We start from the raw sequence: 457,810 nt of genomic DNA on the forward strand, positions 1-457,810 counted from the left end.
GGTTCCTCCTCGGGACTCGGCTCAAGGCGGGCCGTACACCAGTGACAGAACTCGAGGTCCTCGTCGAGTTCCTTGCCGCACTCGGGACAGGTGGCCCCGCCGTCGTCTCCGGCGGCGTTCGGCGAGAATTCCAACGCCCGGATGACGGCGTCGAACGCCGCGATGAGGTTGACGAACAGGAGCGTCAGCTGAGAGAGCATGTCGACCTCGCTGGTGATCGTCATCGCCTCGGAAAACGATTCTGCCGTCGCGATCTGATCGACCGGGAAGAAGAGCCAAAACGTGACGAGGTAGAGTCCAGCAAAGAGCAGGGCTCGGAGCCAGTCCCGGATCACGACGTGTCCGGCACCGGGAAAGACCATCGAGAGGCCAGCGGCGACGACCGCGCGAAGCCATGTCATCGTACGTGGTGGTAGGGCACCCTCGTCCTTAACATTCCGATTTCTTTCGAAGACGATTGTAATTTCGTCCCGTTGATGAATCAGGCCGGGAGTAGATCGGTGACCCGTTCACTGACGACCGAGTCGTTGCAGAAATCGATAGCTCGATACTCGAGGGAATCGCTCGCTAAAACACCGTAGCCGAATATGGGCCGAATCCTCACTGCAAGTCGCTTCACTCCGTCTGCGTGACTTCCTGTCGACTCGGGTACTCCTCGTCCAACTGGTCGAAGATCCGACTGTCCGTACCGCTTTCCTTGATCATCTCGACCAGCGAGTCGAGTCGGTGCAGCGGTAGCTGCCCCGGCGCGTACTCGCTCTTGTCGGACTCGAGCGGCGCGTAGCCCAGCGCGGAGCCGTACAGCGGGCCGATTACGCGCGTGTGACTGCCGAGTTCGCCCATCGCGATGCCGGCCGCCCGAATGCCGTTCTGCGTCGCGGTATCGATCGCCGTCAGGATCCGCAGGCAGTCCTCGCGATCCGCGGCGTAGGTCGCGACTTTGGCGATATCGCCGTACCGGGCGCACTCCTCGATGATCGCGTCGAGGGTCTCCTGATCGGGCGTCTCGTCGAACTCGTGGAAGGAGATGACCAGTTCGACGTCCTGTTCGCGGAACTCCTCGAGGACCCACTGCATGCCGCGTGCCGTCTCGAGTTCCACGTCCACCATCTCGACGACGTCGAACTCGGCGGCGGCCATCAGTTGATCCAGTCGGCCGCGGTCGGCCGCGTGGCCGCCGAACCACCGCGAGCGGTTCGTAGCGAGGATCGGCAGGTCGCCGTCGTAGTCGGCGAGTTGTTCGATCGGGTCCTCCGCGCTGTCCATCCGGAACTCGATGATGTCAGCGGTGTCACGAGCTTTCGGCTCCCGTGTCAGATCGTTCGTTGTTGCGGCGAGGGCGAAACCGTCGACAGTCATGATACGGGCTACCAATCCTCCGCATAAAAATATTTCGAGAGTTCGCACCCCGGCGGTCGCCGAACTCGCCGTATGGACGCGACCAGTGTGTATATGAGAACTGTCCGAAATGGACGACACAGGCCATCTAACTCCGTAATTCTGCCGCCGAGATCCGCAACCGTTGCGTTCCGTCCATCATCATTATTACTGGCTAAGCTCGAGTCGAAACGACCGATAGTATCACAATTCAAGCAGTTTTACTGGGGATTCGTCGTTCCTGCGGAGGGAATCAACGTACCGCGTCGCTCGCGCGCGAGCGTGACACATTGAGCGGCGTACGATCGTGTCGAACCGGAATCGCTCGAGCGTGTCCTCGAGGTGACCGATATTGGAACGCTCTGACCACCTGTACAGACGACTGCTCGGAAAACGGACAGCGAAACCACAGTAAACCGGTTGCTCGCGAAAAGCGTCGTACGACGGCTCCGTCAGCGATCCGCCAGCCGGTTGACGTCCGAGAGGACGGCGGTGGCCGTCTCGGGACCGCCGGCACCGCGCCCGCTCGAGTGTAAGGAGCCGGCGTTGTGGGTTTCGATCTGGATGATGTTCCGGGTGCCGGTGACGGCGAGAGGCCCGTTCTCGGGAACGAGTCGTGGCCCGACGCGGACGCCCTCGCGGGTGGCTTCGCCGATCAGGCGAATCGTTCGACCGTCCTCGGCCGCAAGATTCAGCGCGCTCCCCGGAATGTTCTGGATTCCCTCGACGCTCGCGTCCTCGAGGGCGAAACCGCCGTCGGAAAGCACGTTCGCGAGAATGACGAATTTGAGTGCGGCGTCGGTGCCATCGACGTCGAAGGTGGGATCAGCCTCGGCGACGCCCAGATCCTGGGCTTCCGCGAGGACGTGCTCGTAGTCCAGTCCTTCGGCGGCCATCCGCGTCAGGATGAAGTTCGCGGTGCCGTTGAGCACGCCCCGAACCGCCGTGACGTTCTCCGGCATGCAGTCTTCGACCGTCGAGAGCGCGGGAATCGCACCGCCGACGGTGGCCTCGAAGCGCACCGACCCTTCGCTGTCGGCCTCGAGAGCCCGCATCTCCTCGTAGCGTTCCGCGACGGGACCCTTGTTAGCCAATACGACGTGGCGGTCGGCCTCGAGGGCGCGTTCGACGTGGGAGAAGCCGGGTTCGGCGTCGCCGAGCGTCGTCGGCGTCGCCTCCACGAGGACGTCGTACTCGATGTCGAAGACGTCGTCGGGGTCGTCGACGCCGACGGGTTCGTCGCTGCGTTTGCGCTGGAGAGCGCCCTCGACGTCGATACCGTCGGCGTCGATGACGGCGTTCGTCGAGTCGGCGAGCGCGACGACCTCGTGGCCGTACTCGCCGGCGAGGTCGGCGACCGACCGCCCGACGTCGCCCGCGCCGAGAATTGCGAGTCGCATCAGGCGTCACCTCCGAGCAGCGGCTCGACGACCGTGAGGTCCTTCTCCTCGCTGACCGAGCGGATAGTGTCGAAGACCGCTTCGGACCGCCCGGAGTCGATCGCGAGTCGCAAGCGGGCACTCGAGGTGTCGCCGGTTCCCTGGGGCGCGGACAGCGACAGGTCGAGGACCGCGGCGCTCGTTTCGTCTTCGATCGCCAGCAGGGTATCGGAGAGGTCCGTCTCGATGAGGTGGCCGACCAGCACGACGCTGATCTCCTCGCCGTAGCGTTCGGCGCCGGCCTGAATGACGTTGATTCCGGTTTCTCGGAGTGCGGCGACGATATCGTCGAACCGATCCGGCGGGCAGCCGAGGTCGACCTCGACGGGAATGTGTCCCCGCGGCGTGATGTTGCCGCGCTCGTGGTGAATACTCATGAGATTGCCGCCGTTTTCGGCGATCGGTGTCAGCGCATCGAGTAACTCGCCGGGTTCGTCGACCAGCTCGAGGCGGACGGTATAGGTACGAACGCCGCCGTCGGCCTCGGTGCCGAGGTCACCCGGTGGCGTCGGTGCATCACCCATCGGTGTCACCGCCTCTCGGCACGTGATCGTCCGTCATCGTGGGCATGCTATCGTCTCCGTAACGGGCACGTAAAAGCGTATAGATATCCTCATCGCTCGAGATCGACTCGAGCGGGCCGCTGTGGCGGTTTCGGCGGCGACTGTTGTAGCGACGTTCGACGTCAGTTCGCTCGAATTGGCGTTCTCACTCGGATAGAGAGCGACGCCCGTTCTCCGATTGCACCAGTCGAACGCGATCGTTCTTCTCCTGCTCGAAAGGTCGCTCTCAAGTATGTTGACTTGCCGACTATTGTCTCGAATACTCTACTATCGTGTATGTGTTCGTTAGTCAATTCGATTGAGTGATTACACTGGCTTTCTCTCGTAACAGCGGACCCTATAGCTGTTATTGGGTTTCTGGGCCGCTCCAGATTAGATTCCGACGCTATTTTAACTATATTGTATATTTCACAGAAGTACATGGGAGTTCAAACTGATTTCCGTAGCTCAGGCCCAAAACCGCTAGTATAGTGATCTCAATGTACACTGAACCTAACAGGTCCTACTCAGAGTCCTCCGACAGATATCGAAGCTATCGGTTTAGAAAGTAGTATGTTTAAGTGGTAGTTGGTAATCTCTCGCTCGAGACGACGAACGCAAACTACCCCCTCTGTATCCGGATGAACGATCCGCGAAACGCCGGCGTAGGGTCGCTCAGCAATCCACGGCTACTGTTCACCGTCGATCAGCACTGGCTAGCCCCATTCTATATCGCGCTATGGAATTTATGCCGATAGCAAACGGACTGCTATCGGCTCGTCACGTGGAATACGACTGAAAGAAATTCGACGGCTGCGTCGCCGCGATTAGATGTCCGAGACGACCTCGTGCTCGACGTCGACGGCCTGTGCGTCCTCGTCCAGCAGCGCCACGACGAGATACGGCACGTAGGACTCGAAGTACTCGACGACTTTGGCGATCCGTTCGGCGTCGATCGCCTCGAGGGAGTCGAGCAGCATGAACGGGACCGTCTCGTAGACGTCGTGGACGAGATAGCCCGCGAGCGCGAACACGAGTCCGGTCACCTCTCGCTCGCTCTCGCTCAGGTGGCCGATCGTGTCCTCGTAGGCCGCGCCGTCGTCGGTACTGCGGACGATCTTGAGGTCGAACGACGAGCGCTCGACCTTCCGGCGACCTTCGCGGACCTCGCGGCGCGTCCGGTCGATCCAGATGCGGTCGAGGTTATCGTAGCCCAGCACCTCGAGGAGGTTCTCCATGTGTTCGTTGAACCCCTCGACGGCGTCGGCCTCGATCTGATCGATGCGCGTCCGGAGATCCGTCAGTTCGTCGGTGACGTCCTCGCGGCGCTCCTGGAGATTGCTGCGGTCGTCGAGTCGCTGTTCGATCTCGTCGATCTCGTCGTCGATCTCCTCGCGCTCGCGTTCCTTGCGTTCGAGTTCGAACTCGAGCTGGTTGACCTCCTTGTGCTGATCGAGGACCCCGCTGTAGTCGTCGGTCTCGAGGTCGTCGATCGTCGTCTCGAGGTCGTCGATTTCGTCGGTGAGGGCCTCGCGGTCGTCGGTCAGATCGTCGAGCCGGTCCTGTCGCCGGTCGAGTTCATCGTCGATCGAGTCGAGGCGACGCTGGGTCTGTCGGTACTCGGTCTTGTTCTCGTTGATCTCCGAGAGGGTCTCTCGCCGTTCGTCGAGTTCGGAGCTGATCTCGGAGCGCTCTTCGATGCGCTCCTGTCGGACGGATCGGAGCTGTTCGATCGTCGTCTCGATCTGGTCGCGGGGCACCGACGAGCCACACGTCCAGCAGGTGACCGACTCCGAGTCCGCGAGCAACTGATCCGTAACCGGGCCGTCATCGTCCTCGGTGGCGACGTCCGGGAGGACCGACTCCTGTTCGTCGAGCAGTTGCTCGTTGAACTGAATCGTGCTCTGCAGCTGTGAGATCTCCTGGGAGAGTTCCGCCTTCTCCGCCTGGAGGGTATCGATTTCGGCTTCGAGGCGGCTGACCTCCGTCTCGTCGCCCGACGAGAGCGATTCGAGACGCGCCTCGACCTCGTCGCGTTCGTCCTCGAGGGCCTCGATACTCTCGCGTTCGGTCTCGATGCGATCGCGGACGGTTTCGAGCTCCGAGCGGGTGTCGCGAAGCTCCGCGAGTTTCTCCTCGAGTTCGGACTCCTCCTCGCGTCGCTGTTCGACGTCGACGTTCGTCTCCTCGAGTTCTTCGCGGGCCTCTTCGAGGTCCGCCTGAAGCGACTCGATCTCGTCGGTGAGACGGGTCCGTTTCGCCTCGAGATCGGGCAATCGATTCTCGAGATCGTCGAGTTCGGACAGCCGCTCGTCGAGTTCCCGTTTCTGCTGTTCGTACTGCTCGATTTCGGCCTTTATCGCGTTGGTGTCGACCGGCCGCATGATCAGCTCGCGGAGGTCGTCTCCGCGGGCGACGGCCTGTCGCGCTTCGTTGGTTTCGAGCAGGAACGCGAACAGATCGGCGAGTTCCGGATCGTCGAGATAGGGGTCGCCGTCGGTGACGATCGTTCCGCCTCGTCGCTCGAGCGTCCGCCGGTACGTCTCGTCGCCGAACTCGAGGACCGCCTGGCCCTCGTCAGCGTCGGCTTTGAGACTCGCTTGTTCGCTTCCGAGCGCCGCCATGATCGCTTGCAGCAGTGATGTTCGGTTAGTCGCGTTGCGACCGGAGAGCACAGTCACTCCGTGGTGAAACGTAACCTCCGTTTCGTCGATACCCCCGATGTTATCGACTGAAAGGGTAGCCGCCCCCGGAATGTCTCGTTGTTTCGTATCCAGTCCAGGTTCCATGCGCCGGTGTACTGTCCCCACGCATATAGATATTCCCACTTCTGCCACTCGTGAGAATTTGCCGGTTCCAGGGTTCGACGATCAGCGCGGATTATGCGTCGTCCACGTCTACCGTGTGGCAATCACACGCCCGGTTCTCGAGGAGTTCCCTGATGGTGTACTCCTGGAGGCAGTCCTCACAGGTCACCGTAACCGAGACGGTGACGTCGAAGTCGCCGATGGCGACGACGTCGTTGCGCTCGAGTTGAGAAACGGTGTCCGCCGTAACGGCCGCGGTTCGATTCTGTAACGCACCGAGCTTTTCACTGCTTCGCTCTAGCCGTTCTTCATCGCTCGGCGTCTCGAGTTTCGCGCCGAGGCAGTCGGTGAGGTGATTGTAGACCGTCTGGTGGGAGACGAAATCCGATTCGACCCGCTCGATCGGAACGCCGTCCCGCTGGAGTTCGTTTCGGGTCTGCACCTGGGTCCCGCTGCTGACGTCGTCGTCGGTCAACAGCCGGTAGGTGTTCTCGACTTCCCCCTCTTTGGGCGGGATATTCGCCTCCTCGAGCGCTGCCTCGAGAACCCGTTGATTGACGTAGGTCGCGAGCTCGCGCGTGCTGCGCTGGTCATCCCCGTCCCCCGTCCAGTAGGCGACCAGGTCGTCGTTGAGGCCCGCGAGCTCGTACTGCGTCGCGACTCGCCCGAGCTTGCACGTACATACCGCCTCCGAATCAGTCGAACTGGAACGATCGGTCACTACGTGCGTGTAGTCGTCAGGAGACGAAAAACGTTCGGATCCTCGTCGTCTCCGGAGACCGGGTTCATCTCAGATCAGAACCAGAGCCGAATGCCGGTACACCAGCTCACTGCATATCTGATGGCCGAAACATCATGGATATAATATGTATGAGCCAACGGTAGGACTGAGGTCGAGAGAGGTTCTATAAGATGTATTATATACTTGAGCGATACGGCCGATTACAGAGGTACTTTTGTAATTTATGATTCCCACAGATATAAAAGACGTGTGTGACGATTCCGGTGGCCGTACAAATAATTGTTTGCCTTGCAGCTGATGGTTCGCATCGAGGTCTCGGTTGCGATCGGTTTCAGGATCTGTCAATTCTTTTCGAATTTAAACTGGTTCTAGATGGACTGGCCGGACTTTCTCGAGGCACCCGTCATTCCCGTCAATCGAGGGTGTCTCGAGATAATGAACCGCATAATGCGATATCTTTTTCGTCACGGGTCTGTTCCCGCTCTAGGAGACGGTTCGGCGATCGCTCTCGATTTCAATGGTGAAAGCGCTCGAGCAGCGTTCGTCGCTTCCGGCTCGTTCCGAGATCAATCAATGGGTCCCGGCTATTTCAATAGTATTGAAACTGAATTGTCCAAACTATCAGATTCTTATGTCGGTATGGCTACAAGCGAGGGCGACGGCGACTGACTCGGACGTATTGCGATCGGGATTACACAGGTACTTTTGTAAACCACTTCGTCGGAGCCCAACGGTGTCGATACCCGACGAACGCATCCGACTCGAACCGAATCGGAGCGGGAACGTTCGTGCCGCTAACGACCGCTAGTACGGTGGAGAGCCGGCGAAACCGCGCGTTACTCGTACTGTCGGATCTTCAGTTCGATGATGTTCTTCTTGTTGAGGAGCTCGGGAGCGAGTTCGGCTTCGATCCGATCGGTCTCCATTCGGCTGCGCGGGCCGCTGATACTGATCGCACCGATCACGCCGTCCGGTTCCGATAGTATTGAAGTCGCGACCGCACTGACGCCGGGGAAGTGCTCGCCGCGGTTGATGGAATATCCACGGTCCCGAATCTCCTGGAGTTCGTCCTCGAGCGCGTCCCGACTCGTGACCGTATTATCGGTAACGGCCGGCAGACCGCGCCGTTCGATGACCGCGTCGAGTTCGTCCGCGGAGAGTTGGGCGAGGATCGCCTTCCCCGTCGCCGTCGAGTGGAGATGGAGGTGGCGACCCAGCGGCGCGTTGTCGTCGATCGATTCCGGGCTCTGCGACTTGTACAGTTGCACCGAATACCCGTTCTCCTTGACCGTGAGATTCGCGTGTTCCCCCGATGTTTCCCGGAGGTCGTCGACTTCCGGCTTTGCCGCCTGGTAGAGCGCCATCCCGTCGCGCATCTCCCCGCCGGTGGCCAGGAACCGGAAGCTACAGTCGTACTCGTTGTCGTTTTTGACGACGTAGCCGCTCTCAACGAGCGTCGACAGGTGGATGTGAGCCGTACTGATCGCCATTTCGAGGTCCTCGGCGAGTTCGGACAGCGTCGCCCCGTCGCGATCGCGAAGGTATTCAACAATGGTGAAAGACTGATCGACGCTCTTCAGCCGCCGCGTCTCCGTTTGATCGCTGTCGGTCATGGTAGTACATTGGTAGAGGATCGCTTAAGCCCTCCGTGTCGTTTCGACCATGTTGAAATTGTTCTCAGCCGGCGGTCGGGATGGCCGTTCCATCGAGTGACGGTCAACGGCGGATCGGGCCGATCTATCGACGCGGAGCGGACTGAGACGGCGTCCCGAGAACAGAACGAGGGATCGATCGTTACTGAATCGAGTCCTCCGGGCCGACGACTTCCATCTCCTCGAACAACTTGTCGTAGTTGTTGAGTTCGAAGAGGTACTCGCCCTCCACGAGTTCCTCGCGGACCTCGTCTTCCGACTCGAGTTTGTCGTACGATCGCTCGAGAATTTCCGCGGCGCTCTCACGCGGGACGACGGCGAGACCGTCGTCGTCGCCGACCACGATGTCGCCGGGCTCGACGGTGACGCCGCCACAGGAGATCGGGACGTTGATCGAGCCCGGGTCCTGCTTAAGTGGACCTCGCGGATGCGTACCGCGGCCGTATACCGGGAACTCCATCTCGCCGATCGCCTTGCTGTCGCGGTAGGCACCGTCGATGACGATCCCGCAGATTCCGTTCACCTGACAGGACTTGCACATGAGTTCGCCGAAATGGCCGGTCTCGGTGTACCCTTCGGAGTCGATGACGAGAACGTCACCCGGTTCCGCCATCGTGATCGCCTTGTGGATGATCAGATTGTCTCCGGGCGAGGCGTTGACCGTAATCGCGGAGCCGGCCATCTCGATATCGTTGTAGGCGGGCTGGAGGCCGGAATCCATCGAGAGCCCGATGTTCCCCGTCACGTCGGAGACGATGGTGCTCGGAATCTCTTCGAAGGCTGATACGACGTCACGGTCCGGTCGCTCTACGTCGTGCTCGATCGCGTGCATGGTCCGATCGACAGCGGAGAACCACGTTAATCTATCGGTCCGCGGGGAACGACCCATCGCCGCGGTCATTCGAGCGACGAACCGTAGTGTGTCGTTGACGACGAATTACAGGTCACTGGAAATTCCGGTCCCGCTTTATTTCGATACGCGCCGACCCCTTGAACGCGATGTCTGTCAGCGAGATCGTCGATGGTATCCACGCCATCGAGTTCGACCACGTTCGAGTCTTCGTCCTCGAGGATCGCCCCGAAGACACCGTGACGCTCGTCGACGCAGCGTTCCCTGACGACGGCGAGCGCCTCGCCGACGTTATCGAAGCGGAGTTCGGCGGCCTCGATCGAATCCTCGTTACTCACGGAGACGAGGGCCATTTCGGCGGCGTTCCGGTGCTGATCGAGCGGTTCGCTCCGAAACTGGCCGTTCCGGCGGGGGGAAGGGTTTCTACGAGGCACTGGCCATCGATCCCGACGTCGAGTTCGTCGACGAGGACCTGCTGGCCGGAACCGTCCGCGCGATCGAGATCCCGGTTCCACGGTGGCGACGACTGCGTTCCTCCTCGAGGACGACCGGACGCTGATCGCCGGCGATACGCTCGAGGGGTCGGATCGGCGCGGTCTACCGCCGGGGTATCTCGTGCCGCCGGCCGAGCAGTTCAACGACGATAGCCACGCCGCCGCGGAACGGAACCTGGTCAAACTGTTCGACTACGAGATCGACGCGGTACTGGTCCACCACGGGACGAGCGTCCACGAGGACCCCCTCGAGAAACTCAACGATTGGCTGCTCGATCGGGAATGGACGCTGACGTACTCGTAACGCCGCGAAGAGAAAATCGGCGTCAAATCGGATCGGGTACGTTACGCGCTGATGTCCAGCTCCTCGACGAGATTACCGTAGTACTCGTACTGCTCGTCCAGGAAGGTGCTGAACTCGTCGGGGCCGCGCTGGACGCGCATGAAGTTGTTGTTCTCCATGAACTCGACGAACTGGTCGTCCTCGTAGATCGATTCGTAAACGTCGACGATCGCGTCGCGGGTCTCGTCGTCGATGTCCGCCGGCGCGAAGTGACCCAGCCAGGAGCCGATCTCGATGTCCAGTCCCTGCTCCTTCATCGTCTGCGTGTCCGGCAGCGAGTCGACCTGTTCGCTGAACGCGACGCCGAGGGCCTCGAGGTCGCCGTCTCGGACCTGCGGCGCCACTTCGGCGGCACCGACGGCCGTACAGTCGGCTTCGCCGTTCACGACGGCCGTCATCGCGGGTTCCGCGCCATCGTACGAAACGTGCTCGACGTCGATGCCCGCTTCGTTGGCGATACCGGCAGCAGCCATGTGCCACGAGGAGCCGTTCCCGGAATTGGCCATCTGGAGTTCCCCCGGATTGTCTTCGCCGTAGGCGATCCAGTCGTCGAGCGAGGAGATATCCGAGTCCTGGTGGACGACGAGCGCTGCCGGGAACTCGGTGTACTGCATGATCGGCGTGATGTCGTCGGGCCCGAGCTCGGCAATACCGAGGTGCTGGAACAGCGCGATCTCCGGAGCCGTACAGCCCAGGGTGTGTCCGTCCGGATCGGAGTTCGCGGCGGCGTTCATCCCGACCGAACCGGAGCCACCGGTCTGGTTGCTGACGTTCCAGGAGACGTCGGTGTGGTTTTCGGCTGCATCGGCGACCGCACGACTCGTTCGGTCCGCACCACCACCGGCCGCCCACGGAGAGACGATTTCGACCTGTCGCGACGGCCAGTCGCCGCCCTGTAGATCGCCGATACAGCCCGCCGTCATCGCGAGCCCCGTCGCACCGAGGGTCTTCAAGGCAGTTCGTCGATTCAGCACCCTTCGCTCGCTATTGGTATTCGCTACCATTCTACTCATAGCAGGTGTGTCCAAGTATTTAAATTCTTCGAACAGTGGTATCGAGCAACACATTTCTGAAAGGAATGGATATTATATTAATAATATTGTCGCGTTGCCGGACGATTCGAGCCGATCGACAGCACAGGAATACCATCCATAAGTTTATAGCTGGCCCGGACTGAACTGGATCCATGCGCGGTTTAGCCAAGACCAGTCGTAGTGCTGGGAGTATGGAACTCATCGATGTCGAAACACCAGAACCGGCGGCCGACGAGGCGCTAATCGAGATCGAGTACGCCGGACTCTGCGGGAGCGACGCCGGCATCTACGCGTTCAAGTCGTCGTTCGAGCGGATGGAACTGCCGACGATCATCGGCCATGAGTACACTGGCCGCATCGTCGAGGTCGGCGACGAGGTCACGAAGTTCTCGGTCGGCGACCGCGTCGTCGAACGACCGATCCGCAGCTGTAGCGACTGCTATCAGTGCGAGGTCGGTCAGGCGAACGTCTGCCCGAACAAGGAGATCACCGGCGTCGATCACGACGGCGCGTACGCGGGATACATCGCTGTTCCCGAAGAAGACCTGCACTCGGTTCCCGATACCGTTACGCCCCAACACGCCGCGCTCGTGGAACCGACGGCGATCACCACCCGAGCGGTCATTCGGAACTCGCGTGTCAAACCCGGCGACCGCGTGCTCGTCGCGGGCCCGGGACCGATGGGTATCCTCACGGCCCAGGTCGCGAACGCGCAGGGCGCCGACGTCGTGGTCGCCGGCGTCGGACGGGACACCGCCTACCGGCTGCCGCTCGCCGAGGAACTCGGCTTCGAGACGCTCAACGTCGAGGAGGACGATCTCGAGGCCTATCGCGATGACCTGACCGACGGCGTCGGCTACGACGTCGTCTTCGATACGACCGGCCACCCGTCGGGGCTGACGATGGCCGTCGACGAGGTCCGCAAGGGCGGCCAGATCGTCCTCGTCGGCCAGACCGGCGAGACGACGATGGAGTTCACGCCGCTGGTCCGGTCGGAGATCGCCCTCCAGTGTACCTACAGCGCGATGTACGAGGACTTCGAACGCGCGCTCCGGCTGATCGCCTCGGGCGACGTCGATCACGCGACGTTCCTCGACGACCGATTCAGCCTTCTCGAGGCCGACGAGGCCTTCGAAACGTTCCTCGAGGGCGAGACCTGTAAACCCGTCTTCGACGTCTCGGTCCTGCGCGACTGAATTCGTCACCGTCAGTACGACCGTGGGTGCGTCCGGCCGAGCGGCCGCGGAGACGTAGTCGCGAGCCGGTAGAAGCGCCGTCGCCGATCCGTTCCGGTGTCGAACGCGGTGGGTTCCGACCCGTTCTCGACCGTATGCTGCGCTGTGCTGCAGCGGTTACACCGATCGTCGACTCCGAAAACGGTCCGCCCGGTTCAGAATAGACGAACGCGGACGTGGCACTTCACTCGCCGTACAGACGGTTTACTCGTCGTCGGTGCGCGGGTCCCACTCGTTCCACTCTCGCTCGACGAGGAAGTCGTCGAGTTTCTGCTTGGGGTTCTCGAAGACGTGCGAGCCGTGGAAGACCAGCACGGTATCGAAGTCGTACCCGAGCAGGTCGTAGAGGTTGAGTTCGGCGGCCTCGTGATCGATATTGAATAGCGCAGGCGGCGGGAGAAGATACCCCGGCGGCATCCCGCCGCGGTCGGACCCGTCCAGGGCGTCGCCGGAGATCAGAACGCCTCGTTCCTCGAGCAGCAGCGCCGACGTCGCTTCGGTGTGACCGGGCACCTGAATCACGCGGATGTCACCCTCGAGCAGATCGCCGTCCTCGTAGGCGACGTCGGGCTCGATATCGAGACCCGCCTCCTCGAAGTGCTCGTAGAGTTTCGACTCGTCGGCCGGCATGACGAGTTTCGGGTCGAACGCGTCCATCACGTGCTCGAGACCGCCGTGGTGACCGTGATCGCCGTGCGTGAGAATGACGCGATCGATATCTCCGTACTCTGCTTCGAGGGTTTCGACGAGTTCCTCCCCGTTCTCGTCGAACGCGGTGTCGACGAGCGTCGTCTGGCCTTCCGGTACGTCCTCGAGGACCAGTACCCGAACGTGGTCGAACTGGACCTGGTCGATACCGTCGGTTACGTTGCTCAGGGTCATTAGCAGTTACTGATTGCGGCACACCCCTAATTAAACCTGTCGGAGGGACCACCCGTTCGCGGAATCGAGCGAGCGGCCGTGAACGGTCCCGACCGCGCCGTTGGCGGACCGCTACGCCGAACCGGTCACGGAGCCGAAAATTCCGTGAGACCGCTCTCGAGACGGCGAGATCAGTAAATTTATGCTGGTCCGTGAGAGGGAGTGTACTACGAGGACGGGAGATTAATGATTATAAAAAAGGTAACGCGCAATATCCGTCAGATCGACGCGGATACGGTGAAGTCGAATCCGCTTTCGATAGCATTCATACTGTTTTCGCTCGCGGTTATCTACCACGCGAACCAGTTCCCCGACGGGGGCGAAATCGGTCCCGGGTTCTTCCCGATCATGCTGTCCGCCGGGATCATCCTCTTTGCGATCGTGGACATGGCGACCGACGACGAGACGGAACTCGACCTGAGCGACGTCGAGGTGGCGCCGATCGTCGTCATCAGTGCGATCCTGTTCGCATACGTCTTCCTGATGAAGTACACGGGCTTTTTAGTCGGGACGATGCTGTTCCTCCCGATCGTGCTGTACTACTCTGACGTGCGGTCGAAACTCCTGATCGCCGCCATCTCGATCGGCTTCCCGGTTCTGCTGTTCTACGTCTTCAGTCGCATCTTCATGGTCCGACTGCCCGAAAGCCAGATCCTCCCCGTATCGCGGCTCCTGCCGCAGCTCCCGCTGGTGGTGTTCTAATGGCGGTCGAACACATCCTGCAGGGGTTCGCGAACGTCATGGATCCGGTCGTGTTGACCCTGATGATTGCCGGGATCTTCCTCGGTCTGTTGATGGGTTCGATCCCCGGGATGACGGCGACGATGACTATCGCGGTCCTGCTGTCGTTTACCTTCACGATGGAGCCGGCGACCGGGATGATGCTCCTATTGGGGATCTACGGCGGCGCGGTCTACGCGGGGTCGATTCCGGCGATTCTGATCCGGACCCCGGGGACGCCGTCGGCCGCGGCGACGATCTTCGACGGCTATCCGCTCTCCCAGAAGGGGGAAGCCGGCAGAGCGATCCGCATGAGTACCGTCGCCTCGTTTATCGGCGGGATCATCAGCGTGCTCGTGCTCATGTTCTTCTCGCCGGTCGTCGCGGACGCGGCGCTCCGGTTCCGGTCGCCGGAGTTCTTCGCGCTGGCCGTGTTCGGTCTGACGATCATCGCCAGCGTGAGCGGCGATTCGCTCGCGAAAGGGATGGTATCGGGTCTGCTCGGTATGCTCGTTGCGACCGTCGGAATCGACCCGGTCACCGGCTATCAGCGGTTCACGTTCGGGACGCCCGAACTCCTCACGGGCGTGGAGTTCATCGCGGTGATGATCGGGCTGTTCGGCATCGCCGAGGGGCTCCGGACGTACTCCCTCGGTATCAGCGACGAGCAGAACAGGGTCGATCAGGAGATCACGGGTATCTTGCCGTCGTTCGCGGACGTCAAGTCCATCGCGCCGATCTCGATCGGCTCGGGGATCCTCGGCTCGCTGGTCGGGGCGGTTCCCGGTGCCGGTGGCGACATCGCCTCGTTTATCACCTACAACGAGGCGACGCGGTGGCTCAAGAACACGACGCCGTCGTTCGGCGACGGGAACATTCGGGGCGTTGCCGCGGCGGAGTCCGGGAACAACGCCAGCACCGGCGGTGCACTGATTCCGACGTTCACGCTCGGGATTCCCGGCGACTCCGTCTCGGCGATCCTCATCGGCGCGTTGCTCGTCCACGACGTCAACCCCGGACCCGCGCTCTATCAGGAGGAGACCGGCCTGCTGTACACGATCTTCGTCGGATTCCTCCTCATCTACGTGTTCATCCTGATCTTCGGGCTCCTCGGAGCCAACTACTGGGCGCGGCTGATCAACATCCCGCAATCGCTCATCTGGCCCGTGATCTTCGTCCTCTGTGTGATCGGGGCGATCGCGCTTCGCGGAAACGTCTTCGACGCGTGGATCATGCTCGCCGCCGGCGGACTCGGATACGTGATGCGATTGCGCGGCTATCCGCTGGCGCCGATGGTGCTAGGACTGATCCTCGCGCCGATCGCCGAGGAGAACCTCCGGCGCTCGCTGGTCCTCTCCAACGGCTCGCTGGACATCTTCTACACCAGTCCGATCGCGCTCGTCGTCCTCCTCCTGAGCGTAACTGCGCTCCTGGTCCCGGCCGTGCGAGCGCTGCGAAGCTAGGTACGTCGGTCTCGAGCCGATCCCAGTTTTCCGTTCCGTCCGTTCGACGCCGACCGAGCGCCGTCCCTACTCGAGTCGCTCGGCCGGCGGTCGCCGGACGCGGTCGGCGATCGGATCGTCCAGCGGGAGCCGCATCGTTCGATTCAATTGCGACCGTTCGATCGTCTCGAAGCCGACGTTCTCATAGACGGTGACGGCGTGCCGGTTCTCGGTCGAGACGTCCAGCGACAGCGCCTCGTGGTCCCTGTCGTCGGCGTAGGCGATGAGCTGTCTGAGCAGTTCGCTTCCGATCCCCCGGTTCTGTGCGTCGGTGTCGACGAAGACGACGAACTCCGGGTCGGGTTCGTCGGCCGGCGTCACGGCGACGTGACCGACGATTCGGTCGTCGAGCGACGCGATCAGGTTCCAGCCGATCGACGTCAGTTCGTCGAGCCACGCTTCGATACGAGGGCGCGTGAACGGCGGGAGCCCCATCGTCGACGCCGACTCGTCGAGACCCTCGTACAGCTCGACGAGCGCCTCGAAATCGGTCGATCGATACGGGCGGACCAGGAACGGAACTCCCCGGTCGTCGATCGCTCGCGGGCACCGCGGCGGACAGCCGACCGTCCCTTCACACCCCGAGGGGTCCCAGTAGGTACAGACGGCCGACACCTCTCGAGTACTCATGGGAGATTCTACGGGATCCGACGATGTAAGCGTTCACGGGAACATCTTCGACCGAGACGGCCTCGAACGCTGATCGCCGGTACGTCTCGAGATCGAGCGATCGGACCGGTCCTCGTTGCCTCGACGGTCCGAACCTGATCGGGAGCGTACTTTTTTGTACTCGGCCGAACAGTATCCGGTATGCACACGGCGTTAGTCGTCCTTACCGACGAAACGGCAGATGAACGACTACTGGACGCTGCGAAACGGTACGCGTCGGGAACCGACACCGAGCTCCTTGTGTGTCGGTTCATCGATCGGAAGGAGTATCAGAACGACGCCCGCAACGAGGCGCGGGACGGCAAGCAGGTCAAGACCATCGAGATGATCGAGGAAGAGGCCGAAGAGGAGGCGACAGCCGTCGCGGACCGGGCCTTCGCGGACGGCGACGTCTCCTACACGGCGATCGGCGCGGCGGGAGAACTCCCTAAGAAGATCATCGAGGTCGCGGACGAACGTGACTGTGGCCACCTCTTCGTCTCCGGCCGGAAACGCTCGCCGACGGGGAAGGCGCTGTTCGGCGATATCGCCCAGGCGGTGCTCCTCCGGTTCGACGGGCCGGTAACGGTTACGACGAACTGACGGCGGTCGTCCGTCCTCCTCGAGACGATACCGATCCCGAAGACGACACTGATTCCGACATCGGTTCGGTCATTCCGTCGCGTCGGCCGGCGGACTGTCCCACTCCGAGGCGTCGTCCTGCGGTTCGTAGCCGAGCACGCCCTTCGCGTGCTCGATGCCGAACCACCGTGCGGCGTTTCCGCTGACCGCGTAGAACGTGTCGTAAGTCACCGAGTCGTCCTTGAGACAGCACTCGAGCATGTGCGCGAAGTCCCGTTGAGAGGTCCAGGAGGCCTTCAGCCGGTCGACCATTTCCTGGTACTCCTCGCTGCCCCGTTCCCACGAGCCCGTCTGTGACTGGTCCCAGACCTCGTCCTCGTCGACTTTGTGTTCCTCCCCGCGGTCGACCCCGCGCTCGGCGTCGCCGTAGGGGTGATCGTACTCCTCCGTTCGCACGCTCGAGATGCGCAGCGAGTACACCTGTTCCGGCGCGCCGTCGCGGCGCGCGTGGACGCGACAGATGTTCTCGCCGAATACCTTCGTCGCGCCGTAGTAGCCGTCGGGCTTCGGGAGCGTCTCGTGGGTGAGGCGGAACGGATCGAACTCGCTCGGGTAGTCCTCTTCGTAGAGATCCGGCGCGTGGTCCTCCTCGTAGAGCCCCATGACGCGCTGCGAGGACGCGAAGATGAGCGTTTCGACCCCGGCGTCCTCCATCGCCTTCAGGACGTTGTACGTGCCGATGACGTTCGGCTCGACGACCTCCTCGAACTCCGCACCGGCGTCGGACTGCGCGGCGAGGTGAATCACTGCGTCCTGGCCGTCGAACGCCGGCCGAATCGCCTCGTAGTCGGCGATGTCGGCGACGTGCGTCTCGTAGTCCGGGTGGTCGCTACGGTTCAGGAACGTGAACTCGTACTGCTCCTTGTCCAACAGATGGTTGAGAATCGCTTCGCCAGCTTCGCCGTACGGTCCAGTAACGAGTACGTTTTGCGTTGCCATCGATACGCCTGCCTACGGCCGACCACTATTTAATAGTTGGCGTCACCGGATTCGCCCTCGCCGTCGGATACGACCCTCGAGACGGCCGTCTATCGCGTTGTAGGAAGATGCGCTGTTTCGACAATATTGAAACTAAGTGGTATACCGTCCCCGTGAATTACAACAGTATGTGTGTAAAACAAGTACGCACTTTGCAATGGTAGTTAAGCGTATTTCAATATTATCGAAACAGCCTCGGAGAGGAGTCGACTGGCTCGACGACACGGACGGGGAGACCCACGATTCGCCGTTTGGCGATCCCCGGAATCCGTTCCGTTCTCCCCGCTCCGCTACTTCAGACGTCCGAATCAACGAAGTCGACGTCACTGGCGTCTCGATATCGCCTCGATCAGATGGCACTCGAGGTCAGTCGCCGCAACGACCCTCACTCAGTACTCGAGACCGATGACGCGGTTGGCGAGAAGGAGCGCGTAGGTGAGGCACACGCCCGTCAGTGCGAGACCGATAACCGCGGTCGAGAGTCCGAACTCGGCGGCAACCTCGGGGACGACCTGGCTGAACGCGACCCGACCGAACACCGTTGCGAAGAGGGCAAACGTAGAGACGGCCATACTGTGTCGCGACACTGTCACCGCACTCCGGATGTGAGGCCTCGAAGCGCAGCTATCTAAGCGCTGTGAAGTATCCGAACGCGTACTCGGCGTCCGCCTCTGACAATGTCGGAACGACTTCTGGATGGAGGAACACTATTATTTATTCGGCACCCGTCAGTACGGCGTACAATGGACTACACTGAAGAATCCGACCGAATTGTCGTTCGACTCGATCCCGGCGACGAAGTGTTGGCTTCCCTCGAGACGCTCCGCGACGACGCGGGACTCGAGCAGGGCTTTCTGATGGGGATCGGCGCCGTCGACGAGGTCGTCCTCGGCCACTACGACGTGTCCGAACAGGAGTACAACGAGGAGCGGTTCACCGGGCAGTACGAGGTGACGAGTTTCCTCGGAAACATCGGTCCCGATAAGATCCACACGCACATCCAACTCGGGGACGAAAACTTCGAGTCCCTCGGGGGCCACTGCTCGGAGGCGGTCGTCTCCGGGACGTTCGAGATCGTCGTCTTCCCGGGCAAGACCTCGCTCACCCACCAGCTGGACGAACGGACCGGCCTCGACGTCTTTGACCTCTGAGTCCGGGACCGACCCGGCCGGCCCGATACGGTGCCCTGATCGGGCTCGCGGTCGATCCTCTCGAGCCTCGGGGCGACGTTCGGCGTTTCCGAGGTCACTCGAGCTGGTCACGCCCGTCGCGACGCTGTGGAACGAACCGGAATCCCGGGTATCCCGTCGACCGAGACGACGGTCGATTGATCGACGCTGTAGCCGGCATTTCGCCGCTCGGTTCCCGCACCTCGATCGGGAAATGGCACAAACACCAGAATGATATAATAGTACGAAAATAGACATTCGTATTCTTCTCGAGATGCAGTTCGAATCCAAATATGCTCGATACACGACACAGTATCGCTCCTGAAGGCATTTCTATGACATCTATCTTCGACCGCCTAGTATCGAGAGAGTATAGTTGGAACAGGCGAAAGTAGAGCGGGAAAGAGGGCGTATATGTCGATAAAAGCCTCATAAATTGGCCCATATGATAGTGTTAAATCGGATTTGGTGCCAATACGAACCTTCCATTACTGTATTACTCATTATAGATATTTCCCAGATACTGTATGTGAGTAGGTACTATATCTGGCGGGATTAGATCCGGTTGCGTGGCAGAGGAAAACGTCGACTGACTACCAGTTGGCCGACGCCCGAGGCAGTCGGTCCGCGACGGTGATACCACTGACAGCAAAACCGAACGTATCGAGAACGGAGTTCAACACCGTAGGAGAGTATCGAGCAACTGCAGTCGAAAGCGTCGGTCGAAACGACGGTGGAAAACGAAACGGACCGCTTACGCGAGGCCGAGCGTCTCCTCGGCCTCAAGGAGCTCGTGGTACCGGTTTCGAATCGTCACTTCGGAGATGTCTGCGACGTCGCTGACGGCGGCCTGTGTGGTCTTCTCATTGGTCAGCAGCGCGGCGGCGTAGACCGCGGCGGCCGCGAGGCCGACCGGCGACTTGCCGCTGTGGACGCCCTTCTCCTTGGCGTTCTGGAGGAGGGCACGGGCGCGATGCTCGGCCTCGTCCGAGAGGTCCAGTCCCGAGGCGAAGCGGGGGACGTAGCTCTCGGGGTCGGCGGGCTGGACCTCGAGGCCCAGTTCCCGGACCACGTAGCGGTAGGTGCGGGCGATCTCGTTTTTCTCGACGCGGGAGACGTCGGCGATCTCGTCCAGGCTACGGGGGACGCCGGCCTGGCGGGCGGCGGCGTAGACGCAGGCCGTCGAGACGCCCTCGATCGAACGGCCGGGGAGCAGATCCTCGTCGAGCGCGCGGCGGTAGATGACGGAGGCGGTCTCGCGGACGTTCGTCGGCAGACCCAGCGCGGAGGCCATGCGGTCGATCTCACCGAGGGCCTGCTTCAGGTTGCGCTCCTTGGAGTCTCGCGTGCGGAACCGCTCGTTCCACTTGCGCAGGCGCTGCATCTTCTCGCGCTGGCGCGAGCCCAGGGAGTTCCCGTAGGCGTCCTTGTTGCGCCAGTCGATGTTCGTCGAGAGCCCCTTGTCGTGCATCGTGTTCGTCGTGGGTGCGCCCACGCGGGACTTCTCGTTCTTCTCGGTGGCGTCGAAGGCCCGCCACTCGGGGCCGCGGTCGACCGAGTCCTCCTCGACGACCAGTCCGCAGTCCTCACAGACCGTCTCGCCGTGCTCGTCGTCGACGACGAGGTTGCCCGCACACTCGGGGCAGTCGAGGTTGCTCTGCTCGCTTTCGTCCGTCGTTTCGGTCGTGTCGTCTGTTTCGCGTTCGGTACGCCGTACTCTTGTGTTCGATGGTGTGTTGCTCATACGATGGCGAATGCTGACCGGCCGAACTGGCTGCAAAAGCCCGGACGGATTCGTTACCTTCCACGTTCAGACACTCGATGGTTAAGGGTTTCGGAATCGCGAGCAGACAGCTCTCGAGAGCGGATAATTCGCCGGAACTAGTATGAACGATCGGGACAATCATGACCGATGTCTCGCCGAACCGGAGCCCCCAACTTCCGTCCCTTCGAACCGCCGCTATGGACCTCGCAGTCGGTAGCACGAACCCGACCAAGATCGATGCCGTCGAACGGACCCTCGAGCGATTCGACCCGACCGTCGTCGACGTGGGGGTCGACTCCGGCGTCCCCGAGCAGCCGTGGTCGATCGAGGAGACCGTTACCGGCGCCGAGAACCGCGCCCGGCGTGCGCTCGCGGCGACCGACGCCGACTACGGGATCGGCCTCGAGGGCGGCGTCGCCCGTATCGACGGCGTCCCGGGGCTCTCACTGATCATGTGGGCCGCGGCGACGGACGGCGACCGACTGGAACGCGGCGGCGGGCCGACGCTTCGCCTCCCGGACGACGTGGCGCGTCGGCTCGAGGACGGCGCGGAGCTGGGACCGGTGATGGACGACCGTCTCGGCACGGACGGGATCGCCGAGGCCGAGGGCGCCGCCGGCGTTTTGACGGCCGGCCTGACGAGCCGAACGCGAGCGCTCGGCGAAGCGGTTGCATGCGCGTTCGGTCCGTTCGTCGCGGGAGCGTCGAGTCCCGACCGCGCCTAGCGCTGCAGTATCGTAGCGCGACCCATCACCGGATCTGACAGACCGAAGGGGATTACCGTCAGAAACACGTGATGGTCTATCACATCTGACGCTCATCAAAAGGCATATATTAACCGCACGTACCAACGGAAGCTTTCTATCCCATTATGGTCCCATTAACCACCAGCCAAACCGCACGCAGGCGTCGGGTTAACCGCACGTACCAAACCCCCTAAGGGCGTTCCTGCCATCGAACGAAGTATGAGCACTGCAATGGCGGCCGACCTCACGAGCAAGCAACAACGTATTCTCCAGTACCTCCGCGATAACGCCGGCACGAAGACCTACTTCAAGTCCCGGCTCATCGGGCAGGAACTTGGGATGACCGCAAAAGAGGTCGGATCGAACATCACCGCACTGCAGGACGGCAATTTCGACGTCGAAATCGAAAAATGGGGTTACTCCTCGAGTACGACGTGGAAAGTGAACGTTTAACGCCCACGACGCCAGACGACGGGACCCATTCGCCGCCTCTCCCCGTATTTTCTCTTTGTCAGTCGTCCGGTAGCGTAGCAGCCGTTTTTTCACGGTTCGCGGTGTAGGGCCGAGCGAGAAATGTCACGGCCGATTCTGTTCGATATGGACGGCGTCCTTCTCGAAGGCCCGGGAACCGACCCGCAGGTGTACACGGACGCCGCCGATACCGCCCTCGCCGATCTCGAGGCCGACCCGACGCCGGCCCAGCGGGCCGATCTCCGACGAAACGACCTCGAGAACGTTCGCGAGCACTGCGAAGCCCTGGATATCGATCCGGCTCGATTCTGGAAACTGAAGGAGCGCTACGCCTCACGGGGAACCCACGAACGGCTCCGGACCGGCGAGCGCGGACTGTACGACGATATCGACGCGATCGCCGACCTAGCTGAACGAACCACGACCGGGCTCGTGACCAACAACCGCCACGAAACCGCCGCGTTCGTCGCCGACTTCGTCGGCATCGACTTCGACGTCGTTCGCGGTCGCGACCCGACGTTCGAGGGGTTCCGACGACGCAAACCCGAACCCGATTACATCGAGGACGCCCTCGACGAACTCGGCGTCAGCGAGGGGCTCTACGTCGGCGATTCGAGAAAAGACGTCACGGCCGGCCGCGCTGCCGGCCTCGAGACGGCGTTTCTCCGACGCTCGCACAATCGCGACCTCGACCGTCCCGCCGAGGCGACGCTCGAACTCGAGTCGCTGGCGGCGCTGTCCGATGTCGTCTGAGCAGTTCCCTACCAGCCGCAAAATCGACGCGTAACACGCTATTACCGACGAGTAGCGCGCTCTTAGCCGTCGTACGTGAGGAACTGATCCGCGTTCCGCGCGAGTTGACGGGCCGCGTCGCCGAAGGAGTCGGCGTGGCGGACGACCAGAATCAGGACCGTCTCGGGCCGTTCGACGGCGTAGCCGTCCTCCCGGGAGAGCAGTCCCTCGTCCTCGAGTTCGCCGGCGTACTTGCTGACGGTCGGCGGGGAAACGTCGAGTGCCGCCGCGAGATCGCCGCCGGTCGCCGCCGGGTTCCGGAGGAGTTCGATCAGCATTCCGCGGGGCGTCTCCCGGCGGAGGTAGCCGAGCGCCTGTTTCTCGAACTCGTCGAATCGGCCGGCCGGCACGAACCGTTTGTAGTCGCCGTCCCGGTAACGTTCGATTACCTCGAGTTCTTCGAGGCGTCGCAGGTGGTGTTGGGTTTCGCCGGTTCCCAACTGGAGGTCGTCCCGAATCTTCGAGAAGTGGGCGCCGGGCGTCGTCGAGAGATAGCCGGCAATCGCGTCGCGAGCGTCGCTCTCGCCCGTGTCGGCCGCGGCCGACTCGGAAAGACCGGCGAGCGGTGAGGCCGCTCCGAGCGCGGCGAAGCGGCGGAGGGTCGCTCGTTTCTCGTCGTCGACCCCGTTTGATGTCGTCATGCTGTGCTTACTACGAGAAATGGGACGGGACGTAAAACAGGTTTCGCTCCAATTCGTTTCGTGAAGCGTGATAGTCTCTGCGCGATGTTTGTGGCGGAATTCGGTTTTCGGACGGGGTCGAACCACAGGGCGGGCGGGTGGCCGAGGAACTGCCGTCGGGTCGGCGGTCAGTTAGTCGTCGCGTCGTCCGCGTCGTCGGAAGCCGAGTCGGCGTCGGTCGCCGTCTCGGATCCGCCGTCGGTTCGCTCCTGGAAGTCCTGATCCATCTCCTCGATGACCGCGTCGGGGTCGGAGATGGTACCGGCGTCCTTGCCCTCCTTGATCGCCTGGGCCTCCTGTTCCATCGCCTCGAGGTCCATCTCGGCTTCCTCGTCGATCTCGCCGATGATCTCGGCGATGTCGTCGAGGCCGATCAGTTCGCGAGTCTCGTCGTCGAACTCGCGGCTCTCGAGTTCGGCGCCGTTTTGCTTGACGTCGCTCCCCGAGAGGTGTTTGCCGTAGCGACCGACCAGCGAGGTGAGCTCCTGGGGCATGACGAAGGTCGTCGACTCGCCCTGACCGATCTCGGAGAGCGTCTCCATCCCCTTGTCGATGACCGCGCGTTCGCCCATCGATTCGGCGGATTTCGCGCGCAGGACCGTCGAGATCGCGTCACCCTGCGCCTCGAGGATCTGGCTCTGCTTTTCACCCTGGGCGCGGATGATCTCGCTCTGTTTGTCACCTTCGGCCTTCTCGACGGCGCTGCGGCGTTCACCCTGTGCCTCGAGGATCATCGCGCGGCGCTTCCGCTCGGCGGAGGTCTGTTGCTCCATCGCGCGCTGGACGTCCTTCGAGGGGTTGACCTCGCGAACCTCGACGCTCTCGACGCGGATCCCCCACTCGTCGGTGGGTTCGTCGAGTTCCTGGCGGATGCGCGCGTTGATCTCCTGGCGCTTGTTCAGCGTGTCGTCGAGTTCCATGTCGCCCAGCACGGCCCGGAGGGTGGTCTGGGCGAGGTTGGAGACGGCCTTCTTGTAGTTGTCGACCTGCAGGAACGCCTTCTTGGCGTCCATGACCTTGATGTAGACGACGGCGTCGGCCGTCACGGGCGAGTTGTCTCGGGTAATCGCTTCCTGGCGGGGAACGTCCAAGGTCTGCGTTCGCATATCGAACCGGTAGGTGTTCGAGACGAACGGCGGGACGAAGTTGATCCCCGGCTCGAGCAGTTTGCGGTACTCGCCGAAGACGGTCAAGGCGCGTTTCTCGTAGGCGTCGACGATCTCGATCGCACTGAGCAGTGCGGCGAGGACGACGAGGAGGACCAGCGCACCGACGACCAGCAGGGCACCGCCGGTGACCGATTGCAGTGGAAGTGTTTCTACGACCATATTTCGACCTTGCGGCGGTGGAGGGAAAAACGTTCCCTTATTTCGACAACATGTTGCGCCGATCCGTCGACTCAGCTCGATTTCTCCGTCTCGGTCTCCGTTTCGGGTTCAGACGGCGAATTCTCGTTGGCAGCGTCGTCGGCGTCGTTGCCATCGTCTGCCCCTTTCGCGAGCGCGCGATCGATTTCGTCCTCGCCGATCGAACCGAGCGCCTCGACCGTCAACACGTTGCCGCCGCCAGGGTCGAGGACGATGACCTCCTCTCCCTCCTCGATCGTCCCGCCCGTCGACCGGGCGCTGTAGTACGGCGAGAACCCGCCTTCCTCGAGTTTGACCTGCCCGTCGCGCGCCGTGACGGTCTCGGTCACGTAGCCCGTCGCGCCGGACAGCGAACTCGAGTCGGAGGTCCGAGCGGTGCCTTTGCCGCCGTAGAAGTCGAACTCGCGGTAGACGTAGGCCGCACCGACGCCGATGACGAGCGTCAACGCCGCCAAGACGATCGGGCTCAGGGTGAGGGGGACGAGCACGCCGATCAGTCCCGCGCCGACCAGTGCGACCCCGATCACGATGAGGTGTGCGCCCGGTGAAAGCGCCTCGAGACCCATGAGTACGAGTCCCACGATCAGGAGCGCGAGCGGCATGTTTCCGACGAGTAGTTCTAGCATACTGTCAGCTAAGTTCTCAGCCGAAGTAAAGGTTGTCGAGCGTCGCGACGCTGGATGTGGGTCCGCGGACTGTACCGCGTGGCGGACACGGGATCGGAGGAGCGACGCGTGCCGTCGCCAAGAGCCGTCGACGCGGTTACGGGGGGACAGTCACAGCGGGAGGGTCATGACCCGGAAGAGGACGAGCGTCATCGCGATCGCACCGAGGAAGACGAAGATCACGCTCTCGAGGTCCGGATCGCCGGGTTCGATCGGCGTCGAATTCGGCTCGGGTGCGTACGGGTCGTCATCGTCCTCGTCCGCATCCGCGTCGACGCCGGCCGCGTCGTCGTCTCCGGAGAGGTCGAGCGGGACCCGATATCCGTCGTCGCCGCGTGAACGACCATCGATCTCGTCGCTCTCGTCGGCGCGATCCGCCGAGTTCCCCACATCGAAGACCGACCGCTCGTCGATCGAGTAGTCGGCGTCTGGGTCGGACCCCGACGGCCGCCGTCGCCGGTCCTCGCCGTCGTCGGTCCCGGCCGCATCGTCTGGCATAGTCGACTGTAACAGTTCGGGCGTCAAAAACCCGTGGGCCCGTAAATCGATTCTCCCGGGGCGCGGTCAGGGTCGGTCGGTTCGCTCGCCGAGATCTCCGCCGTAGACGACGCCGCGCTCGGCGTCGAGCGTCACGACGTCCCCGTCGGCGGCCTCCTCGAGGTCGGCGCCGCTGATCATCGGGATGTCCATCTCGCGGGCGACCAGCGCCGGGTAGCCGGTCAGCCCCCGTTGGGCGTCGATGATCCCGCCGATCTTCGTCGGGTCGCCCGTGAACTCTTCGTCGAAGTCGGTCGGCAGGGAGAGGATCGCCCCCTCGGGGACGTCCGTGAGGTCGCCGTCAGTGAGTTCGACGAGGGGGCCAGTTACTCGACCGTCGACGACGACGCGGCCGGTCGTCAGCGCCTCGGCGGCGACGTGGACCTTCAGCATGTTGGTGGTGTTCGCGCCCTCGAGTTCGGTCATCATCCCACAGAGGACGACGACCGTGTCGCCGCTGTTGGCGACGCCGGCGTCTAAGGCCGCCTGAACGGCCCGCTCGACGACTGCGCCGGCGCCCTGATCCGACACCTGAGCGTACAGCGGCGTCACGCCCCACGTGAGGGACAGTTGCCGGCGGACGCGGTGGCTTGGCGTCGAGGCGACGACCGGGACGCCCGGCCGGTACTTGGCCGTCTTCAGCGCCGTGTAGCCGGACTCGGTCGCGGCGACGACGGCGTCCGCGTCGATATCCCGCGCGAGGAAGCGCGCCGAGCGCGCCAGCGCGTCCGTCCGCGCCTCGCCGGCGGCGGGAACGCGTTGCTCGAGCAACTCGTCGTACTCGTCGGATTTCTCGACCTCGTGAATGATGCTGCCCATCGCGTCGACGACTTCGGCGGGGTGGTCGCCGATCGCGGTTTCGGCGGACAGCATCACCGCATCGGTGCCGTCGAGGACGGCGTTGGCCACGTCAGAGGCCTCGGCGCGGGTCGGCCGCCGGGCGTGAACCATCGAGTCGAGCATCTCCGTGGCGGTGATCACGGGCGACCCCGCATCGCGGCAGTTCCGGATGATCCGCTTTTGGATCATCGGGACGTCTTCCATCGGGCACTCCACGCCCAGATCGCCGCGGGCGACCATGATCCCGTAGGACGCCTCGATGATCTCCGCCAAGTTCTCCACCGCGCCCGCCCGTTCGATCTTCGCGATCAGCGGGATCTCGGCGCCCAACTCCTCGAGCACTTCGCTGACCTCGTAGACGTCCTCGGCGTCGCGGACGAAACTCGCCGCGACAAAGTCAACCTCCTTCTCGGCGGCCAGCTCGAGGTCCTTCCGGTCTTTCTCGGTGACGATGTCCAGATCGAGGTCGACGCCGGGGACGTTGACGCCCTTGCGGCCGGCCAGTTCACCGCCGGCGTCGACGCGGGCGCGGACCGAGTCGCCGTCGTCTGCTAACACGGTCGTCTCGATCAGCCCGTCGTCGAGCAGGATCCGATCGCCCTCCTCGACGGCACTGATGGGCAGGGAGAGGCCGACGGTCTCCGAGTTCGCCTTGTCGCCCTCGACGAACCGGATCTCGGAACCGGTCTCGAGGGTGACCGTCTCGCCGTCGGGCAGCGGCGCGGTCCTGATCTCAGGCCCCTGCATGTCGAGCATCACCGCGACGGGTTCCGGGCGGGCCTCGTCGACGGCCCGAACGCGGTCGATCAACTCGGCGCGATCCTCCCGGCTGCCGTGGCTGGCGTTCAGTCTCGCGACGGACATTCCCGCCTCGGCGAGCTCCCGAATCGTGCCCCGATCGCTCGAGGCGGGCCCCAGCGTACAGACGATTTTCGCGTTGCGCATGGGTCGACGTTGCGGGAGTACGGGCAAAAATGGTGGGGTCAGGAACTCGGACTCGAGTTCCTGTTGATATGTCCACCGTCCCGCGAATCCACGGGGCCAGCGGACGACGGAGATCGGCGTCGTCTACGCGTTCGACGGCAACAGATCCGTGTGGACGACGGCGCGGTACTGTTCGTTCGTCGCGGCCTCGAGTCGGCCGAGGAAGGCGGTGCCGTCGGCGACGCTGTCGGGAAGTTCGAAGGCGTCGTCGCCGTCCTCGTCGCGCTGCTTACAGCGCTTGACGAACGAGAGCAGCGTCGGATAGGTTCCCGGTCGAGCGTAGACGACGCCGATCTCTTCGTCGACCTGCTCGGCCCAGTGGTCGACGATCGCCTCCGTCTCGAGTCGCGGCTTCCGCTGTTGCTCGGCCAACTCCGCCGCGTCGATATCGGTCTCGCCGAGGACCTGATCGAAGGCCGCCTCGAGTTCCTCGGCGTCGTCGGCGGGCGACGGCGCGTCGGCGTCGGCCGCGAGCAACTCGCGGAACGCCTCGATCTCCGACCGTCGGACGGCGACGGGGTAGACGAAGTCGTGGGTCTCCTTCGGCAGTTTGTACGACCGCCCCTCGACGCCGCTCTCGCCGGGACCCGATTCGCCCAGCATCAACTCGAGTATGCCCATACCTGAAAGAGACACCGGAAGTCGAATAAGTGTTCCGTGGCCGTCTCGCGGTTCGAGATCGGGATCGACGTCCGGTTCGGGACCGCTATCCATCGCCCGTCGCGAGTCGCCGCCGGCTCACCACTCGGCACCGAGCGCCGACTTCACGCCGCCGAACTCGCTCGCGGTCGTCCACGTCCGGCCGCTCGCCGCGTGTTCGACCTCGTAGGCGCCGCCGCAGGCGCCACAGCGGTACCGGTCGGGCGCCTTCACGGGCTTCGAGGCGCGGTGGCGCCGCGCCTCCCAGTTGCAGTCGTCGTCGCGACAGCGGAGGACGTATCGGGGGTCCGAAAACGACTCGCAGTGACGCGGCGCCTCGAGTTCGGCCGCCCGCTCGCGAAAGCGCGGTCCGTGTCCCGACTCGCCGAACCGCTGGAACTCCCAGGCGTGGACGAGTTCGTGTCGGACGACGCCGGCGAACGTCTCCCAGTCGTACCGCCGGTAGGCCGCCCGCGTGAGTACGATCGTCGCCGCCTCGCGGTCGGCGTCCCAGCGACACGCCCCGGCGCGGCGGCGAGCGCGCGTCGAGACGTCCCACTCGAGGGCGTCGCGGTCGATCTCGAGGTCGTGGGACGCGAGGACCTCACGAGCGTGGATCCGCGCGCGGGCGACGATTTCGTCGTCGATCGTGAGGGCGTCCTCGTCGGTCACGGACCGACGAACGAAGGCGGATTTCGAGAGTGTTTCGATCGAACTCGAGCGCGACGAGGGTGGGAACTTCGCGATTCCTCACTCGAATCGAGGTGGTGCGTAACGCGTTCCCTCGAGCGTAATGGACACGAATTGACGTTCGAGTACCGCTTCTGGAAGAGCCGGTTTTCAGATGTGAAGCGATGGACGCGCTTCTCGAATCGTGCGAAGCGATTTGACCGAAGCGTGATCGGGAAGACCCGATCGTGATTGGTCCGGAGTGTTCCAGTCAATATCCTCTGAGCGTGAACTCGCCGAGCCTCGTGTACGTGGTTATCCCCGACGGATGGGGCACCTCGTCCGGTCGGCCTTCCATCAGCAGCCAGGCGAAGACCTCCTCACCCTGGATGGGTTCGTCGTCGACGTACTGGGCGGGATGATAGAACTCGAACTCGGCTTCCGGATCGAGGGCGCGGATGGCTTCGCCGATCTCGCCTTCCTTGGGGCGGACGACGACGACCTCCTTGAGATCGTCGAGCGCGAGGGTGATGCTCTCGGGGCCGTCGGGGTTCCGGAACCGGACCAGCGTCTCATCGTCGCCTTCGAGGTAGAACTCGGTCTCCGGCGTGGTCCACTCGCTCCCGTCAAAAACCTGTGTCTCGATACCGTCTGTCGTTCCGGGAGTCGGTCGGGTTACCCACTTCGAGACGTAGAAGATCGTCGGGCCGCCGTACTTCTCGTCGCGGTAGGTCTGGAACTCCGTCACATAGCCGGGGCCCTGACGCTGCCAGACCGGCATGAAGACGCCGTCCTCGTAGAAGTCGTAGTTGATGTAGTAGTTGTACGGGGCGAACCGATGTCCGGAGTGGAAGTCACGGGCGTTCGGGACCGCGCCCGTGTGGAAGTGCGTCCGAAGTCGGAACCCTCGCGGGTGCTCGGGGGTCTCCGGGTACTCGGTCGTCCCGAGCACACCGGGTCCACCGAAGTCGTTGCTGTGGATGTCCCAGTAGAGCAGTTCCCCGCTGAAGACGGGCTCGTTGTCGGGAAACATGAACTCGCGTGTGTTGCGGCCGTTCCGCTCCGGAAGAGCGTAGCCGGTCGACGTGCTCACCGGAGCAATGTACTCGAACGCCGGTTTGCCGTTGTAGGTCGCGCTGACCTCCGCACCGACGGTTCGCGGACCCGACCACTCGACGGACCACCCCGCGTCCTCGATGACTTCGTCGACGTTTTCGGTGCGGTGGTATCCTTCCGGTGCGGTGATCTGCGGCCGTTGCATCGTTGGCGGTTCCGGGACGCTGCCGAGAACCGTCTCTCCGCCCGGATTCATCTCTCTCGCGAGTTGCTGCGGTGGATGTTCGACGAAATCCTCGACGAGGACCACGTCCAGGAGTTCGATATCGTCGCCCGCGACGTTGATGAACGTGCTTACGACGTTGAGTTCGCCGTCCTGCATCACGTAGTATATCGAGGGAGAGACCTCCCCGTGGGCGTAGTCGCCGTAGGCGGTGATGATCTCTGCGGCCTTCTCCATGGGATACCAGTCGTTCCCCTCGAGGTGTTGCCAGACCTCGTCGTGATCGAGGACGTACTCGTGGCGTCGACGTCCCTCTTCATCCGGATAGTCGCGGTTCCACGTTACATCGATCGGATCGGTGATGTGGAGCGCCAGTAGTTCCTCCGTGTGCCGATCGACGAGACCGTAAGCGACCTGCCGTTGCTCCGCTGTGACCTCGAACTCCCCGGATTCGCGGCCGCCATCGACACTCATTCCAGTCGTTCCCTGGACGCTGATGGCATCGAGATCGTTGGTTAGCGGATCGTAGGCTTCGAACGACGCGACCCAATCGCTTGCCACGTCATTCACCGCTGGGTCTGCGAGTAGCGTTTCGACTGCCTGTCGCTTTCGGTATCCCCACAGATCCTTGTATCCGAAGTCGCTGACGTCGCGCGGACCGACACGACGTGCGCCCGTGATCCGATCGCCCGGTTCGGGAGGATCGGCTGGTTCCGACTGCCCTTCGACGCTCCCGTCCGAACAGCCCGCGAGGGCGCTCCCCGTCGCGACGCTCAACGCCGCGACGAATCGACGTCTACTGACATTTCGAAGGTCGTCTTGCGTGCCTTGTTTTCCCATACCATGAAGAGTACTTCCTGGAAGGGTTATAATTATTCGATGGTGTTCTAAACGTTCTATCGGTAATATTCTACGTATTCGTCGGTAAAAATCTACGATTTACTCACATTTCGTTATATGGGTGTGATAGGTACCCATCCCGCTCACACCATCATGAGCAAACCCTCATACTACCCGTGTATCGGTGATCTCAGAGACGAGGTTGATGCGGGAGAACCGATCTACACCGCACGGTCAGATCGGTACCGAAAATAAATACCGCGCTCAAATGATTTATCGTCTCGCGGGGATGTGTTTCCCGGTAGTCGTGCAACTGAACGAACGTCCGTTTGCCCCGTCGAGGACCGACCATGACCGCCAGCGATGACACGCTCTCGACGCCGCGGGATCCTGACCCGGACGATCCCGTCGCCCCGGCCGCGCTGGTCCTCACCGCGGCGTTCGAGGACCCCCTCGACGAGCGCCGACCGTGGCTCGAGCGCTACGAGCTCACCGACGCCCTCGAGATTCCGGGCACCGACACGCCGGTCTACCTGACCGACGCGGGAATCGCCGTCACGACCACCGGAATCGGCAAGAGCGACGCGGCGACGACCGTTACCGCCCTGCTCGCGACCCCGGGGATCGACCTCGAATCGGCCTACGTGGTCTCCTGTGGTATCGCGGGGTCGTCGCCCGAGACCGCCGCGCTGGGGTCGGTCGCCGTCGCGGACGCGGTCGTCGACTGGGACCGAAAACACCGGTGGGATCACGGGTCGGTGGACGACGCCGGCGAACTCGACGAATCGACTGCCATCGGCGATTCCACCGATGAGCGCCCGATCGACCTGCTGGCCTACCGCCCGCGGGACTACGTCCACTGCCTCGAGGAGGCCCTCGTCGAGCGCGCGCTCGCGGCCGCCGGCGACGTCGACCTGCTCGAGAACGACGACGCTCGAGCGTACCAGCGGACGTATCCCGAAGCGCCCGATTCGGGACCGACCATCGAGCGCGGAACGACCGTCTGCGGCGACGAGTTCTGGCACGGCCCCCGCTACGCGCGGGAGGTAGCGGAGCTCTGCGAGGCCTACGGTGTCGGCCCCTACGTGACGACTCAGATGGAAGACGCCGCGACGGCGCGGGCGCTCGAGCGGTTCGGCCTGCGCGATCGGTATCTGAGCGTGCGGGCCGTCTCGAACTACGATCGCCCGGCCCCCGGCGAGTCGGTCACCGAGAGCTTCGACGGCGATCCGGCGAGTCTCGCGCTGGCGATCGACAACGCCGCCCGCGTCGGGAGGAGGGTCGTCGAGGTACTGATCGAGACGGATCCGCTCGGAATCGGCGCAGAGCGCTCCGCGTAACAGTAGATGGTAGCGCGATTTCTTTATTCGGATCTGCGGGGGAATACAGTCGGGAATTTCGGTAACCGTGTGTGCTTACTGACCGCCGGCGATTTTACCAGTTCCAAGAACTGTTCTTCTCAGCGTGCTGCACACAGAGCGTACAATCACCTTTTATGACAGACTAAACAGGTCGAGAAATTACGTGTGGTGTTTATTATGATCGATGATGAAGAACACCTCGTAATGTCCGACCCAACCGATCGCGAACGCGTCAGAGAACTCGGGGTCGAATTCGGCCCCCTCGCCCACCAGCTCAATCAGCACGAGTATCCGACGACGTGCGAAGAACTGGTCGAGGCATACGGGAGCGCGGTCCTCGGGTTCCAAAACGGCGAACAGACGCTTGCGGAGGTGCTGAGCCCGGTGCCTGAAGAGCAGTTCAATTCGGCTACGGAAGCCCGTGCAGCCATCTTCAGCAACGTTCCCGAAGGCGCCATCGGACGCAAAGGCTACAGTGATCGCACGCCGCCAGCGCTCGGTGAGCAAAGCGAAGAATCGGACGAATCGTTCTGAGTGCTCCTGAAAGACACATTCTCTGTATTCCGCATGCAGCTTTTTACAGCTACTGGAGAGATGAACAGCCGCACTGGCACCTACTCGGCCCGTATTGAGCACCACTTTCACGCCCAACTTTGAGCAACGAATTCGGTTACCAACAACTGATACCGCTCCCGATCCGGTAACTCGCACCTGCGAAAGTCAGAGCACGCCGTCGTCTCGGAGCGCCTCGAGGGCGGCGACGACGTCCCCGCGCTCGTCGTCACGGACGGCCCGGCTCTGCTCGAGTTGCAGGCCGCCCGCACCGTCCCGCGAGAGCCAGTTGACGAAGTTGTTCGGACTGACGCCGGCGTAGGGGCCCGAGGAGACCGACTCGACGGGATCCGAAACTGCCGTCTCGAGGCGGTCACTGACGCGGCGTTTCGTCTCGGCGTCGGTGGCGCCGCCGACGAGCACGCGATCGTCGCCGAGGCCGTGGAAGCTGACGACCGTCTCGAAGCCTCGGTCGGCGATCTCGCCGAGCAGCGGATACGCCTCGGGGGAGAAGGCGCTCGAGGGCGGATGCCACAGCTCGAACGGCTTCCGCTGGTCGTCGTAGCCGAGACAGGCCCAGCAGCTGGCGGACGGGAGACGCGCCGTCAGTTCGACCGCCTGCTCGGCGGTCCAGGGCTCGACCTGGCCGCCGTGGGCGGCACAGACCAGTACCTCGTCGTTTTCCCCGTCGTCGTACAGTAACTCGGTGTAGTGGCCGGTGTCGGTCTCCTCGAGTCGGTGGGTCCGAAACGTCGCTCGAGTCACGACGCCGGGTATGCGACCGACCGAAAAAATTCTCGGCCCGTCTAGAGCCAGCCGGCGAGGGTCGTCGCGAGCGACTCGGCCGTCAGGGCGCTGCCGACCAGTAGGACGAGCGCGACGAGCGCGAAGGCGACGTTTTCCTTCCTCGAGACGTCACCGTATCGGTTGACGGCGCCGATGAGTCCGAGGACGGTGACCGGCAGGGCGATCAGCCCGTTGATCGCGGGCATGATGATCGCCATCCGGACGGGCGTGAGGCCGGTATTGGCGAGCAGCCAGAACGCGGCCAGCGCCGAGAGGACGATGAGGCCGACGACGGTCGCGCGAAAGCGCGCGTCGCCGAAGACGGTGTGGTGACCCAGCGCCTGCGGGACCATGTAGCCGGCGCCGAACAGCGTCCCGGTCGCCGAGCTGAAGCTGGCCAGCAGCGCCGCGATCAGGAAGACGTAGAGCGCGCCCTGGCCGAGGCTCTCCGCGAGGGGTTCGCCGGGGCCGGTCAGCGTCATCGCGCCCTCGGTCAGCGTGACCGCCGAGACGATCATCACGAACGCGCCGATGGTGAGCGTGGTCATGATCCCGGCGGCGTTGTCGCGCCGGTAACTGTTGACGTCGGTCCACTCCTTGGTCGGGCCCATGCTCGACTGGATGAAGAAGTTCGGCCAGTAGACGGTCGTCCCGAGCAGCGCGATGACCGCCGTCAGGTAGCCGATATCGCTGGTCAGCGCCGGCACGAGGCCGGCGGCGACGTCACCGATCGGAATGTCGAGGCCGACCAGCAGCAGGCCGTAGGAGGCGAAGACGGCGATCACCATCGCGGCGATCGCGCCCTCGATGCGCTCGTAGACCCGCAGTTGGACGAGCGCGACCCCGACACCGGAGGCCAGCAGGATGCCGATGAGGACGTTGTCCAGTCCCGGAACGAGCCACGCCAGCGCCGCGCCGGCGATCGCGTAGTTCGAGATCGACCAGAGGGCGCTCATCGCGGCCATCGCGACGATGAGGGCGCGGCCGCTGACGCCGGGCAGGTAGTCGACGATGTAGTCGGTCAGCGGTTCTCGGGAGACCGCAAGCCGGGCCGACATGTCGTGGAGGGCGATGTCGATGAGGAAGGCCAGCGGGAGGACCCACAGCAGCGCGAACGCGAAGTTCGCGCCGGTGTCGGCCAGGATGTAGACCGATCCCGCGCCGAAGACGTTCGCCGCGAACAGCACGCCGAGCCCGTACGTTTCCAGGAGATCGGCGACCGTCGCCTGTACGCCGCCGACCTCGTACGTTTCACTCGCCATCGGTGACCACCTCCGGACATCGGCCGGAACGCGTGTGACGGTGGACTGCAGCGAATCGTGATTCCATACCCACCAAACAGGCAAGATGGGGGAGTGGGTTCGGCTTGCACCGTCCACCGTCGGATAAATGGGCGGCAGCTGCAAGCTCCCGGAAATCAACGATAGCCGAACAGTCGATCCTCGAGACGAATTACGACGAACCGGCTACCGGGGAGCCACCGAGAGAACGAAGCGACGGATAGCGGATGACAGCGCTCGATGTGCGTCGATTACGCGCCAGTACTCGCCACGGTAGAAAACGGCGCGCGCCTCGAGTCGATGGAGAACGATCGCAGACGGGTCAGGCCTGCAGCGCCAGTCCGGCCGCGTCCAGCGCTTCGTCGGTCGACAGATCGTCGTGGACGACGCCGGAGACGGCGGTCGCGATGGCTTCGGGGTCCTCGTGCTGGAAGATCGATCGACCCATCGAGATGCCGGAACCGCCGGCGTCCATCACGCCGCGGACCATCTCGATCGTTTCGCGGTCGGTGCCTTTCGAGCCGCCGGCGATGACGACCGGCAGTCTGGTCGACTCGACGACGTGGCGGAAGCTCTCGGCGTCGCCGCTGTAGCCCGTCTTGACGATGTCGGCGCCGAGCTCCTCGGCGAGGCGGACGGCGTGGCCGAGCGCCTCGGGATCCGCGGAGTCGATGCCCGGACCGCGGGCGTAGGCCATTGCGAGGACCGGCATGCCGAATCGCTGAGCGTCTTCGGTGACCTCCGCGAGCTGGGTGATCTGGTCGGGTTCGTGGTCGGAGCCGACGTTGATGTGGAAGGAGACGGCGTCGGCGCCGACGCGGACGGCCTCCTCGACGGTGCCGGTCATCCGTTTGTCCTGCTCGTCGGGGCCGATCGTCGTCGATCCGTTGAGGTGGACGATGTACCCCTTGTCGTTTTTGTTCTCGTGGACGCGGGGCGCGACGCCCTTCTGCGTGAGGACCGCGTCCGCGCCGCCGCGGGTGACACCGTCGATGGTCGCTTCGATGTCTTTCAGTCCCTGAACGGCCCCCATCGTGATCCCGTGATCCATCGGGATGATTACGTAGGAGTCGTCTGTGCCGATTCTGTCGAGTCGCGCGTCAATACCTGTGGTAGTCATTGCGAGTGTGTAGCAATCTTGCGGTTATGGCTGTTCTGGTTCCGGTGTATCTTCCGTATCGACCGTGACGGTCTCCGCGCCGCGGATCGCGCCGCGTTTGAGTTCCTCGGCTTTCGCCTCAAGGTCGGCCGCCGGATCGTCGCTGCTGGCCACGATGTCGATCAGCGCGCTGCCGACGATGACGCCGTCGGCGTCGGCTTCGATGATCTCGGCCGCGTGGTCGCCCTCGCTGACGCCGAAGCCGACCGCCTTGGGCACGTCGTACTCCGCGAGGCGCGCTAAGCTCTCGTGGGTCGCCGTCGAGACGTCCGCGCGGGCGCCCGTCGTCCCGAGGCGGGCCTGGACGTAGGCGAAGCCCGAGACCTGCGACATAATCGTCTCGAGGCGCTCGCCTTCGGTCGTCGGCGCGACGATGAAGACCAGATCGAGGCCGTGGTCGTCGCAGGCCTCGCGCAGCGGGTCGGCCTCCTCGGCGGGGAGGTCGGGGACGATGATCCCCGAGAGGCCGGCCTCGGCCGCGCGCTCGACGAAGGGACGAACGTCCGGTTCGTCTCCGTATTGCAGGATCATATTGTAGTAGGTCATCACCAGCAGCGGCGCCTCGGTCTCGAGTTCGTCGACCAGCTCGAAGAAGCCCTCGGGGGTCGTCCCGGCCTCGAGCGCGCGGTTGATCGCGGCCTGGATCGTCGGCCCCTCCGCGATCGGCTCCGAGAACGGGAGGCCGAGTTCGATCAGGTCCGCGCCGCCGCGGTCGAGGGCCTCGACGTACGCTTTGGTGTCCTCGAGGGAGGGGTCGCCCGCCGTGAGGTAGGTGATCAGGGCGGGGTGGTTCTCGCGGATGGCTGCCTCGATGTCGCTGTCGTACTCGCCGGTGGCCGACGGTACGTCGTCAGTCACGGTCGAACACCTCGACTTCGGGCGCGGCCTCGAGATCGCGTTTCTCCGTCTCCTCGAGGACCGTCTCTAAGTCCTTGTCGCCCCGGCCGGAAACGTTGACGACGACGAGGTCGCCGAGTTCGTCGTGCGCTTCTTCCACGTAACCCAGCGCGTGACTCGACTCGAGGGCGGGGATGATCCCCTCGAGTCGCGAGAGCCGGTGGAAGCCGTTGAGCGCGGCCTCGTCATCGACGCTGACTGGCGTGACGCGGCCCGTCTCGGCGAGATACGAGAGTTCGGGGCCGACGCCGGCGTAGTCGAGTCCCGCGCTGACGCTGTGGGATTCCATGATCTGACCCTCCTCGCTTTGGAGGAGCTTGGTCATCGCGCCGTGGAGGACGCCGTCGGTCCCCGTCGAGAGCGTCGCGGAGTTCGGCGCGAGTCCCTCCTCGGCGTCGATCTCGAGGCTCGAGCCGCCGGCCTCGACCGCATAGAGGGCCACGTCGTCGTCTCGCGGGCTTCGCCCGCTCGATTCGTTCGCGAACCGTGGGTCCGCGCAGTCCGGAACGAACTCGTGGAACGTCCCCATCGTGTTCGAGCCGCCGCCGGCGCAGGCGACGACGCTGTCGGGCAGGCGGCCGGCCTTCTCTCGGATCTGCTCGCGGGCCTCGCGGCCGATGACGGCCTGAAAGTCCCGGACCAGCTTCGGGAACGGGTGCGGGCCGACCACGCTACCGATCACGTAGTGGGTGTTCTCGACGGTCGTCGCCCAGTCGCGCATCGTCTCGTTGATCGCCTCCTTTAACGTGCCACTGCCGGCCTCGACCGGATTCACCTCGGCGCCGTTCATCCGCATCCGGTAGACGTTCGGCCGCTGGCGGTTGACGTCCGTCCGGCCCATGTAGATCTCGCAGGGCATGTCGAGGTGGGCCGCGGCCATCGCGGTCGCGGTGCCGTGTTGGCCGGCCCCGGTCTCGGCGATGATCCGCTCCTTGCCCATATACTTCGCCAACAGCACCTGTCCGAGCGCGTTGTTCAGCTTGTGGGCGCCGCCGTGGACCAGATCCTCGCGCTTGAGGTAGATCTCGCGGTCGTAGCGCTCGCTGAGTCGGTCCGCGCGCTGGAGCGGCGTCGGCCGCCCGCCGAAATCGCGCATCCGCTCGCGGAACTCGTCCATGAACCCGTCCTCGTTTTCCAGGACGTAGCGCTCGTATGCCTCCTCGAGTTCCTGCAGCGCCGGCATCAGGGCCTCGGGAACGTACTGGCCGCCGTAGTCGCCGAACGTGGCCTCGCTGTCGCGCTCGCGGTTGCGTTCGGGATCGCTCGTGCTCATTGCTCGTCTCCGTCGGTGGGTGTGTGCTCGCTCATGTCTCGTCGTCCTCCGCCTCGACCAATCGCCGGGTGTTCTCGGTCACGTCGCTGTCGCCCGCGCCGTGGTCCATGATGGCGCTGCCGACCAGCAGGGCGTCGGCGCCAGCCGCCCGCATCTGTCGGACGTCCGCGGGCGAGGACACGCCGCTCTCGGCGATCAGCGTCACGTCGTCCGGAACCTCGGGCGCCACCGACTCGAAGGTTTCGAGGTCCACCTCGAGTCGCGCCAGATCCCGGTTGTTGACGCCGATTATCTCGGCGCCAGCCTCGAGAGCGGTCTCGAGTTCCGCCCGGTCGTGTACCTCCACGAGGGGCTGGAAGCCGCGTTCGCGGGCCGCGGCCACGAGGTCTGCGAGCGTCTCGGGCTCGAGGAAGCGGACGATCAGCAACAGGAGATCGGCCGCGACGGCGTCCAACTGCTCCTCGCGGAGGACGAAGTCCTTCCGGAGGACGGGGACATCGACGGCCTCGCGGATCCGGGTCAGCGACTCGGTGGACCCGCCGAAGTGACTCGGCTCGGTGAGCACCGAGATGGCCGTCGCGCCGCCCTCGACCATCGCCTCGGCGAGTTCGACGGGGTCGTCGTCGCGCGTCCCGTCGGCGGTGGGGCTCGTCGGCTTTACCTCGGCGATCACCGGAACGCGGCCGTCGGCCTCCGCCCGCGCGACGGCGTCGGGCAGCGACCGCGCGTCGACGTCGACCACCTCGTCGCCTCCGGGACGCTCCCGGGCGGCCTCGAGGATCGACTCGACCGCCGGTGCGAGATCCGTATCAGTCTCCATTGTTGTACATCGACGTACTCATATGTACAAAAGGCTTGCGTCATCGGACTGCGCGAGCGGTGACGGAGCGGAGAGTCGTCTCTCGCTCGGCCGCGTTTCGCTCGAGCGCGTCGACCGGCGATTATTCAAGTCCCTACCACCTACGACGACGTATGGAGGACGTCACGGACGCCGGAATCTACGCGCGGGAATCGTCGTACCTCGATCGACACGTCCAGCTCGGCGCCGCCAGCGGGCGCGTGCTGAGCGTCGCGTTTCCCGAGCACCCCGACGACGACGCCGAGGCGGACCACCCCGTGCTCAAGCGCATCTTCGAGTACCTCGACGGACTCGAGGAGATCACGTTCGACGACGTACAGGTCGCCCTGACGATGCCGACCGATCAGCGGGCCGTCCTCGAGTCGGTCCGGGAGATCCCCTACGGCGATCAGGTCACCGTCGACACGCTCGCGCGGATGACCTCCGGACTCGACCACGAGGACGAGGACGACATCATCCTCGTGCGAACCGCGCTGGACCAGAATCCGGCACCGATCCTTATTCCGGACCATCGCGTGCGCGACGGCCCCAGCGCCGCTCCCCCGGCCGTCGAACAGAAGCTGCGCTCGCTCGAAGAACTGTAACCGCTTTCGAGTTCGGTAGCGGCGCTCAAGACACTGAACGCTCCCCGTCAGTCGACGATCCAGACGACGTAGATGTACAGCCCGATGCCGGCGAAGACGGCGAAGGAGGACGCCTGATCGAGCGACGGCACCCGGGTAAACAGAAACGAGAGCTGGAGGACGCCGCCGACGACGAGACAGGCGGCCGCGGCGAGGATCGCCCGCGAGGCCCGCGTCGCCTCGCGTTGCAAGAAGAGGACGGTTCCGACGCCGATCGCGATCACGCCGAAGACGAACTCGGCGGCGTAGGTCGCCAGCGGCTCGGCGGCGACCTGTCCGTAAACCAGGAGGACGAAGTAGAAGACGACGGCGAGGAAGATCCCGCGGTAGACCGCCGCCGGAATCTCGTCGGGCCCGTTCGTAGCCATACCAACATCGACCGAGTCCACCCCCTTAGCTTTCGAGGGTCTCGGCCCAGTCGAACTCGAGGCCCTCGTGGACGACGAACTCGAGGGCGTTGATCAGATAGTGGGCGACGACGACGACCAGGAAGCTCCCGGTGACGACGAAGATCGCCGCGAGGACGAACCCGAGCAGTCCGGTGACGAGGATGCCGACCGACCCCTGCATCCCGTGGCCGAGAGCGAACGCGATCGAGGAGACGACCGCCAGCAGCCACGGATCAAGGCCGAAGCCGGTCGAGAGCGCGCCGATCAGCGCCGCCCGGAACAGCAACTCTTCGAAGCCGGCGATCAGCGGAAGGACGAACGCCAGCAGCATCAGCCACTGCCGCGTCGTGTCCGGCGCCAGCAGCGTCCGTAACTGCTCGTCGTGGTCGAATCCGACGTGCGTCGCCGCCGCGGCGCCGATCTCGTTGGCCGCGTAGAGGACGAGGCCGATCGCTATGCCCCACGCGAGCCCCTGCGAGAGGTACGCTACCGAGAACTCGACCCCCAGTGCGCTGACGGGGATGCCCGTGTAGACGACCGCCCCGAGGAGGACGCCCGCGAACAGTCCCTGCGAGAGCGCGACGTTCGCCAGCAGCTCTCCCGCGGACAGCGACTGCGGATCGAGTTCCTGCCGCGGCCGTCGGTCGGTGTGCGCGCCGGACCCGGGTCCCGTCGCGGATTCGGAGGGCGACCGCGCCCGCTGCGTCTCGACCGCTCGCTCGGCGGTCGTCGGATCGTTCGTGTTGGGCGGAGCGTCGGCGGGTGTCGGATCGTTGGAGGACGTCGGTTCGTCGGGGGTCGCGTCTCGACCGTCGCGATCGCTCGTCGCGTCGGACCACGATTCGACCGTCGCACCCGTGTCCGCATCCGTACTCGAGTCGGCGCCCTCCGACTCGTCGCTGTCGACGGGCGCTGCCGAATCGGTCGAGTCGCGGCGATCGCTTCCCGAGTCGAGTTCAGATGTGTCGCCTCGAGCGCTCGAGGCGGACGCGGACGGCGAAGACGCGCTATCGGCGCCGTCGCTGGCAGTCGACTCGTCGTCGGAGAACGCGCTCTGTGTCAGGTGTGAGAGAACGAGCAGCAAAACGAGGACGACGCCCGTAACGCCCGCGAACGTCGCCCACTGAGCCATTGATCGTTACTGCGGGCTCGGGTTGGAGCCGCTGCCGACGGAGCCCTGGCTCCCCTCGAACGCGTTGCTGGTGATCGACTTGAGGCGATCGACCAGGGAGTCCTTCTTGGGTTCGCCCATCAGCGCGACGTCGAGCACTTCGCTGATGTTCGAACACGGGATGATCTCGATCATCTCCTCGTACTCGTCTTCGATCATCACGTCCTGCTCGTTGGCCTTCGGGATGATGACCTTCGTACAGCCGGCCTTCGCAGCGGCCTCGATCTTGTGGGTGACCCCGCCGACCGGGAGCACGTCGCCCCGGACCGACAGCGAGCCGGTCATCGCGACCGTCTGGTCGACCGGGATGTCCTCCAAGGCGCTGATGACGGCGGTCGCCACCGTGATGGAGGCGGAGTCGCCGTCGACGCCCTGTTGGCCGGCCTGGACGAACTGGATGTGGATGTCCTTCTCCGAGAGATCGACGTCGGAGAACTTCTTGATGATCGCGGAGACGTTCTGGACCGACTCCTCGGCCATCTCCTTGAGCTTCCCGGTGGCGATCACCTGACCGCCGCCCTGTGCGGGCGCGATCTCGGCCATGACCGGGAGCATGATCCCGGAGTCCTCGCCCATGACGGCGAGGCCGTTGACCCGTCCCTCGACGCCGCCCTCGGCGACCTCGAGTTCGTAGTCCTTGCGGCGCTCGATGTAGTCGTCGGCGAGCTGTTGCTCGATCGAGCGCGAGCGGCCCTTGGCCTGCAGGACGTCCTCGCGGGTGGTGAACTCCCGGTCCTCCGAGCGGGCGATGTCGCCCGCGACGCGGACGAGCCCGCCCAGCGTCCGGAAGTGCAGCGTGAGGTGATTCTTCCGACCCGAGCGACGTTTGGCCTCGAGGATGACCTCCTCGACGGCGTCGTCGGTGAAGTGGGGGAGGCGACCGTCGCGTTCGACCTCCTGAGCGATGAAGCGCGCGTACTTGCGCCGCATCTCGGGGGTGTCCTCGATGGTGTCCTCCATGTAGACCTCGTACCCGTACCCCTTGATACGGTTCCGGAGCGCGGGGTGCATGTTCTCCATCGCGTCCAGGTTGCCGGCCGCGATCATGATGAAGTCACAGGGGACGGGCTCGGTCTGGACCATCGCGCCCGAGGAGCGCTCGGACTGGCCCGTGATGGCGAACTCGCCCTCCTGGATCGCGGTCATCAGCTTCTGCTGGGTGCGGATGTCGAGCGTGTTGATCTCGTCGACGAACAGCACGCCCTTGTTGGCCTGATGGATCGAGCCGGGTTCGACGCGGTCGTGGCTCGGCGTCTCCATGCCGCCGGACTGGAACGGGTCGTGGCGGACGTCGCCCAGCAGCGCGCCGGCGTGGGCGCCGGTCGCGTCCTCGAAGGGCGCGGTGCGCTTGTCGCCGTTGTTGACGATCATGTTGGGCACCATCGCGTCGCTGCCGCGGTTCGTGTAGCGGAAGATCAGCCAGACGATCCCGGCTGCGAGGATGCCGAGCAAGATGTTCCCGACGACGAGGATCGCGTACGCGAGGATGATCGCGACGATGATCCACATCAGAATCGAGCGCATCTGGTTGCGCTTGCGGGCTTCCTCCTTGTGGGCGTCGATGATCTGTTCGCCCTTCCCTGCCGGGACGGTTCGGACCTTCGGCTCGTTGCCGTCGTCCGGGTTGTGGTAGACTAAGACGTCCTGGAGATCCTCCTGGGGGAGCAGCTGACTCATCGCCTTCGCCAGCATCGACTTGCCGGTCCCCGGCGAGCCGATCATCATGACGTGGCGACGCTGCTTGGCTGCCTTGATGATGATATCGCGTGCTTCGTCCTGGCCGATGACCTGGTCGACGAGTCGGTCGGGAACCTCGATCTCCTCCGTCGAATCGATCTTGAGACCGCCGAGCAGATCGTCCTCGGCGATATCCTCGTCGATTTCGACGCCCGGATCGACCTCGACCTCGCTGCCGAGATCCTCGACGGTTTCGATGTCGTCGCCCTCGCCCGAGTCCGGTTCGAACTCGTCGATGGGATCGTCGAACTCGTCCCCGTCGTCGACGTCGTCGCGCTGGTCACCGTCCTTCTCGAGCGGCGACCGTTCTCCCTGACGCTCCGACTCCGGCTCCGTGTCCTGGGGCCGTGGCTGGGCCTGCTCCTCGTCAGGTCCAGCGTCGGTGGCGTCTTCGGGAGGGTCGTCAACGTTCGTATCGTTACTCATAGAACTCTGTTCAGTACCTGTTTCGAAGGGATTGGGACTGATATACTTTCTCCATGCGGAGGATGGTGACAGTGGCTGAATATCGGCCCCACAGCGGCCGACGGGGTGGTTCAGCGATTCGAGGCGGCGTCCTCGGCGAGCGGTATGTCGTCCGGAAACGTATGGTAGCATACCTCACAATATTGCGCCGGTCGCGACGGTCGCCGCCCTCGACGACGCGTCGGCGAACTCGCCACGCTTATGCACGCCGCCCGAGCACGTTCCGGCATGACCCGGGGGTTCTACATCGGCCGGTTTCAGCCCTTCCACAACGGCCACCTCAGCATGGTCGAGCAGATCGCCGAGGACGTCGACGAACTCGTGCTCGGGATCGGGAGCGCCGACGACTCGCACACCGTCCGCAACCCGTTCACGGCGGGCGAACGCATTATGATGATCACGAAGTCGCTCGTCGACTACGACCTCGTCACCTACGCCGTTCCGATCGAGGACTTAGAACGGAACTCGGTGTGGGTGAGCCACGTCCAGAGCATGAGCCCGGACTTCGACATCGCCTACTCGAACAATCCGCTGGTCATCCAACTCTTTCGCGAGGCCGACATCGATATCCGCCAGTCCCCGATGTTCAACCGCGAAGTCCTGGAGGGCAGCGAGGTCCGCGAGCGGATGATCACCGGCGGCGACTGGGAGTCGCTGGTCCCCGAACCCGTCGTCGACACCGTCAACGAGATCGGCGGCATCGAACGGATCCAGATGATCAGCGACTCGGACTCGAACGGCGACTGACCGCCCTCGAGTCCCGTCCCTGGCAGAACGAACTGGAAACGAGGCCGCCCGGGGCCCGAGACGGCCGGCCGACGCCGAGACGGATCGATTTTCACCGCTCGCCTCCTATCGGCGCCCATGATCACGCTCGCGTCGGATTTCGGGACGCCGTATCCCGCGGCGATGAAGGGAGTGCTCTGTCGGCGAACGGACGCCAGACTGGTCGACGTCGCCCACGATTTCCCCCGACAGGACGTCCGCGCCGCCGCGTTCTGGCTTCGGGAGGTGTTGCCCTATTTCCCGCCGGCGGTCCACCTGGTCGTGGTTGACCCCGGCGTCGGCACCGACCGCAATGCGTTAGTCGTCCGCGCGGGCGACCACGCGCTCGTCGGGCCCGACAACGGCGTCCTGCTCCCCGCCGCGCGCCGACTCGCCGGCGACGGCCGCCTCGAGACCTCCGTCGTCGACGAGAGCCGTCTCGAGCCGGTCGAGCCCGCCGGCGGCTCGTTCGGACCGAGCGCGACCGCGCTCTCGAGCGGTGGTGATGCCGGCGACGGCGACAACGGCGGCGACCGCGAGGGTCCGGCCAGCGCCACCTTCCACGGTCGAGACGTCTTCGCGCCGGCCGCCGGCGACGTCCACGAGGCCGGACTCGAGGCCCTCGCCGATCTGGAGTGGCTCGCGTCCCTCGAGAGCGACCCGGTCGACTGCCGACTCCCCGACCCGACCCTCGAGGACGACCGCGCGACGGGCGAGGTGCTAGTCGTCGACGACTTTGGCAACGCCATTACGAACCTTCCCGGCGACGTTCTGGCGGGACACGACCGGATCGTCGCGAACGGCGAGCCGGTTCCCGTCGGCGAGACCTTCGCCGCCGTGCCGGTCGGCCAGCGCCTCGCGACCGTCGGGAGCCACGGCTACGTGGAACTCGACGTCAATCGGGGACGCGGCGACGAGGCGTTCGGTCTCGAGGCCGGCGATCGCGTCGTCCTCGAACCGCCCGCGGACGACGCGGGCTGACGGGCACCCGCTCTCGCGAGCGGTCAGCCGTCGATCGGTCGAACGCGTTGGCTCGCGGGTTCGACCACGATCTCGCCGCTCGAGCGCACCGTTACCGTGTGCGCAGCATAGGAAAACGTGACCGTGCCGACGGCCGTCCCCGCAGCGCGTCGCCAGCGGCCGACGAGCGCGTCCAGCGCGTCCGGATCGACGGCGTCCGAGAGCGCCTCGAGTTCGTCGGGTTCGACCTCGAGTATCGACGCGACGGCGATGACGACGGCCGTACTCGCCGGTTCGTAGGCGTCGTCGTCACACCACGCGTGATAGGTTCCCCGATCCTCGTCGGCGTAGATCGTGTGACCGCCAACGTCGTCGATCGGCGTCAGGGTCGCCCTCGGATCGGTTCGTGACATAATACCGCTAACTAACGAACGCTGACGCTTAACAGTGGTGGCCGATCGGCGGACTGCACGCTACCGGTCGAAAACGAACCGGACGAACCGCGACCGAAAAACCGCAGAAACGGAACTGGGCCGAGCGACGGTGTGGCGGGCGCGTTATTCGGCGGCGATGACGTCGTCGATGCGGGCGATCATCGTCGCGGCCTCGGTGGCGCTCTCGATGGCCTCGCGCTTGACGTCGGCCGGATCGATGACGCCGTAGTCGAACGGATCGTCGATCGTGACCTCCTCGCCGCTAGTGATCAGGCCGGCTCGCCCCGTCGAGTCGTGGGCGGAGCGGAGATCGACGAGCGCGTCGATGGGGTCTCGGCCGGTGTTGGCTGCCAGCGTGCGCGGGACGATGTCCAGCGCGTCGGCGAAGGCGTTGACGGCCAGCTGCTTGCGGCCTTCGATGCCGGCGGCTTCCTCGCGGATCTTGTCCGCGATGGCGATCTCGGTCGCGCCGGCGCCGGGGACGACCTCTCCGGAGGCCAGCGCGGTCGCGACGACGTCGAGCGCGTCGCCGATGGCGCGCTCGAGTTCGTCGACGACGTGTTCGGTGCCACCGCGGACGAAGACGGTGACCGTCTCGGCCGCTGCGCCGCCCTCGACGAACGCGAGGTCGTCGTCGCCGTAGTTCTCGGCGCTGATGCGGTCGGCCTGACCGAAGTCGGTTTCCTCGAGGTCGTCGAGGGCGCCGACGCGGGTGGCGCCGGTCGCGGAGACGATGTCCTTGGCGTCGCTGTCGCCGATGCCCTCGAAGACAAGCACGCCCTCGCTGGCGAGATAGGAAGCGACGCGGTCGTCGACGTCCTCGGTCGTGAAGACGACGTCGGCGCCGCTCTCGGCGACGGTCTCGGCGTAGCCGCGGACCTCGCTCTCCTCGGCGTCGATGGCGGTGTTGAGCTGGTCGATCGAGTCGATCGAGTACTCCGCGTCGATCTCGCCGGTGCGGACGCCGAGCTCGACGTCGAGGACGGCGAGCGACGCGTCCTCGACCTCGCCGGGCATGCCGTCGTGGGCGGGCTCCTCGTCGATGACGATCCCCGGGACGAGCTCTGTCGCGTTCGAGGAGGCGCCGATCTGGGTGTGGACGGTGACGTTGTCGCGGGCGACGCCGTCCTCGAGTTCGACGTGACGGATCGCTTCGACGACCGTCTCGGCCAGCGACTCGGCGGTGAGACCGCCGGTGCCCTTGCCGGTCATGCTCGATTCGGCGACCTGCTTGAGCACCTCGTCGTCGACGACCTCTTCGCTGACCTGTTCCGAGATCGCCTCGAGGGCGATCTCGCTGGCCTCGTGGTAGCCCTCGACGATCGTCGTCGCATGGACGTCCTGTTCGATGAGGTCCTCGGCCTCACCGAGCAGGTTGCCAGCGATCACAGCCGCGGTCGTCGTCCCGTCGCCGACCTCCTCCTCCTGGGAGTCGGCGACCTCGACGATCATCTGGGCCGCGGGGTGCTCGATGTCCATCTCGTTGAGAATCGTCGCACCGTCGTTGGTGATGACGACCTCGCCGCTGGAGTCGACGAGCATCTTGTCCATCCCGCGGGGGCCCAGTGTCGTGCGTACCGACTCGGCGACGGCCTTGCCGGCCATGATGTTCGACGACTGGGCGTCGCGGCCCTGCGTTCGCTGACTATCCTCGCTCATAATGAACATAGGCTGTCCGCCCATGCGTCGCTGTTGTGCCATAGTTGAATCCTCACTACCTATGTCGTCAGCACTTCTATATAAAAGTTTCCCACTCGTCACCGCTCCCTCTGGCGATTGCGAGAATGAGAACGTCACTCATTGTACCCGATGTTCCCCGGTTTCGTCCCGTGAACCGCGGACTCCGGTGTCAGCGTCGGCGTGTCAGTCGCGGTCGAGCGTACCGAGACGTGACCCCCCACCGCCGATGCCGACCGCTCCGCGGGCCGGTAGGGAAATATTGGTTCGGTGGAAAGAGCCGGCAGGAATGCTCGAGCTGGAACACGGGTTTCGCATCGTCGACGTCTACGCGCGGCTCTCGCCCGGCGATACCGGTCCGCGCGTCGACGGTCGCTCGGTCACGCCCGATCAGCTCGAGCGGGAGATGCACCAGTCGGGGATCACGAAATCAGTCGTTTTCCCGCCCGTGCGCTCGGACCGGCGCTACCTCGCCCCGAACAACGGCGTCGCCCGCCGCAGCGTCGATCGTCCGTTCGTCGCCTTCGCGCGGATCAACGGCACGCGGCGGCCGACGGCGTCGGCGACCGATCGGCTGCGCAACGCGGTCCGGAGCCGCGACGACCACCACACGTCGCCGGCGGATATCGAGCGCTACGCCTACGACGACCGGTTCCACGGGTTCGTCCTCGATCCCGGAGTCGACGAGTACCCCGACGAGGATGTCCTCGCGGCCCTCGAGGCCGTCGGCCTCCCCGTCATCGTCCGCGGTGGCACCGACGCCACTCCCGAAACCCTCGCGTCAACCCTGCTCGAGCGCTCGTTTCCCGTCGTCGTCGCCCACTTCGGCGGCCACCCGCTCGACCGGTCGCTCATGCACGACCTGATCGACCTGCTCGAGGAGTACGACGACTGCTATCTGGAGACGTCCTTCGTCCGCTACCGCGACCCCCTCGAGCGCGCCCTGCTCGAACACCCCGATCGGGTCCTGTTCGGCAGCGGCGCGCCCGCCTGCCACCCCGACGTCGCCGTCATGGAGATTCTCACGCTCGACGTCTCCGAGGACAAGCTGTGGCGCGTCTTCTCGAAGAACGCCTGCCGAGTCGTCGACGCGCTCGCACCGGCCAGCGACGCGTGACCGGATTCAACACCTATCACTTCGTTGTTGCTTGGGCGAAAGGCTCATGTTTCAACGGACGAAGATATTTTCGATCTCGCATGGCGGAGTACGCGGCCGAGCGATGCGCCGACTGTAACGGGAAGCAAAAGCGACGCGCGGACGGCTCGATCTGGTGTCCGAACTGCGCGCTGTTTCGACCGACGCCGCTGAAGCCGTGAGCTGGAACCCGTCCGTCCGACGGTGACCGCTCGTCAAAGTCGCTGCCGACGCCGCGGGTCGGCTACGGATTCGTCTGCGCGCGCCCCGGTTTCGCTCCCGTCGCTACGCCGTCTCGAGTCGAGCCGCGGCGGACACAGCGCACGAATCGAACGCTGAGTCGATGCGGACGTTCTTGCCGCGGGGGACTCGAGATAGCTGTACTGAAGAGATGGCCTCGAGATCTGCGACGCGCGGTTCGGCACGCCCCATTTCACCGGTTATCGGCGTCGGCCTCGCCGTCGCGATCACGCTGGCGGCAGCGATCGCCGTCGGCTTCCTCGCCGTGGTCGTGGTCTGAGAAGACGGCGGCCGCTGTGTACTGTTCTGCAACTACGGCGACACGCGTTCCGCCGGCCCGTCCAGAAAACTCGTCGAAAAGAACGTGAGTCGGCGGCCCGCTCAGCCGATGTACCGGAGGTCGTCGTCCGTCGGCACGTCCATCTGCTGTTGTTGCTGTTGCTGTTCCATCTCTTGGATCTTGCCGATGACTTCCTCCATCTCGTCGGCCCGCTCGTCTAAGGACTCGTACTCGAGGTCGAAGCCGAGGGTTTCCTCGAGGACCTCGAGGACCGCGCGGGCGCTCTTGGGGTCGACCAGATAGCCGCTGGTCTCGCCCATCAGACACGCCCCGTCGAACCCGCGGCGGCCGCCGAGGCCGAGCAGGAGTCCGGAGACGCCGACGATCCCGCCGGCGGGTTCGTCCTCGCGGAACTCGACGCCGACCTCCTCTAACTCCTCGAGCAGGGACTCGTCGCTGACGGCACCGACGACGGCGTACTCCTCGATGAGTTCGCCGGTCGGGACGCCGCCCAGCGCGTAGACCTCGCTCGCGCCGAACTCCTCGGCGATATCCAGAAAGGCGTCGGTCAGCACGTAGTGGCCGTCGTTGGTCTGGGCCTGATGGTCCCCGGTCAACAGTAACAGATCGCGGCCGTCGGGGACGGTGACGGCGTGAATTTCGGCGCACGTGAGGTCCGCGACGCCGTCTTCGACGCTCACCTGCGGCGGGAACTCCTGGGAGTAGACCCGGCGCACGAGCGTGCTGTCGGCCTCGAGCTCCTCGAGCAGATGCTCGACGGCGAGGCTTCCGACGTGTCCCACACCCGGCAGCCCCTCGACGAGGACGGGGTCGTCCAGTTCGACCTCGGCGACTGCGTCGATCTCGAGTTCGTCCATACCGTATCAGCGACGGCGACGTTTAAGAGCGCGTCGGTACTCGCCGTACGGATCGTTCGGATCGAACGGCGCTGGCGCGCTGTTTTCCGCGTCGGCGCCGCAGTCTGGACAGGAGTCAGAGAGGGTATACACCGGGCGGTCGTGTGCGTCGCGCCACGCCGAACACACCCGGATGTCTGATTTCATGGGTTATCGAGTCGATTACTCGTCGTCGGTGCGACGCTCGCGGTGATACTCGCCCGAACCGCCTTCGGACTCGATCGCTCGGACCGCGCGCTGAGCGCTCTCCTCGAGCTGGCTCTCGGCGGTCTTGTAGTTGGGCGCCTGCACCTCGATGCGGTACTCTGGCGCGCCGACGTAGCTGACCTCGAGGTCGACTTCCTCGGGCACTTCGCCGTTGCCTTCGGCGGCCTCGAGCGCGGTTCGGATGCCGTCGACGCCGCTCGGCGACGGGTTCTCGAGGTCGACGTAGCCGGTGACGTTGACGTACGGCACCGAGACGTTCTCGCGGGCCGTGTCGACGATCGACTCGATCTCGTCGTCGGAGAGATCGGTGTCCTCGAGGGCCTCCTCGCCGTGGATCGCGGCCTGCTTGAAGCCGTCGTAGAGGCTTCCGTGGGCGCCGATCAGCTCGTTTGCGATTGCGGTGTAGCTCTCGTCGTCGACGTCCTCGCCCAGCGCGATACCCATCCAGTTGTCGGCTTTCTGCTCGTTTTTCCACTCCTGGATCTTATCCGAGCGCTGGTGGTCGTTGACGTCTTTCAGCGAGAGATCGATCTGCTGGGATTCCTCGTCGATCTCGAGGACCTTGCAGACGACGATCTGGCCCTCGCGGACGTGATCGCGGACGTTCTTGATCCACCCCGAGGCGACCTCGGAGATGTGGATCAGGCCGCGCTTGTCCCGGTACTCCTCGAGATCGACGAAGACGCCGAAGTCCTCGATTTCGTCGATCTTCCCGACGACGAGTTCGCCGGGGTCGGGCCAGCCGCTGTACTTCATCGTGACTCGACTGTTTCGACGATCTCGTGTTCGATCTCGGCTTTGCCGCCGGTCGGTCGCACGAGCGTCGTGCCGCAGACGGCACACGCGACCTCCGAGGAGGCTTTGCCGAAGACGGTCTGTTCGTTCTCGCAGTCACCGCATCGAACGCTGTAGAAATTTCCTGCCATTGGAATCACTCCTGGAACTCGAGTCGGCCGGTGCGCCATCCCTCGCGGAGGTGGGCCTTGCCGCACTCGCTGCAGCGGTATTTGAGGTCGGTCTTCTTGGTAGGCTTTTCGCCGACCGGCACCTTCGAGAAGCGACCGGAGTTACCGATGCTCGAGGTGCTTCGTCGGGTTCGGCGAGCGTCCCACTTGAGACCACTCGAGCGGCCCGTTCGGGACTTTTCGACTTCGTGTTCGTGGTGTTCGTTGCAGTGCGGACAGTACGTATTGAATCGGCGTGGCATCTGCATGGTTATCTCACTTGGCGTGGGCTAAGGCAGCGCTGTTTAAAACCCGTTTGGTTCGTCGCCGTCAGTCGATCGGACGCGGAAACTGTCATCCAGCAATAAGTGACCGGCGACTGACGTGCGTATGCTTACCTCAATGTTTGGAAACAGATAGCACGGTAACAGAGTGTGACAGCACGCGATGAGTCTCAGCACTCTCCTCCCGGATTCCGGCCGTCTCGGGACGGACGGCCGGCGGGAAGCGACCGGTTCCGTGACGAATCGACTCGAGTCGAGCGCCGAAACGGTCGGCGAACTGTCGACGCGGGTTCGCGACGCAGCGAGTCGGCGGGCGACCGACGTCGCCGAGCGCGCCGTCGACGAACTCCTCGAGCGCGCCGTCGATCGAAGCGCGGACGACCTGCTGGCGGCGTCGGAGGTCGGCGGCGGCGGTAACGGCGCCGCTGAGCTCGGATCGGACGACCCGCTCGATCGGGCGCTCGAGAACTTCCTGCGGCGCTACGGCCTCGACGGGGATCGGCTGGACGACCGCACGCTGGACGCGATCCGGACCCGGTTGTCGGTCGCTGGCGCCGACGCGGACGCCGAAGACCTGCTCGAGGAGGTTCTGAGCGATCGATCAACGTCAGGAGCCGAGTCGGCCGACGGGACGGACCTCCCGGCCGACGATCCGTTCGCCGAGGCGTGTTCGCGACTCCGCGCGCGACTGGACGGGACGGCGGAGCGCCCCGTCGACCGCTTGCTCGAGGACCTGCTCGAGCGCGACGCCGTGGTCGTCGGCCACGAACTCGAGCGCGCGCTCACCGAGGAACTGCCGTCGCTCGTGGCAGACCTGGAGGCGGAACTGGCGCAGATGGAGTCGAGCGGTTCGGCGCCCTCGAGAGCGAGAACGCTCGACGCAGGCTCGAACGACGACCCCGACGACGGGCCCGCGGGACGCGGTCGATCGATGAGCGTCCGGTCGGCCGTTACGATGGCCGTCGCGGCGACGACGCTGCTTTCCGATGGTGACGGCGTCGACCCCGCGGTCGGGGAGTTGGCGACGAGCCTGTTGCAGGTCAGCGACGGCGGCGTTCCGATCGAACGCGTCTTTAGCGAGCTGGTCCCGTTACTGGTGCGGTCGGGGGCGGAGCGCGATCGCGGCCTCGACGCGCTCCGTTCGAACTCGGCCGGGTCGCTGGCGCTTGTGGGACTGTTCGTCGCCAACCTCGCCGCGATGACGCTCGGGGCCTACGTCTCCCGGAAGCGGGCGCCGCCGATCCCCAACGAGATCCGCGGCCCGAACGGCGAACCCGTCGTGACCGACGAGCAGGTCCGGACGGGAAAGAAGGCGTTCCAGGCGAACGGGCTCATGAATCAGGGATCGGTCCTGGGCAACGGCTCGTACTTCGGGGTCGATCTGACGGCCGACGCGCTCGAGTCGAAAGCCGAATATATGCGAGAGTACTACGCGCGCCAGCGCGGGAGCGACTCCTTCGAGTCCCTCTCGGAGGGCGACCGGGCGGCCGTCGAACGGCGCGTGGAACGGGAACTCGACGCCGACGCGCCCAAGGACGACGTCGCTCGCTACTCGGCGGCTGAGGTCTACGCTCACCGGCGGCTCCGTGAGGCGTACGTCGACCGCTACTACGGGGGTTCCCCCGAGCGGGGGATTCCACAGGGCTACGTCGACTCGCCCGAGGAGGCCGCCCGGATCGCCGACTTCGCCTGCTGGACGGCGTGGATGGCCCACACCAACCGGCCGGATTCCGACCACTCCTTCACGAACGACTGGCCGTACGTGCCCGGGACCGGGAACCGACCGACCGGACAGGTCGTCGTCTGGAGTACGATCAGCGTCGTCCTACTGATCGCCGGTGGCGGGTTCGGCGTCTGGGCCTACCACTCCTTCGACGTCGCCGAGCCGACGACCGACCTCGTCGACGTTCCCTCGCCCGACTCGGTGTCGGTCACGCCGTCCCAGTACGCCGCGGCGCGGTACGTCCCCGTCGCGGGCGCGCTGTTCGTCGCCCAGGCCCTCGTCGGGGCTTATTTGGCCCACTACTACGTCGAACGCACCGGCTTCTACGGCATCGGCGAGGCGTTAGGGATCGACCTCGTCTCCTTGCTGCCGTTCTCCGTGGGACGCGCCTGGCACGTCAATCTCGGCATCCTCTGGATCACGACGCTGTGGCTCGCGGGCGGACTCTTCTTGCCGGGCCTGTTCACCGAGCGCGACCCGCCCTGGCAGGCCGAGGGCGCGACCGCGCTGCTGGGCGCGCTCGTCGCCATCACGGTCGGCGCGTTCGCCGGCGTCTGGCTCGGTACCCGCGGCGCGTTCGGTTCGCCCGGATCCGGCGACGACGGCGACCTCTGGTGGTGGCTCGGCAGCGAAGGCCTCGAGTACCTCGAGGTCGGCCGCGTCTGGAAGCTGGGCCTGCTCGCCGGGTTCGCCACCTGGACGGGACTGGTGCTCCGCGGCGTTCGCCAGCTGGACGAACCCGCGACGGGACTGGGCCACTTCGTGACCTACGCGGGCGGCTCCATCGCGCTCATGTTCGCCGCGAGCATGCTCTACACGCCCGAGACGAACATGGCGGTGACGGAGTTCTGGCGCTGGTGGGTCGTTCACATGTGGGTCGAGGGCGTCTTCGAGTTCTTCGTCACCGCCGTTATCTCCGCCGCGCTGGTCTCGATGGACCTGATCGAGAAGGCCGACGCCGAGCGGGCCATCCTCTTCGAGGTGTTCGCGATCATGGCCGCCGGTATCGTCGGCGTTTCCCACCACTACTGGTGGGTCGGCCTCCCCGACATCTGGGTGCCGATCGGCACTACGTTCTCGACGCTCGAGTTCGTCCCGCTGGTCTTCGTCCTCTACCGAAGTCTCGGCGAATACCGCTCGCTGCGGGCCCAGGGCGAGGAGTTCCCCTACACGCTGCCGCTCCTGTTCATCCTCGGCTCCTCCGTCTGGAACTTCGTCGGCGGCGGCGTGCTAGGCTTCTTCATCAACCTGCCGCTGATCAACTACTACGAGCACGGGACCTACCTGACCGTCGCTCACGCCCACACCGCGACGTTCGGCGCCTTCGGCCTGCTCGCGCTCGGGCTGGGCACGTACATCCTGCGCGTGGTCACTCCCGAATCGGCGTGGAACCCCGCGTGGTTCCGCGGCGCGTTCTGGCTGACTAATATCGGCCTCACCGTTATGACCGTCGCCTCGCTGCTCCCCGTGGGCTTCCTGCAACTGCAGGCCGCCTATCAGGACGGCTACGCCGCCGCGCGCAGCCTCGAGTTCTACGAACAGGACCACGTCCAGACGCTGCTGTGGGCGCGGACGCTCGGCGACACGCCGATGATCCTCGGCGCGCTCGCCTTCACCGCGGCGTCGGTACGCCACCTCTGGGACGCCCGAAAGCGGCGACTCGAGGCGGCGTAGCCCCGATCTGAACGACGGATATCGCAGACTCGAGGCACGTCCGAAGCGGGTCGACGGTTCGGCGTCCCCCGCTCTCGATATCGAGTTGCTCGAGAACGCGACTAACGCCGAAAGACAGAAGGCTTAATCCACTCTCGCGAGAAGTCGCCGACATGAAGCAGCTCATCATCCACGGCGATCCCGGGATCCGGAAGGGGGCCATCGTCGACTACGACGGGACGGAACTGATCTGCTTCGGGATCAACCGCAACGGCGAGTGGCACGGTCCCGAGGAGGTCCAGCTGTGGTGTACCGTCGGCACCGAAGACGAGTACGAGGACTACGAGAAGCGCAACTACACGCCTCACTTCCTCGACGTCGACCGCGTCGACGCCGAAGACGTCGACGTCATCCGGGCGAAGGCCGACCTCGCGATCTGAACGCGCCCGCCGATCCGGCGCTGGCGCCGACGTCTCTCCGAATTCTTTTGTGTGCGCGGTCGATACTGTCGCGACCACGGACAGATGCGTCGCGTCCCCGATCCCCAGGGATCGAAACTCCGAAACCGATGCTCCGGGCAATGATCGACAGAGCCGTGTTCACCGACCGAGATCGCCGGCCGAGCCGCCGCCGGAGTTCACGATGAGCGATTCGTTCGCGGAGGCCGTTCGGACCCGGTTTCGCGCGTTGCTCTCGACGGCGCGGTTTAGCCAGTTCGCCGGCGTCGGGATCGTCGGCGCGACGGTCGATATCGTCGGCCTCGCGCTGCTGGTCGACGTGTTCGACCTCTGGTATCTGGGGGCGAAGACGATCTCGTGGGAGCTGTCGATCGTGGTTATCTTCGCGATCAACGAACACTGGACGTTCGCCACCTACGGCGACATGACGCCTCGAGCGCTGGCGCGGCGATTCCTGCGTTCGAACGCGGTGCGGTTCGCCGGCTTCCTGGTCACGTTGACGGTGTACGGCGTGCTAGTCGATCGGTTCGGCGTCTGGTATCTGACGGCGAACGTCGTCGGGATCGCGGTCGGCTTCTTCGTCAACTACACCTGCGAGAGTCTCTACACGTGGAAAGTCCATCACGACTGACGGTAGAAACCCCCATACGGCACCCGAATCATAACCCTTAACTAGTGCACTCGGGTATGATATGGTAGCGGGATGGGATAGCCAGGAGATTCCGGCGGGCTCATAACCCGCAGACCGGTAGTTCAAATCTACCTCCCGCTACTTTTCAGGGATTCAACGACGAACGACGAGCGAAGCAAGGAGTGAGTTCTGACTCTCTGAAAATACGCCGAGTAGATTTGAAGTAGACGACGAGGGAGCGACGCGACTGACGTCGGCGTGGTTCAAATCTACCTCCCGCTATGTTTTGGCGCGAACAAACTCGTGAGCGCCATCCATAGCACGGTGGTCGTTTGAGTGAGAGTGTCGGCGTAGTTCGAATCACTCTCTGACCGAATCCGCACCGGCCATCGATAGCATGCGATTCGTTTAACCGCCGGGCGTCCGAATAAAGGAAGGGTAAGAACAAGAACGCGATTCGACCGTCCGTACCGCGCTCGTGACGGCACATCGTACCGCTCGCTCCGGTGTTCGTCTTATACGACGGTAAATATCACGGCACCGGTTCGCAAAATTGTTATATTTGAAACGCAGACTCAACTAGTAGCCCTGGATGACCCTCCCGTCGGATCGGTCTGACGACCGAGTAAGTAGACGTGCCGTGCTCGCCGCTGGAAGTACTGGGATTGCCGGTTCCGTAGCCGGCTGTATGGACCGTATTCAGCGGCTCATCACCGGTGCGGCCAGCGATCAACTCTCGATAACTATCCTCACGCTGCCCACTGATAACGACCGACAGGCGATTCAGATCGCCCGCCAGCTCGAGAAGAACCTCAACGCGGTTGGTATCAACGTCCGGATCGAACCCCGCGCCAACGCCGAGTTGCTGCAGACGGTCTTGCTCGAGCACGACTTCGATTGTTACATCAGCAGCCACCCGGGCGGCTACGACCCCGACTTTCTGTACGAGACGTTTCACTCGAAGTTCGCCCCCGAATCCGGCTGGCAGAACCCCTACGGGTTCGTAGATACCGAGATCGACGAGGTACTCGAGCGACAGCGCTCGACAACGGGGTCGGAACGAAAGGACGCCGTCGGCGAAGCGCTCGACCGACTGGCGCAAACGCACCCGATCGTGCCCATCTGCATTCCCGACGAGCGGCGACTCGTCAGAACGGATCGGTTCGACGGCTGGAACGACCACCACCTCGGGACCCAACTCGGCTACCTCGGTCTCGAGCCCGACGAGGACGACTTCGAGGACGAGGTGGTCCTGAACGCGGTGATCACCGACTCGAGCCCGTCGAGAAACCTCAACCCGCTTGCGGCGCCGTACCGCTACCGGGGCCCGTTCATCGATCTCCTCTATGATTCGATTGCGACCGAAGACAACGGGGAACTCCGGCCGTGGCTCGCCGAGTCCTTGGAGTGGGACGGCTCGACCGCGACGGTCACGCTCCGATCGAACTGTCGGTTCCACGACGGCGAGCCGGTGTCCGCCGACGACGTCAAATTCACGTACGAATTTCTGGACGACACGTCACTCGGCGTCCGCGACGGACAGTCTCCGGCGCCGAGATACCGCGGACTGGGCGACGCCGTTGAATCGGTGACGGCCGTCGACGATCTGACCCTCCGGATGCGATTCGGGACGAGCGACGAAGTCGGCAAACTGGCCTTTACGGTCCCGATTCTCCCGAAACACATCTGGAAGACGGCGGTCGAAGACCGCCTCGAAAACGGCGCCGAGCCCATCCAGGGGACGTGGGATATCGTGACCACCGACGAGATCTCGCCGATCGGCAGCGGTCCGTACGCACTCGCCGAGCGGGAGCCACGGTCGCACATTCGATTCGAGCGCTTCGGCGATCATTTCACCAGTCGCGAGTACGTCGACCTGCCGGAACCCCGCGTCGACGAACTCGTCTTTCACGTCGAGCCGAACAGTAGCGCGGCCATCGAACAACTCGAGGCGGGGAACGCCGATGTGACGGCCTCCAGTCTCGGAGCGGAAACGGTCGGGGACGCTCCGTCCGGCCTCGAACTCGTCGAGTCCAAGTCGTGGTCGTTCTATCACATCGGGTTCAACGTCCGGAACTCGCCGTTCAGCAACCTCCACTTCCGACGAAACGTCGCGCGATTGATCGACAGGGAATCGCTCGTGGCGGACGTCTTCAACGGGCAGGCGAGCCCGTCCGTCACACCGGTTACGGAGGAGTGGGTACCGGACGACCTCGAGTGGGACGGTGCCGCACCATACGCGCCCTTTTTCCGTGATGAAACGAACAGTGGGGATACGGGAGAACTGGACGTCGAACGGGCGAAGCGATCCTTCGAACGGCACGGATTTCAGTACGACGAAGAGGGAGAATACATCGTGAGGTCCTGATGCTCGCCGAGTTACTGACGCAGGTAGCGGTCGTCATCGCCGTCCTACTCGTCGGGTTCGTCCCCCTGTGTATCGGCCGACGCCGGCTGCGGGCGACCCGCCGCGAGTGGCGGGACCGAATGCGAGAGTCCGCCCCCGTCGCGAGCGTGGTGCTCGTCGTGTTACTCGCGAACCGATTCACTCGACAGCATCTTCCCGATCTCTCCTGGGCGATCGACTGGAACCTGACGCCGACGTTTTACGCCATCGAGGGAGAGGCGATCATCTGGTTCCAACAGTTCGCCAGCCCGACGGTGACGCAGTACTTTTCGTTCGTCTACATCTACGGCTACGTCTTCATTCTGATCTTCCCCGTGATCGCGTACTTCGCGCTGTCGGATACGCGCCCGCTCCGGGAGCTGCTGTCCGCATACGCGCTGAACTACCTGCTCGGACTGTTCCTCTACCTCCTGGTGATCGCGTACGGGCCGCGAAACATCATGCCCACCGAGATCGGGACCGTGCTGTACGATTTCCGACCGCAGTATCAGTACCTGACGGGGGAGGTCAACCACAACACCAACGTCTTCCCGTCGTTGCACACCTCGCTGTCAGCGACGATCGCGATCTTCGCCTACCGAACGAGAGAGGAGTACCCGATCTGGTTCGCCGTTGCGGTCCCGCTGGCGGCGAGTATCGTGATCTCGACGATGTATCTGGGGATTCACTGGGCGATCGACGTCGTCGCGGGCATCCTGCTCGCGGCCTTTACGGTGTACGCCGCCGACCGTCTCGTCGGCCGCTGGTCGCTCTCGGAGGACTTCGGCATCGAGGTAGACGAGTACGCGGCCCGAATCCGGCGGGTCGCCGGAACGAGCGCACCGACCGATCCCTCCCCGTCCGCCGAGGACGACGAGTACGGCGAGACCGACGGGACCGACGTCGAGAGCCCCTCGAGCGACGAGCCGTCGACGAGTCGCCGGTCGTAACGGGACGCGATCGACGCCCGCGCGAATCCGAGCGGTCGTTCGCGCTCGAGGCTCACTCCCGGATTTCGATCTCGGTCGCGGCGACGAGGCCGCGGTCGGCCGCGTCGTCTCGATTGACTCGCGCTGTGAGCGTGTAGCAACCGGGATCGACGGGTGCCCACTCGTTCTCGGCGATCCGGATGCGCTGGGGCCACTCGCGGCTGAATCGCTTGCGCTCGCCGCGGGCGAAGGAAAACGCGTCGGGACGGTCGGGTACCGGACGCTCGAGCCGCGAGGCGGCCGTCGCTCCGTCGACGGCCCAGACCCACCGCTCGGGGGAGTCGGTCCGCAGCCGGATCGGAAACGGGAGCCGATTGCGGAACTCGACGCGGACGGCGACGGGGTCGCCGCGCTCGTAGACGTCGCGGTCGGTCGCGATCGAGACCGCGACGGCCCGCGTGCGGAGCGCGACGGGCACGAACGCGTGGCTGAACGCGTCCCAGTTGATCGTGCGGCCAGTCTCGTCCGCGCTCGACGCGGGCGCGAACGGATCGTCCGCGTCCCGTTCGAGCGCGTTCGAGTCGTCGACTCGTTTTCGCGTCATCGGTGTGGTGTCTCCGTCTCGGGGTCGTCCGGCAGGTGGTCCGCGTACGCGTCGTCGAACCGGTGACAGGCGATCGAACGGTCGCCGTCGCCGCCGTCGACCGGCTCGAGTCGCGGCCGATCGGTCTCGCACGGCGTCGCGAAGGCCGAGGCGAGTCGCGCCCGCCCGTCGGCGATATCGCCGGCCGCGATGGCCTCGAGTGCGTCCGCGAGGACGCGGTCGGCGTCGTCGTCCCGAAGTTCGGTCGGGATGTCGAACGCGTCGCGGATCGCGGCGGGAACGTCCTCATCGGCCACCGAGGTAGCGAGTACCGACTCGAGGCCGTCTTCGGCGTCGGCGAGTCGTCTCCGCAAGCGGAGGATCCCCCGAATCGCGTCGGACTCGAGGTCGTACTCGGCGGGCGGGAGCACCGACGGACAGCGCGTGTGGAACCGGCAGCCCGACGGACAGTCGCCCGGGGAGGGGACGGCGCCCTCGAGGACGATCCGGTCGCCCTCCCAGCGTGGATCGGGTTCGGGGATCGCCGAGCGCAGCGCCGCCGTGTAGGGGTGTGACGGGTCGTCGAAGACCGCCTCGGTCGGGCCGACGTCGACGATCTTCCCGAGGTACATCACGGCGACTCGGTCCGCGACGTGCGCGACGATCGAGAGGTCGTGAGCGATGAAGAGATAGGCGAGTCCGAACTCGTCTTGCAGGTCGGCCAGCAGGTTGCAGAGCTGGGCCTGGACCGAGACGTCCAGCGACGACACCGGTTCGTCGCAGACGACGAGTTCCGGTTCGACGGCCAGCGCGCGGGCGATGGCGATTCGCTGTTGCTGGCCGCCGGAGAACTCGTGAGGGTACCGCTCAGCGTGGCCTGGCGCGAGCCCGACGGTCTCGAGCAGGTTGCGGACGCGGGCGTCGCGCTCCGACGGCGGGACGACGTCGTGCACTTCGAGGGGTTCGCCGATGGTGTCGCCGACGGTCAACCGCGGGTTCAGGCTCGCGCCGGGGTTCTGCGGGACGTACTGGACGTCCGTCCGCACCGCTCGGAGTTCGGATCGGGAGCAGGCGGTCAGGTCGGTGCCGCGGTAGGACACCGTGCCGGCGGTCGGCTCGGTGAGCCGAAGCAGCGAGCGGGCCAGCGAACTCTTGCCGCAGCCGCTCTCTCCGACCAGTCCGAGCGTCTCCCCCTCGCGGATCTCGAGATCGACGCCGTCGACGGCCCTGATCGTGCGTTCGTTGCCCAGCAGTCGGTCGAGGACGCCGTCGGCCGTCACGTACTCCTTCTCGAGGCCCTCGACGCGGAGCAGCGGTTCGTTGCTCACTCGGACTCACCCCCGTCTCCGTCCTCGCCCCTGACGACGACATCGTAGTCCAGCCCGTCCTCGAGGACGCCGGTGTACTCGTGGCAGGCCGCGAGGTGGGCGTCGGGGGCCGCTTCGAGCGGCGTCGCGGCCGTCCCGGTCTCCGCGTCGACGAGCGGCGGGTCCCGGGTCGCACAGCAGGACTCGGCGTACGGACAGCGCGGGTGGAACCGACAGCCCGTCGGGGGATCGACGAGGTCGGGCGCGCTGCCGGGGATCGTCGCCAGTCGGTCGCGGTCGTCACCGAAGCGGGGGATCGACGCCATCAGCCCGACCGTGTAGGGGTGTTTGGGATCGTAGTAGAGGTCGTCGACGGTCGCACGCTCGACGATCTGGCCGGCGTACATGACCAGCACGCGATCGCAGCGTTCGGCGACGACGCCGAGGTCGTGGGAGACGAACTGGATCGCCGTCTCGAACTCCGCGGCGAGCTCCTCGAGCAACTCGAGAATCTGCGCTTCGATCGTGACGTCGAGCGCCGTCGTCGGCTCGTCGCAGACGAGCAGGTCGGGCTCGCAGGACAGCGCCATCGCGATGACGATCCGCTGTTGCTGGCCGCCGGAGAACTCGTGGGGGTAGTCCGCGTAGCGGCGCTCGGCGTCGGGAATGCCGACACGCTCCAGGAGTTCGACCGTCCGTCGGCGGGCTCGCTCGTCGGTGACGTCCCTGTGGGCGCGGATCGCCTCGGCGATCTGTTCGCCGACGGAGTAGACGGGGTTGAGCGCCGTCTCGGGGTCCTGAAACACCATCGCGATCTCGTCGCCGCGGAGCGATCGCAGCTCCGAATCGGAGCACTCCAAGATGTTCCGGTCTCGAAAGCGGATCTCGCCGCCGACGATCTCGCCGGGCTCGTCGATCAGCCCCAGCAGGGCGAGGCTGGCGACGGTCTTGCCGGCGCCGCTCTCGCCGACGACGGCGAGGCGTTCGCCGCGTTCGATCTCGTAGCTGATCCCGTCGACCGCGCGGACCACGCCGTCTTCGGTGTAAAACTGGACGACGAGGTCCTCGACTTCGAGCAGCGCCACGCTACCGGCGCCTCCGTTCGGCGGTCTCGCCTCGCGGATCGAGGGCGTCGTTGATCCCGTCGCCGACGAGGTTGATTGCCATCACGAACAGGAAGATCGCCAGCCCGGGGAAGACGGTGCGGTGCCAGTGGCCGCCGGCGATCGAATCGCGGCCGTCCGCGAGCATCGACCCCCACTCGGCGGTGCTCGGCTCGAGGCCGAGGCCCAGGAATCCCAGCGCCGCGGCCGTCAGGACGACCGTCCCGACGTTCAGCGTCGCCTGGACGATGACGGGGGCGACGGCGTTCGGAAGGACGTGTCTGGCGATGACGGTTCGATCCGGCGTCCCGAGGGCCCTCGCGGCGGTGACGTACTCGCGTTCTTTCACCGAGAGGACCTCGCCGCGCAACAGGCGAGCGTAGCCGATCCAGCCGGTCAGCGCGAGCGCGGCGACGATATTCCAGTAGCCGCGGCCGACGACCGCGACGACGGCGATCGCGAGCACCAGGAACGGGAACGCGTAGAGGGTGTCGACGACCCGCATGACGAGTTCGTCGACCCAGCCGCCGAAGTAGCCGGCGATCGCGCCCAGCGGAACCCCGACGACGAGCGCGAGCGCGACGGCGACGACCCCGATGCTGAGGCTGAACCGCCCGCCGACGAGGACCCGAGAGAACAGGTCCCGGCCCGCCCAGTCGGTCCCGAAGGGGTGGGCCACCGACGGCCCGGCGTTGGGCGGCCCGACGTACATCTCGGCGGGATCGTACGGCGCCAGCGAGAACGGCTGGACCGTGATCGTGTACTCGGCCGTCGAGAACGCGATCGGTCGGGCGAAGACCGCGACGATCGAGAGCACCGCGATGATCGCGAGGCCGAGCATCGCTGTCCGATTCGATCGAAATCGACTCCAAGCATCTTCGAACCGGCCTCGAGACAGGGGCGCGGCGTCGACTGCCCGGCCGTCAGTCGCTCGACCGTCGACCCAGGGATCGACGGCGGCGTCGTCGCGGTCGGCCGCGACCGCCTCGTCGAACCCCTCGATGCGAATCCGGCCGCGCTCGGTCGTCGATCGATCTCGTGTCTCTCGGGTCATCGGTCGTATCTCACCGTTCGTCTCTGATCCGCGGGTCGAGTACGGCGTAGGCGATATCGACGAGCAGGTTCGCGACGACGACCGAGACGGCGATGACCAGCACCGTCGCCTGGACGGTCGGGAAGTCGCGCTGTCCGATGGCGCCGACCAGGAGCCGCCCCATGCCGGGCCAGGAGAACACCTGCTCGACGACGACCGCGCCGTCGACGAGGAGGGTCAACTGGAGGCCGGCGACGGTGACGACGGCGATCAGGGAGTTGCGCAGGACGTGTTTGCAGATCACCGTCCGCTCGCGCAGCCCCTTCGCGCGGGCCGTCCGGACGTACGGCGCGTTCAGTTCCCGGAGCATCGACGAGCGCAGCAGGCGCGCGACGAGCGCGGCCGAGGCCGTCCCGAGCGTGATCGTCGGTAGGACCAGAAACCACAGCGTCTCGAGGCTCAAAAGCGGCGCGTCGGGCGGAATAACCCGGAACCAGCCGAGGTGAACGCCGAAGACGAACAGGAGGACCAGCCCCAGCCAGAAGTTCGGCGTCGCGATGCCGGCCAGCGCCGCGATGCGGCTGACCTCGTCGGCGGGTTCGCCCCGCTTGACGGCCGAAACGACGCCGACGGGAATCCCAATCAGGAGCGAACAGAGCCACGCCGCGCCCCCGAGTACGAACGTGTAGGGCAACCGATCGGCGATCGTCGCCCCGACGTCGCGACCCGTGATCGGCGACCGGCCGAACTCGAGGACGAGCGCGTCGCGCAGCCAGAACAGATACTGCTCCCAGACCGGGCGATCGAGGTTGTACTCGGCTTCCAGGGATTCCCTGACGGCCGGGTCGACCTCCCGAAAGCCGAGGACGGCGTCGATCGGATCCCCCGGCGTCAAGTGGAGCAAGGAAAACGTCAGGGCCGTCACACCCAGCAGTACCGGAACCGAAACCAGCACCCGCTTTAGGACGTAGTTGGCCAGCGTCATTTAGAGCCGAGTTGCGAGCGGTGGTTAGCTGAAGTACTCCTCGACGATTCGCGCTTCGAACTCTGGACCGACGAAGGTCTCGTGGGTCGGCGAGATCGGCGTGTAGGCCACGGTGCCGGCGCCGTGGAACACGTCCTCGATGATCCGCTCGCGCGGGATGAGTTGGCCGATCCCGCGCCGAACCTTCGGATTGGAAAACGGCTCGCGGTAGCTCGGATAGCCGAGGAAGTCGACGGCGGCGCCGGTCGTTCGGTCGACGACGAACGCGTCGTCGGCTTCGAACGTCTCGAGGCTCTCGTTCGGGAGCCCCGTGGTCAGGTGAATATCGCCCGCCTCGAGGGCGCCGCGCCGGGCCGACGATTCGGTGACGATCCGCATCGTCACGGTCTCGATCGGCGGCGTCTCGGGGACGCCGTTGCTCCCGTCGTGCCAGTGGTCCTCGTTGGCGACCAGCCGCCAGAGGGTGGCGGGCTCGTGTTCCTCGAACGCGTACGGGCCGGTTCCGACCGGTCGCTCGGTGATGTCGTGCGTGCCGTCCGCGACGGCCTTCGGGAGGATCGGCACCTGCGCGATCGCCGTTTCCAGCGGCCCGTACGGCCGCCGGAGGGAAATTTCGATCTCGTGGTCGCCGAGGATCTCTGCGCTCTCGTACCAGTTGTACACGTCCTGCTCGCTCGGCGACCCCTCGTATCGCTCGAGGGTCGCACGGACGTCCGCGGCGGTAAACGGCTCGCCGGTGTGAAATTGGACGCCCTCTCGCAGGTCGAACCGCCAGGTCGTCTCGTCGATCCGGTGCCAGTCGGTCGCGAGCAGCGGCCGAGCGCTCCCGTCGAAGTCGATCTCGAGGAGCTGTTCGTAGAGCAGGCCGGTGGCCATATACGAGACGTCGTCGGCCGCCCGGACCGGATCGTAGCTGTCGATCTTCGTCCCTGCGTCGCCGACGAGCTCGGTCTCGTCGGTGGTGAGCTCCGTGTACACGCCGAGCGTCGGCGCGTAGATCGACTTGTACTCATCGCCGGGGACCGGATACGTCCGGAATCCGTCGATCGCGTCGGCTCGGTAGGTGACGATCTCTTCGGGCGCGCGAACGAACGACAGCGGCGATTCCTTGACGAGGAGTTCCTGCAACTCCTCGTAGATCGCGACGCGCTCGTCGCCGTCGACGGTCGCAACGCCTTCGTCGATGAGCTCGTCGACCCGCTCGTTCTCGTAGTGGTTGATGTTGAGGCCGGTCGGAGCGAAACTGTCGGAGTGAAAGCCAGGATAGACGTACTGATGCGGATCCCAGCCGCCGATAAACCCCAGACAGACGAGCGCGTTCTCCTCGTTGGCGGCCATGTTGTTGACCAGATCGATGTAGGACGTCCACTCGAGGGTCTCGAACTCGACGTCGAACAGATCGGTGCCGTCCAGTTCGTGCTGGACCAACTGCGCCCACCGCTTTCGCCCCTCGGTCTCGGCGTTCGAGTAAATCGTCGTCTCGACGGGCGGTTCGACGCCCGCCTCCTGAAAGCCCTCGAAGATGAGTCTCTCGGGGTCGCTATCGAGGTCGATCCCGATATCGGTGCTGATACAGCCGGCCGCACCGGCCATGCCGAACCCCCCAAGTCCGGCGAGCACCGATCGACGAGGGATTCGGTCAGAATCACCCTCACCAGTGTGTGCCATTGGTGACGGATAGCCAGTCCGCTACTATATTCCTTGTTACCGAGCGCTCTGCTGCCGATTCAGTAACTACTGGTGATAGCCGACGGTCCGAGAACGACTCCCTCGTCGAGTGCGCGACGCCTACGAGTCGCCGTCCTCGTCGACGATGACGACCTCCCCGTCGACGACGTCGACGTTGATCAGCGTCTTGACGTCGTGGCCGGCGTCCGCGGCCTTGTTCTCGCCACCGACCTTCTTGATGACCGCGACCGTGTCGATGACCTCGGCGCCGATCTCGTCGAGGGCGTCGAGGACGGCTGCGAGCGTGCCGCCCGTCGAGAGGACGTCGTCGAGCACGAGCACCTTCTCGCCCTCGCGGACGTCGTTGATGTACATCTCGTTCTCCGAGTAGCCGGTCTGCTGGGAGATGGCGACCTCGTCGTCGAGACCGTACTCGCGCTTCCGGATGACGGTCAGCGGGATGTCGGTCATCAGCGAGACCGCGGTCGAGATGTGGATCCCCATCGCGGCGGGCGTGACGATCCGATCGACGTCCTCGAGTTTCGCTTTCCGAATGATTCGGATGACGATCTCCCGGAGCAGGCCGGGGTCGAGTTTCGGGACGCCGTCGCTGATCGGGTGGACGAAGTAGTGATAACCGTTTTTCTCGATGATCGGCGCCTCGAGAAGCGACCGCTTTAACTGATCCATGTCGTGGGTCGGACGGTAGCGGAGTAAAAGTTGACGATCCACTCGAGCCGTGTGTCGGACCCCCACCGCGGGTCGGCGCGCCGGCGGATCGAGGGCGAGCGCTACTTGTCGCTCGTGTAACTGAGTTCGGGCGGCTGGTCGCCGTGGCCGAGTCGCATATTCCGTTCGTGGTAGATGTGTGCCGCCGCCGCCAGCGTGACCGTCACGGCGATGATCCCGGCCCACGTCAGATCGGAGAGCATCGTTAGCGGATAGATCTCGAGCCACAGCGCGGCCACCAGGGCGGAACTGATCGCCCCGAGCGAGAGGTACAGCTCTCGCCAGGCGAACTCGCGACCGGGGACGATCTCCAGGTAGACGCTGATGTCCCGGGTTCGGTCGGTCGCCTCGATGACGCCCGCGTCGGAGTCGAACAGGAGGATACCGGACTCGTCCATCTTCGGAAGATGGGTCTGCTGAAGTGTCGTGTAGACACGTTTGCGCTGTTCGGGCGTCACCTTCTCGGGGATCGTGTCGTACTCCCAGGCGGCGACCTGCTGGGCGAGATCGCCGAGTTCGACGGGGCGACCGTCCTGTTTCAGATACTGGAGGACGTAGCGTCGCCGCTGGTTTCGCAGCACTTCGAAGATTTCGCCCTTCGAAAGCGGGCCGCCGTCGTCGGCTTCCGCCGTTCCGTCAGTGTCATCCGGTCCATCGGTACCGCCCGTGTCGTCGGTTTCTTCGGGTCGTCGTCGCTGTTGTTGGGCCACGCTGAGTCACCTCACGCTGCCAACTGAGTTCCGCTCGGACCCGTCGGGGGCGACGAAATCCCATCCCGAACTCGAACCACTAATTAAGACTGTTCGCATAGCTGTTACGTCGTCGCACGAACGCCTCATATATAATTCTCTTGCCCCCGCTCGGCTGCGATTTCGGAAACCCCAATTCAGTTACAACAAGTTGTTTCAGACGATCGCCGCGATCGAGTCGGCGATCTCGCCGCCCAGTCCCGCCTTCGTCCCCTCGTAGCGAGCGGCGTCGGCGTCGTGGACCAGCAGCGCCGCGGTCCGATCCGACCCCATTACGCTCGCGTCGTTAGCGACGACGAAGGCCAGCCCAGCGCGCTCGAGGGTCTCGCGGGCCTGCTCGATCATCGCCGTCTCGTCGCCCGAGGTCTCGGTCTTGAAGCCGACGATCGGCAGGTCGGGTCTCGCCTCGCGGATCTCGTCGATGAGCTTCGGCGTCGGCTCGAGGTCGAGCGAGCGCTCCTGACCCGAGCGGATCTTCTCGTCGCTGCCCTCGACGGTGTAGTCGCCGATCGCGGCCGCCGAGACCAGCGCGTCGGCGTCCGCACAGACCTCGCGAGTCGCCGTGAGCATCTCGCTCGCGCTCTCGACGTGTCGGACAGTGGCGTAGGGGAGGTTCCCGTCGCCGTCGGTCTCGGGCGGTCCGTCGCCGTCCCCGATCGGCCGCGGGCCGACGACGCCGTGGACCAGTGTCACCTCGGCGCCGCGAGCGTAGCAGGCCCTCGCGACCGCGCGTCCCATCTTCCCCGACGAGCGATTCGTGATCACGCGCACGGGATCGATCGCCTCGGCGGTCGCGCCGCTGGTGACGACGACGCGCTCGCCCTCGAGCGACCGCTCGCCGGCCGCGCGCGCGACGTCGCAGACGATCGCCTCCTCGCTGGCGATCTTGGCCTTCCCCTCCTCTATGCGCGGATCGACGAAGTCGACGCCCCAGGCCGCGACGGTGTCGATGGCCTCGAGGACGCCGGGGTGGTCGTACATCGGTTCGTGCATCGCGGGGGCGATCACGACCGGCGTATCCGCACCGAGCGCGGTCGTCGCGCAGGTCGTCACGGGCGTGTCGTCGACCGCGCCGGCGATCTTGCCGACCGTGTTCGCCGTCGTTGGTGCGATCAGGAACACGTCGGCCCAGCCGTCGTTGCCGCAGAGCTCGACGTGCTCGACGCTGCCGGTGATCTCGGTGACGACCTCGTTGTCCGTCGCGAACTCCACGGCCCAGGGATGGATGATTCCCTGTGCGCTGCCGGTCATGACGCCGCGCACCTCGGCCCCCTGCCGTCGCAACTCGTGGGCCAGTTCGACCGTCTTGACGGCCGCGATCGACCCCGTCACCCCGAGCGCGACGTTGACTCCCTCGAGCATTCGTCCGCTATTCTCTCTCGAAGTGTGTTAAGCGTAGCGAGGCGGTTCCGGGAGCTACGCTTCCGGGACGAGGTCGAGCCGGTCGGCGAGCCACTCGAGGGTCCGATCGACGGTCTCGGGATCGGTACCGGTCACCTTCAACCGGTTTCGCCGCTCCGTGTCCGGATAGCTGCCGATCGTCACGTCGAAGCGCTCGCGAGCGTCGGCGATCGCGTCGACGACCGACGCCTCCGGCTGCGGCGTGTAGACGGTCCTCGAGACGGCGTCGCCGCTAAATTCCCCAGCGACCCGCTCGAACAGCGCTTTCAGCTCCGCGGGCACGCCCGGGAAGGCGTACACGTTCTCGAGGACGCAGCCGGGGCAGAGCCCCTCCGGATTCAGCAGCGGTCGGCTCCCGACGGGTAGCGCCGCCCAGGCGTCGACGTCGAAGTCGATCGCCTCGGGCGTGACCGACTCGGGGTCGAGGTCCCGGTACTCCGCGACGGTCTCGAGGACGTCCCGGCGGACGGACTCGTCGACGACGAGCTCGCGGTCGAACGCGTCCGCGAGGGAATCGGCGGTGACGTCGTCGTGAGTACCGCCGAGCCCGCCGGTCACGATCACGGCGTCGAGAGCGTCCGTCCACTCCCGGATCGTCGCCGCGATGCGGTCGCGATCGTCGGGGAGGGTGAGAATTCGATCGACGGTCGCGCCGCGATCGGTCAACCGGTTCGCGAGCCACTTCGCGTTCGTATTCGCGATGTCGCCGGCGAGCACTTCGTCGCCGACGGTGAGAATGGCGACATCCATCGAGCGAATCGACGCGGAGAACGGCAAAAAGGGTGGCGTCGAGTCGGTTCGCTACCGGTCGGACGGAGAGAGGGGATTCGACACCTCGCTCGTGACGTACTCGTGGCGTTTGCCCCGTAGTCGCATCGCCGTCAGCGCCTTGTGCGTCGCCGGCTCGTCGAACAGCGCGCGTTCGTCGCGCCGGATGCGATCCTCCGGAACGTCCCCGTCGGCGCGAAGCTCCGCGAACGCTCGGTCGCACTGGTCGCGAATCCGCGTCCAGCACGCGCGCTCGTCGACGCCGAGTTCGTGACAGACCGTCGCGACCAGTTCGGCGAGGTGGTTCTGGAAGAGCGCGTAGTACAGTTTCCGGTGAAGGTCCGCCTCGCCGTCGGCCTCGAGGTCCGAATCCGGATACGGCTCGAGCGAGAGTCCGCGGGTCTCGAGCCGTCGGCCGTGAACCCGAATTCCGCCGAGGTCCCGGACCAGCGTCGCCGTCGGGGTCGCGTCCGCGGCGTCGAAGACGACCAGGCTGTTCTGGAGGTGGCTCTCGAGAGCGATGCCGTACGCGGTACACAGCCGCAACTGGTCGGGGACGACGACCGCAGCGTAGCGCTCGAGGAATTCGAGGGCGGCGTCCGACCGGTCCGATCGGCCCCGCGCCGTCGCGTACCGCTCGATCAGGTCGCAGACGAGGGGACGGTTCGTGGCCGGCGAGTCGGCGACGAGACTCGAGGCGACGACAGGTATCGCGTCGTCCGGGCCGTTCCGGACGAGCGGGTGCGCTGCGGGATTCGTTCGCAGCAGTCCCGACAGGTGCCGAGCGTCGTCGTACGCCTCGCCGCACGGCCGGGGGCCGCCGGGCGCGTGGTAGCAGGTCGCCGCGGGTTCGGCCAGCAGCCCCAGCGACTCGAAGGACTCCCGCTCCGCGATCGTCGTCACGATGGCGGTAACTCGCGGCCCGTTGGCCACGGCCTGGGGCGACAGCGTCCGCACGACGTTGGTCGTCTGGACGGGAATCGCGAGTTTGAGATGCGGCAGCGGCCCGTCGACGTGGAACGTTCGGTCGGTGTCGTACGGAACCACCGTGCGGAGATTCAGCTGCGGCGTCGCCGGGTGTGCGTAGTCGGGAATCGGAACGACGCGACCGTCGTCGATTCGGCCGGCGTAGCGGTCCGGAACTGTCCGGTGATACTGGAGGGGGTGGACGGGAACGACGGCGTACGCGTCGGGGTCGCGGCCCGTCGGCAGCGCTCGCTCGAGGGCGCCCTCGAGGCCGTCGAACATCGCGGACAAGCGGTCGGTGAGCTGTTTGCCGTCGTCCCCGTCTTCGTTCTCGTTCCCGCCGTCCGCGTGCTCCCCGGCGCGCGTCTCGAGGGCGTACTCCCGATCGACGGCGACGAACCGGAGATCGATCCGGTCGGTGAACTCGGGCGCGTAGGCCAGCCCCTCCGCCGGGGTCATTCCGCGTCGGATCTTGCCGCTCGGATGGAACGGATGGCCGTCGGTGACGATCCGCTCGAACGCGGCGGCGTCGTCGGCCGCCGGAATGCCGTCCGCGACGGCCTTGAGGGGCGATTCGCTCGTGCCGCCACCGTCGTAGTCGACCCGTCTCCCGTGAACGGTCCCCGCCAGCCGCGCGAGCGCGAGGTTGGCGACGCTCTCGGCCACTTCCCCGCGGATCCGCTCGGCCTGCTCGGGGTCGCTGAACGCGCCCTCGCACTCGAGGATCGGAACGAGGTCGACCGGATGCGCCAGTTCCGTACTTTCATCCTCGGACCAGCGGAGGACCGGCCCGGTCAACCGGAACCGATCATAGCCGTGTCGGGCCGCGATCGGGACGACGAGCGCGCTCCCGGAGGCCAGACACGGAACGATGCTGAGTTTCCGACACGTCTCGGGGACCGCACCGCGGACGTCCTCGACGATCGCTCGCAGAGTGGCTCCCTCGAGCGGGTCGCGGGGCGTCGATACGAGGTGCTCTCGCGGAGCGGCCGACTCGAGATCGACGAATCGGGCGGCGCGGACGCCGTCCGGATCGCCGCGGAGCACCCCGCGTGCGAACCGATGGAGAATCTCGCGGCGAGCGTCCTCGAGGGCCTCGAGGTAGGCCGCCTCGACAGGCCTCGAGAGATCGTGCTGTCGGGCGTAGTCGACCGCGGCGCCGAACGCCGCTCGGTCGGCGCCCGTACGAAGGGTGACGCGATCATGCGGCCCGCGGTTCGTCCCAGTCATAATGAATGGCGACGAACCGAGGTTCCACGCACGCGGGGTTAATTTTCCGGGCGGCGGTTCACGGGACGCGAATCAGTCCTCGTCGTCGCGGTCGACGCTCGGGTGCATCGTCGGCTGTTCGTCGAGCGGTTCGGCGAAGGCCTCTCGCATCGTCTCGCGGGCCCGCTCGTCGCGCTCGAGCCGTTCCTCGTCGTCGATCTCCTCGCAGCCCGGCGGCACGTCGCGGTCGCGGCCGGTGAAGTAGCCCTCGGGCGTGACCCAGTCCTGATAGAAGGCGACGTCGGCGTCGTAGATGACCGCGAGGGCGACTTTCGCTCCGTGGCCGGCCGCGACGACGGCCTGATGGGGTTCGTCGGCGATTCGGCCCGCGGCGTAGACGCCGTCGACGGCCGTCCGTCCGCCCTCGTCGACGCTCACGAAGTGCTTGTTACCCCGTTGCATCCGCCCGACGTCCAGCGGCTCGAGGTAGTCGCTGTTCGGCCACGAGGCCGCGACGATGCGACGCGTCTCGAGGGGGTCGCCGCCCTCGGTCTCGAGGACGAACCCGTTCTCGAGTTCGCCTTCGGTGACCGGTTCGGCGTGGGTCACGCGTCCGAGTTCGAATTCGGCACCCGCGTTCCGCGCCTGTTCGCGGCTCAGTTGCAGGTACCGACGGGCGTCGACGCCGTCCGGGAAACCAGGGTAGTTCTCGAGGCTGGCGTTTCGTGCGAGGATGGATTCGCCCCCGTCGATGACGAGGGTGTCCAGGCCCGCTCGAGCGGTGAAGATCGACGCGGCGAGGCCGGCGACGCCGCCACCGACGATGCAGAGATCTCGCATGGCGCGTCGTTGTGCGCGGCGCGTATAGAAGATTATCCTCTCTCGAACGTCGCAACTGTGCGAACGAGCATCGCTCATTACCTGGGAATTACCTCCGTCCGCTGGCAACGGGGATTTCCACACCCACCCCAGCCGATTTCTCCTCACGGGTGCGAAGCACCCGTTCGGATGGTTCGCGGGACCGACGGTCCCGCGCGATTCGCGTTTCGAGGCGCTCCCTTCGGTCGCGCCTCGCCGACAGCGCGCGCCACCGCCCATCGGTTCGACGGTCTTGAGTCCACGCTTTCCCTCCATCTGTCGATCACGCGAGTCGCTATGGACACTGGTTGTGTTTGCAGACGCCGTGGTAATGTGGGTGGCCCGACACTATTTTCCATCGCGGCACCGAAGTAGTCGGGCGATGTTCGCGACCATCGCGTTCGTGCTCGCGCTAGCTCTCGGCCCCTTCGTCGCCTTCCGCGCGTACGCTCGTCGGGTCGAGGCGACGGACGCACCGGTCGAGGATCGCCTCCACCGACTCAGACGGGTCCAGCAGGCCGGCGGCTTCGTCCTGCCGATCGCCGCCGTGATCGGCCTTCACTTCCTCGAGTTGATCGGCCGACCGAACGCCGTCGTCGGATCAGCGGGTCCCGAACTGTTCGGGATCGACGTCCTCGAGTTCGTCGCCATTACGGTCGTCTCGTTCGGGGTGGCGACCCTTCCACTCCTTTCGATGGCGCTTGGCACGTACCCGGCGGTCAGCTCGCTGCGGGACACCTCGGCGTCGGCGTGGCGGATCGTGAAGGGCGTCCTCGCGGCGATGGCGGCCGTCGCCGTCACGGTCGCGGTATCGATCGGGGGCCTGCTCGCGCTCGTCTCGACGGTCGGCTCGTCGCTGTCGGTTCTCGTCGGCGGCTTCGCCGTTCTCATCGCCGCCAGCTACGGCCTCTCGCCGTACCTGATCGCCGTCTTCCAGGACCGGGTGCCCCTCGAGGGTGCGGACCGCGAGCGCGTCGAGCGGCTCTGTACGGAACTGGGCTATCGGCCCCGCAGCCTCTATCTGTTCGAGGGCGGGTCGACCAAGACCGCGAACGCCCTCGTCGCGGGCACGGTTCCGGGGTTCCGGTACGTCTTCCTCACCGACTACCTCCTCGAGGCGTGCGACGACGACGAACTGCGGGCGATCCTCGCCCACGAATTCGGTCACGTCGCCGGCCGCCACCTCTGGCAGCGGGGGCTCCTGGCGGTGGCCGTCTTCGGTGGCTGGACGGTCGCGGTCGAGATTCTCGGCGTCGGCATCCTCGAGGACCGATTCGGATTCCTCGGGATCTTCCTGCCGCTGATGGCGGTGTTCGGGCTCTACCAGGTCGTCTTCCTCGGCGGCCTCGCGCGCTGGCAGGAGTTTCGGGCCGACGCCTACGCGGCCCGTCGGGCGGGTCGCGACGCGACGATCGCGGCCCTCGAGACGCTCGCCGACGCGAACGACACCCGCCGCGACGCGGGGCTGCTCTACAGTCTCGCGACCCAGCACCCGCCGATCGACGACCGACTCGAGGCGATCCGCGACGGGAGCGACGGCGCGGATCGGTCGCCGGTGACCCCGACCGAGTGAGCGGCGACCGCTCGTAGAAAAGCGAATTCTTACTTTCAGTTCCGTTGTAAGGGGGATCGTGGATAGAATTCTCCTCAGCACGCTCGCCTATCGCCCGCCCGAGGAGGTCTTTCCGTACGTGCGGTCGTTTACCGACTACCCGCGGTACACGGAACACCTCAAGGAGGTTCGCGTTCACGGCGACGGCGACGTCGGTTCGATCTACGACCTGAAACTGGCGTGGTGGAAGCTCAGCTACACCGCCCGCTCGAAGGTCGTCGCCATCGACGCGCCGTCGTCGCTCGAGTGGCGGCTGACCAACGACATCGACGCCCGCGGCGAGTGGCGCGTCGAACCGGAGCCCGAATCGGCCCCCGAGGGCGAGGAGACGGCGAGTCGGATCTACTTCGAGGCGATCTACGACCCGCACTCGGCCGACGAGAACACGCTCTCGCTGCCCCGGTTCGTCTCGCTGGACTGGGTCGTCAAGAAAGTCGAGCCGAAACTGCTCGGAGAGGCCCAGACGGTCGTCGAACGGCTCGTCGCGGACATCGAAGGCGAGCCCCGCGACGTCGAGTTGACGGTCCACGAGATGCCCTGACCGGCGGGACGGCCGGGGTGACGGTTTTCGGCCCGATGTATCCAATTTCGATCTGAGTCGGATTCTCACTAACGTCGGCCGACGCCCCGACGACCGATGAGCACCAGGAACAGGACGAACGCGACGAGCGTGGCGCACGCGAGCAGCGTCCACGCGTCGTCGTAGCCGCGAGCGTCGACGAGGTAGCCGAACGCCGGCGGCGCGACGAGCGCGCCCGAATTGAGCGCGAGTTGCCCGCCCGCCGTGGCGCTTCCGATCCCGTCGTTCGGCACGATCGAGCCGATACACGAGTAGTAGACGCCGGTGAAACCGAGGATGAACGCGCCGAGCAGCGCGAACAGTCCCAGGACGACGAGCGGCGGTTCGACGAACGGGATCGCCGCGAAGAGGACCGCCGAGACGCCCGCCTGAATCGCCAGGAGCACCAGCGTCGAGCGCGTCAGCGATCCGAACCAATTGTCGGCGATCCAGCCGAACCCGATGCGGCCGACGCTCCCGCTGGCCTGCGCGGCGGCGAGGGTCGCCCCGGCGAAGACCGAACTCGCGCCGACGACGTCGGTCACGTAGAGGAGCGTGTAGCCGACCGTGGTGAACAGCCCCGCGCCGAGGAAGAACCCCGCGGCGACGAGCAGTGCGTACTCCGGGTCCCCGACGTGCGTCCGGAGGGACGTTCCGGACTCGTCGGCGTCGCCGGTTCCGGCGTCGTAGCAGACGCGGAATGCGACGGTGACGACGGCCGCGACCGCGCCGGCCCCGAGAAACGCGACTTCCCAGCCGACGCGACTGGCGCTGAGCGGCACCAGTAGCGAGCTGAGGCCGCTCCCGGCGGTCACGCCCATCTGTTTGATGCCCATCGAGACGTTGAGCCGCTCGGCGGGGATCGCGTTGAAGACGGCCTTATTCGTCCCGGGGATCGCCGTCGCGTAGAAGGCTCCGAGGACGGCGACGGCACCCAGCAGAAGGGGGTACGTCGAAACGGCGGTTACGAGGACGGTCGTCGCGCCGAGGCCGGTTAGGCCGACGATCAGCACTCGAGCCTCACCGTACCGGTCGATGAGGCGGCCGACGGGCGCGACGCAGATCGTGTACCCGAGCATCAGCGCGGTCAACAGGAACCCGATCCGAGTTGTCGAAACGCCGAACTGCGCTCGAACGAACGGCGTGACCGCGTAGACGGCGTAGAAACAGCCGCTCGCGGCGACCTGCCAGGCGAGGATGAGGGCGGTGTACCCCTTCCAGCTCCGCGGCTGCAGATCGAGGGCGGTGCCCGGCACGGACTCGGTCGGCACGTTCATCGTCGCGTCTCGGCCTCCGTCCGTTCGCCGGCGTCGTCTCGATCGGAGCGGGTACGCGACGCTCGAGGGGAGAGCGCCGCGTTCGGTCCGCGGTCGTCGCTCCCGTAGTACCATCGCGCCGTCGCGCTGGGCGTCGGCGTCGATTGCTTCGTGTCAGTCATCGATCGTGATAGGGAGTACGCGTAGCTCGTCGGTCTCGAGGCTCGGTCAGCCGCGCACGTGATCTCGTACTCGGTTCCGCCGGGTTCGATCGCGAGAGGATCCAGCGATGCGCGACCCTCTCGCGGCGCCGCGCGATCGAACTCACCACAGCGTGTGCGGCCAGACGAAGGTGAACAGGAACCAGATGAGGCCGGTCAGAACCGCTGTCATGATGGCGTTCAGGATGAGTCCCGTTCGCAGCATGTGGCGCTGCTCGACGTAGCCACTCCCGAACACGATGGCGTTCGGCGGCGTCGCGACCGGAAGCGCGAACGCGAAACTCGCGGCGATCGTGCCGGCCACGGCGAGGAACAGCGACGTCGAGAAGTCGGTGAGGCCGAGCGTCGCCGAGAAGACGCTCCCGAGACTGATCAGGATGGGGACGATGATACTCGTCGTCGCGGCGTTGGACGTCATCTCGGTCAGGAAGATGACCAGCAGGACGACCACGGCGATGATGAGGACGATGGGCGACCCGACGAGCCCCCCGAAGACCGTCTCGGCGATCCACTCCGTCGCGCCGGTGTCCGCGAGGGCGTTCGCCAGCGAGATGCCGCCGCCGAACAGCAGCAGCGTTCCCCAGTCGATATCGACCAGTTCGTCCCACTCCATCGTGTCGGCCAGCACGAGCGCGGGCACCGCGGCGACGCCGACCAGCACGTAGTACAGCAGCCCCTGATGGCCGTCGACGCCGAAGACCGTCGCCCCCTCGCCGCCGAACAGCGACGTCATCCAGACGGTCGAGAGGTGCGGTTCGAAGAACTCACCGAGCCCGCCGACCATCCAGAGGCCGGCCGTCGCGGCGAAGATCACGGCGACTCGCTTGCCGCGCGTACTGAGTTCGCCCTCCGCAGCGAGTTGCTCCCTGGCGGTCGCTCGAGCCTCGGTGACGTCCGGAACCTCCGGCGGATAGAGGACGTAAGTGAGGAGGAGCCAGACCAGCGGGAGCGTCACGACGACGATCGGAAAGCCGACGAGGAACCAGTCGGCGAAGCCGACTTCGTAGTCCAGAACGGCGTTCAGCTGGCCGACGAGGATCGCGTTCGGCGGCGTGCCGATGATCGTGCCGACGCCGCCGACGCTCGCCGCGTAGGCGGTTCCCAGCAACATCGAGATCTGGATGTTCGTGAACTCGTTCGTCGTCGCCGATTCGACGGTTCCGCCGTCGGCGGCCGTTTCGGTCGGCTGATCGTCGGGGACCGGATCGTCGACCGAGGCGAGATCGTCGCGATCGAGCACCTGCGTGAGGACGCCGACCGCGATCGGCGTCATCATCGCCGTCGTCGCGGTGTTCGAGACCCACATCGACAACGTGGCGGTCACAACCATGATCGCGAGGATCAGCCGACGGGGCGAACTGCCCATCTTGGCGATGGTGTACAGCGCGATCCGCCGGTCGATGTCGTACTTCTGGATCGCGTTCGCGAGCATGAAGCCCGCCAGAAACAGAAAGATGATGTGATCGGCGAACCCCGATAGCGCGACGTCCATGTCGTCGTAGACGCCGGTGCCGGTCAGCAACAGCGGGATCGTCAACGCGGTAACCGCCAGCGGGAAGGTGCCCGTCACCCAGAGGAAGCCCGCGAAGAACATCGTCGCGAGCGCGTACTGGCCCGCTATCGAAAGACCGGTCGGAGACGGTGCGGCCGCGATCGCGACCGTCCCGATAACTGCGACGAGGAACTTGACGATTCGCTTGTTAGACTGGCTCATTCGACCGTGTATCATTGATACAGTCGATGATTATCATTATCGTCCTTAAGTCTTGTCATGGGGTCACATCCTGCGAAGCGCCGCCGAACGGCCGCTAAAAGTGACGAACGATCGCGCGGATCTGGTCTTCGGTGAGCTCCTCGCTGTAGAGTTCGAGGAGCGTTTGCCGGCGGGACCGGGAGAGGGACCGATTTCCGTTCTCGAGCATCGAGATGTGGGCCTGCATGAGCTCGGGAACCTCCCGCTCGACCGCCCGCTGCTCGTAGCCGGCCGCCACCCGAAGCAGCCGCCAGCCGAGGGGCGAGATCCGGTCCAGATCCAGATCCGGAACGTCAGAAGATGTCATACGTAGTCGGTGCAGTGAGTGTCAAAAGGCTTTGTTGAAATCGTTCGGCCGACGGCACTGTCTTTCCGCCCGATACGGTCGGGACGAAACAGGACGATCGGCGATCGACGATGGTCGATGACGATCGCTCGAAACCTCCCCGGGTCGGTCTCAGAGAGTGTAGTCCTCCTTGCCGTCCTCGCTCGAGAGGAACGCCTCGAGGAGATCGATCATCGCCGCGACGTCGTCGACGTGGGCGGCCTCGGTCGGCGTGTGGAGGTATCGCGTCGGAATCGAGATCGCGCCGACGGGTTTGGCGCCGTTGGAAAGCTGGAAGCCGGCCGTGTCGGTGCCCCCGGCGGGGAGGATCTCGCGCTGGTAGTCGATTTCCGCCTCGTCGGCGACCGACTGGAGCCGCTTGTGGACCTTCGGGTTCGTGATGACGCTCCCGTCCTTGAGTTTGATCGCCGCGCCGTCGCCGAGTTCGGTGACGCGATCGCCGGCCTCGAAGCCGGGGATGTCGTTGGCGACGGTGACGTCGAGCGCGAGCGCCAGATCGGGATCGACGTCGACGCCCAGCGCGCGGGCGCCCCGCAGGCCGACCTCCTCCTGGACGGTCGCACAGAAGTGGATCGTCACGTCGGGCTCGGTGATCCGGCGAGCCGCCTCGAGCATCGCGAACAGACAGATCCGGTCGTCGAGCGCCTTGCCGGTGACCGTCTCACCGACGCGCTCGGTCGTCTGATCCATCGTCACGAGGTCACCGGGCGAGACCCGCTCCTCGAGGTCCTCGTAGGGGAGACCGACGTCCACGACGACGTCCTCGACCTCGGGAGTCTTCTCGCGGTCCTCGTCGCTCAAGGTGTGTGGCGGCGGCGAACCGATGACCCCCGGCAGGTCGCCGTCGTCGGTGTGGATCGTCACCCGCTGGGCCTTGAGGACGCGCGCGTCCCAGCCGCCCAGCGCGTCGAGTTCGACGAAGCCGAAGCCGTCCTCGCTGCCCTTGAGGTGGCGGACCATGAAGCCGATCTCGTCCATGTGGGCCGCGACGGCGACCGAATAGTCGGACTCGCCCTCGAGCGTCCCCACGACGTTCCCCATCGCGTCGGTTCGGATCCGGTCGACGTTCTCCTCGAACTCGTCGACGACGAGGTCACGGACGCGGTCCTCGTAGCCGGGGACGCCACTCGTCTCGGTCAGTTCCGTGAGAAATTCGAAATCGAACGGGACGGATTCCATGACCGATCTTGTGAGCGGTTCGACTATAAACCCGCGGATGGCGAGCCCGCGACGAGCTCGGTCCGCGAAATCGATTCGCGGGTCGCTCGCGGGCCACGCGTGTGAATCACGTGACGGTCGTAGCGGGTTTCCATATTAACCGCGGAGTATTAACGCGGTGGTCCACTAAACGTGTGTATATGAGTGACGTACGTGTCGCAGGTGTCGGCCTGACTCCGTTCGGAAACGCGCCCGAGCGGACCAGCCGGGACCTCTTCGGGGAAGCGAGTATCGCGGCGTTCGAGGACAGCGGTGTCCCTCGAGACGACGTGGACGCCCTCCTCTACGGCAACTTCATGGGCGAGCTATCCGAACATCAGGGTCACCACGGGCCCCTCATGGCCGAGGCCGCGGGCGTGAGGGCGCCGGCGACCCGCTACGAGTCCGCCTGCGCCTCGAGCGGCACGGCCGTCCGGGACGCCGTCATGCGGCTCCGCAACGGCGAGGACGACGTGATCCTCGTCGGCGGCGCCGAGCGGATGACCAACCTCGGCACCGCGGGCGCGACCGAGGCGCTCGCGATCGCCGCCGACGACCTCTGGGAGGTCCGCGCGGGGATGACCTTCCCCGGCGCCTACGCGTTAATGGCCCAGGCCTACTTCGACGAGTACGGCGGCGAACACGAGGATCTGGCCCACATCGCCGTCAAGAACCACGAGAACGCACTGAACAACGAGAAGGCCCAGTACCAGAGCGCGATCGAGGTTAGCGACGTCCTCGAGGCTCCGCAGGTCTCCAGCCCGCTGGGACTGTACGACTCCTGTCCGATCTCCGACGGCGCGGCCGCCGTGGTCCTCACGAGCGAGGAGTACGCCGAAGAACACGGCCTCGAGGCACCGGTCTCGATCAGCGGCACCGGACAGGGCGGCGACCGGATGGCCCTCCACGACCGCGAGTACCTCGCGCGCTCGCCCGCGGCCCGCGAGGCGGGCGAAGAGGCGTACGCCGACGCCGGCGTCGAGTCCGCGGACGTCGACTTCGCGGAGGTCCACGACTGCTTCACGATCGCCGAAGTGCTCGCGATCGAGTCGCTCGATCTGTTTCCGATCGGCGAGGGCATCTCGGCGGCCCGCGACGGCCGGACGACCGCCGACGGCGAGACGCCGATCAACCTCTCGGGCGGCCTGAAGGCCAAGGGCCACCCGGTCGGCGCGACCGGCGCCTCCCAGATCGCCGAGGTGACCAAACTGCTCTCCGGGAACCACCCCAACAGCGAGTTCGTCGAGGACGCGACGACCGGCGTCGCCCACAACGCGGGTGGCACCGTCGCGAGTGCAACTGTCCACGTGCTGGAGGTGAGCGAGTGATGAGCGAGACTGACTCCGAAACCCGAGACGCCGGCTTCGACGAGTGGCTCGACGCCGCCGAGGAGGACCGAGCGTACTACCTCGCGTGCCCGAACGACCACGGCTCCCTGCCGCCCCGTCGGGTCTGTCCCGACTGCGGTGCGACCGAACTCGAAGAGCTCGAGTTACCCGAGAGCGGCGAAATCCAGACGTTCACCGTCACGCACGTCCCGACGCCGGCGTTCGAGGAGGACGCCCCCTACGCGACGGCCATCGCGAACTTCGGTCCCGTGCGCATCACGGGACAGGTCGTCGGCATCGGCCCCGCGGACGTCGAGACCGGACTCGAGGTCGAACTCGAGGTCACGGTGTCGGAGACGACAGGCGAGCGCGTGCTCGGGTTCAGCCCAGTATAGCGGCTCGAATCGCTGTTTTCGGCACTGTTTGATACACGATCACATTGAGTTTTGCGGACGGAGTCTCCCCCGCCGACGCGAGATAAATCGGTGGACAGAAACCGCGAGTACCCCTACCCGCTGTCCACCGTCCTACTCGGCGAGTCACACTTCGATGGAATATGCTTTATGGCTCAGCTCGCGACTCGATCGGTGAGTCGCACGCACTGAACGACGGCGCGATAGGCGGGTACCTGTCGCGAAAGTCGACAGAATTCCGCCATAACTGCCGTTACTCCCCGATATCGACGTCGACGTATGGCAGCTCCGCGGTCAGGTACTCGACGAACTTGTCGGGGTGCTCGGCGTGGGGCAGTTGCGTCGCGTAGTCGATGACGACGAGGTCGGTGTCGGCGGCCTCGGCGAGGTCCCGCCCCTCGCGCAGCGGCACGAGGTCGGCGTCGCGACCCCAGACGAGCGTGGTCGGGGTCTCGAGGCCGGCCAGTTCGGTCTGCAGGTCGAAGTCGGGGTCGAGGGTGCCGCTACTGAAGGAGGCGGTCGCGTAGCGGGCGCCGGGCTGGTGGGCGCTCCGCCAGGCGTAGTCGACCGCCTCGTCGTCGATCCGGTCGGAATCGTAGTAGCCGTCGCGGTCGTAGAAGTAGCGAATCGAGGGTTTGCTCGCCAGCAGGTTGTAGAGCGTCGTCCCGACGACGGGCGCTCGGACGAGGGTCCGAACCCACGGCCGTTCGTCGGTGGTCTCGTCGGTCGGACAGATCAACACGAGCTGTTCGAAGTTATCCCGATCGGAGGCCTCGGTCTCCGCGGCGGCCTCGACGGCGAAGGAGCCGGTCAGCGAGGAGGTGACGACGATCGGTTCGTCGGCCACGTCCGCGGCGAAATCGCGGAGGAACTCGGCGTAGAGCGTCGACGAGTAGACCAGCGGCGGTCGCTCGGATCGGCCGAACCCGGGGAGATCGACGGCGATCACGTGGTACTTCTCGGCCAACCGCTCGACGATCGACCGGAACTCGTGGCTGCTCGCGCCCGCGTAGATCCCGTGACAGAGGAGCAGATCGGGATCGTTCGGATCGCCGGCGACGGTGTAGCGCGTCTCGATGCCGCGCCAGCGATACGTCCGCTCGATCCCGACGAGGGGATTCTCGAGGTCGCCCGCTCGCTTCGTGAGGAGGCGATTGCCGAGGACAGCTGCGCCGACGGTGCCGACCGCTGCGCCGAGGACTGTTCGGGCTTTCATCACCGATCGGTACGACCGCGAGCGTCTTAGATTTGCGGTTGGAACGCAGTCGCCGACACCGGAATCGCCGCCGATACCGCGTCGATTCGGTCACCCGTCATCGATCTCGAGGTCCTCGAGACAGGTCTCGATGGGGGCCAGCACGTCGTCGGCGATGGAGTAGGGATCAGTCTCGCCCTGCCGGACCGCTTCGGCGAGGTCGTCGACGCCGCCGGCGGCCGCGAGCCGGTCCTCGAGCACGGCGTTGACGTCCTCGCGCAGCAGCGTGCGGATCTCCTCGGCGTAGCGGCCGCGGACCTGTTCGGCGTGCTCGCCGGAGTCGACGAGGTACTGCCGGTGGTCGGCGAACGCCTCGAGGAGGTCGTCGACCCCCTCGCCGCGCGTGGCGACGGTCTCGACGATGGGGGTGGTCCACCGCTCGGCGTCGGCGTCGTCGACGTCGTCCTCGGGATCCCAGTCGTCGTGGGCGTCGATGACCTCCTGGCTGTGGTGGCCGCCACCGCCGCCCATGCCACCACCCTCGTCGAGCTGGATCATATCGCGCAGTTCCTGGACGGTCCGGTCGGCGCCGTCGCGGTCGGCCTTGTTGACTACGAAGACGTCTGCGATCTCGAGGATGCCGGCTTTCAGCGTCTGGATCTCGTCGCCCGACCCCGGCGGGACGAGGACGGCGACGGTGTCGGCGGTCCGGACGATGTCGATCTCGTTCTGGCCGGCGCCGACGGTCTCGATGATGATCTTGTCCTTTCCGAAGGCGTCCATCGCCTTGACGGCGTCCGCGGTGGCGGTCGACAGCCCACCGAGGGTCCCGCGGGCGCTCATCGAGCGCACGAAGACGTCCATGTCACCGACCGTCGAGGCCATCCGGATGCGGTCGCCCAGCACCGCGCCGCCGGTAAACGGCGAGGAGGGGTCGATCGCGATGACGCCGACCGTCTCGCCGCGGTCGCGGTAGGTCTCCGCGAGTTTGTCGACCAGCGTTGACTTCCCCGCGCCGGGGCTGCCCGTGATGCCGATCACGTCGGCGTCGCCGGTGTGCGCGTACAGTTCGGAGACGAGGTCGCGGTAGCCCGGCGATCGGTTCTCGATCTTCGAGATGACTCGAGCCAGCGCGCGGTGTTTCCCCGCGAGCAGGTCCTCGAGCAACTCCTCGTCGGCGCTCATCGCTGGGGAGCGTTCTCGCGGACGAACTCGATGGTCTCCTCGATCGACGTGCCGGGACCGAAGACGGCCGAGACGCCCTCCGCCATCAGTTCCTCGCGGTCCTCTTCGGGGATGACTCCGCCGGCCAGGACGAGCGTGTCCTCCTTGGCGCCGTACTCCTCGAGTCCGTCCATGATCTTCGGAATGAGCGTGTCGTGGGCTCCCGAGAGGATGGAGATCCCCAGCACGTCGACGTCCTCCTGAACGGCCGCCTGGACGATCTCTTCGGGCGCCTTGTGCAGGCCGGAGTAGATGACCTCGAAGCCGGCGTCACGGAACGCCCGCGCGATGACGTGGGCCCCCCGATCGTGGCCGTCGAGACCGACTTTGGCGACGAGACATCGGATCGACTCCTGCTCCTGTTCGCTACTCATACCCACCCTTTCCCCGGCCGTCGCTTTGATTCTAACGGATATTCATGCTATTTGCGGCCAACACCGGTTGTGTCCCTCTCGAGTCGCAGGCGGGCGCCGGGGATACCGGCCGACGAACGTATCAAAAAAATGCACTGCGCAACTGAACCAAAGGCTAAAGAGCGAAACGACCTAACATTCCGGTAATGACTATCGTTCGTTTACTGCGGAGGGATCTCTCGTGGGCGTCGAAATAAAAGAGACCAGGGTGTCCGACGCCGAGTTCGAGGAGATGAAAGGGTTCGTCTTCGAGTATCTCGCGGCCAGCGTGGAGAAGGAAGAGGAGGGCGGCCGGATGCGCTGGTATCCCTGGCACTCCGCGGAGTACCGACACAACCACATCCTCAACGTGGTCGAACTCGCCACCGAGATTGCACACGAGGAAGGCGCCGACGTCGACGTCACCCGCGTCGCCGCGCTCTTTCACGACGTCGCAAAACTAGAGACCGATCAGGAGCTCCACGCCGAGGCCGGCGCGCGCGTCGCCCGGGAGTACCTCGAGTCCCGCGCGGACTATCCCGAGTCGTTCATCGAACAGGTCTGTCGGGCCATCGAACACCACTCCTACCAGGGCGATCTGACCGATCTCACGCTCGAGGCCCAGTGTCTCATCGAGGCCGACCTCCTCGACAAGGTCGGCGCCAACGGCACCGCCCTGATGCTGTTGCGGATGGGCTACGAGGCGCGCACCCACATGGACTGCGACGAGATGGTTGACCGCGTCTTGGAGCGCGGCTACGACGCCGCCTCCCGCGTCCAGAGCGACACCGCCGAGGGAATCGCCCACCGCCGACTGAAGCGCGTGAAGTGGTTCCGGGAGTGGCTCGAGGACGAAATCGCCGCGATGGGCGAGTAGCGCATCGGTCACATCCCGTTCGACCGGCCGAGGAATGCCCTTCTCGAGCGACCAGCCGCTGAATCGGCCGTTACAACGAACTCGACGTCACCTCGAGCGGCCAGCCCGCCGATACCTGACGAGAGTCGTTGATCGCTTTGCGAGGACCGTCCGCTCGAGAGCGACGCTATCGGATTCGTCCGGCAACTGAAACGCTTCGGCGGTCGATGGCTCGTCCGGCGAGTTCCGACGGACGAACGGAACGTTTCAGAGTTCAATCAGACCGGGTCGAGTCGGCCGTTGCGTTCATGGCAATGTAGTCTCGAATCGGTGGTAATGGAACGCGTTCGCCGAACCGGCCTCGTCGTGTGTTTCTGCCTAGCTATACTGATAGTCGGGCCGGTCGCCGGGGCCGCACAGCAGTCGGCGGCCGTCGCCGACGGATCGCCCGCCGCGAGTCAACCGAAGGTCGACGCCGACGGACAGCAGGCGACGGCCTGTTTCGACGCCGGAGGCACCGAGTTTGTCACCGGTTCCGCGGACGGAACGAACATCTGGGTCCGCCTCCACGCCGGGCCGCTTACCGGTTCCGGCTGGGCGATCGGCGCCGAACTGATCGGCTCGACCGGGGGGACCTCGATCGTCGAGGTCGTCGCCGGGATCCAGTTCGTCGGCGACGGCTTCCTCAATCTCCTCTCGAGTCCCGGGGAGTCGATCGAACTGATCAGCGGGTTCGACTTCCAGTTGCCGATGCTCGAGATGGCCTCGAGCGGACTCGGAGCCGACGAGGCCGCCGGGAGCGACGGCGGCGCCGAAAACGAGAGCGGAGACAGTGCCGCGAACGAGAGCGACGACGGGCAACGCGGTGACCAACGGGCCAGCGACAGCCCGTTCGAGATGATTCGGTGCTGAATTCTCAGACGACTCGAAGCGTCCCGATCGCCAGGAAGACCAGTCCGAACCCGACGAGGACGACGGCGCTCAACGCCGCGACGACGGGCGCGAAGGCGTCGACGCGGCGGCCGACCGCGTCCAGCGTCACCGGATAGACGACGATCCAGAGCCCGATCCCCGCGAAGAAGCCAGTCAACAGCACGGGAGAGCCGGTTTCAACGACCAGCGCCCCCTCGAGGGTCGACCCGGCGGCGGGGACGTGCGAGAGGACGTCGAGCGTTCCGGGCCGGAGCAGGCCGACGCCGACGGTGAGCCAGAAGCCGATCTGGTAGGGGTTGGTCAGCGAGAGCACGAACGTCTTGCGAAAGCCCGACGCCTCGTCACTCTCGCCGGCGTCGGTGAAGGAGGCGGTGTTTCTGGCCTCCGCGATCGCACCGACGGCGAAGTACAGCATCAGCAGTCCGCCGGCGAGGTAGAGCGCGGGTCGGGCGGCCGGATAGCGGTCGATCACCGCGACGGCGCCGGCTAGCGTCAGGACGAAGAACAGCGCGTCCGCGCTCATCGCGCCCAGCCCGGCTCGGAAGCCGGCGACCCAGCCGCGGATGACGCTCTCTTCGGCGATAATCGCGTTCATTGGGCCCGGTGGCGCGGCGAGCGCGAACCCGAAGACCACGCCCGCGAGTGCGGTGGTGATAACGCTCACAGTTCTCACTGAGAGTCGGCGACGTTGCGTGAAAAGCTCGCTGAATTCGAACTCCTCCGGATATCGGCCGCCCGAGGCGCGCACTCGAGACGACGGCTTTGATACCCGGGCCGACGAAGGGAAACCATGGTCGACGTGCTTTCGGACGACATCGATCGCTTCGTTCGTGCGGTCGGGCCGGAACCGGACGAAACGCTGCGCGAGATGGACGACTACGCCCGGCGCGAGGGGTTCCCCACTGTCGGGCCCGACGTCGGCGCCACCCTCCGCCTGCTCGCCCGGCTGACCGACGCCGAGCGGATCTTCGAGTTCGGCTCCGGTTACGGCTACTCGGCCTACTGGATGGCCGAAGCGCTCTCCAACGACGGCGAGATCGTCCTCACCGAGGTCGACGCGGACGAACTCGAGCTGGCCCGCGAGTACATGCGCGAGGGCGGCTACGACGACCTCGCGCGGTACGAACTGGGAGACGCGCTCGAGACGATCGACGACTACGACGGCCCGTTCGACATGGTCCTGATAGACTGCCAGAAACACCGCTACCGCGACGCGTTCGAGGCCGTCCGCGAGAAGGTGTCGCCCGGCGGCGTCGTCGTCGGGGACAACGCGATCACTGCGGGCCCGATGGACTTCGAACACCTGCTCGCGCTCGTCGAGGGCGAGGCCCCCGACGACGTCGACGAACACACGCGGGGGATCGCCGACTACCTCGAGCGCGTGACCGACGACCCCGACTTCGAAACCATCGCCCTGCCGCTGGGCGAGGGGATCGCGGTCAGTTATCGGCTCGAGTGACGGCGACTCGAGGAACGCGGAGGTCGGTTTCGCCGCTCGAGATCGATCCCCAAAGTCGGCCGGCGCTGGCGGCCGCTGTCCCACTCTAACCGTCAAACCGGCGTGCGGTGGCGCACGCCGGGCCGCGGTGAACGGTCAGTGAATCGCGGCCCGATATCGTGCGAGGGATGAGTGAAGGAATAGCGCGGGACCTTCGTTCCCGCGGACCATGCGAACGGGCGCGAAGCGCCCGTGAGCAGACGAAGTGACTGACCGAATCGGTTGGGGAGGGTGTGGAAATCCCCCTTGCCGCGATAGCAGCGTGCTTCATACACCGTCGAGGGGACAGATACTCGCCACGGCAGGAAGCATACCCGAATAGATCGAAGAAGCGGCGGGTTCTGATCAGGCAGCGGTACGTTCTACTCGAGTCTCGAGTACGCAAACCGAACGAAGACGGTGAAAAACGACCGGGAACCGTTACTGCGTCGAGTAGTCGGAGTCGCCCTCGAGGACCTGTTCCTCGGGCGAATCGGCGCTGGTGGTGGCGCCGTACTCGCGGAAGCCGAGGAACGTCGTCGCGGCGACGGCGGTCAGCAGCGTCGCCCACGTGACCGCGGTCAGCGAGTGGGCGATCGTCGCCCCGTTTCCAGGCACGGTCGCGCCGACGGTCTCGAGGCCGACGCCGTGGAGCGCGGCGATCGCGAGGAAGCCGAGCCAGAGGGCGAGCGCGAGATCGGCGAGCGTCCGTCGGGAGACGCGAGTTGCGTACCGGGCGACACAGTAGACGCCTGTGATGGCGACCGCCGTCGCCCCGATCGTCGGCATGAGCGCCTCGACGCTACCGGTTGCGATGCCAGCGATGGCAAAGCAGGCGAACGATACGGCCAGCAACAGCCGATCCGAACGGATTGAAGTCGGAATCACGTCGTGCACCGCTTTGCCGGGATGAATAGGCGGTCGGATATATAGCTGTTGGCTCGGTTCGTCGACCGCGACTCGCGCGACGGTTCAGTCGTCAGCGGCCGGCAGCGTCACCGAGAACGTCGAGCCCTCGCCGGGTTCGGACTCGACGCGGATCTCGCCGCCGTGGCGCTCGACGATCCGTTGACAGAGCGCCAGCCCGATGCCGGTCCCGTCGTGCTCCTCGCGACCGTGCAGGCGCTGGAAGATCTCGAAGACGCGGTCCGCGTCTTCGGGATCGATCCCGATCCCCTCGTCCGTGACCGACACCCGCCATCGGTCTCCCTTGCGTTCGGCCTCGAGGTGGATTCGCGGCGGCTCCGGCCCGCTGTACTCGATCGCGTTCGACAGCAGGTTCTGGAAGACCTGTCGCAACTGGCTCGGATCGCCGCGGACGCGGGGCAGCGAGTCGGCGGTGATCTCGGCGTCGGACTCCTCGATCTGCAGTTCGAGGTCCCGCCGGACCGCTTCGAGGGTCTCCTCGAGATCGACCGGTTCGAACGGGTCGCCCCGCGTCTCGACCCGGGAGTACGCGAGCAGGCCCTCGATCATCTCGCGCATGCGCTCGGCGCCGTCGACCGCGAAGTCGATGAACTCTCGCCCGTCCGCGTCGAGCTCGTCGGCGTACCGGTTCTCGATCAACTGCAGGTAGCTCGTCACCATCCGCAGGGGTTCCTGCAGATCGTGGCTCGCGGCGTAGGCGAACTGCTCCAGTCGCTCGTTGGACTCCTCGAGTTTGCGCTGGTACTCCGCGCGCTCGGTGACGTCCTGGACGACGAGCATCCCTGCCCGAACGTCGCCGGCCGTCCGGACGGGCAGGGTGTGTGCCGACAGTCGCCGACCGTAGTAGCTCACCTCGAAGGACCGTTCCTCGCCCGCGAGGGCGGCCCGGAAGTGGGGTTCGATCTCCGCGAGGATGTCGTCGGGGTAGCGGTCGTGGATCCGCTGTCCGATCGCGTTCTCCTGGTCGATCCCGAGCTGATCGACGAGTTGCCCCCCGGCGGCCGTGTACCGCAACTCGTCGTCGTACAGCGCGACGATCCCGTTCGGGAAGTTCTCCGCGAGGGTGCGGTAGCGCTGCTCGCTGGCCTCGAGTTTGCGCTGGCGCTCCCTCCGGTCGGTGATGTCGCGGACGACGCCGACCCGTTCGCGACCGTCGGTCGCCGCGAGCGTCGCCACCGACGCTTCGACCGGAACGCGCGAGCCGGATTTCGTCTCGAGTTCGGTCTCGATCGTCGGAATCTCGCGGTCGTCGGTCGCGACCGTCTGCGCTCGGTCCATGGCCGATTCGGTGACGACGGTCGAGGCGTGGGCCCCGAGCAGCTCCTCGCGGTCGTAGCCGGTCAGTTCGGCGTAGGTCTCGTTGACGGTCGTGAACCGCTCGTCCTCGTCTAAGACGTAGATGCCGTCCTCGACGGTCTCGACGATCGTCTCGTAGGTCGTCAGCTCGCGCTCGCGGGCCTTGCGCTCGCTGATATCGCGGAAGTAGATCGATAGCCCCGTCTCGGAGGGGTAGACCTGCACCTGCGCCCAGATGCCGAGGGGCCTGGAGCGGCGTTCGAACGAGAGCGACTGCTGCGTCTCGAGGGCTTCGCGATACCGGTCTTCGAGGTCCGAACCGACCGCCTCGGGGAAGACGTCCCACAGCACGGTCCCGAGCAGTTCCGCGCGAGAGCGGCCCAGCAGTTCCTCGGCCGTCTCGTTGACGTGGGTGAACCGGAACTCGTCGTCGAGCGCGTAGAAGCCGTCCGAGACGCGACCGAGGATCTCGCTCAGTTCGGTCTCGAGCTCGCTCTTGCGCCGCTGGAGGCGCTGCTTCTGGACTTTCAGTTCAGTGATCTCCTCTCCGACCGAGACGACTCGCTCGAGCGCCCCGTCGGCGTCGAAGACGGGCGCGGCGTTCAGCGAGAACCATCGCCGTTCCCCGTCCGGTCCCTCGAGGACGATCTCCTGGTTGAACATCGGCTCGCCGGTCGCCCGCACCCGCGCCGCCGGCGACTCGTCGGAAGCGACGGTCTCGTCGACGTCGCGGACGTCCCGACCGCCGATCGTCGCCGCGTCGATCGGACTGCCGTCGGCCGCGCCGAGGGTCTCCCGCGCGCGCTGGTTCGCCCGCACGAGTTCGCCGTCGGCGTTCCGGACCGAGATGGCGACCGGTGCCGTCTGGAAGAGCTGTTCTGTCTGGGCGCGTTCGCGCTCGAGGGAGCGCTCGTGGCGAAGACGATCGAAGATCGCCTCGAGGCTCGAGGCGACGACCTTCGCCAGCGAGAGGTCGGCGTCGTCGAAGGCGTCGCGCCGCTCGGAGCCGATGATGACGACGCCGTGGTCGCCGATCGGGAGACAGATCTCGCTCCGGATGGGCGTCTCCGGGTTGTAGACGTCCGGATCAGCGGTGACGTCGTCGTCGATCTCCGCCCGTCCGCTGTCGAAGACCCGCCAAGCGATCCCCTCGCCCTCCGCGAACGTCGGAATCTCGCCGATCGCCGCCGCGGCCGGCTCCGACCAGGCGACCGGTCGGAGTTCCCGCGCGTCCGGGTCGTGGAGGAAGACGCCGTTGATCTCGAGGCCGAGGATGTCGACGAGCTGTTCGGTGGCGCGCTCGGCGACCGCCTCGCGACTGTCGCTCGCCAGCCACTCGCGGACGGCCTCGTTCAGCCGGCGTAACTGGTAGGCTCGGCGGTGCTGGTCGGTGACGTCGTAGTAGAGTTCGATCCGCCCGCCGGCGTAGGGCCCGGACTCGATCGGCCGGCCCCGGAACTCGAGCCAGCGTTCCGCGCGATCCCCGGCGGCGGTCACGTGACACTCGGAGCGTTCGGCGGCCGCCCCGTCGTCGGTCGCGGTGACGGCGTCGCGAAACGCCGCCGGGTCGGCGACGCGATCCCCGAGCGTCTCGTCGATGACGCTCTCTCTGTTCCGACCGAGCACGGTCTCGCGGTCGATGCCGAAGTATCGCTCTGCCGCCGCGTTGAGCCACGCGACCTCGGTGGCCTCGTCGAACACGAAGACGCCGACCGCGGCATCCTCGAAAACCGTTGCGGCCGCTTCGGTCGGCGTTTCCGTCGGTCGAGCGGTCTCGCGGTCGGGCTCGGAGTCGACTCTCTCGCGGTCGGCGTCGGATCCGGCTCCTCCGCTGCTGGTGTCAGACTCGGAACGCTCGCGGACGACGCCGATCGAACCGCGGAACTCGCCGTCGACCCGAACCGGCGCGAGTCGAAGCCGGTAGGGTACTGCCGTCCCGTCGGCGGTCCGAAGCGCGCACTCGAGGGTCGTGACGGATTCCGGACCCCGACGCGCGTCGGCATCGTCTCGCCGCTCGAGGTCGGCGCGGTCCTTCCCTTCGGCCTCGGAGTGAGTCTGCCTCGCGGCGTCGAGTTGCGCCGCCTCGTCCGTCGACAGCAGCGTCGAGACGTGTTCGCCGAGCAGCGCCTCGCGGTCGCAGCCCGCCGTCGACAGCAACGTCTCGTCGACCGCGACGAACCGATCGTCGGCGTCCAGCCGGAAGACCCCGTCGTCGACTACGTCGACGAGCGCTCGCGTACACTGGCGGGCCGTGCGGTCGTCGCCGACCGCCCAGTCCGTCGCGTTCGCCGACTCCGATCGTTCGCTCATTGCTCTTACCAGCGCTCCCGACAGCATAAGTTCAGCGTCAGCCGTAGAGACGTGCGAGTCGGAGACACGGCTCCCGTCCATCGAGCGCGACACGCTCCGCCGCGACCGACGCCGACCCGGTCGTGACGGGCGATGACGTCGCCGGAGACGGTCGGGCGTCCGTCGGCCGAGTCGACCGCGTTACTCGTCTCCGCCGTCCGCGAGAACGCGTTCCTCGGGCGACGGTCCTCCGGGATGGACGCCGTAGCTGGCGAAGCCGTACAGCACCGTCACGGCTACCGCACAGCAGACGACCGCGCCCGAGATCGACTCGAGGACGAGCGGGACCGGCGGGACGGCGAGCGCGTCGCTGACGGCCGCCGCCGAATCGCTCGCGGGGGCCGCGACCAGCGCGTAGGGCAGAAACGCGACGAACGCGACGACCCACCAGCGCTTCGCCGCCAGTCGGAGTCGATCGACGCCGTAGTCGCGGACGAAGTTCGCGACGCCGGCGACGCCGAGCGTCATCAGAAGCAGGGAGGGGAGCAACCGGTGCGGCGAGTCCAACCCGGTATTACTCGCGACGCCGACGGCCACGAGCGCGACGGAGCCGACGAGTACCGGGCGGAGGGGTGACGTGAACGGGCGGTTCATGGCTGCAAATCGGTAGCGAGCCGTTGTACAAAACGTTCTCGAACTCGGCTCGCTCGACGACGGGGGACGTGACCACGGCACGGTCGCGGTCGACAACAAAGAACGTATTACCGGTGTCGACGAGACGAAGGTAAGAACGAATGCGGTCCACAATTCGATCGACCCCGGAGGGCGATTCGTGCAGTTCGTAAAACGACTCTGGAAACGACACGTACGGGAACGGCCGGACGAGTATCAGGCGTACGTGTCCCTCCCGACGAGCGACGACGACCCGTCGTTCGGGGAGGTCCACGACTGTATCGAACGCCTGGAACACGTCTTCGAAGGCCGCCTCGACGTGTACGCGCGAGTGCGACGGCTCGCGGTCGTTTCCGACCCCGTCTCGGCCGACCGGTTCGACGCCGACGCGTTCGAGGCCGCCCTCGAGTCCCTCGAGGACTGTTACGAGACGCGCTCGCTCGCGCGAGTCGAGAAGTGGCGGCCGTCCGACGACGGCGTCGTCAAGTCCTACGTCGTCGTCCCGGTCAAGCCGCTGTTTCCTCGCGATCGAACGGCCGACGAGCCGCGGGTCGAGTCGGTCGTCGAGTGACGGCGGTCGGCGCGGCGGACGGTGATCGTCGCGCGACGATCAGTCGTCGTCGGTCGGGCCAGGTTCGGAGCCGGTGTCCCGGTCGGAGCGGCGGGACCGGCCGCTGGCAGACCGGTCGCTTCCGGTCGAGCGGCCGCCGCCCGACGCTTCTTCGTCGGGCGTGACGCTGGCGGTGCGGCCCATCCAGTTGCCGATGTTCTCGGCGACGTAGTCCTTGCCGCCCCAGCCGAAGGCGACGCCGGCGCCGATGGCGACCGCCGCGGCGAGGCCCCACGCGAGCGCTCGCGCGAAGACGTAGAGGATGCTGACGTCGATCCCCATCGTGTCGAGGCCGATGACGATGGCGGTGAAGTAGAGGAACATGCGGGCGCCGTTGGCGAACCAGTTCCCGTAGACCGTCTCGGCCGCCGCTCGCGTCCGCTCGATGATGTCACCGACGAAGTCGGCGACGACGAAGCCGATGACGATGACGAGCAGTCCGGCGATAAAGGCCGGCAGGTACGAGACGGCCGTCGAGATCCACTCCGACAGCAACTGGATCGCGAGGGCGTTGGCGGCCGCGAGGATGGCCAGCGAGTAGACGAACCACTTCGCGAGCGATCCGAACGCGCTGGAGACGGCCCGCTCTGTTCCGCCGAGGATGCGTCCCAGCGGCGTCTCGAGGACCATCCTGTCGAGTTCGATTCCGTCGGCGAGACTTCGGACGGCTCGCGCGGCGACGCGGCCGATAATCCACCCGATGAAGAGGATTACCAGCGCGCCGACCAGCCGCGGGAGGAACGTGACGAGTTCCGCGATCGGGTCCTGTAACCAGTCGGGAACCGGTCCTTGCTGGGCGAGTTGCGGTTGAACCATACACTGGAGCGTGGTCCCCACGGCGTTTCGTAATTGTGTCCCTATCGAACTGTAATGAAACCAACCCTTTCGACTCGGCGATTGAACATCGATCGAAGTGTCTGTTATCCCGAATTGCGCGTCGAACGGACGGTGGCGGGTCGATAGTGGTTTCGAGCCGCGACGACGCGGACACCACCGGCAACGACGCAGTAGTCGTCCCGCCGTCGTGCGATAATGTGGGTTTGGCGTTCCCGTCGCCGACCCGCCGACAGATTACGCGACGGGACCGTCGAATTCGGAGCCGAATCCCGAACGGTAACTACCGAGTTTCACGCATGACTGTTCCCGGGAGTGGCCGGGCGCCGAGACGGAACTCGAGGTCGGTTCGAACCGCGATGCGTCGCAATTCGTCGGCCAGTTCAGATCAGCCGGCCGCGATTGCTCGGCCGGCGGACGTTTCGACGTCCGGCGTACCCACCGGACGTAATAATGGATTAGCAACGACAGCGATCCGCCTCGGCCGTGACGGCCGAGCGCGGGCGTGGAATCGGCGCCGATTCCGGCTGAAACCGTCTCCGTGGCGTTCACACCGCGCTAGCCGCGGTGTTCCGACCGCGGCTCGAGGTGGGGTTCCGGCATGAGCTCCTCGAACGGTCGGTCGTCGAGCCACTCGAGCAACGCCACCAGTTGGTCCGTCGCGGCCTCGAACAGTTCTTCGCCGATCTCGGGGGTCGCGTCGGTCTGGTCGCCGAAGATGCCGTTGGGGCTGTTCTCGATGCAGTCGTAGAACGTGGTCGCGCCGTGAACCCGTTCGGCGTCGTAGTCGAAGACCGCGCCGCCGTCGCGGGCCTCCTCGAGGCGGTCCGCGTGGACGAGTTCGTTCGCGATATGCATGATCATCGCCGTCTCCTTGGGGCCGCCGTGGGGGCCGGGGGTCTCGAAGACCTCCTCGATCAGTTCGGGGATGGACTCGTCCCACATCCACTCGATGGCGTAGGCGGTGCCGTCGTCGTGGAGCCGCCGGCCGACCTCCCGGAGATGAGCTACGTTGCCGCCGTGGGCGTTGACGTAGACGATGCGATCGATGCCGTGGTAGGTGAGGTTTCGCGAGAGGCTCTCGACGTAGTCCCGGAAAACGGGCGCCTCGACCCACATCGTCCCGGGGAACTGCCGGTGGTGGGAGCTGACGCCGATCGGGATCGGCGGCGTACAGAGGTAGCCGGTTCGATCGGTCGCTTCGCGGGCCAGCGCCTCCGCGATCATGTGATCGGTTCCTTCGGGGAGGTGCGGGCCGTGCTGCTCGGTCGAGCCCAGCGGGACGACCGCGAGCGACTCGTCCGCGACGTAGTCGCCGAGTTCCGGCCAACTCCGGTTGGCGAGGTACATAGTCGACGCTCCCTGCGGAGCCGGAAAAGGGTGGGTGCCGCGGAACCCGTCGCCGCCGTCGGTTCGACCCCGCTCGCGCCGCCGGACCGACGGCGTTGCTATTTGATTCCCTTCAAAACGGGCATTTATGATAACTCTTAATAGAACACACTGACCGAATTATTATATGGCAGTCGTTAGCGTCTCGATGCCGGACGAACTCCTCGAGCGACTCGATCAGTTCGCGGACGAACACGGTTACACCGGCCGGAGCGAGGTCGTCCGCGAGGCCTCGCGGAACCTGCTCGGCGAGTTCGAGGACACCCGTCTCGAGGAGCGCGATCTGATGGGGATCGTCACCGTCCTCTTCGACTACGAAACGACCAGCGTCGAGGAACAGATGATGCATCTGCGCCACGAACACGAGGACCTCGTCGCCTCGAACTTCCACAGCCACGTCGGCGACCACTACTGTATGGAACTGTTCGTCCTCGAGGGCCAACTCGAGGATATCTCGACGTTCGTCGGAAAGATCCGCGCGACCAAGGACGCGCTGACGGTCGACTACTCGGTAATTCCCGTCGACGATTTCGATCCGTTCGCACAGGGCAACTGACACCTCTGTTCCGGCCGAACGACTAGTTTTACTGCACGCCAGTCGAACACACGGATATGACCTACCGGAAGGTGAACTACGAGGATGTCGAGCAGGTTTCGAGCGCGATGCACTTCCTGTCGGATCCGCTAGAGACCGAGCAGGTGGGGGTGACGGTCGCCCGCTGCGATCCCGGCTGGAACAGCAAGCCGCACGATCACACTGAGAACGGTCACGAGGAGGTCTACGTGCTGATCGAGGGGGAAGCGACAGTCATTATCGACGACGAGCCGGTCGCGATGGAGACCGGCGACGCGCTGTGGATCCCCCCGTCGTCGACCCGCCAGATCCGCAACGGGGATGCGGAGAGCGCGTTCGTGCTCGTTAGCGCCCCGAGTATCGCTGAGGAAGACGGCGACGGCGGGGAGTGGTCGCTCTCGGGCTTTGCCGGTTGAGGTCGCGGCGCCGGCTCGATCGAACCGCGCCCCGCGGGGGTGTCGCGATCGATCGGAATCGGCCGACGAATCGAGAGACAGCGGGACGGTTTTGTGCCTCGCCGTGGTTTCGACGTCCAGGTGACCGCCGATCTACTCGAAACACCACGCCGCCATCTCGCTCGTCGTCGCCGGCGTTCTCGCCGCCGTACTGTCGCCGATCAGCGTGCTGGGTGTCGAACTCCCCACTATCGCGGTCGTCGCCTACGGCACCGCCGCCGGCGTGCTCATCGACGTCGATCACTTGCTCATCGCGCGGATCAAGACCGGGAGCTGGGACGCCGTCAGGTTCTGTCTCACGAATCCGATCGCGGCCGTCGCCGACCAGGGTCAGATCTTCGAGCACGGCGACGTCGGCGTCCTCTCGCGGCTGTTGAGCCACCTCCTCATCATCGGCACCGTCGTCCCGCTGCTGGCGCTCGCGAGTCGCTCGCTCGCGATCGTGACCGGCGTCGTCCTCTACGTCCACGTGGTCTGTGACGTGGTGTGGGACCGCTGGCGACTCGAGGACCACGCGGCCAACTCGGCCTCGATCAACGAACTCGTTCGGGAGCTTCGATAGCAGCGTCGGCACTCGGCTACCGTCCGTACCGTCTGAGCGACGCCGCCAGTGACGCGACGTCTCGCAGCGAACGCAGTGAACGGCGACCCGACTCCGTCGCTGCCGCGGTTCAGTTGCGCCGTCGGAACTACGGGTTCGCCTCGCTCTCGGTGCCGTCGTCTGCATCGCCGTCGTTCGTCTCGTTCCCGTCGGAGCCACCGGTATCGCCGTCCTTCTCCTCGGCGTCGCCACGGCCGTCGGCGTCCTCGTCGCTATCGTCGGATTCGTCGTCGACTTCTTCGACGTCGATGTCTTCGCCCGCGACGCCGCTTTCCGAGATAACGGGTTTCAGGTTGTAGCCGCCGTTTCCTTTCTTGACTACGTTGATGTCGAACACGAACTCGAGGGGCTCGTCCTCGCGAACCTCGAAGGAGTGGACGATCTGGAGTTTCTCGCTGGGTACCTTCACGGGCACCGTCTCGCCGTCGACGACGCCCTCGACGTCCGCGACGTGGAGTTCGATCTTCTCGTAGCTCCCCGCCGAGAGGCCGCCCTCGAAGACCGAGATCGCTTTGTCGCCGACGACCTGCGTCAGGTCGACCGTCGCGCCCTCGAGGTCGAGCCAGTAGAATCCGCGGCGTCGCTCGACGTCGGTCTCGCTCGAGTCAGAATCGTCGCTCGCGTCGGATTCATCACCGTTTGCGTCCGATCCGCCGTCGTTTGCATCCGATTCATCGTCGGATCCGTCGGCCGTCGATGCATCGTCGTCACCGTCGTCGGACGATCCCTCCTCGGCCCCGTCGTTGGCCGTTTCCTCGCCGTCGGCTTCGGCGTCTTCGCCATCGGTCTCGGACTCGGTATCCTCGCCGTCGTTCGCGTCCTCGCCCCCGCCGTCGAAGATGCGGGCGCTGTCGAAGGAAACGTCGAGTCGATCGAAGTCGCCGATGTCGGCGGGTCTGTCGCTGACGAGTAGCCGGAAGTTCGCCCCGTCGGCGGTCGTCGATCCGTCGGTTTCCTCCTCGTCCGGCGCGTCGCTCGAGTCGTCGGACGTCGTATCGCCGGCACAGCCGGCCAGCATCGTCGCGCCGACGGTCCCGCCGGCGGCGATGAACGTCCGGCGGTCGATATCGGGGTCGAAGGTCTCGTCGTCTCGATCGTCGTTCGCTCGCTCGGTCGTCATACGCTGCCCGTCGAATGCGGGTTGCTAAAAGGGTGACAGTCGTTCTGAACGGACAGAACGGTTCACGATCGTTTCCGACGGCGACCACCGGCAGGGAGAGAACCCGACAGAACGGTTGAGCGCTCCGCAGGACGCCGTTTCGACGGGCGGCGATTCGTCGTCGCCCGAGAGCGGTATCGAACGGCGACGCCGACGGGTCGGACCGCCCCGCCGCCGGCCGATCCGTGGCTTGCAACGGATCACCGCACCTATATTTATCGCGCCGCCCTGTGACGGAACATGGAACTGCTCGACGACAGCATCGTCCCGGAGCACGCCCGCGACGTCAAGGCCGAAGCGCGGGAGTTCGCGCGCGAACACATCGAACCGAACGCTCAGGAGTACTACCAGGCCGGCGAGTATCCAGAGGAGATCCTCGAGGCGGGTCAGGAGGCGAACCTCGTCGCTCAGGACATCCCCGAGGAGTGGGGCGGTCGAGGGTTCGATCTCCCGCAGCTGCTGGCGCTGACTGAGGAGTTCTACCGCGCCGACGCGGGGATCGCGCTGACCCTCCAGTTGGCGAGTTTCGGCTGCAAGATGACGGTCACCTACGGCACCGACGACCAGTGCGAGCGGTTCATCCAACCGGTCGCCGAGGGCGAGCAGCGCTCGGGACTGGCGGTCTCCGAACCCGACACCGGCAGCGACCTCGCGGGGATGGAGACCACCGCGGAGAAGGACGGCGACGAGTACGTCCTCAACGGGGAGAAGTACTGGATCGGCAACGGTGTCGAGGCCGACTGGATCACCCTCTACGCGCGAACGGGCGACGACGAGTCGAACCCGTACGGAAACTACTCGCTGTTTATCGTCCCGACCGACACCGACGGCTACGAGGCCGAACACATCCCCGAGAAGATGGCCATGCGCGCCTCGAAGCAGGCCCACATCGAACTCGAGGACTGCCGGATCCCCGCGGAGAACCTGATCGGCGAGGAGGGCGAGGGGTTCTGGATGCTCGCAGACTTCTTCAACCACGGTCGGATCGCCGTCTCCGGCCACGGACTCGGCCTCGCGGCGGCGGCCATCGAGTCCACCTGGGAGTTCGTCCACGACCGCGAGCAGTTCGGGCAGACGATCAGCGACTTCCAAGCGGTCCAGCACGGCCTCGCCGACATGCTGCTCGAGTTCGAGAGCGCACGGTCGCTCGCCTGGCGGGCCTGTGAGAAGGTACAGAACGGGGAGAACGAGGGCTACTGGGCGGCGGTGTCGAAGACCAAGACGACCGAGACCGCGACCGAGGTCGCCGAACAGGGGATGCAGTTCCACGGCGGTCGGTCGGTTCTGGACGAACGGCGGATCGCCCGCGTCTACCGCGACGTCCGCATTCCGGTCATCTACGAGGGGTCGAACGAAATTCAGCGCAACCTGATCTACGGACAGGCGCCATGACGCCGGCTCGGCGGTGACCCTCGCCTCCGGCGACCGTCGGCGCGTCGATCGGTCGATGCGTCCGCGAACGCGTCCGAAACCGATCGATGGTACGATAACGTGACGAACACGTCGAAAGAACAATCCGTTTCGCCGCGTTAGCCAGTGGTATCGACGACCGATAGTGACTCCGTGTGAGAAAGAGTGACCGAGTGACATGAGTCGGCCACGCGTCCTCTGTGTCAGCAGCGATCGATCCACGCGTGCGTCCGTCACGCTCGCGTTGACCGACGCGCCGGTCAACGTCGTCATCGCCCAACAGACGGACGAAGCCGTCGATCGACTCGAGCGGGGATCGATCGACGCCGTCGTCATCGACGCGAGCACGGTCGCGAACGTGCCCCGTCTGGTCGACGCCGTCGAATCGGAGGCGCCGTCGACGCCGACGTTCGTCCACTGGGGCGACGACGAGAGCGACGCGTCCGTCGCCGTCTTGAGCGAGGTGGTCGCTCGGACCGACGAGACCGACCGGCCCGATCGCCTCGCCGAGACGATCACCGAACGCGTCGGCGCCGACTCGCGAACCGCGCCCGACGACCTCGAGACGGCCGAGACCGCCTCCGAAACGGGCGGCGACCTCGCGTCGCTTCCCGACGACATCGCGGCGATCGTCTCCGCGGTCAGGCGGCGGCTGGTCGACGTCACCTCCCCCGTCGACGTCGAGCGAATCCTCCGCGAGGAGTTCACGGCGACCGCCCGCTACGCGTTCGCCTGGGTCGGCGAGTACGATCAGGGCGAAGGGGAGATCGTCCCCTGGCTGACCGATCCCGACAGCATGGAGTGGCCGATGCAACGCACCTTCGGGATCGGCGACGGCGACCAGCCGCTTCTCGAGCGAGCGATCCGAACGGACGAGTTCCAGAGCCACCAGCACGTCGCCGAGCGGCGCGGCGCGGTTCCGTTCGGCGAGCACGCCGTCGATCGCGGCGTCCGCGCCGCCGCCGTCGCCCCCCTCGCCTCGGGCGACGAGCGGTACGGGGTGTTCGTCGTCTACGCGCTCGAGACGCTCTCGGAGGCCGAACGGACGGGAATCGAGATGGTCGCCGAGACGGCCTCCCACGTCCTCGAGACGATCGCGATTCGGGGCCAGCTCGAACAACAGGAGCGGGCGCTCCAGCGGTACGAACGACTCGTCGAGACGGCCGGCGACGGGATGTACGTCTTCGACGAGCAGGGTCACTTCATGACCGTTAACGACGCGCTGACGGAGATGACCGGCTACAGCCGCGAGGGGCTACTCGGCGAGCACGCCTCGATCGTCTTCGACGAGGCCGACGTCGAGGCCGGCCGAGAGATGATCCGCTCGCTGCTCTCCAGCGGCGACAGTACGGACACGGTCGAACTCACTCTCGAGACGAAAGCCGGCGAGCGAATTCCTTGCGAGGCCCAGATCGCCGTCCTCGTCCGCGACGAGGAGTTCGTGGGCTCGGTCGGCGTCGTCCGCGATATCACCGAACGAAAGCGCAGCGAGCGAAAACTCCGCGAGCAGAACGAGCGGCTGGACGCCTTCGCGCGGATCGTCAGTCACGACCTGCGCAATCCGCTCGGCGTCGCACAGGGCTATCTCGACTTGCTCGAGGAGACCGAGTCGCTCGAGTACGCCGACAACATTAGTGACGGACTCGACCGGATGGAGGCGATCATCGAGGACGTTCTGGCAATTGCGCGCGACGGGGAGTGGGCGAGCGATCACGAACCCGTCGACCTCGAGTCGGTCGCTGACGACGCCTGGGAGTACGTCTCGACGGCCGACGCGACGCTTTCGGTCGCGGAGACGACAGCGATCGAGGCCGACCGGTCGCGGCTGCTGCGCTTACTCGAGAACCTCTTCCGGAATTCGATCGAGCACGGCGGCGGGGACGTCGCCGTTCGCGTCGGCACTCTCGAGTCCGAGGGCGGCGCCGGTTGCGGGTTTTTCGTCGCGGACGACGGGACGGGGTTACCCGAGGAAATCAGCGACGACCTGTTCGATCCGTCGGTCTCGACGTCCGCCGATGGGCTCGGGATCGGGCTCTGGGTCGTCAGAGAAGTCGCTACTGGACACGGCTGGTCGATTACCACGACCGAAAGCGTCGACGGGGGGCTCGGTTCGAGTTCGAGTTCGACGAAGGCGATTAGTGCTCCGACTGCAGGTCCTGAAACGCACCGACGAAGTCGTCGTGGGACGACATTCCGGAGACGGTCTCGTCGACGCGGGCCTCGAGTTCCGCGACGCGGTCACAGAGGTCCTGATACTCCTCGTTGTTCGCGAGTTCCCGATCGGCCTTCTCGGATTCCAGCAGCGCCTTCTTCGAGACGAGCGCGTAGTACTCCTGGATGTCCGATTCGTACTCCGTTCGGTCGGCGACGTCGTCGACGATCTCGATCAGTTCGTCCTTCGAGACCGGTTTGACGAGGTAATCGTCGAATCCCATTTCGATGATATCGAAGTCGGGATCGACTGCCGTCACCATCACCACCCGGGACTCGTAGCCGGCGTCCCTGATTCGCTCGAGCACCTCGTCGCCCGAAAGACCCGGCATTCGGCGGTCCAACAGGACGACTTCGACGGAGTCGGACATCTTCTCGAGGGCCTCTTCGCCGTCGTAGGCCGTGTCGACGGTCCACTCGCTCTGGAGCCACGCGGCGAACAGATCCGCGAGGCGCGCCTCGTCGTCGACGACGAGGATCTCGAGACCGTCACTCATCGGGAGCCCCCTCCGTTCTCTGCATCGTTACAGCCACGGATCACCAATGGTACCTCTTCGTGATAAATCTCGCGACCAGATGTCAGAATTTGGACTGGTTGGCAGATCAACTACCACCTCTTTCGTTCGTATATATGCTGATCGATACGGGGATCTCTTCCCTAAAACTTAGAAAAATAAACAATTATGGTCGGACGGGGCGGACATCACACTGATATGAGGACGGTGGAACTCGTCCGCGATCGGCTTACTTCCCTTCGAACTCCGGCTCTTCGTCTTCCATGAAGGCCGTGATTCCCTCCATGAGGTCGTCGGTCGCCATCAGCTGGCCGAACGCGGAGGCTTCGTACTCGAGACCGGCGTCGGTGTCGTCGCGGCCGGCGAGCATCGCTCGCTTGGCGAATTTCTGGGCGATCGGCGGGCCGCCCGCGAGGTCGGTCGCCAACTCGAGCGCGCGCTCGGTGAGGTCGTCGTTGTCGACGACCTCGTTGACGAAGCCGTAGTCGGCCATCGTCTCCGCGTCGAACCGCTCGGCGGTGAGGATGATCTCCTTCGCACGGCCTTCGCCGACGATGTGTTTGAGCCGCTGCGTGCCGCCCCAGCCGGGGATGAGGCCGAGGTTCAGTTCGGGCTGGCCGAACTCGGAGCGCTCGCTGGCGACACGGAGGTCTGCGCAAGTGGCCAGCTCCATCCCGCCGCCGAGACAGAAGCCGTCGATTCCGGCCACGACGGGCATCTCGCAGGACTCGAGTTTTCCGAACGCTTCCTGCCCGGCCTTCGAGAGTTCGGTGATCTCGAGCGGGTCGGCGCCGCTGCCGGCCATGCTCTGGACGTCAGCGCCCGCGGAGAAGGCCTGCTCACCCTCGCCGGTGAGCAGAATCGAGCGAACCTCGTCGTCGTCCTCGAGGAGGTCGACGGCCTCGGAAAGTTCCTCGAGCAGGTCGTCGCTGATCGTGTTCATCCGGTGGGGCCGATCGATGACGACGTGACCGACGTGGTCGCCGGGGTACTCGATTCGAATCGTCTCGAACTCCGTCGCCTCGTCGCCGCCGTCCTGCTCGTAGAACCCGCCCGCTTCGGTGCGCTCCTCGAGGTAGTCGGCGGGCTCGTAGCGCGCGTGGCCGGTCTCCTCGTAGGCCTCCTCGAGCGCCTCGAGGACGTTCTCGATCCCGAACTCGTCGGCCATCTTGACGGGGCCGTCGGGGAAGCCGGCGCCGAGTTTGGTCGCCTCATCGATCGATTCGGGCGGCGCGACGTCGTTGCCGATCAGTTTGGCGGACTCGTTTGCCAGCGTCGCGATCAGTCGCTTCTCGACGAGCTCGGACTGCTCGTCGGTCGGGATCTGGGCGCCCTCGCCGTCCTCGTAGTCGTAGAACCCCTTGCCGGTCTTCTTGCCGAGTTCCTCGTCCTCGACCTTCTGTTCGAAGAGCGGACTCGGCTCGTAGGCCTCGCCGAGCACCTCGTGCATGTAATCGAGCACGTGATAGCCGACGTCGATGCCGGTGAGGTCGGCGAGTTCGAAGCTCCCCATCGGCAGCCCCATCCCGTACTTGGTCGTCGAGTCGACCTCGGCGATGGTCGCCTCGTCGTCGTGGACGAGCCAGCAGGCCTCGTTCATCAGGGGAACGAGCACGCGGTTCACGATGAAGCCGGGCGAGTCCTTGTGGACGCGCACGGGCGTCTTACCGACGTCCTCGGCCAGCGCCTCGATCGTCTCGAGAGTCTCCTCGCTGCTCTCCGCGCCCGAGATGACCTCGACGAGGTCCATGCGAACCGGCGGGTTGAAGAAGTGCATCCCGCAGAACCGCTCGGGACGCTCGGTGAACTCAGCGAGGTTCGTGATCGAGAGACTCGAGGTGTTCGTCGCGAAGATGGCGTCGTCGTCGGCGACCTCCTCGAGTTCGGTGTAGACGTCCTTCTTGATCTCCATCTGCTCGGGGACGGCCTCGATGACGACGTCGGCGTCGCCGCAGGCCTCCGCCATGTCGACGAGCGGGGTAACGCGCTCGAGGGCGGCGTCGGCCTCCTCCTCGGTGAGCTGGTCGTTCTCGGCGAGCTTGTTCAGTGACCACTCGATCTGCTCGTAGCCGTTCTGGACGAATTCGTCTTTGATGTCCCGCATGTTCACGTCGTAGCCCGCCATCGCGACGACCTCCGCGATGCCGTGGCCCATATTCCCTGCGCCGAGAACTGCGACAGTGTTGATATCTTCCAGCTCCATGGTCACAGTTGCAATGTGCACGTGTTTGAACGTTTCCCTCATTCGCACGGGAAACTATAGTTCAGTTCATTACAGGTTACAAACCTCTTTATCGGTGGACGTTGGAACACAGTCACATGGAATTCGGGCTCTCAGAAGAACAGGAACAGATTCGCGACGAAGTCGCGAAGTTCGCGGAGAACGAAATCGTTCCCCACGCCGAGGAGTACGACACCGAGGAGAAGTTCCCCCACGACATCGTCGACGAGGCCGCCGAGATGGGGCTGGTCGGCGCCTCGATTCCGATCGAGTACGGCGGCGCCGGCTACTCGACCCTCGAGTCGGCGATCATCGCCGAGGAGCTGTTCTCCTACGACCCCGGCATCGCGCTCTCGATCCTCGCGTGTTCGTTCGGGACCGAAGCCATCCGGGAGTTCGGCGACGAAGACCAGAAGGAGCGCTTCTTAGAGCCCGTCGCACGCGGCGAGAAGATCTCAGGGGCCGCCATCTCGGAACCGGACACCGGCTCGGACGTCTCCTCGGTCTCGACGCGCGCCGAGAAGGACGGCGACGAGTGGGTGATCAACGGCAACAAGATGTGGATCACCAACGGCACCGTCGGCGACTTCTTCGTCATGCTCTGTAAGACCGACCCCGACGCCGAGGGTCGCTACGACGGCTTCAGCCAGATCGTCGTCGAGGCCGACCGCGACGGCTTCGAATCCGAGAAGATCACCGGCAAACTCGGTATTCGCGCCTCCGACACCGCCGAACTCATCCTCGACGACGTCCGCGTCCCCGAGGAGAACCTCATCGGCGACCAGGGCGCCGCCTTCCTCCAGCAGATGCAGTTCTTCGACGCCACCCGAACCGGCGTCGCCGCACAGGGCGTCGGCATCGCGAAGGGCGCGCTGCGGGCCGCACTCGAGTACGCCCAGGACCGCGAGCAGTTCGGCCAGCCGATCAGCGAGTTCCAGGCCATTCAGCACAAACTCGCCGACATGGCGACCAAGACCGAGGCCGCGCGCAACCTGACCTACAAGGCCGCCTGGAACGTCGACCAGGGCAACGACATCACGAAACTCGCCTCGATGGCTAAGGAGTACTCCTCGCGGATCGCCGTCGACGTCGCCAACGAGGCCGTCCAGATCCACGGCGGCTCCGGCTACGTCAACGACTTCCCCGTCGAGCGCTTCTACCGCGACTCGAAGATCACCCAGATCTACGAGGGCACGAGCGAGATCCAGAAGAACGTGATCGCGCGCGAACTGCTCGGAAAAGGCTTCTAAGAACGAAGTTTCGCTCACGAAATTTTACCGAGGGCGCGGCCTGCCGCGCCCTCGGTAAAATTTCGATTAAAAGCACTCCTCCTTCCTCTTCGCTCGTTTCACTCGCTCCGAGTCAGTCGTCGGCCCGAGCGCGAAGCGCTCGGTGAACGGCGTCACTCGGGTTCTTCGAACCACTCGCTCGCCGATGCGAGGACGGTATTCGCATAGGTCTCGAGTCAACTATCGCTATCCGAGTCGGTGTCGCCGTCGTCGCTGTCGGTATCAGTGTCGGTACCGTCGCTGTCCGAATCCGTGTCGGTACCGTCGCTGTCCGAATCCGTGTCGCCGTCGTCACTATCGCTGTCGGTGTCGCCGTTTCCGGTTCGGACACGCGAATTCGCCCTCGAGTCGGCGCCGCTCGACCGATTCGGACTCGTCGTTGACGGCGCGGCGTCGACGGTCCGGTCGGCGCGGTTCGCCGGCCGACCCTGCTGGGGTTCGCCGTTGCTCGCGTCGGGAATCCGCTCGTCGGCGAGGGCGTACAGCACCACGGGCGGCCCGACGTACGAGCCGATGGCCAGCACCGCGAACCACGGATCGAGGAAGATCAGCAGGCCGAATATCGTCAGCGCCGCGGTCGCGGCCGTGTGTATCGTCGTGTCCGTATAGCGCCGATAGAACACCCAGAACTCGCTGACCTGTCCGCTGACGGTCGAGATCACTACCGGTGTTGCCATCGTCGGATCGTACGGGTTCCAGCGAGAAACCCCTTTGTCGTGTGGGGCCCTACGAACGGGTAATGAGAGAGTTCGTCTTCGCCCTCGAGTACGAACCGGGCACGAACCCCGTCGCCGACGTGTTGGCGGAGTACCCGGACACCTCGATCCGCTCGCTGTCGTGTCACGTCACCGCGGACAGCCTCTGGCGGGTCGACCACGCCGAAGGGTCGGCGGAAGCGCTCGAGGCCCTCGAGGACGCCTACAAGAACGCGGACTTCTTCGCGGACTGTCTCGTAAAGGACGACTGCGGGGCCGACTGCGAGGTGCAGGTGCTCGACCGCTCGAACGACACGCTGGTCGTCTACACCTACTGGGACCGCACGGACGTCTGTACCTCGGTTCCCCACGTCGCCCTCGAGTACTTAGGCGAGGGGCTGCTGTTCGAGACCTACCGCGAGGGCCGGCGCTACCGCTGGCGGATCGTGCTGGGGAGCGACGCGCCGATCCACGAGTTCTTCGACGCGCTGGGTGACGAGGTCGGCGAGTGTACCGGCATCGAGATGCTGCGATTGACGGAACTCGATCCCGATCGGGCTCACCTCGAGCCCGAGCGAGAGCTCCCGGACGAACAGCGCGAGGCGCTACGGGCGGCCGTCGAACACGGCTACTACGAGACGCCCCGGCGGATCGAACTCGGCGATCTCGCCGAGAAGCTCGAGATTCCGCGGTCGACGCTTTCGTATCGACTCCGGCGGGCCGAGTCCAGCCTCGCGACGACATTCGTCGAGGAAGACGACTCGCTCGAGACGCTGGCGGCCGGGCTGTGAATCACTGAAGTAGCCGCTTTGTGGAGATGTGAATCGAGCGCAGGAACTCGGGGACGAAGGACGGAAACGAGTGTGCTGCTATCGTGGCGACGGGGAATCGCCACACCCTCCCCAGCCGATTCGCTCGCTCTTTGGCTCACGGCTACGCCGTTCGCCTTTCCGCGGCGCGTAGCGCCGCGCGTCCGTCGCTCACTCATCCCTCGCACGGCATCGTTGCCCGCCCTCGCAGTCGCTCGGGCGGGCGACAGCGCGCGCCACCGCACGCTGGCTGATCGAGTCTACGCAGTGGGCCGAAGCCAACCTCGAAGGACAATCGATTCGATCGAGTCGCCCTCCGATTTGGCGCACGCCAAATAACCCGTATAGTAGCGGGGTGACTACTGACCGATAATGAGCGACACCTCTTCATCGGCTCCGGATGCACCGCCCGACGCGAGTCGGAGCCTCGAGCTCCGCGTCCCCGACATGGACTGTCCCTCCTGTGCCGGGAAGGTGACGAACAGCGTCGAGCGGCTCGAGGGGATCGACGCGATCGACGCGCGGGTGACCAGCGGTCGCCTCGTCGTCGAGTTCGATCCGACGCGGACCGACGAGGACGCGATCCGCGAGCGGGTCCGCGCGGCCGGCTACGAGATCGTCGGCGCGGCGTCGGAGCTGACGTTCTCGGTGCCCGACATGGACTGTGCCTCCTGTGCGTCGAAGGTCGAGAACGCGCTCGAGGGGACCGCGGGCGTCGGCGAGATCGAGACGCGCCCCGCCTCGGGTCGCGTGACCGTCACGGTCGAGGACGGCACCGGTTCGGAGACGGTCGTCGACGCCATTGGGTCGGCCGGCTACGACGCGACGCCGATGGGTGACGACACCGACGGCGAACCGATGGGCGACGAGCCGGTCTGGAAGAGCCGCCGGGCCGTCACCACGGGCATTGGTGCCGCCCTTCTGGGTCTGGGGATGCTCCTCGAGTTCGTCCTGCCGAGCGCGAACCCGGCGCTGTTCTCGATCGCCGCCGGCGACCTCGTCGACCGGACCTACCACCTCTCGACGGGGCTCTTTCTCGTCACCGCGGCGATCGCCGGCGCGCCGATCCTCCGGAACGGCTACTACTCCGCGCGCAACCGGAGCCTGGACATCGACTTCCTGATGGGGGTCGGGATCCTCGCCAGCGTCGCGGCCCACCACCCCTTCGAGGGGGCGATGCTCGCCGTGCTGTTCAGCGTCGCCGAACTGCTCGAGCGGTTCTCGATGGACCGGGCCCGCGACTCGCTGCGGGAGCTGATGGATCTCTCGCCCGAGACGGCGACCGTCAAACGCGCGGACGGCAGCGAGGAGACGGTGCCGGCGGACGAGGTCGCGGTCGGCGACACGGTCGTCGTCCGGCCGGGCGAGAAGATCCCCGCCGACGGCGTCGTCCTCGAGGGCGAGAGCGCGGTCGACCAGTCGCCGATCACCGGCGAGAGCGTCCCCGCCGACAAAACGGCGGGCGACGAGGTATACGCGGGAACGCTCCCCGAGTCGGGCTATCTCGAGGTCGAGGTGACCAGCGAGGCCGACGACTCGACGATCGCCCGGATCGTCCGCATGGTCGAGGACGCCGAGCGTGAGAAGACCCAGCGCGAGCGGTTCGTCGACCGCTTCGCGAGCGTCTACACCCCGATCGTCGTGACTCTCGCGGTCGCAATCGCCGTCGCACCGCCACTGCTCGCCGGCGCGTCGTGGAACGTGTGGTTCCTCCGCGGGCTGACGCTGCTGGTGATCGCCTGCCCCTGCGCGTTCGTCATCTCGACGCCGGTCAGCGTCGTCTCGGGCATCACGAGCGCCGCCCGGAACGGCGTCCTCATCAAGGGCGGGCGCTACCTCGAGGCCGTCGGCGAGAGCGACGTCCTCGCGGTCGACAAGACCGGAACCCTGACGGAGGGCGACCTCACGGTGACCGACGTGATCCCCCTCGAGGGGGCAGACGAGGACGACGTCCTCCGGCGGGCCGGCGCCATCGAGCGTCGCAGCGAGCACCCGATCGGACAGGCGATCGTCGACTACGCCGAGGAGCAGGGCGTCACGGCCGACGCTGACGACGATCCCGACGTCTCCGCGTTCGAGGCGCTGACCGGGAAGGGCGTCCGCGCCGAGATCGACGGTGCGACCCACTACGTCGGCAAGCCGGACCTGTTCGACGGGCTGGCCGACCTGGAGCACACGCACGCGACGACCGACGGTGGCGTCGCGCTCGAGGAAATGGGGTACGACTCGAGCTCGCAGTGCGACCGCCCGGGCTGTGTCGACGTCCTCGCGGAGGTCATCCCCGACCTCGAGGCCGACGGGAAGACCGTCGTCGTCGTCGGCACCGAGGACCGGCCGCTGGGCGTCATCGCCGTCGCGGACCGCGTCCGTCCCGAGGCAAAGTGGGCCGTCTCGCAACTGCAGGAGCAGGGGGTCCGCGTCGTGATGCTCACCGGCGACAACGAGGGGACCGCTCGCGCCATCGCCGAGGAGGTGGGGATCGACGAGTACCACGCCGAACTGCTGCCCGACGAGAAACTCGAGTGGATTCGCCGACTCGAAGGCGAGGACGACGCCGGCGAGGGAGACGGCGACGAGGCACCCGGCGAGGAGGCCACCGTCGCCATGGTCGGCGACGGCATCAACGACGCGCCCGCGCTCGCGACCGCCGGCGTCGGTATCGCGATGGGCGCCGCGGGGACCGACACCGCCCTCGAGACGGCTGACGTGGCGCTGATGAGCGACGACCTCACCCGGCTGCCGTACCTCTATGAACTCTCTCACACCGCTACCGGCGTCATCCGCCAGAACATCTGGGCGAGCCTCGCGGTGAAGGCCGCGCTCGCCGCCGGGACGCCGTTCGGGTTCGTCACGGTGATTCACGCGGTCGTCATCGGCGACATGGGAATGAGCCTCGGCGTGACCGGCAACGCGATGCGACTGGCGAACGTCGAACCCGAGACCCCTGAGGGACTCGAGAGCCGACGCGCCGATCAGTGAGGCAACCGTTCCGACTCAGACGGCCTCGCCGAGTTCCTCCGCTTCCCACTCGGCGACGAGCTGTTTGGCTAGCTCTCGCGGCTTGTGTTCGTACACGAGGTGATGCTCGAGGGTCTCGTCGAGGACCATCTCTTCGTTACAGACGTAACAGAAGACGGGGGACGTCGTCGACATACCCACAGTAGCCCGTCCGGGAGGAAAACCTGTTCGCCGAATCACGTCGGTGTCCGAGCGGAAGAACTCGGCACGTCACCGCTACCGTCCGTCGGAGCGCCGCCGGATCGGATCGCGTCCTGACCGTCCGTCGGCCCGCCACAGCGCGGTGCCGGCGACTGAGATCACGACCTCGAGTCGGGTAACAGACAGTCCGACGACCAACTCCGAAATGCACGCCACAGCCGTTCTGTCTGCCGAACTGTATCGTTTGGGGCGTTCCCTAAGTACGCGTGACCCTTACATTATTTGTATGACAGAATCACCCGCTGACGACCGTCGACCGGCGGAGAACGCGCGTCAGGAATCGGACGCAGCAGCCAACATCGCCGGCGTAGAGAACCGAATCGGACGAACGAACCGATCGACGTCATCAGACGGTCTCGAGTATGACGTCGTCAGGACGCCGGTACTCGTCGTCGGCGCGGGGGCGGCGGGCGCCCGCGTCGCGATCAGCCTCGCCGAATCCGGTCTCGAGCCGCTGGTGATCGGGAAGCGAGACCACGGCGACGCGCACACGACCTGGGCGGCCGGCGGGATCAACGCCGCGCTCGGTTCGCTGGACGACGAAGACGACTGGACGATCCACGCTGCGGACACGCTGAACGAGGGGCACCACTTGAACGACCCCGAGGCCGTCGAACTGACCGCGCGCGAGATGCCGGATCGAATCCGCGAACTCGAGGAGTGGGGGATGCCGTTCGACCGGACTGACGACGGGGCGATCAACCAGCGGTACTTCGGCGCCCAGTCGTATCGCCGGACCTGCTTCGTCGGTGACCGGACCGGCGAGGCGATGCTCGAGACGCTGATCGGACGGGCTCGCGACCTCGAGATCCCCTATCGCGAGAACGTGATGATCACGCGGCTGCTCTCGGACGGGCGGCGCGTCTTCGGCGCCGCCGGCTTCGACATGGAGACCGGCCGCGGGCTGTTGTTCCGGTCGAACCACGTCGTCCTCGCCGCGGGCGGCTTCTCGGCGCTCTACGACCGCCACTCCTCGCGGGACGACGAGAACAACGGGGACGCCCAGGCGCTGGCTCTCGAAGCGGGCGCCCGACTGATGGACCTCGAGTTCGTCCAGTTCCACCCGACGGGGATGGTCGGCGAACGCTACGGGGAGGAGTGGGACGGCCGACTCGTCACCGAAGCCGTGCGCGGCGAGGGCGGACGGCTCTACAACAGCGAGAACGAACGGTTCATGGAACGGTACTCGCCGGATCAGATGGAACTCGACGCGCGTGACGTCGTCGCGCGGGCGATCGGGCAGGAGATCGACGCGGGCCGAGGAACCGAGAACGGCGGCGTCTATCTCGACATCTCGCATCGGGACGCCGACTACGTCCGGGAACGCTTGCCGCAGATGGTCGAGCGCTTCGCGTCGCTCGGCGTCGACATCACCGAGGAACCGATCGAGGTCGCGCCGACCGCCCACTACACGATGGGCGGCGTCGATATCGACTTCCACACCGGCGAAACCCGCGTCGATGGCCTGTACGCGGTCGGCGAGGCCGTTGCCGGCGTCCACGGTGCGAACCGCCTCGGCGGCAACTCGCTCGCCGAGACCGTCGCGATCGGCAAACTCGTCGGCGATCACATCGCGACCGCGGTCGACGAATCGGACGCCGATCCGTCGGTGACCGACGAACAGCGAGCCCTCGCCGAACGGGAGTTTCGGTCGCTCGAGTCGCTCGCGGACGCCGACGGGGAGGTCACGCCGACGACCTTGCTGGCGGACCTCGGCGAATTGCTGTGGGATCGCGCGGGCATTCTCCGCGACGAGTCCGGGCTCCGGACCGGACTCGAGGAACTCGAGGCGCTCCGCGATCGAACGGGGGACTTGCGCGTCGAGGGCGGACTCACCTCGCGATCGTTCGAGTTCGCCGTCGACCTCTCGGTTAGCCTCACCGTCGCCGAAGCGATGCTCCGAACGGCCCTGGCTCGGACCGAATCCAGGGGCGCACACTATCGGACGGACTACCCGGAGACCCACCCGGACTGGCGCGTCAACCTGCTCGTGTCGGCCGACGAGGGCGGCCTCGCGATCGACCGTCGCGGCGTCGCCGAACCGAGCGACCCGGTCCGCGAGGCGCTCGAGGAGGGGTACGAACTCGACTACCACCACCTCGAGTAACGGACCGCGACCGAATCGTGAACTCGATGACCGAGAGGCCTTTCAGCCCCCGAGCCCTCCCCTTCCTCTACGTAGATGTTAGACGATGCCGAACCCGTTATCCGGACCGACCCCGTGATGGCGGAACTCATCGAGCGACACGATCCCTACGTCGAACCCGACTGGGACGAGTTCGAACGGCTCTGTATCTCCATTATCAATCAGCAGCTGTCGACCGCGAGCGCGACCGCCGTCCGCGAGCGCGTCTTCGAACTGCTCCGCGACGAGGTGACTCCCGAGACCGTCCTCGAGGCGGAGGACGAGGCCCTACGAGCGGCCGGGCTCTCCGAGAGCAAGATCGAGTACATGCGCAACGCCGCGCGGGCATTTCAGGAGAACGACTATACTCGAGCGGGGCTCGCCGACTACTCGAACGACGAGGTCGTCGATCTGCTGACCGAGATCAAAGGCGTCGGGGAGTGGACCGCCCGCATGTACCTCCTGTTCGTGCTGGAACGCGAGGACGTGTTGCCGCTGGGCGACCTCGCGATCCGTCGCGCGATCGAGGACCTCTACGGGGACGGCGCGGAACTGTCCCGCGCCGAGATGCGCGAGATCGCCGAGCGGTGGCGACCGTACCGGAGCGTCGCGACGCGGTATCTGTGGGCCGAGTACGAGTCGGAGTGAGCGGCGGGTCAGCCGATTGTCCGATGCAGCCCTCGAGGCCGGACCCGAGCGTTCAGACGACCGTTACGCGCCGATGAACGCGCTGAAACAGTCAGAAGATTGAGGAGAATCGGCGGCCGGCGCCGGTAATCAGAGACTGTCCGCGCCTCGGAACTCGAGAGTCGACCCGATCGACGGTGCAACCGGCGATTACGGGCCCGACAATTCATGCCGCGTTCGGGGTCGGGAGAAACGAGATACTGACCGGCGAGAGAGCCCCGCCGACTCAAGTGTGATTCGCCCGGGGATAGGCGTATGGCAAACGACAGGCCCGTAGACGAGCCATCGACAGGCGAACCGTCACAGCGACGAATGACCACCGATCCCGAGCGCATCAGGGAGTGGGCCGAAGCCCGCGATGCGGTCCCCGTCACGGTTCGTGACAGCGAGGGCCACGGTCACTCCTTCGCTCACCGGGACGAACTCGGCTCGGACCACGAGGAGTACACGTGGGACGAGTTCATCGATCGGTTCGAGGACGAGGATCTGGTGTTCATCTACCACGGAGACGACTCCGCGGAGGAGGAGGGGCTGGGCTACTTCGAACTGGTCGAGCGCGAGCATGCGTTCGAGCGCGCCGACCTCGGCCGCAGCGAACTCGAGGACCAGCTCCGAGAGGGTGAGACGGTCACGACCGAAATCGTCGAGACGCAGGTCGTCGAGACGGAGGTCGTCGAGCGGGACACGATCGAGAGCGAGGTCGTCGACACCGATATCGTCGAACGGAACGTCGTCGACTCGGAGCTGCTGAACCGGGAGATCGTCGACACCGAGTTCGTGACCGCAGACGAGATCGAAGTCATCACCGAAGAGTCCCGCCTCGACACGATCGAGGAGGTCGAACGCTACACCATCGAGAGCCGGGTCGTCGACGTCGACGTCGAACAGCACGGCGAACTCGAGAGCGACAAGATCGAGACCGACATCGAACTCGAGAGCGTCCAGCGGTCGATCCTCGAGAGCGATGTCGTGCGCGCGGACGTGACGGCCGACGACGTCATCGAGCAGGGTGTCATTCGGAGCAATCGCGACGAGGGCGCCGTCGTCCAGAGCGAACTGCTCGAGCGGCGCACGGTCGAAGAGCAGATCGACGAGCGGACGCGCATGCTCTTCACCCTCGAGGAGACCGAACTGCTCGATTCGGAGGTCATCGGCAGCGACGTGATCGAGGGAGAGATCATCGACGTCGAGGAGTACGGCGAGATGGAGACGAGCGCCGAGGCCGGCGAAACCGAGGCGGGCACCGGTATGGGTGCCGGTGCCGGCGGCGGAGCCGGAACCGGCGCGGAAGGGGCCGGCGACCCCACTCCGGACGTCGAAGTCGAATCCGGAACCGGCGGTTCGACCGCCGACGCGGGCGAGATGGGGAGGATCGAACTCTCCCCCGACGATCAGGGCAAAGACGTCGTCGACGAGACGGGCGAGCAGATCGGTATCGTCGCGGAAGTCGAGGGCCAGACCGCCTACATCGACCCCGAGCCGGGGCTGACGGATCGACTCAAGGCGCGGATGAATTGGGGCGGCCACGACGACGAGGACTACCCCGTCGAGGCGTCGGAGATCAACGAGATCACCGACCGAGAAGTGATCATCCAGCACAGAGAAACCGAGGATCACACCGGCGACGACGACACCACCGGCATCTAGTCGTCGAATCGATCGGGATTCGCGCGTCGAACGAGCGGGAGAAGTGAGAACGAGGAGTCGGCGACTCGAGTCCTTACTCGAGGTCGAAGCGGTCGTGCTGCATCACTTTGCTCCACGCGTCGACGAAGTCACGGACGAACTTCTCTTCCGCGTCCTCGGACGCGTAGACGTCCGCGATGGCTCGAAGTCGGGCGTTCGATCCGAAGATGAGATCCGCGCGGGTGGCCGTCCACTCGACCTCGCCCGTCTCTCGGTCGCGCAGTTCGAAGACCTCGCCGTCTTCGGAGTCGTCGGTGGGCGCTTCCCAGCCCATGATGTCCTGGGAGCCGTCGGACGCTTCCCACTCGTAGTCCATGTCGAGCAGGTTCACGAAGAAGTCGTTGGTCAGCGTCTCCGGCCGGTCGGTGAGGACGCCGAGCTCGGAGTCCTGGTAGGTCGCGTTCAGCGCGCGCATGCCGCCGACCAGCACCGTCATCTCGGGCGCCGTCAGGTCAAGGAGGTCCGCCTTGTCGACCAGCAGCTCCTCCTGGGACTGGTCGGCCTCGTCGCTGTAGTAGTTCCGGAAGCCGTCGGCCGGGGGCTTGAGCGACTCGAAGGAGTCGACGTCGGTCTGTTCCTGCGTCGCGTCGGTACGGCCCGGTTCGAACGGAACCTCGACGTCGTAGCCGGCCTCAGCAGCGGCCTGCTCGACGGCCGCGTTGCCGCCCAGCACGATCAGATCGGCCAGCGAGACCCGCACGTCGTCGGATCGCGAGCCGTTGAACTCCTCTTGAATCTCCTCGTAGGTCGACAGCACCGTCTCGAGCTGGTCGGGCTCGTTCACTTCCCAGCTCTTCTGCGGTTCGAGACGGATGCGAGCCCCGTTGGCGCCGCCGCGCTTGTCGCTGTCGCGGTACGTCGACGCCGCCGCCCAGGCGGTCTTGGCGAGCTGGGAGATCGAGAGGTCCGACGCGAGGATTTCCTCCTTGAGTCCGGCGATCTCATCGTCGCCGATCAGCTCGTAGTCGGCGTCGGGGATGGGGTCCTGCCAGATCATCTCCTCGTCCGGAACCTCCGGGCCGAGGAACCGCTCTTTCGGACCCATGTCGCGGTGGATCAGCTTGTACCAGGCCTTCGCGAACGCCTCCTGGAACTCCTTCGGGTTCTCCTGGAAGCGCTCTAAGATCTCCCGGTAGTCGGGGTCGCGCTTGAGCGCGACGTCCGTCGTCAGCATCATCACGTCTTCCTTCTCCGACGGATCTTCGGCGCCCGGTGCGGCCTCGTCGAGTTCGCCGTTCTGCGTGGTCCACTGCCAGGCACCGCCGGGCCCCTTCTCGGGCCACCACTTGTACTCGAGCAGGTTGTCGATGTAGCCCATGTCCCACTGGGTCGGCGTGGTGTTCCACGGGCCCTCGATCCCGCTGGTGATCGTGTCGGCACCCTTGCCGGAGCCGTGGCTGCTCTCCCAGCCGAGCCCCTGCTGGTCGATCGGGGCCGCCTCGGGTTCGGGGCCGACGTGCTCGTCGGGGTCGTCGGCGCCGTGGACCTTCCCGAAGGTGTGTCCGCCAGCGATGAGCGCGGCCGTCTCCTCGTCGTTCATCGCCATCTGACCGAACGAGTGTCGAATCCGTTCTGCCGACTTCTCCGGGTCCGGCTCGCCGTCGGGACCTTCGGGATTCACGTAGATCAGGCCCATCACGGTGGCGGCGAGCGTCCCTTCGAGTTCATCGTTCTCGTCGAAGCGATCGGACGCTTCCCACTCGTCTTCGGGCCCCCAGTCGACGGCGTCGTCGGGCTTGTACTCGTCCTCGCGCCCGCCGGCGAAGCCGAACGTCTCGAATCCCATCGACTCGAGGGCAACGTTCCCGGCCAGGACGATCAGGTCGCCCCACGAGAGCTTGCGGCCGTACTTCTGCTTGACGGGCGCGAGGAGTCGTCGCGCCTTGTCGAGATTCGCGTTGTCGGGCCAGCTGTTGAGCGGCGCGAAGCGCTGTCGACCGCCCGAGGCGCCGCCGCGGCCGTCGCTGGTGCGGTACGTGCCGGCGCTGTGCCAGGCCATCCGAATGAAAAGCGGCCCGTAGTGGCCGTAGTCGGCCGGCCACCAGTCCTGAGACGTCGTCATGACGTCCTCGATGTCCGCTTTCACTTCGTCGAGGTCGAGCTTCTGGAACTCCTCGGCGTAGTCGAAGTCCTCGTCCATCGGGCTGGACGTGGGGACGTTCTGATCGAGGTTATCCACGTTCAGCCGGTTCGGCCACCAGTCTTGGTTTGACCTATTCATCGCTCAGGGATTGTTCCTTTCGCCTATTAAGATTTTCTAATCCGATAACGAAGTCTTCGATACAGCAAAAGCAATCTTGCCCTTTCATGAGGTTTTATCAGTGGTCGGTTCGGGCTACGTGTTCCGCAACCGCTGCAACCCGCCACTACTCGGAATTTCGACAATTTCGACCGGCCGTCCTCTCGAGGCGGGTGGAGTAGTCGTCAGTAGCGAACCGCTCGTACCGTCGCTGCGGGCGTTCCGGGTAACTAGCTGCGATTCGACAGGGATGTCGTCAGCGCCTTGATTCGTCTCGATCCAGGGGAGAACGCGTCGATATCATCGCGGCCGTGTTTTGGACTGTCGTTGTTCAGCGACGGGCGTACAGGCGCCCGGACCGGACTGGAAAGAGTACCTGTTTTAGACACATATTCCGTTTCTTATTCACCCAATATTGTTCCGAATATCGAAAACGAAAGTGTGGGTTGTGAACTGCTTGAGGGAGTATTTGGGTTCGTCTCGGTCTCCATCGAGCGATTCGAATCGGACGCGTACGGTTCATCCGAACAGCCGTCGGAACGCGAGCGCCGATCCGTCGGTCGGTCGCCGCGGAGAGTTCGCCGGTTACTCCTCCTCTTCGGGCGTGTCAGGTGCGTCCCGATCGGCGCGGCGACCCACGTCGACCTGATAGTTGCCGAGGATGTCCCGACCGAGGATGACGGGGTAGTCCATGTGGCTGCGGTCCTCGACGCTGGCGGTAACGGTGTGCTGATTGCCGCCGACGCCGACGACGACGTCGACGACGGGACGGCTCTTGGACTGTTTGCTGCTGCCCGAGCGGATGCGCGTGATCGACTTGATCGGCCCGGCGCCGATGTCGGCGGCGAGGGAGGTATCGATGCTCGTCCGCGTCGCGCCCGTGTCGGACTTCGCGAGGACCGTCTTCGAGCCGCTGGTCCCCGAGAGCACGATTTCCTCGGTGTAGCCGATCACGCTCGGCTCCGCGTCCGGCGTCGTCGCCTCGACTGGCTGAGCGGTCGGACGGGAGTCGTCGAGGACGTTCGAGAGACCGCTGACGCGGTCCTCGTCGACCTCGCCGCCGGCGCGTTCGATCGCCAGTTTCGCGATGTAGGGGGCCGGGCTGACCTGCGTCGCCTCGTAGAGGCCCTTGAACCCGGCCGTCGGGTTGACCTCGAGGACGAACCAGCCCTCGTCGCCCTCGACTAAGTCGACGCCGGCGTAGTCGAGGCCGATGGCGTCGGCCGCGCGGCGGGCCATATCGCGGGCCTCCTCGGGGAGGTCGTCGGTCGCGTCCTCGACGCTCCCGCCGAGGGCGACGTTGGTCCGCCAGTCGTTGTCCGGCGCGTAGCGGTACATCGCGCTGATGATCTCGCCGCCGACGACGTAGACCCGAACGTCGCGGTGGCGGGTGTCCTCGCGGTCGATGAGTTCCTGCAGGAAGGCGTATCGGTTGCCGACCTTCGCGTTGATCGGATCGTTGGGACCGACCTTCCACGTCCCGCCGCCGTGGGTCCCGATCGCCGTCTTGTAGACCGCTTCCTCGCCGTACCGATCCCGCGCCGCGTTGAGCTGCTCGCCGCTGAGCGCGAGCGTCACGTCGGGGGTCCGAACGTCGTTGGCCGCCAGCGTCGTCGCCGTCGAGAGCTTGTGGATCGCCGTCAGCACCGTCGACGGCTCGTTGAGCGTCGGCACCAGTTGCGCGAACGTGTTCGCGAGCCCGAGCTCCTCGGCGGGCTGTTCGGTGTTCGACAGCAGCATCCGGTTAGCGATGACGTCGACCTCCGGCTCTAAGACGACGCTCCCGTCGGTGACGCTGATCGACGTGTTCTCGGCACGGAGCCACTCGGTATCGTGGCCCAGATCTTCGACGGCGTTGAGAATAGCTTTCGTTTCCTTGCTCGTGTGTAGACTCAGTACCCCGACAGTGACAGGATCGGCAACAGCCATACTCAAACACACGACCACGGGGGGCAAAAGGATACTGTCATCAGCAGGCGGCGCCTGCTTTCGATTGTCACTTCGAGGACGCCCCATCTCGTCGGACCGCACCTCTCACGAGTCGGATCCACGGTCGCCGCGCCGTCACGTGATCGCCGCCCGGACCTCGTTGGGATCGACCAGCCCGCTCGCGACGACGAGGACGGCCCAGGTGATCGCGCCCAGCGCGATCGCGCCCACCAACATCGCGAGACTCGAGACCAGCGGCGTCACGAGCAACACGGCGCCGGCCATGATCCCGGTGATCACGCAGATGATGCCGATCGATCGGGCGAGCCGTTTGAGCCGGAGCTCGAGTTCCATGTGGACGATGTAGAGGTTCACCGCCACGTACACCGAGTGCGTCGCGACGGTCGCGATGGCCGCGCCGACGACGCCGATCGTCGGGATGAGGACGAGGTTCAACAGGAAGTTGGCGACGGCCGTTCCCCCCTTCGCGATCGCTCGGTGGCGCGCACGCCCGAGATAATCCAAGCTGTCGCTCGTCAGGTTCGTGATCGCCTGCAGGATGATGAACGCGGCCAGGACCTGCAGGACCGGCACCGCACCCGCGTACTCGGCGCCGATGACCATCGGAATGAAGGGGTCGGCGACGATCACCAGCCCGGCGGCCGCGGGGATGTACACCATCATCGTGTTCGTCAGCGCCGTCTCGTAGATCTGCCTGGCCTGCCCGAGTTGGTTCGAGGCCTTCTGCTCGCCGAAGTTCGGCGAGATCGTAAAGCCGAGCGATTCGGCGGGTGCAAGCACGAAGTCGGTGATCTGCTTGCCGAGCGTGTAGAACGCGACCGCGGTCGGGGTCAGGATGATCCCGACGAGCACGGTGTCGACCTGTTTGTCGACGACGTTCGCGCTGCGCGTCGCAGTCAGCGGCACGCTGTATTCGATCAATCGTCGCGTCAGCCCCTCTTCGTGGGTCTCCGCGGCATCGTACCGCGCGTAGAAGGCGTAGTACAGGACCGCGAGCCCGACCGCGGCCGACAGCGTGTAACCGACGACGTAGCCGAAGAACGCGCCCAGCGCCCCCAGTCCCATGAGCACGAAGCCGACGGCGAAGACCAGCCGGGAGAAGCCGCTGATCGCCCTGATGGCGGCGCTGTACGGGAGGTGGTTGAACCCCTGGAAGGCGATCTCCGTGAACGTGCTAAAGGAGAAGACGGCGATGTAGAGCACGCCGGCCGCGAGAAACGGCGCGGCGTCCGGCCGACCCAGCGCGGCCGCGAGCTGTTCGTGGAACACCAAGAGGAGGTAGCCGACCAGCGCCATGATGACGATCTTGAACGTGATCGTCGATCTGAGGAGGTGTGGTATCTGGCCCGGATCCTCCTCACGGTACTCCGAGAGGTATCGCGCCGCGGATTTGCCGATCCCGAGATCCGCGACCAGCCGGACCATCGCCAGGATCCCGATCACCCAGTACAACGTCCCGTAGCCGTCGGGATCGAGGAGATAGCGCGCCAGTATGAACATCAACAGCGCGCTCGAGAGCATGTAGATCGCTCGAGCGAGCAGCGTTACCTTGAACCCGCGGACGATGTGGTCCTCTCGACTCATATGATAGGGAAGGGAGTATTCGGTTGCGCGCGGTCGATCAGCCGCTCGACCGTGGGAACCCGTCGTCTCTACGCCGATGACTGAGCCGGCAATTGTAATGCGGAGACAACAGGTGTAACGTCTTAGTACTGCCGCTGAAACGGCGTCTTATGTCGGTAACTCCGGGGCGGAATCGGGCGGTTCAGGATGCGAGGATCGCCCGTCTCGGCCGCCCGTTCGCCCGCCTCGTTGCGTAAGGACACCATATTGTGAGCGAAATGACCAGAGTGAAGCAAATATATCAATGACGGGTACAGAATCGCTCGCTGAACGATACAGCTCCGAATACAGTCGTCGTCGCGACAAAAACCGACTCGACCAGTTTGAAACGCGCGGACGTGACGGTCGCATCGCGACCGCCGTACCGGTCCCTAGAGGTACGATGCGTCCCAGCGGGTCGCCTTCCGGCGGTTCCCGCAGTTGTTACACTCGATTCGACCCATCGTGTCCATGGTGTTTTCGAGCGAGTCGCAGTTGCCGCAGAACCAGCCGTACAGCTCCTCGCGTCCCTCGCCCTTGTAGGCGCTGTAGAACGGCGCCTTGGCGCCGCGAGCGGCCTCGCCGTAGCTCACGTATATCGTCTCGCCGTCAGTCTCGAGTTCGTCGACGGCGCCCCAGCCGTCCTCGCCGATCTCGTCTTCGGCGTAGACGTTCTCCGTGAACGTCTCGTCGCCGATCTCGACCTCTCGCTGGCCGGCCTGTTCGAACCCGTTGTCCGCGTAGAACTCGTTACCGCCCGCGTTATCTTCGAGGACGAGTCCCTGCACGTGGTCGGCTCCCTCGTCGAGCAATCGCTCGCGGGTGCGGACGAGCAGTCGAACGCCCGTGCCGCCGCCACGGTGGTCGGGGTCGATGTGGAGCCACAGAATGCGACCGGTGTCGTAGCGCTGGCCGATCAGGTCGTTTTGCGAGAAGCCGGCGATCTCGCCGTCGCGCTCGATGACGAGGACCAGCGAGTGGTCGTCCTCGAGGTCGTCGGCGAAGGAGTCGCCGTACCACTGGTCGATCGCGTCCGCGACGGTCTCCTCGTCGAGGAACTCGGTGTAGGTCGACTCGAGCGAGCGCTTGGCGATCGACCGGATGGCGTCGATATCGTCGGCTGTCGCTTCGCGAATTTCCATGCTCGATGCTACCATGTCTTCATACAAAACGTATGCCCACGGGGAGAGATTTTCCCCGTCTTCAGTTCAGTGGAACGACCCGTCTCGACGTAAAATCTACACCGGCGGTTTCCGGCACCGTTTCGGTCTCGAAGGGAAGATTCACATTGCTACCCGCCGAGCCATCGATATGAGCGACGTTACGGACGAACCGCCCGACGACGGTGCGTCCGGCCGCGCGGCCGAGCCCTTTACCTACAACGGCGGCCGGGTCGATCCCGGCGAGTCGGCCAACATCCGGTACGGCATCAGTGAGACGTATCTCGGCGATCCCGTCAGGATTCCGGTCACGGTCGTCAACGGCGAGCGGCCCGGTCCGACGGTGTTTCTCTCCGCGGCCGCCCACGGGGACGAACTCAACGGCATCGAAGTGGTCCGCGAGGTGGCCCACGATTGGGACCACTCGGAGCTCCACGGGACGCTCGTCTGTTTACCCGTGATGAACGTCCCCGGCTTTCTCGCCCAGGAGCGATACTTACCGATCTACGACCGGGACCTGAACCGGTCATTTCCCGGCCGCGAGGGCTCGACGAGCGCCCGGCGGATGGCCTATCGGATCTTCACGAACTTCATCGAACCCTGCGACCTTGGGATCGATTTCCACACGTCTACGCGCGGGCGGACGAACATGCTTCACGTGCGGGCCAACACGGAGGAGCCGGCGGTCGGCCGACTCGCGAAGGCGTTCAGTTCGAACGTGATCATCGCCGGCGAGGGCCCCTCGGGGACGCTGCGCCGCGAGGCGACCCTGGCCGGTATCCCGACGATCACCGTCGAGATGGGCGAAGCCCACCGGTTCCAGCGCCGGCTGATCGATCGCGCGCTGACCGGCGTCGCCAGCGTCCTCGCCGAGTTCGGCTGCCATCCCGACTCGTCGGTCCACTGGCCCGGCTGGCGGACCGTCATCGACGATGACAACGAGAAGACCTGGATCCGCGCCGACGCCGGCGGCATCGTCGACATGAAACACGGTCGCGGTGAGTTCGTCCGCGAGGGCGAAACCATCTGCGCGATCACCAATCCGTTCAAGGAAGAAGAGGACATCGTCACCGTCGAAGCGCCGTTTACCGGCCTCATCGTCGGCGTCCTCGAGAACCCCGTGGTCTACCCCGGCAACCCGCTGTGCCACCTGGTCGGGCTCTCGCCGGACACGCGGACGGCCTTAGAGCGCGAGCGAACGACGGCCAACTCGCGATCGGAACTCCGCGGGGCCGCGGACGAAGACCGGTGAATCGCCGCGGCCGATTCGACGGCCGGACCCGCGAGCGAACGCATGGCTACCAACGGCCGAACCGATTCGGCTTTTGTCAGGAGAATTGACTCATTTCTGTGTATCTCCCGGCGCCGGGACGTTCCGGCAGGAGCGATAAAAGTAACTTCTATACCCCCGCGGTCTAACCGTCAACATGAGCGTATGAGTCAGTCTTACAATCGCGGTCTCATCGAGGACTTCGGTCGCTGGAAGGAGTTCTCGGCGGGCATGTGGGCGTGGATCTTCCACAAGTTCACCGGGTGGATGTTGATCGGCTACCTGTTTACCCACATCGCCGTGTTGAGTAGTTCGCTAACCGGGCCGGAGGCGTATACGAACACGATCGGCGGACTCGAGTCGCTGTTTATCGTTCGAGTCCTCGAGGTCGGACTGCTCGCCGTCGCAGTCTTCCATATCCTGAACGGGCTTCGCCTGCTGATGGTCGACCTCGGCGTCGGCCTGGAGGCCCAGGACAAGAGTTTCTACGCCTCGCTGGTATTAACGGCGATCATCACCGTCGCGAGCGTGCCGACCTTCCTCGACGGGGTGACGCTCTGATGGCGGAACGATACTCCTCGTTCGCGCCGGGCGGCACCGCGTGGTTGCTCCAGCGAGTCACGGCGGCCTTCTTAGTCGTCGTACTCGCCTTCCACTTCTTCCTCCTACACTTCGTCAACCACGCCGCGGAGATCGAGTTCGCCGGCACCCAGGCCCGCATGGAGAACGTCGGCTATTTCCTGACGATGGTGTCGTTCTTGGTCGCAGGTACCTTCCACGGCGTCAACGGCGTCTACAACGCTCTGATCAACCAGGGGCTGGACGGAACGCAGAAGAAAGTCGTCCTCGCAGTGCTTGTTATCGCGAGCCTTGCACTCATCGCGCAGGGAATCTACGTTGCGACTACCATGGCGGGGTGGACCTAATATGAGTACTCAACAACAACAACCAGAGGAACCGCAGAGTCAAGAGGCACCGGAAGACCCCGAAATGCGAGGGGCCGAGTCGCCGGTCGACGAGAAAGAGAAGCAGGGCGGCGATATCGATCAGCAGACGACCCCCGAGGACGAACTCGAGGGGGAGACGGTACACATCAAGGTGTTCCGCTACGACCCCGAGGTCGAGGGGAAACAGGAGCCGCGGTTCGACGACTTCCACGTCCCCTTCGAGAAGGGGATGACGGTCCTCGACGCGGTCATGTACGCGCGGGACACCTACGACTCCTCGCTGACCTTCCGACACTCCTGTCGGCAGGCCGTCTGCGGATCGGACGCCTTCTTCGTCAACGGCAAGCAGCGACTCGGTTGCAAGACCCAGATCGCCGATCTGGAGCAGCCGATCCGCATCGAGCCCCTGCCCCACCAGGAGGTCGTCAAGGACCTGGTCGTCGACATGGACCACTTCTACGACCAGATGCACACCGTCGAGCCGTACTTCCAGGACGAGGACACGCCGAACCCGGCCGACTTAGAGGAACAGCGCCAGAGTCCCGAAAACCGTGAGAAGATCAAGATGTCCTCGCGGTGTATCTGGTGTGGCGCGTGTATGTCCTCATGTAACATCGCGGCCGGCGACAACGACTACCTCGGGCCGGCGGCGATCAACAAGGCCTACAAGTTCGCGATGGACGACCGCGAGGGCGAAGAGATCAAGGAGCACCGACTCCGCATTCTCGAGCAGGAACACGGCGTCTGGCGGTGCCAGACCCAGTTCTCCTGTACCGAGGTGTGTCCGAAGGACATTCCGCTCACCGAGCACATTCAGGAGCTCAAGCGGGAAGCGGTCAAGAAGAACCTGAAGTTCTGGTAACCATGTACGAACACGACGTAATCGTGGTCGGCGCCGGCGGCGCCGGCCTCCGGGCAGCGATCGCAGCACACGAGGCGGGATCGGACGTGGCGATCGTCTCGAAACTCCACCCGGTCCGCAGCCACACCGGCGCGGCGGAAGGTGGCATCAACGCCGCGCTCCAGGAGGGCGACGACTGGGAGCTCCACGCCTACGACACGATGAAGGGGTCGGACTACCTCGGGGACGCCCCCGCGGTCGAGACCCTCGCTCAGGACGCCCCCGAGGACACGATGCGCCTCGAACACTGGGGAATGCCGTTCTCCCGCGAGGAGGACGGACGCGTCTCCCAGCGGCCGTTCGGCGGTCTCTCCTACCCGCGGACCACCTACGCCGGCGCGGAGACGGGCCACCACCTGCTGCACACGATGTACGAGCAGGTCGTCAAGCGCGGGATTCAGGTCTACGACGAGTGGTACGTCATGGAGCTGGCCACCTCCGACGAGGACGACCCTAACGACCGAAGCTGTCACGGCATCGTCGCCTACGACGTCCAGTCCGGCAACGTCGAGGGATTCAAGGCCAACGACGGCGTCATCCTCGCAACCGGCGGTCCCGGGCAGGCCTTCGATCACACCACCAACGCCGTCTCCTGTACCGGCGACGGCCACGCGATGGCCTACCGTGCCGGCGCGCCGCTAGAGGACATGGAGTTCATCCAGTTCCATCCGACCTCGCTGCCCTCGACGGGCGTCCTCATCAGCGAGGGCGTCCGCGGCGAAGGCGGTATCCTTTACAACAGCGAGGGCGAGCGGTTCATGTTCGAACACGGCTACGCGAACAACTCCGGCGAGCTCGCCTCTCGGGACGTCGTCGCTCGCGCCGAACTGACCGAGGTCAACGAGGGCCGAGGCGTCGACGACGAGTACGTCCACCTCGACATGCGTCACCTCGGCGAGGAGCGCATCCTCGACCGCCTCGAGAACATTCTGCACCTCGCGGAGGACTTCGAGGGCGTCGACGGCCTCGTCGAGCCGATGCCGGTCAAGCCCGGTCAGCACTACGCGATGGGAGGCATCGAGGTCGACGAGAACGGCCAAACCTGCGTCGACGGCCTCTACGCGGCCGGCGAGTGCGCCTGCGTTTCCGTCCACGGCGGCAACCGACTGGGCGGGAACGCCCTGCCGGAACTGATCGTCTTCGGCAAGCGCGCCGGACGCCACGCCGCCGGCGAGGACCTGGGCGAGCCCCAGATTCGCACCGGCTACGGCGACGACGTCGAGGACGAGACCGAGACCGAACTGCCCGTCCAGCCCGGCGAGGCCGGACTCGAGACGTCCGACGGCGTCGCGGCGGACGGCGGCGTCACAACTGATGCCGACGGGCTCGTCGAGCGCACGGTCGAGCAGGCTCGCACGCGCGTAGACACCCTGATGGACCGCGACGAGGGCGTCCAGCACGCCGAGATCCGCCAGAAGCTCCAGAACGCGATGACCGACTACGTCAACGTCTTCCGTACCGAGGAGGGCGTCAAGAAGGCGCTACGGATCATCCGCGAATGTCGCGAGGAGTATCAGAACGTCTACGTCGACGACCCCTCGCGGACGTTCAACACCGATCTCCAGCAGACCATCGAGACGCGCAACCTGATCGACGTCGCCGAGACCATCGCGCTCGGTGCGCTCGTGCGCGACGAGTTCCGCGGCGCCCACTGGCGCAAGGAACATCAGGAGCGCAAGGACGACGAGTGGCTCAAGCACACGCTGATCTCTTGGGACGACGGCCAGCCGGACATCTTCTACCGGCCGGTCATCCTCGAGGGTCAGGACAAGACCTACGAGCCGAAAGAGCGCAGCTACTGACCGCCCAGACGCGGTTTCGATCGGCATTTTGCCCGTTTTCGGTCGTCACGTCACAGCAATACTGGTATATGTGCGGTCCCGCTTGTTGCACGCAGATGAGTTTCGAACGGTTCGTCCGTCTGAATCTGATTCTCGTGCCGGCGCTCGTGATCGGCGGTTACCTGCTTCGCGACTTCATACCCCTGTTTCTGTACGTTCCAGCCGTCGGATACTGCATCTTTGCCGGCCTCATCTCCTTCACATGGATACTCTCTCAGATCGAGACGGCGGGAAAAAACGCCTGATCGCCACAGCGTCCGTCTCGGAGGGGGTCACAGCCCCAGCGCCTCGAGGAGGTCGATGCCGATATCGAAGTGGTCGATCACCTTGTAGCCGACGTAAATCCCGATGATTCCTATGATCCCGGGAAGCTCCGGCGGCGCAGGGATCGGAACGTTAAGAAAGCGAAATAGCGCACCGGTGACCAGTCCGGTCAGCAGGGCGAGAACGGTGAGCTGGGTCGACATTTCCTATTGATTCGCGCAGGTATCTACAAAAACGATGCGCTTAGTCGTCCGAATTCCGCCGGTTCGATCCGTGTGTTGGCAGCCCACATGGTAATTTTCGGTCACGTCGATCGTCTCATCTCGATATCTCCCGGCATCGAATCGTTCAGGTCTCCTCAAGCCGTATCCAGCTTGTCGAACTGTCGACCGGCCCCGCATCGTCCGTCGTATTTCGACGATCGTTGTAGATGAGGTTTATTATCGTCGAAATACAGAGTCTGGCGTATGGCGTCACAGTCACCACAGGGGATCGACGTGTCGATACCGGCGGGTCTGGATTCTGCGCAAGCGAAACTGGTCTATCTCTACGTCGCCGCGAGCGGCACCGCGACGCCCGAGCGGCTCTGCGACGATCTCTCCGTCAAAAAGGGAACAGTTCTCTCGATCACCAGTACTCTCCGGGATCGGGGACACCTCGAGCGGACCGACTCCGGATTTCGACTGGCCTGAGTCTGCAACCATCTGCTACCCGACGCAGCTAAACGGCCGGGAGCGGGTTCGCCGTGATTTTCTGCGAACCCGCGACCCGGGGGAGGGCAGGCCCTTCACCGACACTCACCGCGAGTGAGCGAAGCGAACGAGCGGGCCGACGACTGACCCGGAAGCCGCGCTGTGCGCGGCTGAAGGGAAGGAGGAGTGCTTTTAATCGGATCTGAGCGGGATCGAAGATCCCGCGAGGTCGTCGGCGCGAAGCGCCGACTGCAAGCGATTCCGAAGGAATCGCCCAGTCCAAAAGAGCGCTTCGCGCTCTTTTGAAGGTTTTGCCGAGGGCGCGGCTTCGCCGCGCCCGTGGTTAGAAAGACGCCGAAGGCGTCTTTCGTCATCAAGCGAGACCTCCGGTCTCGCGGACCTCGCGAATCGAAGATTCGCTCAGTCACGAGAGAGCTTCGCTCTCTCGAACGACAGAGCAAAACTTCGTCTCTAGAGTTCGATCCGCTCGACTAACTGGTCGCGGTTCTCGTTCGTGTTGACGGCGACGATGCGGATCTCCTGTTCGAGGCCCGACCCCTCGAGTTTCGCCTTGAGCAGGTTGTCGACCTGGTAGACGCCGGCGGCGTTGGTCATGGCGATCTCGACCATGACCGGGCTGTCCTCGCCCTCCTGGAGCGAGACGCTGCTGATCGCCTGACTCGAGAGGGTGTTGATCCCGCGACCACCGTGTTCGTAGGGGATCCGGGAGCGGCCCCGTTCCATGTCCAGGGCGTCGGCGACGCGGATGACGCCCGCTTCGGTCGTCAGCGGCGTCTCCGACCGGTGGTGACAGAGGATCGCGTGGAGGACTTCGCCCTTCATGCGGACGGTTTCGGCGACGTCGTAGAACTCGGGGAGGATGCGATCGAGGATGTCGGCGGCCAGCGGAATCGAGTAGTAGGCGTGCTGGTCGCGGTGAACGACGTGGCCGACGTCGTGGAGCGTCGCCGCAAGCGCGATGATGACCGCCTCGTCGGCCTCCTCGAGGTCCTGCTGGCGAGCGCCGTTGAAGTCGACCCCGCCGACCTTGAGCAGGTCGTAGAGACACAGCGCGCGGTTGCGGACGATCTCGATGTGTTTCGCGCCGTGGTCGTTATACCGCATGCGGTCGACGGCGTTGATATTCTGGGCCTCGAGGTAGGTCTGGATCTCCTCGTCGCTGGTAATGAACTCGAGGACCTGGTTCAGTTTCGCGTCCGGAAAGTCGTGATCGGCATCGGGGGAGTAGACGCGGCGAGCGGTGTCGTCACCGGTAGAATCGCTCATAGGTGACCATCGCTTGCGTGCTAAAAAAGCCCTGCGACGAGCCGAGCCGTCAGTCCCGAACCGTCAGTCGACGGGATCTCGGTGCCGTAGGACGCTGTCGTCGAGTGCGGTATCGACGGTCGTTCAGGCCAAGTCCTCGACGGCGGCCTCGATCTCGTCGTAGTCGGGTTCGACGCCCGGATCGTCGCTGACCCACGAGTAGGCGACTTCGCCGTCGCCGTCGACGACGAACACCGAGCGCTTGGCGACGCCGTAGACGCCGAGGTCGGCGAAGTCCATCTCGATGCCGTAGTCGTCGATGATCTCCTTGTTGTAGTCGCTGATGAGGCCGAACTCGAGGCCGTTCTGCTCGCGGAACTCGTTGAGCGTAAACGGCGAGTCGCGGCTGACGCCGTAGACGCTGGCGTCGAGATCGTTGAACGCGGCGATCCGGTCCTGGAACGTACACATCTCGGTGGTACAGACACCGGTGAACGCGCCGGGGAAGAAGGCAAGAACGATCGGTGCCTCGTCCCCGAGACGGTCGGAAAGCGTGAATTCTTCGATGTCGCCGTTTGCGAGCGGTGCCGTGAAGTCGGGTGCGGCGTCTCCGGTTTCTGGCATCGTCCTCCCGTTGTAGGTAACCGGGAAAGACAGTTTCGTTCGCGGACGAATCGTCGGTCGAGCGACGGTCGAACCGGTAGCCGGATGTTCGGGGACGGACGATCAATTGCTGTTCAGCGGGGATACATTCCCCTCTAACTACCTATTGTTCTTAGCCGACTCATGGGGCGTAACTGGACTTTCGCTGAAACTTGCTATACTTAGTGGTCCAAAAAGGTTATAATTGCCAGCGGGTAAGCCACGTATAGAGATGGCAATCGAAACCGCACCGTTGTTCGTCCCTACCCCGGGGGCACCAGAACTCCTGATCATCCTCTTCGTCGCGATCTTGTTGTTCGGGGCCAACAAGATCCCGAAGCTGGCTCGGTCCACCGGCGAGGCCATGGGCGAGTTCCAGAAGGGGCGTGAGAAGGTCGAAACCGAACTCGAGGAGATGCGCGAATCCGACTTCAAGGAGGAGATCGAGAACGAGGACGACGACGACTTCGTCGACACCGAACCCGTCACCGAGGAGGGCGAGACGGAGACGGAAACCGAGACTAACTGAGGTTTTTTCTCGAGGGCGTGTGGCCTAGCGGAGAGGGCAGGAGGTTCCTAACCTTCTGATCGTGGGTTCGAATCCCGCCACGCCCGTACAGCGAGCCACGGAGTGGCGAGCGAACCGGCATGGCGGGATTCGAATCAGGGAGTGAAGCGAAGCGGAACGACCGTGGTTCGAATCCCGTCACGGCGTTTTTCTTTCGCGCGTGACGGTGCGGCGAACGGACCGGTACGGCGGATCGAGCCACCAGTGGCGCGCAGTTACCACCGTGCCGTTCACTGTGATTGACAGACTTTCGGAAGCGATGTCTATCTCGTCGATCGACTGACTCGAGCCGCGTAGCATTACGTCACCTGCAAGCGACAGATAGCAGACGCGAGAGGGAACGTCGCTCATGTTCGGTTAGTGGCCACTGCCGCGACGCGTGTTCGGTTCGCCGAATCGGGTCAGGGGCTCGAGTTCCTCGCGATTCACGTCCGCGAAGGCGTCGCGGGCGATGATCCGTCGATGGACCTCGTCGGCGCCGTCGATGATGCGGAACTTGCGGACGGCCTCGTAGAAGTCGGCCAGCGGGAGGTCCTTCCCGATGCCGTTGGCGCCACAGCACTGGACCGCGAGGTCGATGGCCCCCTGCGTGACGTTCGCGGTGAAGACCTTGCACATCGAGACGGGAATGCGGGCTTCGTCGCCATCCTCGATCCGATCGGCCGCGTCGCGGATCGCGGTCCGGGCGACGTGGAGGCGCGCCTCGGCGTCGGCGATCCGGTGGCGCAGCGACTGTTTGTCCGATAGGGTCGACCCGAATCCCTCGCGCTCGCTGAGGTACGCTTTCGCGATCTCGAGGGCACGCTGGGCCATTCCAGAAAAGCGCATGCAGTGGGTCAGGCGGGCGGGACCGAGTCGCGCCTGAGCGTGGGAAAAGCCCTCGTTCAGGTTCCCGAGCAGGTGTTCCTCGGGGACGCGGACGTTCTCGTAGACGATCTCGGCGTGAGAGGCGCCGCGAGTACCGCCTCCCATGTGGGGAACGTCGCGCACGATATCGACGCCGTCCGCGTCGGCGGGAACGAGGAAGAGCGAACAGCCCTCGTAGGGATGGGCGTCGGGGTCGGTACGCGCGAGGACGATCAGGACGTCGGCCTCGACGCCGTTGGACGTCCACCACTTGTGGCCGTCGATGACCCACTCGTCGCCGTCTCGAGACGCCGTGGTTTCTCGAGGATCGCCCGAGGCCCCCTCGGCAGCGTTCTTTTCGGCGGTCGTCCGGATCATCTTCGGATCCGAGCCGGCCCCGTCCAGCGGTTCGGTCATCGAAAACCCCGACGCGATCTCGCCCTCGACGAGCGGCTCGAGGTAGGTCTCTTTCTGTACCTCATCGCCCGCTAGTTCCAGCAGGTGCATGTTCCCCTCGTCGGGGGCGTCGACGCGCATCGCGGCGGCGCCGAGCAGGCTGCGGCCCGCCTCCTCGAAGACGGGCAAGACGTCGCGGAAGCTCTCCCCCATACCGCCGTACTCCGCGGCGATCTGGGGCGCGTAGATGTCGTACTCCCGGGCGGCCTCCCGGAGGTCGGCGATCGTCCCGCTCGAGACGGCCATCCCGCCGGCTCGCTCTCGTTCGAGCGGGAGGACGACCTCCTCCATCAACTCGTGGGCGCGGTCGGCGAGCTCCTGTGCACGGTCGGAGTCAGCGTAGTCCATACGGCCACTGGGACCGGGGCGGCGATAGGTGGCGGCGGAAACTACCGTGGCTGTAGAACCATCCCAAATATATTTACGCTGGAACTCTTAGTTGTGTAATTCAATTACAGAGGAAGCATTCGGAATGGAATAGCTATCGATGGAAAATCAAGCAACTCAGACGGAGCAGTTGAACGCCGCGCTATCGAGCGGTCCAGCCGCCGTCGACGGCCAGACAGGCGCCCGTTACGTAACTCGCGGCCTCGCTCGCGAGGAAGACGACCGGGCCGGCGATCTCCTCGGGGTCGGCGAAGCGCTCGAGGGGCGTGCGGTCGATGATCGACTGCCGGAGTCGATCGTCGGCCTCGAGGTCGTCGGTCAGGGACGTCGAGACGTAGCCGGGGGCGACGGCGTTGACCCTCACCTCGGGGGCCCAGTCGAGCGAGAGGCTCTTCGTGAGGCCGACGAGGCCGTGTTTCGAGGCGACGTACGGATGCTGGCGCGGCAGGCCGACCAGCCCGCCGACGCTCGCGACGTTGATCACCGACCCGCCGCTGTCGTGGAGGTGAGCCGCCGCCGTCCGGGTCACCTCGTAGGCGCCGTTCAGGTTGACCTCGAGGACGCGATCGAGGTGTTCCGTGTCGACGTCCTCCGGCCGACCGAGCGCGTCGTCGGGGTTGAAGCCGGCGTTGTTGACGACGACGTCGACCCCGCCGAAAGCGTCGTCCGCCCGATCGATGACGTCCGCGACCGCGTCGGAGTCCGTCACGTCCGCAGAGACGGCGATTGCGTCGCCGCCCGCGGCCTCGATCTCGTCAGCGACCGCCTCGATCTCGCCGGTCGAACGCGCTGACGGGACGACCGCGGCCCCGGCGTCGGCGAGTTCGATCGCGATCGCGCGGCCGATCCCTCTTCCGCCGCCGGTGACGACCGCGACGCGGTCTTCGAGACTGAACTGGTCGTTCATTTACCCGACCGATACCGGTGCCGAGCCCATAGCTGTTCTCCCGCCGGGACCACCGTGATCGAAACCCGTCGAAAATACTGAGTGAGTTGCAGTAGAACTAGGTGGATCGTTGCTACATTATATGTAGGATGGGCTTGGAAATAGGGGCATATTTGAGAGTGACAGTAGCGTGACGGGGATCATAGTATCGAGTCGACAGGTTCGGATACGACGAGAAGGAGACTGTGTGCGGGGAATTATCAGAAGTGGTAATGTATGGATGAATTTTTTGAAGGATGAGAGTTTGGGTGAAGTCAATGGCTATTGACGAGGCCGACCAGTCGGATGCCGGGGACTTTTCTGAGGGGGAGGCATCCGAGTCTGCGTCGGAGGCGAATCGATCTCGCGGGTCGGACGGCGATGCGAACTCAGGTTCGGGAGTTTGCGTCGGCGAGTACACGTGGGAGAATTTCATGGAAGAGTACGGATACAGCGACGACGCGTCGGTGCTGTATCCCGACGATCCCGGCGAGACGACGTCGGACGACCAACTGGGGTTAGATACCGACGAAGGGCCCGAACACACGGTCCCGACGGGCGACGACTGGAAGCAGGTCGAGTTCGACCCCGAGTCCTATCTGGGCTACCACCCCGACGATCTGGACTCGACGGTCGTGCCGACCGCCGGCGACAACGCCGAGGAACTCTGGGACGTCTTTCGGGAGTACGCCGATCCAGAGACGACGCCGGTCGTCAAAGACACCTGGACCTGGGAGCACTACAAGTGGGAGTACTACTACGAGGACGACGGCTCCCGACCGCGGGATAGCGACGGTGAAATCGTTCGCCACGACGAGGAGGAGGCGCTCGGCTTCGATCCGGAGACCGTAGAACAGCGCCTGTTCGCGGCCGACGACGCCGCGATGGAACTGGACGAACTCATCGAGGAGCGAACCGTCAACGTCCAGGAGGAGATCGACGAGGACGAGTTCTTCTCGACGACCGCGGGCAACACGACCGTCACCAACCGCTACGATCTGGAAAAGGCCGTTCCGCTGGACAAGAAGACCCACTTCCGAGAGGTCGAGCGCTACTGGGTGAACAAACCCTACGCCTGCGTTGTTATCTTCCACTCCGAGAAGGAAAACGAGAAGAAGTACTACCTGATCGAGCCCTATCTGAACGAGATCGAACTCGAGTTACAGGAGTTCCTCTCGGGCAAACTGCGAACCGCGATCAAGTACTCCGACGAGGGGATCAAGGAGAAGGCGACCGAGGACGGCCGCCGGACGGTCATCGAGGACGAGACCCGCCAACTGCTCAAGCGCTACGATCTGTTCGAGAAGACAGCCAGCAGTTCCCGGGAGAGCGTCCTCGACACGCTGCGAAATCTGCTCGACGACGAGGACGACGGTCCCGACGAGGACGACGGTCCCGACCCGCTCGAGGGGCTCTCCGTCCGACCCGAGCCGGCGATCCTCGAGGCCGATCCGGACACGCTAAGCGAGTATCAGGTCGAGAAACTGCTCTACCTGCTCAAGCGCAACTTCATCGGCTACGAGCGCATCGACGGGATCAAACACGACATCAACGTCGAGGACATCTCCGTCGACGGCTACAACTCGCCGGTGTTCGTCTACCACTCGGAGTACGAGCAGATCATCTCGAACGTCTACCACGGCGAGGACGAACTCGACGACTTCGTCGTCAAACTCGCCCAGCGCTCCGGGAAGGGGATCAGCAAACGGCTGCCGCAGGTCGACGCGACCCTCCCCGACGGCTCGCGCGCCCAGTTGACCCTGGGGAAGGAGGTGTCCGACCACGGGACCAACTACACCATCCGTCAGTTCAAGGACGTCCCCTTTACCCCGATCGACCTCATCAACTGGAACACCTTCTCGCTGGACGAGATGGCGTTCCTCTGGCTCTGTATCGAGAACCACAAGAGCCTGATCTTCGCTGGAGGTACCGCGTCCGGGAAGACCACCTCGCTGAACGCCGTCTCGCTGTTTATCCCCTCGAGCGCGAAGATCGTCTCCATCGAGGACACCCGGGAGGTCGAACTCCCGCAGCGAAACTGGATCGCCTCCGTTACTCGGCCGTCGTTCGCCGACGACGAGCAGGGCGACGTCGACGAGTTCGACCTGCTCGAGGCCGCGCTCCGGCAGCGACCCGACTACATCGTGATGGGTGAGATCCGTGGTGAGGAGGGGCGGACGCTGTTCCAGGTCATGTCGACGGGTCACACGACCTACACGACGTTCCACGCCGACTCCGTCGACGAGGTGTTAAAGCGGTTCACGACGGACCCGATCAACGTCTCGAAGACGATGTTCACCGCGCTGGACCTGGTTTCGATCCAGACCCAGACGCGGGTGCAGGGTCGGAAGGTCCGCCGGAACAAATCTCTCACGGAGATCAACCACTACGAGGCCGAACACGACGAGATCAACGTCCAGGACGTCTACCAGTGGCAGGCCGAGACCGACGAGTTCCTCAAAATGGGGGACTCGAATACCTTGGAGGAGATCCAGTTCGACCGCGGCTGGAGCCGCGAGAAACTCGAGGAGGAACTGTTCAAACGCGAGGTCATCCTCGCCTACCTCATCAAGAACGGACTCAACACGTACGCGGAGGTCGCGGCGACAGTGCAGGCGTTCATCAACGACCCCGACACGATCCTCACGCTCATCGCGAACGGCCAGCTCGAGGACAGCCTCGAGGACCTCCGGGAGATGGAGAGCGTCCTGATCGACGTCGATCCGGAGAAAGAGGAACTCGTCCCGCGACCGGACGCGACCGACGAGACGTACAACATCTCGATGGACCTGCTCGAACGCGCCGAGGAGTCGCTGTTCGAGGAGTACCGCGGCAAAACGCCGAGCGGATTGGACAGCGCTCTCGGGGGGCCCGAGACGGAGGAGCCGATCGAGGTTGACAGCGCCGACGCCGACGAGTTCGACTTCGCCGGCGACGTCGACGGCTCGGTCGACGACGACGAGTGGGAACTCGGCGACGGCTCGAGCGGCTTCGGCGCCGGCGAGGACGCCGGGGAGCCGGCGTGGCTCAGCGACGACACCGGCTTCGATATCGGCGGCGACGAGGGCGCCGCCGACAGCGCCGGAACGGCTGCGAACGCCGACGAGGGGGTCGCCGCTGAATCGCCTGATGCCGGCACCACGGACGAGACGTCCGACGGATTCGAGATCGATGACGAGACGGGCGGCGTCAGCGGCCCACCTGCGCCGGCGGCGAGCGCGGACGGCGCGGACGCGGAGGCGACGGCCCCGCAGCCGGCAGCCGGCGACGAGACGGAGACGAACACAACCGTCATGCCGACGGATGACGCCGACGACGCCGATCTCGGCGGGCTGTTCGACGATATGGGCGACACCATCGACAGGCTCGACGCGGACGGCCAGCCGGAACCGCCCGCGGAGACCGACGCCGCGTCGACGGCCGAGCCCGACACGTCCGGCTTCGATTCGATGTTCCCCGAAGACGACCTCGAGTCGATCTTCGACCCCGAATCCGACGCGGAGACGGCCGGCGACTTCAGCGATCAGTTCGAGCCGGCGACCGCCGACGAGCCGGTCGGCGACGAACTCGAGACCGCCGACGAACCCGACGAGACGCCGACGATCGATCTCGGAGCGGCGGTCGACGACGCTGCCGAAGCCGACGAGACATCGACGGCCGCACCCGAGGAGTCGACCGACGAAACCGCTGAACCCGACGAGACGCCGACGATCGACCTCGGAGCGGCGGTCGACGACTCCGCCGGGGCGGACGACGACGCCGAAGAGGTTGCCGAATCGGAAGCTGACGCCGATTCCTCGAGTATCATCGACGACGGCAGCGACGATGATGCCGCTGTCGAGAACGCCGATAGTATCGTGGCCGACGAACCGACGGACGATGAGGCGGAGTCGGGACCGGACGCCACACCCTCGTCGAACGAGCAAAGCGAAGGTGACGGGCGTCTCGAAGGCGATGGCGACGACGCTCCGGTCGACCAGCCGGCCGACGAGGAACCGACGGCGACCGCAGCTGATCCACCCGGCGAGGATCGCGACGATCCGACGGAGCCGGCGGAAGGTGACGATGGTACCGGTGACTCGGAGTCGATCTTCGGGACCAAGTCCGACTCGATCTTCTCCGAGGACTCGGAGGCGGACGACGCCGATGACGGGTCGCTGTTCGAGGACGAACAGGCGCAGGCCGAAACGGACGATTCGATCTTCAAACCGGCCGAGACCGAGGACGACGAGCGGACGGACGACCAAATCGATCCCGCCGACGATAACGAGGATACCAACGCATGAGCCTCCAAACCGACAGTAGCGGTGGCAGCGGTTCCGGCGGGCTCTCGGGGGGCTCCGACGTGCTCGGCGAGACGTTCTACCCTCTCTACGACTGGTTGTTCAGCGACGATAGCGAGTTCGCCGGCGACGTCGAGACGAAACTGGCCCAGGCACGGATGACCGATACGGTCGAACTCTACCTCTCCCGGGCCCTCGGGATCGGCTTCATCAGCGGCCTGGCGCTGTGGCTGCTCGGCCTCCTGCTCGGCTACACGCTGTTTGCCACCGGTATCATCCAGGTCGACGAGATCCTCGGCTTCCCCGTCAGCAGCGATCTGGTGCTCCAGATCATCGACACGCTCCGTATCCCGGCGTTGGTTTTCTTCACCGGGCTCGTCTTCGGCTCGATCGGCTTCGCAATCGGATTCGGATCGCTGGTCGCGATCCCTTATTCGCGTGCTTCGACCCGCAGGCGCCAGATCAACATGCTCCTGACCGACTCCGTTTCGTTCATGTACGCGCTGTCGGTCGGCGGCCTGAACCAACTCGAGATCATCGAGGCGATGGCCCAGGCCGACGACACCTACGGCGAGGTCGCAAAGGAGTTCCAGAGCATCGTCAAGGAGACCGAGTACTTCGACATCGACTATCGGACCGCCATTCGAAAGCAGGCTCTGGAGACTCCCAGCGACGAACTCTCCCAGTTCCTGACCGACATGCTCTCGATCGTCAACAGCGGCGGCGACATGGAGAGCTTCCTCGAGGACAAGAAGGAGAAGCACATGCGCACCGCCAAGCAGGAACAGGAGCTGACTCTCGAGACCCTCGAGCTGTTCGGCGAGATGTACATGACGCTGTCGCTGTTCCCGCTGCTCTTGATCATCATCATGGTCGTCATGCAGATGATCCCGCAGGCGAGCGTGACGAACACGATGCTCTATATGACCGTCTACGCACTGATCCCGCTGACCGGGGTCGGCTTTCTCATCATGGTTTCGACGGTCAAAGAGGACGAACCGGGTGACGGCTATCTTTCGATGGGGGACACCGACGACCGCCTCGAGAATCAGGGCGATCAGGGGCTGCTCGATCTCGGGTTGATCGAGAAGTTTACGGGCGATCACAGCGTCTTCGACCGGATCAAGAACCGCGAGGGGACCTACGAGACGATGGAGGTCCTTCAGAAACCCCACATTTTCTTCCGGGACAACCCGCTGTTCACGCTCGCGCTGACGGTGCCCGCATCACTCGTGATCGTGACGACGGCGATGATGAACGGCTCGGCACCCACGTCGTGGGACGGGCTCCTCGAGAACGCCGTCTGGGGGACGTTCATCTACGTCTACGTTCCGCTGTACGTCATCGCGATCCCCCTTTCCGTCTTCCGCGAGTGGAACGTTCGACACCGCAACTCCGTTGTCAGTCAACTTTCCGAGGACCTGCGGAAACTCTCGAGTTCGAACGACACCGGGCTGACGCTGCTCGAGTCGCTGAAGGCCGTCTCCGACACCACGAGCGGGAAGTTGGCCCGCGAGTTCGAGATGATGCACACGAAGGTCAACTACGGGACCAGCCTGAAGCAGGCGCTCATCGAGTTCAACAACAAGTATCACATCCCGCGGCTGGCTCGGACGACGCGGCTGATCACCGAGGCCCAGGAAGCCTCGAACCAGATCTCCGACGTGCTCCGGACGGCCGCTCGCGCCAGCGAGAACCACGACGACATTGAGCGCGAGCGCAAGTCTCGCACCCGAATGCAGGTCGTGATCATCATCATGACGTTCATGACCGTCCTCGCGGTGATCGCGATCCTCAAGACACAGTTCATCGATACGATGGCCGGCCTCGGAGAATCGACTGGCGGCGCCGAGAGCAGTTCCGCGGGCACCGCCGGTGGTGGCGGCGGTGGCGGCGGACTCTCGGATGCCAACCTGAGCGAGAACATCGACGTCAATATGCTGTCGGTGTTGTTCTTCCACGCCGTGACGATGCAGGCGATCCTCTCCGGGGTCATCTGTGGCTACATCCGCGATGCGGACGTGCTGAGCGGACTGAAATACGCCGTCATACTGGCGACGATCGCGCTCGTCGGCTGGACGCTGGTGGCCTAATCATGAGCCGAAACCGGACCCGAACCGACCGCGACCGACGCCCGAAGACGGTGTCGATCTCTCTGCGCGAGCGCGGCCAGACCACGCAGGATTTCGCCGTCGGGATCGGCGTGTTCATCCTGGCAGTGGCCTTTGTCTTCTCGTTTCTGCCGTCGATCCTGACGCCGTTCGACTCGTCGGTGTCCGGCGGCCAGACGGCACAGGCCGACCGTGTCGCCGACCGGGCCGTGCACAATCTGTCGACGGAGACGGGGCCGGAGACCGAACTTAACGGTAGTGCGTTCGAGGACTTCGTGAACGATACCGACGGGCTTTCCGAACGGCTCGGTCTCAGAGAGGATGAAACCCGCTACGATCGTATCGATATTCGCCTCGAACCGCTCAACGAAAGCGAGCCGCTCGGGGACGAATGGATAGTCGGCGACGGCTACGATAACCAGTCAGCGGCCAGTTCCGCACGAATCGTGACGTTCAAAGAGGGCTCGTTCGACGGAGCCGAACCGGGGTGCGATCCCGCTTGCCGACTCGTCGTGAGGATGTGGTAATACGATGCGAGACACTTCCCAATCCCAAACCGATCGCGGGCAGGCCTACACCCTCGAGGGGTTCGTCTCGGCGATGATCGTCCTGATGGCGGTCCTATTTGCGCTCCAGTCCGTTGTCATCACGCCGAGCACGGGCGGGCTCGCCGATCGGACGGCACAGGCTCAGCTCGAACAGGAGGCCCAGGACGCGCTGGTGATCGGCGCCACGACCAACGGGAGCGTGGAGAACGGAACCGGCGATCTATCGACGCTCGTTCGCTACTGGAACGACTCGAGCAACGAGTTTCACAACGCGAGCGAGCAGGACGTCGAGTTCTACTACAACGCCTCGAACGACACGGAACTCTATCAGCAGTTCGTCCTCGGCGAGGTGCTCTCGGATCGGTTCACCGATCGCGGACTGAGCTACAACGTCGAACTCGTCTCTCAGGACAAGGATGGGGAGTTCGACACCGAGAACAGTACGTATCTCGTCTATCAGGGCGAATCCGAGGCGGTGACGGCGAGTTACACCGTGACGCTACTCGAGTCGGACAATCTGACGGCACCCGGCGACGAGAACAGGAACGTATCCGTTCGGGAGGCCTACGAAGACGGTGAGTACCCCATTCCGCCGGCGACTGACGACCCGCGAGAAAACGATGACGCGAGTGAGATCTACAACGTCGTGGAGGTGCGCGTCGCAGTATGGTAACTGACAGAACTCACGGTTGGCGAGGTGGAGACGGTGACCGATCGGTCGAACAACGGGACAGAGGACAGGTGATCCTCATCGGCGCAGTCGCGCTCGCGTTCATCGTGCTCGGCGTGGTTGTCGTCTTCAATGGCGTCCTCTACACAGAGACGCTGTCATCGGCCGACACGGGACAGACTGCGAGCGGTGCTGAGGCGACCGAGCTCGAGGTTAGACAGGGAATCGGGTGTCTGGTCGCGGAATACGAAGGCGATCAAACGACGAACGACGAGCTGCTCAATGACAGCGGCGGGGTAGAACCGTCGTTTGTGAAATCGAATCTGGAGAACGATATCGAGAACTACTCGACTTTGTATCAAAACGCGACGGCTCACTCGCAGCCGACTGCTGTGCACGTCGCAATCAACGACGACGGCCTGATCGATAAAATCGACGTGGACGACGGTGAGGTCAAGATCGAGAACGTGACCGTCACGATTTCCACCGACTCTACCGATCATCGCTACGATCGGACGATAGACGTCAGTTCGGAGGAGTGCCCGTCATGATTCGCCGATCCGACTACGAGACCGACCGCGGGATGTCGATCGCCCTAACCCATGTCCTCACGATCGGAATCACGACGATCCTCATCGCCATGCTGTTGATGGCCGGCAGCACGATGCTCGAGTCCGAGACCGAGCGCTCGACCGAGACTGCCCTCGAGACCGTCGGTGAACGACTGGCGGGTGATATCGACAACGTCGATCGGATGGCCGACGACAGCGACGACGTGTCGCTCGTCTCCGATCGGCCGCGGACGGTCTCGAACTCCGGATACACCGTTACGACGCTGTCAGCCGATGACTGCGGGGACCGAGCACCCTTGCTCAACGACTCGAACCCGTGTCTCGAGTTGGATGCCTCGAGCACCGACGTGACCGTTCACGTGCCGATCAAAGTCGACAACGGGATCGAAACCGGAACGTCCGTTTCGGGTGGCTCGCTCGAAATCACCTACACGGGCGGCGACATCGAGATTACGGAGGCCGACCGATGAGCGACCGACGAGTCGACTCGACGCTGCGAGTCGGACTCGGCGCCGACGACCGTGGCATCTCCGAGGTCGTCGCCTTCATCCTCACCTTCGCGATCATCCTCGGCTCGGTCGGCCTGCTGTACACGACCGCGTTCGGGGCGATGATGGACTACCAGGAGAACGAGCAGGAGACCAACGCCGTGCGCGCGATGGATTCGCTGACGGACAACTTCAACGACGTACTTCGTTCGAACGGCGTCAACCAGCGCTACGGTGAACTCTCGCTACGGGACGGGCGGATCACGACCGGGAACGGCGGAACGGCGCTCAACATCTCGATTAACGGTAGTGACCCGATCGGTACCGACGGGGGCGATCAGCGGTTCGCCGGCTACGGTGACGGCGTCACCGCTGAACTCGGCGAGTTCGCCTACGAATCGGACGACGACGACGACACGATCGCGTACGAGGGAGGCGGTCTCGTCCGCGGGGACGAGACAGGGAGTGTCGTCCTCCGAGAACCACGGCTACGGTGCAACCCGGAACAGAATACGGCGATCATCTCGCTGGTCACCGTCTCCGCCGAGGACCGTTCGGTACAGTCCAGCAGCGGGCTCGGTGTGTCGATGACCGTCGAAAACCGTAGCAGTAGAGCCTATTCGAATGTGAACAATGTAACTATCGAGCGCGAAGACGACGGCGCATACGAAGGCGCCTGGAACGACATCCTTTCGGGATGGACCGAGGACGATGGCGGCTGCGGTGACTTCGGCGGTGACGGTCGCGTCGTCGTGACCATCGTCGAAGTCGATATCGACTACTGAGCGGTCGAACCCGACGATCCGTTTCACTCCCAGTCGCCGGTTAGCATCGCCCGAAACCCCGCTCGAGCGGCGAGCGCTTCGACGCGTGCGGCCCGTTGCTCGACGTCGCCGCCGGTCTCGAGGTAGAGCCCGTTCGGGAGCTGCTTGGGAGCGGTCATCGGGGTTCCATCGGGATGCGTCGGTGACTCGTGGAGGACGGCCCGCGTATCGTCGTCGGGGCTCCAGGGAACCGAGAGCCCGGAGAGGCCGCGTTCGAAGAGATACTCCGCGGCGGCGACCAGCGCCCGATCGGACCTGGAGTGGCCGATCGCGCCGATCGAGCCTCGCTCGTTGAAGAATCGAACGACGTACTCGCTCTCGCCGGCATCGTCGTCGCTGCGTTCGGGCCTCGAGTCGCTCGCGCGGACGGTATCCCCGTCTGTCGGATTCTGTTGTCGCTTCCTCTCGTCGGCGGCGTCTGCGTTGGCGTCGGTCTCGTGCTCGTCGATCGCGTTCGTCTCGTCCGTCGGTGCGGAGTCCGTGCCGCTGGTCGAGGGGCGTTCCGATCGGCTCTCAGCCGTCGACGTCGACTCGCGGGTCGCATCATCCTCGTCGCTCGTGGAACTGGATTCGGAGAACTCGAACGACACGTCCGCGTCGGCGGTCTCGAGCTCGCCAGCCACGGGTCGCTGTCCGTCGTCGCTGAAGGCGGCGACGAGTCGCTCGACGAACCGGTCGGCCGCGGAGTCGAACTCCGCGCGGTAGGCGTCGCCCCGGTCGGTTACGGCCGTTAGCTCGTCGACGATCGACGCGACGAGGTCGTCGCGTGCGACGGCGAGCTGGCGGGCGACGAACGGCCGGGCGTGGCGCTCGAGTCGCTGACCGACGGTCTCGCGCGTGTAGTGGGCGAGCGCCGACTCGTGGTCGGGTAGCGCGGAGAGCCGACAGGCCAGCCGATCGGCGTCGGTCGTCCCGGCCAGCAGGAGGTAGTCGCGACCGTCCGTGTAGATCGCGCGGTCGATTCCCGTCCACGCCATCGTCTCGAGGAGGGACACGGCGCGGTCTCGGTCCAGGGACTCTCCGTAGGGTTCGACGGCGACTAACAGCGCAGGGACCCCGCCGACGGCAGTGACGTACTCGAGTCGGGTGCCGTCGACGGTCGTCTCGTGCAGACAGGAGTCGGCGCGGACGTCCCAGCCCAGCGTTTCGAGGAGGGGGTCGACGAGCCAGGCGCGCGTTTCCCGGCGCGTCGCGGGCGGCGCGGACTCGACGAGCGCTCGAGAGCGACCGACGAACGCGTCGAGATCGAATGCACTCATCTCGACTCCGCCTTCGCGGCCCCGATACGTAAGCGTCGCCGTATGTCACAGAAGGCGGACCGCGATTCGTACGCAGCTATCGACTCTGGTCTACTTCGACGTCGGCTTCTCGCCGGTCAGCGAGGTCGTTTCCAGCGTGTCTCGGTGGTAGATGCGAAGCCGAGCGTCACGGACGGTGAACGCGGATTTGAGGTTCGGAGGGATCGTCTCGGCCTTCCCGATAACGAGATACCCCTGTTGTCGAAGCGACTGGGCGATCGTCGCCAGCATCGACTGCTTGTACTCGTTGTCGATGTAGATAAACAGGTTCCGGCAGATGACCAGATCGAATCCGGTCTTGGGACTGTCGTTGATCAGATCGTGACGCTCGAACGTGACGTTTCGTTTGACAGCGGGAGCGATCCGGAAGATCCGGTCGTCGCGCTCGACGTACGCGTCGTAGTCGTCGAGATAGCCCAGCTGATCGGCGAAATCGACGGTTCGTGATTCCTCGTAGACGCCCGACCGGGCCGTCTCGAGCGCGGGTTCGCTGATGTCGGTGCCGAGGATCGAGACCGACGACTCATCTATTTCGGGGTCGTCGTGGGCGAGCATCGACACGGAGTAGGGTTCTCGCCCGTCGGCGCAAGCGGCGCTCCAGACGCGGACGGTCTCGTTCGTTGCGGTCAGGCGCTGTAGGACCTCTCGGATTCCGTCCCAGACGTCGGGATTGCGGAAGAACCCGGTGACGTTGATGCTCATCGCCTCGAGCAGCGCCGTCTGCTCCTCGGGATCGTTCCGGAGCGTCTCGAGGTACGTCGCGTACGTCTCGGACTGGGTCCGGCGCATTCGCGAGGAGACGCGCCGATCGAGGTAGCTGTCGTTGTAGTGGCTCGTCGCGAAGGCGAGTTCGTCCTCGACGAACTCGAGGAGTTCGTCGAACGCGGCGTCGCTCATAGCTCCACCCGTCCGTTCTCGGCGCTTTCGTCGGCCGTTTTGACGACGAGCGTCCCCGTTCCGGGCGTGAATTCGACGGTCCGGCCGTACTCGCCGCCGATGTCCTCGGCGAGCAGCGGCACGCCGAGTTTCTCGAGTTCCTCCTTGGCGGCGGCGATGTTGCGCTGGCCGACGCCGTCACCGAAGCTCTCGAACTCGAACATGTCGCTGCCGCCGGCGATCTTGGCCTTAACGGTGGTGTAGCTTGCACCTTGCTCGACCATCCGTCGCAACAGCGCCCGGATCGCGGTGTCGGCGTACTTGCCGGGTTTCCGGTCGCTGTTGTCGGCGGCGTCGCCGTCGGGGAGCATGATGTGGGCCAGCCCGCCGATGTCGCTGCCGGGATCGTAGAGGGCGATCGCGAGACACGAGCCCAGCCCGTAGGATTTGAGCGTATCGTCGCCGTCGCTGACGACCAGTTCGGAGATCCCGACCTGGACCGGCGTCGGCGCGCCCGGTTCTGTTCCGTACGTCTTCATGAGTTGTTGACTTCCTGGAATTCGGCCGTCGTCGGCGTCTCTTCGATCCGATCGACGTCTAAGTTGTTCAGTGCACGTTCGAGGTCGGCTTCGTCCGGGATCGCGTACACTTCACAGTCGAACTCCCGACCGTCGGCGACGACGACCGTGTCGAAGACGAACGCGAACTCCTGGTTCTCTCCGAGCTGGATGATCACGGGGTCGACGGCGGCGGCGCCCATGTCGTGGATGAACTCCGGCGTCGAGTGGTCGATCGTCGTGTCGAGGACGTTCGCCCAGCCGTCTAAAAAGCCGCTGGCCATGATGTTGCCCAGCTCCTTGATCGCGCTGGTGCCCATCTCGCCGAAGCCGTCCTCGTCGACCTCCATCGGGACCATCGCGTCGACGATCTCGTGGGCCGACTCCTCGTCGAACAGGAAGAGCAGATAGCCGCTGGGCATGCCGTCGAACTCGAAGGCGACGCCCACGAGTTTCTGGTCGGCCACCTGCTCGGGAATCGCCTCGAGCGAGACGAAGTTCAGCCGGCGGATCTCGACGCTGGTGTCGATGCCGGTCAGCGTCGTCGCCGTTTTGGCGACCTCCTCGGCGCCGCGCTCGGCCATGCGGTCGAAGCCGTCGAGTTTGTCGTACTCGATGCCGCCGCTGGTCCGCAGTCGGTCGAGCAGCGCGGACATCGACTCCCGTTTCGGGAAGAGGTAGTGGCTGAAGCCGACTTCGGTGCCGACGGTCTCGATCCGGCTCTGGAAGAGCAAGGCGAGGTCGTCGTCGTCGGGCGCCTCGTTGATCTCCCCGAAGAAGGGTTCCGCCGTCGCCCCCTGGACGAACTCGGGGGTCGAGACGTCGATAACCGTCTCGAGGACGTCGGCCCAGCCGTCGATGAACCCGCTGTTCATGATGTGGCCCACCTCGGTCGCGGCGCTGCGCGTCATTTCGTCGAATTCGCCGCCTTCGACGTCGATTTCGGCGTCGTCGGATTCGGCGAGCAGCGTCTCGACGATCCGGAACGCGTTCTCGCGTTCGAAAACGATCATCGAGTAGCCCTCGATGGCGCCGGTGAGCTTGACTCGCACGCCGACTTTCTCCGTCGAATCCTCGAAATCCCGCTGGATCTCGCGGCCGCGCATGAAGTTGAGTTTCGTGACGCCGACCTGCGTTTCGACCCCGGTCATGTGGGTCAGCCGGCCTGCGGCGAGTCCGGCGCCCTCTCGGGCCATTCGGTAGAAGGTTCCGAGTGCGTTGACGTCGAGTTTCATGCGTGCTGGACTTCGATGCCGTTGACCATTTCGACGAATTCCTCTAAGTCGGGGAAGGCGTAGATTTCAGCTTCGATCTGATAGCTCGGAACGGTCAGGTCCGAGTCGAAGAACAGTGCGAGATCGTCGCCGCCGAGACCGGCGGTCCGGGTGACGATATCTCCCGTCGGCGCGTAGACGAGCTGCGGTGCGGCGATGTCGATCGCACGCCCGAGCACGTCGGCCCAGCCGTCGATAAAGCCGCTGGCCATCATGTTGCCCATCTCCTCGACGGCGCTTCTGGCCATCTTGCCCGAGACGTCGGACATGTCGTCGACGACGTCCCGGAGCATGATTGCCGTGATCTTCTTGGCGCTGGCCTCGGGGAAGAGGATGAGGATGTGGCCGTGTGGCGGATCGAGCAGCCGGACACGAACGCCGACTCGCTTGCCCGAGTCCAGCTGGGACTCGATGTCGTCGACGTCGATGAAGTTCGTCTTCGTCACCTCCATCTGCGCGTCCTCACCGGTGAGCTTGCTCATGTTGTCGGCGACGCCGTTCGTGCCGACCTTCGCCATTTCGTTGATGAAACTCAGCTTTCGAATATCGACCATTAGCGTCATCGGTACCTCCGTGGATATGGGTAGTCGTTCGTTGTCATAGTGTTGTTACGTCTAGGATGTTGACCACTTCCCCCCGTCCTCGAACCGTCGCTCCGCTGAGTCCAGGAATATCGCTCATGAACCCCTCGAAGGGCTTGACGACGACTTCCTGTTGACCGTACACGTGGTCACAGTGAATGGCGACCGACCGGACGTCGTCGCGGATCCGCACGACCATTCCGTCTCCGTTGGCGCCGGCTCGCGGCGTCTCGAGGACGTCGTCGAGTTCGATGACGGAGTAGGTGTCGTCGCCGTCGGTGAGGACCCGCTGTCCGTCGACGGTCTCGAGAGTGGCGGCCGGTTCGATGTCCTGGACGGCCTTCGTCGGCACTCCGAACTCCTCGCCGCCGCTCTCGATGAACAGGATGTCGTCGATGGCGACCGACACCGGGAGCGTCATCGTCACGGTCGTCCCCTCGCCGGCCTCGCTGTCGATCGAGACAGTTCCGTCGAGGTCCTCGATCGTCCGCTTGACGACGTCCATGCCGACGCCGCGGCCGCTGACGTCGGTCACCTCGTCGGCCGTCGAGAGACCGGGGTGGAAGATGAGGTCGTACGCCTCGTCGTCGGACAGTTCGGCAACCTCGTCCGCGGTGTGGACGCCGGCCTCGACGGCTTCGTCGCGAAGTCGGTCCGGATCGAGGCCGTTCCCGTCGTCCTCGACGGTGATCTGCACTCGGTCGCGAGAGCGGTCGGCGTGGACCTCGACGGACCCCTCTCGGGGTTTGTCGGCCGCCTCCCGTTCCTCCGGTGGTTCGATCCCGTGGTCGACGGCGTTGCGAACCAGGTGGATCAGCGGGTCGCCGATCCGATCGAGGATACTGCGGTCGAGTTCGACGTCCTCGCCGGTGATTTCGAAGGTGACCTCCTTGTCCTGATCGCGTGCAATGTCGCGGACGACCCGCGGCAGTCGGTTCGCGACCGTCTGCAAGGGGACCAGCCGGATGTCCATCACCGTCTCCTGGAGGTCCGTCGTCAGGTCCTCCAGGTCGTCGAGTTCCGCCTCGAGCGCATCGGTCGCCTCGCTTTCGGTCGCGGTGTGGCGGAGCCGAACGCGGCTCGTGACCAGCCCCTCGACGAGCGTCAGCAGCGAGTCGATCTGTTCGATGTCGACCCTGACCGACTGGATCTCGTCGGTTTGCTGGTCGGCGTCCGGTCGGTCCGTCGACTCCGGAACCGTCAGATCGGGGTTCTCGAGGGTCGGTTCCTCGATCCGACGGACGACCTCCTCGGCCGATTCGTCGCTCGCGTCGGCCCCGGCGGCGTCGTCGAACGACGGCGTTTCCGCGCTCGCGTCGGTCGACGTCTCGCCGCCCTCGTCACCGAACGTCTCGTCGAAGTCGTCGACCGACTCCGCGTCGGCGTCGGCGGTCACGTCGTCGAATCCGTCGTCCGACGACTCGAACTCGGTATCGAACGAGTCGTCCGCGAACGAATCGTCGTCCGCGAACGCGTCGGCGTCTCCGAAGGAGTCGTCCGTCGTATCAGTGGCGAACGGATCCTCGTCCGCGAACGAGTCGTCCGCGAACGAGTCGTCCGCGAACGAGTCGTCCGCGAACGGATCGTCCTCGCCGGCGGCGAACGGGTCGTCGCTCGAGTCGTCGGCCGACGCCGGCGAATCGAACTCGTCCTCGAAACTCGTCTCGAGGCCGTCGTCGAACTCGCTCTCGGCGTCGTCCGCGGTCTGTCCGTCGGAACCGGAGCCGACCGCGGTGGCGTCGTCGTCGAGCGTCTCGTCTCCGTCGTCGGTCGGATCTTTGAGTTCGGTGCCTGCTTCGATGGACTCGCCGTCCCTGCTGTCGGCTTCGGCGGCTGTATCGGTCGTCTCGAGGTCGGTCGAGTCGGTCTCTGACTCGACCTCGAGCGCGTCGCTGTCGTCTCCCGGTTCCGACGCTGCTTCGATCGCGTCGTCCGACTCCAGCAGCGTCGACGGGTCGTCGACCGCGGGTTCGTCCTCGTCTTGCAGGGCCGCGTCTTCCTCCGTACCGACGGGATCGCTTTCCGCGACCGTCGATGACTCGAGATCGTCGTCGACCACGTCGGTCTGAGTCTCCGTATCGACCGCGGGCGACTCCGGTTCGACGGCTGACGCTGTTTCCGTGGCCGGCTCCGTTTCTGCGGCCGCTTCGACGTCGGCGTCGCCCGTCACCGGCTCGTCGACGTCTGCGTCGTCCTCGAGCACGGGTTCGGTCTCCACGTCGGCGGCCGATTCCGGCTCGCTCGTCGCTTCCGCAACGATCTCGTCGGCGGACGCCGAATCGGGTTCGGACGGCTCGACTGCCGTGCGTTCCTCGTCGTCCGTCGGCTCGTCAGCAGCGTCGTCGTCCGCGAACAGATCGTCGAAGTCATCGTCCGTCGCCGCGTCGGCCGACGCTTCCTCGTCGCCCGCGAACAGATCGTCGAGGTCGTCATCTGTCACCGCGTCGGCGGGGTCGTCGCCGCCAGCCAGCAGGTCGTCGACCTCCTCGTCGGTCACCGCATCGGCGGGCGCTTCCTCGTCGTCGGCCAGCAACTCGTCGAGTTCGTCGTCCGTTACCGCGTCGGTCGCCGGTTCGTCCTCGTCGACGGCGTCGACCAGGATGTCGTCGACGGCGTCGTCGGTCGGTTCCGGCCCCGCGAGGAACGTGTCGTCGTCGGCCGCGTCCTCGCCGAGGAGTTCGTCCATATCGACCTCGTCGTCGTTGTCGAACTCGTCGAACTCGAGTTCCTCGAGTTCGTCCTGCAGTTCGTCGAAGCCGACCATCTCGACCTCGTCTTTGAGCTCATTGAAGACGGCGTTGGCGTCGTCGACGTCGTCCGCTTCGGCGTCGGCCGATGCGTCGCCGGTCGCCTGCTCGGTCACGTCGGCGTCGGACGCCGCGTCATCGGCGTCGCCGTCGATCGGATCGGTTGCCGGCTCGCCGAGTTCGCCGTCGACCTCGAGGTCGTCGTCGTCGAGGAGATCGTCGAACGAGCCGGCCTCGCCCATCTCCTCGAAGGCCTCGAGTTCGTCGTCGTCGACGTCCTCGACCATCTCGTCTAAGTTGTCGAACTCGTTGAACTCGTCGAGCAGGTCGTCGACCTCGAGATCGGCGGCGTCTTCCGTGGAGATCTCGTCGCCCGGTTCGGTCGCCGCCTCCGAGTCGTCAGACCGGGCGTCGAACCGGTCGCTGATGTCGACGAGCTCGAAGTCGGCGACCTCCTCGACCGGTTCGAGACCGGACGTGATCGCGGATTTCCCGACCGCGCTGCCGAAGACGGCGTCGAACGTGCCGCGGTACTCGCCGGCCTCGATCTCGTCTCGTGGCGGCTGAGTACCGATCAGATCGAACGCGTCGATCAGCGCGTCGACGACGAGTTTGCCGCTGTTGACGCCGTCCCGATCGGCGATTACGAGCCGAACCAGGTAGGCGCGGTGTTCGTCGTCGGCCGGCGGATCGAACCGTTTCGTGACGGCGTCGATCTCGTCGGTCGACGGCGTCGTGATCGCGGCGGGACCGCCGCCGTCCTCGAGTTGCTCTCGAAGGGCCGCGATCGTCGCCGACGGATCGGTCTCGATCTCGCCGTCGGCCGCGACCTCGTCGATCATCGTCTCGAGTTCGTCGACCGCGTCGAAGACGACGTCCATCAGTTCGGGCGTCACCTCGAGACCGCCCTGTCGGACGGCGTCGAGCAGATCCTCGATCGCGTGGGCGAGATCGCTCGCCGGCTCGAGTCCCATCGCGCCACAGTTGCCCTTGAGCGTGTGTGCGACCCGGAAGATGTTCTCCATCGCCTCGTCGTCGGTCGGATCGCGCTCTAACGTGAGCAACGCGTTGTTCAGTTCCGTAATTCGTTCTTCGCTCTCCTGAACGAAGTCGGTTAGATAGTCAGTCATCGGTCTCACCGTCCGTATCGAACGCGTCGACGATCGCCGCAACGAGTTCGGGGGCGGGCGTGATATCGTCGACACAGCCCGTTTGAATCGCCTGACAGGGGATGCCAAAGACCGGACTCGTCGCTTCGTCCTGTGCGATGGTTCGTCCGCCCGCGGCGTGGATCGCTTCGATTCCGTCCGCCCCGTCTCGTCCCATCCCGGTCAGCACGACGCCACAGAGCGGATCGGTCACCCGATCGGCCGCGGTCTGCATCGTCACGTCGATCGCCGGACGCACGCCGTGAAGCCGCTCGCCGTCGTCGAGTCGGACGCGAATGCGACCGTTGACGTTACTGCGGACCTCGAGGTGAGCGTCGCCGGGGGCGATCACCGCCTCGCCGGGGTGGATCGATTCGCCGTCGGACGCCTCGCGGACGTCGTACTCGCTGCGCGTATCGAGTCGGTCGGCGAAGCGCTCGGTGAAGCCAGCGGGCATGTGCTGGACGACGAGAACCTTCGCGTCGAGCCCGATCGGCAGCCGGCTGAACAGCCGTTCGACGATCTTCGGACCGCCGGTCGAGGCACCGAGGACGACGACCGGATCGGCCGCGTACTCGCCCTCGAGTTCGACCGGCGGGAAGTCGTCGATCTCGGTTCCGGTGTCGGCGCGGCGCCCGACCGCCGGACGGTCCGGCGACGCTCGGGGACCCCCGCCGGAGCCGCCCTGCGAATCGCTTCCGGAGCCGGCGACCGCCCGGCCGGCGGCCGCCTCCTGGTTGGATCGCGTCGCGTATGCGGAGGCGGACGCGCGAGCGAGTGCGATCGACGAGACGTTCGCGTCGGCGAGTTCGTCGACTTTCGCGACGACGTCGTCGCGAAGGTCGGTGACGGTTCGTCCGTCGGCTCCGTCGGGTTTGTGAAGGAAATCGACGGCGCCGCGCTCGAGCGCGTCGAGCGTGGCTTCCGTCCCCTCCTCAGTGTGAACGCTGAGCATGAGAATCAGCGTCGGGTTCGTCGCCATGATTCGCTCGACGGCATCGATACCGCCGAGCTTCGGCATTTCGACGTCCATCGTGACGACGTCCGGGTCGTACGCCGCCACCGCTTCGATCGCTTCCGAACCGTTCGTGGCCGTCTCGACCTCGTAGCCAGCCTCGGTAAGCGCGTTGCCGATGACTGTCCGCATAAACCCCGAGTCGTCGACAACGAGTACTCTCGTCATGCCGCAGCGACGTCTGTGAGGGCCTTTCTGACGCTGGGTTCTTCGAACGGTTTCGTGACGTAGCCGTCCGCACCAGCCTTCACGGCGAGTTTCATTTTCTCACGTTGCCCGACACTCGTACACATGATAACGCGGGCGTCCGGATCGATCTTCTTGATCGCCGCGGTCGCCTTGATGCCGTTACACTTGGGCATCACAATATCCATCATGACGATATCGGGGTCGTGTTCTTTGTACAGTTTGACTGCTTCGGCGCCGTTGGACGCCTCTCCGAGAATGCGGTAATCCTGTTCCAAGATCTGGCGCAGTAAGTTCCGCATAAAATGAGAGTCGTCCACGATGAGCACCCCTGTCGACATTCAGTAGTACACCAACCGCTGATAACAATACAACTACCATAAATGCTGTCTCCCGATTATCAGTCATGATAAGTGATATATACGGGACGGGGACGCCACGCAGGCCGCGACATCGTTGACCCCGAAACGCCGGCTCGGTCGCCCTATTCCCGTTGTCCGGACGCCAACAGGAGACGCTCAACGTCGACCACTGGGGTCGCCTCGATGACAATTTCCTGTGGCGATCCCGAATCCGCCGTTCGGTTCGTGTCCCTCTCATCGGCGTCGTCCGTCGCTCCCGCCGCCGCGGACTCGGGTTCGAACGGGGTTCCGTCCGCGTCGCCGGTCCCGTCCGAGATCGACCCCTGCATCGCCGACAGCGCGCTCCCGCCGGCGCCGCGGTCGGCGTCGACTGCGCTCGCGCTCCGCTGGGAGCCGGCGGCGGCCCTACCGGACGCGGCGGGTTTGCGCTCCGTTTCGAAGAGCGCGACCACCAGCGGATGGTCGAGCGCGTCGCCGGCGAGTCGGCTCTCCTCGAGGGTCGTTTCGTCGACGATCTCGTCCTCCGGAACCGCCTCCACGCCGATCACCTCGTCGACGTGGACCGCGGCGGACTGCTGGTCGGACGGCCGGTCGAGCACGAGCAAGCGTTCGCGCCCCGCGGTGGTCTCGCGCTCGACGGTCGGGAAGTGAACTCCCGGATCGACCACGGCCGTGATATCCCCGCGCAGGTCAACCATCCCCTCGATCGCCGGCGGCGCCCGCGGGACGCGCGTGAAGTCGTCGGGAACCTCCGCGAGCGTGCGTACCGCCGTGACCGGTATCGCGAACCGGTGGTCGCCAACTCCGAAGACCACGAACTGCTCGAGTTCCGCCTGCGGCTCGTCCGTCTCGCTACCGTCGCGTTGCCGTCTTTCGTCGGCGTCGTCGATATCGATTCCGAGAAGCTTTTCGGAGAGATCCGGGGTCATGTTCTTGCTCGAGCATCACATTCCAACACTAAAACGTTGACTCCCATCGCCGGAATTCGCCGCCAACGACGCGGAACCGCGGTTCGCGTTTGTTGTTCGGATTTCGACCGAAATCCTTATTTTCACACAGTTAAATTCCGGACCAGTATGGCATCGTCCGTAAACCGAGACCGTGACGGCGATCGGGTCTTCGTACTGACGTTTACCCTTCAAAGAGACCGCTACTGCGTTCGGGCCGCCTCCGTCGACTCCGTCCTCGGGGTCAGCGACGATCAGTCCGTCGCGACGGCCGACGATCCGTGGAACGCCGGGACCGTCTCCGTCGCCGGCGACCGCATTCGAGTCGTCGACCTCCCCCGGGCGTTCACCTCGTCGACCCGGACGATCAACCGGATCGAGACGCCGAAACTGCTCGTCTTTCGGCTGACCGACGCCGATGACGCGTACGTCGGCTGGCTCGTCGACGATGTCGACGTCACGCGAACCGTACGGACGACCGACCTCGAGTCGACGCCGACCGGCGCCCGGACCGCACACGTCAAGGGACGGCTCGAGATCGACGGCGAGGAAGTCCTCTGGCTCGACGAACGAGCGATTCACGGCTGACAATCTTCCGCGGCCGCTCGCCAAAACCGACGTTCCGATAGCAGGGTCCTCGAGCCGGGTCACCCCATGCCCGGCGGCGGGCCGTCGTTCGAATCGTCGTCGATATCGACGTTCAGCCCCATCTCCTCGCGTTCTTTGCGGAGCCGCTTGACCTCCCGATAGTAGTACGCGATTCCGACGCCGCCGATGAGCGCGACGGTGCCGATCAGTCCGATGAACAGGGGGACGTCGCGGCTGAGGTAGTAGTGGACGGAGATTTCGTCCTCGACTTCCTCCCAGTAGAGTCGCTCCTCGTCGTCGACGATCTCCCGCTCGTAGCCGTTGGGGCTGACGTCGCCGAAGAGGAAGTTCGTCGTCCGGTGTCCCTCGGGGAGCCGGACCTCGTAGGAGCCCTCGACGTACGCCGGCAGGCTGAACGTCTTCCGACCCGCCTCGCCCGAAAACGCGAGCGTTCCGTTCTCGTCGGGGACGCGAACCTCGGTGCTCGAGCGGCTCTGCTCGATGTCCAGTTCCGACCCCGTCACCTCGGTTCCGTTGGGGTACCAGTAGCGGACGCTGTGGATGTCGAGCGCCTGCTCGCTGAAAACGGTCGACCGGGAGAGCGAGAGCTCCTCCTGGCCGTCGAGGTCGTACACGGCGCGGAATTCGCCGCTGCTGAGCATGTTTCCGCCCTCGACGTCGATGGTGACATCGGCGTCGGACGCGTTGCCCCGCAGGTCGTCGTACTCTTGGTCTCGATCGAGTTCCTCGTCGGAAATCCCGCCGAAAACGCCCGAACAGCCGGCGGTGGTAACGAGCAACCCGACCGCGATCACCGCGAGAACGAGCCGGCGATTCATATTACGGAACGACACAGCGGAGCTCCGCCGGGAGGTACTCGCCGACGCTCGCGAGCAGTCCCGGCGGGTCGGTATCTTCGGTGCAGATCACGCTCTGTTCGAGGAGCCCCAGTCGTTCGACGGTGACGTAGTCCTGGGCGTGGCCGGCGCGGTTCAGCGTCGCCCGCACCTCGGCGCGGGTGGCGCTGTTGACATTGAGCCGACCGTCGCCGCGGGTCCAGTCGTAGAGTCGGTCTCGTTCTTCGTCGGCGAGCCGGGACGGTTCGCCCTCGCTGTCCTCGCCGGCGGCCGCCGAGCCGTAGACGAACCGCAGCGGCAGATGCTGTACCAGTCCGTACCGTTCGCGGAGCTGTTCGGGCGACCCCGGGCCGAGTCCGAGTTCGTCGGTCGGGATCCGCACGCCCTCGCCCTGTCCCGCGTCGAGAACGAAGCCGTCGTCGTCCCAGGACTCGAGGGTGCCGACGTACGTTTCGCCGGGCTCTAAGTCGGGGACGATCTCGCCGAACTCCTCGCGGAGGGCGTTGCGAGCGACGGTGGCGTCCTCGCCCTCGATCGTGACCGAGGGGAAGTCGTCGTGTCGCACGCCGAGTTCGAACTCGACTTCGAGCTCGCCGATCTCGTTGGCGACCAGCGAGCGAAGCGAGTCCAGTGCCCGCTCGCGGGCATCGCCTTCGACGTATAGTTTGGTTGCGAGTACGACCATCAGGCCTCTAGGTTGAGTTCGTCCTCGAGGGCGTCGAGGCGGTCGTCCATCGCGTTGACGAGCCGATCGTTGTCCATCGATTCCAGCGGCGAGCCACACTCGGGACACTCGAAGCCGAAGTCCATGGCCTCGCCGAACTCGAAGCGGATCGAGCAGATCTCACAGAGGTAGAACTCGTGGTTGCGCTCGTACTCCCGGCGTTCTTCTAAGGCCTCGTGGAGGCGGTACATCTCCTCCTCTAAGTTCTCCGGAATGTTGTCGTACTCGAACGTCCAGAGGTAGGTGAGCCAGCCCGAGTCCTCGTCGCGCAGCCGCCGGTAGGTCGCGAGATCGTTCTCGTACAGGATAAACAGCGCCCGCCGCACGTCGTTCAACTCGAGATCCAGCTCTTCCGCGAGCTCCTCGTCGGTCACTTCCCCGTCCGGCGGCGCCGCCGCGACGGGCATCCCCTTGGGACCGACCAGCTCGTGCAAGTACTTCTGGATGACCGGATCCTCGAGCAGGTCCTCAAAAGCCATTACCTACGTGTAACGGCATGTGGCCATTAAGTCTTGTTAACTGCCTCGCGTGCAGGGACCCGCCGGCGGAGTCGCTTCGGACTCCTGAACCGTCGCCCGGGGGAGTCCCCGTTACTCGGTCGGACCGTCGTCCGACTGTCCCGTTCTGCCCAGTACCAGACGCAGGGTAACGACGATCAGCAGGAGCATGGTCGCCTGAAAGAGCCCGAAGAACATCCCCCTCGACATCGCTATCATGAGGTGATGGCCGGTCGCGACCAGCACGACCATGTTGAGCACGACCAGCACCGCGGCGAACATGTAGTACTCGATCGGCGTCCGCTGTAGCGGCGCGTCCGAATCCATACTCGATCTGGGACCTCGAGGAGTGAAAAGCTAGCCGTTCGCGAGTGGTAGTGGAGTCACCGATCACAGCTACACGACGAATCGGCTATCTGGGCCTCAGACTTCGTTCGCCTCGAGCTTGTACTTCTGCACCTTGCCGCTGGTGGTCCGAGGAAGCTCGTCGATGAACTCGACCTCCCGGGGGTGTTTGTACTCGGCGACGCGGTCGAGGCTGTACCGCTTGAGTTCGTCGGCGGTCACGTCCGCCCCTGGATCGACGCCGGCCCCGGGAACGACGAAGGCCTTCGGGACTTCGTTGCGGCGGTCGTCCGGGACGCCGATGACGGCGACGTCCGCGACGGCCTCGTGTTCCAACAGCAGGGCCTCGAGTTCGCTGGGATAGACGTTGTAGCCGGCGCTGACGATGACGTGTTTCTTGCGGTCGACGATCTCGTAGTAGTTGTTCTCGTCCCGACGGGCGATGTCACCCGTCCGGAAGTAGCCGTTCTCGGTGAACGCGGCCTCGGTCGCCTCGGGCATGTCGTGGTAGCCCGTCATGACCTGCGGGCCGCGCACGAGGAGTTCGCCCTCCTCGCCGGAGGCGACCTCGTCACCGCTCTCGTCGACGATTTTGCAGTCGGTCATCCGCAGCGGCTGGCCGATCGTCCCGTGTCGCAGGCCGAACGACGAGCCCAGTTGAGTGTGGGTGGCGCCGTGGGTCTCGGTGAGCCCATACCCCTCGGAGATGTCGACGCCGGCGGTCTCCTCGAACCGTTCCTGGACCGCCGTCGAGAGCTTCGCACCCCCCTCCGAGGCCGACTCGAGGCTCGACAGATCGTACTCGCCGAAGCCCTCGGCCTCGACCATGTCGGCGTACATCGTCGTCACGCCCACGAAGTGGGTGATCTCCTCGTCCTCGATGAGCTGCATGCACTCTCGGGCGTCCCACTCGAGGGCGCTGCGGAAGTACAGGCTCCCGCCGCCGACCAGCGGCTGGAGGGCGGTGTGGGTGAAGCCGGTGATGTGATACAGCGGCAGCCAGACGAGACTGCGGACGTCTTCGCCCTCGACGTCGACGTTGGAGGACGTCAGCGGCCAGCTCATCTGTGCGCGCGTGTTTCGGTGGGTGAGCTGGACGCCCTTCGGATCGCCCGTCGTTCCCGACGTGTAGGGCAGCAAGGCGACGTCGTCGTCGGTCCGCTCGACCAGCGTCGGCTCACCGCTGACGTCCTCGAAGAAGACGTCGTCGGGGTCTCGATCTGCCAGCTCGCTCTCGATGGTGACGACCGCGGGCTCCCGATCGGTGTCCTCAAGAGCTTCGTCGACGACCTCCCGGAGCAGCGGGTGGGTGACGATCGCCGTCGCGTCGGCGTCCGCTAGTTGGTAGGCGACCTCGCGGCGCTTGTACTGCGGGTTGACCGGCGAGAAGACGACGCCGGCCCTGAACGCGCCTAGCGAGGCCACGAGGTACTCCGGGCAGTTCGGCAGGAAGAGCAGCATGCGGTCGCCGGGCGCGAGACCCAACTCGTGGAGTCCCCCGGCGAACGCCGCGGTCCGGTCCCGTAATTCGGCGTGGGTCGTTCGCTCGCCGTGGTGTTCCATCGCCTGGGCGTCCCCGTGGTGAGCCGCTGTCTCGTCGAACAGCGTCGCGACGTTCCCAGTCCGCGCGGTCGGATCGACGTCGTCCAGGTCCATGATATATGATACCGAAGATCGCGTATAAAATTTCGCCCCAGTTACATCTCTGCCTCGAAGCGCCGGACGATCCGTTCGCGCTCGCCCAGTCGACAAGGTAGTTTGCTGCAGCACTCGAGGCCGACAGCCCGCTGGCGTCGAATACGTCCCTCGGACGTTCCGTCGCTCGAGCGATAGTATTAACAACTTTGCTGTGTGATTTTCTACACGATGGTCCGCCGATTCGCTGCCCGATTCCGGGACGAGATCGACCGCGCCGACGTCGCCACCGCCGCCGGCTTCGGCGCCGTCCTCGCGCTCTCCGGCAACGAGTCGACCGCGATTGGAATCGTCGTCGGCCTCCTCGTGGGCGTTCCGTTTCTCACCGCCCTCATCGACGCCGTTGGGCCGGACCTCGAGCCCGGTCCCGCCGGCGTCGCCCTCGGGACGCTGGTCGTCGCCGCGGGCGGCTCACTACACCTCGACGGCGGCCGCTGGGTCGGCTGGGGCGTCGTCGCGATCGGCGCGTGGATCCTCCTCGATGGAATCGACAAGTGGCGCCGCGACGACGTCCCCGCCGACGCGACGGCCGACGAGGACGACATGTCGAAAGAAGACGTGTTCCGCTACGGCGAGTACAACCGCTGGCTGCTCGAGGAACTCCGCGCGGCCGACCGCCCGCTGACCGCCGCCGAGATCCAGTCGCGGACGGGGCTCACCGAGGACGATTTCGAGCGCCTCCTCGAGAGCCACGGCGAATCCGGGCCGATCGGGCGCGTCGGAAACGGCTACGTGCTCGACGAGAGCGAGTTGGGCGCCGTCGCGTTCGTCCGGAACCTGGTCCGCACGATCGGCGGGCGCCTCCTCCGTCCGTTCCGGCTGTTTCGGCCGGCCGGCTGAGACTGCGACGCGTCGCTCGCGTCTCGAGTTCACTCAGTTACTCTTCGTCGGTCGACTCGACGCGCTTGCCCGTCTCCATCGGGAGCACGCGCCGGTCGGCGTCCTCCCAGTCGCGCTCGAGTTCTCGGCCTTCGAACAGCCGGTCCAAGAAGACCGCGAGGCCGGCGACCTCCGAGTGGGGCTGGTTGGTGACGCCGACGTTCCAGTCGGCTTCCTCGTAGACGTCGAAGGGGACTTTCTCGGCGCCGACGACGACGAGCAGGGGTTGACCCTCGTCGCCGTGGGCCGCCCGGATCTCGTCCTCGACGTCCTGGACGCGCTCGCCGTACATTGTGAGGTGGACGACCCGTCCCTCCCAGTTGCGGATGATCCCCTGGGGCGAGTCGGTGAGTTCGACTCCGAAGGGGCCGCCGAAGCGGTCGGTGATGTCCGCGACGGTCTCCTTCGATTGGCCCGCGTTGTCGGGCAGGAGAACGCGGTCGGCGCCCAGCGCTCTCGCGGTCAGGCCGACGTGGGTCGTCATCCGCTCGTCCCGACCGGGGCGGTGACCGAGCCGGAGGACGGCGACCTCGCTGTCGTCGTGCATGCTCGAACTCACTCTCGGACGGGGTTAGGGGGTTTCGCTTTCGCGTCGCGCTGGCCGTCCCGTTCGCCCTCGGTCGCCGATCGGTCCGGACGAGACGCTTCCCGGTCGACCGCTCGGGCTCTCGAGGCCGGGCGGGAACGGCACTCCCGCTCTCCATCGGAGCACGGAGAGTGCCCGCGGTACTACACAGCAAAATCCTCATGGTAGCGGTCGGCATAGGACCGGTAGTGTCCCTCCAGAACCGTGCCATCTCCGCCGTCGGCGGGAGGCGCATTATCATCGCTCTCGGTGCGCTGTATCTCGCACTGGCCGCGGGACGGGGTCTCGCTCGAATCGTCGGCGGGAGACCGCTGGGAAACGTCCTCATCATCACGCTTCTCATCGCCGGCCCCGGGCTCGTCCTCCTCTACTGCGGATACCGGTTACCCACGTTCGATATCCGGAGCGAATTTTACTCGTCCGTCGCGGAGTGGTGTCTCGGTGGCTTGGGCGTGATGCTCGGCGTCCTCGTCGTCTACAGTCTCCAGCCCGGCGAGGCGGTTGACGATCCATCGACGGCGCTCATCCTGACGGCGCTCGCCAGCGTCGCCGGCCTCGCGGCCGGCCTCCACGATGCGGAAGCCAAAACCCGGACGCGAGAGCTCGAACAGCGCAACCGAGAGCTAAAGCGGACGCAGTCGCAGCTCGAGGAGACGGTGCAACGACTCGAGGTGGCGAACACCCAGCTCGCGGAATCGAACGACCGCCTCGAGCACTATCGAGCGTACACCGATCAGGTGCTGAACGCCATCCACGACGTGTTCTACGTCCTCGAGGAGGACGGGTCGCTCCAGCGCTGGAACGAGAGCCTCTGTGAGGTGACGGGCTACTCGGACGCGGACGTCGCGTCGATGAACGCCGTCGACTTCGTCGGCGACGACGACCGCGAGGCGGCCGCGAACGCGATCAGGGACGGGTTCGAAACCGGGCGTCTGCAGTTCGCGGCGGACCTGGTCACCGAGGACGGCGAGGCCATCCCCTACGAGTTCGCCGCCTCGTCGCTCGAGACGCCCGACGGCGAGTCGGTGCTGGCGGGCATCGGGCGCGATATCTCCGAACGCGAGGAGCGCGAGCGCGAACTCGAGCGGCGGGCCCGTCAGCAACAGGTCGTCGCCGACCTCGGCCAGCTCGCCCTCGAGACCGACGACCTCGACGAACTCATGCGCGAAGTGGTTCGGCAAGTAGCGGACGTGCTCGACAACGAGTACTGCAAGGTGCTCGACCTGGATCGGAAGCGCGAGGAGCTCCTGCTCCGACAGGGCGTCGGGTGGCGGGACGGAATCGTCGGCGAGGCGACGGTGTCCGCCGTCGAATCCGACTCCCAGGCCGCCTACACCCTCTCGACCGACCGTCCGGTCGTCGTCGAGGACCTCGAGACGGAAACGCGGTTCAGCGGGCCCGCATTGCTGACGAACCACAACGTTCGCAGCGGTATCAGCACCATTATCGGTCCGATCGACGAGCCGTGGGGCATCCTGGGGACGCACGACACCGACGCCAAGACGTTCACCGACGAGGACGTCAACTTCGTCCAGAGCGTCGCGAACGTGCTCGCCGAGGCGATCGAGCGCCGGCAGTATCAGGCGGAACTCGAGGAGTTGATCGCCGACCTTGAGGAGTCCAACGAGCGGCTGGAACAGTTCGCCTATGCGGCCTCCCACGACCTCCAGGAGCCGCTGCGAATGGTCTCGAGCTACCTGCGACTCATCGACCGTCGGTACGGCGACGAACTCGACGAGGACGGCCACGAGTTCCTCGACTTCGCCGTCAACGGGGCCGACCGGATGCGAGAGATGATCGAGGGGCTGCTCCAGTACTCGCGCGTCGAGACGCGGGGCGACGAGTTCGCGCCGGTCGATCTCGAGACCGTTCTCGCGGACGTCCGCGAGAACCTCACGGTGAAAATCGAGGAGCGCGACGTCCGGATCACGACCGAGTCGCTCCCGCGCGTTCGGGGCGACGAAGGGCAACTGCGCCAGGTGTTCCAGAACCTCGTTTCGAACGCGATCGAGTACAGCGGTGCGGAGCCACCGCGAATACACGTGTCCGCCGAACGGAACGGCGCGGAGTGGACGGTGTCCGTCACCGACAACGGGATCGGCATCGAACCGGCGGATCAGGAGCGCATCTTCGAGGTGTTCCAGCGGCTTCACGACCGCGAGGAGCATCCGGGTACCGGAATCGGCCTCGCACTGTGCGAGCGAATCGTCGAACGCCACGGCGGGGAGATCTGGGTCGACTCCGAACCCGGCGACGGAGCGACCTTCTCGTTCACACTGCCGGCGATCGAGGCGGACTCCGACCGGCCGTCGGAACTGGAGTCGGGCGGCTGTTCCGTTCGCCGCGACTGATCGGCGCGACTCGAGCGCCTCGAAAACCCTTATACCACTGACGTATATCGCTCTCAGCGTATGCCCAAGATCAACGAGTCCGACCTCGAGTGGAACGAATACGACCCCGAACCGGACGACGTCGCGTTTCGCCGCAAGGAGTTCTCGACGGCCGTCGACGCCGACGAGTTGGGCTGCAGCCTCTACGAACTCCCGGCGGGGAGGCGCTCGTGGCCCTACCACTACCACACGGCCAACGAGGAGGCGGTGTACGTGCTGGCCGGCGAGGGGTTACTCGTCTCGGCCGACGGCGAGAAACCGCTCGAGGCAGGAGACTTCGCGAGCTTCCCGGCCGACGAGCGCGGCGGCCATCGGATCGTCAACGACGGCGACGATCCGCTACGCTACCTGATGGTCTCGACGATGACCGAGCCGGATATCACCGTCTACCCCGAGATGGAGAAATTCGGGGTCTACGTCGGCTCGCCGCCCGGCGGCCGCGAGGAGCGGACGCTCGAGGGCTACTACCGTATCGACGACGAGGTTCCGTACTGGGACGCGGACGAACCGGACGACGAGTGAGCAGGCGACTCGGTCGACGATCGGCGAACCGGCGACGATAGACTTTTTTCGCCGGGCACGAGACGGTATGTCATGGACGCGTTCGAATCCGGGCGGGTGACCGGCCGATGACGGGGCTCAGTGAGCGACTCGAGACCATCCGCGAGGAGCGGTGGGGACTGCTGGCCGACCTCGCGTTCGCGGTCATCTGGGTAACGGTCGTCGACGTTCTCTTCCGCGTCCTCCAGGGCCCGGACTGGGCTTACTACATGTTCATGCTCGGAGGTATCGTCGCCTACTTCGGCTTCTTCGCGAGTCTCAAACTGGCCCGACAGCAATAGAGGACAGCGCCCACACCGTTAATTCGGAATCACGGCAACGCCGCTGGTCGGATCGGGGTCGATCTGTCGGCGAAAAACAACCTGTGAATCGCGACTACTTCTCGAGGTCGACGACGAGTACCGGAACGTGAGTCGACCGAAGCGTCCGTTCGGTGACGCTGCCGAGTAGCGCTCGTCGGATACCCGATCGACCGTGCGATCCCATGACGACGAGATCGATGTCCTTGTCCTCGATGTAATCGGCGATGAGCGAGTGGGGTTTGCCCGCCGAGACGTTCTCGACGCTCTCGAGGCCGCGCTCTTGGGCACGGTCAGCGATGTAACCGGTGGCGCGCTCGGCGCGTTCTCGGACGTCATCCATCTCGTCGTACTGGCCTTGTTCGATGCGATCGACCTGTTCGGCACCGAGGCTCAGACTCATTGAGTCAGTATCGACCACGTACAGGGCGTGGACTTCGGCCCCGTACTTCTCGGCGAGGTCGAGCGCGTGCTCGACCGCTGTCTCGGCCGTCTCGCTTCCGTCAGTTGGAATAAGTATGCGTTCGTACATTGATCTAGTCATCCGCAGGTGTCTCACCGCCGTCGGTGCCCACGACGTCCTGTGCAGTCTGTTGCTGCCCCATCGGTTCAGGGCTGTGACACTGCCGGACCAGTCGTTTGGTCTCCATCGGTGGTTCGTCGGTCACCATCGAGACGACGATCGTGACGATGAACACTGCCGGCGTCCCAACGAGCGCCGCTCCGATAGGCGGCACGTACTGGGCGTAGATGGGCACGAGAGCAGCCCCTTCGCCGCCGGCGGTCTCGGCCAGGAAGCCGATGTAGCTCGGCAGCACGCTGTTGATGATCGACGTAATCCAAATGAACAGACCGACGGACATGCCGGCCAGCGCACCTGGCTTGTTGGTATTCTCCCACCACAGACCGAGGAAGAACATCGGGAACAGCACGATACCGGCCAACGAGAACGCGTACGCGACCAGTTCGCCGATGAGTGCTGGCGGGTTGAACGCGGTGACGGTCACCAGCGCGCCGATGACGACGATGGTGGCGCGACCGATGAGGACCTGCTCGCGCTGGGTCGCATCGGGATTTATCAGCTCAGTGTAGATGTCGTGTGCAACCGCCGACGAGGCCGTGATGAACAGACCGGCCGTCGTCGCGATCGCCGCGGCCATCGCACCGGCCGCGACCAGCCCGACGAACCAGGTCGGCAGGTCGGCGAACTGCGCCGCCAGTACGACGATAACGTCACCCTCCGCACCCGACATCGCTTGATCGCCACTGAAGACCGCTTCCGGCGCGATGCTGTTGACCTGCGAGTACAGGTCGACACCGAAGGCCGCCATTGCCGGCGCGGCCCAGTACAGCAGGCAGATGAAGAACAGGCCCCAGACCGTCGACCAGCGGGCAGTCCGCTCGTTCTGGACCGTGTAGAACCGTACTAGCACGTGTGGGAGGCCACACGTACCGACGATGAGCGAGAACGCCGTAGCCACCCAGAGGTAGAACGTATTGTCGCCGAGGAACGGCTCAGAGAACTGACGGCTCAGTTCGTCGAAGAGCGCCCCGTACTCGAGCGGGGGGAGGGCCGTGGAGTATCCCTGCGTCCAACCGACGGCGTACACACCCGCGAGGAACGCGACAATGAGGATGACGTACTGTACGGCCATGTTCTTCGTCGCGCCCAGCATCCCAGACAGTGCCAGGTACCCGACGGTGATCGTCATCATCACGATGATCATCGGAATGATGTCGAGCCCGAAGACGTACTGGCCAACCAGCCCCATGCCGCGGGCCTGTCCGACCGAGTACACGTACGCGATCAACAGCGTCGTGAAGGCCGCGAGTGCTCGTGCGGCGGGAGAGTTGAAGCGGTCGCCGACGAAGTCTGGTGCGGTATACTTCCCGAATCGACGCATCTGTGCGGCCAGGAAGATCAGCAACACGAAGTAGCCCGTCGTCCAGCCGACGATGAACGCTAGTCCGTAGAAACCGGAGAGGGCGACGAGCCCTGCGAGTCCGAGATACGACGCGGCCGACATCCAGTTGGCACCGATCGCCATCCCGTTCTCGATGTTCCCGATGCCCCGACCGGCGACCCACATGCCATCGGTGTCAGCGACCTTGAACACGTATCCGATGGCGAGGAACGAAGCCATCATTAAGAAGACCATGATGGCCGGTACCAGCTTGAACGAGATGTCAAGTGCGTCAGCTTGGAGCGGGAACGTCATTGGTCACCACCTCCGTCAGTCGCCGCTACGTCCGCAGTTCCGCTGTCGTTATCGACAGTGGCGGGCTCGATTCCGTACTTCTCGTCCAGTCGGTCTCGAGAGCGAGCGTAGACCGCCGACAGTACCAACGCCCCAGTCGGAGCACCGAGAGCAACGAGGAAATAGTGGAGCGGGAACCCGAGCCCCGGAATAGTCCTCGTCATGATCTCCGGTGCGAGCCACGTCAGCGTCACCGGCCCCCAGACGATGAGTAACCACGCGATGAAGGTCCCCCAGACGAGTTTGAGGTGATCCCGCATGAACTGCGTGCTCGGATTCAGCAGGTTCACCTCCGAGCTGAGATAGTCGGTGTTGCGGTGGGCCTGAGCGGGCGATCCGCTGGCCACCCCGCCGTCGGCTTTCACCTCGGCGTCGTTCGTCGAACTGTTCGATCCGTCGTCCGCATCATGACTGTTATTGTCTGCCATATTTTGGTGCAGTGTGTCGATGTCGTGTGGTATCGTTCGAAAACCGAGGAGACGCTCAGTCGTCCGCGACCTGGTCGGCGATCTCGTCGACGATTTCGGGGTTCCGGAGCGTCGAGGTGTCACCCAACTCGTCGCCGCTGGCGATGTTCTCGAGCAGGCGGCGCATGATCTTGCCCGAGCGCGTCTTCGGGAGTTCGGGCGTGAAGACGATTTCCTCGGGCCGAGCGATCGGCCCGATCGAGTCGAGCACGGCCTCCATGGCCTTCTCCTCGAGTTCGTCGTGGCGGTCCTCGTAACCGTCCTCCGGGATGGCGTAGACGTAAACGGCCTCGCCCTTGACGTCGTGGTCGCCGCCGACGACGGCGGCTTCGGCGATCCCCTCGACGCCGACGACGGCCGACTCGATCTCCATGGTCCCGAGCCGGTGGCCGGAGACGTTGATCACGTCGTCGACCCGGCCGAGGATGGTGATGTAGTCGTCCTCGTCGATCTTCGCGCCGTCTTCGGGGAAGTAGACCCACTCGTCGGCGTCGGGGTCGGAGTACTCCTGCCAGTACTCCTCGATGAAGCGCTCGTCGTTCTGGTAGAGCGTCCGGAGCATGCCTGGCCACGGGTTGTTCACCGTGACGTAGCCGGCCTGTCCGGCGTCGACCTCCTCGCCGTTCGCGTCGACGACGCGGGCGTCGATGCCCGGCAGCGGCGGCCCGGCGGAGCCGGGTTTCATCTCGTTGATCGCGGGCAGCGTCGTGATCATCATCCCGCCGGTCTCGGTCTGCCACCAGGTGTCGACGATCGGACACTCCTCGTTGCCGATGTGCTTGTAGTACCACTTCCAGGCCCGCGGGTTAATCGGCTCCCCGACGGTGCCGAGCAGGCGCAGCGACGACAGGTCGTGGTTCTCGGTGTACTCCGCGCCCCACTTCATGAACGCGCGGATGGCCGTCGGCGCGGTGTAGAAGATGTCGACCTCGTTCTTCTCGACGATCTCCCACAGCCGATCCTTGTCCGGATAGTCCGGCGTCCCCTCGTACATGACCGAGGTCGTGCCCAGCGCGAGCGGGCCGTAGACGATGTAGGAGTGGCCGGTGATCCAGCCGATGTCCGCCGAGCACCAGTAGGTGTCGTCGGCCTCGATGTCCAGTACGGCGTGGGAGGTCCAGGCCGTGTAGGCGAGGTAGCCGCCGGTGGTGTGCTTGACGCCCTTGGGCTGGCCCGTCGTCCCCGAGGTGTACATCAGGAACAGCATGTCCTCGGCGTCCCGCGAAACGGGCTCGACCGTCGACCCCTCGTGGTCGGCGACGAGTTCGTCGTAGTCGTGCTGGTTGTCCGCGAGGTCGTGGTCGAGGTCGTCGCCCAGTCGGTCGACCACCACGACGTCGGACACCTCGTGCTCGACGCCCTCGAGGCCCTCGTTGGTCTTCGAGAGGTGATCGAGCGCGTCCCCGCGGCGGTAGTAGCCGTCGCAGGTGACGAGGTACTCGCTGTCGGCCGAATTCATCCGCGTCGCCAGCGCGTCCGCCGAGAAGCCGGCGAAGACGACGCTGTGCGGTGCACCGATGCGAGCGCAGGCCAGCATCGCGATCGGCAGCTCCGGGACCATCGGCATGTACAGCGTGACGATGTCGTTCTCCTCGACGCCGAGGTCGCGAAGCGTCGCGGCGAAATCCTCGACCTCGTCCAGCAGTTCGCTGTAGGTGTAGGTCCGCGTCTCGCCGAGTTCCCCTTCCCACTCGATGGCCACGCTGTCGCCGCGGCCCTCCTCGACGTGCCGGTCGAGGCAGTTATACGACGCGTTCAACTCGCCGCCGGTGAACCACTCGTAAAACGGTGCGTTCCCGTCCTCGAGGACGGTATCGTACTCCTCGTCCCACGAGAGCAGGTCGGCCGCTCGTTCCCAACACTCCGGCCAGTTCTCTTCGAACTCCTCGTATACCCCCGGATCCGAGACGTTCGCCTGCTCGACGAACGAGTCGGAGGGTTCGAACGTCTCCTGTTCCTCGAGTCTCGCCTCGAGGTTGGAATCCTCCTGTGACATGATACACCACACCCAAACACAACTGGCATAGTAAAGCCGCCATCTAGTTGTGCAAAATCGACCCGACATGGGGGATGATAGCTAGGGGATATTGACTGTATTAGGAGCATATAGCCGCTTATATCGATCCGAATCCCCCGGTCGAGCGGTCGCGCGACGAACGAGCGCGAGCCGATCGGACGCCGTTCGTCGCCGGACCCGTCGCATGCAGGCCGTTCATCTAGAGGGTTAGTATCCGACCGATCGACAGGATCACCGTCAGTCGGGCCCGCGAGAGTCGTCGCCCGGATCGTCGAAGAAGGTCCGCAGGAGTTCGTGCTGGCCCTTCCGCAGGTGGTTGTGCAGCGTCGGCGAGGAGATCCCCATCGCGTCGGCGATCTCCTCGGCCGTGCTCTCCCGGGGCCAGTCGTAGTAGCCGCCGAAGTAGGCCGCCCGCAGCGACGCCTCCTGGCGGTCGGTCAGGCGGTCCTCGAGTCCCTCACGGAACTCGCGGGCCGTTCGGACGGTCCGCTCGGTCTCGCGTTTGCCGACCAGTTCGGAGTCGGGGAAGACGGCCCGAAGCCCGTCGACGATCGTCCGGATGTCGGCGTCGGCGGCGCACTCGGCCGTGATCGTCGCTGTTCCGCCCTCGAATCGCGCGTCGAGGACGGTGGTGCCGTACTCGGTGAGCGTGACGATGGGACAGGAGCTATCGACAACGAACTCGACGCGCCAGCCCTCCGCGTCGGTCTCGACCAGCCGATAGTCCTCGATGCCGGCGTCCTCCGCGGCGAGATCGAAGACGTCGGCCGGCGACGCCCCCTCGAGGCGAAGGTAGTACAGTTGCGTCGACTCCGAGACGGGGACGAGCGAATCGAGTTCGAACCGACAGCCCAGGCGCCGCGAGGCAGCGACGAAAAACGAGTCGTCGTCGCGACACTCGAGTTCGAGTTCGACGACCCGGTCGGACAGCAGGAGATTCCGTCGCCGGATCGCCGCGATGGCGTAGCCGACCTGCTGGCCGATCGTCTCGAGCCAGCCCCGTTCCGTCTCGTCGAACGCCTCGGCCGCGTCGGTCGCGACCGTGAGGCTGCCGTAGACCGTGTCCCCGTAGACCAGCGGCACGCGAGCCAGGACGCCGGTCGCTTCCGCGCCGTCGTCCGCTTCGTCGACAGCGAGGGCGACGTCGGTCGCGACGGCTATCGTCGGCTCGGTCGCGGCGTCGGGCCCCTCCGGACCGTCCTCCCGCCACTCGTCCGGAACCAGCCGATCGACGGCGTCGGGGTCGATCCCGCTGGCAGCGCGCGAGTTCGGCCGTCGGTCCGCGTGGGTCGCCCGATCGATCCAGGCGCACTCGTAGACCCGGTCCGCGGTCAGCGCGGCGCAGGTGCTCGCCTCGATCCCCTCGTGGTCGGTCGCCTCGAGCAGCGCTCGCGTGACCCCGCGGTGGGCCCGGGCGACGGCGTACCGCCGCTCGAGTTCGTCCCGTCGCGTCCGGAGTTCCTCGAGTTCCTCGTGGGCGGGCGAGACGTCGCGGACGAAGACGGCGAAGCCGCGGTGGCGACCCTGCTCGTCTCGCAGCGGAGAGATCACTTCGGTCGCTCGGAACCGCGAGCCGTCCTCCGCGACGCGCCATCCCTCGTGTTCGTAGCCCGATTCATCGATAGCCGTCGAGAGCGCTCGCTCGGGAACGCCGTCGTCGACCGCCTCGTCGGGGTAGAACGTCGAGACGTGCGTGCCGACGATCTCGCCGGCCCGGTAGCCGAACATCGCGGCCGCGCTCCGGTTCCAGCGCTCGACGTAGCCGTCGGCGTCCAGGCGCAACAGCGCGTACCGGTCGCTGGCGGCCAGCAGCAGCCGGATAACGCTGTCGTCGCCCACGACCTGGCCGTCGCCCCGATCGCGGCCGGGTCCGGACGGTCGCTCGACGGCGTCGAAGGCGTCGACGATCTCGGCGTCGGTGGGGTCGGGGAGGTACGGCTCGAGGGCCTCGAAGCTCCGCCAGCCGCCGGCGGCCTTGACGACGCGGGGGTTGACGCCGTGGTCGACCAGCGCCCGGCGGGCGAAGTACTGCCGGAGGTCGCTCGTGGAGACGTCGGCCAGCTCCGGCCGGTCGAACAGGTCGGCGGCCCGATCGGCGACGTCCGAGACGAGCATCTGGAGTCGTCGGGCCGAGACGGGAAAGATCCGGTCGTCGGTCGTCAGCCCGTTGCTCCGCGCGTAGCGGCGCAGTTCCCGCTCGACGCGGGTCGGCAGATACGTCGTTCGACCGTCGCCGCCGTCGACGGTCGGAACGCGAATCAGGTAGCGGGGCGGTTCGATCCGGACCTGCTCGACGTCGTCGACGGTCAGTTCGGTCAGTTCCCGCGGCCGAAGCCCGACGTCACCACAGAGGCGCACGACCAGCGCCTCCCGGTAGGTTTCGGCGGCGTCGAGGAGGACCTCGTATTCTTCGCGCGCGAGCGTCGGCGCCTGGGTCCCCTCGAGACTCATGTTTCGCACATTCTAATGGCCCGAATATAATTGTATCGGCATTCTCAGCGCTGTCACTCTCTGTTTGGGAACGGTGCGCATCACAATCCAACTACTACGTTTCGCGAAATTTGAAAGAGCGAAACGGCCACGGCGGTTCACTCGTCGTCGATCTCCGCCTGAATTTCGCCGACGATCTCCGGGTTTCGCAGGGCACTGGTGTCGCCCAGCTCCTCTCCGTTCGCGACGTCCTCGAGCAGGCGGCGCATGATCTTGCCAGAGCGCGTCTTTGGCAGTTCGGGCGTGAAGACGACCGCCTCGGGGCGAGCGATCGGGCCGATCGCCGCCTCGATGTTGTCGACGATCGCCTCGCGGACGACGGTCTCGTCGTCGTAGCCGCCCTCGGTGCTGACGTAGGCGTAGATATCGGTCCCGTTCGTTTCGCTCGAGCGGCCGACGACGGCGGCCTCAGCGACGCCGGCGACGTCGGTGATCGCCGACTCGATCTCCATCGTGCTCAGCCGGCGGCCGGCGACGTTGATGACGTCGTCGACCCGGCCGAGAACGGTCACGTAGCCGTCCTCGTCGATTCGAGCGGCGTCGCCGCTGAAGTAGCGCCACTCGTCGGCGTCGGGGTCGGAGAACCGCTCCCAGTACTCCGCGCGGAAGCGGTCGTCGCCGTCGTACAGCGTCCGGGCCATCCCCGGCCACGGGCGAGCGATCGTGAGATAGCCGGTATCGCCCGAATCGACCGGCTCGCCGGCGGCGTCGACGACGCGGACGTCGATCCCCGGGAGCCCCGGCCCGGCCGCGCCGGGTTTCATCTCGTCGACCGCGGGCAGCGTCGAAATCGTCACGGCGCCGGTCTCGGTCTGCCACCAGGTGTCGACGACCGGACACTCCTCGTTGCCGATGTGCTCGTAGTACCAGTTCCACGGGCGCGGGCTGATCGGTTCGCCGACGCTACCGAGCAGACGCAGCGACGACAGGTCGTGTTCGGCGGGGTACTCCTCGCCCCACTTCATGAACGCGCGGATGGCCGTCGGCGCGGTGTAGAAGACGTCGACGGCGTTTCGGTCGACGATCTCCCAGAGCCGGTCCCGGTCGGGGTAGTCGGGGGTCCCCTCGTACATAACCGATGTCGTCCCCAGCGCGAGCGGGCCGTAGACGATGTAGGAGTGGCCGGTGATCCAGCCGATGTCTGCGGCACACCAGTAGGTGTCCTCGGGCTTGACGTCCAAGACGGCGTGGCTCGTCCACGCGACGTGAGCGAGGTAGCCGCCCGTGGAGTGGACGACGCCCTTCGGCTCGCCGGTCGTTCCCGAGGTGTACATCAGGAACAACATGTCCTCGGCGTCCCGCGAAACGGGCTCGACGGTCTCGCCGGAAAACTCCGCGCGGAGGTCGTGGTAGTCGTACTCCTCGTCGCCGAGGACGTGGGGGAGGTCCTCGCCCAGCCGGTCGACGACGACCGTCCGCACGTTCTGCTCGAGTTTGAGCCGGGCGTTGTCGGCCTTGCTCTTCTGGTTGAACGCGTCCCCGCGGCGGTAGTAGCCGTCGCAGGTCAGCAAGTACTCGCTGTCGGCGGCGTCCATCCGGGTGACGAGTGCGTCAGCCGACAGTCCGGCGAAGACGACGCTGTGGGGCGCGCCGATACGGGCACAGGCCAGCATCGCGATCGGCAGCTCCGGGATCATCGGGAGGTAGATCGTCACCACGTCGTCCTCCTCGACGCCCAAGTCGCGCAGCGCCGCGGCGAACTCGTTGACCTCGACGTACAGGTCGCGGTAGGTGTAGGTCCGGCGCTCGCCCTGCTTGCCCTCCCACCGGATCGCGGCGTGGTTCTTCCGCCCCGCCTCGAGGTGCCGATCGAGGCAGTTGTACGACGCGTTCAGTTTCCCGCCGGCGAACCACTCGTAGAACGGGGCCTCGCCGTCCTCGAGGACGGTGTCGTACGTCTCGTCCCACGAGAGCAACTCGGCCGCCTGCTCCCAGCACTCCGGCCACTCCGCCTCGAACTCCTCATAGATCCCCGGCTCCGAGACGTTCGCCTGTTCGACGAACGACGACGGAGGGCTTCGGGGCGACCCGGTGAGGACGGGATGCTCCCGTCCCCACCCGTTCCGATCGACCATTCTCGTTCGAACCGACGACAGACAGTGGAATAAGCGTTAGGCCCCGAACTTTTTTAACGGGGGCATCGGCTGGCGTCGAAGACGCCAGCCTCAACCCCCGAGAAAAAACGCCAAGCGCGCCAGCGGCGCGCTCGGTGAACCGCTCGCTCCGCTCACGGATGCCCGGCATCCGCCTGCTTCACTCTGGTCACGGGGTCAGTCGCGTCAGATACCCCTGTAGCGATTCAGACGGGTCAGTCACCGAAACTGCAGGAACTGCCGATCGTCGCCTTCCTCGCCGACCGCCGGATAAATCACCACGAAGTTCCCATCGGTCAGTTCTGCAACGGTCGTCGGCAGCGTTCGCAGCGTCGCGTCCCAGCCCATCGTCCCCCGTCGGGCGCTCATCGGAACGACCAGCGACGTCTCGTCGACGTCTTCGCGGAGTCGGTCCTCGAGGGCGTCCCAGCCGTCGACTCGTTCGAACGTCGCCGGTACGTCGGGTTCGACCAGATCGAACAGCCGCTCGAACTGGTCCGAGTTTCCGTCGACGACGAGGCCGCGAACCGGCGCGCCGACCTGGTCCGCGAGGTGCTCGACCGTGTGGACGGCCTCGGAGAACCCGTCGTTGTGGTCGATCCCCGGCGGGAGGACGACCACGACCTCGTCAGTAGTGTTCAGCGGCTGTCGCACGTGCGAGACCAGGACGAGTTGTTTCGTCCGAATCAACACCCGATCGATCACGTGGCCGAAGACGCGCTGGTGGCGCGGCGCGCCGTCCCAGCCGATGACTAGCGTCGTGATCCGGTTCTCGAGGGCCGCCCGCACGATTCCCGAGGCGACGTTGGCGTCGACGCGCGTCTGGCTCTCGAGGGGGACCTCAGCGCCGGCCGCGTAGGCCTCCGTCGCCTCGAGGTCCGACTCGAGTTCCGCGACGTCGGCCTCGGCGTCGGTTCCCGGTCGAGCGACGCTCAGGGAGTACAGCGGCTGATTCTCGTCGGGTTCGCGAACCAGTAGCGCGAGATCGAGCAGGCGTTCGCTGTACTGGGAGTCGCGCGAAACGGGGACCATAATTCGTTGCGGGGCGGCCCGCGGATCGTACGCGGTGCGTTCGGACGCGCGAGCGATGCCCCGGCCGTAGCGGTCGACGATGGCGGGACTGATCACGCTAACGACGAGGATCATCAGCACCGTGGCGTTGAGCATCGCCTCGCCGAACAGGGTCGCCTCGTAGCCGATGAGCACGATGGCCAACGCCGCGGCGGCCTGGCCCAGCGAGAGCCCGAACATCGCCATCGTCTCGTCGGTCGAGTAGCCGTACAGCCGCGCGGTCAACCACGCCGCCGCGTACTTCGTCGGGAGCAAGAGACCGACGAACGCGGCGGCGATCGCCAGCGTCTCGAGGCCCTCGGTCAGGACCCACACGTCGACGAGCATCCCCACGGAGAGCAGGAAGAAGGGAATGAACAGCGCGTTGCCGACGAACTCGATCCGGTTCATCAGCGGGCCGCTCTCGGGGATCAGCCGGTTGAGGACCAGCCCCGCGAGGAACGCGCCGATGATGTGCTCCACGCCGGCGAGTTCGGCGAGGAAGGCGCAGCCGAAGAGGACGGCCATCACGAACAGGAACTCGAAGTAGCTCTCCTGATCGACCGTCCGGAAGAACCACTCGCCCAGCCGAGGGACGAGCACCCAGACGCCGACGAAGAAGAGCGCGAGTTTGCCCGTCAGCGAGAGCCAGAAGGCCGGCCCCAGTTCGCCCGCCTCGCCGGCCATGACGACCGCGAGGACGAGCAGCGCGAGGGTGTCGGTGACGATCGTCCCGCCGATCGTCGCCGTGACGCTCTCGGTCTTCGCGATCCCCAGTCGGCTGACGATCGGGTACGCCAGCAGCGTGTGTGAGGCGAAAATCGCCGCGAACAGCGCCGCGGCGCCGACGGTGAGCCCGAGGGCGTAGCGGCCGACGACGGTCCCGATCGCCTGCGGGATCGCGAAGGAGAGGACGCCGAAGACGGCGCTCCGGTCCTTGTACGCGATGAACTGGGTGAGGTTGATCTCAAGGCCCGCGACGAACATCAGGTAGACGATTCCGACCTCGCCGAGCAGCACGATCGTCTCCCCGCGCTCGAGGATCCCGAGGCCGTTGGGACCGATCGCCGCCCCGACGACGATGACGCCGATGATCCCCGGGAGCCGATAGCGGTCGAGCACCAGCGGCGCGACCAGGAAGACGGTCATCGCCAGCCCGAAGATGAGAATCGGGTCCTCGACGGGGATCGACGCCGCTGCCGGCGTCACGGCCCTCTCCGTGGCTGACCCTACCATGGCCCTACTCTCACTGGTTCCGACCTTCGTCCGAACACGCGTCTACTCGAGACGGCCTCGGTCGACTACAAACTGGCTCCGATTTTCGCGCCGCGAACTCGAGTGCCCGACGGCGGGGCCGACTGACGCCGCCGTGAGAGCGGGCACGCGATCACTCGACGGTCGAATCGATGTCCGTGATGTCCTCGGGATCGACGTCATCGCCGGGTTCGCGGACGACGTAGACGTCGTAACGCTGGTCGTTGGCGACCGGACTGCCGACGCTTGACTGTGGGGCGATCACCGAACCGGCGTTTTCGGAGCCGATGAAGACCACCGAGGCGCCGATCTCGCCGGCGACCCGTCGGATCGCGCGGACGACGTTGTTCGTCGCCGTCGCGGTCGGCTCGTCGGAACTGACGCGCTCGGTCTGGAACGTCGCTTCCGGGGCGACCGCCGACGCTCGCGTCTCGATGCCCGCTTCGATGGCCTCCGGGTCGAACGGCTCTCCCTCGGCGATCCAGCCGCGGTCTCGGGCGTAGTCGGCGTCGTCGGGGATCACCGTCAGGACGACGACCTCCTCGTCTAACAGGTCGCCGAACATCGCGGCCTTCTCGAGCGCTTTTCTCGCCAGTTTCGACCCGTCGAACGGCACGAGTAGCGTCATAGGGCTATGTCACACGACAGCCGAAGTAAATGTTCGGCCTCCACCGCACGGCGAGGCGGTCGGCAGCGTCACACGCGTTACTCATCAGTTTCCGGTTCCACTTGTGCGCCGATCGTCGCGACGACGTTTCGGACGTACCGCATGCTCGTCGCGATCGACATGATTCCGTCCATCAGGGCCTGCTGGGAGGCGTTCTCGGGGTAGAGACGATACTCGACCTGAACGGTCTCCGCCCGTCGGAGCTGACAGGACTCTCCGGCCGGATCGAGGAACGTGTAGAACCCCGGCGTCGCCGCCAGCATCGGCCCGACGTACTGGAGGAGTTCGCTCCGGCGCTGATCGTCGCGGAGCAGTTTCTTCGTTCGCTCGGTGTCGAACCCGCTTCGACCGACGATCCGGACGGGGCCGAACTCCTCCTCCTTGATGACGTGGACGGGCAACCGCGAGAGTTCGATCTGTAGGTTGAACGCGGTGTCCTCGTCTGCATGAGCCGTTACGCCCCGAATCGCCGTCTCGTCTAGCCAGTGGCGGATCTGGGTCTCGCTAACGTGTCTCGTCATACGAGAGCGACGGCTGCAGTCGGGATAAGCCTTCAGCGGTCTCCTGCCGGGATTTCGTGACGGTCCGTTGCGCCACAGTGCGAGCGGACGAATCGCTCAGCGGCGTTTGGGCATCGTCGAGTGACGTGTCGTCCTCATATCCGCGCGCTTCGATGGCGGCGGTGGCATCGTCGAGTGGCGGGTTCCGTCGCCGCCGCCCTCGCCGCTCGAGCCGAGCCCGGAGCCGAGCAGCCCGTCGTCTTCCTCGTCCGCTGTGTCGGCTTCGTCCTCACCGTCGCCTTCGCCGCCGACGGAACTGGCGCTTCGCTCCTGCAGTCGCTCGTGGAGCCCCTCGAGGTCGTCGCCGACGCCCGTCAGCGAGGACTCGACCGCCGATCGGAGTCGGTCGCCGATGACGGAGCCGGCGTCGTCATCGTCGTTTCCGTCCTCCCCCTCGAGAATTCCGCTAGCCTCGCCGACCGTTTCGGCGGCCGCTTCGATCGTCTCTCGAGCGCCGCCCTCGCCGTCGGATTCGTCGGCATCGCCGTCCGCTTCGGTGTCGCTGGCCGCTGCCTCGGTACCGCTGTCGTCGCTGCTCTCATCGTCCTCGAGGAGTCCACCGGCTTCGCCGACCGTTTCGGCGGCCGCCTCGACCACCTCTCGAGCGCCGCCCTCGCCGTCGGATTCGTCTGCGTCGTCATCGGTTTCGGTGTCGCCGGCCTCCGCTTCGGCGCCGCTCTCGCCGTCCTCGTCGCTCGAGCCGATCACGGTCTCGAGCAGTCCGTCGTCTTCGCCTTCATCGTCTCCACTTCCGTCCTCCTCATCTTGGTCGCCCTCGCTGCCGGCCTCGTCGCCGTCGCCCGATTCGGCCGTCGCTTCCTCGCCGTCGCCGATCGACGACCGGAGTTCGTCGACGGCCCCCTCGAGCGCCCTCTCGTCGTCGTCATCGGCCAGATTCGAGAGGTGCAACAGCCGTTGGAGGTCCGAGACCTGCTCCGGATCGCCCCGTGCGATCGCTTCCGGGATCGAGTCCGGTTCGCTGCCGTCCGGCAGCGTGTCCAGTCCGACCGCCGCGAGCAGTTCGTCCGGCTCCGCGGACTCGAGGAGGTCGCTGGCCTCCGCGGCGGTCTCGAGGAGGTCCGCGCCGTCGGAGTCCCCGTTCTCGTCGCCGAGCATCGACCCGCTCGAGGTCTCGGCGGCGTTCAGTATCTCGGTCACCCGATCGTGGAGGTCCTGGCTATCCTGGCTCATGGGTTCCCTCGCTGTCCGCGCCGCGGTCCACAGTTCGCCGTTCGCCGATCGCTGCCGTCCGGGCCGCCACTCGAGGGCGGACGGCGACGATTCGGTTTCGGCCGCCGGTCGCTATTCCGCTTCGGCCTCCGCCTCTTCGTCGTCTTCGTCCTCGTCGGTCACCGCCGCGATGATCTCCTCGGTCATCTTCTCGCGGCTGAGGTTCGCCTTCACGTCGACGTCCTTGGCCACCGATTGCAGATCGTCGTAGGACATGATACCGAGGAAGTCCTCCAAGGTGTCACGCCGCAAGTCCTCGATGTCTTCGACCGACGGCTCGGAGTCGTCGCTCGCTTCCGCTTCGGCCTCTTCGGCCTCTTCGGTCTCGTCTTCGGATTCGTCCTCGGTCGCCTCCGCTTCGTCGCTTTCAGCTTCCGGCTCGGCTTCGTCTTCCGATTCAGCTTCGTCACCTTCGTCCTCCGACTCGGCCTCGTCTTCCGCCTCCTCCTCGTCGCCTTCATCCTCCGGCTCGGATTCGTCCTCTATTTCTTCCTCCTCACCTTCAGCTTCGGGCTCGGCCTCGTCTTCCGCTTCCTCGCCCTCATCCTCTTCCCCGAGAACGTCACCGAGTCCGCTTTCCTCACCGATGCTCTCGACGACCGACTCGATGGTCTCCTGCGTACCGCTCTCGCTTTCGGCTTCCTCGCTCTCGTCGCTCTCGGATTCGCTTTCGTCAGTATCGCTCTCGAGCAGGCCCTCGAGACCGCTCTCCCCGGAGACGCCCTGAGCCAGCGACTTGACCGACTTCTTCGCGTCGTTTTCTTCGACCGTCTCCCGGAGGGCGTCGCGAATCGACGCCGTAAGGGTCGACTGCATCTCCTTGCGGCTCTTCCCCTCCTCGAGGCCTTCGGCGATCGATTCGTGGATTCCGCGGCCGATCGCCCCGCCGAGTTCGCGCCCGACCTGCTCGCCGAACTCGCGGCCGACCGCCGCGCCGACCTCGCCGCCGTCGATGCTGTCCTCGAGGCTGCCGTCGCCGAGCACGTCGGCCACGTCGAGCTGGTCGCTCACCTCCTTGGCGACCAGCTTCCGCAGTCCGCTTTCAGCCATGGCGCTCACCTCGGGCCGTGACGGACGATCCGCCGTCGGGAAGCTGCTTTCGTACCATGGTCAGTCCTCCTCGGCTTCGACGGCGTCCTCTTCCTCGGCCTCGGACTCCTCGCCACTCTCATCGTCCGCCGCGGCTTCGTCCTCTTCGCCGTCCTCGGCCTGGCTGTCGTCGGTGTCCTCATCGCCGGACGCCTCGGACTCGTCATCCGCTGATTCGTCCGACTGTTCGTCGTCTTCCGATTCGGATTCCTCCTCTTCCTCCGCCGATTCGTCAGCTTCCTCTTCGGCCTCGACTTCTTCTTCCGCAGCCTCTTCTTCGAGATCCTCCGCTTCAGCTTCGGCTTCCTCTTCTTCGGCCTCTTCAGCTTCGACTTCCTCTTCGGCTTCTTCTTTGTCGCCGAACAGTTCCTCAAGGATCATATCACCGATCGCTCGACCGATGGATTCGCCGATCTTCCGGCCGATGAGCGCGCCGATCTGGGCGCCGATGGCCTCTCCGAGGGGCTGGTCCTCCTCGATCTTGTCCTCCCACTGTGTGCCCTCGATCAGTTCCTCGACGTCGATGTTCTGGGTGATCTTCTCGAAGTCGATGCGCTGGGCCATTGACTTGGACTCGGTGTCGGATTCTCCGCTCATCGTTAGGCTGCCTCCGCTGTTGCGTCTGACTGGTTATCTGTCCCTTCCTGCTCCTCGTCGGGTTCTAGCTGTTCGATTAGCTGCTCGAGTACCTCACTGACGACCATCGCCACGATGTCCTCGACCGGCAAGCTCGGTATGAGCCCGGCGAGACCCTTTTTCGCCCGATTTCCTGCGGCTGAGATCCGTCCGGGCGATTCGGTCGCCTCCTCGTCCTCCTCTGTGCCCTCCGCTTCTTCGTCTTCTTCGACGTCTGCTTCCTCTGGCGATTCTTCGTCTTCTCCCACCTCCGATTCGTCCGGCGTCTCTTCGTCCTCTCCGACGTCCGCTTCATCCGGCGCTTCCTCGTCTTCCGCTTCGGCCGCTTCGTCCGCCGCAGCCGCTTCCTCCTCGTCTCCGCCGCCAAAGAGCCCGCGGAGCCACTCGACCGGCTTGCCGAGAATTCCCTTCACCCAGCTGACGAGCGAGGAGATTCGGCCGCCGGATTCCGCTTCTTCTTCTTCGCCTTCGGCCGCTTCCTCGCCTTCTGCCTCCTCGCCTTCGGCTTCTTCCTCGCCGCCGAGCCCCAGCATCCCCAACAGCTTGCTAAACAGTTCCTTCGGCTTGCTCAGCAGTCCGCTGAGGAACTGCTTGGGCTTCTCGAGGAGCCCGCTGAGCATCTCTTTGGGTTTCTCAAGAATCCCGCTGAGGACCTCCTTGGCCTTCCCCGGGACCTTCTTGAGCAGTTCGAACGGCTTTTTCAGGAGCTCCTTCGCCTTGTCGATCATCGCACCGGGGCCGTCCAGCAGCCCCGTCACGGCGGACAACAGGTTCCCGAGGAGGTTGTTACTGCCCGGCCTTGCCGACACGTCGAGCTGGACCGGATTCAGGTTGACCTCGAGTCCGAGCAGGTCGAGGAACAGCCCGTCGAGGTCGAGATGGAGGATGCCGGAAGCATCGTCGCCTTCGTAGACCGCTTCGGCGTCGTCGGCGTGGCCTTCCGCGCGCTTGTCGTCGGTGAGTTCACCGGTTTCGTCTCCGACATCTCGTTCCTCTTCCTCTGCCTCCTCTTCTTCAGCTTCTTCGTCCTCTGCTTCCTCCTCCTCAGCCTCTTCTTCAGTCTCTTCGTCCTCTGCTTCCTCCTCCTCAGCCTCTTCTTCAGTCTCTTCGTCCTCTGCTTCCTCCTCCTCAGCCTCTTCTTCAGTCTCTTCGTCCTCTGCTTCCTCCTCCTCAGCCTCTTCTTCAGTCTCTTCGTCCTCTGCTTCGGCTTCTTCCTCCTCTTCAGTCTCTTCCTCAGCTTCGGTTTCTTCCTCTCCAGCCTCGGCCTCTTCCGTATCGTCTTCCGACGCGTCGTCGGCATCAGCTGTCGATTCCTCGTCGTTACCCTCCTCGGCCATCTCTGCCTGACCCCCGTCGGTCAGAACCCTGCGATCCGCTCGCGTCGCGTGCTCACCGTCGTGACGATGGCTCGAGTGATCCTCGACTGCCACGGGATCCGAACATTCCTCGGAACCATCATCTTCTAGACCCGTTGTCATTATATGCAAAACCCATGCGAGTGGGCGTTGTGGTAATTTCCCTTGCGTATGCGACTGGTGGCGGGATCGGCCGCTCGAGGCCGACTTCGGCCGGGAAAACGAGTGATGGTGAGCGGGTCTCGAACCGGTTATGGCAGCTCTCTTATTCGACCGGGGCCATGTGCAGGGCGTACTCGCCGCGGGTCTCGCCCTCGTCGTGGTAGGCCACGGGTTCCTCGATCGCCGCCAGCGTGCCGCCGTCGACGGCGGCGGCAGTCGCGATCCCCGCGAGTCGGTCGACTCGTTGCGGCCCGGACTCGAGGTCGAACCGACGAACGGCGTGGGTTTCGGGGTCGCGAACGCGGAAGTTCTGCGCGCAGGGTGCGACGATCGTCTCGCCGTCAGCGGCGAGGCCGTGAATGAAGCCCCGGACCTCGTCGTCCCACGCCAACTCGCCGTCGGCGTCGAAGGTCGCGATCCGGTGCTCGTTCGGGTGTCGGTTCTCCGTCTCGCGGCTCTCGACGGCGTAGGTGTTTCCGGTTACGAACGTCACGCGCCCGTCTGCCGCGTACGCGTGGTTCGGGTAGGCGTACAGCGTCTCGCCGTCGATCTCGGTTTCGACCGCCAGATCGATGCGCCAGCGCTCGGCGCCGCCGGGACCGAGCAGGTAGCCCCGTTTATCGCCGTGGCTCGAGACCGCGATCGAATCGCCGTCGAAGGAAACGTCGCCGACGCGCCGGTCGCCCTCGGTGCCGGGGTCCCAGGTCCACGCGAGGTCGCCCGACGCTGTTTCGAGGACGACGAGTCCGACGTCGTGATCGCCCATACAGCGGTTGTAGCCGACCGCCAGTCGCTCGCCGTCGGCGTCGAGATCGATCGCGATCGGGGAGGCGTCGGTCTCGTACGTCCAGCGCACCGTTCCGTCGGGATCGAACGCGTAGACGGTGCTGTGCCACTGGCGCGTCTCGCCGTCGCGCTCGTACCGTCGCGCGGCCGCATAGAGTCGCTCGTTGCCGTCGCCGTCGGTGCCGCTCTCGAGGGCGACCACGTACGGGAGGTAGAAGACGGTGTCCTTGACGGCCTCGCCGAGGTCGTCGACGGTGTCGTACCGCCAGCGTCGCTCGCCGGTCGCGGCGTCGTAGGCTGCAATCGTGCCAGTCTCGCCGCGGCCGGCGACGATCACAGTCTCCGCAGTATCGCCGTCGCTCTCGGTCCCGTCACCCGAGAGCGTCGTGATCCCGACCGCGTGGTCCGGATGGTCGGCCGTCCAGCGAGCCTCGAGCGAGTCCGAGTCGACCTCGCGAGCGGTGACGGTCCCGTCCCACTCGCCGGTGACGACCAGATCGCCGCCCTCGGAGACGTGAACTGCGGATCGGGTCCACATGTGGCGGCTGCGGGCCGTCTCGATCTCGCCGAGCGGGACCGACCGGAACTCGCGGTCGCCGTCCCGATCGGCTTCGCGGTCGGCGTCAGCGGTTTCGGCCATCGTCAGTCCTCTACCGGGAAGGTCTCGTGGAGGGTGTCGTGGGCGTCGCCGAGCCCGTCGACGATGTGTTCGCCCTGCGCGCTCAGTCGCTGGACCGCGCGCTCGGCGTCGCGGACCGCGACCAACCTCCCGCGGGTGTAGTCGTATTCGGGATCGTCGCTGTCCATCGCGGCGACTTCCTCTTCCAGATCGACGAGCGCGGCGTCGAGATGGCGTTCGACCTCCGCGAGGCTCTCCGCGTTGGCGAGCCCCTCGATCGGCCCCTCGAGGTGGCCCTCGAGTTCGTTCTCCGCGTGGTCGCGGGTGCTGTCGTCCCCGACGCCGAGGACGTTCATCAGTCCGAGTCGTAGCGCTTCGATTTCGTAACAGCTCATGGGTGTGTGTAGTGACTATTCTGAGTCGTGTTTTTCGTCTCGAGTGTGTCGGTGCACATCGGTCGGTTCGATCCGCTACAGCGTCTGATCGACAAGGTCGCTGACGATTCGATCCCGGTCCAAATGGTCGCCGACGATCCGCTCGGCGTCCTGGCTCGCGACGTCGCCGTACCAGATGCCGTCCGGGTAGACCGCGACCATCGGCCCGTCGCCACAGCGGCCGAGACACGACGAGCGCGTGATGCGGGCGTCGCAGTGGTCGGAGTCACGGGCCTCCTGCCGGAGGCGCTCGAGGACCGACGGCGACCCCATCTCGGCGCAGGTCTGGTTCATACAGACCGCGACGTGCTTTTCGGGCGCGTCGTGGCTGTGAGGTTCGTCGTCGACGTCCTCGCGGTCGGCGTGGGCCTCCTGATGAGCCAGCGCGCGCAGCATGGCGCGAGCGCCGCCGACGTCCTCCTCGTAGCCCTCGAGGTCGACCTTGTACTTGCAGGTGTCACAGGACATGGAGACGCTGTCCGTCCGCGCCTCCTGCCAGCGGTCGGCGAAGACGTCCAGCAGTCGGGAGTCCGTCCCGAGCGGGTCGCCGGCCAGCGCCTCGACGTACGGGTAGTCGTCGTCGAACTCCGCCGTCCAGTCGCGGACCCGCTGTGTGAGCACGCCGTCGCCGAGCATGTACGGCAGGACGACGACCGCGTCGGGGCGGTACTTCGAGAGCCCGTGGAGGGTGTCCTCGAGCGTCGGTTCCGTGACGCCGATGAAGGTCGCCTCGACGCGGTCGAATTCGCGGCCCTCGTAGAGCAGGCGGGCCAGCTTGTGCACGTCGCCGTTGGCGTCCGGATCGCTCGAGCCGCGGCCACAGAGGACGACGGCGACGTCGTCTTCCGCGCGATCGACGCCCAGTTCGGCCTCGACTTCGGCGGCGCGGTCGTCGAGTAGGTCCAAGATTGCGGGATGGATGCCCAGGTGGGCGCCGTTGTTGATCTCGAGGTCGTGTTCGGCCCGGGCCTGCTCGAGCGCCAGCGGCACGTCGTTCTTGACGTGGCTCGCGGCGAACAGCGAGCAGTGGACGACGGTTACCTGCGACGTGACGGGCGCGAGTTGCGCGAGTGCCTCGTCGATCGCCGGCTCCGCGAGTTCGAGGAACGCGGCGTCGACCGGGATGCCGAGCCGTGACTCGAGGCCGCCGGCGAGGTCTCGCACCTGTTCGTTGGACTTCTCGCGGCGGGAGCCGTGGCCCACCAGCAGGAGCGCCTCGTCGTCGAACGCGGCCGTCGTCGCGGGCGTGGTCTCGTCGGGTTTGCTCATCTTTGGAGTTCGGAATCGGGATCGGTCGGTTACTCGTCGTACGCCGTCGCCTGCTCGAGGCTCCGCTCGAGTTTGCGGCGGCGACTCGGCGCGAAGAGGCCGGTCTCCTCGCAGTCCTCGTAGAGCCACGTGCCGAACTCGGGCGCGGCGGCGTCGTCGACGCCGAACCAGTAGCCGCCCGACGATGTCTCGGAGAGGTCGTCGTACGGGGTTTCGACCGGGCTCTCGTCGATCAGGTCCTGTGCGAGTTCGAGCAGTTCCGCGTCGTCGTGGACAAAGGAGATGCCGACGGTGCCGCTCGAGGACTTGAAGCAGACGGTGCCACAGCCCTCGAGCAACCCACGCAGGAGTTCTCGGTTGTGACTCGAGAACGCGCCGAAGCGGTAGTTGCCCCGGCCGTCGACCGGGAGGCCGAGTGCGCCGCTGCGGCCGAGGAGGCCCGAGTCGTCGGTCTCGGCGTCGGCGCCGTCGTCGGCCCCGATCGACAGCGTGTACTCGTCCTCCGTGCGCGTGATGGAAGTATCGTGGGCGTAGTCTCGAGTCGTCGTCTCGTGCTCGAGGTCGCCGCCAGCGATGGCCGCGAGCACCTGTGCGGACTCCTCGTCGTTGGTGACGACCTCGATTCGGTCGTCGGAAACGTCGCCGCTGCCGGCGACGTGGCCCCAGAAGTACGCCGTCGCGGGGTGGCCCGCGAGCGGGTCCGAGGGGACCGCGATCTCGAGGGCGTCGTCGCCGTCGGCTTTCGATTCGGTCTCGCTCATTCGCCCACCTCCTCGACGACGATCGCGTCCGTCGGACAGGCCGCCGCGGCCTGCTGGGCCTCGTCGATGCGATCGTCGTCGAACGTCGCGACGACGCGCTCGACGTCGTCGGTGACCTCGCCCTCGCAGTCGTAGACCGGATCCGCGTCGGGATCGATCGTCGCGAGGCCGTCCGCGCCCTCGACGAACCGCGGGTCGCGGGTCAGGCAGGCGAAGATGCCGTCGCAGGCGTCCTTCTCGATGGTGACTTCGTATCGTGGCATCGTTAGTAATCGTACTTCGTCTCGTAGCCCCGGGGCGTGACCATCCGGTCGTCCCAGACGTAGGTGTCCTCGGTGCCGACGACGATGGTCGTCGTCATGTCAATGATCTCGCTCTCGCCGAGTTCCTCGAGTTCCTCGAGTTCGGTGATCATCACCTGCTCGTCCTCGCGGCCGGCGCCGTGGACGATGCCGACCGGCGTGTCGGGGTCTCGATGCGTGAGGAGGATCTCGCAGGCCTTCTGGAAGTTCTCGCGGCGCTTGCGGCTCCACGGGTTGTAGATCGTGATCGTGAAGTTCTCGCTGGCGACCGAGTGCAGGCGCGACTCGATCTCGGGCATCGGAACGAGGTGGTCCGACAGCGAGACCGAGACGGTATCGTTCACGAGGGGTGCACCGAGCCGTGCCCCACAGGATTGGGCCGCGGGGACGCCCGGAACCACTTCGAAGTCGACCATCGAGGCCGTCGCGCCCTTGGACTCGAGGATCTCGAGCGCCAGCCCGGCCAGCGCGTAGACGTTCGGATCGCCGCTGCCGACGATGGCGACGTCGTTGCCCGCCAGCGCGCGGTCGATCGACTCCTCCGTCCGGGAGACCTCGCCGCACATCGGCGTGTCGTAGATGTCCTCGGCCTCGTCGGTGATCTCGTCCGGAATCAGCTCGATGTAGGTCGTGTAGCCGACGATGTGGTCGGCCTCGAGCAGGGCGTCTTTCGCGCGCTCGGTCATCCCCTCCGGGTGACCGGGTCCGAGCCCGACGGCGATCAGTTGGCCGGGCTCGGCGTCGAAGTCCTCGATCGTCGCGCCGACCTCCTTCTCGTTGCTTCCCGAGTCGTCCGAACTCGAGGCTCCGCAGGAACTCGAGGACGAGGAATCGGAACTCGAAGAGGCGCCGCACTTGGTGCTACTCGAGTCGTCCGTCTCGTTCGAGGAAGCGCCGCACTTCGACTCCGAGGACGAGGTCTCGGTCTCTGTGTCGGTACTCGAGGCGCCGCACTTGGACGTCGATTCGTCGTCAGCATCTGCGTTGGTGTCCGTACTCATTGGTGTGTAGTATCTCTCTTTCAGAAGTCGTCGACGTCACGCCCGCCCCGCGGGGTGACGAGGTACGTTCGGTCGTCGTTGCTCCAGGTCTCGGTCTCGTGGTTGCCGATGATCAGCGAGGTGCCCATCCCGGAGACCTTGTCGTCGTGGTCGGCGGCCTCGCCGAGGGTCGTGATGAACTGGCTCTCGCCGTTCCGGCCGGCGTCGGCGCGGCCCGCGTCGTTGACGATGGCCACGCGGGCGTCGTCGGTGCGCTCCTCGCGGACGATCTCGACCGCCTTCTCGTAGTTTCGCCAGCAGTTGTAGAGGACAATCACGAAGTCGCTGATTGCCGCGGCGCGCAGTTTCTCCTCGATTTCGTCCCAGCCGCGCCACTTGTCCGACAGCGAGATCGTACAGAAGTCGTTGCACAGCGGCGCGCCGACGTTGGCCGCGCCGCCCAGCGCCGCCGTCATGCCGGGCACGATCTCGATCGGGACGTCCGTGGCGTCCTCCTCGTCGGCCATTTTGAAGATCAGGTCGGACTTGCCGTAGACCGACGGGTCGCCGCCGGAGACGTGGGCGACGTCCTTCCCCTCGCGGACGTAGTCGAACGCCGCGCGGGCGAGTTCGATCTGGCGTCCCATCGTCGAGCGGACGATCTCCTGCTCGAAGCCGTCCTCGCGGGTCGCGATGCCGTCCTCGTCCGTTCGCTCCTCCGAGGGGATCGTGCCGTCGTCGCGCAGGAACTCCTGGTAGAGGCTCGAGGCGATGACGACCTCCGAGGACTCGATGACCTCCTTGGCCCGCTTGGTCATGTGGTCGGGCAGGCCGGGGCCGATGCCGACGACGTAGAGGGTGCCGTGGTCGTCGGGGGTGCCGTCGCCGCTGGTAGCTGCGTCCTCGACGCTCATCGGCCGATCGCCACCGTGACCTCGTTCTCGTAGCTGATCTTCTCGAGAATCAGTTCCTGTTCAGCCCCGCCGGCGATCGCCGAGGCTTCGGAGACGCCGGGCCAGCCGATCAGCTCCTTGGACTTCGAGGGCGTCGGCCCCTCGTGGTCGAGCAGCGTCTCCTTGTCGAAGGCGACGACACCCAGATCGAGTTCCTGCGCGGCCTCGAGCAGTCCCTCCTCGTCTTCCTTTCGCGTCGCGGTGCCGACGAACTCGACGTCCTCGAGTTCGTAGTCCGTTCGCTCGAGGGCTTCCTCCCAGGCCTCGAGGAACGCCTCCTTGTCGGCGCCGGAGACGCTGCCGGTGCCGAGGACGACCCCCTCGTCTTTGTTCCGCTTGAGAACCGTCACGTCGTCGCCGACGAGGACGGCCTTCGGCCCCTCGAGTCGCTCGACGGGGCCGAGGTTATCGTCGAGCACGGCGAGGTTCGTCTTGACCGTCGAGTCGCCGTTGACGACGTGGGTGTCCATCGCCTTCGCGCGCGACTCGACGCCCTGCTTGCCAGCGGCCTCGCTGGCGGTGGTCATCGCCGGCACGGCGCCCATCGTCGCCAAGTCCTGTGCGACCTGATTCGCGCCGTGGTGGCCGCCGGTGATCGGGATGGCCCAAGTGAGTTCCTCGTCGACCACGCAGATCGCGGGGTCGTCCCACTTGTCGTCGAGCAGGTGGGCCGTCTTCCGCATCGCGATGCCCGAGGCCATCAGCCCGATGAAGCAGTCGTATTCGCCCCAGTGTTCCTCGAAGACGTCGCCGTGGTACTCGATGATGTCGATCGCCTCGTAGCGATCGCCGATCTCGGCTTTGATCTCCTCGGCGGTATCCATCTTCCGTCCGAAGGAGATGATCGCGATCTCCTCGGCTACTTCGCCGTCCGAGTCCGGCGTCGAACAGTGGCCGCCGGAATCCGTACTCGAGTCGTCTGTGCCGTCCGTGTTCTCCGTTTCTGAGCTCATGCTGAAACCTCCATCCTAATCGTAGCGAAATCGTCCTGTCCGCGTGCTATCGACCCGTTCAGACCACCGCGGGGGTGGGACTGAAAGGGGCCAGCCCGCTCGAGGAAGGCGGACGACGTAAGCACCGCAGGGAGGGAGCGCTGCGACCGACCGAGGAGCACAGCGAGTCCTCCGACTCGAGCGGGCTGGGGGCTTTCGCCGCGTTTGCGGTCCCTCCACTGGGCCTCAGTCATCGCTCGCCTCCGACTCGCTCGCACTCTCCGAAGACGAGCCTCGATTGGCCCAGTCGCCGTAGAGGAACGAGCGCTCGTAGCCCGCGCCGGTCACGGCGTCGCCGATGACGACCATCGCTGAAGCCCGATAGCCGGCCTCCTCGACCTTGTCGGCGATATCGTCGACCGTGCCGATGATCACGTCCTCGTCCGGCCACGAGGCGTGGTAGATCACCGCGACCGGCGTCTCGGGATCGTGATCGTCCTCGAGCAGCCGATCCATCGTGTCCCGAACCGCGTGGGTTCCGAGGTAGATACAGGTCGTCACGTCGCCCATCTCCACGAAATCGGTGATGTGGTCCTCCTCCGGGCTCAGGGTCTTCCCCTGGGGCCGGGTGAAGGCGACGTGGTTCGACACTTCGTTCAACGTCAACTGCGTCCGCAGCGTCGCGCTCGCGGCGAAGGCCGACGTGACGCCCGGCACGAAGTAGGTCGGGACGCCCTCGTGTTCCAGCGCGTCCATCTGTTCGAGCGCCGCGCCGTAGATGGCGGGGTCGCCGCTGTGGAGCCGGACCACGTTGTCGCCGTACTCGTAGGCGTCCCGCATCAGCGGGATCAGTTCCTCGAGGTCCTTGCCGACCGAATTCACCAACTCCGCGTGGCCGCAGTACTCGTCGAGGAGTTCGCTGTTGACAAGCGAGCCCGCGTGGACCACGAGGTCGGCGTCCTCGAGCAGTTCCTTGCCCGCGACGGTCAGCAGTCGCGGGTTGCCGGGGCCGGCCCCAACGAAGGGGATCCCTTCCTGTTCGTCGCCGGCGCTGTGCTCGAAGATCCGGTCGTCGAGTTCCTCACGGCGGCGTTCGCCCTGAGAGTCGATCGCGTCCTGCGGGTCGTTCTGCGTGTCCTCAGTCATCGGTGGCCTCCACAGTCGCCGCCCTCACAGCCCTCGGCGTGCTCGAGGGCGACTACTTCCCCGCCGTCCGCGACGGGTTCGCCGCTCGTCGCAGAGTCGTCGTCGCCCTCGCTGGCGTCCGTTCCATCGCTTTCGTCCCCGTCCTCGAGGAACGCTGCCGTCGCCTGCTCGACCTCGAGGTCTTCCTTTTCGGCGTAGGCGAGGGTGTAGTAGTCGCGCTCGTCGATCTCCTCGGGGTCGTCCGTCACCAGCGTCTCGCCCTGCTCCATGAACAGCCGGCGGCCGTAGGTCACGTCGTAGCCGGCCTCGAGGAGTCCCTCGTGGGTCGCCGGCGCGTCGGTGACCTTGAACAGGATCATCCGATCCGGGCCCGTCGGGCTCGCGCCGGACGCGGCCTCGCGCAGCGAGAGCCCGGCGCCGGCCTCGATCTCGACGCCCATCGCGGTCGCGAACGCGGTCACGGCGCTGACGCCGGGGACGATCTCGAGGTCCACATCCGGATGAAAGGCGTCGATCGTCCGGCGCAGGTGGCCGAACGTCGAGTAGACGTTCGGATCGCCCAGTGTCACGAAGGCGACGTCGCCGTCACGGGCGTTGGGCGCGATCTCCGCTGCAGCCTCCTTCCATGCGGCCCGCAGTTTCTCCTCGTCTTTCGTCATCGGGAAGTCCAAATCCCCGATCTTCGACTCGTCGACGTGCTCGAGGGCAACGGTTCGAGACAAGCGGCCCGGCGAGTAGACGACGTCGCACTCCTCGAGAACAGCCTTCCCGCGGACGGTTACGAGGTCGGCCTCGCCGGGACCGAGTCCGACGCCGTAGAGCGTCATTGGCGGTTCCCCCCGCTTTTCAAATCGCCGCGGGCGATTCGACCTACGTCGGAGCGACGCTCCGACGAGGATCGCCTCGTTTCACTCGGCTCACCACCGTCCGCAGCGACCTTCTTCCCGTCGTCTCCGTCCTCGCTCGAGTCCGGCGTCGCGCTCCCGACCAGCATGTACACCGGGTTGTCCGAGTTGAAACTCGTCGCGCCGGCGAGTTCGTAGCCGTGACTCACCTGGAACTGGACGACCTCCTCGAGAATATCCCGGTCGCGGAAGGCCGCAGTCGCCTCTCCGGCGACCTCGAGTCGCGAGACGTTCATCACGATGCGGTCGACACCGGTCTCGACGGCGTGGTCGAGGACGGCCTCGAAGTTCCGGCTCCCGCCCAGGAAGAGCGCGTCGGCGTCGTCGGGCAGCCCCTCGGGCGCTTCCGCGTTGCGCAGCTCGACGTCGGCGCGGACCGACTCCGCGTTCGCGGCGAGGTTCTTCTCGGTCGTCTCGAGCCGGTCGGCCTTCCGCTCGACGGCGGTCACGCGTCCGGCCCGCTGTGCGGCTTCGATGGTGACGGCCCCCGTACAGGAGCCGACCTCCGCGAAGTGGTCGTCCGCCTCGAGCGCGAGCTTCGAGGCGACGACGGCGCGGACCTCGGACTTCGTCGGTCCGGCCTTCGCGTCGTGTGGAAGCGCGATGGGTGGCATCACCCGTGGCAACAGCAGCCGCCCCTAAAACAATTTTGTTTGGTATAAGGCAAGTTCGCTTGCTCACCTGCGCTTGGAGTAGTCCAAGAGAGGTTGTCTAACGGCGCGAGACCGCCGACTCGAGCACGCGTGAAACCGGGCGAAGACGCGCCGTCGCGGGTTCGAATCGAAAATCGATGGGGTACCGCGCTACCACTCCATTCCGCCGTTGATCCCGATGACTTGGCCAGTCATGTACTCCGCGTAGTCGCTGGTGAGGAACCGAATCATGCCGACGATGTCCTCGGTCGTGGCGAACCGTCCCAGCGGGATGTCCTCGCGGATCTTCTCCTGGACGCGCTCGGGGACCTTCTCGAGCATGTCCGTCCTGGTGAAGCCGGGAGCGACGCAGTTGGCCGTCGAGCCGTGGCTGGCCAACTCGAGGGCGAGCGTCCGAGTGAAGGCGAACAGGCCGCCCTTCGAGGTCGCGTAGTTGGCCTGCCCGTAGTTGCCCTGCTGGCCGACGACGCTCGAGATGTTGATGAGCCGACCGTGGTTGGACGCCTTGATGTCCTCGTAGAACGCCTTCGTGCAGTTGAACGTCCCGGTTAAGTTGACGTCGATGACCTGCCGCCAGTCCTCGTAGGTCATGTCCTCGAACTTCCGATCGATCGTGATCCCCGCGTTGTTGACGAGGACGTCGATCTCGCCGAGCTCCTCGCGTACCTCCACGGCCATTCGCTCGACCTGCGTCGGGTCGGAGATGTCGGCTTGTACCGGGACGGCCGTCTCGCCGTTCTCTTCGATCGTGCTCGTGACCTCGAGGGCGCGGTCCTCGGCCGAGCGATAGTTGACGGCAACGTCGGCGCCGGCGCGGGCGAGTTCGAACGCGATGTCGCGGCCGATCCCGCGGGACGATCCGGTGACGAGGCAGGTGCGGTCGGTCAGCGGTCTTCGCTCCAGCGGCTCGAGTCGGTGGACGGTTTCGGACATACGATCGATGCTACGCCCGCATTCGTGTTAACTATTTGACTATATATCAGTAGCTGTGACTACCACTCCACGATTCCATTCCAATCCGAACGGACGGACTCGAGTCGTCTCGACGTCTCCGACTCACTCCGCCTCGACCGAGACGTCGAACTTGCTGTGCCACCGGTAACGCCGCCCGCCCCAGACGAACGTCCGTCGGACGAGGCCGTACGCGAGCAGCGGAATCGCCGCCAGCGCGACCGGATACGCCGCGAGGAACGTCCATCGACGAACGCCGAACGCGGCGTAAACGCCGGCCATCGCGGCCGTCAGTAGCACCAGCGCGGGGAGCGGAAACAGCACGCAGCCGGCGGTGAGTACCGTTCCGAGGACGAACTGGCCGACGATAGCGGTCGGTTCGTGGTGACGGACGATCTTCGTGAATCGGACCTGGTTCTCGAGCGTCTCGCGGACCGAGCCACCGATCTCGACGCGGCGCGTCCGCCCGACGCTCGTGATATCGGCGTACTCCATGAGGAGGCCGTCGTCGCTCACCGTCCGCCGGAGGTCCGAGAGGAAGGCCGCCTCGTCGATGTCGTCGCGTTCGAAGACGAGCGACCCGCCCCAGGGAACGCCCCCTTGAGAGACGGCGAGCGTTCCGCTGAGAACGTGGGTCGGCTCGAGGAGTCGGGCGAGCGGATCCCGGCCGACGAAGACCGGGACTTCCGTGGTCGGTCCGTACCGTTCGTAGTCGCGGCGCAGTCCGTCTAGCCAGTCGGGCGGATGGTGATAGTCGTCGTCGGACCAGACGAGGCGATCACACTCGGCCGCGTCCATTCCGGCCGCGATCGCGTTCGCCTTCCCGGAACAGCCCTCGGGTTCGCCCGCGACCACCAGCCTGACGTCGTCCGGGCGGTCGTCGATTCGCTCGGCGACCGACTCGACCGCCCTGTCACAGACCACGAGGAGTTCGTCCCCCGGACGCAGTTGCGCGGCGATCTCTTCGCAGGCGTCGTTCCACCCCGTCGTGGGTAGAATGACGCTGACCGGCGTTGGCTCTACCATGTACTCCCTATCGACCACCTTATAATTAAATGACAGGTGATCGGAGCGGAGTCAGCTATCAACTCACGATTAGCGGCGCGTCGGTCGAGACTATCGAATCGGTCGAACGCGATCGCCGCGGTCAGCGACCGCTCTCCTCGAGGAACCGATCGAACGCGCCGCTCTCGGCGTGGACGTGGACGTACGTCCCCAGCGAGTCGTACTCGGTCAGGCCGTCGTGATTCCCGTCGATGCCGTCGCCCCGCACGGTCTCGAAGGCGAAGCGAGCGTCGCCGTCGACGTCGGCGCTCGAGTAGTGGAACTCGTGGCCCCGAATCGTCTCGCCGGCGCCGGCAGTGAGCGTCCCCTCGAGGGCCTCGCACTCGACGTGATCGAGCGCCTGATAGCGGTCGTGCATGGTGACGTCTGCCGGAAGGATCCCGGCCATCTCGTGACGGTCGCCCTCCACGGTGGTCAGCGACTGACTCATGGCCATCAGCCCGCCACACTCGCCGAGGACCGGCAGTCCCTCGCGCGCGAGCGCTCCGAGTTCGTCGAGCGTGTCGCTGGCCTCGAGGCCGTCGGCGTGGAGTTCGGGGTAGCCGCCGGGGAGGTAGACGCCGTCGCAGTCGGGGATGGAATCGCCCGCAACCGGTGAGAATGTGACCAGTTCGGCGCGCTCGCGGAACCGCTCGATCGTCGCCGGATACCGGAAGCAGAAGGCGGCGTCGCTGGCGACGGCGATCGTGGCGTCGATGGGTTCAGGGGAGTCCTCGAGTGACCGCTCCGGCGCGGGCGGCTCCGTCGCGACCGCGGCCAGCCGTTCGGCCTCGAGCGACTCCGCGGCCTCCCGCAACGCGTCTCTGGGGAGGGCGGCCTCCGCGCCCATCTCGAGGCCGAGGTGCCGATTGGGAATCTCGAGGTCGTCGTTCGGCGGGATCCGCCCGAAGTACTCGAGGTCGTCGGGGAGGGCGTCGCGAATGCCCTGCTCGTGACGGCCACCGTGGGCCCGCTGGGCGACGACGCCGGCGACCTCGATATCGCGGCCGATCGCGTCGGCGTACTCCTTGAAGCCCAGCGCGGTCGCGGCGACGCTCTCCATGCCGGCCTTGGCGTCGACGACGAGGACGACGGGTAACTCGAGCGCTTCGGCGACCATCGCCGTGCTCGAGCCGTCGCCGTCATAGAGGCCCATGACGCCCTCGACGACGCAGATATCGCCCTCGCCTCGCTGGTAGTTTCGCCGCAGGCCATCCTCGCCGCAGAGCCAGAGATCGAGCGTGCGGGAGGGCCGGCCCGCGATCGCCTCGTGGTGGCTCGGATCGATGAAGTCCGGGCCCGCCTTGGCCGGCTGGACCGCGTAGCCGGCGTCCTCGAGGGCCTGCACGATCGACAGCGTCGCGACCGTCTTCCCGACGCCGGAGCTGACGCCGCCGAGGACGAATCCGTTCATCATTGTGGTTTCGTTCGCACAACTGAACTTGAATCCGTCGGTGGGGAGTACGAACGGCTCGACGAGTACTGAGTGAGGAACCTCGAGAAGGGTTCGAGTGAAAATGAGCGTTCTGCTATCGTGGCGACAGGTTATCGCCACACCCTCTCCAGCCGATTTCTGCTCGCGAGCCAACGGCTCGCTCGCATGGTTCGCGGAACCGTCGGTTCCGCGCTAACGCTCATTCACTTCGTTCACTCGCTCATCCACTGTCAGAGCAACCTCTGACAAGCTGCTGAAAAATCTCCGATTTTTCGCATCATGAGACGGCTTCGCCGTCTCGAACGACTTCGCTCGTGAAACTCGCGAAGACCTCGCACGATTTCGTCGATCGGCCCTCACAGTCGTTCGGACCGATCGTCGGCGCGCGCCACCGCAAACCGAGTTCGGGATCAAACCGTTCTGTAGCGATCTGTACAGTACACAGCAATCGATACCCGAGAAGCAGTCCGAGGCGACCGAAACCGAGTTGGGAGTGGTCCGCGTTCGAGGAACCGAGACCAATGAGCGACGCGAGAAATGCTACCGAGACGGTGCCGGCACTGAAGGAGCGCGCCGGCGTCGTCAACGCCCTGCTCGACGGCACGCAGACCGTGCTCGTTCGCCACCCGACGCTCGATCCAGGCACGATCGACGACGAATTCGTGCTCTATCCGGCCTATAGCCATCAGGACCCCGCGCGGTACCAGTCGCGATACGAGCACTACTACCATCGCTCGAGCGCGAAACCCGACGCCGGCGTGCCGATCCGCGCCGTCGCCGACGTCCGCGAGGAATACCGCGTCTCGAGTGACGCCCTCGAGGCGCTGGCTCGCCACTACGTCTACACGCCGGACGGCCTGCGCGACAAGTACGACCCGGAGGACGACCTGCGCGTGCTGTTGCTTCGCGTGTCGGCGCTCGTGTCACCGCGACTCGTCGAGGAGCGGGGCAGCTACCGCGGCTGTCGCGCGTGGATCGACCTCGAGGACGACGTCGACGTCGATACCGAGGCCTCGCTCCCCGTGCTCGACGACGTGGCGTTCGCGGAGCGACGGGCCGCGGTTCGGGGCGTCCTCGAGTGACGTGGCGGCCGGTTCGAACCACCGACGAACTTAACCGCTCGAGTCGGCTACGACCGTCGGATCGAACTATGAGTGGGAAAAGCGGGAGTGACACCGAGATCGAGCACCACCTTCGGGAAGCGCTGCAGCACTTGAGCGAGGCCCGCGATGCCGACGACCTCCGAAAGACCAACGCCGTCGCGCTCGAAGAGGTCGAGAACACCGTTTCGACGGTCCTGCGGGAGTACGAGCAGGACGAGTGAGGCCGATCCGATCGGCCGCTCCAGCGCAGGGGTGCCGTCCGCGGCCGGCCGATCGAGACGGGGACGTCCGTAGCCTCGCGCGGAGTCTCACCACGATGCCGGTTCTCGAAACAGTTATTTTGTTCGGCGAATGATTGCAGGGAACAATGTCGTTCGAAGATCGTCGGATCGGTTCGAACCGATCCGCAGGCCGGACCAGGGGTGGCCAGTCGTGACGACTCGAGACGACGAGGCCGTTAAAGAGCGCGTCCAGCAGTATTGGGACGACCGTTCGGAGTCGTACGACGGAGACAGCCAACATGCCATCCACAGCGACGAGCAGCGCGACGCGTGGCTGTCGATCCTCCGGGACTGGACCGGTGACGGTGACCCACCTCGGCGAACTCTCGACGTCGGCTGTGGAACGGGCGTCATCTCGCTGTTGCTGGCCGAACTCGGTCACGTCGTCACCGGAGTCGACCTCTCGACGGACATGCTCGAGCGCGCTCGAGCGAAAGCTCGCGACCGCGACCGGTCGGTCGAGTTCCGAAACGGGGACGCGGAATCGATTTCGGCTCCCGAAAACGCGTACGATCTGGTGACGGCCCGGCACCTCGTCTGGACGCTGCCGAATCCGTTGGCGGCGATTCGCGAGTGGCAACGAGTCGTCCGTCCGGGCGGCCGGATCGTCCTGATCGAAGGCCACTGGGACTTCGACGAGGCGTTCGACGGCTATCAGGAGATCCACGACGAGTTGCCGCTGTACGACGGACGGCCGCCCGAAGAGTTGGTCGACGTACTCGAAGAACACGGGCTCGAGCGGGTCGAGTACGAGCCGCTAATGGAGTCGGTGCTCTGGGGCGAAGAGCCGAACTACGAGCAGTACGTCGTCGCTGGCCACGTTCCGGAATAAGACGGGACGGCGGAGACCGACCGCAGACGGCGACCGACGGGTCGCCCGCGATAGCCTCGACCGATCCGTCCGGTCGTTCGACTACGGCACCGGCTGCCGAACGGCGAGCACGACGAGATCCGAGAACGGCGTGTCTTCCGTTCCGGTTCCACCGGCGTGCTCGGACAACTCCGCCAGCGTGAACCGGTGGATCTCTTCGTCCTCGTGAGTCAGCTTCTCGAGGACCAGCGCCTCGAGGTTCGGATCAGCACCCTCCTCGAGCAGGAAGGCGGCGATATCTCCAGGCATCCGGTCGTAGGGCCGGGGGAGCACGAGCAGATGGCGCTCGTCGACCGTCCCGGCGGCCGCGAGGCGTTCCATATCGGCCTCGAGGCCGCCGCTCTTGTGGAGCGTGACGAACTCGGTGTCCTCCATCGGCGTGCGGGCGCGGCTGGCGGCCAGCTGGAGCGAGGAGATACCGGGGACGATCCGAACGGATCTCGGATCGACGTCGCGGTTCCTCGCCTCCCGTTCGACCGCATCTTGCACCTTTCCGACGAACTGGTAGCCCGAGTGGTTGGGGTCGCCCATCGCGACGGCGGTTCCCGACTCGCCGGCCGCGACGCGCTCGCCGAACGCCTCGAGCGCCTCGGCCTCGTCCTTGTACCCGCAGGTCAGCAGGTCGGCGTCGGTCAGGTCCTCGACGAACTCCACGACGGTGGTAAAGCCGACGACGACATCGGCCTCGCGGATCGCCCGTTCGCCTCGCGGAGTCAGATACTCTTGATTGCCGGGTCCGACGCCGACGGCGTAGACGGGGTCCTCGGTCTCCTCGTCGATGTTCGGCTCCGGCGCTGCCGCCGCGAACGTCGCCGGATCCGGCCCCGCCTCGAGGTCGTACTCGTCGCTCATGCGTCCTCGTTGTCCTCGGATTCAGCTTGTGCCGCTCGAGCCTCGGCCGTCAGTTCCAGTTCGAGGTCATCGGTCCGCACGTCTTTCGCGACGTGGATCAGTTCGTTCGTAAGCGCCGCGGCCAGTCCGCTGCCGCCGCGGCGGCCGACGTTCGTGATCGCGGGCACGTCGTATTCCTCGCTGACCTCGCGGATCCGCTGACGGCTCTCCTCGGCCTTGACGAAGCCGACGGGCGTCGCGACGATGGCGGCGGGCCGGGTGCCGTTCTCGATGCAGTCCGCCAGCGCGAAGGCGGCCGTCGGCGCGTTGCCGATCGTCGCGATCGCGCCGTCGTAGACGCCCTGCTTGTCGAGTTCGAGCACCGAGGCCGCGGTACGGGTCATCCCCGTTTCCTTCGCGAGCTCGGCGCCGTTACCGATCGCCTTGCGCTTCTCGCAGTTGTGGCCCCGAGAGGTGATCCCGGCCTTGGACATCGTGATGTCCGTGACGATCGTCGCCTCGTCGAGGACCGCTCGAGCGCCGGCGCGAACGGGCGCGTCCTCGTCGTCGCCGAGGTCATCGCTGCCCGTGAACTCGATCAGGTGCTGGAACTCGATGTCGCCCATCGAGTGGACCGACTTCTGGCGGATTCGGTCGGCCAGCGTCTCGTCCGGCACGAACTGCCGGACGATGTCCATGCTCGTCTCAGCGATATCCATCGCGTTCTGTGTCGTCGCGCCCAGATCGGCGTACTCCTGCTCGAACTCCTGGCTGTCACTCATGGCTCTCACTCTCCGGGCCTCGCGTATCGTTCGACGGCCGAACACCTTCGCCGGTCGCTGCGACCGTCCGGTCAGTCATCCTGGGCCACCTCGGCGCCCACGGCGTCGTTGGTCGTGCGCGCCTCGAGGTCGCCCTCGACCTCGAGGTTCAGGTCGCGCAGTCGGTCGACGGTCTCGTCGTCGGCGTCCCAGAGGTCGCGTTCGATCGCCTCGAGCAACGTGTCCGTGATGGACTCGAGCGCCCACGGGTTGACGTCGCGCATCCATTCTTGGCGAGCGTCGTCGAAGGCGAACTTCTCGGCGACTTCCTCCCAGAGCGTATCGGAGACGACGCCGGTGGTGGCGTCCCAGCCCAGCGTCACGTCGACGGTCGTCGAGAGATCCCCTGCGCCCTTGTAGCCGTGTTCCTCCATCGACTCGAGCCAGTCGGGATTCAAGACGCGCGAGCGCATCGCCTTACGGACCTTCTCCTCGTTCGTGTAGACGTCGACGTTGTCGGGGTCCGAGGAGTCGCCGACGTAGGAGGCGGGCTCCTCGCCCGAAATCTCCGACACGGCGGAGATGAACCCGCCGTGGAAGGCGTACCAGTCCGAGGAGTCGAACTCGTCTTGCTCCATCGTGTCCTCGATCTTGACCGTCGCGTCGACTGAAGAGAGCCGGCGTTCGAAGGCGTCGTGGGCGTCGGAGACTCGGCCGCGCGAGCCCATCGCGTAGCCGCCCCACTGGATGTAGACGCTGGCGAGGTCCGAACGGTCGTCCCAGTTGCCCTCGTCGACGGCCTTGTTCGTCCCGGCGCCGTAGCCGCCGGGTTTGGTGGTGAAGACGCGGTGTTTCGCGGCCTTGCGGGCGTCGGATTCGTCGAGCCCTTCCTCGTCCTCGAGTTCGGCCTGCTCTTCCTCGACGTGTTTCTTCACGTAGTTCATCTCGAGGGGTTCGTCAAGGTCGACGACGGCGTCGACGGCGTCGTGGATGACCCCCGCCGCGGCGGGGAAGGCGTCGCGGAATAGCCCGGAGACGCGCGTGGTGACGTCGATTCGGGGTCGGTCGAGTTCCTCGAGCGGGATCGGCTCGACGTCGTCGATCCGGCCGGCGTCCGTCCACTTGGGTTCGACGCCCATCATCGCGAGCACCTGGGCGATCGTCTCGCCGCGGGTGCGGACGGTGGGGGTCCCCCAGGCGACCACGCCGATCTCTTCGGGGTACTCGCCGTTCTCCGAATGATGGCGCTCGAGAACGCCCTCCGCGACTTCGCTCCCGACCTGCCACGCGGCCTTCGCGGGTACCTTCCGCGGGTCGAGCGTGTAGAAGTTCCGCGCGGTCGGCAGCAGGTCGACGCCGCCGCGGGTCGGCGCGCCCGATCCGCCGGGGGGTACGTACTCGCCCGAAAGGGCGTCCGCGGTTCTGGGGATCTCGTCCTCGGCGCCCTGGACGCGGGGCTGGGCCTCCTCGCAGATGTACGCGAGGACTTCGCGGAGGTCGTCGTGGGCGCGCGATTTGGCCCGCGCGTCGCCGATCGTCTCGAGGTCGACGACGAGGAGATTCATGTTCACTTCGTCCTCAGGACCGGCTTCGCGCTCCGATTCCGGCACGTCGAAGTCGTGTTCCGCGAGCGTCTCGATCAGATCGACGCTCGTCTCGTGGACCGCGTCGGCGGCCTCGGCGTAGGTCATGCCGAGGGCCTCGCCGTACTCTCCGGGCGACTCGAGCATCTTCTCGTAGTCCACGCCGAGCGCACCGGCCACGCTCTCGCGCAGGCTCGGCGCGCCGGGGTTCTCGAGTCGGGTCAGCGCCACGAGGTACTCCACGAGGCGCTCGTCGGCCGGCGGCTCGGACATCGTGTGTAGCCCCAGCCGGATCTGGGTCGTCTTGACGTCAGTCAGGTACTCGTGGACGCGTTCGACGAGTTCGTCGACGTCGACTTCGTCTCCCGTGACTTCACCCTCGGCGAGACTCGAGCCCGCTTCGTCGGGGCCGCGAACGTCGGCTTTCTCGTCGATGGTGCCCTCGATTCCCAACTCGACCGCGAGATCGAGTTCTTCGACCGTCTCGCGGATGAGCGTCTCGAGGTGGTCGCCGTCGTCGGCGCGGGCGTCTTCCATCCCCGCTTCGCGGTACTGGTTCGCGAGTTCCTCGAGTTCCGAGAGTTCGTCGTACGTCCCGGCCGACCGCATGACCGGGGTCAGGTAGTCGACGATGGCGGCGTAGGAGCGCCGTTTGGCCTGGGTTCCCTCGCCGGGGTTGTTCACGATGTAGGGGTAGACGTTCGGGATGTCGTCGATCAACTGATCGGGTGCGCTCGCGCCGTTCAGGCCGACCGTCTTGCCGGGGAGCCACTCGAGGCTGCCGTGGGTTCCCAGATGAACGACCCCGTCGGCTCCGAACGCGTTGCGCAGCCAGCCGTAGAACGCGTAGTAGTCGTGTGGCGGCTGCAGGTCCGAGTCGTGGTAGACCTTCGAGGGATCCATTCCGAAGCCGCGCGGGGGCTGGACAGTGACGAGGACGTTACCGAACTCGACGCCCGGAATCGCGAACGGACGGTCCGGAACCTCGCCCCACTCGTCGATGATGTTCTCCTGAAAGCGCTCGTCGGCGTCGGCGAACCACTCTTCGTAGGTGTCTGGCGAGACCACGTCGACGGAGAGGTCGCGAACGTCTTCGGGGGCGACCCAGCGGTCCTCGAGGGTTAGCTGTGCGGTCAGCTTCTCGACCAGCGTCTGGCCGTCCTCGGGCAGCTCGTCGCCCAGATCGTACCCGCGAGCCTCGAGTTCCTCGAGCAGGTTCACCGTCGACTCGGGCGAATCGAGACCGAACGCGGTGCCGATGCCGTCGTCGCTCGGCGGGTAGTTGTGCAGGACGACGGCGACCTGTTTGTCCTCGTTCGGCGTGTGTCGGAGTTCGGCCCAGTTGACCGCCAGCCGCGTGGCGTGGTCGACCCGGTCCTCGATGGGGAAGTGGTGTTTCGGCGCCGACCCGATGCCGGCCTCGTCGTCGGTGCGTTCCTTCCCCGAAATCGGGTGGGTGATGACGTTGCCGTCGAACTCCGGCAGCGCCACGGAGAGGGCGAGTTCGAAGCCCATCACGCCCGTGTCGCTGGACTCGTACCGGGATCGGGAGCGCATCGTGGTGACCGTCTGGAGGACCGGGACGCCGAGGCGGTCGAGGAAGACGTCTTCGGCGCTCTGGCCCTCGTCGCTGGCGCTGCGGCCACGCTCGTCCATCGAGAGGGAGAACATGAACGAGGAGAGCACGGCGTCCACGACTGGTTGTCCCGCATCGTCCAGCAGCCAGTTGTCCGTCACCCACTCGGCGTCCTCCTGCTCCTCCGTATCAGTGGCCGGGTTACAGAAGATCGGCAGGGCGTTCGCGCCCTGCTCCTCGAGCGCCCGGACCTGCGCGTCGACGTAGCGGGTGTTCTCGTGGGTCCAGTGGGACTCGTAGAACCAGATCGCGACCGTCGGCTTCCCGGGGTCGTGGGTCTCGAGCAGTTCCTCGTACCCGATCCCCGGGTGGTCGGGGTGGTAGACCCCCTCCGTCGGCAGTTCGGTGGGCTCGTCGTACTCAACATCGCGGCCCTCGTACTCCGCGACCAGAAATCGGCACAGGTTGGCGACGTTGATCGTCCCGCCCTTCTCCAGGTAGTCGTAGACGAGGTCGCGATGGCCCTCCGAGACGGTCGTATCCTCGAATGCGAAAGCGTCGCCGGTCGCCTTGACGATCAGCGGCACGCCCGCCTCCTCGAGGTCGCCGGTCGCGTAGTCGTAGCCCGGCATGCTGTCTTCGGCCCCGTGCAGCCAGAAGATGGCCGCCGCGGCGTCGTGCAATTCCTCGACGAACTCCTCGACGGCGGCCTCGTCCTCGAGGTCGCTTTCCGAGCGAACGACGAGGTCGATATCCTCGAGTCGCTGGGCGGCCCGGCCGATCGAGCCGAGTTCGTTCTCCGTGGCGGTGTAGATCCCGATCGTAGTCATCGCGTTTTTAAACCTCTGTTGTATTAGCGCAACTATGGTTGCAGAGTCCGGAGACAAAAAGCTGTCGTCACTCCCCTTTCCGGCCATCGTCGGCCAGAACGAGTTGAAGCGGGTGCTGCTCGCCGTCGCCACCAACGACGGCCTCGACGGCGCCCTGATCGTCGGCGAGAAGGGGACCGCGAAGTCGACCGCGGTGCGAGGGCTCGTGGATCTCCTCCCCGAACAGCGGGCCGTGGCCGACTGTCCGTACGGCTGTGCGCCCGACGCGCCGAATCTGCAGTGCGACGACTGCCGCGAACGCGATCCGGAAGCGATGCCCGTCGAAACCCGGCCAGTTCCGCTCGTGACGCTTCCGCTGGGTGCGACTCGAGACCGCGTCGTCGGGACCCTCTCGGTCGAGGACGCGCTGGCCGGCGCGGCCGACTTCGATCCCGGACTGCTCGCCCGCGCTCATCGGGGCATCCTCTACGTCGACGAGGTCAACCTGCTGGACGACCACCTCGTGGACGTCATTCTCGACGCGGCCGCCAGCGGGGTCAATACGGTCGAGCGTGACGGAGTCAGCGTCTCTCACCCCGCCGAGTTCACCCTCGTCGGGACGATGAACCCCGAGGAGGGCGACCTCCGCCCCCAACTGCGGGACCGCTTCGCCCTGCAAGCCACCGTCGAGGGCTGTCGTGAGATCGACCAGCGCGTCGAGATCATCGATCGGGCGCTCGAGACGGACGCCAGTGGCGCTGGCGGATCTGACGGGCCGGAACCCTGGACCGAGTACGCCGACGAGACGGCGACCCTGCGCGAGGAACTCGCGGCGGCCCGCGACCGCCTTGCCGAAGTCACGCTCCCGGACGATTTCAAGGCGGAGATCGCCGACCTCTGTCTCGAGGCCGGCGTCGACGGCCACCGCGGCGACGTGGCGACCGCTCGGACGGCGATGACCATTGCCGCGCTCGAGGGCCGAACGACGGTCATCGAGTCCGACGTTCACGAGGCCGCCAGCTACACGCTTCCCCACCGCCTCCGGAGCACGCCGTTCGAAGACGAACCCGACGTCGAGGACCTGCTCGAGGACCGCTTCGACGAGGAGTCGACGGACGAGAGCGAAAGCGAGGACGATGCGGACGGCGACGAGTCCGCGGACGGAGGCGACGGAGACGAGTCCGAGACCGAGAGCGACGACGGTGAGACGGGAACCGAACCCGGCGGCGAGCGCAGCGACGGTGACGGTGACGACGGCGAATCCGACGGGAACGACGGCGACGCCGATTCCGAGACCGACGACTCGAGTCCCGAGCGTCGACCCGACGAGGGCGACGACCCGACCGGCGGTGAGCCGTCGCCCGCCGAAGCCGGCAACGGGAGCGACGAGACCGGCGACTCGAGCGAATCCGATTCGAACGACGGTGACGGGAGCGACGGAGACGGCGAAAGCGGCGACGAGGGAGACGAGAACGCCCAGCCGCTCGTCCCCGGCCAGCAGCGCGCCGACGTCGCCGCGGTGGGCGAGGCCACGTCGCCGGACCTCGAGACGCCCGACGCCGAGAGCGCGGACGCGGCGACGGCGAGCGGTTCGCGAGCGAGCACGGCCCCAAGCACGGACAACCGCGGTGCTCGAGTTCGGACCGAACCCGCGTCGGGGGACGGCCCTATCGACGCGGCGGCGTCGGTTCGCTCCGCCGCGACCCGCGGCGACTCCCGGGTACAGAAGCGGGACTTGCGTCAGTCGGTCCGCACCGGCGACACGTCGGCGACGATCGTCTTCGCGGTCGACGCCAGCGCCTCGATGCGCCCCGCGATGCGCACCGCGAAGGGCGTCGTCCTTGATCTGCTGCGGGACAGCTACGAGCACCGCGATCGGGTCGCGTTCGTCGCCTTCGCCGGCGAAGACGCCGACGTCCTCCTGCCGCCGACCGACAGCGTCTCGCTGGCCGCGCGCCACCTCAAGGAACTCCCCTCGGGCGATCGGACGCCCCTTCCCGCGGGCCTCGAGACCTCGCGGCGAGTCCTCGAGCGCGCGGAGACGGACGCCTCGGTCGTCGTCTGCGTGACCGACGGCCGGGCGAACGTCGCCGACGGCAGTCCGACCGAGGCGACGCGACGGGCGGCCCGAGGGCTCGCGGCCGAGGACGCGACCGTGATCGTCGTCGACGCCGGCGACGACTCTCGGGCCGGCCTCTCGGAGCTGGTCGCCGCCGAAACGGGGGGCGAAGTGGTCGCCCTCGAGGCGCTGTCGTCCGAGACGGTCCGAGCGGCGGCGGACCACGCCGCATCGGGGGGACAGTAAGTCACCGTCTCCGAACGGGAGTCGCTCGAGAGCGGGCTAACGTACACCGCTGATGACTGTAGATGCCCCGAAACGCCGTTACTGAACGCTCTCGAGCGCTCGGTCGAACGGATCACCGGGACGCTGCAGACGACTCGAGTCGCTTCCGCGTCGCCACGACCGAATCGGCGACGGAGGATCAACATCGATATGAGCCCCCTCGCTCGTTATCCGACGAGATGACCGAACAGGGGGATCACGTAGCTGACGGGAGCGATGGGGCCGACGGAGCCGACGTCGCCGTCAGCGACGATATCGAGTACGGTATCGACGACAAACCGCCGCTGGGCGAATCGTTCGTTCTGGGGATCCAACACTACCTGACGATGGTCGGGGCGAACATCGCGGTGCCGCTGATTCTGGCGGGTGCGATGGAGATGCCAGCCGACGTAACGGCGCGGTTCATCGGCACCTTCTTCGTCGTCTCGGGGATCGCGACGCTGGCCCAGACGACCCTCGGGAACCGCTACCCGATCGTGCAGGGGGCACCGTTCTCGATGCTCGCGCCGGCGCTGGCGATCGTCTTCGTCGTCACGAACGGTGGCGTCGGTGGGGGTGGCTGGGAGGCCGCCCTGCTCCAGTTACAGGGCGCGATCATCGTCGCCGCGACGGTGCAGGTCGCGATGGGCTATCTGGGACTCGTGGGGAAGCTCCGCCGGTTCCTCTCGCCGGTGGTCATCGCGCCGACCATCGCACTGATCGGCCTCGCGCTGTTCGACGCGCCCCAGATCACTAGTGCTGAGCAGAGCTGGCCGCTGCTGGGGCTGACGCTCGGCCTGATCTTGCTGTTCTCGCAGTATCTCGACGTCAAAGCTCGAGCGTTTCGTCTCTACCCGGTCATTCTGGCACTGATCATCGCGTGGGTTGTCGCCGCGGCACTCTCCGCGGGCGGCGTCATCACCGACGCCCATCCCGGCTACGTCGCACTCGGCGACGTCACTGACACGCAGCCACTTCTGCCGATCTACCCGTTCCAGTGGGGGACGCCCCAGATCACGACCGCGTTCGTTATCGGGATGTTCGCGGGCGTACTGGCGTCGATCGTCGAGAGCATCGGTGACTACTACGCCGTCGCTAATCTGACCGGCTCCGCCGCACCGAGCGAGAAGCGAATCAATCACGGCATCGGGATGGAGGGGCTGATGAACGTCTTCTCCGGAATTATGGGCACTGCAGGCTCGACGTCCTACTCCGAGAACATCGGTGCGATCGGACTGACCGGCGTCGCCTCGCGGTACGTCGTCCAGCTCGGCGCCGTCGTCATGCTGCTCTTCGGCTTCATCGGCTACTTCGGGCAACTGGTCGCGACCATTCCGGATCCGATCGTCGGCGGCCTCTTTATCGCCATGTTCGCCCAGATCGTCGCCGTCGGTGTCTCGAACCTCCGCCACGTCGACCTAGACTCCTCGAGGAACACCTTCGTCATCGGCTTCGCGCTGTTCGTCGGGCTGGCGATTCCGGCCTACATGGGGAACTTCGAGAGCACGATCGCGTTCCGCGAGGCGATCGCTCTCGAGAGCGCGCTCGCGGGCCAGCCGGGGTGGCTCGAGGCCGCGGCGCAGGCCGTCGTCGACACGATATTTATCATCGGCTCGACCGGGATGGCCGTCGGCGGCCTCGCGGCGCTGGTGCTCGACAACACGATCCCTGGCAGCCGCGAGGAGCGCGGCCTGGCCCACTGGGATCGGATCACCGAGGACGAGTCCGAGTTCGAGAGCTTCTGGGACCGCTGGCTCGGGGCCGACGACAACGCCGCGTTCGACGCGGAGCGGCAGGACTGAGCGGCTGTCACTTGCTTTCTCATGGGTCACAGTGCAACCCGTCGACCTATCTGTGCGGGAGCCTACAGTATTCTCGATGGCAGAACTCTCCCTCGAGGACGGCACGCTCTGGTACGAGACGCGCGGCGACGGACAGCCGCTGGTGTTCATCCACGGCGGCTGGATGAACGGGCAGTCCTGGCAGCCCCAGGTTGACCGCTTCGACGACGACTACGAGGTCGTTACCTTCGACGTCCGCGGCCACGGCCAGACGGGGGCGACCGAGGCGGACCAGTATTCGGTCGAACTCTTCACCGACGACCTCGAGGCCTTACTCTCGCATCTCGACCTCGAGGCGCCGATCCTCTGTGGCCTCTCGCTCGGGTCGATGGTCGTCCAGGAGTTCATGGACCGCCACCCCGACCGCGCGGCGGGAGCGATCCTCGGCGGCGCGGTGCGCTCGATGCCGCCGCTGAACATGCCCGCGGAGCTGAAGCCCTTCATGTCGCCGCTGCCCGCGCTCACGACGTCGCTGTCGCTGACGGGGTCGAAGACGACGTTCCGGTCGATGCTGGGATCCATTCGAGCGACCACTGGTGAGCGCTGGCTCTCCGTGAACCCGGAGATTCAGTCGCAAGCGATCGACGCCGTCGACGAGATCGGTCGCGACGAGTTCCGCAAGGTGTTCGACGCGCTCTACCGCTACGAGCCGTCGAACCTCTCGCACGTCGAGACGCCGACACTGGTCGTCCACGGCGAGCAGGAGGCGCCGCTGGTCAAACGACAGGGCCGACAACTCGTCTCGGAGGTCGGCGGCGCCGAACGGCTGGAACTGTCCGACTCGGGCCACCTCGTCAACCTCGATCGCCCGAACGCGTTCAACAGCGCGAGCGAGACGTTCCTCGAGACGGCCAGCGCCGCGTAATCGGCGCAATAGTACGGAACCGATCGCAATCGAGCGGTGTGCGTATGCGCCGCCCATTCTCTCGGAATCGCGGCTCACGTTACGGGTTTGACTTCGTGTTTACGTGTCTGAAAAACGCCGCTTGAGCCGTGATGGGCGGCGCTATCGCTGGTGAAAGGTACTGTATGGAATATGAGTGTGGAAGCCGCGATTGCCCGGCGTTCCGGCCGGGGGAATCCCGGTTGCCTCCTCCACCCCGCGACCCGTCGAGCGACAGGTGTCCGGCGGTCCACTGCTCGCTTCCGCGCCTGATGGGCTGTCGCCGACTAACCGCGATGGGGCGTCCCTGCGGACGGCCATCGCGGACCGCTGTCCCCGACGGACGAGGCTTCTGCGTTGGCTCCCGGGGCCCCGGCCGGTCTGACCGGACGCCCGCGGTGTTTGGTCCCCGCTAAAGGCCATATCGCGGGTAACGAGCAGGGCCTAACTGCCCGACCTATCCATCTCTTCATAGGGGAAGGGAACTTAAGGACCTTTCGTCTCTCCGATCGCCCGACGGCACCGGGATCGGTTGCGATAATCAGTTCGATGCGTGACTCGACGCCCGATCAGTCCGATGTCGCGTCCGCTCCGCGGAGCGCGTGCAGTCCCCCGCTCGGGAAGAAGACCGTTCCGCCGACGACGGGTGCGAGCTTCTCGCCGCTGGAACTCGTGGCATCGGTCCGGTAGCGCCACAGCGGGCTGCCGTCGGTTCTGTCGTAGGCCTCGACCGCGTTCAGCCCGCTCGTGTAGACGGCGCCGTCGGCGACGACCGGCGAGCGGTCGCCGCCCGTTTCAGTCGTCCAGTGCGCCGAGCCGGTCTCGGCGTCCAGCGCCGTCAGCTGAAACGCGTTCGTGACGTACAGCGATCCGTCGGCGACCGCCGGCGACGTCACGAACTCCATCCCGGACCCCCGACCACCGTACTCGACCGGCTGGCGCCACCGCTTCGTTCCGTCGCGATCGAGCGCCGCGACGGTACCGTCGCCGAGCGGAACGTAGCAGGCGTCGTCGGTGACGGTCGGCGGTCCGGTGACCGCGTTCCCGAAGTCCTTCGACCACAGCTGTTCGCCGTCCGCAGCCGATAGCGCGGTGAGTTCTACGCCGCCCTGATAGACGGTCTCGTCGACGACTGCCGGCGGTGTCGGCCAGAACACCGCGCCATCAGCGAGGGGGACGGTCCAGCGCTCGCGGCCCGTCTCGAGATCGATCGCAACCAGCGTCGGCGGATCGGCGTACGTGGTGTTGATCGCGTAGACCGTCCCGTCGGCGACCGTGACCGAGTCGGAAAAGTCCCGCTCGAGTCGCCAGCGTTCGGTTCCCGCGTCGGCCTCGAGCGCGACGACCGATCCGCCGAGACCGAGGACGACCGCTCCCTCGGCGACGACGGTCGATCCGAACGTGGTACCGCGGGGATAGGGCCACTCCCACTCGACCTCGCCGGTCGCGCCGTCTACCGCGTAGACGACCGTCTCCGCACCGTCGTCGCCGACGGAGTGAGTCTCGGGGACGTAGACCGTTCCGTCGACCACCGCCGGCGTTCCGATCTCGTAGTACTCGTCGTCGTCACCCTTGCGGAACGTCCAGACGGCGTCGACGTCGGCGGTCGGTCCATCGTCGCCGGCGTTTCCGACGTGGCCCGGCCCGTACTGATGCATCCGGTACGGATCGGCTGCGGCCAGCGTCTCCCGCAGTTCGGCCGCCTCGGTCGAGTCCCCGTCGGGTTCGGAGTCGCCGTCCCTGCCGTTCCCGTTCTCGTTTTCGTCATCGTCCTCCTCGAGCGCGCCGAGACAGCCAGCCAGTCCGGTCGTCAGCGCTATCCCCGCGGCCGAGAGCAGGTCGCGGCGCCCGCGATCGCCGCACCTTATTCTCCTCATGAAATTCATGTTTCCGTATGTATATCGAGAGAATATATATGCGATGGTTCCGTTAGCAACGGCGGTCGGCTCTAAACCATCCCCGAGCGTCCGACAGCCTCCCTCGAGGGTGTCGCGGTCGGCAGCGCCGGCCAGTTAGCACCTCGAGACGACTAGCGGTCGATCCCGGCCTCGAGGCGCGACCGCGGGGACTGATCACGTCGGATCGATGAACGGCGTGTACATCCGGTGGGCGTTCGGACAGCCGCCGAGCGACCGTTCCGGCGTCGACGTCCGGGGCGTAGATCCGGCGGACGCCGTCATCAGTGCCGAGCGCGTCGCCGGTGTCGTCCCAGTCGTCGAGCCACGCGGACTCGAGGAAAAGGAGGTGGAAGCCGGATACCGAGGGCCGTTACTCGGCTTCCGTTTCGCTCTCGCCGCCCTCGAGGACGCCGCCGAACTCGCTGGCGCTGGGTCCGCCCTCGAACTCGGCGGTCGATTCGGGCGAGACCTCCTCGAGCGCGTCGCGATCGATCGCGGCGAGACCGCTGCCTGCGTCCTTCCGTTTGAGCGGTCGTACGTGGAGTCGCATGGTCCTGCGTTCGAACTCGAACGTCGGGACGGCGCCGACGCGTGCGGAAAACGACGGTCGCGATCAGCGAACGACTCGGCCGACGCGATCTAAGACGGACACGCGTCGGCAGCGATCGGTTCGCCGGTCGATGCCGGGTGTCGGTTCACCGACGGGGATGGAATTCGAGCACGGGTGGTGTCCGCAGGCGGGACCGCGCTCACCCTTCGAGGGGGATCTCCTTCCCGCGGGTGACGGCGTCGGCCACCGGCAGTTCGACCTCGAGGACGCCGTTGGTGTACTCGGCGGTGATGGCGTCCTAGTCGATGGTCTTGGGGAAGCGGAACCGCCGGTGGTAGGTCTTCTTGCGGCCGCGCTCGTCGTCGACGTGCTCGGCAGCGACGTTGAGCACGCCGTCGTCCCACGAGAGCCCGATCTCGTCGGTCTCGAAGCCCGGCATGTCGATCGTCAGGACGAACTCGTCGTCCTCCTCGTACAGTTCGTAGTCGCTGTTCCCCTGGTCACCGAACAGCTGTGACGGCATGTCGAGGCTCTGCGTCCAGGTGCTTGGCGTCGGTCGGAGCACCATGGCTGTTCACCTCGTGTTCACCAGTAGATTGTTCGCGGTTCGTAAAAAATGTGTCGATTCGTGTTGTGTGCTATCATGGATGGGGCCGGCGACCGATACCTTCGAACGCGTGCGGCGGAGGAAAAGGCCCATTAGCTTCCCGACACCTCGATTAGCTATGGGACTTGGCAGCACTGCAAAGAAGATTCAGAGCCTCTCGGATCGCGCCGAGGCGATGTACAAGCAGGTACAGCAGCTCCAGAAACGAATCATCTCGCTGGAAGAGGAGATGGACGACACCCACGACACGGTCAACCGAATGGACCACCAGTTGACTGAACAACGCGCGCTCCTGCTGGCCATCGCCGAAGAACACGATATCGACGGCGAACAGATCCTCGCCGACGCGGCCATCGACGAGGCCGAACTCGAGGCCGAGGAGAGTGACGCCGCTACGGACGAGACTACGGACGAATCGGCGGACACCGACGCGAGCGACGCGACGGCCGAATAGGCCCCTCGAGATCGATTTCTGGATCCGGGCGAATCCAGCCCCGAGCGATCGACCGACCGAAGGAGGACTTTCGGGGAAAGCCCTACAGCGACGGCTCCCGTTTTTCGAGTCGATGACGAGCCACGAGCAGCCGGTCGACTCGGTTCTCGAGACGATCGGTCGGACGCCCCTGGTCGCCCTGCAGGACGGACCCGCGAACGTCGACCTGTACGCGAAACTCGAGACGTTCAATCCCGGGGCCAGCGTCAAGGATCGCATCGGCCGGTACATGCTCGAGGCGATGCTCGAGCGCGGAGACGTCTCTGAGGGCGGGACGATCATCGAACCGACCGCGGGAAACACGGGAATCGGGTTCGCGATCGCCGCCGAACAGCTGGGTCTCGAGGCGATTTTCGTCGTCCCGGAACGGTTCAGCGTCGAGAAACAGCAGTTGATGGCCGCGCTGGGCGCCGAGATCATCAACACGCCCACGGACGCCGGGATGGGCGGGGCGATCGAGCGCGCCCACGAACTGGCCGCGGAGCTCGACGACGCCGTCGTCCCCCAGCAGTTCTCGAACCCGCTCAACGTCGAAGCCCACTACGAGACCACCGGCCCCGAGATCTACGAGGCGCTGGACGGCGAGGTGGGGGCCGTCGTCGCCGGTTGTGGCACCGCAGGGACACTGATGGGCATCGCGGAGTACGCCCTCGAGCAGGACGAGTCGACGTACGTCGCTGCGGTCGAACCCGAGGGCTCGATCTACGGCGAGGCGCTGGGTGACGACCGCGAGGAGGACGAGTACAAGATCGAGGGGATCGGCACCCACGATCTGGCGACCAACGAACTGTTCGATCCCGACCTCGTCGACGCCGTCTACGCGATCCCGGACCGGGACGCCCACGACGAGCTCCGGCGGCTGGCCCGCGAGGAGGGCCACCTCGTCGCCTCGAGTGCGGGCGCGGCGAGTGTCGCCGCGAGGCGGGTAGCACGGGAGATTTCGACGGGCGAGATCGACGCGCCCCACGAGACCGTCGTGACGGTGTTTCCGGACTCGAGCGAGCGCTACCTCTCGAAGGGCATTTATCGGTCCTTCGAGGAATGGGAGGGCTGATGTCGGACGCGCCCGAGGAGTTGGGCGTCTTGAGCGGCGGATATCGGCGCTCCGACCGTGACCCCGCTCGAACCTCGCCTCAGGCGGCCAACCGCCGGTGTTCGACCTTCATACACCGATCCTGAACGACCCGCCGGCCGTCGTCTTCGGCACGGGACGCGGCCTCGTCGTCGCGGATCCCCTGCTGGGTCCAAATGACTTCCACATCCTCGCGCTCGAGGGCCGCGTCGACGATCCCGCTCACCTCTTCGCTCGGCCGGAAGATACAGACGACATCGATCGCTTCCTCCACGTCGTCGAGCGAGTCGTAGACCTCTCGGTCAAAGATCTCGTCGGCGTACGGGTTGACCGGAAGTACGTCGTAGCCGCGCTCGAGCAGGTACTCGGGCACGTCGTGGGCCGCCTTCCCCGGCGTGCTCGAACAGCCCACGACCGCGATCGTCTCGTACTCGAGGATCTCTTCGATCTCCTCCGCGGTATCGACTGGCATGGTACGTCGGACTACGCGCTCGGCGCTGAAACGTTTCGGGGTCTCTCGTATCGGCTCTGTGTAGAACTCGAGTCGCGAACGGGGCGCTCTGAGAGCGGTTTCGGTCGCAGCGTCGTTCCGTACACACTACTCGCAATCGAACGCTACTCAAAAAACGGAGCCAGCGATCACGACGGTCGGTGTGGCCGATCAGGTCAACTCGAGAGGCCGGCGGTCCGAATCTCGGGCTCCTCGCCGTCGGCCGGCTCCTCGAGTTCGATGACGGCGTCGAACAGCTGTTTGAGCGTGTTCATAGTCTGGTCGTCGTGGGCCGTCGAGTCGATGACGTACAGCCCCATGGCGTCGGCGCTCTGGATGCGGCCCGTGAAGACGTGGAGAAACCGAAACACGGTCTGGAGGTCGGAATACATCAGCAGCGTCGACACCGAGTGTAACAGCACGCGGTTCTCGGTCAGTCCCTGTCCCTCGTAGAACTCCTGGAGGAACTCCGAGAGCTTGATCCCGATGCCGGTCATGTCGACCGGCGAGGAGGCGTACTTGATCCGCGGATTGTCGTCGACGGTGCCGATCCCGCGCTGTTTCGTGACGCAGTCGACGACGCCGACGTTCGAATCGATGCCCGCATCGAGCGAGTCGGTGAACGTCTCGAGGACCTTGTCGGCGCTGTCTTTGGTCGTCACGACGATCGAACCGTTACCACGGTTGGCGCCGCTGGCGAGGATGTCGAAGGCGATCTCGCGCTTTCCCGTCAGTGGCGGGCCCGCAATGAGCAGGTTCGTCCCGGGTTCGATATCGGCGTCCGGGAGGACTTCTGCGAGGTCATACATGCCAAATGCTCACATCCATACAGCCGTAGTGGAATCCGCTGGCTACTCCGGCGTGTGATATGAGAATGCGGTATCCAGCTTATATTACTTTTGATTGTACGGCCACAACTATTGGCTATTTCCCCCCCGGTTGTATGCTGAGGGCTGCCGGAGTTGATGTCCCAAACGGTCTCAGAACACGGCGGGCATCGCCGCCGCCCGCCCCACGATAAACGCCAGCGCGGCGAGAAACATGCCGTACTTGAGATGTCCCTGTCCCGCTGTCGGATCCGAGAAGCTCTCGTAGGCCGCATAACACATGATGGCGACGGCCGGACCCACCACGACCAGGTACGCGACCCCGAAGTCCTCGAGGAGGAAGTACGGAAGCGGGCTCGCCGCGGCGCCGATCGCGAGCAGTCCCGCGGCGACGTACAGCGCGCGGCGCTCGCCGATCGCGATCGGGAGCGTATTGAGCCCTTCCTCGCGGTCGCCCTCGACGTCCTCGACGTCCTTGATGATCTCTCGAGTCAGCGTCGTGATCGCCGAGAGCAAGAAGAGGACGGCCGCGGGCGCCATGTCGCCCACCGCGGCGGCTCCGAAGAGGAACGTACTCCCGACGAGATAGGCGACCAGCGCGTTCCCGAGTCCCGGCAGCCCCTTGAAGACCTCCGTATAGGCCACCAGCGCGACGAGATTGATGGCCGCGATAGCCAGCGCCGCGAGAGGGAGCATCACCGCGAGCACGACGGCCGCGCCGAAGCAGACGAGACTGAACGCGAGCGCACCGCGCGGGCTCACCGCGCCGCGGGGAATCGGCCTGTCGGGCTGGTTGATCCGGTCGATCTCTCGATCGAAGTAGTCGTTGATCGCGTTGCCGGCGCCGACCGCGAGCGCCGTGGCGGCGACCGCCGTCGCGACCCGGAGCGGCTGGTCGACGACCCCGCCCGCGACGAACGCGCCGATAAAGGGCAAGACGCTCGCCGCGATCACGTTCACCGGCCGCGTCAACTCGAGGAGACCGCGGCCCGTCTCGCCTGCTGTCATAGGATGGACTGTTCAATACTGGTGGATAAACGGTGCGATCCGCCGCGGCGGGACGGCGGGGTAGAGAGAAGCGGCTCCGAGCCCCCCGCTGTGGTTTGTAACTACGTTAATCGCCGGCGAGAGCGCGGGTCGGTAGCGGTACGAGACTCGGTACGGTGCGGTCTCGAGGAGCTGGCGCGGAGCGTCACTGCCAGTTCTCGAGATCGCACAGCGTGTCGACGTCGACCGAGAGCCACTTGGTCACGCGCTCGTCACCGGTGGCGTCGGCGGGGACGGCCGTCCAGACGTCCTCGTCGTCGGTGAGCAACTCGAGCGGCGTCGCTGCGGCCTGCTCGTCGTCGGGGATGGGGGTCTCGTTTACCGTCATAGCACATCCGATGGTTGGCTGCCCACGGCAAAGACCCCCTGAGCCAATTTTCACCGACTGAGAAGTGCGGGTGAGGGTGGTCGACTCGAGGCGGGTGTGGTGATGGCTGTCGAAAGCGCCGCAAATCGAGTGACTTATACGGGACCGCCGGAAATTCAGTGGTGAGGGCGCTTAGCTCAGTCTGGACAGAGTACTTGGCTTCGGACCAAGCTGTCGCGGGTTCAAATCCTGCAGCGCCCATATTTTTGCGGGGTGTAATCGCCCGAAAGCGGAGGAACGGTTGCTGAATCGAATGCTGCGCCGTTGCTTTCGTTCGATGGTCGAACGACGAGTGATTTCCACCGGGGTTCGCGTACAGCCAAACCGGTGGCAATAGAGAAAATCAATCGCCGATTGACACAACACCCTTATGATTTGCCAGGACGCGGGTGCTGGATGCAGAAGCTTCGGGTAGCATTGCTACGACGTTTTCCGGGATTCCGCTTTCGATGAAACATGACTTGTGTGCTCTCCTCGGAGAATCTCTGGTTTGAGAACCCGCCATGCGACGCTCGGACGAAGCAGCCTCGTGGGAGGGTGTTCCATGGAGGCTACGCGGGCGAGAGCGTCACGCAGTTCACCATCGGAGTGCGCTTTGCGGGTAAGCCGAGAGAGGTACCACGCGAACATCCCGGTACCCGGTGGCGTCGGCCCCGTAGTTTCGGAAAACTGGACGTCAGCGCCGATAGCCATCGTCCAAGCAGTGTCGATGATCGTCTGGACACGGTCGAAGAATGCGAGAGCGAGATTTGGGCCGCGAACAGACGCAAGCACGTGGTGAAGCACAAGCGCCTCCAACGCCGCGACGGACATTCCCTGCCCATAAATCGGGTTGAAGCTGGCGAGGGCATCACCGAGGACGATGAGACCGTCCGGGAACCTATCGAGGTTCTCGTAGTGAACCCGCCGGTTTGACGGAAACGGATAGGATTCGATGTCCTGCCAGACTTGTGGGTAGGTTTCTACGAGTCGATGTATCTGCGGTATCGGCAGGCTCGCGGCGAAGTCGGTGAACCCCTCCGGGTCGGTTGGGGGATGGTCTCCGTTCATTCCGTGCAGGTTTACCAGCCAACGGTTATCCTCCACGGGAAACACGGCACCACCCCGCGTTCGCGGGGGCGATGCCGCAGCGAAGAACGTTCGTCGATCGTCCGGGGGACGACGAATGGCCGTCGTGCAATACCCGAGGTCGATCTGAACCTCGTCGATATCGGGCGCATCGAAGCCGTGGTCGTCCAGCCACGTCGGAGTCCGACTCGTCCGACCGGTGGCGTCCACAACGAGATCGGCAGCGATGTGCTTCTGGTCGGAGCCTTCTCGGACGGCAATCCCCTCGATCGTCATCGTCTCGGAATCGAAGAGGTAATCTCTGAACTGGCACCCCGTTCTGAGCTCGATGTTTTCGAAACTGGTCACCCGACGTCTAATGACGTGTTCGAACAGCGGCCGCGTGGCGAAGTACATCGGAAACCGTTTCGTCCCGTCAGCGAGGAACCCCCCTTCGTCGTAGAACTTGAAGTCGCTCGCACCGTCGATCAGCAGGCCTCCGGCGGAGATGATGTCTTCTCCGAACCCCGGAAATAAGTCTTCCAATGTAGCCCGGCCCGCTTCCTGAAGCGCATGGATCTGTGGCCCCTGAGGGACGCCGCGTCGGAAGCTCGAATCGTCGGAGAGCGAATCCTTTTCGATGATCGTGACGGTGTCGTAGCCATCAGCTAGCACGCGGGCAGCGCACAACCCGGCGAGACTCCCACCGATAACGGCAGCGTGTTCACCCACCTGCTGGACGCGGCCGGATTGGTAGCGTCGAACCGTTGAGAGTGTCATCGCTGGCTGCCCTCCAAGGATTGGGGATTGGTCCCCTCGAATCCGGTTCGGAGCCTCGTGATTCGAGACGCCGTGACTGGGGTTCGTCCCATGTCGTTCCTGTTCGCGTTCAAGTGGCGCACATCTCCAGGGATCACCGAATCGTTTTTCGACTCCATACTGACTCATGGTGGCGCGAGTGCTATCCCATTACTCGGTAAGGAAATCCCCACGGTGTGAGTAGACCGAGAGAGAACACGACCGTCTGGACGCAATCGAACAGCCGCAGTCACTCACCGCTGGAATCGGCTCCTGGCGCTGTCGGGTCTGCTTCGAACGCACTGGCGTCAATCGGGGAAGCGGCATTCATCCACTCGTCGATCAGATCGTGGGCCCATGAACGGACCGTATCGTTTTCGCTGACGATCGGCACACCGTACGACTCGTCGATCGGTTCGGGACCGCTTTTTTTAATCAGCACCGTCTCGTCGAAGATCCACAGGTTGCACGGGATGGGGCCCTCGTGTTGGCGGAGCTCGCTCCCAGCTTCAACGAGCGCTCTCCACCGTTTGGCGCGCTTCGGAGTAGAACCGAGAAATTCGACGAGTTCATCGGTAATGACCCCATTCATGGTCATCTGTCTAGCGGTGACCCGCTCGTGCAACGTCGCCCCAAGCGGTTCAGGTGGTGCCAAATGAGCAAGTACCCTGAACTCGGACGTGTTCCCCAAGAGATCGTTAATAAACCCAATAGCCTCGACAGGGTCTTCGGATTCCGGTCGCCGGACGACCGCGTCGTTGAAGTGCTCAAGACCGATGGAAAGTTCGTCGATCGGGAGCCACGTAAGCACGTCGTCGAGACGGTGGAGTGTTTCGACCGATTCGATGAAGGGCTTGAACCGTCGCATGAGATGCTGACCGTGGGCTGTGGCCGCATAATTACCTTCAGTCGTGCGTTTTGCCCACCCTCTCTCTTCCAACTCGTTGATGATCCGATCAAGCGTCGCCCGCGAGACATCCGTTTGATTTGCCAACGTTCCCCGAGAGTACTGGCCCTCGGTGAGCTCCGTGAGTATCACGACTCGATTGGCGGACCGGGAGAGATACGCGATGTCCTCCAGCGCTCTGGTCGGGAGTTCGCTGTCTCTTTCGGGCATGACCAGTAATTCGTGTGTCTTGGTAACAAGGGTTGGGGTATTTGAACCGGGAAGACTGTGGATCTAGTCCTGATCAGAATTTCGTATTGACTGTGGGCCCTGTATGCAGCAGCGTCTGGAAACCCTCTCAGTGCTATTGACGACGCCACGTACACGTCACTCCTGATATGGACGTTGGCGTCACGAGAGGAGTCTACTCGGGAGCAATAGCCGGTTGATTATCTCCAATGTCTCCGAGTCAGGGAACACGAATCACAGTCACCGATGGCCCCCGACACGGCTCGTAACGAATTTTCCCCGAGTTCAGTATTTCCATACTGAGTAGGTAATAACGGCTCTAAAACACCAAAATGGGTGACTTCAGCACGGCCACCGATGTATTCTCGTATCATTCAGATCCACTGCTGTCTGGTGATTCTTCCAGCAGGAGCAACCATCGTTGAGTCTATTAGTAGATACTGAATGTAGAACGCCCGTATCTTAGGTTTTTCACCTCTGAGAACCTATTTTGAACCCCTCGAAATTAGACGCTTCACAGCTCAAAGGACGATTCGTTCGACAGTTGAAGCAGAGCCTGCAGCGCCCATACATTTGAGGTACAATAATCGCCCGACAGCGCGGCGATTATCGGTCGAACGGGCCGATTCGTTGCTTTCGTTCGATGGCCGACCAAGCGAGTTGGTGTCACGGGGATCCGCGTACATCCAAACCGGTCAGTAGAGAGAAAATCGATCGCCGATTGGCGGCCGATCATCGCTGGAGAGTACCTCCACCCAAACCCTGTCAAAAGTTCTGTGCTGCATCTCTCATGGGCCCTCGTTTATTTCGTCTCAGCGGAACTGAACTGACCGTAACGTACTGCGTGCATATCTACCGAGCGCTGGCTCCAAACGGTGGGAGTACGAGGGCGGATCACCCACGTGCAGATGAAGACCACATTTAACCGTGCCACCCAACTACCGTTGCCAATGAGTCAACAGGGCGAACGCAGTGACCAACCGGGGACGCCGGGTCTCGAAAGCGGCCTCGAGGCATTGCGTCAGAGTCCTGAGTTTCGCGGCCCGGTCGAATCCCTCGATGGTCACGACCACGCCAACGACCATTTCGCACTCATATATAAGAACCGGGACGAGCAGTTCGCGGCCGCCATCCCGTTCATCCGCCAGGGGCTCGAGCAGGGCGAGCGATGCCTGTACGTCGCGGATGACAACTCGAAAGCAGAAGTACTGGAAGCGATGCGGGCCCGCGGCATTGACGTGGACGGTGCCCTCGACTCGGGTGCGCTCTCCGTCCACACGGAGGCGGACACGTACCGCAGGACCGGCACGTTCAATCAGGATGCGATACTGGAGTTCTGGGAGGACTCCCTAACGGAGGCAACAGACGAGGACGGCTACACGGGAATCAGGGCAGCCACCGAGATGACGTGGGCGCTGGATGAGAATACGAGCCCCGATCAATTGGTTGAGTACGAAGCGGCCCTCAACTCTCTGTTCCAGAACGAGGACTACACCGTCATGTGTCAGTATAATCGCGAGCGGTTCCCACCCGAGGTGCTCGAAGACGTCATCCAGACCCACCCGCTCCTCATCCACGACAACGTGATCTCTCACAACGTCTACTACACCCCACCCGAGGAGGTCTTCGGCCCCGAGCAGCCAGCCGACAGGGTCGATCGGATGATGGGGACGCTGCGCGAGCGAACCGAGGCGAAGACGGAACTCCAGCGATCGAAGGAACACGAGCAGGCCCAGCAGAGATTGTACGAGATCGTTGCCGATTCCGACCTGCCGTTCGACGACAAACTCCAGGCGGTACTCGAGCTCGGCTGCGAGCGGTTCGACCTCGAATACGGCGGGATCGCCCGCATCGATCCGGCGACCGATCTGTTCGAGGTGGAGACCATACGCGGGGACCACGACCACCTCGTCCCGGGCGAGCAGTATCCGCTCTCCGAAACCTACTGCCGATCGGTGGCGGACGACGGAGAAACCGCTGTCGTCACCGACCCCGTAAGCGAGGGGTTCGAGGGGAAACTGTGCTACGAGCGCTTCGGCGTCCAGACGTACCTCGGAACCCGACTCGAAGTCGATGGTGACGACGATCGGACGTTCTTCTTCGCCTCGAACGAACCACGGGAGGAGGGGTTCTCTGAGGCCGAACGCACGTTCCACCACCTGATGGGGCAGTGGGTGGAGTACGAACTCGAACGGAGGCAGGCCGCGGAGGCGCTGCGCGAACAAACCCACACTCTCGAAACGATCAACCAGGTGGGCAACTCGTTGGCGGCCGAACTCGACCTCGAGAATCTGGTGCAGAAGGTGACAGACGCCGGTACGGAAATAACCGGCGCGGAGTTCGGTGCCTTCTTCTATAACGTCATCGACGACCAGGGAGAATCCTACACGCTCTATACCCTCTCGGGCGTTCCCGACGAGGCGTTCGAAGACTTCCCGATGCCGCGCAATACGGAGGTCTTCGGCCCGACCTTTCACGGCGAGGGGGTCGTCCGTTCGGACGACATCACCAACGATCCGCGCTACGGTAACAACGCGCCCTACAACGGGATGCCCGAAGGCCATCTGCCCGTCTGCAGTTACCTGGCGGTTCCCGTAATCTCGAACTCCGGTGAAGTACACGGCGGGCTTTTCTTCGGCCATTCTGAACCGGGCGTCTTCACCGAGAAGGACGAAAACATCATCACCGGGATTTCCGCTCAAGCGGCCGTAGCCATCGATAACGCTCGTCTGTACGAAACGGCGCGCGAAAGCGAGCAGCGATTCCGGGCGCTGGTCACCGCGAGTTCCGAAGCCGTGTTTCGCATGGGCCCCGATTGGGACGAAATGCAACACCTCGAAGCCCAGGGCTTCCTCGCCGACACGAACGAACCGACCAGCGACTGGCTCGACAAATACATTCACCCGAACGACCAGGAGCGCGTCATGGAGGCCGTCAACGAAGCCGTCCGGACAAAGAGCACGTTCGAGCTCGAACACCGAGTAGAGCAGGTCGATGGCAGCCTGGGCTGGTCGTTCACGCGTGCGGTACCGATGCTGAACGAGGACGGTGACATCGAGGAATGGATCGGGATGGCGAGCGACGTTACCGAGCGCAAGCGTCGCCAGCAGGAACTCGAACAAACTAACGCGCAACTGGAACGCTCGAACGCCGAATTGAAGCGGTTCGCCTACGCCGCCTCCCACGACCTCCAGGAGCCGTTACGGATGGTGTCGAGTTATGTCCAACTGCTCGAACAACGATATGCCGACGATCTCGATGCCGACGCACAGGAGTACATCGAGTTCGCCGTCGATGGTGCCGACCGGATGCGCGAGATGATCGATGCGTTGCTGCAGTATTCACGGCTCAACACGAGTGACAAAGAATTCGAACCCGTGGACTGTAATGACGTGCTCGCCCAGGCGACGGATAATCTTCAAATCGCCATCGAAGAGAGCAGCGCCGAGATTACCTCGGATTCACTGCCCACGGTCATGGGCGACGAGCAGCAACTGGTGCAGCTGTTCCAAAATCTGCTCGATAATGCTATTACGTACGCTGGTGATGAGCCGCCGCATATTCACGTCACCGCTGAGAAGCAAAACGATGAATGGGTGCTGTCGGTCCAGGATAACGGAATCGGGATCGGTTCGGAAAAGGCTGAGGAGATCTTTGAGGTGTTCAACCGCCTCCACACCACTGACGAGTATGCCGGCACTGGTATCGGCCTCGCACTCTGCCAACGGATCGTTGATATTCACAACGGCCGCATTTGGGTTGAGTCGGAACTCGGTGAGGGGTCGACTTTCTCATTCACAGTTCCCGAGAAGAAAGCGAGCAAATCCGCATAGGTAGTGGTTCGTAGATAAGTGAGGGAATCGAGATTCTGCTGGCCGAGGATAACCCGGGCGATGTTCGTCTCATGTACGTAGCAGATGGCTGGTGAACTCGTGACCGATACGCGCTACTCAATTCAGCAAGACGCTACGAGCTCATGACTCCTCCATCAATTACGCCGATTTTCAAATCCTCGAAAAACAGCCACCTCATGCCTAAAAGGTTGATTCGTTCGATAATCGAACTGGTGCCTGCAGCGCCCATCGATTATCGAACGGTCGTAATCCGCCGGACAGCAACGGATGAGTCATTGCCAGCCGCGGTTTCACGTCCTTTGACCGACGAGGGCTGGACATGCGTTCATTCGAGTGTCGAACGAGTTAGTGTGCATCGGGGGATTCGCGTACATCCAAACAGGTAGCAGCCCAGAAAATCAACCGCTCATCGACACTAACTCGTAAATTTGCGTGCTAATTTCAGGATGTACTGGCTGAACCAGCTGCAATCTTGATTCTACTCACTGATGTGGCTTGGTCCGTTGACGATTGCCACAAGGCTACCGCTGATTCATTCTCGTGATTACTTGTGGCTTGCTCCACCGTCTGTCTGAGCGCTTCCGGACGGAGTACTATTCTGATTGCGGCTGAAGAGGTTCGACGGGTCGTACTTGTCTTTCAGGGCCAACCACTCGTACGTCGGCCCGAACGTGGTCCGCATCATCTCGTCGCCCTCTTCGAGGAACCCCGGGAAATTCAGGTAGACCGAGCGATCGGAGAACTGGCGCATATCGCCGAGGCAATCGCGCCCCCATTCGACGTTGACGTCGGCATTCTCTGGATTCTCAACGGCCCGCTATCCGGGGATACGAATAGTTATAGCTCCGGCACACGTATACGTCCCATGTTACCAAAGACCGCGATCACTCCCCTCGACGACATCGAGTTTCTCGCGCGGTCTGAACATCGCGTTACCGCGCTCGCAGCACTGGCCAGGCGGCCCCAGAGCCGAGCCGACCTCATAGAGATGACCGGGACTTCGAGGTCTACGATCGGGCGCACGTTGCGCGAGTTCGAACAACGACAGTGGATCGAGAAGGACGGCCACCAGTTCGAGGCCACACAGCTGGGTGGATTCGTCGCGGCGGGCATGCGGGAACTGATCGACCGGCTCGAAACGGAGCAACGGCTTCGGGACGTCTGGCAGTGGCTCCCGTCCGAGACGAGCGGCTTCACCATCGAAATGGCGTCCGATGCGGTCGTGACGGTTGCCGGGGCTGACGACCCGTATAGCCCGATGCGACGATTCGAGTCGCTTCTCCGGGACACCACCACGGTACGGTTTCTTCGCCCCGAAGTTGCGCTGATGGATCTCTGTTTCGACCTTCTCTACCAACGGGTCGAAGACGGCGTAGACATGACGCTGATCGACCGGCCGGAGTGCCACACATACTTTCTTTCGACGTACCCGAACCGCAGTTCGAAGATGGTGAAGCGGGACAATTTCACGATTCTCGAGCATGACGACTTCCCTCCGTACGGAATCGGTCTTCTCGATGACTGCGTTGCGATCAGCTGTTACGAGCAGGGCAACGGCACCGTACATGCCGTAATCGATACCGACGCACCGGCGGTCCGCGAGTGGGCAGAATCGACGTACGAATCCTACCGACGCGAGGCGCGACCACACGCCCTCGAATCAGTCGCGGAGTGACTGTACCGGTATTGTCGGTCGGGCTATCGGCTGGCGCACGCCCTATCGAGTGGCCCATCTGTATCTGAGGGCGGCTCTTGCACTACCTGCACGGCGGTCAGTGATTGGGCGAGTGTCACTGGAATGCACCAGGCAAAAGAGGGCCTAACACTCGTCATGGAGACGCCGGCAGCGATCAGAACGAGAGCATTAATCAGCGGGAGAATAAAGCTCCCCGAGATCTCCCCTCCACGGGTCAACATGTCCTGGGAGCAGGGAGACTTGGCCGAGAGTGGCCAATTTGCGTGCGGAGTCCTCTTGTTGCTCTTTATTAAAGTTGAACAGGTCCCCTCCTCGCACGGGCTCAGGATCCACGGCCTTTCCACTCATTATATCCAGCGTTATGAGCGCGTCGCCAGCGAAGAGGATTCGAGAATCCGGCAACCAGAATGAACAGTGCCCCTCCCTATGTCCCGGTGTATGGATCACTTCGGGCTGACCGGGGACGTCCAGTACCTGACCTTCAGTGAATGTGTTAACCTCGGCGATCGGTTCCTCGTCACCCATGCCATCCTTCATCAGAGCGCGGATAAATCGCACAAAAGCGGGTCGCCACATGAGGAGGAAGAATCCTATAGGCGGCTTGCCTAGGCCTTCCAAAGCTACTTCTTCACCATCTTCGTGGACCCAAACGGGGATCCCCTCCTTCCGAAGCGGTTCAGCCAGTCCGATATGATCCGGATCTATATGCGTTAGAATCACCGCGTTAATATCGGATATATCGGCCTCAATTCGTTCGAGCCCGGCCTGCAGCAGGTCCATGTGAGCAGGCAATCCCGCATCGACCAATGTCAGTCCATCATCGCCCTCGATGAGGTACATATTGGTCATGGTTGAACAGAGCTGGTAGACACCATCGGCCACTTCCGTACCCACTTGCTCTTCCCTGAGATGGGATTCTATGTTCCAAGGGATTCTCATGGTCCGCCGCTGGACGATTCTTTTTGAGGTTTCTTCTGCTGTTGCCATTGGCTCCACCGTTATAGCCTCACTCGACCAATCCCGCCCTCCAACGTGACAGCGAAGCAAGCGCTGATCCTCTCTAGGATGTGCACCACGATAACAGTTCTCACTGACCACTGCCCAATCGATTCGACTCTCCGATCTATAGATTATGCGAGATATACGCCCTGAATGCTGTGAACCCGGTAGTACGAAAGCCGCCAGAGTGTACCCTCTTAGGCGGTCGGCTCGATATTCTGGTTTAGCCGGAAGAGGTTCTCTGGGTCGTACTCGGTTTTTACCTCGACGAGGCGGTCGTGGTTCTCGCCGTAGGCGAATCCCTCTTCGCCTGCTTGCTCGCTGATGAAGTTCACGTACGTCCCGTCGGTCGAATACTCGGCCAGGGCGTCGTGTGCCTCTTGCGTCCACCCGATACACTCGTCGTCCTGCTCTGGATCGTCCCAGCGAGCAGTGATGTTCACGACGAATTCCGCGTCTCGGTGAGGGTAGGCGGTCGCGTCCGCCGGTAGGCGAGTCGTAGCACCACCCAGATGGACCAAGCCGAGCTTCGTCTCCGGGGTCGGTCGCGTCAGGCCGTACTCCAGGCACGTGTCGATCGTCTCGTCGGGGAACTCGGTGAAGTTGAGCGACTTCCAGTAGTTCCGGGCACCCGACGCGTTTGCGGGATCGAAGAACTGCTGCCACGCTGCGTACGAGCGCGGCTCCACGTTGTCCCCGACGGGATCGCCGAGCTCCCGCAGCGGTTCGATCAGCGCCATCCCCTCCTCCAGATCTCCGAGGTAAATGGGGAGGACAGCGACGACAGTGCTCCCGTGGTACGCGTCCGGGATGAACGAAGCCGGGGGTGCGGCCAATACGATCACCCAGACGGTGAGTTCGTCGGGAACGTCGGCAACGAAATCTCGCCAGTGACGGATCACGTCGGGGGCATCCTCGACTCGATGGATAATCAACCCGGCGAGGACCTCCGGCTCGACCTCGTGGAGGTCGAACTCGAAGGAGGTAACGACCCCGAAATTGCCTCCGCCACCACGGACGCCCCAGAACAGGTCGGGATATTCGTCCTCGCTTGCGTGGACTAACTCGCCTTCAGCGGTGACCACGTCTACAGAGCGGAGATTATCGACCGTCATCCCGTACTTGCGCGAGAGGTAGCCAAAGCCGCCCCCGAGCGTTAGTCCGGCGACGCCGGTCTCGGAGACGAAGCCCAACGGCGTGGCGAGCCCGAACGCCAGCGTCTCGTGGTCGAGGTCACCTAGCGTCGCCCCGGGCCCGACACGTGCGGTTTGGGCTACGGGATCGACTCGTACCGACGCCATCGGTGAGAGGTCGATTACTAGCCCGTCGTCACAGACGGCGTTCCCGGCGGCGTTGTGTCCTCCACCTCTGACAGCGATGGGCAGGTCGTGATCGCGGCCGAAGTTCACGGCTGCGATCACGTCTGCGACCCCCTCACACTGGGTTATGACTGCCGGCGTTCGATCGATCATCGCGTTCCAGATCGTTCTGGCCTCGTCGTAGCCATCGTCGTTCGGACGGAGCAGCGTCCCACGAAACTGTTCCTGAAGGTCGCTAACTGCGTTGTCGTCTACCGGGGACGCGTGAACTGCCATTACGAACGTCTACACGGCCTGGAAGGTTAGGTAGTCATCTGGTGGTTTTCCGCCCTCAATGACCACTGTCCATCGTCTGCAAGGCGGTCAGTGGGTGACCGAATGTTACGAGATACCTACATAGCTCTCGCCTGCGTCGCTCCTCTTAGGGTGGAATACCTCATGAGCATCACTCACGGCGTAGATGTAGAGCAACTCGGCCAGGCGGTCGAAACAATCACGGAGGAACCAGAAGGCGGCCAATTCCGGTTCCGCGCGAAAACCGAATGGACCGACGGCCTGCAATGTGTGACTACGATCGACGATTTCGATCAGGCCGGCGAACGAGTTCACACCCAGGAGTTCCACGTCAAGGGGGACGAACCGGAACAGATCCTCGGGAAACGGTCGGCACCGAACGCGGTCGAGCTTCTGCTCGCCGCCCTCGGCTCGTGTCTGAGCGTCGGCTACGCGGCCAACGCCGCCGCCATGGGTATCGAACTCCGTGACCTCCGGTTCGAACTGGAAGGGGACGTTGACCTCCGAGGATTCCTCGGCATCTCCGAGGACGTCCGAGCCGGATACAACACGGTGACCTGTACCGCCTACATCGACGCGAACGCGTCAGAGGAGGAACTTGCCGAACTCCGAGACCGGGTCGAAGCCACCTCGCCGCTGCTGGACAACATCACGAATGCCGTCCCGCTCGAAACCGACGTCGTCCCCGTACAGAAGGGCGAGTAACGATGTCGAAATCACTCGACGTCGATAAGCTAGAGCGAGAAGTCAAGACCGTCTACCGGAACGTCGCAGAGGCGCCGACCGACGAGCATCACTTCGAGATGGGACGCCCGTTAGCGAAGCGGCTCGGCTATCCGGCATCTGATCTCGACCGAGTGCCAGCAGAGGCTATCGACTCCTTCGCTGGCGTCGGATATCACTTCGACCTCGCCGATCCTCAGGAGGGCGAGGACGTACTCGATCTCGGTAGCGGGTCGGGAATGGACGCCTTCGTCGCGGCGCTTCACGTCGGTGACGCCGGGAGCGTGACTGGGCTAGACATGACCGACGGGCAACTGGCAAAGGCAAGGCGACTGCGTGACGAAGCCGGGATGGAGAACGTCTCGTTCGAACAGGGGTACATCGAAGACCTCCCGTTCGCCGACGAGTCGTTCGACGTCGTCGTATCCAATGGCGTCATCAATCTCTCTGCCGAGAAAGAGCACGTCTTCGCAGAGGTGAATCGCGTACTCGGGCCAGATGGCCGGTTGGCACTCTCCGACATCATCAGCGAAACCCGGATGCCCGAGAGCATCAAATCCAACGCGGATCTCTGGGCGGCCTGCATCGGTGGTGCCGAACAGGTCACCGCCTATACCGACATGATCGAAACGCCCGGCTTCGAGGACGTCAAAGTCCGGGAGAATCCACAGTACGAGTTCATCTCGGATCAAGCGACGAACGCGTGCCAGAAGTACGGCGTGAAAAGCATCTCGCTGGGCGCTCGGAAGAACAATCAATAAACTGAGGTTAGAACTTACTAGAAGGGAACCGAGATGAACGATAATACCCAGTCGGTTGATTACGAGGGCATTACGGAGGGCCAACGGGAGACGTGGTCGAGCGGCGATTTCAACGAAATTGCCCGCCAAAACGTCGTCATGGCCGAGGCACTCTGTGAAGCCGTCGATCCACATCCCGGACAACGAGTCCTGGACGTGGCGTGTGGGAGCGGCACAGCGGCGCTGATCGCGGAGCGACGGTACTGTGACGTCACGGGCCTCGACTACGTACCTGGATTGATCGAACGAGCGAAAACCCGGGCGCGGGCCAACGGGCAAGAGATCGACTTCCAGGTCGGTGATGCCCAGGACATGCCCTTCCCCGACGACAGCTTCGACGCGGTACTCTCGGTGTACGGCGTACAGTTCGCACCCGACCAGGAACGGGCGGCACGTGAACTGCTTCGGGTATGCAAACCGGGCGGCAAAATCGGTCTGGCAGGGCCGATTCCCGACGGGTGGAGCGGCGACTGGTTCGCTGCTCATGCGCAATACGTTCCTCCACCACCCGATGTCCCATCGCCCCTCCGCTGGGGCACCGACGACGGGCTCGAGGAGTTACTCGGCGCTAGCACTCGGTCGATCGAAAGTGACCGACGAACTGCGCTCCAGTACTATCGGTCGATCGACCATGCGGTGGACGTGTTCAACACGTACTTCGGCCCGACGATCCAGGCGCTCAAGATGCTTGATACTGATTCGCAAGAGCGCTTCCGAACTGACCTCGGGCACGTATTCGACCGCTATAACCGTGCGACGGATGGGACTGCAATCGTCGAGAATCAGTACCTACAGACCGTTGCAACTCCCGTGTAGTGCGGTGTATTTTCAACTAGGACCCAGACGCTTGAATTCGACCGTCTCACGCCTCAAAGGTCGATTCGTTCGACACGCGAAATAGAGCTGCAGCGCCCATACATTTCGCATGGAATAATCGCCCATCAGGGCGGCGATTCTCGAGCGAACGTGCATCGTTTTGCTTTCGTTCGAGGAGTGAGCGGACGAGTGGCTGCCACCGGGGGTTGCGTATATCCGACGTAGTGGCAGCCGAGAAAATCAATCGCTGATTGGGTACGCGGAGAGCGTATCACTGAGTCAAATCCCTCGCATCGAGCGGATTGGAGTCCGCTCTGACTGACGCGTAGACGCGCTCGGCCCACTCACGCGCGATCGGGGCATCCGTATCGACGAACACCTGCATCAAGCCGGTGGTCTCCTCGTAGCCGCCGATTCCGACGCGTTCGTCGAAGAGCGCGAGTCCGTAGGGGAGTTCGTCGCGCGTTCGGAGGGTCAAGTGCCCGCGATCGATCGCTTCCCGGGCACGTTCGGGGTACGTCTCGAAGAATTTCTCGACGATGTGCGGCAGGTAGATGATCTCGGTATCGGTTTCCTCGAACACCTGCTGGTGAAACTCGCCGAGGACCAGCGGCGCCATGTGAGTCGTATTAAATCCCCGGAACGAGTCGGATTCACTGACGAGTTCGATGAACCGCTCGACCGGTTTGTAGGGATCGTCCGGTTGGGCGACGGTAATCGTCGCGTCCACGAACGGTTCGAGGATGAAGTCCCGATGATCATCACAGACCGCATCCAGAAGCGGCGTCATTCTGTGTGCGGTCCGCACGTTCGCCTCGAACCGGAGGACCTCCTCGGCGATGACCGCGCCGCGCCAGGTCAACTGAAATCGACCATCGACCTTCTCGACGAAGTCCTGCTCGTCGAGCCACTGCGTGTAGCGGTGGCTCGTCGCCCGCGAAACGTCGAGGCGCGCTTCGATCTCTCGGCGATCGAGCGGTTCTTCCAGCAGGACTTCGAGGACCGGGCCGTGCCTGACGATGTCGCCGAGCAGGTCCGTATCGACGCGGTCGCCCGCGGCGTCCAGACGCTGGCCCAGATAGCGACGGTTCCGTTCGTTTTCCAGGATCGCCTCCAGGATCGGCGAACCCGGTGGCGGACGGCCATCCTCCTCCGGTCGTTCGTCTCGGTCAGGACCCATGTGATCCACTCACTAGATAAAGGCTGTCACTGGTAGTAACTCTATCCCGTGCGCGCTCCGGAATTCGTCTCACCGCCTGAAACGGTGCTCTCGAGGCCGAATCCTGTTCGATAGGTGAGGCCAACACCCGCGCTGTCGTCCACTTCTGTATGGCACAACAATCTATCCCCACTGGACAGATCGAACGGTTCGAGACAGAATTCAACGGCGATCTGACTCGTGTCGATGATGCTGACTACGACGACGCTCGTTCGGTGTGGAACGGGATGATCGACAAGCGTCCGTCCCTGATTGCTCGGTGCCGTGGCGTCGGTGACGTCATCAGCGCGGTGACCTTCGCCCGCGACCACGACCTGTTGGTGGCGGTCCGTGGCGGCGGGCACAACGTCGCCGGGACCGCCGTCTGCGACGACGGGCTCGTCATCGACCTCTCCGAGATGAGGGGCGTGTGGGTAGACCCCGATACGCGGACGGCACGGGTCCAGGCCGGCGCCACGTGGGCGGACGTGGACCACGAAACCCAGACCTTCGGGCTGGCGACGCCCGGTGGGGTCGTCTCGGAGACGGGAGTCGCGGGGCTGACGCTCGGTGGCGGCATCGGTCATCTCCGCTGCAAGCACGGCTTGACCTGTGACAACCTCGCATCCGCAAATCTGGTCACGGCGGACGGCGAGTACCTGACCGCCAGCGAGGACGAGAACCCGGACCTCTTCTGGGGACTCCGTGGCGGCGGCGGCAACTTCGGGGTGGTCACCGGCTTCGAGTTCGACCTCCACCCTGTCGGCCCGGACGTGGCGATCTGCCTCGTGTTTTATTCGGGTGACCGGATGGACGAGGTACTGAAAGCCTACCGCGACTACGTCGCGGATGCGCCCCCGGAAGTCAGCTTGCTCACCCTGTCAGGTGTGCTTCCCGATGAGGAACTCTTCCCAGCGGACGCGGTGCACGAATCCAAAATAGCAATCGCGGGCTGTTACGCGGGCTCTGTCGCGGACGGCGAACGCGAACTGGCACCCCTGCGAGAGATCACCGAGCCGATCGCCGACTTCAGCGGGCCGATGCCGTACGTCGAACTTCAGCAACTCTTCGACGAGGACTACCCCGACGGGATGCGCTACTACTGGAAGTCGCTGTACCTCGACGGCCTGCCGGAGTCCGCCGTCGATCGAATCGCCTACTGGTCCGACGTGGCACCGTCACCGCTCTCGACGGTCGACGTCTGGCAGTTGGGCGGCGCGATCGCCCGGGTCGGCGTCGAGGACAGCGCGTTCGCGGGGCGACACGCTCCCTTCCTGCTGGGCGTCGAAGCGAACTGGGAGCGTCCGGCGGACGACGACGCGAACGTCGAGTGGGTGCGCGACTGTCTCGAGGACATGCGCCAGTTCTCGGACGGGTCGGTGTACCTGAACTTCCCGGGGTTCCTCGAAGAGGGCGACGAGATGATGCGGACCACGTTCGGGCCGACGTACGAGCGGTTGGTCGCGCTAAAGGACGAGTACGATCCGACGAACCTGTTCAGCCTCAACCAGAACGTCACGCCGTCCGAAAGCGCTCGAGCCGACGGTGGTGGGTGCCATGAGTGACCGGGACGCCGAATTCCCAGCCTTCGGGCGGCGGTCAGTGACAGACTGGATCGTACTGGTGAGTATACTGGTGGGAGCGCTGAGCGTTCTGCTAGTCGCTCCCGCAGTCGGTGAGTCCGGCGAGGCCGCTGCCACGCTCGGGTACATTCTGGCGGAAGCGCTCGTGCTCTACGTCGGATACGGGGTACTGATGCGCGTTGCTAGTCCGACCGCCCGCGAAATACTCGAGAGTGCCTGACCGTGGAGCTCCTCGGCCTCGATATCCTGCTGATCGGTTTCTTCGTCGGATTCGGCCTGCTCATCGGCGTTCTCTTCGGGTTCTTCGGGATGGGCGGGTCGTTCCTCGTGACGCCAGCGCTGTTGGTGGTCGGATATCCGGCACCGGTGGCCGTCGGGAGCGGACTCGCGTTCGTCTTCGGCACCAGCGTCATCGGTGCGCTCCGACACCGCGATCACGGCCAGGTCAGCTACGCACTGGCGGCAGTGATGAGTCTCGGACTGCTGTTCGGTATCGAGATCGGCACTCGGATCGTGTTCCTGCTTGCGGGTCTCGGAAGCGCTGACGTCGTCATCAGCGCGGTGTACGTCGGACTTCTCAGTGCGGTCGGGCTCTTCGTCCTCCGAGACGCTCGCACTGCCGATTCAGATGTGGAAACGGGCCGCGTCGCTACCGGCGTTCTGGCCATCGAGCTCCCACCGATGGTGTCGCTGTCCGGCGGTGCGACCGTTTCGGTGTGGGTTATCTTCGTCGTCGGGTCGGGCATCGGCGTTCTCTCTGGCTGTCTCGGCGTCGGTGGGGGGTTCCTCCTGCTCCCCGTCATGGTCTACGGGTTCGGCGTTCCCACTGCGGTCGCTGCTGGGACCAGCGTCCTTCAGATTCTGATTTCGGGCGCGTTCGGGACGTTCGTCTACGCCCAGTCGAACGCGGTCGAGATCCCCGTCGTCGCCGCGTTACTCGTCGGGAGCGCTTTCGGTGCCCGCATCGGTGTGAGTGCCACGCGTCTCGTAAACGAAGCGGATCTGAAAGGATACTTCGCGGGGATGCTGCTCGCTGGGGGCGCCGCCACCGCGTGTAAGCTGGCGAGCGACGTATACGGGGTCGAACCGCTCGAGACGGGGAGTGTCGTCCTCATCTTCGGCACTGCAGTGCTGGTCAGTGGTGCGATCGTCCGTACGTCGATCGCTGCGCTCAGGACGAATCGACAGTCCGGGTCGCCACGGACCCACTAGCTACTCACGTGGCTTCGACTGGTACGATCAGGGAGTCCGACTGGTGGGCCGGTCACTGGCCCGATGTGATTTTTGGGGGCATCGCTGGGTGCGTTCAGTCTAATTGTCACAACTACGCCCCTGCACGGTAACAGATAACACGGTTCGCGTCGTACTCAGCGAATAGCGTCTGCTCCGATGACCCGGGGCCGGAGGAAGAATCCGTCGCGCTGGGCGCAACGACCGGAGGGGGTACGATGGCAACACCAGTAGCGATCGAGACGGGAGCGGTACAGCGCGGTGACAGCGTCGAATACGGGGGGCGAGATGGCTGACTTCATCGTGTACATCGACCGATCTACCGTCCGCGACGGGAAGCTTGACGAACTCGAACAGGCGATGACGGAGCTAGTGGACTTCGTCGAGGCCAACGAGCCGCAGATACTGGCCTACGACGTCTACTTCGACGCCGACGAGGATCGAATGACCGTAATGCATATGCACGCCGAGCAGGCATCGCTGGAATTTCACATGGAGGTCGCGGGCCCGAAGTTCCCGCCGATCGGCGAGTTCATCGACCTCGAGTCCATCGACGTGTACGGCCACCTGAGCGAGGATCTCGCCCAGCGGCTGAGGGACAAAGCGACGGAGTTGGGAAGCGGACGTGTGTCAGTTCACGACCATCACCGAGGTATCGGTCGCGTTCCGGACAGTCGAGTCGAAGGGGGAGTAGACGGTCGGTGAGAGACGGCCGAACGGGCGGCGGGGATGATCGGTGCGACCCTCACGGGCCGTTCAGCGCGACGCCCCATCGTCACCGCTATTTTGAGACGGTCGAATTCGGACACACCACGCCCCAGCGGTCGATCCGTTCGACGGGACGGAGTCGTCATCACGGTCTGGCCTCGAGCACGAGGTTGAACGGCGTCTCGGTCGCCCGGCGGACGCTCGTGAACCCGCCCTCGGTAATTACCTCACGGAGACGCGCTTCGCCGGCCTGGGCTCCCAGTACGGGGTCGCCGCCCTGGGCGAGCGAGTTCGGGACGCAGGCCATCGTCGAGGCGCAGTAGAACGCCCTGCCGACCGGGTTCAGGTTGTCCTCGACTCGATCGTTGGCGAAGGGCTCGACCAGCATCCACGCCCCGTCGTCGGCGAGCGTCTCCCGGACGTGCGACGCCACGCCGACCGGATCGCCCATATCGTGATACGCGTCGAACATCATCACGAGGTCGTAGTCGGCCCCGTCGAACTCCGTCGCGGTCGCCACCTCGAAGCCGATACGGTCCGCGACACCGGCGTCTTCGGCTCGCTTGCGGGCCACCTCGATCGAATGCTCGTGGTAGTCGACGGCGACGAACGCCGAATCGGGGTAGGCCTCGGCCATGATAATCGTCGATGCACCGTGACCGCAGCCCACGTCGGCTACGCGCCCGCCCGCCTCGAGCCTCGCATCTATCCCGTCCAACGCGGGAATCCACTCGTCGACGAGACTCGTCTCGTAGCCGGGCCGGTAGAAGCGCTCGGTGCCGTGACACACGTCCGCGTCGTGTTCGTGCCAGCCAACGCCCGCGCCGGTTCGGAAGTCGGCTTCGAGCTCCGAGAGGCTCCGCTGGTACCCCATCAGCCCCTGGAACCCGCCGGCGAGGAACGCGGGGCTGTCCTCGTCGGCCAGCAGCGCCGCCTGCTCGGGTGTGAGGCCGTAGCGACCCGTCTCGGAATCGTAGGTGACGTAGCCGCCGGCCGCTCCCGCGGCGAGCCACTCGGCGACGTACGGCTCCACGGTGTCGGTCCGTTCGGCCAGCTCGGCGGGCGTGAACGGTCCGCCGTCGGCCAACGCCTCGTAGAGGCCGAGCCTGTCGCCGATAACGATCAGCGGCGCGTAGTAGGCCGCCCCGAGCTCGTTGACGGCCATTCCGACGAGTTCATCCAACTGTTCTTCGTCGACCGGTTCGTCGGCGGTAGTCGGTAGTGCCATATCTGGACAGTGGACGGCGACCGTGTTGGCCTCATTCACGGAGATTCCGTTTCACGGACTGAACGCCGTTTCAGTGCGCGAGAGTGACTGTCTCATCACGTACGAGATAGAGCTACTACCGTTGCTACCCTACCCCGAGCTAGTGACTGACATGGACGTTCCCGAAGACGACCAACTCACGTTCAATCCACCGGCATCGCCGATCGTAGAGGCGGTCATGCAGAACGCGCGGAACCAGCAATACCTCGGTAAGCGCCTCAACGCGGCAGGCACCCGCGCCGACCCGGACCATCTCGGCGACATCGTCCGGCACGGGCCGGTTCTCGAGGCGCTCCGAGCGGAGCCCCTGGATCGCCGCGAGATCGAGGATCGCCTCGAGGTTTCGCGGGCGACGAGCCACCGCCTGACGAGGTGGCTCGACGAACAGGGGTTCGTCGAGAAGACGGACGGTCGGTTCCGGTTGACGGGTCGCGGCGAGGCGGTCACCGACGAAGTACTCCGGTTCGAGGCGAACGTGAGCACCGTCCACCGGATGGGGCCGCTGTTGGACGCGATCTGTCCGCATCACGCGGAGTTCGCCATCGAGCCGATGATCGATTCGACCGTGACGGTCGCTGAACCGACCGTTCCGGACCGGCCCGCCGAGCGGTTTATCGAACTCGTCGGCGAGTCGGAGACGTTCCGGGGGTTCAATACGACGCATCTGGCGCCGCTGATGATCGGCGAGTTCTACCAGCGAGTGTTCGACAGCACCGAAGCCGAACTCATTTACCCACCGGACATCGCCGAGAGGCTGTGTGAAACGTATCCAGTCCGCGTGACCGAGGCGGTCGATCGCGGACAGTTGACCCTCCGAACCCGAGAGAAGCTCCCCTACGGACTCGCACTCTTCGACGAGCGCGTCGGACTCGGCGGCTACGACGACGACACGGGACTGATGCAGGTGTTCGTCGACACGGACTCGCCCATGGCCCGCGAGTGGGCCGAACGGGTCTACGCGTCGATCGAGGCGGACTCGACGCCACTCGACAGTCTGACGGAGCAGTGAAATCTCTCGCAGGGGCGGACAGCTAGTACTACGATCTGTCGATCAGTCTATTTTCAGACGATCGGATTCGGACCCTCACGAGAGCGAGCGACGACTGCCGGGCCGACCATCGAGACGTGACATTCCTTTGACCGAAACACCGCGACGACGCCCACTTGGCGGACGCCCACCGTGCAAACGCACGCCCCGAGCATTTACCCGATAATCTAATATTCGGCAGTGATGGTCCGAACCGAAGCCAACAGAAACCGCTGGTTGATCGCGCTCTCGGCGATCGCGATCCACCTCTCGATCGGATCGATTTACGCGTACAGTGTCTATCAGAACCCGCTTCGCGACGAGTTGGGATGGGCGATATCCGACGTCTCGCTGGCCTTTACCGTCGCGATCGTCTTTCTCGCGCTCTCGGCGGCGTTCCTCGGGGGCTTCGTCGAGAACCGCGGACCGCGGACCTCGGGACTGATCGCCGCCGGGACCTTCGGGCTCGGGATCATCGGCGCCGGCCTCAGCGTCCAGCTCGAGACGTACGCCGGCTTCATCCTCACGTTCGGCGTGATCAGCGGGATCGGCATCGGGCTCGGTTACATTACCCCGATCTCGACGCTCGTCCAGTGGTTCCCCGACCGCCGCGGGATGGCCACCGGGATGGCCGTCATGGGCTTCGGCGCCGGGGCGCTCGTGACCGGCCCGGTCGCGAACTACATCATCGAGGCCGCGAGCATTCCGGTCGCCTTCTACGCGCTCGGTGTCGCCTACTTCCTGCTGATGGCCGCCGGCGCGAGCTACCTGAAGAAGCCGCCGACTGACTGGGTCCCGGCGGGAATCGACGAGAGCGAGATCGACACCGCGGACAACGAGAAGGGGGTCTCCGTCAACACGGACCTCGCGGAGCTCACCGGTAGCGAGGCGCTGCGGACGCCGCGGTTCTACCTCGTCTGGCTGATCATGTTCATCAACATCTCGGCGGGGATCATGCTGCTGTCGGTCGCCTCGCCGATGACCCAGGCCATCACGGGAGTCGAAGCGGCGACGGCGGCGTCGGTCGTCGGCCTCATCGGCATCTTCAACGGCGGCGGTCGGATCTTCTGGGCGACCACCTCCGACTACATCGGGCGGACGACCACGTACGGCGTGTTCTTCGGCCTGCAGATCGTCGCCTTCCTGCTGATGCCCCAGCTCAGCAACCTCTGGCTGTTCTCGAGCCTGATGTTCCTGATCATCACCGCCTACGGCGGCGGGTTCGCCTGCCTGCCGGCGTACCTGGGCGACCTGTTCGGAACGAAAGAACTCAGCGCCATCCACGGCTACACCCTGACGGCGTGGGGCGCCGCCGGCGTCGCGGGGCCGATGCTCATCTCGGAGATCGTCGAGCGGACCGGTAGCTACGTGATGGCGTTCTACATCGTCACCGGAGCGTTGGTCGTCGGACTGGCTTCCGTGGCCGTCCTCTACGTCCGAATCAAATCCGTTCGCGACGCGCGCGGCGGTCCGAGTCGCCGGCCGTCCGAGCAGGCGACCGACTGATCGTCGGCGCAGTCCCGCGACGGAAACGCCACGCGGCGTGATCGCGCGCCGTGTTCCGGTGCCGTGCGAAAGCCTATCCGTCGCGCCGGCCAACCGTGACGCATGTTCGGTGATCCCACACCGTCCGAAGAAACCCAGTCACGACCGGAAAGCGATCGACGCGTTCGGCCGGCGTTCCTGACGCTCCTCGCGATCGCGACCGCGGCCGCGGGACTCCTTCTCTGGCGCCGTCGTACCGCGGCGCCGAAGCTAGAACCGCCGTTCTGATCGCCGACGGGCGCCGCCGGAACGAGGCGGTCGTGACCGCGACGCTATCGCGGCGGCTCTTCGCTCGAACCGCCCGCCGGCACCCATAAGACGCCCGACATGCCGGCGAACCGTTCCATACCCATTCAGGCCGTGCCTTTTCGGGCCGGGGTGCCGTCCGAGGGCGTAATGGCTGAACGGAGCGATCCAACCGACGAAGAGACGGTGATCCGGATCGCCGCCGGTTCGCGGAGCCGACGGCGCAAGCGCCGCGCCCTCGAGGAAATCCGCTCGGCGGCCGCCGAGACGCCCGTCGTTGAGACGGGGCCGACCGGAATCAGGGCGCTCGAGCCGCTGGTTTTGTTCACCCGCGAGGATCGAACGGCGTTCTACCCCGGATCGATCACGGGCCGACTCGAGTCGCTGGTGGAGACGTTCGAGCGCGGGGAGCTCCCGACCGACGACGCGATCGCGGTCGTCGAGCACGAGCCGACGCCGTCGTCGCTCCCGACGCCCGAGGACGGGCCGCTCTCGGTGGGTCGGCGCCGCGTCCTCGGTCGCTGTGGCTGGGTCGATCCCGCGTCGGTTCCCGACGAGTCGGCAGCCGAACTAGCTGGCGACGATCCTGACGAGGCGCTCTCGCGGGTCCGCGACGTGGGGCTGCTCGGCCGCGGTCGCGGCGACTGGAGCGTCGACGATCCCGTCGCCGAGGAGTGGGAACTGGCCCGCGAGGCGGCCGCAGAGGGGGCCGACGAAGGCGACTCCGAGGCCGACGAGCCGGTCGTTGTCGTCAACGGAAACGAGAGCGACGACCGCAACGCGACCGATCGGACGCTGCTCGAGGCCGCGCCGGGCGAGGTACTCGACGGGGCCCTCGCGGTCGCCGAACTGGTCGGCGCCGACGACGTCGTCGTCTACTGCAACGAGAACGACGACCGGGCCCGTGAGCGCGTCCACGAGGCCGCCCGCAACGCCGAGGAGCGGTTCGCCGAGCGCCTCGACCGAGAGAGCGGGCCCGAGGTCGTCGTCGGTCCGGACCGCTACATCGCCGGCGAGCCGACGATGGCACTCGAGGCCATGGAGGGCAACGACCGCCTCGAGGCGCGGCTTCGACCGCCCTCGCCCGCGGAACACGGGCTGTACGGACGGCCGACCATCGTTCACACGCCGCGGACGATGGCGCAGGTCCGCCGCGCGTTGCTCGCCCCCGACGAGTTTGACGCCGACGACGCGGATCCCGGCACCCGACTGTTCACGGTGACGGGCGACGTCGACGCGGCGGCGACCGTGGAACTGCCGACCGGCGGGAGTCTCGCTGACGTCCGCGAGACCGTCGACCTCGAGGGGCGGTTCAAGATGGCCTGCGTCGGCGGCCAGTTCGGCGGATTCACGCGGTCGCTCTCTCAGTCCCCGTCGGCGCCCGCTCTCGAGGGCGCGGAGCTCGGCACTGAGGGCGTGGTCGAACTGCTAAACGAGGACAACTGCGTGCTCGCGACGGCCGGGCGGCGAGCGAACTTCGCGATGGAGGAAAACTGCGGGCGCTGTGTCACTTGCCGCGAGGGAAGCCAGGAACTCACGAACATGCTTCGAGATATCTACGACGGCCAGTACCAAGACGCGAAGATACGCGAATTGACCCGCGTGATGGGCGAGACGAGCATCTGCCAGTTCGGCCGGACGGCGATCCGCCCGGCCGTCACGGGGATGCGCGAGTTCGAGCGGGAGGTGGCCGCTCACACCGAGGGTCGCTGTCCCAGCGGTGAGTGCGAGGGCGCGATGACACAGACCGCCGGACGCCAGGCGGGAGGGAACCGATGAGCAGCGAGGACCCGGCGAGCCACGTCGACGACGTGGAGACCGAGCGGCGGCCGACCGCCGTCGAGAAACTCCCCTCAGTACCGAACGTCGCCGATCCGCGGCCGAGCACCCCGCTGACCGAACAGTTCGAGACCGGAACCGCCAACGATCCGGACGTCCGCTCCGGAGACGGCAAGGACGGAATGACCCACCTCACGGTCGACGGGACGCCCGTCTCGGTGCCGCCGGGCTCGACGATCATCGACGCGATCGAGTCCGTCGAACCGGCCGACGAGTTGGCCGCGCTCTGTTACTACGACCGCGACACCGAACAGGCCGACGAGATCGGTCCGCGCGGCGAGTGTCGGACCTGCACCGTCCACACCGAGGAGCACGGGCTCGTGACGTCCTGCTCGCACCCCGTCGAGGAGGGGATGACGGTCCGGACCGACGAGGACGACGCGGCCGAGGCCCGCGAGGTCAACCTCGACCTCCAGCTGTCGGACCACAACCTCCGCTGTACGACCTGCGGCCAGAACGGCCGCTGCGAACTGCAGGACACCTCCATCGAGCAAGGCGTCGAGGAGCCCCGTTGGGGCGTCTTCGAGGACCGCGATCAGTACGAGCCGCTCGACGACACCTCGCCGGCCATTCAGATCGACCGCAACAAGTGCATCCTCTGTAACCGCTGCGTCGAGGCCTGCAACGACGTGCAGGTCGAGGGCGTCCTCCGGATGGAGGGCAACGGCCAGGACACCCGCATCGCCTTCCAAAACGGCGAGGACACCTTCGACGAGTCCACCTGCGTCTCCTGTGGCCACTGCGCGACCGTCTGTCCGACCGGCGCCCTGGTCGAGCAGGGACTGACCGACGCTGCGACGATTCCCCTGCCCGGCTTCACCCAGGAGAACTCGATCGGGAAAGTCCTCGAGAGTCCGAAGGCCGAAACGGCCGATCAGACCGAGGCGCCGAACCGGGACCTCCCCTACGACGTGGGCGGGCGAGGGAAGCCCGAGGAGGACCTGTCCGGCGTCGCCCGCTTCATGTCGATCGCGAGAGCGCGCGCCGGGGACTCGAAGCGGCAGATGAGCCATACCCTGAAAGAGGTCGGCGACCGCGCGCTCGAGGAGTTCGAACACTTCTCCGAGGGGATCGCCAGCGAGGCGATGCCGGCCGGTCAGCTGTTCAACGTCGCGACGACGATCGGCGACGCGCGCCTCTCGCGGATCGAGAAGGCCGAGACCACCTGTAACTACTGCGCGGTCGGTTGTCGGTTCGAGCTCTACGGCAAGGACGGCGAGGTGCTCGGCGTCCGACCCGCCGAGCCCGACTCGGCGCCGGCGAACGACTTCTCGACCTGCGTGAAGGGGAAATTCGGCTACGATTACGTCGATGCCGACGACCGACTCGAGAAACCGCTGATCCGGAAGGAGGACGCGCCGGACGGGCCGGTCGGCCGTGAGGGCTTCCGCGAGGCCACGTGGAAGGAAGCGCTCGAGCGCGTCTACGAGGGGCTCTCGGAGGTCCGCGAGGAACACGGCAGCGAGAGCCTCTCGGTCATCTCCTCGTCGAAGACGACCAACGAGGAGAACTTCCTCTGCCAGAAGTTCGCTCGGCAGGTGCTGGGGACGCCCCACGTCGACAACTGCGCGCGGCTCTGTCACTCCTCGACCGTGGCCGCGCTGCAGCAGACGGTCGGTTACGGCGCGATGACCAACCGGATCAACGAGGACATCGCGGAGACCGACTGCTATCTCATCACCGGTTCGAACACGACCGAGTCCCACCCCGTCCTCGCGACGCGGATCAAGCAGAACGTCCGGGACGGCGCCGACCTCATCGTCATCGACCCCCGTGAGATGGGACTGGCCGAGCACGCCGACCAGTACATCCGGACGACGCCCGGCGAGGACGTGGCCTGGATGAACGGGATGATGCGGTACATCATCGAGAACGACCTCCACGACGAGGAGTTCATCGAGGAGCGGACGAAGCACTTCGAGAAGTTGAAAGAGAAGGTCGAGCCGTTCACGCCCGAGAAGGTCGAGGAACTGACGGCCGTCCCCGCCGAGGAACTGAAGCAGGCCGCGGAGACGATCGCCACCGCGGACACCTGCATCTTCGGCTGGGCGATGGGGCTGACCCAGCACAACACCGGCACGCGGAACGTGATGTCGATCGCCAACCTCGCGCTGCTGACGGGCAACCTCGGCAAGCCCGGGGCCGGCCTCTCGGCGTTCCGCGGACAGAACAACGTCCAGGGCGGGGGCGGCGACATGGGACCGGCCCCGCACACGCTCCCGGGATACCAGGACCTCGCCGACGAGGAGGTGCTGGACAAGTTCGCCGACGCGTGGGGAGAGCGCCCGCCCAACGAGATCGGGCTTCGGCTCCCGGAGATGTTCCACGCGATTAACGACGACGAGCTCCGCGGCATGTTCATCATGGGCGAGAATCCCGTCCTCTCGGAACCGGACGTCGACAACGCCGAGGAGGGGCTCGAGAATATCGACTTCCTCGCCATGCAGGACATCTTCCTGACCGAGTCGGCCGAGTACGCCGACGTCGTCCTCCCGGCCGCCTCCGCCGCCGAGAAGTCCGGCACGTTCACGAACACCGAACGGCGCATCCAGCGGGTCCGTCCCGCGGTCGACTCGCCGGGGAAGGCGAAACCCGACCAGGAGATCCTCATCCAGCTCGCTCGACGGTTCGGCTACGACTGGGACTACGACGGTCCGGCCGAGGTGATGGAGGAGATCAACGACCTCGTCCCCATCTACGGCGGCGTCACCTACGAGCGACTCGAGGAGGAGACCAAGGGCATCCAGTGGCCCTGCTTCGACGAGGACCACCCCGGGACCCCCTACCTCTACGAGGACGAGTTCAACTTCGAGGACGGGAAGGCCCGCTTCGTCCCCGCCGACTACGCCAAGCCGCCGGACATGCCCGACGAGGAGTACCCGATCACGCTCTCCTCGGGGCGGGTCCTGTACCACTGGCACACCGGCACGATGACCCGCCGGGTCGGGACGCTCATGAACCACGTCCCCGAGAGCTTCGTGACGATCCACCCCGAGATGGCCGACCAGTTGGGCATCGACGATCAGGAGTACGTCCGCGTCCAGTCCCGGCAGGGCGAGATCGTCGTGAAGGCCAACGTCGAGGACACCTCCGATCCCGGCGTCGTCTTCATACCGATGCACTTCCCGCAGGGGGCGATCAACAAGCTCACCCAGCACGAACTCGACCCGACGTCGTTCATCCCGCAGTACAAGGTGACGAGCGTCCGCATCACGCCGCTCGACGTTCCCCCCGAGGAGGCGGCCAACGTCGTCTCCCCGACGCCCGGCCAGCTCGAGGGCCAGGACGGCGACCCCGAGGACGTCGGCGGTCGGCGGGCTGACGACTGAGCCGCCCGGTCTGGGACGGACCAGTCCCTCGACTCGGGACCGACAGCCATTCGGAGTCGTCGGCACGCGGAGCCACTCGAGCGCCACGATCAGCGCGCTATCGGCTCGTCGTCGTTTCGGACGCGAAAATGGGTTGCTGTCGGGCGACCGGCGGTCGAGCCGCGGCGGTCGATACCCGAATCCGTTCGGCGGTGCCGTTCGTTTCAGTCCGACGGCGGCGCCGCCGTCGGCGCGGCGTCTTCCGACGGAGCGATCCGGCGGAAGTCGCCGTCACCGCAGGTGCACTCCTCCGAGACACCGATCGGTCTGATCGTGCCGTCCGGCTGCTGTTTGGAGACGAACACCGATTCACAGGAGCGACACACTGCGACGATCCTCGTCCCGGATTCTGACCTGCTCATCGAGTAGGAAAACGGGACGGTGGGGCATCATCATTGCTCCAATCTATTTTGGCTCGCCTCGGTATCCGAGAGCCGGGACGGCCGAAAGATGGCTCGAGACGGACTCACGGAAGGCTCTCCGGAGATCAGCTGATGGGGTATCGAGTCGAACGCGAAAACGGCTCAGTCGTCGGGCTGTTCGTCGATAACGACGACTGCCTCGCCGTCGATAACCGTCGTTCCGTCGGCGTTCTCGACGGTCGTGTGCAGGCGGTAGCGGGTGTCGCCCAGTTCCTCGACGATCTCGCAGGCGGCAGTGACGGTCTCGCCGATCTCGACGGGCGCCTGGAACTCGAGGTCCTGCGAGAGGTAGATCGTCAGTCCGGGGAACCGGGCCAGGGCGGCGCTGATCGTTCCGGCGACGAGCGTGCCGTGGGCGATCCGGCCGCCGAACTGGGTGTCGGTGGCGAACGCGTCGGACAGGTGCAGGCGATTCGTGTCGCCCGAGACCTGCGCGAACGCGGAGACGTCGGTCTCCTCTATCGGCTTCGTGAATCGGACGTAGTCGCCGACGCCGAGGTCGTCGTAGCTGTCGGTCGACCGCTCCATGATCCAGGCCTCGTCGCTGTACGCGACTTCGACGATGGGCGCCTCGACGGCCTCCGGCTCGCCGTCCGCCGTCGGGCCCTCGGCGCCCGACGACGTGGTCAACCCCATCGCGGCGAGGACGGCGTTGTTCGCTTCCACGTAGCTGTTGACGACGTGTTTCGAAACGCTCGACCAGTGCTGGTTCGGCGTCATCGTGCTGTCGGTGGCGTCGGAGTCCGGACAGTTACTGCTCATAGGTTCTCGAGTATGTGTTGGGTCCAGTCGGCGTCTCGGCTCGGCCCGGGCCGTTGTTCGGACGGCTGACTCTTTGTAGCATCGCCAAAACACGTTGGTGGTGTCGGACGCACTGCAATCGGGTGCTGACAGTCAGAAACCGATTCACTTCCGTGGCCGACCGCCGGCCTCGCAGCCGATCGCGAGCCCTGAGGGCGGTCGACTTCGGCTCGCACGCCGACGGTTGGCCGCTGGTCTCCGCGCGGATGGAAAAGCTTAGGGCTGTGGTCTGAAGTGACTGCTCACATGGAATCCCGTCGAGCCGCGGTCGTTCTCGGTGTGTTCGTGATAGTCCTCACGAGCGGTTGCGTCGCCGTCGCACCGCCGACGAACGAACCCGAACCGGAGGCGGTCTTCGAGTCGGCGTTCGTCCACAGCGAGGACCTCGAGGACGTCTCCGGCGAAGTCACGGTGACGGTAAACGGCAGCAACGGCACGAGTACCGAGACGCTTCGCGTCGCCGAACGACCGTACGTCGACTACCGGGACGAAGTCCTCGAGTCGTCGGTCCCCAGCCGGGTGGGACAACAGTACGTCTCGAACGCGTCGACGACGTGGTGGTACGATCCGCAGTCGGAGATGGCACAGCGGTTCGAGCCGAACGAGTCCTTCGACAGCGACGCGGTGCGATCCGATCGCGCCGAGATGGCCAACGAGTCCCTCCAGCAGTACGATCTCGAGTATCAGGGAACCGAAGAGATCGCCGACCGCGAGGCCCACGTGCTCGCGGTCGAAGCGAAAGCGGAGGAGGTCGAACGCGGCATCTCGCTTCTCGTCGGCGATACCGAATTCGTCTACGCACTCGAGACGGACGAGGTACCCGAGGAGCCGACCATCGTCGAACAGCAGATCTGGGTCGACGCCGAGTACGACTACCCGCTGAAGGAACGGCTGGTCTACGAAGGATCCAACGGCGAGCGCCACGAGATGGTCTACGAGTTCGAGACGGTCTCGTTCAACGAGGGGCTCGACGACGAGACGTTCACGTTCGAGCCGCCCGAGGGCACCGTCGTCCAGGATCTCTCGTCGGAGTAGCGTCCGTTCGAGCCGTTTTCCGACCGTCGTCTATTCGGCCGGCTGACCGATGTGTCGCTCTTCCTCGAGTTGGAGTCCACCCTCGAGCGTGCGGACCGGGTAGGGGATGTCGATCCCCTCCTCGTCGAAGCGCCGTTTGACCGCGGTGACGTACTCGCCGCGCGTTCGGACGAAGTCGGCTCGAGACGGGTTCGCAATCCAGAACCGCGACTGGAGGCCGACGTCGGAGTCGCCGAGCTCCGTCAGTCGGACTGATGGCGCGGGGTTGTCCATGATGTCGGGATGGCGCTCGGCCTCGTCGACGATGATCTCGGTCGCCCGTTCGATGTCGTCGTCGTAGCCGATCCCGAAGACGAACTTCAGTCGGAGCTTATCGGCGTCGACCGGGTTCTTGAGTACGTTATCGGTGAGCGACGAGTTCGGCACTGTGAGCAACTCGTTGTCGAACGTCCGGACACGAGTCACGCGGAGGCTGATGTCCTCGACGACGCCGGCGTAGTCGCCGTTGTCCCACTCGATCCAGTCGCCGATCCGGAACGGCTTGTCGGTGTAGATGAACACGCCCGCAACGAAGTTCGAGATCACGTTCTGCATGGCGAGACCGATCGCGAGCGCCCCGGCCGCCGCGATGCCGGCCATCGACACGAGGAAGTTTCCGAAGCCGGCGAAGCCGAAGGCGACGGCGACCCCGAAAAAGAGCACGCCGAACCGCGACAGCATCAACAGCGGATTCTTGGCGTGTTCGTCGAGGCCCCGTCTATCGAGGCCCCGTCGGATCAGCGGCAAGACGACCGTGCGGCCGACGAACCAGATGGCGACGATAGCGATCACGAACCGAAGCACGCTCGCGGCGCTCGCGGCCATGGCTTCGTTGGCGATTCCCGTCTCCTCGAGCCTGCGACCGATCGGACCCAGCCCGTTCGCCTGTGCGAAAACGCGGGCGGGATCGATCGCGAGACTCATCGATAGAATACGGCGGTGTGCCCGCGCGTCTCGATCAGCTCGGCGTTGACGCGATCGGCGAGATCGGCCGCCTTCTCCTCGGTCGAACCGCCGGCCCGCGCCGCGCGGAGGAGTTTGACCTTCACGAGATCGCGGTCGTCGAGTTGGTCGTCGAGTTCGTCGACGACCGCGTCGATACCGCTCTTGCCGACCCAGACGGTGACGTCGAGGTCGTGTGCCTGCTGTTTGAGCTCTTGGGTATCCATAGCCACCCGTACCCGTCCGAGCCGTTTGAATCTTCTCGAATCGGAATGCCACGCGGGACGGACACTCTCGAGGCCCTGATCGGCCCCACCTGTCGGCGACCCGAACCGCTACCGATCGTCGTACGGATACCGCGTGTGGGCCCCGCAGTCGCAGGTGATCACGACGTGGCCGTCCTGCAGTCGTACGCGAGCGTTTCGTCCGGGCCGGAGGTACGCGTCACAGCGGTCGCAGGTGAAGCGTCGAAACTCCCGCGGCAACGTGAGCCGGTTTCGTTCCGCCACGCGGCGCGCGAGGCGTACATAGTAACGGGCCCGATCGTGCTCGTCGTCGGCAGCCGCCGCTCGAGCCAGTTCGTGGAGGCGCTCGATCCGTTCGGCGGCGACGTCCATACCGTCCCTTTCGGCGGTTCGCCTATTGATGTTGTGTTCTCGCAGCCGACGGTCGAGTTCGACCGCCGACGAACGCGATCGCTGGACGGGCGCCCGAAATTCGATCCGTTCCGCATATCCTGTTCTGCGTCAGTAATTGCCACACAACGCATCGTTCAGCCGGAAATACGGCCAATTGGAAAAGTTTTTGAGCGTGCCGCATAGCCGATTGTAGTACGCAATATTGTTATATATCAACAGCAAAGAGGTGTAATAGACTGAATGAACTGTAATCCAACCGATCCTGTCGACGGCGTCGATCGACGCTCCGTCCTGGCTGCGGGCGCAGCCGGGCTCTCGCTCTCCCTGAGCGGCTGTGTCGATACGGTCCAACGCGTCGTCGACCAGGACGGTACCGACCAATTGTCGCTCTCCATCGTGACGGTCCCCGCGGACGCCGACCGGGAAAGCATTCGGATCGCCTATCACCTCGAGTCGCATCTCGAGGCGATCGGCGTGGACGTGACCCTCAAGGTGCGCTCTCGTACCGACTTCCTCAAAACGGTCCTGATCGACCACGACTTCGATATCTACGTCGGTCAGCATCCCGCCGATTACGATCCGGACTTCCTCTACGAAGCCCTCCACTCCACGTACGCAAACGAGGCCGGCTGGCAGAACCCCTTCGGGTTCGACAGCATGGCCTTCGACACCCTCCTGGAGGATCAACGCCGGGCCGACGGTGAGCAGCGCAAGCAACGCTTAGCAAATGTACTGCGCGGAGTTGCAGACGAGAAACCGTTCGATCCGATCTGTCGTCCCGACGAGATCCGGGTCGCTAACACCACCCGCTTCGACGGTTGGGATCAGGGTCACCTCGCGACGCGACGCGGCTATCTCGGCCTCGAGCCGGACGCCGGCGTCGAACGATTGAACGCGCTCGTGACCGACGCCAGACCGTCGGTCAACGTCAACCCGATCTCGGCGACGGTCCGGGAACGGGGGACGGTCGTCGACCTGCTGTACGACTCGCTCGGGACCGTCGTCGACGGCGAGGTCCTGCCGTGGCTCGCGGAGTCGTGGGAGTGGGTGACCGATGCCGAGACCGACGAGAAGAAAACCGAAGAGATCGCCGAGCCGACCCGAAACACGACGACGGCGCGGGTTTCGCTCCGAGAGGACTGTCGGTTCCACGACGGCGAACCGGTTACCGCAGCGGACGTCGAGTTCACCTATCAGTTCTTCCAGGATACCGTGCTCGGTCACGCGACGCCGTCGCCGCCGCCCCGCTATCGCGGTCACGCGAGCGCGATCGACGATATCGAGATCGAGGACGAGTACACGCTGCGGATCACCGCCGCCGCCGGCACGGACGTCTGTGAACGCGCGTTTACCGCCCCGATCCTCCCGAAACACGTCTGGCAATCGGAACTCGAGGACCGGCTCGGTAACTCTCAGGAGTTTTCGGCGCCGCAAGGATCCTGGAGTTTGGTCACCAGCGACTCGATCGATCCGACCGGGAGCGGTCCCTACCAGTTCAAGAACAACTCCGAACGGGAACACCTCACGCTCGAGCGGTTCGACGATCACTTCACGCTGCGCGAGGACGCCGCAGGCGACCACCTCCTCGCTCCACGCGTCGAGGAGCTCCGGTTTATCGTCGATCCCGGCAGCCCGTCCTCCATCTCGCGGGTCGCCAGCGGCAACGCCGACCTCACCTCGTCGATGCTCGCGGCGTACTCGCTCAGCGACATTCCAGAGGACAACCCCGACGTCGAACGGCTCGAGTCGCCCTCGTGGACGTTTTACCACCTCGGGTTCAACACGCGGGCGCCGCCGTGTAGCAACCTCCACTTCCGGCGCGCGATCTGTCGACTGATCGACAAGGAGTGGATCGCGAGCGAAGTCTTCGGCGGCCACGCGGACCCGCTCGTGGCTCCGGTGACCGAGGAGTGGACGCCCGACGACCTCGCGTGGGACGGTGCGGACCCAGAAACGCCATTTGCCGGCACCGACGGGACGCTCAACGTCAACGCGGCGCGTAACGCGTTTCAGGCGGCCGGCTACTACACCGACGACGAGAACCGACTACAGGGGCGATACTGATGTTAGCCGAGGTGCTGACGCAAGTGGCGATCGTGATCGGGCTCGTGCTCCCGATTGCAACCGGCGTATTTATCGGCCGCAAACGGCTATCGCGGACGGTCTCAGAGTTTCGGCCGCGGCTTCGGACGTCCGCACCGGTTCTCCTCCTCCTGGGTGCCGTACTGGTTCTCAACCGGTACATGCGCCAAAACGAGACGAACGTCGGGTTCTACATGACCGAGACGATCCGCTCGATCGAGGGCGAGTTCGTCCTGATCTTTCAGGATATCGCGACCCCGATGCTGACGGAGTACTTCACGGCGAGCTACATCTACGGCTACACGTTCCTGCTGCTCTTCCCGCCGGTGGCGTACTTCGCGCTCTCGGATACCACGATGTTCCGCCGTCTGCTGACGGCCTACTCGTTGAACTACGCGCTCGGCGTCGTCCTGTACGTGCTGGTCATCGCGTACGGGCCACGGAACGTCCTCCCCGAGTTCGTCTCCGAGACGATGCTGTACGACAACAATCCGAAGTACCAGTACCTCACTGGGGAGGTCAACCGCAACACCAACGTCTTCCCGTCGCTTCACACCTCGCTGTCCGCGACGGTCGGCATCTTCGCCTACTACACGCGCGAGGAGTACCCGAAGTGGTTCCCCGTCGCCGTCCTCATCGCGATCAGCGTCATCATCTCGACGATGTATCTGGCGATCCACTGGGCGACCGACGTCTTCTTCGGATTGATCCTCGCGACGGTCTGTGTCACCCTCGCGAACATGCTCGTCGGCCGCTGGTCGCTGGACGACCTCCGCGACCGGCTGGACGACGACTCGCTGGACGCCGTCCGCGACCAATTGGGACGCTAATTCTGTAGGACGGCCGTCGCCGATACCCGTTCTGTTTGTCGACGAATCGTCACGGATCGATCGGGCGCACGGCGACCGTGCTAGTGGGATCGAAAAGGACCGTTAAACTGACTGTCCGTGCCTCGAGGGACTGCGCTCAAAGCTGGTGAGACGACCGGCGACGGGTTTTCGGGTACGAGTCGACGCGTCGCTGGCAGTGCATAACGGAGTGATCGGCGACGATGCCGATCGACGGCAGAAACGACGTCTCTTCGTTGCAGTCGTAGTTGCCAGTCGGCTCAGTTGTCCTCGAGCGCGTCGGCGATCCGCTTGAGTGCGCGGGTCTGGTCGCGCATCTCGTCGCGGAGCTGGCGGACCTCGCGGACGAGTTCCTCGTTGCCGACGCTCTCTTCCTCGCGACCGCCGGGACCGCCGCCCATGCCGCCGGGGCCGCCGGGACCGCCGCCCATCATTCCGCCCATCATCTGCGCGAAGGGGTTGCCGCCGCCGCCCATGCCGCCGGGGCCGCCGCCTCCGCCGAACGGGCTCTCGGGGGCCTCGCCCTCACCCTCGCCCTCTTCGGCGCGTTTCTCGCGGATTTCCTCGACTCGCTCCCGGAAGGACTTCTCCTCGCCCTCGTCGCCGTTGGCGTCGGATTCGTTTTCGTCGGACATACCCTCGGATTCAGGACCGCCGCGGAAAAGGATTGCCATGTTTTCGACTTCGCCTGTATCCGACCGGATAACGGCGTTCGGCTGGTGCGTGCACAAGAGGGAACCGTTGCAGCGTGGTACGGTCCCTATGTCCTTGGACGACGCCACCGCCGACCGGGATCCGATCGTCAGCGAAGGACGGTACGCGGTCGTCGCCGCTGACGACACCGAGTCGGCCGACTACTGGTTCGTCACCGACGACGGCGACCACGCCGTTCCGCTCGAGGACGCGACGCTCCACGACGCCGCGACCGTCCTCTCGCGGGTTCGAAACATGCGGACCGATCCCGAGGGAACGGGGACGGAAACGGCGTCGGGCGACGGCACGGAACTGACCTGCCACGACTGCGGCGAGACGTGGACCTACACCGGGTCGGACGAGCACGCGGCCTGTCCGAACTGCGAGACGGAGGTACCGGTGGAAGGGATCGGTCCCTGACCACGAGTATCAAGGCCGAACGCTTGTAGCGGGTGTGACCCAACGGACCGTCGTGAGTTCAAAACCGCTGGACGGAACCGCGGTCGTCGCCGCCACTGTCGGTGAGCGACCGTGACGCCGGAACTGACCAGACGCGAGGCGATAGCCGGCATCGGAGGCGCGGTCGTCGTCGGGAGCGCGGCCGGCCCCGCGAGCGCGTCTGATTCTCCCGCCGACGTGATCGTCGACCTCGAGCGTGACGGCGATGCCGACTATCCGCGCTGTCTCTACAAACCCGACAGCGACGACGAGTGGAATCCCGTGTTGCCGATCAACATCCACGCGCAGGACTCGAGCGATGAGGCGGCGCTGTCGACGGTCGAAGACGGTTTTACCGGACTCGAGAACCTCGAGTGGACGCGGGTCTTCCCCGACGCGACCGCACGGGCGTGGGACGGCGAGCGCGAAGAACTCATTCCGCCGGATCACTCGTTTCGGCGGCCGCGACTGGGCGACGAGTGGAACCACGTCCACGTCTGGGCGGTCGACGAGGATCGGGTCGCGATCCACGCCCATCTGGACGTCGTCGACGTCACCGCCTCGCACTTCCACCGGGGCGACCGGTACGGCGACGCGGCCGCGGAAGCCGCCGCTCACCTCGCCGGTGAGGGCTGGGAGACGGAGACTCCCTACCGCATCGAATACGGCGTCGAGGACGATCGACTCGAGCGTTGGGGCGACACCGGCGACGTGAAACTGGTCTACTAAAGAGAGCGTCCTCGAGTTCTTCTTCAGCGAGCTACTGACTCAACGTGCAGTGGCGCGCGCTGTCGACCGTGTCCGAGTGAAACGAGGACCGGGAGACGATATTGCGCGAGGGATGAGCAAATGACCGAACGGGAACGAGCGAATCGGCTGGGGAGGGCGTGGCACTCCCCGTTGCCACGAGCAGCAGCGAACTCGAGAGCAGTTTCCTCCGCGGGAGACTCGAGAACGAGCCCGCACACAGTACGCTCGAGAGTCTTCTAAATCAACCCAACCAGACCGACTAGCCGAACGAGCCGAGCGAGGACTGCAGGTTCCGGTTCGTCTCACCAACGGTCACGTCGTAGCCCACCAGATCGCGCATGTCGACGGTGTAGGTCGTCCCGCCGGTCTCGAGCACCAGCAATCGCCCCTTCACGCCGACGACGGTCCCCGAGGCGATAGTCTCGGGGACCGGCTGGGCCTCGAGATCAAACCCGTAGTCGAAGTCGAACCGGTCGATGACGTCAAACTCGGTAAGCAGGTCGTCCCACGCGGCGTCGTCGACCGTTGCGGCCAGCGAGGCCACCTTCGTCGGCGTCCGAACGCGGTCGACCAGCCACTCGGCGATCTCGGCCTCGAGTTCGCGGGCGATCCGGCCGTTCGAGACGGTGTGAACGTGGGCCGCGCGGTCGGCGCCCTGCTCTCGGAGGCGGGTCTCGAGCCGTCTGGACTTCGTGACGCCGACCTTGAACGTGTTCGGGGCGAACGCGGCGATGTAGACGGCGTGCTCCTCGTAGCAGTCCATCTCGTCTTTCAGACAGGTACCCGTACAGCGGGCGCAGACCCACGTGCTCGTGTGGAACTCGCAGTAGGGGGCCGACGGTCGGTCGCAGGCAATGTGATCGCCATCCTCGTCGATCGTTCCGGCGCAGTGGCGCTCGCCGAGCGCGTAGGCGAGGTCGGTCCCGGACTCGAGCGGCCGCCCCTCGATGGCGTCGCCGTCGCTCACCAGTAGCATCGATCCGCGGCCGCTCGGTTCGTAGCCGACCAGTTGCACGCCCGCGGGTTCGGGCCGGGCGCAAATAGGCGTAGCGCTCCCGGACTCGAGTGAATCCCGTTCGCGCTCGTCGCCGAGCGAATTTGTCGCTGATCTGTCCCGATGCCGACCGGTCGCGACCGCAGCCGGTGTCGCTCTATACGGGTTCGTGGGACACGCTCTGACTACGTACGGGTACGGCACTGTCCCCTCTCGTTCGAACCACACATACGCTAATTTATACAAAATATATAGGCTATTACCTTCATTCAATGCGGAATCTATCGCAGTCATGACGGACACACACGCTGATATGCGGGCCGAAACGGCGACGGACAATCGACGGGCGTTTCTGCAGACGATCGGACTAGCGGCGACCGCGACCGGACTGATGGGAACCGCGGCGGGGGAATCGGATTCGGACGAGTCGACGACCGACGGAAGCGACGCGGACCTCGTGCCGATCTCGCACGGTGTCGCGGTCGGCGACGTCACCGCCACGACGGCGGTCGTCTGGGCGCGAGCGGCCGAGGCGGCGACGATCCACGTCGCCTACAGCCCCGATCAGTCGTTCGACCGCGTCGGATACGATCGGACGACCGTCGACGCCGAGACCGACACGACGGGCCAGCTCCGACTCGAGGGACTCGAGTCGAACACGCGCTACCGCTACCACGTCTGGGCCACGGCGTCGGAGACCGCCTATCGACCGCTGAACGGTCGAACGGACGGTCCAAAGGGACGCGGTCCCGGAGGGTCGAACGGGAAGGACGACCATCCCGGAAAGGGCCGCGGGCCGGAGAAGCGACCGGGCGAGGACGGTCGCGGTAACGACGATCGGATCGCCGACGCGATCCCCGAGGCGGTCGAAAGCGGGACGTTCGTCACGGCGCCGGCGCCCGACGACGAAGCGGCCGTCTCCTTCGCCTGGAGCGGCGACACGTGGGGGTACGGCGACGACCCCGTCGAACCGCCGTTCCCGGGGCTGCGGACGATCGCCGAGCGCGACCCGGACTTCTTCCTCTACCACGGCGACACGATCTACGCCGACGCGCTGACGCCGGCCGGCAAGGTAACCGAGGACACCCCGATCGACGAGGCCCTCGAGATCTACCGCGGGAAGTACAAGGAGATGCGCGATCCGCCGGCCGAGGTCGCCGAGCGGACCAACCTACAGGAACTGCTGCAGTCGACGTCGGTCTACACCGTCTGGGACGACCACGAGGTCATCAACAACTTCGCGGGGCCGATCGAGCCGCTGATGCCCGAGGGGCGGCGGGCCTTCCGCGAGTACTGGCCGCTGGACCGTGACGACGACGCCGAGCCCGGCGAATCGAACCGGTTCTACGACTCCTTCCGTTGGGGGAAACACGTCGAACTGTTCCTCATCGACACGCGCCAGTACCGCGATCCGAACGTCGATCTGGACTCGAAGACGCTGCTCGGACGGGAGCAACTCGAGTGGCTGAAGGGAGCGCTCGCCGACTCCGACGCGACGTGGAAGATCCTCGCCTCGCCGGCCCCGCTCGGCTACCCTTCCGACTCGTGGGCGACCGAGGCGGACCGGACCGGCTACGAGGCGGAACTGCTCGAGGTCGTCGAACACGTCCAGACGGAGCCGATTTCGAACCTGGTCGTCGTCGCGGGCGACGTCCACAAGTCGGTCGTGAGCGCGTACGACCCGGACGACGACGGCGAGTTCGAGTTCTTCGAGGCCATCGCCGGGCCGCTGGGCGCACCCGCGGGCGAACCCGACGACCTCTATCCGGCGCTCAACCCCACGGAGTTCTTCGCGAAGGGCGAGTACCGGAACTTCGCCACCGCCGACGTCGCCGAGTCGGGCGAGACGCTCACGATCGGAATCTACGACGAGCACGGGACCGAGCAGTTCACGAAGACGATTCGCACGTCCGATATCGACGCCGCGGCCGACCCCGAGCGGCCGGACCGCATCGAGAGCACCTTCGACGAGGACGCCGAGGGCTGGCTCGTCTCCCAGAACGGCGGGAGCAACCGGCCGGTCTACCACGGGACCGGCGGCAACCCCGGCGGCCACATCGGCGACGCGGAGAACGAGGGCGGCGTCGCCTGGTACTATCAGGCGCCGTTCGAGTACCTCGGCGACCGCGAGGAGTTCTACGGCGGTCGACTCTCGTTCGACCTTCGGCAGGAGCTGACCGATCAGCAGTTCGACGCCGAACCCGTCGAGGGCGGCGACGTGCTACTGCAAAGCGGCGACCGCAAGCTCGTCTACGAGTTCCGCGGCGCCGACGACGACCCCGGCGAGGAGTGGACCTCCTACGAGGTGTCGCTCTCGGCCGACGAGACCTGGATCGATCTGACGAGCCAGGAACCCCTCACCACCGAGGAGCGCTTCCGCGAGGTCCTCGCCGATCTCGAGGTGCTGCGCATCCGCGGCGAGTACCGCTCCGGCGACGACACCAGCTACCTCGACAACGTCGTCCTGACGAAGTAGGGAACTCGGCCGGCCTCGAGCGGTAGGTTCCTCGACGCGACCGGTGATCAGCCGCGTCGCGAGCGAAGAGCTATCCCGTTCACCCGCTAACCCACGTCCATGACACTCGAGGGGACGCTCGAGGCGGACGTATCGACGGCCGACGGCGAGTCGCGACCGGAATCGGTCGCGTTCGCGTTCACCGTGACCAACGCCGGCTCCGAGCCCGTCGAACTGCAGTTCTCGGATATGTGCAAGGCGGAGTTCGTCGTTCGCGACGGCGACCGGGAGGTCTGGCGCTTCACCGAGGGGCGGATGTTCGCCCAGATGCTCAGTCGGGAAGCGTTCGCGCCCGGCGAGTCGTCGACCTACGAGGCCGAGTGGGAGCGACCGCGGGCGGGCGAGTACACCGCGATCGCCGAGTTGCGGGCTCAGGAGGCGTCATGCGAGGCGCAGACGTCGCTCACCGTTCCGGAGTGATCGACCGCGATCTCTCGACGGAGGTTCTTCTTTCTGAAATCAGTTTTCCCAACTATGCAACTCTCGTTCGCGTTTCGGAGTAGAACTATTGGCCTTCTCCATAGGGTATAAATCGGCTCCGTTCGAACGGGCGCCCATGCAAGCGCTGGTCATCGCGGCGCACGGCTCGCACCTGAATCCCGACGCCTCGGACCCCACCTACGCCCACGCGGACACCGTCCGCGAGACGGGCGCGTTCGACGAGGTCCGCGAGGCCTTCTGGAAGGAGGAACCGCACTTCCGCGAGGTGATCCGCACCCTCGAGTCCGACGAGGTGTTCGTCGTCCCGCTGTTCATCAGCGAGGGCTACTTCACCGAACAGGTCATCCCGCGCGAACTCCGCCTCGAGGAGTGGGACCCCGAGAAGTGGGACTCCGACGGCACGAGCGCCTCGCAGGTGACCCTCGAGGCCGAGGACGTCGGCAAGACGATCCACTACTGCGGCCCCGTCGGGACCCACGACGCGATGACGGACGTGATCGTCCAGCGCGCCGAGTCCGTCACGGAGGACCCCGACGTCGGCGAGGGCTTCGGCCTCGCGGTCGTCGGCCACGGCACCGAGCGCAACGAAAACTCCGCGAAGGCCGTCGAGTACCACACCGAGCGCATCCGCGAGATGGACCGCTTCGACGAGGCGAAGGCGCTGTTCATGGACGAGGAGCCCGAGGTCGACGACGTCACCGATTACTTCGAGACCGAGGACATCGTCGTCGTCCCGCTGTTTATCGCCGACGGCTACCACACCCAGGAGGACATCCCCGAGGACATGGGGCTGACCGAGGACTACCGGCTGGGCTGGGACGTGCCGAGCGAAGTCGACGGCCACCGGATCTGGTACGCCGGCGCCGTCGGCACCGAGGGGCTGATGGCCGACGTCATCTTAGAGCGCGCGGCCGACGCCGGCGCCGATATCGGCGACGCGGTCGAGTCCGTCCGCGAGGCGACCTGCCTCGAGACCGGTGCCGAGCCCGAACCGAGCGCGGAGCCGGGTGACTGATCGTGACGGCGCCACCAGCCCGCGTCGAGGCGCTGCTCGAGGCGGTCGACGACGACGGCGCGGTCGCCTTCGACGACCTCCGGATCGAGCGTGCCGAGGACGGCTACGCGCTTGAGACCGCCGACGAAGAGTGGACCAGCCTCGCGGCCGACGACCTCGCGGACGCCCTCGAGCCGCTTTCCGACTACGTCACGAACTGGCGCTACTGGCAGCGATCCGTCGGCGGCGAGGGGACCGCCCGCCGGGCGTTCCTCCGGTGGTGCGAGCGCGCGCCGCTCGAGATCGAGACGGACGCGGGGACGACGGACGACGAAACGACTGATGAACCGGTCGCGACCCATCCGTCGGTCGACGACCCCCTCTCCGTCCCCGAACGCTACAACGCGCTTCGGGACGGCCTCGACCGCGAGTGGGGCCAGCTGTGTCTCACCGCGCGGCTCGTCGACGACGCCGACGACGACCCCGCCGGCGAGCGCGTCTACGACCTATGGCACGTCGACGACGCCGACAGCGACCTCGCCGATCTCGAGGTCTACGACGATCCGCGCGACGCCCGCGAGATCGCGACCTACGACGGAGACGGGCGCTACCGGCCGCTGAAGACGGCGCCGACGCTCCCCTCGGGGTGGGCCTTCACCGGTCTCTCCGGCGGGGAACTCGTCGAGACCGTCGAGTTCTTCTACCCCGCGACGGTCGCCAACTGGCATCGCGAACTGCAGGGAACGCTGGACGTCGACCACTGGACCGAGACCGCCGAGCGCCAGACCGGCATCTACGACGTCTTAGACGAGCTGCCCCGCGAGGGCGTCGAGTGGATGGCCGAGGCCTGCTGCGTCGACTCGCAGTGCCTGCGCCGGCGTGAGTGGGAGTTCGACGAGGGCGACGAGCTCGACGTCGACGGCGGCGACGGACCGTTCCCCTGCCGGGAGCCGTGTTCGCTGGTCGTCGCCGCCGCTCGCAAGTGGACCATCCTCGAGTCCGAGGACGAACACACCTACGAACTCGAGTTGACCACCAGCGAGTACAACCAGCTCGCGGAGCTGATCGACGCGGTCGCCGAGGGTCGAACCGACGAGATCCGCGAGGCCGACGTCAACGACGGCGCGAACCGCTACCGGGCGCGCTACCTGCGGGCCAAGCGGTTCGACGAAGCGGGCGACCTCGAGGCCAGACGGGTCGACGACTGACGCCGCCCGTCGGCGACTCGAATACTCGACTTCCGGCCGTCGCGTCACCAGTCACAGCTTATCGCACTAACAGGAACAGCGCCGCGGCGACGCCGGCGACGACGATGACGACGCCGGCGGTGGCGACGGGGCCGCCGATCGCGGCCGCGGTCAGCGTCCCGATCACGGCCGCGAAGAGACCGAGGGCACAGACCGCGAGCGTCCCCGGGTCGAGCCCGCTCGAAGAGAGAATCCGGTCGAGACCCGTCGGCGACTGGCCCGTGTCCTGGCGTCTGGGTTCGGCGAACGACTCGTCGACGTCGACTCCGTCCGGGACGGGATTGACGGTGACGGGAACGACGACGGACTCGGCACCGTAGCCGGTCTGCACCTCGATCGCGCCCTCGATCGGTTCGTCGATCGCCTCCGCGGAGACGCGGACGGGGACGACCGTCTCGCCGTCGCCCTCGACGTAGTAGTTCGACGTCTCGAGCGCGGCGATTCGTTCGAGGTCGCCGTCCAGCCGGCAGTGGACGTGCGCGGGAGCGCCGTGGCTCGCTAAGCGCAGGTTAACGGAGCCGCGGGTCTCGACGCTGTCGACGCTCGGTTCGAGCGAGTCGGTCGAGCCCCGGTTGACGTGGACGGTGACCTCGGTTGACACGAATATCTCTCCCCGGTTAGGCCGGCGTCTCTTCGCGCATGTCCGGCGGCAGCAGGTTCGGAATGCCGTCTTCGATCGGATAGCGCTCGCCGCACTCGGTACAGACGAGGTCGCCGCCGATTATTTCGTTGTCGTCATCGTCACGGTCGGCGTCCTCGAGTTCCAGCTCGTGTTTGTCCAGCGGACAACAGAGGATCTCCAGCAACGACTCTTGCATAGTACGAACGGTGGCCGCATCCAGCAAAAGGTTTCGGGAACGCGACGCGTGCCGGCGGTCGAGTCCCCGAGTCACAGAGTCGCCGCGTTACTCGTAGGGGTTCTCGACGACGACGGTCTCCTCGCGGCCGGGACCGACGCCGACCGCGTAGATCGGCGCGTCGAGTTCGTCGCTGATGTACTCGAGGTAGGTGCGGGCGTTCTCGGGGATGGCCTCGTACCCCTCCTCGGCGACCTCACTCCAGTCAATCTCGGACCAGCCGTCGAAGCTCCGAAGGGTCGCCTCGCAGCGACCCCATTTCTCGGTCGTCGGCGGCATCGTCAGCAGTTCCTCGCCCTCGTACTCGTAGCTGTGACCGACCTTCACCTCGTCCAGTCCGGCGAGGACGTCGATGTGGTTGATCGCCAGCCCGGTGAAACTGCTCGCGCGAGCGGCGTGGCGCAGCATCGGCATGTCGAGCCAGCCGACCCGGCGCGGGCGACCGGTGACGGTACCGTACTCGCCGCCCTCGTCGCGGATGTAGGTCGCGAGTTCTTCCTCGTCAGCGTCGGCGCCCTCGTCGGCGTCGTAGTCGGGGGTCTGTCCCTCGACGCCGCCCAGTTCCGTCGGGAGTGGGCCGGTGCCGACCCGCGAGAGGTAGGCCTTGACGATGCCGATGATCTCGCCGTCGCCGATCACACCGGGGCCGAGCCCGGTCCCCACCGTGGCGCCGCCGGCCGTCGGGTTCGAGGAGGTGACGTAGGGGTAGATGCCGTGATCGATGTCGATCGAGGTCCCCTGTGCGCCCTCGAGCATGACGGTGTCGCCGTCGTCGATGCGGTCCTGGAGGAAGGTGCCGCAGTCGACGGTCATGTTCTCCTCGGCGAGGCGCTCCCCGTACTCGCGATAGGTCTCGTAGAGGTGGTCGATGTCGAACTCGTCGCCGGTCTCCTTGTCGAAGACGTCCTCGGCGAGGGCCTTCTTCTGGGGGACGACGTACTCGAGTCGCTCGCGGAGGACGTCGGGGTCGAGCAGATCACCGACCCGGACGCCGCGCCGGCCCGCCTTGTCCTCGTAGGTGGGGCCGATGCCGCGTTTGGTCGTGCCGGCGGCGAGGTCTTCTTTCTCCTCCTCCTCGATCCCGTCGAGCGCGCGGTGGTAGGGAAGGATGACGTGTGCGCGCTCGGCCACGCGCACGTCGGGCTCGAGGCCGCGCTCTCGAAGCGTGTCGATCTCGTCGAATAACGTTTCGGGGTTGACGACGCAGCCGTTGCCGAGGACACCGATCTTGCCCCGGACGGCGCCCGACGGCACGAGCGATAGTTTGTACTCCTCACCGTCGTGAACGACGGTGTGGCCTGCGTTGTCGCCGCCCTGATACCGGGCGACGACGTCAGCGGCGTCGCCGTACACGTCGACGACCCCGCCCTTGCCTTCGTCGCCGAGTTGCGACCCGACGATAGTGACGGTCATAACAGCGGCGGGTTCTTGCCGGGCCGATAAACAGATTACGGTATGGACGGGCCTCGCGACGGGCTTATACACGGTCGTGAGTAGGGCCGCGAGACGACCCGGTTTCGAACGGTACGCTCTTATCGGTGGCCACGAGACCACACCAGGTAGCCGGTCACGTCCGGTCGACGGGCTCGAATTCGATTTCGAATCCGGACGCGTCGCGAACAGTCATTAACGATTTCGGGGTTTCGAGCGCGGATTACCCACCGCAACCCGAAGCGTTAACTACTGACAGGAACGATCGTTCAGTTGAGAGTGGCCTGACAGTCGCCGAGAGTAACTTTTAAAAGGTCCAAAGACAAGTTAACAAATGCCATGATAGACCGACTTGAGAAGGAAGTTGATATGCTGGAACGACATCTTCAGGTCCTGAAGATGGTCATCGAGAACGAACCGATCGGAATCGTGAAGATGTCCAACGAGACGGGCTACCCCCACCACAAGGTCCGCTACTCCCTGCGCGTCCTCGAAGAGGAGAACCTCATCGAGCCCTCCAGTCAGGGTGCGATCAAGACCGAGCGTACCGCGGAGTTCGTCGACGAGCTCGATGACAAGCTCGACGACATCATGGACAAGCTCGACGGCATGAAGATCGAAGACGTCGCCGAAATCGAAGGCTAGTCTCTCTCCCCCACGCTCTCGATACGCGCCGCCCGAACGGTTCGAGTCGCTTCGAGGCTCGGGGAATCGGTCTGCCGCGCGAGCCGCCCGTTCGAACACCACGGGACGCCGACCGGGACGGACCGCCCGGACCGGCCGACCACCTCCGGTTTTCGCAGCGCCTCGTATCATTAGCAGCTGCGACGCTATTCGGCAGTAATACTCGAACGTAGAGCCCGGGCATCTTCGTCAATACGCGCCGACAACGAGCGGAAAACGGCGTTCTGAAACGGTGAGCGCTCCCGGCGGCCCGCCTACAACTCGGGGACGTTCATGTGGAACCCTTCGGAGCGGGACTCGACCAGACAGAGGTGATAGCCCGTCTTCCGGGAGAGGTTGACGTAGCTCATCTTCGAGCCGCGGCTCAGCAGTCCTCCGCTGGTCGCCTGCTCAGCCACCTCGAGCGCGCCGGGTTCGAAGTAACTCGAGGTGACGACGACCGCCGCCGCCAGATCCGGATAGTTGGCCTTGACCGCCGAGGCGGCCTCCTCCATCTCCTCGAGCATGCCCTGGGTCGCGGGCTCGCGCGAGTCGTTCAGGTTCGCGACCAGCAGCGGATTCCCCATCTTGTCGAAGGCGACGACGTCGAAGCGGACCTGCTCGGGCACGTCCTCGGTCTCGTCGTCTTGCAGCGAGATCGTCGCGTCCAGTTCGGCGCGGTCGATCTGCGGGATCGCGTCGTAGAGATCCCCCAGTCCGTCGGCGTTGCCGGTGTCGCGGACCTCGAACAGAACCGTGCTGGTGAGCCAGTCGACGAACCGGTGTTCCATCGTTCCGGCGAGGAACTCCTCGTAAGGCTGACCGTCGACGGCCACGTCGGCCGCGTCGAACCCGGTGTGGTGCTCGAGTCGCAGATTCGCCGCCACGTCCGAACGGTCGCTCTCGCCGCCGTGGGCCGACTCGAGGGTCGGCTGGCTCTTCGAGGCGTAGCGCACGAAGAGGTTCGTGTCGGCCAGCGCCCGGTCGGCCGAGAGCTGCGTGCTCGCCGCCGGCGTCGCCTCTGTGCCGGCGTCGGCCTCGCGAGCCCGCTCCAGTTCGGTCTCGAGTTCCTCGATCCGGGACCGGAGGCGGTCGATCGTCGAGGAGAGCTCCTCGTTTTCCGACTGCAACCGGTCGCGTTCGGCCTCGAGTTCCTCGGCCGCGGCGACGAGTTCGTCGCGTTGCTCCTCGAGCGTCTCGACGCGCTCCTCGAGTTCGGCCACGCGGTCGGCCTCGGCGCCGCTGGCCTCAGCGGCCGCCGAGCCGGTGTCGGCACCGGACCCGCCGCTGGGGGCGTCGGCCCGCTCCGCTTCCTGCGACCGGCGCTGCCGGGCGGCGTTGGTCTCCTGTGGCTGCCGACTCGACTGCTGTCGCGTCGACTCCCCGGCCGTCTGTCGGCGCTGTGCGTTCCGCCCCGTCTCGGCCTCGCGGTGCGTGCGGCTCCGCTGGCTCGCCTCGGAGCGATCGGCCGCCCGACTCGAGTCGTCGACCTGGCTGTTGTCCGGATCGATCGACGGAATACTGCGCGTCTCGCGCCACTGCGCCTCCTGATCGAACCGTTCGTCGGTCGCCTCGGAGTCCTCGGCGTCCGACTCCGGAGCCGCCGTCGCCGCGGCTCCCGTTGGCTCCGGTTCCGACGTTGGGGCCGCCGTCGCGTCCGGTTCGGACGTTGCGGCAGTCGTCGGCTCTGACTCCGGAACGGCGCCCGCTGTCACGCCGGCGTCGGCCCCTCCAGCGTCCTCGTCCGACGGCGAGTCCGCGACATCGTCTTCGGTCCAGGAGATGTCGTTCTGCTCGAGTTGCTCTGCGGCGGCTTCGACCTCGGCGAGGTCCGGCCCGGAGCCGGCGGTAGAGCCCCCTTCGGAGTCGGTCTCGGAATCAGCGTCGGCGTCGGACGCCGACCGGGTGCGATCGTCCGCCGACGGCCGGTCGCGGTCGTCGACCGGCTCGGCCGCGTCGATCGGTTCGTCCGCGACGCTTCCGTCCGCGGGCTCCGCGGCCGATCGATCGTCGACGGCACCGACCGGCTCGGCCGCGTCGGCCGACTCCGCGTCGGTGATCCCGCTCGAGGCCGGTTCCGAGTCGAGCGGACCCGCGTCGGTCGCGGTGATCCCCGACAGATCGTCGTCGGGCGCGTCCGCCGCGGCGTCGTCGGCCGTCGCGTCGCCGATCGTGACGTTCTCGAGGGACGCGCTCGCGGCGCCGTCGGCCTCGGCGGAGTCGGGATCCGGCTCCGAGCTGGAGATATCGATCGAATCGAGGGCCGACTCGGTCGGATCGGCGCTCGGTTCGGCCCGCGCGTCGGTGCCGGCGCTCGATCCCGTCGCTGGACTCGAGTCGCCGGCGCTTTTGTCAGTCGCGTCGGTCGCCCCGCCGGCGTCGCTCGCGCTCGAGTCCGGTCCCGTTCCCGGAACGTCGGTGACCTCGATCTCGACGTCGCGGACCTCGTAGATCCCGACCTCGTCGGCGGCCCGCTCGAACGCCTCGTCGCCGGTGAGGAGGCGGTCGGCGTTTCCGATGTAGGCGGCGGCCATCCGGCGACCGCCGTAGTAGACGGCGTAGTAGTCGCCGCTGAGAACGTTCTCGCTCAGTTCGACGTAGCCGGTAAACGAGCCGCTCTGGAGGGTCCCGTCGACCTCCCGGAGCGGCGTCTCGTTAGTGTAGTACTTTGCTCGCGTCTCGCCGCCGTGCTCTTCCATCGTACAGAGCAGCGGGAGCGCGGGATCAGGTGCCTCGTAGCGGGTGCCCGACGCGGCCTCGAAGTCCTCAATGGCGCCGTCGACGACGCCGACGACGCGGCCGTTCAACATGAACAGCCACGTGCCGGCGGCGGAGACGGCTCCGGAGAAGTCGGCGTCAGCGAGATCGGAGAGACCGTCGTAACCGCCGCTGAACGGGCGGGAATCCCATTGCTCGACGCGCTCTTGCGTGCGCGGTTCCATACCACAACAAGCGGGAACCGCACCAAATACGTTTCGCCTAGATACAGTCTGCTTTTAGATACTGTCGCCGTTACTTCGAAGAAGTCGCTGCCGATCGCGGCGGGCCTCCGTCAGATCTTCGACTCGGCGTCCTCGGCGAGCTCCTTCATCCGCTTGCCGATCCGGCCGGCGCTCGAGAACTCGTCCTCGCTCATCCCCTTCGCCAGAGCGTTGCCGAGCACGAAGACGGCGTGTTTGTGCTCGCTCTTCGATTTGTGGACGTGCGAGGGATCGACGTCCAGCTGGCGGTACGGCTCGAACAGCTCCTCATCGACGTCCTCCCGCTGGGCGAAGTACTCCATGATGACGACGAGTTCTTCGTGTAGCTCGAGGAGTTCGTCTTTATGCATGGTCGCGTATAGGAAGGGTTCGGGCTTAAGCGTTGTGTGCGAGACAGGTACAATACCGGAACGGAACGCTCAGTACACCGATTTCACCCGGTTGCGCGACTCGCGTGCATACCGCTTCGCGGCCAGCGCGAACACCCAACTCCCGAAGGCGACGGCCGCGACGAATTCGGGGACGGCGAACCACGCCGACGGCTCCCCGGCGCCGGCGCGGCTCGCGAGCCACCCGAGCCAACAGAGCGGGTGGACGATACCGAGCCAGACGGAGACGAGACCGAGTCGGGCGTCGCCCGCGAGCACGAGTCCGCTTCCGTACACCCACTGCGCGAACGGCGCGAGCCCGAAGAACAGCAGGGCGACCGGCGTGTGGAATTCGGTGTCGAGGTAGAACGCGTCGTGGCCGAGGAAGAAGACGCCGATGCCGACCAGGGCGGTCGTCGCCGCCCACAGCAGGCCCACCCCAAGGCGCTCGAGGCCGTTCCGGGCCGCCAGCCAGAGCCGCCAGCCGAAGGGGACGCCGAGCAGGCCGCCGAGAATCAGCCCGCCGTTGAACAGCGGGAAGGTCCGGGTCCCGCGACGTCCCATGTCCGAGAGCGCTCGAGCGCGCCAGGAGAACGTCTCCGGCGCGGCCAGCAGCGTCGCGAGCGCGATCGCGCTGAGGGCGACGACGGGGGCGGCGAGCCCGCACGCCGTTGCGACGCGTCGTCGAGATGGCGCGTCCATGTGTTCGAAATTACGCGAGGCCGACATCAAACTGTCCATCGCCGGAGAAAGAGACGGAAGCAACGGATTCGACGGCGACGGCGGAACTCAGTCCGCGGGGAACCAGGCGAGGTCGTGGTCGGCGGTGACGCGGACGGCGACGCGCTCGTCCACGTCGATCCGGTCGGCGTGGTTGTGCAGACACTCGATCGTCTCGCCCGACTCGAGTTCGACGCGGTAGAGCACGGTCGATCCGAGGTATCGCCGGTAGACGACGCGACCGTCGGCCGCCCCGTCGTCGGCCGGGACGGCCGTCACGTCGTCCGGACGGACGAGCAGATCGACGGTCGTACCGTCGTGTCGGCCAGTCAGGTCGTCGACGTCGTCGCGGCGGATGCGACCGACGGCGGTGTCGACGCCGTCGCCGCGGACCTCGCCCGCGAGGAAGCTGGCGTGGCCGAGGAAGCCGGCGACGAAGCGGGAGTCGGGCCGCTGAAACACCGTCTGGGGGCGATCGATCTGTTCGATATCGCCGTCGCACATCACGGCGACGCGGTCGGAGACCGACAGCGCCTCCTCTTGGTCGTGGGTCACGGAGACCGCGGTGACGCCGGTCTCCGTGATGATCCGGCGGACCTCCTCGCGCATCTCGACGCGGAGGTCGACGTCCAGATTCGAGAACGGCTCGTCGAGCAACAGCAGCTCCGGTTCGGGCGCCAGCGCGCGGGCCAGGGCGATCCGCTGTTGCTGGCCGCCGGAGAGTTCGTCCGGATAGGCGCCGGCCTGGGCCTCGAGGCCGACGAGTTCGAGCAGTTCGTCGACGCGCTCGTCGCGTTCTCGCTCCTCCCGGTCCCGGAGGCCGAAGGCGACGTTCTCGCGGGCGGTCAGATGTGGGAACAGCGCGAACTCCTGGAAGACGACGCCGACGTCGCGTTCTTCCGGGGGAACGAACCGATCGGCCCCCGCGACGCGCTCGCGCTGGAGGTCGATCCGGCCGGCGTCGGGTTTCTCGAGGCCGGCGATGAGACGGAGTGTCGTCGTCTTGCCACAGCCCGACGGTCCGAGGAGCGTCAGGATTTCGCCCTCGCGGACCGACAGCGAGAGCTCCGAGATGACCGTCTCGGCGCCGTGGCGCTTGGTGACACCCTCGAGCTCGAGCATCGCGTCGCCAGTCGCGGGAGCCGGTCGTCGGTCGCCGGTCGCCGTCGTGTAGAGTCGTCCGTTCGCCATTGATCGATCCTCTGGCATCTGCCGGTGTCTATTCGATTGCGGCGTCGATAACACGCATATAGCTGCCGGTCAGTTCCGAGCGACTGGGAGTTCCGACGGCCAGAATTAGAGTTCGACGCCGCTGGGAATCAGGCTGTGTTGGCGAAGCAGATTGCCTTCGTCGTCGTAGACGAGAAAGGTCCGTTTGTCGTAGGTGACGAAGCTGTCACCGTCCAGCGTGATTTCGACCTCGTAGCGGCCGTCGTCCTCGGTCGCGTCCTCCCCGTAGCCCCGGGCTGCCTTGATGAACTGGAGGACATCGTCGGCGTCCTCGTTGAGTTCGAGAATGAACTCGCCGGTGACCCGGTTGGTCACGCTGACGACGCCCGCGGTGTCGGCATCTAGCGGTTCCTGCAGTCGGAGTGAAACGTCGGTCTCCGACGCCTCGAGAACGTCGCCGTCGGGGCCGGTAAGGCGCTCGCGAAGCATCGTTTCCGGGCCGGTAAAGTCGATCGATACCGAGGGTTTGCTCGGCTCGCCGTCGGTTTCGACCCAGTCGATATTGCTGACATCTAATGTGAAATGCTCGCGCCTCATTCCGTACCCGTGACTTCGCACTCACACCGTATCAACTTGACGTCCTTCCCATGACTTTCGCCGTGGGCGTTCCCTCGTATTCCCCGTACCGCACGACCGATCGGTGAGCCCTCCAATCGAGTTCCCGATGTCGCCGAGGAACGTGTCGCCGACGACTCGTTCGAGGCCCGATCGAACGGCCATCTCACTTATGCCCCTCGCCGCGCGACATGCCACGAGAACGACCCCGCTCGCGAGTCGCGTCGACCCGCGGTCTCCGCCCGCGCACTCGCGAGCCGACTCCATCATGCCCGACCAGCGCGATACCGACCCGGTCGATTCGATCGCAGCCGACGGGAGCAACGGCGACAGTGTCGGCGGCCGCCTCGAGTCGACGTTCGCCGGCGCCCGCCGAACGCTCCGCCGACTCCGCGAGACGCTTCGGGGCTCGGAGGTTCGGGTGACGAACTACGATCCGGCGGCACACGGCCCGCTGGTGACGTTCGACGGAATCGACGGCCTCGAGGAAGTCGACTGCTACTGGGTCGACGCGCCGTTTTCGTTCGTCACGATCGGCCGCGACCGATCCGCGAACGAGCACCGCTATCACGCCGTCGAGCCGACGCTGCGGGACGACGAGGCGAACCTGCTCGAGACGCTGTTCGAGGACGTCCGCGATCCCCTGCTCTACCGCGAGGACGAGCGAAGCGATGCCCCGGAGCCGCGAGCCGCGAGTCGCGAGGACGAGGTCGAGGCGCTCCTGCGGGAGACGATCCGCGAGTACCTCGAGCGCTACGGCGCCGAGATCGACGCGGCCACGTTCTATCGGCTCTTCTACTACGTCCACCGGAATTTCCGGGGCTACGGGCGCCTCGAGCCGATCATGCACGACCCGCACGTCGAGGACATCTCGTGTGACGGCTACGACCTCCCGATCTTCGTCTACCACGACGAGTACGCCGACATCGAGACGAACGTCGCCTTCGGCGCGGACGAACTCGACGGCTTCGTCGTGCGCCTCGCCCAGCACTCGGGGCGGCACATCTCCATCGGCGATCCGATGGTCGAGACGACGCTACCCGACGGCTCGCGCGCGGAACTGGCGCTGGGCAGAGAGGTAACCCCGCGCGGTTCGGCCTTTACCGTCCGAAAGTACGCCGACGAGCCGTTCACGCCGATCGATCTGCTCGAGTACGGCACCTTCAGCGTCGAGCAGTTGGCCTACCTCTGGCTGGCGATCGAGCACAACAAGAGCCTCATCTTCGCCGGCGGGACGGCCTCGGGGAAGACGACGAGCATGAACGCCGTCTCGATGTTCATTCCGCCGCGCGCGAAGGTGTTGACCATCGAGGACACCCGCGAACTCCAGCTCTCTCACGACAACTGGCTCTCCTCGGTCACCCGCGAGCGCATCCACGAGGGAAAAGACGTCACGATGTACGACCTCCTGCGCTCGGCGCTGCGCCACCGTCCGGAGTACATCGTCGTCGGCGAGGTCCGCGGCGAGGAGGCGATGACCCTCTTTCAGGCGATGAACACCGGCCACACGACCTACTCGACGATGCACGCCGATTCGGTCCAGACGGCGATCAATCGTTTGGAGAACGAGCCGATCGACGTTCCCCGCCCGATGGTCGGCAGCCTCGACATCCTCTCGGTGCAGACGCTGACCCGCCTCGACGACGGCCGCGTCCGCCGGAACAAGGTGTTGGCTGAGATCGACGGTATCGACCAGCGGACGGGCGAACTCGACTACTCGACGGCCTACACCTGGGAGGGCGACACCGACACGTTCCGGTCGTCGGGCAGCGCCGTCCTCGAGGAGATCCGGGACGAGCGCGGCTGGGGCCAGCGCGAGTTGCTCGCCGAACGCGAGCGCCGCGAGCGCTTCCTCGAGTACCTGCAGGTGAACGGGATCACCGACTACCGGCGCTTTACCGCACTGGTCAACGAGTACTACGCCGATCGGGAGGGCGTCCTCGAGCGGATCGGTGCGGCGGACGTCGATGCCGGAACCGAGACCGACTCCGACCGGCCGTCCGGAACCGATACCGACCGACCGGTCGAGACCGACGGGATCTGATCACCGTGACTCCGTCGAACTTCCTGCCGCTCGCGGTCGCCGCGCTCTGTTGTGCGCCGGTCCTGGCTGCCAGATACCACACCGGTATCGACCGTCGCCTTCCTCTACGCCCTCTCGCGCAGCGGCATGGCCTTCCCGAAGGTAATCCGGGTCGTCGCCGCCCACGAGGCGACCTACGGCGAGGCCGCCGAGGAGTTCGACGTCGCGGTCCGAAACATGGACACCTTCGGCGTCGACGTAGTCACCGCACTCCAGACGATGGGGCGGCGCTCGCCGAGCCCCCAGTTCCGCGAGTTCAGCGAAAACCTGGTTAGCGTCCTCCAGAGCGGCCACAGCCTCTTGGATTTCCTCGAGCGCCAGTATCGCGATTACCAGGAGGAAGCCGAGTCCCACCAGGAGCGGACCCTCGGACTGCTCTCGACGCTCGCCGAAGCCTACGTGACGGTGCTGGTCGCGGGTCCGCTCTTTCTCATCACGATCCTCGTCGTCATCGGGATCGCCGTCGGCGACACGCTCGAGCCGCTGCGGGCGCTGATCTACCTCATCCTGCCCATTGGCAACCTCGCGTTCGTGATCTATCTGGGCGTCGTCACCGACAAGCTGACGCCCGGCTCGGCGGCAACGGACTCGAGCGAAGCTCCGTCGCTGGATCTCCCGGGCGACATTGCGCGTGAGGCCCGACCCGACGGCGGAGCCGCCGGTAGCGGCGCCGTCGGTGCCGACAGTCACCCGAACGTCAAACGCCTCCGGTACTACCGGCGGCTCCGCGGTCTGCGAGAACGGTTCGGAAACCCCGTCAGGACGCTGCTCGAGCGCCCGACGCTCTCGCTCGCGATCACCGTTCCGATCGCCCTCGCGGGCGTGCTGTGGCAGTTCCCGGCGGCGCTCGAGGGAGGGTTCGACGTCGCGGCGATCGACGACGCGATCGCGGTGGGGCTGCTGGTCGTCCTGACCGGTTTCGCGATCCCGTACGAGGGGCACCGTCGCCGGATCGACGCCGTTGAGGCGGCCGTCCCGGACCTGCTCGACCGACTCGCGAGCGTCAACGAGGCCGGCATGTCGCTGGTCTCGGCGGTCGACTACGTCCGCGGCTCTGAGCTGGGGCCGCTCGGCGCCGAACTCGATCGCGTCTGGGCGGACGTCCAGTGGGGCGCCGACCTCCAGACCGCGTTCGCCCGACTCGAGCGGCGGGTGCGAACCCGGACGACCGCCCGCGTCGTGACCCTGCTCACCGAGGCGATGAACGCGAGCGGGAACCTCGCGACCGTGCTCCGGATCGCCGCCCGGCAGGCCGCGGCCGACCGGCGCCTCGAGCGCGAGCGAAAGCAGGCGATGGTCGAGTACACCATCGTCGTCTACGTCTCGTATCTGGTCTTCCTGTTTATCATCGCGGTGCTCGCGGCGTCTCTACTGCCAAACCTGCCCGCAGAAGGGGCCGATACCGCGACCGCCACCGGTAGCTCCGCCGTCGGCGGACTCGGCGGCTTCTCGGCGTCCGACCGGGCGACCTACGACACGCTGTTCTACCACGCGACGCTCGTTCAGGGCCTGCTGTCGGGGCTGATCGCCGGCCAGTTGAGTACGGGCGATGTCAGGAGCGGGGCGAAACACGCCGCCGTCATGGTCGGGCTGTCGGTCCTCCTCTTCGCCGTCATCGTCTGAAACTCTGACGAGACGGACGTCTCGCTGCCCTCGCAGAAGCGTTGCTCCCGCTCAACGGCAGCCGCTTCGGGCCGTCCGCGGTGGCCAGACCAGCCAGCCGGCACGGGTGGGACTGAAAGGGGCGATCCGCTGGCGCCGGCACCAGTGGATCGGGGCTTTCGGTGGGACTGGAAGGGGCTGACACGCTCGATCCTGAAAGGTCGAGCGTGTCAGGGGCTTTCGCGTTGCGAACGGTTTTTGCGCGTTCCCCGACGAACACCGACGATGGCCGAGGAGCAGGAGTCCGACCTCGAGGACGACGCCGACGCACAGCGACGGGCCGCCGTCCGCGACACCTACGACCGCATCGCCGACCACTTCGCGTCCACGCGAGAGTACGCCTGGCCCGAAGTCGAGGCGTTCGTCGGGGCGATGGCCGGCGATCTCGAGACCGACGGGAGCGATTCCCCCGTCGGACTGGACCTCGGCTGTGGCAATTGTCGGCACGCCGAACTGCTGGCCGCCCACTGCGGGACCGTCGTCGGCCTCGACGCCAGCCGGGGGCTCCTCGAGACCGGGCGCGAACGTGCGCTCGAGCGCGGATTCGAGGTCGCGCTCTGTCAGGGCGACGCCGGACGGTTGCCGTTAGCGGGCGATAGCATCGACGTCGCCGTCTACGTCGCGACGCTCCATCACCTGCCGACCCGGCGCGCCCGACGCGACAGCCTCGACGAACTCGCGCGAGTCCTCGCGCCGGGGGGCCGCGCCCTCGTCAGCGCGTGGTCGACCGCCCACGACCGCTTCGACGCCGACGAGGGGTTCGACACCACCGTCGAGTGGACCCTCCCCGGCGGCGAAACCGTCGATCGCTTCTACCACATCTACGCGCCCGACGAGTTCGAGGCCGCCCTCGAGGCCAGCGCGCTCGAGGTAGTCGAGTGGGAACTCTCGAGCGGCAACTGTTACGCGACGGTGACCGCGGCCGGCAGCGACCCGCGGTAACCCGAACACGATCGGCCGAGAACGGCCGGTTCAGCCGTCTACCGACCGTTTATGACCGGCGAATAAACGCTCTCCGGCGACGTTTCGGCGAGACAACTAGTAGTTATCATCGCTCGAGACCGGTCGGAGACACCAGTTCGCGAAATCGGTTATAACTGGCTTTTGTCCCCATATGAGTCAAATTTCCGTCTGTCTATCGATCATTTTCCATTCGGAAAATAGAATGAAACTATAATACGGCTCCTAACTCCGTGAATGGGCGACGGGTTTTATGCCATCCTCGTCACCAGCGCCGAATGCGCTATGACGCGACTCACGCGACGCTCGACGCTGCAGCTCGCAGGCGCATCGCTTGTCGCAGCTACCGTCCCCGCAGCCGCGTCCGCATCCGAAGACGGCTGGACGACCGTCGAGACCCCCATCGACAGCACGCTCCATGACGTCGCGTACACGGCGACGAACGCCCACGCGGTCGCCGAGGGTGGCACCGTCCTCGAGCGAACCGACGCCGGCTGGGAGGTCGTCCTGCAGGGCGGCCCGACCGGCAACGGGAACGACCTCTATGGGGTCGATACCACCGACGACGGCGAACGGCTCTGGATCGTCGGCGCCAGCGGCGCGATCGGCGAGTACGACGTGACGACGGGCAACCTCGTCGACCGCTCCGCGCCGAACGACTACACGGCCAACTTCAACGACATCGCCGTCACCGGGCCGGCGGGCGACGCGGACGTCTACGTCGCCGACGACTCCGGCGCGATCCACTACAGCTTCCAGAACGGCGAGGAAGGTACCTGGGAGTACGTGGTCCCCGGCAGCGGCTCCAGCCTCAAGGCCATCGAGTTCTTCGACGACCGCGCGGGCCACGCCATCGACACCAACGGCCGCGTCTACGCCACCGACGACGGCGTCACGTGGAATCCGATCGGCATCGAGGACGCCGACGTCACGTTCTACGGTCTCGACAGCGACGCCGCCGACGACGTCACCGTCAGCGGCGGTAACGCCTCGATCTTCGAGTACGACGGTTCGCAATGGGTTCCCGAGAGCCTCGGCGACGCCGACCTCTTCGACATCGAGACCGACGGTGACGAGGGGTACACCGTCGGGAGCGGCGGCGTCATCTTCGAACTCGACGGCGGCGAGTGGAGCCTGAATCAGACGCCCGTCGGCGAGAACCTGCAGGCCGTGGCCGACGGCCCCGTCGCCATCGCCGTCGGCTCCGGCGGCACCGTCCTCGAGCGCTCGAATAGCCACTGAACGCCACTGCAGACCTGATCGCATGACGGCATCACGATCAATATGGAATTCGTTTCAGTGGCACCTGTAGTCTCGGCCGATCGACCCACTCTCCGCTGCTCCCCTGGTTTCGTTTTCGCTGTCGGTCCTCCTCCCGGTCCCTCGCCGTTCCGTTGGGCGCGTACTCGAGTGTAGACCCTCGTCTCCTCGAGTCGACCCACGAGTCGATTCGATTCGTCCGCTCGTCCACTGCGTGGGACGACGCTCACGCACTCATTTCGTAGTACACGGTAGCGACTCTCGAGATTATATCACTCTAGAATTAATTCATGAACATTGTTAATAAGATTTGTTGGCTTTCATGAATTCGGAATTCAGGGTTATTAGGGCCTCTAGGCAGCTATCTGCCGTAGACTATAAGTAATGCGAACGGAATTCTCAGACGAATCACGACGATCATATGAATTTGCCAGAACGAATATTTTCAGTCGGGGGAGCCGGAAAACAGATCGCGTTGGAGTTGCTCGAGTCGGAGTGGGTGCTTCGCGAGATTCTGCAGCCGCGACCGAATCCGCAGTCCGTGCGCGTAACGATCCTCGATACGGCCGAAGAAGAGGAGAACTCGGATCGGGAGCGAATCGCCGAGATCCGCGAACGGGTCGCGACGCTGAAATCGGAGCTTCGGGAGACCGGAACCGGTCGCCCCGGCGACGTCTCGATCGAGTACAAGATGATCACGCGGAACATCCAGCTCAACGACCAGAACGATCTGATCGGTGAGACGGCGGTTCCGCGGATCGCGGCCGGGAACGGGATGGACGAAGACGACTGGTGGGTCGAGGAACAGCACATCAACGAGAACCTCGACTTTGCGACCGGCGTCGTCCGGAAGCGAGGGCTCGGGAAGGCCATGTACTACAAGGCCTACGCGGAGGACGACGAACTGTCGACCTACATCGACCTCCCGGACAAGGGGAAGGTCGCCGTGCTCGCCGGACTCGGCGGCGGAACCGGGTCGGGAATCGTCATCGATCTGGCGCGCCACCTCCAGAAGAAACAGCGCACCGCGGAGATCACGCTGTTCGGTATCCTCCCGAACCACACCGAGGGGATCCGAGAGAACGCCAACGCCTTCGCCGCCCTCTCGGAGCTCGAGTACCTCAACCTGATCGACGAACCCGCGTTCAAGGATCGCGTCCTCCTGCCGATCGATCCGACCGGATTCGACGGTAAGGGCGGGAACAAGATCCAGAACGGGCAGCTGTTACAGGAGTTCGACGAAGCGATCGTCTACCTGATCGCCGCCTACTACAACACCGTCGGCACCGAGGATCCGTTCGCGGACTCGCCGACGTACGCGCCGTTCACGATCGGGATCCCCCAGATCCTCCGGTACAACGTCGAAGCGATCAACGAGGGACGGACTGCCCTTCGCGAGATCCTCTCGGCCAAGGAGGAAGCCGTGCAGGCCGAGCGCGACATCTACACGCAGATCGAACGGTTCCTCGACAACCACTACGACGGACCCAGCGGCGAGGGCCTCCGGGACCTCGACCGCGCGGATCTGAACGAGCGGTTCGACGAGCTCCGTTCGCTGCTCGACTTCGAACTGTTCAACGAACTCGAGTACGAGTCGGTCTCGATCTTCTCGGAGATCATCTCGGACGCCGAAAAGGAGAGCGAGGACATCTCCGAGCGGATCGACATCATTTCGGGGTCGCTCCGCGCCGTCGACACCGCCGGCCAGCAGGCCGGGCGGTTCGTCGACAACATCGACGAGAACCTCGCCGAAGCGCTCGAAGCGGACCTGAAGGCGATCGTCCAGCGCCACCGACTGCTCGTCCAGAAGCAGTCGATCGACGACAGCCGCGTCAGGGACGCGGTCGAGTACCTCATCAACAACGACGACGGCAGCGGCAACCCCGGCGTGAAACTCAACCGCCTCGAGACGCAGCTCTCCGATATCTCCGACCAGCGAGCCCGACTCGAGGACGAACTCGAGGAGACCGTCGAGGAACTCGAGCGACTCGAGGAGGAGCAGGCCGAGGAGATCGATCGGAAGGTCCGCGACTGGGAACGCGACGTGACCCAGACGCTCGAGCAGTACCAGGCGGTCGACGTCGAGGCCATCCGCGGCGAACTCTCGGCGCTGACGCGCGAACTCGAGCAGTTCGCGTCGGAGGTCGTCAACGCCCGGAACGACACCGACGTCGATCAGGTTCCGACCCAGGAGATCACTCAGCAACTCGACGACATCGAGACCGAACTCGACCGCGTCGGGATCGACTTCCACGAACAGCGCAGCGACATCGAAACGTCGATAGCGGCCCTCAAGGAGACGCGGAAGGCGGCCCTAACGATGAACACCGAGGCGGGGACCATCGAAAAGCTCACGCCGTGGTCCGGAAAGACCGAGCAGGCGAAGGAGGAGGCTCACCGTAACTTCCGCGTCCAGAAGAACAAGCTCGACGAGCGAGGCGTGTTCAGCGTCGGTCCGCCGGGTTCCGCGTTCAGCGCGGAGGTCGAGTACGACGACGGCGCGATCCTCGACGAGCTGCAGGCGCGAACGCGCGAACTCGAGGACAACATCGTCGACGAACTCGCCCACCGGCTCGAGTCGTTCGGCGCGGACCGCCGCCGCGAACTCGAATCGGAGCTCGACCACGGTGCCGACTTCGGCCGCCTTCGGGAGATCGCACGCGAGGCGTTCAAAGCCGAAATCGGCGGCACCGACGACGTCCGGGAGCGCAAGGCGGAACTCGAAGACGAGCTCGAGGAACTCGAGCGAGAGTACGAGACCTACGAGGCGACGGTCGACCTCTTCGAGGAACTCAACCAGCGCCGCGAGGCGTACGCGAATCGCATCGCCGAGTTCAACCGGAAGCGCAACGAGTACGACGCGGAAACGTCGACCCGCTCGGTCGCGACCGAGCGCGACGAGTCGGTGTACGTCAAGAACATCAAGCCCAACGACGTCTTCCGGGCGACCGGCGACGAGGGGATCGGCGACAGCGACCTGTTCAACAGCCGCGAGGAGAACCAGCGGGTCCACAGCACCCTCGATGATCTCGTCGAGAACGTCTTCAACGAGCAGTACTCCGGGATCAAGAAGCGGAGCTTCAGCAAGGGCCGACAGCGGTACAACGATATCAAGGTCCGCGTCGGCGTGTTGAGTCAGGCCGTCCATCAGATCGATCCGGACGCCCTCGACTTCGAGAACCAGTTCAACAGCGCGTTCGATCTCGGTGCGAGCGGAAACCGCGTCGAGAATCCGTACACGACCTGGCAGCACGATATCGGCGACAGCTGGGACATCGGCGTGAGCGCGTTCATCGACGGCATCTTCCTCGACAACCTGCGGAAGATGGTTCAGGCAGACGGCTACCGCTCCGGCTACGAGAAGCGCTGGTCCGAACTGGGCGACGACATCCTCGTTCACCACAATCACGGGCTTGACGAGGGGTACTACGTCCGACGGAACGAGATACTCAACATGGAGAGCGACGACGACGTCGGCTTCTACCTTCAGGACGAACCCGAGATCGTTCAGGGGCTGTTGGACGAGTACGTCGACGTCGTTTCCGTGACCGGTGACGAGGACGGGGGCGACGACGGCACCGATACCGACACCGACGACCCCGTCGACGAACGGGCAACGGCGGACGATCGGACCTACGAGTTCAGCGGTGGGGTGCAATGATCACTACCGCGGTCACCGCGCTCAATCGACACCGGGAGAAGGTCTCGCTGGTCGGCTACTTCGTCGTCATGCTCGGGTTGACGCTCCCGCTGGTGACGATGCTGGGGTCGGCCTACGAGGAGGGGAAGCTCACGCGGTCGCTGATCGACCTCCACCTCCTCGTCGACGCGATCGATCTCGAGGGGGTGAGCGTCTTCCTTCTGGGGATCTTTATCGGGTTACTGATCCTGTTGACGATCGATCCGAAGAAGCGCTGGCAGGGGTATCTCCTCTGGATCGGACTGGTCATTTCGTTGCTCGGCCTCTGGACGATCGGACTGTTCATTCCGAACATCGACTTCACGTCGACGACGAACCTCAGTTGGCTCGCGGTCGGGACCCTGATCGGACTCGTTCTCGGCGGCGGACGGAAGCTGCTTCGGACCCAGACCGCACAGACCCTCGAGTTCCGCAGCGCTGCGAGGGGGATCTATCTGATAGTCGCCCTGCTCATCGTCAGTGCGTTGATCGAAACGCACCTCGTCTATCCGACGATCTTCGAGATCACGGCCGACGGCGTCTCGATCGTCTCTTCCGAGAGTTCTGACGTCTCGATCGAGACCGACGGTCTCGCCCGGAACGCGGTGCTGAGCGGGATCTTTATCGTCACAGTCAGACGGTTCATCCAGTACGACTCCGAGGAGGACTTCTTCGTTCTCGGACCGCGCGGTTCCGGGAAGAGCCTCTTCCTTATCGGCGCGTACCTCGAGGCCTTGAACCGCGGCCGGAACGACGAAGCGACCAAGCAGACGCCGCTGCAGCCGAGCCAGGAACTTATGAAGATGGTCGAAAACCTCGACCAACGGTCCGAGGGCTGGCTCATCGAGGCGACCGGTCGCGGCGAGATCAAGGACCTCGCGTTCCAGTACGTTCACGGTTCGACGTTCCCGAAGAACGTGAAGGTCTCGAGCATCGACTACGCGGGCGAGTACCTGAGCCGACTCCCCGACGCGTTGTCCGGCGCCGTCACCGAGGACGACGCCGATAACACGTTGTTACGGCTCTCGGACGGCGTCGAAGACGCGGACACGTTGATCCTGCTGGTCGACCTCGAGCGGTACGCCAACGGCGAATCGCTCGACATCTCGGAGTACTTTAGCATCCTCCAGGCGGCCGACGACAAAGGGGTCTTCATCGTGGCGACGAAGGCCGACGTCTTCGTCGAGGACTTCCAGAAGGAACAGGGGATCGAACCCCACCTCGCGTTCGACGAGTTCAAGGACTTCGTCACCCAGCGGCTCCGCCAGAGCGAACAGATCGACAGCCTCATTCGTCAGACCGCCGGCGCCGAAATTCACCCCGTCTACTATCAGACGACGGAGAACGAGAACGGCGACCGCATTCCGATGCGCGACGGGACCGGCTCGGTCATGACGATCGGATTCGACCGCCTGCTCAACGAACTCGGACGGTGAAACACATGCCAGAGCTAACGATATACGATTCACACGGAAAACCCTACGGAGACAGTGGGAGAGGGCGTTCGAACGATCGGATCGAGGAGTTCTTCTTCGGCGGCGTCAAGCTGTACCTCGACGCCGGCTCCCGAACGGAACTGGTCGTCTTCTTCCGCGCTCGAGAATCGAACGTCGGTCGCGCCGAACAGTTCTACGCCGTGTACACCACGCGGAACACGCGAAACCTGTTCGAGAACTTCCGGTCGGAGCTCCGCCAGCGGGTCGAGAGCGAGTACGGAATGTCGATCGAGACGTCGTCCGACGACGTCCGGGTGTACGAGGCCCTCGGCGGTCGGAACGACTCCGTCCCCGGCTCGGAGTTCGACCACTCCGTCGTCTCGAACCTGCTGCAGTCGGGGAAACGGCTGCGGTTCGGCGTGTCGTCCGCGAGCGGTGCACTGGCCCTCTGCTCGAAGTACCTTCAGGGATCGGCAAACCGGGTCGCAATCGCGGACAACACGTCGATCGACGCCCTCGAGAGCTGCAATCTGGCGATCGAAGTCGGGAACCACCGCGGCCTCGAGCCGCTCGGTGAGACGAGCCGCCTGATGGACGAGCAGCGCCGGAACATGGAGGGTCAGTTGATCAACGAGAAGGTGACGACGATCAAACAGGAAATCGACGACCTCCGGACGAAGACCAGCAAGAGCGACGAACAGATCCGAAACCGGCTCAAACGACAGATATCGATCTTCGAGACGCCACCGCCGCCGTCCAGTACCGGCGGTCGGTTCGACGCGTTGCCGAATCTGAGTCGTCCCCAGAAGCTCGCCGGGGGCGTGGTCGTTCTCGTAGTTCTGATCGCGCTCGTTTCGGTCGCGACCGCAGGACTGCTGGGAGAACCCGACGCGCTCGCAGATGCGCTCGGCTTTAACGATGACGACGTGGACGAACCGGAGGCCGCTCTCGAGAGCGTTACCGTGGCGGGAGAGGAGATAGCGAACTTCGACGAGCAACAGAACGCCACGCTCTCCGAGGGCGAGTTGCACGTCGCCGGCAAGACGAATGGGGATGGGGACGCGGTACGGATCACGTTCATCCCCGACGACGGCGGCGGGAATGCGACCATCGAGCCCGACATCGGAGACGACGACTCGTTCGACGCAACGCTGACCGACCTCGAGCCCGGCAGCGGCAAGCTGCGCGTCGAAGTAGCGACGGACGACGGCGAGTTCGAGCCGGAAACCAGCAAGTCGGTACGGCTCAACGTCGAGAGCGAGGCGGACGCTCCGACTCTCGAGGACGTTATGGTCGGCGACAACTCGTTCGACGACCTCGAAGCCACTGAAAACGCAGCGGTGACGCTGTCGGACGGTGAGTTGGTCATCAGCGGAACGACGAATCGGGAGGCCGTCGTGGTCTCGTTCGATCCCGAGGATGGAGACGACCGAACCAACGACTCGAGTGACGTCGAGAACGGGTCGTTCGACGTCGTGCTGTCCGGACTCGAGCCCGGAAGTGGCGAACTGCTCATCGAGGCGGGCTCGGCGACCGACGGCGAGTTCGAATCGGAAATCAACGAATCGGTGACGCTCGAACTCGAGCCCGAACCCGCTCTCGAGACCGAATCGGTCGGCGACGCGTCGTTCGCCGACCTCGAAGCGGGTGAAAACGCAGGGGTGACGCTGTCGGACGGAAAGTTGACTATCGAAGGGTCGACGAATCAGGAGAGCGTCGAGGTCTCGTTCGAACCCGAGGACGGGAGCGAGACCTCCTCCAATACGACGGACGTTAGCGACGGTTCGTTTACAGTCACGCTGTCCGACCTCGAGCCCGGCAGTGGCGAACTCCTCGTCGAAGCAGGGTCGAACGACGGCGAGTTCGAGTCGGAAGTCAACGAGTCGGCGACGATCGTACTCGAGCCAGAACCCACTCTCGAGGACGTTATGGTGGGCGACAAACGGTTCGACGAACTCGATGAGAACGAGAACGTCACGGTCTCGGACGGCGAGTTGACTATCGAGGGCTCGACGAATCAGGAGAGCGTCGAGGTCTCGTTCGAACCCGAGGACGGGAGCGAGACTGTCTCCAACACGACGAATGTCGGCGACGGCTCGTTCACCGTCACGCTCTCCGGACTCGAGTCCGGCAGCGGTGAACTCCTCGTCAAGACCGGATTCGACGACGAAACTGACGAGGCCGAAGTGGAACGTCGCGCGGCGATTCGGCTCGAGTCGAACGGCTCGAACTGATCGATTACCGATGGCGGCTATTTTTCACGCGGAATTAGATGAGTTCAGATGAGTCGGTTCGTGTCAGTCCCTCACACGCCGGCGCGAAGAAAAAGGAAGAGTCATAAATCCCGGGCGAAAACAGAAGACTGCGCGCGGATGGTCTAGTGGTAGGACCTGAGCCTTCCAAGCTCATGGCCCGGGTTCAAATCCCGGTCCGCGCATTTTTGCTGCGAGCAACTTCACGAGCAGCAGAGATCGTACCGAGGATACTGACTCAAAATTCTTGTTGATGCTCCAGCACTATCCTTGAGTAGGAGATGGAAGACCATGTTTATCGTAAAATGCATTTCATAATGTTCGTTACAGTTGAAAAACCGCCCGAAAGGAGCTATATTCCGGTGAATTAACTAAGATATCCCTACTTCGTAAGCCATCCTATCTTCGCACCAATATTCAATAGAAGGATTCGTCAATCGACGAAAATAGGGAGCCAGGTTTTTATAATCATTAGAATATGATTGGGCGAATACTAGTAATATATACAGTAGCTATAATATTCGGCCAGAATTCGCCTAGGAGGCGAATGATGGAGCTAAGTACGCTGTCTTGCTTCTGGAGGAGGATCAATTTTCAGTTATCTATATTAACCATCAAATCATAACTAAGTATACCCATACTATATGCGGGTGAATTCTTCCCGAATGTTACGACGATTGTCGATTAAATATGTTGTCAGTATTTGGGGGTAGCTGAAATATCGGACATTTGCTAAACATCAGTACTTATCGTCTATAGCATATAAATAACGGCTCTATTTTCGGTTTTTGTGCTGAATCCCGACCTCATATCGATACAGCGGCGTCTGGAGATGTTTATTCCATCGACGAGAAACACTGAGGGTCTGAATTACGGTTCTCAAGTGATTCACGTACAAATTGTTCTATATACTCGGGCGTAGCCGCCGAGTAGAGCCGTATAGAGCGATCTTGTCCGTCTCGGCCTGATGGCAGCAGATACTCATCGCATGATCATTCGGTACTGTTTTTATCGAATGCAGCGCAGGCCGGGAGATTGCGTCAGTGGACTGGATATCGCATTCGTACCAGTTGTAGATAATACTTTGATATAATATGTGTATTTCTCATATTGTGTTACACAGAGATAGGCAAGAAGAACGAATCGAATGTCGCCTACGTAAGCTGGTGCGGTGTCCATCTCGATCTGCAGAATTCAAACCGAACAGTCACCGTCGTTCTCACAGAATTCAGAGAGAGCGATTGGTTTTCGTTGATCGCCTTCAGCGAGTCCAGCGACACGAACGGCACGACCTCGTCGATCAGGTATCCCCAGCGAGTGCGAAGACGAAACCAGTGGTCTCGCGTTCGCTTCTCGGGGAGTTGACAGCGTCCTCACGGGCTAGCCCTTCGCAGTCGACCGGTTCTGTGATCGGTCAATCCATTCTCGACGGTATTACGTCGGTCCTCAAGAAGCGGAGGCTACTAATCCACTCGTTCCGTGGGAGGAGTGCTCTCCGAAGACGAGTCGTACGTGGTGCCGTCGGTACCGTCCTGAGTCGAGGTCAGATCGATTCCCTTCCGCCTCGCGTCGAACTTCGAAAGGCCATAGACGACGCCAACGAGGAGAAGAGCACACGCTGGCAAAGCCGCTATTGGACTGGTGCCGAAGAACCCGTACGATACGTAGAACAGAATCGAGATGATTGCGACGGTTGCGGCGTAGTAGCTCTGCGTACGAACGTGTGCAATGAGGTCCGTCCCGGTGAACGTCGAGGAGAGAACGGTCGTGTCTGAGATCGGCGACGTGTGATCGCCGAAGACCGCTCCGGAAAACACTGCGCCGACGACGACGGAGGTGGAGCCGAACCCGCCGGTGAGTTCGAACGCGACCGGAATGGCGGTCGGGGTCAGGATTCCCATCGTCGCCCACGATGACCCCATGGTAAAGGACATGACTGCCGCAACTAAAAAGACGAGCGCGGGGAAGATGCCGGGAGAGAGGACGCTCTCGACCGAACTAGCGACGTAGTTCCCGGTCCCGAGCGCGTTGGCGACGGTTCCGATCGTCCACGCTAAAACGAGGATCGTTACGGCAGTCAACATGAGCCCGAACCCCTCGAGGATCGCGTCGATACTTTCGTCGAGATCACAGAGATCATACGCGAGCCCGACCACCATCGCCGTCATCACCATCATGAACGACCCCCACATGAGGGCACTCGTCCACGCGCCGTCGCCCGCGATAGTGACCATCTCTTCGATAAAGGTCGTGATTTCGAGCGCGAATAGCGGCTCGAGCACGGGTTGTCCGTCGTACCCGGTCCAGAACGCGCCCCCGATGGTGACGGTGAGTAACATCAATATCGGGAGGAGGAAGGTTCGGAGCATCGGCCGGGTCGCGTTCGGTTCACTGAGGCTTTCGTTCATGTCTTGCAGGGGGTCAGCATCGGGGGCACTGACTGCGCCGGTCGTCTGCGCTCGATACTCGGCGTCGAGCATCTCACCGTAGTCCCGCTGCGTGATAACGATAATACCGACCATCACGATGGAGAGGATGGCATATGCGTTGTAGGGGATCGACTGAAGGTAGACGGTGAACACGTCCGGCGCCTGAGCGGCGCCCTCCGATTCGATGTTGCTGAACCCTTCGTTGATCATCGACAGCTGGAACGCGACCCAGCTCGAAATACCGATTGTCGCGACGGGTGCAGTCGTCGAGTCGACGATGTACGATAGTTTCTCGCGAGAGATCCGAAGTCGATCCGACGCTTCGCGCATCGTATTTCCGACGATCGCTGTGTTCGCGTAATCGTCGAAGAAAAGTCCCATCCCGAGTATCCACGTCATCAAGCCTATCTTTCGCCGGGATTCGAGTCGCTCGACGGCCCAGTTCTGGACGGCGATAGCGCCGCCGAGTCGCCAGATGAGGGCGACACCCGAACCGAGGAGAAGCGTGAACACCAGTATCTGAGCGTGGAAGCCGTCGTCGGCGATGATCGCCTCTATCAGCCAATCGAAAGACTGGGCGATCCCGAAACTACCAGTATAAATGATTCCGCCCGCCCAGATGCCGACGAATAGCGAGGGGATAACGCGTTTCGTTGCGATTGCTAACACGATCGCCAGCAATGGCGGTCCTATCGATAATATCCCGAACTCGGACATGGATGGTATGTTACTCCAAACCGTGATAAACCCTTTGATAAGCAGACCGATGAGTACACGTGAGAGGCATCGAGACGTGGTTTGAAATATACAAACGAAATCGAGATCTGGTTACAATAGTGTGGTTGTAAATACCCGATTCGGCGACCGCTACGGGTTGGTGAGACTCGGTGCTCGTTTTCGAATATCGACTCGACCGCTCGTTTACCCCTTCCCATACGGATGGAGCAGTATTCGTTTCGTCTCTCGCTGTAGGCATCGTGGCGGCGTCTTTTCGTCAGAATCAGTCGACTGGGCTTCTGAATAGCACCGGGGTCCGTCTATGAAATATCCGAATTCAGTTTCCGTCGCGTTTCCCGACGTCCCACACGAAACGAGTTCGAGTCGCGCTCCGCTCGGCGACCGAATCGCCGAGAAGGGTCTGCACAGAAAAACTCGATCGCCGCAGCAGCGTTCCGTCCGCGGTCAAAATCGAGTTATTTTACGCGGACGGCACCGGATCGGCGACCTCGTCAACGACGTCGTCGATGATCTCAACACAGATGTCGATTTCGCGCTCTCGGACGTCGAGCGGCGGGAGAAGACGTAACGTCTTCGTTCCACAGCCGAGAGTCAGTAGTCCATGTCGGAGTGCCGTTTCCATCGCTTCGTCGCGGTGATCCGCAGTATCGAACTCGACGGCAATCATCAGTCCGAGTCCGCGAACGTCGGTCAGAATGGATGTTTGCTCGGCTACTTCGCGAAGTCGTTCTCGGAAGTACGTTCCTAGTTCCGTCGCGTGATCCAGTAGGTTCTCCTCTTCGATGACCGACAGTGTCAGGGCCCCTTGCATCGATGCGAGAATATCGCCGGCTCCCCACGTCGAGGAGAGCCGCGCTTCCTCGTCAGGGAATAGATCCGACCTGGAAATCGTCGCACCGACTCGGAGCGCCTTCGCGCTCGTGATAACGTCCGGTTCGATGTCGAAGTGATCGACGGCCCACATCTCACCGGTGCGACCGACCCCCGACTGGATCTCGTCGACGACGATCGGAATATCGTGTGTCGAACAGATGTCGTCCAGCTCCGACATAAACGAGGCGGACGGCACGTTGTAGCCACCCTCTCCCTGAATGGGCTCGAGAATGAGAAATCCGACCTCTTCCGGAGGGATGTGACCCGAATCCCCGAGTTTCGCTCGGAGCCGGGCGAGTCCGTGCTGGGAGTACTCGATGTCATGGACACCGCTGATCTCGGGGAACTTCCGTCGATAGACCGATTTCGAGCGGTTCAGAGAGAGCGCGCCGAGCGTGCGCCCGTGGAACGCGTCGTCGAACGTGATGGCGTACTTCGGCGTCTCACAGTCGTCGTAGCAAATCTTCATCGCGTTCTCGACTGCTTCGGCGCCCGAATTCGACAGGAACACGGTATCCATGTCGTACTGACTGCTGATCTCGGTTAGTTTGTCCATGAGGTGTGCAGGGCCGGGTAACGAGGAGTCCTCGGGCGTTCCACCCGTACTGACGTAGAAATCCTGTCCGGCGATCTTCATCGGGTCGACGAGATCGAACTCCCGTAACTGCTCCGTGAGAGTCGGGTGATTGTATCCGAGCGGTGCCGCGGCCACGTGACTCGTAAAGTCCATGAGGACGTTTCCGTCCGCATCGGTACAGAACGGCCCCGTGGCGTCTTCGGTTACGTCCCAGACGAAGTCGTAGACGTACGTACTGGGAGCCGCCGTGTTCTGGTGAAACTCGACCCATCGTTTGCTCTTCGAACCCGGAAATGAAGCTACTCGGGGGACTGTATTCTCACGGTCCATATCACGTACCACCGACGCGTGCTACATAAAATATCCGAATCATTTATGAGACAACCGATCGGCTCGGGACGGGCAGTATACGACCCGTGGTATCAGATAATACGATTTCCGAACGCGCTCGCGATGAGATCCGTCGCCGCCTCGGCCGTCGTATTCTCGTCGTCGAGAAGCGGATTGACCTCCACGACGTCCATCGATCGCAACACGTCATCGTCGGCGTCGCGTTCGGCGAGTCGCTCGAGCGCGAGATGCGCCTCCCGCTCGGTCGCTCCCCCGGGGACGGGCGTCCCGACGCCGGGAGCCGCGCGCGGGTCCAGCCAATCGAGATCCAGACTCACGTGAACGCCATCGGTGCCGCTGGCTGCAATGTCGATGGCCTCGTCGACGATCTCCGAGATGCCGCGATCGTCGATATCGACCATCGTATAGGCGGTGACGTCGGCTCGGCGCAACGCATCGCGCTCTTGCTCGTCGAGACTCCGCAGTCCGACGAGGACCGTGTTTTCTTCGGGGATCGACGGGGCGATCGACCAGTCCGCGTCGGCGAAATCTCGATGCCCGTGTGCGGCCGCGAGGGGCATCCCGTGGAAGTTTCCGCTGGGAGAGGTCGTGGGCGTGTTGTAATCGCCGTGGGCGTCGAACCAGATGACGCCGGATTTCGCGTTCCGAGCGGTGCCGCGCAAGGTGCCGATCGCGATCGAGTGATCGCCGCCGAGAACGAGCGGCCTGGCGCCCTGTTGGAGCGTCTCCGCCACTCGATCGGCGATAGCCGCGGTCGTCGACTGAATGGCATCGACCGGTTCTGTTCCGGTCTCGGACACGGGCACGTCACCGACGTCGGTAACGGAAACGCCGGCCTCGGAGAGCGCGTCTTCGAGTCCGGCGTGTCTGATGGCGGCCGGGCCGAGGTCGGCCCCTCGACAGTTGCCACCGATATCGATCGGCGCACCGATGACTGCGACGTCCGACGAGACTGCTGAGTCGCGCAAATCGGATTCGAGTTGCATCGTCGTCATGGCCAGAGTCCTCTAGCAGTTAAAGATTCATTGATTCGTGACAGTGCGACGATGTAGGCGGCGGTCCGCCAGCGGACGTCTCGCTCCGCTACGGTCGCACGGACGGTGTTCCACGCGTCGACCATCTCGGAATCGAGTTCGGACTGGACCTCGTCGGGGGACCACTGCCGCCGATTGATGTCCTGGAGCCACTCGAAGTAGCTGACGGTGACGCCGCCCGCGTTGGCGAGCACGTCGGGAATCACGGGAACGTTCCGCTTCTCGAAGATCTCGTCCGCGGCCGGCGTCGTCGGTCCGTTAGCGCCTTCGACGACGATCTCGGCGCGGACGTCGTCGGCGTTGTCAGCCGTCAAGACGTCACCGACGGCAGCGGGGATCAGAAGGTCGACGTCGAGCGTGAGCAGTTCTTCGTTGGAAATGCGCTGCGGTGCGTCGTACTCGGAGACGCCCCGCGGGTTCTCGTCGTGTGACGGGACATCGGACGTATCCAACCCGGTCGGGTCGTAGATACCGCCAGTAACGTCGCTGACGGCGACGACGTTCGCACCCCATTCGTCGAGACGGCGCGCCGCGTTCGCCCCGACTGATCCGTATCCCTGGATCGCAACGGTGGTCTCTTCGACCGGAAGATCGTAGTAATCGAGCGTCTCTCGAGCGACGACGGCGACGCTGCGTCCCGGTGCCGCTTCCCGACCGTGGCTCCCGCCGATAACGGTCGGTTTGCCGGTAACGACCCCGGGAATCGTCTCTCCCTGCTGCATCGAATAGGCGTCCATGAACCACGCCATCGTCTGGTCGTCAGTTCCCAGGTCGGGCGCGGGAATGTCTTTCGTCGGTCCGACGAAATCCCGAAGCTCTTCGGCGAATCGACGTGTCAACCGCTCTCTTTCGTCCTCGCTGAGCGTCTGCGGATCGACGACGACGCCGCCTTTCGCCCCGCCGAACGGGAGGTCCATCACTGCACACTTCCACGTCATCAGCATCGCGAGTGCAGTCGACTCCTCGGTCGAAACGTCCGGATGGTAGCGAAGACCGCCCTTGAAGGGACCGCGGATTTCGAAGTGTTGTACGCGACAGCCCGTGAACACCTCTACCTCACCGCTGTCTCGACGGACGGGTATTGACACCTCGACGGTCTTCGACGGGTGTCTGAGCTGTTCGACCGTGTCCGGCGAGAGGTCGAGAGCGGAGACGGCCCGTTCGAGGTGCTGGTGAACCGTCTCGAGCATCGATATCTCTTCGGTCGCCGGTTCGGTATCTACCGTCGGAGTTACGTGACTCATGGATTCAATCACTCGGCTGCCGCATCGCTGTCTGCCACGGACAGTTCCGGCATCGCTGGTTCGCTTGCAACTCTACACCGCAGACTGGACAATGGGACTGGTGTCTCATCTGATCGCGTTTCTCAGCAGTACATGATCATTAATAAATATTGGTGTGCAGTACCGAGGTCGTAGTCCTTTGCATATATCAAAGGTCGCTCTCGCGAGGGATCGAGTCTGGTTAGTCGTTCGCCGCGCCTATCGGCGAACTTCCGTATTATTCACGGTTGATACCGTCGTATACGCTTCGGATCGTTCCCATATATCAAAACGTCGCACCGGACAGGAGGCTGCCGTCAGCGACGCTGAGACGACACGGACACGAGGGAGTTCCCATCCGACGCACGGAAGAATTACAGCTGTATGTTCGTAATCGAAGCCGTATCACGGATCGAGCTGCCGGTTGTTTACCGAGTATCGGTGGCGTTGTTTAGCGTGGTCGAGTAATCGCGACCGAACAGTCGCGCGTCTATTTGGAATTATCAAATGAGAAGACGAGATTCATACGGCTCGATCGAACGTCATCGTCTCCAGATTCACTTCGATGAGGTTCGCCGTTTCCATGACGAGCTCGGGGGTTTCGGACTCGAACCGGTCGCCTTTCAGCCTGCTCGTCGGTGCAGTGAGGCTGACGGCACCGACGACCGACTCGTCGCTATCGATGATGGGAGCGCCGACCGCCCGGAGTCCGCGAATCTCTTCCTCATCGTTTACCGCGTACCCGCACTTCTTTACCTCCTCGAGTTCGTCCCACAGCTGCTTGCGGTCGACGATAGTGTTCTTCGTTTGGCGTTCGAGCCCTTGTCTGTCGATTATGTTTTCGATCCGCTCCTCGGGCAAATGGGCGAGCATCGCCTTCCCGGACGCGCTATCGTGGAGGTACTGAGGCGTCTCCCGCATTTTATGGTGGTAATCGGTGCCGACTGCCTGTTGGCCTCGGCGTTCGTATATCGCCACCTCTCTCCCGTCGTCTTCGATAACGAGATGGACGTATTCGCCCGACGCTTCCGCGAGTTTGTCTACTTCCCGTTGTCCGGCAGTGTAGATATCGGTCGTATTCCGGACGTATTCTCCCATTGTAATAAACCGATACCCGAGTTGATAGACGTTATCGTTCCGCACGAGGAGGCGGCAATCAACGAGCGTACTCAGATACGTATGAATAGTGCCTCGCGAGAGATCGACGTGGCTCTCGATCTCTTGTAGCGATGCACCGTCCAGTTCTTGAACCACCTCGATAATCTCGCAGCCCCGCTGTAGAGACTTGATACGGCGCGGTTCCGCGTTCGACGAGTCGGTCATATCCTCTCCTATGCACCCGTGTTTAAAGTGATTTGTATTTTCCCTGGCTATAAACGGAGTCGGTTATGTAATTGGACCAAAATTACGGCGTTCATCGGGAAATAATCGTGATATCCTAAAGTCGGCGCCCGAGTAGAAACGCGACCATCATCCACCGTCGAGACGGATCCCGGTGTTCCCGGCTTCGGGAAGCGGATAACGGCCCGATTAGCGAACGCGTCTCGCATCTCGAATACGGCCTCCTCGGTGGAGATCTCACGACGGCGAGCGGTTCGCCGGGCGGGTGTCCCCGTCGTCCTCGGATCGTAGTGAGTAACGCGGGAGGGTACGGAGTTCGGGTTTGTACTGATCCACGGCGAATATCGACCGATTCGAGGAACGTCAACGCTGCCGTCCTCGTCGATGGCTCGAGTTATCTCGCATCGGCGAGGAAAACACTGACCTCGGGACGAGAAAGAGGGCTAGTTAACATTATCTATCTCATATAGAACCCCATATATACTAGAATTCAAACTGTTTTTGGCTCTATGTGGCCAGCGATTACAGGATGGTTCCTAAAATGCCCTACTATGTACTTATACCGCGTTCTGCGCACTTTCTGGATTACGATATTCGTGCTACTCTGGATCGTATTTTGAATCGAGAATTAGGAGACAATAGTGAATAAATCCACCTTAGAAGCGCCCTGAATGCCGAAATCGATACCAGGTCCTCTTCTAGACAATGTAACTACACATATATTATCTTAACAAGTATGATATATGGTAGATAGCTCTGTACCAATAGCAAAAATTGAATTTCGAGCTGTACAGTTTTGCTGCGATAGCGCTCGAGATGCAGTGCTCTAACAGCAGCCGCCGCGATCAGTCGATCGTCTCCGTATCGACGGTCGAATCGGCGCCCTCGTCGGACTCGTCGACCGCCGCGTCGTCCTCGAGCGCGTTCCGATCCTGTGTCAACAAGTATCGAACGCACGGATTGGTTCCCACGGCGTTACCACCCGCCGGTCGTACTCGGACGACCGTTCACCGGAACCGAACCAGTTCGAAAATTCGAATGAGTATTCCGTCGAGTGTCAAAATCTTTGGTATCGTGTGGCAAACGTCGGCGTATGAGCACCGATGCCCCGGCAACGACGCCTAACTACCGCGACCTCCCGGACGAGGAGTTCGAGGACCGCATCACCGACTTGTGGGAGCGGTACGCCGACTGCGATCTCTGCGCCTACGAGTGCTCCGTCGATCGGACCGCCGGTCAGGAGGGAACCTGCCGAGTCGACGACACCGCGTATGTCTCGACGCACTTCCCCCATTTCGGCGAGGAGGACTGCCTGAAGGGCCGCAACGGGAGCGGAACGATCTTCCTCGCGAACTGTAACATGAAGTGCGTCTTCTGCCAGAACTTCGAGACCAGCCACGAGGCCGAGGGCGATCCCGCGACGCCCGAGGAAATCGCCGAGATGGCCCTCGAGCTCGAGTCCCGCGGCTGCCACAACATCAATTTCGTCTCGCCGACCCACCACTCGCCGCATCTGGTCGAAGCCGTCAAGATCGCGAAAGAGCGGGGGCTGGACCTACCGATCGTCTGGAACTGCGGCGGCTACGAGCGCGCGGAGATCCTCGAGCGACTCGAGGGGATCGTCGATATCTACATGCCCGACGTGAAGTGGTCGGACGACGCGGCCGCGGCGAAATACTCGAAGGCGCCGAACTACTGGACGAACGTCACCGAGTCGCTACGGGAGATGCACCGACAGGTCGGCGACCTGGAACTCGACGACACCGGCCTCGCGACGGACGGGCTGCTCGTGCGCCACCTCGTGATGCCCAACCACGTCGAAAACGCCGAGCGCGTACTGGAGTTCATCGCCGAGGAGGTCTCCACGGAGACGTTCGTTGATATCATGGCCCAGTACCACCCTCACTACAAGGCCGACGGGGAGGAATTCTACGAGGAGATCGGCCGGTCGATCACCGAAGACGAGTACGAGGCCGTGATCGACCACGCCCACGACGTCGGCCTCGAGCGACTCTACCTCGACCGATCAATGCTCGAGACCCGCCCCGGACTCCTCGATCGCCTGACTCGGCGCTGACTGCTCGCGAGCGACGGCCGGCCCGGGCGAAACGTCGAATAACGCGCGATCGGGCCGACGAGTGGACCCGATCCACGGCGGTCTCGGCGACCGACTCGGTGGCATCGACGAGGCCCTCGAGGACGACGACGCCAGGGAATCGATCGACGGCGACGCACTGACCGACATCGTCGACGAGGACATCAACGGGCTGGACGACCTGCCGGAGGGCAGGGACCGAGACAGCGTCCTCGAGTACTGGTCGTCGATCGGCGGCTCCTGGGAGGAGTGTGCCGCGGACCTGAGCGACGAGTTCGACGCGGGGCGAGCGAAACGGCTCTGCTCCGCGATGAAAGACGAGATTCTGCGGACCCAGCGGTGGCGAAATCGATTCGAGGCGCGCTCTACACGCTGTCGGCCCCTGTCCTTCCATCTCAGTCCCTCGTCGTCCCCTGCCGTTCCGTCGTCACCCGTCCAGAACTATCGGTCGACGGCTCGAGCCCTCAGTCGACGCTGTCCCGGAGCGCGTCCGTTAGCTCCGCGACGAGGGCCGCGTCGTCGGTCCAGTAGCCCTCGAACGTCTCGTCGTCTCGTTCGCGGGCGATCAGGCCGCTGGTCCGGAGTTCGTCGCCGTCCCCGTCGAAGGTGAGCACCCAGAACCCCCCGATCTCCGGTCCGGCCTCGGCGTGGACTGTCACGCCGGGCATCGACGGCCGGTCCCACTCGTCGGCGACGTAGGCGTGGACGTCCAGTGCCGACTCGCCAGCGAGACGAACGTAGACGGGCGCCATCGCCTCGAGGGCGGCCGCTCGCTGGAAGCTGGCCCGCAGGGTGCCGCTGCCGACGCGCCAGGCGCGGGTCTCGATCTCGCGGCTGATCGCGAGCAGCTGTCGCCGATCGAGCGCGCGCCAGACCGTCGCTTCGAAGACCTCGATCACGCGGCGATAGGGTCCATCGTCCGTCTCCGCCCACGGGGAGACGATCGGCGGCTCCAGAAACTCCCGGGCGGCCTCGAGGCCGATCGCAGCGACGAACTCGCCGTCGTCGCTCGCGTGTCGCTGCGCTCCCGCTCGCTTTTCCGAGGACTCGCTCCGTTCATCCTCGCAACTCTCGGCGCTACCGCTCGCGGTCCCGGTGCCTTCGCGGACGACGAGAAACCCCTGCTCGGCCGCCGCTGCGGCCGGCAGCGTTCGATACTCGACGGCGTCGATCCCCGCTTCCGTCTCGAGTCGGTCGGCGATCGCGGGTCGCGGCGGGGGCGCGTAGACGGTAACCGTCCGCGCGGGCGCCTCGAGTCGGTCGAAGTAGTCCGAGAGCGTCATTGGTGGCGTTCGAGTGGCCGCGTCCGTCGTCTCATGTTCGCTCCGAATCGATCCCGTTCGGGCCGGTCTCCGCCGCGCAGGCTCGCGCCGCCAGCTCCCGGATCGGTTCGGGACAGGGCTCGAGAGAGACGCGATCGGTCTCCTCGTCGTGGGTCACGATATCGGCGTCGACCAGCTTCGGGACGTGGAGCTGCTGGAGCTGCAGATACCGCTGGTTCCGACACTGGGGCTCGATGACCCGACTGTCGCTCGCGTGGCGCCAGGCGGTGACCACGTCGGCGAGCTCCGATAGCGTCGCCGTCTCGTGCTCGAGCAGGAAGTAGAGAACGAGTCGGCGATCCCGCTCGCGAAGCGTCAGAAAGGCGTCGTCGAGTAGATCCGGACTCGCGCTCGGCTCGGCCGGCGACTGTTCGGGATCCATACTCGTGAATGCTACTCGGGATTGGCATGTTAGCTCTTTCCCCTGTTTGTATCGGTAATAGCTAGACGGCAACCGGAGTAGCGACGAGACGGCGCGCGCGACCGGTCACGAGCCGAACGACGGGAACGGGGCGTCCGTCGGCGAGAGACCGACGCTGAGACGCAGTCGCCGGAATCTTAGTGGTCGGCGCGCGAACTGGTGCGCGTGGAGTACGATCTTCTGGGCTGGCCGCCCGACGGCCCCAAGCTCCGGCTCGACTACGAGCGGTTCAGCTACGCCGGCAAGTTCGTCATGACCAACACGGGCAAGGCGGTGGCCCGAACCGACGACGACGAGATCGTCGCCGCCGTCGCGTTCAACGAGGACCGCACCGACGCGTCGACGCTGTGGCTGCGCTACGTCACCGTCGCCCGCGAGCGCCGCGGTGAGGGGATCGGTCCCCAACTGCTCGCCCGCGTCCGCGACCGCGCCCTCGAGCGCGGCTACGAGCGGCTCCGGATCGCCGTCAACAACCCCTTCGCCTACGAGGCGCTGTATCGGACCGGCTTCGCCTACACCGGCGAGACGACCGGGATCGCCGAACTGATCCTCGAGCATCCGGCGCCGGTCGACGGGTCAGCGGACGACGCGCGCGCCCGGTATCAGTCGGGCCTCGAGGAGTTTCGCGATCGCGACCTCTCCGACGAGGAGGAGACATTCCTCGAGTCGCGCGAGGGGAGCGGGCCGCCGGAGCTCGAGTCGTGACGCGGTGAATCGTCGGTTCGCCGGCGAGCGGCGCCGCGGGGAGCGGTGTGCGACGCGGTCCCTACCGATCGCGTACCGCGGGGAGCGTAAACGAGAACGTCGAGCCCTCGCCGGGTTCGGAGTCGACCCAGATGTCGCCGCCGTGGCGCTCGACGATCCGCTGACAGAGCGCGAGGCCGATGCCGGTCCCGTCGTACTCCTCACGGCTGTGGAGCCGATCGAAAACGGTGAACACGCGGTCCTGATCGTCCGGGTCGATCCCGATCCCGTCGTCTTCGACCGAGATCACCCACTCCCGTCCGCGGCGGGTCGCGTCGATCCGAACGCACGGCGGGGCGTCGCCGCTGTACTGGATCGCGTTCTCGAGCAAGTTCTGTAGGACCTGCCGTAACTGGCTGGCGTCGCCCGACACGCGAGGGAGCCTCTCGGCCGCGATCGCCGCGTCGGTCTCGTCGATCTGGATCTGTAAGTCCTCGCGTACGTCCTCGAGCAGGGCGTCCAGCTCCACCGGTTCGAACGGGTCACCCTGCGTTTCGACGCGGGAGTACGCGAGCAGGCCGTTGATCATCTCCCGCATCCGGTCGGCGCCGTCGACCGCGAAGTTGAGGAACTCCTCACCGTCCTCGTCGAAGGCGTCGCCGTACCGACTTTCGAGCAGCTGGAGGTAGCTGGTGACCATCCGCAGGGGCTCCTGGAGGTCGTGGGAGGCGGCGTAGGCGAACTGCTCCAAGCGCTCGTTGGACTCCTCGAGGGCCCGTTCACGCTGGGTTCGCTCGAGTTCGTAGGCGATCCACTGGGACATGAGGTGGAGGAACGTCCGCTCGGCCTGCGTGAACTCGCGGTCGCGCGAGTCCGTCGAGGCGAAGAAGAACGTCCGATCGGGCTCGTTCTCGAGTTCGACCCGCGTGCCGATGTACGTCTCGACGCCGAACTCCTCGTAGGCGATGCTGCCGCCGAACCCGGCCCGTTCGGGATCGGTGATGTCGGCGACCGCCCCGTTGTCGACCGTCTCCCGACAGTACGTTTCCGACAGCGGCGCCTCCGCGCCGGGCTGTAGCTGGTCGTGATCACCGGTCATCGCTTGCACCGTAAACGAGTCGGACGCCGGATCGATCTCCGCCAGCCCGCCGATCTCGAGGTCGAACCGTTCACAGCCCAGTTTGAACAGATCCCCCAGCTTCTCGTCGAAGGACCGATCGGGATCGGCCGCGATCCGACTCAGTGTCTGCTGGTGGTGTTCCCGCCGTTCGCGTTCGAGTTCGTAGCTGATCCACTGTCCCAGCAACTCGATGAACGTACACTCGGTCTCGGAGAACGGTCGGTCGCGGGGCTCCGTGCTCCCGAACCAGAACGTCCCGTACGGCGTCGACCCATCCGTCACCCGCGTCCCGAGGTAGCTCGTCAGCCCGAACTCCTGATGGATCACGTCGTCCTGCCAGTCGGTGCCCCGAACGTCCGCCATGGTGACGGGATCGTCGGCTTCGATCGTCTGTCGGCAGAAGCAGCCGTATCCCGGGTCGGACCACAGCTCGTCGTCGGGGTCGACGCCGAGGCCGACCCCCTTTTCCAGTCGGAACTCCCCGCCCTGCATCGGGAGGTGATTCAGCCCGCCCATCTCGAGGTCGAACCGCTCCCGGCCCAGCTCGAGCAGTTCCTCGAGCTTTTCCTCGAAGTCGCGGTCGGGATCGGACGTGATCCGGTAGCTCTCCTGGAGGAACGCCTCCCGCTGCCGGCGCTGGAGTTCGTACTTCACCCACTGCCCGAGCAACCGCTGGAAGGTCCGCTCGTCGTCCGAGAACTCGCCGTCGTGGGGTTCCTCGGAGACGAAGAAGAACGTTCGGTCGACGTCGCCCTCGACTTCGATGTACGTCCCGAGGTACGTCTTCATGTCGAGCTCCCGGTAGACGTAGAGGTCGTCGTAGCCGGCCTCGACGGGATCGTCCACGCTCCCGACGGTGCCGCATCCGGCGACCGTGGCGCAGTAGGTCTCCGACAGGGGGAGCTCGAGCCCGGGTTCGAAGCCGTCGTGCGTATCGCTCACGTACTCAACCTCGAATCGGTCGTCGTCGGAATCGACCTTGGCCATCGCTCCACGTTCGAGGCCGAACTGCTCGCAGCCCAGTTCGAACAGCGCCTGTAGCTTCTCCTCGAAGTCGAGGTTCGGATCGGACGTGATTTGGGAGCTCTCTCGGAGGAACCGCTCGCGGCGCTGTCGCTCGAGTTCGTACTCCACTAACTGCCCCATCAGATCGAGGAACGTCCGTTCGGCGTCCGTGTACGGCACCTCCCGGGTCCTCTCGGAGCCGAAACATAACGTCCCGTACGTCTCGCCGCCGACGTGGATGGTCGTACCGAAGTACGCGTCCAATCCGAACCGCTCGTAGGCGGGGTCGTCAGTCCAGCCAGCCTCGGCCGCGTCTCGCACGGCGATTCGTCCGGGCGACGCGAGGAGCTTCTCACAGTACGTTCCGGAGAGCGAATCGGTGACTCCCGGCCGAATGTGCTCGTGCATGCCGACGGCGTCGACGATCTCGAACGTGTTCTCGTCGAGGGTCTCCGTGAAGTAGCCGATCTCGAGGCCGAGTCGCTCGCGACCCAGTTCCAGCAGGCTCTCGACCTTCTCGTCGAACGACGCGTGGGGCGTGGCGATGATCTCGTACAGCTCCCGCTGATAGCGCTCGTGGGTCTCGATCGTCGTCCGCGCGTCGGTCAGATCGGCGAGTGTCGCCAGCTTCCGGTCGAGTTCCTTTGACGGCCGATCGGGACCGAAGTACTCCTCGGGCGGCGTGTAGTAGACGTTCCGATAGACGGTGGTGTCGTCGTGGACGAGAAACGGATGGGTCCTGAGGACGTCGTGGAGGACCTCCGCGGGGAACCGATCGCGGTTGTACTGACAGAGGACGGCGTACTCGTCGCCGCTGTAGAGGGGATTGAGCAGTTCCTCGTACTCACAGAGGTCGTCGAACCCCGTGTCGTCGGCCTCGAGCGCCCACGTCATTTCCGCGGCGGCTCTGAGCCCCGTGAACTCGTCGTCGATCGCGTCGGTGAGCGTCTCCTCCCAGAACGACAGCATCGCCTCGCGATCGAATTCGCCAGTCCGTCGATAGGTCTCCGCCTCCGTGTGCACTGACAGCGCCCCCGACTCGAGCGCGGCGTCGACGTCAACGCCGCGGGCTCGCATCGCCGCGAGCACCTCATCGACGGTGTTGTCGTCGGCGACGTAGACGCACCGCTCGCCGCGCTCGAGTCCCGCTTCGATGAACGGGACGGCCGCGTCGAACTGCTCGGCGCGGTCCTCGTAGAGGTGCGCGAAGTGATCGGTGTGTTCGTGGTCTTCGTCCGGGTCGATGGGGCCGCGGATATCGAACGTCGACCGCGAGGAGTCGAATCGGCCCTCTGAATCAGATGACAGCCGCTGGATGGTGTGGTCTGATAGCTGTTTACTCATGAAGTACCCCCTGATCGTCCGGTCTGATAAACTGAATTTCGGCGTCGGCGACCGGATATCGTCCAGATCTGGGATTCGGTATGTCGGTCAAAGGGACGAGGGCGGGAGTGAAAAGATTGTCGCGGACCGCGGTCGATTCGCTATCGGTTTGCGACGGCCGCGTCGCTCGGAAGCCAATGATACAAATCCCAGTCCTCCCAAGGGTTCGGTAATGGGAAACGCTGCACTCCGCGACATCGCCGTCATCGAGGAGCTCCCCTTCTCCGAGATCGAGGGCGTCGTCGCCGTCGACGCCCACAACTGGCTCTACCGGTACCTAACGACGACGGTCAAGTGGACGGACAGCGACGTGTACACGACCGCCGACGGAACCGAGGTCGCCAACCTCGTCGGCATCGTCCAGGGGCTGCCCAAGTTCTTCGAGAACGACATCACGCCGGTGATGGTCTTCGACGGCGGACCCTCCGAACTCAAGGAAGACGAGATCGAGTCCCGCCGCGATCAGCGTCGCACCTACGAGGAGCAACTCGAGGTCGCCCGCGAGGAGGGCGATCAGGTCGCCATCGCGCAACTCGAGTCCCGGACCCAGCGGCTGACGCCGACGATTCAGGAGACCAGCCGCGAGCTGCTCCGACGGCTCGACGTCCCGATCGTCGAGGCGCCCGCGGAGGGCGAGGCCCAGGCCGCGCACATGGTCCGGCGCGGCGACGCCGACTACGTCGGCTCGGAGGACTACGACGCCTTGCTGTTCGGCTCTCCGCTCACGCTGCGCCAACTGACGAGCAAGGGCGATCCCGAACTGATGGACCTCGAGGCGACCCTCGATCACCACGACCTCACGTTAGAGCAGCTGATCGACGCGGCGATCCTCATCGGGACGGACTTCAACGAGGGCGTCTCGGGGATCGGGCCGAAGACCGCTATCAAAGCCATCACCGAACACGGCGACCTCTGGAGCGTCCTCGAGGACCGAGGCGCGCACATCGAGTACGGCGACCGGGTCAGACAGCTGTTCCGCGACCCCAACGTGACCGACGACTACGAGTTCGACACGGACCTCGATCCGGACCTCGAGGCCGCCAGGGAGTACGTCTGCGAGGAGTGGCGCGTCGACGAAGGCGAAGTCGACCGCGGCTTCGAGCGCATCGAGGAGAGCGTCACGCAGACGGGGCTGGACCGCTGGACCTGACGCCGGCCGATCCCTCCCCCATATCGTGATATGCACCGCGTACAATGACGGTTGAACCGTCGAGAACGACACCTGTTCTCCGCCGCCAGACCGCTCCGTCGGGTACGAACCGGATACTAAATGCCGACGTCGGGCTGCGACGAAACGGGTGATAACCCATGTCACGACAGCCCGATGACGACCGATCCCGAGGTAGCGATCGATCGACGCGCCCGGGTGAGACCGCACCCCCGCCCGGGCGATGGCTGCTGTCGACCGTACTGCAGACCGTCGTCGCTGTGATCGGTCTCGGCGTCGTCCTGTACGCGCTGAGTCGAGCGTTCGGCATCGACCTCCTCGGCATGACCGCCGCCGCGCTCGCGACCCAGACCGGCCAGTGGATCGCGATCGCCGTCGTCGCGCTCATCGCCATGAGTGCGGCGATGCGAGCGGTCCGCTTCGCTCGAGCGCCGTGACGTGTCGCGGGACGAATCGCTCGTCGCGTTCGTCCCTCGAGACCCGCGATTTCTCCCGTTTTGCCGACCAATCGGTGTCGCTTCACTCGAAGTTCCGTTTCGGGAGCGTGATGTAGAACGTCGATCCCGCGCCGGGCTCGGACTCGACCCGGATGTCCCCGCCGTGATTGTCGGCGATCTCCTGGCACAGCGAGAGGCCGATCCCGGTGCCCGGATACTCGTCGTCGTGGTGGAGGCGCTTGAACACCTCGAAGATGCGGTCGGTCTTCGCCGACTCGATGCCAATCCCGTTGTCGGCGACCGCGAACTCCCAGCGGTCGTCCCGGTCCGCGGCGGACACCTCGACTCGGGGCACCGCGCTCTCGTTGTACTTGATCCCGTTCGAGACGAGATTGCTGAACAGCTGCTCGAACTGTTCGACGTCGGCGCTGACCGTCGGCAGCGAATCGACGAGGATCTCGGCGTCGGTCTCCGCGATCCGGACCTGCAGATCGTCCTGGACGCGGTCTAGCACCTCGGTACAGTCGACCGGCTCGAACTCGCCGTCGGCGTGTTCGACCCGCGAGAAGGCCAGCAGATCGTCGATCATCTCGCGCATCCGATCGGCGCCGTCGACCGCGAAGTCGATGAACTCCCGGGCCTCTTCGTCTAGTTCGCCTTTGTACCGGTTATCGAGTAGTTGTAGATAGCTCGAGACCATCCGCAGCGGTTCCTGCAGGTCGTGGCTGGCGGCGTAGGCGAACTGCTTGAGCCGGTCGTTGGACTGCTGGAGTCGCTCGACCGTCTCCTCTAGGTCTCGTTCGTACTGCTGGCGGTCGAGTTCGTACTTCACCCACTGGCCCATCAGGTGGTGTAACGTGCGTTCGGCCTCCGAGAACTCCTCGCGGGACTCGGTCGAGACGAACCAGAATGTCCGATCGGGGCTGCCCTCGATTTCGAGGTGAGTGCCGAGATACGCCCGGACGCCGAACCGCTCGTAGCACAGTTTGCCGTCGTATCCCCGTTCGACGGGATCGGTGATCGTACAGGTCCCCTCCTCGTCCACGGGCGCCTGGCAGTACGTCTCTGAGAGGGGATACGGCTTACCCGGCGTGAGGTACTCGTGGTCGCCGTTCGTGGTCTCGACCTCGAACCGATCGGTCGCCGGGTCCACCGTCGCGATGCCGCCCAGTTCCATGTCGAACCGCTCACAGCCCAGGTCCAGGACCGCCAGGAGCTGCTCGTCGAACGACCGATCCGGATCGGCGGTGATCTCGTACAGTTCGCGCTGGGTCCGCTCGTCCCGCCGGCGCTCGAGTTCGGTGCTGACCCACTGGCTGATGAGGTCGATGAACGTGTACTCCGTCTCGGTGAACGATCCCTCTCGGGGCGTCTCCGAGCCGAAACACAGCGTTCCGAATCGTTCGCCGTCGACCTCCAGCATCGTCCCGAGGAAGGCGTCGAGCCCGTACGTGTCGTAGGCGCGGTCGCCCTCCCAGCCCGCGTCGACGGCGTCGGCGACGCTGATCGACTCGCCCGCCTCGACGACCTTCTTGCAGTACGTTCCCGACAGCGAGCCGCCGCCGCCCGTCCGAATCCGGTCGTGCGAGCCGACGGCTTCGACGATCTCGAAGCGATCGGTCTCGGCGTCGACGGCGGTGAAGTAGCCGACGTCGCAGCCGAACCACTTCCGGCCGTGCTCGAGCAGCCGCTCGATCTTCGCCGCGAAGGTGAGGTCGGGATCCGACGTGATCTCGTAGCTCGTGCGGAGGAACTCCTCGCGACGGCGGCGCTCGAGTTCGGTGCTGATCCACTGGCCCATCAGCTCGAGGAACGTCCGCTCGGCCTCGGTGAACGGGCGGTCTCGGGGCTCCGTATCGTAGAACCAGAACGTCCCGTAGGGCTCGGTGCCGGCGGTGACGCGGATGCCGAAGTAGGTCGCGAAGCCGAACTCCTCGAAGACGGGATCGTCGTCCCAGCCGGCGGCGACGACGTCGGGGACGGCGGTCGGCTCGTCCCAGTCGATCGCCTGCCGGCAGAAGTTTCCCTCGGTGGGCTGGATGGGTAACTCGCCCTCGAGGTCGCCCATGTCGGGGCCGACCGTCACTTCCGCACGGAAGTTATCGTCCCACGTCGGGAGGTGGGCCAGCGCGCCGCCCCTGAGATCGAACCGCTCACAGCCCAGTTCCAGCAGTCGTTCGACCCGTTCCTCGAAGGTCAGGTCGGCGTTCGCCGTCGCCTCGTAGAGGTCCCGGAGATAGTCCCTGTGTTCGCGGACCGCCGTCTTCGCGTCGGTACGCTCGCGTACCGTTCGAATCATCCGGTCGACCGTCGTCGCTGGTTCCTCGCCGTCGAAGAACGTCTCGGGGGGCGTGTAGTAGAAATTCTCCGAAATCGTCCTGTCGGTGACGAGATAGGGGTGCGTCTTGATGACGTCCTCGAGGACGTGCGCGGGAAACCGCTCGCAGTCGTACTGACAGAGCACGGCGCAGTCCTCGCCGCCGAGGCGCTCGTTCACCCGCGCTTCCAGCGCCATGAACTCGTCGGCCTCCTCGGCCGCTCGCAACAGCCACGTCTCCTCGGCAGTCACCCGGGCCCCCTCGGAATCGGCGGTCGACTCTTCGACGAACGTCTCGAGCAGATCCAGCGACGCCTCGAGATCTAACGACCCGTCCCGTAGATAGGCGTCTTCGGTGTCACGGATCACGAGCGCGTCGGATTCCAGCGCCTCGTCGACGTCGACGCCGTCGTCGCGAAGCGCTTCGAAAATCTCGTCCCGGTCGGTCTCGTCAGCCAGGTACAGACACCGCTCGTCGGCCTCGAGTCCCCGCCGGACGAACGGAATCACGGCGTCGAACTGCTCGTCGCGACTCCCGTACAGAAGCGCGAGGTGGTCGTCCGAGTGGTCGTGGTCGCCGACCGGCCCGGTCGGTCCGCGAAACGTCGAACCCCGACTTCGCGCCTCGAATTCCGTCTCCCGATCCGAAGCGCTTCGACGGTCGTTTCGCTCGACCTCGTTATTCATCGCTCCCCCCTACTCGGCGAACGACTAAAAGGTCTGTACTGCCGGACGATCATCGGTCTCGTCGGAATCGCTCCGAGAGGAACTCTCGGGCGGCGAACCCGGCCACGCTGCCCGGATCGCCGACGCTCGAGAGGTAGCCGAGTCCGACGCTCGCCTTCAGCGCCCTGGCGGGCCGACCCGTGAGGACCCGCGAGCCGACCGTCGCGACCGCCTCGTCGCCGACGCTGACGACCCAGCCCGGCGACTCGAACCGGAACGCCTCGAGGTCGGGGTCGACCGCCTCGCCGCCGTTACGACGGGCATCGACGAGTCGCTCGACGTTCTCGGCAGCCGTCCGGGCCTCGCGGACGGCCGCCTGCGCGCTCGCCGGCACCGCCTCCCCGGCGGCGTCGACGACCCGCGCGGCGTCGCCGAGCGCGAACGTCCGATCGTCGAGTCGCAGGTCCGCTTCGACGGTCGGCCGCTCGCCCTCGAGGGCGTCCGCGCCGCGAATGCCCCCGGTCCAGACGAGCAGGTCGAACGGGAGTCGCTCGCCCGACTCGAGTCGAACGCCGTCCGCGTCGGCTCCCGTGACCGTCGCTCCCGTCCGGATCTCGATTCCGTCGTCCTCGAGCGCGCGCTCGACCGCACGGCCGAAGTTCTCGGGAAACTCCGGCGCGACCCGCGCTCGCTGCTCGAGGAGCGCGATCGACGCCGAGCCGTACTCTTCGCGGGCCAGCGCGGCGAGTTCTCCTGCGACCTGCACGCCGGAGAGGCCGGCGCCGCCGACGACGATTCGGCCCCCGTCGTCCGCCCGCAGCGCCTCGCGGGCTCGCTTTCGGATTTGGCGCGCGTGCGAGAGCCGCTTTAACGGAATCCCGTGCTCAGGAACCCCCTCGAGCCCGTAGTACGCCGTCCGCGCGCCGAGACAGATCGCCGCGATATCGTACTCGAGGCGACCGTCCGAGAGCGATACGACGCGCTCGTCCCGGTCGATCGCCTCGACGCGGGCAACGCGAGCCGTCGCGCGCTCGAGGGCCCCCGGCAGCGAGAGTCGGATCTCGTTGGCCACGCCGGGCCGGCGGATCACCCGGTGGAGTTCGTGCTGGACGAGGTGGTCCGGCGACTCGTCGACCAGCGTGAGATCGACGTCGGACGGGAGCGACGACTCGAGTCGCTTCGTCAGGCCCAGCCCGGCGTAGCCCGCGCCGAGGACGACGACGTGCATGGGTGCGGCTACGGCTGCGAGTGGTATAGGTCCACGGCGAACGTCGGACGAGTTCGGGACGCTCGATCGATGGCCGCGAGCCCCGAATCGCTCGTCCGACGCGACTCACTCGCCAGTGTAGACTCCCTCGTCGCTCGCGGAAATCTCCCTGTCGGGCGGCGAGACGTCGACGCGACCGCTTCCGGTGACGACGACGGTGCACTCCCCGTACCGAAACCGGACCCGGAGGGTCTCCGATCCGGACCGGACGAGGGAATCCAGCGCCTCCGGGTCGATCGTCTCGTAGAGCGTGGGTTCGAAATCCAGCGGCGACGTCCCGGCCGCGGCCGCGACCGCTTCGACGACTCTCTCGCTCGGCGGCCGGTCGTCGGGAGGGCGAGTCTGATCAGACATCGGGTCCGGCTATCGGTCACCGACCCTAAAGCGCGTCGCAGATCGGACGATTTTCCGCGGGTTCTTCAATCCCGCGCGCCACTCATCGGAGAACAGTCTCGTTTCGGAACGAACGTCCCGAAACTCAGCCGTCGGTCGTATACTTCTTCCCGAGGTGATCGAACGCCCGCGTGTCCTCCTCGACGATAACGTTCGTCTGTACGATTTCGATCCCGAGTTCGTGGAGTTCGTCGGTGGCCGCCTCCACCCGCTCCTGGGTGTCGGTCACGAGTTCGACGTGGAGGTCTGCCTCGTCGGCCAGCAACCGCCTGACGCTGACGACGTTCTCCACCTCGCTCACGTCCGCGACGATCGCCTCGTCGTCGGCCTCGTCGGTGACGGTTCCGACGAGCAGCGTTCGCTGCTCGAATCCCGCTTTCTCGTAATCGATTTCGGGCCGATACCCCGTGACGACGCCGCGGTCCTCGAGGTCGTTGATCCGCGACGCCACGGTGCTCGCCGCGAGGCCGACTTCCGCGCCGATCGCTTCGGTCGTCGCGTTCCGGGCGTCGTCCTGCAGGACGTGAAGAATCGCCAGATCGTCTCTGTCGAGGTCGACCATGGAATTCACTACTGATGTACTACTCCGACGCGGTATATGACTCTTTCACACCTCTCACTCGAGCGAACGCTCGGCACCGCGGGGCAAAACGGGGGCGCCGTCGCGAATCGCCGAGCCTAGAACAGGTGCTTTTCCTCGTCTAGCAGCTTCGCAGGGCCGCCGACGTCCCAGACGGTGGTGGAGACGCCGCAATCCGAGACCGCCTCCTCGACCTCGTCGACGTGTTCCTCGGTGGTGTTGACGTAGACGCTGGCGCCGGTGTCCGTCGAGAAGTAGACGGGGATGTCCTCCTCCTCGCGGAGTTCCCGCACCGTATTGAAGATCTTCAGGGTAGCGGGCTGCCAGTAGACCCACCCGGAGGGGCCGGTCATCGTCGTCGCGGCCAGCGAGAGGGAGTCCTGCTCGGCGAGTTCGAAGGCGCGGTCGAACTCGTTGTTCCGCAGGGCGTCGCGCATCTCGGCGATCTGGCCGTGGATGTGGGCGTTGCGGGCCTGGAACATGTGGCTGTCGGCGGCCTCGCGGTGGGCGTCCTCGGTCTCCTTGTGGTAGGGGACGAGGCCGACGACGATCTTCAGGTCCTCGTGAAGGTCACTCGGGATGCGCCGCGAGCGACAATCCTCGTCGTTCAGACCCGTGTGCAGTTGCGAAAACGCGCCGGTGACCGCGCGGGCGGCCGACGCCGAGCCGACGCGAGCGATCGTCGAAATCTCCTGGCGGGAGGCGTCGAGTTCGGCGGCCTCGGCCAGCGCCATCGCGGCGGCGGCGAAGCCCGAGGAAGAGGAGCCCAGCCCGACGTTCGACGGGAAACTGTTCTCGCTCTCGAGGCGAACCGGATAGACGGTGTGGGCCGCGTCGGACTTCGAACGAGCCTTCTCGACGACGGCTTCGACGCGCTCGTAGGCCCGGCCGTCGAGTTCCTCGCCGTCGACGACGAACGTGTCCTCCTCGTAGTCCATCGAGAACTCCACGGTCGTGCGAGTGTGGCTCGGGGCCGTACAGAGACTGATACTGTCGTGATACGGCAGGCGCTCGATCTCGTCTCGCATCCCGTGATACTTGACCAGCCCCTGAATCGGGTGGGCCATGGCGGTCGCTTTCATACCCTGATAGGCGGATGATGGCCGCTTAAAGGTCACGGCATCCCGCGCCGAAACCGATCCGCGCGGAACCGACTCACTCGGGTTCGGTTTCGGGGTCCTCGGTCGACTCCTCGAGCGTCGCGTCGAGATCGGCCGCGGACGCGTCGACGGTCGCCTCGAGCGCGTCGAGTTCGTCGCGGGTCGCTTCCAGCCCCTCCTGGACGTCCGCGAGGACGGTCTCGGCGGTCCCCTGCTCGTCGAGGAACGCCTCGGGGGCGTCGGTGTAGGCCGCGAGCGACTCGACGGTCGACTGGAGGCGATCGAGGCGAACGTCGGTGCTGGTTCGCGTCGGGCCGTCGAGTTCGAGCGCCCGCCTGAGCGCGGCCCGTTTGGCTCCCCCCTGATCGTCCTTCAGTTCGGCCAGCAGCGCGTCGATGAGCGGGCCGTTGCGTTGCGATAGCGATTCCGTCTCGAGCGTTTCGGTGTCGTCTTGAACTGGCATGGTGACTCCCCCCGCCGATCCCCCGACACCCCCGGCGTTCGGACGATCGACGCGATCTCCTTCGATGGAAACCGTTCAATTATCGATACTGGACCGTAATAATAGTGACTCAACTAGTGAATCATTCATCTCGGCGGTGCGCGACCGTCTCGCCGTCGGGTTCTCGCCGCGACCGGAATCCGAACGCTCAACAGACGACGCGCCTATCGGTCCCGCATGGGAATCCCACTGGAGACGCGGACGGAGCAGGCCGCCGAAGTCGTCGACCGCCTCGAGGAGGCGTATCCGGACTCGACGATCTCGCTGCGGTACTCGAATCGCTTGGAGTTGCTGATCGCCGTGATCCTCTCGGCGCAGTGTACCGACGAGCGCGTCAACGAGGAGACGAAACACCTCTTCGAGAAGTACGACGGCGCCGAGGACTACGCCAACGCGCCGGAGGAAGAGCTCGCGGAGGACCTGAACTCGATCACCTACTACAACAGCAAGGCGGGCTACATCAAGAGCTCCTGCAGGACGATCCTCGAGGAGCACGGCGGCGAGGTGCCGGACACGATGGACGAACTGACGGAGCTGTCGGGCGTCGGTCGGAAGACGGCCAACGTGGTCCTCCAGCACGGCCACGACGTGGTCGAGGGGATCGTCGTCGACACACACGTTCAGCGGCTCTCGCGCCGACTCGGCCTGACCGAGGAGAAGCGTCCCGAGGCGATCGAACAGGACCTGATGGAGATCGTCCCCGATGGCTACTGGCAGCAGTTCACCCACCTCTGTATCGATCACGGCCGGGCGACCTGCACCGCCCGCAACCCCGACTGCGGCGACTGCGTGCTCGCCGATATCTGCCCCTCCGAGAAAGGCGACAGCGAGATCGATCTGGCCTCGGGCGAGCCGTGGTAGGTGGTCAAACACGGGGCGCTCCGAAGCGATAACCCGGCGTTGCGACGGCGCACGCTGGGCCGCGGTGAACCGCGGTGCGAAGCCGTGCGAGGGATGAGTGAACGAATGAAGTGAATGAACGTAAGCGCGGAACCGCCGGTTCCGCGAACCATGCGAACGGGTGCAAAGCACCCGTGAGCAGAAATCGGTTGGGGAGGACGTGGAAATCCCCGTTGCCACGGTAACAGTGCGAGCGATTTCTCTCGAGGCGCTCCGCTCAGGCGAGCGATCCATCGTCGAATCGTCCTGCTCGAGTCACCACCGACAACAGATCGTTCTAGCCGACCTTCGCAAGCCCAACGCCTTTTCGCGGTTCGACGGTAGCCTAATTCGGGATCAGTATGTCCGATACCACTGACGAGACCGGCAAAGACGAGCACGGGCGGGACGTCGAACTGGCGCACGAAGATACCGAGGCCGAGGACGACGAGGAAGAGCTCACCGAGGAAGAGAAGGAGGCCCGCGAACGGCAGGACGAAGAGCAGCGACGCCAGGACATCGAACACAAGTCCGACGACCGGGTCGACGACGCCCTCGAGCAGGAGAACCCGGACAACCACCGGGACGAAGAGCCGTACAACAGCTAGTCCGACCGGCCGCGAGCGCATCGCGCCGTTTCCGACCGCTCGAGACGAGCGCGTTCAGGACGACCCGCGTCACCGCCGGCACTCGCACGTTTTCTCCCCGCACCCCGCTCGTCGCTAAAAGCGGCCTCTGGGCCGCCTCGAGTCGCACCATAGCCGCGCTGAAACGGTGTCTCCGCAGCGTCTCGAGCGCGGACAGGTTCGTATCCGTGACTGCAGACAACCGCAGGCACGTCCGCTTTCTCCGGCTATCGGCTATCGGCGGTGGAGACATGAACAACACACCAACCGATACGAACCGAGACGCTACCGCAGCCGAGCGAGCCGACCACCGAAACACCCTCAACACGGACACGATGCAGTGGCTGAGCGCCCTCGTCGCGATCATCGGGCTCTACGTCGTCGCCTCGCCGTTCATCTTCGAGGCGACGGATCAGGCGATCTGGAACGACACGCTCGTGGGGACGGGGATCTTCCTGCTGGCGGGCTACAACTTCGTCCGCCTCTCGCGGGATCGGCTGGCGAGCGTCGGCGTCGCGTCGCTGGCCGTGCTGCTCGGCCTCTGGCTGCTCGTCTCGCCCGCCGTGATCGACATGGGTAGCAGTACGCTGGCGACCGGGACCGCGGCCTCCGGGCTGGCGACCGCCGTCCTCTCGGCGTACAACGCGTACGCGAACAACAAGGCAGACGCGCCCGACCGAGTCGGTGCACGCGCCTAAAATTCGACCGCTTTTTCTCGAGTCGTTTATCGACCGCCGAAGATCCAATTATCGACCCCTAGAAGCCGCTTATCGACCCTCGAGCGCCCCGTCGGGAACGGAGAGCGTCTCGAGCGCGTCGGCGACTGAGACGGCGATCCGCGCGTCGACGCCGACCGAGGTCACGCGCCGGCCGTCGGCGACGAGCGCGATCGGGCCTTCGTCGCGTTCGACCGTGAGCTCGAGTCGATCGTCGGGGAGCACCCAGCGGCGCGTATCGGTGACGAAGGGGGCGACGGGCGCGACGGCGACCGCGTCGACGGCCCTCGAGAGGTGGGGCGCGTCGACGGCGCCGGCGTAGCCGTGGCTGCCGGCCGCCGTCGCGACCACGACGCCGTCGGCCCGGAACGTCGCGACCGAGTCGCCGCGGCTCGCGACGCCGTATTCGGAGATCCGAGCCGGTTCGTCGGTCACGAGGGTGACGTCGAACAGCGCGCGGTCGCGAACCGCGTCGGCTCCGGCGTCACCGTCGCTCGCGTCCGTATCAGCGCCGTTGCCGTCGGTATCGGCGCTGCCGGCGTCGGTACCGGTACCGCCGGCGTCGGAGTCGCTGCCGATATCGACGTCGACGCCGTCGTATCCAGCGGCGTCGATGCTCCCGCCGCGAGCGGCGATCTCGAGGTCCAAAATCGCGTGCCGACGGACGGTCGCCGCGCCGTCGAGGACGGCCTCGAGTGCCGCCGGCACCCGCGCCCGGTCGACGGCGTCGATACCGGTGACGTCGCCGACCGGCAGGACGGGACCGTCGGCGTCGGCGCGAGCGATCGCCGAAAGGCAGTCGTCGCCGGCGGCCACGAGAACCGACGGCGCCGCCGCGAGAACGTCGTCGACGTCGCCGCTGACGGCCGTCGCGTCGCGACCCGCGACGGTCGGCCGGAGCGCGTCCGCGAGCGACTCGTCGGCGTCGGCTCTCGATCCCGTGTCGGCGTTCGCGTCGACGATACCGACGACCGGCTCCTCGTCAACGAACCACGCGGCGTCCATATCGGCCCGTTAGCGCGGGTGCGAAAAAAGACGTGGGGTTCTCTCGTCGCCGCCGACCGTTACTGCCGTCCCCGTCGACCGTCACTACACGTCCGGTCGAACCGTCGTGCGATCGTGGTGTCAGTGTGAATCGATCAGTCGGCCCCCTCGTCGTAGGGCCAGTCGCCCGTGATCCGCATTCCGTCCGCGAGGTCTTGAGCCTCGAGGTCGGCGGCGATCGCCTCGGGATCGCGGTGCGCGACGGTCGCGTCCTCACCGGCGAGTTCGACGACGAGGTCGGTCAGGAGGATCGCTTGCTCGCGGAGCGTTCGCGGCTCGAGTTTCTCGATCGTGTCGGCGAACGTGTGGCCCCAGCCGCGGCCGACCTCGTCCGACGTCGATTTGACGTGATAGCCGGGGACGCCCCACTGGACGAACGGCCAGTGATCGCTGTGGGGGCCGAGTTTCGGCACCGTCTCGATCGGATGATCGTAGCGGCCGGCGATCTCGTCGGCGGCCGCCTCGAGGCCATCGAAGCCGTGGGTCGTCAGCGACAGCGTCCGATCGCTGACGACGCCGTCGTTGTTGACGATGGCTTTGATCGCGTCGTGATCCGTCCGCTCGGCGTGGTAAGTCGAACCGACCAGTCCCACCTCCTCGGCGCCGTAGGCGACGAACTCGACGCGGGTTTCGAGGTCGTCCTCGCGAGCAGCTAGCGCGTTCGCGAGTTCGACGACCATGGCGGTCCCGGCGCCGTTGTCCGCAGCGCCCTCCGCGATGTCGTGGGCGTCGACGTGGCTCGTCACCAGCACGCGCTCGTCGGTGTCGGGGCCGAGTTCGGCGTGGACGTTCTGGCTCGTCGCCGGGCCGATGTCGGCCTCGACGATCAGTTCGATCTCCTCGCCGTCGAACCGGCGGGCCAGCCGCGCGCCGACCTCGCTCGAGACGCCGACAGCCGGGATCTCGCCGATGGGATCCTCGTCGACGTTGTCGGACTCCGTCCGACTGTCCGCGGACCGTGGGTCCGCGCTCCCGACGCTCCCGGTCGGTGGCAGACAGCCCTCGACGTGGTTTCGGTAGACGAACCCCATCGCGCCGTTCTCGACGGCGTGATAGTACTTTTCCCGGCGGTGGAGGTAGCGATCGTAGTAGTCCGGAACGTCGCTGCGAACCATCGCGATCTTTCCCTCGAGGTCGGTCTCCTCGAAGTCCGCGGGGAGGCCGTAGCCGAGGTCGACCAGCGGCGCCGTCGCGCGGTCGGCGGGGCTGCGCGGCAGGGCGATGCAGTTCTGGCTCGTCTCGCCCGCACTGATCTCGCTTTCTCCGCGCGTCCAGCCCTGGATGTCGAAGGACTCGAGGCGGGCGTTCCGGGTGCCGGCGTCGGCCAGCGCGTCGCGAGTCCGTTCGGCGGCCTCGCGCTCGCCGTCGCTGCCGGCCATCCGAGTTCCGATATCGACGAGGGTCTCGAGGTGCGTCCACCCGACGTCGCTCGTGAAGACGTCTCCGATCCAGTCGGTCATATCTCCGCCGTGGACCGCCGGCCGGGAAACTGTACCGCTCGAGTCGTGGCCCGTACCGGATGCATAACAGGGTAGCACACTTTCGAATCTGACACGACAAACTGACAATCTTTTTCACGCCCCTCCCTCTCGGACCGAGTATGCGGGAGACGCTTGCCGAGTGGCGGCCGGCCATCGACGAGGCGATCGCCGACCTGGTCCCACGCGAAATCGACGCCGACTACCTCAAGTCGACGCGTTTCGATCCGATCGCCTTGATCCAGCGTCGTCTCGAGAGCCCATTTCTATCGACTTCGGTGACTGTCTTCGGTTCCGACGGACGACCCTAGCTACTACTAGCGGGACGTGGTAGCCCCTCGTCGATGGTCGATCACTCGAGTGCGAACGAGCGCGGCGAGCGGGATCGCGAGCGGCAGACGGCGAGCCCGTGGCCCGTGCTGGTCGCGATCGGGCTCGCGGGATCGGAGGTCGGCATCGTCGTCGATCTCTTCCCGGTCGCGGTCGGCGGACTCGTGCTGTTCGCCGCCAGCGTCGCGGGGATCCTCGCCGAGTCGGACCACGTCGCCGATCCGTTGCCGGTCGCGATGGGCTTCGGCGCGGTCTTCGCGCTCGGCGGCGGCGTGCTGTACGCGCTCGGAACCGACACCGTCGTACCCGCTACGGCCGACGGACTGACCGGGCTCACCACTCGGGGCCTCGCGATCGCGATCGCCGGCATCGTGACGGTCGTCGGCACGGTGATCGTCCACTACCGACGCCGCTAACAGATATCCATGAGCCGACGCGCATTCGACGCCGAAATCACGCTCGATCTCGCGGTCAACCTGATCCCCCTCGCGATCATGGTGTTCTTCGTCGCTCTCTTCGCGGTATTCAACCCGTGGGGGATCGAACCGCTGCAGTCGACGATCCAGTTCGCGATCCTGCTGTCGATGATCGCGACGCTGGGCTTCGTCACCTACTACGCGGCGCGCGTGATCGAAGGGGACGACCGCACGTATCACGATACGACGACGATAGACCAAAAGAAGAACTGACCCACTGACCTCGACGACCGATATATCGGTCCGCGTCCGCCGTTCTCGACGCACGTCTCAGGTGACGATGAGCACGAACCCGAGCAGCGCCATCAGGAGCGCGATCCCGACGAGTAACAACAGGAACAGTTCCTTCTCGGCGAGCCGTCGCTGTGACTCGTCGGTGTCGCGCTTCGCGTCGGGACCGGTGGCGTCAGTTTGTTCGGAGCCCACGGCTACGTTCCTCGAGGATACGACGACGTCGGGTAAAAAACGAGGGGTGGCGCGCGAACGCGCCGACGTCGTTCGCGCGGATCGGTACTGTCGCGCTCGGCAGCGGTCGGCGCGACACAGGCAGTGGGGGATGGGGAGTGGGATGGGAGTGGGAATGCAACGGCAGGGCACGGGGAGCCCGATGCCGACGACCCTGCCGTACGCGTTCGTACGACGACATCGTCGAAACAACTGCGGCCAAATAATTTTGGGACTCGCGAGACCGGCGGCGTCTCGAGGCGCCGATCGAACGCGATGCACTGCTCGAGACGAAGCGCAAGGACCTCGGGCACGCGCCGCGAACGGGCGACCGTGACTGCCGATCGACGACTGGGCGGTCGCCGCGTGGTCGGCGGCCTCTGTCTCGTACTGATCGCCGCCACCGCCACCTTCGGCGCCATCCTCGGCTACGCCCTGCCGGTGATGACGGACCTCGAGGAGATCACCGTCCTCGAGATGGCCGTTCCCGTCACGCCGGCCACGTTCGCGCTCTACGGCGGCGTGACCGTCAGCGTCTTTCTGGTGACGTTCCTCCTGGTCGTCCAGGTCGTTTCGCGATTCGACGAAAACGCGGTGTGACGGCAGAGAGACGATCAGTCGCTGTCCGAGTCGGCGTCAGCGTCGCCGTCGGCGTCCGCGTCGTCAGTGTCATCATCGTCGTCGGTGTCTCCGTCAGCATCAGCGACCTCGCCGTCCGCCCCGCTATCGACCTGATCGGCGATCTCGTCGACGATTTCGGGGTTCCGGAGCGTCGAGGTGTCACCCAGCTCGTCGCCGCTGGCGATGTCCTCGAGCAGGCGGCGCATGATCTTGCCAGAGCGCGTCTTCGGCAGTTCGGGCGTGAACAGGACCTCCTCGGGGCGGGCGATGGGTCCGATATCGTCCTCGACGGCTGCGACGATCCGCTCGCGCATGTCCTCGCTCGGCTCGGCGTCGTCCTCGAGGATGACGTAGGTGTAGACGGCCTCGCCCTTGATCTCGTGGTCGCCGCCGACGACGGCGGCCTCGGCGACGCCGGGGACGCCGACGATCGCGGACTCGATCTCCATGGTCCCGAGCCGGTGGCCGGAGACGTTGATCACGTCGTCGACCCGGCCGAGGACGGTCACGTAGCCGTCCTCGTCGACCGTCGCGCCGTCCTCGGGGAAGTAGACCCACTCGTCGGCGTCGGGGTCGGAGTACTCCTGCCAGTACTCCTCGATGAAGCGCTCGTCGTTCCGGTAGAGCGTCCGGAGCATGCCCGGCCACGGGTCGTTGACCGTGAGGTAGCCGGCCTCGCCGGCCGAAATCTCCTCGCCGGCGGCGTCGACGACGCGGGCATCGATACCCGGCAGCGGCGGCCCGGCGGAGCCGGGTTTCATCTCGTTGATCGCGGGCAGCGTCGTGATCATCATCCCGCCGGTCTCGGTCTGCCACCAGGTGTCGACGATCGGGCACTCCTCGCCGCCGATGTGCTTGTAATACCACTTCCAGGCCCGCGGGTTGATCGGTTCCCCGACGGTACCGAGCAGGCGCAGCGAGGAGAGATCGTGCCGCTCGGGGTACTCGGTGCCCCACTTCATGAACGACCGGATCGCCGTCGGCGCCGTGTAGAAGGTGTCGACGCGGTTCCGCTCGATGAGGTCCCAGAGGCGGTCCTTCTCGGGGTAGTCTGGCGTCCCCTCGTACATCATCGTCGTCGTGCCCAGCGCGAGCGGGCCGTAGACGATGTAGGAGTGACCGGTGATCCAGCCGATGTCTGCGGCACACCAGTAGGTGTCCTCGGGTTTGACGTCCAAGACGGCGTGGGAGGTCCAGGCCGTGTAGGCGAGATAGCCGCCGGTCGTGTGCTTGACGCCCTTGGGTTCGCCGGTTGTCCCCGAGGTGTACATCAGGAACAACATGTCCTCGGCGTCCCGCGAAACGGGCTCGACGCTCGCTCCCTCGTGATCGGCGACGAGTTCGCCGTAGTCGTGGGCGTCGGCGCCGAGGAAGTGGGTCAGTTCGTCGCCGAGTCGGTCGACGACGACCGTCTGGACGTCGTTCTCGACGCCGCGCAGCCCCTTGTCGGCCTTCTCCTTGTGGTTCAGGGCGTCGCCGCGACGGTAGTAGCCGTCGCAAGTGACGAGGTACTCGCTGTCGGCCGAGTTCATCCGCGTCGCCAGCGCGTCCGCCGAGAAGCCGGCGAAGACGACGCTGTGGGGCGCGCCGATGCGAGCGCAGGCGAGCATCGCGATCGGCAGCTCCGGGATCATCGGCATGTACAGCGTGACGACGTCGTCCTCCTCGACGCCGAGGTCACGCAGCGCGGCTGCGAAGGCCTCGACCTCGTTCAACAGATCGCCGTAGGTGTAGGTCCGCGTCTCGCCGAGCTCGCCCTCCCACTTGATCGCCGCGCGGTTCTTGGCGCCCTCCTCGACGTGTCGGTCGAGGCAGTTGTACGAGGCGTTTAACTCTCCGCCGGTGAACCACTCGTAGAACGGCGCGTCCCCGTCCTCGAGGACGGTATCGTACGCTTCATCCCACGAGAGCAGATCGGCCGCCCGCTCCCAACAGTCCGGCCAGTTCTCCTCGAACTCCTCGTAGACGTCCGGATCCGAGACGTTCGCCTGTTCGACGAACGACTCGGGCGGCTCGAACGTCTCCCGTTCCTCGAGTCTCGCCTCGAGTTCGACTTCGGGCTCGCCGGTATCGTCGCTCATAAACACTGCTACCATCGGACAAGATCGGGATAAACGTTCCCCTGTCGGCGTTCCGTCCGGCGGTTTCGCGGATCGGCCGACCTCCGAGACTTCACACTGGATCCGAGAGCCGACAGTTCGCGGGTATTATCCTTCCAGATCCGTAATCGACCGATATGCCGCCGACGAATCTGCTCGTCATGAGCGGAGCGCTCCTGGTCGGGCTGGCGATCCTCGGGGCCGGGCTGTTCGTCGCGTCGATCGGCGTCGGCCGCGTTCGCCTCGCTCGACGGCTCCGGCGGGCCGGGCCGACGCCGCTCAGCGAGGTCGCCGACGCGACCGGCCTCGTCGCGTTCAACGGAGTCGCGCGAGCGGGCGCCGAAGGGACCCTCGAGGCGCCGATCTCCGAAACCGACTGTCTGGCCTACGCGGTGCAGTCTCGCTCCCGGAACCGCGACGACGCGGACGTGGATACGAACGCGGACGAGATTTGGTCCCAGGACGGACGAGCGTCGGCCGGCGTCCCCTTCGAGGTCGTCGACGGCGGCGACCGCGTCGCGGTCGACCCGCGCAACGCCGTCCTCTCGCTTGCCGACTGGGAGCCGGACGCGACGGCGTGGACGGACCGCGCCGACCTCCCGTTCGACGCGCGCGATCGCCTCGCCGCGGTCGGCCTGCCCAGTGCGGACGCCGAGCCGACGGACGACCCGTCCGCCTCGAGCGACGCGGTCACCCAGTGCCGCGAGCTTCGCCTCGAGCCGGGGACCGACGTCCACGTCTTCGGCGGTTCCGTCGTCGACGATGCTCGAGACCGCACGGACGACGCGCTCGTCACCGTCGGCGGCGACGACTGGTTCGAGGTGTCCGCCGGCGAGCGGTCGACGGTGATCCCGGATCGCCAGCGGTCGGGCTCGCTCTACGTGATCTTCGGCGGGCTGCTCGCGATTCCGGGGCTGGGCTTTACGCTCGCCGGGCTCGTCGGCCTGGCGTCGACGTTCCTGCTCTGACCCTCGATGGACGCACCGTCTAGCGTCTGGTCCCACTGCTCTCGGTATATACAACCCGGCCCCTCTTCAGGACGGGACCTCTTGCTCTCACATGGTTGGGCCACAAGAAGCAGACGAAACTGCGAACACCGTCTTCGAGATCCTCTCACACCAGCGTCGTCGCTACGCCCTTGAGTGTCTTCGCGAGTACGAGAACCCGCTTCCGTTGGCCGATCTGGCCGACGAAGTCGCCGTCCGGGAGTACGACGCGTCGCTCCCAGAGATCTCCGCCGAAACGGTGAAGCGAGTCTACCTCTCCCTGTATCATACCCACGTTCCGAAACTGGCGGCCGCGGAGTACGTTCGGTACAGCCAGGATCGAGATACGGTGACGCTGAGAGTGCACAGCGAGCAGGCCGAGCACCTCCGAGCGCAACTCGAGAGCAGCCGACCCGTTACGAACTGACGACCGACTCCCCCGCTCGTTTCAGGCTAGTCCGATCTCCTCGCTGTAGGCGCCGTGCTGGTCCTCGAAGACCTGCATGATCTCGCCCATCGTCGCGTACGCTTTCACCGCGTCGACGATGTACGGCATCGTGTTCTCACCGCGCTCGCTCGCCTCGCGGAGATTCTCGAGTGCCTCCTCGACGGCCGCGTCGTCGCGGTCGGCCTTGACGTCCTCGAGGCGTGCGAGCTGCCGTTCGGCCGTCGTCTCGTCGATCTTAAGGGTGTCGGGGCTGGTGTCCTCCTCGAGCGTGTATTTGTTGACGCCGACGACGACCTCCTCGCCGCGCTCGACGCGCTCCTGGTACTCGTAGGAGGCGTCTTGAATCTCCCGCAGGAAGTAGCCGTCCTCGATGCCCTTCAGGATGCCGTCCCGGACGGAGCCGTCGCCCATCTCGCGGATCTCCTCGAGGTAGCGCATGGCGCGTTGCTCGGTCTCGTCGGTGAGCGCCTCGACGGCGAAACTGCCGCCCATCGGGTCGACGATGTCCGCCGCGCCGGACTCCTCGGCGATGATCTGCTGGGTGCGCAGGGCGACCCGGACCGCCTTCTCGCTCGGTAGCGCCAGCGCCTCGTCGAAGCTGTTGGTGTGCAGCGACTGCGTGCCGCCCAGTACCCCCGCAAGCGCCTGGATCGTCACTCGGACGACGTTGTTTAGCGGCTGCTGGGCCGTCAGCGACTGGCCGGCGGTCTGGGTGTGGAACTTGAGCCGTTTGGACTCGTCTGCCTCGGCGTCGTACCAGTCGTCCATCACCCGCGAGTAGATCCGTCTAGCTGCCCGATACTTCGCGATCTCCTCGAAGAAGGAGTTGTGGCAGTTGAAGAAAAAGGAGAGCCGCGGCGCGAACGCGTCGACGTCGAGTCCCCGCTCCATCGCGTCCTCGACGTAGGCGAAGCCGTCCGCGAGGGTGAAGGCCAGCTCCTGGACGGCGGTCGAACCGGCCTCCCGGATGTGATAGCCCGAGACCGAGATGGGGTGGAACTTCGGCGTCTCCTCGGTGCTGAACTCGACGACGTCCGTCACGAGATCGAGCGACGGCTCCGGGGGGATCACCCACTCCTTCTGGGCGATGAACTCCTTGAACATGTCGTTCTGGAGGGTCCCGCGCAGTTCCTCTCGGGGAACGCCCCGCTGGTCGGCCAGCGCGACGTACATCGCGTAGATCACCGGCGCGGAGGGGTTGATCGTAAACGAGGTCGAGATCTCGGCCAGATCGATCCCGTCGAAGAGAATCTCCATATCGCGGAGCGTGTCGACGGCGACGCCCTCCCGGCCGATCTCGCCCTCGCTCATCGGGTCGTCCGAGTCCAGCCCCATCAGGGAGGGCATGTCGAACGCCGTCGAGAGGCCGGTCTGGCCCTCGTCGATTAGGTAGTGAAAGCGCTCGTTGGTCTCCTCTGCCGTCCCGAAGCCAGCGAACTGGCGCATCGTCCACGTCCGACCGCGGTACATCGTCGGGTACGGTCCGCGGGTATAGGGCTCCTCGCCCGGAAAGCCGAGGTCCTCGAGATAGTCGAGGTCGGCGACGTCATCGGGGGTGTAGAGCCGGTCGACCTCGTGGTTCGAGACGGTCGCGAACCGCTCGCTGCGCTCGCCGTGGACGTCGAGGGCTGGCTCGAGCGTCTCCCGTTCCCACTCGTCGGTGGCCTCCCGGATCGACTCGAGGTCCTCCTCGTCGTACATACGCACACGATTTGCCGGACGCGGCATTAAGGATTCCGGGGAATGGTAGCGTGTGACGAAGGACGATCGCGACAGCGGCTAGCCAACAGATCGGTTCGGTCCCGGGAGGACCGATCAGGCGAAACTCCGAAATTCGGTCCCACCGCAGCCACAGCGGTCACCCATTCCGATCAGGAAGACCGCGCCGTCGTCCCCGATTTCGGCCGTGAAGATGGACTGACAGTCGCCACACCGAACAGCGGTCTTCCGCTGGACGTTTGCGCGTTTCATCGTATCCGTTCGGAGGGACCAGTCGGGGTTGAACCCGTCTCCAAACTACAGTGGGTCCGCGCTCAGCGGAGCGAGATTCGGGGCAGTTCGGTCGGCAGGCGGACGCCCGCTACTGCTCGGCTATCCACTCCAGTGCGTCCGCGTCGCTCGTGAACGTGCGGTACTCGAATTCGGGATCGATTTCGTTCAGTTTCGTCTCGACGCGTCCCATCTCCAGCGACGAGACGGCCGAGTCCGAGTGGACGCCGGCCCCCGCCCGGACGCCGAGATCGAGCAGTTTCGGGATCCAGGTCTCCGCGAGCCACTGCTTGTCCTCGTCCCTGTGCGCCATGAACGCCGCCGTGTTCACGACGTAGCGGTCGATATCCTCCGCTTCGATGATCTCCGCCCACCTGAGCGCGGCCTCCCGAAGCTCCTCGCCCGTGACGAACCGTTCGTACGTGAAGACCGGGATGCCGAGCTCCGACTCCAGTTCCACGGTGTAGTCGTCCGTCCGTTCGACTATCTCTGTTGTCATATATCGCGATCGTTCCCCACGACACTTGTAACTATTCAGCCGCGGCTATCAGATCAGACACGCCGAGAGGAACCCGTCGCCGCCGAATCGCCGGACGAACTCAGTCGTCGGACTGCAGCCGCTCGGTCGTCTGAACGAGCGGATGGTGTGCGTAGTCGACGACCTCGATGTCGTCGATCCGCTCTAGGTTCTCCTTCTCCGCGGTCTTGGCCATCCCGAGCTCGATCGTCCGATCGACGACGATGACGTAGGCGTCCATCTCGTCGATCCCCAGCCGATCGGCCGCGAGCACCCGGTGGTGGCCGTCGGCCAGCAACAGCGTGCCGCCGTTGTCGATGACCACCAGCGGCTCGGCCAGCCCGTGCTCGAGTTCGTACCGCCGACCCTCGAGTTCGTCGGCGTAGACTCGCCCCTGCGTGGGCGTCAGCTCCGCCAGGGCGACGGTTCGACGCTCCTGCTCGAGGTGCGTGTCGTGGATCTCCTCTAGAGTCCGGACGAGTTTCCCCACTTTCTCGGGCGTGGCGCGCTCGATCTGGCTGCGGATGACGTCGGCGTTCGAGATGATTCCCACGAGGTTGCCGGCGTCGTCGACGACGGGGAGCTTCTGGATGCCCGACCGGAGAATGACGCGGGCGGCGTCGGTCACCTTCATATCCGGGTGGGCCACGAGCAGATCGGTGGCCATCACCTTGAAGATCGGATCGCCATCGTCGGCCAGCAACAGATCGCGGGCGCTGATAAATCCCTCCACGCGGCGCCGCTCGCAGACGGGAAAGCCGCTGTGCTCGTCGCTCTCGGCGATCCGCGTGGCGACGTCGCCGACGGTTTCGTCGGGAGCGACCGTCGCGACGTCGCGCGTCATGTACTCCTTGACCTTCGGCTTGCTCCGGTCCGACAGGACCTCCATAGGCGGGTCAACGGGCCCCGCGCGCAAAAACGTGTCTTCCGCGACCGCTCGGACCCCGTCGCGGAGCGCGGGTCTCGAGACGACACCCTACACCGACTCCCCGCTCTCGTCGGCCGCCGTTCGGTCCCCCGAGGGAGCCTCGGACTCGTCGTCGACCGAGAACAGCCGCTCGCTGGTCTGGGTGTACGCCCCGACGGACGTTCCCGGCCCGGCGTCGATCGCCTCGAGGAACCGATTCGTGATGACCTCCTCGACGACGCTGACGATCGATTCGACCTCGTCGGCGTCGTCGACGTTGCCGAGGATACCGAGCTCGAGCTGGGCGCCGGCCATATCGGCGTGGCCGCCGGCGCTGCCGATCCGATCGAACGCGTCCCGGACCGTCTCGCCCAAGTCGACGTCGGCCGCCCGCGAGCGCGCGGAGACGAAGACCATCTCGTCGCGAAAGCCGAAGACGAGCGTCGTTTCGATGCCCTCCATCGACAGCAGCTGCTCGGCCGCCTGGGGGAGGGCGTCGCGGTTAGTGATCTCGCCGACGCTCGCGACGGCCACCGAATCTCGCTGGATGCGGTTCTTGATCGCCCGGGCGATCGTCTCTAAGGTCTCTCCTTCGACCGTCGGCTGCTCGATCTGCTCGAGCATCGACGTGTCGGCGTGGGGCCACAGCACCGAGGCGGCGTTGAAATCCGCCGGGGAGACCTCGCGGGTGAAGTCGTTCGTATCGATCCGGATCCCGTACAGCAACGCGGTCGCCGTCGGTCGCCGCGGGTGGAGGCTGAACCGGTCGAGATACTCCGTCAACACCGTGCTGGTCGCCCCGGCCCCCTCGCGGAGGTCGACGAACTCGCCGGGTACCGGACCGCGGGGCGGGTGGTGGTCGATGACGATGTCGATGTGGAGCTCCTCGGGTAGCTGGTCGTTGACGCCGGGCCGAGAGTGATCGACCAGCGCGAAGGCCGCATACTCCTCGAGCGACTCCTCCGGCGAGAGGTTCCGCAGGTCGAGATCGAGCAGGTTGACCATCGCGCGGTTCTCCTGGTGGGAGATCTGGCCGAAGTAGCAGGCGTCGGCGTCGACGCCAAGCTCGGCGGCGATATCGACCAGCGCGACGGCGCTGGCGATCGCGTCCGGATCGGGGTTGTCGTGCATCACCACCGCCAGCCGGCCGTCGATTTCCGCCAGCTGTTTCCGAAGTCCGATCGCGGCGCCGGCCGAGAAACTCACGGTCCCCTCGAGGATGTGGTCGACCATCGACTGCCGGGCGTCGACCACGCAATCCGCGAGTTCGTCGAACCGCATTCGATCCGCCTCGGTCGCGTTCCCGCCCATGTAGGCGACGATCGAACTCGTCGGAAACCGCTCTCGAGCCTGGACGAGCGCGAGCCGGTTCCGGTCGGTCCGATCGCCGGCGACGAAGATCACGTCCGGCGTCTCGAGATTCGCGATCACGGACGGATCGGTCGGATCGGCCCGCCGCGCCGGGAGGCTCTCGTCGCGAAGCGTTTCGACGACGCTCTCGTCGTCGGTGACGACGAGCAGGCGATCGCCGGTGCGTGCGTCGCGCTCGGGGAACCGTTCGACGACCTGTCGGCCGACCGTTCCACAGCCGAGCACGAGCCGGAAAACCATGTATCGCAGTTGCGATTCCGAGCGGGAAAAGCTACCGGGTCGCCGGTGACGGCCCGGCGATCAGTTGATCAGGGCCTCCGCGGCGCCGGTGGCGGCCTCGACGACCGGTCCGAAGCCGGGGAGGATGACGATCGTCATCACGGCGGCGACGACGATCGCCGCGTAGAGCCCCGTCGGCTGTCCGAGCCGATCGCGCGTCGCCGGCGGATCCTCGATCCACAGCGCCTTGACCAGCCGCGAGTAGTAGTACAGCGAGAGCGCGCTGTTGACTACCAGCGCGGCGGCCACGGCCAGCATCGCCGTGTTCGCCGTCGCCGCCTCGAGGGCGCCGGTGAAGAGGAAGTACTTGCTGAAGAAGCCGCCGAAGGGCGGGATCCCCGCGAGGCTAAAGAGGAAGACGGCCATCGCGCCGCAGGCGACCGGCGCCTGCGTCGAGAGGCCGTTGTAGTCCTCGAAGGTGCGGCCGACGCCCCAGTGTTCGGCCAGGGCCACGAACAGGAACGCGCCCGTGTTCATGAAGCCGTAGACCAGCAGGTGCATCAGCGCCGCGCCCATGACGAGCTCGCCGCCGTCGGCCGACAGGCCGGCCAGCCCGATCAGGGCGTAGCCGGCGTGGCCGATCGACGAGTAGGCGAGCATCCGCTTGACGTTCTCCTGGGTCGCCGCCGCGAAGTTCCCGAGCGTCATGGTGACGATCGCGAGCACGACGAAGGCGACCGTCCAGTCGAAGCCGATCACGGCACCGATCTCCTCGAGCGGGAAGGCCACGTTGAACACGCGGAACGCGATCACGAAGCCGGCGGCCTTCGAGGCCGAGGAGAGGAACGCGCTGATCGGCGCGGGCGCGCCCTCGTAGGCCTCGGGCGCCCAGAAGTGGAACGGCACGCTGGCGGTCTTGAACGCGATCCCGCCGAGCAGCATGAGGATGCCCAGTCCGAGCAGGCCGCCGAAGCCGTCGGCGCCGCCGTCGGCGATGACCTCCGCGATGCTGTCCAGCTGGAGGACGCCGGTCGCGCCGTAGACCAGCGAGATCCCGTAGACGAAGATCGCCGAGGAGAGCGCGCCGATCAGGAAGTACTTCAGCCCGGCCTCGACGCTGCCGCGGTTGTCCTTCAAGATCGCCACGAGGGCGTACGACGGCAGGCTCGTCAGCTCGAGGGCGATGAAGATCGTCACGAGGCTGTTGGCGGCCGCGACGGTCGCCATCCCGGTCGCCGCGAGGATGACCAGCGAGTAGTACTCGGCCTGGTAGGTGTGGCCGGCCAGGTAGTCGTAGCTGGCGACGACGATCAGCGCCGTCACGATGGCGACGACGATCATGAAGTACAGCGCCAGCTGGTCGACGACGAACTGGCCGTCGAAGATCTCGATGACGCCTTCGCCGCCGTCGATGGTCGGCGTGCCGACGCCGGCGGCACTGAACCAGACGGCGACGCCCAGCGAGGCCAGCGCGCCGACGGCGGCGGTGCCGGCCAGCAGCGTTCGGTCGGTCGACCGCGGCGAGATGCTGTCTATGAGGAACAACACCAGCCCGGTCAGCGCCAGGATCAACGCCGGGGCCAGCGCGGCCCACTCGGGGAGTTGATAGATCGCCACTACAGGTCACCTCCGTTCAGGATCGGATCGACTGCGTCGGTTATCATATCGAATATCAGTTCGGGGGCCACGCCGAGGGCGATGATGAGCGCGAGCAACACGAACATCGGCGCGATGTCGTGCAGCGGCGCGCGGCCCACGTCGTAGTCGGTTTCCAGGTGATACGGGCCGAAGACGGTCCGCTGGAGCGCGAAGAGCAGGTAGCCAGCGACGATGACGATGCCGAACATCGCCAGCGCCGTAAACAGCGGCGCGTACGCGAAGTCGGCCTGGAAGGCGCCGAAGAAGATGGTGAACTCGCCGTGGAAGCCGCTCATGAGCGGGAGTCCCATGTAACCGAAGGCGCCGGCGACGAGGATGCCGACGGCGATCGGCATCCGGTCGGCCAGCCCGGACATCTCCTCGACGCTACGGGTGTGCGTGACGTTGTAGATGACGCCAACTGACATGAACATCAGGCCGGAGATCAGCCCGTGGGAGACCATCTGGAACGTCGCCCCGCCGACTCCGAACTGGGTGTAGGCGATCAGTCCGAGGATCACGTACCCCATCGAGGAAACCGAGGAGTAGGCGACGATTCGTTTTAGGTCCGTCTGGGCCAGCGCCAGCATCGCGCCGTAGATGACGCTGATAACCGCGATGGCCGCGATCGGCACGGCGTAGGTCGCGACCTGCTCCGGGAACATCGTGAAGTTGAACCGCAGCAGGGCGTAGGTCCCCATCTTCAGGAGCACGCCCGCGAGCAGCACGGAGGCGGGCGTCGGGGCCTGCACGTGGGCGTCGGGCAGCCACGTGTGGAACGGGACCACCGGCACCTTCACGGCGAACCCGAGGAACATCGCGATGAACACGAGCGCCGTGAACGTCCCCGGATCGATGCCGAAGACGCTCGACTGGACGCCGCCGCCGTTGACCATCGCGTCGGCGATATCTGGAAGGGCGAAGCTCGTCGCGGCGTCGCCGAGGCCGAAGACGAGCGCGATGAACGACCCGAACATCACCAGCGACGCCACGTTCGTGTAGACGAAGAACTTGATCGCGGCGTACTTCCGGTCCGGACCGCCCCAGACCCCGATCAGCAGGTACATCGGGATCAGGACCGCCTCCCAGAAGATGAACCAGACAAAGAAGTCCAGCGCCGAGAAGACGCCGATCAGGTTCGCCTCGATGAACAGCACGAGCCCGTAGAACTGGGACTCGCGGCTGTCGATCGGTGTCCACGAGCTCAGGATCGCCAGCGTGCAGAGGATCGTCGTCATCACCACGAGCGGCAGGCTGATGCCGTCGAGGCCGACGAACCACTCGATCGAGTAGTCGCCGAACTGGATCCACTCGAGGTGAGACTCGAAGGCCAGTTCGCCGTCGAGTAAGGCGTTACCGCTGCCGTCGAAGGCGGTGAACATCCACAGGCTGAGCGCGGCCGGCACGAGGCTGATAGCGAAGGCCAGTTTGCCGGCGACGCGATTCGGCGCGACGAACGTGACGAGCGCGCCGATCAGTGCGACCGCGATCAGTGCTTCGATCATCATCAGAACCACCCTCCGTAGAGTCCGAGACCGAGGAGCAACGCGATGAACCCGGCCACGAGTAGTGCCGCGTAGTTCGTCACGAGCCCCGTTTGGATGCGTTTCACCCAGCTACTGCCGAACAGGCTGGCGCTCGAGACGCCGTCGACGGCGCCGTCGATAACCGATCGGTCGAACAGATCGGCCGTCCGGGCCAGCGGCAGCGTGAGGCCCTCGGCGAGCCAGACCTGGTACTCGTCCTGGTAGTAGTTGTGCCGCAGGACGGTGTAGGCGCCGCCGAGTTTCGTCGCGTGTCGCTTCGGTTCGGGGACGTTGTACAGCGTGTGCGCCGTGAACGCACCGGCCAGCGCCAGTCCCAGCGAGAGGCCGGCGCTGAGCAGCATCGTCGTCGTCTCGGAGCCGATGTACCCCTCTTCGAAGGCCACCATCTCGTGGTAGTGGTGGTAGGTCAGTCCCTCGACGTAGCCGTACTCGCCGTCGAGCCAGTACTCGAGGAACGTGATGTCAGTCCCGGCGAGTTTGGCGATCGGCGCGAGATTGACGAAGCCGGCCAGCGCCGCGAGGAGGCCGAGCACGACCAGCGGCGCCTTGATCGACCAGCCGACGCCGTGTGGGTTCTCGGCCGTCTCGGAGCGGGGTTCGCCGTGGAAGGTCAGGAAGACCATCCGGAAGGTGTAAAAGCCGGTGAAGAAGACGCCGAGCAGTCCCATCGCGTAGGCCGCGAGGATGACGGGCTCCTCTAAGCCGACGATCAGCGCGTCGAACAGCACCTCGTCTTTCGACCAGAAGCCGGAGAACGGGACGATTCCCGCGAGCGCGAGCGCGCCCGCGAGGAACGTGTAGTAGGTGACCGGCGCCTTGTCCTTCAGGCCGCCCATCTTCCACATGTCCTGTTCGTGGTGCATGAGGACGATGACGGCACCGGAGCCGAGGAACAGCAGCGCCTTGAAGAAGGCGTGGTTCATGAGGTGGAAGACTCCGGCGACGTAGCCGCCGACGCCCATCCCCAGCATCATGTAGCCGTACTGGCTGATCGTCGAGTACGCCAGCACCTGCTTGATGTCGTCTTTGACGACGCCCATCGTCGCGGCGAATAAGGCGGTGAAGCCGCCAACGAAGGCGATGATTGCCAGCGCGGTCGGCGAGAGCGCGTAGTAGCCGAACATCCGCGCCACGAGATAGACGCCGGCCGCGACCATCGTCGCCGCGTGAATGAGCGCGGAGACGGTGGTCGGGCCTTCCATCGCGTCGGGCAGCCACGTGTGCAGCGGGAACTGTGCGGACTTGCCGATTACCCCGCCGAGCACGAGCAGTCCGGTGATCGTCACCCACGTCTGGGCGTCGAAACCGAACAGCGTTGTTCCGTCCTCGATGGCCGTCTCGGCGGCGACGACGAACGACTCCTCGCCGGCGAAGGCGACCGTCCCGAACGTCGACGCGATGGCGACGACGCCGATCAGGAAGAAGTAGTCGCCGAAGCGGGTGACGAGGAACGCCTTCTTCGCGGCCGAGGGGGCCGACTTCGTCCGGAACCAGAACCCGATCAGCAGGTACGAACAGAGGCCGACGAGTTCGAAGAACATGAACGCCATCAGCAGGTTGTCCGCGTAGACGAACGCGAGCATGCTGAACGTGAAGAGCCCGAGGCTGGCGTAGTACCGCGGAAGCCCGGTCTCTCCCTCGTCGTTCATGTATCCGAGGCTGAAGACGTGAACGAGGAAGGCGACCAGCGAGACGATGATCAACATCAGCGCCGACAGCGGATCGATCAGCAGGCCGAAGGAGAAGGCGATCTCCTCGGCGCCGACCTCGGTCGTGACCGCGCCGGCCGACCACTCGTAGAGCGTCTCGTGATACGTTTCGCCGCTCGCGACCGTCGCGAACATCCACAGCGAGAACAGCAGCGAGGCTGCCGTCGCGAAGATACCCGGAATCGCGCCCTTCTTCGGCAGCTGTCGGCCGAAGACGAGCGAGATGACGAACGCCGCGAGCGGGAACAGTGCGATCGCCGGAGCGTAACTGAATGGGCCTGCACCAGTTCCTACCATCTTACCACCTCATCGTCGTTGGAACCGTGACATCGACGTCACGGAAGTTGCGATACAACACCAGGATGATCCCGAGTCCGACGGCGACCTCCGCGGCGGCGAGCGCCATGGTAAACAGCGCGAACACCTGTCCGGTGAGGTTGCCGTGGTAGAACGCGAACGCGATCAAATTGATGTTCGCCGCGTTCAGCATGAGTTCGACGGACATCAGGAACAGCAGTGCGTTCCGACGCGTCAGGACTCCCATGAGGCCGATACAGAAGACGGCCATCGACAGCAGGACGTAGTACTCGACGGCGACCGTCACCGACGGTCACCTCCGTTCGAGTCCGCGTCGGCGTCGGTCTCGGATCGGCCGCCGTCGGTCGCCGTCGGCTCCGAGGGGCCGAAGCCGCTCGAGTCGGTCGCCGGACGGGCGCCGGTGCCGGCGTCGTCGGGCCCTGTACTCGAGAGCGGCGAGACGGGTTCGCCCGCCTCCTCGCGTTTCGCGAGGACCAGCGAGGCGTCCAGCGCCGCGTCGAGGGCGACCGCGATCAGCAGGAAGGCCGCGAGGAACGGCTCGGTTCCCACCACGCCCGCGTCCTGCTGGAGCGCCTCGAGGTCGAACAGCGCGTAGCCGATAGCGGCGGTGATCGATTCGACTTCGAAGCCGCCGTCGGCCATCGACTCGAACGGCGTGTTGAGGACGATCAGCGCCATCAGCGCGAACAGCCCGACGGCCAGCAGCCCGGGGACGAGCGTCTTCCCGAGTCGGAGCTTCGGTCGGTTCGTCATGTCCGCACCACCTCCTCGGAGTCGGACGTCGTGTCCTCGCGCTGGGTGAGCATCACGGCGAACGTGATGAGGACCAGCACCCCGCCGACGTAGACGAGGATCTGCATCATCGCGACGAACTCGGCGGCGAGCATCACGAAGTGGACCGCGATGCTCATCAGCGCGACACCGAGCATGAGCGCCGCGTGCCAGGGCTCCTCGAGGAGGACCACGCCCAGCGCGCTAAGCAGCGTCACGAGCGCGAAGGCCGCAAATGCGATCGTTTCGAGCATGGTTACTGGTAGTCGACCTCCCCTTCGCCCTCGCCGATCCACGCGCCCCGGTCGGGTTCGCGCGACTCGAGCGGGTCAATATCCTTATACCACGGTACCGCTTTCAGCTGCTCCTTGTTGTAGACGAAGTCGTGTTTCGTGTCCGCCGTGAACTCGAAGTTCTGGGTCAGCAGGATGGCGTCGACGGGACAGACCTCCTCGCAGAGCCGGCAGTAGACGCACTGCCCGATGTGGAGGTTGTACTGTTCGCCCTGTCGCTGGTCGTTCGTCACGATCTGGATCGTGTCGTTCGGACAGACGTTCTCACACTGCCGACACCAGATACACCGCTCCTGGCTGAACTTGTGGACGCCCCGAAAGCGCGGGGAGACGTCCGGTGCTGTCTCGGGATACTCGACCGTGAAGGTCGACCCGTCCAGTGCGTGCTTCATCGTCGTGGCCATGGATTTGAGAATTCCGATCATGCTAGGACCCCCACGATTACTGCGGTGAGGATGAGGTTCGCGAAGGAAAGGACGAGCAGCCCCTTCCAGCCGATCTCGATCAGTTGGTCGATCCGGACCCGGGGCACCGCCGAGCGGAGCCACTGGGTCAGGAGGAATATCGCCCAGATCTTGACGATGAACCAGACGATGCCGAGTGCCGCCGGCCCGGGTCCGGCCGGACCGCCGAGGAAGATCGTCGCGATGATCCCGCCCCCGAGGAAGATGTGGAGGAACTCCCCGAGATAGATCAACACGAAGTAAACCGAGGAGTACTCGGTCTGGTAGCCGGCGACGATCTCGGTCGGCGCTTCCGGCGTGTCGAACGGGTTACGGCCGACCTCCGCGAAGTTCGCGATCAGGAAGAGGACGAACGCGAACGGGTTGACCAGCGCGTACCACCGCGGGATGTCCAGGCCGGCGAACGAAACCAGCGGCTCGGCCTGGGCCGCGACGATCTCGCTCATCTGGAGGGTGCCGGCGAAGATCACGACCGACATCCCGGTGACGACCAGCGGGATCTCGTAGGCGATGTTCTGTGCCACCGCGCGGAGGCCACCGATCAGCGAGTACTTGTTCGCCGACGCGTAGCCGGCCATCACCAGTCCGAGGCTCGCGATCCCCGAGACGGCGAAGACGTACGCCAGCCCGACTTCGGGATCGGCGAGGTGGATGCCGCTGCCCATCGGGATCACGGCGAAACCGAGCAGTGCCGAGCCCGCGACGATGATCGGCGCGAGGTCGTAGGCCGGTCGGTCGGCGTTCTCGGGAACGACCAGCTCCTTCGACAGGAGGCGAACGGAGTCGGCGAGGATGATGAAGATTCCGCCCGGACCGAGCCGGTTGACCGCGATCCGGTCGGTGAACGCGGCGGTGATCTTTCGCTTCGCCCACGGGCCGGCGACGCCGGTCATCGCCAGCATCAGGTTCCCGATGACGAACGCGGCGAGGAACGTCGCGAGCAGTTCGCCCCCGACGCCGAAGCCGTCCAGCCCCGTTAGCTCGCCGATCCGCTCGGGGAGCAAGATCGTGTCGCCGTTCTGGAGCGGCGCCGTCGTGTATCCGCTCACCATGGTTATCGGTCCACCTCCCCGAGCACGATGTCGAGACTACCCAGCGACGCGATCAGGTCGGGGACGTACTCCCCGTTGGACATCTCCGGCAGCGCCGAGAGGTTGTGGAAGCACGGGCTGCGGATCTTGAACCGAGCCGGCTTGTCGGTGCCGTCGGCCCGGATGTAGATGCCGAGTTCGCCCTTCGCTCCCTCTACGGCGCGGTAGATCTCGGTGTCCGCGTCCGGCTTCAGCGTTCGCGGCACGTTGGCCTGGACCTCTCGCTCGTCTTCGGGCCAGTCCTCGAGCAGGTCGAGACACTGCTCGATGATCTTGGCCGATTCCTCGACCTCCTGCATGCGCACGAGAACGCGGCTGTAGTTGTCACAGCCCGGCTCGGTGACGACGTCCCACTCGAGTTCGTCGTAGTAGCCGTAGGGGTCGTCGCGCCGAAGGTCGTAGTCGATGCCCGAGCCGCGGGCGACGGGACCCGTACAGCCGTAGTCCTTCGCCGCCTCGGGCTCGAGAACCCCGGTGTCGTGGGTCCGGACCTGGAAGATCTCGTTGCTGGTGAGCAGGTTGTTGTACTCGTCGACCTTGGCCGGGAGTTCGTCGAGGAAGTCCCGCGTCTTCGCGATGAACTCGTCGCGGGGTTCCGGCAGATCCCAGGCGACCCCGCCCAGCCGGAAGTAGTTGAACATGAGCCGCTGGCCGGTGAGGTCCTCGAGGATATCCTGTACGACCTCGCGGTCGCGCATCCCGTACTGGAAGATGGCGGTGAAGTCGCCGTAGACGTCCAGCGCGAACGTCGCCAGCGCGAGCATGTGGGAAGCGATCCGACAGAGTTCGGCGCCCATGGTCCGGATGACCTGGGCGTACTCGGGCACCTCGATATCCGCCAGATCCTCCGCGACGCGCGCGTAGGCCCACTCGTTCAACAGTCCCGCCGAGACGTAGTCCCAGCGGTCCGGGTAGGGCATGATCTGGTGGCGATACGTGCCGTTCTGGCACATCTGCTCCTCGCAGCGGTGGAGGTAGCCGATGTCGGGGTCGACGTCGACGACCGTCTCGCCGTCTAACACCGTCTCGAGGTGGAGCACGCCGTGGGTCGCCGGGTGGTGGGGACCGATGTTCAGAAACATCGTGTCCGACTCGGCGTCGTGGTGGTCCGGCTGGATCGGGTTGGCGTGGTCCGTGAGGGTGACCAGCTGCGGTTTCTCCTGGTCGTAATCCAGCGAGAGCGGGTGGCCCTGCCAGGTCTCCGGCAAGAGGATCCGTCGCGGGTCGGGATGGCCCTCGTAATCGATGCCGACGAGGTCGAAGGCTTCCCGCTCGTGCCAGTCGGCCGTCGAGAACACCGGCGCAGCGGACTCGCTGACCGGGTCGTCGATCGGCGTCGGCACGACGATCGAGACCTCCTGGGTCCGGTCGGCGTACTTGGTCAGGTGGTAGATCGACTCGTACCGATCCTCGTACTGCTGGGCGGTCAGGTTCGAGAGGTGATCGAACCCGCCCCGCTCTTTCAGATCCGAGAGGACGCTCTGGACGTCGTCCGGGCGGACGACGAATCCGGGCGCGTTCAGGTGATCGTCTCGCGCGAGCGCACGATCACCGACGATCGCCTCGAGATCGTCCTCGGAGAGCTCGACCGGCGCTCGGTCGCGTTCGAGTCCCGTGCTCATGGCGAATCAGCCCAGTTGTATCGCATGACGAGGTCGTCCTCGTCGATCTCGCTCGCGAGTTTCTGGACGAGTTCGTCCTGTGGCAGGTCGCCGAACTCCTCGAGTTCGTAGGGTTTGACGACGACGGGTGACGACTCGCCGTTTCGGATCCGCTCTTGCAGTTTGGCGATGCCGTAGACCAGCGCCTCGGGGCGGGGCGGACAGCCCGGGACGTGGATGTCGACCGGGATGATCTCCTCGGCGCCCTTGACGACGTTGTATCCTTCCTGGAAGGGGCCGCCGGAGATCGTACACGATCCCATCCCGACGACGAACTTCGGTTCCGGCATCTGGTCGTAGACCCGCTTCATGCGGGGGCCGAACTTCGAGACGATCGTTCCCGGAACGATCATCACGTCGGCCTGTCGCGGCGAGGCGCGAGGGACGCCGGCGCCGAAGCGATCGAGGTCGTGTTTGATCGCGTACGTGTGCATCATCTCGATGCTGCAGCAAGCGATCCCGAACTGCAGCATGAACATCGAGTTGCCCCGCACCCAGTTCATGAACTTGTCGAACTTCGTGAGGATGAACGGCGTCGAACCGAACGCCTCCCGGAGCTTCGAGTTGAACCGATCGTCGGGACCCTCACCGATCCGCGAGTCGCGGGTGTCCGTCGACGGTGCGGTGCTGCCGTGGATCTGTTGCCGTGGATTGTTGCTACTCATTGTCGGTCAGAGTCGGCCGCTGCCTGACGGGGTGTCTGTGCCCACTGTACTGCGCCGTTGCGCCACGCCCACGCGAGTCCGACCAACAGGATGGCGACGAACAGCAACATTGGCCCGAGAATCTCGAGTAGCGAGACGGAATCCGATTCGACGGCATCCAGGTACACGACCGCCCAGGGGAACAGGAGGACGGTCTCGATATCGAAGACGAGGAACAGAAGTGCAACCGTGTAGTACTGGATGTTGAACCGGACGCGCGTCCCGCCGGTGGGGATCTCGCCACTCTCGTAGGTGGCGCGTTTGCTCGTTTCGGGAACGGTCGGCCGCAGGAGGTAGGATACCGCCATCATGCCGAGCGGTATCAACAGTCCCACGAGCGCCAGCGCCCCGATAGCGATCCAGTCATTCATCTCCGTAACGTTCGAGGGTTCCAACCGCACGCATATAAGGGTTGATTGTTCGTTTTTCGGCAAAATCGGGTATATTCCACCGACGTTCGTGATAGATTTCGACGGTGAATCGGAACCATGTGTGACAGCTCAGCATATGATGGCTGTACGAATCGGTAGTAGCTGATTACGACCGATCGCGCTCGAGGGACGACGCGGTCGTTTTCGACAGTATCAACGGCTAACGGCCGACTCAAAAGTCGACCGAACGGTCACTATTTCGGCACCCAATCTGATATCAGAATGATAATTGCGCGGAAAAACGAACGGTGTCCTGTCCGTAATGACGGCTGTACGATTCGGGCGCCGACTACTCGCTCGAGAAGTTCGCGGTGCCCTGATCGTGAAGCCGTCGCGACACGTCACCGACTCCCTCGCGGAGCTCGCCGTGGTAGTCCACGAGTCGCTCGCGGACGGGCTCGTGCTGGCGCGCGAGAATCTGGGCCGCCGACAGCGCGGCGTTGAACGACTTGCCGGCGTCGACCGCCACGAGCGGCGCGCCGGTCGGCATGCCGATGACGCTGTCGACCGACTTCTCCTGGACCGGAACGCCGATCACCGGCAGGGGGTAGGCGATCGAGGCGGTCATGTTCGGCAGGTCCGCGGACTTCCCGCCTGCGCCCGCGATGACGACCTCGAGGCCGCGTTCCTCCGCCGTCTCGGCGTAAGCGGTCATTAAGTCCGGCGTCCGATGGGCCGAAGTCACGTAGGTTTCGAAGGTGAAGCGCTCTTCGGGCGGGTTCTCGTAATCGGTCTGCTCGGCGAAGCCGAGTTCGTCGACGAAGGCGTCGTAGGCGCCGCGACGCCGGCCACCGGTCATCATCGTCTCGAGGTCGGAGTCGCTGCCCATCACGATGCCGACGTCGGGCGTCTCCGCGTCCGGGCGGTCCTGGTCTGCCTCGCGGTGCAGGCGGTCGATGAGGTCGCTGACGCTGTCGCTCATGGCTGGTGATGGTCGCGCCGGTGACTTCAAACGGTGGTAAACGAGCCGATCACCGGTTCAGTTTCGGAACGTTACCGCGTCCTCGAGTTTGCGCGCCGTCTCGAGCAGGTCCTCGACGTCGGCGTCCTCGTCTTCGGCCGAGACCGTCACGTGACCCATCTTGCGCAGCGGCCGGACCTGACGCTTGCCGTACCAGTGGAGGTTCGCGCCGGGTGTCTCGAGAAGGCGGTCGATATCGCCCAGTTCCGCGCGCTGCTCCTCGTCGACGTCGCCGAGCAGGTTCGTCAGGACGGTCGGCGAGCGCAGGTCCGTCGAGCCCAGCGGCCAGCCCAGCACGGCGCGGGCGTGCTGTTCGAACTGCGAATTCGCCGCGCCCTCGATCGTCCAGTGGCCGGAGTTGTGCGGGCGCGGCGCGATCTCGTTGAGCAGGATCTCCTCGTCGGGCGTTTCGAACAGTTCGATGCCGTAGACGCCGCGGCCGTCCATCACCTCGAGGACGTCCCGCGCGACGTCGTAGGCGCGTTCCGCGGCCGCGTCGCTCGAGCGCGCGGGAACGATGGTTTCCCGGAGGATCTCGTCGACGTGGACGTTCTCGCCCAGCGGGAAGGTCGCGACCTCGTCATCGCCTTTGACGGCGATCACCGAGACCTCGCGCTCGAAGTCGACGAACGACTCGACCATCGCGGGGCCGGCGACCGACTCGAGGGCCTCGTCGGCTTCGGCTTTCGACTCGACGGGGACGTTGCCGCGGCCGTCGTAGCCGCCCGTTCGGGCCTTCAACATTACCGGCGCGCCGTAGTCGTCGATGGCCGCGCGGATGTCGTCGGCGTCCTCGACTTCGCGGAACGGCGGCACCGGAACGCCCGCGTCCTCGAGTTCGCGCTTCTGGACGAGTTTGTCGTGGATCGTCCGCAGCGTCGACGGCTTCGGATGGACCGGCGTCCCCGTGTCCTCGCTGATGCGCTCTAAGACGTCCTGATCGGCGAGTTCGATCTCGAAGGTGAGCACGTCCGCGCGCGCGGCGAGTTCGCGGATCCCCGCCTCGTCGTCGAAGTCGGCGACGATCTGGTCGCGGGCGACCGGCGCGGCCGGACAGTCCGGCGTCGGATCGAGCACGACGACCTCGACTCCCAGCGGCGACGCCGCCTCTGCGAGCATCCGTCCGAGCTGTCCGCCGCCGACGACCCCGAGCGTCGGTCCCGGCGTCCGTAGCGTTGTCATTGCGCGGCGCTTGTCTATCCCGCCGCTTAAGCGTTCTCACTTCACGGCACGATCGTGTGCACCGCGTGGTGTGGGTACATCCGATATACTCACGATCGAGGACACTACATGGGTGCGCCGGTAGTCCGTCGACGGACGCGCGTCGGGTGGTTCCGGATGGTACCGACGATCACGGCGATCGCACTGCAACACGATCGGAGTCGATCGTCACGCGAGGCGATATCCTCGGCAGGCGTCGCCACGCGAGAACGGTACCTCTTTTACGCCCCCTCTCCACCGCTGGCGTATGACCACGCTCGGACTGGTGGTCGCGGAGTTCAACCGTCCGATCACCGAGCAGATGGAGCAGGAAGCCCTCGAGGCGGCACAGGCCGCGGGCGCCGAGGTGTACGAGACGGTCCGCGTTCCGGGCGCGTACGACGCGCCGCTGGCGGCCGACCGCCTCGCCCGCCTCGAGGCCGTCGACGCCGTGGCCGTCATCGGTACGGTGATCACCGGCGATACCGATCACGATCAGGTGATCACCGACGCGACCGCCCAGCGACTCTCCGACGTCAGTCTCGAGCGTGACACCCCCGTGACCCTCGGCGTGACGGGTCCCGGGATGTCCGCCGCCGAGGCCCGGGAGCGCGTCGAGAACGCGGGCAAAGCCGTCGACGGCGCGCTCGACCTCGTCGATCAGCTTCCCGACCCCGTATCGGACGCCGCGTCCGATTCCGAACCAGACCCAGATTCAGATTCGTAATCCAGCGATGACCATGGAATTCACCGACCGCCTGACCCGAGTCGAACCGTCCGCAACGCTCGCCATCTCCGCGCTCGCAACCGAACTCGAGAACGATGGCGTCGACGTCGTCGACCTCTCCGTCGGCGAGCCCGACTTCCCGACCCCCGAGAATATCGTCGAAGCGGGCAAGGACGCGATGGACGCCGGCCACACCGGCTACACCACCTCCGCGGGGATCATCGACCTCCGCGAGGCCATCTCGGAGAAACTCGCCGACGACGGCCTCGATCACGGCCCCGAGGAGATCATCGTCACGCCCGGCGCGAAGCAGGCGCTCTACGAGATCGTCCAGGCCCTGATCGCCGACGGCGACGAAGTCGCGCTGCTCGACCCCGCGTGGGTCTCCTACGAGGCGATGGTCAAGATGGCCGGCGGCGACCTGACCCGCGTCGACCTCTCCGAGACTGACTTCCAGCTCGAGCCCGCGCTCGACGACCTCGAGGCCGCCGTCTCCGACGAGACCGAACTGCTGATCGTCAACTCGCCGTCGAACCCCACCGGCGCCGTCTACTCCGACGCCGCCCTCGAGGGTGTCCGCGATCTGGCCGTCGAGCACGACATCACCGTCATTTCCGACGAGATCTACAAGGAGATTACCTACGGCGTCGAGCCGACCAGCTTGGGCACGCTCGAGGGGATGGCCGACCGCACGATCACAGTCAACGGCTTCTCGAAGGCCTACTCGATGACCGGCTGGCGACTGGGCTACTTCGCCGGCCCCGAGGAACTGATCGATCAGGCCGGCAAACTCCACAGTCACTCGGTCTCTTCAGCCGTGAACTTCGTCCAGCACGCCGGTATCGAGGCTCTCGAAACGGAGGACGCCGTCACCGAGATGGTCGACGCCTTCGCGGAGCGTCGCGACCTCGTTATCGACCTCCTCGAGGAGCACGACGTCGACGTCGCCGAACCCGAGGGCGCCTTCTACATGATGGTCCCCGTCGACGACGACGATCAGGCCTGGTGTGAAGGTGCGCTCGAGGACGCCCACGTCGCGACCGTCCCCGGCAGCGCGTTCGGTACCCCCGGCTACGCGCGGATCTCGTACGCGGCGAGCGAAGAGCGACTCGAGGAAGGGATCGAGCGACTGGCCGACGAGGGCTATCTGTAGATTAATCCAGTAACAAACTGGTGGGATTTCTTTTCCGAACTGGTAGTCAACCCTCTTGGATTTGATTTGCTGATCACTTTCACTGCGGTTACCCACCCCTTATTTGCAACCATGTAGTAATCATATTCATTGAATGACCGACGTGCGAAAAATCGCTAAATACGGAACAAGGAATGCGTCAACATCATACGAAAATCCATGATGAACCTCTTCCGAACCGGACATGCAAGGGGTGTGGAACGGAATTCTACGATCCGAAATCGCGTCGGAAGTTCTGTGATGACTGTAATGCAAACGGTGGAAAACATAACGGGAACTGGAACGGTGGAACCGAAACGGCTTCGTGTAAACGATGTGAATCGATGTTCGAATACTATTCATCCGACAAGCCCGGAATATATTGTCCGGACTGCGTCGAAGAAGCCGACGAATTTCTCGGGACGCCATACTACGAAGTTCACGATATCGAGCGCGTGAAGCGTGTTTGCGAGGTTTGTGGAAGGATCAGAACCGTTCTCAAATCTAAAGCAAAACGGGAACCGGTGAGGTTTTGCAGTCAAAATTGTCTTCGGATCTGGTTGTCTGAACAGTGGGGGAACACCGACAACCCCTACAATGGGAAGTGGAGGGGAATTAAACGTAAAGCGCTCAACCGAGACAATCACATGTGCCAGCACTGTGGGAAGACCCGTAAGGAAATAGGCCATGAACCGGACGTCCATCATATAACTCCGGTACGAGAATTCAATGATTCACAACTCGCTCATACGCTCGACAACGTGATCTGCCTCTGTCGCAGTTGTCATCGGTATGCTGAGATTGAATCGATCGATAGCATCTCGCCGGTTGAGCAGGAGTAAACAATAACTCATAAGCCGTTCTGTCGTTAACCCACATCTGCCGATCAAGTCCCGTGGTGTAGTGGCCAATCATCTGAGCCTTTGGAGCTCAGGACGGCGGTTCGAATCCGCCCGGGACTATATAAGTAATCTTATACTTTCGGCAAGCAATACGACACCTCGAGTCACACCTCAATATCGTTCAGATGTCTCGAAGCGACGGTCCGAAACGACCCCGATCGTCGCGGCCTGATCACGGACGAGGAACGGGTTCGCGTTCCTCCGTCGTCGGGTTCGGCGGGGCGCTCTCTCGCCTGTCGACGGTGACCGGACGCTGGATCCGGCCGTCGACGACGGTATCCCGGAGCGCTCGGACGAGATCGAGCGCGGACGGGCCGAGCAGAGCGAAACAACAGATCGCGAGGCTGATGATCGTCGGGCCGTGCTTGGTGGCCTCCCAGCCGTCTCGAAACACTCGGTGTGGATCATGTGACTCGGTACAGTTTGAGGTCGAACCGGGAGAGGACCCGCGGATAGATCTCGTCGTCCATCGACGGCACGTACCGGTCGACAATGCGGCCGTTTCGGCGGACGAGCCCGCCGGTGTAGACGACGCCGCAGCTAGGGTTGGACTCCATGACGGCCAGTTGTTTCGCGATCTTGTCCGGCTCCCAGCGGTCGTCGTCGTCGAGGATACAGATGTACTCGCCGCAAGCTAGTTCGACGGCGGGGTTGCGGCTGGCGGCGAGTCCGTTGCGCTCGAGGTTGTGTTCGAGCAGGTCGGTGTTCGACGGCACGGGGTACAACCCGAGAGAAACGCGAGTGGGAATTCTCCGAATTTCGGGCGTCTCTGCCGGTTTAACGGAACGATAATGAAGTGTCTAACCTCTCTTTCAGTGTATAGATAGCTGTGCCGTATCGACCGAAACCGCTGCCGGGAGGGAGTCGGCGGCGGTCGACCGAAGCGACCGACGACAACCAAATCTACTGCAACGATGACACGGACGCCTGACCGTGACGACACCACACCGACCGAGCGTACCGAGAGCGAATCGGATGGGCTAGATACGCTCGTTATCGGGATCGACGCGGGGTGTCGACCGGTCTTCGAGAGACTCTTCGAGGAGAATCGGATTCCGACCATCGAGCGGCTGTGTACCGAGGGTGTGACCGCGCCGTTAGAGTCCCAGATTCCGCCGTGGACGCCCAGCGCCTGGCCGTCGATCTACACGGGCGTCAACCCCGGCAAACACGGCGTGGTCGGCTTCGTCGGCTACGACGGCTACGACTGGCACGTGACGAGCAACGACGACGTCCGAGCGCATCCGCTGTGGACGCTGTTGGACCGACACGACCGCTCGAGCGTCGTCGTCAACGCGCCGGTGACCCATCCGCCCGACGAGTTCGACGGCGCGGTGATCCCCGGCTTTCTGGGGCCGGAGGATCCGCCCTGCCACCCCGACGGGCTCCTCGATGAGGTCCGCGACGAGATCGGCGAGTACCGTGTCTACCCCGACTACACGCGCGGCGACGACTCGCTGTCCGACGACGAGAAGATCGCGGAGTACCGAAACCTGATCCGGATGCGCGGCGATGCGTTCCGGTACCTCGTCGACGAGTTCGAGCCCGACCTGGGTTTCCTCCAGTTCCAGAAGACGGACACGGTCTTCCACGAGTTCGCCGGTGACGAGGAGCTCGTCAATCGGGTCTACGAGGCGACCGACGACCAGCTCGGGGCGGTGCTCGAGGCCTGCGATCCGGACCGGGTTTTCCTCGTGAGCGATCACGGGATGGGGCCCTACGACGGTTACGAGTTCCGGATCAACGAGTTCCTCCGGGACGAGGGCTACCTCGAGACGACGACCGGCGGGAAGGGGATGCCGTCGTGGACGCCGATGCGCAGGCGGCTCCGCGAGGGTGAGGAGTGCGAGTCCTGGGAGCCGGGCGCGACGGCGCGTGCGGCGTCGGTCGCCGCCCGGTTCGGGATCACCGCCAGTCGCATCAGGGCCGCCCTCGAGCGGGTCGGCCTCGCCGACCTCGCGCGGGAGTACGCGCCCAGCGGCGTCTCGCGGACGGCCAACGAGCAGGTCGATTTCGTCAACTCGGCGGCCTACGTCAGGGCCCGAACCGAACTCGGCGTCCGGATCAACCTCGAGGGACGGGATCCGAACGGGGTCGTCCCGCCCGAGGAGTACGAAGCGTTCCGCGAGGAACTGATGCGGAAACTGCAGGCCGTCGAAACGCCCGATGGCGAGGCGCTGTTCGAGACGGTCGCGCCGCGCGAACGGTACTTCCACGGCGACTACGCCGACGACACCGTCGACATCGTGACGATCCCCAACGGCTTCGACCACATGATCTCCGAACAGCTGCGCAACGGGGAGTACTTCGGCCCGGCCGAACCGTGGAACCACAAGCTCGACGGCATCTTCGTGGCCGCGGGCGAGGGGATCGACGAGGCGGGGTCGCTCGAGCGCGTCCACATTTTCGACGTCGCACCGACGGTTCTGTCTTCGATGGGCGTCCCGTACAGCGATCGCATGGACGGGAGCGTCGCGCCGGTCGTCGACGCGACCGAGCCGACGTCGTACGCAATCTACGAGGACGACGGCGCCGACCCAGACCGAGCGGAGCCGGACGGAGACGTGACCGACCGGCTGGCCGATCTGGGGTATCTGAACTGAGTCGCCGACCGACTCGCAGCCGTCCTGATCACTGCAACGGTCGCTTATCCACCGTATAGGTTTGGACGCCGTTCCCGATCACGTGATAGGAAACGGGCATCGCATGGGATTTATCGCCGAAGTTCACCTCGTTCACGACGAGCTCGCGCTGGCACCGACGATCGCAAACCATCCCGGGACGACGTTCAGGTACGAATACGAGACGTCGACCGACGGCCGTCGGTTCCAGTTCGTCTCCGCGTTCAGCGACGACGAGGCGGCTCTCGAGGAGTCGATGGCGGCGGATCCGACGGTCTCGGATCCGACGCGCATCGCGACGTTCGAGAACCGAACGATCTTCCGCATCGCACTCGAGACCGATCTCGCGGTCCTCCCCGACTGGGGCGGCGGGCACGGGCTGTTCGTGTTCACGGTCACGAGCGGCGAACGCGGCTGGGTCGCTCGCATCTACCTGCCCAACCGGGACGCGCTGATCGCGTTTCGAGCGCGGTGTCGCGACCGCGGAATCTCCTTTCGCGTGACCCAGCTGTACGACACGTCGGTCTCCGACAGCGGTACCTTCCACCTGACCGACCAGCAACACGAGATCCTCATGATGGCATACTACGGCGGCTACTTCGATATTCCGCGCGGGATTACGCAGGACGATCTGGCCGAACGGCTCGGCATCTCGGACTCGGCAGTCTCCCAGCGACTCCGACGCGCCATCGCGGAACTGATCACGGCGACGATCGAGAACGATCGAATGCCGAATCAGTAGTGGGGATCGAACCGAGGGGGAACTCGAGGGCGTGTCCGGCCGGCGTCGGACGCACGTCAGACGCAGAGTGGATAAATATTTGACAATACCATCTAGTTAATCAGTGATTCAGAAAGACGTCGAATATCGGCCCAAGAGCACCTCAAAGTGGGCACTATTAGTACAGCAGTCGGTTGTGCCTGATGCAAGTGTACGGTAATTGATCACTACTTTGAGATGTTCCGAACTTAAAAGCTTGCTATCCGAAGCCATAGTTACTGGACCCCGTCATCATTCAGAACAAAGTGACTATCAATGGTGGAACGAAGCGATCTGCGGCGTTCGGATGGGATGAACCCGCGGTTTCAGTCGGATGGGACTGGTGCCGAGCGATCTACTGACGACGGAACGACAGGTGATGGACAAACACGACGCACGGTGCTAGGTGGACTCGCGGCCGCAAGTGTGGCGGGTCTCGGTCTGTCGACGACGGCCAGTGCCTCGAGCACGACGGCTCCGTACGAGGAATACTACGACGAGTACGAGAACGTCGTCAACATCGTCGAGGCCGGTGCTGACAACACCGGGTCGGAATCGATTACGCCCGTCCTCGAGGACCTGCGCGCCGACGACACGCTGTTCGTCTTCCCGGAGGGGCGCTACTACATGGACGAACAGTTCCGATACACGGGCTTCGAGAACATCGGCTTCGTCGGCGACGACGCGACGCTCGTCCCGGCGGATTACCACACGTTCGACGGCCCGCAGTTTCGGCTGTTCCGTCTCGGCGTCACCTACAACCCCGGCAGTCGCCTCCGATTCGAGGGGTTCGACGTCGATCAGACGGCCCCCGATACCGGGATCCGAGCGATCGAAGCCTACGTCTCCGATCGACTCGAGGTGCGCGACATCACCGTTCGCGGCCAACACGACAGCGGCACGTGGGGCCCGGGACTGTTCAACATCACCGATCCTGACGGGACGGGACTCGTTGAGCGGTTTCGGGCGCCGGACGGCGGCGCGTGGGTCGAGAACACGCCGAACGCGGGCCAGCGCTGGCGTGGCCCGATCGGGATCGAGGCCAACCAGAACGCGGGTACCCTCGAGTTCAAACGCTGCTGGCTCGGCGGCTTCCCGAACAACGGTCTCTACGCGGCGGGCAGCGACGGGCAGATCGTAGTCAGCGGCGGTCTCTACCGGAACAGCAACGGAGCGAACATCCGCGTCGGCGGCGCGAACAGCGTTATCCGGTGGCCGACGGTCGAGGTCGACGAGTCACGACCAGAGGATCGAACCCAGCGCGGGATCCGGATCGAGAAAGGTCAAAACATCGAAATCCACGGTGCACTCGTCAATATCACCTCGCCGATGCCAACGAGTCACGCGATCTCGGTGATGAACACCTGCGAAAAGGCTCGGATCAAGGACACCGAGGTTCGGATCCGCGGGTCGAGCGTCAACCACGGCATCGTCCTCTCGCCCGACTGCGGTGAGACGACGATCGCAGACACGTCGATCAGCCACGAGACCGCGGGCGGCTACCCGCTGTGGATCCGCGACAGCGACAGATCCGAGCGGATCCTCGCCGAACACCTCACGATCTCGGGCCGATCCGGCGACGCCAGCGGCTTCCGCGACGGGATCCGCTGCGAACGGGACAACTGCCGGTTCAGCCACATCTCGGTCACCCAGGAGGGTCGCGACGGGACCGACCGGAACGCCATCGTCAACACGGGCGCGGACCTGACCGTCTACCAGAGCGAGCTGCGCGCCAGCCAGTATCCGTTCCTCGACGTCGGGACCGACGCGCTCGTTCGCGACTCCGACCTCGAGTCGACGGGCGGCGAGGAAGCCGTCTGTCTCTACGCGTCCGCGGAGAACCCGACCCTCAAGAAGAATCGCCTCGCGGGCGGGATCCGCGACCTCGGCGCGAGCGGCGTCACGACCTGGGAGAACACGATCGAATAGTCGAGACGGTCCCCCTTGCGAGGACGGAGATCGACTGTATCGGCCACTCATCGGGGTTTAACACCCGTATAATAACCCTTCGCCGTCGCTACGTCGCACTACTGTGAGCACGCTGGATGCTGAACGGGCGTCGGCGAGGGGAGCCGCCGACCTTCGGCACGGACGCTCCCCGGTGAGAGCGTGAATCGAAGTATCGCGAGCGGCGTCTTCTCGGTCGTCAGTGTGAAGGTCGTCGTGCAGCTCCTCACTGCCCTCTCGACGCCGCTCCTCTACCGGTTTCTCGGCCCGTCGAGCTACGGGGACTACGCGTTCCTGCTGTCCGTATTCGCCATCTACATGATCTTCGTGAGTTCCGGGGTCACCGACGGGGTCCGGAAGTTCCTCGCGGAGGACCGCAACGACGCGAACTGGAGCGAACACGTCGTCGGCTTCTACCTACGGTTGGCGATCGGTCTCGCCGTCGTTGGCGCCGTCCTGTTGATTCTCGCCGCGCGGTTCGGGATCGTCGACCGTGCGTTCGGTGACGGGTTTACGATCTACTTCTACGCGCTCGCCGTCCTCGTCGTGACGGCGCAGTTCCGCGACTACGCCCGAAAGACGCTCATGGGGTTCGGCCTCGAGCGCTACTCGGAACCGTTGAAGATCCTCGATACGGTCGCTTTCATCACCGTCGCGGTCCCGCTAGCGTTCGTTGGGGTCGGCGTGATAGGGGTACTCGCGGGTCATCTGGTCGCGAGCCTGCTCGTGGCCGTCGTCGGGCTGACCATCGTCCATCGCAGAGTCCCACTGTCGTGTCTCACCAGTACGCCGACCGAACGGTTCCCACGCAAGCAGATGCTCTCGTTCAACTCGATGAGCATCGTGCTCGTGTTCCTGCTGATGTCGCTCTACCACATCGATATCGTGATGCTCCAGCGGTTCCGGGAGAGCGCGGCCGTCGGGAACTACCGTGCGGCACTGACGCTCGCTGAGTTCCTCTGGTTCGTTCCGCTAGCGATCCAGACCGTCTTCGTCCACTCGACGTCGGAGCTATGGTCCCAGCATCGACACCGGGAGATCTCGGAACTCGCATCCAGGGCGACGCGGTACACGTTCCTCCTGACGGCCGTCATGGCGGTCGGGCTGGCAGCGCTAGCCGATGTCGCCGTGCCGATTTACTTCGGCGACGAGGCAATCCCGGCGATCGAACCTCTCCTGCTGTTGCTCCCGGGGGCGCTCGGATTCGCGCTCGCTCGACCGATCCTCGCGGTCTCGCAGGGTGAGGGGACGCTTCGGTATCCGATCGCGGCCACCGGCGTGGCGGCGCTGCTCAACGTCGTGCTCAACGCCGCGCTCATCCCGCGCTATGGAATGCACGGTGCGGCCATCGCGACCAGTATCGGCTACGGGACGATGTTCGTCTGCCACTGCTGGAGCGCCCGCCGCGTCGGTTTCGATCCGCTCGCCGACGCGCGGCTCAGCCGGGCGGCGCTGACGACCGTCCTCGCGGCCGTCCCCATCATCGCTCTCGCGACGGCGATCGCGAATCCGTGGCTCGCGCTCGCGGTGGTCCCGCCGGTCGGGTTCGGGATCTTCGTCGGCTTCGCGCTGCTGGTCGGCGCACTGGATCCGTCCGAACCGTTCGAGATCCTCTCGGTGTTTCCCGATCCGATCGGCTCCCGGGCGGCCGCGATACAGGTATCACTGGAGAATAACGAAGGCGGCGAGGACGGCGAAACGCGAAGCTGGTTCCAGAGCCTGCTGTTCGTCGCCGGCCTGTCGCTGTTCGTTTCCGGACTCGCGCTGGGCATCCTCGGCTCCGGCGTCCAGAGCCTCCTTCCCTGATCGGTCGGCGGAGTGAGCGCGACCACCGGGTTCGATCCCGATTTTCGCGGAACGCCGCTGCTCGCTGCGCGATCGTTGCTATTCCTTTGACGAACCGTTCGAGAGAACGCGATCGATCGATCGCGATCGTCGAGTCCAGTGTTCGGATGTCCACTCGAGTCGACTCTCGGGCTGACCGAAAACGAGCTCCACTGCGGACCGACGTGTCGGAACCCGGTGGAGTGAGCTCGGGAACGATAACCGGTCGACGACAGCGAAAACGGAACGACGGGGCGAATCACGACGACGGAACTGGAGCGCTGCGCCGGCTCTTGAGTCGAACGTGGGTCTAACGAACCTGGCGCTCGAGATGTTCGCTCTCGGCCATGTCGAACACCATCGCGAACAGCAGGAACGCGATGCCGGCGACGAGCAAGAGCACGGTCGTCGACCCCTGCACCGACGGGCCGACCGTCGCGAGCGTCGCGAACAGCGTCACGGCGGCGGCGAAGACACCGGTCGTGGCCAGTCCCGCGCCGACGAGGTAGAAGAGCGCCAGCGGGTGGAAGTCCAGCACGAGGTACTTCGTCTTCAGTCGCCACAGGAAGTTCCGCAGCAGCATCGTCGACACCTTCGGGATGTACTCCGAGTACGTGATGCTCGACTCCTCGTCGCCGTAGACGGCCGGCATGGCCACGTCGGCAACGCGCATCCCGTGGACGTTCAGCTTCACCAGCAGGTCGTTGCAGTAGCCGTAGTACTCGTAGAGGTTCTCGAGGTCGATCGCCTTGAGGGCGTCGCCGGAGATGGCCGTGTAGCCGTTCTGGGGATCCATCGTCTTCCAGTAGCCGGAGGCGATCTTGGTGAGGAACGAGAGGATCGCGTTGCCGACGAACCGAAATCGCGGCATCGCGGCGCGGTACTCCCGCGAGAGGAGGCGGTTGCCCTTCGCGTAGTCGGCCTCGTTCTCGACGAGCGGATCGAGCAGTCGCGGCATCTGCGAGAGGTCCATCTGGCCGTCGGCGTCGACGGTCACCGTCGCGTCCACACCGTCGGCGCGCGCGGCGAGATACCCGGTCTTGATCGCCCCGCCGGCGCCGCGGTTCTCGCGGTGTTGGATCGGGACGACCCGTCCGATCGAGTCCCGGACCGACGCCCGTGCGGTGAGCGCGGACGCGCCACCGTCGGTCACGAGCGGCGCGTCGTCGGCCGCGTCGCGTCCCGCGTTCGCGTCGGCGTCCTCGCGGGCCGCCTCGAGGATCTCGTCCCAGGTCCCGTCGGTCGATCGGTCGTCGATCGCGTAGATCCGATCGACGTAGTCGGGCATCTCGCGGATCACGTCGCCGACGAATCCCTCCTCGTCGTACGCCGGCATCACGACGCCGATTGAGGCTCCGCGGTACATCAGCGTCCCTCCGGCGGGGCGGTCAGAGCGGCGTTCCGCGCCGTCGCCGTGCGGTCATCGGCGAATCTGCTCATCCTCGCAGTGCCACCAGGTGGCACGAGCGGTCGTCCGTTCCAGTGGGTCATTACCCGGGTCGACGAACCTGTCGGCCTTTCTTATACAGCTGTTAGGGCTCGAGTCGCACCGATTCGGGTCGCAACGATCCCCGATTCGCGCGTTCCGAATCCGGCGCGATCGACTCGAGTCGCCCGGAATCACCGTCGTTCCCGGCGTTTAGCGACGCGATAATAATGGCTCGACCGTCCGGAGGTGGCAGAAATGCCACGAGTCAGCGTCGTGATCCCGACCTACGACAGAGCCGAGACGCTTCCGCGCGCGATCGACAGCGCGCTCGCACAGACGGTCGACGACCTCGAGGTCGTCGTCGTCGACGACGGTTCGACCGACGAGACGCCGTCCGTGCTGGCCGACTACGAGGACCCTCGGGTCCGACCCGTCGTCCACGCGACCAACCAGGGGGCCAACGTGGCCCGGAACACCGGTATCGAGCACGCCCGCGGCGAGTACGTCGCCTTCCTCGACTCCGACGACGAGTGGCGCCCTGAGAAAATCGAGCGGCAACTCGCCGCCCTCGAGGGGCAATCCGACGAGTGGGTCGGCGTCTACTGCGACTCGACCTACGAGCTGTCGGGGACGAACGACCGCCTCCGCGGGGTCGCCGCGTCCGCCCTCGCGCGGTCGGACGACGAGCCCGTGCGAGAGGGCGGCGAGGAACTGATCGGTCCGATTCTGGCCGACGAGGTGCAGCCGGGCGCCGGCTCGACCCTGCTCGTCCGGACCGACGTCGCCCGGGAGATCGGCGGTTTCGACGAGGAACTCGATCGGTTTCAGGACCCCGAGTTCTGTCTACGAGTGCTCGAGGCGGGCAAGCTCGCGTACGTCGACGAACCGCTGGTCGTCCGCGAGGAGACGGGCCAACCGCCGGCGGCCGTCATCCGAAAGGCCAGCGAGCAGTACCTCTCGATCTACGAGGAGGAGGTCGAACGGTTCGAAGCCGAGGGGTACGAGATCCGCGCCGCCCACCGGCTCGTCGTCGCGAAGGCCTACCTCTCTGAGGGCCGTCTCCTCCGAGGGCTGTGGTACCTGCGCGGCGCTGCCGCGTCCACGCGACAGTATCCCGGCCTCTGTTGGGCCGCCGGCAGCGGCGTTCGACGGCGCCCGTTCCCGATCGTCGCAACGGTCGCGCTCGTCCTCGCCGTCCTCGCCGCGACGGCAGTCGAGCGGACGGCGATCGTCCGTCGCGTCCTGACTGAGTAGCCGTTCAAACCCAAAATATTCTTCTAGAGGGAGTGAATCGCCCGATTTGTACAATTTCTGTTGGTCACATCGTCCGCACTCTGACTGCAACTGTCTTGGTGGTTCGATAACTAACAGGAGCCGCGTGGCAGCCTCATCCGTGAACGTCAGAACGCTCTACCACACGGCCAGGTCGGTGCAGGGACTCGTCGGGTCAGAGTACGAGTCGGACGTCTCGCGACCGCTTCGCCGACGCCTCTGGCTCTGGCGGCGCGGCTTCCTGAGCCGCTCCGACGCGGTCTACGATCTCAATTCAGAGAACTACCGCGACTACGTGAGCGACTACGAGCGGTTCGTGCGCACGAAGCAGATCAACGGGACGTGGTCGGTGGCCCTCTCGAACAAGCTCTTCTTTCACCGGCTCATGCAGCCGTTCGACGCCGAGCGGATGACCGTCTACGGGCTGCTCCGCGACGGAACCTACCACCCCGTCGACGGTCGACGCGGCCGCGAGATGGCCGACGGGGGGCCGACGGCCCCGGAGCCGATCGGCGTCGGCGGACCGGCGTCCGAGCCGGCTCGGCCGTCGCCGCGGACGGAGACGAGAAACGCCGCCCAGCGAGTCGTCGACCGACTCGAGGCCGAGGGTCGGCTGGTCCTCAAGTGGGTCCACGGCGGCGGCGGGAACAACGTCCTGCTGTGTTCGCGTGCCGACGACGGCTACCGGGTCGACGGCGACCACTACACCGAAGCCGAGTTCCGATCGCTGGTCGCCGGCCTCGAGGACTATCTCGTCTGCGAGTTCGTCGACCAGGGGTCGTTCCCGGCCGCGCTGTACCCGACGACGCCGAACACGATCCGGCTGATCACGATGTACGACGACGTCCTCGACGAACCGTTCGTCGCCGCGGCGATCCAGCGGATCGGCACGACGGAATCGGCGCCGCTCGATAACTTCACGCAGGGCGGCCTCTCCGCGTCGATCGACCGCGAGACGGGCGAACTCGGCCAAGGCGCGCAACCCCTCGACGGCGACGGTGATCGTGACGGCGACGACGGCGTCGAGTGGCACTCGGAACACCCTGACACCGGGATGGCGATCGAGGGGAAGCAGATCCCCGGCTGGCAGCGGATTCGATCGCGAGTCCTCGAGATGGCCGACGCCTGCTCGTACGTCCCGTACGTCGGCTGGGACGTCATCGTGACCGACGACGACGGCGGCTTCACCGTCATCGAAGCCAACAGCTACCCCGGCCTCAAATCGATTCAGGTCCACGGGCCCTTACTGACTGACGACCGCGTTCGGCGGTTCTACGAGCAACACGGCGTTCGGTAGCGGCGTCGAGCGCGGACGCCAACCACCTCGAGCCGAACCGGACGGATTCGATCTCTACAACCGTTTCACGACGGTTTCGAGCGAAGAAAAAGAATGTCTGCTGACGTTATTCTCGCGATAGTAAACACGTCTACTAGTGAAGCGAGCGGTGGAATGCAGCGGAATGCGCTTTCACGACGATCGGTACTGTCACTCGCGGGTGCCTGTGCGATCGCAGGCACCGGCGCGACTGCAGTCGGTGGGGCACAGGCGGACGGAACGTCTCGGGAGTCCTTTACGATCCGCGAGGGAACGGCCGAGGAGACGACGGTCTACGTCACGAGTGCGGACGCCGACGGCCCCACGGCCGTCGTCGTCGGCGGCGTCCACGGCAACGAGGTGGGGGGCTATACGGCCGCGAGCGCGATCGCCGACTGGGAGATCGGTGCCGGAACCCTCGTCACCATCCCCGAAGCGAACGCGGTCGCGATCGAACGCGGGACGCGAACTGACGACGACGGCATCGACTTGAACCGGCAGTTCCCGGAGGGGCGCGAGCCGGAGACCGACCTCGCCCGGGCGCTCTGGAGCGTCATCGTCGAGTACGATCCGGACATCGTAATCGACCTCCACGAGTCGACGGGTATCTACGCGAACGATCCCGTCGACGGCGTCGGACAGGCGATCTTCCACTCCGACGGCGAGGCAGCCGCGGCCGCAGCCGATGCGGCCGAGTACGTCACCCGCAACTACGTCGACGACCGGTCGCTCGCCTTCCAGACCGGGCCGTTCTCCAGCTCCAACACCGACCCGAGAGGGTTGCTCGTCCACAAGGCCGCCCGCGACCTCGGCACCGACGCGTTCCTCGCGGAGACGCTCTCGACCGACGTTCCCCTCGAGACGCGCGTCCAGTGGCACTCGGCGATCGTCGAGCGGTTGCTGACCGACGCACTTCGACTCGAGGCGACCGACGGCGACGCCGAGTCCGACGATCCGGACGAGGATACCGACGAGAACGAGACCGACGACGGCGACGAGACGAACGAGGAGGCCGAGACTGACGACGCAGACGAGTCCGGCGACGAAGACGAGGCGGCGGAAGCGCCCGTCGCGTCGATCGAAACCTGTCCCGGAAACGGCGCCGCGATGGCCCTCGAGTCCGGACAGCAGGTCGAGCTCGACGCGTCGGGATCGTACGTCCAGGGCGGCGAGATCATCCGCTACGAGTGGGACGTCGGTCAGACGGCGCAGTTCGACGAGACCGGTGAGACGATCACGGTGACCGTCGGCGCGAACGCCCGCGACACGGTCGTGCTGCGCGTGACCAGCGACGACGGCGAGACCGACACGGAATCGATCGCGCTCTCGACGGACTGATCGGTCCCGGATTCCGCGTTCACTGCGGGATTCTTCTCCGGTCAGGGCGAATGGAACCGTTCGTCACCACAAGGATGGATCAACGACTGACGCAGGCTCAGTAGTGCTGTTCGGTCCGGAGCTTCCAGAGACCGTCGAACGTGATGACCTCGACGTCGGCGTTGTCGATGTGCTTGAGCAGCTTCGCGTAGTCGGTTTCGGACATCGTGTTCTGTTCGGAGAACGCGTGGAAGTTCAGAACCGTACACTGGCGGTGCTGGGCGGCGAGATTGACGCACCGTTTCGCGATGTCGAGATCGTGGCCGATCGTCCGCGGTAACGCCAGCGGATCGAAGCCGTAGACGCTGGTCGTGTTAATGTTACCGGACTGGTTGAACCCACCGCAGTAGTGGTAGTCGGTCGCGTGCTTGAGGCTCGCCTTATCGTAGCTGTTGTGTGGGTAGACGATGTAGTCTGCGCCCTCGAACTCCTTGTTGATGTACCACTGCTTGTCGTGCTTGAGGCGGTTCCGGATCCGCTCCTCGTCGTCGAGTTCGTGGATGGGATCGTGGGTCCCGTGGACGACGATCTGGTCGCCAGCGTCCTGCCGTTCCTGAAGCTCCGCAACCGTCATGCTGTCGCCGTCGTTTCGTTCGACCCAGCGCGGCACCGGAGCCTGAACGGCCGGGAACCCGTACTCGTCGTGCAGCGGCGCGGCCGTCTCGTAATAGTCGCGGGTGCCGTCGTCCCAGGTCAGCATGACGTACCCCTTATCCGGCTTGCCGTGGGTCCGCATGTCGTCGATCCAGACCTCGGCCTGGTCCATGGTGTGCAAAACCTGAATCTCGAGGCGATCCAGGGCGTCGAGCGAGGGGTCGTAGTCGCTCTGTGAGAAGACGCCCGGACTCGAGCGGAACCAGGCGACGTCCGGGCTCCGGCAGGTGATCTCCCGCAGCGAGTACGTCTTCGCGCTGCCGAACTGGTCGACCAGCTGCAGGTTGATCGTGATGTTCTGTGGAGTCGTCGTCCGGATCGCGAACGAGAGGTCCGTATCGGTGAAGTCCTTGTCCGACACATCCAGTCGGGCGACGATATTTTCCTGGCCGTTCGACTCCAGTTTGAAGCTCTGGTCGCCGTTGAAGACGACGTCCTGGTCGGCGCTTCCCGATCCCCGGGTGACCTCCCACTCGGAGAGATCGCTGAAGTCGTCGAACGACTCGCCGGGCTGGCGGTACTGTTCGCGGCTATTGTACTCGGTCTCGAGCGACGGAACGCCGTCGGCCAGCGCCGCCGCCTGTCCGGTCGACTCGTTGTCCGTCTCTTCGTTATCCGAATCGTCGTCCGATCCGCCGAGGACCGAATTGAGCTGATCGGTACAGCCCGCGAGGCCGGCGGCCGCGGCTGCGCTCGACAGTGCGAGAACTCGTCGGCGGGTCGGTCGCTGCTGTGACATTGTCGATCCGACGGTACCGACAGTCAGCCCATTATTATAGATCCGATAGGCCGAACTCGTCGGTCGCTCAGACCGGCCCTATACGGGCGTTTCAGACCTTAACAATGGCATAGTAATTGTCGTCACGGTAAGAGTAGATGAGAGCCGCGTGCGCGATCGGAGGCAGCCGGACGAGCGAACCGCCGGTCGGTCGTCGATCGGTCGACTCGGCGTCGTCCCCTCGATCGCGCGTCGCGACGGTGGTCTTCGATGAATAGGGAACTCTTCGGCGTATTCGGTGACAGAGAGACGTTCGAGCGACACAGAGCCAGCGACGAGTTCGATCGGATACTGACGGGATCGTCCATCACCGTCGGTATCAGAGACGACGCGCTCGGCGCGACCGGCTGGACCGCCAGCTACGCGGACGGCGACGCCCGATGTGTCGTCTGGGGTGAAGCGTACGTCCCGGGCGACGAGTCAAACGCCGCGCGCTGGCTGCTCGAGCGCTACGAGCAAGTGGGCCGCGACGCCTTGGACTTGCTCAACGGCTCGTATCTGGCCCTCGTCGACGCCGGCACGGGCAATGCGTTCGTCGCGACGGATCCCGTCCGGTCCCGCGAGTGCTTCTACACTGACGCGTCGGGAACTCGCGTCTTCGGGACCGACGCCGCCGAAGTCGGGCGAACGGTTCCCGAGCCGACGGTTAACCGAGACGGTGTCCTCGAATTCCTCCACCTCGGCGTGGCCCTCGGCGAGAAGACCGCCGTCTCGGAACTGCATCGACTACCGATCGACAGCGTGCTCGAGGCCGACTCGGTCGACGCCCTGAAGCGGTTCGTCTACCGTCCGGAGTCGTTCGACTACGTCGCCGAACTCGCCGAACGCCTCGAACGGGCGTTTCGGCGGCGCTCGGCGCTGTCCGGAACCAAGGGCCTCCTCCTGTCGGCGGGCTACGACTCGCGGATCCTCCTCACGGGGATCACCGATATCAAGCGGAGTTACACCGTCGGCTCGCCCAGCGCGCGGGAAGTCCAGGTGGCGGGTCGCCTCGCCGACCAGTACGGAGCGACTCACACGGCGTTTCCGCCGGACGAACGGTATCTCCGCCCCGACGAATCGAAGGTCCGCTACTCGCAGGGGATCAAGGAATCGCTGCACATCCACCACGCCGGCTACGCCGACGAGATGGCCGTCGATACGATGTATCACGGACTACTCTGTGATACGTTCCTCCGCGGCCACTTCACCGCCGAGAAGACCGTCGACGTCCTCGACAAGCAAATTCCGACCGGGCGACTCGAATCCGATCCCGATCCCGTCGAGGAACTGCTCGAGACCTTCGGTTACAGCCGGGACGCCAGTCGCGACCTCGCCGAACGAACGTCGTTCGGCGTCGATCCGGAGACGTTCGTCAGGGACGCGATCGCCGACGAACTCGACGCGCGGTCGTCGCGCGCGGACACGGTACAGAACACGCTCACCTGCGTCGGGATCTCTAACCAGCCTTCGATGCCGTTTCACACGCACCTGGCCGACCAGTTCGTGACGTCGTTTCCCGCCATCGACCGCGAACTGCTCGACTGGCACCTCCGAGCGCCGCCGGAACACCGCACGACGGAGACGTTCCTCGAGGCCTGTACGCGGATCGACGACGACATCCTGCGACACAGGCCGCCGGACCGGCCACACGACGAGACGATCCTCAACGAGGTCGAGCGCTTCGTCCGCCGGAAGACGCCGCTTCTCGAGTCGTTCGAGCCGCCGTGGCCGGATCGCCGGACGCTGTTCGATCGCTACGAGTTCGACCGGCGGTATCTGAACGACCTCGAGCACGTCCACGATCTGCCGGTCAGACACAAGCTGCGGCTCGTCGATCTCCGAACGTGGCTCGAGTGCTGGACCGCGCCGTCCGAGGTATCGCTCCCGTGGCTCGCCCCGCCGGAGTTCGCGACCACGTAACCGTTGGCGCCGATTTCGGCTGCGGTATCGATCACTTTCGACGATCTAAACGGTTGTTTCTACTCGTTTAGGCCGACGACAAATCGTTTGCCCAGTTCAACCGTAACAATACTTATATACCACGCAAGATTACCGCGGAATATGCGTCTGACGCCGTCTTGGTTGTTCGCGACACCGTCGGAGCCGTCCGAAGACGGCCCCGCCAACGCCGAGGCCGAGACGGTTTCGGGTGTCACCATCTACCGGGATCCATCAACCGACTCATCGACCGCCGATTCCGCGGCCGAATTCGTCCCGGACTCCAATACCGAGCTGTTGTCCGTTCTGGACGGGATGGAGACGCCCGTCACCGTCGACGAAGTCACCGACGAACTGATCCATCCGGCTCGGCCCCCAGTGGAAACGTGGGCAGCCGTTCACGAACAACTCCACCAGTATCGCCTTCCGGAACTCGACGCAACGGGCCACGTCGAGTTCGACGCGGAACAGGGACTCGTCGACCGCCGAACAGTCCGATCGGACGCCGCCAGTAGGAACGGCTCGAGCGGGCTGGGACTCTGGAGACTCGTTCGACTCGCGGGGCTCGCAGTACTTGGGACGTCGATGCTGGCGATCGCGCTCGTCGCGGTCGCACTGCTTGTCTGAGCCGACTCGAGAAACACGCCGTATCGCAGTAGCGACGACGTCAGGAATCAATCAAGGAGCCGTTTGATCGTCGATACCGTAAACAGCAGCAGGATACAGGCGCTCAGCGCGATTCCAGAGAGGAACGTCGTGAACGGCAGTTCGAGTACCGCGCCGAGCAGCAGCGCGAATCCGAGGACCGTCGAGCCGACATAGTAATCGTCCAGCCCCGCGTCAGACTCGTCCTCGTCGCTCGAGTCCGTCTCCGGAGCGTCCTGCAGGTACTGATCGACCATATCCGCGAGCGGTTGCCGTTCGACGATGCCGCGATTCTTCTGATAGTCGATGAGTCCCGCTTCGTCGAGCTTCGAGAGGTGGGACTGGTAGAGCGGAATGTAGACGCGCTGGCGTTGTTTCGACGTGAGCTCCTCGACGGTCGTATCGTGTTCCCACGCCGCGACCTGTTCGGCGATATCCCGCATACGCACGGGCTCAGTGGTGCCACGAAGGTACCTGAGAACCAGCCGACGGCGTTCGTTTTGCAGGAGATGGAAGATATCGTCTTTGGAGAGCGACGCCTCGTCAGCGGGCCGCTCGTCTGCATCGGCCGTCTCTTCCTCAGCATTTCCTTCGGAGCTGATATGTGCTGCGTTCATTGCGCCAATCTCCCCTATTCAGAAGTGTGTAATAAAGGGTGGAAACCGTATCTCTCAACCGAACTCGTTTTAACTATTTTCACGAACGCAATCGATTCTTTTACTTTATTTTAAAACAGCAGCACAGGTGCTGTTGGGCCATAATTCGGCACATTCGTGAATAAGACGTTATTTTGTTACTATATCTAAAATCCGTAAATATATCAAAGATACTGTACTGAATTTCCTATTGTTGTGACGGTTGGGACGCTCTAGAACGGACGAAAGGTACTTAAGTCGAATTAGTATCTGATATCTGGTATATCCCGGGGTGAAGACCCCCCGATTGACCGGGTCAAAGCGGCTTATCGGGCCGATAATAAACCACACGCCGGTCGAATAACGCCGATAATGAGCGACAGTCAATGGTGGTTCCTCGATTTGGCGGCGGTGATCGCGTTTACCGGCGCCCTCACATTCGGCATCGTTTCCGGAATCGACGGCGTGATACGAACCGCGATAGCACTCCCGATGGTTCTCTGTCTTCCCGGGTATGCGTTCGTCTCGATCCTGTTTCCGTCAGAACCGACCGACGAGTACCAGTCGTTCGATACACTGAAAACCGGACTCGAGACGCCGCGTCTGGTGAGCGGTGGACTCGAGTCGGTCGAACGGTTCGTCCTGTCGGTCGTCTTTAGTATCGCCCTCGTTCCGGCGGTCACCCTTTTCGCGTCCGTTACCCCTCGGGGTATCACTGCGGAAACGGTGCTCCTCGGGCTTGCGTCGCTGACCGTCGTGCTGTCGCTGCTCGCGATCGCGTCTCGCTACCGGTGTCCGGCGGAGCGACGGTTCGCACCATCGGTATCTGTGGGGTCGCTATTCTTCTCCCGGGAGCGACCGAACGTCTACGAGCGACTCAATCCGCGACCGTACAACGTCGCGATCGCCGTCGGGCTGGTGGTGCTGCTCGCGAGCGCCGGGTTCGCGGCCACCAACCCGCCACAGGGTGACGGCTTCACTGAGCTTTCGGTCGAAACCGAGAACGTCACGGGCGAGACCGACACGATGTACAACTCGACGTACACCGCCGGCCAGGCCGAAGACCTGCAGGTGACGATCACGAACCAGGAACACGCCGAACGCGACTACACGACGGTCGTCCTGCTCGAACGAGTCGAACAGGGGGACGGCGACGAGGCGAACGTCACGGAGCGCAACGAACTCGCCCGGGCGTCTGTGACGGTCGCCGACGGCGAGACGCGCAAGCAGTCACTCGAGATCACGCCGACGATGTCCGGCGACGATCTTCGGATCACGGTGTTGCTCTACCAGGGGGAGGCGCCGTCGGAGCCAGCGGCCGAGGACGCCTACCGAACGATGCATCTTCCGGTCGTGGTCGAATAGCCGTAGTCCTGAGAACGCTCGCCGTCGCGTACGCACCGTACTCGCTGAGCGCGTAATCGATCGCAGGTCGCCGTCGACGCGGGACGATCGGTATCGTCATCGGAGCCTTCTACCAGATTCTGTCGACGAGCCGCCGTTCTGGATGGCCGGCGCCATGCTATCGATAGGATCGACCACTCGCCGTTCGTCGCGCCGCTGTTCTAGCTCGTTCTCGCCGTCGTCGCCGGTCGTCGTGGTGTCGAGAGCCGATAGCGCGGGGTGCGTTCGCGCTCGCTCACGCCGTTCACGTGGTACCTGACGTATACGATCCGACACGACCGGAACGCGGGATCGTGGTTCGGGTCGTCCTGTGGCCGTTCCCCTCGGCGCCGACGGCCAATTACGGCGGCTTTTTCGACTACGTCGTCGCTATCTTCTCGGGTAGGTCCGCCAGTTCGTCACGGACGGGCTGTCGCCGCTGCTCTTCCGTCAGATCGATTCGTGATCGCTCTCACAGCGCTGTGGCTGTCCGACGGGCGCCACGGGTCAATCTGACATCTGGCGATGGCTACACGGCTATCTCGAGCCGTGACAGCCGTCTCGAACTGACGCCGAAACAGCCGGTCCCCGTCGGTCGCCGACGGCCGCTGATCGCGCTGCAATCGCCACCATTGGTTCGGCTGGCGCTCCGTTTTCGAGCATCCGCGATTCGGGTGTAGTCGGTCACGGCTCGAGTCAGAGGGTCACGACTCGAGTGAACCAGCGGATCATCGGAACGGTATCTGAAGTCTGCGTTCGGGAGACGCAACTCCGTCGGCGGAATACGAGTAAAGCGACGGCTCGAGAGAGAAAGGGGCTCGAGGTCGATACCGTGTCGCTCGGTGCGATCGAATCGCACCGGTACCGGACGCTCTCGTGACGACGGTGTCGCTGTGCTCAGTGGCCTCGAGATATCAACGCTCGCTTCCGTTGAGACGTCGATGTCGATTCGATCGAGAAACGGAGACAGCGAGAGTCGCAGTGACGCCCGTGGCCTACTCGGTGGCCGGCGAGGGCGTACACATCGTTACGTCGCCGTTCGTGTACACCGTGGCCTGGTTCGGGCCACAGAGCCGGTCCGCAGTGGCCTGCTCGATCCGGCCCGCTCCGTCGGCGTTAGCGAAGTAGACCGCCTCGTTCGCGGCGGCCGTCCGATAGACCACGTAGTCGTGGTCGGCGGCCCCGCCGTCCGGGACCGTCGCGGTGTCCGTCGACGGATAGGCGCCGGTCCGGCCGAACAGCGTCTGATACGGATGGTCGGTGTACAGCCGCTGGTCTGGTCGGATCTCGCTGCCGTCGGGTGAACCGGTCATCTCGCCGATCGATCCGACTGCGGCCAGCTCCGACTCCTCGTAGGCGAGTTGTTCGTGGTGTTCCTCGAAGACCGGATTGTCGATGTTGCTCTCCGAGGCCACGATCATCGCGCCCGGGTAGACGAGCGTGAACAGCAGGAGGACGACGACGACCAGCGCGGGCGCGAGCCCCCGATCGAGCGTTCGCAGTCCGATCGCACCGAGGATCGCCATCGGCGCGTAGAGGAACGCGAACCAGCGGTTCGGGATGAACGTGTGGATCCCGAACATCGGGAACCCCATGACGAACACCAGCATGAACGCCGCCGCGAGCAGCAGCGTGAACACCGACTGCTCGGCCCGGCGCCGGTGGACGATGTACAGGCAGCCGACGAACGTCGCCCCGAGCAGGAAGAGAAAGCCCAGCTCTTCGACGTAGGGGACGACTTGGTCGAGCAGCGTCGTCACCGCCTCTGCGGCCCCGGCCTCCTCGCCACCGCTCGAACCGCTCGCGATGTTGAGGAAGCCGGCGCTCTCCTCGACGGTCTGGCGGAAGTAGCTCAGCACGGTCGCGAGGAACGAGTTCTGGCGGTACGGCGTCAGCGACCAGACGAAGATGGTCAGCCCGACGTTGAAGACGACGAGGCCGACGAGGTTGACCGGCTTCTTCGTCCGGAACACGCTCGAGTCGAGTCGCGTCAGCCCGAGCGGGCCGATCTCGAAGACCATCTGGGCGACGAACGCCGCGAGCAGCAACACGAGCATGATGAATGTCGACACCTGGTGGGTGAGGATCACGGCGACGCTCGAGAGGAGCAACAGCACGAAGTCCCGGGTCGTGTACTCGATGCGCATCACCCGGAGCAACGCGTACAGCATCGCGAGGAAGAAGACCAGCCCCATACTCGTCGGGATGAGGTGGAGCCCCCACATCGACACGTGACTGGCGAGCGCGTACACCGCCGCCGCCAGCGTCGCCCACCGCTTCGAGACGAGCAGGTTCCCCCCGGCGTAGACGAGCAGGACCGAGATCGGCATCACGACGCCGAGCGTGAGGTACAGCGCGGAGCGCAGCGACACGTCGAACAGCATCGACGAAGCGGTGACCAGCAGGTGGTAGAACGGCGAGGCGTAGTGCTTATCGTGGGAGATCGCGCCGACGCGCCCCTCCGTCACGATCTGTTCGGTCAGCCCCATGTGCGTCCAGACGTCGATCCCGATGAACCCAGGCGTCGCGTAGAGCGCGGTCCCGCGGAAGACGAGCGCGAAGAGGACGACTTGCAGCAACAACAGTCGGGCGTTGAAGTCCCGGTCGCTCGCGAAGCAGATCTGGCCGACCACGAGGGCCCCGACGACGCTCGCGAGGACGAAAAACGGGACCGTTCGAGCGCCCTCGAGGACCGTCAGGACGACCATCGCCGCGAGCCCGAGGAGGACGACCGTCGGGAGCGACATCGTTACCTTCGACGGGAGCGTCAGGCGGGCGTCGTCGGTCGTCTGCTGTCGTTGATACAGATAGACGAGGTACAGGATACACGCCGTCCCGAGGACCACTGGGACGGTGTTGAGATAGACCTGCGACGCGAAGAATCGCAAGGGGAACAACACCAGTGCGATCAGGAGTCCACCGATCGCCGCGACGGTGTCGAGTCGAAACGGTCGAAGCTCCGAGAGCCGCCCGACCGGATTACGTCCCATGGCCCACCCCCGTAGGCTGCCCCGAGCGGTCGGGGCGCTCGAGGACGCGTCGGTACACTTCGTGGAGGCGGTCTCCCAGCGCCTCGAGGCGCAGTCCGTCGATGACGTCGCGGCCGTCGGACCGCCCGCGAACGGCGGCGACCCGCTCGAGGCCGGCGATCAGGTCGTCGTCGTCGTCGCTGACGACGCAGGCGGTTACATCGCCGATCGTCTCGCGGACGAAACCGACGTCGGTCGAGACGATCGGCAGGTTACACGCGGCAGCCTCTTTGACGACCATCGGTCCGCTCTCGCGTTTCGACGTGACGAGGAGGACGTCGCTGGCGTTCATGTAGTAGGGAATCTCTTCGTAGTCGACGCCACAGACCGGACGTAACTCGAGGTCGGCGTCGGCCCGTTCGACGAGTCGGCGCGCCCGCGGGAAGTCCTTGACCGCGCGCTCGGTGTCGTACGGGAAGAGCGCGATCGGTCGGTCGGTCTCCCAGCCGACGTGTTCTCGGGCCTCTACCTGGGGAATCGGCCTGAACTGCCCGGTGTCGACGCCGAAGGGGATCACGTGGTGGTCGGTCTCGAGCGCCTCGGACATGGGCTGACTCGGAACGACCGTCGCGTCGGCCGCGCGGGCCGCACGTCGACTGAGCCACCGGAGCCACGAGTGGTCGCTCATCAGGTCCGTGCCCCAGAGACTCACCACGACGGGCCGAGTCGGCTGGGCGAATGCGAACGGCGTCGTGAGCCCGTAGTTCGCGTGGATCAGATCGTACTCGCCCGAGCGGATCTCCGAGAGGACGGCCGGATAGAACCGGGCGTAGTCCGCCGGCGATCGGCCGCCGGCGTCGTCCGCTCCGGGGACGGTACAGACCGTGCAGTCGACGCCGCGCTCCTCGAGGACCGATACCTGGTGGTCGAAAAACGGCCGCGGTGAGGTGACCAATTGGAGTACGTTCATGGTTCGGTCGGATTCGTCGTGGCGGTCGAGCGATCCGGTTCGGGCGTTCGCGCGTGCGTTTCTAGCTGTTCGACGACGAGGTCGGTCACGTCGATCCGTTCCGACAGCAACTGCTGATGGCGTTGCGTCCACGTTTCGGACGGCTCCTCGAGGACCGACACGGCCCGCTCGAGTCCGCGGACGTGTCGCCGTTCGCCGGTGTACTCGAACAGGAGACCGTACTCCGCGTCGAGCTCCGTCGTGTACCCCAGCGAGAGCGGGTTGACGTAGACCGACGGCGTGCCGAGGACCGCGGCTTCCGCTGCGGTCGTCGCGCCCTCGCTCAGGACGATATCGGCGTGCGCGAGCAGGTCGTGGAGTCGCTCGGGCGCCGTCTCGAAGGCGTAGCCCGCGAGCTCCGCGGGCGGTTCGCCCTCGGCCGAGAGCAGGACCTCGACGCCGGCGTCCTCGAGCCGGTCGACGACCTCGCGGGGGTCGTCGAACCCGCCGTGGCCGACGTCGTGGGAGGCTTCCCAGCTACTGAGTCGAACGACGGCGAATCGGTCGTCCGGCGAGAGCCCGACCGACTCGAGGACGGTCGGATCCGGCTCGAATCGGTCGGGGTGGAGGTAGGCGAGTTCGTGGTAGCCCGGATAGCGTACCTGTTTCGAACCGATCTCCCCCCGATAGCACGACGGCGTGCAGATCACGTCCGCGAACGGGTAGGCGAGCTTCGTGATGAGCGTCGCGTGTTCGGTGTCGTAAAAGACGACGCTCGTCGTCCGCAACGCTGCGGCGACGTGGGCGGCGGCGACGCCGCCGATCGCCGTGATGACGTCCGGATCGATCCGACGGGCCCGGGCCAGCAGCTTCGCCTCGTAGGTCGCCTGAACTGCGGCCAGCGAGACCAGCGAGTCGGACGCGCCGGCGAGCACCTCGTGGTCGATGTCGTAGGCCTCGAGGAGGTCGATCGCCACGTCGCTCTCGCGGGCGAAGACGTGGACCTCGTGGCCGCGGGACCGAAGCTCCGCGATGGGGTGGCGAAAGAAGTGGACGTGACCCGGATGCTGGATCGTCACGACGACTCGCTTCGTTCCCGTCGAGGTCGGGTGGGAGCGTGCCGTCATAACCGTCGGTAGACGAACCCCGCTTCGCAGGCCGCGTCTTCGTCGAACGTTCCGGTCACGTCGACCAGCGCCGGGTCCTCGGCGAGTTCGGAGGCTACCGCCTCGAGATCGAGTTGCTCGAACTCCGCGTGGGGTGTCGCGACCACGACGGCGTCGAATCCCTCGAACGAGAGGCGTTCTTGGACGTCCAGTTCGAACGCGTCTTCGACCGTCTCGTCGTCCGCGAACGGATCGAAGCCCGCGATGTCGATATCGTACTCCGCGAGGCGCTCGACGACGTCCGCGACCTTCGAGCTCCGGATGTCGCCGACGCCGGACTTGTACGACAGTCCAAGAACGAGGACGCGACTGTCTCGAAGCGTCTTGTGGCAGTTGTTCAGCGCCTTGATCGTCAGCTCGGCGACGTGGTCGGGGACCGACTCGTTGACCGTTCGACTCGTGCGCACGAGTTCGGGCTCGAACCCTTCGCGAGCCGATCGATGGGCCAGGAAGTACGGGTCGACCGGAATGCAGTGACCGCCGACCAGCCCCGGCCGATAGTCGTGGAAGTTCCACTTCGTGCCCGCGGCCTCGAGGACCGCCTGGGTGTCGACGTCCATCCGCTCTAGGGCCATCGAGAGCTCGTTAACGAAGGCGATGTTGAGGTCTCGCTGGGTGTTCTCGACGACCTTGCTGGCCTCGGCGACCTCGATCGACGGCGCGCGGTGGACGCCCGCGTCGACGACCGACTCGTAGAGGGCCGCCACGTCCTCGAGGACCTTCTCGTCCTGGGCGCCGACGACCTTGACGACGTCCGCGAGACCGTGTTCCTCGTCGCCGGGCGTCGCGCGCTCCGGCGAGTAGCCGACGAAGAACCCCTCGCCCGCGGTGAGATCCGAGGCGTCCTCGAGTGCAGGAACGAGAACCTCGCGCGTCGTCCCCGGGTAGACAGTCGACTCGAGGATCACCGTCGTCCCGGGTTTCATCTTCGAGCCGACGGTGGTCGCGGCGCTCTCGACGTAGTTCAGGTCCGGCCGGTCGTCCTCGTCGATGGGCGTCGGGACGGCGATGATGACGTAATCCGCGTCACCGATCTGGCTGGCATCGGTCGTGTAGGAGATATCGTCGTTCTGAACCGCCTCGTCCGAAAGGTCGCCGGTCGTATCGACGCCGGACTGCAGCCGGTCGACCGTCGACTCGTCGACGTCGTAGCCGATAACGCGGTAGTCCGACTGCGCGAAACCGACCGCGAGCGGAAGCCCGACGTAGCCGAGGCCGACGACGCAGATCGTCGCTGTCTGGCCGGACTGTTCGTCGGCGTGTTCCTCGCTGTCCGACTGGAAGGCGTACTCGCTGTGCCGTTCGTCCGCTCGGTTCTTCGTGTCGCTCAGTGTCGTAGTCATGGTTGAGACGGGTTCTGGGCCGTTACACGATCGCGTGCAACGGTGACTGTCCGGGCCTGTGCCGCTCTTGGTCTTCGATCGAACCGAGAAGGCTGGGGCGGTTTACTATAGCCGGGATAAACGATTGCAACAGACGAATCCGACGAGTGACCCCCCCTTCCCGGCGACGAACCGCCGATTTAGGAAACTGCGACGACAGCCGCTTAGAATACTGTTAAACGGGCTTATACGGACCTATAATGAAGAGGGGAGAACGCCCATGTTCCGATACGGTCGACGAGATTCCACTGACGTTCCAACGTCGACAGGCCACCGTCGACCGTCACAGAACCGAACACCCATGGTCTCACTGCCCCAGATCGGAGCTTTCGTCCCGCTCGCGTCGATGCACGCACCAGTTCGGATCGATGCGATCCGCACGCCGGAGCACGGACTCGACACGCGTGCGATCGTCTCGACTCTCGTCGGCGATAGCGATGTGCTCTCGTCCGGGACGTCACTCCTGGGGCGGACGTCGGCCCTAGAAATGGCCCTGATCACGGTGCTGTTCCTGCTGGTCAGTGGCCTCGTTGCGATTCGCGTCGCCGAGGGGTTGTCTGACCGAGACGTCAGCCTCCCCACGCTTCAGTCGCGACCAGCGATCGCAGACGGGTCGTCAGAATCGGACCAGCGGCGAGGAACGGACCGCTCGCCAACCGACGATCACCAGTCGTTCGATCGGTATATCGCACCTGACACACCATCCGTACTGCTGAGCGACGAGGGGGAGGTCGTCCGCCTGCTCGTCGCCAACGACGGTCGGCTCCGACAGCACCGGATCGCCGACGAAACTGACTGGTCGAAGTCGAAGGTCAGTCGACTCTGCTCCCAGCTCGACGCCGACGGGATCATCGAGAAAGTGTCGGTCGGACGAGAGAACGTTATTACCCTGTCCGATCCGGCGATCGACGACTCGACCGAGACGGACGACGTCGAGAACCCTGTGGCATAGTCGTTCCCACGGCGCTCACCGCTCCCGAACCCGTAGGGAAAACCGGGTGGGCTCAGACTGTCCCACCGACTGCTGTTCTGCGCATTGTTCGACCTTGAGCGGCTGAGCTGACGATTATCACCCTGATAAGCGGTCCGACCGTGATCGAGACGGCCGATTGGTTTTGCTCGCGGCGTCGGTTGAACCGCTCACGTTCGCGGATCGATCGGGCCTTTGTTTGGATCCGAACTCGTCATCTGAAAGCGAATAATCGAACGAATGACGAAATCCGACTGCCATTTGATTCCAATACGGCGACTATTTCAACAACTGAAACGGAATTCGGCCATATACAACCGATAAGCGGTATCTTATTCGTGGTATAGTAATGGGCCGTACGGACGTTGGAGCGAGCAGTGACCCGGTCCGCCGGCGGCACGGACGGACCCGGGTGATAGCAAACAATGACACGCACTCCGACCCTCCAGACTGCTGGCTCGAATCGCGTCACGACGACCGCCCGAACGACGGCCCGATTCGCGCTTCGACGGCCGTCCGACCGCAGGACGCGGCGTCAGACGCCCGCTCGAGCGGAGGTGAACGGCTGATGTGTGGGATTATCGCCCGCATCGGCCACGGCGACGCGACCGAGACCCTGCTGTCGGGCCTCGAGAACCTCGAGTATCGGGGCTACGACTCGGCGGGAATCGCCGTCCAGAACGGCTCCGGCGTCAAGGTGCGCAAGTGCTCGGGAGAGGTCGACGAGCTCAAGTCGTCGGTCGAGCGCGGACTCCACGGAAACATGGGGATCGGCCACACGCGCTGGAGTACCCACGGCCCGCCGACCGACGAGAACGCCCATCCGCATACGGACACAGTCGGTGACGTCGCCGTCGTCCACAACGGCGTCATCGACAACTACGACGAGCTCCGGGCGGAGCTCCAGGAGCGAGGTCACGAGTTCGATAGTGACACCGACACGGAAGTCATTCCCCACCTCATCGACGAGTATCGGGAGGAGACCGGCGACACCGAGCAGGCGGTCCGCGAGGCCGTCAAAACACTCGAGGGAAGCTACGCGATCGCTGCGATCGTCGACGGCGAGGAGCGTGTCTACGCGGCGCGGAAGGGGTCGCCGCTCGTCCTCGGTCTCGACGACGAGGAGTGGTATCTCGCCAGCGACGTCCCGGCGTTCCTCGAGCACACCGACGAGGTGATCTACCTCGAGGACGGCGACCTGGTCGTCCTCGAGCCCGATTCCTACCGGATCACGGACGTCGCGGGGAACCCGATCGAACGGTCGGTCGACACCGTCGACTGGGATCCCGAGGACGCGGGGAAAGGCGAGTACGACCACTACATGGCAAAGGAGATCGACACGCAGCCGACGGCCCTCTCGAACACGATCGAGGGCCGCGTCGAGAACGGCAACGTCGCGTTCGAGGACCTGCCGGTGGGGACGTTCGCGGACGTCGAGACCGTCCAGTTCGTCGCCTGCGGCACCTCTTATCACGCGGCGATGTACGGGAGTCAGCTGCTGCGCTCGGCCGGCGTCCGGGCCGAGGTGCTCCGTGCGAGCGAGTACGAACAGACGGCCGGCCCGGTCGACGAGAACACCCTCGTCGTCGCGGTCACCCAGAGCGGCGAGACCGCGGACACGCTCGATGCGGTCCGCAGGGCAACCGATCGCGGCGCTCGCTCGCTGGCCGTCACTAACGTCGTCGGCTCGACGGCCGCCCGTGAGGCCGACGACGCGATCTACATCCGCGCCGGTCCGGAGGTCGGCGTCGCCGCGACGAAGACGTTCTCCTCGCAGGCGGTGACGCTCGCGTTGCTCACTCAGCGCATCGCCGCCGACGTGCCGACCGCGACGCCGGTCGACGACCGCGAGGCGATGCTCGAGTCGCTCGAGGATCTCCCCGAGCACGTCGAAACCGTCCTCGAGACCACGAACGCCGAGTCCCTCGCCCGGGAGTACATCGACAGCGACTCGTACTTCTTCATCGGCAACGGCCTGGGTCACTCGGTGGCCCTCGAGGGCGCGCTGAAGTTCAAGGAGATCACCTACGAGCACGCGGAAGGCTTCGCTGCCGGCGAACTGAAACACGGTCCCCTCGCGCTCGTGACCCAGGAGACGCCGGTGTTCGCGATCGCCACGGGCGACGACGAGAAGACGAAGACGAACGCGATCGAGGCCCGAACGCGCGGTGCTCCGATCGTCGCGGTGGCGCCGGACGACCATCCGATCGCCGACGCCGCCGACAGGCAGTTGTCGATCCCCGATACCCACCCCGTCTGGGCGGGGCTGCTCGCGAACGTTCAGTTGCAGCTGGTCTCCTACCACGCTGCCGCCCTGCTCGAGCGACCGATCGACAAGCCGCGCAACCTCGCGAAGAGCGTAACGGTCGAATGAACGTCCCCACCGCCGACTAACGCCTTTTCTCGATCGACGTCCCGCCACCCGCTTACGACCAAAGCCGCTAGCTTCCGCTTTGCTGCCGATGTAACGGACGGGGACGAGTCCGTACTCACCGGACGAGTGCGGTTTCGGTGAGATCGATCCCCCGGAGAACGCGGCTGCCGGTCAGATACGCGCGGTCGCCGTCGACGAACAGCCGGTTGATTCCGTCGTCGTGGACGGTCGTTGCGGTGCGGAAGCGACCGGCGTCCGGATCGATCGTCGCGAGGTGTCCGGACGAGGTACCAGCGAGGATTGCCCCACCGTAGACGGTTATATTGGTGGTGACGCGGCCGTACTCCCACTCCTCGAAGTCGAGCGAGGCGATTTTCTCCCACAGGATTTTCTGGTCGTCGAGATCGATCACACCGAACTGCGAGTTCCCGGCATCCGTTTCGAGACAGTAAACCAGGCCGCCGTCGGTCGCAGCCAGCGACCGGAACGTTCCGGGGTCCTCGGCGGTCCACTCCAAAGTCCCGTTGTTCGTGTCGACGGCGTATAGCGTGCTCCCGTTCGTTCCGAAGAGGAGGTTCCGTTGGGTAGCGAGGACGAAGTTGAACGACGGTCCGCCGACGCGGTCGCCGTTATCGAACTGCCAGACCGTCGAACCGTCACGGAGGTCCAGTTTCGCCGTGTTCCGGTGGTCACCGACGTAGAGGTGTCGGCCGGACCGGAGGGTCCGCGGTGACGTGAATCGATCGGACGACGACCACTGCCGTTCACCGGACTCGATATCGTGGGCGTACACGCGCTGCCCGGCGACGACCGCGGTCTCGTCGTATACGGTCGGGCGCGCCGGCGAGAACGCGTTCGTGTCCTCGAACCAGAGACGTTCGCCGTCTTCTCGATCGGCCGCGAGCAATCGCCCGTGTCGGCCGACCGCGAAGACGGTCTCGTCGCCCACGGTGACCGGGGTTTCGATCGACTGCTCGGACTCGACATCCCACTCGACCTCGCCCGTTTCCGCATCGATTCGCTTCGCTTCGGTACCGCGCGAGACGTAGAGTTCGTCGCCGGTCGCATCCGTGACGAGTCCGGAGACGCCCCCGAAGACGTCGTTGGTCCACAGGTAGTGTGACGGCTGCTCCGTTTCGCTCGACCCCTCCGACGGCACCGTCGACGACGTCGTTTCCTTTGGTTCTTCGCGCCTCGAATCGGGGGCGAGCGGATTGAGCGGCGTCAGTCCGACGACGGCGCTCACGGCGACGCCGGCGGCCCCCCGTCTGAGGAACGTGCGGCGATTCATCGGTCCGAACCCTCCGTCGCGGGGGTTGCGATCGCGGACTCGTCGGACGAGTACCGGGTGTAGAGTCCGATTCCGGGGAGCGAACAGAGCGCGAAGAGGACCGCTCGCCCGACGGGGCTCTCGACGACGAACGCGCCGCTGAGGACCCAGGTCAGCACGAGGGCGGCCACGAGTCCGCTCGCGATCAGTTTCAGGAACGCTGAGGTCCCTCGGTCGCTCGCCGAGTGGGTCGACTCGGCGCTCAGTTCCGCTGTCGGTGGGGTCGTCTCGCCGACGGCGTCGACCGAGTCGGTTCGGACCGACGGTTCGGTGTCCGCCGTCCGTTCCCGATTCGTCTTCGCGTCGAGTTGCTCGCGCAGGGTCATCGCATTGTCCTCTCGCCCGTCCGTTGAGTCGGTACCGAGGCTCGACGACCCCGTCGGTGACGACGAGTTCCCGTTCCGAGACGCACCGATGCCGTAGGTTATCAGCCCCGAAACCAGGAAGAACACGCCGCCGCCGAACAGCTGTGACCGCGTGTGGTTAGGGCGTTCGTATTCGACCGTCGAGCAGTCCTGTCCGTAGTACGTCGTGTCGACGCACGTCGTGCTCGTCTCCGTAACGGTCGCCGGCTGCGCGAACGCGGCCAGCAGTAACAGGAGTCCCAGTACGATACCGCATCCGCCGATGAGCTTGAGAGCCATAAGTAGCGTAGTTTTGTAAGCAGCGTTAGATGGCGATGATTGAGAGACCGAACAGCAGGAAAATCGCCAGCACGATCATCGCGAGGACGGCCGAGCCGTCCTGGTGATCGGTCGGCGACGCGACCTCCTTGCTGTGGTCGCTCGTTCGCTCGTCCAACAGCGAGATCACGTCTTCCATCGGATATTCGACGAGCGTATCGAGCGTTCGAACGAACTCCAGTACGTACTTCTCCGGGTTCGCGCCGACGTTGACGGCGACGTTCTTCTCGCCGGTGGCGGTAATCTCCGTCACGCCCTCGCCGACCGACCGGATGTCGATCGTAATCGATTCGCCGTAACTCGAGGCGATAAAGCCGAGCCGGAACCCGGTCTTCGCAGTGATCACGCCGCGGCCGGTGTCGTAATAGGTCTCGACGTCGTCGACGAGTTCGAGCGCACCCTTGACCAGCATGCGGGCGTCCTTGGGTGGTCGCTCCAGCGTTCGTGTTATCACGATAGTCTGAAAGTCAATTCAGGACGTATATGTGTGTTGATGTGCGGTAGTATCGGACGTCAAGAAAGCAATTATTAGACGTGCGTTCAGAAATTAATTCGACAGACAGCGTTGTCTTTTATTGATATCGACTGATAGAGAGCTGCTCTGCCTCACTCGATCGGTTCGGGGCGCCCTCTCGAAGCTCGATAGCACGTCTTCTCGTCGAATCGAGCCATGCGAGCGGCCGAACGATCATCGGTTTGCCCGCAGCGAGAACAGTAATAGAAGGCGACGGGGCTGCCGCGGTCGGTCGCAATCGGTCCGTCGATGGACTGCGGTTAAGGGACACGAGAACCGTGTCCCGTAGCGGGATCGCCGTTCGAGTCGTTTTGGCGACCCTCTCCGGCGACTACTCGAGGCGCGAGGGTCGGCGTCAGTCTTTCTGGAGAACCAACGTGATCGACTTGTCGTCGCCGTCGATCTCGACGTCTCTCGTATTCTCATCGTACCCGTCCGCCTCGGCTGCGACCGTGTACGACCCATCCTCGAGGTCGAACGTCGCTTCGCCACTCCCGTTGACGTTCTGTGTCTCGCTCGAGCCGAAGAAGGTATCCTCCGTGCTCGTGACGGTCGCGTTATTGATCGGCATACCGTTGCCGTCCTCGACGGTCACGGTCAGCGTGTGCGTTCCGTCGCCGTCGTTCGCGTCGGTCTCGTTGCCACCGTCGCTTCCGTTAGAGCCGTCGCCGGTGGATTGATTCTCGAGAGTCAGCGTGATCGAGTCGTCGTCGCCGTCGATCGTGACCGAGTCGGTGGCCGTCTCGTAGCCGTCCGCGTTGGCGGTCACCTCGTACTGGCCGTCCTCGAGGTCGAACTCGGCTTCACCGGTGCCGTCGACGGTTTGCGTTTCGTTCGAACCGCTTTCGGGAGCGACCGTGACGGTCGCGCCGTCGACCGGTGCGCCGTCGGCGTCCTCGACGGTCGTCGTCAGCGTCTGGGTCTCGTCGCTACCGTCCGTATCGCTCCCGCCATCGGTATCGTCCGCGTCGGACCCGTCGTCGCTATCGGTTTCTCCGTCGCCGGCGTCGCCATCGTTGGCGTCGCCGCCGTCGTCTCCGGTGGAGTCTCCGCTGTCGGTACCGGTTTCGTCCGAACCGTCGGTTTCGTCGGTACTGTTCGAGTCACCGGCCTCCGTTTCGTTCCCGCCGTCGGATGCATCGGAATCGTCGCTCGCAGCGGTACCCGAGTCGTCGGAGGCGCCGGAACCGCCCAACTCGTCGGAGACCGTACCGATCGCGCTGTTGATGGACATTCCGCTCGCGGCGAGTACCAGCCCGAGAGCCAGGAACACGATACCACAGACGGTGAGCAGAATCTGGACAGTTTTCTGCGCCGTTCGATCCTCCGTATGCCGATTTGGGGCGTTTCCTCTCATAGTAAGTTGGCGACGATAGCGTTAGGCGTTCCTCGTCGTCCCTGTTCCCGACGCCGGCGACGGCGACCGGTCGCTGACCGGCGAACCGAACAGTCTCGCCCGATCGGTCGCCAGCGCTGTCTCTGCGGCTCGTTTCGGCGAATACCACTCCGGCGTCTGGACCGGGTCCGACCGCGACAGTCGGTGCCCGGCGACGGGACCAGCGGGGTGCATTACGTGTTCATTTTGGCCACCAACGGTTCACTATGGCTCTGTTAAGGGTACCTACCTCTCCGCTAAACTGTTGTGTCGGCTACAACTACGGGAAGCGTTCTCCCTCCCTCACCCGTATCGGAGCGCGCTCGAGTCCTTCGGTAGCCGTCTCGTCGCGCTATCGATCCGTCGATACGGCCCGACGAGGAACGTACGCCGAAACCGCTCCGAACGAAACGGACGGAAACGCGAACCACGACGCTGGAAGCTGTGTCCACGAATCACTGAATCCCGTTCAGATGGAGCGGCGCGATCGCGCAGCGTCTCGCGGACCCGTTTGTCATCTCGATCGAAAACAGGCGGCCGCGGGGTTTTCCAATACGGTCGATAATCGGTTGGCGCGGCTGAAACCAGGGGTTTCGCCCGCATCAATCGTCTCCACACGTCTATGCACGGAACTGAACGAGGCGGATCACTGCCGGCGGAGCTCCGCCGCCTGCTCGAGTTCGAGTCGCACACGGTTGGCGTCGAACTCGTGGTCGGGACGCAGGCGAACGAAGTCCAGAAACCGTCGCGCCGCGAGCAACTCCTCGGGCTCGTAGACCGACGCGGCCGCACCGACGGCGTCGGGAGCCCCGATTCGGGGCTCGAGGACCGCCAGCGCGCAGGCCAGGTCGTAGGCGGTGGTCTCGGCGACGCGGTCGTCGTGGACGTTGGTGGCGTCGATGAAGTAGAACTCGCCGTCACACAACAGGATGTTCTCGGCGCGCAGGTCGCCGTGGGCCATCCCGTGATCGCGCAGCGTGGCCAGAATCTCGAACAGTTCCGGCGCGCGCTCGGCGACTAACCAGTCGGGCGCGTCGTCGAGCGAGCGAAACTCGGGGAGGTACTCGAGGACGAGCACGCCGAGTCCGTTGACCTCGAAGGCGTCGATCGGCCGAGGCGCGTTGATGCCGATCTCGCGCATGCGCTCGGTCGCCTCGTGCTCGTGTTCGACCATCGCGCGGGGCGTATCGAACCGGCCGAAGAAGCCGTCGGTACCCGCCGACACCGCGCCGACGTTGCGCCCGGCGGTCAACAGCGCGTGAACCAGCGCGTTCTGCCGGGAGACGATCTTGACGAACCACTCGTCGTCGATGACGCAGGGGGTCGACAGCCAGTTGTCGGCCTCCAGAAACTCCACGCGGACCGCCTCGCGGCCGTAGCGATCCGCCAGCGTCCGGATTACGCGCTCGAGGCGATCCCACTCGACGGTCCCTCGGGCGAGCCGGCGGATGTCCATACCTCGCATGTGGGAGCTTCGAGGTTAAATGCGTCCCGAACTGTTTTCAGAGCGACGTATCGGCGGTGAATGACACCTGACGCGGCGGTTCTCGGGGCAAACAGCCGCCACTGGAGCCTGCTCGAGCCGGAGAACAGTATTGTTATCAATAGCGCAACTGAACGGCAGGTACGTATGGACGCGATCGACGACCTCGGCGACGCGATCGAGGCCAGTCGGGACTTCCTGACACCGATACGCCCGGGGACGTGGGTCAAGCTCGCGTTCGTCGTCGTCTTCGTGAGTTCGCTCGGATTCGGGTTCAGCACGTCGGTTCCGGGAAGCGACGTACTGACGGTTTCCGGCGATCCGACGGGAGAGGTGTGGCAGCTCGAGAATTTCGACGGAACGGTGCCGACCGACGAACTCGCCGCGTTCGTCCTCGCGCTCGCCGGACTCGCGCTGTTGGCGTGGCTGTGTTACGCGTTCGTCGCCGCCATCATGGAGTTCGTGTTCCTCGAGTCGTTACGCTCGAACGAGGTCCGCGTGCGGCGATATTTCGCCGCGAACGTCGGAAACGGCGCTCGTCTGTTCTGCTTTCGTCTCGGGCTCTTGCTCGTCGTCAGTGCGCTCGGAGCCGCGCCCGCATACGTGATTTCCGCCGGCGGCGGCAGCCTCGGCGATCTCTCGCCGGGGGTGTTCGGACTCTACTCGATCTACGGTTTCACACTGTACGTCGGCTATTCGGCCGTGCGCCGCTTTACCGACGCGTTCGTCGCGCCGATCATGCTCCTCGAGGATCGGGGCGTCGTCGGCGCCTGGGGGCGGTTTCGGAAGTCACTGGCAGCGAACTGGTCCGAGTACGCGGTCTATCTGGTGTTGTTCTGGTTCCTCTACCTCGCGGTGCTGATCGGCGCCTGGATCGTCGTCGGCATCGGCCTCCTCTTGCTCATGATTCCCATCGGAATCGTGTGGTTCGTCCTGATTCTCCTCGGCCCGATCGGCCTCCTGCTGTTCGTCGTCGTCGGCCCGCTCTCGCTCGCGGCCGTCCTGCTGTTCATGGGGCTGGTTTGGGCGCCGATCACGACGTTCTTCCGGTACTACGCGCTCCTGTTGCTCGGCGATACGGACGACGACCTCGATCTCATTCCCGACCAGCGAGCGGCGATTCGGGGAGACGGTGGCGCTGCGACCGGTCGGGACGACGACTGGGCCGGTGTCAGTCGTGGCCCGTCGCATCGCGCCGATCGATCCTCGAGCGACGGGCGAGCGCTCGACGACGGCGATCCGTGGGCGGAAACGGATCCCTGGGCCGACGCGGACGGCGCCGACTCGTGGGACGATTCCGACGATCCCGGTTCCGGCCCCGGTTACGATCCCTGGAGCGAGGCGTCCGACCCCGATCGTGAGAGCGATCCGTGGACCGAGACGAACGACTCGAGTAGCACCGACCCGTGGGACGAACCAATCGAGTCCGACGAGGAAGCCGGAACCGATAACGGCGATCCGTGGGACGAACCGATCGAGTCCGACGAGACGTCGCCCCGGGACGAGCCGACCGAGACCGATGAGACCGACTCGGAGGACGAGACGAACGGATCGGACGATACCGTCGACGACGAGGACGACCGACCCTGGTAGCGCAGCACAGCGCTCGAGTCCGCACGTCGATGGTTGCCCGGTCGTCTCGATTCGCTTGCCCGCCTCGAGTGTCGTCTGACCACCGGAGCCTGCGGGCCGCTCGTCGCACTCGTCTCGCTCCGGCGGTGCGTTTATTCTCCGCCCCGGCAAGTGTTGCGTATGGACACGGAGCTGCCCGACGAACACCGGATGATCCGGGAGACCGTCAGGGACTTCTGCGAGACCGAAATCGAGCCGATTGCACAGGAGATCGAGGACGAACACCGGTTCCCCGCGGAGGTCTTCGACCAGCTCGCGGATCTCGATATGATGGGCGTCCCCATCGACGAGGAGTACGGCGGGCTTGGCGGCGACACGCTCATGTACGTGCTGGTCGCCGAGGAACTCGGTCGCGTCTCGGGCTCGATCGGGCTCTCCTACGTCGCCCACACGTCGCTGGCTTCGAAGCCCATCGAGCAGTTCGGCACACGGTCCCAGAAGGAACGCTGGCTACGGCCCTTAGCGGAGGGGGAGCACCTCGGCGGCTGGGCGCTGACCGAACCCGACAGCGGCTCCGACGCCTCGGACATGGACACGACCGCGGAAAAAGACGGTGACGAATGGGTGCTAAACGGCACCAAGCAGTTCATCACGAACGCCAGCGAGGCGGGCTCGATCCTCGTCAAGGCCGTCACCGACCCCGACGCGGGCTACGACGGGATTTCGACGTTCATCGTCGACCCCCGCGAGGACGACGGGTTCGAGGTGACGACCGTCTGGGACAAGATGGGACTGAACGCCTCGCCGACCTGCGAGATTCGCCTCGAGAACGTCCGGCTCCCCGAGGACCGACTGCTCGGCGAGGAAGGCGAGGGCTGGGACCAGACGAAGAAGACCTTAGACGGCGGCCGCATCTCCATCGCCGCGCTCTCGACGGGGCTGGCCCAGGGCGCCTACGAACACGCCAGAGAGTACAGCAAAGAGCGCGAGCAGTTCGGCCAGCCGATCTGCGAGTTCGACGCCATCCGCGACAAGATCGTCGACATGCACCGCAAGACCGAGCGCGCGCGCCTGCTCACACACCGCGCGGCCCGCACCTACGACAAGGGCGAGCCCGTGACCCGCGAGTCCGCGCTCGCGAAACTCGACGCCAGCGAGGCCGCCCGCGAGGTCGCCGAGGACGCCGTTCAGGTGCTGGGCGGCTACGGCTACACCACCGACTTCGCGCCCCAGCGGTTCTACCGGGACGCGAAACTGATGGAGATCGGCGAGGGGACGAGCGAGATCCAGCACCTCGTCATCGGACGCGAACTGGGACTCTGAGCGGCCTCGAGTCGGGAGCGTTGCGACGGTACGGAGAGTGTGCTACTCGAGGGCTCCGACTAATCCGTCGTCACCGTCGTCAGTATCGTTTCCGTCGGTACTGTCGTTGGTGTCGTTCCCGTCGCTATCGTCATCGGTGTCGTTTCCATTCTCGCCGTCGGATTCGTTTCCGTCGCTCTCGTTTCCGTCGCCACCGTCGGCGTCTTCCTCGTCGGCGTCCGTGTCGACGCCCTCCATGAGCGCGAACACGTTGTCCATCTCCTGATCGCGGACGTATTGCGGGTAGACGCCGATGGTCACGAGCAGGTCGTCGCCGGCTTCGACGGCCTCGGTGACGTGGACGTCAACCTCGAGGTCGCGGCCGTTGAACGTCGCGTCGGCGCTGAACCGCGACCGCGTCGTCGTCTCGTCGAGGATCGTGATCTCGCCGTCCTCCTCGTGGGAGATGTCGCCGATGGCGTCGTAGTTGTCCGCGACGATATCAACTAGTTCTGTCGTCGACATGTCTTCGACGGGGTTGAAGTTTCGGCCCGCGATCCCGATTTGGGGAGAAGTGAGCACGGTGAAGACGGCGGCGCGCTGGCTCCCGATCGGCGGAATCTCCACCTCCTTCTCATGGGAAGTCTTGTAGTTCGTGACGGAGATCGTCTCCGAGTAGGCGCTGATCTCGACCGTCTCTTCGACGACGACCTCGTCGATCGCGGTCTGTTCGTAGCCGGTTTCCTCGCGGACGGCCGGATCGACGCCGGCCGGCGACGACTCGTGGCTGTCCATTCCGACCAGTCCCAGACAGCCCGACAGGCTCGCCAGTCCGACGGCACCGAGTCCACCGAGCAGCGTTCTTCGATTCATCTTGGAATCAATGGACGTTCCGTTCGTATGAGTTTATCGGATTTCTGAGATTCTGTCGAATCGATAAGATTTTCACGCGCTCGATTCCGAATTTCGGAACTCGATTTTCAGCGCCGGAGATTGCTGAATATACCCGACCCAGATGCCATATCGAACCGATCGGATCGACGGCGATGAAGCCGTGTTAAATATTTGACTAGCGCGTAGCCGGCGACGGCGAGTCCGACGGCGATCACTACGTTTCCGAGGACGAGTTGACGAATCGCGATCCGCGCCGACTCGCCGGACAACGCGTCTCGAGAGCCCACCGAGTCCGACCCCAGCAAGAGGGCTCCGACCTGAAAACTCGAGAGGTAGACCGCAGGTTTCACGACCGGGTTGAGAACGGCGACGGAGGCGAAAATCGCGGGTTTGCTGATCCAGGCCTGGAGCGAGATGAGGACGAAAAACAGCCCGACGCCCAGCCCGCCGGTTGGAAGCGCCGTCACGAAGACGCCGATCGCGAAGCTCGCGGCGACCTGATGCGGGGTGTGCTCCTCGCGAAACGCGGCGAGGAGTTTCCGGCGGGCGCGATCACGATACCTGGCGAGCCGTTCCCGGACCATTCACTCTGTGCGTGGGTTACCAGCGGCGACCAAAAAGATACCGAGAGCGACCGTCCGCTCGTCGGCTCGACTCAGTCGAGAGTCGACGACTTACGGGAACGAGCCGGCTTCCGCGAAGGAGTCGGCGACGCGCTGAATCGCGACCACGTAGGTCGCGGTTCGCGGATTCTCGAGGTCGTGCTCCTCGATCGTCTCGACTAGCGAGTCGAAGGCGTCGACGATGTGGGCTTCGAGTTCCTCGTTGACGCGCTCCTCGGTCCAGTAGAACCGCTGTCGGTTCTGGACCCACTCGAAGTACGAGACGGTGACGCCGCCGGCGTTCGCGAGGATGTCCGGGATCACGAAGACGTCCTTGTCCTCGAGGACGGCGTCGGCGTCGGGCGTCAACGGCCCGTTGGCGGCCTCGGAGATGACGTCGGCCTCAACGTCCTCGGCGAGGTCGGCGTCGATGGCGTTCTCGAGGGCTGCGGGGATCAGCAGGTCGACGTCCATCGTCAGGACGTCCTCGTTGGTGATCTCCTCCTCGCTCTCCTCGTAGCCGACGACGCTGCCGGTCTCATTCTTGTGATCCTTCGCGGCGACCGGATCGAAGCCGTCGGGGTTGTAGATGCCGCCTGAGGAGTCGCTGGCGGCGACGACGGTCGCGCCCATCTCGTCGATCAGTTTCGCGGCGATCCAGCCAGCGTTCCCGTAGCCCTGGACGGCGACGGTCGCGCCCTCGAGGTCCTTGTCGAGGTAGTCGAACGCTTCGCGGGCGGCGATGACGGTCGAGCGCCCCGTCGCCTCGACGCGACCCTCGCTGCCGCCACTGGAGAGGTTCTTGCCCGTGATGACGCCCGGCTCGGTGGTATTCTCGAGGGTCTCGTAGGTGTCCTTGATCCAGTTCATCTCTCGCTGACCCGTGTTCACGTCGGGCGCGGGGACGTCGCGATCCTCGCCGATCATCGGGCGGAGTTCCTTGGCGAACGCGCGGGTGACCCGCTCGAGTTCGCTCTCGGAGTACTCGGCTGGATCGATGATGATGCCGCCCTTTCCGCCACCCAGCGGGATGTCGACAGTCGCGGTCTTGTAGGTCATCCAGCCCGAGAGAGCCTTGACCTCGTCGCGGGAGACCTGCGGGTGGTAGCGGATGCCGCCCTTGTAGGGGCCGCGGTCGCCGTTGAACTGCGAGCGGAAGGCTTTGAACCGCTCGAGGCTCCCGTCGTCCATCTCCACGGTGAGGTTCGTCTCGAGCACGCGCTCGGGGTGTTTGAGCCGCTCGATCACGTCGTCCTCGACGTCGAGGTACGCGGCGGCGTCGTCGATCTGGGATTGCAGACTTTCGAACGGGTTGGTACCCTGGGTCATACCCAGTGATTTTCACGACGAGGGGATAAGCGTAGCGAATATCTACCATACCTCATGATCAACTATCCACCAAGGTGATTTGTCTCCCCTTGTATTCTGAGCGTTCAGTCAGTTCTCGTCGTCAGCCGCCGCTCGCTCCTGAATTCGTTTAGCCTGAGCGATCAGCGGCGCGTCGATCATCTCGCCGTCGACTTCGAAGACCCCGCGGCCTTCGGCGTCGGCCTCGCGTTTGGCCTCGAGGACGCGCTCGGCCCACTTTCGGTCCGCTTCGTCGGGAGTGAAGGCCTCGTTGATCGGGTCGACCTGGGCCGGGTGGATCGCCAGTTTGCCGTCGTAGCCGAGCCGGACAGAGCGGTCGGCGTCTTCGCGGAGCCGCCGCTCGTCTTCGAAGTCGGTCACGAGCGTATCGATCGCCGTACAATCGTGGGCGGCGGCGGCGATCACGACGCGCTCGCGCGCGTAGAGCACTTCCGTTCCCTCGGCGCTGCGGGTCGCGCCGATATCCGCCGAGAGGTCCTCGGCGCCGAAGACGAGCGCGTCGGTCGCCCGCGCGGCGGCGATCTCCGGAGCGGCGAGGACCCCGGCCGCGCTCTCGATCAGCGCGAAGACGGGCAACGTGCAGTCGTACTTCGCGATTTCGTCCTCGAGGTCGCGGACGTCCGCCGCCGAGGCGACTTTCGGTGCCATGACGCTATCGAGCCGGCGGTCGGCGTCCGACTCCGCCGGCTCGAGAACGGTCTCGAGGTCGGCCGCCAGCGCCGAGTCGCCGGCGTTGACGCGAACGCAAACCTCGCAGTCGGGATCGAACGCTAGATCGGTGAGTACCTCGCGGACTGACTCGCGAGCCTCGACCTTGCGCTGGGGTGCGACGGCGTCCTCGAGGTCGAACACGATCACGTCGGCTCCGGCTGCGGGCGCCTTGCGAAGCATCTCGGGGCGGTCGCCGGGAGTGAACAGAACGCTTCTGCGGACCATACGCTGTGTCCTCGAGCTACGCTCATAGAAATACGTGTGTCAGTGTCATGTGATCCGGTATTGTGTGCGTTTGGCTACACTATCGCGTATCGAGATGACGGTCGTCGCTGTCGAAACGCGCGCGATTCGACGCAACTCGACGACCGGCCGAAGCGCCGAATGATAGCGACGGACACCCCTGTTTCAGAGTGAAAGGAGCGATGGGGACGGGAGGGATGGCGGAACGGCTCGAGAACGGACGGACCCGTCGTTCAGAGTGAAACGACTCTGAGAGTGTCAGCCCAGTTCTGACAGGGAAGAAGGCTTTCACTCTGAACCGGGGGAGGGACTGCCGGTTCGCATCCAGAAGGGGCGGTGGATTCAAGCTAAGAAGGCCTCAAAGGCGAGATATACTGGAATAGCGCTGGTGGAGAGGACGTGGTGCCGAGACGAAGCCAGACTGGAATTGGGGTCGAGGGTCCCTCCCCTCGTTCAGAGTGAAACGGTGTTCGAGGCCGGGGAGGCCCTGTACTCGGTGGTAGAGAGAGAGCGTGCTCGAGTTGTTGCGGGGGCTCCTGACATGAAACCCCACTTTTGGTATTTCAATACTAGGATTGGTGACTATACTACTCCTACCAAAAGATATAATACTACTATATCTAGCCGTATTCTAGACTAGTAGAAAGAAAGCAGAAAGAAGGATGAAGAGAAACCGGAAAACGGGACGAACGGAGTTGACTCAACATCGTAGTGCTCTCGCACTTGTCGGGAATCGTTCGCTGCCCGAGTCGTCTACGCTGTTGCCTCAGTCGTCCACGCTGTTGGCTGCGTTATTCACGACGGGTTCGGCGAGCAGTATTCAGTGAGTGCGAGGAGTGCTGATCGACGAGGGGGGTGTCCGTCGTGCCCGTTTCACTCTGAACGAGGGGTCTGGGTCTCCCGATCGGCACTGCAGTCCGTCGACCTTCAGTCTGATTCGGGAAGGAGATCAATTCGAGCGGCTCCGGTCGATACGATGTCTTTGAGAACGTCTCGAGTCGGTTTATCAGTCTGAACTACCTTCCACAGATTTATTAGGTCGCTCTTCGAGCACGGAGACATGGCTGATCAGGCAGGGGACCCGCTTTTTCAATCACAGGATCCGATCTTCGATCGGAAGGAACTCCTCCACGTCGGGCACGTCCCCGACGAGGATCGGATCGTCGGGCGGGACGACGAGATCGAATCCGTCGCCGCCGAGATCGGCGCGATCACGCGCGGCGATCCGCCGAACAACGTGATGATCTACGGGAAGACCGGGACCGGCAAGAGTCTCATCTCCCGACACGTCGCGACGCGCGCACAGAACGCCGCTCGAGGGAACGGTATCGACTGCGGCGTGCTCTACGTCGACTGCTCGGAGGCGAACACAGAGACGCGGACGACGCGCCAGTTGGCGCTCAGTCTCAAGGACGGAACCGACTACCGAGAGAACATCCCGGTTCGAGGCGTCGGGACGATGGAGTACTACCAGCACATCTGGGCGATCCTCGAGGACTGCTTCGACGCGGTCGTCGTCATCTTAGACGAGATCGACAAACTGGACAACAGCAACATTCTGATGCAGCTCTCGCGGGCGCGTGAGGCCCGGAAGACCGACGCTTACATCGGCGTCATCGGGATCAGTAACAAGGTCAAGTATCGGGAGACGCTCGACGAGCGTATCGACAGCAGCTTCGGCCACCGCGAACTGTTCTTCCATCCCTACGACGCCTCCCAGCTCAGGGAGATCATGCGCAACCGCGAGGACGCCTTCCAACCCGACGTCCTCGCGGACGGAACGATCGAACTCTGTGCCGCGCTGGCGGCGAAGAAACACGGCGACGCCCGGAAGGCGATCGAGATCCTGAAAGAGGCCGGCGAACTCGCTCGCCGCACCGGGAGCGAGACCGTCTCGGAGGACCACATCAAGCAGGCCCAGGAGGTCGCCGAGATCAACCGAATTGAGGAACTCACCAGCGGAGCGACCGTCCACGCGAAACTCGCCCTCTACGCGCTGGCGAGTCACATCATCACTGGGGAGCGAGAGACGTACAAGACCCGGGAGATCTACCAGCGATACGTCGGCATCTGCGATCTGGTCGCGACCGATCCGATCACCGAGAACGGCCTCTACCGCCAACTGAAGGAACAGGCGTTCCTTGGCGTCATCGAATCAGAGAAGACCGGCGGCGGCCGCTCCCAGGGGAGTTACCTCCTCCATCGGCTGGTCACCGATCCGAAGCACATCGTCAAGGCCGTTCGACGGGACGCCTCGCTCGAGGAACTTCCCACCTACGACCGACTCGCCGAGACCGAACCGGCGACCGGCGGTCGCGACACCGATCTCTCTTCGTTCGACTGACGGCGATTGCGATACGGATCCTCAGTTTCGATTGCACGTTTTGACGTGGGACGGCCAGCACTCGTGGCTTGGGACTCGAGTCGCCCTCATCCAACCTTCTCCTCCACCCCACACCCACTTCGGACGCCTTTCACTCTGAACGAGGGGTGGGGGTCCCGCCGCCCGCTGCCCATCGGCGGCGAGCGATAGCGAAGTCCCGATCACCCCAGATGGAGATCGAACGGCGGTTCTAGCCCCGCGGTTCCGGGGACGACGTTGAAGACGAACACCAGATAGTACAGCGAGACGACGAGCAACACGACGCCGACGACCCGATTGATCGGACCGCTGTAGCGAGCCAGCGTCCGCGTGACGCGCTGGCCGAACGGCTGGGAGACGAGGGCGAACGCCAACAGCGGAGCGCCGATTCCCAGCCCGAACGCGAGAAAGCCGAGCATGACCTCGAGTTGCGAGTCGAACGCGGGGAAGGCGACCGTCGACCGGCCGAAAAACAGCGCGATCAGCCCCGGGTTACAGGGGATGACGGTCGCCCCGAAGAAGAAGCCGTAGCCGAACGCCGACAGTGTCGGGTACCGCGTGTGCGGCGGTTCGATCGTCGGTACCCGGGCGAACCCGCTCGGCGAGACGACCAGTACCACGCCGACGACGGCGAGGACGGCGAAGGCGACGGGCGAAACCAGCCCGACGGCGTCCGAGACGCCAGCTTCGAAGACGACGGTCCACAGCAGGCCGACGAGCGTCACGAACGCGAGCACGCCCGCGACGACGAGGCCCCCGAGCACCGCGACGGGCGTGTCGCGGCTCCCCTCGCCGGCCGATGCCAGATAGGCGATGAAGGCCGGGTACAGCGGCACGACACACGTCGCGGTCAGCGGCGTCGCGAGACCGATCAGGAAGAACTCGAGCAGCGCGGCGGTCGTCGACGTCATCTCGTTCGCGTCCTCGCAGTCGGTATCGCGGCCGGGACCAACGGGGCCGAAAGAGTGGTTGCCGACCGTCGTCGCTCGCTACGGCACTCGCTGCGTGGCGGTGATCGACTGCGATCGGACTCTCGAGTGAGGCGTCTCATCGTTGGCTTATGCGCTCGAGTTTGTCGAGTCGTCCGAGTCGCTCGAATTGGTTGCGTTGCTCTCACCAGTCGAGTTGCCCGAATCGTCCGAACCGCTCGAGTCGACCGGTCCGCAGACGTCCGCGAGAATCGACTCGAAATGCTCGGCGTCGACCTTTTTCTCGAGCCGGTAGACGCCGCCGTCCGGACAGACGACGATGACCGGCGAACTCGCGCTGCTGGTCACTTCGCGTCCGAAATCCGACGAGAGGGAGCCCGTCACCTCGTCGGAGGCGACGCCGAACCGCCACTCGTAGCCCTCTTCGTCAGCGTGAGCGCGAATATCCTCGGGATTGTCGTTCGGATCGATCGTGAGGTCGACGATTTCGACGTCGACGTCGTCGCTCTCGTAGACCGTGTCGAATTCGCGGTGCTGGGACCGACAGACCGCACAGCCGATTGCGAACGTGTGAACGATGACCGGCCGCTCAGTGTCCTCGACGCTGAACTCCTCGTCGGTCGTCACGTCGGTCAGCGCCGCGGTCCGCCAGGTCGCATCTTCACTGACGTCGACCGCTTCGGGCTCCGGCGCGGATTCCTCGTTCGATTCGTCGCCGTCGTCACCCGTACATCCCGCGAGGGCGGCGACCGACCCTGCACCGACTAACTGAAGGATGTCTCGCCGAGCGACCGTATCGCGTCCAGTCGTCATTCTACCGTCCCCTAGTGCGGCAGACTAACAAGAATTCTGGTACGCGTCTCGATAGCTGACCACGCTCGTCGGGCGACGGCTCTCTGCCGTCGGCACCCGTCGCGAGTCCCGCGTTGTACGGATGGAGTGCGACCGCTCGAGGAAGTACCCGACTACGGCCAGAGCCCGCGGGTCTCGTGGGCGCTCGCGATCCGCTCGAGGGCGACGATGTAGGTCGCGTCCCGCCAGGTGACGTCCCGGGCGTCGTACTCCGTCCGGACGTCCTCCCAGGCCGTACACATCTCGCTCTCGAGTTCGTCGTTGACCCGCTCGAGCGTCCACGCCCGGCGGTTGATGTCCTGGAGCCACTCGAAGTACGAGACGGTGACGCCGCCGGCGTTGGCGATGATGTCCGGGATCACGGGAATCTCGCGTTCCTCGAAGATGCGCTCGGCCGTGGTTGTCGTCGGTCCGTTGGCCCCTTCGACGATCATGTCGGCCTCGACGTCGCGGGCGTTCTCGCCGGTCAGGACGTTGCCGATCGCGGCGGGAACGAGCACGTCCACGTCCAACTCGAGCAGTTCCTCGTTCGTGAGCGTCTCGGGCGCGTCGTAGCCCGAGACCATGCCCGGACTCTCGTCGTGGTCCTCGACGTCGGTCGTGTCGAGTCCGTCGGGATCGTAGATCGCGCCGTCGACGTCCGAGACGGCGACGACGGAGGCGCCGAGGTCGTCGAGATATCGGGCCGCGTTGGCGCCGACGCTGCCGAACCCCTGCACAGCGACGGTCGTCTCCTCGATGTCCCAGTCGTAGTACGCCATGGCCTCGCGCGTGATGATGCCGACGCTGCGGCCCGGTGCCTCCTCGCGGCCGTAGCTTCCGCCGACGACCGGCGGCTTGCCCGTGACGACGCCGGGGGTGGTCTCGCCCTGTTGCATCGAGTAGGCGTCCATGAACCAGGCCATCGTCTGCGGATCCGTCCCCATGTCCGGCGCGGGGATGTCCGTCATCGGGCCGATCACCGGCCGCAGCTCCTCCGCGAAGCGGCGGGTGAGACGCTCTTTCTCGTCTCCGCTGAGCTCCTTCGGATTGACGACGATTCCCCCTTTACCGCCGCCGAAGGGGAGGTCCATCACCGCGCACTTCCAGGTCATCCACATCGAGAGGCCGACGCACTCCTCTTCGGATACTTCCGGATGGTAGCGCAGGCCGCCCTTGTACGGGCCGCGAACGCTGTCGTGGTGGGCCCGATACCCGGTAAACATCTCGCGGGAGCCGTCGTCGCGCTCGAGGGGAATCGTCACGCGGTGGACGCTCGTCGGGTGGCGCAGGCGGTCGACGATCCCCTCGTCGACGTCGAGGTGGGCCGCCGCGCGCTCGAGTTGGTGGCGGGCTGTTTCGACGGCGCTCTCCGACTCGGACTCCGACTGCGGATCAGCAGCTGTCATAGTAGAATCGAGGGCTCCGTGGCGGATCTTGCTCGAGCCCGGTCAAAACCCTTGGCGCTGCACTCGTCTGCGTCGGCGGCCGCGTGCCGTCTCCGTACGCTCGAGGCACGCTACAGGCGTGCGGATCGCGTCCCTTCCATCGCCACGCCACGTTTGAAGCGCCTCGTCGTCGTCGGGAACCGCGTGTCAATCGAAAGCACCAATCCGGCGACGGGCGAGGTCGTCGACACCTTCGACGAGACCTCGAGCGGCGATCGGGAGGCCCACCTCGATCGCGCGGTCGAGACCTTCGAGGAGTGGAGCGAGACGCCGATCGAGCGCCGCCAGCGACTGCTGTCCGCGGCGGCCGACGTCCTCCGTGAGAACAGCGCGGAGTACGCCGAACTGATGACCAAGGAGATGGGCAAGCCGATCGGGCAGGCCCGCGACGAGGTCGAGAAGTGCGCGTGGGTCTGTGACTACTACGCCGAACACGCCGCCGAGCACCTCGACGACGAAGTCATCGCGAGCGAACCCGAGGCCCGGACGCTCCTCTCCTACGAGCCGCTCGGGCCGATCCTGGCGATCATGCCCTGGAACTTCCCGTTCTGGCAGGTGTTTCGCTTCGCCGCTCCAAACCTCGCGGCGGGCAACGTCGGGCTGCTGAAACACGCCTCGAACGTCCCCGGCTGCGCGCGGGCGATCGAGGACGTGTTCCGGGAGGCGGGCTTCCCCGAGGGCGCGTTCACGACGCTGCTGATTAGCTCGAGCGAGATCGACGAGGTGATCGAAGACGACCGGATCGCGGGCGTCACGATCACCGGTAGCGACGGCGCGGGCCGATCGGTCGCCGAAACGGCCGGCAGCCAACTCAAAAAGAACGTCCTCGAGCTCGGGGGAAGCGACCCCTTCGTCGTCCTCGAGGACGCACCCATGGAGAAAACCGTCGAGACGGCGGTGCAGGCCCGGCTCATCAACAACGGCCAGTCCTGTATCGCGGCCAAGCGGTTCGTCGTCGTCGACGAGGTCTACGACGAGTTCCTCGAGCGCTTCGTCGAGGAGATGGACGCCCAGACGGTCGGCGATCCGATGGACGAAGAGACCGATATCGGCCCGCAGGCCCGCGAGGACCTCGCGGAGGAACTTCACGAACAGGTCGAGAAGACGCTCGAGGCCGGCGGCGAGTGTCGGCTCGGCGGCGAGCCGATGGACCGCGACGGCGCATTCTACCCACCGACCGTCCTCACCGATGTCCCCGAAGACGCGCCCGCGGACCAGGAGGAACTGTTCGGGCCCGTCGCGACGGTGTTCCGCGTCCCCGACGAGGAGGCCGCGATCGAGAAGGCCAACGACACTCGCTTCGGTCTCGGCGCCAGCGTCTGGACGGAAGACTTAGAGCGCGGCGAGCGCGTCGCCCGGCAGTTCGAGTCCGGGCTGGCGTTCGTCAACGAACTCGTCAAGTCCGATCCGCGCTTGCCCTTCGGCGGCGTGAAGGACTCCGGTTACGGCCGCGAACTCGCCCGCGACGGCATTCGGGAGTTCGTCAACCGGAAGACGATCTGGGTGCAGGGCGACGCGGGAGAGGAGACGGAGATGGTCGAGTAACCTATTCGTCGCGAAACCGGACCTCGGCGTCGTCGCGGCGTCCGTCTGCATCCTCGGCATCCTGGAACTGCTCCTCGGAGTAACTGAGTTCGACGCCGCCGTTCTCGACCGTCGTCCACCACCATCGCCACAGCACCCCGTAGACGACCGACGTGACGATCACGTACAGCAACATCGGCTCCGGTGGCAGTGGCATCGATTTCGTGCTGATCTCGTCGCGATCCGATTCGATCGCCGTCCGGTTCTCGCTGCGTCCGCGTCTCGCTTCGCCGTCGACTCGAGTAACGGCGCTCGATCCCGCTGTCGTCTCGGCCATGTGTCCCCCTCAAATGCGGGGTCAGTTTCCCGTACTACGTCATTCGTTATCAAGGTGGTCGGGGGTGAGGTTCGCTCGAGACGCAATCGCTCGAACGACTCGAGGCGGCTACATGACCGTCGAAATCGCGTAGAGGTTGATACAGACCGCGATCGTCCAGGGAACGGCGAGGCCGGCGGGAACGATGGCCCGATAGGCCGCGGGCAGGAGGGGACGACAGACCAGCCCGATGGCGATCGCCAGTCCCTTGAGCGCGAACATGCCGACGAAGCCGTGGCCGTCGATCGCGCTGCGAGCGACCGGGTTCGATTCGACCAGCCCCAGCCGAAGCCCGGCGAACGTCGTCAGAACGTCCCCGAGCAGCGAGAGGGCGACGAGAACCCACAGCGCGCGCTCGAGGGCGGTCGGCGAGACCGCGAGCGGGAGATCGAACTGCGGGTAGGCGCCGTCGGAGCTCATCGGCTCCCCGCCGGAGTCGAACCGGATATCGTGGTGATCGACCGTCGCGACCGTCGGGAGCGTGTCACGGATACGCGACGGTTCCACGACTCGGGGTATTGTTATGGGAGCCGTAGACGCCGTTCCGTCCGCGTAACACGTCGGTAACCGGTGCCGAACGGCATCGCAACGGCCTCGAGAGCGTCCGGCTGTGGGATCGCCGGCGCAGTCCGTGGTCGATAGCGCCGCTGGAGATGTCGGCCGTTAGTAGCCGCCACGGATCGAGTCGCGGCCGTTCTGGGGTGGTTCCGCCCGGATATCCCGGACAGGACTCGATTACGAGCGGTGATCCCGGCGATATCGAGCCGGTTCCGTCGGTAGCGGTCCGCTTCGGTCGGGTAATCGAGTGATACCGGTGCTCGAGACGGCCGAAGTCCGACCGATACCGACGCTCGAGGCGAGGGTCGGAAGCGCCGTCGGACTGCGTCGACGACGGCACAGAGGGAAAGAGAGGAGAGCGGTTCGCGTCGACCGACCGCACCGATCGTTTGGAGTTCGCCACGAGGGATGAGGAGGATCGCGTGTCGTGGGACGCGAACCGATCGGGAGTGAGTCGTACGGGCGGGCAGACGGAGCCGAAGTCGGTCGCGGAAACGTGCGACCCCCTCGATCCGCGCTGCCCGGCCGTACTGCCTCCGTGGTCACCAGCACGGAGACATCGTACGCTGGACGGCCGACTGACACCAACGCTCGTGTTCAGTCGTCCAGCTATTATATTGGGGGTCGGCCCCCGCGATCCGAAACGGAAACGGCAGATGCAGGCAGAATCGCTTTCGACGATTTTGCCGTTGTATCTGATCCGGGACGACCATCCCGTGTAGGTGAACATTAGCTTTGCCACTACGCGGGGTGCATCCGAGTTGAACAATCGAGTAGCGGCATGGAACGTACATATACCGAGCATCTCAGCTACCGTCTCGCGACGATTCGAGACCGTATCGAGGCAGGCATGGACCGTCGCGAGTTTCTCCGGACCTTGATTACCGGCGGCTACGGGATCGGCGTCGCGGGGCTGCTCGGCGTCGACGACTTCCTCGCGGCCGACGACGGCGAGGTCCCGATCGTCACCGCGTTCGTCAGACCCGACCCCGACGACCCGTGGTCCCTCGAGAAGCGAACGAAGTACGTTCCCGCGGAGTGGTACGCCACCGTCCAGAAAGCGTTCGAGCTAAACGAGTTGCTGGCGCGGACGGCGTTTACCGGCTACCTCGGCAGCGCCGTCGTGCCCGGCTCCTACGACAGCGCCACCGCGTCCGTTTCCGTCGGCATCTCGAGCGACGCGGGCTCGATTCGCGAGGCGCTCGACGGCCTCGCCGACGGCGTCTCGATCGATATCGAGACGATCATCGATATCGACGCCATCGAACAGGGACCCGAGGATCTCGATCCGCGGCTGGCTGACTCCATTACGAACGGCGCGGTGCCGACGGGCGTCGCCTGCGAAACGGCCGACAGCCTCGCGACGCTCGGTCCCACGCTGTACGATCCCGACACCGAACGGGAGCTGTTCGTGACAGCTGAACACGCCTTTCAGGGCGGTGCGAAGGCGCACAGCGACGAGCTCGCGTTGCCTCTCGAGAACGACGATTCGATCGAACTCGGCACCGTCGACCGCGCCCATCCGGCCGAGGACGTCGTCGCCGTCGAGCCGTACGGAACCGTCGAACCGTCGGACAGGGTCGACACGCCGTCGACGGCCCGCGTTCGCGGCCAGTTCACGCGGCTCGGACTCGCCGACCTCGTCGCCCGCGACGCGGAACTCGAGAAGGTCGGCGCAGTGACCGGCCACACGGTCGGCAAGATCCAGGGGATCGACGCAGTCACCTGCTTCACCGACGACTTCTGTCGCTACGGCCAGATCCGCTGGGGCGGCGAGATGGACCTGACCGACGGCGACAGCGGGTCGGTGAGCTTCCATTCCGACCCCGAGGGCGACGACGACGAGGTACTTATCGCCGGGTTCAACAACGCGCGGACCTGGTGGCCGGGCCAGAGCTACGTCTGGGGAGTCGGCGCCTACAAGATAACCGAGGAGCACGGCTACTACTTCTGACCGATACTGTATCGATGATCGCTCACGACCACACGCCGTCCGCGTTCACCGTTACCACCTGCACGCACCGAACCCATGGCAACTGATACCGCTTCCGGATCGAACCACGAATCGAACCGCGACCGCCGAACCCTCCGCGGCCTCGTGAGCACCGTCGTTCGCCTCCTCATCGACCTGCTGGTCGTCACGGCCTGGGTCGTCTTCCTGACGCTGTTCTTCCTCGAGGTCGCGTGGCCCCAATGGGCGTTTTACGCGCTGCTCATCGCCGGGATCGGCGTCTACGTCGCCGTTACGGCGGCGTGGCGTCGCGACTGAACTGCTACTAGAAAACCGCCCGACGACGGCGATTACTCGAGCGTCTCCTCGAGTCGGTCGATCAGGTCGGCGTTGCCGACGTGGACCGGCGTCCGGTCGTGTAACGCGTCGGGTTCGACGGACAGCAGCGACTCGTCGCCGTTCGAGGACCGTCCCCCGGCGCGTTCGACGATGTAGCCGATAGGGTTGCCCTCGAACTGCAGTCGCAGTTTGCCCTCGGGACTGGACTCGAGACTGGGGTACGCGAAGACCCCGCCGTAGGTGAGCACCTGGTTGACGTCGGCGATCATCGCGCCGCCGTAACGGAGCTTGAGCTCGTTTTCGATCTCGCGGGCGTAGCTCTCGAAGTCAGCGGGCCAGTCGGGGACGCGGCCGCCGAAGCCGTAGACGACCGGCTCGTCGGGTAGCGTGACGTCCCGCTCGATGAGTCGGCGTTCACCGCCGGTCATCTCGTACTCGGAAACGGTCTCCTCGGTGGCGATCACCATGGTCGTGATCGGTCCGTAGAGGACGTAGCCGGCCGCGATCAGGTCCTCGCCCGGCGCCGGCAGGGCGGCGTCGTAGACGCCGAAGATCGTCCCCATGGCGTTGTTGGACTTCAGATTCGAGGAGCCGTCCAGCGGGTCGACGGCGACCGCGTAGGCGTCGCTCGAGTCGGGGTCCTCGCCGCAGTCGATGGCTTCGGGGCGCTCCTCGCTGGCGTACTGTCCGACGCCGTCGATCGCGGCGAGGCGCTCGCCGAGCAGCTCGTCGGCCCAGACGTCGGCCTCCATCTGGGTCTCGCCGCTGGGGTTCTCCTCGTCGACGGCGCCGCGGCGGCCGATGAGTCCCTGCGTGATTTCGGTCGCCGAGCGGCTGATGGTCGCGACGACGCTCTCGACGACTGGATCGGACACCGTCATCCTACTCAGTCTGCTCGAGTGCGGCGTCGGCGGTCTCCTCCTCGTAGATGACCTTTTCGAGGGCATCGAGCAGCCGGGTGGGATCCTCGCGCTGCCAGACGTTGCGACCGACGGCCAGCCCCGTCGCGCCGGCGTCGATCACGGCCTCGACGGTCGAGAGGAACTCGTAGTCGGAGGTCTTCGAGCCGCCGGACATGACGACGTTCATGTCGCCGGCACACTGCACCGCGTGAGCCATCGCGTCCTTGCTGCCGGGATACTTGACCTTCGCGATGTCGGCGCCCAGTTCGAGGGCCAGTCGCGTCGCGTAGGAGATGGTACCCGGCTTGGTGTCGTTTTTCAGCCCCTGTCCGCGCGGGTACGACCACATGACCATCGGGAGGTCGTACTCGCGGCCCTTCTCCTGAGCGTCGCGGAACTCCTCGACCATCTCGATCTCGTGGTTCGAGCCGCCGTAGACGGTAAATCCGAGGGCGTCGGCGCCCAGTTCGGCGGCGTAGTCGACCGAACAGTTGACCGCCGAGTCCGGCTCGCCCATCCAGAGGTTCGACGTCCCGTTTAACTTCAACAGGAGGTTGACGTCGTCCTCGTAGCTGGGGTAGTAGCCCTCGGCGATCCCCTTCTGGACGGCCATCGTGGTGACGGCGTCGTGCGTCGCCGTCTCGAAGACCGTCGACGGATCGAGCTTCTCCGGAACGTCTTCGAAGTCGACGGGCCCGTGCTCGAGCCCGTGGTCCATCGCGAGAATCAGTGACTTGCCGTCGCGAACGATCGGGGAGTCGTCGATCGGAATCATCTGTTAGACGGTCCACTAGGCCGCTATATATCTCTGATGGTCCGGATTATCGAAATTACGTACATTCGTAGTTATTAGCCAGACAGCGCCGCTCGAGTCGACTCGAGCGATCCCCGTCAGTTATCGAGCAGTTCCCGCGCGTTGTGCCGCCAGCTCCGGACGTGCAAGACGTCGAGATCGAGAGCGGTGGCGACCGTGAAGGCGCTCACCGTCGCCAGCCGTTCCGCCGATCGAACGCCGGCCTCGGCCAGTTGGGCTGCGTCGTCGGGCCCAACGCCGGTGACCGCCGTCGCGGGCGTCGGTTTCGGATACGGCCGCTCCGAGGGGCTGTCGCGCTCGACGGCGGCGATCGGCGAGTGCTCGTACTCGAAGGACTGCCAGTCCTCGTCCCCGCTGACCGCGATCCACTCGCGCTCAGCGGCCCCGAGACCGCGCACCTCGCTCGAGCGCCGCTCGAGGTCGCCGTCGCCCTCGAACGACCACGGCAGCGAGAACCGTCGTCGCAGCGTGTCCGCGGTCGCCTCGTCGAGCCCCGCGTTGAGCAACAGCCGGTAGGAGTACTCCTTCTCGCGGACCGCGTCGGGATCGACGCCGGCGTTCTCGAGGCGTTCCCGCTCGCCGGTCTCGAGTTCGCGGCCGCGACCGCGGCCGTCGCGGTCGCCTCGTTTCCCATCGTCCGTCCGGTCCCGGACCGATTCGTCGGCCGAGTCGTGATAGTCGTCTTCGTCGAACGCGAGTTCGACGTGGTCGGCGTCCTCGTCGATGTCCTCGACGTCGATATCGACCGAGATGCCGATCCCGAGATCAACCGTTTCGGCGCCGACGTCGGCGTCGGCTGCGCCGGTGGTCTCGTTGCCCCCCTTCCCTCCCCGTTCGGTGACGGCGTCGTTCTTGCTCACACGGTTCACCAGTTACCGATAGCTCACACCCTCGATCCTTGAATGTTACCTTCGAGTGAATGTATCGATATAGTGAACGAGCGTTCGACGCCGACGGTCCGCCGATCAGTCCTCGATCAGGGGCTCGAGTTCGGTGGCGAGGGTCTCGCCCATCGTGATCATCGCGTTGTCGCCGGGGTGGACCAGATCCGTGGTGAGCCCGCCGATCGTGGGAAGCAGTTCGGGGCCCTCGAGGAGGTGGACGTTATCATGGGTCGTTTCGGCGACGATTTCGCGCAGTTCCTCGCGGAATCGCTCGCAGAGTTCGGTCTCGCCGTTGCTCCGACAGACGTCCATGGAGTTCCGGAAGATAGTGATCGCGACGACCGGTTTCTCGGGGTGGGCGCTCGCCACGCGGTCGATCAGGTTCGCGGCCCGCTCGCGGAACGTCTCGGGGTCGAACGTACCGACCATGTTCACCGAGACCGAGAGCGTCACGACGTCCCAGTCGTCGCGCTCGGCGATGTGGTCGGCCATCGCGGCGTCGCAGTAGGCGGTGCCACAGGAGCCGAGATTGATGAGGTCGGCGTCCAGCCGGCGGGCCGTCTGGCTGACGTACGTCAGGTGCTCGGCCAGCGGCGCCTCGCCCTCGGTGATCGAGGTGCCGTAGGCGAGGTAGCGCCGGTCGGGGAGCTCCGCGTCGCGAGGCGGTCGGACCTCGCCCTCGACGCCGTGGTAGACCATCGGCCCGCCGCGGTGTTCGCCCGGTAGCCGGATCCGACAGACGCGGGGATCGAACGCGAGGTCCTCGACGGCCGACGGCTCGAGGTCGGCGAGCTTCTCCGGCGGCGAGACCTCGATTTCCGTCGGCTCGGAGCCGACGACGACCTCGGTCGAGCCCTGAATCGGCCCCCAGAAGACGCGGACGGTCCCCTCCTCGGCGCTTCCACCGGAGACCGTCGAGAGCGTCACCGTCGCGGAACCGTCGGGGACGAACCGGAGTTCGACGCCCGCGGGATGGCGCATCCGCGACTGCGCGCCGTCGTTGAGTTCGGTCCGTACCGATTCCGGAACGCGTTGGAGCAACTGTCCGTCTCGACCCTCGACCGGTCGGCTATCGCCGACGTTGTGGAACTGGATCCCGTCCTGTTGCATAGTTTACCCGACTTTCCCAGCGGCTTATAATTCTAGTTCCGGTTCCCGCCCCCACGTTTACCAGTCGGTGCGTGCAACTCGAGGCATGGTTCGCGACCGAATCGAGCGGATCGGCGTCGTCGGCGCGGGAACGATGGGCAGCGGCATCGCACAGGTCGCCGCCACGCACGGCTACGACGTCGTGATGCGCGACATCGAACGGGAGTTCGTCGATAGCGGTTTCGAGACTATCGATGCCAGCCTCGGCCGACTCGAGAGCCGGGACGCCATAGCGGACGATCCCGAGACGATCCGCGATCGGATCGAGGGGACGACGCTCATCGACGACCTGTCGGACTGCGACCTCGTCGTCGAGGCCGCCCTCGAGGAGATGGACGTGAAGAAAGAGGTGTTCGCGGACTTAGAGCGGGTCTGCGACGAGGACGTGCTGCTCGCGACGAACACGAGCACGCTCTCGATCACCTCGATCGCGAGCGACCTCGAACATCCCGAGCGAGTGATCGGCCTGCACTTCATGAATCCCGTTCCGATCATGGAGGGCGTCGAGGTGGTCGTCGGCGAGAAGACGACCGACGCGGCGACCGAGCTCGCCCACGACCTCGCCGAGGAGTTGGAGAAGACGACCTGGGAGGCCGACGACAAACCCGGGTTCGTCACCAACCGCATCCTGATGCCGTGGATCAACGAGGGGATCCGGGCCTTCGACGAGGGCGTCGCTACGAAGGAGGACATCGACGCGGGGATGGAACTCGGCACGAACGTCCCCATGGGCCCGTTGACGCTAGCCGATCACATCGGGCTGGACGTCTGCCTGCACGCCTCCGAGACGCTCCACGAGGAACTCGGCGACCGCTACAAGCCCGCTTACCTCTTAAAGCGGAAGGTCGAGGCCGGCGACCTCGGCAAGAAGACCGACAAGGGGTTCTACGAGTACGAGTAGCTCCGCGAGTAACGACCTCGAGTCGGCAGCCGGCATGGGTAGTCCTCGCGTCGGCAGTCATCACCTCGAGTCTGGAGACACGAGTTACCGAAGTCCACGGACGGACCCTCACGTCGGTTCCGACACCAAATCTTCTTGCCGTCCACGGACATCGGTTCGCGCAATGAATCGATCGTCCGCCTCCCAATCCGACACCGAACGCGGGACCGAGAGCGATCGGCTCTCCGACCGCGTCCGCGAAATCGAGCCACAGGGGATCCGCGTGATGTTCGAACTCGCCGCCGAGTACGAGCGCGAGCACGGGGACGAGGTCGACCTCGTCCACCTCGAGTTCGGCGAACCCGACTTCGATACGCCGGAACACGTCGTCGACGCGGCGTTCGAGGCCGCCCGCGACGGAGCGACCCGGTACACCTCGAACGCGGGCCTCCCGGCGCTCAGGGAGGCGATCGCCGAGACGCTGTCGGCCGACGGCGATCTGACGGTCGATCCCGAGTCGGAACTCGTCGTCACGAACGGCGGCGTCGAGGCGCTGCACCTCGCGATCCAGACGGTCGTCGATCCCGGCGAGGAGGTCGTCGTGCCGACGCCCGCGTGGCCGAACCCGATCTCGCAGACGAAACTCGCCGACGGCGTCCCTGTCGAGGTGCCGATGCCGGCCGAGGAGGGGTTCGAACCCGATCCCGAGCGGATCGTCGACGCCATCGGACAGAACACGGCGGCGGTCACGCTGACCTCGCCCTCGAACCCGACCGGGCGGGCGTACGCCGCGGACGCCGTCGAACGCGTCGTCGAGGCCGCGGCCGAACACGACGCCTACGTGCTCGCCGATGAAGTCTACAGACAACTCACCTACGACGAGATTCCGCCCCGCGTCGCGAGCGTCGTCGACCGCGACGAGTGGGTCCTCTCGATCGACTCCTTCTCGAAGGCCTACGCGATGACCGGCTGGCGCGTCGGCTGGCTCTCCGGCCCCGAGGACGTCGTCGCACAGATCGCGAAGATCCACGAGAGCACGACCTCCTGCGTCAACACGCCCGCCCAGTACGCCGCGATCGAGGCGCTGACCGGGCCTCAGGAGCCGTTCCGCGAGATGATCGCTGCCTTCCGTTCCCGCCGGGACTACGTCGTCGACCGCCTCGAGTCGACACCCCACGTTTCCGTCGCTCGACCCGAGGGAGCCTTCTACGCGTTCGTCGACGTGAGCGCGCTCGAGGGCTCGAGCGTGGACGTCGCCAAGCGACTTCTCTACGAGCAGGGCGTCGTCACGGCGCCGGGAGCGGCCTTCGGCGACGGCGGGGAGGGACACCTCCGGCTGAGTTTCGCGAACGATCGCGATCGACTCGAACTGGGGCTCGATCGGCTCGAGGAGTTGGTTCGAACCGAACTGGGCGCCGAGTGAGTACGGGTCACACCGTGTATAGTCCGGACCGCGATCGCCCGTCGAATGTCTCCGTCAGATCCACCTCAATGTTTTTATATCCTATACTCGAACGATAAAAATATGCGCCCCTCCCGCCTCGCGATCGTCGCCCTCCTCTGTCTCGTCGGCCTCACGGGAATCGCCGCCGTCGCGGGCGCACCGCCGCCGACGCAACTCTGCGGGGTCTGTAGCATCGAGGCGACCGACAGGGCGGGGATCGACGGCGCGACCGGGTCGGGGACCCTCGATATCTACGTCGACGAGCGCGGCGATTCGCTCTGGCGGGCCCGCGTTCCCGTCGACTCCTCGGCCGCCAAGCGGTACCGAGCTAACGAGAGCGCCCTCGAGGCCGCGGTCGACGACGCGTGGGCGCCCTATCACGCGGCCGAGGGCGACGTCAGCGCCGTCGAGTCGACGCTCGAGGAGGAGACGGTAGTCGTCGAGTACGCCGTCGACGACGTCGCCAGGCCGGGCATCGGCGACGCCTGGATCGTCGATTACTTCGCCGTCGGGACGTCGAACGCTCGCTACGGCCGGACGGCCGAGCGCGTGACGATTCACGCACCCGAAGGGACGGGAATCACGAACCGCGTCCCGGACGCCGCGGTCGACGGGAACACCGCGACGTGGACGGACGACGCCGAATTCGGCGGACAGACGTACGTCACCTACGGCAGCGGCGGCGTTCTCGGCACGGCGGCCGGCTACGCTACGATCGGGCTCGAAACGGGCCCGACAGCCCTCGAGCACGGGGTGCGCGGCGGCGTCGCGCTCAGCCTCCTCGTCGGGTTCGTCGGCGTCACGATCGGTCGAACCGACCTGGGGATCGCCGCCTTCGACGCCGCGATGCTCGAGCGGTTGATCGCGGCTGTCGGCGCCGTCGGCGCGGCGGGTTTCCTCGTCGTCGGCGTGGCCGCGACCGACGCCGGCCTCGCGCCGGGCGCCGTTGCGCTGGCCTCGCTGGGGGTCGGCTACGCCCTGCTGGGAAGCGGGGCGCGCCGCCTCGGCCGTCGGCTCGAGACCCGCGGGCTCGTCGGGCTGTCGCTCCTCGCGACGGTCGTCGCCGGCGGGGTCGCCCTCCTGCTCGCCGGTCCGCCGGTGTACGCGGTCCCGTTCTGTTTCGGCGCGGCCACCGCGCTCTGTCTCCCGATCGGATACACCGCCGAGCGCGGACGGTTCCCGGTCGCGCTCGTCGCGGTCGCCGCGCTCGCGCCGATCGCCGCGATCGCGAGCGTCGCTCCCGTCTCCGTGTTCGGCTACGGACCGGCCCTGTACGGCCTCTTCCTGTTGCCCTGGGTCGCGGCCGTCGCCGTCTTCGGCTACCCGCTCGCGCTGCTCGGTCGACGGCTCGCGCTCGGCGTCGACTGACCGCTCGAGGTCGGAATCGAACCGAACGGCACGCGGAAAGCGGATGAGCGAACTGTTCGGCGCGGATCGTCACGATCGCTGACGCATGCGTAGCTGTAAGCGGACTGGCGTCGAAGGTCTCGTCATGGGCCGAAACGTCCACCTCAACGACATCGAGCCGGTGCTCGAGGAACTCGACTACCCGATCTCTCGGGACGCGGTCGCCGATCAGTGCGACGACGTGACGCTGGTTCTGGCCGACGGCGAGGAGAACCTCGGCGACCTCGTCGCCGAGTCGGGCGGTGACGAGTTCTCGTCGATGGACGATCTGGAGTCGGAAGTGTTCAACCTCCTCCCTCGCCACGCTGTCGGCGAGCCCTACCAGTCCGAAGGGGAAGGATAGGGGAACGGACCGATCTCGGGGCCGAACGCGGCGCTATCGGACGGACACTCGAGCGTCACGTAGCGCTCTCGGGCGCGTGCTGAACGGACGACCGAGAGAAACGAGTCAGTGGTGTAACGGTTTCTCCGCCATCTCCTTGCGCAGTTCGGCCAGGTTCGACCGCGAGACGCCGTCCTCGAACTGCTGGAGCAACGCGAAGACCTCGGCTCGAGAGACCTTGACGTCGCCCTCGCGGATGACGTCCTCGGGGCGCTCGCGAAGCTCTCGGAGCGTTCCAACGGCCAGCAGGTAGGGGATCGCCCACGCGGAGAGCCGGTTGCCGTGGTGTTCGGGGACGACCTCGAGGTAGCGCTGGGCGTCGTCGAGGTAGCGTTCGGCGCGGCCTGTCACCCGCTGGATGACGTTCGTGACGCCACCGTGATGGGCCTCGTCGGTGACTTCCTCGACGTCGACGTTCTCCGCCGCGAGCCACTCGGCGGGGAGGTAGACGTTGTTCTCCTCGTGGTAGTCGTCCTCGACGTCCTTCGCGATGTTGACCAGTTGCAAGAGGAGGGCGAACGATCGGGCGTTCTCCCGCATCTCGTCGGCACGCTCTCGAGAGGTGCCGCGGGCGACCAGCCCGGTGATCAGCGTCCCGACGGTGCCGGCGGCGTACCAGCAGTACTCCTCGAGTTCCTCGATGGTCTGGAGGCGCAGCCCGCCCTCGGTGGCGTACCGGTCGGTGAACATCGCCATGCCGTCGACGAGTTCTCGAACTGGTTCGCGCATGATCTCGCGGGGCTCGTCGTCCAGCGACTCGAAGGTCCGCAGCACCCGCGGCGTCTGGGCGACGACCTCCCAGTCCTCGCTGCGTTCCTCGGGGAGCCACGGCTCGACGTCGGCCATGAACTCCGAGACGGTCCGGTCGGCGTCCGGATCGAGCACGCGATCGTATTCGGTGAGCAATTCCGTCTGCGTTTCCGGCGGAATGTGTCCCGCGTCTTCGATCGTGTCGGCGACCCGACAGAGGAGGTATCCCAGACAGATGTGTCTCGCCATCGGCTCCTCGAGCCGATCGATCGTGATCGAAAAGGTCCGCGAAACGCCGTGAACCGCGTCGTAACACCACTCCAGGTCGGCGTCAGTTGGAGGTTCGGGCTGGCCCGTGGTCATCTACTCGAGTCCTTTTCGACCTCTCCCGGGAAAAACACCCCGGTCGCGGCGTGTTCTTCCGGTCGACGTGAGAGTCGCCGGCCGAGCCCGGTATCCGGCGCGATCGAACGCGGGGAGACTGCGCCCCGGCACCTCCCGACGCAATTCGTTTCCCGACGCGCGGCCAAGGCACGGACGTGACTCGGACCGTACTCGTCGCCGGCGCACACGGACAGGTTGGACAGCACGTCACCGAACTGCTCGCCGAGCGCGACGGCACCGCTCGAGCGATGGTCCGCGATCCGGACCAGACCGACGAGGTGGAAGCGCTGGGCGGAGACCCCGTCGTGGCGGATCTGACCGAGGACGTCGCCGACGCGGTCGAGGGCTGCGACGCGATCATCTTTGCCGCCGGCTCGGGCGGCGAGGACGTCTACGGCGTCGACCGCGACGGCGCGATCAACCTGATCGACGCCGCCGAAGCGGCGGGCGTCGATCGCTTCGTCATGCTCAGTTCGATGGGCGCCGACGACCCGGTGTCGGGCCCCGACGCGCTCGAGGACTACCTGACGGCCAAGGCCGAGGCCGACGAGTATCTCCGCCAGAGCGGACTGGACGAGACGATCGTCCGTCCGGGCGAACTGACGAACGACTCCGGCACCGGGACGGTCGAGGTCGGCGACGACATCGGGCTGGACGCCGGCGACATCCCCCGCGAGGACGTCGCCCGGACGCTCGTGGTCGCGCTCGAGCACGACGAACTGATCGGGGAGACCTTCGAACTCCTCTCGGGCGACGAACCGATCGACGAGGCCCTCGCGACGATCGCTCCGAACTGAGCGTCGCTCGGTGCCCGTTTCGGGCTCGGCGTCGACGCTTCCCGACCGCAGTGGTCGGGCTTGTTTCGCCCGACCGACCGTCGAAACGTCCGTGCGGAACGATACCACTAACAACGCGCGTCTCGATAGCTCGCGCATGGACTTCTCACTCTCACCCGAACAGGAGCAGATCCGCGACATGGTGTCGGAGTTCGTCGACGAAGAGGTCGTCCCGGTCGCTCAGGGGATCGATCACGACGACGAGTTTCCCGCCGACCTCGTGAGCGAGATGGCCGAACTGGGCCTGATGGGGATGCCGTTCCCCGAGGAGTACGGCGGCGCCGGACTGGACTACCACTCCTACGCGATCGGACTCGAGGAGATCTCCCGCGGTTCGGGCGGTCTCGGCACGATCGTCGCCGCCCACACGTCGCTGGCCGGGAACATGCTCTACGAGTTCGGCGACGAGTCCCAGAAGGAGGAGTACCTGACGCCGCTGGCAGAGGGGCGAGATATCGGCGCGTTCGCGCTCTCGGAAGCGGGCGCGGGTAGCGACGTTCCCGCGATGGATACCGTCGCGGAAAAGGAGGGCGACGAGTACGTGATCAACGGCGGCAAGCTCTGGATCTCGAACGGCTCCGTCGCCGATACGGTCACCCTCTTCGCGAAGACTGATCCCGACGCGGGCAACAAGGGCATCACCTCCTTTATCGTCCGTCCCGAGGAGGACGACGGCTTCATCGTCGAGGGAACGGAAGACAAGCTCGGCGACAAGGGCTGTCCCACCGCGGAGCTCCGATTCGACGAGATGCGAATCCCCGAGTCCCGGCGGCTCGGCGAGGAGGGCGAGGGCTTCGTCCACGCGCTGAAGACGCTCAACGGCGGCCGGATCACCATCGCCGCCCGCGGCGTCGGTATCGCCCGCGCGGCCTTCGAGGAGGCTCGCGACTACGCCAACGAGCGCGAGCAGTTCGGCCAACCCATCGGCGAGTTCCAGTCGATTAAGCACAAGCTGGCCGACATGGACACGAAGATCCAGGCCGCGAAGATGCTCATGCACAAAGCGGCGGACAAGAAGATTCGCGGCGAGAACTACATCAAGGACGCTTCTCAGGCCAAACTCTACGCCTCCGAAGTGAGTCGCGAGGTCGCCAACGAGGGGATTCAGATCCACGGCGGCTACGGCTACACCAAGGACTTCGCCGCTCAACGGTTCTACCGCGACGCGAAACTCAACGAGATCTACGAGGGGACCAGCGAAGTGCTGCGGAACACGATCGGCGACCAGCTGCTCGAGGAGTAGGGAGTCCCGCCGATCACCGATCGAGTGTCCGACCGTGCGGCCGTCCGCTCGGACGCGTTCCGTCAGTAGAGCGGGCGACTATCGTCGGCGTCGTCGCTCGAGTGGGGAACGGCGAGCGTCGCGGCGACGTGAGCCAGACCGAACAGCGCGACGGTGATCGCCGCGAGAAGCAGTCCGGAAATCGGGAGCAAACCGGACGCGGAGGCCGCCAGCAGGCCGACGCTCGCGCCGATCGCCCCGACGTAATACTCGCTGTTCGAACGCGCAACCGATCCTCGAGAGGTGTCGTCGGTCGATCGGTCGTCGCTAGCGGTCGCGTTCGTCGCGTCGAGATACGGGCGAAAGATCTCGAGTCGATCGGACGGACGGACGATGCCGCGGGGTTTGTCGTACTCGATGATCCCCTCCTCGTCCAGTTTCGGCAGATGACTCTGGTACAGCGGGATGTAGACGCGCTGGCGCTGGGTCGAGGTCAGGTTTTCGACGGTCGTCTCGTTTTCTTTCGCCGCGACGAGTTCGGCGATGTCGCGCATCTTGACGGGGTCCGTTTCCGCTCTGTCCAGCAGATAGGCGATCACGTCTCGTCTGCGATTCGTCTGGAGGATGTGGAAGATCTCGTCCTGAGAGAGTTCGCGCGGTTCGTCGGATCGTGAATTCCCGGAGGACTCCATCGAAGGGCGGGATCGACGTCCTACGTTTCGCACCATTCGGTAATTGAGAAGGAATTTGACCAAACATAAACCTTCTCCACTAATTAGTGAAATTGTTCATACACTGGTTCGCAATTGAATCTAGTATGTTGCTGATCGTCCGCGATTACTAACAGATCGTGACTGGCGCCTCGACGTCGGAGGCGTGCGTTAGCAGCAGAGTTCAGAATTCGGTGTCCGGACTTGTCTCCTCTCCAGAGTCTATGCTTCGGCGTATACGAACTAAATCTAGCCCAAATTTCATATCCGAAATCACCTCATTTCGAGGTAGTGTTTGCTAAATAACACGATCGGGAGCGGCGTATTTCACGCTATCTCTCTGACTACACCACTGACGGTCGCGGTCAGCGAGAGGACGACGTCGACCTGCAACGAACTGCGTCGTAGAGAAAGACGAGACGGGCGCAACACCGACCGCAGCCGTCCGGTTTCGACCGTCAGAGACGGTACATTCGTCGACGTGTGGGCGGCGAACGAGGACGACCGAACGGGCTACTCGCTCGAGTCGCCGCCCGCGAGACAGTTCCGAACCCACTCGTAGTGGTCTCGAACCCGCCGCTCGCCGGCCGCGGTGAGCGCGTAGACGTCGTACAGCCCTTCGGTGTGTTTCTCGACGAAACCCGCGTCCTCGAGCGCCGACAGCGAGCCGTAGAACGACTTCGGATCGAGATGCTCGTCGTAGTGGGACTCGAGGCGCGACTTCAGCTGCTGACTGCGCAGTTCGCCGTCCTCGGCGCCGGCCAGTAGGAAACAGATGTCGCGGCGGCGACCGCTCCGGAGCCACTTGCTCATAGTCCGGTCCTGACGTCGCGGACGCTCGAGCGTTACGGTTCGGCTCGCGGCCGTCAGTCGGATCGATCGAGGACGAGAGCGCGATAGCACTCCCGGGTCCCCGCCCATGCGAGTCCGCCGGCGGCCGCGGCGGCGAGTCCCGTAGTGGTTCCGAACTCGAGGAGGACCGCCCCCGCGCCGGAAGCGAGTTCGTGGCGGAAGAGGAACCACCGGCTTCCGGGCTCGCCGATCACGACGGTCCCCGAGCCGACGGCCAGCGAGACGAACACCGTCGCGACGAGCGCGGTCGCGAGCAGCGCCAGCGTCCCGACGGCGCCGACGACGAGCCGCGAGAGGAACCGCATTCCCGGCCGGCGGCCGCCCTCGGCGGGCGTGGAACTCGAGCCGTAGATCCCGAACCCCTGCGCGTCGCCGTCGGGAAGCGGACCGACGCGGACGTCCGCGGGATACTGCAGGAGGACGCCGGCCATCCAGAGGTCGCCGATCGAGCCGGCGGCGTTGGCCGCGAGCGGGACGATCACCAGCGACGATGGGTGGACGATCATCGCCGCCAGCCCGACGGCCGTGATTCCGACGAACGGTGCCAGCAGGGCGACGAGCAACTGGTTGCGCGTGTAGCTCGTCCCGTCGGTCTTCGCGTAGGCGTACGGGAGGACGAAGTACGCGGCGTCGACCCCGTAGCCGACGTCGCCGCCGTAGCGGGCCATGAAGACGCCGTGGAGCAGTTCGTGGGGGACGACGATCAGCGCGACGAGACCCACCGAGGCGACGAGCCAGGGCAGTGCGTCCGGGGGTGCGAACACCGGCACGATGATCGGCTCGAGCGAGGTGTCGAGAATCGCCGCGCGGACGTGTCCGAACAGGTAGGCGAAGCCGAAAAAGCCGACCGCGGAGACGACGACCCACTGGACGGCGACCGACCGCGTGCGTCGGAACGTCGCGATCAGTCGGGGCGACTCGCGAGGCTCCGTCCGGTTCACGACCGGAGCCTCTCGCGGCACCGAAAAATCGGTACCGATTCCCGCGCTCGAGCGATTCGGCCCCGGGTTCGGGACCGCAACCGCGAGGGAAATCGATACCTTCCCGGTTCTCGACCCGCGAGTGGCCGACATGAACGACGAAACCGACGATCGAACTACCGCGGAGCACGGAATCAAAGCGACATACACGGAGACCGAGTCGGAACGCCGCCTCGCGTTCGAGGTCACCGACGACGCCGCGGCGGCCCGCCCGGGCGCGACCGCCGCGATCGCCCAGAACATCGAGGGGTACGCCATGCTGAAGGTGCGTCCGACGGCCGACGGCGACGAACTCGAGCGCTACTACGGGTTCGACATGGCCCTGGACCACGCCGCGGAGTTGCTCGGCGTCGCCCCCCACGACCTGCCGGTGCCCGGGGCGGCCGAGGACATGGGGATGTGACCGGCGTCGGTATCTGTTCCCCGCGCGTCGTCTCGAGCCCCCCGTCACGCCGGCACTCTCCGAGTCGATCCGCCGGTCGACTCGAGCGGACTCAGAGAACGATCGCGTAGACGAACAGCAGCCCGAAGTACCCCAGAATCAGCGCGCCGAGCGCGAACAATCGATACCGGCGGACCGCCGGCCGCTCCGCGAGGTAGGCCCGCTCGAAGGCGGCCCGCTCGCGGTCGGAGAGGCGATCCGGGTGATCGAAGCCGCGATGGAGCGCCTCGAGTCGCCGCTCGCGAAACGGCCGGTCGCAGTAGGGACATCGCGTGGCCGGCTCATCACCCTGGAGATCAGTCACCGAGGCGCCCTGTTCACGGTCGGACGGATGGCTCTCGGCCCCGCCCTCGCTCTCTGCGGTCGGCCGCGATCGGTCGGTCGAGTGCACACTGCCCCCTACGCGATCGTCACGTATTGCTCTCCGCGTTCGTTTCAGCGATCGCGACTCGAGGGCGATCGGGGCGCCATCTGGCCGCGATCGTATTCCCGGGAAGCGGGACGAAGCGGGAACGATAAATACGCGGAGTCGAACGGTGTAGACGAGAATAGCCGTGGTAACCGAATCAGCGCCGTTTCCCCGTCCGATCGACACTCGACAGCGCTTCTCCGCACTGCTGACAGCGACCGCGCTGGGCATCTACCTCCTGTTGATCGTCGGCGCGACGACCTCGCTGACGAACGCCACCGCAGCGTGTTCGACCTGGCCGACCTGTCACGCGCCCGTCGATCCGCTGAGTCAGACCCAACTCGTCGTCGCGTGGGGCCACCGGATCGCGGCCGTCATCGTCGGCCTGCTCGTCGCCGCGACGGCCGTCACCGCCGTCCTCGGCGACGTTTCGCGGCGGGTTACGGCGGCGATCGTCCTCGCCGCCGCCCTCTACGTTATTCAGGTCGGCGTCGGCGCCGCGACGGCGATGTTCGGCTCTGCGGCGATCGTACCCGGCCTCCACCTCTCACTCGGCCTCGTGATCTTCGGGACGGTCGTCATCGCGCTCGCCTGGGACCTCGAGCTCGCGACCGGCAGCGACGACGACGCGATCGATCCCGAACCCCTCGAGGAGGGGGCGATCAGCGAGGGCGCGTCCGGCGGCGGCCGCACCCTGCCCGAGGGCGGGCTCGCTCGAGCGCGGCTCACCGCGTTCGCGTACTTCAAGATGATGAAGCCGCGGCTGATGTGGCTGCTCTGTCTGGTCGCCGCCGCGGGGATGGCACTGGCCGCCGGGCCGTCGCTCGACCGCTACACGATTCTGGCGACGCTCGGCGGCGGCGTCCTCGCCATCGGCGCCTCGGGGACCTTCAACCACGTCTTGGAACGCGACGTCGACCGAAAGATGTCCCGCACGTCGGATCGCCCGCTGGCGACCGACCTGGTCCCCGTTCGCAACGCCTTGGCCTTCGGCGGGCTGTTGACCGTCGCCTCGCTGAGCGTCTTCCTGACGATTAACCGGCTGGCGGCCGCGCTCGGCCTCGCGGCGATCATCTTCTACAGCGTCGTCTATACGCTCGTCCTCAAGCCCAACACCGTCCAGAACACGGTTATCGGCGGGGCCGCGGGCGCGCTCCCAGCGCTGATCGGCTGGGCCGCGGTCACCAACGAGATCGGGCTCCCGGGGCTGGCGCTCGCGGGCGTGATCTTCCTCTGGACGCCGGCGCACTTCTACAACCTCGCGCTGGCCTACAAGGACGACTACGCCCGCGGCGGCTTCCCGATGATGCCCGTCGTCCGCGGCGAGACCGAAACGCGAAAGCAGATCATCTACTACCTCGCGGCGACGCTCGTGAGCACGGTCGCGCTGGCCTGGATCACCGACCTTGGCGCGCTGTACGCCGCCACGGTCGCGGTCTTCGGCGGGATCTTCCTCTGGGCGGCCGTTCGACTCCACTTCGAACAGACCGAGGCCGCGGCGTTCCGGGCGTTCCACGCCTCGAACGCCTTCCTCGGGGCCGTCCTCGTCGCGGTGCTGGTCGACGCGCTCGTGCTCACCGGGTCGCTGTTCTGAGACCGCCGACTGGCGGTTCGAGACGCTTTTGGCCGTACTCGAAATAACGAAACGCGTTCTCGACAGCCCGCACTCGAAACGACGAGTGCTCCGACCTACTCGTCGCTACCGCGGGCCGCGTCGATCCGCTCGAACTGTTCGTCGCTGAGATCGACCTCGACCGCGCCGACGTTCTCCTCGAGTTGCTCGGGTGTCCGCGCGCCGACGATCGGGACGCAGGTGAACCGATCCTGGTCCATCAGCCAGCGCAGCGAGACCTGCGCCGGAGAGGCGTCGACTTCCTCGGCGACGGACTCGACGGCCTCGAGGACGTCCCAGGCCTGCTCGGTCGCGTAGTAGTCGTCGAACATCTCGTCGAGGCTGCCGCGAGAGCCGTCGGGCGCCTCGACGGAGCCGTCCTCGGCGCGGTCGTACTTGCCCGTCAGGAAGCCGCCCGAAAGCGGCGAGTAGGGACAGACGGCCAGATCCTGGTCGGCGCAGACGTCGAGGTAGTCGCCGACCTCGTCGTACTGGGCCGCGTTGACCATCGGCTGGGTGACGTCGAATCGCTCGAGGCCCTCGACGTCGCTGGTCCACAGCGCCTTCGTCAGCTGCCAGGCGGCCATCGTCGAGGCGCCGAGGTAGCGGACTTTCCCCTCGCGGACGAGTTCGGTGAGCGTCTGCATGGTCTCCCGGATCGGCGTGTCCTCGTCCCAGCGGTGGATGTAGTAGACGTCGAGGTAGTCCGTGCCGAGTCGCTCCAAGGTGCCCTCGATCTGGGCGCGGATGTGCTTGCGGCCGAGCCCGGAGTCGTTCGGGCCGGGCTCGCCCCGGCCGTCGAAGGGGAAGTAGACCTTCGAGGCGATGACGACGTCCTCGCGGTGGACGTCGCGATCCTCGAGCCACTCGCCGATCCACTCCTCGCTGGTGCCGTTGGGATCGCCGTAGACGTTCGCGGTGTCGATGAAGTTGATGCCCTGCTCCCACGCCGCGTCGAGCAGGTCGTGGGCCTCCTCGCGGTCGGTCTCGACGGTCCCGCCGCTCTCCTTCGCGAAGCGCCAGGTACCGAAACACAGTCTCGAGACGGTCGTGCCCGTGTTACCGAGCGTCGTGTACTCCATGCGCGGCGGTTTCGGCGCGAACGGCAAAACGGATGGGGAAGCGGCGATCAATACGTGAGAATCTCGAGGTCGTCGATTCGCTCGAAGCGGTCCACGTTGTTCGTCACGACAGGAACGTCGTGGACGAGAGCAGTGGCAGCGATCATCACGTCTGCGTCTTCGATCGGCGTGCCGTTCCGGTGCAGCGTCGCATTGATCTCTCCAGCGGTCATCGCGCATTTGCGATCAAACGGTAACTCTCGAACGTCGGTCAGCAGGTTCTTCACCACGGTTCGCTCGTCCTCGGACGAATCTGCGAGATGAACGCCCTCCCAGAGTTCCATCACCGTCACCGAGCTCACGTGTGCCGTACCGCGGTTATCGACGGTTCGGACCGCTTCTTCGACCGTTTTCTCGCCCCGCAGCACGTCGATGAGAAACGAGGTGCCGAGGATTATTCGAGTGCGTCCGCGATCCGTTCGACGCGCTCTCACGCGACGGACCCTCGCGGCGCTACCAGCGGTGGTGGACGTGCTCCGCGACGTACTCCTCGTAGACGTCCCGAGCCGCGCCGTGGGCTTGACTCGAGAGCGCGTCGAGGTCCGACGCCGCGGCGTTCGAGCGGACGTGCTCCGGCGAGGTCGTCCCCGGGATGACCGTCGAGACGGCCTCGTGGTCGAGGATCCAGCGCAGCGTGAACTCGGCCAGCGAGCGGTCGTCGGGGACGTGGGGCTCGAGCGCCTCGACGGCGTCGTGGCCGGTCTCGTAGGGGACGCCCGCGAACGTCTCGCCGACGTCGAAGGCCTCGCCCTCGCGGTTGAAGTTGCGGTGGTCGTCCTCGGCGAACTCTTGATCGCGCTCGAGCGCGCCCGTCAGCAGGCCCGAGGCGTAGGGAACGCGGACGATGACGCCGATATCGTTCCGCTTGGCCTGCTCGAAGAACAGCTCGTTCGGGCGCTGGCGGAACGGGTTGAAGATGATCTGGACCGTCTCGACGACATCGTACTCGATCGCTTTGAGCGCTTCCTCGACCTTCTCGACGCTGACGCCCGCGTGGGCGATCTCGCCCTCGTCTTTGAGTCGCTCGAGGGCGTCGAACGTCTCGGGCTGATAATACGCCTCCGTCGGCGGACAGTGCAACTGCAAGAGATCCAGCGTCTCCTCGTTGAGGTACTCCTGGCTCCGAGCGACGAACTCGGAGATGTTCTCGTAGTCGTACCGATCCGCCTCGTGGGGATCGAGTCGCCGGCCGGCCTTCGTCGCGATGAAGACGTCGTCGTGGGCGTCGCGCTCGTCCAAGACGTGGCCGATGTGGCGCTCGCTTCGGCCGTCGCCGTAGACGTCCGCCGTGTCGATGAAGTCGATATCTGCATCGATCGCGGCGCGAACGACCTCGCGGCCGGTTTCGTCGTCGACGTCGCCCCAACTGCCGCCGATGTTCCAGGTGCCGAGGCCGACCTCAGAAACGTCGCGTCCGGTCGAGCCGAGTCGTCGGTGGTTCATGTGTGTTCGATGCGGATAGTCTCGGGTATGCCTTGCCTTCGGGGCAATCCGGGCGGCACGATCCCGCGACCTCGCGACGATGCCGCGACAGACCGTCGCTCTCAGAACGGCCCGCCGTGGACGAGCCCTTCCATGACAGTTCGTTCGGCCCGCCGGAGCAACTCCCCTGCCGTCCCGCTCGAGCAATCCAGCCGATCCGCGACGTCCTCGAGGGACCCGTCCCGGGTCGTGTGGTAGTAGCCGCAGTCGACGGCCGCGGAAACGGCTTCGAACTGGCGCTGGGTCAAATCCGCCCGCGTGTCGATTCGCCCGGCGCAGTACGTACCGATCGAGCGGACGTCGACGTGCGCCATATCGGCCACGTCGTCGACCGCTGTCTGGATCGCCTCGTCGGGACCGACCGCCGTCAGTCGTATCGTCCCGTCGGCGCGGAACGCTACCGGCGGGATGATGATCAGACCCGGTTGTTCGATCGCGTTCACGAACGTTCGGTCGGCCCCCGTCAGCGACTCCCGCACGTACAGGTAGAAGGAATCGTCGCGACACGGTGCGAGTTCGTAATCGAGCACCGTGGGTGCGTCCTCGAGGGCGTGCTCGTAGGGGACTTGTGGACCGTCGATATAGAACAGCATCGCGTATTCGTCGCCGTACTGATGGCCGTAGAGCAGCCTCGATGCGGTATACCCCTCGTGTTCGACGATGAACTGGTGCATTAGATGCTGCTCGGCCGGTGGTCGCTGCAGGGTCACCTCGAGATAGCGCATTTCGCTGCTCGAGATACGTCCGCTGCTGCCTACAAAGCTACCGTCTCGACGGACCGACGGACGGCGGATCGAACGCCGCCAGGAGGGGTTATAAACACCCCTCATAGATGCGGATCAAGTCGAACGATCGTGCCGGACGATTCTCCACGTGTCATGACGACTCCACGTGTGCAGCCGGCTCGTGACGCGGAGTGGCCGGACGTTCGAACCGAGGGGAGCGACCTGATCCGGGCGGCCGGCGTCGCGGGCGCGGGCGGCGCCGGCTTTCCGTCCTACGCGAAGTGGACGGACCTCGACGCGGTCGATTCCCTCCTGGTGAACCACCAGGAGAGCGAACCGAACTACTACATCGACAAGTGGCTCGGGAAGACCCGCGCGGAGACGTTCGCCGCGCTGTTCGACGCATTGCTCGAGCGAGCGTTCGACCGGATCGTCGTCAGCGCGAAATGGAAAGACCGCGATGAATACGTGCGGGACCTCGAGACCGAAACCGGTGGAACGGTGATTCCACCGGCCGAACTGCCGCTCGACCGGGACGAGGAATCGGGCGTCGTGTTCGCCTACACGGAGAACAAGTACCAGTACGGGATGGAAAGTGTCCTGCTCAAGACAGTCGACGGCACGGTTATCGGAACCGATCTTCCGACCGATCACGGCTGGCTCGTCCAGAACACCGAGACCCTGTACAATATCTTTCGTGCGCTTTCGGACGGCGAGCCAGTGACACACAAGTACGTCCACGTCAGCGGCGACGTACCGCGAGATCGATTCCTCGAGGTTCCGATCGGGACGCCCGCGAGCGAACTGCTGCGAACGGCTGGCCGTCCGCCCGAAACGCTGCCGTCGAATGCAGTGCTCGCCGACGGTGGACCGGGCTGGTGTTTCCCCGTCGAAGTGTCCCCCGACGAGTACGGAGTTCGCAAGCACACGAACTGTCTGCTCGTCCTCGACGAAGAAACAGTCGCGGAAAATACGTACGGAGAGGGGCGGATCGACGTGCTCGAGGCGTACGAGTGGACCGACCGGGAGGTGGACTTCGAACCCACCGCGATGATCGATCCGTCCCGCGTCCGGATCCCGCTCGCGACGAACCCGGAGCCGGACGTCGTGGACCCCGCCGAACCGGTCGTCGAGGTCGGCGATCACGTCGACGTCGGCGACCGGATCGCGAGACCCAGTTCCGACGGGATCAGCATCCCCCAGCACGCGTCCATCGCCGGCGAGGTGACGGCGGTGTCCGAGTCGGGTATCGAGATCGAATCCCACTCGAGAGTGTAGCGAGCCGCCACGATCTCTATCCTAGACTCGTACGCTGCCGTCCTCTCTCCGGAACGGCAGCGAGATGTCTTCCTCGCAGAACCCGATCAGCTTCTCCTGTTCGTCGCAGATCCGGCGGACGTAGACGCGATCGTAGCCGGCATCGAGCGTGAACCTCTCCTTGCGACGGTCAACGGACGATACGGAGAGAGTTGGGAAGTTACATAGGGGCGCAACGGGCACGGTTCGCCAATGAATCACTGGTGGCGCCGGCTCGCGCTCTCGATGGGCGCCGTCTTCGCGCTCGTCGTCGTCTACGCGTGGCTCTATCGGGCGGGCATGGCCGCGTTCGAGGGCGAGACGAAGACGTTCGCGCAGGCGCTCCAGGTCGTCATCGAGTCGCTGACGACCGCGGGCTTCGGCGGCGACGCGTCGTGGGACAGCACCACGATGAACCTCTTCGTGGTCGCGATGAACCTCACGGGGGTTCTGCTGGTCTTTCTCGCCCTGCCGCTGCTGGTCGTCCCGCTGTTCCAGCAGGCGCTGCAGGACCGCCCGCCGGAGTCGACCGACCTGACCGACCACGTCGTCATCTGCGGCTACTCGCCGCGGTCGGATGTGCTCGCGGATGAACTCGAGGCGGCGAACATCCCGTACGTCTTCGTCGACGACGATCCCGAGCTCGTCGTCGGCCTCACCAACGACGGGACCGAGGCCATCCACGGCGAACTCGACCAGGAGGAGACGCTTCGCGCGGCCAACGCCGACGAGGCGCGATCGCTCGTCACCGACGTCGACGACGAGACCAACGCGGTCGTGATCCTCACCGCCCGGGAGCTCTCGAGCGCTCTCACGATCGTCAGCGTGGTCGAGGACGAGGACGTCGCGAGCTACCACCGCTACGCGGGCGCCGACGAGACTGTCCGTCCGCGACGGGTGCTCGGCCAGAGCCTCGCGACGAAGGCGACGACGACGCTGTCGTCCGAACTCCGCGACACGATCGAACTCAGCGAGGACCTCGAGGTGACCGAACTGCTCGTCCAGGACGACAGCGACCTCGTCGGCCGGACGGTCGCGGAGTCTGGGATCCGCGATCGGATGGGGATCACCGTCATCGGCGCGTGGTTCAACGGCGAGTTCGTTCCGGTTCCCGGTCCCGATCACCGAATCGACGGCAACACGATCCTGCTCGTCGCGGGCCGTCGCGACGACCTCACGGAACTGAAAGCGCGGACGGTCTCGACGCTCGAGCACCGCCCGGAGCGGGTGATCGTCGGCGGCTACGGCGTCGTCGGTCGGACCGCGGTGGAGACGCTGGCGAGTAACGGCGTCTCGACCACCGTTGTCGATCTCGCGGACGAACCCGGCGTCGACATCACCGGTAGCATCACCGACGAGGACGTCCTCGAGGCCGCCGGCACGGACGAGGCCCGCTCGGTCCTGCTGACCGTCAACGACGACGCGACGACGATCTACGCGACGCTGGTTCTCAAACAGGTTTCCCCGGATATCGAGATCATCGCGCGGGCCAACGAGACGGAGAACATCCCGAAGCTCTACCGCGCCGGCGCGGAGTACGTCCTCTCGCTGTCGACGGTGACCGGCCGGATGCTCGCCTCCGTGCTGATCGAGGACGAGGAGATCCTCACGCCCGAGACGCAGTTCGAACTCGTCCGGACGACCGCGCCCCAGATCGCCGGGAAGAGCCTCGGGGAGATCGACCTGCGGGCGCGGACCGGCTGCACCGTCGTCGCCGTCGAACGTGACAGCGAACTGCTAACCGATCTCGGCCCGGCGTTCGTCGTCCGCGAGGACGACGTGTTGATCGTCGCCGGCGACGACGAGGCGATCAACCGATTCGTCGCGCTGGCCTGCTGAGTCCGCCGCGAACGCGCTGGCCCCCACGCTCGCCGCGAGCCTACCGGAACGACGGCAGCACCTCCTCCTCGTAGAGTTCGATCGCTTTCTCCTGTTCGTCCCCGATCTGGTGGAAGTAGACGTGATCGTAGCCGGCGTCGACGGCCTCCTCAATGCTATCGATGTGGGCCTGCGCGTCCGGCTCGGTGGTCGTCCCGGCCTCGGCGATGTCCTCTTTCTCGACCATCTGGGCGGCCTGCTCGAAGTGGGCCGGCGTCGGCAGCTCCTGGCCGAGTTCGCCCGGAATCGAGCCGTTGGGCCACTGCTCGTAGATCGTCTCGATCGCTGCCTCCTCGCTGTCTGCGTAGCAGCCGTGCAGCTGTGTGTATTTGGGGCCGTCGCCGCCGGCGTCCTCGTAGGCCTCGACGGGCTCTCCCTTCGGGCCGGAACACCAGAGACCGTCGGCGTTGTCGGCGGTCCACTTCGCGGTCTGGGGACCGAACGCGCTGGCGATCGTCGTCGGCTGTTCATCGGGACAGGTGTAGAGCCGGGCGTTCTCGACCGTGTAGTGCTCGCCGTGGTGGCTCGTCGTCTCGCCGGTCCACAGCTTTCGCATGACGTCCATCGCCTCGTCCAACATCTCGAGGCGGACGTCGTGTTCCGGCCAGCGCTCGCCGGTAACGTGCTCGTTCAAGTTCTCGCCGGTGCCGACGCCGAAGGTGAAACGGTCGCCGAACAGTTCGTCGACGGTGGCGACGGCGTGGGCGACGTTGACCGGATGGATCCGGATCGTCGGGCAGGTGACGCCGACGCCGACCTCGATATCGTCGGTCTCGTTGGCGATCGCGCCCAGAGTCGACCAGACGAAGGGAGACTCGCCTTGCGCCGAGACCCACGGATGAAAGTGGTCCGAGATGGAAAGGAAGTCGAAGCCCGCCTCCTCCACGCGCCGGGCGATGTCGACGAGCTCGTTCGGGCCGTGCTCCTCGCTCGAGAGGGTGTATCCGATTTGAGTCATTCCCGGACCGCTACCACGAATCGGCGGGTAACGGTTGACCCTGCGAGGGCAAGAAGTTCCGACGGCCGCCGCTCGCAGCGGCGATCCGCGGTAGCGTCGTCGGCGACCTAATCTTTGACCTCGAGGAAGGAGAGACACCAGTTCTCCGGATCGGCGAGCGCGCGCCGCGAGAACGGGCCGACGTCGTCCCCGTTTCGGAGAGGACGAACCGCCATATACGTGGGGTGACAGAACCGTGAGACGAGCGGCAGCTCGTAACTGACGAAGCCGAAGCGGGCGAGCAGCGACGGCGGCAGGGTCCCGTCGGTCACCGACAGCACGTCGGCGTCTGCGTTGTCGGCGACGACCGCCGCGAGCAGGTCGGCGAACGCGTCGTGGCGCGACGCCAGCGGCACCGAATCGAAGACGAGCACGCCGTCCTCGCCGCCGGATCGCGTGACGAGCGCGGCGACGGGGCGGCCGTCGCGGGTGGCCACGTACGCGGTGTGCTCCAGCGTCGGCGCGTCGAAGAGCCACCGGTAGTACCGCGCCTCGCGAAGGGCGTGAAACGATCGGGGAACCTGCGTCTCGTAGATCGACTCGAGGCGGTCGGCGGGCGGCGATGCGTATCGCTCGACGTCGTACGTCCCGTCCGCCGGCGAAAACCGATCGCAGAGACGGAGCCCGGTTCGCGTAACGGCGTCGGCCACTCGTCCGATCGACTCGCCGGCCGGCCCGTCCGGGAGCAGGTCGCCGGGCCGTTGCACCCTGTAGTACAGCGGCACGACGGCCACCTCGGACCAGCCGAGTTGCTCCTGTGCGCCGAGCGAGGCGGCGTTCGGGAAGTTAAAGAACAGCGCCGATTCCCGTCGCCGGTAGCGACGGATCCCGCGTTCGGTAATTCGGGAGTAGAGCCCGTTTCGCCGGTGATCCGGGTGGACGACCGCGTCGACCGGTTTGAGCGCCAGGACGGTGCGCTCGCCGCGGCGGAGCCGGCAGGGGACGTACCCCTGCACGGCGACGATCTCGCCGTCCCGCTCGGCGAGCGTGATCGGGACGTGCGAGAGGTACGGATCGTCGACGTACTTCCAGTCGAACCAGTCGGTACTCGGTCGGTGTCCCCACTCGGTCTCGAGCAACGAGAGAACGCCGTCTCGATCTCCTTTCTCGTACGTTCTCACCCTGTACTCGTCGGTGCGCTCCGATTGTTCCTGCCCCGCCATCGGCTACTGATCGACGGAGCGTCCCTTCGTTATGCGCAGGGATGGACGACCCCGACCCCTCCCCCGTTTCGTGTACGGTGGTGATATTCCGAATAAATACGTCATATCTCGTTAGCGCGGCTCGAACCCGTCGACTCGACCGCGGTACGCTGTGAGACACAGACGGCAACAGCTTTCGAAGTGGAGCCACTGGCTGGGAACGAATGGCCACCGAGACCGATGACGGCGACGATGATCGGGTCTACTACGTCATCAGCGACCTCCACATCGGCGGCGACGAACAGCTCGAGGACGTCGAGTTCATAGACGAATTGCGCTCCTTCCTCGAGCGGCTGGAACGGACCGACGAGGACGCCGAACTGATCATCAACGGCGACGCCTTCGGGCTCTGGGAGTTCACGACGGTCGAGGGACTCGAGAAGTTCGAGGTCTTAGCGGAGACGTATCCGGAGCTGTTCGAGCAGTTCCGGGCGACCGGGGAGAACATCCCCATCACGCTGTTGCCGGGGAACCACGACCACGAACTCGCGGCCTACGACGAGTACGTCGACCGCTTCGCGCAGTACAACGTTGACCTCGTCCAGGACCAGTCGATCACCAGGCCGGTCGGCGACCAGGCGATCCACTTCGAGCACGGCCACCAGCAGGACGCCAACAATCAGATCGAGGACTGGGGGAACCCCCACGCGACGCCGCTCGGCTACTACTACAACACGCTCGTGACGAGCCGGGCGGGCCAGCTCTCCGACCGGGGGCGGTATAACTGGCTGAAGGACGTCCAGGCGGTCACGCCGACCGAGCGGATGCCCATCTGGCTCTTCTCGAAGTACTTCTACCGGGAGATGAACCCGGTGCTACGGTACTCGCTGGTGCCGTTCCTGTTGCTGTTCAACATCAGCGCCGTCCTCGCGGTGCTGGCGGGGCTGCATCTGGCGGGGATCTGGTCGGTGCCGGTCACCCAGACGGAAGCGTTCCTCGGACAGTTCGGCAGGGCCGGCACCGCGGCCTGGTTCCTCCTCACGCTCAACGTCGCCGTCGTCGGCGTGCTCTTGCTCGCGGGCATTCCGCTGTACTTCATCCGCCGGGACATCAGGAAGACGGTCGACCGCTTCGGCGTCTTCGAGACCGAACTCACCGTCGACCCGGTCGGGTCATACGAGGACCGGGCCCGCGAGGTCTTCGCGGACGAGCCGGAGACGACGATCTTCTGCTTCGGGCACACCCACCGCCCGATGCTGAAGGAGGTCGACGGCGGCGTGCTGGTCAACACGGGCACGTGGCTCAAGCGCCTCCACCGTCGGGACGGGATCATCGGCATCCTCCCGCCGGTGTTCTACCCGTCGTACCAGCTGGCCGCGGTCCGCATCGCGTCCGAGTCAGCGAGCGAGGGTCGGAACGAGACTGGGACCGAGAGCGCGTCCGATTCGGCGGGCGTCGCCGTCGAGTTCGAGCGGATCACGAAGCCGAGCCCTGCGACGGAGGAGCTCACCCGCACCGAGCGGTTCTTCACGGTCGGCCGCGAGCCCACCCCCGACCTGCCGGATCGCCACGTCGTCGAGGATCCGGAGACAGAGATGGTGCCCGCGCCGGAGACGACGACCGACTGATCGACTCGAGTCCGCGACCGAGTCGCGAATCGAACCCCTTACCCCCGACGCGCCGGAACTCGCCCGTATGACTGCCGTAGTCGATGCGACGGACCTCGAGAAGACCTACGGCGAGACGACGGCGCTGTCGGGGGCGTCGCTCTCCGTTTCCGCCGGCGAGGTCTTCGCGCTGATCGGCCCGAACGGGGCCGGGAAGACGACGCTCGTGCGCGCGCTGACGGGGACGACCGAGCCCGATTCGGGGACGGCTCGCGTGCTCGGCGAGTCGCCGGCGGCGATCGACCGGGACCGACTCGGCGTCCTCCCGCAGGACTTCTCGCCGCCGGATCGGCTGAACGCCCGCGAACTACTCGAGTACTACGCGGGCCTGTACGACGACCCCCGCGACCCCGACGCCGTCCTCGACGACGTTGGCCTCGCAGACGCCGGCGACACCTGGTACGAGGACCTCTCTGGCGGCCAGCAGCGCCGGGTCTGCGTCGGCGCGACGCTGGTCAACGACCCCGATGTCCTCTTTCTGGACGAGCCGACGACCGGCATCGATCCCGCCGGTCGGCGCACCGTCTGGCGGTTGATCGAGGACCTCGCCGACGCGGGGACGACCGTCGTCCTCACGACCCACGACATGGCCGAGGCCGAGCGGCTGGCCGACCGCGTCGGCCTGCTCGCCGACGGGGCCGTCGTGGCCCGCGGCACCCCCGCCGAGCTCGTCGCCGAACACGGCGGCTCGAGTCGCCTCACGATCACGACGACGGCGACTCCCGAGGCCTTCGCCGACCTCGAGTATTCGGTCGAACGGCCGGCACGCGGCCGCGGCCCCCGCGGAGCCACGGCGGACGGCGCGCTCGTCGTCCGCGACATCGGGCCCGCCGAAATCGGGGCCGTCGTCGATTACCTCGAGGACCGCGGCCTCGAGTACTCCGGGCTGACGTGGGCCGAACCCGACTTAGAGGACGTCTACCTCGCGCTTGCCGACGCGACGGAACGCGATCGAACCGGTCGGGCCGGCGGGAACGGCGACGGCGAAACGGACGCCGACGACCTCGCTCGCGCGGGTGAGACGGCGTGACTCGAGTCGGTCGCGTTCGCGCGGCGACTGGCGCCGGCTGGCGGTCGTTCGTCCGCCGCCGGACGGCGGTCTTCTTCACGTTCTTCTTCCCGGTGATTCTGATCGCCATCTTCGGCGCGCTCGTCCAGACGGATCCGACAGGTGGAGGGCTGTTCACGGAGCCGGCGGCCTACTACGTGCCGGGCTATCTCGCCGTCGTCGTGCTCTTCACGCCGCTGTCGCGGATGGGCAGCGAGGTCGCGCGCCACCGCGAGGGCAACCGCTTCGAGAAGCTCGCGACGACGCCGCTGACTCGCGGCGAGTGGCTGCTCGCCCAGACCGCCGTCAACGCCGTGATCATCGGCCTCGCGAGCCTGCTGATCCTCGCGATGGTGGTCGCCCTGACGGGCGCCGAGATCGCGCTCTCCCTGCTACTCGTCCCCTACATCCTCGTCGGCGTCGTCTGTTTCTGCGGCGTCGGCGCGATGCTGGGCAGCTACACGGACTCCCAGGACGGCGCCGTCGCCGCCAGCAACGCCATCGGCCTTCCCTTACTGTTCCTCTCGGAGACGTTCGTCTCGCTCGAGCAGCTTCCCGGCTGGTTCGAACCGCTGGTGAACCTCTCGCCGCTGACCTACTTCGCCCGCGGCGTCCGGGCGGCGACCTATCCAGAAGCAGACGTCACTGGGGTGGCCGGCCTCGATCCGGCGCTGTCGAACCTCGCCGTGCTGGCCGTTATCGCCGTCGTCGCGTTCGCGCTCGGCGCGCGGTCGATCCCGCGGACGGACTGAATCGTTCACGTTCGCGAGCCCGTCTCGGCGCCGGTACTCGCGGTCTTCCCGCCGCTACTTGCGCCCGCTCCGCTGCTACTTTTAGTCGCCCATTCGATCCGAGAAGTCCCAACCGTACACCACCGCTGGCTCGACGGTGAGCATCACCTCTTCGCGTTCCTCCCGCAACAGCCCTCGAGCCAGCCCCGACTCCGTGTCGTCGAGATACCGCTCGAGGAGCGTCCGGAGCGTCTCCTTCTCGGGATCGGGCTCGATCGATACGGTGCCGCGACCCCTGACGCCGGCGTACGGCGGGTCGTTCGTCGACACTTCGAACGCGACCTCGGGATCGGCCTCGAGAAACGAGACGATGTCGGCGGACGCCGACGTAGCACACTGGAGTCGCCAGCCGTCGCGGTCGCTCGAGTCGGCTCCCGCGTCCGTTTCCTCGAGGCGATACCACAGCGAACACATCCAGAGATGGTCTGCGGGCGTTCGACAGGAGAGGCGGACCGGAACTGTCGACTCCTCGAGAAACGAAGCAATCGCCGTCGGTGAGAGGCTTCCGCGGATCTGCATACGGTCCGTCCGACCGCCAGGACCAAAATACTGACACGGGGTACGGAGAACCGACTGACCGCTCAGAACAGCGGGACGAACACCATCGCGAACTCGTAGCCGTAGATGTGGTTGAGCATCAGGTTGGTGACGACCCCGAGCACGAGGCTCAGGATCCAGGCGCCGGCAGCGATGCGACCGATCCGCGCGTGGGCCGTTCGGCGAAGTTCCGCGGGTGTGTGCGTCAGGCCGAGAATCAGCGCGTACAGCACGACCGGGACCGAGACGATCGAGAGGAGAATGTGGATCGCGAGCATGATCAGGTAGGCGTATCGCACCAGTTGCGGACCGACGAACTCCTTCGTGCCGCCGCCGCCGACCTTGAGGAGGTAGAGGACGAGGAACACGAGGATCAGGCCGAACGCGGTGATCATCGCGAGTCGGTGTTTCGCGATCTCGCCGGCCCGGATCCAGTACCAGCCCGCGGCCAGCAGGACGGTCGCGATCGCGTTGTTGACCGCGATCAGGTCCGTGAGCAGGTTGACCTGCTCGAGGGAGAGATCCGGATAGATCGGGACGTCGAGGAGGAACGTTCCGAGGACGAGCGTGTAGCCGACAATCGTCAGGAGGATCGTGGCGCCGATCGGCTGCTCTCGAAGCCGTCGTCTCGCGTCGGCGGTTGCCATTGTCGACGGTTGGGAGCAATCCCGTATCTGTCTTGCCATTCCGGAACGACGTCCGTCCGCTGCCGTCTCGCAACTGTTCGGCTGGATCGCGCTACCGGTACGGCAGCCGGTTCAGGCGCTCGCGGACGAGCGGTCGCAGTTCGAAGAGGTAGCGTTCGGTGTCGGCGTCCGCCTCGTCCTCGCCGGCGTGGTGGGTGTACACCACCTGCTCGACGGTCACGTCCGCGGGGAGTTCCTGCGCGATGACCACGGCGTCGAGCGCCCGGCCGGGACCGATCTCGGCGACGGACGCGCTCCACCGCTCAGGCAGCCGATCGGCGTGGGGCGAGACGATATTCGAACCCTGGTAGAGGAAGCCGTCGTCGCCGATGAAACTCGCGTTCGCCGCGCCGTCCCAGGAGACTGCCCTCGAGCCCGTGTTCCGGACGCGAAAGAACGCGACCGTCCGGTCGGTCGCCGCCGGGACGCCGTCGACGAGTCGCTCGAGGGAGACGTGCTGGACGAGTCCCACGAGCGTCAGGCGGAGCTGCTCGCCGTCGACGGAGAGTGCCTGGTGTCCGGGGTCGTCGACGTCGACGGCGTCCGGATCGTACGTCGGATCGCTCGCCGTCGTCGTCGAGCCGTCGCCGACGCGCGAGGCCACGCCGCCGTCCGGCTCCGGATCGGTCGGGGGCCGTTCGCCCACGAGCGCCTCGTAAGCCTCCTTGATCCGCAGAAACCGTTCTCGAGAGCCACCCTGATCGGGATGGTGTTCCTTCAGCAGCGTCCTGTAGGCTCGCCGCACCTCGCGTTCGTCGGCGGTCGGCGAGAGCCCGAGGACCTCGTAGTGGCTCTCCATTGCTCCGTACTACCGCACTTGGTCGAAAAGAGTCTTTCCGTCCGAATAGCGTGCTTCGTTCGGCTCGACCGGCCGGGCCGGCGACGGCTACTCGGTCCGGTCGCCTGCCTCCTCGAGCGTTATGGATCCGTCGGCCTCGATGGTGACCCGGTAGCCACAGAACGGGAACGAGACCTCGCCGTCGGGGCGTGGCGTCCCGTTCGACCGCGGCGCGAACAGCGAGTCCAAGGCTTCCGGATCGACGACGTCGTGGAGCGATGCGTACGTCGGCGGCCGGAGCTCCTCGGGTGAAACACCCTCGGCTTCAGCGACGGCTTCGATAACTGTCCGGCTTGGCGATCTCCAACATGACGCGTCGACGCTATCGCCGTCCCCCTCCGTCATAGTACCACCCTACCGAATCCGATGGAATAAAACTGTCCTTCTTAACCTCGCTTGTGGCAGAAATTTGGCCGTCAGCCTTCGATATCGAAGGTTTTCGGAGGTCGACGTTCGACGGGGAACGTTCGATCGGTCTCGGAATTCCCCGTCCCGTCGACGCACCCTATTGTCTCCCTGTTGATACTGAATACGATCCTTAACTGATGTGAATCGCCGGCTTGCCCGGCCGCGCCGCCTCCGCCAGTTCGTCGCCGTCGGTCGCCTGGCGCACGGTGACGTCGGCGTCGAACTCGTCGGTGACCAGCCAGGCGGAGCGCTCGAGGATCGAGCGCTCCGACGCGGCGTCGGAGATCTCCTCGAGTTCCGTGTGGTCGCCGCGCTCGAGCAGGTCGACCACGAAGGGTGCGACGGTCTCGCGGTCGGCGTCGACCCCGGCCTCGAGGACTCGGTCGACGAGCGACTCGGTGTCCGCCCCCTCGATCGACTCGTCGATATCGTCCCGGAGCAGCCGGATCGTCTCGTACTTCCAGTCCTGGGCCACGACGAGATCGATCCGCTCGGGGTCGTCGATCGCCGCGGTGTCGACGATATCGCGAACGTCCGCGAGCGTCGTCTCGACCAGCCGGCGCTCGCGTCGGTAGTCCGCGACGTCGCTCTCGGGGGTCGGCCAGTCGGCCTCGACGACCAGTCCCTCGCCGCGGAGCTTGTTCCAGCACTCCTCGCCGAGGTGTGGCGCCATCGGCGCGATCAGCGCCGAAAGCGTCAGCAGCCCACGTCGATAGACCTCGCCGTGGGGTCGTTCGTACTCCCGGTATCGGCGGAGCAGTCGTGCCAGTTCTCGGATCTCCGTAGCGGCGCGGTGGAAGCGGAACCGCTCGTACTCGTCGGTAACCGCGACGATCGTGCGGTCGATCTCCCGGGCGAGATAGCCGTCGTGGGGCCGTCGCTTGACGCGCGTGTCGCCCTCCTCGACGAACGCCGAGGCCATCCCGTAGAGGGTCTGCTGGAGTTCGTAGGCGCCGCGGACGTTGTTCGCGGTCCACTCGAAGTCCTGCTCGGGGTGGGCCGCCGAGAGGACGAACAGCCGCGTCGTCTCCGCGCCGTACTCCTGGGGCGCGACGACGTTGCCCTTCGAACTCGACATCTTCTCGCCGTCGTACAGCACCGTCCCCTGGCTCTTGAGCTCCCGAATCGGTTCGCGCTGCTCGAGCAGCCCCAGATCGGCCAGCGCTTTCGTGAAGAAGCGCGTGTAGAGCAGGTGGAGGATGGCGTGTTCCTCGCCGCCGACGTAGACGTCGACCGGCAGCCAGTCGTCGGTCAGTTCGGTGTCGAAGGGGGCGTCCTCGAGGCCGGGCGAGAGGAAGCGCAGGAAGTACCACGAGGAATCGACGAAGGTGTCCATCGTGTCCGTCTCCCGCTCGGCCGGCCCGCCGCAGTCGGGGCAGACCGTCTGCTTCCACTCCTCGGCGGCGTCTAACGGATTACCGGTCGTCCGGACGAACTCCGGGAGCTCGATGGGCAGGTCCTCGTCGGGCACCGGCACGCGGCCGCAGTCGTCGCAGTGGACGACCGGAATCGGCGTCCCCCAGTACCGCTGGCGAGAGATCAGCCAGTCGCGCAGCCGGTAGGTGACGTCTGCCTCGATCGCCGCGACCTCCTCGAGGAGCCGCTCGCGGGCGGTCCCGCTCTCGAGACCGCTGTACTCGCCGCTGTTCTCGAGGATTCCCTCGCCCGTGTAGGCGTCCGTTTCGAGATCGACGTCGATGCTCGCGTCCTTCGGCGCGACGACGCCCTCGATCGACAGGTCGTGCTCGAGCGCGAACGCGTGGTCGCGCTCGTTGTGCGCCGGAACGCCCATCACGGCGCCGGTGCCGACGTCCTCTAGGACGTAGCCGGCGACGTAGACGGGGAGTTCCTCGCCCGTGAGCGGGTGCGTCGCGGTCGCGTCGGTTTCGACGCCCGAGAAGCCGACCTCCCCGGGATCTCGTTCGCGGACGTCCTCGACGTACGCCGCGACGTCGTCGTCTGCGGCGGCGAGTTCGTCCGCGAGGTCGTGACCGGGCGAGACCGCGAGGTAGGTCGCGCCGTAGACCGTCTCCGGACGGGTGCTGAAGACGTCGACCGTGCTCGTCGCGTCGTCGCCGACACCGTCGGTATCGGGCCCGGCGGACTCCCGCGACTCGGTCCCCTCGCCGCGTCCGTTCGAGGTGTCCTCAGAAGTGCGTTGCACTTCTGATGGGCTGCGAGAATCGCTTTGCGATTCTCGAACGCGTGGCACCTCGCTCACCTCGAACCCGATGCGCGCGCCCTCCTGTCGGCCGATCCAGTTGCGCTGGATCTCGCGGACTCCGTCGGGCCACCCCTCGAGGTCCTCGAGTCCGTCGTGGAGTTCCTCAGCGTAGTCGGTGATCGTGAAGAACCACTGGTCGAGTTCGCGCCGGCCGACGGGCGTCTCGCAGCGCCAGCAGACGCGCTCGCCGTCCCGCTCTTCGACTTGGGCCGCCGCGAGAACGGTCTCGCAGTCGGGACACCAGTTGACCGACGCGCCCTCGTACTCGACGAGCCCCTCCTCGTAGAGCCGCTTGAAGAACCACTGGTTCCACCGGTAGTACTCCGGCTCGCAGGTCGTGATCTCCCGGGACCAGTCGTAGCCGAAGCCCATGGTCTCGAGTTCGTCGCGCATGCGACGGATACACGCCTGCGTCCAGGACTCGGGGTCGGTCTTGCGCTCGAACGCGGCGTTCTCGGCGGGCAGGCCGAAGGCGTCCCACCCCATTGGGTGGAGCACGTCGTCGCCCTGCATCCGCCGGTAGCGCGCGTAGGCGTCGGTGATCGCGTAGTTGCGCACGTGGCCCATGTGGAGCGTCCCCGACGTGTAGGGGAACATCCCGAGGACGTACGTGGGGTCGTCGGCATCCGCCGGAAGCTCGTAGACGTCGTCGCGCTCCCAGACGTACTGCCAGAACTCCTGGACCTGCGCGTGATCGTAGTGCGTCGTCATTGTGGCGAGCAGTCCTGCCGACTACTGGGCGTGCCGGCCATATCATTGTTCGCCACTCGCCGCGAGCGCCGCCCTCGAGGCGACGACCCTCGGCTCCGGCTCGCGGCCGCGAGCGAACCAGCAGGTTGTGGGGTGAGATTAACAAAGCCCCTGGGCCTGAAACGAACGAGCGACGAATGGCTCCAGACGACGATTCGACGCCGGCGACCGGGACGTTGCTCGTGACCCTCGCCGTCGTCTTGCTGACGTTCGCGGTCGGCGTCGTTGCCGTCTCCGACGTCGGCCCCGATCCGATCGGCCCGGACAACGACGACCCCGCGGAGCAGTCGGCCGACGATCCGGACGGCGTCGACGCCGAGACGGCGGCGAACGACTCGAGCGCGGCGTCCTCGATTGCCGAGAGCGACGAAGCCAACGCCAGCAACGAGTCCGACGGGGTGGATCCTGGCGGCGAGTCCGAAACCGGTGTCGACGACTCGAGCGACGACGAACCCGCGAGCGATTCCGGCGACGAATCGGCCGAACCTGAGACGGATCCCGGCGACGAATCGGACGAGCCCGAGACCGATCCCGCCGTCGACGACGAGCCGCCGTCCGAGGACGACGACGTTCCGACGGGACCGTTCGACGACGGAGAGCCGTCCGATCCGTTCGACGGCGACGGACCGGATGTCCCCGACGATGGGCCGTTCGACGACGAGGAACCGGACTCCGACGACGGGCTGTTCGATGACGCGGAGTTCTCGGACGATCCGTTCGACGACGATGACGGATCGGACGAGAGCGGTCCGCCCGACGACGCCGGGCCGCCGGACGATGCCGGACCGCCCGACGACGCCGGGTCACCCGGCAACGGGCCGCCGTGACGGCACCGCCCGCTGTCCCGTCGTGGTCGATTCGTTCTTCCGCCGTAACCGAGCCAGTTTCCGTTCGTTTCTCGAGCGCGCGTTCGCGACCGATCGATCGCCGGCCACTGCAGGCACCACCGGCTTTCGGCCGTTGGCAGTAGGCGCGCACATGAGCCCAGGGTTCACCGACGACGACGTCGACAAACGAGTCGAGACGGCCGACGGCGACTCGATCGGCGTCGTGAGGATGACCGACGCGGACACGGCGTACGTCGACCTCGAGTCGGGGGCGATCGAGTCGATCAAAGCGGTCCTCGACTGGGACGGCGACGCCGAGGAGGTCGTCCCTATCGACGCGGACGACGTTCGTGACGTCGGATCGGACGCGATCCGACTCGAGCGCGACGTTTCCGCCGGTTCGGAGTCGGCGGAAGGGACCGATCCCGTCATCGAGCGCAACGAGACGACCGTCCACGAGGATACCGGGTCCGAACAGCGAGGCATGGGTCCCGAGACCGGCGATTCGCCAAGCGAGAAGACGGCGGCCGAAGGCGAGGGGCGGTCCGGAAAGGGCCTCGAGCCGGAAACGGACGAGATGACGGAGTCGGGGGCGGAGCGCCACCCCGACGACGACGGACAGCCGCCCCAGGGCGACCGGACCGTGACCAAAGAGCGCGGCGAGGAGGAAGATCGGTAGCGTCGGTTCCCGCGTCGTCGTCCTCCGCGTTCGGCCGTCAGAGCGCGCGAACCGCTATCACGGCATGAGTGAACCACCATCAGTGTTTTCACCGCGCTCGCCGTTCGATATCGTATGAGCCAGCAAGCAACCGAGCAGGTGCACGGCCACTACATCGGCGGCGAGTGGACTGACAGCGCGGGACGAGGTCCCGCGAGCAGTCGGACGCAGTCCGACGACGGTGCAGACGAGACGTTCGAGAGCCGAAACCCGGCCACCGGCGAGACGCTGGCGACGTTTCAGCGCGGGACCGAAGACGACGTCGACGCCGCTCTCGAGGCCGCGGACGACGCCTTCGAGGAGTGGCGCGAACTGTCGTATATCGACCGCGCGGAGTACCTCTGGGACATCTACCACGAACTCCGGGATCGCCACGAGGAGTTAGGGGAGATCGTCACCAAGGAGTGCGGCAAGGAGATCTCCGAGGGGAAGGCGGACGTGACCGAAGCGTGGCACATGGTCGAGTGGGCGGCGGGCAACGCGCGCCACCCCCACGGCGACGTGGTGCCGAGCGAGATCGGCAGCAAGGACGCCTACATGCGACGGAAACCGCGGGGCGTCGTCGGCTGCATCACGCCGTGGAACTTCCCCGTCGCGATCCCCTTCTGGCACATGGCCATCGCCCTCGTGGAGGGCAACACGGTCGTCTGGAAGCCCGCCGAGCAGACGCCGTGGTGCGGCCAGATCATCGCCGAGATGATGGACGATTCCGGGATTCCCGACGGCGTCTTCAACATGGTGCAGGGCTACGGCGACGCCGGCGCGGCGATCACCGACGACGGCCGCGTCGACACGGTCCTCTTTACCGGCTCGGCGGAGGTCGGCCACGAGATCGCCGGCAAGGTCGGCAACGAGCCCGGCAAACTCGCGGCCTGCGAGATGGGTGGCAAGAACGGGATCGTCATCACCGAGGAGGCGGATCTGGACATCGCCGTCCACTCGGCCGTGATGAGTTCGTTCAAGACGACCGGCCAGCGCTGCGTCTCGAGCGAGCGCCTGGTCGTCCACTCGGACGTCTACGACGAGTTCAAAGAGCGGTTCGTCGACGTCGCGCAGAAGATCGCGGTCGGCGACCCCCTCGAGGAGGACACGTTCATGGGCCCGGCGATCGAGCCCGACCACGTCGAGAAGATCCGCCAGCATAACGACCTGGCTCGAGAGGAGGGCGCCGAGGTGCTCGTCGACCGCTTCGAACTCGAGGACGGCGAGATTCCGGATGGACACGAAGACGGCAACTGGGTCGGGCCGTTCGTCTACGAGGTCGACTACGACGCCGACGACGACCTGCGCTGTCTGCAGGAGGAGTGTTTCGGTCCCCACGTCGCGCTCATCGAGTACGACGGCGACATCGAACGGGCCCTCGAGATCCACAACGACACCCCCTACGGGCTGGCCGGAGCGGTCATCTCCGAGGACTACCGCCAGCTCAACGCCTTCCGCGACCGGGCCGACCTCGGGCTCGCGTACGCGAACCTCCCGTGTATCGGCGCCGAAGTGCAACTACCGTTCGGCGGCGTCAAGAAGTCCGGTAACGGCTATCCCAGCGCACGCGAGGCCATCGAGGCCGTCACCGAGCGCACCGCCTGGACGATGAACAATTCAAAGGACATCGAGATGGCCCAGGGGCTGTCCGCGGATATCACGACCTCCGAGGACTAGGGGAGCGACGAGCGCACCGATCCCGTATATTTTTATTACTTGTCACGTGAACATCAGTATTATGGGCTCGATGCTCGAGCGACTGACCCTCGACCGGCGCGATATCGTCAGCGGTGTTCTCGTCGCTGTAACGCTCGAGGTCGTCCTGATATACCAGACCGGAGTTCCGGATCCGAGTCAGTGGGGCTCGCGGCTGGCCTCGATGGTTCTCACCGCGGTCGCGTTCGTGATCGTTCTGCTGCTGTCGAAGCGAGTTACCGGCGGTGATCGCGCCACGCTTCGATCCGAGTAGGGGTCGACGACGCCCTGCTGTCAGCTCGAGAACTGGATCTCCCCGCGAGGGAGCGAACCGCTTATCCGAGAGGTCATGGAATCGTCCGCACACATGAAAGCAGTCGTTCTCGCGGCGGGTCAGGGTACGCGCATTCGACCGCTCTCGGATTCGATCCCGAAACCGATGCTGCCGGTCGCTGACCGCCCGCTCGTGGCCCACACGATCGACGCGGCGATCGACGCCGGCGCCGACGAGATCATCCTCGTGATCGGCTACGAGGGCGAGACCGTCCGCGACTACTTCGGCGAGAAATATCGCGGCACGCCGATCTCCTACGCCGTCCAGACCGAACAGGCCGGGACGGCCCACGCCGTCAACACCGCTCGAGAGCACATCGACGGCCCGTTCGCCGTTCTCAACGGCGACAATCTCTACGATCCGGCGGCGGTCGATCGCCTCTTCGAGCACTGTCCGGCCGTCTGCGCGATCGCCGTCGACGAGCCGCGCAACTACGGCGTCCTCAGCACCGACGGCGACTCGGTCACCGGCATCGTCGAGAAGCCGTCGAAGCCGCCGACGAACCTCGCCAACGCCGGCGCCTACGCGTTCCCCGAACGCGCTCGCGAGTGGCTCGAGGTCCCCGAAAGCGAGCGCGGCGAACACGAGATCACCGATGTGCTGGCGAGCGTGATCGAGGAGTTCGACGTGACGCCGGTCACGCTCGATCGGTGGCTCGACGTCGGCCGCCCCTGGGAGCTCCTCGAGGCCAACGAGTGGAAGATCGCCGAGCTCGACCGCCGGATCGACGGCCGGGTCAGCGACGACGCCCACCTCGAGGGCGACGTGGTCGTCGAAGAGGGCGCGACGGTTGAGCCGGGTGTCGTCGTCGAGGGCCCGGCGCTGATCCGCTCGGGCGCCGAGGTCGGCCCCAATGCCTACGTCCGCGGCGCGACGCTGATCGGCGAAGACGCGGAGATCGGCCACGCCGTCGAGGTAAAGAACAGCGTCGTCTCCCGCGGCACCTCGGTCAGCCACCTCTCGTACGTCGGCGACAGCGTCCTCGGGCGCGACGTCAACTTCGGCGCGGGGACGAACGTCGCGAACCTCCGCCACGACGACGCCGACATCGAGTTCACCGTCAAGGGCGAGCGCATCTCGACGGGCCGGCGCAAGTTCGGCGTCGTCGCCGGCGACGACGTGAAAACGGGGATCAACTCGAGTCTCTCGCCCGGACTGAAACTCACGACCGGCGCGACGACGCGGCCCGGAGAGAGCGTCGAGCGAGATCGGTAGATCGCTCGAGTTTCCCTCGAGACCGCTCACGCCCCGCACGAATCGGTATCTATCGACGGACCCGACCGTCCAATCATCCGCCGACGAAACCCCGAGGGTTTACGGTGGCCGGCGTCGCCTCCGGTACTAGATGCCGACACATCGACGCATGCGATTCATCCGGGGACAGCTCGCCTGGATGCTCGCGGCCGTCCTCGCGCTCTCGCTGCTCGGATCGTTCTCATACGAGCTGTTCTTCGTGCTCTCGCTGATCGGCCTGCTGATTGTCACCGAACTGACGGCGCCGTTCTCGGTCACGCCCGACTGGCGCCGTCGCCTCCGGTGGCTCATCGCGCTCGGCCTCGTCGGCTTCGCGGTCGTCGTCGTCCGCCGGATTCTCGAGATCCTGCCACCGGAGGTGTTGCCGTGGTAGCGATCGCTGCCGACGGCTCGCCGGTCGGCCGACCGCCGGGTGCGCGGGTCCCAGCGGAGGTGAGCCCATGACGCTCCGCGAGTGGCTCCGCGACGGCGGGGGACTCGACTGGCCCCGCGTGCTGCTCGTCGCGCTGTCGGTCACTGTGCTCGCCGGACTGCTCGTCGCCGCCGCGACTTCGTCGGCCGCGTTCGGCCCCTACAATCCGTCCTGGGACGGTATGTCCGAGCTCCGACAGCAGACCGCGTCGGAACCGGGCGTCGAGAGCGAACTGGTCCGAGACACGGCGCGATACGACGACTACGAGCCCAACGAGACGGTCGCGTTCGTCGTCGCCCCCGACGAGACGTACGGGGACGAGGACGTGGATCGGCTCCGGCGGTTCGTCGATAACGGCGGGACCCTCGTCGTCCTCGAGAACTTCGGGACGAACGGAAACCAATTGCTGGCCGACGTCGGCGCCGAGACGCGAACCGACGGCGCCGTACTCCGGGACGAACAGGAGTACTACCGCGGGCCAACGATGCCGGTCGCGACGGGCGTCGAGAATCACACCTACACCGAGGGGGTCGACCAGTTGACGCTCAACTACGCCTCCGCGCTCGAGACGGACGAGGAGGAGGCGACCGTGCTCGTCCGGACCAGCGAGTACGCCTACCGCGACGTCGACGGCGACGACGAACTCGACGACGACGAGACGCTCGACAGCTATCCCGTCGCGGCGGTCGAGAACGTCTCGGAGGGGCAGGTCGTCGTCGTCGGTGATCCGAGTATCGCCATCAACGCGATGATCGACGAACCCGATAACGCGGCGTTCTTACAGCGGCTGTCAGCCGACGCTGACCACGTGCTGATCGATCTCTCCCACTCCGAAGATCTGCCGCCGTTGACCAGCGCGGTCCTGACGGTCCGCGAACTGCCGCTGTTGCAGGTCCTCCTCGGCGCCACGGGAATCGCCGGCATCGCGACCCTCTCGCGTCGTCGCCTCCGCCCGTCGCTCGAGCACGTCTGGACGCGACTCGTCCGCCGGAACGACCCGGCCGACGCGTCGATCGCCGTGCCGTCGGCGGGCGACGTCGACGAGCGCCGTGCGGCCGCGCTCCGGGACCGCCACCCCGACTGGGACGAGGATCGTGTCCGCCGCGTGATAGCAGCGCTTAACCGTGACGATATGGAACCGGACGATCAATGAACGGCGACGACCCCGTCGACGGCAGTCCCATGGGCGATCCTGATGCCGAGCGTATCTACAACGCCGTCCGCGAAGAGATGGGCCGAGTGCTGATCGGTAACGAATCGGCGATCGAACACCTCACGATCGCGCTGTTCACGCGAGGTCACGTCCTCCTCGAGGGCGTTCCGGGCGTCGCGAAGACGACGCTCGCGAACCTGTTCGCCCGCGTTACCGGCCTCGACTACAACCGTATCCAGATGACGCCGGACATCCTGCCGGCGGACATCACGGGGACTCACGTCTACCGGGAATCCCGCGGTACGTTCGAACTCCAGCGCGGGCCGATCTTCGCCAACATGGTCGTCGCCGACGAGATCAACCGCGCGACGCCGAAGACCCAGTCGGCGCTGCTCGAGGCGATGCAGGAACGGCGCGTGACGATCGAGGGCGAGACGCTGGCCCTGCCGACGCCCTTCATGGTCGTCGCGACGCAGAACCCGATCGAGATGGAGGGTGTCTTCGAACTGCCGGAGGCCCAGCGCGACCGCTTCCAGTTCAAACTCACCGTCGATCTCCCCGGTCGAGGCGACGAACGCGAGCTGCTCGAGCGGTTCGACGACGATCCCGACCTCGGCCCCGAGACGGTCGACCAGGTCGTCGCGGTGTCGGACTTCCTCGCGGCGCGGGAGACCGTCTCCGAGGTCTACGTCGCCGAGCCGATCAAGGAGTACGTCCTCGATCTCGTCGCGGCGACTCGGGACCACCCCGACGTCACCCACGGGGCCTCGCCTCGAGCGTCGCTGGCGTTTCTCGACGGCGCGAAGGCGCGGGCCGCGATCCACGGCCGCGAGTACGTCATCCCTGACGACGTGAAGGCTCTAACCGAGTCGATCCTCGCTCACCGACTCGTGTTGAGCACTGACGCCGACCTGAGTGACGTGGCGCCCGCCGACGTCGTCGCGGACGTCGTCGATTCGGTGACGCCGCCGGGCGCGGAAGCCATCGAACTACAGCCGGTGAGCGACGGCGGAACGAATCGAGAGTAGTCGGTCGAGCGGTCCCCGTCGAGTGGCGACTCGTCTCTTGGCGTTCGATTTTCGGCGATGGACTCGAGACATCTCCAGTCACACACGGTTCCGTTACATCCGAATAGAGCGATTGGGTAACTAGTGTACGTAGTAAACGGTCAGCCTCGGACGGATGACGATTGAACAACCCTAGTACACTAGTACAGGCATATCACGTCAAATACCTGGCTCAAATATTCATCGTCGAGTACCGTGTTGGCCCGCTGCTCGCCGATGTCGCCTACGCCATCGAATCGCTCTCGAACGGCGAGGTCTCGGACGTCGCTCAGAGACTGTCGTCACACGGCGTTCCTGTGTACCGAACCAGTTCGCCAGTATCGGTCACGACGTCGAACTCGACGGACGGTCCCTCGATATTGACCGTGCCGTCGTTGACCGATTCGATGCGGGCAGACCGGACGTAATACCCGTCAGAGAAGGACGCTGACGAATCGCCGTACAGCGCTTGATCGCGCTATATCTCGCTCTAGTGTGGCTTCTCCTTGGAAATCGCGAGGAGAGATTGCTGACCGTCTACACCGACGGATTTCGAGCCACTAATCCACTAGAGGAGAACGGAAACGACTAGCGAGCAACCGTCGTTCACGGCGAGGGAGGATACGTTGACGAAGGTGCACGAGCGACCACTTGCGAGAGTATACTGAACGCGAGTGTAACTCGCCTCGTTCCGTTCCTTCGATTACTGCGCTGTCGTCTCCGCATCCGCCGTCGTCTCCACATCGCCAGCGGCCGCCGTATCGCCTTCGGCGTCGGACTCGAGGTCCCACCGGCAGGTGACTAACCAGTCGGCCCGGTCGTCGCCCGGCGCGATCTCCAGTCGGACCGGCTCCTCGAGGCCGGCGGCGAAGCCGACGGCGAGGAAGGAGGGGATCGGGTGATCGAAGCGATCGATCGGGCCGAACGCGCTGTCGCTGACCGCGATCGTGGCGCGCCCGTCGCCGGCGTCGACGTCGGCCTCGGCGCTTCGTGCGAGTTCGAACTGCTCGACGAGGCCGTCGGTCAACTGGGCGGCCAGCGGCGTCGGGTCGGCGGCGAGATCGCCGGTCAGCGCCCGCTCGAACGGCCGGAAGAGTTCGGCCCCGGTCGCCTCGAGCAAGAGGCCACGGGAGTCGTCGTCGACGACGATCGGGCCGGCGCGCTCGTCGGGGAGCGAGTAGTCGGCGTGCTGGGGGACGTAGAGCCGGGCCGGCGCCGCCTCGCCAGGGAGGTACACCCGCTCGTCGCGGAGGCCGAGTTCGTCGCCGATCGCGGCGACGTTCGCGGTCGAGGCGGTGTAGACGCGTTCGCCCACGTCGGCCGCGACGAACCGGCTGGGCGTGAGGTAGTAGGTCAGCAGGGCGCCGAAGAGCCCGGTCGCCCCGAGCGCGACGAGCACCTCCCGCGCGTCGGGGAAGGCGACGCTTCCCAGGACGGCGACGGCCCCGATCGCGGCGAGACCGATCGCGGTGGCTCGATACCGGGACTGACGGGCGCGGACGTACTCCTCGCGCAGCCGTCGGTTCTCGTCGGCGAGGAGTTCGACCTGCGCGGCGAGTTCCCGCCGGTCGTCGCCGTCGGTCGGTTCGGTCGCTGCGTCCGCGTCGGTGACTGTCTCAGTCTCAGCGTCCGCATCTCCGGCGGCGCTCGAGGCGGCTGCCGGCGACGCGGACGACTCGGTCGTATCGATGTTGTTACTGCTCATGGGTCGATGAATCGGGGTCTGCGTCTGCATCCGGGGCGGTTTCGACGGCGTCGGGGACGAGCCCGAGACTGACGAGTTCGTACCGGTGGAGGGCGTAAGCCGCGAGCGCCACGACGAGAAGGAGCGTTCCCGCGGCGGTCCAGACGGATCGAGAATCGGCGACGATCCAGCCCGTCCCCACGAACGCGATCGCGCTGGCGAGAACGACGGCGGCGTCGCGTAGCGCCGTCGAGGTCCGCACGACGGCGGCGAGCAGGACCGCGACGAACGCGAGTTCGACGAGCAGGAACGTCTCGAGGCCGATCCCGTCCGGGAACGCGGCCGCGAGCACGACGTGTCCGGCCGCGAGCGCGTACGGCGTCCCGAGCCCGTACCAGGTCAGCGCCGTCGCGAAGCCGGCCACCGCGCCGGTCGGTCCGGCGAGGAGCGCCAGCGCCGCGGTGAGGACGGCGAGCGCACCGATCACCGGCCGGCGACGCTCGCTCCCGGTCGCCGGACCGGCGGTCGGTTCCGGGCTCACGCGCGCTCACCTCGAGCGGCGCGGCCGTCCGAGAGGATCGTCGAGAGGCGATCCCGCGGGCCGACCTCGAGGGCGGTCACGCGGGGCATCCGGGCGAGGTCGCGACGCAGGTTCTCGAACTCGACGTAGCGATCGTAGGCGTCCTCGACGTCCGCGAGACCGTCGGATTCGTAGAGCACCGTCGGCGCGAGCAGCACCAGCACCGAGTTGCCGTTGCCGCGGGCGAGTTTGACCGTCTCGCGGAGCTCCGCCGGCCGCGAGTCGTCGGTGAAGAGGATCGTCCAGAGCCCCTCGGTGTTGCCGCTGTGGGCACGCTTGACGGCGCCGTAGAGCGGATCCGATTCGATGCGTTCGCGGTAGCCCTCCCGCGCGGCGTAGAACGGGCGAAGGGTCGAAGCGAACGGGTCGTCGTCGTCCCCGAGGCCGATGCGTTTCGCCCGGGCGTCGGCCGCGGTGAAGCCGCCGCCCCGGGGTGTTGGGGTCCGTCTCCGCCGCCCCTCTCGGCCGCTTCCGTCGAGCGTCGTCGGATCGACCGTCGGCTCCAGGTCGAGCAATCGACGCCGGATCCGATCGTACGCCACCGGCGTCGCCGTCGGGTCGAGGCGAAACGTGATCCCCTCGTCGCCGACGGTACGCAGTCCAACGGGGTCGCCGAGTCGGCGCGCGCTCGCGGCCGTCGCGAGCGCGACGTCGCGGAGGTAGTCGAGTTCGGTTTCGTCCGGCCGCCCCGTCGCCAGCGAGCCGCGGTGGTCGACGACCAGTAGCGTCCGTCGGTCGGTCTCGGCCTCGTACTCGCGGACGTGAGGCGTCGCCAGCCTGGCCGTGGCCTTCCAGTCGATCCGGTCGGCCGTGTCGCCGGGCATGTACTCGCGGAGTTCCGCGGGTTCGATCCCCGACCCGAGACGACCGGCCTCGTGTTCGCCGTAGGCCATCGTGATCCGATCGCCGCCCTCGCCGACGTGGATGGTTCGCGGACCGCGGGGCTCGACGGTGACCGTCGAGGTCGTTCCGAGCGACACCGTCTCGCGGAGGAATCCGTCCGTCGCGGTCACAGTCGGTTCGTCAAACCGGTGGCGGCCCGCGACCGGCCACGAGACGTCGACCGTTCGGGTGGTCGCGGACGTCGACGGATCGAGGGACAGCGAGAAGGATTCGTCGGCCACGGCGGTCGTCGGGAGCCCGGCCTCGATCGCGACGGCGAGCGGCGACGGTGAGGCCAGCCTCGCCGAGAGAGTCACCGGAACGGTATCGCCCGTTCGAACGCCGGCGCGGACGGCCGACTGCTCGACGGCCAGCGCGTCGACCGTCTCCTCGAGCGCGCGGTAGAACCGATACTGGCGCGCGACGATCCACGAGCCGACCAGCCCGGCACCGCCGAGGAGGAGCGGGCGGGCAGTAACGACTGCGACGCCCGCGAGAAAGGCCGCGAGGCTCGCGACGGCCCACAGTCGGCGCGTGGGTTTCATGTGCGACCGGTCTCCGTGAATCTTGTTGAAGCTACTGGTGTCCGGCGACTGCAGCGAACGAGTCCGACCGATGTGTTGATATTCGTTCGCGTTGATCGCGCGCGAGCTGTCAGTCTCGCGGAGAGAATAGTTTTTTGTCGTGGGCGGTAAATCGAACCCCTGTGACAATCGCCGTCGGTCGAACGCTCGTCCTCGCCCTTCTGCTCGTTTGCCTGCCCCTTACCGCAACGGGAAGCGGAATCGCCGCCGATTCCGCGAACGGCGTCGACAGCGGATCGGCGACCGCCAGCGTCGCGGCCCAACAGGAGACGCCGGACGCCGACGGCGACGACGCGGACAACGACACGGTTCGCCACCGAAATCCCGACGAGTACGACGAAGGGACCGACCAGGCCGAACTCGAGCGGTGGCTCTCCGGCAAACTGTCGGGACAGCTCGAAAAGGGGGCGATCGAGCTCAGCGAGGGCGAGGCCGAACTCGCGAGCGAGTTCGTCGGGGAGGGGTACAACGACAGGCTCGAGCAGTACGTCGAGGTGACCGGCGACGCCGAACGGGCCGAAGCCTTCGACGAAGCCCAGAGCGAACAGGAACAGATGACCGACGCGGTCAGCGAGTACGAGGAGACGAAAGAAGAGTACGAGGCGGCCCGCGACGCGGGCGACGAGGAACGCGCCCGCGAACTCGCCCGCGAACTCGAGTCGCTGGCCGAGGAGATCGGGGACTCGAGTCAAAACGTCCGGGACCACTACGGTGCGATCAGCAACGACAGCGATATCGACCTGAGCGACGCCGCGGCGGAGATCGAAGACGTAAACGAGGAGGTCCAGACCGAACAGGAGGCTATTCGCGACGAGTCGTTCGTCGAAACGGAGCTGACGATCGAGTCGACGACCGAGGAGATCTCGTTTACCGACCCGCTCGCCGCGAGCGGCACGATCGAAACCGAAGACGGGACGCCGATCGCGAACGAGGAGATCCGTCTCAAGGTCGGGAATCAGACGCTTCGAACCGAGACGGACGAGACCGGGTCGTTCGACCTCGAGTACCGGCCGATCTCCGTGCCGCTGTCGGCCGACGCGGTGACGGTCGAGTACGTCCCCGAGAACGAGTCGGTGTATCTCGGGAGCGAGACCAGCGTCCCGGTCGATATCGAACAGGTCGAGCCGACGCTGACGGTCTCGGACGTCGAGCCCGACACCGTCGCGTACGGCGATCGCGTCGCCGTCGACTACGATCTCCGCGTGGGCGACGAACGAGTCGACGACGTTCCGGTCGTTCTCTCGATCGACGGGACGTCGCTCGGACTGTTCGGCGCCAGCGACGGGGAAACCACCGGTAATTCGACGGTGCCGGCGGACGTTCCGTCCGGCGAGCGCGACCTCCGGGTTTCCCTCCCCTTCGAGGATCGAGCGCTCGCGAGCGTCGCCGACTCGACGACGGTGACCGTCGCGGAAACGGAGCCAGAGCTCTCCATCTCCGCGAGCCCCACCGGCGATCGGGAGGTCACAGTTAACGGCACGCTCGAGGCGGCCGGCGGCGGGGTCGACGGGCAATCGGTTCGAATCGTCGCCGACGGAACGGTTCTCGAGACGGTCTCGACCGACGCGGACGGCGCGTTTGGCGCCTCGGTCACGGTCCCCGAGGAGACGGCTACCGGCGAGGTGCAACTGGTCGCCGTCCACGACGACGAGGAGACCAACCTGGCGCGGGCGGAGGCCGCGACGACGGTCTCGTTCCCCGCTGCCAGCGATTCGCTGTTGCCCACGTGGGCCTGGCTGGCGCTCGGACTGTTCGCCGCGGCCGTCGGCGCCGGCGGCTACTGGTATCGCGACCGAGCGTCGGCGTCGTCACCGGAATCAGCACCGGGCGATTCGGACGAGGCCGACGGGGACGCGCCGACGGCGCCCGAGACGCCCGACCCCGCGTCGACCCGAGCGCTCCTGTCGCGAGCGAGCGAGCGGCTCTCGAGCGGCGATCCGAACGACGCCGTTCGGGACTGCTACGCCGCCGTTCGAGGCACCCTCGAGTCGCGGTTCGCCGCGTCCGGCGCCCTGACTCACTGGGAGTTCTACCGCCGATACAGCGACCGGTCGTCGGACTCGGAGACGGAGTCGGCCCCGCTCCGGGACGTCACCGAGGGGTACGAACGGGCGGCGTTCGGGCCCGACGGCGTCTCGGAACGCGAAGCCGAGACGATCCTCGAGCGCGCTCGCGAACTGTGCCCCGAGGCGACCCGGTCCAGTCCGGCGGACGATTAGCGGATTTCAACCCTAGAGACCCTATATCGCCCTCGGATCATTTATCATAGATTACAGAGGTAAGAATAGGAACGCTGTCCCCGGAAACCTATAAGTGACGTTCTGGAATAAGGCCGGAGTAGATGGGTGAAACTACCGATTCGAACGCAACCCTCGATATCGAACAGAACGCACCGCGTGCGATCATTCACAAAAAGATCCTCGACCACGCGGAAGCGAACCCGGGGGAATCGATGGAAGCGATCGCCGACGCCGTCAGCGGTGCGACGACGGCGACCGTCGAACGCGTCCTCGAGGAGTACGGCGATCCGGCGGCCGACACGGGGGATGACTTGGCGGCCGACACGGCGGACGAGAGTTCGACGACGGAAACGGGGATGTCCGAGGCCGAAGCGGCGACGAGCGACGCGGAATCGAACGACGCCGAACTGTCGGCCGGCGGTGCGGACCCGCCGTCGGCCGCGACCGACGGCGACCGAGGGGTATCGGATTCGGACTGTGCGGTGGCCGACGGGGGAGCGACATCGGAGAGCGCGGACGTCGGTATGGCCGGGAACTCGCCGGCCGAGGGGCCGGTCCCGGCCGAGCAGGACGCGGATCGGGACGGGGACACCGACGTCTCCCTGGACCGATCGGCGCTGACAGAGAAACAACACGAGACGTTGCGAGCGATCTACCACCATCCCGACGCGACGCAGGCCGAACTCGCCGACAGGCTCGGAGTGAGCAGCCCGACGATCAGCCAGCGCGTCAATTCGATCGACGGCTTCGACTGGTCCGACCGCGACGCGCTCGTCGCGCCGCTGTTCGATTCCGGCGACGGCGAGGAGGAAGAACGCATGCCGCACGCTGACGACACCGACAACGGAGCCGACTCGAGCGAGCGGGACGGTGACATGGGCACTGTCGGGGACGCGACCGACGAGTCACGCGACGAACCGAGCGACCGCGCGCGGCGGCGAACCGACCCGTCCGCGTCCCGGTCCGACCGAGCGCCCGCGGATGCAGCCGACCGGACGGACGAGGGCGCGCAACTGGCCGAACTCGCCGACCGACTCGACGAACTCACCGACCGACTGGCCGCGGTCGAGCGCGGACTCGAGGGCCGCGAGGACGGGACGGCCGGCCGCGAGGGAGGCACCGCGCCGTCGGTGCTCGCCGATCCCGAACTCGCGCACAAGATCGTCCACGCGTGTCTCCACTCCGATCGCATCAGCGAGGAGGAGGAGCTGCGTCTGCTCCGGGACGTTACCGCGGCCGGCTCGGCCGCAGGGAGGGATGGAAACGCGACGAACTCCGTATAGGAACCCGATTCACGGACGTTTTCCGCCCGCTGTACTCGCCGGCTCGCGGCCAGTCGCGGCGGACGGACCTGTGCTCCTCTCACTCACGCTAGTATCTCCACTAGCACTAGCGGACTAGATTGAGTGATAGTCACTAGTGCACTAGTATCGCTACGGCTATCGTGTCGCTAGCGCTAGTACGTCGATTCCGATAGTCGATAGCGGTCGGAAGCCAGACGTCGATAGCTCGAGCGACGGTCGCGAGCGTCGGCGCCTGCGGGTGCGGCGATCTGTCACACGCGATGACCGGTTCCCTTTTGGGCTCGTCGAGAGTACGTGGAATCCAATGACTGAGACGCGATCGCTGGTGGCACTGCTTCCGCGGCCCGTTCGGACGCTCCCGGCAGACCTCGCCGCCGTGTTCGCGCTCGTGGTCCTGACGAACGTCGCCGCGCTCGCGCCCGTCCTCCGCGAGACGTCGCTCCGCGTCCCGCTGGGGCTCGCCTTCGTCCTCTTCGTGCCCGGCTACGCGTTCATCGCGGCGCTGTTTCCCGAAGCCGGCGACGAACCGACCGCCGACCCGCCGTCCGACGTCGATGGCGGCGAGGAACCGACTGAGGGGACGGACGGCGGCCCGCTCCCGGTCGGCTCGTTCCTCGACGACCGCTCGGGGATCGACGGGATCGAACGCGTCGCGCTCTCCTTCGGCCTCAGCATCGCCGTCACCCCCCTGATCGGCCTCGTGTTGAACTTCACGCCGTGGGGGATCCGGCTGGTGCCGATCATGCTCGCCGTCAGCGCGTTCACCGTCGGCGCGACCGTCGTCGCCGCCGTTCGGCGGCGGGAACTCCCCGAAGACGAGCGGTTCCGTGTCCCCTACCGCGCGTGGTACGCGGCCGGTCGCGCGGAACTGCTCGAGCCGGACACCCGCGCGGACGCCGCGTTGAACGTCGTGTTGGTCCTCTCCCTGTTGCTCGCGGTCGGCACCGTCGGCTACGCGGTCGCGGTGCCGCCCGACGGCGAACAGTTCTCGGCCGTCTACATCCTCACCGAGGACGACGACGGCGAGCTCACGGCCGATAACTATCCGACCGAGTTCACGCAGGGCGAGAGTCAGGAGCTCGTCCTCGGGGTCGACAACCACGAACATCGGACCGTCGACTACACCGTCGTCCTGGTCGAACAGCGGGTCTCGGTCGAGGACAACGAGACGACCGTCGAGGAGCAACGCGAACTCGACCGGTTCGAGACCCAACTCGACCACAACGAGAGCTGGCACCATCCCCACGAGGTCGAGCCGACGATGACCGGGGAGAACGTTCGGCTCGTCTGGCTGCTCTATCCCGGCGGGGACGTACCCGAGGAGCCGTCGACGGAGACGACGGAGTATCACGCGCATCTCTGGGTCAACGTGACCGAGGAGTGAACGGGATCGACCGGAGCGGACGACCGCCGCGAGGGAAGGGCCCCATCGTCGTCCCGTCTCGTTTCTTCGAGTACCCCTGTCTCGGTTCGCGGATCACGCCGGCCGTGCGTCACTCCGCGAGCTGCTCGAGGCGCGCGTACCGACTGGTGCGCCAGCCGGCGACGGCGGCGCCGAGCGTGCCGACGACGACGGCGATCGCTCCGCCGGCGAGGTAGACGATCGGCGGCGTCCGCAACAGGTTCTCGAAGCCGACCAGCGAGGCGGCGAGGTGGTTCAGGGCGAACGCGGCCGGCGGCGTCGCGAGCAGTCCGAGGAGGCCGCCACAGAGCCCGAGCACGATCCCCTGGCCGCCGATCATCCCCGTGAGGAGCCACCGGGAGAGTCCAAGGGCGCGCAACGCCGCCAGCTCCCCGCGCTGTCGGGACGCGACCAGCGCCAGGAGATTGACCGTCAACACCACGCCCGCGATGACGGCGAGCACGACGAGGGCGGTCCCACTGGCCAGCAACAGGACCTGGTCTTCGAACATCGACTCGAACTGCTCTTCGCTCGTGCGCACGTCGTATTCCGAATACTCCCCCTGTAGCTCGTCGCTGACGGCGTCTCGGTCGGCGCCGGGCGCGACGGTCGCGGTCACGAAGGCCGCTCGGTCCGACCCCGTCGTTCCGGTGATCTCCTGGAGTTCGCTCAGCGGCATCGTCGCGGTCGTGGTCCCCAGAAACTGCGAGTACGACGACGAGATGCCGACGACGGTAAACTCCTCTTCGGCCGCGGCCGACGGACTCGTTCCGACGTAGATCGTGTCGCCGACCTCGATGTCGAACCGGTCGGCCATCCGCGGATCCACGATCACTTCGCGGGTCATCGGCCCGTCGTAGTCGCCCTCGCCGTAGTGGACGTCCCCCTCGGAGAAGCCGTCGCCTTCCTCGAGGGTCAGTCCCCCGTGTTCGTTGGGCACCCCGACGCCGGAGACGAGCTCGAGCTCCGACGGCTCGGGCTCCGTGCCCACGTAGATCGCGTGAAACGCGATCGGCGACGCGCTCTCGACGTCCTCGCGTTCCTCGATATCGGCCGCGAGCTGATGGGAGTCGGCGATCGGGTTCTCCATGCCGCCGCCGGCCGTGAGCTCGACCGCGCCGCCCGAGATCCAGACGTCCTGATCGGCATCGTCGAAGCGATCCTGCCCGGTCTCGAGGACGCCGAGGCCGAGCCCCGCGAGCAGGGTCACTGCGAGGACGGCCAGCGCGATCGCGACGATCACCAGCACGGAGCGCCCGATCTCGTGGCGGAGCTGGGCCGCCGAGAGGCGCGCGGTCGCGGCGAGTTTGCGGAGTCTGTGTGTCATGATTACTGTCGGAGTTCGGCGACGACGTCGGTTTTCCGCGTGAGATACAGCGGATAGGGCAACGCGAACAGGCCGGCGACGACCGCGACCGCGAGCGCGTACGGAACGAACAGCGGGTCGGTCGTCGCGATCGGCGACGACGTCACCGTCGACGTCGCCACCCAGTTCGTAATCGCGACGCCCGCGTAGCCGAGCGCGATCCCGACCGCGGCACCGACGACCGTCAGCGTCAGCGTCATCACGGTGACGATGGCGAGCCGCGAGCGACCAGGAAAGCCGACCGCCGAGAGGACCGCGAGGGTCTGGCGCTCGCGTTCGACGAGCAGTCCCGTCGCGGTCGTGACGAACAACGTACAGATCCCGATCCCAACGACCAGCGTGATGGCGCTGGTCGCCAGCGCGAGGTCGTCGTCCCGCAGCGCGGCCAGTCCGGTCTCGGTATCCGACTCGACCGTCGCGTTCGGATACGTCTCCTCGATCGCGTCGCGGGCGGCGTCCGACTCCGTCCCCACGAGCACCTGATCGGCCAGATCACCGTCGGCGGCGCCGGTCAGCGTCTGGAGCTCGCTCAACCGGAGGACCACCACCGGGAGCCCGTTCGAGAGACTCGCGGTATCAGAGTCCTCGACGGCGGCCACTTCGTAGGTGCCGCCGTTGGTGGCGTTCATCCCCGCACTCGAGACCACCAGCGTCGCGTCCTCGGACGCCTCGAGCTGGTCGGCCGCCGACGTCGAGAGGACGACGTCGCCAGTCTGGGGACCGTCGTAGCTCCCGTTCGCGTAGTGGGGATCGCCCGGCTCGAGGGCCGCCGTCGGAACGCCGCCGACCGGCGGGGACGACTCGCGCGGGACGACGCCGACGGCCATGACGTTCACCGACCCGTTCCCCTCGGGCGATCGGGCGCGAACGACCTCCATGAGCACTGGTGTCGCGTAGTCGACGTCGTCCCGGTCGTCGATCGTCTCGGTTCGATCGTGGACGTCGCTGAGTCGCGGCCCCTCGACCCCGACGACCGGGGAGAAGGTGCCGCCCTCGTGGGGGACGACGCGGAGATCGGCCGCGTTGTCGTCGGCCGCCGTGTCGCCCGCGAGCGCGACGCTGATCCCGGTGACGATCACGAGCAGCGCGATCGTCAGTGCGACGAGCCCGACCGTCACGGCGGTCCGGCGCGGCGTTCGGCGGGCCTGCGTGGCGATCCGTCCGGCGGCGAAGCGAACGATCGCGAGCCAGCGGCCGAGCGCGGAGCGGTCGGTCGATCCCTCATCGGCCATCGTCGACCACCGCTCCGTCGAGCAGGGAGACCACGCGTTCCATGCGGTCGACCGCCCGCTCGTCGTGGGTCGCCAGGACGACCGTCCGTTCGGCAGCGGCGTCGACGAGATCGTCGAGGACCGCCTGTCCGGTTTCGGTGTCCAGTTCACCGGTCGGTTCGTCGGCCAGGATCACGTCGGGGTCGGTCACCAGCGCGCGGGCGATCGCGACGCGTTGCCGTTCGCCGCCGCTGAGTTCGCCGGGTCGGTGACCGGTGCGATCGCCCAGTCCGACCTGCTCGAGCCTCCGTTCGGCTTGCCGGCGTCGTTCCGTCCGACTGTAGCCTAACTGTACGAGCGGCAGCGCGACGTTCGCCGTCGCGGTCAGCGACGGGAGGAGGTGAAACTGCTGGAAGACGAGGCCGACCCGCTCGCGGCGGATGCGGGTGCGTTCGCGCTCGGAACAGGCGGTGAGGTCGTCCCCGAGGAGTTCGACCGTCCCGTCGTCGGGCTCGATCAGGCCGGCGATCACGTGCAGGACCGTCGACTTCCCGCTGCCGCTGGGTCCGATCAGCCCGACGACCTCGCCGGTCTCGATCTCGAGGGAAACGTCCTCGAGGGCCGTGACGGAACGGTCGGAGCCGGAGCCGATCCAGCCGGATCGGCCCTCGTACTCGTGCGTGATGCCGTCACAGCGGATCGTGACGGACCGGCTGGGCGATACGTGGACGTCGCTCCTCGAGGACGATTCGCTTGCCATACTCGGGTGAGTCTGCTCGTCACGTCCACCCCCTCGGCCATAGTTTGGGTCCACCTAACCCGTTGTGCGAGAACACCGTCGGCACGTCGTGCGGTTTCGCGCTCGGTTGCGTCACGTGCAACGGGAACGGCGGATCGTCACAACTGCGAATTACCTCGACGATCGGACTCGGTGACGTCACTCGGCGATTCCAATCCCGGGCGTTGACCCATAGTTTCGGAGTTTTCGGACTGAGAGTGTCTTCTGATTACGACATTCTGCCCCTCTATTATCGGCGTTTACGGATGCTCTAACAGCAGTTCCCAGAGAAATATTATAATAGGAAACTTTCATTAGTGCTTATACTAACAGTTACAGCATGGGGGAAAATCTGGAGCAGCAACTGACCGCTGTCTGTCCGGAGTGTGGTGACGAGACATCCATTAAAGAGACCGTTCCGTGGCAACCGAATATCTGCACCGCCTGCGGATCGGACATTCCGACTTCGAATACCTAATCCGACGGTTCGGACGTGTTCGCGTCCGGTAGCGGGAGTGATCTGCCGGGCCGCCTCGCAGCTGACAACGGAGCGCGTGCAGTGCCGACAGCGCGGGTACGGCACGGCGACGGTCGCGGCCGCTTCGAAACCGATCAGTTGCGGCGCGGTCGCCTCGAGGCGTCGTCACAGTGCGGTCCGTTCGACAGCGTGGCGGTCTCGAGTAGCGCGTGCCCCGGTCAGCGATCCGCCGGCGTCGGCAGGGCGACCCGACGCACGGTCGTGACGCAGGCGCCGACCAGCGTCCCGGCGACCGCGAGCGCCAGCAGGCTCGGCCAGTCGACGAGCGGCACGGGCGGGGTCGCCTCGAGGACGACCCGCGCCCACAGCGGGAGGACGAGTACGATTCCGACGACCCAGGCGACGAGCCCCAGCTGGAGCCCGAGCAGCGAGCCGACGATCGGCTGGCGTGCGTGGCGGTCCGGAACCACTATCGCGACGGCGTAACTCCCCGCGACGCCGGCGACGAGCAGCAGGGCCGCGCTGGCCAGGGTCCCGTCGGCGCCGACCAGCGCGGCCGCGGTCTCGACGCGCCCGGTCGCGGACAGCATCGCGCCGACGATCGCGGCCGCAATCAGCGCCGCGACGGGGATGCCGAGCTCGGAGACGACCCGTCGCGTGCGTCGCGCCCGCTTCGGGTCGGCTCGAGCGGCCGCCGTGAAGCCGCCGACGGCGAGGCAAAACAGGAGGATCGACGCGGCGATTCCCGCGAGGGGCCGCGCCCGGGCGGCCTGGCTGTCGAGCGCGTAGTGGAACGCGAACGGGGTCGCCCAGAGGGAGTCGTGGAACGCACGGAGTTGCGATCGGAACACCGGCGCGACGTTGTGCAGGTCCGGGCCCAGCCCCCACACGCCGCCCGCGAGGACGAGCCACAGGTCCGCCCGTCGGACGCGCTCGTCGTGCAACGCGACCGGCGTCGCGAGGACGAGCAGCAGCGACGCGCCGACGAGGAAGTGGACGATCGCGGGAGCCATGGGGACCGGCCTCGAGGTGGGGTCACTGAGAGTGCGTCGAGAGTGCCCATAACTGTCAAGCGTGCAATGGTAAGCATCGGTCGCGGTGCTATCAGGCTATGACGGCCATCAGAATCCATCATTCTGCCCAATTGATCGGTAATCCAGACGTGCCACGAGCTGTTGTAGGTTCGCGAGCACTCATCTTTTTCAAACCTCTTCCCTAGTCGACACGCCCTGTGACTCCCTGAATGGCCGATGCCAGCCAAGGCTGGCATCAAAGCCCCCTTCTGACACTCGAGAGTAGTTCGTGGCCGGACCGAACGATTGATCCCGATCAGTGGCGGCTGACTGTGACTGTCTTCTGCCGACTACTGGAACCATCATCTAACAGATAAGACTGGTGGCCAACACGGAACTGCGGCGATGACCCAGAGCGAGTGGGTTCTCGATCGGACGTTCCCCCTATGGAGCGTCCGATGGTCAATCCAAATTATATTAACTGAATGAATTTATCCCTGAAGCGATCTCTGGAGATGAAGGCGAGTCAGACTCTCCGTCTGGCTTGTCGCGACTCACGGGGCCGTCTCACAGCGGAACTCGTGGGCATCATCTTCGGTGAGCCTGGTTTAGAGCTCACCGACCAGCGTTGTGAGACTGGGGTTCCGTCTGCTGGGGTGGGCCTTGTTACTTCCTGGTGTGTGACGTGCAGACAGGTCTCAGCCGACATTTATGTATCAACCCGTTGCCGATTCTTCCGGTTATGATGTCCACGAGTAAACAGCGACTAGCGGTGCCAGACGAACTCACGTCACCACAGGCCAAACTCGTCTATTTGGCTCTCTTGGTGCAGGAGAACGCGACCGTAGATGAACTCCAGCAGATGCTGGGACTGCCGAAACTCACGCTACTGCCGCTGCTCACGGCGCTCGTTACAGACGATCTCGCCCGACGCACGGAGGATGGGTATGCCTGCCAGTAAGGCCGTCGCGACGCCGCCAGTGAGACGACTCGTAAACAACCCCATGAGCCGCCCTGAAGACACGGAGTTCGGTCGCTGCGAGGCGACAGCCACGTCGATCGGCGTCGCATCTGCGGACCGTCGGGTTCGCGGCGAAATAGCAGGATAGTATCCGACGCGTCGGAAGCGGATCAGATCGATCTGGTTTACGAGCGCGTAGTATCGGATTGAAGTGTGTTGTACGCTACAACTGTGGGTGCTGGATCGGTTCGGCCGAACTAGGCTGTCTTACGTCGGTCGACCCGTGCCTCTCTTGCTATCCGACCTTTCGATTTCCCTCAACTAGATCGCGACGGGTACGCATCAGACGTAGCGACGACCCAGTTCATACGGTAGTCACGCCCTTCGCGCGCATCACAGTGACTCGTTCGTCATGTGAATCTCATATACAGTTCAAAAACACATTAACAATAGTACAGTTGATCGTCTCCTCCGATCGTACTATCAATGAAATTGGACAGGCAACAGAACTGTGGCTGGATCGACTCGGACAGAGCCAGTGAACTTCAGGAGCGGGGGACGAGTGACGTCTCACCGGTCCTCGACGAGTCGATTCGTCCCACTCGTTCGGACGTCCGCACGATCGACCACCTTGCTACCTGTGCCGTCCCTGGTGCTCGTTCCTGTTGCGTCCCACGGAGTGATTCCCAATGAGCACGTTTGACGAAGGGACCTCCGACGGGCGGAGTTACCACACGGATGATTTCACCGTCGCCATCCATCAACCGAATTATCTGCCCTGGCTCGGCTACTTTCACAAGATCCACCGGTCTGACGTCTTCGTCTTTCTCGACACCGTCGAGTACACGTCGAACTCCTGGATCAACCGTAACAAGATCAAAACGCCCGACGGATGGACATGGCTCACCGTGCCCGTTCGCGGATCCAGCAGGTCGATCGCGGACGCCGAGATCGCCGACGACAGTTGGCGAACCAGTCACGAAAAAAGTCTCCAGCAGAATTACGGGAAAGCCGTGTATTTCGACGAAGTCAGCGAGATCTTCGAGCAGACGTACGCACAGTCGTGGGAATTATTGTGTGAATTGAATATCTTCCTCGTTCGAACCCTCGCGGATCGACTCGGGCTCGAGTGCCGATTCGTCCGCTCGTCGGACCTCGACGTCGATGCGACAAGCAGCGAGCGAATCGTCGACCTCTGTGACGAACTCGGCGCCGATCGGTACTTCTCCGGAACGGGCGCTCGCTCGTACAATGATCGGACGCAGTTCGAGGCGGCGGATATCGCCCTCGAGTATCAGTCCATCGATCACCCGCAGTACGAACAGCGGTTCGGCGACTTCGTCCCAAACTTATCGATCGTTGATGCACTCATGAATCTCGGAGCAGACGGGACGTACGACCTCCTCCACTCGATAACCGACCATGAGTAGCCTCAGCATCGATCCCCTGGATGGGTGGGCTGAAAACTTCAGCTACGACTACTACCGGAAACTGCTCCGGACGCTCCGGACGAACTACGAGGTACGTACGCTCTCGGAGTACCCCGACTGCCGTTCGAACGGGGAGCGCGCGGCGTTCATGCGACACGACATCGACGTCTGCATCGACCGGGCAGTCGAGCTGGCGAAGCTCGAACACGAGTTCGGCGTTCAGTCGACGTATATGGTCATTCCTAATACGCCGTTGTACGACGTTGCCACCGAGCGAGAGCAGCTGTGCGAGATCGCGGAGCTAGGGCACGAAATCGGTCTCCACTGTGCTGTGGACTGGGGAGCAAGCAGTGACTGGGAAGCGGAGGAGACCGGTGAGAGCGGTCTGTCTCACGCGGAACGAACGCAAATCGAAGCCGCTCGGCGTCAGCTGGAATCGATCGGTATCGGGCCTATCACGTCACTTTCGTTCCACCAACCGGTGGACCGAGTACTCGCGGGTCCATCGACGATAGCGGGAATGGTCAACGCCTATAGCGAAGACCTGATGTCGGCGTACATCTCCGACTCCGCCGGCCGGTGGCGCGAGGGAGCACCGATCGAGGGAATAACCAGGCGTGACACAACAGACGTTATGCAGGTGCTGACGCATCCGGTCTGGTGGGCAGCGGAGCACGAACCGCCGACCGAGCGGTTCCTCACTGTAATTGAAACGTTCGATGTGATGAACGAGCGGATGTACGACGAACTCGTCTCGGTCGGTCCGAACCATGACGGCTGGAACGACCAGCTCTCGGTTCGGTCGCTGGAACTCTCAGGCTAACGTCGTTGGTGCGTCCGGGCACCGTCCGTTTTGCGAAACCACTTCAGCGGCCGGTGTCGCCCTGATCGACGACCTCGAGTGACGCCATGGGTCGCCCCCTGAGAGACCGTCTGCAGCTGCGGCAACCTGTAGCGTGGGTACTCGAGCCTGCTTTCGCTTTCGTCCGTGAGCGCGAGCTCGGCTCCCAGCCGTTTCGGTGCGCTTCTTGGTCGAGTCACTGTCGGTGTCAGCACTGTCGACCTCCTCGAGAAGAGGTGTCCTTGCGACACTCGCGGTCGACAGCAGCGTCGAACGCGTCGGACTGTCTCTCGACGACGCCAGTGGCGCAGTCGATCGTCGACCCCGCCGGGTTCGCCTGCTCGGCCCGCCTTGGATACGTCAGTTCGGCGGCCACTCGAGGGGCAGTCGTTACAGCAGCGCAGTCTTTCAGGGGAATTGTTTTTATATTGTGGTGTGATACCACTACACACACTCGCGGGTGACCCGGTAGAACTGAGCTCCTGCGGTGCAACGCGTCCCCCCGCGTGCATCTGCGGTGTGCGGCGATCCCGCGAGTGTTTCCACCCCCATTTCTCGACCGCTCACCGTCCGCGCGTCGACCACGTCGTCGGTTTCCGTCGACTCGAGCGTTCGGTTCGGACGGCCACCGATGCGCCGACGGCCATGTGACTCAGCCCCACCCAATTATCTTGGAATAACGACTATCAGCAAACATGATATATCACCGGACGGCGAGGCACGAGCGGTTCCCCCTCGCTCCCGAAACCGCGGTGTGGGCCGTCTCGCGGTGGTGTGTCGATTGCGGTGCAGCCCACAGTCGCCGGTTCGTTCGCAGCGCTATCAGTGTGTCGGACTCCCGCCACTTGCTTCCGTCGCCCGTGACTGGCCGCGAGCGTCCAGTTCCGTGACGCGACCGTATCCGACTCGAGCGTTCCGATCGGTGCCACCCGCTTCGCGGCGGTGCCGACCGCACGCGCGGGCACAAGCCATTGTGGCGTGGCGGTGGAACCCACCGGTATGGTCGACGAGCGATCCGCACGCGATAGTGACCCGGAACGGTACGAGTACGACGACCGCGACCGACTGGCGCCGCCGGGCTCGCCGGGCGGGGCGGCAGCGGCGGCGTCGATCCTCTGGGGACTCGCCGCCTACGTCACAACGGATTCGGTACTCGTGGCCGTGCTCGTGGCCCTCGCCGCGCTCACGACGCTCGAGGCGATCGCCGGGTTCACGAGCGAATGGCTCGAGTGATTCTCCGGGTCGTCGACTCGGGAAACGGTCTCGTCTCGCGGGGGTAACACCCAGTGACGTTTCGATCGCGGTCGGAGTGCTCACGCGAGTCGAGCCTGTCGTTCAGTCCGGCAGAACGGCCGACCGGTGCCATCGGTCCAGCGAGGGACGCGAGTCCGCGTGGCGCGTCGCAGTCGAGGGGAGTGCGCTCGGTGTCGGTCGGCAGGCCCGCGGTTCGACTCCCCGCTCGCGAGCGGCGGGGCGTTGTGTCGGTGGGACGGGGCCGGCGGCGCTACGCGTCCGACTCGGACGGCCCGACCGTGGGAATCTCGACGACCGTCTCTTCGGTCGCCTTTATCTTCTTGCCCGTCGGCGAGTAGTGGTCTCGCACGTACTCGATGCCGAAGGGGTGTTCCAGGAGCCCCCAGTACGTCATCGTCCGTTCGATCCGGCCCAGCACCCGTTTGCGAACGCTCATGGCCCTACGAGGTGACGGGAAGGACTTAGCGGTTCGCAGCGTTTCGGGCCGCGTATCGAACGGTGAGTCGTGGATCGCCTCCGGTCGTACAGCGGGGTTCAACGGGGGATCGTGCTATCGGTGCCGGTCGGCGGCGTGGGCCGGTATCGCGCCGTCCGGAGCAGTGCTACTCGGTATAGGGTTCGCAGACCTGTTCGACGCCCTCCTCGAGGTCGATCTGGGGTTCCCAGCCGGTCTCCTCGCGCATCTTGCTCGAGTCGGCGCAAGTGTCGTGGACGTACACTGAGTCGGGGATGGGGTTTGCGACGTACTCGGGGTCGATATCGGTGCCGAGTTCGTCGTTGAGCATGTCGACGAGTTCGTTGAAGCTGTAGGCGTCGCCCGTCCCGAGGTTGTAGACGCCGGTGAGTTCGTGGTCGGCCGCGAGCTCGAGGCCGCGGACGATGTCGTCGACGTGGGTGAAGTCCCGGGTCTGGGTGCCGTCGCCGTAGAGGGCCGGCGGGTTGTCGTTCGCGAGGTCGTCGGCGAACTGGGCGATCACGTTGGCGTACTCGCCCTTGTGTTCCTCGGCGCCGCCGTAGCCCTGGTAGACCGAGAAGAAGCGCATCCCGGCGACGTCCATGTCGTAGTGGTTCGCGAAGTACTCGCCGTAGCGCTCGCGGGCGAGCTTGGACGCCTCGTAGCCAGTGTTGACCGCGACGGGCATGTCCTCCGGGGAGGGTTCGGTCTGGCTGCCGTAGATCGAGGAGGTCGAGGCGTAGACGACGGTGTCACAGCCGTCCTGGCGGGCCTGGTCGACGACGTTGACGAAGCCCTCGACGTTCACGCGGGCGCCCGTCGTGGGATCCTCCTCGTGCATCGCGTAGGAGGACAGCGCTGCGAGGTGGAAGACGACGTCGACGTCCGTCGGCAGGTCGTCCTCGAGGACGCTCCGGTTGCGGTAGTCGACGGCGTCCTCGAGGTTCTCGGGCGTCCCGAGGTACTCGTCGTCGATCGCGATGACGTCGTTGTCTTCGGCGAGGTGGTTCGCTAAGTTAGAGCCGATAAAGCCTGCTCCGCCTGTTATCAGGACGCGCTGGTCTCGCATGGTACCTTCTCCACGGCCGTGCATTGAGAACGCTACGGTATTCAAACGGAGATTTCAACTCGTCGATGGCGAGCCAGTGCTCGACCGTTGCCAGATCTGTACAACCGGCGTATCGCACGGATCACATACGGCGTCGGAGTTCCCATCAACCGTCCTGAAACGAGTTTTCCTCATCGCAAAATCAGCGGGAAAGTGCCTCCAAATGCTTCAATAAATAGATACAAAGTGATGGCGCCTTCTCCTTGGCGCATGCTGTCCGATATATGGCAAAATAAGCTGATAAGCTCTTAGGGAGATATTCAGCCGATACAGATACCAAGGATTGTTTTATGAACACACAGTTCTCAAACGTAGGTGCGAATATCCGAAAAGAGATACTAGGTTCTTCACTAGTGACAGGCCAGTCACCTCAATAATAACGGATTCGTGATGCTACAATCATATCAAATATCCTCTATACTGTTCCCGTATATATAATTCTACTGTAGACCATAGCCTGATTATAAATATTGTACTTTCCTAAACCAATACTAATAAGAGGGTCGTTGTCTCCCACTAGTCACATGGATTCTATGTCCGCAGTGGTCCTCGCCGGAGGCGAGGGCTCGCGGCTGCGGCCGCTGACAAAACATCGGCCCAAGCCCCTCCTTCCGGCGGCGACGACACCGATTCTCGAGCACGTCTTCGACCAGTTGCTCGAGGCGGGCGTGACGGAGATCACTGTCGTCGTCGGCTACAGGCGTAATCGCGTCCAGGCGCATTTCGGCTCGACGTATCGGAACGTTCCACTCACGTACGTGACACAGGACCAGCAACTCGGGAGCGGCCACGCGCTGCTGACCGCCGAGTCGACGGTCGACGGGACGACCATCGTCGTCAACGGCGACCAGATCGTCGAGAGCACAGTCATTAGCGACGTGCTCGAGGCCCACGATGACAACTCGGCGGTAGCCACACTCGGTCTGCTCAACCGAGTCGATGTCAGCTCGTACGGCGGCGTCATCCTCGATGACGGTGAGGTGACCGAGATCGTCGAAAATCCACAGGACGAGCGTACGTACCGGTTCAATGCTGGGGTGTACGCGTTCGAACCGGCGATTTTCGATGCGGTTCGTGCCGCCGAACCGCGTGCGGGTGAACAGTCGCTAATCGACGCTATCAACGAGTTGCTAGCGTCCGATGAGGCAGTCCGAGGAACCGTCTCCGAGGGACTGTGGGTCGACGCGACGTACCCGTGGGACCTGCTGGATGTTTCGTTCGAACTCTTCGAAGCCGGACTGATCAACGGCAGTCGGACGGAGAACGTCGCGGAATCGGCGACAGTCCACGAATCGGCCGTCGTACGGGAACCGGTCGTGGTCGCTCCAGATTGCGAGATCGGTGCCGGCGCCGTCGTCGGACCGTACGCGTGTCTGGGCGAGAACGCGACAGTAAGATCGAACGCGGTCGTCGAACGGAGCGTCATCGACGCGGACACGCGCGTCGGTGCGTCGGCCACCGTGGTCGACTGCGTCACCGGTGTCGGCGCCTCGATCGGTAACGGGACGACGATCCCCGGCGGTCCTGGCGACGTTAGAGTCGGCGACCGGATCTTCGAGGACGAGTCCCTCGGCGCGCTGCTCGGCGATCGAGTCGACGATCAGGGCGGCTGTACGTACGTGCCGGGCGCCGTCGTGGGTCCGGAGGTAACTGTGGAGGCAGGCGCAACGGTTCGCGGAACGCTTTCGGAGGGTACGGAGGTGCGATCGTAATGTGTGGCATTATCGGATACACGGGCAACGGCGGCGACGTACTGGACGTACTGATGAACGGGCTCTCGGGACTGGAGTATCGCGGCTACGACTCCGCCGGCGTGGCGGTGACGGATTCGTCGCTGGCGATCCACAAGCGCGAGGGCGAGGTCTCAGCTCTCGAGTCGGCGGTGTCCGACAGCACCATCGAGGGGCTGGCCGGGATCGGTCACACCCGCTGGAGCACTCACGGGCCGCCCTCCGACGCGAACGCCCACCCACACACGGACTGCGGCTCGCGGGTGGCGGTCGTCCACAACGGGATCATCGAGAACTACCAGGAACTCCGGCGAGAGCTCGAGGCCGACGGCCACGAGTTCACCAGCGAGACCGACACCGAGGTGGTCCCGCACCTGATCGCAAGTGCGCTCGAGACCGGTGCGGACCGCGAGGAAGCGTTCCGCGCGGCGGTTCGGCGGATCGAGGGAAGCTACGCCGTCGCCGCCGTGTTCGACGGCAGCGAGACGGTGTACGCGGCGCGCCACGAGTCGCCACTCGTGCTCGGAATCGGCGACGACGGCCACTACCTGGCCAGCGACGTCCCCGCGTTCATCGAGTACACCGATCGCGTGGTCTACCTCGAGGACGGCCAGTTCGCCCGCGTCAACCCGTCGGGGATCGTGGTGACCGACGAGCAGGGCGCGGTCGTGGAGACGGCCGTCGAACGGGTCGAGTGGGATCCCGAAGACGCCGGGAAGTCGGGCTACGATCACTACATGCTCAAGGAGATCCACGAACAGCCGAAGGCGATCCGACAGTGTCTTCGCGAGCGGGTCACCGAACTCGATAGTACGGTGGTCGTCGAGGAGTTGGCCGACCTCGAACTCTCGGAGCCGGTGCAGTTCGTCGCCTGCGGTACGTCGTATCACGCTGCCATGTTCGGTGCAGAACTATTGCGCGAGCGGGGAATCCCAGCTCAGACGTTTCTGGCCAGCGAATTCGGAACCGACCGGGTGCCGATCGACGAGTCGTCGCTCGTCGTCGGCGTGACACAGAGCGGCGAGACCGCCGATACGATGCGGGCACTGCGGGAAGCGAACAGCGTCGGCGCGACGACCCTCGCACTGACCAACACCGTCGGGAGTTCTGCCGCGCGCGAATGCGATCACGTCATGTATATCCGCGCCGGCCCGGAGATCGGCGTCGCCGCGACGAAGACCTTCGCGAGCCAGCAGGTCGCGCTGGCGATGCTGTCCAGCGTCCTCTCGGCGGAAAGTTCCCCGGCGTTCGTCGAACGATTGCGGGCCCTCCCCGATCAGATCCAGCAAGTGCTGGACGAGTCGGACGCCCGCGCGGTGGCCGAGACCTACGAGGACTCGGACGCGTACTTCTTCATCGGTCGCGGGTTCAACGAATCCGTCGCGCTTGAGGGCGCGCTGAAGATGAAAGAGATCACGTACAAACACGCCGAAGGGTTCGCTGCCGGCGAGTTGAAACACGGTCCGCTAGCACTAGTGACCGATCGAACACCGGTCTTTGCACTAGTTACTAGTGAGCGGGACGCAGCGAAGACGCTCGGGAACGTCCAGGAGGTCAAGGCGCGAGACGCACCCGTGATCGCGGTGACTGACGTACCTGAGAAAGTGAGTGAGTACGCAGATCACGTGCTCGAGGTCCCCTCGGCGGGGCCGCGATTCACGCCCGTTCTCGCGAATATCCAACTACAGTTGGTCTCCTACTGGGTCGCGAACCGACTCGGCCGGTCGATCGACAAGCCGCGAAACCTGGCTAAGAGCGTCACCGTCGAGTAGGTTCGGCGACGAGCCTTCCGGTCCGGCCGAGGAGTCTGACAATCAGCGTGCCGGAACATTCTTCCAAAGTGTATAGGCCAAGACAGCAACAATCAGTAGCCTGTACGCTGAAGTAGTCACCATGCCCACTCTCCGCGGCAAAACGGTGCTCGTGACGGGAGCGGCGGGGTTCGTCGGGAACCATCTCGTCGATACACTGGTCGACCACAATACGGTACTCGCGCTCGATCACTTTCAGACGAATTCCCGAGACCGGCTCGCCGACGATGCCACGATCATCGAGGCGGATATTCGAAACGAAACGGCGCTTCGTCGCGCAATGGAAGACGTCGACATCATCTTCCATCAGGCCGCGGCGAGAGGCGCGTCAGCGTCGATCGAGGATCCGGTCGGGACACAGGCGGTGAACGTCGACGCCACGCTCACGCTCCTCGAAGCCGCTCGCGAGGTCGACGCTCGGGTGATCGTCGCCTCGAGTGCCGCAGTGTACGGAGAACCCGCGGATCTCCCCGTTCACGAAACCGATCCGAAACAGCCCACATCTCCGTACGGCGTCCAGAAATTAACGGTCGACCAGTACGCGCGGCTCTGGAACGACCTCCACGACCTCGAGACCGTCGTGCTCCGCTACTTCAACATCTACGGACAACGCGCGTCGGATACGGCGTTCCGCGGCATCGTCGGGACGTTTATCGAACAGGCTCGCGAGGGGCAGTTGACGATTCTCGGCGACGGATCCCAGACGCGCGACCTCGTCCACGTGTCCGACGTCGTACAGGCGAACCTCCGCGCAGCCACGACGCAGCACACCGGCGACGCCTACAACGTCGGCAGCGGTGCTCGTACGAATATCGGCGACCTCGCTCGCCACGTTCGAGAGCATGTGAATCCCGACGCCGAACTCACATACGCGTCGGAACGACAGTGGGATATCCAAGACAGTCAGGCCGATCTCACTCGCGCGCGAACCCGTCTGAATTACGAACCGACGGTTGACCTCGAACGGTGCCTGCAGAACCGCGAATTGAGGGCCTAATAGTCCCGCCGATCAGTCGTCGTCGCGGGCTTCACTGATTTTCTCCCAGATTTCGACGCATCCCGCGCCATCCGGGACCTCATCGAGATGGTCCGTATCGGTGTCAGCTTCTGCTTCCTGATCGTCCGTCGCTGTGACCGCTGAATCAGTCATATGCTCTCAATCATTTCTTTGCCTATGCTTAAACGTTATCCTCAATGAAAATTTATCGGTAGAGTTGACATGTTAGCCGAATCTGTATGGGTCAAAACAGTATCGATTTAGGACGAATAACAATCTTTTTGATCTCACTGGGATTGTGTTTGTATCGTTAGATATGACGATTCTGATCACCGGAGGAGACGGCTATCTTGGCTGGCCCACGACGTTACGAATTGCAACGCAAACGGATGACCGCGTCATTGCGGTCGATAATCTCGCTCGACGGGAGTGGGTCGAATCGGTCGGCTCGACGAGCGCGCTCCCGATCGGCTCGATCGACGAGCGACTCGACGCCGCACGAGAGGTACACGGCGTTCAGAACCTCTCGTTTGTCGAGGGCGATCTCGTGGAACGAGAGTTCGTCGATGAACTCCTCTCCGTCCACGAACCCGATACGATCGTCCACACGGCGGCCCAACCCTCTGCCCCGTATTCGCAGATCAACGGCGAGCGCGCCAATTTCACCCAGCACAATAATCTCCAGGCGACTCGGAACCTGCTGTGGGGCCTCGAGGAACACGACCTCACGGACACGCACTTCATCGAAACGACGACCACCGGCGTCTACGGCGCACCCGAGTTCCCCATTCCCGAGGGCGGTGCGACGATGGAGAATCAGGGCGAGCGCGACGAGGTCCCCTTCCCCGCGATGGCGGGCTCCTGGTATCACCTGACGAAGAGCCACGACGCGGCGAACATGCGACTGGCCCACAAACAGTTCGGGATCCCGATCTCCGACGTCCGTACTGCGATCACCTACGGGACGGAGACCGAAGAGACGAACGCCGATCCCCGACTGTCGACTCGATTCGACTTCGACTACTACTTCGGCGTCGTTGCACACCGGTTCTGTGCGCAAGCAGTCGCCGGGTATCCGATGACCGTCTACGGGAAAGGCGAGCAGCGAAAGCCGTTCGTCGCGCTCGAGGACGCCGTCGAGGGACTAGCGCAACTGGCGCTTGCCGACCCCGACGACCGGCCGTCGGACCTCACGGTGTACAATCAGGTCACCCGCGAGATCAGCATCGTCGAAATCGCCGAGACCATCGCCGACGTGGCCAACGAGTTCGAACTGGGCGTCGAAGTCGAGCACTTCGAAAATCCCCGTGACGAAGACGAGACGCACAAGATGGTGATGGAGAACGACCGATACGACCATCTTATCGGCGGCCAGTCGACGACCTTCGAAGAGGGAATGCGGTCGCTCCTCGGCACGCTCGTCGAGTACGAGGACGTCATCACCGCCCACGAAGACCGGTTCCTGCCCGGCGTCCTCACGGAGGACTGACGCATGCGCGTGCTGGTCACCGGCGGCTGTGGCTATATCGGGAGCGTGCTCGTGCCGCAACTACTCGAGGACGAGGCCGTCTCCGAGGTCGTCGTCCTCGACTCGCTCGTGTCTGGCTCCCCGCGGACGCTGATGGGGTCGGTCGGCGACGATCTCGAGTTCGTTCGCGGTGACATCCGCAACTACGGTGACGTGGAGACCGCGATGCGCGACGTCGACCGCGTGATCCACCTCGCGGCGATCACGGGTGCCTCGAGTACTCACGATCGCCGCGACGAGACGTTCGCGGTCAACTACGACGGCACAGAGAACGTCGTGACCGCCGCCGGCAAGTTCGACGTCGACTCCGTCGTGTTCGCCTCGTCGTGTAACAACTACGGTCGGGCCGCGAGCCGGAACATCGACGAGACGACGACGCCCGAACCGCTCAATCCCTACGCCGAATCGAAAGTGCAGGCGGAGGAGTTGGTTAACGACGCGGCGGCAGAGCACGGGTTCGATGCGACATCCCTGCGCATGAGTACGAACTACGGCTACTCGCCGGGGGTCCGTTTCAACCTCGTCGTCAATCACTTCGTCTTCCGCGGCTTGACCGACCGTCCGCTGACGGTCTACGGCGACGGGAACAACTGGCGACCGTTCATTCACGTTCAGGACGCCGCCCGTGCGTACAAGCACGCGGCGCTCCACCCCGATCAGTGGGCGCACGACGTCTACAACGTCGGGAGCACCGATCAGAACTACCAGATTTCGGATATCGCGGAACTCGTCAATCGAGAGCTCGACTCCGAACTCGAGATCACGTATCTCGAGGACGAGCAACCGGGGCCGTCCTACCACGTTAACTTCGATCGGCTGTCCGAGACCGGGTTCGAGCCGGAGTGGACGCTGCGAGACGGCGTCTGCGATCTGATCGCGCAGTTCGAGGGCTCCGGAACCGAACTTCAATCGGCCGCGATCACGCAACCGATCAACCCATGACATCGACCGACACAGCCACGATCGCAGTAACTGGTGGCGCCGGCTTCATCGGCAGTCGCGTCATCGACCGATTACAGGCGGAGCATCCGGAGTGGGACGTCGTCGCGCTCGACAACCAGTATCGCGGCCAGGTGTCGTCGGTCGGCGACGTGGACATCCAGCACGTCGATATCCGGGACCGACGAGCGCTCGAGGAAACGCTCGAGGGCGCTGACGTCGTGTTGCACCTCGCGGCGCTGAGCGGCGTCGACGACTGCGACTCCAACCGCGACCTCGCCTACGAGGTCAACGTTCAGGGGACGAACAACGTTGCCTGGTTCTGCCGGCAGACGGGCGCGGGGCTGGTCTTCCCGTTCAGTATGGCCTCGATCGGCGATCCGCAGTCGTTCCCGATCACCGTCGACCACCCGCGCGATCCCATGAACTGGTACGGACGAACGAAGGTGCTCGGCGAACGCGCCGTCGAGACGCTCGCCGAAGGCGCGTTCCCCGCCCACATGTATATGAAGTCGAATCTCTACGGGGAACACGAGGTCGACGGCACGACGGTCTCGAAGCCCACCGTGATCAACTTCTTCGTGAACCGGGCGCTCTCCGAGGAGACGCTGACCGTGTACGAACCCGGGACGCAGTCGCGGAACTTCGTGCACGTGAAGGACGTCGCTCGAGCGTACGTTCGGAGCACGGAACGGCTGCTGACGCAGCTGGAGCAGGGAGAGACGGGCGTGGAGAAATACGAGATCGCCAGCGACGAAGATCTGTCGGTAATGGCGACGGCAGAGGTCGTACAGCAGACCGCTGTCGAGAAACACGGGTTCGAACCGGACGTCAAACTCGTCGAGAACCCCCGCGGGAACGAAACGCTCGTCGAGAACTTCGCGGTCGATTTCACTACGGCGACGCAGCGGTTAGGGTGGGAACCGACTCACTCCGTCGCGGAATCAGTCTCGAGGCTACTAGAATAGCTAGTAGCAGAGCTGATTTAAGTTATACCGGTAGTATTATGACTGCATTTTTATAGAATAACTAGTGGTATGGAAAGCCAGAATCGGAGATGTTTATCTGCCTCTAGGAGACTAGATTTAATCCCGAGAATGATAACACTCGAGGTGAACTGAGATGGTTGAAGCATTAGATCTCGCTCTCGGAGGTGTCGCAGTCGGTATTCTCGCGTGGGGGTTCGAACGGTATCGAACCCGCTTCGTCAAATCCGACCTGATAATCGCAGGCGCGCTCGCAGTAGGTCTTCTCATCTTCGTGGTACTTCCGGGCGTATACGATTCTATCGGCGCCGCACTCAATATCGATGGACGATTCGTGTTGCTCTCGATGCTCGCACAGTTCGTCCTCCTCGCGATCATCCTCCATCTCCTCTCGATGGTTCGAGAGACGAACGCGCGGTTTTCCGATCTCGTGAGAAATATCTCCGCCGATCAGGCGCCGCAAATGGACGGCGGCGAGCGGACGATTTTCGTCGTGATCCCGGCCTATAACGAGGGAAAGACGATTACGTCCGTCGTGAAATCGCTTCCGGACACCATCCGCGGCTATACCCTTCAGCCGGTGGTCGTCTCCGACGGCTCCGTTGACGACACCGCCGAGAACGCCAGGTACAACGGGACCGTCGTCGTCGAACATCTCGTCAACCAAGGGCAGGGCGGCGCGTTGAAAACGGGCTTCCAGATCGCGCTCGAACAGGAGGCCGACATCGTCGTTACGATGGACGGCGACGGCCAGCATCCGGCCGAGGAGCTCGAACGATTGGTCTCTCCCGTAATCGACGACGAAGCCGACTACGTGATGGGCTCGCGGTACAAGGGTGAAAACAAGACCGGCAACGGAGTCGTTCGTGAAAGTGGAATTAGGTCATTCACGTGGCTGATCAACGCCCTGACGAAGTCCGAGATCACGGACTGCACGAACGGGTTCCGAGCGATTCGTGCATCTGGACTTGAGGATATGAAGTTAACTGAAGAACGGTTTAGTGCCCCTGAGTTGATTATTGAGGCGCGCAAGAATGGGCTCCGGATTCAGGAAATCCCGATCACGATCGAAGAGCGACAGGCCGGTGAGACAAAGAAACCGCAGTTGATGTACGCTATTGGACTGACCCGAGCGATCCTCGCGACCTGGATTAGGTAACGTTGACAATTCTTGCCCAACCGTCTGCGAAACACAATCATTTTGATTCAACTATTACTGTTCCATAATTTCTGATAGAGTGTCCAGTAGTCATCACACATTGTTTCCATAGAATAGTTTGCTATTACATTAGATCGAACGCGCTGACAAATATCCTCAGTATTTGCCGAAACTGCATCAATCGCGCGAGCGAGCGCTTCGGAGTTGTTCGGTGGAACTGTTTCTCCGGCTTTGACGAGCTCTGAGGCACTACCGACGTCCGTCGAAATCACCGGTAAACCACAGGCTTGCGCTTCTAACAACACTGTCGGTTGCCCCTCTGACAGTGATGAAAGGACGAATATGTCGTGGCTTCGATAGTAAGGGAGGACGTTTTCTTGATACCCTTCAAACGTAACGAGATCATCAATACCTAATTCGACGCAGCGACTTTCATATTCGTCTCGTTTCGTTCCATCCCCGACGATCGTCAAGTGGTACGCTTCTTCGCTTTCCAAAGACAGCAATTTCATGGCATTAAGAAGTGTCGGAACGCCCTTTACTGGATCCAACCTACCGACGAACAGGAGCTCAGTTACCTCACTATCCGCCCGTGACTCGTCTCGAGAAGGAGTGAAATTCTCTGTGTCGATTCCGTTCGGAATTACCGATAGTTTGTCTGCTTCGGCATATGGTTTTAGCGGATCAAGCAAATAATCACCGAGGGCTACAACGTGGTCGGCTGCTTCGAACGTTGCTCTGCCTAATGTAGCTGTATAACAACGCCCGATGAAATCGACTGGGCGACTGCCCGATGTCCAATTGACTCCTGGGAGCGAATCAACCGTCACTACGGAGGGCGTAGAAAGGCGCCGTGATTCGATAACTGCGGCTGCACACACAGGGTAAAAATAGCTATATACATGAACAATATCTGACTTCTTTACTAGTGCGGAAAGCTGTCGTAAAAATGATGGGGTTGGTAGTGTATATCGGACGCCCGGAACATACATCGCATTATAATACCTATAGTCTACGTTCGGAGCTTCTGAAGCCATTTCTTCACTATCCGATGGAGTTAAAATTGTTATATTTGCTTTTGTCGTTAATCCTCTACTGAGAGATTGAATCCCTGTTCGAACTTGCTTTGTCGGATTAACATAAACTATGGACGGTTTGGAGGTCATATTTCAGAATACTATAGCATTGGCCATATATGTCACGAAGTCACTAAGAGGATTAAAAAGTCATACTAGTACGAGAAGTAAATGAAGAGTTGAAAAATATAGAGGTTCTATGAATTTGAAAGCTATTCTTTCAATTTAATTACGAGGGTCTGTCCCAGTTCCGTACGTTCTCTGGTTCGAGAGCGGTATAAGTTGGGATATCGATACCGAAAACTGAAATAGAAAAAGGGGACTTCAACGCCAAGATACGTTCGATGACGGGACAAATACATGGGACATACATACCGCAAACTGTGAGTGGAACATTGATACTAGTGTCTAGGGAGTACTTTGGATAGATAAATCATTCTCGTGGCCCATCGTCAAATTCAAGTTTTGGATTGTTGTTCTCTATATCATGACACCGACAGGGAGCGTCGAAACAAAAGAGGAAATCGTAGCTACCAATATTCTGCTTTTCTAGAGATCATGTTGGGAATATATGATAAAATACCGTCTATCATTGAGCGGTTTAACGGCAAGATAGTACTTTGATGTCTACCAGTTGGATGACATCAAACAAATTAAAATCTGTATCAAAAGCATTGGTCTCGCTTGGGATCCTCGCTTACCTTCTCTGGCAGATCCCTGTTCAAGAGGTAGTGGCTACTATCCCTAGATTAGGGATTATCCCCGCCGCAGCGCTCTCAGGGCTCCTTGCTCTTGAGGTGTTTCTGTCTACACTCTCGATCTTCATTCTCACGACTTACTACACGGATTTAACCTTCTATCGAATGTTTAAAATCGATGCAGCGAATTTCATTGCGAACGTATTTATTCCCTCTCGTCTCGGATCTGTTATATCAATGCCTGTCCTAATTGATCGGTACACAAGTGCAAATAAGGCGGAAGGCGCGGTTATCCAAACGACCCAGATGGTGATCGTGACGCTAATCACGGGCGGAACTGCGGGGATTGGATGGCTAATCTTTCAAGATATACTCTCCACTGAGATGAGCCTTACACTCGCGCTCTGTGTAGCATTATATCTCGGTTTCCCGGTTGCGGTCGTCACAGGTATCCTCTTGTCGGATATAAATATAGTACAACAACACATCATTTCACGTCTCCCCATCCCTGAAGTTCAGCAGGGAACCCGAATAGATCCACGCCGACTTCTTGCCTCAAGTGGCTGCCTAATCGCGGCGCGCGTGATCTTGGCTGGTGCTCGTCTGTGGATTCTCTCGATTGTATTCGGCCTTGATTTGGGACTTCTTGAGATGCTATTTATTCCTGTCCTGATGTATTCTGTGACTGTCTTACCGATCTCGCTCGGCGGGATAGGGGTTGCAGAAGCATCTGGAACCGCTGTTATAAGCGCGCTAGGAGTGCCAGTCGCAGTCGCAGCGACCGTCATATTCATCGATCGAATTTTCACGACATATTTACCGTTAGTGGGATTCTATGCATATGTAAACCTCACTGGCCTTCCAGATCGAGTCGTAGACAACAATACAACAAGATAATAGTATGAAAATGGCACCCGAAAAATGGCTCCAAACGCTCCTTCAGAAGGCGTCTTGGCCGATTTTCTTCGTTCTTGTCATCGCCGTTGTTGGGCTTTGGATACTCGGCGTATATCTCCAACTCCCAATTGCGCTTGGGTTCTTGGCAGGGACAGTAGTAGCTATAGTTAATCGATATCGAGACCCCTTACACGATCATCCTGCATACAATTGGGGCTTCCCGACTACTACCTCAATTAAACTGGGTTATCTAATATTTCTCTGGTTGTTCATCGCAGCCGCCGTCTCACTTCGAGTAACGATCTATACTAAACCAGTCGCTTATTATTTGTTCGTCGCAGTTGCGGCCTCTCTGTTAGT

413 protein-coding genes, 5 tRNA genes, 1 other RNA gene and 5 pseudogenes (2 of these 424 running past the window's edge) are annotated in these 457,810 nt (G+C 65.0%); 177 read left to right on the forward strand and 247 right to left on the reverse strand.

The window, feature by feature from the left end; all coding sequences use genetic code 11:
- The 9 genes from HTUR_RS04060 to HTUR_RS27860 form a co-directional block, all read right to left on the reverse strand.
- Positions 1–401, reverse strand: the 5' portion of a protein-coding gene (locus HTUR_RS04060) for a zinc ribbon domain-containing protein (protein WP_012942028.1). It extends 13 nt beyond the left edge of the window; only the first 401 of its 414 coding nucleotides appear in the window; the start codon lies at positions 399–401; its stop codon lies beyond the left edge, outside the window.
- A 214-nt stretch (positions 402–615) separates the two neighbouring features.
- The gene (locus tag HTUR_RS04065) at positions 616–1,359 is read right to left on the reverse strand and encodes a type I 3-dehydroquinate dehydratase (RefSeq protein WP_012942029.1); all 744 of its coding nucleotides are present in this window, start codon (positions 1,357–1,359) and stop codon (positions 616–618) included.
- 470 nt (positions 1,360–1,829) lie between these two features.
- A complete protein-coding gene (locus HTUR_RS04070) occupies positions 1,830–2,777 on the reverse strand; it encodes a homoserine dehydrogenase (protein ID WP_012942030.1) in 948 nt (315 codons plus the stop codon).
- Positions 2,777–3,340 (reverse strand): amino acid-binding protein, encoded by a 564-nt coding sequence (locus HTUR_RS04075; RefSeq protein ID WP_012942031.1) that lies wholly within the window; start codon positions 3,338–3,340, stop codon positions 2,777–2,779. Before HTUR_RS04075 ends, HTUR_RS04070 begins: the two co-directional genes overlap by 1 nt.
- An 845-nt stretch (positions 3,341–4,185) precedes the next feature.
- Positions 4,186–6,147 carry an archaea-specific SMC-related protein gene (locus tag HTUR_RS04080; RefSeq protein WP_012942032.1) on the reverse strand — a complete coding sequence of 654 codons (1,962 nt, stop codon included), beginning with the start codon at positions 6,145–6,147 and terminating at the stop codon, positions 4,186–4,188.
- Between the two features lie 91 nt (positions 6,148–6,238).
- The gene (rdfA, locus tag HTUR_RS04085) at positions 6,239–6,886 is read right to left on the reverse strand and encodes a rod-determining factor RdfA (RefSeq protein ID WP_012942033.1); all 648 of its coding nucleotides are present in this window, start codon (positions 6,884–6,886) and stop codon (positions 6,239–6,241) included.
- A gap of 857 nt (positions 6,887–7,743) precedes the next feature.
- The gene (locus tag HTUR_RS04090; protein ID WP_012942034.1) at positions 7,744–8,520 is read right to left on the reverse strand and encodes an IclR family transcriptional regulator; all 777 of its coding nucleotides are present in this window, start codon (positions 8,518–8,520) and stop codon (positions 7,744–7,746) included.
- A 181-nt stretch (positions 8,521–8,701) separates the two neighbouring features.
- The gene (locus HTUR_RS04095) at positions 8,702–9,391 is read right to left on the reverse strand and encodes a 4-carboxy-4-hydroxy-2-oxoadipate aldolase/oxaloacetate decarboxylase (RefSeq protein ID WP_012942035.1); all 690 of its coding nucleotides are present in this window, start codon (positions 9,389–9,391) and stop codon (positions 8,702–8,704) included.
- A 65-nt stretch (positions 9,392–9,456) separates the two neighbouring features.
- Positions 9,457–9,747: a hypothetical protein gene (locus tag HTUR_RS27860; protein ID WP_226377517.1), complete on the reverse strand. Its 291-nt coding sequence runs from the start codon at positions 9,745–9,747 to the stop codon at positions 9,457–9,459.
- Here HTUR_RS27860 and HTUR_RS27865 point away from each other — a divergent pair.
- Both HTUR_RS27865 and HTUR_RS27870 read left to right on the forward strand, forming a co-directional pair.
- A complete protein-coding gene (locus HTUR_RS27865; protein WP_226377495.1) occupies positions 9,649–10,056 on the forward strand; it encodes an MBL fold metallo-hydrolase in 408 nt (135 codons plus the stop codon). The two genes, HTUR_RS27860 and HTUR_RS27865, sit on opposite strands and share 99 nt — an antisense overlap.
- Complete coding sequence (locus tag HTUR_RS27870) at positions 10,025–10,207, forward strand: hypothetical protein (protein ID WP_081443454.1); 183 nt, start codon at positions 10,025–10,027, stop codon at positions 10,205–10,207. Before HTUR_RS27865 ends, HTUR_RS27870 begins: the two co-directional genes overlap by 32 nt.
- Positions 10,208–10,248: 41 nt before the next feature.
- On the opposite strand, the gene HTUR_RS04105 is transcribed toward HTUR_RS27870, so the two are convergent.
- Complete coding sequence (locus tag HTUR_RS04105) at positions 10,249–11,250, reverse strand: Bug family tripartite tricarboxylate transporter substrate binding protein (protein WP_012942038.1); 1,002 nt, start codon at positions 11,248–11,250, stop codon at positions 10,249–10,251.
- Between the two features lie 182 nt (positions 11,251–11,432).
- Between HTUR_RS04105 and HTUR_RS04110 the strand changes: the two genes are divergently transcribed.
- Complete coding sequence (locus HTUR_RS04110; protein ID WP_012942039.1) at positions 11,433–12,476, forward strand: zinc-dependent alcohol dehydrogenase; 1,044 nt, start codon at positions 11,433–11,435, stop codon at positions 12,474–12,476.
- A 243-nt stretch (positions 12,477–12,719) separates the two neighbouring features.
- Here the strand turns inward: HTUR_RS04110 and HTUR_RS04115 are convergent, their stop codons facing one another.
- On the reverse strand, positions 12,720–13,397 hold the full coding sequence (locus HTUR_RS04115) for an MBL fold metallo-hydrolase (RefSeq protein ID WP_012942040.1): 678 nt from the start codon (positions 13,395–13,397) through the stop codon (positions 12,720–12,722).
- 225 nt (positions 13,398–13,622) lie between these two features.
- Between HTUR_RS04115 and HTUR_RS04120 the strand changes: the two genes are divergently transcribed.
- Both HTUR_RS04120 and HTUR_RS04125 read left to right on the forward strand, forming a co-directional pair.
- Positions 13,623–14,138, forward strand: coding sequence for a tripartite tricarboxylate transporter TctB family protein (locus HTUR_RS04120; RefSeq protein WP_012942041.1), 516 nt, complete (start codon positions 13,623–13,625; stop codon positions 14,136–14,138).
- Positions 14,138–15,619: a tripartite tricarboxylate transporter permease gene (locus tag HTUR_RS04125; RefSeq protein ID WP_012942042.1), complete on the forward strand. Its 1,482-nt coding sequence runs from the start codon at positions 14,138–14,140 to the stop codon at positions 15,617–15,619. The genes HTUR_RS04120 and HTUR_RS04125 overlap by 1 nt, the downstream gene beginning before the upstream one ends.
- 66 nt (positions 15,620–15,685) lie before the next feature.
- On the opposite strand, the gene HTUR_RS04130 is transcribed toward HTUR_RS04125, so the two are convergent.
- Positions 15,686–16,288, reverse strand: coding sequence for a GNAT family N-acetyltransferase (locus HTUR_RS04130; RefSeq protein WP_012942043.1), 603 nt, complete (start codon positions 16,286–16,288; stop codon positions 15,686–15,688).
- A gap of 180 nt (positions 16,289–16,468) precedes the next feature.
- Between HTUR_RS04130 and HTUR_RS04135 the strand changes: the two genes are divergently transcribed.
- Positions 16,469–16,909: a universal stress protein gene (locus HTUR_RS04135; RefSeq protein WP_012942044.1), complete on the forward strand. Its 441-nt coding sequence runs from the start codon at positions 16,469–16,471 to the stop codon at positions 16,907–16,909.
- Between the two features lie 69 nt (positions 16,910–16,978).
- Here HTUR_RS04135 and HTUR_RS04140 read toward each other — a convergent pair whose 3' ends face one another.
- On the reverse strand, positions 16,979–17,887 hold the full coding sequence (locus HTUR_RS04140) for an NAD-dependent epimerase/dehydratase family protein (protein WP_012942045.1): 909 nt from the start codon (positions 17,885–17,887) through the stop codon (positions 16,979–16,981).
- Positions 17,888–18,315: 428 nt separating this feature from the next.
- Positions 18,316–18,498: a hypothetical protein gene (locus tag HTUR_RS04145; RefSeq protein ID WP_049941600.1), complete on the reverse strand. Its 183-nt coding sequence runs from the start codon at positions 18,496–18,498 to the stop codon at positions 18,316–18,318.
- A 171-nt stretch (positions 18,499–18,669) separates the two neighbouring features.
- Between HTUR_RS04145 and HTUR_RS04150 the strand changes: the two genes are divergently transcribed.
- Positions 18,670–19,077: a PPC domain-containing DNA-binding protein gene (locus HTUR_RS04150; protein ID WP_012942046.1), complete on the forward strand. Its 408-nt coding sequence runs from the start codon at positions 18,670–18,672 to the stop codon at positions 19,075–19,077.
- Between the two features lie 772 nt (positions 19,078–19,849).
- Here the strand turns inward: HTUR_RS04150 and HTUR_RS04155 are convergent.
- Positions 19,850–20,839: a transcription initiation factor IIB gene (locus tag HTUR_RS04155; protein WP_012942047.1), complete on the reverse strand. Its 990-nt coding sequence runs from the start codon at positions 20,837–20,839 to the stop codon at positions 19,850–19,852.
- 218 nt (positions 20,840–21,057) lie between these two features.
- Here HTUR_RS04155 and yjjX point away from each other — a divergent pair, with 218 nt between their 5' ends.
- The 3 genes from yjjX to HTUR_RS04170 all read left to right on the forward strand — a co-directional run bounded on the left by yjjX (position 21,058) and on the right by HTUR_RS04170 (position 22,830).
- Positions 21,058–21,585: an inosine/xanthosine triphosphatase gene (gene yjjX, locus HTUR_RS04160; RefSeq protein WP_012942048.1), complete on the forward strand. Its 528-nt coding sequence runs from the start codon at positions 21,058–21,060 to the stop codon at positions 21,583–21,585.
- Positions 21,586–21,825: 240 nt separating this feature from the next.
- A complete protein-coding gene (locus HTUR_RS04165) occupies positions 21,826–22,059 on the forward strand; it encodes a DUF7123 family protein (protein ID WP_012942049.1) in 234 nt (77 codons plus the stop codon).
- Between the two features lie 120 nt (positions 22,060–22,179).
- Positions 22,180–22,830, forward strand: coding sequence for an HAD family hydrolase (locus HTUR_RS04170; RefSeq protein ID WP_012942050.1), 651 nt, complete (start codon positions 22,180–22,182; stop codon positions 22,828–22,830).
- 62 nt (positions 22,831–22,892) lie between these two features.
- Here HTUR_RS04170 and HTUR_RS04175 read toward each other — a convergent pair whose 3' ends face one another.
- From HTUR_RS04175 to HTUR_RS04210, 8 genes are all read right to left on the reverse strand, one after another.
- Positions 22,893–23,510, reverse strand: coding sequence for a winged helix-turn-helix transcriptional regulator (locus tag HTUR_RS04175; protein ID WP_012942051.1), 618 nt, complete (start codon positions 23,508–23,510; stop codon positions 22,893–22,895).
- Positions 23,511–23,677: 167 nt separating this feature from the next.
- Positions 23,678–24,877, reverse strand: coding sequence for an SPFH domain-containing protein (locus HTUR_RS04180; RefSeq protein WP_012942052.1), 1,200 nt, complete (start codon positions 24,875–24,877; stop codon positions 23,678–23,680).
- A gap of 71 nt (positions 24,878–24,948) precedes the next feature.
- A complete protein-coding gene (locus HTUR_RS04185) occupies positions 24,949–25,542 on the reverse strand; it encodes an NfeD family protein (protein ID WP_012942053.1) in 594 nt (197 codons plus the stop codon).
- Between the two features lie 150 nt (positions 25,543–25,692).
- A complete protein-coding gene (locus tag HTUR_RS04190) occupies positions 25,693–26,079 on the reverse strand; it encodes a DUF7312 domain-containing protein (protein ID WP_012942054.1) in 387 nt (128 codons plus the stop codon).
- Positions 26,080–26,145: 66 nt separating this feature from the next.
- Positions 26,146–27,903 (reverse strand): pyruvate kinase, encoded by a 1,758-nt coding sequence (pyk, locus tag HTUR_RS04195; RefSeq protein WP_012942055.1) that lies wholly within the window; start codon positions 27,901–27,903, stop codon positions 26,146–26,148.
- A 123-nt stretch (positions 27,904–28,026) separates the two neighbouring features.
- Positions 28,027–28,563, reverse strand: a complete 537-nt coding sequence (locus HTUR_RS04200; RefSeq protein WP_012942056.1) for a hypothetical protein — start codon at positions 28,561–28,563, stop codon at positions 28,027–28,029.
- Positions 28,564–28,680: 117 nt separating this feature from the next.
- Entirely contained in the window at positions 28,681–29,253 is a 573-nt protein-coding gene (locus HTUR_RS04205; protein ID WP_012942057.1) for a SprT family zinc-dependent metalloprotease, read from the reverse strand.
- A 268-nt stretch (positions 29,254–29,521) separates the two neighbouring features.
- Positions 29,522–31,369: a hypothetical protein gene (locus HTUR_RS04210; RefSeq protein WP_012942058.1), complete on the reverse strand. Its 1,848-nt coding sequence runs from the start codon at positions 31,367–31,369 to the stop codon at positions 29,522–29,524.
- 350 nt (positions 31,370–31,719) lie between these two features.
- Here HTUR_RS04210 and HTUR_RS04215 point away from each other — a divergent pair, with 350 nt between their 5' ends.
- The gene (locus HTUR_RS04215; protein ID WP_012942060.1) at positions 31,720–32,709 is read left to right on the forward strand and encodes a phosphorylase family protein; all 990 of its coding nucleotides are present in this window, start codon (positions 31,720–31,722) and stop codon (positions 32,707–32,709) included.
- Positions 32,710–32,934: 225 nt separating this feature from the next.
- On the forward strand, positions 32,935–33,264 hold the full coding sequence (locus HTUR_RS04220; RefSeq protein WP_049941601.1) for a DUF5789 family protein: 330 nt from the start codon (positions 32,935–32,937) through the stop codon (positions 33,262–33,264).
- Positions 33,265–33,450: 186 nt separating this feature from the next.
- Here HTUR_RS04220 and HTUR_RS04225 read toward each other — a convergent pair whose 3' ends face one another.
- The 6 genes from HTUR_RS04225 to trpC form a co-directional block, all read right to left on the reverse strand.
- Positions 33,451–34,047, reverse strand: a complete 597-nt coding sequence (locus HTUR_RS04225) for a poly-gamma-glutamate hydrolase family protein (RefSeq protein ID WP_012942062.1) — start codon at positions 34,045–34,047, stop codon at positions 33,451–33,453.
- Positions 34,048–34,088: 41 nt separating this feature from the next.
- A complete protein-coding gene (locus HTUR_RS04230; RefSeq protein WP_012942063.1) occupies positions 34,089–35,330 on the reverse strand; it encodes an NRAMP family divalent metal transporter in 1,242 nt (413 codons plus the stop codon).
- Positions 35,331–35,670: 340 nt separating this feature from the next.
- Positions 35,671–36,468: a 2-amino-3,7-dideoxy-D-threo-hept-6-ulosonate synthase gene (locus HTUR_RS04235; RefSeq protein WP_012942064.1), complete on the reverse strand. Its 798-nt coding sequence runs from the start codon at positions 36,466–36,468 to the stop codon at positions 35,671–35,673.
- Between the two features lie 24 nt (positions 36,469–36,492).
- Positions 36,493–37,365 (reverse strand): tryptophan synthase subunit alpha, encoded by an 873-nt coding sequence (gene trpA, locus HTUR_RS04240; protein ID WP_012942065.1) that lies wholly within the window; start codon positions 37,363–37,365, stop codon positions 36,493–36,495.
- Positions 37,358–38,677, reverse strand: a complete 1,320-nt coding sequence (gene trpB / locus HTUR_RS04245) for a tryptophan synthase subunit beta (RefSeq protein ID WP_012942066.1) — start codon at positions 38,675–38,677, stop codon at positions 37,358–37,360. The genes trpA and trpB overlap by 8 nt, the downstream gene beginning before the upstream one ends.
- Positions 38,678–38,708: 31 nt before the next feature.
- Complete coding sequence (trpC, locus tag HTUR_RS04250) at positions 38,709–39,497, reverse strand: indole-3-glycerol phosphate synthase (protein ID WP_012942067.1); 789 nt, start codon at positions 39,495–39,497, stop codon at positions 38,709–38,711.
- A 152-nt stretch (positions 39,498–39,649) separates the two neighbouring features.
- On the opposite strand from trpC, the gene HTUR_RS04255 reads away from it, so the two are divergent.
- Complete coding sequence (locus tag HTUR_RS04255; RefSeq protein ID WP_012942068.1) at positions 39,650–40,120, forward strand: MGMT family protein; 471 nt, start codon at positions 39,650–39,652, stop codon at positions 40,118–40,120.
- 47 nt (positions 40,121–40,167) lie between these two features.
- Here the strand turns inward: HTUR_RS04255 and HTUR_RS04260 are convergent, their stop codons facing one another.
- The 3 genes from HTUR_RS04260 to lonB are packed head-to-tail and all read right to left on the reverse strand — an operon-like array spanning position 40,168 to position 43,882.
- Positions 40,168–40,527 carry a hypothetical protein gene (locus tag HTUR_RS04260; RefSeq protein WP_012942069.1) on the reverse strand — a complete coding sequence of 120 codons (360 nt, stop codon included), beginning with the start codon at positions 40,525–40,527 and terminating at the stop codon, positions 40,168–40,170.
- 25 nt (positions 40,528–40,552) lie between these two features.
- A complete protein-coding gene (locus tag HTUR_RS04265) occupies positions 40,553–41,680 on the reverse strand; it encodes a CPBP family intramembrane glutamic endopeptidase (protein WP_012942070.1) in 1,128 nt (375 codons plus the stop codon).
- A gap of 6 nt (positions 41,681–41,686) precedes the next feature.
- On the reverse strand, positions 41,687–43,882 hold the full coding sequence (gene lonB / locus HTUR_RS04270; RefSeq protein ID WP_012942071.1) for an ATP-dependent protease LonB: 2,196 nt from the start codon (positions 43,880–43,882) through the stop codon (positions 41,687–41,689).
- A gap of 267 nt (positions 43,883–44,149) precedes the next feature.
- On the opposite strand from lonB, the gene HTUR_RS04275 reads away from it, so the two are divergent.
- On the forward strand, positions 44,150–44,668 hold the full coding sequence (locus HTUR_RS04275; protein WP_012942072.1) for a nicotinamide-nucleotide adenylyltransferase: 519 nt from the start codon (positions 44,150–44,152) through the stop codon (positions 44,666–44,668).
- 117 nt (positions 44,669–44,785) lie between these two features.
- Positions 44,786–45,667, forward strand: coding sequence for an SAM hydrolase/SAM-dependent halogenase family protein (locus tag HTUR_RS04280; protein ID WP_012942073.1), 882 nt, complete (start codon positions 44,786–44,788; stop codon positions 45,665–45,667).
- A 23-nt stretch (positions 45,668–45,690) separates the two neighbouring features.
- Here HTUR_RS04280 and HTUR_RS04285 read toward each other — a convergent pair whose 3' ends face one another.
- Positions 45,691–46,059 (reverse strand): HalOD1 output domain-containing protein, encoded by a 369-nt coding sequence (locus HTUR_RS04285; protein WP_012942074.1) that lies wholly within the window; start codon positions 46,057–46,059, stop codon positions 45,691–45,693.
- 144 nt (positions 46,060–46,203) lie between these two features.
- Entirely contained in the window at positions 46,204–47,748 is a 1,545-nt protein-coding gene (gene thsA / locus HTUR_RS04290) for a thermosome subunit alpha (protein WP_049941602.1), read from the reverse strand.
- Positions 47,749–48,046: 298 nt separating this feature from the next.
- Between thsA and HTUR_RS04295 the strand changes: the two genes are divergently transcribed.
- Both HTUR_RS04295 and HTUR_RS28410 read left to right on the forward strand, forming a co-directional pair.
- On the forward strand, positions 48,047–48,874 hold the full coding sequence (locus HTUR_RS04295; RefSeq protein ID WP_012942076.1) for an amidohydrolase family protein: 828 nt from the start codon (positions 48,047–48,049) through the stop codon (positions 48,872–48,874).
- Between the two features lie 409 nt (positions 48,875–49,283).
- Positions 49,284–49,412 carry a hypothetical protein gene (locus HTUR_RS28410; RefSeq protein WP_012942078.1) on the forward strand — a complete coding sequence of 43 codons (129 nt, stop codon included), beginning with the start codon at positions 49,284–49,286 and terminating at the stop codon, positions 49,410–49,412.
- A 101-nt stretch (positions 49,413–49,513) separates the two neighbouring features.
- Here HTUR_RS28410 and HTUR_RS04300 read toward each other — a convergent pair whose 3' ends face one another.
- From HTUR_RS04300 to HTUR_RS04315, 5 genes are read right to left on the reverse strand one after another with little or no spacing between them, the layout of a single operon-like run.
- Complete coding sequence (locus HTUR_RS04300) at positions 49,514–50,290, reverse strand: proteasome assembly chaperone family protein (protein ID WP_012942079.1); 777 nt, start codon at positions 50,288–50,290, stop codon at positions 49,514–49,516.
- Positions 50,291–50,296: 6 nt separating this feature from the next.
- Positions 50,297–50,476 carry an RNA-protein complex protein Nop10 gene (locus HTUR_RS25425; RefSeq protein WP_008896252.1) on the reverse strand — a complete coding sequence of 60 codons (180 nt, stop codon included), beginning with the start codon at positions 50,474–50,476 and terminating at the stop codon, positions 50,297–50,299.
- 15 nt (positions 50,477–50,491) lie between these two features.
- Positions 50,492–51,292 (reverse strand): translation initiation factor IF-2 subunit alpha, encoded by an 801-nt coding sequence (locus HTUR_RS04305; protein ID WP_012942080.1) that lies wholly within the window; start codon positions 51,290–51,292, stop codon positions 50,492–50,494.
- Positions 51,289–51,462 (reverse strand): 30S ribosomal protein S27e, encoded by a 174-nt coding sequence (locus HTUR_RS04310; RefSeq protein ID WP_012942081.1) that lies wholly within the window; start codon positions 51,460–51,462, stop codon positions 51,289–51,291. Before HTUR_RS04310 ends, HTUR_RS04305 begins: the two co-directional genes overlap by 4 nt.
- A 5-nt stretch (positions 51,463–51,467) precedes the next feature.
- Positions 51,468–51,749: a 50S ribosomal protein L44e gene (locus HTUR_RS04315; protein WP_006429374.1), complete on the reverse strand. Its 282-nt coding sequence runs from the start codon at positions 51,747–51,749 to the stop codon at positions 51,468–51,470.
- A 178-nt stretch (positions 51,750–51,927) separates the two neighbouring features.
- Between HTUR_RS04315 and HTUR_RS04320 the strand changes: the two genes are divergently transcribed.
- The 6 genes from HTUR_RS04320 (at position 51,928) to HTUR_RS04345 (ending at position 59,565) form a co-directional block, all read left to right on the forward strand.
- Positions 51,928–55,161: a nitric-oxide reductase large subunit gene (locus HTUR_RS04320; protein WP_012942082.1), complete on the forward strand. Its 3,234-nt coding sequence runs from the start codon at positions 51,928–51,930 to the stop codon at positions 55,159–55,161.
- Between the two features lie 152 nt (positions 55,162–55,313).
- Entirely contained in the window at positions 55,314–55,580 is a 267-nt protein-coding gene (locus HTUR_RS04325; RefSeq protein ID WP_012942083.1) for an HAH_0734 family protein, read from the forward strand.
- 202 nt (positions 55,581–55,782) lie between these two features.
- Positions 55,783–56,229 (forward strand): GtrA family protein, encoded by a 447-nt coding sequence (locus HTUR_RS04330; protein WP_012942084.1) that lies wholly within the window; start codon positions 55,783–55,785, stop codon positions 56,227–56,229.
- 66 nt (positions 56,230–56,295) lie between these two features.
- Positions 56,296–56,370 (forward strand) — tRNA-Met (locus HTUR_RS04335).
- A 547-nt stretch (positions 56,371–56,917) separates the two neighbouring features.
- Entirely contained in the window at positions 56,918–58,597 is a 1,680-nt protein-coding gene (locus HTUR_RS04340; protein ID WP_012942085.1) for an ABC transporter substrate-binding protein, read from the forward strand.
- Positions 58,597–59,565 carry a phosphatase PAP2 family protein gene (locus tag HTUR_RS04345; protein WP_012942086.1) on the forward strand — a complete coding sequence of 323 codons (969 nt, stop codon included), beginning with the start codon at positions 58,597–58,599 and terminating at the stop codon, positions 59,563–59,565. Before HTUR_RS04340 ends, HTUR_RS04345 begins: the two co-directional genes overlap by 1 nt.
- A gap of 52 nt (positions 59,566–59,617) precedes the next feature.
- Here HTUR_RS04345 and HTUR_RS04350 read toward each other — a convergent pair whose 3' ends face one another.
- The 12 genes from HTUR_RS04350 to HTUR_RS04405 form a co-directional block, all read right to left on the reverse strand.
- Positions 59,618–60,148 (reverse strand): hypothetical protein, encoded by a 531-nt coding sequence (locus HTUR_RS04350; protein WP_012942087.1) that lies wholly within the window; start codon positions 60,146–60,148, stop codon positions 59,618–59,620.
- Complete coding sequence (locus HTUR_RS04355; RefSeq protein ID WP_012942088.1) at positions 60,145–61,455, reverse strand: ABC transporter ATP-binding protein; 1,311 nt, start codon at positions 61,453–61,455, stop codon at positions 60,145–60,147. Before HTUR_RS04355 ends, HTUR_RS04350 begins: the two co-directional genes overlap by 4 nt.
- The gene (locus tag HTUR_RS04360; RefSeq protein ID WP_012942089.1) at positions 61,452–62,519 is read right to left on the reverse strand and encodes an ABC transporter ATP-binding protein; all 1,068 of its coding nucleotides are present in this window, start codon (positions 62,517–62,519) and stop codon (positions 61,452–61,454) included. The genes HTUR_RS04355 and HTUR_RS04360 overlap by 4 nt, the downstream gene beginning before the upstream one ends.
- A 1-nt stretch (position 62,520) precedes the next feature.
- Complete coding sequence (locus HTUR_RS04365) at positions 62,521–63,591, reverse strand: ABC transporter permease (protein WP_012942090.1); 1,071 nt, start codon at positions 63,589–63,591, stop codon at positions 62,521–62,523.
- Between the two features lie 10 nt (positions 63,592–63,601).
- Entirely contained in the window at positions 63,602–64,555 is a 954-nt protein-coding gene (locus tag HTUR_RS04370) for an ABC transporter permease (protein WP_012942091.1), read from the reverse strand.
- Positions 64,556–64,579: 24 nt separating this feature from the next.
- The gene (locus HTUR_RS04375; RefSeq protein WP_012942092.1) at positions 64,580–66,223 is read right to left on the reverse strand and encodes an ABC transporter substrate-binding protein; all 1,644 of its coding nucleotides are present in this window, start codon (positions 66,221–66,223) and stop codon (positions 64,580–64,582) included.
- Positions 66,224–66,343: 120 nt separating this feature from the next.
- Positions 66,344–66,913 (reverse strand): hypoxanthine/guanine phosphoribosyltransferase, encoded by a 570-nt coding sequence (hpt, locus tag HTUR_RS04380; RefSeq protein WP_012942093.1) that lies wholly within the window; start codon positions 66,911–66,913, stop codon positions 66,344–66,346.
- A 101-nt stretch (positions 66,914–67,014) separates the two neighbouring features.
- Positions 67,015–67,662, reverse strand: coding sequence for a DUF7344 domain-containing protein (locus HTUR_RS04385; protein WP_012942094.1), 648 nt, complete (start codon positions 67,660–67,662; stop codon positions 67,015–67,017).
- A 195-nt stretch (positions 67,663–67,857) separates the two neighbouring features.
- Complete coding sequence (gene coaBC, locus HTUR_RS04390; protein ID WP_012942095.1) at positions 67,858–69,063, reverse strand: bifunctional phosphopantothenoylcysteine decarboxylase/phosphopantothenate--cysteine ligase CoaBC; 1,206 nt, start codon at positions 69,061–69,063, stop codon at positions 67,858–67,860.
- Between the two features lie 54 nt (positions 69,064–69,117).
- Positions 69,118–69,852, reverse strand: a complete 735-nt coding sequence (locus HTUR_RS04395; RefSeq protein ID WP_012942096.1) for a competence/damage-inducible protein A — start codon at positions 69,850–69,852, stop codon at positions 69,118–69,120.
- A gap of 51 nt (positions 69,853–69,903) precedes the next feature.
- The gene (locus HTUR_RS04400) at positions 69,904–72,066 is read right to left on the reverse strand and encodes an IucA/IucC family protein (RefSeq protein WP_012942097.1); all 2,163 of its coding nucleotides are present in this window, start codon (positions 72,064–72,066) and stop codon (positions 69,904–69,906) included.
- Positions 72,067–72,138: 72 nt separating this feature from the next.
- The gene (locus HTUR_RS04405; protein WP_012942098.1) at positions 72,139–72,885 is read right to left on the reverse strand and encodes an NAD(P)/FAD-dependent oxidoreductase; all 747 of its coding nucleotides are present in this window, start codon (positions 72,883–72,885) and stop codon (positions 72,139–72,141) included.
- 400 nt (positions 72,886–73,285) lie between these two features.
- On the opposite strand from HTUR_RS04405, the gene HTUR_RS04410 reads away from it, so the two are divergent.
- Positions 73,286–74,476 carry a M48 family metalloprotease gene (locus tag HTUR_RS04410; protein WP_012942099.1) on the forward strand — a complete coding sequence of 397 codons (1,191 nt, stop codon included), beginning with the start codon at positions 73,286–73,288 and terminating at the stop codon, positions 74,474–74,476.
- 58 nt (positions 74,477–74,534) lie between these two features.
- Positions 74,535–75,056, forward strand: coding sequence for an SRPBCC family protein (locus HTUR_RS04415; RefSeq protein ID WP_012942100.1), 522 nt, complete (start codon positions 74,535–74,537; stop codon positions 75,054–75,056).
- A 68-nt stretch (positions 75,057–75,124) separates the two neighbouring features.
- Here the strand turns inward: HTUR_RS04415 and HTUR_RS04420 are convergent, their stop codons facing one another.
- The 5 genes from HTUR_RS04420 to HTUR_RS04435 all read right to left on the reverse strand — a co-directional run bounded on the left by HTUR_RS04420 (position 75,125) and on the right by HTUR_RS04435 (position 79,829).
- Positions 75,125–76,351: an MFS transporter gene (locus tag HTUR_RS04420; RefSeq protein WP_012942101.1), complete on the reverse strand. Its 1,227-nt coding sequence runs from the start codon at positions 76,349–76,351 to the stop codon at positions 75,125–75,127.
- On the reverse strand, positions 76,348–76,512 hold the full coding sequence (locus HTUR_RS27225; RefSeq protein ID WP_187291469.1) for a hypothetical protein: 165 nt from the start codon (positions 76,510–76,512) through the stop codon (positions 76,348–76,350). Before HTUR_RS27225 ends, HTUR_RS04420 begins: the two co-directional genes overlap by 4 nt.
- Before the next feature lie 142 nt (positions 76,513–76,654).
- Positions 76,655–78,280 (reverse strand): SLC13 family permease, encoded by a 1,626-nt coding sequence (locus tag HTUR_RS04425; RefSeq protein ID WP_049941603.1) that lies wholly within the window; start codon positions 78,278–78,280, stop codon positions 76,655–76,657.
- Positions 78,281–78,359: 79 nt separating this feature from the next.
- A complete protein-coding gene (locus HTUR_RS04430; RefSeq protein ID WP_008896283.1) occupies positions 78,360–78,611 on the reverse strand; it encodes a hypothetical protein in 252 nt (83 codons plus the stop codon).
- A 150-nt stretch (positions 78,612–78,761) separates the two neighbouring features.
- The gene (locus HTUR_RS04435; protein ID WP_012942103.1) at positions 78,762–79,829 is read right to left on the reverse strand and encodes a M42 family metallopeptidase; all 1,068 of its coding nucleotides are present in this window, start codon (positions 79,827–79,829) and stop codon (positions 78,762–78,764) included.
- Between the two features lie 179 nt (positions 79,830–80,008).
- Between HTUR_RS04435 and HTUR_RS04440 the strand changes: the two genes are divergently transcribed.
- Together HTUR_RS04440 and HTUR_RS04445 are read left to right on the forward strand one after the other, a co-directional pair.
- On the forward strand, positions 80,009–81,175 hold the full coding sequence (locus HTUR_RS04440; RefSeq protein WP_012942104.1) for a thiolase domain-containing protein: 1,167 nt from the start codon (positions 80,009–80,011) through the stop codon (positions 81,173–81,175).
- A complete protein-coding gene (locus HTUR_RS04445; RefSeq protein ID WP_012942105.1) occupies positions 81,175–81,570 on the forward strand; it encodes a Zn-ribbon domain-containing OB-fold protein in 396 nt (131 codons plus the stop codon). Before HTUR_RS04440 ends, HTUR_RS04445 begins: the two co-directional genes overlap by 1 nt.
- A 271-nt stretch (positions 81,571–81,841) precedes the next feature.
- On the opposite strand, the gene HTUR_RS04450 is transcribed toward HTUR_RS04445, so the two are convergent.
- From HTUR_RS04450 to HTUR_RS04460, 3 genes are all read right to left on the reverse strand, one after another.
- Positions 81,842–82,804 (reverse strand): alpha/beta fold hydrolase, encoded by a 963-nt coding sequence (locus tag HTUR_RS04450; protein ID WP_012942106.1) that lies wholly within the window; start codon positions 82,802–82,804, stop codon positions 81,842–81,844.
- A 90-nt stretch (positions 82,805–82,894) separates the two neighbouring features.
- Positions 82,895–83,968 (reverse strand): methylmalonyl Co-A mutase-associated GTPase MeaB, encoded by a 1,074-nt coding sequence (meaB, locus tag HTUR_RS04455; protein ID WP_012942107.1) that lies wholly within the window; start codon positions 83,966–83,968, stop codon positions 82,895–82,897.
- Positions 83,965–84,381, reverse strand: a complete 417-nt coding sequence (locus tag HTUR_RS04460) for a cobalamin B12-binding domain-containing protein (protein WP_012942108.1) — start codon at positions 84,379–84,381, stop codon at positions 83,965–83,967. The genes meaB and HTUR_RS04460 overlap by 4 nt, the downstream gene beginning before the upstream one ends.
- Positions 84,382–84,601: 220 nt before the next feature.
- Here HTUR_RS04460 and HTUR_RS04465 point away from each other — a divergent pair, with 220 nt between their 5' ends.
- Both HTUR_RS04465 and HTUR_RS04470 read left to right on the forward strand, forming a co-directional pair.
- Positions 84,602–85,276, forward strand: a complete 675-nt coding sequence (locus HTUR_RS04465) for an HD domain-containing protein (RefSeq protein WP_012942109.1) — start codon at positions 84,602–84,604, stop codon at positions 85,274–85,276.
- A gap of 315 nt (positions 85,277–85,591) precedes the next feature.
- On the forward strand, positions 85,592–86,167 hold the full coding sequence (locus tag HTUR_RS04470) for a DUF7332 family protein (RefSeq protein ID WP_012942110.1): 576 nt from the start codon (positions 85,592–85,594) through the stop codon (positions 86,165–86,167).
- Between the two features lie 4 nt (positions 86,168–86,171).
- On the opposite strand, the gene HTUR_RS04475 is transcribed toward HTUR_RS04470, so the two are convergent.
- Positions 86,172–86,852 carry a LysE family translocator gene (locus HTUR_RS04475; protein ID WP_012942111.1) on the reverse strand — a complete coding sequence of 227 codons (681 nt, stop codon included), beginning with the start codon at positions 86,850–86,852 and terminating at the stop codon, positions 86,172–86,174.
- Positions 86,853–86,978: 126 nt separating this feature from the next.
- On the opposite strand from HTUR_RS04475, the gene HTUR_RS04480 reads away from it, so the two are divergent.
- On the forward strand, positions 86,979–87,647 hold the full coding sequence (locus HTUR_RS04480; protein WP_012942112.1) for an O-methyltransferase: 669 nt from the start codon (positions 86,979–86,981) through the stop codon (positions 87,645–87,647).
- 459 nt (positions 87,648–88,106) lie between these two features.
- On the opposite strand, the gene HTUR_RS04485 is transcribed toward HTUR_RS04480, so the two are convergent.
- From HTUR_RS04485 to HTUR_RS04495, 3 genes are all read right to left on the reverse strand, one after another.
- Positions 88,107–88,562: a hypothetical protein gene (locus HTUR_RS04485; protein WP_012942113.1), complete on the reverse strand. Its 456-nt coding sequence runs from the start codon at positions 88,560–88,562 to the stop codon at positions 88,107–88,109.
- A 75-nt stretch (positions 88,563–88,637) separates the two neighbouring features.
- Entirely contained in the window at positions 88,638–92,198 is a 3,561-nt protein-coding gene (locus tag HTUR_RS04490) for a PAS domain S-box protein (RefSeq protein ID WP_049941606.1), read from the reverse strand.
- 180 nt (positions 92,199–92,378) lie between these two features.
- Positions 92,379–92,831 carry a hypothetical protein gene (locus tag HTUR_RS04495; RefSeq protein ID WP_012942115.1) on the reverse strand — a complete coding sequence of 151 codons (453 nt, stop codon included), beginning with the start codon at positions 92,829–92,831 and terminating at the stop codon, positions 92,379–92,381.
- A 178-nt stretch (positions 92,832–93,009) separates the two neighbouring features.
- Between HTUR_RS04495 and HTUR_RS04500 the strand changes: the two genes are divergently transcribed.
- Positions 93,010–93,420, forward strand: coding sequence for a hypothetical protein (locus tag HTUR_RS04500; protein ID WP_012942116.1), 411 nt, complete (start codon positions 93,010–93,012; stop codon positions 93,418–93,420).
- Between the two features lie 39 nt (positions 93,421–93,459).
- On the opposite strand, the gene HTUR_RS04505 is transcribed toward HTUR_RS04500, so the two are convergent.
- Positions 93,460–94,275 carry a mechanosensitive ion channel family protein gene (locus HTUR_RS04505; protein ID WP_012942117.1) on the reverse strand — a complete coding sequence of 272 codons (816 nt, stop codon included), beginning with the start codon at positions 94,273–94,275 and terminating at the stop codon, positions 93,460–93,462.
- A 576-nt stretch (positions 94,276–94,851) separates the two neighbouring features.
- Complete coding sequence (locus HTUR_RS04510) at positions 94,852–95,643, reverse strand: creatininase family protein (protein ID WP_012942118.1); 792 nt, start codon at positions 95,641–95,643, stop codon at positions 94,852–94,854.
- Positions 95,644–95,809: 166 nt separating this feature from the next.
- On the opposite strand from HTUR_RS04510, the gene nikR reads away from it, so the two are divergent.
- The 3 genes from nikR (at position 95,810) to HTUR_RS04525 (ending at position 97,273) form a co-directional block, all read left to right on the forward strand.
- Positions 95,810–96,238, forward strand: coding sequence for a nickel-responsive transcriptional regulator NikR (gene nikR / locus HTUR_RS04515; protein ID WP_012942119.1), 429 nt, complete (start codon positions 95,810–95,812; stop codon positions 96,236–96,238).
- Positions 96,239–96,294: 56 nt separating this feature from the next.
- Positions 96,295–96,672: a cupin domain-containing protein gene (locus tag HTUR_RS04520; protein ID WP_012942120.1), complete on the forward strand. Its 378-nt coding sequence runs from the start codon at positions 96,295–96,297 to the stop codon at positions 96,670–96,672.
- A 205-nt stretch (positions 96,673–96,877) separates the two neighbouring features.
- Positions 96,878–97,273, forward strand: a complete 396-nt coding sequence (locus HTUR_RS04525) for a hypothetical protein (protein WP_012942121.1) — start codon at positions 96,878–96,880, stop codon at positions 97,271–97,273.
- Positions 97,274–97,400: 127 nt separating this feature from the next.
- Here the strand turns inward: HTUR_RS04525 and HTUR_RS04530 are convergent, their stop codons facing one another.
- Positions 97,401–98,432 carry a DUF4382 domain-containing protein gene (locus HTUR_RS04530; RefSeq protein WP_012942122.1) on the reverse strand — a complete coding sequence of 344 codons (1,032 nt, stop codon included), beginning with the start codon at positions 98,430–98,432 and terminating at the stop codon, positions 97,401–97,403.
- Between the two features lie 279 nt (positions 98,433–98,711).
- Between HTUR_RS04530 and HTUR_RS04535 the strand changes: the two genes are divergently transcribed.
- Positions 98,712–99,863, forward strand: a complete 1,152-nt coding sequence (locus HTUR_RS04535; RefSeq protein WP_012942123.1) for an acyl-CoA dehydrogenase family protein — start codon at positions 98,712–98,714, stop codon at positions 99,861–99,863.
- 196 nt (positions 99,864–100,059) lie between these two features.
- Positions 100,060–102,020: pseudogene (locus tag HTUR_RS04540) on the forward strand (PAS domain S-box protein).
- Here the strand turns inward: HTUR_RS04540 and HTUR_RS04545 are convergent.
- Both HTUR_RS04545 and HTUR_RS04550 read right to left on the reverse strand, forming a co-directional pair.
- The gene (locus HTUR_RS04545) at positions 102,017–102,589 is read right to left on the reverse strand and encodes a HalX domain-containing protein (RefSeq protein ID WP_012942124.1); all 573 of its coding nucleotides are present in this window, start codon (positions 102,587–102,589) and stop codon (positions 102,017–102,019) included. The pseudogene HTUR_RS04540 and the gene HTUR_RS04545 overlap by 4 nt on opposite strands.
- Positions 102,590–102,836: 247 nt before the next feature.
- Positions 102,837–104,810 carry a 3-hydroxyacyl-CoA dehydrogenase/enoyl-CoA hydratase family protein gene (locus HTUR_RS04550; protein ID WP_012942125.1) on the reverse strand — a complete coding sequence of 658 codons (1,974 nt, stop codon included), beginning with the start codon at positions 104,808–104,810 and terminating at the stop codon, positions 102,837–102,839.
- Positions 104,811–104,926: 116 nt separating this feature from the next.
- Between HTUR_RS04550 and HTUR_RS04555 the strand changes: the two genes are divergently transcribed.
- On the forward strand, positions 104,927–106,078 hold the full coding sequence (locus HTUR_RS04555; protein ID WP_012942126.1) for an acyl-CoA dehydrogenase family protein: 1,152 nt from the start codon (positions 104,927–104,929) through the stop codon (positions 106,076–106,078).
- Between the two features lie 215 nt (positions 106,079–106,293).
- On the opposite strand, the gene HTUR_RS04560 is transcribed toward HTUR_RS04555, so the two are convergent.
- Entirely contained in the window at positions 106,294–106,794 is a 501-nt protein-coding gene (locus HTUR_RS04560; RefSeq protein WP_012942127.1) for a hypothetical protein, read from the reverse strand.
- 62 nt (positions 106,795–106,856) lie between these two features.
- Here HTUR_RS04560 and HTUR_RS04565 point away from each other — a divergent pair, with 62 nt between their 5' ends.
- Positions 106,857–107,603, forward strand: coding sequence for a helix-turn-helix domain-containing protein (locus tag HTUR_RS04565; protein WP_012942128.1), 747 nt, complete (start codon positions 106,857–106,859; stop codon positions 107,601–107,603).
- 390 nt (positions 107,604–107,993) lie between these two features.
- The gene (locus tag HTUR_RS04570) at positions 107,994–110,600 is read left to right on the forward strand and encodes a heavy metal translocating P-type ATPase (RefSeq protein WP_012942129.1); all 2,607 of its coding nucleotides are present in this window, start codon (positions 107,994–107,996) and stop codon (positions 110,598–110,600) included.
- A gap of 15 nt (positions 110,601–110,615) precedes the next feature.
- Here HTUR_RS04570 and HTUR_RS27230 read toward each other — a convergent pair whose 3' ends face one another.
- Complete coding sequence (locus HTUR_RS27230; protein ID WP_012942130.1) at positions 110,616–110,774, reverse strand: hypothetical protein; 159 nt, start codon at positions 110,772–110,774, stop codon at positions 110,616–110,618.
- Positions 110,775–111,066: 292 nt separating this feature from the next.
- Here HTUR_RS27230 and HTUR_RS04575 point away from each other — a divergent pair, with 292 nt between their 5' ends.
- The 3 genes from HTUR_RS04575 (at position 111,067) to HTUR_RS04585 (ending at position 115,299) form a co-directional block, all read left to right on the forward strand.
- A complete protein-coding gene (locus HTUR_RS04575; RefSeq protein WP_012942131.1) occupies positions 111,067–112,947 on the forward strand; it encodes an L-aspartate oxidase in 1,881 nt (626 codons plus the stop codon).
- 75 nt (positions 112,948–113,022) lie between these two features.
- Positions 113,023–113,613, forward strand: coding sequence for a DNA-3-methyladenine glycosylase family protein (locus HTUR_RS04580; protein WP_012942132.1), 591 nt, complete (start codon positions 113,023–113,025; stop codon positions 113,611–113,613).
- A gap of 294 nt (positions 113,614–113,907) precedes the next feature.
- Complete coding sequence (locus HTUR_RS04585; RefSeq protein ID WP_049941607.1) at positions 113,908–115,299, forward strand: hypothetical protein; 1,392 nt, start codon at positions 113,908–113,910, stop codon at positions 115,297–115,299.
- A gap of 73 nt (positions 115,300–115,372) precedes the next feature.
- On the opposite strand, the gene katG is transcribed toward HTUR_RS04585, so the two are convergent.
- From katG to HTUR_RS04605, 4 genes are all read right to left on the reverse strand, one after another.
- Positions 115,373–117,559, reverse strand: a complete 2,187-nt coding sequence (gene katG, locus HTUR_RS04590) for a catalase/peroxidase HPI (RefSeq protein WP_012942134.1) — start codon at positions 117,557–117,559, stop codon at positions 115,373–115,375.
- Between the two features lie 603 nt (positions 117,560–118,162).
- Positions 118,163–119,506 (reverse strand): RimK family alpha-L-glutamate ligase, encoded by a 1,344-nt coding sequence (locus HTUR_RS04595; RefSeq protein WP_012942135.1) that lies wholly within the window; start codon positions 119,504–119,506, stop codon positions 118,163–118,165.
- 135 nt (positions 119,507–119,641) lie between these two features.
- Complete coding sequence (locus HTUR_RS04600) at positions 119,642–121,111, reverse strand: flippase (RefSeq protein WP_012942136.1); 1,470 nt, start codon at positions 121,109–121,111, stop codon at positions 119,642–119,644.
- A gap of 410 nt (positions 121,112–121,521) precedes the next feature.
- On the reverse strand, positions 121,522–122,271 hold the full coding sequence (locus HTUR_RS04605; protein ID WP_012942138.1) for a GNAT family N-acetyltransferase: 750 nt from the start codon (positions 122,269–122,271) through the stop codon (positions 121,522–121,524).
- 169 nt (positions 122,272–122,440) lie between these two features.
- On the opposite strand from HTUR_RS04605, the gene HTUR_RS04610 reads away from it, so the two are divergent.
- The 6 genes from HTUR_RS04610 (at position 122,441) to HTUR_RS04635 (ending at position 127,493) form a co-directional block, all read left to right on the forward strand.
- The gene (locus HTUR_RS04610; RefSeq protein WP_012942139.1) at positions 122,441–123,541 is read left to right on the forward strand and encodes a succinylglutamate desuccinylase/aspartoacylase family protein; all 1,101 of its coding nucleotides are present in this window, start codon (positions 122,441–122,443) and stop codon (positions 123,539–123,541) included.
- Between the two features lie 183 nt (positions 123,542–123,724).
- Positions 123,725–124,120, forward strand: coding sequence for a succinate dehydrogenase, cytochrome b556 subunit (gene sdhC, locus HTUR_RS04615; protein ID WP_008896324.1), 396 nt, complete (start codon positions 123,725–123,727; stop codon positions 124,118–124,120).
- The gene (locus HTUR_RS04620; RefSeq protein WP_012942140.1) at positions 124,120–124,485 is read left to right on the forward strand and encodes a succinate dehydrogenase hydrophobic membrane anchor subunit; all 366 of its coding nucleotides are present in this window, start codon (positions 124,120–124,122) and stop codon (positions 124,483–124,485) included. Before sdhC ends, HTUR_RS04620 begins: the two co-directional genes overlap by 1 nt.
- 1 nt (position 124,486) lies before the next feature.
- On the forward strand, positions 124,487–125,368 hold the full coding sequence (locus HTUR_RS04625) for a succinate dehydrogenase/fumarate reductase iron-sulfur subunit (RefSeq protein WP_012942141.1): 882 nt from the start codon (positions 124,487–124,489) through the stop codon (positions 125,366–125,368).
- Positions 125,369–125,370: 2 nt separating this feature from the next.
- A complete protein-coding gene (locus tag HTUR_RS04630; RefSeq protein ID WP_012942142.1) occupies positions 125,371–127,209 on the forward strand; it encodes an FAD-binding protein in 1,839 nt (612 codons plus the stop codon).
- 95 nt (positions 127,210–127,304) lie between these two features.
- Positions 127,305–127,493 carry a hypothetical protein gene (locus HTUR_RS04635; protein ID WP_012942143.1) on the forward strand — a complete coding sequence of 63 codons (189 nt, stop codon included), beginning with the start codon at positions 127,305–127,307 and terminating at the stop codon, positions 127,491–127,493.
- 27 nt (positions 127,494–127,520) lie between these two features.
- Here HTUR_RS04635 and HTUR_RS04640 read toward each other — a convergent pair whose 3' ends face one another.
- On the reverse strand, positions 127,521–127,715 hold the full coding sequence (locus tag HTUR_RS04640) for a XapX domain-containing protein (RefSeq protein ID WP_012942144.1): 195 nt from the start codon (positions 127,713–127,715) through the stop codon (positions 127,521–127,523).
- A 264-nt stretch (positions 127,716–127,979) separates the two neighbouring features.
- On the opposite strand from HTUR_RS04640, the gene HTUR_RS04645 reads away from it, so the two are divergent.
- On the forward strand, positions 127,980–128,204 hold the full coding sequence (locus HTUR_RS04645; protein ID WP_012942145.1) for a MarR family transcriptional regulator: 225 nt from the start codon (positions 127,980–127,982) through the stop codon (positions 128,202–128,204).
- Between the two features lie 471 nt (positions 128,205–128,675).
- On the opposite strand, the gene HTUR_RS04650 is transcribed toward HTUR_RS04645, so the two are convergent.
- Positions 128,676–129,491 (reverse strand): HD domain-containing protein, encoded by an 816-nt coding sequence (locus HTUR_RS04650; RefSeq protein WP_012942146.1) that lies wholly within the window; start codon positions 129,489–129,491, stop codon positions 128,676–128,678.
- A 123-nt stretch (positions 129,492–129,614) separates the two neighbouring features.
- Positions 129,615–130,094, reverse strand: a complete 480-nt coding sequence (locus tag HTUR_RS04655) for a redoxin domain-containing protein (RefSeq protein WP_012942147.1) — start codon at positions 130,092–130,094, stop codon at positions 129,615–129,617.
- A 250-nt stretch (positions 130,095–130,344) separates the two neighbouring features.
- Between HTUR_RS04655 and HTUR_RS04660 the strand changes: the two genes are divergently transcribed.
- Positions 130,345–130,641 carry a twin-arginine translocase TatA/TatE family subunit gene (locus tag HTUR_RS04660; protein ID WP_012942148.1) on the forward strand — a complete coding sequence of 99 codons (297 nt, stop codon included), beginning with the start codon at positions 130,345–130,347 and terminating at the stop codon, positions 130,639–130,641.
- A gap of 13 nt (positions 130,642–130,654) precedes the next feature.
- Positions 130,655–130,727 (forward strand) — tRNA-Arg (locus HTUR_RS04665).
- 91 nt (positions 130,728–130,818) lie between these two features.
- On the opposite strand, the gene HTUR_RS27235 is transcribed toward HTUR_RS04665, so the two are convergent.
- From HTUR_RS27235 to HTUR_RS04675, 3 genes are all read right to left on the reverse strand, one after another.
- Positions 130,819–131,031, reverse strand: a complete 213-nt coding sequence (locus HTUR_RS27235; RefSeq protein WP_012942149.1) for a hypothetical protein — start codon at positions 131,029–131,031, stop codon at positions 130,819–130,821.
- A 6-nt stretch (positions 131,032–131,037) separates the two neighbouring features.
- The gene (locus HTUR_RS04670; RefSeq protein WP_012942150.1) at positions 131,038–132,330 is read right to left on the reverse strand and encodes an acyl-CoA dehydrogenase family protein; all 1,293 of its coding nucleotides are present in this window, start codon (positions 132,328–132,330) and stop codon (positions 131,038–131,040) included.
- Positions 132,331–132,511: 181 nt separating this feature from the next.
- Positions 132,512–133,276 (reverse strand): SDR family NAD(P)-dependent oxidoreductase, encoded by a 765-nt coding sequence (locus HTUR_RS04675; RefSeq protein ID WP_012942151.1) that lies wholly within the window; start codon positions 133,274–133,276, stop codon positions 132,512–132,514.
- A 296-nt stretch (positions 133,277–133,572) separates the two neighbouring features.
- Between HTUR_RS04675 and HTUR_RS04680 the strand changes: the two genes are divergently transcribed.
- From HTUR_RS04680 to HTUR_RS04710, 7 genes are read left to right on the forward strand one after another with little or no spacing between them, the layout of a single operon-like run.
- Complete coding sequence (locus HTUR_RS04680; RefSeq protein WP_012942152.1) at positions 133,573–137,580, forward strand: ATPase, T2SS/T4P/T4SS family; 4,008 nt, start codon at positions 133,573–133,575, stop codon at positions 137,578–137,580.
- Complete coding sequence (locus HTUR_RS04685) at positions 137,577–139,670, forward strand: type II secretion system F family protein (protein ID WP_012942153.1); 2,094 nt, start codon at positions 137,577–137,579, stop codon at positions 139,668–139,670. Before HTUR_RS04680 ends, HTUR_RS04685 begins: the two co-directional genes overlap by 4 nt.
- Before the next feature lie 2 nt (positions 139,671–139,672).
- Positions 139,673–140,215 carry a DUF7287 family protein gene (locus tag HTUR_RS04690; protein WP_012942154.1) on the forward strand — a complete coding sequence of 181 codons (543 nt, stop codon included), beginning with the start codon at positions 139,673–139,675 and terminating at the stop codon, positions 140,213–140,215.
- Between the two features lie 4 nt (positions 140,216–140,219).
- Positions 140,220–140,909 carry a DUF7288 family protein gene (locus HTUR_RS04695; protein WP_012942155.1) on the forward strand — a complete coding sequence of 230 codons (690 nt, stop codon included), beginning with the start codon at positions 140,220–140,222 and terminating at the stop codon, positions 140,907–140,909.
- Positions 140,903–141,457 (forward strand): hypothetical protein, encoded by a 555-nt coding sequence (locus tag HTUR_RS04700; RefSeq protein ID WP_012942156.1) that lies wholly within the window; start codon positions 140,903–140,905, stop codon positions 141,455–141,457. The genes HTUR_RS04695 and HTUR_RS04700 overlap by 7 nt, the downstream gene beginning before the upstream one ends.
- Positions 141,454–141,948: a DUF7266 family protein gene (locus HTUR_RS04705; protein WP_012942157.1), complete on the forward strand. Its 495-nt coding sequence runs from the start codon at positions 141,454–141,456 to the stop codon at positions 141,946–141,948. Before HTUR_RS04700 ends, HTUR_RS04705 begins: the two co-directional genes overlap by 4 nt.
- The gene (locus HTUR_RS04710; RefSeq protein ID WP_012942158.1) at positions 141,945–142,751 is read left to right on the forward strand and encodes a DUF7289 family protein; all 807 of its coding nucleotides are present in this window, start codon (positions 141,945–141,947) and stop codon (positions 142,749–142,751) included. The genes HTUR_RS04705 and HTUR_RS04710 overlap by 4 nt, the downstream gene beginning before the upstream one ends.
- Positions 142,752–142,774: 23 nt before the next feature.
- On the opposite strand, the gene HTUR_RS04715 is transcribed toward HTUR_RS04710, so the two are convergent.
- From HTUR_RS04715 to HTUR_RS04755, 9 genes are all read right to left on the reverse strand, one after another.
- Entirely contained in the window at positions 142,775–144,049 is a 1,275-nt protein-coding gene (locus HTUR_RS04715; protein ID WP_012942159.1) for a hypothetical protein, read from the reverse strand.
- A 90-nt stretch (positions 144,050–144,139) separates the two neighbouring features.
- Positions 144,140–144,985 carry a CheR family methyltransferase gene (locus HTUR_RS04720; protein ID WP_012942160.1) on the reverse strand — a complete coding sequence of 282 codons (846 nt, stop codon included), beginning with the start codon at positions 144,983–144,985 and terminating at the stop codon, positions 144,140–144,142.
- Positions 144,982–145,503: a chemotaxis protein CheD gene (locus HTUR_RS04725; protein ID WP_012942161.1), complete on the reverse strand. Its 522-nt coding sequence runs from the start codon at positions 145,501–145,503 to the stop codon at positions 144,982–144,984. Before HTUR_RS04725 ends, HTUR_RS04720 begins: the two co-directional genes overlap by 4 nt.
- Positions 145,500–146,756: a chemotaxis protein CheC gene (locus HTUR_RS04730; RefSeq protein WP_012942162.1), complete on the reverse strand. Its 1,257-nt coding sequence runs from the start codon at positions 146,754–146,756 to the stop codon at positions 145,500–145,502. Before HTUR_RS04730 ends, HTUR_RS04725 begins: the two co-directional genes overlap by 4 nt.
- The gene (locus HTUR_RS04735; RefSeq protein ID WP_012942163.1) at positions 146,753–147,358 is read right to left on the reverse strand and encodes a chemotaxis protein CheC; all 606 of its coding nucleotides are present in this window, start codon (positions 147,356–147,358) and stop codon (positions 146,753–146,755) included. The genes HTUR_RS04730 and HTUR_RS04735 overlap by 4 nt, the downstream gene beginning before the upstream one ends.
- 34 nt (positions 147,359–147,392) lie before the next feature.
- Complete coding sequence (locus HTUR_RS04740) at positions 147,393–151,253, reverse strand: chemotaxis protein CheA (protein WP_012942164.1); 3,861 nt, start codon at positions 151,251–151,253, stop codon at positions 147,393–147,395.
- Complete coding sequence (gene cheB / locus HTUR_RS04745; protein ID WP_012942165.1) at positions 151,246–152,454, reverse strand: chemotaxis-specific protein-glutamate methyltransferase CheB; 1,209 nt, start codon at positions 152,452–152,454, stop codon at positions 151,246–151,248. Before cheB ends, HTUR_RS04740 begins: the two co-directional genes overlap by 8 nt.
- Entirely contained in the window at positions 152,451–152,813 is a 363-nt protein-coding gene (cheY, locus tag HTUR_RS04750) for a chemotaxis protein CheY (protein WP_008896351.1), read from the reverse strand. The genes cheB and cheY overlap by 4 nt, the downstream gene beginning before the upstream one ends.
- Positions 152,814–152,956: 143 nt before the next feature.
- Positions 152,957–153,763, reverse strand: a complete 807-nt coding sequence (locus HTUR_RS04755; RefSeq protein ID WP_012942166.1) for a chemotaxis protein CheW — start codon at positions 153,761–153,763, stop codon at positions 152,957–152,959.
- A 147-nt stretch (positions 153,764–153,910) separates the two neighbouring features.
- On the opposite strand from HTUR_RS04755, the gene HTUR_RS04760 reads away from it, so the two are divergent.
- On the forward strand, positions 153,911–154,369 hold the full coding sequence (locus HTUR_RS04760) for a chemotaxis protein CheW (RefSeq protein WP_012942167.1): 459 nt from the start codon (positions 153,911–153,913) through the stop codon (positions 154,367–154,369).
- A 59-nt stretch (positions 154,370–154,428) separates the two neighbouring features.
- Here the strand turns inward: HTUR_RS04760 and HTUR_RS04765 are convergent, their stop codons facing one another.
- The 5 genes from HTUR_RS04765 to HTUR_RS04785 form a co-directional block, all read right to left on the reverse strand.
- The gene (locus HTUR_RS04765; protein WP_012942168.1) at positions 154,429–155,208 is read right to left on the reverse strand and encodes a DUF5803 family protein; all 780 of its coding nucleotides are present in this window, start codon (positions 155,206–155,208) and stop codon (positions 154,429–154,431) included.
- Between the two features lies 1 nt (position 155,209).
- Positions 155,210–155,911, reverse strand: coding sequence for a DUF2110 family protein (locus HTUR_RS04770; protein WP_012942169.1), 702 nt, complete (start codon positions 155,909–155,911; stop codon positions 155,210–155,212).
- Entirely contained in the window at positions 155,911–156,429 is a 519-nt protein-coding gene (tfe, locus tag HTUR_RS04775; RefSeq protein ID WP_012942170.1) for a transcription factor E, read from the reverse strand. Before tfe ends, HTUR_RS04770 begins: the two co-directional genes overlap by 1 nt.
- Before the next feature lie 111 nt (positions 156,430–156,540).
- Positions 156,541–156,774, reverse strand: a complete 234-nt coding sequence (locus tag HTUR_RS04780; RefSeq protein ID WP_012942171.1) for a hypothetical protein — start codon at positions 156,772–156,774, stop codon at positions 156,541–156,543.
- A 96-nt stretch (positions 156,775–156,870) separates the two neighbouring features.
- The gene (locus tag HTUR_RS04785) at positions 156,871–158,448 is read right to left on the reverse strand and encodes a class I adenylate-forming enzyme family protein (protein ID WP_012942172.1); all 1,578 of its coding nucleotides are present in this window, start codon (positions 158,446–158,448) and stop codon (positions 156,871–156,873) included.
- A 210-nt stretch (positions 158,449–158,658) separates the two neighbouring features.
- Here HTUR_RS04785 and HTUR_RS04790 point away from each other — a divergent pair, with 210 nt between their 5' ends.
- A complete protein-coding gene (locus HTUR_RS04790) occupies positions 158,659–159,327 on the forward strand; it encodes a hypothetical protein (RefSeq protein WP_012942173.1) in 669 nt (222 codons plus the stop codon).
- A gap of 37 nt (positions 159,328–159,364) precedes the next feature.
- On the opposite strand, the gene HTUR_RS04795 is transcribed toward HTUR_RS04790, so the two are convergent.
- Positions 159,365–159,913 carry a tRNA (cytidine(56)-2'-O)-methyltransferase gene (locus HTUR_RS04795; protein ID WP_012942174.1) on the reverse strand — a complete coding sequence of 183 codons (549 nt, stop codon included), beginning with the start codon at positions 159,911–159,913 and terminating at the stop codon, positions 159,365–159,367.
- A gap of 200 nt (positions 159,914–160,113) precedes the next feature.
- On the opposite strand from HTUR_RS04795, the gene HTUR_RS25430 reads away from it, so the two are divergent.
- The 3 genes from HTUR_RS25430 (at position 160,114) to HTUR_RS04810 (ending at position 163,184) form a co-directional block, all read left to right on the forward strand.
- A complete protein-coding gene (locus HTUR_RS25430; protein WP_012942175.1) occupies positions 160,114–162,303 on the forward strand; it encodes an ATP-binding protein in 2,190 nt (729 codons plus the stop codon).
- A gap of 60 nt (positions 162,304–162,363) precedes the next feature.
- Positions 162,364–162,864 (forward strand): cupin domain-containing protein, encoded by a 501-nt coding sequence (locus tag HTUR_RS04805; protein WP_012942176.1) that lies wholly within the window; start codon positions 162,364–162,366, stop codon positions 162,862–162,864.
- Positions 162,865–162,971: 107 nt separating this feature from the next.
- Positions 162,972–163,184 carry a hypothetical protein gene (locus HTUR_RS04810; protein WP_012942177.1) on the forward strand — a complete coding sequence of 71 codons (213 nt, stop codon included), beginning with the start codon at positions 162,972–162,974 and terminating at the stop codon, positions 163,182–163,184.
- A gap of 94 nt (positions 163,185–163,278) precedes the next feature.
- Here the strand turns inward: HTUR_RS04810 and HTUR_RS04815 are convergent, their stop codons facing one another.
- The 27 genes from HTUR_RS04815 to HTUR_RS04945 form a co-directional block, all read right to left on the reverse strand.
- Complete coding sequence (locus HTUR_RS04815; protein WP_049941609.1) at positions 163,279–163,734, reverse strand: universal stress protein; 456 nt, start codon at positions 163,732–163,734, stop codon at positions 163,279–163,281.
- A 4-nt stretch (positions 163,735–163,738) separates the two neighbouring features.
- Positions 163,739–165,421, reverse strand: a complete 1,683-nt coding sequence (locus HTUR_RS04820) for a sodium:solute symporter family transporter (protein ID WP_012942179.1) — start codon at positions 165,419–165,421, stop codon at positions 163,739–163,741.
- Positions 165,418–165,888 carry a DUF4212 domain-containing protein gene (locus HTUR_RS04825; protein ID WP_012942180.1) on the reverse strand — a complete coding sequence of 157 codons (471 nt, stop codon included), beginning with the start codon at positions 165,886–165,888 and terminating at the stop codon, positions 165,418–165,420. Before HTUR_RS04825 ends, HTUR_RS04820 begins: the two co-directional genes overlap by 4 nt.
- A 55-nt stretch (positions 165,889–165,943) precedes the next feature.
- The gene (gene acs / locus HTUR_RS04830) at positions 165,944–167,923 is read right to left on the reverse strand and encodes an acetate--CoA ligase (protein WP_012942181.1); all 1,980 of its coding nucleotides are present in this window, start codon (positions 167,921–167,923) and stop codon (positions 165,944–165,946) included.
- Between the two features lie 258 nt (positions 167,924–168,181).
- The gene (locus tag HTUR_RS04835) at positions 168,182–170,395 is read right to left on the reverse strand and encodes a bacterio-opsin activator domain-containing protein (protein ID WP_012942182.1); all 2,214 of its coding nucleotides are present in this window, start codon (positions 170,393–170,395) and stop codon (positions 168,182–168,184) included.
- Between the two features lie 137 nt (positions 170,396–170,532).
- Positions 170,533–172,509 carry an acetate--CoA ligase gene (acs, locus tag HTUR_RS04840; RefSeq protein ID WP_012942183.1) on the reverse strand — a complete coding sequence of 659 codons (1,977 nt, stop codon included), beginning with the start codon at positions 172,507–172,509 and terminating at the stop codon, positions 170,533–170,535.
- 237 nt (positions 172,510–172,746) lie between these two features.
- Positions 172,747–174,813 carry a cation:proton antiporter gene (locus HTUR_RS04845; protein ID WP_012942184.1) on the reverse strand — a complete coding sequence of 689 codons (2,067 nt, stop codon included), beginning with the start codon at positions 174,811–174,813 and terminating at the stop codon, positions 172,747–172,749.
- 151 nt (positions 174,814–174,964) lie between these two features.
- Positions 174,965–175,459, reverse strand: coding sequence for a universal stress protein (locus HTUR_RS04850; protein WP_012942185.1), 495 nt, complete (start codon positions 175,457–175,459; stop codon positions 174,965–174,967).
- Positions 175,460–175,536: 77 nt separating this feature from the next.
- Positions 175,537–176,019 (reverse strand): hypothetical protein, encoded by a 483-nt coding sequence (locus tag HTUR_RS04855; RefSeq protein ID WP_012942186.1) that lies wholly within the window; start codon positions 176,017–176,019, stop codon positions 175,537–175,539.
- Between the two features lie 96 nt (positions 176,020–176,115).
- Positions 176,116–177,249, reverse strand: a complete 1,134-nt coding sequence (locus HTUR_RS04860; RefSeq protein WP_012942187.1) for a hypothetical protein — start codon at positions 177,247–177,249, stop codon at positions 176,116–176,118.
- 111 nt (positions 177,250–177,360) lie between these two features.
- Positions 177,361–178,338: a hypothetical protein gene (locus tag HTUR_RS04865; protein WP_012942188.1), complete on the reverse strand. Its 978-nt coding sequence runs from the start codon at positions 178,336–178,338 to the stop codon at positions 177,361–177,363.
- A 60-nt stretch (positions 178,339–178,398) separates the two neighbouring features.
- On the reverse strand, positions 178,399–178,974 hold the full coding sequence (locus HTUR_RS04870; RefSeq protein ID WP_012942189.1) for a hypothetical protein: 576 nt from the start codon (positions 178,972–178,974) through the stop codon (positions 178,399–178,401).
- A 2-nt stretch (positions 178,975–178,976) separates the two neighbouring features.
- A complete protein-coding gene (locus HTUR_RS04875) occupies positions 178,977–180,491 on the reverse strand; it encodes a hypothetical protein (protein WP_049941610.1) in 1,515 nt (504 codons plus the stop codon).
- A 142-nt stretch (positions 180,492–180,633) separates the two neighbouring features.
- Positions 180,634–181,956, reverse strand: coding sequence for an outer membrane protein assembly factor BamB family protein (locus HTUR_RS04880; protein ID WP_012942191.1), 1,323 nt, complete (start codon positions 181,954–181,956; stop codon positions 180,634–180,636).
- Positions 181,957–181,958: 2 nt separating this feature from the next.
- Positions 181,959–182,330 carry a DUF3209 family protein gene (locus tag HTUR_RS04885; RefSeq protein WP_012942192.1) on the reverse strand — a complete coding sequence of 124 codons (372 nt, stop codon included), beginning with the start codon at positions 182,328–182,330 and terminating at the stop codon, positions 181,959–181,961.
- 75 nt (positions 182,331–182,405) lie between these two features.
- Entirely contained in the window at positions 182,406–183,638 is a 1,233-nt protein-coding gene (locus tag HTUR_RS04890; RefSeq protein ID WP_012942193.1) for a CbiX/SirB N-terminal domain-containing protein, read from the reverse strand.
- A 29-nt stretch (positions 183,639–183,667) separates the two neighbouring features.
- Positions 183,668–184,399, reverse strand: a complete 732-nt coding sequence (locus HTUR_RS04895) for a hypothetical protein (protein WP_012942194.1) — start codon at positions 184,397–184,399, stop codon at positions 183,668–183,670.
- The gene (locus HTUR_RS04900; protein ID WP_012942195.1) at positions 184,396–184,662 is read right to left on the reverse strand and encodes a ferredoxin; all 267 of its coding nucleotides are present in this window, start codon (positions 184,660–184,662) and stop codon (positions 184,396–184,398) included. The genes HTUR_RS04895 and HTUR_RS04900 overlap by 4 nt, the downstream gene beginning before the upstream one ends.
- A gap of 2 nt (positions 184,663–184,664) precedes the next feature.
- The gene (cobJ, locus tag HTUR_RS04905; protein WP_012942196.1) at positions 184,665–185,702 is read right to left on the reverse strand and encodes a precorrin-3B C(17)-methyltransferase; all 1,038 of its coding nucleotides are present in this window, start codon (positions 185,700–185,702) and stop codon (positions 184,665–184,667) included.
- A gap of 20 nt (positions 185,703–185,722) precedes the next feature.
- Positions 185,723–186,595, reverse strand: a complete 873-nt coding sequence (locus HTUR_RS04910) for a precorrin-3B C(17)-methyltransferase (RefSeq protein WP_012942197.1) — start codon at positions 186,593–186,595, stop codon at positions 185,723–185,725.
- Positions 186,592–187,587 (reverse strand): cobalt-precorrin 5A hydrolase, encoded by a 996-nt coding sequence (gene cbiG / locus HTUR_RS04915; protein ID WP_012942198.1) that lies wholly within the window; start codon positions 187,585–187,587, stop codon positions 186,592–186,594. Before cbiG ends, HTUR_RS04910 begins: the two co-directional genes overlap by 4 nt.
- Positions 187,588–187,812: 225 nt before the next feature.
- Positions 187,813–188,712, reverse strand: a complete 900-nt coding sequence (locus tag HTUR_RS04920; protein WP_012942199.1) for a cobalt-precorrin-4/precorrin-4 C(11)-methyltransferase — start codon at positions 188,710–188,712, stop codon at positions 187,813–187,815.
- Positions 188,709–189,539, reverse strand: a complete 831-nt coding sequence (locus HTUR_RS04925) for a cobalt-factor II C(20)-methyltransferase (RefSeq protein WP_012942200.1) — start codon at positions 189,537–189,539, stop codon at positions 188,709–188,711. The genes HTUR_RS04920 and HTUR_RS04925 overlap by 4 nt, the downstream gene beginning before the upstream one ends.
- A complete protein-coding gene (cbiT, locus tag HTUR_RS04930; RefSeq protein ID WP_012942201.1) occupies positions 189,536–190,231 on the reverse strand; it encodes a precorrin-6Y C5,15-methyltransferase (decarboxylating) subunit CbiT in 696 nt (231 codons plus the stop codon). The genes HTUR_RS04925 and cbiT overlap by 4 nt, the downstream gene beginning before the upstream one ends.
- Before the next feature lie 189 nt (positions 190,232–190,420).
- Entirely contained in the window at positions 190,421–191,203 is a 783-nt protein-coding gene (locus HTUR_RS04935; RefSeq protein ID WP_012942202.1) for a 3-oxoacyl-ACP reductase family protein, read from the reverse strand.
- Between the two features lie 123 nt (positions 191,204–191,326).
- Positions 191,327–192,247: a glycosyltransferase gene (locus HTUR_RS04940; protein WP_012942203.1), complete on the reverse strand. Its 921-nt coding sequence runs from the start codon at positions 192,245–192,247 to the stop codon at positions 191,327–191,329.
- Positions 192,248–192,368: 121 nt separating this feature from the next.
- Positions 192,369–193,679 carry a cobyrinic acid a,c-diamide synthase gene (locus HTUR_RS04945; protein WP_049941833.1) on the reverse strand — a complete coding sequence of 437 codons (1,311 nt, stop codon included), beginning with the start codon at positions 193,677–193,679 and terminating at the stop codon, positions 192,369–192,371.
- A gap of 542 nt (positions 193,680–194,221) precedes the next feature.
- Here HTUR_RS04945 and HTUR_RS04950 point away from each other — a divergent pair.
- From HTUR_RS04950 to HTUR_RS04955, 3 genes are all read left to right on the forward strand, one after another.
- The gene (locus HTUR_RS04950; RefSeq protein WP_012942205.1) at positions 194,222–194,782 is read left to right on the forward strand and encodes a DUF1802 family protein; all 561 of its coding nucleotides are present in this window, start codon (positions 194,222–194,224) and stop codon (positions 194,780–194,782) included.
- A 68-nt stretch (positions 194,783–194,850) separates the two neighbouring features.
- Complete coding sequence (locus HTUR_RS27240) at positions 194,851–195,024, forward strand: hypothetical protein (RefSeq protein WP_012942206.1); 174 nt, start codon at positions 194,851–194,853, stop codon at positions 195,022–195,024.
- A 211-nt stretch (positions 195,025–195,235) separates the two neighbouring features.
- A complete protein-coding gene (locus HTUR_RS04955; protein WP_012942207.1) occupies positions 195,236–195,916 on the forward strand; it encodes a class I SAM-dependent methyltransferase in 681 nt (226 codons plus the stop codon).
- An 81-nt stretch (positions 195,917–195,997) separates the two neighbouring features.
- Here HTUR_RS04955 and HTUR_RS04960 read toward each other — a convergent pair whose 3' ends face one another.
- The 3 genes from HTUR_RS04960 to cobN all read right to left on the reverse strand — a co-directional run bounded on the left by HTUR_RS04960 (position 195,998) and on the right by cobN (position 201,536).
- Positions 195,998–196,807, reverse strand: coding sequence for a cobalt-precorrin-7 (C(5))-methyltransferase (locus HTUR_RS04960; protein ID WP_012942208.1), 810 nt, complete (start codon positions 196,805–196,807; stop codon positions 195,998–196,000).
- Positions 196,804–197,568 carry a precorrin-8X methylmutase gene (locus HTUR_RS04965; RefSeq protein WP_012942209.1) on the reverse strand — a complete coding sequence of 255 codons (765 nt, stop codon included), beginning with the start codon at positions 197,566–197,568 and terminating at the stop codon, positions 196,804–196,806. The genes HTUR_RS04960 and HTUR_RS04965 overlap by 4 nt, the downstream gene beginning before the upstream one ends.
- 71 nt (positions 197,569–197,639) lie before the next feature.
- Entirely contained in the window at positions 197,640–201,536 is a 3,897-nt protein-coding gene (cobN, locus tag HTUR_RS04970) for a cobaltochelatase subunit CobN (protein WP_012942210.1), read from the reverse strand.
- Between the two features lie 34 nt (positions 201,537–201,570).
- Here cobN and HTUR_RS04975 point away from each other — a divergent pair, with 34 nt between their 5' ends.
- From HTUR_RS04975 to HTUR_RS04985, 3 genes are all read left to right on the forward strand, one after another.
- Positions 201,571–203,820: a VWA domain-containing protein gene (locus HTUR_RS04975; protein WP_012942211.1), complete on the forward strand. Its 2,250-nt coding sequence runs from the start codon at positions 201,571–201,573 to the stop codon at positions 203,818–203,820.
- Between the two features lie 218 nt (positions 203,821–204,038).
- Positions 204,039–205,640: a uracil-xanthine permease family protein gene (locus HTUR_RS04980; RefSeq protein ID WP_012942212.1), complete on the forward strand. Its 1,602-nt coding sequence runs from the start codon at positions 204,039–204,041 to the stop codon at positions 205,638–205,640.
- Between the two features lie 76 nt (positions 205,641–205,716).
- On the forward strand, positions 205,717–206,544 hold the full coding sequence (locus HTUR_RS04985) for an alpha/beta fold hydrolase (protein WP_012942213.1): 828 nt from the start codon (positions 205,717–205,719) through the stop codon (positions 206,542–206,544).
- A 174-nt stretch (positions 206,545–206,718) separates the two neighbouring features.
- Here HTUR_RS04985 and ffs read toward each other — a convergent pair.
- The 4 genes and pseudogenes from ffs to HTUR_RS05000 all read right to left on the reverse strand — a co-directional run bounded on the left by ffs (position 206,719) and on the right by HTUR_RS05000 (position 209,578).
- Positions 206,719–207,031: signal recognition particle sRNA (gene ffs, locus HTUR_RS25435), an RNA gene on the reverse strand.
- A 100-nt stretch (positions 207,032–207,131) separates the two neighbouring features.
- Positions 207,132–208,439 (reverse strand): outer membrane protein assembly factor BamB family protein, encoded by a 1,308-nt coding sequence (locus tag HTUR_RS04990; protein WP_148225320.1) that lies wholly within the window; start codon positions 208,437–208,439, stop codon positions 207,132–207,134.
- A 391-nt stretch (positions 208,440–208,830) separates the two neighbouring features.
- Complete coding sequence (locus HTUR_RS26645) at positions 208,831–209,010, reverse strand: hypothetical protein (RefSeq protein ID WP_012942215.1); 180 nt, start codon at positions 209,008–209,010, stop codon at positions 208,831–208,833.
- 199 nt (positions 209,011–209,209) lie between these two features.
- Positions 209,210–209,578, reverse strand: a pseudogene (locus HTUR_RS05000) (Hsp20/alpha crystallin family protein).
- A 157-nt stretch (positions 209,579–209,735) separates the two neighbouring features.
- Between HTUR_RS05000 and HTUR_RS05005 the strand changes: the two are divergent.
- The gene (locus HTUR_RS05005; protein WP_012942216.1) at positions 209,736–210,071 is read left to right on the forward strand and encodes a DUF5798 family protein; all 336 of its coding nucleotides are present in this window, start codon (positions 209,736–209,738) and stop codon (positions 210,069–210,071) included.
- 112 nt (positions 210,072–210,183) lie between these two features.
- The gene (locus HTUR_RS05010; RefSeq protein ID WP_012942217.1) at positions 210,184–211,164 is read left to right on the forward strand and encodes a PLP-dependent cysteine synthase family protein; all 981 of its coding nucleotides are present in this window, start codon (positions 210,184–210,186) and stop codon (positions 211,162–211,164) included.
- 79 nt (positions 211,165–211,243) lie between these two features.
- On the opposite strand, the gene HTUR_RS05015 is transcribed toward HTUR_RS05010, so the two are convergent.
- The 4 genes from HTUR_RS05015 to HTUR_RS05030 all read right to left on the reverse strand — a co-directional run bounded on the left by HTUR_RS05015 (position 211,244) and on the right by HTUR_RS05030 (position 213,874).
- Positions 211,244–211,654, reverse strand: coding sequence for a CoA-binding protein (locus HTUR_RS05015; protein ID WP_012942218.1), 411 nt, complete (start codon positions 211,652–211,654; stop codon positions 211,244–211,246).
- A gap of 194 nt (positions 211,655–211,848) precedes the next feature.
- On the reverse strand, positions 211,849–212,481 hold the full coding sequence (locus HTUR_RS05020; RefSeq protein WP_012942219.1) for an RAD55 family ATPase: 633 nt from the start codon (positions 212,479–212,481) through the stop codon (positions 211,849–211,851).
- Positions 212,482–212,652: 171 nt separating this feature from the next.
- Entirely contained in the window at positions 212,653–213,507 is an 855-nt protein-coding gene (locus HTUR_RS05025; RefSeq protein ID WP_012942220.1) for a geranylgeranylglycerol-phosphate geranylgeranyltransferase, read from the reverse strand.
- Positions 213,508–213,691: 184 nt separating this feature from the next.
- Positions 213,692–213,874 carry a DUF7511 domain-containing protein gene (locus HTUR_RS05030; protein ID WP_012942221.1) on the reverse strand — a complete coding sequence of 61 codons (183 nt, stop codon included), beginning with the start codon at positions 213,872–213,874 and terminating at the stop codon, positions 213,692–213,694.
- A 165-nt stretch (positions 213,875–214,039) separates the two neighbouring features.
- Here HTUR_RS05030 and HTUR_RS05035 point away from each other — a divergent pair.
- Positions 214,040–214,114: transfer RNA gene (locus tag HTUR_RS05035), tRNA-Arg, on the forward strand.
- 219 nt (positions 214,115–214,333) lie between these two features.
- Here the strand turns inward: HTUR_RS05035 and HTUR_RS05040 are convergent.
- Positions 214,334–215,740 (reverse strand): FAD-dependent oxidoreductase, encoded by a 1,407-nt coding sequence (locus HTUR_RS05040; RefSeq protein ID WP_012942222.1) that lies wholly within the window; start codon positions 215,738–215,740, stop codon positions 214,334–214,336.
- A 268-nt stretch (positions 215,741–216,008) separates the two neighbouring features.
- Positions 216,009–216,875, reverse strand: coding sequence for a helix-turn-helix transcriptional regulator (locus HTUR_RS05045; RefSeq protein ID WP_012942223.1), 867 nt, complete (start codon positions 216,873–216,875; stop codon positions 216,009–216,011).
- 968 nt (positions 216,876–217,843) lie between these two features.
- Between HTUR_RS05045 and HTUR_RS05050 the strand changes: the two genes are divergently transcribed.
- A complete protein-coding gene (locus HTUR_RS05050) occupies positions 217,844–220,726 on the forward strand; it encodes an MEDS domain-containing protein (protein WP_012942224.1) in 2,883 nt (960 codons plus the stop codon).
- A 565-nt stretch (positions 220,727–221,291) separates the two neighbouring features.
- Here HTUR_RS05050 and HTUR_RS27875 read toward each other — a convergent pair.
- Positions 221,292–221,540, reverse strand: a pseudogene (locus tag HTUR_RS27875) (BBE domain-containing protein); the annotation flags it as partial.
- Between the two features lie 72 nt (positions 221,541–221,612).
- On the opposite strand from HTUR_RS27875, the gene HTUR_RS28635 reads away from it, so the two are divergent.
- Positions 221,613–222,422: a helix-turn-helix transcriptional regulator gene (locus HTUR_RS28635; protein WP_012942226.1), complete on the forward strand. Its 810-nt coding sequence runs from the start codon at positions 221,613–221,615 to the stop codon at positions 222,420–222,422.
- 189 nt (positions 222,423–222,611) lie between these two features.
- On the opposite strand, the gene HTUR_RS05065 is transcribed toward HTUR_RS28635, so the two are convergent.
- Both HTUR_RS05065 and HTUR_RS05070 read right to left on the reverse strand, forming a co-directional pair.
- Positions 222,612–223,430, reverse strand: coding sequence for an MBL fold metallo-hydrolase (locus HTUR_RS05065; RefSeq protein ID WP_081443455.1), 819 nt, complete (start codon positions 223,428–223,430; stop codon positions 222,612–222,614).
- A 209-nt stretch (positions 223,431–223,639) separates the two neighbouring features.
- Entirely contained in the window at positions 223,640–225,037 is a 1,398-nt protein-coding gene (locus HTUR_RS05070; protein ID WP_012942228.1) for an FAD-binding oxidoreductase, read from the reverse strand.
- A gap of 162 nt (positions 225,038–225,199) precedes the next feature.
- Here HTUR_RS05070 and HTUR_RS05075 point away from each other — a divergent pair, with 162 nt between their 5' ends.
- The 3 genes from HTUR_RS05075 (at position 225,200) to HTUR_RS05085 (ending at position 227,394) form a co-directional block, all read left to right on the forward strand.
- The gene (locus tag HTUR_RS05075) at positions 225,200–225,760 is read left to right on the forward strand and encodes an OsmC family protein (RefSeq protein WP_049941613.1); all 561 of its coding nucleotides are present in this window, start codon (positions 225,200–225,202) and stop codon (positions 225,758–225,760) included.
- A 2-nt stretch (positions 225,761–225,762) separates the two neighbouring features.
- Positions 225,763–226,539 carry a methyltransferase domain-containing protein gene (locus HTUR_RS05080; RefSeq protein ID WP_012942230.1) on the forward strand — a complete coding sequence of 259 codons (777 nt, stop codon included), beginning with the start codon at positions 225,763–225,765 and terminating at the stop codon, positions 226,537–226,539.
- Between the two features lie 138 nt (positions 226,540–226,677).
- A complete protein-coding gene (locus tag HTUR_RS05085; RefSeq protein WP_226377479.1) occupies positions 226,678–227,394 on the forward strand; it encodes a class I SAM-dependent methyltransferase in 717 nt (238 codons plus the stop codon).
- 271 nt (positions 227,395–227,665) lie between these two features.
- Here the strand turns inward: HTUR_RS05085 and HTUR_RS05090 are convergent, their stop codons facing one another.
- The gene (locus HTUR_RS05090) at positions 227,666–228,574 is read right to left on the reverse strand and encodes a helix-turn-helix transcriptional regulator (protein ID WP_012942232.1); all 909 of its coding nucleotides are present in this window, start codon (positions 228,572–228,574) and stop codon (positions 227,666–227,668) included.
- A 149-nt stretch (positions 228,575–228,723) separates the two neighbouring features.
- On the opposite strand from HTUR_RS05090, the gene HTUR_RS05095 reads away from it, so the two are divergent.
- The 4 genes from HTUR_RS05095 (at position 228,724) to HTUR_RS05110 (ending at position 232,110) form a co-directional block, all read left to right on the forward strand.
- Positions 228,724–230,157: an FAD-binding oxidoreductase gene (locus tag HTUR_RS05095; protein WP_012942233.1), complete on the forward strand. Its 1,434-nt coding sequence runs from the start codon at positions 228,724–228,726 to the stop codon at positions 230,155–230,157.
- A complete protein-coding gene (locus HTUR_RS05100; RefSeq protein WP_012942234.1) occupies positions 230,150–230,395 on the forward strand; it encodes a DUF7512 family protein in 246 nt (81 codons plus the stop codon). The genes HTUR_RS05095 and HTUR_RS05100 overlap by 8 nt, the downstream gene beginning before the upstream one ends.
- A gap of 2 nt (positions 230,396–230,397) precedes the next feature.
- Positions 230,398–231,387: a sulfite exporter TauE/SafE family protein gene (locus tag HTUR_RS05105; protein ID WP_012942235.1), complete on the forward strand. Its 990-nt coding sequence runs from the start codon at positions 230,398–230,400 to the stop codon at positions 231,385–231,387.
- 306 nt (positions 231,388–231,693) lie between these two features.
- Entirely contained in the window at positions 231,694–232,110 is a 417-nt protein-coding gene (locus HTUR_RS05110) for a putative quinol monooxygenase (RefSeq protein WP_012942236.1), read from the forward strand.
- Between the two features lie 148 nt (positions 232,111–232,258).
- On the opposite strand, the gene HTUR_RS05115 is transcribed toward HTUR_RS05110, so the two are convergent.
- Positions 232,259–233,341 (reverse strand): class I SAM-dependent methyltransferase, encoded by a 1,083-nt coding sequence (locus HTUR_RS05115; protein ID WP_012942237.1) that lies wholly within the window; start codon positions 233,339–233,341, stop codon positions 232,259–232,261.
- A gap of 151 nt (positions 233,342–233,492) precedes the next feature.
- Between HTUR_RS05115 and HTUR_RS05120 the strand changes: the two genes are divergently transcribed.
- The 5 genes from HTUR_RS05120 to fdhF all read left to right on the forward strand — a co-directional run bounded on the left by HTUR_RS05120 (position 233,493) and on the right by fdhF (position 241,366).
- Positions 233,493–234,389, forward strand: a complete 897-nt coding sequence (locus HTUR_RS05120; protein WP_049941614.1) for a helix-turn-helix transcriptional regulator — start codon at positions 233,493–233,495, stop codon at positions 234,387–234,389.
- A gap of 222 nt (positions 234,390–234,611) precedes the next feature.
- The gene (locus tag HTUR_RS05125; RefSeq protein WP_012942239.1) at positions 234,612–235,913 is read left to right on the forward strand and encodes an L-lactate MFS transporter; all 1,302 of its coding nucleotides are present in this window, start codon (positions 234,612–234,614) and stop codon (positions 235,911–235,913) included.
- Between the two features lie 102 nt (positions 235,914–236,015).
- Positions 236,016–236,180 (forward strand): hypothetical protein, encoded by a 165-nt coding sequence (locus HTUR_RS27245; RefSeq protein WP_187291470.1) that lies wholly within the window; start codon positions 236,016–236,018, stop codon positions 236,178–236,180.
- A gap of 168 nt (positions 236,181–236,348) precedes the next feature.
- Entirely contained in the window at positions 236,349–237,977 is a 1,629-nt protein-coding gene (locus tag HTUR_RS05130; RefSeq protein ID WP_049941615.1) for an NADH-ubiquinone oxidoreductase-F iron-sulfur binding region domain-containing protein, read from the forward strand.
- Positions 237,974–241,366 (forward strand): formate dehydrogenase subunit alpha, encoded by a 3,393-nt coding sequence (fdhF, locus tag HTUR_RS05135; protein ID WP_012942241.1) that lies wholly within the window; start codon positions 237,974–237,976, stop codon positions 241,364–241,366. The genes HTUR_RS05130 and fdhF overlap by 4 nt, the downstream gene beginning before the upstream one ends.
- 203 nt (positions 241,367–241,569) lie before the next feature.
- Here the strand turns inward: fdhF and HTUR_RS05140 are convergent, their stop codons facing one another.
- Complete coding sequence (locus HTUR_RS05140) at positions 241,570–241,767, reverse strand: hypothetical protein (RefSeq protein ID WP_012942242.1); 198 nt, start codon at positions 241,765–241,767, stop codon at positions 241,570–241,572.
- 162 nt (positions 241,768–241,929) lie between these two features.
- Complete coding sequence (locus HTUR_RS05145; RefSeq protein WP_012942243.1) at positions 241,930–242,589, reverse strand: MaoC family dehydratase; 660 nt, start codon at positions 242,587–242,589, stop codon at positions 241,930–241,932.
- Positions 242,590–242,874: 285 nt separating this feature from the next.
- Here HTUR_RS05145 and HTUR_RS05150 point away from each other — a divergent pair, with 285 nt between their 5' ends.
- Entirely contained in the window at positions 242,875–243,663 is a 789-nt protein-coding gene (locus tag HTUR_RS05150) for a LolA family protein (RefSeq protein ID WP_012942244.1), read from the forward strand.
- Positions 243,664–243,693: 30 nt separating this feature from the next.
- On the opposite strand, the gene HTUR_RS05155 is transcribed toward HTUR_RS05150, so the two are convergent.
- From HTUR_RS05155 to HTUR_RS05165, 3 genes are all read right to left on the reverse strand, one after another.
- Positions 243,694–244,626 (reverse strand): mechanosensitive ion channel family protein, encoded by a 933-nt coding sequence (locus tag HTUR_RS05155; RefSeq protein ID WP_012942245.1) that lies wholly within the window; start codon positions 244,624–244,626, stop codon positions 243,694–243,696.
- Positions 244,623–244,871, reverse strand: a complete 249-nt coding sequence (locus tag HTUR_RS05160; RefSeq protein WP_012942246.1) for a YhbY family RNA-binding protein — start codon at positions 244,869–244,871, stop codon at positions 244,623–244,625. The genes HTUR_RS05155 and HTUR_RS05160 overlap by 4 nt, the downstream gene beginning before the upstream one ends.
- Before the next feature lie 108 nt (positions 244,872–244,979).
- Positions 244,980–245,261 (reverse strand): ribonuclease P protein component 4, encoded by a 282-nt coding sequence (locus HTUR_RS05165; protein ID WP_012942247.1) that lies wholly within the window; start codon positions 245,259–245,261, stop codon positions 244,980–244,982.
- 261 nt (positions 245,262–245,522) lie between these two features.
- Between HTUR_RS05165 and HTUR_RS05170 the strand changes: the two genes are divergently transcribed.
- Both HTUR_RS05170 and HTUR_RS05175 read left to right on the forward strand, forming a co-directional pair.
- On the forward strand, positions 245,523–247,346 hold the full coding sequence (locus HTUR_RS05170; protein WP_012942248.1) for an ABC transporter substrate-binding protein: 1,824 nt from the start codon (positions 245,523–245,525) through the stop codon (positions 247,344–247,346).
- Positions 247,346–248,194, forward strand: coding sequence for a phosphatase PAP2 family protein (locus tag HTUR_RS05175; protein ID WP_012942249.1), 849 nt, complete (start codon positions 247,346–247,348; stop codon positions 248,192–248,194). The genes HTUR_RS05170 and HTUR_RS05175 overlap by 1 nt, the downstream gene beginning before the upstream one ends.
- A gap of 278 nt (positions 248,195–248,472) precedes the next feature.
- Here the strand turns inward: HTUR_RS05175 and HTUR_RS05180 are convergent, their stop codons facing one another.
- Positions 248,473–248,886: a hypothetical protein gene (locus HTUR_RS05180; RefSeq protein WP_012942250.1), complete on the reverse strand. Its 414-nt coding sequence runs from the start codon at positions 248,884–248,886 to the stop codon at positions 248,473–248,475.
- An 88-nt stretch (positions 248,887–248,974) separates the two neighbouring features.
- On the opposite strand from HTUR_RS05180, the gene HTUR_RS05185 reads away from it, so the two are divergent.
- Positions 248,975–249,325 (forward strand): hypothetical protein, encoded by a 351-nt coding sequence (locus HTUR_RS05185; RefSeq protein ID WP_012942251.1) that lies wholly within the window; start codon positions 248,975–248,977, stop codon positions 249,323–249,325.
- A 111-nt stretch (positions 249,326–249,436) separates the two neighbouring features.
- Positions 249,437–250,072 (forward strand): hypothetical protein, encoded by a 636-nt coding sequence (locus tag HTUR_RS05190; protein WP_012942252.1) that lies wholly within the window; start codon positions 249,437–249,439, stop codon positions 250,070–250,072.
- Positions 250,073–250,352: 280 nt separating this feature from the next.
- Here the strand turns inward: HTUR_RS05190 and HTUR_RS05195 are convergent, their stop codons facing one another.
- Complete coding sequence (locus tag HTUR_RS05195; protein ID WP_049941617.1) at positions 250,353–251,108, reverse strand: DUF2797 domain-containing protein; 756 nt, start codon at positions 251,106–251,108, stop codon at positions 250,353–250,355.
- Positions 251,109–251,379: 271 nt separating this feature from the next.
- On the opposite strand from HTUR_RS05195, the gene HTUR_RS05200 reads away from it, so the two are divergent.
- The 4 genes from HTUR_RS05200 (at position 251,380) to HTUR_RS05215 (ending at position 256,245) form a co-directional block, all read left to right on the forward strand.
- Positions 251,380–253,563: an alkaline phosphatase D family protein gene (locus HTUR_RS05200; protein WP_012942254.1), complete on the forward strand. Its 2,184-nt coding sequence runs from the start codon at positions 251,380–251,382 to the stop codon at positions 253,561–253,563.
- 99 nt (positions 253,564–253,662) lie between these two features.
- Entirely contained in the window at positions 253,663–254,022 is a 360-nt protein-coding gene (locus HTUR_RS05205) for a BsuPI-related putative proteinase inhibitor (protein ID WP_012942255.1), read from the forward strand.
- A gap of 136 nt (positions 254,023–254,158) precedes the next feature.
- Positions 254,159–255,058, forward strand: coding sequence for a CbiX/SirB N-terminal domain-containing protein (locus HTUR_RS05210; protein ID WP_012942256.1), 900 nt, complete (start codon positions 254,159–254,161; stop codon positions 255,056–255,058).
- A gap of 2 nt (positions 255,059–255,060) precedes the next feature.
- Complete coding sequence (locus HTUR_RS05215; RefSeq protein WP_012942257.1) at positions 255,061–256,245, forward strand: DR2241 family protein; 1,185 nt, start codon at positions 255,061–255,063, stop codon at positions 256,243–256,245.
- Positions 256,246–256,303: 58 nt separating this feature from the next.
- Here the strand turns inward: HTUR_RS05215 and HTUR_RS05220 are convergent, their stop codons facing one another.
- The 3 genes from HTUR_RS05220 to HTUR_RS05230 all read right to left on the reverse strand — a co-directional run bounded on the left by HTUR_RS05220 (position 256,304) and on the right by HTUR_RS05230 (position 258,554).
- Positions 256,304–256,885 carry a DUF7524 family protein gene (locus HTUR_RS05220; RefSeq protein WP_012942258.1) on the reverse strand — a complete coding sequence of 194 codons (582 nt, stop codon included), beginning with the start codon at positions 256,883–256,885 and terminating at the stop codon, positions 256,304–256,306.
- A 16-nt stretch (positions 256,886–256,901) separates the two neighbouring features.
- Positions 256,902–257,102 (reverse strand): methytransferase partner Trm112, encoded by a 201-nt coding sequence (locus HTUR_RS05225; protein ID WP_012942259.1) that lies wholly within the window; start codon positions 257,100–257,102, stop codon positions 256,902–256,904.
- Positions 257,103–257,189: 87 nt separating this feature from the next.
- Entirely contained in the window at positions 257,190–258,554 is a 1,365-nt protein-coding gene (locus HTUR_RS05230; protein WP_012942260.1) for an adenylosuccinate synthase, read from the reverse strand.
- Positions 258,555–258,911: 357 nt separating this feature from the next.
- On the opposite strand from HTUR_RS05230, the gene HTUR_RS05235 reads away from it, so the two are divergent.
- Positions 258,912–259,217 (forward strand): hypothetical protein, encoded by a 306-nt coding sequence (locus HTUR_RS05235; protein ID WP_008892687.1) that lies wholly within the window; start codon positions 258,912–258,914, stop codon positions 259,215–259,217.
- Between the two features lie 293 nt (positions 259,218–259,510).
- Here HTUR_RS05235 and HTUR_RS05240 read toward each other — a convergent pair whose 3' ends face one another.
- The 5 genes from HTUR_RS05240 to HTUR_RS05260 form a co-directional block, all read right to left on the reverse strand.
- A complete protein-coding gene (locus HTUR_RS05240; RefSeq protein ID WP_012942261.1) occupies positions 259,511–262,177 on the reverse strand; it encodes a DUF7527 domain-containing protein in 2,667 nt (888 codons plus the stop codon).
- 110 nt (positions 262,178–262,287) lie between these two features.
- Positions 262,288–262,566 (reverse strand): UPF0058 family protein, encoded by a 279-nt coding sequence (locus HTUR_RS05245; protein ID WP_008892689.1) that lies wholly within the window; start codon positions 262,564–262,566, stop codon positions 262,288–262,290.
- 69 nt (positions 262,567–262,635) lie between these two features.
- The gene (locus tag HTUR_RS05250) at positions 262,636–263,286 is read right to left on the reverse strand and encodes a DUF998 domain-containing protein (protein ID WP_049941618.1); all 651 of its coding nucleotides are present in this window, start codon (positions 263,284–263,286) and stop codon (positions 262,636–262,638) included.
- A gap of 87 nt (positions 263,287–263,373) precedes the next feature.
- The gene (locus HTUR_RS05255) at positions 263,374–264,495 is read right to left on the reverse strand and encodes an ABC transporter ATP-binding protein (protein ID WP_012942263.1); all 1,122 of its coding nucleotides are present in this window, start codon (positions 264,493–264,495) and stop codon (positions 263,374–263,376) included.
- 105 nt (positions 264,496–264,600) lie between these two features.
- The gene (locus HTUR_RS05260; protein WP_012942264.1) at positions 264,601–265,071 is read right to left on the reverse strand and encodes a DUF5793 family protein; all 471 of its coding nucleotides are present in this window, start codon (positions 265,069–265,071) and stop codon (positions 264,601–264,603) included.
- A gap of 286 nt (positions 265,072–265,357) precedes the next feature.
- On the opposite strand from HTUR_RS05260, the gene HTUR_RS05265 reads away from it, so the two are divergent.
- The 8 genes and pseudogenes from HTUR_RS05265 (at position 265,358) to HTUR_RS05300 (ending at position 278,606) form a co-directional block, all read left to right on the forward strand.
- Complete coding sequence (locus tag HTUR_RS05265; RefSeq protein ID WP_012942265.1) at positions 265,358–267,133, forward strand: type II/IV secretion system ATPase subunit; 1,776 nt, start codon at positions 265,358–265,360, stop codon at positions 267,131–267,133.
- A gap of 72 nt (positions 267,134–267,205) precedes the next feature.
- A pseudogene (locus tag HTUR_RS05270) lies at positions 267,206–268,795 on the forward strand (type II secretion system F family protein); the annotation flags it as partial.
- A 264-nt stretch (positions 268,796–269,059) separates the two neighbouring features.
- Positions 269,060–269,776, forward strand: a complete 717-nt coding sequence (locus HTUR_RS05275) for a class I SAM-dependent methyltransferase (protein WP_012942267.1) — start codon at positions 269,060–269,062, stop codon at positions 269,774–269,776.
- 303 nt (positions 269,777–270,079) lie between these two features.
- Complete coding sequence (locus HTUR_RS05280) at positions 270,080–271,036, forward strand: hypothetical protein (protein WP_049941619.1); 957 nt, start codon at positions 270,080–270,082, stop codon at positions 271,034–271,036.
- 439 nt (positions 271,037–271,475) lie between these two features.
- A complete protein-coding gene (locus HTUR_RS05285; RefSeq protein ID WP_012942269.1) occupies positions 271,476–274,715 on the forward strand; it encodes a tubulin-like doman-containing protein in 3,240 nt (1,079 codons plus the stop codon).
- A complete protein-coding gene (locus HTUR_RS05290) occupies positions 274,712–276,169 on the forward strand; it encodes a hypothetical protein (protein WP_012942270.1) in 1,458 nt (485 codons plus the stop codon). Before HTUR_RS05285 ends, HTUR_RS05290 begins: the two co-directional genes overlap by 4 nt.
- 5 nt (positions 276,170–276,174) lie before the next feature.
- Positions 276,175–278,403: a hypothetical protein gene (locus tag HTUR_RS05295; RefSeq protein WP_012942271.1), complete on the forward strand. Its 2,229-nt coding sequence runs from the start codon at positions 276,175–276,177 to the stop codon at positions 278,401–278,403.
- A gap of 132 nt (positions 278,404–278,535) precedes the next feature.
- Positions 278,536–278,606: transfer RNA gene (locus tag HTUR_RS05300), tRNA-Gly, on the forward strand.
- Positions 278,607–279,884: 1,278 nt separating this feature from the next.
- Here HTUR_RS05300 and HTUR_RS05305 read toward each other — a convergent pair.
- From HTUR_RS05305 to HTUR_RS28415, 6 genes are all read right to left on the reverse strand, one after another.
- On the reverse strand, positions 279,885–281,567 hold the full coding sequence (locus HTUR_RS05305) for a Na+/H+ antiporter NhaC family protein (protein ID WP_012942272.1): 1,683 nt from the start codon (positions 281,565–281,567) through the stop codon (positions 279,885–279,887).
- Positions 281,568–282,048: 481 nt separating this feature from the next.
- Positions 282,049–283,368 carry an aminotransferase class III-fold pyridoxal phosphate-dependent enzyme gene (locus HTUR_RS05310; protein ID WP_012942273.1) on the reverse strand — a complete coding sequence of 440 codons (1,320 nt, stop codon included), beginning with the start codon at positions 283,366–283,368 and terminating at the stop codon, positions 282,049–282,051.
- Positions 283,369–283,460: 92 nt separating this feature from the next.
- Complete coding sequence (gene rocF / locus HTUR_RS05315) at positions 283,461–284,384, reverse strand: arginase (protein ID WP_012942274.1); 924 nt, start codon at positions 284,382–284,384, stop codon at positions 283,461–283,463.
- Positions 284,381–285,667, reverse strand: coding sequence for a glutamate dehydrogenase GdhB (gdhB, locus tag HTUR_RS05320; RefSeq protein ID WP_012942275.1), 1,287 nt, complete (start codon positions 285,665–285,667; stop codon positions 284,381–284,383). The genes rocF and gdhB (HTUR_RS05320) overlap by 4 nt, the downstream gene beginning before the upstream one ends.
- 540 nt (positions 285,668–286,207) lie before the next feature.
- Positions 286,208–287,008, reverse strand: a complete 801-nt coding sequence (locus HTUR_RS05325) for an IclR family transcriptional regulator (RefSeq protein ID WP_012942276.1) — start codon at positions 287,006–287,008, stop codon at positions 286,208–286,210.
- An 863-nt stretch (positions 287,009–287,871) separates the two neighbouring features.
- Positions 287,872–287,997 carry a hypothetical protein gene (locus tag HTUR_RS28415; protein ID WP_264183100.1) on the reverse strand — a complete coding sequence of 42 codons (126 nt, stop codon included), beginning with the start codon at positions 287,995–287,997 and terminating at the stop codon, positions 287,872–287,874.
- A gap of 122 nt (positions 287,998–288,119) precedes the next feature.
- Here HTUR_RS28415 and HTUR_RS05330 point away from each other — a divergent pair, with 122 nt between their 5' ends.
- Positions 288,120–289,103, forward strand: a complete 984-nt coding sequence (locus tag HTUR_RS05330) for a radical SAM protein (protein ID WP_012942277.1) — start codon at positions 288,120–288,122, stop codon at positions 289,101–289,103.
- A gap of 482 nt (positions 289,104–289,585) precedes the next feature.
- Here HTUR_RS05330 and HTUR_RS05335 read toward each other — a convergent pair whose 3' ends face one another.
- Positions 289,586–290,404, reverse strand: a complete 819-nt coding sequence (locus HTUR_RS05335) for a DICT sensory domain-containing protein (RefSeq protein ID WP_012942278.1) — start codon at positions 290,402–290,404, stop codon at positions 289,586–289,588.
- Between the two features lie 31 nt (positions 290,405–290,435).
- A complete protein-coding gene (locus HTUR_RS05340) occupies positions 290,436–290,825 on the reverse strand; it encodes a DUF7344 domain-containing protein (RefSeq protein ID WP_012942279.1) in 390 nt (129 codons plus the stop codon).
- A gap of 204 nt (positions 290,826–291,029) precedes the next feature.
- Here HTUR_RS05340 and HTUR_RS05345 point away from each other — a divergent pair, with 204 nt between their 5' ends.
- Positions 291,030–291,569 (forward strand): GNAT family N-acetyltransferase, encoded by a 540-nt coding sequence (locus HTUR_RS05345; RefSeq protein WP_049941620.1) that lies wholly within the window; start codon positions 291,030–291,032, stop codon positions 291,567–291,569.
- 61 nt (positions 291,570–291,630) lie between these two features.
- Here the strand turns inward: HTUR_RS05345 and HTUR_RS05350 are convergent, their stop codons facing one another.
- Complete coding sequence (locus HTUR_RS05350) at positions 291,631–295,017, reverse strand: MEDS domain-containing protein (protein ID WP_012942281.1); 3,387 nt, start codon at positions 295,015–295,017, stop codon at positions 291,631–291,633.
- A gap of 211 nt (positions 295,018–295,228) precedes the next feature.
- Between HTUR_RS05350 and fen the strand changes: the two genes are divergently transcribed.
- Together fen and HTUR_RS05360 are read left to right on the forward strand one after the other, a co-directional pair.
- The gene (fen, locus tag HTUR_RS05355; protein WP_012942282.1) at positions 295,229–296,206 is read left to right on the forward strand and encodes a flap endonuclease-1; all 978 of its coding nucleotides are present in this window, start codon (positions 295,229–295,231) and stop codon (positions 296,204–296,206) included.
- A gap of 158 nt (positions 296,207–296,364) precedes the next feature.
- Positions 296,365–296,661 carry a hypothetical protein gene (locus HTUR_RS05360; RefSeq protein ID WP_012942283.1) on the forward strand — a complete coding sequence of 99 codons (297 nt, stop codon included), beginning with the start codon at positions 296,365–296,367 and terminating at the stop codon, positions 296,659–296,661.
- An 82-nt stretch (positions 296,662–296,743) separates the two neighbouring features.
- Here HTUR_RS05360 and HTUR_RS05365 read toward each other — a convergent pair whose 3' ends face one another.
- From HTUR_RS05365 to HTUR_RS05390, 6 genes are all read right to left on the reverse strand, one after another.
- Positions 296,744–299,665 (reverse strand): MEDS domain-containing protein, encoded by a 2,922-nt coding sequence (locus HTUR_RS05365; RefSeq protein WP_012942284.1) that lies wholly within the window; start codon positions 299,663–299,665, stop codon positions 296,744–296,746.
- A 49-nt stretch (positions 299,666–299,714) separates the two neighbouring features.
- The gene (locus HTUR_RS05370) at positions 299,715–300,872 is read right to left on the reverse strand and encodes an NAD(P)/FAD-dependent oxidoreductase (protein WP_012942285.1); all 1,158 of its coding nucleotides are present in this window, start codon (positions 300,870–300,872) and stop codon (positions 299,715–299,717) included.
- 105 nt (positions 300,873–300,977) lie between these two features.
- On the reverse strand, positions 300,978–301,265 hold the full coding sequence (locus tag HTUR_RS05375; protein ID WP_012942286.1) for a HalOD1 output domain-containing protein: 288 nt from the start codon (positions 301,263–301,265) through the stop codon (positions 300,978–300,980).
- A gap of 124 nt (positions 301,266–301,389) precedes the next feature.
- Positions 301,390–301,866 carry an Lrp/AsnC family transcriptional regulator gene (locus HTUR_RS05380; protein ID WP_012942287.1) on the reverse strand — a complete coding sequence of 159 codons (477 nt, stop codon included), beginning with the start codon at positions 301,864–301,866 and terminating at the stop codon, positions 301,390–301,392.
- Between the two features lie 116 nt (positions 301,867–301,982).
- Positions 301,983–302,966 carry a phosphomevalonate decarboxylase MvaD gene (gene mvaD / locus HTUR_RS05385; RefSeq protein WP_012942288.1) on the reverse strand — a complete coding sequence of 328 codons (984 nt, stop codon included), beginning with the start codon at positions 302,964–302,966 and terminating at the stop codon, positions 301,983–301,985.
- 73 nt (positions 302,967–303,039) lie between these two features.
- A complete protein-coding gene (locus HTUR_RS05390; RefSeq protein WP_012942289.1) occupies positions 303,040–303,447 on the reverse strand; it encodes a hypothetical protein in 408 nt (135 codons plus the stop codon).
- Between the two features lie 216 nt (positions 303,448–303,663).
- On the opposite strand from HTUR_RS05390, the gene nth reads away from it, so the two are divergent.
- From nth to HTUR_RS05405, 3 genes are all read left to right on the forward strand, one after another.
- Complete coding sequence (gene nth, locus HTUR_RS05395) at positions 303,664–304,347, forward strand: endonuclease III (RefSeq protein ID WP_012942290.1); 684 nt, start codon at positions 303,664–303,666, stop codon at positions 304,345–304,347.
- Between the two features lie 380 nt (positions 304,348–304,727).
- Positions 304,728–304,973: a hypothetical protein gene (locus tag HTUR_RS05400; RefSeq protein ID WP_012942291.1), complete on the forward strand. Its 246-nt coding sequence runs from the start codon at positions 304,728–304,730 to the stop codon at positions 304,971–304,973.
- 269 nt (positions 304,974–305,242) lie between these two features.
- Positions 305,243–305,689 (forward strand): SPW repeat domain-containing protein, encoded by a 447-nt coding sequence (locus tag HTUR_RS05405; protein WP_012942292.1) that lies wholly within the window; start codon positions 305,243–305,245, stop codon positions 305,687–305,689.
- A 69-nt stretch (positions 305,690–305,758) separates the two neighbouring features.
- On the opposite strand, the gene HTUR_RS05410 is transcribed toward HTUR_RS05405, so the two are convergent.
- Together HTUR_RS05410 and HTUR_RS05415 are read right to left on the reverse strand one after the other, a co-directional pair.
- Entirely contained in the window at positions 305,759–306,712 is a 954-nt protein-coding gene (locus tag HTUR_RS05410) for an NAD(+)/NADH kinase (RefSeq protein ID WP_012942293.1), read from the reverse strand.
- A gap of 134 nt (positions 306,713–306,846) precedes the next feature.
- Complete coding sequence (locus HTUR_RS05415; RefSeq protein WP_012942294.1) at positions 306,847–308,211, reverse strand: M28 family peptidase; 1,365 nt, start codon at positions 308,209–308,211, stop codon at positions 306,847–306,849.
- 140 nt (positions 308,212–308,351) lie between these two features.
- Here HTUR_RS05415 and HTUR_RS05420 point away from each other — a divergent pair.
- The 3 genes and pseudogenes from HTUR_RS05420 to HTUR_RS05430 form a co-directional block, all read left to right on the forward strand.
- A pseudogene (locus tag HTUR_RS05420) lies at positions 308,352–308,492 on the forward strand (polyprenyl synthetase family protein); the annotation flags it as partial.
- 81 nt (positions 308,493–308,573) lie between these two features.
- Positions 308,574–308,975, forward strand: a complete 402-nt coding sequence (locus HTUR_RS05425) for a DUF7541 family protein (RefSeq protein WP_012942296.1) — start codon at positions 308,574–308,576, stop codon at positions 308,973–308,975.
- A 9-nt stretch (positions 308,976–308,984) separates the two neighbouring features.
- Complete coding sequence (locus HTUR_RS05430) at positions 308,985–309,248, forward strand: DUF6684 family protein (RefSeq protein ID WP_012942297.1); 264 nt, start codon at positions 308,985–308,987, stop codon at positions 309,246–309,248.
- Between the two features lie 57 nt (positions 309,249–309,305).
- Here the strand turns inward: HTUR_RS05430 and HTUR_RS27250 are convergent, their stop codons facing one another.
- Positions 309,306–309,461, reverse strand: coding sequence for a hypothetical protein (locus tag HTUR_RS27250; protein ID WP_012942298.1), 156 nt, complete (start codon positions 309,459–309,461; stop codon positions 309,306–309,308).
- A 351-nt stretch (positions 309,462–309,812) separates the two neighbouring features.
- Here HTUR_RS27250 and HTUR_RS05435 point away from each other — a divergent pair, with 351 nt between their 5' ends.
- Positions 309,813–310,079 (forward strand): DUF7520 family protein, encoded by a 267-nt coding sequence (locus tag HTUR_RS05435; RefSeq protein WP_148225321.1) that lies wholly within the window; start codon positions 309,813–309,815, stop codon positions 310,077–310,079.
- 14 nt (positions 310,080–310,093) lie between these two features.
- On the opposite strand, the gene acs (HTUR_RS05440) is transcribed toward HTUR_RS05435, so the two are convergent.
- Positions 310,094–312,181: an acetate--CoA ligase gene (gene acs, locus HTUR_RS05440; RefSeq protein WP_049941621.1), complete on the reverse strand. Its 2,088-nt coding sequence runs from the start codon at positions 312,179–312,181 to the stop codon at positions 310,094–310,096.
- A 155-nt stretch (positions 312,182–312,336) separates the two neighbouring features.
- Between acs (HTUR_RS05440) and HTUR_RS05445 the strand changes: the two genes are divergently transcribed.
- Both HTUR_RS05445 and HTUR_RS05450 read left to right on the forward strand, forming a co-directional pair.
- Positions 312,337–313,167 (forward strand): hypothetical protein, encoded by an 831-nt coding sequence (locus HTUR_RS05445; RefSeq protein WP_012942301.1) that lies wholly within the window; start codon positions 312,337–312,339, stop codon positions 313,165–313,167.
- A 91-nt stretch (positions 313,168–313,258) separates the two neighbouring features.
- Positions 313,259–313,612, forward strand: coding sequence for a DUF7344 domain-containing protein (locus tag HTUR_RS05450; RefSeq protein WP_012942302.1), 354 nt, complete (start codon positions 313,259–313,261; stop codon positions 313,610–313,612).
- Between the two features lie 21 nt (positions 313,613–313,633).
- Here the strand turns inward: HTUR_RS05450 and HTUR_RS05455 are convergent, their stop codons facing one another.
- The 18 genes from HTUR_RS05455 to HTUR_RS05535 all read right to left on the reverse strand — a co-directional run bounded on the left by HTUR_RS05455 (position 313,634) and on the right by HTUR_RS05535 (position 331,406).
- Positions 313,634–315,334, reverse strand: a complete 1,701-nt coding sequence (locus tag HTUR_RS05455) for a methylmalonyl-CoA mutase family protein (RefSeq protein WP_012942303.1) — start codon at positions 315,332–315,334, stop codon at positions 313,634–313,636.
- 114 nt (positions 315,335–315,448) lie between these two features.
- Complete coding sequence (locus HTUR_RS27255) at positions 315,449–315,604, reverse strand: hypothetical protein (RefSeq protein ID WP_012942304.1); 156 nt, start codon at positions 315,602–315,604, stop codon at positions 315,449–315,451.
- Positions 315,605–315,713: 109 nt separating this feature from the next.
- On the reverse strand, positions 315,714–316,121 hold the full coding sequence (locus HTUR_RS05460; RefSeq protein WP_012942305.1) for a hypothetical protein: 408 nt from the start codon (positions 316,119–316,121) through the stop codon (positions 315,714–315,716).
- A gap of 100 nt (positions 316,122–316,221) precedes the next feature.
- On the reverse strand, positions 316,222–317,028 hold the full coding sequence (locus HTUR_RS05465; RefSeq protein WP_012942306.1) for a CBS domain-containing protein: 807 nt from the start codon (positions 317,026–317,028) through the stop codon (positions 316,222–316,224).
- 87 nt (positions 317,029–317,115) lie between these two features.
- Positions 317,116–318,657 (reverse strand): DHH family phosphoesterase, encoded by a 1,542-nt coding sequence (locus HTUR_RS05470; protein WP_012942307.1) that lies wholly within the window; start codon positions 318,655–318,657, stop codon positions 317,116–317,118.
- 60 nt (positions 318,658–318,717) lie between these two features.
- Entirely contained in the window at positions 318,718–320,253 is a 1,536-nt protein-coding gene (locus tag HTUR_RS05475; protein WP_012942308.1) for an NADH-quinone oxidoreductase subunit N, read from the reverse strand.
- A complete protein-coding gene (locus tag HTUR_RS05480) occupies positions 320,253–321,782 on the reverse strand; it encodes a complex I subunit 4 family protein (RefSeq protein WP_012942309.1) in 1,530 nt (509 codons plus the stop codon). The genes HTUR_RS05475 and HTUR_RS05480 overlap by 1 nt, the downstream gene beginning before the upstream one ends.
- Positions 321,782–323,827 carry an NADH-quinone oxidoreductase subunit L gene (nuoL, locus tag HTUR_RS05485; RefSeq protein ID WP_012942310.1) on the reverse strand — a complete coding sequence of 682 codons (2,046 nt, stop codon included), beginning with the start codon at positions 323,825–323,827 and terminating at the stop codon, positions 321,782–321,784. The genes HTUR_RS05480 and nuoL overlap by 1 nt, the downstream gene beginning before the upstream one ends.
- Position 323,828: 1 nt before the next feature.
- Entirely contained in the window at positions 323,829–324,134 is a 306-nt protein-coding gene (gene nuoK / locus HTUR_RS05490) for an NADH-quinone oxidoreductase subunit NuoK (RefSeq protein WP_008896377.1), read from the reverse strand.
- On the reverse strand, positions 324,131–324,601 hold the full coding sequence (locus HTUR_RS05495; RefSeq protein WP_012942311.1) for an NADH-quinone oxidoreductase subunit J: 471 nt from the start codon (positions 324,599–324,601) through the stop codon (positions 324,131–324,133). The genes nuoK and HTUR_RS05495 overlap by 4 nt, the downstream gene beginning before the upstream one ends.
- The gene (locus tag HTUR_RS05500; RefSeq protein ID WP_012942312.1) at positions 324,598–324,873 is read right to left on the reverse strand and encodes an NADH-quinone oxidoreductase subunit J; all 276 of its coding nucleotides are present in this window, start codon (positions 324,871–324,873) and stop codon (positions 324,598–324,600) included. Before HTUR_RS05500 ends, HTUR_RS05495 begins: the two co-directional genes overlap by 4 nt.
- Positions 324,874–324,875: 2 nt before the next feature.
- On the reverse strand, positions 324,876–325,337 hold the full coding sequence (locus tag HTUR_RS05505; protein WP_008896380.1) for a NuoI/complex I 23 kDa subunit family protein: 462 nt from the start codon (positions 325,335–325,337) through the stop codon (positions 324,876–324,878).
- Positions 325,334–326,428 carry a complex I subunit 1/NuoH family protein gene (locus HTUR_RS05510; RefSeq protein WP_012942313.1) on the reverse strand — a complete coding sequence of 365 codons (1,095 nt, stop codon included), beginning with the start codon at positions 326,426–326,428 and terminating at the stop codon, positions 325,334–325,336. Before HTUR_RS05510 ends, HTUR_RS05505 begins: the two co-directional genes overlap by 4 nt.
- A gap of 2 nt (positions 326,429–326,430) precedes the next feature.
- Positions 326,431–328,089 carry an NADH-quinone oxidoreductase subunit D gene (locus HTUR_RS05515; RefSeq protein ID WP_012942314.1) on the reverse strand — a complete coding sequence of 553 codons (1,659 nt, stop codon included), beginning with the start codon at positions 328,087–328,089 and terminating at the stop codon, positions 326,431–326,433.
- The gene (locus HTUR_RS05520) at positions 328,086–328,793 is read right to left on the reverse strand and encodes an NADH-quinone oxidoreductase subunit B (RefSeq protein WP_012942315.1); all 708 of its coding nucleotides are present in this window, start codon (positions 328,791–328,793) and stop codon (positions 328,086–328,088) included. Before HTUR_RS05520 ends, HTUR_RS05515 begins: the two co-directional genes overlap by 4 nt.
- The gene (locus HTUR_RS05525; RefSeq protein ID WP_008896384.1) at positions 328,790–329,203 is read right to left on the reverse strand and encodes an NADH-quinone oxidoreductase subunit A; all 414 of its coding nucleotides are present in this window, start codon (positions 329,201–329,203) and stop codon (positions 328,790–328,792) included. The genes HTUR_RS05520 and HTUR_RS05525 overlap by 4 nt, the downstream gene beginning before the upstream one ends.
- A 349-nt stretch (positions 329,204–329,552) precedes the next feature.
- Entirely contained in the window at positions 329,553–330,185 is a 633-nt protein-coding gene (locus HTUR_RS05530) for an AIR carboxylase family protein (RefSeq protein ID WP_012942316.1), read from the reverse strand.
- A 57-nt stretch (positions 330,186–330,242) separates the two neighbouring features.
- Positions 330,243–331,406: a 5-(carboxyamino)imidazole ribonucleotide synthase gene (locus HTUR_RS05535; RefSeq protein WP_012942317.1), complete on the reverse strand. Its 1,164-nt coding sequence runs from the start codon at positions 331,404–331,406 to the stop codon at positions 330,243–330,245.
- Positions 331,407–331,692: 286 nt separating this feature from the next.
- On the opposite strand from HTUR_RS05535, the gene ribH reads away from it, so the two are divergent.
- On the forward strand, positions 331,693–332,151 hold the full coding sequence (gene ribH / locus HTUR_RS05540) for a 6,7-dimethyl-8-ribityllumazine synthase (RefSeq protein WP_012942318.1): 459 nt from the start codon (positions 331,693–331,695) through the stop codon (positions 332,149–332,151).
- 7 nt (positions 332,152–332,158) lie between these two features.
- Entirely contained in the window at positions 332,159–333,304 is a 1,146-nt protein-coding gene (locus tag HTUR_RS05545) for a pyridoxal phosphate-dependent aminotransferase (RefSeq protein ID WP_012942319.1), read from the forward strand.
- A 377-nt stretch (positions 333,305–333,681) separates the two neighbouring features.
- Here the strand turns inward: HTUR_RS05545 and HTUR_RS28535 are convergent, their stop codons facing one another.
- Complete coding sequence (locus HTUR_RS28535) at positions 333,682–334,026, reverse strand: hypothetical protein (RefSeq protein ID WP_318842637.1); 345 nt, start codon at positions 334,024–334,026, stop codon at positions 333,682–333,684.
- Between HTUR_RS28535 and HTUR_RS28540 the strand changes: the two genes are divergently transcribed.
- Together HTUR_RS28540 and HTUR_RS05550 are read left to right on the forward strand one after the other, a co-directional pair.
- Positions 333,970–334,164, forward strand: a complete 195-nt coding sequence (locus HTUR_RS28540; RefSeq protein WP_318842636.1) for an HNH endonuclease — start codon at positions 333,970–333,972, stop codon at positions 334,162–334,164. The genes HTUR_RS28535 and HTUR_RS28540 overlap by 57 nt on opposite strands.
- Positions 334,165–334,211: 47 nt before the next feature.
- Positions 334,212–334,284: transfer RNA gene (locus tag HTUR_RS05550), tRNA-Gln, on the forward strand.
- 112 nt (positions 334,285–334,396) lie between these two features.
- Here HTUR_RS05550 and HTUR_RS27880 read toward each other — a convergent pair.
- On the reverse strand, positions 334,397–334,618 hold the full coding sequence (locus HTUR_RS27880; protein ID WP_012942321.1) for a hypothetical protein: 222 nt from the start codon (positions 334,616–334,618) through the stop codon (positions 334,397–334,399).
- Between the two features lie 10 nt (positions 334,619–334,628).
- Complete coding sequence (locus HTUR_RS27885) at positions 334,629–334,940, reverse strand: glycosyltransferase family A protein (protein ID WP_012942322.1); 312 nt, start codon at positions 334,938–334,940, stop codon at positions 334,629–334,631.
- 198 nt (positions 334,941–335,138) lie between these two features.
- Here HTUR_RS27885 and HTUR_RS05565 point away from each other — a divergent pair, with 198 nt between their 5' ends.
- From HTUR_RS05565 to HTUR_RS05580, 4 genes are all read left to right on the forward strand, one after another.
- On the forward strand, positions 335,139–336,827 hold the full coding sequence (locus tag HTUR_RS05565) for an alkaline phosphatase family protein (protein WP_012942323.1): 1,689 nt from the start codon (positions 335,139–335,141) through the stop codon (positions 336,825–336,827).
- A gap of 103 nt (positions 336,828–336,930) precedes the next feature.
- Complete coding sequence (locus HTUR_RS05570; protein WP_012942324.1) at positions 336,931–337,587, forward strand: helix-turn-helix domain-containing protein; 657 nt, start codon at positions 336,931–336,933, stop codon at positions 337,585–337,587.
- 330 nt (positions 337,588–337,917) lie between these two features.
- Positions 337,918–339,534 (forward strand): hypothetical protein, encoded by a 1,617-nt coding sequence (locus HTUR_RS05575; protein WP_012942325.1) that lies wholly within the window; start codon positions 337,918–337,920, stop codon positions 339,532–339,534.
- A gap of 180 nt (positions 339,535–339,714) precedes the next feature.
- A complete protein-coding gene (locus tag HTUR_RS05580) occupies positions 339,715–341,358 on the forward strand; it encodes a flippase (protein ID WP_012942326.1) in 1,644 nt (547 codons plus the stop codon).
- A gap of 328 nt (positions 341,359–341,686) precedes the next feature.
- Here HTUR_RS05580 and HTUR_RS05585 read toward each other — a convergent pair whose 3' ends face one another.
- The gene (locus HTUR_RS05585) at positions 341,687–342,742 is read right to left on the reverse strand and encodes a glycosyltransferase family 2 protein (protein ID WP_012942327.1); all 1,056 of its coding nucleotides are present in this window, start codon (positions 342,740–342,742) and stop codon (positions 341,687–341,689) included.
- 318 nt (positions 342,743–343,060) lie between these two features.
- Between HTUR_RS05585 and HTUR_RS05590 the strand changes: the two genes are divergently transcribed.
- From HTUR_RS05590 to HTUR_RS05600, 3 genes are all read left to right on the forward strand, one after another.
- Entirely contained in the window at positions 343,061–344,059 is a 999-nt protein-coding gene (locus HTUR_RS05590) for a glycosyltransferase family 2 protein (protein ID WP_012942328.1), read from the forward strand.
- Positions 344,060–344,198: 139 nt separating this feature from the next.
- On the forward strand, positions 344,199–345,374 hold the full coding sequence (locus HTUR_RS05595) for a sugar-transfer associated ATP-grasp domain-containing protein (RefSeq protein ID WP_012942329.1): 1,176 nt from the start codon (positions 344,199–344,201) through the stop codon (positions 345,372–345,374).
- Positions 345,375–345,527: 153 nt separating this feature from the next.
- Positions 345,528–346,730: a M99 family carboxypeptidase catalytic domain-containing protein gene (locus HTUR_RS05600; RefSeq protein ID WP_012942330.1), complete on the forward strand. Its 1,203-nt coding sequence runs from the start codon at positions 345,528–345,530 to the stop codon at positions 346,728–346,730.
- 97 nt (positions 346,731–346,827) lie between these two features.
- Here the strand turns inward: HTUR_RS05600 and HTUR_RS05605 are convergent, their stop codons facing one another.
- On the reverse strand, positions 346,828–348,162 hold the full coding sequence (locus HTUR_RS05605) for a polysaccharide deacetylase family protein (protein ID WP_012942331.1): 1,335 nt from the start codon (positions 348,160–348,162) through the stop codon (positions 346,828–346,830).
- A gap of 249 nt (positions 348,163–348,411) precedes the next feature.
- On the opposite strand from HTUR_RS05605, the gene HTUR_RS05610 reads away from it, so the two are divergent.
- Both HTUR_RS05610 and HTUR_RS05615 read left to right on the forward strand, forming a co-directional pair.
- Complete coding sequence (locus HTUR_RS05610) at positions 348,412–350,103, forward strand: hypothetical protein (RefSeq protein WP_012942332.1); 1,692 nt, start codon at positions 348,412–348,414, stop codon at positions 350,101–350,103.
- Positions 350,104–350,244: 141 nt separating this feature from the next.
- Positions 350,245–350,748, forward strand: coding sequence for a hypothetical protein (locus tag HTUR_RS05615; protein ID WP_012942333.1), 504 nt, complete (start codon positions 350,245–350,247; stop codon positions 350,746–350,748).
- Positions 350,749–350,795: 47 nt separating this feature from the next.
- Here the strand turns inward: HTUR_RS05615 and HTUR_RS05620 are convergent, their stop codons facing one another.
- Positions 350,796–351,383, reverse strand: a complete 588-nt coding sequence (locus HTUR_RS05620) for a DUF7344 domain-containing protein (RefSeq protein WP_012942334.1) — start codon at positions 351,381–351,383, stop codon at positions 350,796–350,798.
- A gap of 390 nt (positions 351,384–351,773) precedes the next feature.
- On the opposite strand from HTUR_RS05620, the gene HTUR_RS05625 reads away from it, so the two are divergent.
- Entirely contained in the window at positions 351,774–352,766 is a 993-nt protein-coding gene (locus HTUR_RS05625) for a DUF1616 domain-containing protein (RefSeq protein WP_012942335.1), read from the forward strand.
- Positions 352,767–353,779: 1,013 nt separating this feature from the next.
- Here the strand turns inward: HTUR_RS05625 and HTUR_RS05630 are convergent.
- The 4 genes from HTUR_RS05630 to HTUR_RS05645 are packed head-to-tail and all read right to left on the reverse strand — an operon-like array spanning position 353,780 to position 359,211.
- Entirely contained in the window at positions 353,780–355,774 is a 1,995-nt protein-coding gene (locus HTUR_RS05630; RefSeq protein WP_012942336.1) for a glycosyltransferase family 39 protein, read from the reverse strand.
- Positions 355,764–356,723, reverse strand: a complete 960-nt coding sequence (locus tag HTUR_RS05635; protein WP_012942337.1) for a glycosyltransferase family 4 protein — start codon at positions 356,721–356,723, stop codon at positions 355,764–355,766. Before HTUR_RS05635 ends, HTUR_RS05630 begins: the two co-directional genes overlap by 11 nt.
- Positions 356,720–357,829 (reverse strand): DUF354 domain-containing protein, encoded by a 1,110-nt coding sequence (locus HTUR_RS05640; protein ID WP_012942338.1) that lies wholly within the window; start codon positions 357,827–357,829, stop codon positions 356,720–356,722. The genes HTUR_RS05635 and HTUR_RS05640 overlap by 4 nt, the downstream gene beginning before the upstream one ends.
- The gene (locus tag HTUR_RS05645; RefSeq protein WP_012942339.1) at positions 357,826–359,211 is read right to left on the reverse strand and encodes a nucleotide sugar dehydrogenase; all 1,386 of its coding nucleotides are present in this window, start codon (positions 359,209–359,211) and stop codon (positions 357,826–357,828) included. Before HTUR_RS05645 ends, HTUR_RS05640 begins: the two co-directional genes overlap by 4 nt.
- A gap of 340 nt (positions 359,212–359,551) precedes the next feature.
- Here HTUR_RS05645 and HTUR_RS05650 point away from each other — a divergent pair, with 340 nt between their 5' ends.
- The 3 genes from HTUR_RS05650 to glmS (HTUR_RS05655) all read left to right on the forward strand — a co-directional run bounded on the left by HTUR_RS05650 (position 359,552) and on the right by glmS (HTUR_RS05655) (position 362,594).
- Positions 359,552–360,202, forward strand: coding sequence for a helix-turn-helix transcriptional regulator (locus tag HTUR_RS05650; RefSeq protein ID WP_012942340.1), 651 nt, complete (start codon positions 359,552–359,554; stop codon positions 360,200–360,202).
- Between the two features lie 443 nt (positions 360,203–360,645).
- Positions 360,646–360,789 (forward strand): hypothetical protein, encoded by a 144-nt coding sequence (locus tag HTUR_RS27260; protein ID WP_187291471.1) that lies wholly within the window; start codon positions 360,646–360,648, stop codon positions 360,787–360,789.
- Positions 360,789–362,594 (forward strand): glutamine--fructose-6-phosphate transaminase (isomerizing), encoded by a 1,806-nt coding sequence (gene glmS / locus HTUR_RS05655; RefSeq protein WP_012942341.1) that lies wholly within the window; start codon positions 360,789–360,791, stop codon positions 362,592–362,594. The genes HTUR_RS27260 and glmS (HTUR_RS05655) overlap by 1 nt, the downstream gene beginning before the upstream one ends.
- A 115-nt stretch (positions 362,595–362,709) precedes the next feature.
- Here the strand turns inward: glmS (HTUR_RS05655) and HTUR_RS05660 are convergent, their stop codons facing one another.
- The 5 genes from HTUR_RS05660 to HTUR_RS05685 all read right to left on the reverse strand — a co-directional run bounded on the left by HTUR_RS05660 (position 362,710) and on the right by HTUR_RS05685 (position 367,952).
- Positions 362,710–363,885 (reverse strand): outer membrane protein assembly factor BamB family protein, encoded by a 1,176-nt coding sequence (locus HTUR_RS05660; RefSeq protein WP_012942342.1) that lies wholly within the window; start codon positions 363,883–363,885, stop codon positions 362,710–362,712.
- Complete coding sequence (locus tag HTUR_RS05665; RefSeq protein WP_012942343.1) at positions 363,882–364,568, reverse strand: hypothetical protein; 687 nt, start codon at positions 364,566–364,568, stop codon at positions 363,882–363,884. Before HTUR_RS05665 ends, HTUR_RS05660 begins: the two co-directional genes overlap by 4 nt.
- A gap of 25 nt (positions 364,569–364,593) precedes the next feature.
- On the reverse strand, positions 364,594–365,061 hold the full coding sequence (locus HTUR_RS05670; protein WP_226377481.1) for a hypothetical protein: 468 nt from the start codon (positions 365,059–365,061) through the stop codon (positions 364,594–364,596).
- Between the two features lie 415 nt (positions 365,062–365,476).
- Complete coding sequence (locus HTUR_RS05675; RefSeq protein WP_012942345.1) at positions 365,477–366,478, reverse strand: carboxypeptidase-like regulatory domain-containing protein; 1,002 nt, start codon at positions 366,476–366,478, stop codon at positions 365,477–365,479.
- 664 nt (positions 366,479–367,142) lie between these two features.
- On the reverse strand, positions 367,143–367,952 hold the full coding sequence (locus HTUR_RS05685) for an RIO1 family regulatory kinase/ATPase domain-containing protein (protein WP_012942346.1): 810 nt from the start codon (positions 367,950–367,952) through the stop codon (positions 367,143–367,145).
- Between the two features lie 174 nt (positions 367,953–368,126).
- Here HTUR_RS05685 and HTUR_RS05690 point away from each other — a divergent pair, with 174 nt between their 5' ends.
- Together HTUR_RS05690 and HTUR_RS05695 are read left to right on the forward strand one after the other, a co-directional pair.
- Positions 368,127–369,572: a DUF7544 domain-containing protein gene (locus HTUR_RS05690; protein ID WP_012942347.1), complete on the forward strand. Its 1,446-nt coding sequence runs from the start codon at positions 368,127–368,129 to the stop codon at positions 369,570–369,572.
- A gap of 159 nt (positions 369,573–369,731) precedes the next feature.
- The gene (locus HTUR_RS05695) at positions 369,732–370,874 is read left to right on the forward strand and encodes an acyl-CoA dehydrogenase family protein (RefSeq protein WP_012942348.1); all 1,143 of its coding nucleotides are present in this window, start codon (positions 369,732–369,734) and stop codon (positions 370,872–370,874) included.
- A gap of 42 nt (positions 370,875–370,916) precedes the next feature.
- Here the strand turns inward: HTUR_RS05695 and HTUR_RS05700 are convergent, their stop codons facing one another.
- The 4 genes from HTUR_RS05700 to HTUR_RS05715 all read right to left on the reverse strand — a co-directional run bounded on the left by HTUR_RS05700 (position 370,917) and on the right by HTUR_RS05715 (position 374,653).
- Positions 370,917–371,726 (reverse strand): DUF6517 family protein, encoded by an 810-nt coding sequence (locus tag HTUR_RS05700; protein ID WP_012942349.1) that lies wholly within the window; start codon positions 371,724–371,726, stop codon positions 370,917–370,919.
- 107 nt (positions 371,727–371,833) lie between these two features.
- Positions 371,834–372,331 carry a DUF2062 domain-containing protein gene (locus tag HTUR_RS05705; protein ID WP_012942350.1) on the reverse strand — a complete coding sequence of 166 codons (498 nt, stop codon included), beginning with the start codon at positions 372,329–372,331 and terminating at the stop codon, positions 371,834–371,836.
- A 90-nt stretch (positions 372,332–372,421) separates the two neighbouring features.
- On the reverse strand, positions 372,422–373,678 hold the full coding sequence (locus HTUR_RS05710) for a Glu/Leu/Phe/Val family dehydrogenase (RefSeq protein WP_012942351.1): 1,257 nt from the start codon (positions 373,676–373,678) through the stop codon (positions 372,422–372,424).
- Between the two features lie 108 nt (positions 373,679–373,786).
- Positions 373,787–374,653: an HpcH/HpaI aldolase/citrate lyase family protein gene (locus tag HTUR_RS05715; RefSeq protein ID WP_012942352.1), complete on the reverse strand. Its 867-nt coding sequence runs from the start codon at positions 374,651–374,653 to the stop codon at positions 373,787–373,789.
- A gap of 1,078 nt (positions 374,654–375,731) precedes the next feature.
- Here HTUR_RS05715 and HTUR_RS05720 point away from each other — a divergent pair.
- Entirely contained in the window at positions 375,732–377,015 is a 1,284-nt protein-coding gene (locus HTUR_RS05720; protein ID WP_012942353.1) for a Cdc6/Cdc18 family protein, read from the forward strand.
- A gap of 200 nt (positions 377,016–377,215) precedes the next feature.
- Here the strand turns inward: HTUR_RS05720 and HTUR_RS05725 are convergent, their stop codons facing one another.
- The 3 genes from HTUR_RS05725 to gdhB (HTUR_RS05735) all read right to left on the reverse strand — a co-directional run bounded on the left by HTUR_RS05725 (position 377,216) and on the right by gdhB (HTUR_RS05735) (position 380,202).
- The gene (locus tag HTUR_RS05725) at positions 377,216–377,944 is read right to left on the reverse strand and encodes a cytochrome c biogenesis protein CcdA (protein ID WP_012942354.1); all 729 of its coding nucleotides are present in this window, start codon (positions 377,942–377,944) and stop codon (positions 377,216–377,218) included.
- Between the two features lie 147 nt (positions 377,945–378,091).
- Entirely contained in the window at positions 378,092–378,775 is a 684-nt protein-coding gene (locus tag HTUR_RS05730) for a TlpA family protein disulfide reductase (protein WP_012942355.1), read from the reverse strand.
- Between the two features lie 152 nt (positions 378,776–378,927).
- A complete protein-coding gene (gdhB, locus tag HTUR_RS05735; protein ID WP_012942356.1) occupies positions 378,928–380,202 on the reverse strand; it encodes a glutamate dehydrogenase GdhB in 1,275 nt (424 codons plus the stop codon).
- Positions 380,203–380,385: 183 nt separating this feature from the next.
- On the opposite strand from gdhB (HTUR_RS05735), the gene HTUR_RS05740 reads away from it, so the two are divergent.
- Positions 380,386–381,786 carry an NAD-dependent succinate-semialdehyde dehydrogenase gene (locus tag HTUR_RS05740; RefSeq protein WP_012942357.1) on the forward strand — a complete coding sequence of 467 codons (1,401 nt, stop codon included), beginning with the start codon at positions 380,386–380,388 and terminating at the stop codon, positions 381,784–381,786.
- Between the two features lies 1 nt (position 381,787).
- Here HTUR_RS05740 and HTUR_RS05745 read toward each other — a convergent pair whose 3' ends face one another.
- Together HTUR_RS05745 and HTUR_RS05750 are read right to left on the reverse strand one after the other, a co-directional pair.
- The gene (locus HTUR_RS05745) at positions 381,788–382,102 is read right to left on the reverse strand and encodes a hypothetical protein (protein WP_012942358.1); all 315 of its coding nucleotides are present in this window, start codon (positions 382,100–382,102) and stop codon (positions 381,788–381,790) included.
- 108 nt (positions 382,103–382,210) lie between these two features.
- Positions 382,211–382,561: a DUF5658 family protein gene (locus HTUR_RS05750; RefSeq protein ID WP_049941835.1), complete on the reverse strand. Its 351-nt coding sequence runs from the start codon at positions 382,559–382,561 to the stop codon at positions 382,211–382,213.
- A gap of 919 nt (positions 382,562–383,480) precedes the next feature.
- Here HTUR_RS05750 and HTUR_RS05755 point away from each other — a divergent pair.
- Both HTUR_RS05755 and HTUR_RS05760 read left to right on the forward strand, forming a co-directional pair.
- Positions 383,481–384,653: a hypothetical protein gene (locus HTUR_RS05755; protein WP_049941625.1), complete on the forward strand. Its 1,173-nt coding sequence runs from the start codon at positions 383,481–383,483 to the stop codon at positions 384,651–384,653.
- A gap of 75 nt (positions 384,654–384,728) precedes the next feature.
- Positions 384,729–384,968 carry a hypothetical protein gene (locus HTUR_RS05760; RefSeq protein WP_012942362.1) on the forward strand — a complete coding sequence of 80 codons (240 nt, stop codon included), beginning with the start codon at positions 384,729–384,731 and terminating at the stop codon, positions 384,966–384,968.
- A 32-nt stretch (positions 384,969–385,000) separates the two neighbouring features.
- On the opposite strand, the gene HTUR_RS05765 is transcribed toward HTUR_RS05760, so the two are convergent.
- The 4 genes from HTUR_RS05765 to HTUR_RS05780 form a co-directional block, all read right to left on the reverse strand.
- A complete protein-coding gene (locus HTUR_RS05765) occupies positions 385,001–385,870 on the reverse strand; it encodes a class 1 fructose-bisphosphatase (protein ID WP_012942363.1) in 870 nt (289 codons plus the stop codon).
- A 1-nt stretch (position 385,871) separates the two neighbouring features.
- Positions 385,872–386,666 (reverse strand): class I fructose-bisphosphate aldolase, encoded by a 795-nt coding sequence (locus tag HTUR_RS05770; protein ID WP_012942364.1) that lies wholly within the window; start codon positions 386,664–386,666, stop codon positions 385,872–385,874.
- A gap of 116 nt (positions 386,667–386,782) precedes the next feature.
- The gene (locus HTUR_RS05775) at positions 386,783–387,565 is read right to left on the reverse strand and encodes a hypothetical protein (protein ID WP_012942365.1); all 783 of its coding nucleotides are present in this window, start codon (positions 387,563–387,565) and stop codon (positions 386,783–386,785) included.
- A gap of 105 nt (positions 387,566–387,670) precedes the next feature.
- Complete coding sequence (locus HTUR_RS05780; protein ID WP_012942366.1) at positions 387,671–388,699, reverse strand: SGNH/GDSL hydrolase family protein; 1,029 nt, start codon at positions 388,697–388,699, stop codon at positions 387,671–387,673.
- An 85-nt stretch (positions 388,700–388,784) separates the two neighbouring features.
- On the opposite strand from HTUR_RS05780, the gene HTUR_RS05785 reads away from it, so the two are divergent.
- The 4 genes from HTUR_RS05785 to HTUR_RS05800 all read left to right on the forward strand — a co-directional run bounded on the left by HTUR_RS05785 (position 388,785) and on the right by HTUR_RS05800 (position 392,812).
- Positions 388,785–389,639: a 3-hydroxyacyl-CoA dehydrogenase family protein gene (locus HTUR_RS05785; RefSeq protein WP_012942367.1), complete on the forward strand. Its 855-nt coding sequence runs from the start codon at positions 388,785–388,787 to the stop codon at positions 389,637–389,639.
- Positions 389,640–389,802: 163 nt separating this feature from the next.
- Positions 389,803–391,041, forward strand: coding sequence for a pyridoxal phosphate-dependent aminotransferase (locus HTUR_RS05790; RefSeq protein ID WP_012942368.1), 1,239 nt, complete (start codon positions 389,803–389,805; stop codon positions 391,039–391,041).
- Between the two features lie 102 nt (positions 391,042–391,143).
- Positions 391,144–392,430, forward strand: a complete 1,287-nt coding sequence (locus HTUR_RS05795; RefSeq protein ID WP_012942369.1) for a hypothetical protein — start codon at positions 391,144–391,146, stop codon at positions 392,428–392,430.
- Positions 392,431–392,554: 124 nt separating this feature from the next.
- Positions 392,555–392,812 (forward strand): DUF5789 family protein, encoded by a 258-nt coding sequence (locus HTUR_RS05800; RefSeq protein WP_012942370.1) that lies wholly within the window; start codon positions 392,555–392,557, stop codon positions 392,810–392,812.
- Positions 392,813–392,917: 105 nt separating this feature from the next.
- Here HTUR_RS05800 and HTUR_RS05805 read toward each other — a convergent pair whose 3' ends face one another.
- Complete coding sequence (locus tag HTUR_RS05805) at positions 392,918–393,964, reverse strand: phytoene/squalene synthase family protein (protein WP_012942371.1); 1,047 nt, start codon at positions 393,962–393,964, stop codon at positions 392,918–392,920.
- Positions 393,965–394,140: 176 nt separating this feature from the next.
- Between HTUR_RS05805 and HTUR_RS05810 the strand changes: the two genes are divergently transcribed.
- The gene (locus HTUR_RS05810) at positions 394,141–394,782 is read left to right on the forward strand and encodes an SDR family oxidoreductase (protein WP_012942372.1); all 642 of its coding nucleotides are present in this window, start codon (positions 394,141–394,143) and stop codon (positions 394,780–394,782) included.
- A 136-nt stretch (positions 394,783–394,918) separates the two neighbouring features.
- Positions 394,919–396,064, forward strand: a complete 1,146-nt coding sequence (locus tag HTUR_RS05815; RefSeq protein WP_012942373.1) for an acyl-CoA dehydrogenase — start codon at positions 394,919–394,921, stop codon at positions 396,062–396,064.
- A gap of 62 nt (positions 396,065–396,126) precedes the next feature.
- On the opposite strand, the gene HTUR_RS05820 is transcribed toward HTUR_RS05815, so the two are convergent.
- The 3 genes from HTUR_RS05820 to HTUR_RS05830 all read right to left on the reverse strand — a co-directional run bounded on the left by HTUR_RS05820 (position 396,127) and on the right by HTUR_RS05830 (position 398,546).
- On the reverse strand, positions 396,127–396,735 hold the full coding sequence (locus HTUR_RS05820) for a DUF7344 domain-containing protein (RefSeq protein ID WP_012942374.1): 609 nt from the start codon (positions 396,733–396,735) through the stop codon (positions 396,127–396,129).
- A gap of 531 nt (positions 396,736–397,266) precedes the next feature.
- The gene (locus HTUR_RS05825) at positions 397,267–397,566 is read right to left on the reverse strand and encodes a PadR family transcriptional regulator (RefSeq protein ID WP_012942375.1); all 300 of its coding nucleotides are present in this window, start codon (positions 397,564–397,566) and stop codon (positions 397,267–397,269) included.
- 53 nt (positions 397,567–397,619) lie between these two features.
- Positions 397,620–398,546, reverse strand: a complete 927-nt coding sequence (locus HTUR_RS05830; protein WP_012942376.1) for a DUF3267 domain-containing protein — start codon at positions 398,544–398,546, stop codon at positions 397,620–397,622.
- A 130-nt stretch (positions 398,547–398,676) separates the two neighbouring features.
- Between HTUR_RS05830 and HTUR_RS05835 the strand changes: the two genes are divergently transcribed.
- The gene (locus HTUR_RS05835) at positions 398,677–398,988 is read left to right on the forward strand and encodes a DUF7111 family protein (protein ID WP_012942377.1); all 312 of its coding nucleotides are present in this window, start codon (positions 398,677–398,679) and stop codon (positions 398,986–398,988) included.
- A 91-nt stretch (positions 398,989–399,079) separates the two neighbouring features.
- On the opposite strand, the gene HTUR_RS05840 is transcribed toward HTUR_RS05835, so the two are convergent.
- Positions 399,080–399,418, reverse strand: a complete 339-nt coding sequence (locus HTUR_RS05840) for a DUF7410 domain-containing protein (RefSeq protein ID WP_012942378.1) — start codon at positions 399,416–399,418, stop codon at positions 399,080–399,082.
- 163 nt (positions 399,419–399,581) lie between these two features.
- Between HTUR_RS05840 and HTUR_RS05845 the strand changes: the two genes are divergently transcribed.
- On the forward strand, positions 399,582–401,030 hold the full coding sequence (locus tag HTUR_RS05845; protein WP_012942379.1) for a heme o synthase: 1,449 nt from the start codon (positions 399,582–399,584) through the stop codon (positions 401,028–401,030).
- A gap of 95 nt (positions 401,031–401,125) precedes the next feature.
- Here HTUR_RS05845 and HTUR_RS05850 read toward each other — a convergent pair whose 3' ends face one another.
- The 4 genes from HTUR_RS05850 to HTUR_RS05865 form a co-directional block, all read right to left on the reverse strand.
- Entirely contained in the window at positions 401,126–402,130 is a 1,005-nt protein-coding gene (locus tag HTUR_RS05850) for an aldo/keto reductase (RefSeq protein WP_012942380.1), read from the reverse strand.
- A gap of 47 nt (positions 402,131–402,177) precedes the next feature.
- Positions 402,178–402,603, reverse strand: a complete 426-nt coding sequence (locus tag HTUR_RS05855; RefSeq protein WP_226377482.1) for a PIN domain-containing protein — start codon at positions 402,601–402,603, stop codon at positions 402,178–402,180.
- 19 nt (positions 402,604–402,622) lie between these two features.
- Positions 402,623–403,612: an aldo/keto reductase gene (locus HTUR_RS05860; RefSeq protein WP_012942382.1), complete on the reverse strand. Its 990-nt coding sequence runs from the start codon at positions 403,610–403,612 to the stop codon at positions 402,623–402,625.
- A 101-nt stretch (positions 403,613–403,713) separates the two neighbouring features.
- Positions 403,714–404,376: a helix-turn-helix domain-containing protein gene (locus HTUR_RS05865; protein ID WP_012942383.1), complete on the reverse strand. Its 663-nt coding sequence runs from the start codon at positions 404,374–404,376 to the stop codon at positions 403,714–403,716.
- 153 nt (positions 404,377–404,529) lie between these two features.
- Here HTUR_RS05865 and HTUR_RS05870 point away from each other — a divergent pair, with 153 nt between their 5' ends.
- Positions 404,530–405,654: an NADH dehydrogenase gene (locus tag HTUR_RS05870; RefSeq protein WP_012942384.1), complete on the forward strand. Its 1,125-nt coding sequence runs from the start codon at positions 404,530–404,532 to the stop codon at positions 405,652–405,654.
- Between the two features lie 231 nt (positions 405,655–405,885).
- Complete coding sequence (locus tag HTUR_RS05880) at positions 405,886–407,511, forward strand: potassium channel family protein (RefSeq protein WP_012942385.1); 1,626 nt, start codon at positions 405,886–405,888, stop codon at positions 407,509–407,511.
- Between the two features lie 40 nt (positions 407,512–407,551).
- Here HTUR_RS05880 and HTUR_RS05885 read toward each other — a convergent pair whose 3' ends face one another.
- Both HTUR_RS05885 and HTUR_RS05890 read right to left on the reverse strand, forming a co-directional pair.
- Complete coding sequence (locus HTUR_RS05885; protein ID WP_012942386.1) at positions 407,552–408,508, reverse strand: TIGR03557 family F420-dependent LLM class oxidoreductase; 957 nt, start codon at positions 408,506–408,508, stop codon at positions 407,552–407,554.
- Between the two features lie 107 nt (positions 408,509–408,615).
- Positions 408,616–409,710 carry a GNAT family N-acetyltransferase gene (locus tag HTUR_RS05890; protein ID WP_012942387.1) on the reverse strand — a complete coding sequence of 365 codons (1,095 nt, stop codon included), beginning with the start codon at positions 409,708–409,710 and terminating at the stop codon, positions 408,616–408,618.
- Positions 409,711–409,913: 203 nt separating this feature from the next.
- On the opposite strand from HTUR_RS05890, the gene HTUR_RS05895 reads away from it, so the two are divergent.
- The 3 genes from HTUR_RS05895 to HTUR_RS05905 all read left to right on the forward strand — a co-directional run bounded on the left by HTUR_RS05895 (position 409,914) and on the right by HTUR_RS05905 (position 413,156).
- Positions 409,914–411,317 carry a metallophosphoesterase gene (locus HTUR_RS05895; RefSeq protein ID WP_012942388.1) on the forward strand — a complete coding sequence of 468 codons (1,404 nt, stop codon included), beginning with the start codon at positions 409,914–409,916 and terminating at the stop codon, positions 411,315–411,317.
- A gap of 67 nt (positions 411,318–411,384) precedes the next feature.
- A complete protein-coding gene (locus HTUR_RS05900) occupies positions 411,385–412,386 on the forward strand; it encodes an ABC transporter ATP-binding protein (protein ID WP_012942389.1) in 1,002 nt (333 codons plus the stop codon).
- Positions 412,383–413,156, forward strand: coding sequence for an ABC transporter permease (locus tag HTUR_RS05905; RefSeq protein WP_012942390.1), 774 nt, complete (start codon positions 412,383–412,385; stop codon positions 413,154–413,156). Before HTUR_RS05900 ends, HTUR_RS05905 begins: the two co-directional genes overlap by 4 nt.
- Before the next feature lie 81 nt (positions 413,157–413,237).
- Here the strand turns inward: HTUR_RS05905 and HTUR_RS05910 are convergent, their stop codons facing one another.
- From HTUR_RS05910 to HTUR_RS05930, 5 genes are all read right to left on the reverse strand, one after another.
- Positions 413,238–413,714 (reverse strand): hypothetical protein, encoded by a 477-nt coding sequence (locus HTUR_RS05910; RefSeq protein WP_012942391.1) that lies wholly within the window; start codon positions 413,712–413,714, stop codon positions 413,238–413,240.
- A gap of 62 nt (positions 413,715–413,776) precedes the next feature.
- Positions 413,777–414,379, reverse strand: coding sequence for a DUF420 domain-containing protein (locus HTUR_RS05915; RefSeq protein ID WP_012942392.1), 603 nt, complete (start codon positions 414,377–414,379; stop codon positions 413,777–413,779).
- Between the two features lie 91 nt (positions 414,380–414,470).
- Entirely contained in the window at positions 414,471–415,217 is a 747-nt protein-coding gene (locus HTUR_RS05920) for a J domain-containing protein (RefSeq protein WP_012942393.1), read from the reverse strand.
- Positions 415,218–415,304: 87 nt separating this feature from the next.
- On the reverse strand, positions 415,305–415,601 hold the full coding sequence (locus HTUR_RS05925) for a HalOD1 output domain-containing protein (RefSeq protein ID WP_012942394.1): 297 nt from the start codon (positions 415,599–415,601) through the stop codon (positions 415,305–415,307).
- A gap of 193 nt (positions 415,602–415,794) precedes the next feature.
- Positions 415,795–418,599 carry a leucine--tRNA ligase gene (locus HTUR_RS05930; protein WP_012942395.1) on the reverse strand — a complete coding sequence of 935 codons (2,805 nt, stop codon included), beginning with the start codon at positions 418,597–418,599 and terminating at the stop codon, positions 415,795–415,797.
- A 176-nt stretch (positions 418,600–418,775) separates the two neighbouring features.
- Between HTUR_RS05930 and HTUR_RS05935 the strand changes: the two genes are divergently transcribed.
- The 8 genes from HTUR_RS05935 to HTUR_RS05970 all read left to right on the forward strand — a co-directional run bounded on the left by HTUR_RS05935 (position 418,776) and on the right by HTUR_RS05970 (position 426,041).
- Positions 418,776–419,465 carry a hypothetical protein gene (locus HTUR_RS05935; RefSeq protein WP_012942396.1) on the forward strand — a complete coding sequence of 230 codons (690 nt, stop codon included), beginning with the start codon at positions 418,776–418,778 and terminating at the stop codon, positions 419,463–419,465.
- Between the two features lie 151 nt (positions 419,466–419,616).
- A complete protein-coding gene (locus tag HTUR_RS05940) occupies positions 419,617–420,144 on the forward strand; it encodes a hypothetical protein (protein ID WP_012942397.1) in 528 nt (175 codons plus the stop codon).
- Positions 420,145–420,258: 114 nt separating this feature from the next.
- Entirely contained in the window at positions 420,259–421,842 is a 1,584-nt protein-coding gene (locus HTUR_RS05945; RefSeq protein ID WP_012942398.1) for an aldehyde dehydrogenase family protein, read from the forward strand.
- A gap of 61 nt (positions 421,843–421,903) precedes the next feature.
- A complete protein-coding gene (locus tag HTUR_RS05950; RefSeq protein WP_012942399.1) occupies positions 421,904–422,134 on the forward strand; it encodes a hypothetical protein in 231 nt (76 codons plus the stop codon).
- Positions 422,135–422,227: 93 nt separating this feature from the next.
- Positions 422,228–423,409 carry a bifunctional sugar-1-phosphate nucleotidylyltransferase/acetyltransferase gene (gene glmU / locus HTUR_RS05955; RefSeq protein WP_012942400.1) on the forward strand — a complete coding sequence of 394 codons (1,182 nt, stop codon included), beginning with the start codon at positions 422,228–422,230 and terminating at the stop codon, positions 423,407–423,409.
- Between the two features lie 148 nt (positions 423,410–423,557).
- The gene (locus HTUR_RS05960) at positions 423,558–423,821 is read left to right on the forward strand and encodes a hypothetical protein (RefSeq protein WP_012942401.1); all 264 of its coding nucleotides are present in this window, start codon (positions 423,558–423,560) and stop codon (positions 423,819–423,821) included.
- A gap of 67 nt (positions 423,822–423,888) precedes the next feature.
- Positions 423,889–425,013, forward strand: coding sequence for a DUF4350 domain-containing protein (locus HTUR_RS05965; RefSeq protein ID WP_012942402.1), 1,125 nt, complete (start codon positions 423,889–423,891; stop codon positions 425,011–425,013).
- Complete coding sequence (locus HTUR_RS05970) at positions 425,010–426,041, forward strand: AAA family ATPase (RefSeq protein WP_012942403.1); 1,032 nt, start codon at positions 425,010–425,012, stop codon at positions 426,039–426,041. Before HTUR_RS05965 ends, HTUR_RS05970 begins: the two co-directional genes overlap by 4 nt.
- A gap of 721 nt (positions 426,042–426,762) precedes the next feature.
- Here HTUR_RS05970 and HTUR_RS05975 read toward each other — a convergent pair.
- From HTUR_RS05975 to HTUR_RS05985, 3 genes are read right to left on the reverse strand one after another with little or no spacing between them, the layout of a single operon-like run.
- Positions 426,763–427,764 (reverse strand): hypothetical protein, encoded by a 1,002-nt coding sequence (locus HTUR_RS05975; RefSeq protein WP_012942404.1) that lies wholly within the window; start codon positions 427,762–427,764, stop codon positions 426,763–426,765.
- Positions 427,754–428,284 carry a hypothetical protein gene (locus HTUR_RS05980; RefSeq protein ID WP_049941628.1) on the reverse strand — a complete coding sequence of 177 codons (531 nt, stop codon included), beginning with the start codon at positions 428,282–428,284 and terminating at the stop codon, positions 427,754–427,756. The genes HTUR_RS05975 and HTUR_RS05980 overlap by 11 nt, the downstream gene beginning before the upstream one ends.
- Positions 428,281–429,750 carry a DUF58 domain-containing protein gene (locus HTUR_RS05985; RefSeq protein WP_012942406.1) on the reverse strand — a complete coding sequence of 490 codons (1,470 nt, stop codon included), beginning with the start codon at positions 429,748–429,750 and terminating at the stop codon, positions 428,281–428,283. The genes HTUR_RS05980 and HTUR_RS05985 overlap by 4 nt, the downstream gene beginning before the upstream one ends.
- Before the next feature lie 161 nt (positions 429,751–429,911).
- Between HTUR_RS05985 and HTUR_RS05990 the strand changes: the two genes are divergently transcribed.
- From HTUR_RS05990 to HTUR_RS06000, 3 genes are all read left to right on the forward strand, one after another.
- Positions 429,912–432,008 carry a hypothetical protein gene (locus HTUR_RS05990; RefSeq protein ID WP_012942407.1) on the forward strand — a complete coding sequence of 699 codons (2,097 nt, stop codon included), beginning with the start codon at positions 429,912–429,914 and terminating at the stop codon, positions 432,006–432,008.
- A 122-nt stretch (positions 432,009–432,130) separates the two neighbouring features.
- Positions 432,131–433,312: a MarR family transcriptional regulator gene (locus HTUR_RS05995; RefSeq protein WP_012942408.1), complete on the forward strand. Its 1,182-nt coding sequence runs from the start codon at positions 432,131–432,133 to the stop codon at positions 433,310–433,312.
- A gap of 325 nt (positions 433,313–433,637) precedes the next feature.
- Complete coding sequence (locus HTUR_RS06000) at positions 433,638–434,717, forward strand: DUF1616 domain-containing protein (RefSeq protein ID WP_012942409.1); 1,080 nt, start codon at positions 433,638–433,640, stop codon at positions 434,715–434,717.
- Between the two features lie 109 nt (positions 434,718–434,826).
- Here HTUR_RS06000 and HTUR_RS06005 read toward each other — a convergent pair whose 3' ends face one another.
- The 4 genes from HTUR_RS06005 to HTUR_RS06020 all read right to left on the reverse strand — a co-directional run bounded on the left by HTUR_RS06005 (position 434,827) and on the right by HTUR_RS06020 (position 439,581).
- The gene (locus tag HTUR_RS06005; RefSeq protein ID WP_012942410.1) at positions 434,827–436,062 is read right to left on the reverse strand and encodes an ABC transporter permease; all 1,236 of its coding nucleotides are present in this window, start codon (positions 436,060–436,062) and stop codon (positions 434,827–434,829) included.
- A 2-nt stretch (positions 436,063–436,064) separates the two neighbouring features.
- Entirely contained in the window at positions 436,065–437,333 is a 1,269-nt protein-coding gene (locus HTUR_RS06010) for an ABC transporter permease (RefSeq protein ID WP_012942411.1), read from the reverse strand.
- Positions 437,323–438,072, reverse strand: a complete 750-nt coding sequence (locus tag HTUR_RS06015; RefSeq protein ID WP_012942412.1) for an ABC transporter ATP-binding protein — start codon at positions 438,070–438,072, stop codon at positions 437,323–437,325. The genes HTUR_RS06010 and HTUR_RS06015 overlap by 11 nt, the downstream gene beginning before the upstream one ends.
- A 714-nt stretch (positions 438,073–438,786) precedes the next feature.
- Positions 438,787–439,581 carry a hypothetical protein gene (locus tag HTUR_RS06020; RefSeq protein ID WP_012942413.1) on the reverse strand — a complete coding sequence of 265 codons (795 nt, stop codon included), beginning with the start codon at positions 439,579–439,581 and terminating at the stop codon, positions 438,787–438,789.
- A 742-nt stretch (positions 439,582–440,323) separates the two neighbouring features.
- Between HTUR_RS06020 and HTUR_RS06025 the strand changes: the two genes are divergently transcribed.
- From HTUR_RS06025 to HTUR_RS06040, 4 genes are all read left to right on the forward strand, one after another.
- On the forward strand, positions 440,324–440,542 hold the full coding sequence (locus HTUR_RS06025; protein WP_012942414.1) for a hypothetical protein: 219 nt from the start codon (positions 440,324–440,326) through the stop codon (positions 440,540–440,542).
- A 689-nt stretch (positions 440,543–441,231) separates the two neighbouring features.
- Positions 441,232–441,972 (forward strand): WbqC family protein, encoded by a 741-nt coding sequence (locus HTUR_RS06030; RefSeq protein ID WP_012942415.1) that lies wholly within the window; start codon positions 441,232–441,234, stop codon positions 441,970–441,972.
- A complete protein-coding gene (locus HTUR_RS06035) occupies positions 441,965–442,795 on the forward strand; it encodes a hypothetical protein (protein ID WP_012942416.1) in 831 nt (276 codons plus the stop codon). Before HTUR_RS06030 ends, HTUR_RS06035 begins: the two co-directional genes overlap by 8 nt.
- Before the next feature lie 1,017 nt (positions 442,796–443,812).
- Positions 443,813–444,046 carry a hypothetical protein gene (locus HTUR_RS06040; protein ID WP_012942417.1) on the forward strand — a complete coding sequence of 78 codons (234 nt, stop codon included), beginning with the start codon at positions 443,813–443,815 and terminating at the stop codon, positions 444,044–444,046.
- A 271-nt stretch (positions 444,047–444,317) separates the two neighbouring features.
- Here the strand turns inward: HTUR_RS06040 and HTUR_RS06045 are convergent, their stop codons facing one another.
- Together HTUR_RS06045 and HTUR_RS06050 are read right to left on the reverse strand one after the other, a co-directional pair.
- Positions 444,318–444,503 carry a hypothetical protein gene (locus HTUR_RS06045; protein ID WP_012942418.1) on the reverse strand — a complete coding sequence of 62 codons (186 nt, stop codon included), beginning with the start codon at positions 444,501–444,503 and terminating at the stop codon, positions 444,318–444,320.
- A gap of 166 nt (positions 444,504–444,669) precedes the next feature.
- Positions 444,670–445,590, reverse strand: a complete 921-nt coding sequence (locus HTUR_RS06050; protein ID WP_012942419.1) for an NAD-dependent epimerase/dehydratase family protein — start codon at positions 445,588–445,590, stop codon at positions 444,670–444,672.
- 563 nt (positions 445,591–446,153) lie between these two features.
- Here HTUR_RS06050 and HTUR_RS06055 point away from each other — a divergent pair.
- The 3 genes from HTUR_RS06055 to HTUR_RS06065 all read left to right on the forward strand — a co-directional run bounded on the left by HTUR_RS06055 (position 446,154) and on the right by HTUR_RS06065 (position 450,167).
- Positions 446,154–447,341: a sugar phosphate nucleotidyltransferase gene (locus HTUR_RS06055; protein ID WP_049941629.1), complete on the forward strand. Its 1,188-nt coding sequence runs from the start codon at positions 446,154–446,156 to the stop codon at positions 447,339–447,341.
- Positions 447,341–449,131, forward strand: a complete 1,791-nt coding sequence (glmS, locus tag HTUR_RS06060) for a glutamine--fructose-6-phosphate transaminase (isomerizing) (protein ID WP_012942421.1) — start codon at positions 447,341–447,343, stop codon at positions 449,129–449,131. Before HTUR_RS06055 ends, glmS (HTUR_RS06060) begins: the two co-directional genes overlap by 1 nt.
- 121 nt (positions 449,132–449,252) lie before the next feature.
- On the forward strand, positions 449,253–450,167 hold the full coding sequence (locus HTUR_RS06065) for an NAD-dependent epimerase/dehydratase family protein (protein ID WP_012942422.1): 915 nt from the start codon (positions 449,253–449,255) through the stop codon (positions 450,165–450,167).
- Positions 450,168–450,179: 12 nt separating this feature from the next.
- Here the strand turns inward: HTUR_RS06065 and HTUR_RS27265 are convergent, their stop codons facing one another.
- Complete coding sequence (locus tag HTUR_RS27265) at positions 450,180–450,320, reverse strand: hypothetical protein (protein ID WP_012942423.1); 141 nt, start codon at positions 450,318–450,320, stop codon at positions 450,180–450,182.
- Between the two features lie 163 nt (positions 450,321–450,483).
- Here HTUR_RS27265 and HTUR_RS06070 point away from each other — a divergent pair, with 163 nt between their 5' ends.
- The 4 genes from HTUR_RS06070 (at position 450,484) to HTUR_RS06085 (ending at position 454,779) form a co-directional block, all read left to right on the forward strand.
- On the forward strand, positions 450,484–451,656 hold the full coding sequence (locus HTUR_RS06070) for an NAD-dependent epimerase/dehydratase family protein (protein WP_012942424.1): 1,173 nt from the start codon (positions 450,484–450,486) through the stop codon (positions 451,654–451,656).
- A 3-nt stretch (positions 451,657–451,659) separates the two neighbouring features.
- Positions 451,660–452,637, forward strand: coding sequence for an NAD-dependent epimerase/dehydratase family protein (locus HTUR_RS06075; RefSeq protein ID WP_012942425.1), 978 nt, complete (start codon positions 451,660–451,662; stop codon positions 452,635–452,637).
- Positions 452,634–453,602: an NAD-dependent epimerase/dehydratase family protein gene (locus HTUR_RS06080; protein ID WP_012942426.1), complete on the forward strand. Its 969-nt coding sequence runs from the start codon at positions 452,634–452,636 to the stop codon at positions 453,600–453,602. The genes HTUR_RS06075 and HTUR_RS06080 overlap by 4 nt, the downstream gene beginning before the upstream one ends.
- Positions 453,603–453,756: 154 nt before the next feature.
- A complete protein-coding gene (locus HTUR_RS06085; protein WP_012942427.1) occupies positions 453,757–454,779 on the forward strand; it encodes a DUF2304 family protein in 1,023 nt (340 codons plus the stop codon).
- A gap of 47 nt (positions 454,780–454,826) precedes the next feature.
- Here the strand turns inward: HTUR_RS06085 and pelF are convergent, their stop codons facing one another.
- Positions 454,827–455,945 carry a GT4 family glycosyltransferase PelF gene (pelF, locus tag HTUR_RS25455; protein ID WP_012942428.1) on the reverse strand — a complete coding sequence of 373 codons (1,119 nt, stop codon included), beginning with the start codon at positions 455,943–455,945 and terminating at the stop codon, positions 454,827–454,829.
- 548 nt (positions 455,946–456,493) lie between these two features.
- Between pelF and HTUR_RS25460 the strand changes: the two genes are divergently transcribed.
- Both HTUR_RS25460 and HTUR_RS06090 read left to right on the forward strand, forming a co-directional pair.
- A complete protein-coding gene (locus HTUR_RS25460) occupies positions 456,494–457,450 on the forward strand; it encodes a lysylphosphatidylglycerol synthase transmembrane domain-containing protein (protein ID WP_187291472.1) in 957 nt (318 codons plus the stop codon).
- Positions 457,451–457,454: 4 nt separating this feature from the next.
- Positions 457,455–457,810: the 5' portion of a hypothetical protein gene (locus tag HTUR_RS06090; RefSeq protein WP_012942430.1), read on the forward strand. 1,579 nt of this gene lie beyond the right edge of the window; only the first 356 of its 1,935 coding nucleotides appear in the window; the start codon lies at positions 457,455–457,457; its stop codon lies off the right edge, out of view.

Source organism: Haloterrigena turkmenica DSM 5511 (genome assembly GCF_000025325.1).
GTDB classification, from domain to species: Archaea; Halobacteriota; Halobacteria; order Halobacteriales; family Natrialbaceae; genus Haloterrigena; species Haloterrigena turkmenica.

Excerpts from the sequence above, each read along its gene's own strand:
- HTUR_RS04065 (WP_012942029.1), bottom strand. The coding sequence starts at position 1,359 with ATGACTGTCGACGGTTTCGCCCTCGCCGCAACAACGAACGATCTGACA.
- HTUR_RS04070 (WP_012942030.1), bottom strand. The coding sequence starts at position 2,777 with ATGCGACTCGCAATTCTCGGCGCGGGCGACGTCGGGCGGTCGGTCGCC.
- HTUR_RS04075 (WP_012942031.1), bottom strand. The coding sequence starts at position 3,340 with ATGGGTGATGCACCGACGCCACCGGGTGACCTCGGCACCGAGGCCGAC.
- HTUR_RS04080 (WP_012942032.1), bottom strand. The coding sequence starts at position 6,147 with ATGGAACCTGGACTGGATACGAAACAACGAGACATTCCGGGGGCGGCT.
- HTUR_RS04090 (WP_012942034.1), bottom strand. The coding sequence starts at position 8,520 with ATGACCGACAGCGATCAAACGGAGACGCGGCGGCTGAAGAGCGTCGAT.
- HTUR_RS04095 (WP_012942035.1), bottom strand. The coding sequence starts at position 9,391 with ATGCACGCGATCGAGCACGACGTAGAGCGACCGGACCGTGACGTCGTA.
- HTUR_RS04105 (WP_012942038.1), bottom strand. The coding sequence starts at position 11,250 with ATGGTAGCGAATACCAATAGCGAGCGAAGGGTGCTGAATCGACGAACT.
- HTUR_RS04110 (WP_012942039.1), top strand. The coding sequence starts at position 11,433 with ATGCGCGGTTTAGCCAAGACCAGTCGTAGTGCTGGGAGTATGGAACTC.
- HTUR_RS04115 (WP_012942040.1), bottom strand. The coding sequence starts at position 13,397 with ATGACCCTGAGCAACGTAACCGACGGTATCGACCAGGTCCAGTTCGAC.
- HTUR_RS04120 (WP_012942041.1), top strand. The coding sequence starts at position 13,623 with ATGATTATAAAAAAGGTAACGCGCAATATCCGTCAGATCGACGCGGAT.
- HTUR_RS04125 (WP_012942042.1), top strand. The coding sequence starts at position 14,138 with ATGGCGGTCGAACACATCCTGCAGGGGTTCGCGAACGTCATGGATCCG.
- HTUR_RS04130 (WP_012942043.1), bottom strand. The coding sequence starts at position 16,288 with ATGAGTACTCGAGAGGTGTCGGCCGTCTGTACCTACTGGGACCCCTCG.
- HTUR_RS04135 (WP_012942044.1), top strand. The coding sequence starts at position 16,469 with ATGCACACGGCGTTAGTCGTCCTTACCGACGAAACGGCAGATGAACGA.
- HTUR_RS04140 (WP_012942045.1), bottom strand. The coding sequence starts at position 17,887 with ATGGCAACGCAAAACGTACTCGTTACTGGACCGTACGGCGAAGCTGGC.
- HTUR_RS04145 (WP_049941600.1), bottom strand. The coding sequence starts at position 18,498 with ATGGCCGTCTCTACGTTTGCCCTCTTCGCAACGGTGTTCGGTCGGGTC.
- HTUR_RS04150 (WP_012942046.1), top strand. The coding sequence starts at position 18,670 with ATGGACTACACTGAAGAATCCGACCGAATTGTCGTTCGACTCGATCCC.
- HTUR_RS04155 (WP_012942047.1), bottom strand. The coding sequence starts at position 20,839 with ATGAGCAACACACCATCGAACACAAGAGTACGGCGTACCGAACGCGAA.
- yjjX (WP_012942048.1), top strand. The coding sequence starts at position 21,058 with ATGGACCTCGCAGTCGGTAGCACGAACCCGACCAAGATCGATGCCGTC.
- HTUR_RS04165 (WP_012942049.1), top strand. The coding sequence starts at position 21,826 with ATGAGCACTGCAATGGCGGCCGACCTCACGAGCAAGCAACAACGTATT.
- HTUR_RS04170 (WP_012942050.1), top strand. The coding sequence starts at position 22,180 with ATGTCACGGCCGATTCTGTTCGATATGGACGGCGTCCTTCTCGAAGGC.
- HTUR_RS04175 (WP_012942051.1), bottom strand. The coding sequence starts at position 23,510 with ATGACGACATCAAACGGGGTCGACGACGAGAAACGAGCGACCCTCCGC.
- HTUR_RS04180 (WP_012942052.1), bottom strand. The coding sequence starts at position 24,877 with ATGGTCGTAGAAACACTTCCACTGCAATCGGTCACCGGCGGTGCCCTG.
- HTUR_RS04185 (WP_012942053.1), bottom strand. The coding sequence starts at position 25,542 with ATGCTAGAACTACTCGTCGGAAACATGCCGCTCGCGCTCCTGATCGTG.
- HTUR_RS04190 (WP_012942054.1), bottom strand. The coding sequence starts at position 26,079 with ATGCCAGACGATGCGGCCGGGACCGACGACGGCGAGGACCGGCGACGG.
- pyk (WP_012942055.1), bottom strand. The coding sequence starts at position 27,903 with ATGCGCAACGCGAAAATCGTCTGTACGCTGGGGCCCGCCTCGAGCGAT.
- HTUR_RS04200 (WP_012942056.1), bottom strand. The coding sequence starts at position 28,563 with ATGGGCATACTCGAGTTGATGCTGGGCGAATCGGGTCCCGGCGAGAGC.
- HTUR_RS04210 (WP_012942058.1), bottom strand. The coding sequence starts at position 31,369 with ATGGGAAAACAAGGCACGCAAGACGACCTTCGAAATGTCAGTAGACGT.
- HTUR_RS04215 (WP_012942060.1), top strand. The coding sequence starts at position 31,720 with ATGACCGCCAGCGATGACACGCTCTCGACGCCGCGGGATCCTGACCCG.
- HTUR_RS04220 (WP_049941601.1), top strand. The coding sequence starts at position 32,935 with ATGTCCGACCCAACCGATCGCGAACGCGTCAGAGAACTCGGGGTCGAA.
- HTUR_RS04230 (WP_012942063.1), bottom strand. The coding sequence starts at position 35,330 with ATGGCGAGTGAAACGTACGAGGTCGGCGGCGTACAGGCGACGGTCGCC.
- HTUR_RS04235 (WP_012942064.1), bottom strand. The coding sequence starts at position 36,468 with ATGACTACCACAGGTATTGACGCGCGACTCGACAGAATCGGCACAGAC.
- trpB (WP_012942066.1), bottom strand. The coding sequence starts at position 38,677 with ATGAGCACGAGCGATCCCGAACGCAACCGCGAGCGCGACAGCGAGGCC.
- trpC (WP_012942067.1), bottom strand. The coding sequence starts at position 39,497 with ATGGAGACTGATACGGATCTCGCACCGGCGGTCGAGTCGATCCTCGAG.
- HTUR_RS04255 (WP_012942068.1), top strand. The coding sequence starts at position 39,650 with ATGGAGGACGTCACGGACGCCGGAATCTACGCGCGGGAATCGTCGTAC.
- HTUR_RS04260 (WP_012942069.1), bottom strand. The coding sequence starts at position 40,527 with ATGGCTACGAACGGGCCCGACGAGATTCCGGCGGCGGTCTACCGCGGG.
- HTUR_RS04265 (WP_012942070.1), bottom strand. The coding sequence starts at position 41,680 with ATGGCTCAGTGGGCGACGTTCGCGGGCGTTACGGGCGTCGTCCTCGTT.
- lonB (WP_012942071.1), bottom strand. The coding sequence starts at position 43,882 with ATGAGTAACGATACGAACGTTGACGACCCTCCCGAAGACGCCACCGAC.
- HTUR_RS04275 (WP_012942072.1), top strand. The coding sequence starts at position 44,150 with ATGACCCGGGGGTTCTACATCGGCCGGTTTCAGCCCTTCCACAACGGC.
- HTUR_RS04280 (WP_012942073.1), top strand. The coding sequence starts at position 44,786 with ATGATCACGCTCGCGTCGGATTTCGGGACGCCGTATCCCGCGGCGATG.
- HTUR_RS04285 (WP_012942074.1), bottom strand. The coding sequence starts at position 46,059 with ATGTCACGAACCGATCCGAGGGCGACCCTGACGCCGATCGACGACGTT.
- thsA (WP_049941602.1), bottom strand. The coding sequence starts at position 47,748 with ATGTTCATTATGAGCGAGGATAGTCAGCGAACGCAGGGCCGCGACGCC.
- HTUR_RS04295 (WP_012942076.1), top strand. The coding sequence starts at position 48,047 with ATGCTCGAGCTGGAACACGGGTTTCGCATCGTCGACGTCTACGCGCGG.
- HTUR_RS28410 (WP_012942078.1), top strand. The coding sequence starts at position 49,284 with ATGGCCTCGAGATCTGCGACGCGCGGTTCGGCACGCCCCATTTCACCG.
- HTUR_RS04300 (WP_012942079.1), bottom strand. The coding sequence starts at position 50,290 with ATGGACGAACTCGAGATCGACGCAGTCGCCGAGGTCGAACTGGACGAC.
- HTUR_RS25425 (WP_008896252.1), bottom strand. The coding sequence starts at position 50,476 with ATGAAATCAGACATCCGGGTGTGTTCGGCGTGGCGCGACGCACACGAC.
- HTUR_RS04305 (WP_012942080.1), bottom strand. The coding sequence starts at position 51,292 with ATGAAGTACAGCGGCTGGCCCGACCCCGGCGAACTCGTCGTCGGGAAG.
- HTUR_RS04310 (WP_012942081.1), bottom strand. The coding sequence starts at position 51,462 with ATGGCAGGAAATTTCTACAGCGTTCGATGCGGTGACTGCGAGAACGAA.
- HTUR_RS04315 (WP_006429374.1), bottom strand. The coding sequence starts at position 51,749 with ATGCAGATGCCACGCCGATTCAATACGTACTGTCCGCACTGCAACGAA.
- HTUR_RS04320 (WP_012942082.1), top strand. The coding sequence starts at position 51,928 with ATGAGTCTCAGCACTCTCCTCCCGGATTCCGGCCGTCTCGGGACGGAC.
- HTUR_RS04325 (WP_012942083.1), top strand. The coding sequence starts at position 55,314 with ATGAAGCAGCTCATCATCCACGGCGATCCCGGGATCCGGAAGGGGGCC.
- HTUR_RS04330 (WP_012942084.1), top strand. The coding sequence starts at position 55,783 with ATGAGCGATTCGTTCGCGGAGGCCGTTCGGACCCGGTTTCGCGCGTTG.
- HTUR_RS04340 (WP_012942085.1), top strand. The coding sequence starts at position 56,918 with ATGGACCGTATTCAGCGGCTCATCACCGGTGCGGCCAGCGATCAACTC.
- HTUR_RS04345 (WP_012942086.1), top strand. The coding sequence starts at position 58,597 with ATGCTCGCCGAGTTACTGACGCAGGTAGCGGTCGTCATCGCCGTCCTA.
- HTUR_RS04350 (WP_012942087.1), bottom strand. The coding sequence starts at position 60,148 with ATGACGCGAAAACGAGTCGACGACTCGAACGCGCTCGAACGGGACGCG.
- HTUR_RS04365 (WP_012942090.1), bottom strand. The coding sequence starts at position 63,591 with ATGACCCGAGAGACACGAGATCGATCGACGACCGAGCGCGGCCGGATT.
- HTUR_RS04370 (WP_012942091.1), bottom strand. The coding sequence starts at position 64,555 with ATGACGCTGGCCAACTACGTCCTAAAGCGGGTGCTGGTTTCGGTTCCG.
- HTUR_RS04375 (WP_012942092.1), bottom strand. The coding sequence starts at position 66,223 with ATGGCACACACTGGTGAGGGTGATTCTGACCGAATCCCTCGTCGATCG.
- hpt (WP_012942093.1), bottom strand. The coding sequence starts at position 66,913 with ATGGATCAGTTAAAGCGGTCGCTTCTCGAGGCGCCGATCATCGAGAAA.
- coaBC (WP_012942095.1), bottom strand. The coding sequence starts at position 69,063 with ATGCTCGAGGGAGTCAACGTCGCGCTCGGGGTGACGGGGTCGATCGCG.
- HTUR_RS04395 (WP_012942096.1), bottom strand. The coding sequence starts at position 69,852 with ATGGATGTCGCCATTCTCACCGTCGGCGACGAAGTGCTCGCCGGCGAC.
- HTUR_RS04400 (WP_012942097.1), bottom strand. The coding sequence starts at position 72,066 with ATGACTGGGACGAACCGCGGGCCGCATGATCGCGTCACCCTTCGTACG.
- HTUR_RS04405 (WP_012942098.1), bottom strand. The coding sequence starts at position 72,885 with ATGCGAGATCTCTGCATCGTCGGTGGCGGCGTCGCCGGCCTCGCCGCG.
- HTUR_RS04410 (WP_012942099.1), top strand. The coding sequence starts at position 73,286 with ATGTTCGCGACCATCGCGTTCGTGCTCGCGCTAGCTCTCGGCCCCTTC.
- HTUR_RS04420 (WP_012942101.1), bottom strand. The coding sequence starts at position 76,351 with ATGAACGTGCCGACCGAGTCCGTGCCGGGCACCGCCCTCGATCTGCAG.
- HTUR_RS27225 (WP_187291469.1), bottom strand. The coding sequence starts at position 76,512 with ATGACTGACACGAAGCAATCGACGCCGACGCCCAGCGCGACGGCGCGA.
- HTUR_RS04425 (WP_049941603.1), bottom strand. The coding sequence starts at position 78,280 with ATGATACACGGTCGAATGAGCCAGTCTAACAAGCGAATCGTCAAGTTC.
- HTUR_RS04430 (WP_008896283.1), bottom strand. The coding sequence starts at position 78,611 with ATGACATCTTCTGACGTTCCGGATCTGGATCTGGACCGGATCTCGCCC.
- HTUR_RS04435 (WP_012942103.1), bottom strand. The coding sequence starts at position 79,829 with ATGGAATCCGTCCCGTTCGATTTCGAATTTCTCACGGAACTGACCGAG.
- HTUR_RS04440 (WP_012942104.1), top strand. The coding sequence starts at position 80,009 with ATGAGTGACGTACGTGTCGCAGGTGTCGGCCTGACTCCGTTCGGAAAC.
- HTUR_RS04445 (WP_012942105.1), top strand. The coding sequence starts at position 81,175 with ATGAGCGAGACTGACTCCGAAACCCGAGACGCCGGCTTCGACGAGTGG.
- HTUR_RS04450 (WP_012942106.1), bottom strand. The coding sequence starts at position 82,804 with ATGAAAGCCCGAACAGTCCTCGGCGCAGCGGTCGGCACCGTCGGCGCA.
- meaB (WP_012942107.1), bottom strand. The coding sequence starts at position 83,968 with ATGAGCGCCGACGAGGAGTTGCTCGAGGACCTGCTCGCGGGGAAACAC.
- HTUR_RS04460 (WP_012942108.1), bottom strand. The coding sequence starts at position 84,381 with ATGAGTAGCGAACAGGAGCAGGAGTCGATCCGATGTCTCGTCGCCAAA.
- HTUR_RS04470 (WP_012942110.1), top strand. The coding sequence starts at position 85,592 with ATGGAACGCGTTCGCCGAACCGGCCTCGTCGTGTGTTTCTGCCTAGCT.
- HTUR_RS04480 (WP_012942112.1), top strand. The coding sequence starts at position 86,979 with ATGGTCGACGTGCTTTCGGACGACATCGATCGCTTCGTTCGTGCGGTC.
- HTUR_RS04490 (WP_049941606.1), bottom strand. The coding sequence starts at position 92,198 with ATGAGCGAACGATCGGAGTCGGCGAACGCGACGGACTGGGCGGTCGGC.
- HTUR_RS04495 (WP_012942115.1), bottom strand. The coding sequence starts at position 92,831 with ATGAACCGCCCGTTCACGTCACCCCTCCGCCCGGTACTCGTCGGCTCC.
- HTUR_RS04505 (WP_012942117.1), bottom strand. The coding sequence starts at position 94,275 with ATGGTTCAACCGCAACTCGCCCAGCAAGGACCGGTTCCCGACTGGTTA.
- HTUR_RS04510 (WP_012942118.1), bottom strand. The coding sequence starts at position 95,643 with ATGTACCTCGCCAACCGGAGTTGGCCGGAACTCGGCGACTACGTCGCG.
- nikR (WP_012942119.1), top strand. The coding sequence starts at position 95,810 with ATGGCAGTCGTTAGCGTCTCGATGCCGGACGAACTCCTCGAGCGACTC.
- HTUR_RS04520 (WP_012942120.1), top strand. The coding sequence starts at position 96,295 with ATGACCTACCGGAAGGTGAACTACGAGGATGTCGAGCAGGTTTCGAGC.
- HTUR_RS04530 (WP_012942122.1), bottom strand. The coding sequence starts at position 98,432 with ATGACGACCGAGCGAGCGAACGACGATCGAGACGACGAGACCTTCGAC.
- HTUR_RS04535 (WP_012942123.1), top strand. The coding sequence starts at position 98,712 with ATGGAACTGCTCGACGACAGCATCGTCCCGGAGCACGCCCGCGACGTC.
- HTUR_RS04545 (WP_012942124.1), bottom strand. The coding sequence starts at position 102,589 with ATGAGTGACGGTCTCGAGATCCTCGTCGTCGACGACGAGGCGCGCCTC.
- HTUR_RS04550 (WP_012942125.1), bottom strand. The coding sequence starts at position 104,810 with ATGGAGCTGGAAGATATCAACACTGTCGCAGTTCTCGGCGCAGGGAAT.
- HTUR_RS04555 (WP_012942126.1), top strand. The coding sequence starts at position 104,927 with ATGGAATTCGGGCTCTCAGAAGAACAGGAACAGATTCGCGACGAAGTC.
- HTUR_RS04560 (WP_012942127.1), bottom strand. The coding sequence starts at position 106,794 with ATGGCAACACCGGTAGTGATCTCGACCGTCAGCGGACAGGTCAGCGAG.
- HTUR_RS04565 (WP_012942128.1), top strand. The coding sequence starts at position 106,857 with ATGAGAGAGTTCGTCTTCGCCCTCGAGTACGAACCGGGCACGAACCCC.
- HTUR_RS04570 (WP_012942129.1), top strand. The coding sequence starts at position 107,994 with ATGAGCGACACCTCTTCATCGGCTCCGGATGCACCGCCCGACGCGAGT.
- HTUR_RS27230 (WP_012942130.1), bottom strand. The coding sequence starts at position 110,774 with ATGTCGACGACGTCCCCCGTCTTCTGTTACGTCTGTAACGAAGAGATG.
- HTUR_RS04575 (WP_012942131.1), top strand. The coding sequence starts at position 111,067 with ATGACAGAATCACCCGCTGACGACCGTCGACCGGCGGAGAACGCGCGT.
- HTUR_RS04580 (WP_012942132.1), top strand. The coding sequence starts at position 113,023 with ATGTTAGACGATGCCGAACCCGTTATCCGGACCGACCCCGTGATGGCG.
- HTUR_RS04585 (WP_049941607.1), top strand. The coding sequence starts at position 113,908 with ATGGCAAACGACAGGCCCGTAGACGAGCCATCGACAGGCGAACCGTCA.
- katG (WP_012942134.1), bottom strand. The coding sequence starts at position 117,559 with ATGAATAGGTCAAACCAAGACTGGTGGCCGAACCGGCTGAACGTGGAT.
- HTUR_RS04595 (WP_012942135.1), bottom strand. The coding sequence starts at position 119,506 with ATGGCTGTTGCCGATCCTGTCACTGTCGGGGTACTGAGTCTACACACG.
- HTUR_RS04600 (WP_012942136.1), bottom strand. The coding sequence starts at position 121,111 with ATGAGTCGAGAGGACCACATCGTCCGCGGGTTCAAGGTAACGCTGCTC.
- HTUR_RS04605 (WP_012942138.1), bottom strand. The coding sequence starts at position 122,271 with ATGGAAATTCGCGAAGCGACAGCCGACGATATCGACGCCATCCGGTCG.
- HTUR_RS04610 (WP_012942139.1), top strand. The coding sequence starts at position 122,441 with ATGAGCGACGTTACGGACGAACCGCCCGACGACGGTGCGTCCGGCCGC.
- sdhC (WP_008896324.1), top strand. The coding sequence starts at position 123,725 with ATGAGTCAGTCTTACAATCGCGGTCTCATCGAGGACTTCGGTCGCTGG.
- HTUR_RS04620 (WP_012942140.1), top strand. The coding sequence starts at position 124,120 with ATGGCGGAACGATACTCCTCGTTCGCGCCGGGCGGCACCGCGTGGTTG.
- HTUR_RS04625 (WP_012942141.1), top strand. The coding sequence starts at position 124,487 with ATGAGTACTCAACAACAACAACCAGAGGAACCGCAGAGTCAAGAGGCA.
- HTUR_RS04630 (WP_012942142.1), top strand. The coding sequence starts at position 125,371 with ATGTACGAACACGACGTAATCGTGGTCGGCGCCGGCGGCGCCGGCCTC.
- HTUR_RS04635 (WP_012942143.1), top strand. The coding sequence starts at position 127,305 with ATGAGTTTCGAACGGTTCGTCCGTCTGAATCTGATTCTCGTGCCGGCG.
- HTUR_RS04640 (WP_012942144.1), bottom strand. The coding sequence starts at position 127,715 with ATGTCGACCCAGCTCACCGTTCTCGCCCTGCTGACCGGACTGGTCACC.
- HTUR_RS04645 (WP_012942145.1), top strand. The coding sequence starts at position 127,980 with ATGGCGTCACAGTCACCACAGGGGATCGACGTGTCGATACCGGCGGGT.
- HTUR_RS04650 (WP_012942146.1), bottom strand. The coding sequence starts at position 129,491 with ATGAGCGATTCTACCGGTGACGACACCGCTCGCCGCGTCTACTCCCCC.
- HTUR_RS04655 (WP_012942147.1), bottom strand. The coding sequence starts at position 130,094 with ATGCCAGAAACCGGAGACGCCGCACCCGACTTCACGGCACCGCTCGCA.
- HTUR_RS04660 (WP_012942148.1), top strand. The coding sequence starts at position 130,345 with ATGGCAATCGAAACCGCACCGTTGTTCGTCCCTACCCCGGGGGCACCA.
- HTUR_RS27235 (WP_012942149.1), bottom strand. The coding sequence starts at position 131,031 with ATGAGCGACGTTCCCTCTCGCGTCTGCTATCTGTCGCTTGCAGGTGAC.
- HTUR_RS04670 (WP_012942150.1), bottom strand. The coding sequence starts at position 132,330 with ATGGACTACGCTGACTCCGACCGTGCACAGGAGCTCGCCGACCGCGCC.
- HTUR_RS04675 (WP_012942151.1), bottom strand. The coding sequence starts at position 133,276 with ATGAACGACCAGTTCAGTCTCGAAGACCGCGTCGCGGTCGTCACCGGC.
- HTUR_RS04680 (WP_012942152.1), top strand. The coding sequence starts at position 133,573 with ATGGCTATTGACGAGGCCGACCAGTCGGATGCCGGGGACTTTTCTGAG.
- HTUR_RS04685 (WP_012942153.1), top strand. The coding sequence starts at position 137,577 with ATGAGCCTCCAAACCGACAGTAGCGGTGGCAGCGGTTCCGGCGGGCTC.
- HTUR_RS04690 (WP_012942154.1), top strand. The coding sequence starts at position 139,673 with ATGAGCCGAAACCGGACCCGAACCGACCGCGACCGACGCCCGAAGACG.
- HTUR_RS04695 (WP_012942155.1), top strand. The coding sequence starts at position 140,220 with ATGCGAGACACTTCCCAATCCCAAACCGATCGCGGGCAGGCCTACACC.
- HTUR_RS04700 (WP_012942156.1), top strand. The coding sequence starts at position 140,903 with ATGGTAACTGACAGAACTCACGGTTGGCGAGGTGGAGACGGTGACCGA.
- HTUR_RS04705 (WP_012942157.1), top strand. The coding sequence starts at position 141,454 with ATGATTCGCCGATCCGACTACGAGACCGACCGCGGGATGTCGATCGCC.
- HTUR_RS04710 (WP_012942158.1), top strand. The coding sequence starts at position 141,945 with ATGAGCGACCGACGAGTCGACTCGACGCTGCGAGTCGGACTCGGCGCC.
- HTUR_RS04715 (WP_012942159.1), bottom strand. The coding sequence starts at position 144,049 with ATGAGTGCATTCGATCTCGACGCGTTCGTCGGTCGCTCTCGAGCGCTC.
- HTUR_RS04720 (WP_012942160.1), bottom strand. The coding sequence starts at position 144,985 with ATGAGCGACGCCGCGTTCGACGAACTCCTCGAGTTCGTCGAGGACGAA.
- HTUR_RS04725 (WP_012942161.1), bottom strand. The coding sequence starts at position 145,503 with ATGAAGACGTACGGAACAGAACCGGGCGCGCCGACGCCGGTCCAGGTC.
- HTUR_RS04730 (WP_012942162.1), bottom strand. The coding sequence starts at position 146,756 with ATGAAACTCGACGTCAACGCACTCGGAACCTTCTACCGAATGGCCCGA.
- HTUR_RS04735 (WP_012942163.1), bottom strand. The coding sequence starts at position 147,358 with ATGACGCTAATGGTCGATATTCGAAAGCTGAGTTTCATCAACGAAATG.
- HTUR_RS04740 (WP_012942164.1), bottom strand. The coding sequence starts at position 151,253 with ATGACTGACTATCTAACCGACTTCGTTCAGGAGAGCGAAGAACGAATT.
- cheB (WP_012942165.1), bottom strand. The coding sequence starts at position 152,454 with ATGACGAGAGTACTCGTTGTCGACGACTCGGGGTTTATGCGGACAGTC.
- cheY (WP_008896351.1), bottom strand. The coding sequence starts at position 152,813 with ATGTCGACAGGGGTGCTCATCGTGGACGACTCTCATTTTATGCGGAAC.
- HTUR_RS04755 (WP_012942166.1), bottom strand. The coding sequence starts at position 153,763 with ATGACCCCGGATCTCTCCGAAAAGCTTCTCGGAATCGATATCGACGAC.
- HTUR_RS04760 (WP_012942167.1), top strand. The coding sequence starts at position 153,911 with ATGGCATCGTCCGTAAACCGAGACCGTGACGGCGATCGGGTCTTCGTA.
- HTUR_RS04765 (WP_012942168.1), bottom strand. The coding sequence starts at position 155,208 with ATGAATCGCCGGCTCGTTCTCGCGGTGATCGCGGTCGGGTTGCTCGTT.
- HTUR_RS04770 (WP_012942169.1), bottom strand. The coding sequence starts at position 155,911 with ATGGTCGTACTCGCAACCAAACTATACGTCGAAGGCGATGCCCGCGAG.
- tfe (WP_012942170.1), bottom strand. The coding sequence starts at position 156,429 with ATGGCTTTTGAGGACCTGCTCGAGGATCCGGTCATCCAGAAGTACTTG.
- HTUR_RS04780 (WP_012942171.1), bottom strand. The coding sequence starts at position 156,774 with ATGGATTCGGACGCGCCGCTACAGCGGACGCCGATCGAGTACTACATG.
- HTUR_RS04785 (WP_012942172.1), bottom strand. The coding sequence starts at position 158,448 with ATGGACCTGGACGACGTCGATCCGACCGCGCGGACTGGGAACGTCGCG.
- HTUR_RS04790 (WP_012942173.1), top strand. The coding sequence starts at position 158,659 with ATGGTCCGCCGATTCGCTGCCCGATTCCGGGACGAGATCGACCGCGCC.
- HTUR_RS04795 (WP_012942174.1), bottom strand. The coding sequence starts at position 159,913 with ATGCACGACGACAGCGAGGTCGCCGTCCTCCGGCTCGGTCACCGCCCC.
- HTUR_RS25430 (WP_012942175.1), top strand. The coding sequence starts at position 160,114 with ATGGTAGCGGTCGGCATAGGACCGGTAGTGTCCCTCCAGAACCGTGCC.
- HTUR_RS04805 (WP_012942176.1), top strand. The coding sequence starts at position 162,364 with ATGCCCAAGATCAACGAGTCCGACCTCGAGTGGAACGAATACGACCCC.
- HTUR_RS04810 (WP_012942177.1), top strand. The coding sequence starts at position 162,972 with ATGACGGGGCTCAGTGAGCGACTCGAGACCATCCGCGAGGAGCGGTGG.
- HTUR_RS04815 (WP_049941609.1), bottom strand. The coding sequence starts at position 163,734 with ATGTACGAACGCATACTTATTCCAACTGACGGAAGCGAGACGGCCGAG.
- HTUR_RS04820 (WP_012942179.1), bottom strand. The coding sequence starts at position 165,421 with ATGACGTTCCCGCTCCAAGCTGACGCACTTGACATCTCGTTCAAGCTG.
- HTUR_RS04825 (WP_012942180.1), bottom strand. The coding sequence starts at position 165,888 with ATGGCAGACAATAACAGTCATGATGCGGACGACGGATCGAACAGTTCG.
- acs (WP_012942181.1), bottom strand. The coding sequence starts at position 167,923 with ATGTCACAGGAGGATTCCAACCTCGAGGCGAGACTCGAGGAACAGGAG.
- HTUR_RS04835 (WP_012942182.1), bottom strand. The coding sequence starts at position 170,395 with ATGAGTCTCGAGGGGACCCAGGCGCCGACGCTCGCGCGCGAAGAATAC.
- acs (WP_012942183.1), bottom strand. The coding sequence starts at position 172,509 with ATGGTCGATCGGAACGGGTGGGGACGGGAGCATCCCGTCCTCACCGGG.
- HTUR_RS04845 (WP_012942184.1), bottom strand. The coding sequence starts at position 174,813 with ATGGTAGGGTCAGCCACGGAGAGGGCCGTGACGCCGGCAGCGGCGTCG.
- HTUR_RS04850 (WP_012942185.1), bottom strand. The coding sequence starts at position 175,459 with ATGACGCTACTCGTGCCGTTCGACGGGTCGAAACTGGCGAGAAAAGCG.
- HTUR_RS04855 (WP_012942186.1), bottom strand. The coding sequence starts at position 176,019 with ATGACGAGACACGTTAGCGAGACCCAGATCCGCCACTGGCTAGACGAG.
- HTUR_RS04860 (WP_012942187.1), bottom strand. The coding sequence starts at position 177,249 with ATGAGCCAGGATAGCCAGGACCTCCACGATCGGGTGACCGAGATACTG.
- HTUR_RS04865 (WP_012942188.1), bottom strand. The coding sequence starts at position 178,338 with ATGGCTGAAAGCGGACTGCGGAAGCTGGTCGCCAAGGAGGTGAGCGAC.
- HTUR_RS04870 (WP_012942189.1), bottom strand. The coding sequence starts at position 178,974 with ATGAGCGGAGAATCCGACACCGAGTCCAAGTCAATGGCCCAGCGCATC.
- HTUR_RS04875 (WP_049941610.1), bottom strand. The coding sequence starts at position 180,491 with ATGACAACGGGTCTAGAAGATGATGGTTCCGAGGAATGTTCGGATCCC.
- HTUR_RS04880 (WP_012942191.1), bottom strand. The coding sequence starts at position 181,956 with ATGGCCGAAACCGCTGACGCCGACCGCGAAGCCGATCGGGACGGCGAC.
- HTUR_RS04885 (WP_012942192.1), bottom strand. The coding sequence starts at position 182,330 with ATGAGCTGTTACGAAATCGAAGCGCTACGACTCGGACTGATGAACGTC.
- HTUR_RS04890 (WP_012942193.1), bottom strand. The coding sequence starts at position 183,638 with ATGAGCAAACCCGACGAGACCACGCCCGCGACGACGGCCGCGTTCGAC.
- HTUR_RS04895 (WP_012942194.1), bottom strand. The coding sequence starts at position 184,399 with ATGAGCGAGACCGAATCGAAAGCCGACGGCGACGACGCCCTCGAGATC.
- HTUR_RS04900 (WP_012942195.1), bottom strand. The coding sequence starts at position 184,662 with ATGCCACGATACGAAGTCACCATCGAGAAGGACGCCTGCGACGGCATC.
- cobJ (WP_012942196.1), bottom strand. The coding sequence starts at position 185,702 with ATGAGTACGGACACCAACGCAGATGCTGACGACGAATCGACGTCCAAG.
- HTUR_RS04910 (WP_012942197.1), bottom strand. The coding sequence starts at position 186,595 with ATGAGCGTCGAGGACGCAGCTACCAGCGGCGACGGCACCCCCGACGAC.
- cbiG (WP_012942198.1), bottom strand. The coding sequence starts at position 187,587 with ATGAGCTCAGAAACGGAGAACACGGACGGCACAGACGACTCGAGTACG.
- HTUR_RS04920 (WP_012942199.1), bottom strand. The coding sequence starts at position 188,712 with ATGACTGAGGACACGCAGAACGACCCGCAGGACGCGATCGACTCTCAG.
- HTUR_RS04925 (WP_012942200.1), bottom strand. The coding sequence starts at position 189,539 with ATGACGCTCTACGGCGTCGGACTCGGTCCCGGCGAGGCCGACCTCGTA.
- cbiT (WP_012942201.1), bottom strand. The coding sequence starts at position 190,231 with ATGCCACCCATCGCGCTTCCACACGACGCGAAGGCCGGACCGACGAAG.
- HTUR_RS04935 (WP_012942202.1), bottom strand. The coding sequence starts at position 191,203 with ATGTCCGAAACCGTCCACCGACTCGAGCCGCTGGAGCGAAGACCGCTG.
- HTUR_RS04940 (WP_012942203.1), bottom strand. The coding sequence starts at position 192,247 with ATGGTAGAGCCAACGCCGGTCAGCGTCATTCTACCCACGACGGGGTGG.
- HTUR_RS04945 (WP_049941833.1), bottom strand. The coding sequence starts at position 193,679 with ATGAACGGATTCGTCCTCGGCGGCGTCAGCTCCGGCGTCGGGAAGACG.
- HTUR_RS04950 (WP_012942205.1), top strand. The coding sequence starts at position 194,222 with ATGAGCGACGCGAGAAATGCTACCGAGACGGTGCCGGCACTGAAGGAG.
- HTUR_RS27240 (WP_012942206.1), top strand. The coding sequence starts at position 194,851 with ATGAGTGGGAAAAGCGGGAGTGACACCGAGATCGAGCACCACCTTCGG.
- HTUR_RS04960 (WP_012942208.1), bottom strand. The coding sequence starts at position 196,807 with ATGAGCGACGAGTACGACCTCGAGGCGGGGCCGGATCCGGCGACGTTC.
- HTUR_RS04965 (WP_012942209.1), bottom strand. The coding sequence starts at position 197,568 with ATGAGTGACAGCCAGGAGTTCGAGCAGGAGTACGCCGATCTGGGCGCG.
- cobN (WP_012942210.1), bottom strand. The coding sequence starts at position 201,536 with ATGACTACGATCGGGATCTACACCGCCACGGAGAACGAACTCGGCTCG.
- HTUR_RS04975 (WP_012942211.1), top strand. The coding sequence starts at position 201,571 with ATGGTTGCAGAGTCCGGAGACAAAAAGCTGTCGTCACTCCCCTTTCCG.
- HTUR_RS04980 (WP_012942212.1), top strand. The coding sequence starts at position 204,039 with ATGACCGAACAGGGGGATCACGTAGCTGACGGGAGCGATGGGGCCGAC.
- HTUR_RS04985 (WP_012942213.1), top strand. The coding sequence starts at position 205,717 with ATGGCAGAACTCTCCCTCGAGGACGGCACGCTCTGGTACGAGACGCGC.
- HTUR_RS04990 (WP_148225320.1), bottom strand. The coding sequence starts at position 208,439 with ATGAGGAGAATAAGGTGCGGCGATCGCGGGCGCCGCGACCTGCTCTCG.
- HTUR_RS26645 (WP_012942215.1), bottom strand. The coding sequence starts at position 209,010 with ATGCGACTCCACGTACGACCGCTCAAACGGAAGGACGCAGGCAGCGGT.
- HTUR_RS05005 (WP_012942216.1), top strand. The coding sequence starts at position 209,736 with ATGGGACTTGGCAGCACTGCAAAGAAGATTCAGAGCCTCTCGGATCGC.
- HTUR_RS05010 (WP_012942217.1), top strand. The coding sequence starts at position 210,184 with ATGACGAGCCACGAGCAGCCGGTCGACTCGGTTCTCGAGACGATCGGT.
- HTUR_RS05015 (WP_012942218.1), bottom strand. The coding sequence starts at position 211,654 with ATGCCAGTCGATACCGCGGAGGAGATCGAAGAGATCCTCGAGTACGAG.
- HTUR_RS05020 (WP_012942219.1), bottom strand. The coding sequence starts at position 212,481 with ATGTATGACCTCGCAGAAGTCCTCCCGGACGCCGATATCGAACCCGGG.
- HTUR_RS05025 (WP_012942220.1), bottom strand. The coding sequence starts at position 213,507 with ATGACAGCAGGCGAGACGGGCCGCGGTCTCCTCGAGTTGACGCGGCCG.
- HTUR_RS05030 (WP_012942221.1), bottom strand. The coding sequence starts at position 213,874 with ATGACGGTAAACGAGACCCCCATCCCCGACGACGAGCAGGCCGCAGCG.
- HTUR_RS05040 (WP_012942222.1), bottom strand. The coding sequence starts at position 215,740 with ATGACACTCTCAACGGTTCGACGCTACCAATCCGGCCGCGTCCAGCAG.
- HTUR_RS05045 (WP_012942223.1), bottom strand. The coding sequence starts at position 216,875 with ATGCCCGAAAGAGACAGCGAACTCCCGACCAGAGCGCTGGAGGACATC.
- HTUR_RS05050 (WP_012942224.1), top strand. The coding sequence starts at position 217,844 with ATGAGTCAACAGGGCGAACGCAGTGACCAACCGGGGACGCCGGGTCTC.
- HTUR_RS28635 (WP_012942226.1), top strand. The coding sequence starts at position 221,613 with ATGTTACCAAAGACCGCGATCACTCCCCTCGACGACATCGAGTTTCTC.
- HTUR_RS05065 (WP_081443455.1), bottom strand. The coding sequence starts at position 223,430 with ATGGCAACAGCAGAAGAAACCTCAAAAAGAATCGTCCAGCGGCGGACC.
- HTUR_RS05070 (WP_012942228.1), bottom strand. The coding sequence starts at position 225,037 with ATGGCAGTTCACGCGTCCCCGGTAGACGACAACGCAGTTAGCGACCTT.
- HTUR_RS05075 (WP_049941613.1), top strand. The coding sequence starts at position 225,200 with ATGAGCATCACTCACGGCGTAGATGTAGAGCAACTCGGCCAGGCGGTC.
- HTUR_RS05080 (WP_012942230.1), top strand. The coding sequence starts at position 225,763 with ATGTCGAAATCACTCGACGTCGATAAGCTAGAGCGAGAAGTCAAGACC.
- HTUR_RS05085 (WP_226377479.1), top strand. The coding sequence starts at position 226,678 with ATGGCCGAGGCACTCTGTGAAGCCGTCGATCCACATCCCGGACAACGA.
- HTUR_RS05090 (WP_012942232.1), bottom strand. The coding sequence starts at position 228,574 with ATGGGTCCTGACCGAGACGAACGACCGGAGGAGGATGGCCGTCCGCCA.
- HTUR_RS05095 (WP_012942233.1), top strand. The coding sequence starts at position 228,724 with ATGGCACAACAATCTATCCCCACTGGACAGATCGAACGGTTCGAGACA.
- HTUR_RS05100 (WP_012942234.1), top strand. The coding sequence starts at position 230,150 with ATGAGTGACCGGGACGCCGAATTCCCAGCCTTCGGGCGGCGGTCAGTG.
- HTUR_RS05110 (WP_012942236.1), top strand. The coding sequence starts at position 231,694 with ATGGCTGACTTCATCGTGTACATCGACCGATCTACCGTCCGCGACGGG.
- HTUR_RS05115 (WP_012942237.1), bottom strand. The coding sequence starts at position 233,341 with ATGGCACTACCGACTACCGCCGACGAACCGGTCGACGAAGAACAGTTG.
- HTUR_RS05120 (WP_049941614.1), top strand. The coding sequence starts at position 233,493 with ATGGACGTTCCCGAAGACGACCAACTCACGTTCAATCCACCGGCATCG.
- HTUR_RS05125 (WP_012942239.1), top strand. The coding sequence starts at position 234,612 with ATGGTCCGAACCGAAGCCAACAGAAACCGCTGGTTGATCGCGCTCTCG.
- HTUR_RS27245 (WP_187291470.1), top strand. The coding sequence starts at position 236,016 with ATGTTCGGTGATCCCACACCGTCCGAAGAAACCCAGTCACGACCGGAA.
- HTUR_RS05130 (WP_049941615.1), top strand. The coding sequence starts at position 236,349 with ATGGCTGAACGGAGCGATCCAACCGACGAAGAGACGGTGATCCGGATC.
- fdhF (WP_012942241.1), top strand. The coding sequence starts at position 237,974 with ATGAGCAGCGAGGACCCGGCGAGCCACGTCGACGACGTGGAGACCGAG.
- HTUR_RS05140 (WP_012942242.1), bottom strand. The coding sequence starts at position 241,767 with ATGAGCAGGTCAGAATCCGGGACGAGGATCGTCGCAGTGTGTCGCTCC.
- HTUR_RS05145 (WP_012942243.1), bottom strand. The coding sequence starts at position 242,589 with ATGAGCAGTAACTGTCCGGACTCCGACGCCACCGACAGCACGATGACG.
- HTUR_RS05150 (WP_012942244.1), top strand. The coding sequence starts at position 242,875 with ATGGAATCCCGTCGAGCCGCGGTCGTTCTCGGTGTGTTCGTGATAGTC.
- HTUR_RS05155 (WP_012942245.1), bottom strand. The coding sequence starts at position 244,626 with ATGAGTCTCGCGATCGATCCCGCCCGCGTTTTCGCACAGGCGAACGGG.
- HTUR_RS05160 (WP_012942246.1), bottom strand. The coding sequence starts at position 244,871 with ATGGATACCCAAGAGCTCAAACAGCAGGCACACGACCTCGACGTCACC.
- HTUR_RS05165 (WP_012942247.1), bottom strand. The coding sequence starts at position 245,261 with ATGGACGTCGCCGCCGAACGGATCGAGCGCCTCCACGAACTGGCTCGA.
- HTUR_RS05170 (WP_012942248.1), top strand. The coding sequence starts at position 245,523 with ATGAACTGTAATCCAACCGATCCTGTCGACGGCGTCGATCGACGCTCC.
- HTUR_RS05175 (WP_012942249.1), top strand. The coding sequence starts at position 247,346 with ATGTTAGCCGAGGTGCTGACGCAAGTGGCGATCGTGATCGGGCTCGTG.
- HTUR_RS05180 (WP_012942250.1), bottom strand. The coding sequence starts at position 248,886 with ATGGCAATCCTTTTCCGCGGCGGTCCTGAATCCGAGGGTATGTCCGAC.
- HTUR_RS05185 (WP_012942251.1), top strand. The coding sequence starts at position 248,975 with ATGTCCTTGGACGACGCCACCGCCGACCGGGATCCGATCGTCAGCGAA.
- HTUR_RS05200 (WP_012942254.1), top strand. The coding sequence starts at position 251,380 with ATGACGGACACACACGCTGATATGCGGGCCGAAACGGCGACGGACAAT.
- HTUR_RS05205 (WP_012942255.1), top strand. The coding sequence starts at position 253,663 with ATGACACTCGAGGGGACGCTCGAGGCGGACGTATCGACGGCCGACGGC.
- HTUR_RS05210 (WP_012942256.1), top strand. The coding sequence starts at position 254,159 with ATGCAAGCGCTGGTCATCGCGGCGCACGGCTCGCACCTGAATCCCGAC.
- HTUR_RS05225 (WP_012942259.1), bottom strand. The coding sequence starts at position 257,102 with ATGCAAGAGTCGTTGCTGGAGATCCTCTGTTGTCCGCTGGACAAACAC.
- HTUR_RS05230 (WP_012942260.1), bottom strand. The coding sequence starts at position 258,554 with ATGACCGTCACTATCGTCGGGTCGCAACTCGGCGACGAAGGCAAGGGC.
- HTUR_RS05235 (WP_008892687.1), top strand. The coding sequence starts at position 258,912 with ATGATAGACCGACTTGAGAAGGAAGTTGATATGCTGGAACGACATCTT.
- HTUR_RS05240 (WP_012942261.1), bottom strand. The coding sequence starts at position 262,177 with ATGGAACCGCGCACGCAAGAGCGCGTCGAGCAATGGGATTCCCGCCCG.
- HTUR_RS05245 (WP_008892689.1), bottom strand. The coding sequence starts at position 262,566 with ATGCATAAAGACGAACTCCTCGAGCTACACGAAGAACTCGTCGTCATC.
- HTUR_RS05250 (WP_049941618.1), bottom strand. The coding sequence starts at position 263,286 with ATGGACGCGCCATCTCGACGACGCGTCGCAACGGCGTGCGGGCTCGCC.
- HTUR_RS05255 (WP_012942263.1), bottom strand. The coding sequence starts at position 264,495 with ATGGCGAACGGACGACTCTACACGACGGCGACCGGCGACCGACGACCG.
- HTUR_RS05260 (WP_012942264.1), bottom strand. The coding sequence starts at position 265,071 with ATGAGGCGCGAGCATTTCACATTAGATGTCAGCAATATCGACTGGGTC.
- HTUR_RS05265 (WP_012942265.1), top strand. The coding sequence starts at position 265,358 with ATGCCCGACCAGCGCGATACCGACCCGGTCGATTCGATCGCAGCCGAC.
- HTUR_RS05275 (WP_012942267.1), top strand. The coding sequence starts at position 269,060 with ATGGCCGAGGAGCAGGAGTCCGACCTCGAGGACGACGCCGACGCACAG.
- HTUR_RS05280 (WP_049941619.1), top strand. The coding sequence starts at position 270,080 with ATGACGCGACTCACGCGACGCTCGACGCTGCAGCTCGCAGGCGCATCG.
- HTUR_RS05285 (WP_012942269.1), top strand. The coding sequence starts at position 271,476 with ATGAATTTGCCAGAACGAATATTTTCAGTCGGGGGAGCCGGAAAACAG.
- HTUR_RS05290 (WP_012942270.1), top strand. The coding sequence starts at position 274,712 with ATGATCACTACCGCGGTCACCGCGCTCAATCGACACCGGGAGAAGGTC.
- HTUR_RS05295 (WP_012942271.1), top strand. The coding sequence starts at position 276,175 with ATGCCAGAGCTAACGATATACGATTCACACGGAAAACCCTACGGAGAC.
- HTUR_RS05305 (WP_012942272.1), bottom strand. The coding sequence starts at position 281,567 with ATGTCCGAGTTCGGGATATTATCGATAGGACCGCCATTGCTGGCGATC.
- HTUR_RS05310 (WP_012942273.1), bottom strand. The coding sequence starts at position 283,368 with ATGGACCGTGAGAATACAGTCCCCCGAGTAGCTTCATTTCCGGGTTCG.
- rocF (WP_012942274.1), bottom strand. The coding sequence starts at position 284,384 with ATGACGACGATGCAACTCGAATCCGATTTGCGCGACTCAGCAGTCTCG.
- gdhB (WP_012942275.1), bottom strand. The coding sequence starts at position 285,667 with ATGAGTCACGTAACTCCGACGGTAGATACCGAACCGGCGACCGAAGAG.
- HTUR_RS05325 (WP_012942276.1), bottom strand. The coding sequence starts at position 287,008 with ATGACCGACTCGTCGAACGCGGAACCGCGCCGTATCAAGTCTCTACAG.
- HTUR_RS05330 (WP_012942277.1), top strand. The coding sequence starts at position 288,120 with ATGAGCACCGATGCCCCGGCAACGACGCCTAACTACCGCGACCTCCCG.
- HTUR_RS05335 (WP_012942278.1), bottom strand. The coding sequence starts at position 290,404 with ATGACGCTCTCGGACTACTTCGACCGACTCGAGGCGCCCGCGCGGACG.
- HTUR_RS05340 (WP_012942279.1), bottom strand. The coding sequence starts at position 290,825 with ATGGATCCCGAACAGTCGCCGGCCGAGCCGAGCGCGAGTCCGGATCTA.
- HTUR_RS05350 (WP_012942281.1), bottom strand. The coding sequence starts at position 295,017 with ATGAGTAAACAGCTATCAGACCACACCATCCAGCGGCTGTCATCTGAT.
- fen (WP_012942282.1), top strand. The coding sequence starts at position 295,229 with ATGGGAAACGCTGCACTCCGCGACATCGCCGTCATCGAGGAGCTCCCC.
- HTUR_RS05360 (WP_012942283.1), top strand. The coding sequence starts at position 296,365 with ATGTCACGACAGCCCGATGACGACCGATCCCGAGGTAGCGATCGATCG.
- HTUR_RS05365 (WP_012942284.1), bottom strand. The coding sequence starts at position 299,665 with ATGAATAACGAGGTCGAGCGAAACGACCGTCGAAGCGCTTCGGATCGG.
- HTUR_RS05370 (WP_012942285.1), bottom strand. The coding sequence starts at position 300,872 with ATGCACGTCGTCGTCCTCGGCGCGGGCTACGCCGGGCTGGGCCTGACG.
- HTUR_RS05375 (WP_012942286.1), bottom strand. The coding sequence starts at position 301,265 with ATGTCTGATCAGACTCGCCCTCCCGACGACCGGCCGCCGAGCGAGAGA.
- HTUR_RS05380 (WP_012942287.1), bottom strand. The coding sequence starts at position 301,866 with ATGGTCGACCTCGACAGAGACGATCTGGCGATTCTTCACGTCCTGCAG.
- mvaD (WP_012942288.1), bottom strand. The coding sequence starts at position 302,966 with ATGAAAGCGACCGCCATGGCCCACCCGATTCAGGGGCTGGTCAAGTAT.
- HTUR_RS05390 (WP_012942289.1), bottom strand. The coding sequence starts at position 303,447 with ATGCCAGTTCAAGACGACACCGAAACGCTCGAGACGGAATCGCTATCG.
- nth (WP_012942290.1), top strand. The coding sequence starts at position 303,664 with ATGGGAATCCCACTGGAGACGCGGACGGAGCAGGCCGCCGAAGTCGTC.
- HTUR_RS05400 (WP_012942291.1), top strand. The coding sequence starts at position 304,728 with ATGTCCGATACCACTGACGAGACCGGCAAAGACGAGCACGGGCGGGAC.
- HTUR_RS05405 (WP_012942292.1), top strand. The coding sequence starts at position 305,243 with ATGAACAACACACCAACCGATACGAACCGAGACGCTACCGCAGCCGAG.
- HTUR_RS05410 (WP_012942293.1), bottom strand. The coding sequence starts at position 306,712 with ATGGACGCCGCGTGGTTCGTTGACGAGGAGCCGGTCGTCGGTATCGTC.
- HTUR_RS05415 (WP_012942294.1), bottom strand. The coding sequence starts at position 308,211 with ATGACCGACTGGATCGGAGACGTCTTCACGAGCGACGTCGGGTGGACG.
- HTUR_RS05425 (WP_012942296.1), top strand. The coding sequence starts at position 308,574 with ATGGTCGATCACTCGAGTGCGAACGAGCGCGGCGAGCGGGATCGCGAG.
- HTUR_RS05430 (WP_012942297.1), top strand. The coding sequence starts at position 308,985 with ATGAGCCGACGCGCATTCGACGCCGAAATCACGCTCGATCTCGCGGTC.
- acs (WP_049941621.1), bottom strand. The coding sequence starts at position 312,181 with ATGAGCGACGATACCGGCGAGCCCGAAGTCGAACTCGAGGCGAGACTC.
- HTUR_RS05445 (WP_012942301.1), top strand. The coding sequence starts at position 312,337 with ATGCCGCCGACGAATCTGCTCGTCATGAGCGGAGCGCTCCTGGTCGGG.
- HTUR_RS05450 (WP_012942302.1), top strand. The coding sequence starts at position 313,259 with ATGGTTGGGCCACAAGAAGCAGACGAAACTGCGAACACCGTCTTCGAG.
- HTUR_RS05455 (WP_012942303.1), bottom strand. The coding sequence starts at position 315,334 with ATGTACGACGAGGAGGACCTCGAGTCGATCCGGGAGGCCACCGACGAG.
- HTUR_RS27255 (WP_012942304.1), bottom strand. The coding sequence starts at position 315,604 with ATGAAACGCGCAAACGTCCAGCGGAAGACCGCTGTTCGGTGTGGCGAC.
- HTUR_RS05460 (WP_012942305.1), bottom strand. The coding sequence starts at position 316,121 with ATGACAACAGAGATAGTCGAACGGACGGACGACTACACCGTGGAACTG.
- HTUR_RS05465 (WP_012942306.1), bottom strand. The coding sequence starts at position 317,028 with ATGGAGGTCCTGTCGGACCGGAGCAAGCCGAAGGTCAAGGAGTACATG.
- HTUR_RS05470 (WP_012942307.1), bottom strand. The coding sequence starts at position 318,657 with ATGGTTTTCCGGCTCGTGCTCGGCTGTGGAACGGTCGGCCGACAGGTC.
- HTUR_RS05480 (WP_012942309.1), bottom strand. The coding sequence starts at position 321,782 with ATGATGATCGAAGCACTGATCGCGGTCGCACTGATCGGCGCGCTCGTC.
- nuoL (WP_012942310.1), bottom strand. The coding sequence starts at position 323,827 with ATGGTAGGAACTGGTGCAGGCCCATTCAGTTACGCTCCGGCGATCGCA.
- HTUR_RS05495 (WP_012942311.1), bottom strand. The coding sequence starts at position 324,601 with ATGACGAACCGACCGAAGCTCCGACTCGGGAAGACGCTCGTCCCCGGG.
- HTUR_RS05500 (WP_012942312.1), bottom strand. The coding sequence starts at position 324,873 with ATGCTCGAAACGATCGCATTTGCGGCCTTCGCGCTCGTGACGCTGCTT.
- HTUR_RS05505 (WP_008896380.1), bottom strand. The coding sequence starts at position 325,337 with ATGATCGGAATTCTCAAATCCATGGCCACGACGATGAAGCACGCACTG.
- HTUR_RS05510 (WP_012942313.1), bottom strand. The coding sequence starts at position 326,428 with ATGGTGAGCGGATACACGACGGCGCCGCTCCAGAACGGCGACACGATC.
- HTUR_RS05515 (WP_012942314.1), bottom strand. The coding sequence starts at position 328,089 with ATGAGCACGGGACTCGAACGCGACCGAGCGCCGGTCGAGCTCTCCGAG.
- HTUR_RS05520 (WP_012942315.1), bottom strand. The coding sequence starts at position 328,793 with ATGAGTAGCAACAATCCACGGCAACAGATCCACGGCAGCACCGCACCG.
- HTUR_RS05525 (WP_008896384.1), bottom strand. The coding sequence starts at position 329,203 with ATGAATGACTGGATCGCTATCGGGGCGCTGGCGCTCGTGGGACTGTTG.
- HTUR_RS05530 (WP_012942316.1), bottom strand. The coding sequence starts at position 330,185 with ATGAGCGACAGCGTCAGCGACCTCATCGACCGCCTGCACCGCGAGGCA.
- HTUR_RS05535 (WP_012942317.1), bottom strand. The coding sequence starts at position 331,406 with ATGACAACGCTACGGACGCCGGGACCGACGCTCGGGGTCGTCGGCGGC.
- ribH (WP_012942318.1), top strand. The coding sequence starts at position 331,693 with ATGACCACGCTCGGACTGGTGGTCGCGGAGTTCAACCGTCCGATCACC.
- HTUR_RS05545 (WP_012942319.1), top strand. The coding sequence starts at position 332,159 with ATGACCATGGAATTCACCGACCGCCTGACCCGAGTCGAACCGTCCGCA.
- HTUR_RS28540 (WP_318842636.1), top strand. The coding sequence starts at position 333,970 with ATGTGCCAGCACTGTGGGAAGACCCGTAAGGAAATAGGCCATGAACCG.
- HTUR_RS28535 (WP_318842637.1), bottom strand. The coding sequence starts at position 334,026 with ATGGACGTCCGGTTCATGGCCTATTTCCTTACGGGTCTTCCCACAGTG.
- HTUR_RS05565 (WP_012942323.1), top strand. The coding sequence starts at position 335,139 with ATGACACGGACGCCTGACCGTGACGACACCACACCGACCGAGCGTACC.
- HTUR_RS05570 (WP_012942324.1), top strand. The coding sequence starts at position 336,931 with ATGGGATTTATCGCCGAAGTTCACCTCGTTCACGACGAGCTCGCGCTG.
- HTUR_RS05575 (WP_012942325.1), top strand. The coding sequence starts at position 337,918 with ATGAACCCGCGGTTTCAGTCGGATGGGACTGGTGCCGAGCGATCTACT.
- HTUR_RS05585 (WP_012942327.1), bottom strand. The coding sequence starts at position 342,742 with ATGTACCGCGGAGCCTCAATCGGCGTCGTGATGCCGGCGTACGACGAG.
- HTUR_RS05590 (WP_012942328.1), top strand. The coding sequence starts at position 343,061 with ATGCCACGAGTCAGCGTCGTGATCCCGACCTACGACAGAGCCGAGACG.
- HTUR_RS05600 (WP_012942330.1), top strand. The coding sequence starts at position 345,528 with ATGCAGCGGAATGCGCTTTCACGACGATCGGTACTGTCACTCGCGGGT.
- HTUR_RS05605 (WP_012942331.1), bottom strand. The coding sequence starts at position 348,162 with ATGTCACAGCAGCGACCGACCCGCCGACGAGTTCTCGCACTGTCGAGC.
- HTUR_RS05610 (WP_012942332.1), top strand. The coding sequence starts at position 348,412 with ATGAATAGGGAACTCTTCGGCGTATTCGGTGACAGAGAGACGTTCGAG.
- HTUR_RS05615 (WP_012942333.1), top strand. The coding sequence starts at position 350,245 with ATGCGTCTGACGCCGTCTTGGTTGTTCGCGACACCGTCGGAGCCGTCC.
- HTUR_RS05620 (WP_012942334.1), bottom strand. The coding sequence starts at position 351,383 with ATGAACGCAGCACATATCAGCTCCGAAGGAAATGCTGAGGAAGAGACG.
- HTUR_RS05625 (WP_012942335.1), top strand. The coding sequence starts at position 351,774 with ATGAGCGACAGTCAATGGTGGTTCCTCGATTTGGCGGCGGTGATCGCG.
- HTUR_RS05630 (WP_012942336.1), bottom strand. The coding sequence starts at position 355,774 with ATGGGACGTAATCCGGTCGGGCGGCTCTCGGAGCTTCGACCGTTTCGA.
- HTUR_RS05635 (WP_012942337.1), bottom strand. The coding sequence starts at position 356,723 with ATGAACGTACTCCAATTGGTCACCTCACCGCGGCCGTTTTTCGACCAC.
- HTUR_RS05640 (WP_012942338.1), bottom strand. The coding sequence starts at position 357,829 with ATGACGGCACGCTCCCACCCGACCTCGACGGGAACGAAGCGAGTCGTC.
- HTUR_RS05645 (WP_012942339.1), bottom strand. The coding sequence starts at position 359,211 with ATGACTACGACACTGAGCGACACGAAGAACCGAGCGGACGAACGGCAC.
- HTUR_RS05650 (WP_012942340.1), top strand. The coding sequence starts at position 359,552 with ATGGTCTCACTGCCCCAGATCGGAGCTTTCGTCCCGCTCGCGTCGATG.
- HTUR_RS27260 (WP_187291471.1), top strand. The coding sequence starts at position 360,646 with ATGACACGCACTCCGACCCTCCAGACTGCTGGCTCGAATCGCGTCACG.
- glmS (WP_012942341.1), top strand. The coding sequence starts at position 360,789 with ATGTGTGGGATTATCGCCCGCATCGGCCACGGCGACGCGACCGAGACC.
- HTUR_RS05660 (WP_012942342.1), bottom strand. The coding sequence starts at position 363,885 with ATGAATCGCCGCACGTTCCTCAGACGGGGGGCCGCCGGCGTCGCCGTG.
- HTUR_RS05665 (WP_012942343.1), bottom strand. The coding sequence starts at position 364,568 with ATGGCTCTCAAGCTCATCGGCGGATGCGGTATCGTACTGGGACTCCTG.
- HTUR_RS05675 (WP_012942345.1), bottom strand. The coding sequence starts at position 366,478 with ATGAGAGGAAACGCCCCAAATCGGCATACGGAGGATCGAACGGCGCAG.
- HTUR_RS05685 (WP_012942346.1), bottom strand. The coding sequence starts at position 367,952 with ATGGACATCCGCCGGCTCGCCCGAGGGACCGTCGAGTGGGATCGCCTC.
- HTUR_RS05690 (WP_012942347.1), top strand. The coding sequence starts at position 368,127 with ATGGACGCGATCGACGACCTCGGCGACGCGATCGAGGCCAGTCGGGAC.
- HTUR_RS05695 (WP_012942348.1), top strand. The coding sequence starts at position 369,732 with ATGGACACGGAGCTGCCCGACGAACACCGGATGATCCGGGAGACCGTC.
- HTUR_RS05700 (WP_012942349.1), bottom strand. The coding sequence starts at position 371,726 with ATGAATCGAAGAACGCTGCTCGGTGGACTCGGTGCCGTCGGACTGGCG.
- HTUR_RS05705 (WP_012942350.1), bottom strand. The coding sequence starts at position 372,331 with ATGGTCCGGGAACGGCTCGCCAGGTATCGTGATCGCGCCCGCCGGAAA.
- HTUR_RS05710 (WP_012942351.1), bottom strand. The coding sequence starts at position 373,678 with ATGACCCAGGGTACCAACCCGTTCGAAAGTCTGCAATCCCAGATCGAC.
- HTUR_RS05715 (WP_012942352.1), bottom strand. The coding sequence starts at position 374,653 with ATGGTCCGCAGAAGCGTTCTGTTCACTCCCGGCGACCGCCCCGAGATG.
- HTUR_RS05720 (WP_012942353.1), top strand. The coding sequence starts at position 375,732 with ATGGCTGATCAGGCAGGGGACCCGCTTTTTCAATCACAGGATCCGATC.
- HTUR_RS05725 (WP_012942354.1), bottom strand. The coding sequence starts at position 377,944 with ATGACGTCGACGACCGCCGCGCTGCTCGAGTTCTTCCTGATCGGTCTC.
- HTUR_RS05730 (WP_012942355.1), bottom strand. The coding sequence starts at position 378,775 with ATGACGACTGGACGCGATACGGTCGCTCGGCGAGACATCCTTCAGTTA.
- gdhB (WP_012942356.1), bottom strand. The coding sequence starts at position 380,202 with ATGACAGCTGCTGATCCGCAGTCGGAGTCCGAGTCGGAGAGCGCCGTC.
- HTUR_RS05745 (WP_012942358.1), bottom strand. The coding sequence starts at position 382,102 with ATGGCCGAGACGACAGCGGGATCGAGCGCCGTTACTCGAGTCGACGGC.
- HTUR_RS05750 (WP_049941835.1), bottom strand. The coding sequence starts at position 382,561 with ATGAGCTCCGACGGCGCCTACCCGCAGTTCGATCTCCCGCTCGCGGTC.
- HTUR_RS05755 (WP_049941625.1), top strand. The coding sequence starts at position 383,481 with ATGGAACGTACATATACCGAGCATCTCAGCTACCGTCTCGCGACGATT.
- HTUR_RS05760 (WP_012942362.1), top strand. The coding sequence starts at position 384,729 with ATGGCAACTGATACCGCTTCCGGATCGAACCACGAATCGAACCGCGAC.
- HTUR_RS05765 (WP_012942363.1), bottom strand. The coding sequence starts at position 385,870 with ATGACGGTGTCCGATCCAGTCGTCGAGAGCGTCGTCGCGACCATCAGC.
- HTUR_RS05770 (WP_012942364.1), bottom strand. The coding sequence starts at position 386,666 with ATGATTCCGATCGACGACTCCCCGATCGTTCGCGACGGCAAGTCACTG.
- HTUR_RS05780 (WP_012942366.1), bottom strand. The coding sequence starts at position 388,699 with ATGCAACAGGACGGGATCCAGTTCCACAACGTCGGCGATAGCCGACCG.
- HTUR_RS05785 (WP_012942367.1), top strand. The coding sequence starts at position 388,785 with ATGGTTCGCGACCGAATCGAGCGGATCGGCGTCGTCGGCGCGGGAACG.
- HTUR_RS05790 (WP_012942368.1), top strand. The coding sequence starts at position 389,803 with ATGAATCGATCGTCCGCCTCCCAATCCGACACCGAACGCGGGACCGAG.
- HTUR_RS05795 (WP_012942369.1), top strand. The coding sequence starts at position 391,144 with ATGCGCCCCTCCCGCCTCGCGATCGTCGCCCTCCTCTGTCTCGTCGGC.
- HTUR_RS05800 (WP_012942370.1), top strand. The coding sequence starts at position 392,555 with ATGGGCCGAAACGTCCACCTCAACGACATCGAGCCGGTGCTCGAGGAA.
- HTUR_RS05805 (WP_012942371.1), bottom strand. The coding sequence starts at position 393,964 with ATGACCACGGGCCAGCCCGAACCTCCAACTGACGCCGACCTGGAGTGG.
- HTUR_RS05815 (WP_012942373.1), top strand. The coding sequence starts at position 394,919 with ATGGACTTCTCACTCTCACCCGAACAGGAGCAGATCCGCGACATGGTG.
- HTUR_RS05820 (WP_012942374.1), bottom strand. The coding sequence starts at position 396,735 with ATGGAGTCCTCCGGGAATTCACGATCCGACGAACCGCGCGAACTCTCT.
- HTUR_RS05825 (WP_012942375.1), bottom strand. The coding sequence starts at position 397,566 with ATGAGCAAGTGGCTCCGGAGCGGTCGCCGCCGCGACATCTGTTTCCTA.
- HTUR_RS05835 (WP_012942377.1), top strand. The coding sequence starts at position 398,677 with ATGAACGACGAAACCGACGATCGAACTACCGCGGAGCACGGAATCAAA.
- HTUR_RS05850 (WP_012942380.1), bottom strand. The coding sequence starts at position 402,130 with ATGGAGTACACGACGCTCGGTAACACGGGCACGACCGTCTCGAGACTG.
- HTUR_RS05860 (WP_012942382.1), bottom strand. The coding sequence starts at position 403,612 with ATGAACCACCGACGACTCGGCTCGACCGGACGCGACGTTTCTGAGGTC.
- HTUR_RS05865 (WP_012942383.1), bottom strand. The coding sequence starts at position 404,376 with ATGCGCTATCTCGAGGTGACCCTGCAGCGACCACCGGCCGAGCAGCAT.
- HTUR_RS05870 (WP_012942384.1), top strand. The coding sequence starts at position 404,530 with ATGACGACTCCACGTGTGCAGCCGGCTCGTGACGCGGAGTGGCCGGAC.
- HTUR_RS05880 (WP_012942385.1), top strand. The coding sequence starts at position 405,886 with ATGAATCACTGGTGGCGCCGGCTCGCGCTCTCGATGGGCGCCGTCTTC.
- HTUR_RS05885 (WP_012942386.1), bottom strand. The coding sequence starts at position 408,508 with ATGACTCAAATCGGATACACCCTCTCGAGCGAGGAGCACGGCCCGAAC.
- HTUR_RS05890 (WP_012942387.1), bottom strand. The coding sequence starts at position 409,710 with ATGGCGGGGCAGGAACAATCGGAGCGCACCGACGAGTACAGGGTGAGA.
- HTUR_RS05895 (WP_012942388.1), top strand. The coding sequence starts at position 409,914 with ATGGCCACCGAGACCGATGACGGCGACGATGATCGGGTCTACTACGTC.
- HTUR_RS05900 (WP_012942389.1), top strand. The coding sequence starts at position 411,385 with ATGACTGCCGTAGTCGATGCGACGGACCTCGAGAAGACCTACGGCGAG.
- HTUR_RS05910 (WP_012942391.1), bottom strand. The coding sequence starts at position 413,714 with ATGCAGATCCGCGGAAGCCTCTCACCGACGGCGATTGCTTCGTTTCTC.
- HTUR_RS05915 (WP_012942392.1), bottom strand. The coding sequence starts at position 414,379 with ATGGCAACCGCCGACGCGAGACGACGGCTTCGAGAGCAGCCGATCGGC.
- HTUR_RS05920 (WP_012942393.1), bottom strand. The coding sequence starts at position 415,217 with ATGGAGAGCCACTACGAGGTCCTCGGGCTCTCGCCGACCGCCGACGAA.
- HTUR_RS05925 (WP_012942394.1), bottom strand. The coding sequence starts at position 415,601 with ATGACGGAGGGGGACGGCGATAGCGTCGACGCGTCATGTTGGAGATCG.
- HTUR_RS05930 (WP_012942395.1), bottom strand. The coding sequence starts at position 418,599 with ATGACGACGCACTACGATCACGCGCAGGTCCAGGAGTTCTGGCAGTAC.
- HTUR_RS05935 (WP_012942396.1), top strand. The coding sequence starts at position 418,776 with ATGGCTCCAGACGACGATTCGACGCCGGCGACCGGGACGTTGCTCGTG.
- HTUR_RS05940 (WP_012942397.1), top strand. The coding sequence starts at position 419,617 with ATGAGCCCAGGGTTCACCGACGACGACGTCGACAAACGAGTCGAGACG.
- HTUR_RS05945 (WP_012942398.1), top strand. The coding sequence starts at position 420,259 with ATGAGCCAGCAAGCAACCGAGCAGGTGCACGGCCACTACATCGGCGGC.
- HTUR_RS05950 (WP_012942399.1), top strand. The coding sequence starts at position 421,904 with ATGGGCTCGATGCTCGAGCGACTGACCCTCGACCGGCGCGATATCGTC.
- glmU (WP_012942400.1), top strand. The coding sequence starts at position 422,228 with ATGAAAGCAGTCGTTCTCGCGGCGGGTCAGGGTACGCGCATTCGACCG.
- HTUR_RS05960 (WP_012942401.1), top strand. The coding sequence starts at position 423,558 with ATGCGATTCATCCGGGGACAGCTCGCCTGGATGCTCGCGGCCGTCCTC.
- HTUR_RS05965 (WP_012942402.1), top strand. The coding sequence starts at position 423,889 with ATGACGCTCCGCGAGTGGCTCCGCGACGGCGGGGGACTCGACTGGCCC.
- HTUR_RS05970 (WP_012942403.1), top strand. The coding sequence starts at position 425,010 with ATGAACGGCGACGACCCCGTCGACGGCAGTCCCATGGGCGATCCTGAT.
- HTUR_RS05975 (WP_012942404.1), bottom strand. The coding sequence starts at position 427,764 with ATGAGCAGTAACAACATCGATACGACCGAGTCGTCCGCGTCGCCGGCA.
- HTUR_RS05985 (WP_012942406.1), bottom strand. The coding sequence starts at position 429,750 with ATGAAACCCACGCGCCGACTGTGGGCCGTCGCGAGCCTCGCGGCCTTT.
- HTUR_RS05995 (WP_012942408.1), top strand. The coding sequence starts at position 432,131 with ATGGGTGAAACTACCGATTCGAACGCAACCCTCGATATCGAACAGAAC.
- HTUR_RS06000 (WP_012942409.1), top strand. The coding sequence starts at position 433,638 with ATGACTGAGACGCGATCGCTGGTGGCACTGCTTCCGCGGCCCGTTCGG.
- HTUR_RS06005 (WP_012942410.1), bottom strand. The coding sequence starts at position 436,062 with ATGACACACAGACTCCGCAAACTCGCCGCGACCGCGCGCCTCTCGGCG.
- HTUR_RS06010 (WP_012942411.1), bottom strand. The coding sequence starts at position 437,333 with ATGGCCGATGAGGGATCGACCGACCGCTCCGCGCTCGGCCGCTGGCTC.
- HTUR_RS06015 (WP_012942412.1), bottom strand. The coding sequence starts at position 438,072 with ATGGCAAGCGAATCGTCCTCGAGGAGCGACGTCCACGTATCGCCCAGC.
- HTUR_RS06020 (WP_012942413.1), bottom strand. The coding sequence starts at position 439,581 with ATGGCTCCCGCGATCGTCCACTTCCTCGTCGGCGCGTCGCTGCTGCTC.
- HTUR_RS06025 (WP_012942414.1), top strand. The coding sequence starts at position 440,324 with ATGATGTCCACGAGTAAACAGCGACTAGCGGTGCCAGACGAACTCACG.
- HTUR_RS06030 (WP_012942415.1), top strand. The coding sequence starts at position 441,232 with ATGAGCACGTTTGACGAAGGGACCTCCGACGGGCGGAGTTACCACACG.
- HTUR_RS06035 (WP_012942416.1), top strand. The coding sequence starts at position 441,965 with ATGAGTAGCCTCAGCATCGATCCCCTGGATGGGTGGGCTGAAAACTTC.
- HTUR_RS06040 (WP_012942417.1), top strand. The coding sequence starts at position 443,813 with ATGGTCGACGAGCGATCCGCACGCGATAGTGACCCGGAACGGTACGAG.
- HTUR_RS06045 (WP_012942418.1), bottom strand. The coding sequence starts at position 444,503 with ATGAGCGTTCGCAAACGGGTGCTGGGCCGGATCGAACGGACGATGACG.
- HTUR_RS06050 (WP_012942419.1), bottom strand. The coding sequence starts at position 445,590 with ATGCGAGACCAGCGCGTCCTGATAACAGGCGGAGCAGGCTTTATCGGC.
- HTUR_RS06055 (WP_049941629.1), top strand. The coding sequence starts at position 446,154 with ATGGATTCTATGTCCGCAGTGGTCCTCGCCGGAGGCGAGGGCTCGCGG.
- glmS (WP_012942421.1), top strand. The coding sequence starts at position 447,341 with ATGTGTGGCATTATCGGATACACGGGCAACGGCGGCGACGTACTGGAC.
- HTUR_RS06065 (WP_012942422.1), top strand. The coding sequence starts at position 449,253 with ATGCCCACTCTCCGCGGCAAAACGGTGCTCGTGACGGGAGCGGCGGGG.
- HTUR_RS27265 (WP_012942423.1), bottom strand. The coding sequence starts at position 450,320 with ATGACTGATTCAGCGGTCACAGCGACGGACGATCAGGAAGCAGAAGCT.
- HTUR_RS06070 (WP_012942424.1), top strand. The coding sequence starts at position 450,484 with ATGACGATTCTGATCACCGGAGGAGACGGCTATCTTGGCTGGCCCACG.
- HTUR_RS06075 (WP_012942425.1), top strand. The coding sequence starts at position 451,660 with ATGCGCGTGCTGGTCACCGGCGGCTGTGGCTATATCGGGAGCGTGCTC.
- HTUR_RS06080 (WP_012942426.1), top strand. The coding sequence starts at position 452,634 with ATGACATCGACCGACACAGCCACGATCGCAGTAACTGGTGGCGCCGGC.
- HTUR_RS06085 (WP_012942427.1), top strand. The coding sequence starts at position 453,757 with ATGGTTGAAGCATTAGATCTCGCTCTCGGAGGTGTCGCAGTCGGTATT.
- pelF (WP_012942428.1), bottom strand. The coding sequence starts at position 455,945 with ATGACCTCCAAACCGTCCATAGTTTATGTTAATCCGACAAAGCAAGTT.
- HTUR_RS25460 (WP_187291472.1), top strand. The coding sequence starts at position 456,494 with ATGACATCAAACAAATTAAAATCTGTATCAAAAGCATTGGTCTCGCTT.